372 protein-coding genes, 3 tRNA genes and 1 pseudogene (2 of these 376 only partly in view) are annotated in these 461373 nt (G+C 55.0%); 200 read left to right on the plus strand and 176 right to left on the minus strand.

Translation table 11 applies throughout. From position 1 onward, the window contains the following. The 3 genes from HOV93_RS00630 to HOV93_RS00640 all read left to right on the plus strand — a co-directional run. Positions 1–272 carry the final stretch of a sulfatase-like hydrolase/transferase gene (locus HOV93_RS00630; RefSeq protein WP_207394511.1) on the plus strand. Its footprint begins 1111 nt before the window's first position, so only the last 272 of its 1383 coding nucleotides appear in the window; its start codon lies beyond the left edge, outside the window; its stop codon occupies positions 270–272. Positions 273–389: 117 nt separating this feature from the next. Then, positions 390–713 carry an ArsR/SmtB family transcription factor gene (locus tag HOV93_RS00635; RefSeq protein WP_207394512.1) on the plus strand — a complete coding sequence of 108 codons (324 nt, stop codon included), beginning with the start codon at positions 390–392 and terminating at the stop codon, positions 711–713. A gap of 74 nt (positions 714–787) precedes the next feature. Then, entirely contained in the window at positions 788–1324 is a 537-nt protein-coding gene (locus tag HOV93_RS00640; protein WP_207395010.1) for a rhodanese-like domain-containing protein, read from the plus strand. A 94-nt stretch (positions 1325–1418) separates the two neighbouring features. On the opposite strand, the gene HOV93_RS00645 is transcribed toward HOV93_RS00640, so the two are convergent. Further along, positions 1419–2663, minus strand: a complete 1245-nt coding sequence (locus tag HOV93_RS00645; protein WP_207394513.1) for a PQQ-binding-like beta-propeller repeat protein — start codon at positions 2661–2663, stop codon at positions 1419–1421. A gap of 130 nt (positions 2664–2793) precedes the next feature. Between HOV93_RS00645 and HOV93_RS00650 the strand changes: the two genes are divergently transcribed. Further along, on the plus strand, positions 2794–4038 hold the full coding sequence (locus tag HOV93_RS00650) for an FAD-dependent monooxygenase (RefSeq protein ID WP_207394514.1): 1245 nt from the start codon (positions 2794–2796) through the stop codon (positions 4036–4038). A 7-nt stretch (positions 4039–4045) separates the two neighbouring features. Here the strand turns inward: HOV93_RS00650 and HOV93_RS00655 are convergent, their stop codons facing one another. Then, positions 4046–5710: a tetratricopeptide repeat protein gene (locus HOV93_RS00655; RefSeq protein ID WP_207394515.1), complete on the minus strand. Its 1665-nt coding sequence runs from the start codon at positions 5708–5710 to the stop codon at positions 4046–4048. Positions 5711–6212: 502 nt separating this feature from the next. On the opposite strand from HOV93_RS00655, the gene HOV93_RS00660 reads away from it, so the two are divergent. The 4 genes from HOV93_RS00660 (at position 6213) to HOV93_RS00675 (ending at position 14586) form a co-directional block, all read left to right on the plus strand. After that, positions 6213–8465: a glutamine synthetase III gene (locus tag HOV93_RS00660; protein ID WP_315853318.1), complete on the plus strand. Its 2253-nt coding sequence runs from the start codon at positions 6213–6215 to the stop codon at positions 8463–8465. 244 nt (positions 8466–8709) lie between these two features. Further along, positions 8710–10635: a M48 family metallopeptidase gene (locus HOV93_RS00665; protein WP_207394516.1), complete on the plus strand. Its 1926-nt coding sequence runs from the start codon at positions 8710–8712 to the stop codon at positions 10633–10635. A gap of 33 nt (positions 10636–10668) precedes the next feature. Next, positions 10669–12591 (plus strand): M48 family metalloprotease, encoded by a 1923-nt coding sequence (locus HOV93_RS00670; RefSeq protein WP_207394517.1) that lies wholly within the window; start codon positions 10669–10671, stop codon positions 12589–12591. Between the two features lie 81 nt (positions 12592–12672). Then, positions 12673–14586, plus strand: a complete 1914-nt coding sequence (locus HOV93_RS00675; RefSeq protein WP_207394518.1) for a M48 family metallopeptidase — start codon at positions 12673–12675, stop codon at positions 14584–14586. Between the two features lie 81 nt (positions 14587–14667). Here the strand turns inward: HOV93_RS00675 and HOV93_RS00680 are convergent, their stop codons facing one another. The 8 genes from HOV93_RS00680 to folE2 form a co-directional block, all read right to left on the minus strand. Beyond that, positions 14668–14910, minus strand: a complete 243-nt coding sequence (locus HOV93_RS00680) for a hypothetical protein (protein WP_207394519.1) — start codon at positions 14908–14910, stop codon at positions 14668–14670. Between the two features lie 164 nt (positions 14911–15074). Then, positions 15075–16094, minus strand: coding sequence for a DUF1559 domain-containing protein (locus tag HOV93_RS00685; protein WP_315853319.1), 1020 nt, complete (start codon positions 16092–16094; stop codon positions 15075–15077). Between the two features lie 593 nt (positions 16095–16687). Further along, complete coding sequence (locus HOV93_RS00690) at positions 16688–17101, minus strand: hypothetical protein (RefSeq protein ID WP_207394521.1); 414 nt, start codon at positions 17099–17101, stop codon at positions 16688–16690. A 130-nt stretch (positions 17102–17231) separates the two neighbouring features. Next, on the minus strand, positions 17232–17972 hold the full coding sequence (locus HOV93_RS00695) for an SDR family oxidoreductase (protein ID WP_207394522.1): 741 nt from the start codon (positions 17970–17972) through the stop codon (positions 17232–17234). 95 nt (positions 17973–18067) lie between these two features. Beyond that, entirely contained in the window at positions 18068–18709 is a 642-nt protein-coding gene (locus tag HOV93_RS00700) for a DUF4272 domain-containing protein (protein ID WP_207394523.1), read from the minus strand. Between the two features lie 60 nt (positions 18710–18769). Next, the gene (locus HOV93_RS00705) at positions 18770–19408 is read right to left on the minus strand and encodes a LysE family translocator (protein ID WP_207394524.1); all 639 of its coding nucleotides are present in this window, start codon (positions 19406–19408) and stop codon (positions 18770–18772) included. An 827-nt stretch (positions 19409–20235) separates the two neighbouring features. After that, positions 20236–20583 (minus strand): nucleotide pyrophosphohydrolase, encoded by a 348-nt coding sequence (locus HOV93_RS00710; RefSeq protein ID WP_315853320.1) that lies wholly within the window; start codon positions 20581–20583, stop codon positions 20236–20238. Between the two features lie 104 nt (positions 20584–20687). Continuing rightward, positions 20688–21698 carry a GTP cyclohydrolase FolE2 gene (gene folE2, locus HOV93_RS00715; protein WP_235989651.1) on the minus strand — a complete coding sequence of 337 codons (1011 nt, stop codon included), beginning with the start codon at positions 21696–21698 and terminating at the stop codon, positions 20688–20690. A gap of 401 nt (positions 21699–22099) precedes the next feature. Here folE2 and hemB point away from each other — a divergent pair, with 401 nt between their 5' ends. The 5 genes from hemB to HOV93_RS00740 all read left to right on the plus strand — a co-directional run bounded on the left by hemB (position 22100) and on the right by HOV93_RS00740 (position 26751). Next, entirely contained in the window at positions 22100–23110 is a 1011-nt protein-coding gene (gene hemB, locus HOV93_RS00720; RefSeq protein WP_207394526.1) for a porphobilinogen synthase, read from the plus strand. A 143-nt stretch (positions 23111–23253) separates the two neighbouring features. Continuing rightward, positions 23254–24123 (plus strand): EboA domain-containing protein, encoded by an 870-nt coding sequence (locus tag HOV93_RS00725; RefSeq protein ID WP_207394527.1) that lies wholly within the window; start codon positions 23254–23256, stop codon positions 24121–24123. Between the two features lie 63 nt (positions 24124–24186). Next, positions 24187–25098 (plus strand): TatD family hydrolase, encoded by a 912-nt coding sequence (locus HOV93_RS00730; protein WP_207394528.1) that lies wholly within the window; start codon positions 24187–24189, stop codon positions 25096–25098. A gap of 198 nt (positions 25099–25296) precedes the next feature. After that, positions 25297–25803, plus strand: coding sequence for a DUF1569 domain-containing protein (locus tag HOV93_RS00735; protein ID WP_207394529.1), 507 nt, complete (start codon positions 25297–25299; stop codon positions 25801–25803). Between the two features lie 174 nt (positions 25804–25977). Continuing rightward, positions 25978–26751 (plus strand): DUF480 domain-containing protein, encoded by a 774-nt coding sequence (locus HOV93_RS00740; RefSeq protein ID WP_207394530.1) that lies wholly within the window; start codon positions 25978–25980, stop codon positions 26749–26751. Positions 26752–27086: 335 nt separating this feature from the next. On the opposite strand, the gene HOV93_RS00745 is transcribed toward HOV93_RS00740, so the two are convergent. Next, positions 27087–28739, minus strand: a complete 1653-nt coding sequence (locus HOV93_RS00745) for a vWA domain-containing protein (RefSeq protein ID WP_207394531.1) — start codon at positions 28737–28739, stop codon at positions 27087–27089. A gap of 199 nt (positions 28740–28938) precedes the next feature. Between HOV93_RS00745 and HOV93_RS00750 the strand changes: the two genes are divergently transcribed. From HOV93_RS00750 to HOV93_RS00760, 3 genes are all read left to right on the plus strand, one after another. Continuing rightward, complete coding sequence (locus tag HOV93_RS00750) at positions 28939–29481, plus strand: type 1 glutamine amidotransferase domain-containing protein (RefSeq protein ID WP_207394532.1); 543 nt, start codon at positions 28939–28941, stop codon at positions 29479–29481. After that, entirely contained in the window at positions 29478–29864 is a 387-nt protein-coding gene (locus tag HOV93_RS00755) for a VOC family protein (protein WP_207394533.1), read from the plus strand. The genes HOV93_RS00750 and HOV93_RS00755 overlap by 4 nt, the downstream gene beginning before the upstream one ends. 72 nt (positions 29865–29936) lie before the next feature. After that, on the plus strand, positions 29937–31343 hold the full coding sequence (locus HOV93_RS00760) for an ArnT family glycosyltransferase (RefSeq protein WP_207394534.1): 1407 nt from the start codon (positions 29937–29939) through the stop codon (positions 31341–31343). An 11-nt stretch (positions 31344–31354) separates the two neighbouring features. Here HOV93_RS00760 and HOV93_RS00765 read toward each other — a convergent pair whose 3' ends face one another. The 3 genes from HOV93_RS00765 to HOV93_RS26285 all read right to left on the minus strand — a co-directional run bounded on the left by HOV93_RS00765 (position 31355) and on the right by HOV93_RS26285 (position 33937). After that, positions 31355–32182 carry a purine-nucleoside phosphorylase gene (locus tag HOV93_RS00765; RefSeq protein WP_207394535.1) on the minus strand — a complete coding sequence of 276 codons (828 nt, stop codon included), beginning with the start codon at positions 32180–32182 and terminating at the stop codon, positions 31355–31357. 137 nt (positions 32183–32319) lie between these two features. Next, positions 32320–33150: a purine-nucleoside phosphorylase gene (locus HOV93_RS00770; RefSeq protein ID WP_207394536.1), complete on the minus strand. Its 831-nt coding sequence runs from the start codon at positions 33148–33150 to the stop codon at positions 32320–32322. Positions 33151–33265: 115 nt separating this feature from the next. Then, entirely contained in the window at positions 33266–33937 is a 672-nt protein-coding gene (locus tag HOV93_RS26285; protein ID WP_315853321.1) for a DUF2500 domain-containing protein, read from the minus strand. Between the two features lie 215 nt (positions 33938–34152). Between HOV93_RS26285 and HOV93_RS00785 the strand changes: the two genes are divergently transcribed. Continuing rightward, positions 34153–35463, plus strand: coding sequence for a hypothetical protein (locus tag HOV93_RS00785; protein WP_207394539.1), 1311 nt, complete (start codon positions 34153–34155; stop codon positions 35461–35463). A 692-nt stretch (positions 35464–36155) separates the two neighbouring features. Further along, positions 36156–37001: a sugar phosphate isomerase/epimerase family protein gene (locus HOV93_RS00790; RefSeq protein WP_207394540.1), complete on the plus strand. Its 846-nt coding sequence runs from the start codon at positions 36156–36158 to the stop codon at positions 36999–37001. Positions 37002–37056: 55 nt separating this feature from the next. Here the strand turns inward: HOV93_RS00790 and HOV93_RS00795 are convergent, their stop codons facing one another. The 10 genes from HOV93_RS00795 to HOV93_RS00840 all read right to left on the minus strand — a co-directional run bounded on the left by HOV93_RS00795 (position 37057) and on the right by HOV93_RS00840 (position 47755). Then, entirely contained in the window at positions 37057–38502 is a 1446-nt protein-coding gene (locus tag HOV93_RS00795; protein ID WP_207394541.1) for a sulfatase, read from the minus strand. A 345-nt stretch (positions 38503–38847) separates the two neighbouring features. Beyond that, positions 38848–39252: a hypothetical protein gene (locus HOV93_RS00800; protein WP_235989653.1), complete on the minus strand. Its 405-nt coding sequence runs from the start codon at positions 39250–39252 to the stop codon at positions 38848–38850. Positions 39253–39346: 94 nt separating this feature from the next. Beyond that, the gene (locus HOV93_RS00805; RefSeq protein WP_207394543.1) at positions 39347–40285 is read right to left on the minus strand and encodes a DUF1559 domain-containing protein; all 939 of its coding nucleotides are present in this window, start codon (positions 40283–40285) and stop codon (positions 39347–39349) included. A gap of 696 nt (positions 40286–40981) precedes the next feature. Continuing rightward, entirely contained in the window at positions 40982–42121 is a 1140-nt protein-coding gene (locus tag HOV93_RS00810) for a hypothetical protein (RefSeq protein ID WP_207394544.1), read from the minus strand. Then, positions 42111–42641: a DUF4365 domain-containing protein gene (locus HOV93_RS00815; RefSeq protein ID WP_207394545.1), complete on the minus strand. Its 531-nt coding sequence runs from the start codon at positions 42639–42641 to the stop codon at positions 42111–42113. The genes HOV93_RS00810 and HOV93_RS00815 overlap by 11 nt, the downstream gene beginning before the upstream one ends. 432 nt (positions 42642–43073) lie before the next feature. Then, positions 43074–43146: transfer RNA gene (locus HOV93_RS00820), tRNA-Lys, on the minus strand. A gap of 226 nt (positions 43147–43372) precedes the next feature. Beyond that, complete coding sequence (locus tag HOV93_RS00825; protein ID WP_207394546.1) at positions 43373–45298, minus strand: sigma-54-dependent Fis family transcriptional regulator; 1926 nt, start codon at positions 45296–45298, stop codon at positions 43373–43375. Positions 45299–45445: 147 nt separating this feature from the next. Continuing rightward, entirely contained in the window at positions 45446–46405 is a 960-nt protein-coding gene (locus HOV93_RS00830) for a PDZ domain-containing protein (protein WP_207394547.1), read from the minus strand. Positions 46406–46477: 72 nt separating this feature from the next. Next, on the minus strand, positions 46478–47182 hold the full coding sequence (locus tag HOV93_RS00835) for a hypothetical protein (protein WP_207394548.1): 705 nt from the start codon (positions 47180–47182) through the stop codon (positions 46478–46480). Between the two features lie 18 nt (positions 47183–47200). Continuing rightward, positions 47201–47755 carry an RNA polymerase sigma factor gene (locus tag HOV93_RS00840; RefSeq protein ID WP_235989654.1) on the minus strand — a complete coding sequence of 185 codons (555 nt, stop codon included), beginning with the start codon at positions 47753–47755 and terminating at the stop codon, positions 47201–47203. Positions 47756–48134: 379 nt separating this feature from the next. Between HOV93_RS00840 and HOV93_RS00845 the strand changes: the two genes are divergently transcribed. Beyond that, positions 48135–49178 carry an aldose epimerase family protein gene (locus tag HOV93_RS00845; protein WP_235989655.1) on the plus strand — a complete coding sequence of 348 codons (1044 nt, stop codon included), beginning with the start codon at positions 48135–48137 and terminating at the stop codon, positions 49176–49178. A gap of 400 nt (positions 49179–49578) precedes the next feature. Beyond that, on the plus strand, positions 49579–52017 hold the full coding sequence (locus HOV93_RS00850) for a serine/threonine protein kinase (RefSeq protein ID WP_207394550.1): 2439 nt from the start codon (positions 49579–49581) through the stop codon (positions 52015–52017). A 111-nt stretch (positions 52018–52128) separates the two neighbouring features. Here HOV93_RS00850 and HOV93_RS00855 read toward each other — a convergent pair whose 3' ends face one another. Then, positions 52129–52563, minus strand: a complete 435-nt coding sequence (locus HOV93_RS00855; RefSeq protein ID WP_207394551.1) for a SufE family protein — start codon at positions 52561–52563, stop codon at positions 52129–52131. 62 nt (positions 52564–52625) lie between these two features. Further along, on the minus strand, positions 52626–53207 hold the full coding sequence (locus HOV93_RS00860; protein ID WP_207394552.1) for a thioredoxin family protein: 582 nt from the start codon (positions 53205–53207) through the stop codon (positions 52626–52628). A gap of 1019 nt (positions 53208–54226) precedes the next feature. Here HOV93_RS00860 and HOV93_RS00865 point away from each other — a divergent pair. Continuing rightward, positions 54227–54565: a P-II family nitrogen regulator gene (locus HOV93_RS00865; protein WP_207394553.1), complete on the plus strand. Its 339-nt coding sequence runs from the start codon at positions 54227–54229 to the stop codon at positions 54563–54565. A gap of 125 nt (positions 54566–54690) precedes the next feature. Here HOV93_RS00865 and HOV93_RS00870 read toward each other — a convergent pair whose 3' ends face one another. Continuing rightward, positions 54691–55083, minus strand: a complete 393-nt coding sequence (locus tag HOV93_RS00870) for a GlsB/YeaQ/YmgE family stress response membrane protein (protein ID WP_207394554.1) — start codon at positions 55081–55083, stop codon at positions 54691–54693. Positions 55084–55373: 290 nt separating this feature from the next. Here HOV93_RS00870 and HOV93_RS00875 point away from each other — a divergent pair, with 290 nt between their 5' ends. From HOV93_RS00875 to ilvA, 3 genes are all read left to right on the plus strand, one after another. Next, positions 55374–55982, plus strand: coding sequence for a hypothetical protein (locus HOV93_RS00875; RefSeq protein ID WP_207394555.1), 609 nt, complete (start codon positions 55374–55376; stop codon positions 55980–55982). A 171-nt stretch (positions 55983–56153) separates the two neighbouring features. Then, positions 56154–57227, plus strand: a complete 1074-nt coding sequence (locus HOV93_RS00880) for a bifunctional transcriptional activator/DNA repair enzyme AdaA (RefSeq protein WP_207394556.1) — start codon at positions 56154–56156, stop codon at positions 57225–57227. 43 nt (positions 57228–57270) lie between these two features. Then, complete coding sequence (gene ilvA / locus HOV93_RS00885) at positions 57271–58860, plus strand: threonine ammonia-lyase, biosynthetic (protein WP_207394557.1); 1590 nt, start codon at positions 57271–57273, stop codon at positions 58858–58860. Here the strand turns inward: ilvA and HOV93_RS00890 are convergent. Beyond that, positions 58857–59684: a c-type cytochrome gene (locus tag HOV93_RS00890; RefSeq protein ID WP_207394558.1), complete on the minus strand. Its 828-nt coding sequence runs from the start codon at positions 59682–59684 to the stop codon at positions 58857–58859. The genes ilvA and HOV93_RS00890 overlap by 4 nt on opposite strands. 321 nt (positions 59685–60005) lie before the next feature. On the opposite strand from HOV93_RS00890, the gene HOV93_RS00895 reads away from it, so the two are divergent. Both HOV93_RS00895 and HOV93_RS00900 read left to right on the plus strand, forming a co-directional pair. Continuing rightward, complete coding sequence (locus HOV93_RS00895; protein ID WP_207394559.1) at positions 60006–60959, plus strand: DUF1559 domain-containing protein; 954 nt, start codon at positions 60006–60008, stop codon at positions 60957–60959. A gap of 35 nt (positions 60960–60994) precedes the next feature. After that, positions 60995–61369, plus strand: a complete 375-nt coding sequence (locus tag HOV93_RS00900) for a hypothetical protein (protein WP_390813538.1) — start codon at positions 60995–60997, stop codon at positions 61367–61369. Between the two features lie 275 nt (positions 61370–61644). Here HOV93_RS00900 and HOV93_RS00905 read toward each other — a convergent pair whose 3' ends face one another. Beyond that, positions 61645–61953 (minus strand): hypothetical protein, encoded by a 309-nt coding sequence (locus tag HOV93_RS00905; RefSeq protein WP_207394561.1) that lies wholly within the window; start codon positions 61951–61953, stop codon positions 61645–61647. 319 nt (positions 61954–62272) lie between these two features. Continuing rightward, complete coding sequence (locus HOV93_RS00910; RefSeq protein WP_207394562.1) at positions 62273–62746, minus strand: hypothetical protein; 474 nt, start codon at positions 62744–62746, stop codon at positions 62273–62275. A 239-nt stretch (positions 62747–62985) separates the two neighbouring features. Between HOV93_RS00910 and HOV93_RS00915 the strand changes: the two genes are divergently transcribed. From HOV93_RS00915 to HOV93_RS00925, 3 genes are all read left to right on the plus strand, one after another. Then, positions 62986–64923: a chloride channel protein gene (locus HOV93_RS00915; protein ID WP_207394563.1), complete on the plus strand. Its 1938-nt coding sequence runs from the start codon at positions 62986–62988 to the stop codon at positions 64921–64923. Positions 64924–65161: 238 nt separating this feature from the next. Beyond that, complete coding sequence (locus HOV93_RS00920; protein WP_207394564.1) at positions 65162–67144, plus strand: PAS domain-containing hybrid sensor histidine kinase/response regulator; 1983 nt, start codon at positions 65162–65164, stop codon at positions 67142–67144. A 79-nt stretch (positions 67145–67223) separates the two neighbouring features. Beyond that, positions 67224–67907, plus strand: coding sequence for a 3-keto-disaccharide hydrolase (locus HOV93_RS00925; RefSeq protein WP_207394565.1), 684 nt, complete (start codon positions 67224–67226; stop codon positions 67905–67907). Between the two features lie 38 nt (positions 67908–67945). Here HOV93_RS00925 and HOV93_RS00930 read toward each other — a convergent pair whose 3' ends face one another. After that, the gene (locus tag HOV93_RS00930) at positions 67946–68398 is read right to left on the minus strand and encodes a hypothetical protein (RefSeq protein WP_207394566.1); all 453 of its coding nucleotides are present in this window, start codon (positions 68396–68398) and stop codon (positions 67946–67948) included. Next, positions 68398–69348: a DUF1559 domain-containing protein gene (locus HOV93_RS00935; protein ID WP_207394567.1), complete on the minus strand. Its 951-nt coding sequence runs from the start codon at positions 69346–69348 to the stop codon at positions 68398–68400. Before HOV93_RS00935 ends, HOV93_RS00930 begins: the two co-directional genes overlap by 1 nt. 286 nt (positions 69349–69634) lie before the next feature. On the opposite strand from HOV93_RS00935, the gene HOV93_RS00940 reads away from it, so the two are divergent. From HOV93_RS00940 to HOV93_RS00955, 4 genes are all read left to right on the plus strand, one after another. After that, a complete protein-coding gene (locus tag HOV93_RS00940; RefSeq protein WP_207394568.1) occupies positions 69635–74044 on the plus strand; it encodes a DEAD/DEAH box helicase in 4410 nt (1469 codons plus the stop codon). A gap of 101 nt (positions 74045–74145) precedes the next feature. After that, positions 74146–75141 (plus strand): 3-keto-disaccharide hydrolase, encoded by a 996-nt coding sequence (locus tag HOV93_RS00945; protein WP_207394569.1) that lies wholly within the window; start codon positions 74146–74148, stop codon positions 75139–75141. A gap of 31 nt (positions 75142–75172) precedes the next feature. After that, the gene (locus tag HOV93_RS00950) at positions 75173–75541 is read left to right on the plus strand and encodes a DUF1801 domain-containing protein (protein WP_207394570.1); all 369 of its coding nucleotides are present in this window, start codon (positions 75173–75175) and stop codon (positions 75539–75541) included. Between the two features lie 28 nt (positions 75542–75569). Next, positions 75570–77519: a carboxylesterase family protein gene (locus HOV93_RS00955; protein ID WP_207394571.1), complete on the plus strand. Its 1950-nt coding sequence runs from the start codon at positions 75570–75572 to the stop codon at positions 77517–77519. Positions 77520–77612: 93 nt separating this feature from the next. On the opposite strand, the gene HOV93_RS00960 is transcribed toward HOV93_RS00955, so the two are convergent. From HOV93_RS00960 to HOV93_RS00975, 4 genes are all read right to left on the minus strand, one after another. Then, positions 77613–78206: a phosphonate degradation HD-domain oxygenase gene (locus tag HOV93_RS00960; protein ID WP_207394572.1), complete on the minus strand. Its 594-nt coding sequence runs from the start codon at positions 78204–78206 to the stop codon at positions 77613–77615. 113 nt (positions 78207–78319) lie between these two features. After that, entirely contained in the window at positions 78320–78799 is a 480-nt protein-coding gene (locus HOV93_RS00965; RefSeq protein ID WP_207394573.1) for a PilZ domain-containing protein, read from the minus strand. Continuing rightward, a complete protein-coding gene (locus HOV93_RS00970) occupies positions 78769–79746 on the minus strand; it encodes an HD-GYP domain-containing protein (RefSeq protein WP_207394574.1) in 978 nt (325 codons plus the stop codon). Before HOV93_RS00970 ends, HOV93_RS00965 begins: the two co-directional genes overlap by 31 nt. 268 nt (positions 79747–80014) lie before the next feature. Continuing rightward, complete coding sequence (locus HOV93_RS00975; RefSeq protein WP_207394575.1) at positions 80015–81694, minus strand: pentapeptide repeat-containing protein; 1680 nt, start codon at positions 81692–81694, stop codon at positions 80015–80017. 203 nt (positions 81695–81897) lie between these two features. On the opposite strand from HOV93_RS00975, the gene HOV93_RS00980 reads away from it, so the two are divergent. Then, positions 81898–83694 carry an ABC-F family ATP-binding cassette domain-containing protein gene (locus HOV93_RS00980; protein WP_207394576.1) on the plus strand — a complete coding sequence of 599 codons (1797 nt, stop codon included), beginning with the start codon at positions 81898–81900 and terminating at the stop codon, positions 83692–83694. A gap of 39 nt (positions 83695–83733) precedes the next feature. Then, positions 83734–84651 carry a cation diffusion facilitator family transporter gene (locus tag HOV93_RS00985; protein ID WP_235989657.1) on the plus strand — a complete coding sequence of 306 codons (918 nt, stop codon included), beginning with the start codon at positions 83734–83736 and terminating at the stop codon, positions 84649–84651. Positions 84652–84701: 50 nt separating this feature from the next. On the opposite strand, the gene HOV93_RS00990 is transcribed toward HOV93_RS00985, so the two are convergent. Together HOV93_RS00990 and HOV93_RS00995 are read right to left on the minus strand one after the other, a co-directional pair. Further along, positions 84702–85358, minus strand: a complete 657-nt coding sequence (locus HOV93_RS00990) for an SDR family oxidoreductase (RefSeq protein WP_207394577.1) — start codon at positions 85356–85358, stop codon at positions 84702–84704. Between the two features lie 209 nt (positions 85359–85567). Next, positions 85568–87049 carry a Gfo/Idh/MocA family oxidoreductase gene (locus tag HOV93_RS00995; RefSeq protein WP_207394578.1) on the minus strand — a complete coding sequence of 494 codons (1482 nt, stop codon included), beginning with the start codon at positions 87047–87049 and terminating at the stop codon, positions 85568–85570. Positions 87050–87364: 315 nt separating this feature from the next. Here HOV93_RS00995 and HOV93_RS01000 point away from each other — a divergent pair, with 315 nt between their 5' ends. The 11 genes from HOV93_RS01000 (at position 87365) to HOV93_RS01050 (ending at position 102702) form a co-directional block, all read left to right on the plus strand. Beyond that, the gene (locus HOV93_RS01000; RefSeq protein WP_207394579.1) at positions 87365–88039 is read left to right on the plus strand and encodes a hypothetical protein; all 675 of its coding nucleotides are present in this window, start codon (positions 87365–87367) and stop codon (positions 88037–88039) included. 188 nt (positions 88040–88227) lie between these two features. Beyond that, positions 88228–89796, plus strand: coding sequence for a DUF1549 and DUF1553 domain-containing protein (locus tag HOV93_RS01005; RefSeq protein WP_207394580.1), 1569 nt, complete (start codon positions 88228–88230; stop codon positions 89794–89796). Between the two features lie 11 nt (positions 89797–89807). Beyond that, positions 89808–91127: a DUF1501 domain-containing protein gene (locus tag HOV93_RS01010; RefSeq protein WP_207394581.1), complete on the plus strand. Its 1320-nt coding sequence runs from the start codon at positions 89808–89810 to the stop codon at positions 91125–91127. A 1-nt stretch (position 91128) separates the two neighbouring features. Then, a complete protein-coding gene (locus HOV93_RS01015; RefSeq protein WP_207394582.1) occupies positions 91129–92880 on the plus strand; it encodes a hypothetical protein in 1752 nt (583 codons plus the stop codon). Between the two features lie 337 nt (positions 92881–93217). After that, positions 93218–94189, plus strand: a complete 972-nt coding sequence (locus HOV93_RS01020) for a PstS family phosphate ABC transporter substrate-binding protein (RefSeq protein ID WP_207394583.1) — start codon at positions 93218–93220, stop codon at positions 94187–94189. A gap of 169 nt (positions 94190–94358) precedes the next feature. After that, positions 94359–97013 carry an ABC transporter permease subunit gene (locus tag HOV93_RS26290; RefSeq protein ID WP_207394584.1) on the plus strand — a complete coding sequence of 885 codons (2655 nt, stop codon included), beginning with the start codon at positions 94359–94361 and terminating at the stop codon, positions 97011–97013. After that, positions 97010–99520, plus strand: a complete 2511-nt coding sequence (locus HOV93_RS25535) for a phosphate ABC transporter permease PstA (RefSeq protein ID WP_235989658.1) — start codon at positions 97010–97012, stop codon at positions 99518–99520. Before HOV93_RS26290 ends, HOV93_RS25535 begins: the two co-directional genes overlap by 4 nt. Before the next feature lie 54 nt (positions 99521–99574). Next, positions 99575–100429, plus strand: a complete 855-nt coding sequence (gene pstB / locus HOV93_RS01035) for a phosphate ABC transporter ATP-binding protein PstB (RefSeq protein ID WP_207394585.1) — start codon at positions 99575–99577, stop codon at positions 100427–100429. Between the two features lie 109 nt (positions 100430–100538). Beyond that, entirely contained in the window at positions 100539–101237 is a 699-nt protein-coding gene (phoU, locus tag HOV93_RS01040; protein ID WP_207394586.1) for a phosphate signaling complex protein PhoU, read from the plus strand. Positions 101238–101330: 93 nt separating this feature from the next. Further along, the gene (locus HOV93_RS26295) at positions 101331–102065 is read left to right on the plus strand and encodes a winged helix-turn-helix transcriptional regulator (RefSeq protein ID WP_207394587.1); all 735 of its coding nucleotides are present in this window, start codon (positions 101331–101333) and stop codon (positions 102063–102065) included. 358 nt (positions 102066–102423) lie between these two features. Further along, positions 102424–102702: a hypothetical protein gene (locus tag HOV93_RS01050; RefSeq protein ID WP_207394588.1), complete on the plus strand. Its 279-nt coding sequence runs from the start codon at positions 102424–102426 to the stop codon at positions 102700–102702. A gap of 204 nt (positions 102703–102906) precedes the next feature. Here the strand turns inward: HOV93_RS01050 and HOV93_RS01055 are convergent, their stop codons facing one another. The 3 genes from HOV93_RS01055 to HOV93_RS01065 all read right to left on the minus strand — a co-directional run bounded on the left by HOV93_RS01055 (position 102907) and on the right by HOV93_RS01065 (position 106402). Continuing rightward, positions 102907–104763 (minus strand): sodium:solute symporter family protein, encoded by a 1857-nt coding sequence (locus HOV93_RS01055; RefSeq protein ID WP_235989659.1) that lies wholly within the window; start codon positions 104761–104763, stop codon positions 102907–102909. A 3-nt stretch (positions 104764–104766) separates the two neighbouring features. Continuing rightward, entirely contained in the window at positions 104767–105042 is a 276-nt protein-coding gene (locus tag HOV93_RS01060) for a DUF4212 domain-containing protein (protein WP_207394589.1), read from the minus strand. Positions 105043–105586: 544 nt separating this feature from the next. Then, entirely contained in the window at positions 105587–106402 is an 816-nt protein-coding gene (locus tag HOV93_RS01065) for a formylmethanofuran dehydrogenase subunit C (protein WP_207394590.1), read from the minus strand. A gap of 63 nt (positions 106403–106465) precedes the next feature. Between HOV93_RS01065 and mobA the strand changes: the two genes are divergently transcribed. The 5 genes from mobA (at position 106466) to HOV93_RS26545 (ending at position 111504) form a co-directional block, all read left to right on the plus strand. Then, positions 106466–107119 (plus strand): molybdenum cofactor guanylyltransferase, encoded by a 654-nt coding sequence (gene mobA / locus HOV93_RS01070; protein WP_207394591.1) that lies wholly within the window; start codon positions 106466–106468, stop codon positions 107117–107119. 5 nt (positions 107120–107124) lie between these two features. After that, entirely contained in the window at positions 107125–107634 is a 510-nt protein-coding gene (locus HOV93_RS01075) for a DinB family protein (protein WP_207394592.1), read from the plus strand. A 941-nt stretch (positions 107635–108575) separates the two neighbouring features. Continuing rightward, positions 108576–110168, plus strand: coding sequence for a replication initiation factor domain-containing protein (locus HOV93_RS01080; protein ID WP_207394593.1), 1593 nt, complete (start codon positions 108576–108578; stop codon positions 110166–110168). A gap of 33 nt (positions 110169–110201) precedes the next feature. Further along, entirely contained in the window at positions 110202–110426 is a 225-nt protein-coding gene (locus HOV93_RS01085; protein WP_207394594.1) for a hypothetical protein, read from the plus strand. Further along, the gene (locus HOV93_RS26545) at positions 110416–111504 is read left to right on the plus strand and encodes a tyrosine-type recombinase/integrase (protein WP_207394595.1); all 1089 of its coding nucleotides are present in this window, start codon (positions 110416–110418) and stop codon (positions 111502–111504) included. The genes HOV93_RS01085 and HOV93_RS26545 overlap by 11 nt, the downstream gene beginning before the upstream one ends. Here the strand turns inward: HOV93_RS26545 and HOV93_RS01095 are convergent. From HOV93_RS01095 to HOV93_RS01105, 3 genes are all read right to left on the minus strand, one after another. Next, positions 111501–112328 (minus strand): DUF3037 domain-containing protein, encoded by an 828-nt coding sequence (locus tag HOV93_RS01095; protein WP_207394596.1) that lies wholly within the window; start codon positions 112326–112328, stop codon positions 111501–111503. The genes HOV93_RS26545 and HOV93_RS01095 overlap by 4 nt on opposite strands. Before the next feature lie 17 nt (positions 112329–112345). Beyond that, the gene (locus HOV93_RS01100; RefSeq protein WP_207394597.1) at positions 112346–113125 is read right to left on the minus strand and encodes a HipA family kinase; all 780 of its coding nucleotides are present in this window, start codon (positions 113123–113125) and stop codon (positions 112346–112348) included. Positions 113126–113451: 326 nt separating this feature from the next. Next, positions 113452–113534, minus strand: a tRNA-Ser gene (locus HOV93_RS01105). 322 nt (positions 113535–113856) lie between these two features. Between HOV93_RS01105 and HOV93_RS01110 the strand changes: the two genes are divergently transcribed. Beyond that, complete coding sequence (locus tag HOV93_RS01110) at positions 113857–114783, plus strand: CHAD domain-containing protein (RefSeq protein ID WP_207394598.1); 927 nt, start codon at positions 113857–113859, stop codon at positions 114781–114783. Position 114784: 1 nt separating this feature from the next. Here HOV93_RS01110 and HOV93_RS01115 read toward each other — a convergent pair whose 3' ends face one another. The 6 genes from HOV93_RS01115 to HOV93_RS26300 all read right to left on the minus strand — a co-directional run bounded on the left by HOV93_RS01115 (position 114785) and on the right by HOV93_RS26300 (position 121339). Beyond that, entirely contained in the window at positions 114785–115831 is a 1047-nt protein-coding gene (locus tag HOV93_RS01115) for a phosphatidate cytidylyltransferase (RefSeq protein ID WP_207394599.1), read from the minus strand. Positions 115832–115846: 15 nt separating this feature from the next. Continuing rightward, a complete protein-coding gene (locus HOV93_RS01120; RefSeq protein ID WP_207394600.1) occupies positions 115847–116458 on the minus strand; it encodes a lysophospholipid acyltransferase family protein in 612 nt (203 codons plus the stop codon). Between the two features lie 113 nt (positions 116459–116571). Beyond that, the gene (locus tag HOV93_RS01125; RefSeq protein ID WP_235989661.1) at positions 116572–117801 is read right to left on the minus strand and encodes a glycosyltransferase; all 1230 of its coding nucleotides are present in this window, start codon (positions 117799–117801) and stop codon (positions 116572–116574) included. 16 nt (positions 117802–117817) lie between these two features. Then, positions 117818–119344: a lipopolysaccharide biosynthesis protein gene (locus HOV93_RS01130; RefSeq protein WP_207394601.1), complete on the minus strand. Its 1527-nt coding sequence runs from the start codon at positions 119342–119344 to the stop codon at positions 117818–117820. Further along, positions 119341–120198 carry a polysaccharide deacetylase family protein gene (locus HOV93_RS01135; protein ID WP_207394602.1) on the minus strand — a complete coding sequence of 286 codons (858 nt, stop codon included), beginning with the start codon at positions 120196–120198 and terminating at the stop codon, positions 119341–119343. Before HOV93_RS01135 ends, HOV93_RS01130 begins: the two co-directional genes overlap by 4 nt. A gap of 7 nt (positions 120199–120205) precedes the next feature. Further along, positions 120206–121339 (minus strand): GNAT family N-acetyltransferase, encoded by a 1134-nt coding sequence (locus HOV93_RS26300; RefSeq protein WP_207394603.1) that lies wholly within the window; start codon positions 121337–121339, stop codon positions 120206–120208. A 412-nt stretch (positions 121340–121751) separates the two neighbouring features. Between HOV93_RS26300 and HOV93_RS01145 the strand changes: the two genes are divergently transcribed. From HOV93_RS01145 to HOV93_RS25550, 4 genes are all read left to right on the plus strand, one after another. Then, complete coding sequence (locus HOV93_RS01145; protein WP_207394604.1) at positions 121752–123221, plus strand: GumC family protein; 1470 nt, start codon at positions 121752–121754, stop codon at positions 123219–123221. Positions 123222–123283: 62 nt separating this feature from the next. After that, positions 123284–124684 carry an O-antigen ligase family protein gene (locus HOV93_RS01150; protein ID WP_207394605.1) on the plus strand — a complete coding sequence of 467 codons (1401 nt, stop codon included), beginning with the start codon at positions 123284–123286 and terminating at the stop codon, positions 124682–124684. A gap of 7 nt (positions 124685–124691) precedes the next feature. Then, the gene (locus tag HOV93_RS01155) at positions 124692–125483 is read left to right on the plus strand and encodes a WecB/TagA/CpsF family glycosyltransferase (RefSeq protein ID WP_207394606.1); all 792 of its coding nucleotides are present in this window, start codon (positions 124692–124694) and stop codon (positions 125481–125483) included. Positions 125484–125576: 93 nt separating this feature from the next. Next, positions 125577–126812, plus strand: coding sequence for a sulfatase-like hydrolase/transferase (locus HOV93_RS25550; RefSeq protein WP_207394607.1), 1236 nt, complete (start codon positions 125577–125579; stop codon positions 126810–126812). 69 nt (positions 126813–126881) lie between these two features. Here HOV93_RS25550 and HOV93_RS01165 read toward each other — a convergent pair whose 3' ends face one another. Both HOV93_RS01165 and HOV93_RS01170 read right to left on the minus strand, forming a co-directional pair. After that, entirely contained in the window at positions 126882–130811 is a 3930-nt protein-coding gene (locus HOV93_RS01165) for a family 10 glycosylhydrolase (RefSeq protein ID WP_207394608.1), read from the minus strand. A 408-nt stretch (positions 130812–131219) separates the two neighbouring features. Beyond that, the gene (locus HOV93_RS01170; protein ID WP_207394609.1) at positions 131220–131534 is read right to left on the minus strand and encodes a hypothetical protein; all 315 of its coding nucleotides are present in this window, start codon (positions 131532–131534) and stop codon (positions 131220–131222) included. A gap of 489 nt (positions 131535–132023) precedes the next feature. Between HOV93_RS01170 and HOV93_RS01175 the strand changes: the two genes are divergently transcribed. Both HOV93_RS01175 and HOV93_RS01180 read left to right on the plus strand, forming a co-directional pair. After that, complete coding sequence (locus tag HOV93_RS01175) at positions 132024–132980, plus strand: DUF1559 domain-containing protein (protein ID WP_207394610.1); 957 nt, start codon at positions 132024–132026, stop codon at positions 132978–132980. A gap of 121 nt (positions 132981–133101) precedes the next feature. Beyond that, complete coding sequence (locus HOV93_RS01180) at positions 133102–133464, plus strand: hypothetical protein (RefSeq protein WP_207394611.1); 363 nt, start codon at positions 133102–133104, stop codon at positions 133462–133464. Positions 133465–133474: 10 nt separating this feature from the next. On the opposite strand, the gene HOV93_RS01185 is transcribed toward HOV93_RS01180, so the two are convergent. Further along, positions 133475–134056, minus strand: coding sequence for a hypothetical protein (locus HOV93_RS01185; RefSeq protein WP_207394612.1), 582 nt, complete (start codon positions 134054–134056; stop codon positions 133475–133477). 389 nt (positions 134057–134445) lie between these two features. Between HOV93_RS01185 and HOV93_RS01190 the strand changes: the two genes are divergently transcribed. Then, complete coding sequence (locus HOV93_RS01190) at positions 134446–134790, plus strand: histidine triad nucleotide-binding protein (RefSeq protein WP_207394613.1); 345 nt, start codon at positions 134446–134448, stop codon at positions 134788–134790. 360 nt (positions 134791–135150) lie between these two features. Here the strand turns inward: HOV93_RS01190 and HOV93_RS01195 are convergent, their stop codons facing one another. The 5 genes from HOV93_RS01195 to HOV93_RS01210 all read right to left on the minus strand — a co-directional run bounded on the left by HOV93_RS01195 (position 135151) and on the right by HOV93_RS01210 (position 140609). Beyond that, positions 135151–136641 carry a cation:proton antiporter gene (locus tag HOV93_RS01195; protein WP_207394614.1) on the minus strand — a complete coding sequence of 497 codons (1491 nt, stop codon included), beginning with the start codon at positions 136639–136641 and terminating at the stop codon, positions 135151–135153. Between the two features lie 261 nt (positions 136642–136902). After that, positions 136903–137370: a hypothetical protein gene (locus HOV93_RS01200; protein ID WP_207394615.1), complete on the minus strand. Its 468-nt coding sequence runs from the start codon at positions 137368–137370 to the stop codon at positions 136903–136905. Between the two features lie 184 nt (positions 137371–137554). Further along, positions 137555–138688 (minus strand): hypothetical protein, encoded by a 1134-nt coding sequence (locus tag HOV93_RS01205; protein ID WP_207394616.1) that lies wholly within the window; start codon positions 138686–138688, stop codon positions 137555–137557. A gap of 319 nt (positions 138689–139007) precedes the next feature. Next, complete coding sequence (locus HOV93_RS26100; RefSeq protein WP_261358547.1) at positions 139008–139133, minus strand: hypothetical protein; 126 nt, start codon at positions 139131–139133, stop codon at positions 139008–139010. A gap of 18 nt (positions 139134–139151) precedes the next feature. Continuing rightward, complete coding sequence (locus HOV93_RS01210) at positions 139152–140609, minus strand: arylsulfatase (RefSeq protein ID WP_207394617.1); 1458 nt, start codon at positions 140607–140609, stop codon at positions 139152–139154. A gap of 226 nt (positions 140610–140835) precedes the next feature. On the opposite strand from HOV93_RS01210, the gene HOV93_RS01215 reads away from it, so the two are divergent. After that, positions 140836–142563: a sulfatase-like hydrolase/transferase gene (locus tag HOV93_RS01215; protein WP_207394618.1), complete on the plus strand. Its 1728-nt coding sequence runs from the start codon at positions 140836–140838 to the stop codon at positions 142561–142563. 9 nt (positions 142564–142572) lie between these two features. On the opposite strand, the gene HOV93_RS01220 is transcribed toward HOV93_RS01215, so the two are convergent. Both HOV93_RS01220 and ppc read right to left on the minus strand, forming a co-directional pair. Then, on the minus strand, positions 142573–143655 hold the full coding sequence (locus HOV93_RS01220) for an alpha/beta fold hydrolase (RefSeq protein ID WP_207394619.1): 1083 nt from the start codon (positions 143653–143655) through the stop codon (positions 142573–142575). 188 nt (positions 143656–143843) lie between these two features. Further along, positions 143844–146564 (minus strand): phosphoenolpyruvate carboxylase, encoded by a 2721-nt coding sequence (gene ppc / locus HOV93_RS01225; RefSeq protein ID WP_207394620.1) that lies wholly within the window; start codon positions 146562–146564, stop codon positions 143844–143846. 174 nt (positions 146565–146738) lie between these two features. On the opposite strand from ppc, the gene HOV93_RS01230 reads away from it, so the two are divergent. Continuing rightward, on the plus strand, positions 146739–146960 hold the full coding sequence (locus HOV93_RS01230; protein ID WP_207394621.1) for a hypothetical protein: 222 nt from the start codon (positions 146739–146741) through the stop codon (positions 146958–146960). A 136-nt stretch (positions 146961–147096) separates the two neighbouring features. Here the strand turns inward: HOV93_RS01230 and HOV93_RS01235 are convergent, their stop codons facing one another. After that, positions 147097–149091, minus strand: coding sequence for a methyl-accepting chemotaxis protein (locus HOV93_RS01235; RefSeq protein WP_207394622.1), 1995 nt, complete (start codon positions 149089–149091; stop codon positions 147097–147099). A gap of 875 nt (positions 149092–149966) precedes the next feature. Here HOV93_RS01235 and HOV93_RS01240 point away from each other — a divergent pair. Both HOV93_RS01240 and HOV93_RS01245 read left to right on the plus strand, forming a co-directional pair. Beyond that, positions 149967–150929, plus strand: coding sequence for a DUF1559 domain-containing protein (locus tag HOV93_RS01240; protein WP_207394623.1), 963 nt, complete (start codon positions 149967–149969; stop codon positions 150927–150929). Next, entirely contained in the window at positions 150919–151458 is a 540-nt protein-coding gene (locus HOV93_RS01245) for a hypothetical protein (protein ID WP_207394624.1), read from the plus strand. The genes HOV93_RS01240 and HOV93_RS01245 overlap by 11 nt, the downstream gene beginning before the upstream one ends. Positions 151459–151718: 260 nt before the next feature. Here the strand turns inward: HOV93_RS01245 and HOV93_RS01250 are convergent, their stop codons facing one another. Together HOV93_RS01250 and HOV93_RS01255 are read right to left on the minus strand one after the other, a co-directional pair. Then, positions 151719–152354 (minus strand): hypothetical protein, encoded by a 636-nt coding sequence (locus tag HOV93_RS01250; RefSeq protein ID WP_207394625.1) that lies wholly within the window; start codon positions 152352–152354, stop codon positions 151719–151721. Between the two features lie 285 nt (positions 152355–152639). After that, positions 152640–154781, minus strand: a complete 2142-nt coding sequence (locus tag HOV93_RS01255) for a glycosyl hydrolase family 65 protein (RefSeq protein WP_207394626.1) — start codon at positions 154779–154781, stop codon at positions 152640–152642. Between the two features lie 183 nt (positions 154782–154964). On the opposite strand from HOV93_RS01255, the gene HOV93_RS01260 reads away from it, so the two are divergent. Beyond that, the gene (locus tag HOV93_RS01260; RefSeq protein ID WP_207394627.1) at positions 154965–155381 is read left to right on the plus strand and encodes a hypothetical protein; all 417 of its coding nucleotides are present in this window, start codon (positions 154965–154967) and stop codon (positions 155379–155381) included. A 47-nt stretch (positions 155382–155428) separates the two neighbouring features. Here the strand turns inward: HOV93_RS01260 and HOV93_RS01265 are convergent, their stop codons facing one another. The 3 genes from HOV93_RS01265 to HOV93_RS01275 all read right to left on the minus strand — a co-directional run bounded on the left by HOV93_RS01265 (position 155429) and on the right by HOV93_RS01275 (position 157803). Beyond that, the gene (locus HOV93_RS01265) at positions 155429–155659 is read right to left on the minus strand and encodes a hypothetical protein (RefSeq protein ID WP_207394628.1); all 231 of its coding nucleotides are present in this window, start codon (positions 155657–155659) and stop codon (positions 155429–155431) included. Positions 155660–155909: 250 nt separating this feature from the next. Next, a complete protein-coding gene (locus HOV93_RS01270; RefSeq protein WP_207394629.1) occupies positions 155910–157244 on the minus strand; it encodes a FecR family protein in 1335 nt (444 codons plus the stop codon). A 46-nt stretch (positions 157245–157290) separates the two neighbouring features. Next, complete coding sequence (locus HOV93_RS01275) at positions 157291–157803, minus strand: sigma-70 family RNA polymerase sigma factor (protein ID WP_207394630.1); 513 nt, start codon at positions 157801–157803, stop codon at positions 157291–157293. Between the two features lie 377 nt (positions 157804–158180). Here HOV93_RS01275 and HOV93_RS01280 point away from each other — a divergent pair, with 377 nt between their 5' ends. The 3 genes from HOV93_RS01280 (at position 158181) to HOV93_RS01290 (ending at position 160797) form a co-directional block, all read left to right on the plus strand. Continuing rightward, on the plus strand, positions 158181–159098 hold the full coding sequence (locus HOV93_RS01280; protein ID WP_207394631.1) for a DUF1559 family PulG-like putative transporter: 918 nt from the start codon (positions 158181–158183) through the stop codon (positions 159096–159098). Between the two features lie 79 nt (positions 159099–159177). After that, on the plus strand, positions 159178–159606 hold the full coding sequence (locus HOV93_RS01285) for a carboxypeptidase regulatory-like domain-containing protein (RefSeq protein ID WP_207394632.1): 429 nt from the start codon (positions 159178–159180) through the stop codon (positions 159604–159606). Between the two features lie 267 nt (positions 159607–159873). Further along, a complete protein-coding gene (locus tag HOV93_RS01290) occupies positions 159874–160797 on the plus strand; it encodes a DUF1559 domain-containing protein (protein ID WP_207394633.1) in 924 nt (307 codons plus the stop codon). An 84-nt stretch (positions 160798–160881) separates the two neighbouring features. Here HOV93_RS01290 and HOV93_RS01295 read toward each other — a convergent pair whose 3' ends face one another. Together HOV93_RS01295 and HOV93_RS01300 are read right to left on the minus strand one after the other, a co-directional pair. Continuing rightward, positions 160882–161985: an alkene reductase gene (locus tag HOV93_RS01295; RefSeq protein ID WP_207394634.1), complete on the minus strand. Its 1104-nt coding sequence runs from the start codon at positions 161983–161985 to the stop codon at positions 160882–160884. 172 nt (positions 161986–162157) lie between these two features. Next, positions 162158–162430, minus strand: coding sequence for a hypothetical protein (locus HOV93_RS01300; RefSeq protein ID WP_235989664.1), 273 nt, complete (start codon positions 162428–162430; stop codon positions 162158–162160). Between the two features lie 117 nt (positions 162431–162547). On the opposite strand from HOV93_RS01300, the gene HOV93_RS01305 reads away from it, so the two are divergent. Beyond that, positions 162548–162898 (plus strand): hypothetical protein, encoded by a 351-nt coding sequence (locus HOV93_RS01305; RefSeq protein ID WP_207394636.1) that lies wholly within the window; start codon positions 162548–162550, stop codon positions 162896–162898. Positions 162899–162901: 3 nt separating this feature from the next. On the opposite strand, the gene HOV93_RS01310 is transcribed toward HOV93_RS01305, so the two are convergent. After that, on the minus strand, positions 162902–163708 hold the full coding sequence (locus tag HOV93_RS01310; protein WP_207394637.1) for a hypothetical protein: 807 nt from the start codon (positions 163706–163708) through the stop codon (positions 162902–162904). 57 nt (positions 163709–163765) lie between these two features. Next, positions 163766–164395 carry a hypothetical protein gene (locus HOV93_RS01315; protein WP_207394638.1) on the minus strand — a complete coding sequence of 210 codons (630 nt, stop codon included), beginning with the start codon at positions 164393–164395 and terminating at the stop codon, positions 163766–163768. A 339-nt stretch (positions 164396–164734) separates the two neighbouring features. Between HOV93_RS01315 and HOV93_RS01320 the strand changes: the two genes are divergently transcribed. From HOV93_RS01320 to HOV93_RS01330, 3 genes are all read left to right on the plus strand, one after another. Further along, positions 164735–166303, plus strand: a complete 1569-nt coding sequence (locus tag HOV93_RS01320; RefSeq protein WP_207394639.1) for an arylsulfatase — start codon at positions 164735–164737, stop codon at positions 166301–166303. A gap of 87 nt (positions 166304–166390) precedes the next feature. Then, a complete protein-coding gene (locus HOV93_RS01325; RefSeq protein WP_207394640.1) occupies positions 166391–167377 on the plus strand; it encodes an HAD family hydrolase in 987 nt (328 codons plus the stop codon). Between the two features lie 110 nt (positions 167378–167487). Further along, positions 167488–168849 (plus strand): PhoPQ-activated pathogenicity-related family protein, encoded by a 1362-nt coding sequence (locus HOV93_RS01330; protein ID WP_207394641.1) that lies wholly within the window; start codon positions 167488–167490, stop codon positions 168847–168849. A gap of 10 nt (positions 168850–168859) precedes the next feature. Here HOV93_RS01330 and HOV93_RS01335 read toward each other — a convergent pair whose 3' ends face one another. From HOV93_RS01335 to HOV93_RS01350, 4 genes are all read right to left on the minus strand, one after another. Then, positions 168860–169360 carry a magnesium-dependent phosphatase-1 gene (locus HOV93_RS01335; RefSeq protein ID WP_207394642.1) on the minus strand — a complete coding sequence of 167 codons (501 nt, stop codon included), beginning with the start codon at positions 169358–169360 and terminating at the stop codon, positions 168860–168862. 216 nt (positions 169361–169576) lie between these two features. Next, positions 169577–170029 carry a carboxypeptidase-like regulatory domain-containing protein gene (locus HOV93_RS01340; RefSeq protein WP_207394643.1) on the minus strand — a complete coding sequence of 151 codons (453 nt, stop codon included), beginning with the start codon at positions 170027–170029 and terminating at the stop codon, positions 169577–169579. 114 nt (positions 170030–170143) lie between these two features. Continuing rightward, positions 170144–171142: a DUF1559 domain-containing protein gene (locus HOV93_RS01345; protein WP_207395018.1), complete on the minus strand. Its 999-nt coding sequence runs from the start codon at positions 171140–171142 to the stop codon at positions 170144–170146. A gap of 397 nt (positions 171143–171539) precedes the next feature. After that, positions 171540–172058 (minus strand): hypothetical protein, encoded by a 519-nt coding sequence (locus tag HOV93_RS01350; RefSeq protein ID WP_207394644.1) that lies wholly within the window; start codon positions 172056–172058, stop codon positions 171540–171542. A gap of 508 nt (positions 172059–172566) precedes the next feature. Here HOV93_RS01350 and HOV93_RS01355 point away from each other — a divergent pair. Both HOV93_RS01355 and HOV93_RS01360 read left to right on the plus strand, forming a co-directional pair. Continuing rightward, positions 172567–173625, plus strand: coding sequence for a DUF1559 family PulG-like putative transporter (locus HOV93_RS01355; protein WP_207394645.1), 1059 nt, complete (start codon positions 172567–172569; stop codon positions 173623–173625). Between the two features lie 89 nt (positions 173626–173714). Continuing rightward, positions 173715–174158: a hypothetical protein gene (locus tag HOV93_RS01360; protein WP_207394646.1), complete on the plus strand. Its 444-nt coding sequence runs from the start codon at positions 173715–173717 to the stop codon at positions 174156–174158. On the opposite strand, the gene HOV93_RS26550 is transcribed toward HOV93_RS01360, so the two are convergent. Next, a complete protein-coding gene (locus HOV93_RS26550; protein ID WP_207394647.1) occupies positions 174099–174461 on the minus strand; it encodes a helix-turn-helix domain-containing protein in 363 nt (120 codons plus the stop codon). The two genes, HOV93_RS01360 and HOV93_RS26550, sit on opposite strands and share 60 nt — an antisense overlap. Positions 174462–174535: 74 nt before the next feature. On the opposite strand from HOV93_RS26550, the gene HOV93_RS01370 reads away from it, so the two are divergent. The 13 genes from HOV93_RS01370 to HOV93_RS01430 all read left to right on the plus strand — a co-directional run bounded on the left by HOV93_RS01370 (position 174536) and on the right by HOV93_RS01430 (position 191934). Further along, a complete protein-coding gene (locus HOV93_RS01370) occupies positions 174536–175372 on the plus strand; it encodes a hypothetical protein (RefSeq protein WP_207394648.1) in 837 nt (278 codons plus the stop codon). Positions 175373–175464: 92 nt separating this feature from the next. Further along, positions 175465–177798, plus strand: a complete 2334-nt coding sequence (locus HOV93_RS01375) for a VIT domain-containing protein (protein ID WP_207394649.1) — start codon at positions 175465–175467, stop codon at positions 177796–177798. A gap of 377 nt (positions 177799–178175) precedes the next feature. Beyond that, positions 178176–179369 carry a poly-gamma-glutamate synthase PgsB gene (pgsB, locus tag HOV93_RS01380; protein ID WP_207394650.1) on the plus strand — a complete coding sequence of 398 codons (1194 nt, stop codon included), beginning with the start codon at positions 178176–178178 and terminating at the stop codon, positions 179367–179369. Then, positions 179369–179857 carry a poly-gamma-glutamate biosynthesis protein PgsC gene (gene pgsC, locus HOV93_RS01385; protein ID WP_207394651.1) on the plus strand — a complete coding sequence of 163 codons (489 nt, stop codon included), beginning with the start codon at positions 179369–179371 and terminating at the stop codon, positions 179855–179857. The genes pgsB and pgsC overlap by 1 nt, the downstream gene beginning before the upstream one ends. Then, positions 179854–180996, plus strand: a complete 1143-nt coding sequence (pgsW, locus tag HOV93_RS01390) for a poly-gamma-glutamate system protein (RefSeq protein WP_207394652.1) — start codon at positions 179854–179856, stop codon at positions 180994–180996. The genes pgsC and pgsW overlap by 4 nt, the downstream gene beginning before the upstream one ends. 94 nt (positions 180997–181090) lie before the next feature. Beyond that, positions 181091–181744, plus strand: a complete 654-nt coding sequence (locus tag HOV93_RS01395; RefSeq protein ID WP_207394653.1) for a DUF6580 family putative transport protein — start codon at positions 181091–181093, stop codon at positions 181742–181744. A gap of 97 nt (positions 181745–181841) precedes the next feature. Next, on the plus strand, positions 181842–183218 hold the full coding sequence (locus HOV93_RS01400) for a TrkH family potassium uptake protein (protein ID WP_207394654.1): 1377 nt from the start codon (positions 181842–181844) through the stop codon (positions 183216–183218). A 5-nt stretch (positions 183219–183223) separates the two neighbouring features. Next, the gene (locus HOV93_RS01405; protein WP_207394655.1) at positions 183224–183889 is read left to right on the plus strand and encodes a potassium channel family protein; all 666 of its coding nucleotides are present in this window, start codon (positions 183224–183226) and stop codon (positions 183887–183889) included. 406 nt (positions 183890–184295) lie between these two features. Beyond that, complete coding sequence (gene glgA / locus HOV93_RS01410) at positions 184296–185777, plus strand: glycogen synthase GlgA (RefSeq protein WP_207394656.1); 1482 nt, start codon at positions 184296–184298, stop codon at positions 185775–185777. A gap of 29 nt (positions 185778–185806) precedes the next feature. After that, positions 185807–186826 carry a galactose-1-phosphate uridylyltransferase gene (locus HOV93_RS01415; RefSeq protein WP_207394657.1) on the plus strand — a complete coding sequence of 340 codons (1020 nt, stop codon included), beginning with the start codon at positions 185807–185809 and terminating at the stop codon, positions 186824–186826. Between the two features lie 163 nt (positions 186827–186989). Beyond that, a complete protein-coding gene (locus HOV93_RS01420) occupies positions 186990–189164 on the plus strand; it encodes an alpha-amylase/4-alpha-glucanotransferase domain-containing protein (RefSeq protein WP_207394658.1) in 2175 nt (724 codons plus the stop codon). Between the two features lie 238 nt (positions 189165–189402). After that, a complete protein-coding gene (locus HOV93_RS01425) occupies positions 189403–190587 on the plus strand; it encodes a TlpA family protein disulfide reductase (RefSeq protein WP_207394659.1) in 1185 nt (394 codons plus the stop codon). Positions 190588–190764: 177 nt separating this feature from the next. Then, complete coding sequence (locus HOV93_RS01430) at positions 190765–191934, plus strand: TlpA family protein disulfide reductase (protein ID WP_207394660.1); 1170 nt, start codon at positions 190765–190767, stop codon at positions 191932–191934. A gap of 53 nt (positions 191935–191987) precedes the next feature. On the opposite strand, the gene HOV93_RS01435 is transcribed toward HOV93_RS01430, so the two are convergent. From HOV93_RS01435 to HOV93_RS01450, 4 genes are all read right to left on the minus strand, one after another. After that, entirely contained in the window at positions 191988–192260 is a 273-nt protein-coding gene (locus HOV93_RS01435) for a hypothetical protein (RefSeq protein WP_207394661.1), read from the minus strand. An 80-nt stretch (positions 192261–192340) separates the two neighbouring features. Continuing rightward, positions 192341–193810, minus strand: coding sequence for a DUF1501 domain-containing protein (locus tag HOV93_RS01440; RefSeq protein WP_235989668.1), 1470 nt, complete (start codon positions 193808–193810; stop codon positions 192341–192343). Between the two features lie 51 nt (positions 193811–193861). After that, positions 193862–196678, minus strand: coding sequence for a PSD1 and planctomycete cytochrome C domain-containing protein (locus HOV93_RS01445; protein WP_207394662.1), 2817 nt, complete (start codon positions 196676–196678; stop codon positions 193862–193864). Positions 196679–196785: 107 nt separating this feature from the next. Then, on the minus strand, positions 196786–197616 hold the full coding sequence (locus HOV93_RS01450) for a TerC family protein (protein WP_207394663.1): 831 nt from the start codon (positions 197614–197616) through the stop codon (positions 196786–196788). A 212-nt stretch (positions 197617–197828) separates the two neighbouring features. Here HOV93_RS01450 and HOV93_RS01455 point away from each other — a divergent pair, with 212 nt between their 5' ends. Continuing rightward, entirely contained in the window at positions 197829–198782 is a 954-nt protein-coding gene (locus HOV93_RS01455; protein WP_235989670.1) for a sugar phosphate isomerase/epimerase family protein, read from the plus strand. 35 nt (positions 198783–198817) lie between these two features. On the opposite strand, the gene HOV93_RS01460 is transcribed toward HOV93_RS01455, so the two are convergent. From HOV93_RS01460 to hisF, 5 genes are all read right to left on the minus strand, one after another. Then, the gene (locus HOV93_RS01460) at positions 198818–199567 is read right to left on the minus strand and encodes a DUF4190 domain-containing protein (protein WP_207394664.1); all 750 of its coding nucleotides are present in this window, start codon (positions 199565–199567) and stop codon (positions 198818–198820) included. A 55-nt stretch (positions 199568–199622) separates the two neighbouring features. Beyond that, a complete protein-coding gene (locus HOV93_RS01465; protein ID WP_207394665.1) occupies positions 199623–200183 on the minus strand; it encodes a CvpA family protein in 561 nt (186 codons plus the stop codon). A gap of 65 nt (positions 200184–200248) precedes the next feature. After that, positions 200249–202027 carry an ATPase, T2SS/T4P/T4SS family gene (locus HOV93_RS01470; RefSeq protein WP_207394666.1) on the minus strand — a complete coding sequence of 593 codons (1779 nt, stop codon included), beginning with the start codon at positions 202025–202027 and terminating at the stop codon, positions 200249–200251. Beyond that, complete coding sequence (locus HOV93_RS01475; RefSeq protein WP_207394667.1) at positions 202027–203175, minus strand: type IV pilus twitching motility protein PilT; 1149 nt, start codon at positions 203173–203175, stop codon at positions 202027–202029. The genes HOV93_RS01470 and HOV93_RS01475 overlap by 1 nt, the downstream gene beginning before the upstream one ends. A gap of 69 nt (positions 203176–203244) precedes the next feature. Next, positions 203245–204012 (minus strand): imidazole glycerol phosphate synthase subunit HisF, encoded by a 768-nt coding sequence (gene hisF, locus HOV93_RS01480; protein WP_207394668.1) that lies wholly within the window; start codon positions 204010–204012, stop codon positions 203245–203247. 237 nt (positions 204013–204249) lie between these two features. Between hisF and HOV93_RS01485 the strand changes: the two genes are divergently transcribed. Beyond that, entirely contained in the window at positions 204250–204909 is a 660-nt protein-coding gene (locus tag HOV93_RS01485) for an FMN-dependent NADH-azoreductase (RefSeq protein ID WP_207394669.1), read from the plus strand. A 29-nt stretch (positions 204910–204938) separates the two neighbouring features. On the opposite strand, the gene HOV93_RS01490 is transcribed toward HOV93_RS01485, so the two are convergent. Then, the gene (locus HOV93_RS01490; protein ID WP_207394670.1) at positions 204939–206963 is read right to left on the minus strand and encodes an ATP-dependent DNA helicase; all 2025 of its coding nucleotides are present in this window, start codon (positions 206961–206963) and stop codon (positions 204939–204941) included. A 201-nt stretch (positions 206964–207164) separates the two neighbouring features. Between HOV93_RS01490 and HOV93_RS01495 the strand changes: the two genes are divergently transcribed. The 7 genes from HOV93_RS01495 (at position 207165) to HOV93_RS01525 (ending at position 213694) form a co-directional block, all read left to right on the plus strand. After that, complete coding sequence (locus HOV93_RS01495; RefSeq protein ID WP_207394671.1) at positions 207165–207854, plus strand: hypothetical protein; 690 nt, start codon at positions 207165–207167, stop codon at positions 207852–207854. Between the two features lie 62 nt (positions 207855–207916). Beyond that, positions 207917–208636, plus strand: a complete 720-nt coding sequence (locus HOV93_RS01500; protein ID WP_207394672.1) for a hypothetical protein — start codon at positions 207917–207919, stop codon at positions 208634–208636. A gap of 28 nt (positions 208637–208664) precedes the next feature. After that, the gene (locus tag HOV93_RS01505) at positions 208665–209390 is read left to right on the plus strand and encodes a hypothetical protein (RefSeq protein WP_207394673.1); all 726 of its coding nucleotides are present in this window, start codon (positions 208665–208667) and stop codon (positions 209388–209390) included. 91 nt (positions 209391–209481) lie between these two features. Further along, positions 209482–210678, plus strand: a complete 1197-nt coding sequence (locus HOV93_RS01510; protein ID WP_235989672.1) for a Gfo/Idh/MocA family protein — start codon at positions 209482–209484, stop codon at positions 210676–210678. A gap of 84 nt (positions 210679–210762) precedes the next feature. Continuing rightward, positions 210763–211152: a VOC family protein gene (locus tag HOV93_RS01515; RefSeq protein WP_207394674.1), complete on the plus strand. Its 390-nt coding sequence runs from the start codon at positions 210763–210765 to the stop codon at positions 211150–211152. 154 nt (positions 211153–211306) lie between these two features. Then, positions 211307–212512, plus strand: coding sequence for an FG-GAP repeat domain-containing protein (locus HOV93_RS01520; protein ID WP_207394675.1), 1206 nt, complete (start codon positions 211307–211309; stop codon positions 212510–212512). Between the two features lie 174 nt (positions 212513–212686). After that, positions 212687–213694 carry a Gfo/Idh/MocA family protein gene (locus HOV93_RS01525; protein ID WP_207394676.1) on the plus strand — a complete coding sequence of 336 codons (1008 nt, stop codon included), beginning with the start codon at positions 212687–212689 and terminating at the stop codon, positions 213692–213694. A gap of 90 nt (positions 213695–213784) precedes the next feature. Here HOV93_RS01525 and HOV93_RS01530 read toward each other — a convergent pair whose 3' ends face one another. Both HOV93_RS01530 and HOV93_RS01535 read right to left on the minus strand, forming a co-directional pair. Next, positions 213785–214207, minus strand: a complete 423-nt coding sequence (locus tag HOV93_RS01530; protein ID WP_207394677.1) for a carboxypeptidase-like regulatory domain-containing protein — start codon at positions 214205–214207, stop codon at positions 213785–213787. Between the two features lie 111 nt (positions 214208–214318). After that, positions 214319–215332, minus strand: coding sequence for a DUF1559 domain-containing protein (locus tag HOV93_RS01535; protein WP_207394678.1), 1014 nt, complete (start codon positions 215330–215332; stop codon positions 214319–214321). 481 nt (positions 215333–215813) lie between these two features. Here HOV93_RS01535 and HOV93_RS01540 point away from each other — a divergent pair, with 481 nt between their 5' ends. From HOV93_RS01540 to HOV93_RS01555, 4 genes are all read left to right on the plus strand, one after another. Beyond that, positions 215814–216728 carry a hypothetical protein gene (locus HOV93_RS01540; protein ID WP_207394679.1) on the plus strand — a complete coding sequence of 305 codons (915 nt, stop codon included), beginning with the start codon at positions 215814–215816 and terminating at the stop codon, positions 216726–216728. Further along, positions 216718–217611, plus strand: coding sequence for a hypothetical protein (locus HOV93_RS01545; protein WP_207394680.1), 894 nt, complete (start codon positions 216718–216720; stop codon positions 217609–217611). The genes HOV93_RS01540 and HOV93_RS01545 overlap by 11 nt, the downstream gene beginning before the upstream one ends. A gap of 199 nt (positions 217612–217810) precedes the next feature. Continuing rightward, positions 217811–219295: a WD40 repeat domain-containing protein gene (locus tag HOV93_RS01550; protein WP_207394681.1), complete on the plus strand. Its 1485-nt coding sequence runs from the start codon at positions 217811–217813 to the stop codon at positions 219293–219295. A gap of 43 nt (positions 219296–219338) precedes the next feature. Continuing rightward, positions 219339–220118: a hypothetical protein gene (locus HOV93_RS01555; RefSeq protein WP_207394682.1), complete on the plus strand. Its 780-nt coding sequence runs from the start codon at positions 219339–219341 to the stop codon at positions 220116–220118. 45 nt (positions 220119–220163) lie between these two features. On the opposite strand, the gene epmA is transcribed toward HOV93_RS01555, so the two are convergent. Then, entirely contained in the window at positions 220164–221147 is a 984-nt protein-coding gene (epmA, locus tag HOV93_RS01560; protein ID WP_207394683.1) for an EF-P lysine aminoacylase EpmA, read from the minus strand. 233 nt (positions 221148–221380) lie between these two features. Then, entirely contained in the window at positions 221381–222157 is a 777-nt protein-coding gene (locus HOV93_RS01565; protein WP_207395022.1) for an NRDE family protein, read from the minus strand. 837 nt (positions 222158–222994) lie between these two features. On the opposite strand from HOV93_RS01565, the gene HOV93_RS01570 reads away from it, so the two are divergent. The 10 genes from HOV93_RS01570 to HOV93_RS01615 all read left to right on the plus strand — a co-directional run bounded on the left by HOV93_RS01570 (position 222995) and on the right by HOV93_RS01615 (position 230318). Further along, a complete protein-coding gene (locus HOV93_RS01570; protein ID WP_207394684.1) occupies positions 222995–223354 on the plus strand; it encodes a DUF2750 domain-containing protein in 360 nt (119 codons plus the stop codon). 121 nt (positions 223355–223475) lie between these two features. Next, positions 223476–224537, plus strand: a complete 1062-nt coding sequence (locus tag HOV93_RS01575) for a beta-ketoacyl-ACP synthase III (RefSeq protein ID WP_315853329.1) — start codon at positions 223476–223478, stop codon at positions 224535–224537. 432 nt (positions 224538–224969) lie between these two features. Further along, positions 224970–226799 (plus strand): oligoendopeptidase F, encoded by a 1830-nt coding sequence (gene pepF / locus HOV93_RS01580; RefSeq protein ID WP_207394685.1) that lies wholly within the window; start codon positions 224970–224972, stop codon positions 226797–226799. A 13-nt stretch (positions 226800–226812) separates the two neighbouring features. Next, positions 226813–227583: a hypothetical protein gene (locus HOV93_RS01585; RefSeq protein ID WP_207394686.1), complete on the plus strand. Its 771-nt coding sequence runs from the start codon at positions 226813–226815 to the stop codon at positions 227581–227583. An 88-nt stretch (positions 227584–227671) separates the two neighbouring features. Next, on the plus strand, positions 227672–228094 hold the full coding sequence (locus HOV93_RS01590) for a hypothetical protein (protein ID WP_207394687.1): 423 nt from the start codon (positions 227672–227674) through the stop codon (positions 228092–228094). Continuing rightward, positions 228073–228246 carry a hypothetical protein gene (locus tag HOV93_RS01595; RefSeq protein ID WP_207394688.1) on the plus strand — a complete coding sequence of 58 codons (174 nt, stop codon included), beginning with the start codon at positions 228073–228075 and terminating at the stop codon, positions 228244–228246. Before HOV93_RS01590 ends, HOV93_RS01595 begins: the two co-directional genes overlap by 22 nt. Before the next feature lie 231 nt (positions 228247–228477). Next, a complete protein-coding gene (locus HOV93_RS01600; RefSeq protein WP_207394689.1) occupies positions 228478–228981 on the plus strand; it encodes a hypothetical protein in 504 nt (167 codons plus the stop codon). A 235-nt stretch (positions 228982–229216) separates the two neighbouring features. Beyond that, entirely contained in the window at positions 229217–229474 is a 258-nt protein-coding gene (locus HOV93_RS01605) for a hypothetical protein (protein ID WP_207394690.1), read from the plus strand. A gap of 185 nt (positions 229475–229659) precedes the next feature. Continuing rightward, complete coding sequence (locus HOV93_RS01610; RefSeq protein WP_207394691.1) at positions 229660–229974, plus strand: hypothetical protein; 315 nt, start codon at positions 229660–229662, stop codon at positions 229972–229974. Between the two features lie 98 nt (positions 229975–230072). Beyond that, positions 230073–230318, plus strand: coding sequence for a hypothetical protein (locus HOV93_RS01615; RefSeq protein ID WP_207394692.1), 246 nt, complete (start codon positions 230073–230075; stop codon positions 230316–230318). A 24-nt stretch (positions 230319–230342) separates the two neighbouring features. Here HOV93_RS01615 and HOV93_RS26305 read toward each other — a convergent pair whose 3' ends face one another. After that, a complete protein-coding gene (locus HOV93_RS26305) occupies positions 230343–231854 on the minus strand; it encodes a hypothetical protein (protein ID WP_207394693.1) in 1512 nt (503 codons plus the stop codon). A gap of 53 nt (positions 231855–231907) precedes the next feature. Further along, on the minus strand, positions 231908–232936 hold the full coding sequence (locus tag HOV93_RS01625) for a hypothetical protein (protein WP_207394694.1): 1029 nt from the start codon (positions 232934–232936) through the stop codon (positions 231908–231910). Between the two features lie 221 nt (positions 232937–233157). On the opposite strand from HOV93_RS01625, the gene HOV93_RS01630 reads away from it, so the two are divergent. From HOV93_RS01630 to HOV93_RS01650, 5 genes are all read left to right on the plus strand, one after another. Further along, positions 233158–234162 carry a sugar phosphate isomerase/epimerase family protein gene (locus tag HOV93_RS01630; RefSeq protein ID WP_207394695.1) on the plus strand — a complete coding sequence of 335 codons (1005 nt, stop codon included), beginning with the start codon at positions 233158–233160 and terminating at the stop codon, positions 234160–234162. 257 nt (positions 234163–234419) lie between these two features. Further along, positions 234420–236258: a hypothetical protein gene (locus tag HOV93_RS01635; RefSeq protein ID WP_207394696.1), complete on the plus strand. Its 1839-nt coding sequence runs from the start codon at positions 234420–234422 to the stop codon at positions 236256–236258. A 59-nt stretch (positions 236259–236317) separates the two neighbouring features. Next, positions 236318–237121, plus strand: coding sequence for a creatininase family protein (locus HOV93_RS01640; RefSeq protein WP_207394697.1), 804 nt, complete (start codon positions 236318–236320; stop codon positions 237119–237121). Between the two features lie 97 nt (positions 237122–237218). Beyond that, a tRNA-His gene (locus tag HOV93_RS01645) sits at positions 237219–237292 on the plus strand. Positions 237293–237356: 64 nt separating this feature from the next. Further along, positions 237357–237596, plus strand: a complete 240-nt coding sequence (locus tag HOV93_RS01650; protein ID WP_207394698.1) for a DUF1653 domain-containing protein — start codon at positions 237357–237359, stop codon at positions 237594–237596. Between the two features lie 184 nt (positions 237597–237780). Here HOV93_RS01650 and HOV93_RS01655 read toward each other — a convergent pair whose 3' ends face one another. Further along, entirely contained in the window at positions 237781–239391 is a 1611-nt protein-coding gene (locus tag HOV93_RS01655) for a hypothetical protein (RefSeq protein ID WP_207394699.1), read from the minus strand. Between the two features lie 284 nt (positions 239392–239675). On the opposite strand from HOV93_RS01655, the gene HOV93_RS01660 reads away from it, so the two are divergent. The 4 genes from HOV93_RS01660 to HOV93_RS01675 all read left to right on the plus strand — a co-directional run bounded on the left by HOV93_RS01660 (position 239676) and on the right by HOV93_RS01675 (position 243424). Next, complete coding sequence (locus HOV93_RS01660) at positions 239676–240587, plus strand: sensor histidine kinase (RefSeq protein WP_207394700.1); 912 nt, start codon at positions 239676–239678, stop codon at positions 240585–240587. Positions 240588–240678: 91 nt separating this feature from the next. Beyond that, the gene (locus HOV93_RS01665) at positions 240679–241428 is read left to right on the plus strand and encodes a (Fe-S)-binding protein (protein WP_207394701.1); all 750 of its coding nucleotides are present in this window, start codon (positions 240679–240681) and stop codon (positions 241426–241428) included. After that, positions 241425–242822: a LutB/LldF family L-lactate oxidation iron-sulfur protein gene (locus tag HOV93_RS01670; protein ID WP_207394702.1), complete on the plus strand. Its 1398-nt coding sequence runs from the start codon at positions 241425–241427 to the stop codon at positions 242820–242822. The genes HOV93_RS01665 and HOV93_RS01670 overlap by 4 nt, the downstream gene beginning before the upstream one ends. Then, positions 242819–243424: a LutC/YkgG family protein gene (locus HOV93_RS01675; protein WP_235989676.1), complete on the plus strand. Its 606-nt coding sequence runs from the start codon at positions 242819–242821 to the stop codon at positions 243422–243424. Before HOV93_RS01670 ends, HOV93_RS01675 begins: the two co-directional genes overlap by 4 nt. 930 nt (positions 243425–244354) lie before the next feature. Here HOV93_RS01675 and HOV93_RS01680 read toward each other — a convergent pair. After that, positions 244355–244687, minus strand: coding sequence for a hypothetical protein (locus HOV93_RS01680; RefSeq protein WP_207394703.1), 333 nt, complete (start codon positions 244685–244687; stop codon positions 244355–244357). A gap of 402 nt (positions 244688–245089) precedes the next feature. Between HOV93_RS01680 and HOV93_RS01685 the strand changes: the two genes are divergently transcribed. Both HOV93_RS01685 and HOV93_RS01690 read left to right on the plus strand, forming a co-directional pair. Next, complete coding sequence (locus tag HOV93_RS01685) at positions 245090–246565, plus strand: DUF1501 domain-containing protein (protein WP_207394704.1); 1476 nt, start codon at positions 245090–245092, stop codon at positions 246563–246565. A gap of 346 nt (positions 246566–246911) precedes the next feature. Beyond that, positions 246912–249464, plus strand: coding sequence for an ATP-binding protein (locus HOV93_RS01690; RefSeq protein ID WP_207394705.1), 2553 nt, complete (start codon positions 246912–246914; stop codon positions 249462–249464). Between the two features lie 121 nt (positions 249465–249585). Here HOV93_RS01690 and katG read toward each other — a convergent pair whose 3' ends face one another. Beyond that, positions 249586–251970: a catalase/peroxidase HPI gene (katG, locus tag HOV93_RS01695; protein ID WP_390813598.1), complete on the minus strand. Its 2385-nt coding sequence runs from the start codon at positions 251968–251970 to the stop codon at positions 249586–249588. 475 nt (positions 251971–252445) lie between these two features. Here katG and HOV93_RS01700 point away from each other — a divergent pair, with 475 nt between their 5' ends. Beyond that, entirely contained in the window at positions 252446–253885 is a 1440-nt protein-coding gene (locus HOV93_RS01700; protein WP_207394706.1) for a TonB-dependent receptor, read from the plus strand. A gap of 108 nt (positions 253886–253993) precedes the next feature. Here the strand turns inward: HOV93_RS01700 and HOV93_RS26105 are convergent, their stop codons facing one another. The 3 genes from HOV93_RS26105 to HOV93_RS01715 form a co-directional block, all read right to left on the minus strand. Then, positions 253994–255550, minus strand: coding sequence for a tetratricopeptide repeat protein (locus HOV93_RS26105; RefSeq protein WP_207394707.1), 1557 nt, complete (start codon positions 255548–255550; stop codon positions 253994–253996). Positions 255551–255684: 134 nt separating this feature from the next. Then, positions 255685–256407, minus strand: coding sequence for a hypothetical protein (locus tag HOV93_RS01710; RefSeq protein ID WP_207394708.1), 723 nt, complete (start codon positions 256405–256407; stop codon positions 255685–255687). Between the two features lie 105 nt (positions 256408–256512). Next, positions 256513–256821 (minus strand): hypothetical protein, encoded by a 309-nt coding sequence (locus tag HOV93_RS01715; protein ID WP_207394709.1) that lies wholly within the window; start codon positions 256819–256821, stop codon positions 256513–256515. Positions 256822–257016: 195 nt separating this feature from the next. Between HOV93_RS01715 and rlmN the strand changes: the two genes are divergently transcribed. After that, on the plus strand, positions 257017–258078 hold the full coding sequence (rlmN, locus tag HOV93_RS01720; RefSeq protein WP_235989678.1) for a 23S rRNA (adenine(2503)-C(2))-methyltransferase RlmN: 1062 nt from the start codon (positions 257017–257019) through the stop codon (positions 258076–258078). Positions 258079–258569: 491 nt separating this feature from the next. On the opposite strand, the gene HOV93_RS01725 is transcribed toward rlmN, so the two are convergent. Then, positions 258570–259280 (minus strand): MOSC domain-containing protein, encoded by a 711-nt coding sequence (locus tag HOV93_RS01725; RefSeq protein ID WP_315853330.1) that lies wholly within the window; start codon positions 259278–259280, stop codon positions 258570–258572. A 731-nt stretch (positions 259281–260011) separates the two neighbouring features. On the opposite strand from HOV93_RS01725, the gene HOV93_RS01730 reads away from it, so the two are divergent. The 6 genes from HOV93_RS01730 (at position 260012) to HOV93_RS01755 (ending at position 268668) form a co-directional block, all read left to right on the plus strand. Beyond that, positions 260012–261211 (plus strand): type II secretion system protein, encoded by a 1200-nt coding sequence (locus HOV93_RS01730; protein WP_235989680.1) that lies wholly within the window; start codon positions 260012–260014, stop codon positions 261209–261211. A 351-nt stretch (positions 261212–261562) separates the two neighbouring features. Next, a complete protein-coding gene (locus HOV93_RS01735; RefSeq protein WP_207394712.1) occupies positions 261563–262867 on the plus strand; it encodes a DUF1559 family PulG-like putative transporter in 1305 nt (434 codons plus the stop codon). 147 nt (positions 262868–263014) lie between these two features. After that, entirely contained in the window at positions 263015–264247 is a 1233-nt protein-coding gene (locus HOV93_RS01740; protein WP_207394713.1) for a DUF1573 domain-containing protein, read from the plus strand. Positions 264248–264283: 36 nt separating this feature from the next. After that, positions 264284–266902: a pilus assembly protein PilM gene (pilM, locus tag HOV93_RS01745; protein WP_207394714.1), complete on the plus strand. Its 2619-nt coding sequence runs from the start codon at positions 264284–264286 to the stop codon at positions 266900–266902. Positions 266903–267210: 308 nt separating this feature from the next. Further along, the gene (locus HOV93_RS01750) at positions 267211–268158 is read left to right on the plus strand and encodes a DUF1559 domain-containing protein (RefSeq protein ID WP_207394715.1); all 948 of its coding nucleotides are present in this window, start codon (positions 267211–267213) and stop codon (positions 268156–268158) included. Positions 268159–268212: 54 nt separating this feature from the next. Next, positions 268213–268668, plus strand: a complete 456-nt coding sequence (locus tag HOV93_RS01755) for a hypothetical protein (protein ID WP_207394716.1) — start codon at positions 268213–268215, stop codon at positions 268666–268668. A 70-nt stretch (positions 268669–268738) separates the two neighbouring features. On the opposite strand, the gene HOV93_RS01760 is transcribed toward HOV93_RS01755, so the two are convergent. The 3 genes from HOV93_RS01760 to HOV93_RS01770 all read right to left on the minus strand — a co-directional run bounded on the left by HOV93_RS01760 (position 268739) and on the right by HOV93_RS01770 (position 272467). Then, entirely contained in the window at positions 268739–269296 is a 558-nt protein-coding gene (locus HOV93_RS01760) for a hypothetical protein (RefSeq protein ID WP_207394717.1), read from the minus strand. 83 nt (positions 269297–269379) lie between these two features. Further along, positions 269380–269901, minus strand: a complete 522-nt coding sequence (locus HOV93_RS01765) for a sulfatase-like hydrolase/transferase (protein ID WP_207394718.1) — start codon at positions 269899–269901, stop codon at positions 269380–269382. Positions 269902–270103: 202 nt separating this feature from the next. Next, positions 270104–272467: a DUF4159 domain-containing protein gene (locus tag HOV93_RS01770; protein ID WP_207394719.1), complete on the minus strand. Its 2364-nt coding sequence runs from the start codon at positions 272465–272467 to the stop codon at positions 270104–270106. Between the two features lie 376 nt (positions 272468–272843). Between HOV93_RS01770 and HOV93_RS01775 the strand changes: the two genes are divergently transcribed. The 5 genes from HOV93_RS01775 to HOV93_RS01795 all read left to right on the plus strand — a co-directional run bounded on the left by HOV93_RS01775 (position 272844) and on the right by HOV93_RS01795 (position 280204). Next, complete coding sequence (locus tag HOV93_RS01775; protein ID WP_207395027.1) at positions 272844–273800, plus strand: AAA family ATPase; 957 nt, start codon at positions 272844–272846, stop codon at positions 273798–273800. Then, positions 273797–274693: a DUF58 domain-containing protein gene (locus HOV93_RS01780; RefSeq protein ID WP_207394720.1), complete on the plus strand. Its 897-nt coding sequence runs from the start codon at positions 273797–273799 to the stop codon at positions 274691–274693. Before HOV93_RS01775 ends, HOV93_RS01780 begins: the two co-directional genes overlap by 4 nt. A gap of 3 nt (positions 274694–274696) precedes the next feature. After that, complete coding sequence (locus HOV93_RS01785; RefSeq protein ID WP_207394721.1) at positions 274697–277051, plus strand: vWA domain-containing protein; 2355 nt, start codon at positions 274697–274699, stop codon at positions 277049–277051. A 70-nt stretch (positions 277052–277121) separates the two neighbouring features. Further along, a complete protein-coding gene (locus HOV93_RS01790) occupies positions 277122–279389 on the plus strand; it encodes a glutamine amidotransferase (RefSeq protein WP_207394722.1) in 2268 nt (755 codons plus the stop codon). Positions 279390–279445: 56 nt separating this feature from the next. Next, the gene (locus HOV93_RS01795) at positions 279446–280204 is read left to right on the plus strand and encodes a DUF695 domain-containing protein (RefSeq protein ID WP_207394723.1); all 759 of its coding nucleotides are present in this window, start codon (positions 279446–279448) and stop codon (positions 280202–280204) included. An 87-nt stretch (positions 280205–280291) separates the two neighbouring features. Here HOV93_RS01795 and HOV93_RS01800 read toward each other — a convergent pair whose 3' ends face one another. Next, positions 280292–280483 carry a hypothetical protein gene (locus HOV93_RS01800; protein ID WP_207394724.1) on the minus strand — a complete coding sequence of 64 codons (192 nt, stop codon included), beginning with the start codon at positions 280481–280483 and terminating at the stop codon, positions 280292–280294. Between the two features lie 396 nt (positions 280484–280879). Between HOV93_RS01800 and hemP the strand changes: the two genes are divergently transcribed. Continuing rightward, the gene (gene hemP / locus HOV93_RS01805; RefSeq protein WP_207394725.1) at positions 280880–281062 is read left to right on the plus strand and encodes a hemin uptake protein HemP; all 183 of its coding nucleotides are present in this window, start codon (positions 280880–280882) and stop codon (positions 281060–281062) included. On the opposite strand, the gene HOV93_RS01810 is transcribed toward hemP, so the two are convergent. Continuing rightward, positions 281046–282734 (minus strand): serine/threonine-protein kinase, encoded by a 1689-nt coding sequence (locus tag HOV93_RS01810; RefSeq protein WP_207394726.1) that lies wholly within the window; start codon positions 282732–282734, stop codon positions 281046–281048. The genes hemP and HOV93_RS01810 overlap by 17 nt on opposite strands. Positions 282735–282759: 25 nt before the next feature. Then, positions 282760–283389 carry a sigma-70 family RNA polymerase sigma factor gene (locus HOV93_RS01815; protein WP_207394727.1) on the minus strand — a complete coding sequence of 210 codons (630 nt, stop codon included), beginning with the start codon at positions 283387–283389 and terminating at the stop codon, positions 282760–282762. A gap of 283 nt (positions 283390–283672) precedes the next feature. Between HOV93_RS01815 and HOV93_RS01820 the strand changes: the two genes are divergently transcribed. From HOV93_RS01820 to HOV93_RS01835, 4 genes are all read left to right on the plus strand, one after another. After that, a complete protein-coding gene (locus tag HOV93_RS01820; protein WP_235989681.1) occupies positions 283673–284146 on the plus strand; it encodes an RNA polymerase sigma factor in 474 nt (157 codons plus the stop codon). Positions 284147–284246: 100 nt separating this feature from the next. Then, a complete protein-coding gene (locus HOV93_RS01825; protein WP_207394728.1) occupies positions 284247–287372 on the plus strand; it encodes a hypothetical protein in 3126 nt (1041 codons plus the stop codon). Positions 287373–287517: 145 nt separating this feature from the next. Continuing rightward, positions 287518–288318, plus strand: coding sequence for an undecaprenyl-diphosphate phosphatase (locus HOV93_RS01830; protein WP_207394729.1), 801 nt, complete (start codon positions 287518–287520; stop codon positions 288316–288318). Then, positions 288319–289572 carry a GspE/PulE family protein gene (locus HOV93_RS01835; protein WP_207394730.1) on the plus strand — a complete coding sequence of 418 codons (1254 nt, stop codon included), beginning with the start codon at positions 288319–288321 and terminating at the stop codon, positions 289570–289572. It begins immediately after the preceding gene. A 33-nt stretch (positions 289573–289605) separates the two neighbouring features. On the opposite strand, the gene HOV93_RS01840 is transcribed toward HOV93_RS01835, so the two are convergent. Beyond that, entirely contained in the window at positions 289606–291180 is a 1575-nt protein-coding gene (locus tag HOV93_RS01840; RefSeq protein ID WP_207394731.1) for a cation:dicarboxylate symporter family transporter, read from the minus strand. Positions 291181–291463: 283 nt separating this feature from the next. On the opposite strand from HOV93_RS01840, the gene HOV93_RS01845 reads away from it, so the two are divergent. From HOV93_RS01845 to HOV93_RS01875, 7 genes are all read left to right on the plus strand, one after another. Beyond that, positions 291464–291715, plus strand: coding sequence for a hypothetical protein (locus HOV93_RS01845; protein WP_207394732.1), 252 nt, complete (start codon positions 291464–291466; stop codon positions 291713–291715). A 451-nt stretch (positions 291716–292166) separates the two neighbouring features. After that, on the plus strand, positions 292167–293186 hold the full coding sequence (gene gap, locus HOV93_RS01850) for a type I glyceraldehyde-3-phosphate dehydrogenase (RefSeq protein WP_207394733.1): 1020 nt from the start codon (positions 292167–292169) through the stop codon (positions 293184–293186). 246 nt (positions 293187–293432) lie between these two features. Further along, entirely contained in the window at positions 293433–294569 is a 1137-nt protein-coding gene (locus tag HOV93_RS01855; RefSeq protein WP_207394734.1) for a sialidase family protein, read from the plus strand. Positions 294570–294663: 94 nt separating this feature from the next. Continuing rightward, positions 294664–295068, plus strand: a complete 405-nt coding sequence (locus HOV93_RS01860; protein WP_207394735.1) for a hypothetical protein — start codon at positions 294664–294666, stop codon at positions 295066–295068. A gap of 139 nt (positions 295069–295207) precedes the next feature. Further along, a complete protein-coding gene (locus tag HOV93_RS01865; RefSeq protein ID WP_207394736.1) occupies positions 295208–296602 on the plus strand; it encodes an efflux RND transporter periplasmic adaptor subunit in 1395 nt (464 codons plus the stop codon). A gap of 18 nt (positions 296603–296620) precedes the next feature. Continuing rightward, positions 296621–299767, plus strand: a complete 3147-nt coding sequence (locus HOV93_RS01870) for an efflux RND transporter permease subunit (RefSeq protein ID WP_207394737.1) — start codon at positions 296621–296623, stop codon at positions 299765–299767. A gap of 152 nt (positions 299768–299919) precedes the next feature. After that, positions 299920–300351: a hypothetical protein gene (locus HOV93_RS01875; protein WP_207394738.1), complete on the plus strand. Its 432-nt coding sequence runs from the start codon at positions 299920–299922 to the stop codon at positions 300349–300351. Here the strand turns inward: HOV93_RS01875 and HOV93_RS01880 are convergent. The 5 genes from HOV93_RS01880 to dgt form a co-directional block, all read right to left on the minus strand. Further along, positions 300326–301243: a DNA-methyltransferase gene (locus tag HOV93_RS01880; protein ID WP_207394739.1), complete on the minus strand. Its 918-nt coding sequence runs from the start codon at positions 301241–301243 to the stop codon at positions 300326–300328. The two genes, HOV93_RS01875 and HOV93_RS01880, sit on opposite strands and share 26 nt — an antisense overlap. Before the next feature lie 66 nt (positions 301244–301309). After that, positions 301310–303286, minus strand: a complete 1977-nt coding sequence (argS, locus tag HOV93_RS01885; protein ID WP_207394740.1) for an arginine--tRNA ligase — start codon at positions 303284–303286, stop codon at positions 301310–301312. Between the two features lie 261 nt (positions 303287–303547). Then, positions 303548–303961 (minus strand): ribosome silencing factor, encoded by a 414-nt coding sequence (gene rsfS / locus HOV93_RS01890; RefSeq protein ID WP_207394741.1) that lies wholly within the window; start codon positions 303959–303961, stop codon positions 303548–303550. A gap of 53 nt (positions 303962–304014) precedes the next feature. After that, positions 304015–305091, minus strand: coding sequence for a PIN/TRAM domain-containing protein (locus HOV93_RS01895; RefSeq protein WP_207394742.1), 1077 nt, complete (start codon positions 305089–305091; stop codon positions 304015–304017). A 148-nt stretch (positions 305092–305239) separates the two neighbouring features. Next, positions 305240–306337: a dGTP triphosphohydrolase gene (dgt, locus tag HOV93_RS01900; protein WP_207394743.1), complete on the minus strand. Its 1098-nt coding sequence runs from the start codon at positions 306335–306337 to the stop codon at positions 305240–305242. Between the two features lie 414 nt (positions 306338–306751). Between dgt and uvrA the strand changes: the two genes are divergently transcribed. The 3 genes from uvrA to msrA all read left to right on the plus strand — a co-directional run bounded on the left by uvrA (position 306752) and on the right by msrA (position 311715). Then, complete coding sequence (uvrA, locus tag HOV93_RS01905; RefSeq protein WP_315853331.1) at positions 306752–309619, plus strand: excinuclease ABC subunit UvrA; 2868 nt, start codon at positions 306752–306754, stop codon at positions 309617–309619. A gap of 187 nt (positions 309620–309806) precedes the next feature. Next, a complete protein-coding gene (locus HOV93_RS01910; protein ID WP_207394744.1) occupies positions 309807–310505 on the plus strand; it encodes a hypothetical protein in 699 nt (232 codons plus the stop codon). 673 nt (positions 310506–311178) lie between these two features. Beyond that, positions 311179–311715 carry a peptide-methionine (S)-S-oxide reductase MsrA gene (gene msrA / locus HOV93_RS01915; protein WP_207394745.1) on the plus strand — a complete coding sequence of 179 codons (537 nt, stop codon included), beginning with the start codon at positions 311179–311181 and terminating at the stop codon, positions 311713–311715. A 5-nt stretch (positions 311716–311720) separates the two neighbouring features. On the opposite strand, the gene HOV93_RS01920 is transcribed toward msrA, so the two are convergent. The 4 genes from HOV93_RS01920 to HOV93_RS01935 form a co-directional block, all read right to left on the minus strand. Next, a complete protein-coding gene (locus HOV93_RS01920) occupies positions 311721–313112 on the minus strand; it encodes an arylsulfatase (RefSeq protein ID WP_235989683.1) in 1392 nt (463 codons plus the stop codon). Between the two features lie 50 nt (positions 313113–313162). Next, entirely contained in the window at positions 313163–314416 is a 1254-nt protein-coding gene (locus HOV93_RS01925) for a polysaccharide pyruvyl transferase family protein (protein WP_207394746.1), read from the minus strand. 44 nt (positions 314417–314460) lie between these two features. Next, positions 314461–315459: a hypothetical protein gene (locus tag HOV93_RS01930; RefSeq protein ID WP_235989684.1), complete on the minus strand. Its 999-nt coding sequence runs from the start codon at positions 315457–315459 to the stop codon at positions 314461–314463. Between the two features lie 134 nt (positions 315460–315593). Beyond that, entirely contained in the window at positions 315594–316031 is a 438-nt protein-coding gene (locus tag HOV93_RS01935; RefSeq protein WP_207394747.1) for a hypothetical protein, read from the minus strand. Between the two features lie 254 nt (positions 316032–316285). Between HOV93_RS01935 and HOV93_RS01940 the strand changes: the two genes are divergently transcribed. Then, entirely contained in the window at positions 316286–317083 is a 798-nt protein-coding gene (locus HOV93_RS01940; protein ID WP_235989685.1) for a DUF3050 domain-containing protein, read from the plus strand. 354 nt (positions 317084–317437) lie between these two features. Here HOV93_RS01940 and HOV93_RS01945 read toward each other — a convergent pair whose 3' ends face one another. Together HOV93_RS01945 and HOV93_RS01950 are read right to left on the minus strand one after the other, a co-directional pair. Further along, a complete protein-coding gene (locus HOV93_RS01945; RefSeq protein WP_207394748.1) occupies positions 317438–317845 on the minus strand; it encodes a hypothetical protein in 408 nt (135 codons plus the stop codon). A gap of 128 nt (positions 317846–317973) precedes the next feature. Continuing rightward, on the minus strand, positions 317974–318924 hold the full coding sequence (locus HOV93_RS01950) for a DUF1559 domain-containing protein (protein WP_207395033.1): 951 nt from the start codon (positions 318922–318924) through the stop codon (positions 317974–317976). A 337-nt stretch (positions 318925–319261) separates the two neighbouring features. Here HOV93_RS01950 and HOV93_RS01955 point away from each other — a divergent pair, with 337 nt between their 5' ends. From HOV93_RS01955 to HOV93_RS01965, 3 genes and pseudogenes are all read left to right on the plus strand, one after another. Next, on the plus strand, positions 319262–319441 hold the full coding sequence (locus HOV93_RS01955) for a hypothetical protein (RefSeq protein ID WP_207394749.1): 180 nt from the start codon (positions 319262–319264) through the stop codon (positions 319439–319441). 18 nt (positions 319442–319459) lie between these two features. Further along, positions 319460–319816, plus strand: a pseudogene (locus tag HOV93_RS01960) (sigma-70 family RNA polymerase sigma factor); the annotation flags it as partial. Between the two features lie 3 nt (positions 319817–319819). Beyond that, on the plus strand, positions 319820–321505 hold the full coding sequence (locus tag HOV93_RS01965) for a LamG-like jellyroll fold domain-containing protein (protein WP_207394750.1): 1686 nt from the start codon (positions 319820–319822) through the stop codon (positions 321503–321505). Between the two features lie 219 nt (positions 321506–321724). Here the strand turns inward: HOV93_RS01965 and HOV93_RS01970 are convergent, their stop codons facing one another. Next, positions 321725–322237, minus strand: a complete 513-nt coding sequence (locus HOV93_RS01970; protein WP_207394751.1) for a thioredoxin family protein — start codon at positions 322235–322237, stop codon at positions 321725–321727. A 581-nt stretch (positions 322238–322818) separates the two neighbouring features. Between HOV93_RS01970 and HOV93_RS01975 the strand changes: the two genes are divergently transcribed. Beyond that, positions 322819–324138, plus strand: a complete 1320-nt coding sequence (locus tag HOV93_RS01975) for a replication-associated recombination protein A (protein ID WP_207394752.1) — start codon at positions 322819–322821, stop codon at positions 324136–324138. Between the two features lie 212 nt (positions 324139–324350). On the opposite strand, the gene HOV93_RS01980 is transcribed toward HOV93_RS01975, so the two are convergent. Both HOV93_RS01980 and HOV93_RS01985 read right to left on the minus strand, forming a co-directional pair. After that, entirely contained in the window at positions 324351–325814 is a 1464-nt protein-coding gene (locus tag HOV93_RS01980; RefSeq protein ID WP_207394753.1) for an SGNH/GDSL hydrolase family protein, read from the minus strand. A gap of 864 nt (positions 325815–326678) precedes the next feature. Next, a complete protein-coding gene (locus HOV93_RS01985) occupies positions 326679–326921 on the minus strand; it encodes a hypothetical protein (RefSeq protein ID WP_207394754.1) in 243 nt (80 codons plus the stop codon). Positions 326922–327024: 103 nt separating this feature from the next. On the opposite strand from HOV93_RS01985, the gene HOV93_RS26310 reads away from it, so the two are divergent. The 3 genes from HOV93_RS26310 (at position 327025) to HOV93_RS02000 (ending at position 330090) form a co-directional block, all read left to right on the plus strand. After that, positions 327025–328272, plus strand: coding sequence for a LysM peptidoglycan-binding domain-containing protein (locus HOV93_RS26310; RefSeq protein WP_207394755.1), 1248 nt, complete (start codon positions 327025–327027; stop codon positions 328270–328272). A 78-nt stretch (positions 328273–328350) separates the two neighbouring features. Then, positions 328351–329265: a hypothetical protein gene (locus HOV93_RS01995; protein ID WP_207394756.1), complete on the plus strand. Its 915-nt coding sequence runs from the start codon at positions 328351–328353 to the stop codon at positions 329263–329265. 18 nt (positions 329266–329283) lie between these two features. Then, positions 329284–330090, plus strand: coding sequence for a hypothetical protein (locus HOV93_RS02000; RefSeq protein ID WP_207394757.1), 807 nt, complete (start codon positions 329284–329286; stop codon positions 330088–330090). 67 nt (positions 330091–330157) lie between these two features. Here HOV93_RS02000 and HOV93_RS02005 read toward each other — a convergent pair whose 3' ends face one another. The 8 genes from HOV93_RS02005 to pdxA all read right to left on the minus strand — a co-directional run bounded on the left by HOV93_RS02005 (position 330158) and on the right by pdxA (position 340357). Continuing rightward, a complete protein-coding gene (locus tag HOV93_RS02005) occupies positions 330158–330961 on the minus strand; it encodes an ABC transporter ATP-binding protein (protein WP_207394758.1) in 804 nt (267 codons plus the stop codon). Positions 330962–330965: 4 nt separating this feature from the next. Beyond that, complete coding sequence (locus tag HOV93_RS02010) at positions 330966–332666, minus strand: ABC transporter permease (RefSeq protein WP_207394759.1); 1701 nt, start codon at positions 332664–332666, stop codon at positions 330966–330968. Positions 332667–332825: 159 nt separating this feature from the next. Then, the gene (gene lysS / locus HOV93_RS02015) at positions 332826–334334 is read right to left on the minus strand and encodes a lysine--tRNA ligase (protein ID WP_315853336.1); all 1509 of its coding nucleotides are present in this window, start codon (positions 334332–334334) and stop codon (positions 332826–332828) included. A 704-nt stretch (positions 334335–335038) separates the two neighbouring features. Then, positions 335039–335530 (minus strand): hypothetical protein, encoded by a 492-nt coding sequence (locus tag HOV93_RS02020; RefSeq protein ID WP_207394761.1) that lies wholly within the window; start codon positions 335528–335530, stop codon positions 335039–335041. Positions 335531–336443: 913 nt separating this feature from the next. Next, positions 336444–336875 carry a hypothetical protein gene (locus HOV93_RS02025; protein WP_207394762.1) on the minus strand — a complete coding sequence of 144 codons (432 nt, stop codon included), beginning with the start codon at positions 336873–336875 and terminating at the stop codon, positions 336444–336446. 210 nt (positions 336876–337085) lie between these two features. Continuing rightward, positions 337086–337631, minus strand: coding sequence for a hypothetical protein (locus HOV93_RS02030; RefSeq protein ID WP_207394763.1), 546 nt, complete (start codon positions 337629–337631; stop codon positions 337086–337088). Positions 337632–337808: 177 nt separating this feature from the next. Further along, complete coding sequence (locus HOV93_RS02035) at positions 337809–339020, minus strand: PQQ-dependent sugar dehydrogenase (RefSeq protein ID WP_235989686.1); 1212 nt, start codon at positions 339018–339020, stop codon at positions 337809–337811. Positions 339021–339361: 341 nt separating this feature from the next. Further along, a complete protein-coding gene (gene pdxA, locus HOV93_RS02040) occupies positions 339362–340357 on the minus strand; it encodes a 4-hydroxythreonine-4-phosphate dehydrogenase PdxA (RefSeq protein ID WP_315853332.1) in 996 nt (331 codons plus the stop codon). Positions 340358–340506: 149 nt separating this feature from the next. Here pdxA and HOV93_RS02045 point away from each other — a divergent pair, with 149 nt between their 5' ends. Continuing rightward, a complete protein-coding gene (locus tag HOV93_RS02045; protein WP_207394764.1) occupies positions 340507–341301 on the plus strand; it encodes a PhzF family phenazine biosynthesis protein in 795 nt (264 codons plus the stop codon). A 128-nt stretch (positions 341302–341429) separates the two neighbouring features. Here the strand turns inward: HOV93_RS02045 and HOV93_RS02050 are convergent, their stop codons facing one another. After that, positions 341430–341672 (minus strand): hypothetical protein, encoded by a 243-nt coding sequence (locus HOV93_RS02050; protein ID WP_207394765.1) that lies wholly within the window; start codon positions 341670–341672, stop codon positions 341430–341432. A gap of 240 nt (positions 341673–341912) precedes the next feature. Between HOV93_RS02050 and HOV93_RS02055 the strand changes: the two genes are divergently transcribed. Next, a complete protein-coding gene (locus HOV93_RS02055; protein ID WP_207394766.1) occupies positions 341913–342674 on the plus strand; it encodes a leucine-rich repeat domain-containing protein in 762 nt (253 codons plus the stop codon). 91 nt (positions 342675–342765) lie between these two features. Beyond that, entirely contained in the window at positions 342766–343320 is a 555-nt protein-coding gene (pyrE, locus tag HOV93_RS02060) for an orotate phosphoribosyltransferase (RefSeq protein WP_235989687.1), read from the plus strand. On the opposite strand, the gene HOV93_RS02065 is transcribed toward pyrE, so the two are convergent. Beyond that, a complete protein-coding gene (locus HOV93_RS02065) occupies positions 343304–344794 on the minus strand; it encodes an AEC family transporter (protein ID WP_207394767.1) in 1491 nt (496 codons plus the stop codon). The genes pyrE and HOV93_RS02065 overlap by 17 nt on opposite strands. A gap of 72 nt (positions 344795–344866) precedes the next feature. Between HOV93_RS02065 and HOV93_RS02070 the strand changes: the two genes are divergently transcribed. Together HOV93_RS02070 and HOV93_RS02075 are read left to right on the plus strand one after the other, a co-directional pair. Then, positions 344867–345328 carry a CbiX/SirB N-terminal domain-containing protein gene (locus tag HOV93_RS02070; RefSeq protein WP_207394768.1) on the plus strand — a complete coding sequence of 154 codons (462 nt, stop codon included), beginning with the start codon at positions 344867–344869 and terminating at the stop codon, positions 345326–345328. Between the two features lie 184 nt (positions 345329–345512). Next, complete coding sequence (locus HOV93_RS02075) at positions 345513–346229, plus strand: hypothetical protein (protein ID WP_207394769.1); 717 nt, start codon at positions 345513–345515, stop codon at positions 346227–346229. Between the two features lie 64 nt (positions 346230–346293). Here the strand turns inward: HOV93_RS02075 and HOV93_RS02080 are convergent, their stop codons facing one another. Further along, positions 346294–346659 carry a cupin domain-containing protein gene (locus HOV93_RS02080; RefSeq protein WP_207394770.1) on the minus strand — a complete coding sequence of 122 codons (366 nt, stop codon included), beginning with the start codon at positions 346657–346659 and terminating at the stop codon, positions 346294–346296. 145 nt (positions 346660–346804) lie between these two features. On the opposite strand from HOV93_RS02080, the gene cysK reads away from it, so the two are divergent. Beyond that, a complete protein-coding gene (gene cysK / locus HOV93_RS02085) occupies positions 346805–347746 on the plus strand; it encodes a cysteine synthase A (RefSeq protein ID WP_207394771.1) in 942 nt (313 codons plus the stop codon). Between the two features lie 156 nt (positions 347747–347902). On the opposite strand, the gene HOV93_RS02090 is transcribed toward cysK, so the two are convergent. The 5 genes from HOV93_RS02090 to HOV93_RS02110 all read right to left on the minus strand — a co-directional run bounded on the left by HOV93_RS02090 (position 347903) and on the right by HOV93_RS02110 (position 359009). Next, complete coding sequence (locus tag HOV93_RS02090) at positions 347903–350692, minus strand: c-type cytochrome domain-containing protein (protein ID WP_207394772.1); 2790 nt, start codon at positions 350690–350692, stop codon at positions 347903–347905. 98 nt (positions 350693–350790) lie between these two features. Beyond that, the gene (locus HOV93_RS02095; RefSeq protein WP_235989762.1) at positions 350791–353181 is read right to left on the minus strand and encodes a DUF1549 and DUF1553 domain-containing protein; all 2391 of its coding nucleotides are present in this window, start codon (positions 353179–353181) and stop codon (positions 350791–350793) included. A 127-nt stretch (positions 353182–353308) separates the two neighbouring features. Then, positions 353309–355720, minus strand: coding sequence for a PPC domain-containing protein (locus HOV93_RS02100; protein ID WP_207394773.1), 2412 nt, complete (start codon positions 355718–355720; stop codon positions 353309–353311). 204 nt (positions 355721–355924) lie between these two features. Beyond that, positions 355925–357232 carry a DUF1501 domain-containing protein gene (locus HOV93_RS02105; RefSeq protein ID WP_207394774.1) on the minus strand — a complete coding sequence of 436 codons (1308 nt, stop codon included), beginning with the start codon at positions 357230–357232 and terminating at the stop codon, positions 355925–355927. A gap of 472 nt (positions 357233–357704) precedes the next feature. Continuing rightward, complete coding sequence (locus HOV93_RS02110; protein ID WP_207394775.1) at positions 357705–359009, minus strand: outer membrane protein assembly factor BamB family protein; 1305 nt, start codon at positions 359007–359009, stop codon at positions 357705–357707. A gap of 163 nt (positions 359010–359172) precedes the next feature. Here HOV93_RS02110 and HOV93_RS02115 point away from each other — a divergent pair, with 163 nt between their 5' ends. From HOV93_RS02115 to HOV93_RS02125, 3 genes are all read left to right on the plus strand, one after another. After that, positions 359173–360933, plus strand: coding sequence for a tetratricopeptide repeat protein (locus HOV93_RS02115; RefSeq protein WP_207394776.1), 1761 nt, complete (start codon positions 359173–359175; stop codon positions 360931–360933). Between the two features lie 129 nt (positions 360934–361062). Further along, entirely contained in the window at positions 361063–361425 is a 363-nt protein-coding gene (locus tag HOV93_RS02120) for a 4a-hydroxytetrahydrobiopterin dehydratase (RefSeq protein WP_207394777.1), read from the plus strand. Positions 361426–361555: 130 nt separating this feature from the next. Then, on the plus strand, positions 361556–361906 hold the full coding sequence (locus tag HOV93_RS02125; RefSeq protein WP_207394778.1) for a hypothetical protein: 351 nt from the start codon (positions 361556–361558) through the stop codon (positions 361904–361906). 7 nt (positions 361907–361913) lie between these two features. On the opposite strand, the gene HOV93_RS02130 is transcribed toward HOV93_RS02125, so the two are convergent. Then, positions 361914–362459 (minus strand): dual specificity protein phosphatase family protein, encoded by a 546-nt coding sequence (locus HOV93_RS02130; protein WP_207394779.1) that lies wholly within the window; start codon positions 362457–362459, stop codon positions 361914–361916. Positions 362460–362662: 203 nt separating this feature from the next. On the opposite strand from HOV93_RS02130, the gene HOV93_RS02135 reads away from it, so the two are divergent. From HOV93_RS02135 to HOV93_RS02150, 4 genes are all read left to right on the plus strand, one after another. After that, the gene (locus HOV93_RS02135) at positions 362663–364195 is read left to right on the plus strand and encodes a ThuA domain-containing protein (RefSeq protein ID WP_207394780.1); all 1533 of its coding nucleotides are present in this window, start codon (positions 362663–362665) and stop codon (positions 364193–364195) included. A gap of 120 nt (positions 364196–364315) precedes the next feature. After that, on the plus strand, positions 364316–365173 hold the full coding sequence (locus tag HOV93_RS02140) for a ThuA domain-containing protein (RefSeq protein WP_207394781.1): 858 nt from the start codon (positions 364316–364318) through the stop codon (positions 365171–365173). Between the two features lie 243 nt (positions 365174–365416). Further along, on the plus strand, positions 365417–366379 hold the full coding sequence (locus HOV93_RS02145) for a DUF1559 domain-containing protein (RefSeq protein WP_207394782.1): 963 nt from the start codon (positions 365417–365419) through the stop codon (positions 366377–366379). Positions 366380–366397: 18 nt separating this feature from the next. Next, positions 366398–366787, plus strand: a complete 390-nt coding sequence (locus HOV93_RS02150) for a hypothetical protein (protein ID WP_207394783.1) — start codon at positions 366398–366400, stop codon at positions 366785–366787. A 76-nt stretch (positions 366788–366863) separates the two neighbouring features. Here HOV93_RS02150 and HOV93_RS02155 read toward each other — a convergent pair whose 3' ends face one another. Continuing rightward, positions 366864–367832, minus strand: a complete 969-nt coding sequence (locus tag HOV93_RS02155) for an SPASM domain-containing protein (protein WP_207394784.1) — start codon at positions 367830–367832, stop codon at positions 366864–366866. Between the two features lie 377 nt (positions 367833–368209). On the opposite strand from HOV93_RS02155, the gene HOV93_RS02160 reads away from it, so the two are divergent. Further along, positions 368210–368551, plus strand: a complete 342-nt coding sequence (locus HOV93_RS02160) for a DUF4339 domain-containing protein (RefSeq protein WP_207394785.1) — start codon at positions 368210–368212, stop codon at positions 368549–368551. Between the two features lie 20 nt (positions 368552–368571). On the opposite strand, the gene HOV93_RS02165 is transcribed toward HOV93_RS02160, so the two are convergent. The 5 genes from HOV93_RS02165 to HOV93_RS02185 form a co-directional block, all read right to left on the minus strand. Next, entirely contained in the window at positions 368572–370023 is a 1452-nt protein-coding gene (locus HOV93_RS02165) for a DUF1501 domain-containing protein (RefSeq protein WP_207394786.1), read from the minus strand. A gap of 48 nt (positions 370024–370071) precedes the next feature. Beyond that, positions 370072–372933 carry a DUF1553 domain-containing protein gene (locus HOV93_RS02170; RefSeq protein WP_207394787.1) on the minus strand — a complete coding sequence of 954 codons (2862 nt, stop codon included), beginning with the start codon at positions 372931–372933 and terminating at the stop codon, positions 370072–370074. Positions 372934–373095: 162 nt separating this feature from the next. Beyond that, complete coding sequence (locus HOV93_RS02175) at positions 373096–376890, minus strand: S8 family serine peptidase (RefSeq protein WP_207394788.1); 3795 nt, start codon at positions 376888–376890, stop codon at positions 373096–373098. Between the two features lie 225 nt (positions 376891–377115). Further along, positions 377116–382095 (minus strand): PVC-type heme-binding CxxCH protein, encoded by a 4980-nt coding sequence (locus tag HOV93_RS02180; RefSeq protein WP_207394789.1) that lies wholly within the window; start codon positions 382093–382095, stop codon positions 377116–377118. 348 nt (positions 382096–382443) lie between these two features. Next, entirely contained in the window at positions 382444–384135 is a 1692-nt protein-coding gene (locus HOV93_RS02185) for an outer membrane protein assembly factor BamB family protein (RefSeq protein ID WP_207394790.1), read from the minus strand. 427 nt (positions 384136–384562) lie between these two features. Between HOV93_RS02185 and HOV93_RS02190 the strand changes: the two genes are divergently transcribed. The 5 genes from HOV93_RS02190 to HOV93_RS02210 all read left to right on the plus strand — a co-directional run bounded on the left by HOV93_RS02190 (position 384563) and on the right by HOV93_RS02210 (position 392661). Then, the gene (locus HOV93_RS02190) at positions 384563–388573 is read left to right on the plus strand and encodes a hypothetical protein (protein ID WP_207394791.1); all 4011 of its coding nucleotides are present in this window, start codon (positions 384563–384565) and stop codon (positions 388571–388573) included. A gap of 144 nt (positions 388574–388717) precedes the next feature. After that, complete coding sequence (locus tag HOV93_RS02195) at positions 388718–389500, plus strand: segregation and condensation protein A (protein ID WP_207394792.1); 783 nt, start codon at positions 388718–388720, stop codon at positions 389498–389500. Positions 389501–389661: 161 nt separating this feature from the next. Further along, positions 389662–390501, plus strand: coding sequence for an MBL fold metallo-hydrolase (locus HOV93_RS02200; protein ID WP_207394793.1), 840 nt, complete (start codon positions 389662–389664; stop codon positions 390499–390501). Between the two features lie 13 nt (positions 390502–390514). Then, positions 390515–391660 (plus strand): radical SAM family heme chaperone HemW, encoded by a 1146-nt coding sequence (gene hemW / locus HOV93_RS02205; protein ID WP_207394794.1) that lies wholly within the window; start codon positions 390515–390517, stop codon positions 391658–391660. Between the two features lie 368 nt (positions 391661–392028). Beyond that, the gene (locus HOV93_RS02210; protein WP_207394795.1) at positions 392029–392661 is read left to right on the plus strand and encodes a pentapeptide repeat-containing protein; all 633 of its coding nucleotides are present in this window, start codon (positions 392029–392031) and stop codon (positions 392659–392661) included. A 30-nt stretch (positions 392662–392691) separates the two neighbouring features. Here HOV93_RS02210 and HOV93_RS02215 read toward each other — a convergent pair whose 3' ends face one another. The 8 genes from HOV93_RS02215 to HOV93_RS02250 form a co-directional block, all read right to left on the minus strand. Further along, a complete protein-coding gene (locus HOV93_RS02215; RefSeq protein ID WP_207394796.1) occupies positions 392692–394128 on the minus strand; it encodes a DUF1501 domain-containing protein in 1437 nt (478 codons plus the stop codon). Next, entirely contained in the window at positions 394129–397155 is a 3027-nt protein-coding gene (locus HOV93_RS02220) for a DUF1553 domain-containing protein (RefSeq protein ID WP_207394797.1), read from the minus strand. Between the two features lie 211 nt (positions 397156–397366). Next, entirely contained in the window at positions 397367–398722 is a 1356-nt protein-coding gene (locus HOV93_RS02225) for a DUF1552 domain-containing protein (RefSeq protein WP_207394798.1), read from the minus strand. Positions 398723–398736: 14 nt separating this feature from the next. After that, entirely contained in the window at positions 398737–401058 is a 2322-nt protein-coding gene (locus tag HOV93_RS02230) for a DUF1592 domain-containing protein (RefSeq protein ID WP_207394799.1), read from the minus strand. A gap of 342 nt (positions 401059–401400) precedes the next feature. Beyond that, on the minus strand, positions 401401–402693 hold the full coding sequence (locus HOV93_RS02235) for a beta-ketoacyl-[acyl-carrier-protein] synthase family protein (RefSeq protein ID WP_207394800.1): 1293 nt from the start codon (positions 402691–402693) through the stop codon (positions 401401–401403). A gap of 158 nt (positions 402694–402851) precedes the next feature. Further along, positions 402852–403397, minus strand: coding sequence for a beta-hydroxyacyl-ACP dehydratase (locus HOV93_RS02240; protein ID WP_207394801.1), 546 nt, complete (start codon positions 403395–403397; stop codon positions 402852–402854). Between the two features lie 225 nt (positions 403398–403622). Continuing rightward, positions 403623–404009, minus strand: a complete 387-nt coding sequence (locus tag HOV93_RS02245) for an acyl carrier protein (protein WP_207394802.1) — start codon at positions 404007–404009, stop codon at positions 403623–403625. Between the two features lie 99 nt (positions 404010–404108). Beyond that, complete coding sequence (locus HOV93_RS02250) at positions 404109–404588, minus strand: 3-hydroxyacyl-ACP dehydratase FabZ family protein (protein WP_207394803.1); 480 nt, start codon at positions 404586–404588, stop codon at positions 404109–404111. Positions 404589–404965: 377 nt separating this feature from the next. Here HOV93_RS02250 and nadA point away from each other — a divergent pair, with 377 nt between their 5' ends. The 5 genes from nadA (at position 404966) to HOV93_RS02275 (ending at position 409609) form a co-directional block, all read left to right on the plus strand. Further along, positions 404966–406102: a quinolinate synthase NadA gene (gene nadA / locus HOV93_RS02255; protein WP_207394804.1), complete on the plus strand. Its 1137-nt coding sequence runs from the start codon at positions 404966–404968 to the stop codon at positions 406100–406102. Positions 406103–406309: 207 nt separating this feature from the next. Beyond that, a complete protein-coding gene (locus tag HOV93_RS02260; RefSeq protein WP_207394805.1) occupies positions 406310–407317 on the plus strand; it encodes a hypothetical protein in 1008 nt (335 codons plus the stop codon). A 116-nt stretch (positions 407318–407433) separates the two neighbouring features. Further along, on the plus strand, positions 407434–407685 hold the full coding sequence (gene rpmA / locus HOV93_RS02265) for a 50S ribosomal protein L27 (protein WP_207394806.1): 252 nt from the start codon (positions 407434–407436) through the stop codon (positions 407683–407685). Positions 407686–407822: 137 nt separating this feature from the next. Further along, positions 407823–408833 (plus strand): GTPase ObgE, encoded by a 1011-nt coding sequence (gene obgE / locus HOV93_RS02270; protein ID WP_207394807.1) that lies wholly within the window; start codon positions 407823–407825, stop codon positions 408831–408833. Further along, a complete protein-coding gene (locus HOV93_RS02275; protein WP_207394808.1) occupies positions 408833–409609 on the plus strand; it encodes a type III pantothenate kinase in 777 nt (258 codons plus the stop codon). The genes obgE and HOV93_RS02275 overlap by 1 nt, the downstream gene beginning before the upstream one ends. A 32-nt stretch (positions 409610–409641) precedes the next feature. On the opposite strand, the gene HOV93_RS02280 is transcribed toward HOV93_RS02275, so the two are convergent. From HOV93_RS02280 to HOV93_RS26315, 10 genes are all read right to left on the minus strand, one after another. Next, on the minus strand, positions 409642–410535 hold the full coding sequence (locus HOV93_RS02280) for an NAD-dependent epimerase/dehydratase family protein (protein ID WP_207394809.1): 894 nt from the start codon (positions 410533–410535) through the stop codon (positions 409642–409644). Beyond that, positions 410532–411518, minus strand: a complete 987-nt coding sequence (gene gmd, locus HOV93_RS02285) for a GDP-mannose 4,6-dehydratase (RefSeq protein ID WP_207394810.1) — start codon at positions 411516–411518, stop codon at positions 410532–410534. The genes HOV93_RS02280 and gmd overlap by 4 nt, the downstream gene beginning before the upstream one ends. A gap of 6 nt (positions 411519–411524) precedes the next feature. Continuing rightward, positions 411525–414275, minus strand: a complete 2751-nt coding sequence (gene gyrA, locus HOV93_RS02290) for a DNA gyrase subunit A (protein WP_207395039.1) — start codon at positions 414273–414275, stop codon at positions 411525–411527. Between the two features lie 414 nt (positions 414276–414689). Next, positions 414690–415526 carry a hypothetical protein gene (locus HOV93_RS02295; RefSeq protein ID WP_207394811.1) on the minus strand — a complete coding sequence of 279 codons (837 nt, stop codon included), beginning with the start codon at positions 415524–415526 and terminating at the stop codon, positions 414690–414692. Continuing rightward, on the minus strand, positions 415526–416191 hold the full coding sequence (locus tag HOV93_RS02300; protein WP_207394812.1) for a hypothetical protein: 666 nt from the start codon (positions 416189–416191) through the stop codon (positions 415526–415528). Before HOV93_RS02300 ends, HOV93_RS02295 begins: the two co-directional genes overlap by 1 nt. A 24-nt stretch (positions 416192–416215) precedes the next feature. Then, positions 416216–416959 carry a hypothetical protein gene (locus HOV93_RS02305; protein ID WP_207394813.1) on the minus strand — a complete coding sequence of 248 codons (744 nt, stop codon included), beginning with the start codon at positions 416957–416959 and terminating at the stop codon, positions 416216–416218. A 5-nt stretch (positions 416960–416964) separates the two neighbouring features. After that, a complete protein-coding gene (locus tag HOV93_RS02310) occupies positions 416965–417906 on the minus strand; it encodes a HEAT repeat domain-containing protein (RefSeq protein ID WP_207394814.1) in 942 nt (313 codons plus the stop codon). Then, the gene (locus HOV93_RS02315; protein ID WP_207394815.1) at positions 417903–418745 is read right to left on the minus strand and encodes a hypothetical protein; all 843 of its coding nucleotides are present in this window, start codon (positions 418743–418745) and stop codon (positions 417903–417905) included. Before HOV93_RS02315 ends, HOV93_RS02310 begins: the two co-directional genes overlap by 4 nt. Beyond that, a complete protein-coding gene (locus HOV93_RS02320) occupies positions 418742–419431 on the minus strand; it encodes a hypothetical protein (RefSeq protein ID WP_207394816.1) in 690 nt (229 codons plus the stop codon). Before HOV93_RS02320 ends, HOV93_RS02315 begins: the two co-directional genes overlap by 4 nt. 431 nt (positions 419432–419862) lie before the next feature. After that, complete coding sequence (locus HOV93_RS26315) at positions 419863–420648, minus strand: CPBP family intramembrane glutamic endopeptidase (protein WP_207394817.1); 786 nt, start codon at positions 420646–420648, stop codon at positions 419863–419865. A 116-nt stretch (positions 420649–420764) separates the two neighbouring features. Between HOV93_RS26315 and HOV93_RS02330 the strand changes: the two genes are divergently transcribed. From HOV93_RS02330 to HOV93_RS02340, 3 genes are all read left to right on the plus strand, one after another. Beyond that, the gene (locus HOV93_RS02330) at positions 420765–421442 is read left to right on the plus strand and encodes an endonuclease III domain-containing protein (protein ID WP_235989689.1); all 678 of its coding nucleotides are present in this window, start codon (positions 420765–420767) and stop codon (positions 421440–421442) included. 188 nt (positions 421443–421630) lie between these two features. Beyond that, positions 421631–421918, plus strand: a complete 288-nt coding sequence (locus tag HOV93_RS02335) for a co-chaperone GroES (RefSeq protein ID WP_207394819.1) — start codon at positions 421631–421633, stop codon at positions 421916–421918. A 388-nt stretch (positions 421919–422306) separates the two neighbouring features. Beyond that, positions 422307–423494, plus strand: a complete 1188-nt coding sequence (locus HOV93_RS02340) for a prenyltransferase/squalene oxidase repeat-containing protein (RefSeq protein WP_235989691.1) — start codon at positions 422307–422309, stop codon at positions 423492–423494. A gap of 95 nt (positions 423495–423589) precedes the next feature. Here the strand turns inward: HOV93_RS02340 and HOV93_RS02345 are convergent, their stop codons facing one another. The 4 genes from HOV93_RS02345 to HOV93_RS02360 form a co-directional block, all read right to left on the minus strand. Beyond that, positions 423590–424492 (minus strand): class I SAM-dependent methyltransferase, encoded by a 903-nt coding sequence (locus HOV93_RS02345; RefSeq protein WP_207394820.1) that lies wholly within the window; start codon positions 424490–424492, stop codon positions 423590–423592. A 32-nt stretch (positions 424493–424524) separates the two neighbouring features. Next, a complete protein-coding gene (locus tag HOV93_RS02350; RefSeq protein ID WP_207394821.1) occupies positions 424525–426087 on the minus strand; it encodes an ABC transporter permease/substrate-binding protein in 1563 nt (520 codons plus the stop codon). Between the two features lie 70 nt (positions 426088–426157). Beyond that, positions 426158–426919 (minus strand): ATP-binding cassette domain-containing protein, encoded by a 762-nt coding sequence (locus HOV93_RS02355; protein WP_207394822.1) that lies wholly within the window; start codon positions 426917–426919, stop codon positions 426158–426160. A gap of 152 nt (positions 426920–427071) precedes the next feature. Beyond that, on the minus strand, positions 427072–428508 hold the full coding sequence (locus tag HOV93_RS02360) for a DUF2254 domain-containing protein (protein WP_207394823.1): 1437 nt from the start codon (positions 428506–428508) through the stop codon (positions 427072–427074). 285 nt (positions 428509–428793) lie between these two features. Here HOV93_RS02360 and HOV93_RS02365 point away from each other — a divergent pair, with 285 nt between their 5' ends. From HOV93_RS02365 to HOV93_RS02385, 5 genes are all read left to right on the plus strand, one after another. Then, positions 428794–429117 (plus strand): ArsR/SmtB family transcription factor, encoded by a 324-nt coding sequence (locus tag HOV93_RS02365; protein WP_207394824.1) that lies wholly within the window; start codon positions 428794–428796, stop codon positions 429115–429117. Positions 429118–429249: 132 nt separating this feature from the next. Then, positions 429250–430182 carry an SRPBCC family protein gene (locus tag HOV93_RS02370; protein WP_207394825.1) on the plus strand — a complete coding sequence of 311 codons (933 nt, stop codon included), beginning with the start codon at positions 429250–429252 and terminating at the stop codon, positions 430180–430182. 53 nt (positions 430183–430235) lie between these two features. Then, positions 430236–431612, plus strand: coding sequence for a sodium:calcium antiporter (locus tag HOV93_RS02375; protein WP_207394826.1), 1377 nt, complete (start codon positions 430236–430238; stop codon positions 431610–431612). Between the two features lie 174 nt (positions 431613–431786). After that, the gene (locus HOV93_RS02380; RefSeq protein ID WP_207394827.1) at positions 431787–432230 is read left to right on the plus strand and encodes a tellurite resistance TerB family protein; all 444 of its coding nucleotides are present in this window, start codon (positions 431787–431789) and stop codon (positions 432228–432230) included. A 54-nt stretch (positions 432231–432284) separates the two neighbouring features. After that, complete coding sequence (locus HOV93_RS02385; protein ID WP_207394828.1) at positions 432285–432731, plus strand: tellurite resistance TerB family protein; 447 nt, start codon at positions 432285–432287, stop codon at positions 432729–432731. Between the two features lie 67 nt (positions 432732–432798). Here HOV93_RS02385 and HOV93_RS02390 read toward each other — a convergent pair whose 3' ends face one another. Beyond that, the gene (locus HOV93_RS02390) at positions 432799–433155 is read right to left on the minus strand and encodes a YciI family protein (protein ID WP_207394829.1); all 357 of its coding nucleotides are present in this window, start codon (positions 433153–433155) and stop codon (positions 432799–432801) included. Between the two features lie 278 nt (positions 433156–433433). Between HOV93_RS02390 and HOV93_RS02395 the strand changes: the two genes are divergently transcribed. Next, positions 433434–434915 (plus strand): sulfatase family protein, encoded by a 1482-nt coding sequence (locus HOV93_RS02395; RefSeq protein WP_207394830.1) that lies wholly within the window; start codon positions 433434–433436, stop codon positions 434913–434915. Between the two features lie 70 nt (positions 434916–434985). On the opposite strand, the gene HOV93_RS25580 is transcribed toward HOV93_RS02395, so the two are convergent. From HOV93_RS25580 to HOV93_RS02405, 3 genes are all read right to left on the minus strand, one after another. Further along, positions 434986–435204: a sulfatase/phosphatase domain-containing protein gene (locus tag HOV93_RS25580; protein WP_235989693.1), complete on the minus strand. Its 219-nt coding sequence runs from the start codon at positions 435202–435204 to the stop codon at positions 434986–434988. A gap of 18 nt (positions 435205–435222) precedes the next feature. Continuing rightward, on the minus strand, positions 435223–436623 hold the full coding sequence (locus tag HOV93_RS02400) for a sulfatase family protein (protein WP_235989695.1): 1401 nt from the start codon (positions 436621–436623) through the stop codon (positions 435223–435225). A 94-nt stretch (positions 436624–436717) separates the two neighbouring features. Continuing rightward, entirely contained in the window at positions 436718–438037 is a 1320-nt protein-coding gene (locus HOV93_RS02405) for a flavin-containing monooxygenase (RefSeq protein ID WP_207394831.1), read from the minus strand. A gap of 521 nt (positions 438038–438558) precedes the next feature. Between HOV93_RS02405 and HOV93_RS02410 the strand changes: the two genes are divergently transcribed. Continuing rightward, positions 438559–439668 carry a hypothetical protein gene (locus HOV93_RS02410; RefSeq protein WP_207394832.1) on the plus strand — a complete coding sequence of 370 codons (1110 nt, stop codon included), beginning with the start codon at positions 438559–438561 and terminating at the stop codon, positions 439666–439668. A gap of 102 nt (positions 439669–439770) precedes the next feature. On the opposite strand, the gene HOV93_RS02415 is transcribed toward HOV93_RS02410, so the two are convergent. The 4 genes from HOV93_RS02415 to pepT form a co-directional block, all read right to left on the minus strand. Then, complete coding sequence (locus tag HOV93_RS02415) at positions 439771–440670, minus strand: glycosyltransferase (RefSeq protein WP_207394833.1); 900 nt, start codon at positions 440668–440670, stop codon at positions 439771–439773. A 303-nt stretch (positions 440671–440973) separates the two neighbouring features. Beyond that, on the minus strand, positions 440974–441447 hold the full coding sequence (locus HOV93_RS02420) for a carboxypeptidase-like regulatory domain-containing protein (RefSeq protein ID WP_207394834.1): 474 nt from the start codon (positions 441445–441447) through the stop codon (positions 440974–440976). 120 nt (positions 441448–441567) lie between these two features. Continuing rightward, the gene (locus tag HOV93_RS02425) at positions 441568–442662 is read right to left on the minus strand and encodes a DUF1559 domain-containing protein (protein WP_207394835.1); all 1095 of its coding nucleotides are present in this window, start codon (positions 442660–442662) and stop codon (positions 441568–441570) included. 232 nt (positions 442663–442894) lie between these two features. Then, entirely contained in the window at positions 442895–444139 is a 1245-nt protein-coding gene (gene pepT, locus HOV93_RS02430; protein WP_207394836.1) for a peptidase T, read from the minus strand. A gap of 151 nt (positions 444140–444290) precedes the next feature. Here pepT and HOV93_RS02435 point away from each other — a divergent pair, with 151 nt between their 5' ends. The 5 genes from HOV93_RS02435 (at position 444291) to HOV93_RS02455 (ending at position 448377) form a co-directional block, all read left to right on the plus strand. Beyond that, positions 444291–445121: a 3'-5' exonuclease gene (locus tag HOV93_RS02435; protein WP_207394837.1), complete on the plus strand. Its 831-nt coding sequence runs from the start codon at positions 444291–444293 to the stop codon at positions 445119–445121. 57 nt (positions 445122–445178) lie between these two features. Beyond that, entirely contained in the window at positions 445179–445631 is a 453-nt protein-coding gene (locus HOV93_RS02440) for a DUF1499 domain-containing protein (protein ID WP_207394838.1), read from the plus strand. Next, the gene (locus HOV93_RS02445) at positions 445628–446911 is read left to right on the plus strand and encodes a glycosyltransferase (RefSeq protein WP_207394839.1); all 1284 of its coding nucleotides are present in this window, start codon (positions 445628–445630) and stop codon (positions 446909–446911) included. The genes HOV93_RS02440 and HOV93_RS02445 overlap by 4 nt, the downstream gene beginning before the upstream one ends. Beyond that, on the plus strand, positions 446908–447882 hold the full coding sequence (locus tag HOV93_RS02450) for a hypothetical protein (protein WP_207394840.1): 975 nt from the start codon (positions 446908–446910) through the stop codon (positions 447880–447882). The genes HOV93_RS02445 and HOV93_RS02450 overlap by 4 nt, the downstream gene beginning before the upstream one ends. A gap of 156 nt (positions 447883–448038) precedes the next feature. Beyond that, positions 448039–448377: a four-helix bundle copper-binding protein gene (locus HOV93_RS02455; protein WP_207394841.1), complete on the plus strand. Its 339-nt coding sequence runs from the start codon at positions 448039–448041 to the stop codon at positions 448375–448377. 288 nt (positions 448378–448665) lie between these two features. Here the strand turns inward: HOV93_RS02455 and HOV93_RS02460 are convergent, their stop codons facing one another. Next, complete coding sequence (locus HOV93_RS02460; protein ID WP_207394842.1) at positions 448666–449661, minus strand: endonuclease/exonuclease/phosphatase family protein; 996 nt, start codon at positions 449659–449661, stop codon at positions 448666–448668. A 165-nt stretch (positions 449662–449826) separates the two neighbouring features. On the opposite strand from HOV93_RS02460, the gene HOV93_RS02465 reads away from it, so the two are divergent. Continuing rightward, on the plus strand, positions 449827–451095 hold the full coding sequence (locus HOV93_RS02465; RefSeq protein WP_207394843.1) for a HEAT repeat domain-containing protein: 1269 nt from the start codon (positions 449827–449829) through the stop codon (positions 451093–451095). Positions 451096–451115: 20 nt separating this feature from the next. Here the strand turns inward: HOV93_RS02465 and HOV93_RS02470 are convergent, their stop codons facing one another. Both HOV93_RS02470 and HOV93_RS02475 read right to left on the minus strand, forming a co-directional pair. Then, positions 451116–451514, minus strand: a complete 399-nt coding sequence (locus HOV93_RS02470; RefSeq protein WP_207394844.1) for a hypothetical protein — start codon at positions 451512–451514, stop codon at positions 451116–451118. A gap of 112 nt (positions 451515–451626) precedes the next feature. Beyond that, complete coding sequence (locus tag HOV93_RS02475; protein WP_207394845.1) at positions 451627–451989, minus strand: DUF2237 family protein; 363 nt, start codon at positions 451987–451989, stop codon at positions 451627–451629. Between the two features lie 396 nt (positions 451990–452385). Here HOV93_RS02475 and HOV93_RS02480 point away from each other — a divergent pair, with 396 nt between their 5' ends. From HOV93_RS02480 to HOV93_RS02495, 4 genes are all read left to right on the plus strand, one after another. Next, positions 452386–454203, plus strand: coding sequence for a tetratricopeptide repeat protein (locus tag HOV93_RS02480; protein WP_207394846.1), 1818 nt, complete (start codon positions 452386–452388; stop codon positions 454201–454203). Between the two features lie 165 nt (positions 454204–454368). After that, positions 454369–456579 (plus strand): hypothetical protein, encoded by a 2211-nt coding sequence (locus HOV93_RS02485; protein ID WP_207394847.1) that lies wholly within the window; start codon positions 454369–454371, stop codon positions 456577–456579. Positions 456580–456784: 205 nt separating this feature from the next. Continuing rightward, positions 456785–457948 carry a formylglycine-generating enzyme family protein gene (locus tag HOV93_RS02490; protein WP_207394848.1) on the plus strand — a complete coding sequence of 388 codons (1164 nt, stop codon included), beginning with the start codon at positions 456785–456787 and terminating at the stop codon, positions 457946–457948. A gap of 337 nt (positions 457949–458285) precedes the next feature. Continuing rightward, positions 458286–459827, plus strand: coding sequence for a sulfatase family protein (locus tag HOV93_RS02495; RefSeq protein ID WP_207394849.1), 1542 nt, complete (start codon positions 458286–458288; stop codon positions 459825–459827). A 755-nt stretch (positions 459828–460582) separates the two neighbouring features. Here HOV93_RS02495 and HOV93_RS02500 read toward each other — a convergent pair. Continuing rightward, positions 460583–461373: the 3' portion of a hypothetical protein gene (locus HOV93_RS02500; protein ID WP_207394850.1), read on the minus strand. It continues 112 nt past the right edge of the window; 791 of the gene's 903 nt are visible here — the last part of the coding sequence; the start codon falls outside the window, past its right edge — the gene reads right to left on this strand; its stop codon occupies positions 460583–460585.

The following is a 461373-nucleotide window of genomic DNA, read 5'->3' on the forward strand; positions in this document are numbered from 1 at the left end:
ACATGCTGCCGGTACTCCAGGGCAAGATCGAGTCGCCTCGAAAGGAGATGTTCTGGCATCGACGAAATGAAGTCGCCATTCGCAACGGCGACTGGAAGTGGATCGACAGTAAAAAGGCGAAGGGCCTGTACTACCTGCCTGAAGATATTGGCGAGAAGAACAATTTGGCCCAAAAGCATCCTGATAAAGTTCAGGCACTCAAGCAGCGGCTTGCTCAATGGCAAAAGGAAATGCAAGCCGCTGAGCCTCGCCGCCCTTTCCGCAACTTCTAGTCAAAGAGCAACGTTCCCTTATTAGTCCAGAACCAGCTGATAACCTCGGATTTCGCCATGCCTTAATACATTGACATATCGCGACCTGACGATATATTTAAAGCAGGAGTTTCCGATATGCCCAAGAAAACAACCAGTAAGCCACCCTTGAAAATGGATGCCCTTGGCCAAGCGGCCGAGTGCTTGAAAGCGCTCGCGCATCCGGTACGTCTCAGGATGGTCCAGTTGCTACTTCATGGCCGGTACACCGTTGGAGAAATCGCGGATGACTGCGGCATTGCTGAAAACCTCGCATCCGAGCATCTTCGTTTAATGCAGCGATGTGGTTTCTTTACAAGCGAACGCGATGGCCGACGTGTTTATTACGCGGTCGCGGAACCTCACCTGGAGGACATTATGGCCTGCATTGAAAGTCGATTTTTGACGGAGGCCGGCAAATAGCCTGCCTTTTTTTACCACTATACATCGTCATATCACGATATTACCAACAACACAAAGAGGGTGGAGTGATGAGCATTAATACGATTTCTCCTCAAGCGTTAAACAAACTCCGTGAATCAGGCCAATGCGACCTGATCGACGTGCGCACACCGGCTGAATACCAGGAGGTGCACGCAAGCGATGCCGTCAATAGCCCGCTTGATCGCCTTGCTCCTAAGCAGGTGATGGACGCTCGAAATGGCTCTACGGATCAGCCCCTATATGTGATCTGCAAGTCAGGCAATCGCGCCGGCAAGGCTTGCGAAAAGTTCGTCGCCGCCGGGTACGAGAACGTCGTCAACGTCGAAGGTGGAACCGACGCCTGGGCCTCGGCAGGGCTCCCGGTTGTGCGAGGCAAAAAGACAATCTCCTTAGAACGCCAAGTGCGGATCGCGGCAGGCTCCCTTGTCCTCTTGGGGGCACTGCTTGCCATTTTCGTCCACCCCTATTTCGCCGGGCTCTCAGCATTTGTTGGTGCAGGACTGATGTTCGCAGGCATCACCGATACCTGCGGCATGGGCATGCTGCTGGCCAAGATGCCCTGGAACCAAGCGCCAAGCTGCTCGAAATAGATACGACCTAGCGGCAGCGGACTAAAGAGCATTGCGAGCAATTCCACTCATTGCTCGCACGTGATATTTCGCTGCCACCCTTCAGGGCTGCTCGTTACTTGACGTCGTAGCACCAAAGGGTGCCATGCTGACGCAGATAGAGTTTCCCATCGGCCAGCGTGGGATAGGCCCACTCTTTGCCGGTGCCTTCCGGTTGGTCTGGCAAACTGAACTCGCTAACAACTTCCATCTTGTCCGGGGATGCAGCGACCATCATGGCCTTGCCATCTTCGGTGTGCAGATACAAGCGTCCATCGGCATATAGGATGGAAGCTGCCGCACTGATTCGCTCCTGCCACATTATCTCGCCGGTGATAAAATCAACACACACGAGCGTCGAGTTGCTGCAGCCGTAGAGGTAACCATCCACTTTAACCGATCCGCCAATCGCATTAGGCAATTTCGGATTGAAGTATAACTCTTCCGGCAAGACTTCTAGCTGTTGAGCAACGAGACGAACGGCACCTCCGCCGGTACGTGCTCCACCGCTATAGACGATATCGCCGTCGACCACGGGTGTGGGCATGTTGGCAATGCCTTTGGTTCGGGTGTAAGACCACAGGAATGTCCCATCTTCGGCTTTGACTCCAGCGAGTCCGTTCGCCATGAACGCGACATACTGTTGCTTGTCAGCGGCCGTCACCTTCTGAACCGAGGCATAGGCGGCCGCACCCATCTCGGGTGTTTTCGCTTCCCACACGGTTTCACCCGTCGATTTATTCACGGCTACGATGCCTGCATCTTTACCACCAGGCGTCACGATGACCTTATCCCCATCAACCAGGGGCGACTCAGAATAAGCCCACGTACCGGGTTGGCCATCGTATTCCTGACGAACATTCTTTTGCCAAACGACTTCTCCACTTCTCGACTTCAAACCAACCAGGTCACCATCCGAGCCGAGTACATACACCATATCGCCATCAAATGTCGGCGTGCTGCGTGCGGCGGGGTAGCTCGGCTTTTGATCGGGATTACCGACTTTACCGATCCGGGTCGCCCACAGCACCTGACCGTTGGTCGCGTCTAATGCTTTTACCAATTCGTTATCTAAACCTTCGTTGGCAACCAGAAAGATCATGCCATCCGCAACCGACACCGCACCGTACCCATCTCCCAATTGGTTCACTTGCCAAACAAGGGGTGGACCGTCTTTGGACCACTTGGCCTTCAACTGAGTTTCACTGGAAACACCATCGCGGTTTGGACCTCGCCACTGCGGCCAGTCTTCTGCAGGAAGACTGATGCAGAAAGTCGCCAATAAGGTAATACAAAGAATTATTCGAAACGAAGCAAACATCGGATACTTTCCCGGGTTAAGGCTTGACTAGGATTGTCCAACAACGATCATTCTAACGGTCTCCACTTGTAAATCTCAAACTTTACCACGGCCCCCTTAGTTGCAGCCGAGCGTCTGGCAACCTAGGGTGATGATTAATTGTTTTCGCCGCTACGTCGAAACCTACCTTTCCCACAACGTTTGCATGACGCACTCACCCCCATTAATCATAGGCGCCGGTCCGGTCGGCATGGCGGCCGCTTCGTTCTTGTCGCGTTACGATATCATTCCGCGAATAGTAGACAAACGCGCCGAGCCATCGAAATTCTCGAAGGCACTTGCCATCAATCCACGCACGCTGGAGTTGTTCGAGGCCTCTGGAATTACGGATAAGCTCTTGGCGTTGGGTCGCAAGATCCATGGAGCCACCATTCACCGCAATGGCCGCATCGTCGCGGAAGTCGATTTCGAGGAACTTGAGCATCGGTTTCCTTTTATGCTGGCCCTTTCGCAATCAGCAACCGAGCGTGTCCTGCGGGAAGATCTAGCCGAGCGCGGGATCGAGATCGAGCGTCAAATCGAACTGGTTGAATCTCCCAATCTGGCCGAGGGCAAGGCCGAACTGGTCCATGTCGAAACACAGGCCAACGAGTCGGTAACGGCTCCCTGGATTCTAGCGACCGACGGAGCACACAGTGTGGCCCGCAAGTCTGTCCATGTTCCTTTTCCGGGCGATACCTATGATCGCGCGTGGATCCTCGATGACATCCCGCTGGCAACGGACTTCGCTCCGGACCGAGCCCATATCAAGCTGCAAGACGATGGCTTTCTATTCTTAATGCCGGTCTATACCGGAGAAGAGAAGCCTGGCGAACCGACCGTTTGGCGCGTCATTGGAAACTACCCCGAGCCGCTCGCTCAGTTAACCGAATCCAATCCGATTGGCGAGTCGCAGTGGAATTCTTCTTTTCATATTGCCCACCGGTTGGTGGAATCGATGAACGTCGGCAAAGTCTACTTCGCCGGCGACGCGGCTCATCTTCACTCGCCGGTTGGAGCGCGCGGGATGAATCTGGGCATTGAAGATGTTTGGGTATTCGCCGAACTTGCAAAGCGAGACGAGCTCTCCCTTTACCATCAACAGCGCTGGCCGGTGGATAACGCGATCGTTCAGCGCATTCGCACGATTACCGGCTTCGTAAAGGCCGAGTCGTTTATCAAACGCACGCTTCGAAACTTGCTGGCCCCCAGAATGCTGCACTGGAAAAGCGTCCGGGAAACAATGCTCAAGACGGTTAGCGGCCTGGATCATCCGGTTCCGCTTCTCAATACAAAACCGGAAGAACCACCCGCCGAAGAAGGACGACGATCGCGACGGCGGGAACGAAACCAATAGGAAAACCCTATTCTGCTGGCAAGCACATGCATGCCGAACTCATCTTCACATCGGCGTCTTGCCAGGCTATATCAAACTCGGCTTGAACCTTTGCAGACTCGTCCAACTTGCCTTGCATGCGCAGGCTGCGTGCCAGGTCGTACAATGCCCAGCCATTATGCGGATGGACTTGCAAGTCGCTCCGCAGGACTGCCTCTGCGTCTTGGTATCGCTTGGCATCCATCAGGGTAGCAGCCAAAGCATGGCGAACCGGCTGGATCCAATCTGGCGGTTCCGTGTAACGCAGCAAGTCTTCCAATTCGACTGCTTTCTCCAAGCTTGCAACCGCCTCGTCCGTTTTACCTTCGCGATAGAGGATTTCACCTTCAAGCATGTTGTCCGCAATATCCAGCACGACCGCTGCCGGGTTCTGAGCGAAGAAGGCCTCTTCTGGAATCGCAGCTTTCAGCTTACGGAAAGTCGATTGCTCTGCTCGCGCTTGGATAGGCTGATTCTTCGCGGCGTAGGCGACTCCTCGAGCGAAATGCCGCATTGTCCGACAGATGGGAAAGTGCTCCTCTGGTTCTGGTTCCTCCAGAATCGCGTCCCAACGACCGAAGCGAATATGCATTTCGTAGGGCATGCTATGCATTCCATCGACAAACGGAGCGTTTGCCTCCACCCAGCGATCTGGCATTTCACTTAGCATAAGGTTGATTTGCTCGGTGGCAACTTGCTCTTGCCCGATCATCATCGCGGCGAAAGCCAACATATGGCGGTTGTGTGCCATATAAATTCGGAAAAAATCCTGCTCCGGAGACTGCCGTTTATAGGCGGTGTCGGCGGCAATGGCCTTTTCATTCGCTACGATCGCTTTGCGCCAAGCTCCTAAACGAACATCAATATGACTGGGCATGTGAACCATATGCCCTAACCCAGGCTGCAGATTGCGGAGGCGGTCTGCTTCGTCCGCTGCTTTCGCAACTTCACCTGAGGCCTCTAGCGTGTGGACATACAGGTGCAGTGCCAGTGGGTGGTCAGGCGACTTCTTGAGAACTGTTTCCAGCGTCTCCATTACCTCTCGAGTATCCGGATTTGCGGCTCCTGCTTTTTGCCAAAGGTCCCATGGCCAGAGATCCATCAAGCTTTCTGCAAAGAGGGCCCCGACGTCCGGCTCGTCGGGATACTTCTCCCACAGCGTACGCATCGCAGCGGCATAGGCTTGATCGAGCGGCTTACGATCTTCCGGCGGCGGCTGGGAATATCGCTGCCCCAGTGCCGCGATCAACTCCTGCTCCAAAGGCGACCCGTTACCCGCCAATTCTTTGGCCTTCTGCAGGGCCTCCCAGGCCAGTGGTGCATGTTTCTCGTCGAGCAGTGGGTAATTAATGTTCGGGCCGTTGGCCAGCGAGATGGCCCACCAAGGAGCGGGGCAATTGGGATCGAGCCTGGCCGATTCGTGGAAACTGCGGATCGCCTCGTCGTGATTGAAGCCGTACATGAACGCCAACCCTTGATCGAAATAGGCCTGGGCCTGAGGATTGGCACTCGAAATCTCCCAATGATGTTCCCCCAAACCAGGGAACAAAGGGACTTCAGAATCTGGCTGGGCAGCCTGGGCGCAGATGCAGGCAGTTAAGAAAAATGCGACGGCCAATCCCCAGACAATAGACGGCAAACAGGAAACTTTCATCGATTTGATCCCCCGAGATGTTACTGCCCCTTTGGTCATTTGTCAGATTTGCCCACTTCACAGTTGCAGGCAGGCGCTTTAAGTTTAGCGAGAGTGGCCGCTGTTTAAGAGATTAACGCGGCGGAAATGTTCAGTCTGTAAACAGAACTTTGCCGAGTTGTAGGTTACCGGCTTGAGAAAGGTGGGCAAAAATTGGTCTCCCTCGCAAGTGCTACCGGCACCCTATTTGCAAAGTTTAAAAAACAGGCCTCGGCAAGTCTTTTTTGCTACATTTCTATGCAGGTCACGCTACTTTTGCGCGCAGACGGCACCCCTATTGGGGTCATTTCCTAGGAATTATACCTCTTCTGACGACGCGGCACGGTAATTGCTATCTGTCCGCACCATGCTTTCGCAGGGATCGCGAAGCGAAAGATCGTAATGGAATTTTAATAACGAAAAGCGTGAAGCGGATCCCTGAGGGGGCTCGCCGTTCGCGCTAGGCTTAGGAGGTCACACACTAGTGAGTACGGTATCGAAGGGTAAGGCGGGTTCCAACGGAACAACTACCACAGGCAACGGTAACGGGTACGCTGGCGGAACGCCGCGAATGGCAGCGATCGCGGCGGTAACCAACTACAAGCCCTCCGCCCCAGCCATGAACTTCTTAGAGACGCCAACGCAAGAGCTGTTCGGTTCAAACGTCTTTAGCAAATCGGTCATGAAGGACCGTCTTCCCAAGCCAATCTTCAAAACGCTGATGAAGACGATCGAAACGGGCGAAAAGCTCGATACGACCGTCGCCGACTACGTTGCTTCCGCAATGAAGGATTGGGCCATTGAAAAGGGTGCGACGCACTATGCCCACGTCTTCTACCCACTGACCGGCAGCACGGCTGAGAAACACGATAGCTTCCTGAGCCCCGACGGAACCGGCAGTGCGATTGCTGAATTCAGCGGATCGCAACTGATCCAGGGCGAACCGGACGGTTCTAGCTTCCCAACCGGCGGCATCCGCCAGACGTTTGAAGCTCGTGGTTACACTGCCTGGGACGTCACCAGCAATGCTTACATCATGGAAAACCCCAACGGGACCACGCTGTGCATTCCGACGGCGTTTGTTTCATGGACCGGCGAGGCCCTCGATAAGAAGACTCCTGTTCTTCGCTCGATGCAGGCCTTGAACAAGCAGGCTCAACGTATCCTAACGCTCTTCGGTAAAACCGATGGTGCGATGGTCAGCAGCACGGCTGGTCCAGAACAGGAATACTTCCTGGTTGATCGCAACTTCTTCTTCGCACGTCCCGACTTGCTTAACGCTGGTCGCACCTTGTTCGGTGCTGCACCTCCTAAGGGTCAAGAGTTCGACGATCACTACTTCGGTGCGATTCCAGATCGTGTCCTGGCATTCATGCTCGAAAGCGAACGTGAGCTGTTCAAGCTAGGTATTCCGGTCAAGACTCGTCACAACGAAGTCGCTCCGGGGCAATACGAGATCGCTCCGATGTACGAGTTCGCCAATATCGCGACAGACCATCAGCAGTTGATCATGATCACGCTGCGTAAGGTCGCCGAGAAGTACGGCATGACTTGCTTGACGCATGAAAAGCCATTTGCCGGCGTTAACGGTAGTGGTAAGCACGTCAACTGGTCGATGGGTAGTGCCACCCAAGGCAACCTCATGGATCCAGGCGAAACGCCTCACGAAAACGCTCAGTTCCTAGTCTTCTGCGCTGCGGTAATTCGTGCTGTGCATAAGTTCCAAGGTCTCTTGCGTGCTGTGGTTGCTTCCGCTTCCAACGATCACCGTTTGGGTGCCAACGAAGCTCCTCCGGCTATCATCTCGATCTTCCTGGGCGACCAGCTGACGGACGTCTTCGAACAGATCAAGGGTGGTGGTGCCAGCAGTTCCATTCCTCGTGGCACGTTGGAAATCGGTGCTGACGTTCTTCCGCCACTTCCGAAGGATGCTGGCGACCGTAACCGTACGAGCCCGTTTGCCTTTACTGGCAATCGTTTCGAGTTCCGTGCTGTCGGCTCTAACCAGTCGATCGCTGGTCCACTGGTCGCAATGAACACCATCGTTGCCGACTCGCTGGACTACTGTGCGACTAAGCTGGAAGAAGCCACCGGCGGTGACTCGTCGAAGCTGAATGCGGCACTCACCAAGCTCATGTCCGAAATCATGAACGAGCACGGCAGCATCATCTTCAACGGCGATGGCTACTCGGATGAATGGCATCAAGAAGCGGAAAAACGTGGCCTTCTGAATCTGAAGACTACCGCAGACGCTCTACCGTCGCTTGAGCAGGACGAAGTCAAGGAACTGTTCTCTAAGTACAACGTTCTCTCCGAACGCGAGCTGGAAAGCCGCATGGAGACGTACCTGGAACAGTACTGCTTGAGCGTCAAGGTCGAAACCAATCTCACCATCGAGATGGCCCGCACCATGATTTTCCCGGCTGCGGTTCGCTACCAAAACGAACTCGCATCGACTTGTGCGAACCTTCAAGCAATCGGCTACGAGTTCGATAAGGACACGCTCGACGTCGTCACAAGCTTAGTCAAATCGCTGCAGGACAGCATCGCGACCTTGGAAGCTGCCGCCGAAAAGGCAGAAACCAACGATTGCCCGAAAGCACATGCGAAAGCATATTGCTTCGAAGTCCTTCCAGCAATGAACGACGTTCGCAAGTACGCCGACATGTTGGAAGGCTACGTTGCCGACGACCTGTGGCCGCTGCCAACCTATCAAGAGATGCTCTTCATTCGCTAAGCGGCTGAAATAGCATTTGCTAAGTCAAACTTTCTCTTGAAAGCGAGCCAAGACTTCATATCTTGGCTCGCTTTTTTTCTTGCGCATCGCCACCTCTTGCCGGAAATACGCAAGATTCTTGCGCCTGACAGAATTGGCCATACACTCCCAATAGGGGCCCACTTCACCCCAACGCTCCGGTGGAAGCATCGATCCACTACTCCTAATCCGTGATTAGCCGCACGACTTGTCAGGACAAACCGCCATGTCGAATCCCTACACGGGCCTTGGCTTCTTAGGCACTTTTGTTTACCCCGCGCTGAGCCTTTTCTTGATTCCGGTCTTGGCTCTGCTGATCGGTAGTCATTCTCAGGACCGGTTCGAACAGAATCTAATCTCGAATTTTGAGTATAGAATCCAGAAGACGAGCGGTCTCAACCAACACCAGAAGAATCGCTTCATCACTCAAGTACACCAGGCATCGATATGGTCGCTGGTAAACCGTCAGGAAAAGGACTTGTATCGCTGGGCGGAACTCGTTGGCCCTTTCACCATGCCAACCTACGTGATGTATCGGTGCATCTACTGGATTAGCTGGACGTCTATTGCCCTAGGGCTGGGAACCCTGCTCATCGCTGGGCGTGGTACCGTCCTGTCACAGAGCTCGCGTCTAGCACAGTATTACTCACTGCTCGCAACGTGGCACATGACCGGGATCGTCGGGGTCGTTGAATTGACGTTACAGAGCCTGTTGCTGATGGGGCTGGTGACGGCTGAAGTGTGTCACCACAGCGGATATGCAGGCGCCAAGATCCTGGTGTTTATTCTGGGGGCTGGCCTGACAGGACTAGGCATGGCCATCGCCGCCATGTTCAAACACATTGACAATCGGATTGAAGTTTCCGGCATTCCAATCGACCGCTGTCACTCGCCACGGTTCTGGGAAGCACTCGATCGGCTGTGCGGCAAAATGGGAACAGCCGCACCGGATCAGGTCATTGCCGGCATTGACGATGGATTCTGGGTAACTCAATTTCCGATTACGATTCAAGAAGATGAAGTCATGCGACGGACATACCGCGGTCGCACGCTTTATGTCAGCCTTCCTCTGCTTAAGAAGCTTCCTCGACGAGAGGCCGACGGCATCCTTTGTCACGAGATGGCACACTTTAGTGGCAACGACACCTTTTATTCGCTCAAGATCGCACCGATGCTTGAACGACACGAGGCCTATGTACAGAGCCTCGGCCAGTCTTGGATTACTCTGCCTGTTTTTCACTTCGCGTCCTTGCTGCTCGTCATCAATCATCTCTCGTTCAGCAGCATGAAGCGTCAACGAGAGTATCGTGCTGATCGTCTCGCGGCGGAACACACTTCGGCAGATGATTTCGCATTCGGTCTACTTCGGGCGGTTGCGTTCAGCGTCTATCGTCAACAATGCGAATCGGATGTCATCACGGCCGACACAGCCTACGAGCAAGTCGGCATCGCCAGGTCCCTGGATGAAGGGTTTCGCCCATTCACCGAGACATACTTTGATGAGCATCCCATCGACGAATTGACGACGCTCCACCCCATCGACAAACACCCCCCGATACATGCTCGACTCGAGGCGATTGGGTATTCAGCAAGCCGAGAGACGCTTCGCCAGGCATTCGCAGACGATTCGATTGGCCCCTGGTACGAGCGGATCAACGATGCAGAAACACTGGAAACTTCGCTATGGAGCGAATTCGAAGAAGCCTTCCGCGAGTTTCACGAAAGGCTTCTCGTTCATCAATATCTGCCCTCCAACGAGCACGAACGCAGGCTGGTCGAAAAGAGTTTTCCGCCGAGAGAAATTCCCGTGTCGTACGGTAGGGTCCTCCGACTCGATTACGAAAAGATTGGATTTCAGGATTGGAATCACGACGTTTACTACCACGAAATCGAAGCACTCAATGTAGTACGCAATGACAAAGTCTGGATCGAAGTCATCTATCAACGCGCAGGGATTCACCTGAACGCCAAAATCCCCCTGAGCGGCATGGCGTACGAGGAAGCACTGGTGCGAGAAATGTTGGAGAATTATTCCAACCGAAGCGACTTCGCCCATGCTTATCAAAAAGAGAGACAGGCAGCCTTGGCCGCCAAATCGGAAGAAACCAATACGGGGCAAGAACTGGCGTTCACCCTGGATTCAAAGTGCTAGGCAACCTCCTTCGAGTCAACACGAAAGCAGCCCATGGCCCGTCCTCGTCCGTACGACCAACTGGGATTCGCAGCCAAACATGTCTACCCGGTTCTACTGCTCTGCCTACTGCCGGTAATCAGCCTGACCATCTTTTACGCGGTGCAGTGGAGGATGAACCAAAGCGTCGGCCAGTTGCTGACGCAGCGGATTGCACAAGACGAGACGATTCAGCCTCAACATCGAGCTGCACTACTAGAACTCGTTCACGCGGCACCTCTTTCGACGATCCTCGCTAATACGGATCCCCAGTGGCGACCGATCCAGACACGCATTCATCCAGAGACCCAACAATGCTTTCTATCTCTTCGCTGGGGAATGTATATGAGCGGGGCGTGTATCGCGCTCGTATTCGGGGCGATGGGGATCATTCAACTCGTCGCTCTTTACGCCCAAAGATCGCCGCAGGCATACCTGTTCGGCTTAAACTTTGGTGGCCTGTTCATACGTCTTTTCTTTCTGGCGGAATTCGTCCTGCAAGTAGTGCTGATCATTTGGCTAACCTTTCTGTTTTGTATGTTCTTTATAGAGAAGGCCGCCAACATTCACGGCAAAGCGATCGTCCTAATCGTGCTAGTCATGACCCTAGGGACAGCTGCAGCTGCGATGTTTCTCGCAGAATTATTCAAGAATGAACGGCAATCGAAATCGATCGTCGGCAAAGAGACCACGCCAGAAGAGTCCCCCGGCCTATGGCACCTGGTAACAATACTGAGCAGTCGAATGCAAGTTCCGGTACCAGATCATCTTGTGGTTGGAGTAACCGGATCCATTTCCGCTACTCATGCCCCGCTCCTTCTCCGCTCGTCCTGCGACAACGAGCCCCAAAACATCAAAGGCCGAACAATCTACGTGAACCTTGCCGTGCTGAGATATCTTTCGTCGGAACAACTGACGGCGGCGGTGGCTCATGAACTGGCCCACTTTCGAAGTGATCATACCCGCCATAAACTTCAAATCGCCGAACAGACCCGCCAATTCCAGAACTTCCGAGACAGCCTCTACCAACGCGAATACTTTCGGCCTATTTACTGCTTTTCCAGCATGCTATGGACCGGTTTGCAACCTGCATTTGCCAAACACTCTCAAGTCTTGGAGCTTGGCGCGGCCAAAGCATCTGGTGAATTCACTTCGCCCGACATTGCTGCTGAAGCAATTGTTCGTGCAGACATCTATTACGATTTACATGTCCAAATAGAGAACTCGTACTACACTCTGGACACTCCCTTAGAACGCATCGAATTTCGTAATACGATTGACCGCCTCTATCCGCGTTCCGCCCAGTGGTATTTGCTGGAATACGACGAGACGCTGGAAGATCATACGCATCCTTACCCCTCCCTTTCCCGTCGACTGGCGGCATTAGACCGAACCACGGAGGACAGTTCGCTCTGCCGTGCCATGTGTCACCCCCTTGAGGACACTGCGTTTCGATTGGTAGACAATGCGGCTGACATTGAGCGGGCACTATGGCAAACGCGTGAAATCGAATTCCTGGAAGCCCATCGCCAAGCCCTCGTGTTCCGCTATCTCCCGGAAACAGCCCAGCAGTGGAAGCTGGTGGAAGCTTACTTCCCGGCGGGCGAACTTATTCTTCGCGATGAAAACACGTTAAGTTACGATTGCGAAAAGATGATGTTTTCTCAGTGGGAGCAGCCACTTTACTTTCACGAGCTATACGACATGTTCCTTGACCGAACTCCCAGTAATCCTACGATGACCTTCTACTTCCGGAGAAACGGCAAGAAGAAGTCAACTGTTCTACCGATCAGTCAAATTCTCGAGCATCAAGACAGCTTGAAGCACATGATTTCCAATTACTCCGACCGCTTAGAGGCAGCCGTCGAATACCAAAAATCGAAGCCTCTCCAAGGCACCTCCGCGATGCAGATGGCAGAACAAAGCTTGTTTTCCTGATCGACTTGCCTCGCGCTGAGCATTCTTTCATACTGCACGCTGGTCGATTGCCCCACTCTTCCTTTTCAACTGGCTCGTCTCATGCAACAAGACGTCTCTAGCCTTGGCTTCGTCAAAACATACGTCTACCCAGCACTCGCGCTATTTCTGATTCCTGTGGCGTGCCTGATTTTTTATGGATACGTCCAGTCCACCTCCGATCAAGAGTTCCTCGACTTGGCGATCGCCGATATCAAAGGCGACGCCCAACTGACACCTGATGAGAAGGCGCAGAGCATTGAAGGGGCTAAGAGCATGCCTCTGTCTTGGTTGCTGGTAAGCAATGATCCGGACGTGGTTGCCTGGCGCGACGGGCTACCGGCTGACTACCTCTACCAACAACTGTCGATTATTTGGGCGATTCGCATTTCCTGGTTCTGTATTCTGGCCGGCATAGGGGCTTTCATGCTGACCGGGTTCACGGTCATCCTTTCGCTTAGATCACAGTCAATGCAGTACTACAGCTTGCTGATCGGCTGGCACACACTACGGACCTTCTGCACGCTGGAAGTCATTGCCCAGGCCCTGCTGGTCTTTTCACTTTCCTTCTGGATTCCGGCCTTTTTCTTCAACATCTACATTCTCAAGCTGCTCTTTATCATCGGCATTTTTGGCCTTTGCGCTGTGGGTGCCGTGATTGCTGCGATCTTCAAAAAGGTGGACGAAGACTTCATCATCGAAGGAGAAAGCATTACGCGTGAGATGGCTCCCGCTTTGTGGGAAGACCTAGAGCGTTTGAGCCAATCGATGAACACGGCCCCGCCCGACCAGGTGATTGCCGGGATCGACGACAACTTCTTCGTCACACAGACGCCTGTTCAAGTGAAAGGGCATGAAGATGAAGAGCCACGAACCATTACCGGTCGAACGCTATTTGTCAGCCTTTCGTTGCTTAAAAAGCTGCCGCATCAGGAAGCGGACGCCGTGCTGCTGCACGAACTAGCCCACTTCAGCGGAAACGACACGCTGTATACGCAGAAGATTGCCCCGCTTTTAGCGCGCTATGGACATTTCCTGCAAGGGCTCTATGAAGGTGGAATCTCACTTCCCGTCTTCTATTTTGCTGTCATGTTCCGAGCCCTGTACGAACTCTCACTCGGCAAACTGAGCCGCCAACGCGAGTTCCGCGCCGATCGCCTCGCATCGGAAAAGACTTCTCCCGAGTCGATGGCCCATGCGCTGCTTCGCATCACGGCGTATTCGCACTACCGAAACGAACTGGAACAAGAATTCTTCGACGCCGAGCAAGTGCACGACGAAGTCAACTTGGCCCATCGAATCGACGGCGGCTTCCAAAGTTTCGCCACGACTTTCGTCGATAATCGCGATGTGGGAGGACTAGCGACCGCCCACCCCTTCGACTCTCACCCTCCGCTGGAACAACGCCTGGAAGCGCTGGGATTCCGATCGTCTCCCGATGTCATGCGTAACGCCCTGATCGACGATTCCCACGGCCCCTGGTTCGACAAAGTCGACGGGGCCGAGTCGCTTGAACGTGCCCAATGGGACCACTACGAGGAGCGTTTCCGCCAATTCCACGAAGAGGTACTCGCCTATCGCTATATTCCATCCAACGAGACCGAGCAGGAACTGGTCGTGAAATTCTTCCCTCCGGTCGAGCGAACCGCCGCCAAAGACCGCGCTGTTCAAGTCGATTTCGAGAAGATCGTCTACGAGGATTGGGACCAGCCCCTCTACTACCGCGAGATCGAAGGAATCACGCTAGAAACAGAATGGGGGACACGTCTCGAAATCGTTGTGAAACGTGACGGCAAAAATAAAACGTTCAAGCTGCCGGTCAGCAAGAAGCAAAACGAGCAACAGGAACTGATCGGCACAATCGAGCAGTACTATGGCCGCGCTGCCACAGCCATCGCCTACCAGGAAAGCTTGAGACAAGCCGACAATCCTCTGCCAGACGAACCCCTAAGTAACGAGACCTTTTCGATAGAATAATCCTCGGATGTTGCCCGTGGAATGACCGACGGACTTGCTCGTGCCGATCTTCTCTCCATCATGCTTCCTCCCATTCGAAACTTATTGCAGCCAGGGCTCACGCATATCCCAAGGCTCACCAGTGGCCAAGTCACGACGATTTTCGACCGGATAGATGGCTCGCTCGGCCATTTCAGGATCGTAGGTTGTCCACGTTTCACGACACTGGTGCGTAACCACTTTGCGTAGCAGGTCTGCGTCGAACCAACGAGACACGTAGACTCGCTTGCCCCAGTCACGTCGCGGAATCTGATTCGATGAATGTAGCAATCGCCAGGCGATCATCACAGTGTCTCGTAAACGACTAGAGCACCTGCCTACTCTTCCCCCTTACACTGAAATTCTTCGCGACCATCTCGCTTAAATCAATTGATGAGGCGCATAAAAAAAGCGAGGAGGCCCGTGGCATCCTCGCTATGTTGATTATTCGGCAAATGATCTAGTGATCATTAATATTCAGGAATGACCTGACCATCTTGACGGTTAGCCAAGCTGACGAGCACTTGACCGGCAACCGTTTCCGAGATGAACTGGCACGAACCATCGCCCATCACAGTAAGTACACCGCCCGGGTGAGGCGAGCTCAGCGGAATCGAACAGGCACCAGCCTGGAAGCCGTTGGTCGGCTGCGAACCGCTGGTCTGAACTGGCGAGTTAATGCCGCCAGTGTAAGGCGAAGTATTGCCCAGCAGGTTGATCGTAGTCACGTTCTGAGCAGCGGTCGAGCTACCATTGGTAGTGGTAATCCCTAAACCATTCCAAGCACCGCCTTCAACACCACCACTGCCGTAGCTCGTACGGACCGTAGCATTCTGCTTCACGCGGGCAGCATCGTAAAAATAGTTGCTGCATTCGCTGATCATCATGGTGTTGCTCGTACCATCGGTCATGGCCGACATGTTAATCGCATTCGAGCCATCACCACTGGCAACGACAATACCATTGTATTGCTGAGCATTGCTGTTGATGTTTTCCAGGACACTAGTTGCTGGATTCCACTTCTGTTTCGTTCCGGAAATACCAACGTAGCCGGTGAGTTGAATATCGCTATCCACTTCAGGCAGCGGGCTCGAAGGGCAGTACAAGCCATCAACACGTAAGTTCAGCAGGACATCCCCAGTGGCAATATTGTCAGCGATGAACGTCCCATCGTTGAAACCACTGAAGTCGAGTTGATCGAAGGCCGCACCCTGCTCAACGAACGGAAGCAAGCGAACAAAGAACGAAGGAGCCGATCCAGCGGTACCAATCCGAGCAGCGTTGAACGGCATCTTCAAGAAAGTGTCGTGGTAGTTGTGCATTGCCAAGCCGAGTTGCTTCAGCTGGTTGTTGCACTGAATTCGACGAGCGGCTTCACGAGCCTGCTGAACTGCCGGCAAAAGCAGGGCAATCAGCACGCCAATAATGGCGATCACAACAAGCAGTTCCACCAGGGTAAACCCCCGGCGGGCATTCCAAGAATGAGTCACGTACTTCTCCTTCTCTGTTCCCAGAGACATGCAAGAAAATAGAACTGAGATGCGGTACTGAGCTCTCGCGAAACCTATTACGAGAACCGGTCTTCCGACCCCCAAGGTGGAAACCTTCGGGCCTCTATTGGCCGGACTACCCAGCGAAATGCAGAGAGATTGACGAGGAACCTTACTGCGTGATAAGCGCTGCGTGATTCTTTATACTTCAGTTTCTTATCTTAACGAGTGGCAATCACTCAACTATAAAAAACTAATTTTCCTGACACTCCTGCCGTCTCCTTAATGGAGAACATGCCCTCGTAAAGATGATCCATGGAGATCGCTACGATGCTTGTGATTTGTTGCGGCAACATTCTTTCTGTTCTTCGATTTTTTTTTCTAACGCATGCGCGGGTGGATTTTGATACAACCTTCACGGCTCTCCACTATCCCTAGATATAAAGAACTTAACGCAAACGAATACCCCATTGACATATCTGCGCATCATCGACGCAGGGCCCTCACTCAAGCCAACACTTGTCGAAACAAATGTCGGAACGAGTATTCAATCGTCTATTGGGTTTGTGGCCAATCCCCCACCCTTCAATCCTTTACGATCTTGGCGGATCGCCATCCATGAATCGAGCCCGTTGAGCGCACAATGAGGTCACTCTTTCATAAGGGGTACTCATAATGCTGCCACCCAACCAAGAGACCACCCGAAGGTACTGCATCGCGGTTTCTGGAGCTCCTTTAAACATGGGGACGTATGCCTTCTGCAATATCCAGTACCCCACGAAAACGATGGCCGCCGCCGGAAGCACACGCACAAAAAAGGGAGTGGCGACAATCGTCGTTGTGCTCAGCGATAACAGAAAGATAGGGACCAAAAGGTACATCACAGCCCCACCAAAAAGATCTCGCAGCTCGGCCTCCACTTGAGGCAAGCTCATCGTATCGACCGGGCGTCGATACGGCTCGTCCGACTCTGGAACATCTGGCAAAGGCTCTTGTTCTTCAATCATTCGCGATCCGTGCAGTTGTGGGGTTAGATCCCTCTATCCTAATGGCCAATCGCATGAAAGAAAAAGACGTCCCGCCGAACTTCGGCGAGGCGATAGATCCAGCAGCTTGTTCATCTGTCATTAGCTGAACCTAAGCGGTACCACCGTTGACCGGAATGACCTGGCCGGTGATCCATCCACTTTCATCACTGGCTAGGAAAACGATGACCGGCCCCATGTCGTCCGGCTTCCCAAGTCGTCCCAAGGCAGCCAGGTTTCGCATGCGGTCGATCTTTTCCTGCTCGTTGTTGCCTAGAAACATCTCCGTTTCCGTTGGCCCTGGCGAAACGATATTCGAGGTAATCCCGCGGGGCCCTAATTCTTTGGCCAAGCTTCGCGAAAGCTGCTCGATCGCGCCTTTCGATGCACAGTAAGGGCCATAGGTCGGCAGAAACATGAGTGCCGCAGACGATGAGATGGAAATGACCTTTCCCCCATCCACCAGACGCCGGGATGCTTCTCGCATGCCATGGAAGACGCCTGTGACGTTAACCTGCATCACCCGGGCAAACTCTTCGTCGGTCGTTTCCTGGATTGTCTTGTAATGCACGACGCCTGCGTTGTTCACCAGGATATCGACTTTGCCGAACTTCTCTTCGGCAGCATCAAACAGCTTCGTCACGTCTGCAGACTTAGAAACATCCGCTTGAACGGCCATGGCCTTGCCGCCAGCCGCTTCAATTCTGGAGACCACTTCGGCTGCCGCATCTTCGCTACTGGCATAGTTCACGACGACCCTGGCTCCGGCCGCTGCCAGGGACTCGCAGAGGTTCGCTCCGATCCCACGCGATCCACCGGTGACGATTGCCGTTTTGTTTTCTAACTTGCGCATTGCCAAGGTTTCCTTGCTTCGAGTCTTGGGGGGGCGTGATCTTGAAGGGTGGTCGCCTTCAACTTGCTCTCCAGAGATCACTTCTTCGTCGATAACTAATCGATGTCCATAGGCACAGCGTCCCATGGCTCGTCACAGAAAAGCCACTCCATCGCGTGTCTCCGGTTGATGATGATATACGGAAGCAATCGCATTGGCTTCTTGGGCAACTCGAGTTGGTTTTCGGTTTCGTGCGTAATGGCCCAGTGAAGACAATACGCCAGGTCGAGTTTCGAGGCGATTTCTTCCAGCGATCGCATGTGGCATTTACTGCGAAACGCTTCACTCGATGCCGAAGCTTTCAAATTGGGAAACAATCTCACCATATCGTTCGTGCACGTTTGATCGAACTCTAAGGAGTTCTGAATTTGCCCGACCCAGGTCATCGCCCAAATGGTCTCGACATGGGGCTGAAATTTCTCGACGGGACTTTCATCCTTGTTCCTCAAATAGAGCGATTCCTCAGGCGTGACCTTCTCGAGCAGTCCTTCTTGAGCCAGCCACGTCCATCCCAACTGCTTTGGAAATCCATAGGAACATGCCACGCAGGTATACAAGCAAAGCATCCGGTCGAGCAGCTGCTCAGGCGTTCGACGTAGGGCAATATCACCCAGCAGCGGCAACTCGGGGTTGATCGGATAGCCCAGTTTTTTTGCTTTGGATAGGCTTTGCTTGCGGATTGTCTCAGGTTCCATCATTCGTTCCATCTTTGGGAATTGAGAAAGCAATGGGCGTAAATCATTCGCCGATAGTCTGGCCTACGACTTCTGCCCAGTAAAGATCAAGTGCAGGCCAAGCCCCACAAACAGCCCCCCGGTCACGCGATCGACCCACTGGCCAGTCGATGGACGATCTCGCAGCCAGCCGCCTACCATGCCGCTATAGTACCCCAGAAGTGAATAGCTGAGCGTTACCCACAACCAGAACACGACCCCAAGCACCAGCAATTGAGACCATGCCGGCCGGCCCACGTCAATGAATTGAGGTAGAAACGCCAGAAAGAAAAGACCCACTTTTGGATTCAGGGCGTTGCACAAAAAGCCACGCAAACAAGCCTCGCCGAAGCTTTGTCGCGGGACCTGTGCATCCCATGAAACTCCCTCCCCTTTCCCTTGCGTGAGCAGGGCGCGGGTGCCTAAGTAAATCAAATACGAGGCCCCGGCGTACACAATAAACCGAAATGCCCACGGCGAAGTCGCCACCACTGCCGAGATCCCAGCCACGGCCAGAAGCGTATGGAAGAGCGTCCCTAGACCGACGCCAATTGCAAACCCCATACCTGCTCGTCGCCCGCGACCGACGCCGTAACTCAGGATCCCCAACATATCAGGACCCGGCGTCATGCTGATCGCCAGCATGGCCAGCAGAAAGTAAGGCAGCGATTCGAAAGGAGGCATCGGGCAAATCCCTTTATTGAATTCTCTGATGGCATTCCGTGTGAAACGTTTAGCAGTTCCAATGACTCTATTCTAGAAGACATCGCTAGTTGCCATCAGAGTAGATTGCGGACGCCAATCGCTAGACAAACGCCTAGAAGTTTGTGCAGCGAAGAAAACAAGCAGCGCCAAAAAAGAGCAAGTGGCTTCCTTGCCACTTGACCCGGGTATATGGGCAGCAATGTGGCAGCGAGATGGCTTCTGCTTCTATGATTACGAAAAACGGGTGCCGGGTCGACTTATTGGTAGTCATCCCGACACCCGAATATAAGAAATCGACCACGGCGTGGGTCGTTACTTGCAAGTTCGCATAGCTTCAAATCCGGATTGCGTTAGGCTGTACGCACCTTTGAACGATTCGGGGACCAAGAATTCCCGTTTGACCAGCCTAGTGAGTGATTTACTGTGAGTCACGAGCATTGGTCCGGTGAAGCAGAGCATTCGGCCTGGATCCATCAAGTACTGGCGGAACGTTCTGAGGACTTTCTTTTCGCCTTCGGTCAGCATGGGAAGCTCCTATGAGTAGGAATCGAAGAGCTCAGCCTCCTGCTATTAAATTGGCGACTTTGTCCATAAAGTCGAGGTTGCTGCTCGCACGCAATGCACGACTTAGCGGGCGACTGCGAGCAGGAGAAAGAGAACGCCCGATTCCCAAGTCAGCTTCGTGCCCCTGGTAAGAAAGCGCCATTTTATCCACAGCAACTTGTATCGTACCATTTTTCACAGGCCAATGCCAGCCCCCTGCAAGGACTATCTAGCCAACGAGCGACCAGAACTCAGGCAGGAAATCACTTGAGTTTCTCGTTTTCCTGGTGTCTTGTTGCGTCGCGTTTGGTCTTTTTTTCCAGGTTACGACGAAGTGCTTCGGTTAGGTCGACACCTGTTTGATTGGCCAAGCAAATCACCACAAACAGCACGTCGGCAAGTTCATCGGAGAGTTCGCCTTGCTCGTCCGACGGTTTGAAGCTTTGCTCGCCATAGGTTCTCGAAAGAATGCGGGCCACCTCGCCGACTTCTTCCATCAACTGGGCTAAGTTAGTGAGCTCCGAGAAGTACCGCACGCCAATCGTCTGAATCCATTGATCGACGTCGTCCTGAGCCTGGCGAAGGGTAAGAGGATGTTCCGTCTGTGTCACTGGGCAGTTCATTTCGCAAAGGTTTCGAGAGCGTATTCCCGGCGGTGCTCGCTATCGATGTCCCTAGCGAGAGCTTGGAATGTCTCTGGCCATTAATGGGTCGCCTAGGGAACCATCCCCCCGGAGATGCCTTTGACAACAATGGCAACTGCGTCGTGCGGGTGAAGACTCTCGAAGTGACTCGCTTGAATCCGGTAATCGACTACGCCTGGCATCGGGTCGATGGCCGACTTCATCCGGCGTGCGGCATCTTCGCAGAACATGAGGTTCTCGCCATTGAGACGGGCAAACTCTTGCTCGTCAGCTCGCTTCACTGCGGCCTGAACAGCCGTATTCAATACGCCTTCAATGCGTTGAATTATTTCATCGACGGGTAGGTCGTTGCGTGTTTCGTCCAAGTCGACGGTGATATCGGCATGGCTTCGCTGGCTATGAGGAACTGCGATCAACGTATTGTTCGAGCCCAGCCAACTGAGCACGGTCGACGCGCTAAGCCAGTTGTGTCCATAGAACTGTTCTTCAAACTGCTGCTGCAGCAGTTGTCGCGACAAAGCGGCCGAGCAGGGACAAGCACTCGAGTAGGTCAGACGCACATGAACGCGATACTTTACGGTGCCTCCCTGCTTCAATGCCTCGACTTGAACGGGATAGCTTCGCCAGGCGGTGTTGTCGGAAAGGAGCGAGGCCCGCTGAATCATGTGCTCGAAGGAAAACTGAAGATAAGCCGACTGGCTCATCTCATTGTGCGTTTCCAGGAAACGGCCCAGAATGCGTTCGATTTGCTTTTGGGAAAACTCTGCATGGAGTTCGTTTTGCAGGCTCAAGTAGAGCCGCGACATATGGATGCCCTTGGTCGCCGGGTCGTCGAGACTCACATAGGCATCCACCTTGGCTGGTGTCCGCATCAGGACGTCATCTTCCCCGCGAACCAGGATGGCAACCTCGATCCCAGACATCCCTACGCGATCGATCGGCGATTGAAACTGCGGAGCGGTATCGTTCGCGACATCAGGTAGTAATCTCGGAGAAGTGTTCATAGCTAGTGGTCGAGTCGCTTCCGGTGCCAGTGGGGTGGCCGAAGTCGATTGCGAGGAGATAGGCGAGTCGGTAGACATCAACATTTCCTTGGCGGAGTAGTTTCGTGTGCGGTCAGAGTCTTCCAGGTTTTGGACCGGGAAACTTCAGTCAGGGCAACCGCAAATGGTCGGACGCGGGCTCAGATGGCAATCCACGCCAGGCGGGGCTCTATCATAATCAATTCCAGGCCGCCCATGTTAGGATGCCACCCCCAACCAGGGCGTTACAGGCAACTAATACTGCCCCCGAGCGGGAAAACTGAGTACACTAAGTAGTACCCCATCTCCGACCTACTATAGTTGCCTGAGGTCTCGCTGGGCTCAACAATTGCTTACGTGGCCGGTCAGCCCAGTTGTCGATAACCTATTTATTGACAATCGTTTCCAACTCGCTGCAAAAGTCAATCCACCCCTGTCATACCACGGAAAAGATCGCAATTATGGCTGCCACGGGTTCGCTCGGAGATTATCCACATTATCGCCCTCGCCGAAATCGGCAGACCGAATGGTCGCGGCGGCTCGTGCGGGAAAACCATCTGACCGTTGACGATTTGATTTGGCCCATCTTCGTCCAACCAGGAAAAGCCACGCGAACGCCCATCGGCTCGCTGCCAGGCGTCGACCGCGTGACCATCGACCTGGCAGTGGAAGAAGCCCAGCGTGCGGCAGAACTGGGCATCCCCGTGATCGCCTTATTTCCTGCGACACCCAGCGAACTGAAGACACCGCAATGCCAGGAAGCGATCAACCCTGATAATCTCGTTTGCCAGACCGTTCGTGCGATTAAAGAACAAGCGCTGAACCTGGGCATCTTGTGCGATGTCGCGCTCGATCCCTATTCCAGCCACGGGCAAGATGGTCTCGTCAAAGATGGCTACGTCGTCAATGACGAAACGATTGAAATGCTGTGCCAGCAGTCGATTGTTCAGGCTCAAGCCGGCTGCGACATCATCGCACCGAGCGACATGATGGATGGACGGATCGGCGCAATTCGCAAAGCGCTCGATCACGACGGCTATCAACACGTCCAGATCATGTCGTATGCGGCCAAGTATGCTTCGGCATTCTATGGTCCCTTCCGCGATGCGGTAGGATCCTCAGGCAGCCTGGGTACCGGTGACAAAAAGACTTACCAGATGGACCCGGCCAATACCGACGAGGCTTTGCGGGAAGTTGCCCTCGACCTGAAAGAAGGAGCCGACATGATCATGGTCAAACCAGGGATGCCCTACCTGGACATTGTGCAGCGGGTAAAAGAAACGTTCCGCCAGCCCACGTATGTCTATCAGGTCTCTGGCGAGTACGCCATGCTGCACGCCGCCGCCGGTAATGGCTGGCTAGACCTCGACAAGACCATGCTAGAAAGCTTGACGGCCTTCAAGCGTGCCGGAGCCGACGGCATCTTAACTTACTTCGCCCCCAAAGCGGCTGAAATACTGAACAACGGTTAGACACTTCACACTCAACGATGGAAACTCTTGCAGCAATGCCTTACGACCTTGCTTCGCGGAGTTTCAAGATTTAGGCTAAACGAGGTGCCTTGAAGCTTTTCATTGCGACAAGGGAACCATCACTTGACGATCAGGTCGATCCTATGTCCTACACGCCAGTTCAACTGTTAGAGAATTGGATTCTGCGTCAGGCCTCCGATGCTGGCCAAGCCTGGCTCGGCTCGCAGCGCGAAGCGGTCACCACCGGTGATCTCAAATCGCTGTACATGGCCTTTGGTTTCGCTCCGCGGAAGATTGGTAAGGCTGATCTCGAGCTAACCGAGCGAGACCTTGGCGACGCCGCCGAAGCTCGGCCAGGCTGGATGCCCCATTCGTGGACAATCGATCAAGCGGCTCGCGTTCTGCTGCTGATATCGCTTCCCTCCGAAGACGACGCGGCTTTTCAAGCGTCGCTGGAGAAACTCTTTCAAACGGCTGAAATCCGCGAACAGGTATGCCTTTACCAAGCCTTGCAGTTGCTCCCTCACCAAGAGCTGTTCGACGATCGCTTGTCCGAAGGCATCCGCACCAACATCAAATCGATCTTCGAGTCGATCGCCCATGACAACCCGCTGCCCATGGAACTGATGTCAGAGCATGCCTGGAATCAGATGATCCTCAAGGCACTGTTCATCGGCGTGGCCTTGGATCCTATCGAAGGGCTCGATCGTCGTGTGAACCCGGAACTGGCGCGGATGCTGATCGACTTCGCGCACGAGCGCCGCGCAGCCAAACGACCGATTCCCGTAGAGTTGTGGCGAGTCGCCGCCCCGTTTGCCGATGAAATAGCACTAGAAGACATGAAAGCACTGTACGCGTCAGGCGAGTTGCTCGAAAAGTCGGCCATAGCACTGGCCTTGGTCGCGACCGCATCTGATGAAGCCGATGTCATCCTGAAAACCAATCCAGATATTGCCAAGCGTGCTGAAAGTGGTGAACTCACCTGGCGCGAAATCGCCCAGCAAGCTTACTAGTGCCAGCATGGCCCCCACGCTTTTGCTGAAAACTGAAATCTGAACATTTAAAACTGACAAACCATGAAATTCATCGACCCCCACATTCACGTTACCTCGCGTACAACCGACGATTACGAAGCGATGGCCAAAGCTGGCGTGGCGGCGATTATTGAGCCGGCATTCTGGCTCGGTCAGCCGCGTACGCACGTTGGTTCATTTCAGGACTATTTCAGTAGCCTGGTCGGTTTCGAGAAGTTCCGCGCGGCTCAGTTTGGTATTCGCCACTACTGCACCATCGGGCTGAACTCGAAGGAAGCCAACAACGAAGCCTTGGCCGAAGAGGTGATGGAGATCATGCCGCTGTTTCTCGCCAAAGAGAACGTCGTGGCGGTTGGCGAAATCGGTTTCGACGACATGACAGCATTGGAAGAAAAGTACCTTCGCATTCAGCTAGAGATGGCGAAGGAAGTCGATTTACCGGTGCTGATTCATACGCCCCATCGCAACAAAAAGCAGGGCACCTATCGCAGCATGGACATCATCGAAGAACACGAGATACCACCCCATTTAGTGGTAATCGACCACAACAACGAAGAGACCTGCGAAGAGGTCCTGCGTCGCGGCTACTGGGCCGCATTCACCATCTACCCCAAGACAAAAATGGGGAATGAAAGAATGGTGGAGGTCGTTAAGAAGTACGGACCAGAGAGAATCATTGTCGATTCCTCCGCCGATTGGGGTGTTTCAGACCCGTTAGCCGTCCCGAAAACTGGCAATTTGATGCTAGAGCGGGGTGTCCCTGAAGAACACGTTGAGCTAACCTGTTATAAGAACGCTTTGGCCGCATATGGTCAGAGCGGTCAGTTCGAGGAATCGGATTGGCTGACCCCAGAACCCATCGATCAACGTACGTTGTTTGAAGGGAATAGCGTTCTGCGGGGTGGCCAAGATCCGCGAGTCGATAAGCCAGAAGACGATCGTATCATTCAATAAGCTCATAACGTCTTCCAGCTTGAAGAGGAACGGCTTCCCGTAAGGGAAGCAACTGAACAGAGACGCTAGGCACCAAAGTAAGGTGAACGCGTTCGGAACCGCGTTTATCTTTCGCTATCCAGAGGCACCCAGCACTTTGCCTTGCGGGTCGCTACGTTTGCGATCCAACAGACTGGACCAGCTTACCTAGGGCGTGTTATGAGCTTTCATCGCAATGGCGCAAGCGACAAGTTGTCGCGCCGCGAGCTTCGTTTTGAGAACTATGAAGATGTTCTCCGCGAGGCCAGAAGTCTTTCTCGGGTGGGTTACCACCGTGTATCCAAGTGGTCGCTTGGGCAAATTTGCGACCACCTATCGCGTTTCATGGATGCGTCGCTCGACGGTTTTCCGCCGGCGCCGTTCTATGCTGCGATTGTTCGACCGATTGCCCGTATGATGTATCTGAGCAAGATCCTCCGGAACGAGCATCTGCCGGCCAAGATGCCAACGCTCAGGGAACTAACCCCTGGGGAATGGGAAGAGGATCAAATGGCGATTCCACAGCTCGAGGCTGCCATCGCTCGTATTACCGATCCGAATGCCCAGTTTGTCCCGTCGCCGCTTTTCGGCAATCTGACGAACGAGCAGTGGCGAAAGGTTCACCTGTGGCACTGCCAGCATCATCTGGAATTCCTTATTCCGGCGGCCAAAGACGCTACTGCCTAGGCAGAACAAACATTGGGTGCCGGCTAGATAGACCACCTTGCGCGGCACAACGAATTGCGCGCTATTCGTTGTGCCGTTATTCAGGTTGATCGCCTTCGGACCTTGCCTTTTGGCATTTGGCGTCGTATCCTGCGCGACAAACCCTGTTGTGTCGTTTCAGGAAAGACCCCATCCATGTCCGAAGATTCGCAACCCCTAGAGCCAGCTTGGCGTCCCCTTTCCAAAATTCAGCGCCGCGTACTGGGCGTGCTGATCGAGAAAGCCAAGACGACGCCAGACTCTTACCCTATGTCCCTGAACGGTCTAACGACCGGCAGCAACCAGAAAAGCAATCGCGATCCTCAGTTGAACGTCGAAAGCTGGGAGATTGAGGAAACCCTAGAGCAGCTCCGCGAAATGGGAGCGGTTGCGGAAGTGCATGGCGATGGTCGTGTCGTCAAATTTCGGCACTATGGTAAAGATTGGCTCGGCTGCGATGGCAACGAGCTCTCCGTGATGGCCGAATTGCTATTACGCGGCCCGCAAACCATTGGCGAGCTGCGCGGACGGGCGGCTCGCATGGGCAAGATTCCGGACATGGGCTCTCTGCAGCCGATCTTGGATGAATTGCAGCGCAAAAAGCTAGTGATTCCTCTTACACCCAAGGGAAGAGGTCAGGTCGTCACACATGCTTTGTTTTCTGAGAAGGAACTGGCCCAACAGCGCACTCAAATGGGCGGCGGTCGGGCTGTTGAATCGGAAGTGGAACCGCCTGATGCGACTTCCATCGCCGAGCCTGTCCAACGCCCGGTGAATCCTACTCCGACGGCTCCTCCGCCTGTTGCTGTAGCATCATCGTCTTCCGATAGTGCTTCAATTGCGCAGCTCCGCGAAGAAGTGGCAACTCTGAAAGCGGAAATTGAACGCATCAAAAAGGACATGGAAGACCTTTGGTCGAACATGACCTGAGAAGAATCACTACGTTCATCCACAACGCATAGTGATCGCCCCTGGCGAACGAGTACCGAGCGACTTTCGCAGCGTTGGGGGCGTCCGAACAACTTCCTTTTCGCCCCCTACCAAAGGTGGCAGAACCTGCTTTGCGCGTTAACGTCTGTTGAAGGTGCGTTTTAGTTTTGACGAATCAGCCAGCGTTCATCGCTGCGCCGATTGCTGACAGCAACGCCCTGATTGAGAATGGCCCTTGCTGTGAAGCGTTCCGCTTGGGTCGACACCGCTATATGCGGTGTCGGCCTTTGTTTTGCGCTACCAGCGAGTCACCGGGACAGCTCGCCCAAAGGGGATTAGTACTCGACCCACTTCCAACCGATGGGAGCTTCCAACTCTTTTTCGGCGAAGTAAGCCCACGGCGTGTCGGGATGCTCCTTGATGACACGCTCTAGGTACTCTTTGGCCTGTAGCCGTGTTTTTTCCAGTCGGCTACCAGCTTCTTCCAGCGTATCGGCTGGCTCTAGGTTCCACGTGTTATGCGAAGGATCCTCGAACTTTCTGCCCCCCTTCAAGATCGCCAGCATCTGGTTGTAACCATCGACGCGTGCTTTGACGGCAGCGGCTCGGCCTAGGGCTAGGTCATAGCTGGCCTGCCATCGCTTATCGGTGATTTTATCGCGGTCCTTCTCCCCATCGGCTAGAGGATCGTAGATAGCGTTCACGAGCGGCTCTAAGCGAGCGGCGGTACGCTGGGCCCCATCCAAAGCGTTCTTCAGACGGGCTTCGTCTTCCACCACAAACTGCGAAGCAGGATAGGTCATCGCTTCGACTTCACCTTGCGATGCCGCACGATGCAGCGCGGCGAGTGCCTTGTTCTCGGCCAGCTTGGCTTGATACTGGGCGTCGGTCAGGTACTGCGGAGGATACTTACGCATGACCTCGTCCTCGAATCGAATCGCACTGCCGGGCCAAGCGGCCGAGCGGAGTCGGGACAAGAGAAACGATCCACGCGTTTGATAGGCAAGATAGGTCAAACCGAAGGGACCGTACCCGCTATCGACGTCGTCGCCGCCAAATCCGCCGCTGTTAAACTTCATATCAACACGCTGCGAATAGCGTGTTTCAGGCCCCTGAAGCATCGCAGGCATCCCGTCGGCTCGCGATTCCTGCGGAGCAACTTCCGCCATCATGCGTCCCATCGGGGCTGGCACACCAATCGCATAGATTCGCACACCGGTCGCGTTAGCCTTTTCCACCACGGCATCGACCTGCTGCCAGTCATCGCCGGCCTCGTCGGTAACAATCACCACCATCAGTTCGCGAGCTTGCTGCTGCTTGATTGGGCCATACTTGTCCAACACCTGGCTAATTGTCTCGAAGGTTGATTCCTTGCCGGAATTGTCGACCTCAATCGCAGAGAGCTTGCCGATCACCTGGCTAAAGTCGGTGGTAGGCTGCTCGAGCACGAAATTCGTTTTCTCGCCGAAGCTGACAATAGCCGTCGAGAGACTTTCAGCCGACTTGCCATCGGGAAGGCCATTGGTTTGAAAGTCGGTGTAAAGCTTCTTCGCGGCGTTTGCCCAAGAGCCTCGCATCTCGGAAGCACTCAAAGTCGAGTCTACAACCCACACGATCAACGTCGGCGCGAAGTCAATGCTGCTGGCGATTTCTGTTCGCAAACGCTCGACGTTCTCCTCGACGCTCGCATTCGCTCCGACCGACTTGCCACCTGTGTTAAAGCGGCTGGTACCACCGCCTCGCAGCGAGGTCGTGCGAATCATGGTGCTGCGTGCCTGGGCTTCCTTAGACTGAGCCGGCTTGGAATCGGCCTTCGGTTTGGCAGCCGGCTTCACAGCAGGAGCCGCCGCTTGCTTGGGCTGATTCTTTGCCAAGGGATTGCGAAACTTAACGTTTTCACCGCAACCAGCCACCAACACCACGCCCATCAGCGTCGCGGAGATCCATCCCAATGCGGCGTTCTTCAGATTATTCTTACGGCGTGGCATATCTGCAGGGGCTCCCAAGCAAGAGAAATTACGACCGGACGAACCGACTTTTCATTCTACCCCTCATTTCAGTCGGGTCGAGTCGATGTCCAAGATTCCCACGGACAGCCCCCGCTACGGCACTGGTTGTCTAGGGACTGGCAATCGAAACGATTATTCGAAACAATAACGCGCATCGAATACGAAATAGGATTTTTTCATGACATCTGAGCAAACCCTCACCGGAAAACGAATTCTCATCTTCGTCGGTGATATCTATGAAGATCTCGAACTGTGGTATCCCCACCTTCGCTTGCAAGAGGCCGGCGCCGAAACCGTTCTCGCGGGCCTCAAAGCGGGGGAAACCTACGACGGCAAGCACACCTACCCTGCGAAAGCCGATGTAGCGATCTCGGACGTCGATCCCAGTACGTTCGACGGAGTGGTTTGCCCCGGGGGCTTCATGCCGGACAAGCTCCGCCGCGAAGACAAAGTGAAAACGATCATCCGCCACTTCCACGAAAAAGGCCAGCTGGTGGCTGCGATCTGCCATGGGGGTTGGCTCTTGGCTTCCGCCGGTATCTGCCGCGGTACCAAGCAAACAGGTTCGCCAGGTATTCAAGACGACATGGTCCATGCCGGCGTCACCTGGGAAGACGCGGAAGTTGTCGTCGATGGCCACATTGTCACCAGTCGTCGGCCTGACGATCTGCCGGCGTTCTGCCGAGCGCTCATTGACGTGCTGGAGAAACAAGCCTCATGACGCTCGCCCATTTGACGATCGCCACGCCCGATTCCGCCTCGACGGCGCAGTTCCTGCAACAGGTCTTCGACTGGCCGGAAGTCCATCGCCCTGGCAATGTCGACCCATCCACTTACTGGCTCGACATCGGCCAGGGACAACAGGTCCACGTCCTTCAAGTCGATGGCTTCGAAGTGTCTGCATTCGAGCAAGAATTCGGTCGACACTTCGCTTTTTTCTTTTCTGCTGCCAAACTCGAGACAATACGTCAGCGATTAACCGAGAGAAACGTGGAAGTTATTCCACCGATTCGCCCGACTCCTTTTGAGCGTTTCTTTTTTCGAGATCCCAACGGTTACATGTTCGAAGTGATCGACCAGGACAAGTTCGTCCAAGAGAAATAACATGACGGTACTGCAGTGAAAGCAACGGATTGCCAAAATGTTCACGGATGGACGTCGCTGCAGAAAAACTTCTTGGCAGCACTGCTGGTCGCTATTTTTCTTTTTCAGCTTGCGTTGATGCGCCAGGGACATGACTGGGGTGGTGACTTCGCCCAGTACTTGAGTCATGCTCTCAACCTGGCCACATTTCAAGACTACGCCGACACCGGGTACATCTATAACCCCGATGCGGCAGTCATTGGACCACGTGCTTATCCGCCCATCTTCCCGCTATTTCTGGCACCGATCTACGCGATCTTTGGCGTCGACTTCACGGCGTTTCGTGTTGCGATACTGGTGCTCTTCGTCGCGATGGTGGCTATTTCAACGAGCTTATTCGCACGACGACTTTCGGCATGGCCGTCCCTTTGCCTGGCCGGTCTGCTAGGCTTTTGCCCAATATTTTGGGACTTTAATCAGCAAGTTATCTCAGAACATCTCTTCATGCTGTGGTGGATGCTCACCTTTTGGGTCTATCAACGCTACCGTGGAAATTTCGACCAACCTTCCCAGCACTTCGGTCCGGCAATCGTGACCGGCCTGCTCATCTATCTTGCTGTTGGCACGCGGACCGTCGGCATCGTCTTGCCCCCTGCCCTGCTGCTGACCGAGTTCCTCGTTTATCGTCGTTTGACTCGCTATGCCGTGGTAAGCATCACGGCAGCGATTGTATTTTATGCAATCCAAAAATTCCTGCTGCCAATCGGTGGCTCTGGTTACCTCGATCAACTCTCCGAGATCAACTTTCATTCGCTTACTTCCAATTTTTTTGCAGACTCTATCTCCTTTCTTTTCATCTGGAAGAACGGGCACCTCAATTGGCTTGCCGCAGCGACCGGATTTGGTTTGAGCCTGATCGGTATCACCGGCTTCCTAAAAGAAAGCTGGCCCAGGCCGCAACTCTTGTCGATCGCAACCGTTTTCTATTTTCTGCTAGTCGTGCTTTGGCCCGGAGCAAACGGCATTCGCATGATTTGGCCTCTGCTTCCCGGCTTTCTGTTTTGGATTTTGTTTGCCCTGGAAAACGTTCCGTTATCCACTCGATGGCGATCGATCTGCTTGACCGGCTTTGTCGTCTTTACACTCGCCTGTTATGCCGGCAAGTACAGCTCTTCAGAATTCGGACCCATTGCTGGGCCCGAGAGCCCATCGGCGAGAGAATTGTTTGCCGAAGTTACCAAGAGCGTGAAGCCAGAAGAGTCGTGCCTGTTCTTTAAACCACGCGTACTAGCTTTTTATACGCAACGACACTCGGTCGGGTATCCGATCGACCTCAATCACCCATCATTAAACCGCACGCTGGAACAGGCCCAGGCAGACGTTGTCATCACACAAAGCGAGCAGCTTCCAGAACTCGAGCAGTTGCTGCAGCAAGACGGCTTTCAAATCGAATGGTCGAACGTCGACTATCAACTGTGGCGAAAGAAAGACGCGTCTTAGACCGTCGCCGGTTAGTTTTGCTGTTCGAGCAAAACCTCTCGCACCAAGTAACGCAGGCGGGGCTCTGCGGCTTGTGCGGCACGAATGACGTCGTACTTGCCGACGCTTCCCAGATTATCTGGCAGGCAGATATTGGTCACTGTCGAAAGGGCCAGGACTCGCAAGCCAACCTGGGCAGCGACGATCGCCTCGGGCACCGTGCTCATGCCAACCACGTCGGCCCCAATCTTTTTGAGAAAACGGTACTCGCTCCGCGTTTCGTAGTTCGGCCCGGTCATGGCCGCATAGACGCCGCGATGGTGCCGAATTCCTTCTCGCCGGGCAATGCGTGCTGCCGCGTCGAGCAGCCGCTTGTCGTAAGGACTCGACATATCCGTAAAACGCTGGCCAAGATTCGGATCGCCATGCCCGGTGAGAGGATTACGCCACATGAAGTTGAGGTGATCTTCCATCAACATGATATCCCCGCTTTGATAAAACGGATTCATGCCGCCGCTGGCATTGCTGACCACCAGAATACTGGCCCCCAGGGCCTTCATCACACGCACCGGTAAGGTAATCGTTTCTAACGAGTACCCTTCGTAAACATGAAAACGGCCCTCCATGACCAAGACTGGGACAGTGCCCAGTCGTCCACATACGAGTCGCCCTTTATGACTCAGGGCAGTAGAAGATGGAATGTGCGGTAGGTCTTCGTAGTCGATCGTGACTTCGACATCGACGCCGTCGGTCAGCGTACCGAGCCCGGTCCCTAATATGATCCCGGCCAAAGGACGTTCGTTCCATCGACGCCGAATGGCAGCAGCCAAATCTTCGACCTGGGCTTTAAGCTTGAACAAGCATTAACTCCTGTCCCCTCGCCGCTGCTCTCGCTCACCGAGGGCAAGTGGCCAACCGTGTACCAGCGTCGCCCCTGAATCCAGCCCTCTCCCCTAAGGGGCGAGGGAACCAGGGGAACAAATCGCTCGCTGTGCCGTTACTTTCCGGCGTACTCCGCCAGTACACCTTTAACGAGCGTTCGCAGCTTGGGTTCTGCCTTGTTCGCGATCGCGATGATTTCCGAAACATCGGCCGGCTTCAACGCATCGGGCAGGCACAGATCGGTAACAATCGAAAAACCGACCGTCTTCAGCCCGCAGTGAACCGCCACAATGACCTCAGGGACGGTGCTCATGCCGACAAGGTCTGCGCCGATGGCTCGGAGGAAACGATACTCGGCTCGCGTTTCCAGGTTCGGGCCAGCGACGGCCACGAAAACACCCCGATGCGCGACGATGTCTTCCTTGCGGGCAATCCCCAGGGCCTTTTCGATCAGCTCGTGATCGTATGGGGCACACATATCCGGGAAGCGTGGTCCGAGGCGATCGTCGTTAATCCCGATCAGCGGGTTGTCGCCCATCAAGTTAATGTGATCGTCGATCAGCACGATATCGCCGCAACTGTGAAACGGGTTCATGCCGCCAGCCGCGTTCGAGCAAAGCAGCAGTTCCGCACCCAGGGCCTTCATCACACGCACCGGCAGGGTAATCTGCTTGAGCGAGTACCCTTCGTACATATGGAAACGGCCTTCCATCGCCACGACTGGAACTCCACAGAGCATCCCGCAAACCAAACGCCCGCGATGACTGGTTGCCGTGGACGCTGCGAAGTGAGGAATCTCGGTGTATTCGAACGAAGCTTCCTCTTCGATCTCTTCCACCAGGCCGCCCAGCCCGGTACCCAGGATGATGCCCGCCTTGGGCGTCTTATTCCATTTCGCTTGGATAACTTTCAGCGCGTCCTGGATTTTGTCGTATAGATCGAGCATGTGCGGGAGTTCCCGTTTTGAACTGGTCAGATGGGCAAACGTAGCCCCCGATTATGCCACGTTCCCTTCGAGCGACAAGTCCCGGCATGATATCGAGAGGAGATGAAGTCGGTGATTAAACCCGAACGCGATCGAAGTCGACGGCGAACTGGGCGCGTGAAAAGAGAATACCTGCGTCGTCTTCCGAAACACGTCCGTACAGACTTCCATCAAAAACGGGGAACTCCTTACGCTGGCCATCTTCAAACTCGAAGGTTACAAAGTAAGCCGTGCTGGCAGAACGATCGCCGCTTCCGCCAGAAACTTGGGTGCGTTTGCCAGCGACGATTGCCGGTACGGCTTCCACCTTACCGTCACGCATCGACTGGAATCGCTGGAACATCTTGATGGCTATAAACACGCCAAACGCGAACATACCAATCGGCACGATCCCCATACAAAGCGGCAAGATCGAAAAGGGAAATCCTCGTCCACTAAAGCTGAAAACGCCGCCCACCCCAATTGCCATCGCCGCAATAAAGAGCGTACCGCCACAAAACATCACGAAAAAGACACCCAGAAATACCATCTGCCCGACGCCCGGCTTGGGCAGTTTCTCGATGCGCTGCGGCGAGAGACGATCGCCATAGTGCGAAGACTGCTTGATGCGTCGAAAAATGTCCTGATCGTGCTGCTGACTCGGTGGCGTGGTGCTGACTCGGTGGCGTGGTGCTGACTCGGTGGCGTGGTGCTGACTCGGTGGCGTGGTGCTGACTCGGTGGCGTGGTGCGTGAACCGCAATATTCACACGTCAACGAGTCGTCCGGCAAACTCGCTCCACAACTGGGGCACTTCATAACGCTGGGGACTCCTGATCGACAATCGATTAAGCAGACACGGTGCAAGCGGGTATTCGTCTCAAGTTAGCGAATATTGCGACCCGATTCGATGACAGGCCCCGATTTTTAGCTCTCGGAGCGTTATACTGGCGAAAGCGAATCGACTCTGTATCACCCTAATGACATGCCTGATCGGATGACCGAAGCGGAAACATCTCAGCTAGAAATTCATCACGATGTCCCCTGCCCTGGTTGTGGATGCTTGTGCGATGACTTGACGATCGGACTCGCCAACGGCGAAGTCAAATCGATCGAACCAGCATGCGCGATGGCGTCGGCATACTACCGGCAGAAGCACGTTAGCTTGGCCGACTGTCGGGTCGACGGCCAGGCGGCCACCATGCCCGAGGCATCGCTACGTGCGGCCGAGATCCTTCGCGCCGCTAAGGCCCCCCTCTTTTTCGGACTGGGCGAAACGTCGAGCGAAGCCGTGCGCCGCACCCTCGACTTGGCCGATCGTGTCGGTGGAATCGTCGATGCCTCGCATCCAACCTTTTACGATCCGACCGGGCGTACGATTCAAACGACGGGGCTTGTGACATGCTCGCTGGGTGAAATCCGTCAACGTGCCGATCTGGTGATCTTCTGGGGATGCGATCCGCAGACAACCCACTTGCGTCACTGGCAGCGTTACAGCGTCGAAGCTTCCGGCCGCTTTGTACCCGGCGGAAGAAGCGATCGCACTCTGGTGGGTATCGGTAGCCAAAACAAAACAACCGACGCCTGCGATGCGTTCATCCCTCTCGACCCGTCGCAGCAAATCGCGGCGCTGCATTACCTGATCTCGCTGGCTCAAGAGAAACCAACCAATCACGAAGTGCTTGATGAAACAATGCCCGACGCGGCTCAAGGTCTTGGGCGGCTGTACCAGCAAGTTCGCGACTCTAAGTACTTTGTCTTTGTGCTAGGAGACGCGTTTCTCCGCCGCGAAGCTGGCCGGATTCCGCTGGAACTGCTCGCCCAATTCGTGCGACCGATGCATGAACAAACCCGCGGGGCGATTTCCATCTTGCGGCCCGGTCCCAACTGGGTTGGTGCTGGGGGCGTGGTCGCTTCTCGCACCGGTTACCCAGGCAGTGCCGCGTTGACACAAGGAATTCCTCAATTCGACCCCGATAACCTCTCGGCAGCCAAGCTACTCACACAGAACCGTGTCGATGCGGCCGTGCTGTGGGAAGGTCCGTGGCTTTCGGATTTAACAGAGGTCGCCCGGAACGCGCTGGCGAAAATTCCGACGGTTGTTTTCGGGCATCGCCCTTTGGCAACCGACTTCACGCCCAGCGTATTTATGCCGATTAAGAGACCCGGCTTTTCCGATGACGGAACGATGTCTCGCATGGACGATATGCCGCTGCCGGTTCGAGCATTAACTCAGGAAGATCTACCGTCGGCAGATGCAGCAGTTCAGGCCATTTTAGAGAAGATTGCGACCTGACTAAGAAAGGGATCGCAACCCTAAGGTAAAAGGGCAATCGTAAAACCAATTCCGTAGACCAATGCGTGGATCACGAGAAACGTGGCGTATTGGCGAACTTCCGGTTTCTGGGCAAGCTGAGTAACAGGACGCAATGCGATCTCCTTTTCAAGGAAAAATTCCGTGGGAAGCCATTTCCTTAAAATCGCTTCCTGGGGGGTAGGAATCGCGTCCTGCGACATGGCGAATGGTGGGTTTCTGTGTGCCTGTTCCACTATAGGTGTGTGCGTCTGCAAGTTAAGGCCCTTTCACAAATCAATCGTAATATTTCTGTAAACGACTTCGCTTTCGTACTCTTACACCAAGTTTGCAACTTGGTCTTCCTACGAAAAACGCTGAATTTGCCCCGATTTTTCCACTCGCAAGGGGGAATATCCTGCACTTAGCGGCAACGTGCATGAACCATCAAATTCAGACCTTCGTGTTGGACTCGTGGCGAATCCCGTCACTCTCGAAATGAGAAGCAAAGGGATTATCGCGTCAAAGCGAAGCCTGTTGCGGAAAATCAACACGCGATTGCCATTTTTTGAATTCGAGAAAGCGGGAGACCTACACAGCAATGCGTGCCCACCCAATCAGGATGAAACAGCCAAGCTGGGCAGGTATAATAAGCCGACCACCCCCTCCTCACTTTCCGCAAAGGTACGATCCTCATGATGTTCACTCGTCGTCACTTTCTAGCCACAGCTTCGGCAGCGGTCGCCGCGACTGCCATTCCTGTCCGTAGTGTGTGGGCCAAATACGATCCCGATCGTTTTCCCGGATTCAAGGTCGGGCTGCAAAGCTATTCGCTGCGCGGCTTCGACGTCGACAAAGCCATTAATACTGCCGGCGAACTAGGCTGCGCTCACCTCGAGTTTTATGGCGGCCATTTCTCAACGAATTCTTCCGCCGAACAAATCGCCGCGATGAAGAACAAGATGGCCGACCACGGCATGATCATGCTGGGCCACGGCGTCCACAGCTTCGGCAAGGACCACGCCAAGAACGAGGCCCTCTTCAAGTTCGCTAAGGCCGCCGGTATCAAGAACCTTTCCGCTAACCCATCACCCGATGCGTTTGAAAGCTTGAACAAATTGGTCGACCAATACGACGTCCGTATTGCCATTCACAACCACGGTCCGTCGCATCGCTATAACACGGCCCTCGATGTCCTGAATGCGGTCAAAGATCATGATCCTCGCATCGGTGCCTGTGCCGACCTGGGCCACTTCATTCGCAGTGGAGAAGACCCTGTAGAAGTGATCCGCTTGCTAAAGGGTCGCCTGTTCGGCATCCACCTGAAGGACTTCGCCGAACAAAAGGATCGCACCGAAGGGGTCATCTTGGGCAAGGGGCATCTCGACGTCGTGGGTGTCATCCGCGCTCTGAAACAGGTCGACTTCCCAGCCGATGGCTGCCTGTCGCTAGAATACGAAGAGAACCCAAAGGATCCGGTCGCAGACATTCGTCAATGCCTGGACATCACTTCTGAGGCCTGCAAAACGGCCGCCTCGTAAGGTTCCGAGCAATCGACCTTCAGGCCGCCGATGGATGTGACCTCGGCGGTCTTTTTTATTGGATCGATGCCAACTTCTTATCCAAACGCTTCTGCAGTTCTGCCAGCGTATCTGCCTGCTTGCGATCTTGTGCCAAGTTATGAAACTGCTGCGAGTCGTTCTGCATGTCATAAAGTTCCACATCACCATTGGCGTACCGTATGTAAGCCCAGCGAGCGGTTCGTAGCAGGTGGTCGTTTCGGCCTCGCAGCGTGTAAACCTCGTCGTGAATTATCGACTGTGGGTCGCTCCACGCCGGCGTTAAACTCTTTCCTTGCACATGGGTCGGAATGCTCAGCCCGCATAGCTCGGCGAGCGTCGGGTAGATATCGATCTGCTGGCTTAACGCTGTCGTAATCGCCGCGTCCTTGCCAGGCACACGGACGATCAACGGGATTCGCGTCGATTCTTCGTGCAGGCTCATCTTCTGCCAAAACTCATGCTCGCCCAGATGATAACCGTGGTCAGCAGTGAAGACGACGATCGTGTTCTTATCCAATCCCAACCGATCGACCGCAGCGACCATCTTGCCTACCTGGGCATCCATGAACGTGACCGAGGCATAATAAGCTTCCAGCACCTTCTGCTTCTTGAGCTTTGTATCGAGCCCGCTGCCACGGCTGTTCTTTACCATGCCTGCCTTGGGGATATCTTCCCAGTCGCCGTCCAATTGTTCAGGCAGCGTCATCTGTTGGGCTGGGTACTGCTCGAAGAAAGACGCCGGTGCGACCAACGGCACGTGCGGTCGAACCAGGCCAACCGCCAGGAAGAATGGCTGCTTGTCCTTGGCCCGAGCTTCGAGGATTTCGATCGCTTTGGCCGACGCTTTCATGTCGGCCTGCTCGGCACCATCGCCTGGCGTTTTTACCACATAAAACGCACCCCCATAGCCCAGTCCATAGTGCACATCGCGCTGAGGGTCCGGCTTCAATCGCTCACGCGTCAGGTGTGTGTGCTCTCCTTCGCTCCACTGCTCTGGGGCCTGACAGTTGAACCGCTCGGTCCACGAGGCGGCATGATCCGGCCCATCGACACCGGCGGTAATGTCGCCCGGCACACGCATGTGATAGATCTTGCTCACGCGGGCCGTGTAGTAACCGTTGTCTTTAAAATGCTGAGCCAGCGATGGCCGATCGCCGAGGTTCTTGGTGAACTTCTCCGACGCTCCATTCGAGGTCACCCCAATCGCCTGAGCATACATGCCTGACATGAGCGCAGCCCGCGAAGGCCCACACACCGGGTACTGCGTGTAAGTCCGCTCAAACTTCATCCCCTGCGAAGCCAACGCATCGATATTGGGCGAACGACACTGCTGGTTGCCGAAACACCCGAGCGATTGACTACCGAGGTCATCGGAAATGATGAACAACACATTGGGCTTCTCGGCCCGACTAACCTGCCCGAAGAATGCGAGAAGAAGAATCGCACAGCAAGTGGTGAAAACAGGACGCACGGCAGGCATGATGTCTCCGACAAAAAAAGGGGCGAGGAGGGTTGCTGGCAATTATAGACTGTGTTAGCCGCCGTATCGAATGTTCTTCAGCGACGGGCGCATTCACTGGGCCTCGATCAGCCTCCGTTCATTTTCGCACCCAACCTGGCCGGCGAGAACGCCCGGAGACTTTGATAAAAGAAGGTCGGAATCGCGGACTTCGCTTAGAAACTACGGACGCCGCAAAGATAACGCGTCGCGTACGATTACGATTCCCGAGGCAACACCTTGGACGCAGCCAGGCGCCACAGACCTACTGGCCCCCCTGCACAGCTCGGAAACATCATCGGCCCCCAAGAGACAGGCCTTCCATGGCTATTTGGTCAAATGGAAGTCGATGGTGTTGTCCCCTTCTTGCACGTTCGCTTGCAAGCCAGATTGGGCTTCGGAACTATAGTGAAATGGGATCAACGGTCGGGCAGGATGTTCCGGTCCTCGGTCCTCGACGGCACTGATCATTACGCGGTACGAACCGACGGGAATGTTCTGGCCATACTCTTTGGTTTCGGCCTGGTAGGTGCCGTCAGGTTGGATGGTCCCCTGCGCGTAGCCTAAGCCCTCTTGCTCTGGGACCAGAATCACGGTGCCGGTCATCAAGGGCTTGTCGTTATAGGTGACGCTGCCGGTGACCTTGCCCGACGGCGGGCCGCCGGGACCACAGCCGACGGTAAACGTGCAGACAAAAACACAAAGTAGCAAACCGAAGGAATATTTCGTCATGAGCATAGATCTCTTGGTAATGCGAGAGGACTGGCAACTGCAATACCATCGCCGCGCATGCGGACGATGGTATCGCCTTGATCTTCAGACCGATTTAGTCTTCCGAGATCACTTCGCCGTTGCTGCGAGTGGCCATTCTCTTGAGCAAGCTCAGCGGCATCGTCTCGGTCAGAAAACTAACGCTTCCGTCGCACATTAGGAACATGGCCCCGCCTGGGTGTTCGCTCGTGTAAGGCGTCGTCGAGGTAATGAAGTCACCAGTGTAGTTGATCGGGAAGTTGACCGTTTTATGGTCGATCGTCAGCCACGATGTTCCGTAGTCGAAGAAGCCAAACGTCCAGGGCTTAATGCCACCCCAGCCGGTCACCATGTAGGCATTAGTCCACTGGCGCGACTTCGAGGTTTCGCCCAGCAGCATGGTGTTGGTCGTGCCATCGGTAATGTCGCGGAACTTCGATTTGCTGCCGGGATACATAATGCCAGATCGGCTGTAGTAACGACTCGAATCACTACTGCCGGTATCGAGATCGACATCGAACGAGCCTGAGTTTGCTCGGTAGTGCAGCGAACCTTGCTGCTGGGCATCGGGGAAGTTTCCGCCGGCCGAGTGATCGGAAGCGAGCTCGCCAATGGCCGAAGAAGGACACGTAATCCCAGGCACGGCACCGAAGATGGGGTTATCCGTATCGTGATTTCGGTAAGGGCTACGCGCGGTCAAGTAATTTGGATCGATCGCCTTCATCGCTTCCAAACGCGTGCCTTGTTCGATGAATGGAAAAATACGTGGAACCCAGCCCAACGCATACTGAATGCCGTTGTCTCTGACAGAAATCGGCCCCAGCGGAAAGCCTTGATACGTGTCGTGATAGTTGTGAAACGCAAGGCCGAGCTGCTTCTGGTTATTGCTGCACTGCATCCGGCGAGCCGCCTCGCGGGCCTGCTGAACGGCCGGCAACAGAAGAGCAATCAAAACGCCAATAATGGCAATCACAACCAAGAGCTCAACAAGCGTAAAACCGGAATGACGTTTCATAAAAATAAAACCAATAGAAAGGAAGATCGTGGCGCACAGTGCGATAAGAAGGCAAACGGCTAACCACCAGCATGCCCAATGTCATCCGCCATGACACAATCCATGATACCACGTGGTATCACTTTGGCAAGCGTTTTCTGCTGGATACGGCAACCCGCCCCCCTCAATTGGAATGGCTGCTGCTGCGATTTGAGGGCTAATTCGAGAAAGGAAACCAGGATCGAATCTGTGCCCTTGCTCCTGAGTTTGCCGAGTTTCTTTTGAAAACGCCGAAACTTCAACGCAAGGACTTCGTATTCGATCCGCTCGGATATCGTGGTCAACGACCAAGAGTGAACTGGGTGTCAAAGACCGTCTGCGAATTTGGACAAACCGCAACGATTATCGTGAATGTTGACCGTCGAAGCGAAAAGAAGAAATTTGCAAGTGTGCATGACTTCCGGCGAGCCTTCGGGGAAAGATGGTCGAAACGCCTTCTACCGCAACAACTACGGGAACTAATGCGACATGAGTCGATTGAGACGACACTAAAATTCTACGTCGGACAGGACGCGGAACGCACTGCCGAAATTCTATGGAATGCGATAGCGCAAGGACGAGGGCCGTAAGGAGAAATATCCCTTGTAAGTCGATGCAACAAAGAGTTGAACACCTACGTTTTCCTCTGAACTAACCGATAATCAAGCATACCCTCGGTCAGGGCAGATGGAAGAAGTGAATATGATCAAACTTATACGTTCGACCAACCTGTCGCAAAACTCCCTCAAGCGATACCGGCCTATTATGCATGTGGGCATAGTCGGCGATCGCATATGCATCTGACTCTAGCTCAATACGAGCTCGCAAGTTGTCAATATCTGGTGTGAGCAGACGAAGAGTGACCTGTCCTTCCATCTTGCCTTTTGCGTTAGGGCGACCGTTAAGAGTTTCAACATACCCCACAAATGCCTGAGAACGTGGCTCATCGACTGGACGCAATTTATTAATTAGAGACTCAATTCGCGGGAAGATCTCTCTGGACAAACGGACCGATGTCGGAACGTCGCTAACATGCCTGACTTGTGAGAAGGATGCTGAGATGCGAATAAAAGAGCGATCGCCCTCGGGCTGCATTTCAAGAAGTCCCTCGCACAGGTTTGTGCTCAGAAGTGGAGCATATTCGTCGTCGTTCTCTCGGAGCAATGACTCCGTGTCGCCCGATTCTATTGCCTGTACAAGATGAGAAATTGAACGCATTAATAACGTTGTAACTCGCCGCGTGAACGGGGGCGTATCGAAGAGATCTGGGTCGGACGGCACGGCATCGAGCGGACAAGCGACCATCATGACGAAGCTACCTCGTTCCGTTTGACCAAGGCGACAACTATTGATGAGTTGTTCTGCGTCTCCGAGACTCATTCGACGGTGTAGCCTTGCCGGTCGGATTACACTGCACGCCGATGCAAGGATTGCCTTCTTGACGCCATTCAACAAGGAAAGTGCATGATCCAGTGGCAAGTCACCTGCTGCAGCAGTTTCGCTAGACTCTTGAACACGAAGTATGTCTGCTTCAGGTAAAAGAAGAGCCGAGAGCAGCTCTTCTGGAGAACGCTGTTCGAAACTTGCGACATACGCGATTACCTCAGCCATGCGCATGCTGTAGTCATCCAACTGATACGTCGTTGGAACTAAGATCTGCTCCCGCTTCGAATTTGGTCGCTGATACAAAATTGAATTTGTATCACCCGGAGTCTTAACCGATAACCACCCAGCTGATTTCAAATACTCTCGCACGCGTACGGGTGATACTTTTTGTACGAATTCATCCGGCAGTTTTTGTGCTTCATCAAACAACATAGGGAATACGCTCTCTCCAAGCAAACCGTGAAAGGAGTTCCCGTAATGCGTCTGGAGTTACCAAGTTTGAGTCTGGTAAGTAAATTGTTTGTTCCGTATCGTTAGTGCTTTCGGGTGCGCCATAAAGACTGACCCAATGTGCACATTTCTTCATCGTTAGAGCTGTTTTTGAACACTTCAGCCACTGACTTGAGTCTCTTGGAAGCTGCAAAACAATCAGAATATAGGCGTTCTCAATTTTAACCCTCCGCAGCTTGTCATAGTGAGGCTTCTTGAGCGAATAAGAATAACTTCCGTTTCTATGAGGAAGTGACTTTACTGTAGCTTTCAGTTGCACATCAACTGAGAAGCGGCACACCGGAGCATCACCAAACTCATCATCAACATGAAGAATGGCATCCACCCCCATACCGTCTACATGCCGGTTTGTGATTGAGCACGAGCATCCAACACGGGATGCTACCGCATGCAGAAAGGCATAGCTCAGCTCAGCCTCAATTTCATTTTCTACCAACGGCATGATAGCCTGATTCCCTGATTTTACATTTTGAACAGGCGCTCGTGGCACACATTAGAAGTTTTGTTTTGGAGAATGAATTCGACATTCGAGTATCTTGCGCGACTCCGATACACAATTCTAGGGGGCAGCGGAATACCTCCGTACATATTTGTTGAGCCAGGATTGCCAAAAAGATAAGTCAGGCAGAATGCGACCTAGTAGTCGAATGAGCGTGCGGCTCATTCGACTTGTTCTTGACGATGCTGTGACCTACATAGAGGCTAAGGCCTGGCAATGCATTTCACGAATTTGCAAAAACAACGAGCTGAGAAGTTTGAGTATGCGACTTCTGGATTGCACTAGATGACAAAATCAGTGACAATTCGCGAAGTTCACCGATTTTCAGCGCATAAGAAAACCTCGCAAGTGTTGACACCCACGAGGCTTAAGAAGTGCTCCCTGTTGGAATCGAACCAACAACCTACTGATTAAGAGTCAGTTGCTCTGCCAATTGAGCTAAGGGAGCTTTGCTGTTTTTAGGAGGGCCGTAACCTGGGTTAGGTTCGCGGGGCCTGCTGGGTTTCGCTTTATCGGCGGGGGCTTCTAAAGGCGAAACGCATACTTTACTGCTTTTCTCGGCTCGGGTGAAGGGGACGCTTGAAGAAATTCGAGGGGGTTTCTCCTGCGGTATGGCCCCAGGGGGTCGCCTTTTTGGTGGCTGGCCTGGGTGGCTGTTGGTTGTGCTTATGGCACTAGTTTTCTTCTAAGAGCCCTAGCTGCTTCATTTTGCGGTGTAGGTTCGAGCGGTGGACGCCCATGTTTTTGGCCGCTTGGGCCATGTTTCCGGCGGTTCGCTGGAGGTGATAGCTGATGAAGTCGGCCTGAAAGCGGTCGGTGGCGGCCGATAGGTCTAACTGGGCAGAAACCTGGTGCACTTGTGGGCCTGTGGCCGTTTCCAGCGGTAGCACTTCCGAGGTAATGATTTCTCGATCGCAGAGAAACGCGATGCGTTCCATTGTGTTTCGCAGCTCGCGAATGTTGCCTGGCCAGGGGTGTGCCAGCAAGCGGTCTTTGGCATCGGTCGAAAACATGGGGATCTCGCGGTGGGCCTTTCTCGAGAACTGATCGAGAAACTGCTGAGCGAGAATCAAGATATCGTTGCCGCGATCTCGCAGCGGCGGCAAGGTCACCGAGACGACATCCAACCGATAGAAAAGGTCTTGGCGAAACTTCTTCTCGTTGACCAGCTTGGGCAGGTCCTGGTTGGTGGCCGCGATCACGCGGACGTCGATCTCGATATCAGACTGCCCACCCAGCCGCGTGACGACGTGGTTCTCGAGCACTCGCAGCAGCTTGGCCTGGCCAGGCAGGCTCATGTCGCCGATCTCGTCCAGGAAAAGCGTACCGCCGGAAGCTAGTTCAAACTTACCGGCCTTGGTTTCGTGAGCCCCGGTGAAGGCTCCTTTCTCGTGACCAAACAACTCGCTTTCCAACAGCGTGTCCGGCAGCGCGGCGCAGTTCACGGCGACCAACGGTTGGCTGCGACGGTCGCTTTGATAATGGATCAAACGGCTGACGACTTCCTTACCGCTACCATTCTCGCCCAGCACCAACACCGGCAGCTTGGTGGCGGCGATGCGGTCGATGTTCTTGCGTAGCTGCATCATCGCTGGCGACTCGCCGATGAGCTGGATCTCGGAGGCTTGGGCCTGGGCGATGCGATCGCGGCTTTCGACCAGGTCGGCAATTTGCTGCGAGCTTTCCAACACGGCCGCCGCATGCACGGCCACTTCGACCAGCCCCTGCTCGTCCTTGGTGGTGAAATTGCCGTCCTTTTTGTTGATCAGCTCGAACGCCCCGAAGACTTTCCCTTTGCGGTCTAAAAGCGGAACACACAACAAGCTGCGGGTATGGAACTCGAGCGCCTTATCGATATCGCGATTGACCTCGTGGCCGAGCATATCGTCGACGCGCCGCGGCTCGCCCGATTGCACCACCGCGCCGACGACACCTTTGTCGTCCGGCACGACCAGCTTGCCATCTTCCACGCCCAAGGCCGGACGACCGACGAGCTTCCGCTTGGGCTTATCCCACAGAAAGATACTAGCCCGCTCGCTGCCGAAGAACTCGGTCGAACACTCGGCCATTTCGCTGAGCAGCGTCACGAGGTCGTCGGTCTGATGCCAACGCTGCACCATGGTCAGCATGGCCTTGAGACGCTGCGACCGATCGTTCTTATTCAGTGTTTCAATGAAACGCTGGACCGCGAACCGGGTAACCTGGGCGATGGCCTGAAGCGACCGCATGGGTAAACCCTGCACCCCTTCCATGACCAACAGACGATGCGGTTCGTTGTCGAGCGGCAACGAAAAAGCGGCCGGTTCACCGGTCGCGATGTCGGCCTGCATCCACTGTTGAGCCTGGCCGGAAGAGACAGCATGCACTTTGCCAGCCGAAGCGATTACCTTCCAATCGCCGGTCGAATGCTGACGCAAGCATTGAGCGGAAGAACTGGGAAACGACTTGGCCAGGGCCTGACAGATGCCCTCGAACAGCTGCGCCAAGTTTTGGGCCGTGTCGAGCTGCCGCCAGAGCTGCGTCAGCATGGTGGCCAGTCGGGGGTTCTCCTGAATGGCCTCGCCGAGCAGTTGAAATGGATCGTGATCAGTTGGGTTCATAGCGGGCAACGGCGACTCGGCGGATAAGAACGTGGGTCGGACTTCGCCTTCGTTATACAAAAAAAGCCGCCAGTCCACGATTGCGGACCGACGGCTCCGTCGTCTCCTGGCTTAAAAGGCAGGACCAGGACAGCGCTTCGTGTGGGCTCACACTTCGTTATCGGCGGGCTTCTCAGCGGCTGGTGGGGCCCCTTGAATGCGTTCCATTCGTTGGTGCATCTTGCGGATCATTTCGTGCATCTGCTTCATCTCTTGTTGCATGCGTTGTTCAAAGTTCGCATCACCTGGCAGACCTTGTCGCCCCATGTCCTTCATCATTTCTTGCAGTTCGACAAACGGCACGTCCTGTCCGCTGATGATGATATTGCCACCGGCACCCTGGGCCAGGTAACGCTTGGCGACCGGTCGCAGATCCTCAGGCAATTCGTCGATGCTCTCTTCGGTAACGTCCCACGACTTGCCGTCGCGTTCGATGTGCAAGTTGGCGGGACCGTCTCCCTGTTTCTCGACACGAATCAAGAGGTTCTGAGGCAGATCTTCTCCCATCATGCCTAAGCGCACCTGAGGTGGAACGACTTGACCGGGGCCGAAGAAACGAAAGCGAGCATCGGGCTGGGCTGCCAGTTTCGGCTCCTCGGGAACCACGCCAACCGGTGGCATCGCCGATAACATGTTGTCCGGGGTTTCCTCCGGCTCAACAGTAAAGGACTCGATTTCCAAGCCACGCAGGACACGCACCGTCAGCGGCTTGGCTTCGTTTTTGCGTACCAAGTCGACCATCTGCTCTGGCGAAGCGATCGTTACCTCATTCACTTTCAGTACATGGTCGCCTGCTTTCAGTCCGGCCTTTTCGGCGGGGCTTTCCGGAGCCACTCCGGCGACCATCGCGCCGCCATCTTTGAGACGCTCGACATGCTTCTTCAAGATTTCCGGAGTCGGCGTCAATTGAACGCCGAGCCAATACTTTTTGGCGGACGGCTTTTCCTGCTTGGCTTCGGCCTCTGCTTCCGCTTGAGGTGCCTCATCGGCGGTGACGACCTGCATCATTGGTACGGCGACGACGCCGGTTGCCAAGAGCGTGGCCATGAACCAATGTCGGACTTTCATGCTTTCACTCCTTCTTGCGTGGGGAAATTAGGGAGAGTAATCCGTGCTGGTGCCCGTGGGGCGTTGGGTGATTTAGTGATACGGTATATCGGGTTTTTCGTAGACAATCACGTCTTGTACCGGAACCACAACTCGCTCGCCATTTTCAAGCGAAACGGGGATCAAGCGGTTCTTGGTTTGAAATGGTTGTCCGGAATCTTTCAGCTTTTCAAGTTGCTGCGGGCTCATCCCCCACGAGCTATCCCACTCGGCCTGGGGATCGTAAGGTTTGTTTTGATCGATGGCGATCGGCATGCCGCCGCCTTGCTCGCCGTCCCATTGGTTAACGTACACAAACTGCGGTTTGGCAACGCTGTGCTGTGGTGAATCAGGGGGCGATTGCGGATCGATCACGTTCGTCGCTAAGCCGCTGCCAGGCCCATCGACCGTGGTGCCGTCGATGCCTGAGATGTACCATCCCAAGCCGAACGCAATCGCTACCGAGGCCGCCATCGCTGCCAATGTTTCCATGCGACGAAAGGAAGCCATGCCGGCGGTGGACGACTTCTCTGCCGCTGGTGCCAACTCTGTCAGGGGGCGTGACGGAGAGGTCTGCATCACCAGCGGCAGAGATTGCCCCAGCGCCTGTGACTCTAGGAACGCGTGGGCACATCGTCGCCAACCATTTGGAACTTGTTCTAACTGCGAAAGAACCTCGCGGTACTCTTGCGGCGTCAATTCGCCATCAACCAAGCGGTCGAGTTGGCGGTCTTCAATGTGGTTCGATGAATCGTTCATGGCATGTTTCGCTATGGTTTAGGTCGCCGTCGAGACAATCTCTCGGGCCACCAGTCGCTCGCGCATTCTTTGACGAGCCCGATGAAGTCTGGCTTCCACGGCGCTGGTACTCACGCCCAGTCGCTCGCTGATCTCGCGATAGCTCCACTGCTCGGTGTACTTGAGCAATAGAATCTCGGCATCGCGTCGTGGTAGTTCGTTCAAGGCTTGGCGGACCAGCGCGTTGCGTTCTTCGGCAAGCAGCCAATCCAATGGGTTTACTTCGGAATTGATTTTCGGGGGTAAATTTTGCTCAGCCGCATCGTGTAACTTGCGGATTCGGCCTTGCTTGCGGCGATACAAGAGAGCCTGACGAATGGCAATCTTATAAAGCCACGGTCCCACAGCGCTGGGGTCCCTTATCTGCTGCCAGTTTTCCAGCGCTGCGGCGACCGTCTCCTGCATCACGTCGTCAACCTCCGTCGGACTGCGAAGCCGTGCATACAGCGCAGTTCTCAGCCAGCGCTCGTGCTGCTGTAGCAGTTGTGCGGGCTCGGGCTTCACGTTGTCTCCTGGCAGCTCGACGGGGTTCATCGTGTATTCAGAGGGTTAGTTACCGCTGGACTAAAAACCTTGCACATGCCGTTGGAATATTTTCGCAAAAAAACTCAGATGCTTGTGCAAGCAAACTCAAACTCTTGTACTACGCATGAAAATGTAGGTTGGTTTGCTTCGTAAATTACGGAGATCGCTAGACTTCCGGAAAATTCAGCTTGATAATGTTTCTCAATGCACGTCCCTTTCGCTTTTCCCGGTACGGCCCTTCCGGCCGTTCGTCTACTAGCCCCAACTGCTTGGAGTTCCGATGATGACACGCTGCCTAGCCCCTGCCGCACTATGCATAGCGGCGATTGTAATGAGTGCTTCTGGTCGATTGGCCGCAGAGCCTGCAGCAAAAGGAAATGATACCCCCATGAGTGTGACCGCGAGCGAGTTCGGCCAATTGCCGGATGGAACCACAATAGCCAAGTACACGGTCGACAACGGCAACGGCGTCGTGATGGAGTTGATCAACTACGGCGCGATCATGACCAGCGTTACTACGCCGGATAAAAATGGTCAGTCCGCCAGCATCAACGTCGGTTTCGACAACCTGGAAAGCTACCTCGGCGGAACACCCTACTTTGGTGCGACCGTGGGCCGCTATGCCAATCGCATCGCTAAGGGCAAATTCACCCTCGGAGGCCAAGAGTACACCCTGGCCACCAACAACGGCCCCAATACTTTACACGGTGGTGAAAAAGGATTCGATAAGGTCGTGTGGGCCGCCAAGAAGATCGAAAACGAAGACGCCGTCGGTGTGCAGTTCGACTACACCAGCGCCGATGGCGAAGAAGGCTATCCCGGTAACTTGAAGGTCACCGTGAGATACACCCTCACCCCAGACAATACCCTGGTGATGGATTACACGGCCACAACCGACGCGGAAACGGTGCTGAACCTGACCAACCACAACTACTGGAACCTGGCCGGTGCCCAAAGCGGCAAGAACTACGACCACCAACTGAAGCTGGAAGCGACCCAATACTTGCCGGTCGACGAGACCCTGATCCCAACCGGCGACATGAAGTCGGTCAAAGGAACCCCGATGGACTTCACCACATTCAAGACCATCGGCAAAGACATCCAACAGACCGGCGGCGATCCGATCGGGTACGATCACTGCTATGTGCTCGACGATCAGACCGACAAGCTGGCACTCGCCGCCACGGTCAAGGAACCTTATTCCGGCCGCGTGATGGAAGTTTGGACCACCCAACCAGGCATCCAGTTCTATAGCGGTAATTTCCTCGATGGTAGCGACGGCAACGCGGGGCTGAACCAGCACGAAGCGTTTTGTCTCGAAACGCAGCACTTCCCCGACACCCCGAACCAACCCAACTTCCCCTCGGCCACACTCAAGCCAGGCGAAACGTTCCACGAGACGACGGTTCACAAGTTCTCCGTCGAAAAGTAATGTATCTAACCAATCCAGCGAAACGAAAGCGGCCTCTTAAACAGGGGCCGCTTTTTTTGTGGAGTTTCGTTAGCACAGAAAGCATTCATTAGAGTACGACCAAGTTCGCGTTTATTGTGAAATCAGCTTCGTTTTTTCGATCAGGCTTACCCCGAATGACTCGCTTGCTAGTGTCGTGAACTACGAGTTTGTTTATAAAGTGAGATGGCCAGTTACCCCCATTTAAAAAGTGCCATCACACTGAATCGGTAGTGAGCTATCCAACGGGTTTACCAATCGATCGGCACCAGCGATCGGACGGTCCATAGGATGGCACATGCTTATGGGGTGACTTGATAGCCAACCGTGACACTCACAACCTACGGGCAATCCCCACACGCAAGCATCACGCGCTGGAAGAATGAATCAGCCTGATACCAAAGTTGTTTTGAAGATCGCCGCCGAGGCTCGGCGGCGGCATGGCGCTGCCCGAGAAGCGTTTCTGGAAGACACGTGCGGTACCGATCAGGTCCTGCGTAAGTTGGTCGAAGACAAGATCCGCCCTAAGCCGGCAGGCACCTTGGTTCCCGACCAAGTCAACATCAGCTCGACCCTCTCTGCCGAGCCTCCCTCGAAGCATTCGCTTCACCCCAGACCAGGCCTGACAGCACGCTACTTGCCCGGCACAAGCGTGCTAGTGCGTGTTTGGGCATCGCGACTTTATCGCACGATCGCTATCGTGAGCGTCCTCGTGCTGATCATCTTGCTGGGGATCGGTTCGCGTTATCTCGTTTTTAACGAACTACGCAAGATCCGCGAGCAAGAGTTCACCGCCCTGCTGGCCGCGGATGTTCAGGCCCTGACCTCCTGGATCGAAACTCGCAAAGAGCATGTTTCGGTCGTCGCCAAAGACGAAGACGTTCGCGAGGCGATCTTGACGCTGGTCAATCAAAAGCGAAAGCTGCGAGACGACTACTCGGCCAGCGCTGTCCAAGAACAGCTTCAATTCTTTCAACAACGATTCCCGAAGTTCACACGTCCCGTCAGCGACGTCAAGCAATTCATCGAAGCAAACGAGCCGATTACATTCGACCAGCGGCAAGAGCCCCTTCAAGATCACCCCGGCCTGATTCCCGATGAAGGGGTGTACCTCGTTGCCGACGCAGCCGGAACCGTTCTGGCAGCGACGGAAGAAAAGGCGATTAACCAAACCTTGGTGGGCAGTCGTCGGCTGCAAATCTTTTCAGATGTCTTTCAAAACAAAGCCGGCTTCATTCCGCCGATGCGTCCAGAACAGGAAATGACCATCCCTGGCACGCGTCCTGATGTGGCATTCACGTGGGTTTACCAGCCGATCTACGACGACTTCAATGTGCCGTCGGCGATTCTCTGCTTCGGCTATTTTTCGATTGGCAACTTTACGAAGTCGCTCATTTCTGCCCGAACCGGCGAGACCGGCGAAGCGTATGCGTTCGATGCTAACGGTCTGATGTTGACCGAGAGCCGGTTTACCAAAGATCTCTGGCGGATGGGAATCTTGCCGGAAGGAGAGCCATCGCGGGCCAATCTCATTCTCCGCCCGCCCCATGCTCAGCAGCACCCTAATCCCGAAAACCACCCTCGATTCACGCGATTAATTGGCGAGGCAATCGCCGACCATGCGAACGGCATCAAGTCGGATGTCATGATGACCCCGTACCCCGACTACCGAGGGCGTCAGGCGGTCGGTGCCTGGCAGTGGATCGATGAATACAACTTTGGCGTCGCCTACGAAACCGAATCGCAGGAAGCGTTCCGCCCCTTCACTTACATTTCTTATGCCCAGTACGCATTACTGCTTTTGATCGCCGGGTTTGCCGGACTCGCCTATTACGCCGCAACCTCGCTCGTTCAAATGCGTCGCACCATTGGCGAGCACACCGTCGTCGGTGCCTATGAGCTGCTGCGAAAGATTGGTGAAGGAGGCATGGGTCAGGTTTATCTCGCGCGTCATCAAATGCTCAAGCGACCAACCGCCGTGAAGCTGATGCGGCCTGAGCAAACGGATGCCTCTTTGCTCAAACGGTTCGAGCGAGAAGTTCAGCTCTCGAGCCGCCTGAAGCATCCCAATACGGTCGAGATCTACGACTATGGCAAGACGCCGGACGACCTCTTCTACTACGCGATGGAATACCTGGACGGCATCACTCTTGAAGTCCTCGTGCGGCAATATGGCTGGCAGCCGGTATCGCGTACGTTGTGGGTGATGCGGCAAGTGGCTGCCTCGCTTCGTGAAGCCCACGAGAGCGGCCTCATTCATCGCGACATCAAGCCGCTTAACATCATGCTTTGCCGCGCCGGCGGCGAGTACGACGTCGCGAAGGTCCTAGACTTCGGCCTGGTGAAAAACCTTTCGGCCGATCCCGGTGCCACCATCGTGACCACCACGACCGAGATCAGCGGAACGCCGATGTATATTCCGCCCGAGCGTGTCAAAAACCCGACCCAGGCCGATCCCCGCGTCGATATTTATGCCCTCGGTGCGACCGTCTTCTTCATGCTCACCGGGCAGACCATCTTCAGCGCTGCCAGCGCGGTGGATGTCTTGGTGCAGATAGTCACCAAACCAATCCCCTCGGTGAAAGAGGCTTCCGACCGCATCATTCCCGATGCCCTGCAAGACCTCATCTCACGCTGCCTGGCCAAGGATCCGAAGGATCGTCCTCAGACAGTCGAAGAAGTGCTTAAGGAAGTCGAAAAGCTGATGGACGACTTCCCCTGGACCCAACAAGAGGCCGAAGACTGGTGGGAACACAACATCCCGGTCGACGAGCTCTTTGAAATGGCGATCCGCGAACCAGAAGATAGGCCCGCGCTGTAACGCCGCATCAAATAAGCAACGCCGACAAGCGGCTCATGCAAGAACGCAATCGAACCGCCAAGCTCTCATCCTTCTTCCAGCCAAGGCGTGCCATCCGTTCTAAGGGGCTTCCTAGCGAACACTGACGGCGATCTCGTGGATCTTACGCACCATCGAATGCAGACCGTTCGATCGCGCCGGCACCAGGTGATTCTCAAGCTTCAACGTATCGAACAGGCCCCGCAGATCGAAATCGAGAATCTCTTGCGGGCTCTTGCCGGAAAGCAACATCACCAGGATGCCCACCAAACCTTTCACGATATGGGCGTCGCTATCGGCTTGAAAGACAATCTTCGTGGCCTGACCATCGGCTTCAACAACCTTGGGAACCAGCCAAACCTGGCTCTGGCATCCCTGCACTTTGAATTCGTCGCGACGCAATTCATCTGGCAAATCGGGAAGCTCACGTCCCAACTCGATAATCAACTTCAGCCGCTCCTCTTTGGTTTCAGCGAACTCGAAGTCGTCGATCAATTCTTCCGCGGTCAGTGTTGGCGGTTCGTTCAAGGTGAATCTCTTCATTTCAATCGAATAAATCGTCTGCTCGATACGAGGGTACTGCCCCTATTCTAGTCGCCGTGCTTTTCTCGAAGACGGGTCGACGTGCGACAAATCCATTGATGGCGTTCGAATTGATCGATCCACTCGGCCAACACGCTACTAGTCAGGGGATCCATTTGCCCGGCGGTCCCCAGCGAGATGCCGGTGCTGCACGCGGCTCCTCCTAGCTTCTCGACCATCTGACGGTATTTGACCAGGGTGCGATCACCGTACATGCCGGTCACTTGATCATCTTCGTTCAAAAAGACGGTGACCGGAACACGATTTCCGCCGCACACTTTGATTGCTTCTTTCAAATCATCGGGGGCATCATCCCGATCAATATAGCGAACCGTGATGTGGGGGGATGCCTCTTCAATTACCTGAAACATCGGACACTGATCGACACAATCACCACACCAGGCCCCAGCCAGGCAAAGGACGTGCATCTCGCGAGTGAAGCTTGCCAGCAAGGTCTTTTGGGCTTCACTGAGGGACAGCGTCTCGCGTTTAGCATTCCAACGCGTTTGCTGATTCTCGTTGGCATACTTTGCCAGGAAGTCAACGTACGATTTGCCAGAGGAAAACAGGGTAGGCCAGTCTAAGGGCATAGTTCTCTCAAAATTAAAAAATGGTTCTTTGCGTGAGTCTCTTCAAGGTGGCCACAATTGGCCCACGTTTGAAGTTTTCAGTGTTCGGTTTTTCAGTAAGAAGCAGGCTTTTGATCTCTTCTCTTCACTTTTGCTGAAAACGGAATACTGAAAACTTCAGGCTTCGTCCTTCTGATCACGGGTACCCGCACATTCGCGTCAGGGCCGATGCATTTGAAGGCAGCACCTGCGTGCATTTTAGGCAGCAAGCGGGTGGCTGATTAGGGGCGGTCAAAAAAACTACAGGCCGTTTTCTGCCCGAAAACCGGGTAATCAGCCAATTTTGCCCCGTTTTATCGACCCGCAGCTCAATTGGCACACCGAATGCATCTAATGTCTGGCGAAAGCGAATCAGAAGGAGATTCGGAACCGGTCGCGAAGGATCGTGTACCTCGGACTTCTCTCTTCTGAATAGCATACGATGCTTGCCCCGTGCTTCTGAGACAAGGAGTGCCGTCAGGGCTGGGGACAAGCTCAACGGCTTCGCTTTTCAACCGAACAAAATTTGCAGATCATCTCCAAGTGATCTGAACCGAACAGTGTGGAAGCATGATGGGGTGTTGTTCGTGTGCAGTGGGGCTGCCGCGAACGGTAGTCGAGGTTGAGGAGGTTTTGCCTCCTTAACCTCGGCTATTTTTATGCGCTAAAGCATATTCTATGGAACTTTTTCCTGTCACCATCTTAGGCACGTTTCCCGCTTGGCTGCTAATTTGTCACGCAGACTCTTGCGACCGGGCATCACTTTTTAGAAAAGTTTTACTGACTTAAACCGTTATCTCCTTGATGCTTACGCATCGACCCCACATACTAACCGCTGAATTGGCATAACGGTTGCAAACAACCGAAAGCAATGGACAAATAGGTCACCCGCTCATCATGCACTCGCTCTCCGCCTTGTTTAGTGCATGGCTCCACTATGAAAGAGCATCCGTTGCGACCTGTCCTTATAACGTCACGTCAGTTTGTTGGAGTATGCATTAATGAAGAAGATTGAAGCCGTCGTCCGTCACCACAAGTTGGACGAAATCAAAGAAGCCCTGGTTACTAAAGGGTTTGGTGGCATGACCGCAACGGAAGTCCAGGGATTTGGACGTCAAAAGGGACAGACGGAGACCTATCGCGGTGCGGAGTACTCGATCGATTTCGTTCCTAAAATCAAAATCGAAATCGTCTGCACCGACGAGCAGTGCCAGGAAATCGTCGACACCATCATTCAAAAAGCTCAGTCGGGTCAGATCGGCGATGGAAAAATCTTCATCTCCGAACTCACCGACGCTATCCGTATTCGTACGGCAGAAACCGGATCGTCCGCGATTTAGTCGCCGATTCACATTAGTCGCATCGGCCAAGCGCACGGCCCTTCGACCACCAAGTCACTCCCCCTGGAAAAGCCGGCCCTTCATGGGTCGGCTTTTTTTATGAAGCTTTCCGTCCCTTGGCATCTTTAGTAGTGATCGGCAGTCGAGCGACTCGATCGGCGACGATTTGAATACAGACGCATCCGCCGCGGTGAAGCCGGCTGGCTTTCATCAATCACATGCCCTGATAGCAATCGATAGAAGAACAAGATCGTAAAGGCCCCGCCGGTGGCAACGGCGAATCCCATCGGACTTAGCGGCGAGACTTTGTAGCCTTCAAAAAAGAGCGACAGCATTCCGCAACCAATTACCGAGCCGCCAATTCCCATCGCTAACGTAGCAATCGGCCCACCAGGATCTCGGCCTGGCATAATCGCTTTGGCAAACAACCCTGTCAGCGTACCGAAACCTACCCAAGTCAGAAACAGATTGGCCCACGCTTCAAAATGCTCGGATACCTGTAATGCCTCGTCACCCATAACCGCCTACTTTTTCCATGCTAGCAACTGGGGATGAATCTCCCCGCGAGAAGTCGACATAAGATAGATGTCGTCAACTGCGGCTCAAAAATTTGCCGATTATGCCGATCGATTGGGAAAAGACATCTTTCCCCCTGGCAGGAAGTGGTAATCGTGAGATAACGGCTATAATAGTAGAGAGAGCGTGCGGCCCAACGAGATCGATCGTCAGGCGTCGCACCTTTCGCTGGTCCCGGAGGGATCAGCCCCCTAATCATGCGATCGCACGGTTTTCTTCGCGGAGGTGTCTTATGCGAACCCTTATCCCGATGTTCGCCTTGTCGCTGTGTGCGGCAGTTGTTCTTGGATGCACGAAGTTTAATGCCTCGGAACTCGCCGACGAGACAAGCGGCACGTTGGCTTCCGATGCTCGGTCGAATCAAGTTGTCTCGCTGCAACTGGGCCAACAGCCCGGCGCGTTTCAGGTAGAGGATGTCACCGGCCCCGCAGCGGGTGAGTTTCTCTGTTATCGTTGCAAATACAGCGGCAAGCCCACGGTCGTTATCTTCGCCCGCGAAGTGAACGATTCGGTCACCAGCCTGGTTCAGCAGATGGACCGCAAGGTCGCCGAGAACGCCGACAAGAAGCTTTCTGCGTTCATGGTTGTCGTGGGCGAGGACACCGATCAGATCAAGCCCACGCTGCAGCGCGTTCAAGTTTCTCAAAACATCGTGAACACGCCGTTGACTGTCTTCAATGAAAAGGAAGGCCCCGCCGGCTATGGCCTTTCCCCGCAGGCTCGCATCCAAGTCATGATGTGGAATGACGACGGCCTGAAGGTCAATAAGCCACTTGCGGCTCACCTCTCCAAGGAAGAAATCTCCGAGATCGTCAGTCAGGCCAACGAAATCCTGAACTAAGCCAACTTGGATCAACCTCAGGGCCTCAAAGCGGATAATGCAATCAGGCCTGAATCCGATGGCAAGTCTCTATCTGAGATCACCTCAACCCAAGAGCCGCTTCTTTCGCATTCCGAATTGTTTGTTCCGTTTCCGGTCGCAGGCTCAGGCAGGCGTTCCTATAGTGACCACATGAACGCCACGATCACGCTTCCCGATTTCGAAACCATGTACCAGGCCATCGTCGACCGCGACGCCGCGATGGAAGGTCTCTTCGTTGTCGCTGTGAAAACGACGGGAATCTTTTGCCGGCCTGGCTGCAAAGCGAAAACCCCCAAGCGCGAGAACGTCGAGTTCTTCGCCACCGCCGACGAGGCGTCCGCTGGCGGTTATCGCCCCTGCAAACGCTGCCGCCCGACCGAGCCTGCTGGCAGTGTGCCGGCCTGGCTAACCAAGCTGATCGAAGCCCTCGAAGCCGATCCGTCGCGCCGCTGGACCAACGCCGACCTGACCACGATGGGGCTTTCGCCGATCCGCGTTCGTCGTTGGTTTCAAATGCACTACCGGATGACCTTTCACGCTTACCTTCGTACCCGGCGGATAGGCCTGGCAGTCGACATGCTGCAAACCGGCCAAGACGTCACCTCCGTCGCATGGGATAGCGGTTACGAGTCGCTCAGCGGTTTTCGCGATAGTCTCCGCAAATGGACCGGGCAGACGCCTACGAGCATCAAGCAGGGCGAGCCGATCCTGGTCGACCGCCTTTTAACTCCGCTGGGCCCTATGCTAGCCGCCGGAAGCGACGCCGGGCTGTGCCTGCTGGAGTTCGCCGATCGCAAGATGCTGCCGAAGCAGTTCGAGCGGATCAGCAAGCTTTTCGCTCAACCCATTCTGCCCGGCACGCACCCTGTGCTGACCCTTGCGGCAGAGCAGATCCAGCAATACTTCGACGGAACACGAGCCGAGTTCACCCTTCCCTTGCGTCTGGACGGGACCTCCTTTCAAGAGACCGTGTGGAACAATCTGCTCGAAATTCCCTATGGCCAGACCAGCTCTTACAAACAGTTGGCCCAGCAGGTCGGCAAGCCCAACGCATCCAGGGCCATCGGCCGCACCAACGGCGATAACCGCCTGGCGATCGTCGTGCCATGCCATCGCGTCGTTCGCAGCGATGGTCACCTGTGCGGCTATGCCGGCGGTCTCTGGCGAAAAAAATGGCTGCTGGAACACGAACGAAAGGCCAAGCAAACTCAGCTGCCCCTATGAGGTACCCTAGACCCTTCCGCGTTCTTCGCTTCCAATAAGGGACATGAACGAAACGCCTAAATCAACGCCAGCGGCAACCTCTTCCGCTAAACGTGGTCTCGTCGGAGATGGCACCCATCTCGGGTTGATGGACTACCTTCGCAAAATCCTCAACGCCCAGGTCTACGACGTCGCTCACGAGTCTGCACTCGAGCGGGCCGGTAAGCTTTCCGAGCGTTTGCAAAACAATGTCTGGCTGAAACGCGAGGACAGCCAAAAGGTGTTCAGTTTCAAGCTGCGTGGGGCCTACAACAAAATGGCCCAGCTCACACCGCAGCAGCTTGAACGTGGCGTTATCTGCGCTTCGGCAGGCAACCACGCCCAAGGGGTGGCGCTCGCGGCAACGCATCTTGGTTGTACGGCGACCATTGTCATGCCGACGACCACTCCTAAACTCAAAATCGAGGCGGTCAAAGCGTTGGGGGGCAATGTCGTGCTGCATGGCGAAAGCTTCACCGATGCCAACCAGCACGCCAGCGAATTGAGCAGCACCAACGAGATGACCTTCGTGCATCCCTTTGACGATCCCGACGTGATCGCCGGTCAGGGCACCATCGCGATGGAAATCTTGCGGCAACATCAAAAGCCGATCCACGCCATCTTTGTCGCCATCGGCGGCGGCGGCATGATCTCGGGCGTGGCCGCCTACATCAAAGCGGTTCGGCCGGAAATCAAAGTCATCGGCGTTCAGACCAACGACTCCGACGCGATGGTCCGCAGCGTGAAACAAGGCAAACGAATTCAGCTTACGGATGTGGGCCTCTTTTCCGACGGCACTGCGGTGAAGCAGGTCGGTGAAGAGACCTTCCGAATTACCAAAGCTCTGGTCGACGAATTTGTCGTCGTCGATACCGACGCCGTTTGCGCCGCGATTAAGGACGTTTTCGAGGATACTCGCAGCATTCTCGAGCCTGCCGGAGCGCTCAGCGTCGCTGGCCTCAAGCAGTATGCGTCCAAACATCATTTGCTAGCCGATACGCTCATCGCCGTCACGTGCGGGGCGAACATGAACTTCGACCGGCTTCGCTTTGTGGCCGAGCGTGCAGAGGTGGGTGAAGAACGGGAAGCCCTCTTCGCGGTCACCATTCCTGAACGCAAAGGAAGCTTCAAGCGGCTGTGCGAACTGATCGGTCCGCGGGCCGTAACCGAGTTCAACTACCGCATCTCCGATTCGAATGTGGCTCACGTGTTTGTGGGTCTGGCAGTCAACAATCGGGAAGAAGCCAAGCGAATCGCCGAGGAACTTCGTACTAGCGGATTCGATACGTTGGATCTCACCGACGACGAACTTTCCAAGCTGCATGTCCGGCACCTGGTGGGTGGCCATAGCAAAATGGCAGCCAACGAGCATCTCTACCGCTTTGTCTTTCCCGAGCGGCCAGGGGCCTTGATGAAGTTCCTGTCTGCCATGCCCAGCGATTGGAATATTAGCTTATTCCATTATCGTAACCAAGGCGCCGACTACGGGCGGATTCTGGTGGGATTACAGATCCCCAGTGACGCCAAAACCGAGTTTCAAGACTTCATCGAGAGCATCGCGTATCCGTGTGTCGAAGAAACCGAGAACCCGGTCTACCGGTTGTTTCTCGCCTAAGGGACCGACGGCTGAGAGTTGTATTCTCCTAGCCGATGGGCCTCCGGAAGATGCCATTCCAGCTTGAATTTGGGTCGCTCGTGACGGTTAATATACGCCGCGATATCGGCCGCTTCCTGCTCGGTCAGCGAGGGATCGCCCAGCGGCATGCCAACCTTTAGCCACGATGCCATCTTGGGCACGCGACTGAGCCCTGCTCCATCGTTGAACGATTGAGGTCCCCACACCGGCGGGCCATCGGCGGTGCCTTGCCCGTCTTGTCCGTGACAATCGAGGCAGTAAGTCTGGTAGTCGAGCTTCCCTTGTTCTGGGTTCGCTTTGCTCCAATCGATTTTCAGTTCTGGCACATGCCGCGGCCCGAGTGGTTTCTTCTCGTTCATCTGAATCTTGCTGGCGGTCGATAGCCAGGTGATGTAGGTCGTGATGGCAACCGAAACCCGACTGCCGTTAGGAGGGCGAATGCCGTTCTGGCTGCGCATGAAACAATTGAGCACGCGGTCCTCCAACGTGATCACGCGGTTCTCGCGCGGCGACCAGGCCGGGTACGCGGAAGCTACCTGAAGGAAACTGCCGGCGTCGGGGTGGGTGCCGCCATCCAAGTGACACGATGTGCAGTTCAGCTGGTTGCCGACATACGGTTTGCTCAGCGGATGATCTTTGGTTTCCAGGACAAGCCTCTCCCCCAGCTGCACAACTTCTCCAAGCGGGCCTGCTGGATATTCGTCCGGAATAGCCGGCAACTCCTCGGCATGCAGCCAGGCATTCGCCGCAGCCAAACAGCCAAACAATAAGAACAAACGCGTTAGTAGCTGCCGAAATAACATGGTCTTATCTTCAACTCGTTATGAGGAATATTCAGTCGTTCATTCATCCTTCCGATTTGCCCTCTGTCGATCTGTGAACTGGTTCACAACCGCCGCAAAGCGAATCGCTTGTAGGACGCCCTCTCGCAGGGAAGCTTGGCCTGCCACGTCAACCTTCTCGGCAAGACGAAGAAAACCTGCACTAGAGAGGGGATTGCGGTTGCGTATTTGCCGCATATTAATTCTGACTTTTGATTTCGCACTTGAATGGCCTGATCTATACCGATAAAAATCATATTATCTCGCAATTTTTCCTTTTCTCTTCTCTTCAAAGGTTGCGTTATGGTATCCGCTCGCCGTGCGGCGTTCACGTTGGTGGAACTTCTGGTGGTAATTGCCATTATCGGAGTTCTGATTGCCCTGCTTTTGCCCGCCGTTCAACAGGCCCGCGAGGCCGCTCGGCGGATGACTTGCACCAACAAGCTCAAGCAGATTGGTATCGCCATTCACAACCACCACGATACCTACGGGCAGTTTCCCTCCGGCGTTCGCTATACGCCGGAGCCTGACTTTACCAGCAGCAGTTGGTGCTCGAGTTCCGGAACCACAGGCACACGCGAACCATGGACGGTGAAGATATTGCCGTTCCTGGAAGGAAACAACCTTTACGACCAGTTCGATCTCGATGGTCGCTTCACCGCCACCAGCAATGTGGCGGGCGTTTCGGTCAACCATAATTTGTTTCTGCAAAGCAACGCGACGTACCAATGCCCCTCGAACCCTGCCAGTCGTGACGATTGGAATTCCATCAGCTACTTCGGCGTTCAAGGAGGAGGCCCTGCCGCCGATGAATCGTGCTCGACCTCTTCCGGGCAAAGGGTGTTTTATCGCAACGGAGCCATGCACCTGAACTCGGACACCGGCTTTCAAGATCTCACCGATGGGTCGACCAACATCTTCATGGTCGGCGAAACGCGTTACTGCTTGACGCCTAGCGGTCGGTCCGATGGTTTCCATAGCGGGTGGGCTTCGGCCACGAAGCTCGACGCTTGGGGAACGCCGCTGGTGTTGGCCGCCGCACGCGAGCAGATCAATTCCGATCCGCGTGATGGGACGAAGAACGATACGCTCAATGTGATGACCAAACTGTTTGGCAGTTATCATCCCGGCGGGTGCATGTTTCTGATGGGCGACGCGTCGGTCCATTTTATTCCGGAAACGATCGACCTGGCGACCTATCAAGCTTTGGGCCGAATCGACGACGGCGCACCCACAAGCGGACTGGGGTCTTTGTAATGACATATGGGCATCTTTCTTTAAATATGGCTGTGGTGAGCTTATTACTTTGCATAGGGGTTGGGGGATGTAACTCGGGCGACTCGACCGTACACCTGACCGGCCACGTAACCCACGATGGCAAGCCGGTCCCGCGCGGCACGATCACCTTTTCACCAGATACCCAGCAAGGCAACTCGGGCCACGGCAGTAAGGCCATCATCTACGACGGCACTTACACGACCCAAGAAAGCTTTGGTCTGGTGGGCGGTCCCCATATGGTACGAATCGAAGGGTTCAACGGCGTAGCACACGGAGACAACCTCGACGGCAAACTTCTCTTCAAACCGCACGAGGAAAGCTATGACCTACCCATGGAGTCGGGCGAGTACGACTTCGAGATTCCCCCAAGCGATAAGAAGCCGCGCTAACCGAAACGACAGCCAGATGAATCGCGCTCGATGAGCGCAGACCCTAGCGTCGCGCGCACGCCCAAGCGGACTTGGGCGTGGCACCCAGGGCAAGGGGTATGATTCCGTATGACAAGAGAAGAGAGCCCTGTTTAGATGTAGGGTGCTGAGCAGCGCAGCGAATCGCATCTTGCACAACGTTGTCGCGTTGTTATTTGATGGAGACCGCATTTGGTGCGATACGTTCCGCTTCGCGTCTCTGCTCGCATCCTACCCGAGGTTGAGGGGCCGGGTTGTTAGGGTGGGCCGCGTTCTTTGGCTTGATACTGGTTCGGTTTAACAGCGGCAGGTGCCATGCTCACGTCTTCGTGGGCATGGCTTTCCTTTGTTCGACTTACCTGTTCGATCCAGTACAGAAGGTCGAACTCTTGGACTACGACGTGAGGTCTTGCCTTCGGCAGATTATCGCCGGGCAAGTGTGCTTTGTGCTTAGCCTTTCCGGACTGGTTACGGGCTTCCCAGGCGGCTTCTTTAAGACCATCCTGCGAACCGGGCGCAGAGGCGCCCGGTTCGTGTTTTTCAGATTGTGCGTGGTGATGGGACATAATGGTGCTCTTGAGTGGTGTTGGGTTTGGTAGGACCCGCGTGTCGCGGGTCGCGAAGCGGGTACCAGACGTTCGACCCGCGTTCGCACGGGCCCTACGGTTTGCTGCTTGTCTAGCAGCGAACTGGGTACTGTTTTCGTATGCCTACAAAGAAAATAGGCACGGTGCCGGGGAAGCGTCCCCTGGGCATGATTTAGGTATATCAGCCTGGTGTAGCATATGTATAGTGCTCAAATGAAAATTTTTTGGGATTCGCGCGGGCGTGGGTTGTTAAGCGGTTCCAGGCGTCCGACCCGCGCCCGCGCGGGGGCCTCGTCGATTACCACAGTTTCATTCGCAAGACGGTCAGGATTTCGCTGCGATTGAAATCGAACAGCGCCGGCGTGGCTTGATCTTCGCGTTTCTCTGGGCTGATTCGCTGGAGCATAGTGACGATTTGCGCTACGGGGTAGACAATCGCGATCTCATCCAAAGGAATCGCAACCAGGGGGATTGGCTTGCCCAGGAATTCGCGTGTCGGTAATTCGTCCTGCTCGTCGGAATCGTAAGCCCCGACAATCTCGAGCAGGAATTCGCGAAAATCTTCGGCCGCCGGGCGAGTGCGATGGGCTTCCGCTTTGAGGTCCATCAGCTGGGCGTTCAAAACGACGAGCGTCTGGCCGAGGTCTTCGTTGAGGTTCCCGTTGTAGTGACCAAAACAGGCATAGCCCGTTTTTAACAGCATAGCGACCGGAGCGTACTCGACCGGTTCCTTCGATGCTCCAATGATTTTCCGTAAGTCTTCGGCGTTCACAGCTGGCCTTTCGATGAGGTGGGTGCCCCTACAAATTAATCCCGAGTTATGCCCGCGCTTTAATGGCGTTTCGTGCAGAGAAGTTGAATTTGTCGTGAAGTGCGTGGCCGCTTGCAACGCGCCGAGATCGTCGGTACGCCCTTTAACCTGACTGGCATCCCTGATAACCTGAGTCTCTTTCCTTGCCAATTTGGTTTCCTTCGGTGGTCGGGTCCGGAGGGTTTTTCCCAACGAGTGCTATGCCTTGGTCTCGGGTTCGTGGGTGGCTGGCGCCGGTTCAGGACTGGCTCGCCCTGCATTTGAAGCGGGGGACGATCCCTGCGCAGCCGCTGACCATCACCTTGGCAGGCATTGTCGGCATTCTGGCCGGGTACAGTTCGATCTTTCTTTCGATGATGATTCATAGCATCGAAGATTGGACGCTACGCCCGTGCATGGAACTGGCTCACCATCATTGGGTGGGCCTGGTCGGCCTGATTCTCTGTCCGGTTGTCGGGCTGATGCTGGTCTCTTGGTATACGCGTAAGTATTACCCGGAAGCGGTCGGTCATGGGGTTCCGGAAGTGGTGAAAGCGATTGCCCGGAAGGATGGTGTCATTCGTCCTCCGGTGGCTATCGTGAAGCTATTGGCCAGCGGGCTTTGCATCGGCACCGGCAGTTCTATCGGGCGCGAAGGTCCCATCGTGCAGATCGGTGCGGCGTTTGGTAGTACGGCTGCGCAGATCTTTCAGCTTTCGGCCAGGAACATCAAAGTTTTGGCGGCCGCCGGGGCTGCGGCTGGCATCTCGGCGACGTTTCATGCCCCGATTGCCGGGGTGATCTTTGCCAGCGAAATCATTCTGGGAAACTTCGCCGTCGAGAGTCTCTCGGCGATTGTGATTGCCGCCGTGTTGGCCAACGTGGTGCAGCAAAACCAAGGAGACCATGGCTTTGCTCCAGAGTTTCCGCACATCAATCACAAGTTCGATGGTGCCTACCACGAACTACCCTCGTACATCTTTCTGGGCATTGTCTGCGGCCTGATGGCGGTCGGCTTTACCAAGCTGCTGTATTGGTTTGAAGACGAATCAGAATACTGGATCCCCAAACATTGGATCCGCTCGATCGCATGCGGCCTGCTGTTGGGGGTGATTGGGACAACTTACTACGTGATGTATCCGGTCGCACCGGAACAGTCCGTGGCGGCCCAGCAAGATATTGAACGCAGCCAACCGATTCCGGTCTTGTACGGAACCGGCTACGCTGCGATCAGCCATACGCTGCATTTAGAGAACGCCCAGAAGCTGACCGATAGCGACGCCAGCGAACACGATTCGCAACACGAGAACTTGCGGCTTTCTCGGCATGCGATGTGGCAGCATCTGGTTTGGCTGCTGCCGCTAGTGATTGTCAAACCGTTTCTAACGAGTGCCTGCCTGGCCGGCGGGGGTTCGGGTGGCATCTTTGCGCCCAGTTTGTTTATTGGCTCGACAACGGGCGCGGTGATTGGGCTCACGCTCAACCTGATTGCCCCCGAGTGGTGCGATCATCCGGGCGCGTATGCGCTGGTGGGCATGGGGGCAGTCGTCGCCGGCACCACCCACGGAACGTTAAGCGCGATTGTCGTGGTGTATGAGCTGACCGACGACTACCGAATTATTCTGCCGATCATGGCCGCAGCCGGTATTTCGAGCTTGATTGCTCGGTGGGTCGACCCCGAAAGCATCTACGAGAAGAAGCTTTCGCGTCGCGGCGAATCGATTGCCCGAAGCCATGACCTGCACCATATTGAAAACATTGCCGTGCGGGATGTGATGGTGCGCAAGTTCCCCACCGTGAAGAACACCGACAACGTGATGCAGATCATCAAGATCGCCCGCGAGAATCCTCATATCGAGAGTATTCCGGTGATGAACGAGGACGGCACGCTGCACGGAATTATTCGCCCTGAAGACCTGCACCGCGTGCTGGATACCGATATCTCTCCGTACCTGGTGAACGCGCACGATATTGCGATGGTCTCCCCCATTGCAGTTTCTCCGGACGAGAACTTGCTTGAAGCGCTACGCGATTTCGGAACGCGCGATGTCGGGACGCTGCCGGTCGAGATTCAAACGGCCGGTAAACGCGTTTTGATTGGGCTGCTTATCCGTGCCGATGTGATGGCCCGCTACCGTGAAGAACTTCTGAAAAGCTAAGCTTTACCGATGCTCTGCCATATTTCAAATCTTAATAATTGGGAATGCATTTGGGGGACATTAATCGCTACGACCGGCACCGCCGAGCGATCATCTTGCCCTAATTGCTTTGCACAGACTACGAACTGCCCATTCGAATCGTAGGGTTAAGAAGAGCCAACAGGGGTACGCACCCCTCATAAGGCTGTCACTAAACCAAACATTGATTCGTAATCCGCAGGGATTACGGGGCAGATCGATGATGGACTACGAAAAGATCCGTATTGCTATCATTGCAGAGGACTCAGAATCCGCCAGGATTTTGCCGCACCTGCACGACTGTGGCGTCCGACCACAAGACATTCTCTGCGTCGAGCCGCAAGGCTGGCCCGATCTGAATCATGACCAGATAGGCCTTTGCTTATGGGGCGTTTCTCCGCAAAGTAGCGCGCATCAGAACTTGCCCGATCCCCGGCTTTCTCCTGCGATACTAGGGCAATGTCTGAACGTCTACATCGAGGCCGGCCTCAGCCCATCGCGTTCGCCGTACGTATTGGAATGGGTAGAATTCGACAGCCCACAGATCAATGTCAAGTTGCAGCATCTGATCGAAGAGGCTCAAGTCCGCGAGGATCTTCGCCAGCACCAACAGTGGTACCGCCTGGCAGTCGCCGAGGGAAACGTGGGCCTCTGGTGGTGGGACCGCCAGCTTGACTTTGTGTATCTGTCGCAGCACTTTCAAAAAATGCTGGGACTGGAACCCAGTCACTTGCCGCGCAACGTGAACGAGTGGTTAAGTCGCGTCCATGTCGACGATAGATTCAAGGTCACCCAGACCATCGAGAACCAATTCAGTCAAAACGATCGACGGTTTGAACTCGAGTGCCGCATCCAAAATACCGAGGGTCGCTATCGCTGGTACACCCTCAGCGGGCAGTTTCAATCAAGCGGCTGTCATCGCAAGCGGGTACTCGGAACTGCCACAGACATCACCGAAAAGAGAGAAGCCGAACTGGCTCTGATAACGGCCAACGAGCTTGCCAATTCGGCCGTGAATGCCAAGAATGAATTCTTGACCAACATGAGCCATAATCTGCGGACCCCGTTAACCGCAATCCTTGGTCACGCCGATCTGCTGGGCAGCGACTGGCCCGATGGTCTGCCTGGCCCGTCGTTGGAGCCGATCCGCCGTAACGGCCAACAGCTGATGCACCTACTGGACGATATCATGGAGCTGTCCTGCATCGAATCGGCACAACAGTCGGCCAGCATGGGGAAAACATCGGTCGAAGCCATCCTGGCTGATACGGCCGATGTCTACCAGACGAAAGCCAAACGGCAAGGACTCGATTTCCACCTGCACGTTCTGCCTGGGATTCCGCCCGAGTTCGTCACCGATGCGGCGCGCACGCGCCTGATCCTTACGCGCCTGATCGAGAATGCCATCAAGTTCACTCCCGAAGGGGAAATCACGGTCGAAGTCAGCTTTCATGGCTTTCCTAAACCCACGCTCCAGTTGATCGTACGTGACACAGGTGTCGGTATTCCGGCGAGTCGCTTGGACACGATCTTCGAGCCCTTCAATCAGGCCGACAATTCCCCTTCGCGATGCCACGGGGGATCAGGGCTGGGGCTATCGATCTGTCACCGACTCGTAAAAACCTTGAATGGTTCCCTCGATGTAGAGAGCGAGGTCGGCAACGGAACTTCCTTCCTGCTTCGCATTCCGCTGGAAGTCACTTCCCTTTCCTTACAAGAACAACCTAGGCAGTCCGGTCCCCAGAAGAAACCGCAACAGGTCCGACTCGACGGCTATCGTGTGCTGCTTGTGGAAGACGGGATCGACAATCAAGTCGTTCTCAGTGCTTTTCTTCGCAAAGCCGGAGCGACCGTCACGCTGGCCAATAACGGCCTGGAAGCGGTCGAATGGATCAGTGCGAATCGGCGCGATACCGTGAGCACCGGACAAGACAGCGACCCACGAGTCGACCTGATTTTGATGGACATGCAAATGCCGGTGATGGACGGCTACCAGGCAACCGGTTTGCTTCGCGAAAACGGATTTTGCAAACCCATTCTGGCGGTCACTGCCCATGCCCTTCAAGGAGATCGGCAACGCTGCCTGGACGCTGGTTGCGACGACTACTTCACCAAACCGGTCAAGCGAGGCCCGTTTCTCGAATTCGTAAAACGATATGGAACGCATGCCCAACACCTGGCGACCACCTTGGAAGGGAGCTAGAGCAGCCGTTGCTTTCCGCCTGGGTGCGTGCGAAGATTGAACCATCTCTATTTGGTATTCGATTTCTGAGGTTCTCTCTATGCTTCGTACGGCCCTGCTGCTGATTGGTTTCGTTGTCTTCGCCCTGCCCGCGACTGCCGAAGAAAAAGGGAACGTGAAGCCAGAGCCGGCGAAATCGAAGGTCAAAAAGCTGTTCGACGGCAAGACCCTCAAAGGCTGGAAGATCAACGACCAAGGCTTCTACGAAGACCACGGCAAGGTAACCGTCAAAGCAGGCGAGATCTTACTCGGCAAAGGCGATCCGGCCACCGGGATCGTGCTCGCTGGCAACCCGCCGAAGATGAACTACGAGGTTCGCCTGGAAGCCAAGCGGGTCGAAGGGGGCGACTTCTTTTGCGGACTGACCTTCCCCGTTGGCGACGCCCACCAAACGCTAATCATCGGCGGCTGGGGAGGCGGCGTGACCGGCGTGACCAGTATCGACGGAATGTCCGCAGTCGAAAACGAAACGACCGGCTACACCGAGTTCGAGAACAACCAGTGGTACAAGATCCGCCTCCGCGTGAAGCCCAAGCACGTTCAGGTTTGGCTCGATGACGAAGAGATCATTCACTACAACCCCGAAGGCCGAAAGCTCGATATCTGGATCGAGCAAGACACGACCAAGCCGCTGGGCATCGGCACCTGGAACACCGGGGCCGCGTTGCGAAATCTAGAACTGGAAACGCTCAACGAAGCGGACACGAAAAAACCCACGTCGTAATCACGGCGTGGGCTTTCGTTGTCATCTAATTTGCGATGTTATCGCTTGACGAGCTCAAGGTCGATCGAATTCTTGCCAGACACAACTTCGACTTCTTGGGTATCAGAAACAAGTCCCCGCAAGGCTCTCCACTGCTTAACTTCTTCCGGTGATGGCGGGTGCTGCTTGCCATCGCGATATTCTCCGGCAGGCTGCGGTCCCAGTTCAAACGTGACGCGGTGCTTTCCAAGCAAGGCGCCGTCCCCTTCGTCGAACGTTGTCAGCGTATAGTTTCCATCGGGCTGAACAGTGGCGCGAGCTGGTTTGCCAGGGTAGTTTTTATCCTCGGCAGAAACAGGCTGAAAGACCACCTGTCCTAGGCCAACCGGCTCGCCGTTGTGGGTCACGCTCCCTTGAACCGGGGCCGTCGCGGATTGCTGAGCAGTGCAACCGGCGAACATTAAACAGCACGCGGTGGCGAGACCAACGTGATTGAAAGTGAGACTACGCATTAGGGCAACCCTCCGACGGGTAAACCGTCGTTACGTATCCCTAGCTGGCGATAAATGGTTAGATCGATCGTTTCCGGAACGAACTGAGCCGACGCATCCCCCATCAGGAAGATCGCACCACCGGGGTGAACACTTCCAAAGGTCAAAGTGGTTTCAACCCAGGTGTTCACGTTGGTCGCCGAAAGAACGTTCGGACCGCTGTTAATCGCGTTCACAGTGGCCGTTCCACTCGCTGGGCTTTTACCACCAGCCCAACCCGATGCCCAGGTAAATGCTTCGCTGCTAGATTGGGGACCTTTGAAGTAAATTGTTTCGCCCACCATCATCGTGTTGGTCGTTCCATCGGTCATGTCGCGGAACTTCGTCTTGCTATTTAAGTAGAGAATACCGTTGTCATACAAGCGCGATCCGCCGAAGCCGCTGCCGCAGATATCGTCCGAGGTGGTACCGCCCCCCATGACCCCCATGTAATCGAGCACTGGCAAACCATTGTTGGAAAGGGGGTTCGATGGACACTGATAGGCCTCGACCACTTGCCGCGCGGGATCTTTGTTTAGTGGGCCTTGGTCAGGGACGGCCGTGGTATAGTCGTCGTTCCAACCCCAAGGAAACTGAGCGGTGATGTCGAACTCTTCGTACAGATTATTCTGCTCGATAAACGGCAGAATTTTGACGGTCCACGGAACGCGGGCGCTTCCCTTGCTATCGGTGCACGGATCGGTGAGCGCCCATTCGCTACCTGCCGGGAAGTTGCCGTAAGTATCGTGATGGTTATGCAGGGCAAGACCGAGCTGCTTTTGGTTGTTGATGCACTGAGTTCGCCGTGCTGCTTCGCGGGCCTGTTGCACGGCAGGCAACAACAGCGCAATGAGCACGCCAATGATGGCAATAACAACGAGCAATTCGACCAAAGTGAAACCACGCTGGCCGCGCGTAGAATGAAGGGGCATGACAGGAACCTCCCAAGAGGGATGATGGCAAGTTAGGACGATTGGAATGCGACTGCCCAGTACGGGCAGATGGGGCTCCGCAAACATGGCATTATACTCGGTTACCCCGACACATCGGAATGCATTTATTTATTGTTTCTTTTATTGGTTTTTTGCCCTTTGCACTTCGGGAGACGAAATTATGGTCAACGTACGCTCTGTCTTGCCTACCGCATCTCGCTAGTCTGTCGCTTGAAAACAACGGAATTACCTATGCACATCCGTACAGTTAGCTATAATGCTCAGCATGTCGCTCGAGCTATTTCATCCTGTGGTTCAGGCCTGGTTCACTAAGCGGTTTGGCAAGCCAACCGATGCCCAAAACGGCGGTTGGCCGTCGATTGCCGAGGGTCGCTGTACGTTGATTGCGGCCCCGACGGGTTCAGGTAAGACGCTCGCCGCATTCATGGTCTGCTTAGACCGCTTGTTCCGCCGCTGGCTCGCCGGAAATCTGCTCGACACGACCTATGTCGTTTATGTCTCGCCGCTGAAAGCGCTCAGCAACGATATCCACCGCAACCTAGATGTCCCGTTGATGGAGATCTGCGACATGGCGGAAAGCATGGGCATGCTTCCGCCGCAAATTCGTACCGCCGTGCGAACCGGCGACACGCCACCATCGCAGCGTCAGGCCATGACCCGGCGGCCACCCCATATCCTGGTCACCACGCCAGAATCGCTGTACTTGATGCTGACAGCCGAGAAAAGCCGCAAGACACTACGGCATGTCGATACGGTCATCGTCGACGAAATCCACGCGTTGGCCCGCGACAAACGCGGCTCGCATTTGACGTTAACCTTGGAACGCCTGGAAGCACTGTGCATCGGGCCACCTACGCGGATTGGATTATCGGCCACGCAAAAACCGATCGAAGAGATTGCTCGCTTTTTGGTAGGTACCGAGCGAGTCGACGAGAATCAGGTGCCTGACTGCGCGATCGTCGACGGTGGTCATCGTCGCCAGCTCGACCTGGAAGTCAGCGTCCCCCCTTCCCCGCTGGAGGCGGTTTGCTCTAACGAGCAGTGGGGCGAAGTCTATGACGATTTGGTGAAACTGATCCAGTCGCATCACAGCACGTTGGTGTTCGTCAACACGCGCCGCATGGCCGAACGCGTCGCCCATCGCCTGACGGAAGTTCTGGGCGACGAGGTCATCACCAGCCACCACGGCAGCCTCGCCAAAGAGATTCGTCACTCGGCCGAACAGCGGCTCAAAGAAGGCAAACTCAAAGCGATTGTGGCGACCGCTTCCCTGGAGATGGGCATCGATATTGGCTTTATCGACCTGGTCGTACAGATCGGTTCGGCTCGCAGTATTGCGAACTTCCTGCAGCGTGTCGGTCGCTCTGGCCACTCGCTGCAAGGCACGCCCAAAGGTCGCTTGTTTCCGCTCACACGCGATGAACTGATCGAGTGCCTGGCCCTGATGCGGAGCGTCGACAAAGGGGAACTCGACCGGATTGAAATCCCCGTCGCCCCGCTCGACATTTTGGCGCAGCAGGTCGTCGCTGAAGTCTCTGCCGAAGAACAAGACGAAGCCGAGCTTTACGCACGATTCAAACGAGCCTGGCCTTATCGCGACCTTTCGCTTCAGAAATACCAGGACGTCCTGGAAATGCTCAACGAAGGGGTCACGCGTTCGATCAAGACCGGGGCGCACATCCACCGAGACCGCATTAACGGCAAGTTGCGGCCGCGGCGTGGGGCCCGCATCAGCGCAACTACCTCGGGCGGGGCCATCCCCGACATGCCAATCTACCGCGTGCTGACCGATCCCGAAAAGCAGGTCGTCGGCACCGTCGACGAGCACTTCGCCGTCGACAGCAAAGCCGGCGACGTCTTTCTGCTGGGCAACACCTCGTGGCGGGTGTTGGCTATTCGTGGCAGTGACGTGATTGTTCAGGATGCCCAAAGTCAGCCACCGAGCGTGCCATTTTGGTTCGGCGAATCTCCTGGCCGTACGATCGAGCTTTCCAAAGAAGTCGCCGACCTGCGCGAGGAAATCGCCGAGAAGATTGTCGCCGCCGCCGAGGACCCTTCTCGCGAACGCTTCCAAGTTCAGTCGCAAGATGGCGGACTGCTAGAATCCTCGTTCGATCAGGTCGATGTCGAGACGGTGAAATGGATTCAAGCTCAGTGCCATGCCACGGCCTGGGCGGCGATGCAGGCCGTCCGATATGTGGCCGCTCAGCACGCGGCGATGGGCCTGGTGCCGACGCAAAAGAAAATCGTCTTCGAGCGTTTCTTCGACGAAGCCGGAAGCATGCAATTGGTCGTTCACGCGCCGCTGGGCACACGCATCAATCGAGCCTGGGGGCTCGCGTTTCGCAAACGGTTCTGCCGTTCATTCGACTTCGAACTGCAGGCCAGCGCCGACGACGATGGGCTGGTCCTTTCGCTCGGGCCGCAGCATAGTTTTCCGCTAGAAGACATGTTCAAGATGCTGAACTCGACCAACGGCCAGGCCCTGCTCGAACAAGCGCTGCTGGCCTTTCCCATGTTCGGCATCCGCTGGAGGTGGAATGCGACGCGTTCGCTGGCAATCTTGCGTTTCATGGGGGGCAAAAAGGTCCCGCCCCATATGGTCCGCTTCCGCTCGGACGACCTGCTTGCCGCCGCATTCCCCGATCAAGTCGGGTGCCTGGAAAACCACAACGAAGACATCAAGTATCCCGACCACCCGCTCGTGCAGCAAACGCTGCACGACTGTCTGACCGAAGGCATGGACGTCGAACGCTGGAAGGACCTACTTCGAGCGGTCGAAGCGGGCGAAGTCCAGTTCATTGCCCGGCAAACGCGCGAGCCATCGCCGTTCGCACACGAACGCATCAACGCGAACCCTTATTCGTTTCTCGACCCGGCCGGACTCGAAGACCGGCGTACGCGGGCCGTCACCACACGTCGTACGTTGGCCCCTGGCGAGATGAAAGAACTGGGTCAACTTTCCCCCGAAGCGATCGCCACCGTACGCCGCGAGGCCTGGCCGACGGCTCGCGATCCGGACGAACTGCATGACGTGCTAACCACCATGGTGGCGTTGCCGGCATCGCAAGGCCAAGAGTGGCAGCCCCTGTTTGATCGCCTGGTCAAGCAAGGCCGGGCCACACGTTACCTTCGCGACGGTCACGAACCCCTTTGGACCGCGACCGAAACCCTTTCGATTGTCCAAGCCGCGCTGCCTGGCGGCACGGCAGAGCCCAGTGTCGAAGTGCCGGCAGGGGTCGGCAAGCAGTTGGAATCGCACCAGGCGTGGGTCGAATTGGTTCGCAGTGCAGCCCCTTGCCTGGGGCCCTTCTCGACCGAAGAGCTGGCCCAAACCTGGAGGCTGAAGCCATCGAGCGTGCATGCCGCGTGCGAGGCCGTTGAGGCGGAAGGGATCATCTTGCGGGGGCAATACTCAACCGCAGGCTCTTCCCATGAAGGGGATCTACAGTGGTGCGATCGTCGGCTGTTGGCCCGCATTCATCGCTTAACGGTCACCGGACTACGGCAACAGATCCAACCGGTCGAGCGGGATGTCTTTCTGCGTTTTCTCGTGCGGCATCAATTGCTGCAGCGCGAGACAAAGTCGTCTGGCTCACGCGGCCTGAATGCGGTGATGAACTTGCTGCAAGGCTTTGAAGCATCGGCCGGTAGCTGGGAACGCAGCCTGTTGGCGGCACGCATGGATGACTACGACCCCGATTGGCTGGACGAACAACTGACTTCCGGCGAACTGGTTTGGGGGCGACTTCGACCGCCACAAGGAGACGCCGAAGAAGGTCCGAGCATGGCCTCGCTGCGCCGCAGTGTGCCAATGGCGGTCGTACAGCGCGAGAACCTGGGCTGGCTAATTCCGGATGTGCGTCAGTCAGCCGAAGCGTTGGCTCGTGGTAATGCCCAAGATGTCCTGGAAGCCTTGAAGTCGCGAGGAGCCTTGTTTCATCAAGACATCAAAGTGCTCACGAAGTTGTTACCGACCCACTTAGATGAAGCATTGCGAGAACTGGCTGCCCTGGGACTGATTACGTGCGACAGCTTTAGCGCGGTGCGTAAGATCGTCGACGACTCCGGCACCAAAAAGTCTCGCACGCGCCGCAAGTCGAACGCCACCGCGCGGGCCGGCCGTTGGTCGTTGTTCCCAGGCATCGTCGAGGAAGTCTCGGCGGAAGATTACCTGCACCGCTGGTGCTTGCAATTGATTGCGAGGTACGGGGTGATCTTCCGCGATCTGCTTCACCGTGAATCGGCAGCCCCCTCGTGGGCACAACTGGTCCCGATGCTGCGGCGGATGGAACGTCGCGGAGAACTGCGAGGAGGTCGCTTCGTCAAGAATGCCGGAGGCGAGCAGTACGGAACCGAGCAAGCCATTTACGCGTTGCGCAAGCTCCGCGACGCCAAAAAGGAAGATCCGTGGGCCGCCGTCAGTGGTACCGATCCACTCAATCTGGCCGGTGTGCTGAGCGAAGACCCTAAGATTCCGGCGATCCATACCAATGCGCTCATTTGGCAAAACGGCCAAGTCGTGGCGACAAAACGGGGCGGAGAGATTGAGTTTTTGCGTCCTGTCGAGCCCAACGACCAGATGGAAATGACCCGTGCCCTACACGCAGGCCGTCGATTACCGCCGCAAACCATCCCCATCGGGTTTCCCCGTCGCCGGTCGACGGCCAGCTAGATCGTCTCTTGAGGATGGTTGCATCACGCGGTGCTGCGAACCACAATGAAGCGTCCCTCTCCTTGTTTTTTCACCCCCTGACCAACCGCTGGGAGTCCACCATGCAGCGTCCCCTTTCCCGCACTATTTTGGCCGCCTTGCTGGCCGTTGCCGCTCCGCTGGCCATATTTGCCGCGGACGACACCAAGACCTACACCACCCAGGAAGAAGCCCCGGCTTCCTACCAAGTTCAAGGCGAATACGTCGGCAAGCTTGATATCGACGGTGCCGAAGTGAAGTACGGCGTTCAGGTCATTGCCCTGGGCAACGATAAATTTGAAGCCGTCACCTACCCGGGTGGTTTGCCAGGCGAAGGTTATTCGGGCGGCAACTACGATGAACTAATGAAAGTTACCGGCACCGCCAGCGGCGGCAAGGTCGAGTACAAAGGCGATGGCTTTGTCGCGACCCTGCACGACGGCAGGATCGACGTGCTCGGCGAAGGTGGCAACACCATCGGTACGCTTGAAAAGGTCGTTCGCAAAAGCCCCACCCTGGGTGCGAAAGCTCCTGAAGGTGCGATCGTCCTGTTCGACGGTTCCAGCGCCGATGCTTGGAACAACGGCAAGGTCGTTCAAGAAGATCTTCTGCTGGCCGCCTGCGAATCGAAAGAGAAGTTCGGCGATCACACGCTGCACCTCGAATTCCGTACGCCTTACAAGCCAGACGCCCGCGGCCAGGCTCGCGGCAATAGTGGTTTGTACATCCAAAGCCGCTACGAATGCCAGGTCCTCGATTCGTTTGGCCTGACCGGTGCCGATAACGAATGCGGTGGGATCTACAAGATCTCGAAGCCGAAAGTGAACATGTGCTTCCCGCCACTCACTTGGCAAACATACGACGTCGACTTCACCGCGGCCAAGTACGATGCCGACGGCAAGAAAACCGAAAACGCACGTGCCACGATCAAGCACAATGGTGTCGTCATCCACGATGACCTGGAACTTCCCAGCAACACGCCTGGTCGTCACCAAGAAGGTCCTGAAGCGGATGCAATTTACCTGCAAGGTCACGGTAACCCGGTTGTTTTTCGCAACATTTGGGTTGTGAAGAAGTAAGCGTTTTCGCGAATTGAAAGTAACACGAGACATGGGAACTCGTCGGCCAAGTGGAGTCTTCTCTCCTAAGGATCTACTGGCCGACTTTCCCTTCTCGGTTCGCGATACGGCCGAATCGCTGCGAAAGCTAATGAAGGATGCCGTTCCGGAAGTTCGCGAGAAAGCCTATCCCGGCTGGCGGATCATTGGTTACCGCAAGTCGTTTTACTTCGCGTTCATCCAACCCAAGACCGACCATGTACGGCTAGCGTTCCAATGGGGAACTCGCCTGCCGGACGAGGACGGACTGCTCGAGGGAGAAGAGCTTTCCCACATCCGTTACGTGCCGTTTGAATCTTCCCTGGATATCCCCGTCGACTCGATCACCCGCCTTGTTCAATACGCCAGCTGCCACAAGTAAACTCTCTTTCCTTGCGAGCCAACCTGCCATGAATCGCGTTTCGATTTGTTACCTTTTCGTCTGTCTGTTTGCCACCTCGGCCTTGGCTCAAGATGCGATCAAACCGATTGCCCGCCGCTTGCCGGCCAAGAGCGACTACACCCTGCCGGAGCCAACCAAGAAGAACCTGGAAGCCCGGATCGCCGAAGTCGAAAAATTCTCGGCCCAGGTAAAGGACAACCCGCACTTTGCCGACGTGGACATCTACCGCAAAGCGGTGGAGTACGCCATCGAGCACGGCGAATTCTACGGCGCAGGGGACATCAAGAAAGCCCAGGCTTGTCTTACCATGGCCCGCAATCGGGCTGAAAGCTTGGCCAAGAACGACGCCCCTTGGAAAGAGCAGAAAGGTCTGATCGTTCGCGGGTACACCAGCAGCATCGACGGCAGTCCGCAGCCGTATGGCCTAGTGATTCCGGAAGAGCTGGATCTTTCCAAGCCACAGCCCCTTTACGTATGGCTGCATGGTCGCGGTGACAAGGCAACCGACCTGCACTTCATTCATGAACGATCCACCAAAACGGGTCAGATCTCTCCGGACGACGCGATCGTCCTGCATCCTTTTGGACGTCAATGCATCGGCTTTAAGTCGGCCGGCGAGATCGACGTGCTTGAAGCGATCGAAGACGTGAAAAAGCAATACAACATCGACGACGACCGCATTGTGCTGATGGGTTTTTCGATGGGTGGTGCCGGCTGCTGGCATATTGGTGCCCACTATGCCGAGAACTTCGTCGCCATGAGCCCTGGGGCAGGCTTCGCGGAAACGGCTCGCTATCAGAACTTGAAGAAGGAAAACTATCCACCCAAGTACGAGCAAACGCTGTGGAACGTTTACGATGTCCCGAGCTACACGACGAACTTGTTCAACCTGCCGGTGGTCGCTTACAGTGGCGAGAATGACAAGCAAATCCAAGCGGCCCGCGTGATGGAAGAAGCCTTCGAGAAAGAAGGACAAACGCTGACGCACCTGATCGGCCCGAAGATGGGTCACAAGTACGCGCCGGAAACGCTCACGCAAATTATGGCAATGCTGAAAGCGGCTCGGGAAGAAGGCCGCCCTGATTATCCCTTGAACGTGACCATTCAAACGCCGACCTTACGATACGGCCAGATGCACTGGATAGAGCTTCTGGAACTGACTCGCCACTGGGAAGACAGCCGGGTCGGCGCCCTGTGGAAATCGGACGACGAGTTGTACGTCGTCACACGCAACGTCGCCAAGATGAAGATCGATCTCGACAAAGCAAAGAAGTTCAATCTGGAAATCGATGGCCAAAAGCTCGCAGTCAACGACGGCGAAGAGCCTGGTGAGTCGATTATTCTCGCCAAGAGCGGGAATCAGTGGGAGGTCACCCAGGACGCAGAGTCGGCAGATGAGTTGCACAAAGTCTCTGGCCTGCAAGGTCCGATCGACGACGCGTTCATGTCGCCGTTTCTCGTTGTGCTTCCTTCCGGCAAAGCAGCCAACAAATCAATCCAGCGCTGGATCGACTTCGAATCGAAGCACCTCGCCAAACGCTGGCAAGCCTTGTTTCGTGGCAAGCTACGTACCAAGCTCGATAAGGACGTGACCGACGAAGATATTAAGAAGTACAACCTGGTTTGCTGGGGCACGCCAGAGACCAATTCGATCTTGAAGAAGACGATCGACCAGTTGCCCTTGAAGTGGAACGAAAAGAATATCTCGCTTGGCAAGCATGAAGTCGATTCGGCGAATCATGTCCCCCTGATGATCTACCCGAACCCATTGAATCAAGAGAAGTATCTGGTGATTAACAGTGGCCCGACGTTTCGTGAGAATCACGATCGGACCAACAGTCTGCAAAATCCAAAACTGCCAGACTGGGCGTTGATTGACATCCGCCAAGACCCCGACGGTTCGTCCCCAGGCAAAGTGGTTGCCGCCGACTTCTTCGACGAAGCCTGGCAACCGTAATCCTTCTACGGCTTGATCAAACCTATAGGCAGCTCAGAGATCAATCTCTGAGTGGCCACCGGGCACATGCGCACATGGTTGTGCGCCGCGATGTTAATCGCTTCCCTTCGCCTCTGCCGCGCGGCGGAGGTGCGGCTCGAATGATTCTAAAGGTGGTGTTTTCATCTTAGGATCTTTTGCCGTGTCGTCCCAAATCCGAAGGTCGATAGCTGCTTGGTAATGGGGGTTGCTCTCGAACTGGGCGACTTCTGCTTCGTTCATCGGCCCGCCTTGGATTCGCAAACTGACCTGCGAAGGCTCACTCAGTGTTTCGTGATATCCGCGCCGGGCAGCGCACAAGTAACGCTTGGCGTCGACGTGCATACGCACCGGCTGATAAGTTGCCGGTCCAAAATGTGACTTCAGAAAGTGATAGCCGACACGCTCATGATGGTCGTCGATTCCCTGATCCGGCGCATCCTCAGGCAAATCATGCAGCAGATGACCGATGTCGTGCAGCAGCGCGGCGGCAATCAACTCGGATGTAGCGTTGTTTTCCAGGGCGAGAGTCGCCGCTTGCAGGGCGTGTTCCAACTGGGTGACGGCCTCGTGTCCGTAGTCGGAATCACCGCGGTCGCGAAAGAGCTGGACAATAGCAGCGACGACTTCCTGTGAATCGCCTTGTTTCAAACGCCCCGGCAAGCCCATCGTGCTCGTCCTTCTCTTGCATGTCGATATTTATTGAATCTCATGCATACCCAAGCCGTGACTATAAGTCAACAAGCTTGCCCGTTTGAGAAGGCTCTGATTTAAAATCGAGATCAATTCAAGAAATCTTCACCCCGGTGGCTACGATCTTGTTCCGGATTTTCGACATCTTGGGGGGCCTCGAGGCTCGGATCATCGTCGATAAACGAAGAGCCGATTTCGTAGCAAAGCTCATTCAATCGGCGGCAGCGGATGACGGTGCAAGTCAGACGCTGAGCAGAAGTCCACAGCGTTACCTGTTCGCCAGGGTAGAGTTCCGTGTCGTGCAGGAAACGGATGCCGCTCGAAGAAATATCGACCGAATAGCCTACGACGTACTGATGGTTGCGGGGTACCGATGGTAACGACGCAAACGATTCGATCAGCAATTTACCAGGACAGTACAGACGCGTGGTATGTCGCATATCGAGCGCTTGCGCCGGCAGCACACCACGGCGGTTTTCCAAGTCCGCAAATTGGTCGGGCAATTGAATCCGGCAACGAAGCCGGTCCAAAAGCAACTTCATTTTTTGCGAATAGACTGTTTCCAACATTGATACATTTCCTGATCCAAGCCGTCCGATAAGTGTTGATCCATCATCGAGATCGCTTCGGTCAACGAATAGCGTCCGCGATAGGGACGATTGCTGATAAGCGATTCAAAGACATTGACCACGCTGCAAAGCCGTGCCCACGGATGGATTTCTTCGCCGGTGGCACCAACCGGATAGCCCTTGCTATTGGTTCGTTCGTGATGTTGATAAACGACCATCAATTGGGCGAATGAAATATCCGTTCGTTTTCCCAGGCGTCGAAATCCCAATGCCGGGTGCTTCTGTGCGATGCGTTGTTCGCGGCGTTGTAGTCGGTCGCTCTTGGTCAGAATGCGTTCACTCACCGAGAGCTTTCCAATGTCGTGCAATATGCCTGCGGCAGCCACCGAAGGTAGTTCGTCGTTGCCGACCAGGCGTAAGTCGCGAGCCAGGGCAACCATCATGTACGAGACATTCAGCGAGTGCGTGACCGTTTGGTAGTCATGATGCAAAAGCGAAATCAAGTCGCCGGCAGTCATATCGTCGCGGCAAAGTAGGCGCACGGCCATCGCGGAAATATTGCCGGCGCTGCGCATGACTTCGTCGGTATCATCCGATTCGAAAGCGGACGCTAGGATTCCTTCGACAACCTGGTTTAGCCGACCAAAGCGGTCGCGTAGCGAGAGTGTCTCGTCTCGAATCAATTGGTCGAGCTTGCGACGTATGAATCGCTGCATTTGCTCGTGATCGATATCGGTGGCATAAAGCCAGTTGGTCTTAGTTTCGGTCAGGCGCTGGAGATCTTCCGACTTCATCGGTAGTTTCGCAGCGCGGTACAAACGAAGCCGGCCGGTTTCCGCATCTTTGCGATATAGATCTACCGCAGGTACCTCGTCAGCAGTTAACAATGCCACTGGAATCGGCGTGTAGCCGAGGCACTGCATAGCGATGGTCGAAGAGGATGCCATGATTCAGGTCTAATCTTAGGTGCCGTACCGGGAAACGCCCCGTTGCGTTAGGGTATTTGAGACTTCTCAAGATTAGGTCAAAACAAAGGTCGATCTGACAACTACGGATTGATTCGCGATTGTCTTGCGGGAATCCCATCTGGCGGCAGGGCCAAACCGGTCTGACAGTAACAATCGTACCGGTTACGTGGGCATTTAATGCTTACACCCACTATCGAGAGGGTCGGCTGGGTAGCGTCCCCCCCTGCACGTTTGACGCAAGAGAAACTTACCCACCTAGGGTTAGCTGATTGCCCAGTATCAGCTCGATGGCAAGACGGCACAGCATGAACAAGATGATCACAAGAATCGCCCAGGTCAGGGATTGATTCATACGATCAATCCGAGTCAAACCGAGCGTATCGATCCAAGATGGAGGTGGGCTTCGCTTCAAGACGCTAGAGGTCACCTTCCACAGCGGCTTGATGGCCTGCATGCCGGCGAGCAACCAGCTGGGTAGCCCCAGCCAGCGCAAAGGGCGGGCTGACGACTGCGACGGGCCATTTTCCGGCTGGATCTCGATGAAGTGACCCTGCAGCCATTTGACCAACGCATACGAAGATCCGCGGGGCTCTTCGCCAATCGGACTATACGGCCCCATGTACTCTTCCAACTTGGGTGTACGGCGAAAGCCTGCGTTGGCCGCGTGCAACCCTCGGACACTCCGAGTCAGGGCAATTCGCTGCACCAGGCACACCAAGATTGCGATGGCAGTCATCGCGAAAATTATCCCGTCGACTCCCCCCATCGCAAGATACACCCAAGTCGATGGACTGCTCAGGTTACGGACCATCGGTGCGTAGTAGTTATCGTAGCGAAACCGTAGAAACTCATCGATTTCGTAATCAGTGTGTTTCACTTTGAAGAAGTTTCCGGCGATCTCTTCAACTTGCTTTGGGATAGGTCGCTCGATCAGATCCTTGGGCGGCTTGAAATAATTCCCCATGAAGTAAGGAACACACAAGATGCAGAACACCAAGGCGATGATCACCAACTTTTTCCAGGTGTAGGTCTGTACCAACTTGGTCCAAGGATCATCTGCCTTGGCGTCAAACTCTCCGCCGCTGACAAACGTTTGATCCAGCAACAGGCCACGCGTTCCGCGCAGATTACAGTTGCCCAGATTTGCTTGTCGCAAGATGGCCGCAGTAAAGTCCGCTCCTTCGCAATCGGCTCCATGCGCTGTTGCACCGTGCAAATTGGCTCGCTGGAATTCCGCTTTCTTGAGGCTCGCGTTCTGCAAGTTCGCATAATTCAGATCGGCCTCGGTCAACTTGGCTCGGTCCAGGCAGGTCTCCTCAAAGATCAGATCCGCCAGATTTGCTCGATGAAAATTTGCTCCGGCGGCATCGGCCTGGGTGAAATTGGCACCGATCAACTTAGCTCGCTCGAACGACGCCCCATGGCAGCGAGCCTCTTTGACCTTGGCCGAGGTGAGAAGCGCCCCATTCAAATTCGCCTTGTCAAGGGTGACCGATCGCAAGTTTGCATGGTCGAGGTTGGCATCTTGCAGTTGAATGCCAGTCATATCGGCTTCTGCAAAATCGCAGAACGAAAGATTCGCTTCCTGAAGCACCGCTCCGGCGAGCCGGGCCCCGCGGAAATCGCTGGCCGCAATGGTCGCGTCCCGCAGTACGGCCCCCTCCAGGTGAATCCCGCGTAGGTCGACACTCCGCAGCGAGATCCCCTCTAGGTGAACAACTTGGTCCTGCGGCTGAGTCCCTTCGAGAATTTCATGCCGCCAATGATTCCACGCCGCGAAACGGTCCGGATCGGTGTTTGGCTTGCGAAGCGCGGTTTCAAAGTGAACCAAATGCACCCAATCCCCCGTAAAATTGGGATGCTTCCCCCTCAAATCGGCCAACGTAGCAGGCGTTAGCTTGCCTTCGTTGTAAGCCGTCTTGGACACGGACGCGGATTCCGCAACAATTACCAGTGATTGCGACTTGTTCATCGGAGCGTTGGCTGATAACGGCCTAGAAGACCCCACTAAGGTGTTAAATTCTTGAGAGCCACTAGAATACGGTCACCGCACAAGATTCGGTAGTCGCACTGTATGAAGATCACGTTACGACTTGCTTGAAACCCACTCTAGAACGATAAACTGCAACCGTGCCCCCCGTTATTAACATCCAGAACGCGACGAAACGATTTGGCCATAAGGTTCTTCTCAATAGCGCCAGCGCTTCCATTACCGACGATCACAAGGTCGGCCTGGTGGGGCGAAATGGTGCCGGAAAGTCGACCCTCTGCCGAGCCATCTTAGGAACTGAAGAGCTAGAAAAGGGAGAGGTGGTTCTCCATCCCAAGACACGCCTGGGATACCTCCGCCAGCACGATCCCTTTCTCGAAGGCGAAACGGTCGTTGGGTTTCTGATGCGCGATAGCGATCAGCCCGACTGGAAATGTGGTGAAGTTGCTGCCCGCTTCGAGATCAAAGGGGCCATGCTCGATGCTCCCGTGCATAGCCTATCCGGCGGTTGGCAAACACGTGTCAAGTTAACGGCCCTGCTGCTTCACGACCCGACGTTTTTGATTCTGGACGAACCGACGAACTTTCTCGATATTCGTACCCAGATGCTGCTCGAGCGGTTTCTCAAAAGCTATAAAGGTGGCTACCTGATCGTGTCGCACGACCGGGGCTTTCTGAAGCAAACATGCAATGAAACTCTGGAGCTTTCCCGAGGCAAGCTAACCCTCTACCCCGGAAGTATCGAAGATTACATCGAGTACCGCGACGAACGCAAACTGCACGACGAGCGGGTAAACGCCGCCACCAAGACCAAGGCCAAGCAGCTAAAGCGATTTATCGATAAAAACCGAGCAGGCGCCAACACGGCCGCCCAGGCGAAGAACAAGCAAAAGCAACTCAACCGACTCGAGTTCATTGAAATCGAAGAAGATGAAGCGAGCGCCTACATTCGAGTGCCGCAGGTCGACGCCAAGAAGGGAACGGCAGTGCGCTGCGAAAGCCTCGCGATTGGCTATTCCGACCGCACCGTAGCCGACGCGATCACGCTTGACATTGAACATGGTGCCCGGGCCGCAGTTGTAGGTGACAACGGCCAGGGAAAAACGACCTTCCTCCGCACGCTGGTTGGCTCGCTGACGCCCAAGGATGGCGAAGTGAAATGGGGACACAACTCCGAAATTGGTATCTACGCCCAGCATGTTTATTCGACACTGCCGTCTGATGAAACCGTCGAAGACTATCTACTTGGCATCCGCGATCCATCCATCAATCATCAACAAGTACTCAGCGTCGCCGGCAGTTTCCTCTTTCGTGGCGACGACGTGCAGAAGAAAGTCAAAGTCCTCAGCGGTGGTGAACGTGCCCGGCTTTGCCTTGCCGGACTGCTGCTGGGCAAATACAACATTCTGATTCTTGACGAACCTGGCAACCATTTAGACGTGGAGACGGTCGACTCACTTTGTGAAGCACTGGACGACTACAACGGTACCGTTATCTTCACCAGCCACGATCGCTATTTCGTTCGCCGAATTGCTACGCAAATCATCGAAGTCAGCGGCGGCAAAGTCACCCACATTCCCAGCGACTACGAACATTACCTTTATCGGCTAAGCCAGGAAATCGAACAGGAAGATGGCAATCAGGTCGCTGCCACCGTATTAGGCGACGGACGCGACGCCAACCTGGCCAAAGAAGAACGCAAACAGCGCAATAAAGAGGCCCGAGCGACTCGCAAGGAAGTCAACAAGCTGGAAAGCAAGATCGCCAAACTCGACGACGAACGCAAGGCCCTCAACAAGCAATTGCTGGAAATCACCGACCCCAAGGAAGCCCAGAAGGTGCACGCAAAGTTCACCACCATTGCCGATGAAATCGCCGAGATGGAAGGCAAATGGCTTGAGTACCAGGAACAGCTGGAAGATTTCGAGGAAAACTAAGGGAGCCCTTAGGAATGCGGCCCGCTAAGAGAGTACCCTTTGGACAGCCACCCCTCTATTTCGCGCGTCTATGGCGAAGTGACACGAGCCGCCACCCTGGGCTTGGTGGTCAATCTTTTATTGGGCATTGTGAAGCTTACCGCTGGCATTGTCGGTAGTTCCTTTGCGCTGATTGCCGATGCGGTCAATTCAATTGGCGATGTCGTTACGACGGTGGTGATCTTGTTTGCCTTACGGATCGCCCAGCATCCGCCGGATGCCGAGCACCCCTACGGCCACTCCCGAGCCGAAGCGATCGCAGCGACGAACGTAGCGTTGCTGATTGTCCTTTCCGCGTTACTGGTGGGATGGGAAGCGATACAGCGCATCCATATTCAGCATCCTATTCCAGCGACATGGACGCTATGGATCGCCGGCCTCAACGTGGTGATCAAGGAAGGACTTTATCATTACAAAGTTCGCGTGGGTCGACGCACCAATTCAGCCGCCATTATCGCGAATGCCTGGGACCATCGCAGCGATGCACTTTGTTCGCTTGCCGTCTTATTGGGGCTGGCTGCGATTCGGTTCGGGGGCGAGGCCTGGATGCCGGCCGACGAGGTTGCATCGCTAATCGTGGTGGCGGCGATTATCTGGTCAGGCATTCATCTCTTCCGATCTGGTGCCCACGAATTGATGGACGTCCAAGCCGACCAGGGCTTCCTGAATCAGATTCGCAGCGAAGCCCTGCAAGTTCCCGGAGTGGAAGATATCGAAACGCTGTGGGTCCGCAAATCGGGTCTCGAGTTCTTCGCCGACATTCATATCGAAGTCGCACCGACACTCACGGTGGCTGCAGGACACCGCATTGGACATCAGGTCAAAGATCGGCTTCGGGAAAAGTTCGTCACCCTGCGAGATGTCTTAGTTCATCTCGAACCCAACCAGTCATGCGAGGCCAACGAGCCCGATTCTTAGAACGCCTCGGATTGATATCGATTTAAAGTCGCTTGAGACGCATGCAGCACTTAGCTACGAACCAGCGCCGCGACGGCCTCTTTCACACCTACGTCACCATCGGTTAGTTCAATAATTTCGCGGCGAATCTCTGGACGCTCGATCAGTTCAGCCAGAAACGCGGCGACGCTTCCCCGAGCCACGTTGCCGTAGGGAATTGCCAAACCGGCGTTGACGTTGCTGTCACCTTCTTCGGTCACCAAAGTCCCCGGCCGCAAGATAACCCAGTCTAAATCAGTGGCAGCCAAAGCATTGTCGGCCATGCGTTTGGTACGCATGTAGTGCTCGAAGCCTTCCTTGCGTTCGGCATCGCGTCTTGCATCGGGAAAAACGGAAACCAAATACACACGTTGAATTCCATTCGCCTTGGCAGCATCCATCATCTTGACGGCACCGGCTCCGTCGATGGCCGTGGTACGATCGGGGCCGCTGCCTGCGGCGCCGGCGGAAAAGACCAGAACGTCGCACCCTTGGGTCGCAGCGGTGAGGTCCTCGGCGGACATGTCGATGATATCCCCCAAGTATGCCTTGGCCCCGGTCGCTTGCAGCGTCTCGGCTTGCTCTGGCTTACGATGCAGGCCGGTTACAGCATGCCCTGCTTCGATCAGTTTGGGCACCAAGCGAGACCCCACACCTCCGGTCGAACCAATGATGAAAACGTGACTCATGTTTTCTCCTTCTAGTACGCAACGCGTTCCGCACGATCCATTGCAACCAACAAGTTTGCCTCCAGGATTTCCCTCATGGTAGAGCGAACCCTTGCGAGTTAATAGCCAGCACCCCGACTTGCTTACCCAGACATGATCCGTCGGCGCACGAAAAACGGCATCTCCGCAGAGATGCCGTTTTGCTTTCAAATTAGTAGAAGACGTCGCTATTAAGCAGCAGGATCTTTGCCGTCGACCCATGGGCCTTCGAGGCTCTGGTGGTCAGGATCGTTGATCGTCGACCCTTTGTCGCCACCTTTCCAGCCTGGGATGTGCTCAGGCTTGCCACGTTCTTTGGAAACCTGTTCCCACTTCTTCGACCACGACCCATCCGCTTCGCTGATGGTCATCGTCTCGTCGTCGAAGCGATAGATCTTGCCGTCGCGGTAGCTACGCGCACCCAAGTTAACCAACACAATCGCTGCCGCACCCAAGTCTGGCGGGTTGTTGCAGGACTTCGGCGTGTTGTCTTCGATCGCTGCGAGCCAGTTCTCGAAGTGGGCCTTGGTTTGATCCTTAGGTGCCTGCTTGTCGGTCTTGATAACCTGTCGTTCGTACGGCAGGTCTTTCGGACTGATGTGCGTTACCTGCGGACGTTCTGGAACGAACGTGAACTCGGAAGCACTGGGGTTCTCGAAGATGATCGAGCCGTTATGCCCACGAATCAACTGCTGTACGGGCGTTTCGGAAGCGGCCATGGTGGCCGTAACGAGCCCCTGGCAGCCTTCATTGAACTCGGCCACAACGGTCGCGACATCCGGCACCTGGCGGCCATCGTATTCGATATACAAACCACCACTTCCGGTAATACGGGCCGGGTAACGCAGGCCGGTTGCCTTCATCATTTGCGTGGTGCGGTGCACGAACAGGTCGGTGAACATACCGCTACCGAATTCCCAGAAGCGTCGCCACTGGGCGAATACAGCTCGGTCGAACGGCTGATCTTCGGCCAAACCTTCTTCGACACCGAGGAAGCGTTTCCAGTCGACGGTCTTGGGCGTCATATCCTTCGACAACTTGTAATACCGCCATTGACCGATATCCGAGTTACGGAAGTATTCGGTCTGATACATGAGGACTTTGCCCAGCAGGCCTTCGTCGATCTTTTCGCGTGCGGCGTCCCAAACCGGAAGGCTCGTTCCCTGCACGCCAACCTGCATCACCTTGCCGGAATCTTTCCAGACGCTAACCAACTCGATGGCGTCTTCGACCTGCTTGACCATTGGCTTTTCGCAATAGACATGCATGTCGCCTTTCATGGCCTCGATGGCTTGAATGGCATGCCAGTGGTCTGGAGTACCGATACTGACGGCGTCGAGATTTTCCTTGGCGTACATCTCACGGAAGTCGACGTAACGGGCAACCTTGCCGCCGTTTTCCTTTTCGATGTAGTCGGCAGCCCGATTGCGGTTGTTGTCGTAGACATCGCAGACGGCGACCAGTTCGATGTTGGCGCCTTCTTTGGCGATCTTAGAAAGACTCTTCACGTGGGCACCAAAACCACGTCCGCCCACACCTACGAAACCAATCCGAAGCTTCGAATTGGCATCGGCGGCTTGCGACTTCTGCGCTTGCATCGCAAGTGATGTGGCTGCGACGCCGGCTGCGGTGGACTTAAGAAAGGTTCGACGCGTAGCATCGGAAGAACTCATGAGCGAGGGTCTCCATCTTCAGTAGGCAGGTTAAATGTGGATTCTGGCGAGATAAGTCGCATCTTCTATAAAACCAAGCCAGACGCTTGAACGCAATAACCAATTTGCGTAAGTCTCGCTCGTTTCACGGCTAGAACCTGCTGCGAGGACCCCATATTGCACACATCATGATTCGGTTAGTTTTCGCCAAGATTCTTGTGAAATTGCCGAATACCCACTTAAACCCTACGATTCACCACCCTTCGCAAGGGGTAGAATCCCAGGGTACGGCGTCTCTCGTCATTGCAGCTTTTTTGTTAAGCGGAGGTGGAAATCATGTCACGTCTTGTTGCGTCGATCTTGTTGATCGCTCTTGTATTTTGTGTTGTTCAATCGTCTGCCTGGGCACAAGAATCCGATGCTCCGGCCCCAGCGGAAGAAGCTGCAACCGTCGAAGCAGGCACACCTGAGGCTGCTGAAGCCGCGCCAAGCGACGACGCGAAAGAGCTCGCGAAGCCGGAAGAGGTGAACGAACCGGCCGGCGAACTGCCAGAGCAATTGGAAGGAATTGCCAAACAAGTCGACGACTCGGAAACGGCGAAAGAAACCAGCGCCGGGATCCTGACGCCTATTTACATGGTCGCCGAAGCGCTCGAGTTTCCTGCGTTTCACTGGCTTGCTTTTGCGCTGATGTTGGCCGGCGTGATTGGCTTTGCTTTGCAGTTGGTCATTGGCAAGTTGGTGGTGTTTGCCCACATGGGCTTCAGCTTTAGCGAGATCCTCTCGGACGCGCTGAGCTTCGTCATCAGTTTGGTCGGCCTAGTGCTTACCACCCAGGCAGCCGCCCAAAACTCGACCTTTACTCAAAGCCCATTCGCCGTGTTGTCTGCTAGCTTACTCGGCTTAATCCTGGGGATCATGCTTTACTCCTGGGGTCAAGCTCAGGAAGTCGAGGCGGTTCGCGGTCGTTCCATAGCAGCTGCGGAAGCCAAGGCTCGCGATAAGAAGTAATCCGATCGCAAGAGGATGGGTGCCGAACCCTAGTTTCGGCACCCTCATCCGGCGAGCATTTATTCCTTGTAAATCACGGCATTTTGCTTATCAGGTGAAAAAGAAACTGATAAAATACCCGCATTAAGAGGTACCGCGTATCTCTTGATCGATTGAGCCCTTCTCTTATCTATTTTCAAGGCGGAACCATGCTTCGCATCACGCATGTGCCCGCAAGCTTCGTCCTGTTTTCGCTGCTTGCGTGGTCCACGGCTGTTCTGGCGCAAGACGTCTCTGCGGATGTGCCGGAAGAGATCGGCCCAATGCAAGCGATGGCGGCCCGTATCGATGCGCTCGTGCAAGCCAAGCTCGACCGTGAAAAATTGAGCCCTGCTCCGCTTGCCACTGATGGTGAATTCATCCGCAGGGCTTATCTCGATTTGGTCGGCAACATCCCGACCGTCGCCCAGACAAGGGCCTACCTCGATAACGATGCCCCCGACAAACGCCAGCAACTGATTGCCCAGTTGCTCAAATCTCCTGCTCACCCAACGCACCTGGCCAACACCTGGCGATCGCTGGTGCTTGAACCATCTGACGAGCCGCAGCGACTACAGAATGAGCGCGGCCTCCAGGTTTGGCTTCGGGGCAAGTTCAGCCAGAACGTGCGGTACGACCGTCTGGTAGAAGAGTTCCTGACCGCGACCCAGGGAAGTGACGGCCCTGGTTATTTCTATGCCGTGCAAGATTTGAAGCCTGAGATGCTGGCTTCCGAGACGTCCCGCATTTTCCTAGGGCTGCAACTGGAATGTGCCCAGTGTCACGATCACCCGTTCGATCGTTGGAAGCAGCACGATTTTTGGGCTCTGGCGGCCTTCTTTGCCCAGCTCGAGAGGCCAGACAACGTCAACAACGTCGGCTTGGGACGATTCGACATAGTCGATCGCAACGTCGGGGAAGTGACTATTCCGGAAACGGACGAGGTCGTTCCGCCAGCCTTTCCCGGGAGCGATGCGAACTACGCCTCGTTCGGAGGAACACGTCGTCAGCAGTTAGCCATCTGGATGGTCTCGCGAGACAACCCCTTCATGCCGCGGCGTGCGGTGAACTGGGCCTGGGCGCATATGATGGGACGTGGCATTGTTCATCCGGCCGATGACATGTCCCCTCAAAATCTTCCCAGCCACCCCGAGCTTTTAGAGGAACTTACCGACTATTTCATTCAAAGCGGATTCGACTTACGACTTCTGCTACAAACGATCGCCATCACCGACACGTATGCCCGTAGCAGCGAAGCCGTTTCCGACTCGGAAGCACCACCGGAACTATTTGCGCGGATGGCGGTCAAATCGCTCACGCCGGAGCAGCTTTTCGACGCGTTGATCAAGGTCGGTCTACTGAAAAGTGATGTCGCACAAATGTCCATGGACGTAAACCGCGATCAATTTGTTGCACGCTTGCGAACGGCCAGCAAAGACCGCACGTTCTTCGATACCGGGATGCCTCAAGCGTTGGCCGTCATGAACGGTCCGCCTGTATCCACTGCGACTTCGCCGGAAACGAGTGGCCTGCTCAAGGCCTTGTCCGCTCCTTTCCTTTCGGACCAGCAGCGACTCAACGTGCTGTTTCTCGCAGCCTACAGCCGCCCGCCGCATGCAGACGAACTAAAGCGGTACAAGCAGTTTCTGCAGCAAGCACCACCGGACCAGCAATCGGCAGCATTGGGGGATGTGCTGTGGGTTCTGGCCAATAGCGCCGAATTCATGTTGAATCACTAAAGGGACCTTCGATGAACGCCTCGACCGATTCGCGACGTCGATTCCTGCAAGCGACCGCAGGCATGCTGGGGGCAGCCAGTTGTTCGTGGCTTCCTCAATTGGCATCTGCCGCCGGCTCGGATCCCAACCGCAAACGAAGTTGTATCCTGCTGTGGATGGCCGGTGGTCCTACGCAAACCGATACCTTCGACATGAAACCGGGGCACGCTAACGGGGGCGAGTTTAAAGAAACAAAAACCAATGTGCCGGGCCTCCGCTTTAGCGAACACTTCGCCGGACTTGCGAAGCAGGCCGACAAGCTGGCCATACTGCGTGGGATGAGCACTCGCGAAGGAGATCACCTGCGCGGGACCTATCTCATGCACACCGGGCAACGTCCTGGGGGCCCACTCAACTACCCATCGATCGGTGCTTCGCTATCGAAGGCGCTTGAAGACAATCAGTCTATGCTTCCTAACTATGTGGCGGTCAATCCGAGTGGCCTGCTCAACGGTAACGCGTTGAGCCCTGGCTTTTTAGGGCCACGTTACGCGGCGGCAACCGTTGGCTCTCGAAACACTCCGCCTGCGGACGATTCCGAGGCCATGGCCGACCTGGGGGTCGATTTCCTTTCGCTTCCGCCGGGGATCGACGCGCAGCGACATAAGGCGCGGCTTGCGCTGTGGAATGATCAACAGAATCAATTTCTCGCGCGGCATCCTTCCGGTGCCGCCCAGGCCCAAGCGACCATCTTTCAATCGGCCGTCAAAATGATGCATCCCGACGCGGCCTCTGCGTTCGACCTTTCGCAAGAGTCTAGCGAAGTACGCGAGTCTTACGGACGAGGTACCTTCGGCCAAGGCTGCCTGATTGCCCGCCGTCTGGTCGAGCGTGATGTCCCTTTTGTAGAAGTAACGCTCGGCGGAAGCGGTCTGGGCTGGGATACCCACCAAGGCAATTTCCCCGCCGTCGAACGACTCTCGAAAGAACTCGATCAAGGCTGGAGCACTCTCCTGCGTGAATTGAATGAGCGAGGCCTTTTGGAATCGACGACCATCTGCTGGATGGGCGAGTTCGGCAGGACTCCCAATATCAATGGTACGGCTGGTCGCGATCATTTCCCCGACGCCTGGACCTGCGTTCTCTCTGGAGGAGGCATCGCCGGCGGTCAGGCCTATGGCAAGACAGATGAAGCCGGCCAAGAGGTCACCGAAGGGAAGACGGAGGTTCAAGATCTACTGGCGACCCTGTGTCAGGCCGTCGGTGTCGACCCGGCGACCGAGCACTATTCTCCCCAGGCCCGCCCCATCAAGATTTCCGAGGGGAACGCCATCGATCAGGTTTTGACGTAACATGCGAGCGTTACTCTCACACTTCGTTCTAACTTTCCTCGTGCTGGGTATCGGCGGTTGCAACGAGCGCGTCGCCAAGGCCCCTCCAGCTAAACCAGCCCCGCTTCCGATTGCAAAACCAACAGTAGACCCGCTCGAAGCGATCTCGATCGAAGGCATGGCAGTCCCCCAGGCTGGGCTCCCCTTCAAGCTAGACCCTTACGTTAAGCCGCAACGATTGCTTGTCTTTACTTCGCAGGGGCCCATCCGCGTGGATGTCCTTCTTTGGATCGACGACAAACCGTACGACCAAGCCTTAGAAGAACTGGTCGACCATGTCCTTTCTCTAGCCGACTCGAACCAGGATGGCCAAGCGACTTGGGATGAACTGGCAGATCAACCTGAGCTGCGTAGCGGCCAATTTGGCAATCTCTCGTTCGAAGACCCGCGTCAAAGAAAGCAGAATATTGATCGATACGACACCAATCGCAACGGCTGGGTCGATCGCGCCGAAGTCCCCCGGCTGGTCAGTCGCAACAGCGCACGAACCGAAGCTTTTTCCGTTCGCCGGACATCGTATGCGGTCAATCGCAGTCGGACCGATTCCCCTTTGCGGCAACTGCTCGACGAAAACGAGAATGGCGTCATCGACAGTGACGAGATCACTTCGGCTGCCAATCGCCTGCGTTTGCGCGACCTGGACGACGACGAGATTGTCACTCCGAGAGAACTGATCACGGCTTCGGGACGTTCGATGAACGACATGACACGGAGCGGAGACCGGCGCCGCTTTTTCGGCGGGCAAGGCATGTTCACCCTCGACGAGAATACCCCCTGGAACGATCTCCTTTACGCGATGCAGGAAAACTACGAGCGAGGCGCAAGGCTGCAACTCGATAAGTTCCCGGAAGATAATTTGCTGCATACGATCGACGCCGACGGGGATGGTGTACTCCGCAACGATGAACTGCCCAAGCTTGCCGGTTTACCTCCTGAATACGAATTGACGATTCGCTTTGGTGGAGACTTGAAGAAGCAGCGAATGGTTATGATTCCCTTCAAAAAGTCTTCCAGTGAACCCATCACCAGCACAAACGAAGTGGCCGTTAACTTGCGATCGGACTGGCTTGTCTTTCGCGCTCGGGACAACGCGAACATTTATTCTGCCGGTCAGCAAGCGAAAAGCCTGTTGCAACTTTACGATGGCAACCAGGATGGCTATCTCGAACAAACCGAACTGCCCGAGCAAGGCACCAACATCGACTTTGCGTTGGCCGATAATGACCAGGACGAAAAGCTGTACGTCGAGGAACTGGAAGCCTCGCTTCTGCAGCGGAACTGGATTCAGCGCTGTCACATTCGCTTGCAAGGGATCGACGGAGATGACCCGCTGTTTCGTGCGATTGACCCGAATCGAGATGCCCGTTTATCGGCCAGAGAGCTTCAGCAACTCGCGTCGCAACTCGCCGGGATGGATGTCGACCAATCGCAAACGATAGAGTTCGACGAGATTCCGACTCTCTTGGTCTTTGAATTCTTCCGGGGAGATCAGGACAATAACCCGCAGGTACCTCAACTTTACAATGAGTCCCCGGGGGCAACGGTCACTAATAACCTGACGCCTGCCTGGTTCCACGGCATGGACTACAACGGAGACGGTGATATCAGTCCTCGCGAGTTCCTGGGCACTGCCGTGCAGTTCTCCGAGTTGGACACCAATCACGATGGCTTTATCACCGACGCGGAAGTCCTCTCGAGCCCGGACTTATTCTGACGGGCATCATTTCTTTGTAGTCCGTGGCCCCGAACAATCAGCCCGCCCCCCCGAAAGAGCCCTGCAAACTGGCTACATCATTAAGGTTTTGTAAATATAGCCACTCAAAAGATGCCAGGGCTTTCTTTGTCTGTGCTTATGCCAGAAGATTTACCATTGATAAAATGGCCCTAAACACCGAGAATTCTGCTGATTCTCTACCAACTAAATCGGATTAAAACGAGCTTTTCCTAGTGTTAGCGCATTGTAAAGGCACATTTCTCTTCGTTTCGAAATCGTGGTGCCCTGGATGCACCTCCGATTTGTGATTGCCCCGCCGCCGGAAGGATTTGACCTAATGTTGCGTTGCCACACATTTGTGATTGCTTTGCTCTTGGCGTGCGTTTGCCCTGGAGTGCTGCTGGCGCAACTGCAAGTCGATCCGCAGCTACCCGTTTACCAGCGTGTCTCGGGTGTCTCAGGCACGCTCAAGAGCATCGGCTCAGACACGATGAACAACCTGATGACCCTCTGGGCGGAAGGGTTTCAAGAGATCTATCCGAACGTCCAAATCGAAATCGAAGGCAAAGGCTCGTCGACCGCTCCTCCGGCGCTGATCCAAGGCACCGCGACATTCGGCCCAATGAGCCGCCCCATGAAGGCCAACGAAATCGACGATTTTGAAAAACGCTACGGCTATAAACCAACCGAACTGGGCACCAGTATCGACATGCTGGCGGTCTATGTTCATAAGGACAATCCGATCGCTGGGCTGACGCTTGCTCAGGTCGACGCGATCTTTTCAACTAATCGTAAATGGGGTGCCGAGAACGACATTACCCGCTGGGGAGAACTGGGCGTACGAGGTGCATTCGCGCAGTCCCCAATCAGCTTGTATGGTCGTAACTCGGCTTCCGGGACCTACGCGTTCTTCAAGGAAAATGCACTTCTGGGTGGCGACTATAAGCCGTCGGTCAAGGAGCAGCCAGGCAGCTCTTCGGTCGTGCAAGGAGTTGCGACAGACAGTTTCAGCATTGGCTATAGCGGTATCGGTTACAAAACCTCAGATGTTCGCACTCTACCGATATCCATTGAAGACAGCGATTTCGTCGAGCCGACGGCCGAAAACGCCGACGACTACCCCTTATCGCGTTTCCTGTTTGTCGGAGTAAACCACCGTCCCGGCAGTGCACTAGACCCACTCCGCCGCGAGTTTTTAAAATTCGTCTATAGCCAACAAGGCCAGAAGGCCGTGTTGAAAGATGGCTACCTACCCATTCCAGCTATTATCGCTGAGGCCCAGTTAGAAAAGGTCGGTATCAAAAACTGACGTTCCAACCTGGTTATCGTTTGAGCCCCGGCCTCAGTGTCCTTCAATCGACTTGAGAATCGCGGGCTTTTTCCTATTTCCATCGACATCTCACGTTTCTCGCTTTTTCATGAGTGGCACTCAGCCAAGATTCACCGGAAGACGACGCAGACTAAAAACTCACTGGAGCGTGCGTTGGTCAGATATTTTGTCCGAAGGTGTCATCTCGGTCGGTGGAATTGGTACGATCGTCGCCGTCTGCTTAGTGGCTCTCGTTCTGCTGATGGAGGTTCTTCCGCTCTTTCGCAGCGCATCGATCAAACCACTCAACATACGAGAGGTCCCCTGGATCTCTGGCGAAATCGTTCACTTTGAACTGAACGAATATCAAACCATGGGCTGGCTTATCACCAACGATGGTACCCTGAAGGTCGTCCGGCTGATTCCACCAGATCCGGAAGATGCCGATGCGAAATCGATGAGCCCACTCGCGTTCGAGGTTGTCAAAGAAACAAAGCTCTTCGACGACGGTGAAGTCACATCGATCTCGACCTCGACAGGAGAAACCGATTTCGTCTTAGGGATGGACAACGGCAACGTGCGTGTCGGCAACGTCGAATTCAAGACAACTTTTGTGGACCCGGTCGAAATCAAGAGTTGGTTTGTCGAACAAACCGACAGCGTTTCGAGCAAGCACTTCTCGCATCCTGGCGACACGGTTATCTATAACGATGGCGTCGTGCAGATGACGCCCCAGGGTCAGTATCGGGCACAAAATGTCGAATGGACACTCGGAGATCCCGTTGAGGTGAGCGATTCGGCAATCGTGCTGCTAGATCATCTCCCTCAAGCAAACGCGCGATCGAACCTGGGCGGCAAGTCGATTACATTCGCTGCGATGGACGGCGAAAACACGTTAAAACTTGGCGTTGTCAACGAAAAGAAGAGTTTACTCACCGGCAAAACCAAACTCGACACCAAGCTCTATGATCTTCCCCCGATACCCGGCAACGACAGCGTGCCCAAGTTCATACTCATCGATGGTCTTGGAAATAATGTTCTAGCGGTCGAAGAATCGGGACAACTGAGCCGTTACGACATCCGCAACAAAGACAGTATCCGTCTCGCCGAAACGGTCGACCTGGTGCCAGATCCCGGCGTCTCGCTCACCGTTTGCGATTGGGTTCTGGGCCGCGAGACATTGTTCGCAGGGGACAGCCAAGGCAACAGTTCCGGCTGGTTCCAGATTCGCTTATCCGATCGAAACGATGAGAGGTTTTCCCATCGAAATAGTTCGGATGGGTTTGCTCTTGTGCGTGCCCACGTCTTTCCCCCAGGCCCCGGAGCAGTCAGTGCCTTTGGAGCTTCGTCGCGCAGCCGCATGTTTATTGTTGGATATGCGAACGGTCAGTGCTCGCTGTTTCATATGACCACGGAAAAGCACGTCGCTGATCTGATGATGCCTGAGGGTGGCCAAGTGGGTCTTGCTCGAATCGCTCCTCGCGACGACGGACTGTTTATCGAGGCCGGCGACAAGATTGCTCACTTCGCGTTGTCCCCTGGCTTTCCCGATATCACGTTGTCGTCGCTCTTTTTACCGGTTTGGTACGAAGGCTACGCCGAGCCGCTAAATATGTGGCAAAGCTCTTCCTCTAAGACGAAGGATGAGTTGAAATTTTCGCTTTATCCGCTCATCTCCGGCACCTTCAAGGCAACCTTTTACTCGATGCTATTCGGAGCCCCCCTGGCACTGTTAGCGGGTGTATATACCAGCGAGTTCAGCACGCGTCGAACCCGACGGCTTGTTAAGCCAACCGTCGAAATGATGGCCAGTTTGCCGAGCGTGGTGCTTGGTTTTCTGGCGGCACTCGTGTTTGCGCCGGTCGCCGAGAAGGTTGTCCCAGCGTGCCTGGCGTCGATGTTCACAGTCCCGTTTGCAATCTTGCTTGGGGCCTTTTTGTGGCAGATCATGCCGCAAACTTTTACGCTTCGACTTCAGCCCTACCGACTTTGGTTTCTCACTCCGGTGCTGGTTCTCGGAATCTATCTTGCCTACTGGTTAGGTCCGTCGATTGAACAGTGGCTGTTCCTGGGCAACATCAAACTCTGGCTTGTGCATCCCGAGCAAGGCTCTGGGGTGGGCGGCTGGTTGCTGATCTTGATTCCCTTTTGTGTGTTGGTCATCTCTGTTCTGGATGTGTACGTGTTGAATTCGTTTTGGCGGGGTAGCGTCGCCATGGCACCTCGATTCACCTTCGCGCTACTGAGCCTGGGCAAGTTTTTGCTTTTTTCGCTCGTGACCTTTTCAATGGCCTATGCACTGGGAACTTTATTAGACCTCGCCGGTTGGGATCCAAGAGGCACCTACATCGGCGAATTTGATCAACGCAATTCCTTGATCGTCGGTTTCGTGATGGGCTTCGCGGTAATTCCGATCATTTACACGCTGTCCGACGATGCGCTCTCGAGTGTGCCTTCTCACCTGAGATCCGCCTCTTTGGGATGTGGTGCTACCCATTGGCAAACGACGGTGCGGATTGTCATTCCGACGGCCATGAGTGGCTTGTTTTCAGCGCTGATGATTGGCCTAGGACGTGTCGCCGGCGAAACGATGATTGTTCTCATGGCTGGCGGCAACACACCGATCGAGGACTGGAATATCTTTAACGGGTTCCGGACCCTCAGCACCAACGTCGCGATCGAACTGCCGGAAGCGGTTCAAGGTAGCTCGCACTATCGTGTGCTGTTTTTCTCGGCCTTGGTTCTCTTCCTGCTGACCTTCCTTATCAATACGGTCGCAGAGGTCGTTCGACTCTACTTCCGGAGGCGGGCCTACCAACTATGAGCCAACCTCAGGACAATGCGAACAGCCACGTCAAGAAGTATCAACGCAAGACGCGGCCGGGGCTTACCATTCTTTCCCAGGGAGAACCAATGATCTGGCTCTCTGGCGGAGCGTTGGCCTTGGCTCTCTTGATGATCTTCGGTCTCTTGGGCCTAATTATCTATCAAGGAATGGCCAGCTTCTGGCCAGGTCGGCTGTATCTGGTCACGCTGAAAGATGGCTCGGTCTTGATGGGGGAATTGACCGCCGAGGAAGACTATACCGTCAGCCGCAACTTGGCAGATCAAAACGAGAACGCGACATCCCCACCGAAGTCATCCCATCGCTGGCAATACCGCACTGATAATTTCGAGTTCCAAGCCCCCCAAAACGGAACCTACCAATGGGTCACCCAAGACGAGCGTTCCGAGACAGCTCCTACGATGCCCACGTGGGCAATGCTCTTTGAACGCAAGACCCTGGGACGTTTCGTCGGCACTCCGCATAAGTTCACTATCTCGAAAACTCGCCCTATCTCTTCGGACGAAGATGACCTGAGCGATATCCATTCTTTCTTTGCCAACAACCAATCGAGCCTGACAGGGCCTGATGCCCAAGACGACGAAGCGCTATCCGCGTGGACGGCAACGCTCGATTCGCTCGAGCAGGAGATCGGATCGATTCAGGACAAGCTCGATGCGATTCAAGTGGAGAATACCCGAAGCTTTATCACTCAAAATCATCACGGCCAAAAAGATCTTGTCGGGGTCACGGAAACCGGGGAAATCATTCCGCTTGCTGAAGTAGAAGACAACCAGAATCTGATTGAAATCCGAGAGGTCATTCAAGGACCTCAGGCAACCTACGATGCCTACCAGCAGCACCATGCTTCCGCCCAAGAAAGCGTTCATACGATTGAACGTATTTCGGAGCATGAAGTCGGTGCGAGCAGCCGAAGCCAGGAAGAGGCCCGACTTCAACTTCGTCAGCAAGAGCTCACCCACGACGTTTTCGTCGAAGGCCTTGCCAACGAGACCTATAATCTGATGATCTCGTTGAAAGCGATCCAGGCAGACCAACAAAAAGACATTCGAATCGTGGAACGGGCAACGCGGCTCCTCGGCAAGGACTCTGCCATGGCGAAGGTCGGCCCAGACCTTGTTGCCGCATTAAACTCTCAGCGAACTGCCGAAGTATCACGCATCAAAGCCCGGCTCAATGAAATTGCTCAGCTATTAGAGCAGGTCCCCCCCGCAGCCAAGCAAGCCGTATACCACTTTGTTAATGTTCGCTTTGATGTCGATAACCAGATTGCCGCGATTCAGGAACGGATCAATCAAATCGAGGAGCGCAACAATCGTTTCGGCTTGTTTGCCACCACCGCACAAGGCACCGAAGCCGAGTTGAAACTAGGAGACATCGTCCGCGCCTTTCCGGCCAATCAACTCGACTGGACAGGTCGCTTGGAAGTCTATTTCGCGAGGTGGGGCGAGTTTCTTTTTGCTGACCCTCGCGAAGCGAACTCAGAAGGGGGCGTTTTCCCCGCAATTTGGGGCACGGTCGCGATGACCATGATCATGTCGTTGATCGTCGTACCCTTTGGCGTCTTGGCGGCTCTGTACCTTCGCGAATACGCCAAGAGCGGCCCGATCGTCAGCATTATTCGCATCAGTATCAACAATTTGGCTGGGGTTCCCAGCATTGTATTTGGCGTGTTCGGCTATGGCTTTTTGATCCTCGTGGTCGGTGCGTACATCGATGGCGGTCCAGGCAATGCGAACCTACCAAGCATTCCGAAACTGTGGTGGTGGCTAATGGCCGCCGGCCTGGCCATTGTTGCTTTTACGGCATTTCTCACCACCTCATATTCCCTCGGCAGTCGAAAAGTACTCACGCGGATGCGAACCCCTACGCTAGGAATCGCGAGTCTGCTGCTATGGATTTTGGCAACAATCGCATTCATTGCGTTGGTGGCTTTCACGCCGGACTTCCATGGTTTTTACCAAGCCAATCTTCCCAACCCAACCTTTGGCAAAGGCGGGTTGCTATGGGCCAGCTTAACGCTGGCGTTGTTGACCTTGCCGGTGGTGATTGTCGCTACCGAAGAAGCCTTGGCCGCCGTACCCAATTCGCTTCGCGAAGGCTCGTATGGCTGTGGTGCCAGCAAATGGCAAACGATTCGCCGCATTGTGTTGCCGCATGCGTTACCAGGCATCATGACGGGAATGATATTGGCGATGGCTCGCGGGGCAGGCGAAGTCGCTCCCCTGATGCTGGTCGGCGTGCTCAAGCTTGCACCAGAATTACCCGTCGACCTCAGCGCACCTTTCGTTCACCTAGACCGAAGCTTCATGCATCTCGGTTTTCATATCTTTGATTTAGGCTTTCAAAGCCCCAATAGCGAAGCTGCCAAACCGATGGTTTTCACGACAACGTTATTACTGATTACGGTGGTCGCCACGTTGAACCTATTCGCGATATGGCTTCGTGCCCGACTTAGAAAACGATTTCATTCCGGACAATTTTAGACGGCCATTGAGCATTCGCGTTTCGCCTACCTGGACTAGCAGAAGCCAAACTCCATGAGTCAACCACAATCAACCTCTTCAGAAACAAGCCGGCTCGAATTGATCGCCCAGGGGCACGACTTTGCTCCTGTGATGCACGATGCCGTCTTTCACGAAGAAAAGGTTCTGGAAATCAAGAACTTCAACCTTTGGTATGGAGACAAACAGGCCCTTTTCGATATCAGCATGCCCATTCCCCGAGGTCAGGTAACGGCGTTGGTCGGGCCGTCGGGATGCGGCAAGTCGACCCTGCTGCGAAGTGTTAATCGGATGAACGATTTAATCGACACCGTTCGTATCCAGGGCGATCTCTTTCTGAACGATCAATCGATCTGCGACCGGGGCGTCGACGTGATCGAGCTTCGCAAACGCATGGGCATGGTTTTCCAGAAACCTAACCCATTCCCCATGAGTATCTTCGAGAACGTCGTCTATCCTTTGCGCATCGACGGCGAACGTAGTCGCAGTGTGCTTGAAGGTGTTTGCGAACATAGCCTCAAAGGTGCCGCGATCTGGAGCGAAGTGAAGGACCGGCTCCACGAAAGTGGTTTGAGCCTTTCCGGCGGTCAGCAACAACGCCTATGCATCGCACGAGCCATCGCGAGTGAGCCGGAGGTTTTGCTATTGGACGAACCGTGCTCGGCACTCGACCCAATCGCCACCGGCAAGATTGAAGATTTGATTCGCGAGCTTCGTGGCGAGTATTCGATTTTGATCGTCACCCACAACATGCAGCAGGCATCGCGAATCAGCGATTACACCGCGTTCATGTATTTGGGCCGGCTCGTCGAGTACGGCCCGACGGTTGATATATTCACCAAACCCAAACTACCAGAAACAAACGCCTACGTGACGGGTCGTTTTGGTTAGAAGCTACGCCTGCTCATTTTGGCGAATGGCCACCAACGAGGATGTCCTGCTGAAACGATCGACAACTTCCCGGAACGCTAGCCCTTTAGAACTTCAAGAGCATACTCCCATGACTCGTCACTGGATCCGACAGATCGAAGCCGTTCGTTCGCAATTGCTTTCAATGGGTACGCATGCCGAAGCCCAGGTTAGCGAGGCGACGAGGGCACTGCATGATCTCGACCGAGAACGGGCCCTCGATGTCATAGCCGAAGATGATCAGCTAGACCAAATGGACGTTGACCTTGAAGAAGAGTGCCTGCACTCGATCGCCCTCTTTCAGCCGGTGGCATCGGACCTGCGTCTGATTATTTCTTCGATGTCAGTGGCGCACGAATTAGAGCGAATCGGTGACCTTGCGGTAAATATTGCCGAAAGCGTGGTTCGACTTCGCGATGGTGGAGCCGCGACCAGCCAAATCATTCTGCCGGAATGCCTGAAGCAAGCCAATCATCAAGCAACAGAGATGCTGCGTAAGAGCTTGGACGCTTTCGTTGATGGAAATTCTTCGACGTGTCGCGACTTAATTTATCAAGACCGAGAACTCGATCGCCTGCATCGCCAGATTTTTCAGTGGCTTAAAGACGGCATCACGAAAAACCCAGCAGATCTGGATTGGATGATCGAGGTCACCGGCATTTCAAAACATATCGAACGCATTGCGGACCATGTCACGAATATCGCCGAGATTGTCATCTACTGGATCGAAGGCGAAATCGTTCGCCATCGTCAATCGATCAGCGATGGCAACGAGAACGGCACAAAGTGATCTCGCAAACCATCCAATACCCCCAAGGCTTTACTGTTTAGATCTGCTTCATTTAATCCCCTGTTTCCTTCAACAGAAGTGTGAAGACGAACCGTGGCTCAACGCAGCATATTGATCGTCGAAAAAGCAGGTGGGCCGCTCCACACGGTCGCGCTCAACCTGCAGCAAACAGGCTGTCAGGTCTACTTGGCCAGCGGAACACGTGATGGCCTACAGTATGCCATGGAATTCGTGCCGGACGTAGTTGTCTTGTCGCGGTCCTTAGCAGAGATGGAAACGGTCGACCTCTGTCGATCGATCTTAAGAAATTTAGGCGAATCTTCGACGCCTGCGATCTTGATTGCTCCTACCGGAGGAGACCAAAGCGGTATCGAAGATCCAGCCCACGATTCTCGCTTGGCGGAGTCGCTCGCGTTAGATCTCCTGGCTCAATCGGTCAAAACATTGACCTTTCGTGCCCGCCACACCATCGACACCCAAGCCATCTTGGAATGTCATGGGATCCGGCTTGACCCTCGCTTCTCGCTAGTCGAGATGGATGGAAATCGTCTCGATCTGACTCCTACCGAGTTTCGCCTGCTACAAGCTCTGTTGTCACGCCCTGGGCACGTTCTAACAAGGGCTCAGTTGGAAGACGCCGCAGGCCTTCCGGCGAAAGACCGAGAGCCTGAGACCGACTCTGAGAACACTAGCAGAACTCGCCGGATCGATGTCCATGTCAAATCGATCCGCGGCAAGCTCGACCGAAAGGGCCTACTCATCGAGACTGTCCGGGGGGTCGGCTATCGCTTCCGAGAAGCCGCCTGGAACATAAATGCTTTGAACTAATCCTCTTGCGCCGCAGACCCCACCATTGAGGTCGCACCACCCGCAAAATTTCTTTCGCGCAATTTGCATACCCACGTACTTGATGATGAACTCGCGGTTAAGGTATCGTTAATCGCACATGGTGAAGCTTGTCAGGGTTCTTAACCCCGCGACAATCGACTTCGCCAAGGAAGTCGTGCTAGCAAGTACGGTTGGCAGGCATTGCCAATCGGAACGGATTCCTCCCAAAAATGGAGAGCGCGACGGACTATCGTGCTATTTTGGGTGTCATTGAAGACCCCGCGACATGGAACGGATTTCCTTCCCGTGATGATTCTCACTCGATTTGTCGATAGAGAATGGAAGGAAGATAGAAATCATGGTCGGTTTGAAAGCGAATATCAGTTTGAGCGGTAAAACCCTTTGGGAACGTCGTGAGCTTCTACGAAGCCAAGCCAATGTACGATTTGTGGATCCCGAACAGTTTTGTGCTTTAGCGGTCTCTTGCCGCAAGATTACTCGGGCTGACGCATCGGCTGCGGGTCTCAAGGGCCTGCGCAGCGAAGAAGATGGACTGACGTACTACGTCGAAGAAGAAACGCTAGACAAGTACCGTGACGGGGCTGATGCGCCAGTGACATCGCTGGAACTCGTTTAGTCGCCAATCAAATAGGGGCGACCAACGGAAGCCCTAGATTCGTGGCAAATCGGCCAGTCGCCCTTTTGCGATTGTGTGCTCAGACATCAATAGAAGCTTCCTCACGCTCTCTCTTTGCCAGAGCACCGTCTGAACTTCTCAGGTTTGCTTTTATCTTCCATCACGGCTGCTGACCCTTTGCCAGCAGCCGGACCGGTAATCCCACTACGGATTATCCGCTTCTGCATCGGTCTCATCAAAATGCGCTTCCGGTGCATGTGACCCCCGCGGAATCCGGACACTCTCGACCAGGTCCTGAACATCTTCCGGCGGTGCCGCTGTCAGTCGGCTAATCGTAAAAGCTACGATGAAATTCAGCGCCAGGCCGATCGCCCCAACCCCTTCAGGTCGCAGGCCGTTGGGAATCAAGTAGCTTCCCTGGAACCACGGCGTCATCAGCGGCTCGTCAAAGCCCAACACGCGATCCGAGCGGCACAGAATAATGTAAATGGCCGTGAACAGAATGCCCACAATCATCCCGGTCGTCGCCCCTTCCCGGTTCATTCGCTTATCGAAAATCCCCAGGAAGATAATCGGGAAAAAGCTCGCCGCTGCGAGACCAAAAGCAAACGCAACCACTTCACCGATAAACCCAGGCGGAGCGATACCAAAGTACCCGGCCACCAGGATCGCCCCAATGATCATGATTCGCGCGATGAACAGTCGCCGGGGCTCGGAAGCATTCGGCTCGAAGAAGTGAACGTACAAGTCGTGAGCCATCGAACTCGAAATCACCAGCAGCAGCCCGGCAGCCGTACTCAGCGCGGCAGCCAGTCCGCCGGTCGCCACAATGGCAATCACCCACGGAGAAAGCTGTGCGATCTCTGGGGTCGCCAAAACCAGAATATCCTTATCGATGGTCACCTCGGCAAAGTTTCCGTCGACGTTTTTCAGAGAAAGAAGGCCGTCCTTGTTCTTATCGTCAATCGTAATCAACCCGGTCTTCTGCCAGGTATCGACCCATTGAATGGGAACTTCTTTTCCTTCGTCATTAATCCGATACACAGGGATGTATTCGGTGTCATCGTCTGTCTTGACGACTTCGCCGATGTGGGCACCTTCCAGCGTGTGCAAGATGGAGTAGCGTGCAAACATCGCGAGAACAGGAGCCGATGTGTAAAGCAAGCAAATGAACAGCAGCGCCCAGAAAGCGCTATAGCGAGCCGCACGAACATTGGCCACCGTGTAGAAACGCACGATCACGTGAGGCAGACCCGCCGTACCGGCCATCAAAGCGAACATGATAAGAAACACGTTCGCCATGTCGTAGTTGGTAAACGGCTGCGTGTACGACGAAAAGCCTAGGTCTTCCTGAATCAAGTTGACCTTCTCGGCGATGTCCCCCGTCGTGAAACCAATTTGCGGAATCGAACTGTCCGTCAGCATCCCAGACAGGGCAAACGTCGGTATCAAAAACGCAGCGATCAGCACGAAGAACTGCACCACCTGAGTCCAGGTAATCCCCTTCATCCCTCCGAGCACGGCAAACACGCCGACGATGATCATCCCCAGCACGACCCCTTGCCAGGTCTCGACTTCCAGGAAGCGGGCAAACACGATCCCCACGCCCCGCATCTGACCGGCGACATACGTGATGGAAACGAACACGGCACAAACGGCCGCAACGATTCGAGCCGTTTCACTGTAATAGCGTTTGGCGACAAAGTCTGGCACCGTGTATTGACCAAACTTTCGCAGGTAAGGCGCAAGCAACATCGCCAACAGCACGTATCCGCCAGTCCAGCCCAATAGAAAAACGGAACCATCCGAACCCAATCCACTGATCAAGCCGGCCATGCTGATAAACGACGCAGCGCTCATCCAGTCGGCCGCAGTTGCGGCACCATTGGCAATCGCAGGAATCCCCTGCCCGGCGACGTAGAACTCACCTGATTCCTTCACACGGCTTCTCCAGCCGATGTACAGGTAAACCATGAAGGTGATCGTGACGAATAAGAAAGTCCACGCTCGCGTTGCGGTCATCGCCGCACCTAAGAGCGGCATCTGTTCGATAAAATCCATGGACTACTCCTTCACGTCATGTTTGCGATCGAGATAGTCCATCACCAGTGCATAGACCAAGATCAGCACCAGAAACACATACATTGAACCCTGCTGAGCAAACCAAAATCCCAGCGGCAGATTGCCAATTTGGAACTGGTTGAGCCACTCGATGAAGAAAATCGAGCAACCAAAGGCCACAAAAGCCCAAATGGTAAGCAGAACGCCAATAACCATCAGGTTTTGCCGCCAATAGGCAACCTTAGGCTCAGGGCGATTTGGAGGTGGGGAGGATGACATGCGGGATTTTCCGGGGGCAACATTTTTCAAAAAGAAAAGAAAAGTTGCCGCTAGGAAAATCAATTCCGATGCGTCTGTCAACTAGACGCATCCATATCTCTCGACTTTAAAGGGGGTGAAGAGCTGCAATTCGAGAACGATCCGGAGAAAGCGTCTGGCTTTGATGTCCTTTCCCGATGCTATCTGAAAGCAGCTAATTCCGCTCCAAGGTCACTTGACCAATCATGGCCCAGGTCGCCACAAACGCGACGCCCAACCAAGCGTGGAGTAATTCGACAGGCATATGCTACATTCCCAACTAGGTGGTTTCGCTTTGCCCATCCATGAGTCACTTCACCCATCCGTGGCTAGTAACAGGTATCGGACAGTGCCGGCCTACTTTTTTCAGATTTTCGTCCGCCTCGGATTTAATGGATTAAACGTTACCTACGACCCGCCTACCCCTGACAACAGACGCGACAGGGCTTGCCTGTCCTGTATCGGGCTGTAGCGAATAGATCGAATTTAACGAAAAATCTTGGCTCAACCGGGGGAGACGCACGCACTAAGCCGGCAAAAGAAGCTCACCTCGCCCCATTTGGGCCAGGTCACCATGAAAGAGATCGTAGTCTGCCTGGGAGATCAGGCGAGCGACTTCCGGCACTTCCTGTTGGGCAAAACTTCTGGCAAGCGGCTGCATCATGGCTGGCTTAAATCGACAGGCGTGCACAAACCCTGGCATCAAATCGCCACGCTGGTTCCCATGCAAAATAATCGTCCCGCGACGCATCATAAGCCCAACGCTCGTGCCTGCCGTGCCGCCAACAAAGATCGTTCCGGCCAGCATCTCGTACCCGAGATAGTCGCCGCAATCGTTGGTAATGGCAATCGTTCCGCGTCGCATGCGGTTTCCGACTTCGTTACCAGCCGACCCCAAAATGAAAATATTGCCTCCGGCCATGCCTCGATTCTCTCCAGGCAGTGGTGCCCCGACGCGATCACCCACGTTGCCCAAGACCTTCAGAAATCCACTCTTCATGCCTGCGGCCAGGTTGTTGCCGACATGCCCATGAATATAAAGCGATCCCTTGCGCATCTCTTGGCCAGCATGATTGCCGACAGCACCTTGCACGAACAACGTTCCGCCATCCAGGTCTGCCCCGACGTGATCGGCCTTCGCTAGGTCTCCGATGATCCTGAGCGTATCTTCCCGACGCGTCTCCCTTTCGACATCGAATAATTCGCCCAGCTGAACGCGATGATTCCCTTCCCAGACAGCAACCTTCGCAGCCTCGTCGAGCGACATCGGCAAGAGACGCGTCGGCAGCACGCCTCGTAGATCGAGGCCAACCGTGATATCGTGACGTAGGCGTAGTTTCATGAAATGAACCATCTTGGGCGGTAAGATACGCTCTTTAATATAACCGACACCGATCTACCCGACATGACCACCCTGCCCCGATCTCAGCGAGCCGCTTTAATCGTCTGTGGCGGTGAAAGCCGCCGCATGGGGCAATCTAAACCACATCTCCCCTTTGGCCAAGAAACGATGCTCGAGCGAGTCGTGCGCATTGTTTCGCCCACCGTAGAAGAGGTCGTGCTGCTGACGAGCAAGGTACAAGAACTTCCGCAGCTACCGTACGACTGCGTCGAATTGCCCGATCGTGTCGTACAACAAGGCCCAGCGGCAGCCATCTACGAAGGCCTGAAGTACGTGACCGGCTGGTCTGAAGCGGCAATCGTGTTAGGGTGCGATTTGCCCTTGGTAACCCAACCAGCGATCGAATACCTCTTCGCGCAGCTTGCCACGCACGATGCCGTGATGCCGCGTCACGAGGGCCTGCCTCAACCTTTGGCCGCAGTCTACGCCAATAGAGTGATGGACACTTTCGAGAAAGTTCTATCCACCGGTAACCAACGACTTCTGGCCTGCATCGAACCGCTGGAAACGTGTTGGATCGACGCGCGCGAGTTGACTGGCGTCGATCCTAATCTGGGCTTATTAAAAAATGTCAACACGCCGGACGCCTATCGCCAGGCACTGCAAATCGCTGGCCTGAAACATCCACTAGAAGACGAAACGCCTAATCGAGAATAGATAGCATGGCTGACGCAGCTCAATGGGAATTGACCAAACAGCGGATCGCCGCTACCGACAAAATGTTTCGTGACTTCATCGATGGCTTAGAGCCAGAGCTCTGGTTTCGCATGCCGGCCGAAGGAGTCACGCATATCGCCTGGCAGGTAGGACACATCACCATCGTCAACTATAGCCTGGGAATGATGCGAATCCGCGGCAAACGCGCCGAAGACGCTGCCCTAATGCCGGAGAGCTACGCCGCGAATTTCGGTCGCGGCAGCGTTCCCTCGCAGGATCAAACAATTTATCCATCGCCGGAACGCCTCGTTGAAATCTACAAAAAGCTCAGCGACCAACTGTTCGAAGAATTAGAAACGTACACACTCGAGCAACTCGACGAGCCAAGCCTGCCGGAACACCCGCTCTTCAAAACCAAGTTCGATACGCTCGTGTTCCTGCCCTACCACACAATGATGCACCTAGGACAAATGGGCCTCTTACGCCGCCTCTCCGGCAAACCCCCACTTCGCTAAGAAGTACTATGCGGCTCAAGCCAGTCCCCTCAAGAAGCAACAAAAGGACTCACGTCCAATCGACGTAAGTCCTTATGTGCTCGAATATTTCCATTGAGCGGAGGACAAGGGATTCGAACCCTCAACCGGTTACCCGGCACTTGATTTCGAGTTTCCCAGGATTTTCTGGGAGATTTTGAAGAGGTGCTGAATGGCGTGTGAAACGTTCGTCGGGGTAACCATCGCGTTGAATCAGAAGGGCTTCGTTTCTCGTGCTGGGAACCAATCTAGGTGCCAGTGCCAAATTCCGCTTGATGTCGCAAAGAAATTGCACTGGCATCCGTTCTTGGGGATTGGTAAAGATGTTCACAGTTCAAAGCCGATGTAACGGCAATGAAAAGTTCTTTCAACGTTTTGACAGAGTTACTGATCAAATAACGTCGGAAGCAAACAAGCCCTCAAAAGCACGCATCTTTCAAAATGGACCGGCATCTTTGCCGATGACGAGCTTAGCTCAGACAGTCATCCTTAGGGTCCGCCGCGTAATTCAAAGCGTGAATATTTTCAGTGGGTCGCGACCATTCTTAAGTGCGGTGTCCCCGCCATCAGTGATTCTTTTACGCGGTGTTCGGGCTCTCAATTCCTGTCGGGTGCGCTTCGTGTCTTCGCGGTGCGGTTCGCGTTCAGTGATTGTGGGACGTTTCTAAAACGCTCTGCCCTCTTCGTCGCTCTTCGTTGGAAGAGAAGGGGTTTCCAAAGGGGAAACCGAAGGTGGGTTTCCCCTTGGTCGACCGTATGGGGCGGCCTCCATCTTCGTCGGCGTGTGCTTAGGTCGAAAGGACCGAGCATTCACGCGGCGGGATGACTTTGTTGCGTTTTAGTATCATCCACAAAAAAACCGCTCTGACCTGGTGTCTGGAAACAAACAAGTCAGAACGGTTGCTTCACAAAGGAAGACCTTCATGAAGAAGGAAGCAGCATCTTTAGTTGGCGAGCAATCTACCACGGTAAACACAGATCTGGCAAGCGATCAGCTCGAGGAATTCACTTGGGATCCGTCTCTCGACTCCGCAGCTGTTAGCTTGACGGGATGGGAGGGGCCCCCGGCCCTGGGCGGAGGGGCCCATCCCGTCAAGTCATCCAATGCCGATGAAGTGGACAGCGAAGGAATGGAAGTGCTTGAATGCCCAGAAGCATTCGCGACCGCCTTTGCTAATAACATGGCGGTCGGTAATCACCAAATGACAAACAACCAAGACAGGAAATTGAAAGGAGGCATCGACACGGTTGAACTTGCCTACGTCATCCAATGGCGAGAAGGAACGGAACAAAGAAGGAAGCTACTACAACGATGCCAGGACAACGCTAAGGCCCAGGATCACAACGGTGCATTCTTTCGCCTGGGCGAAGTGGTGTTCAAAGTCTTTCCCAATGGAGCCGGTAGAGGCAAAGGCGTGTTCCGACATTACATCATGGAAGGCGCCGGCATTCATGTCGAGATCTCAAAGTGCTCTGCCTCACACGACCAGTACTTCAACGCACGAGTATGCGTAGGCTCTGTCACTTGCAATTTACTTCCGCCAAGAGAGCTTCAGAGGCGAATTCATTTGGTGTTTGACGCTTTTGGTGGCGACATCCTCACAGAAACCGTTTCGCGAGTGGATCTATTCATTGACGATCCTCATACGACTATCGAGCAGGTCGTTAGCGCTTGGGTTAACAACCAAATCATCACCAGAGCAAGAGAATTCAGACTGATTGGCAAAACGACTGCGGCACAAACATTCCAGGTCGGCTCGACGAATCTCTTACGAGCTTATAACAAGCTCGCGGAATTGAAGGCCAAGCCCAACCAACAGAAGGAGGAAATTATCCGGAACAACTTCGGCGGGCAGCTGCCGGAAACTCTCACGCGATTTGAATTCCAATTGAGAAGAAGATTTCTACGCAAATGGCAGATCGAGTCGTTCTCAGACCTGATCGACAATATGAATTCTCTGGGGCACTACTTAACCAACGAATGGCTTCGCATTGCGGAAGAGCCCGTAGACCGTCGACACAGTGATCGGGCAAGACCGGCCGAGTGGTGGCAGAAAATAGCGGCCGCATTTGAAACGATCGGGGAGGTTCAACGAAAGACGCTAACTAGTGTTACTACACGAGTTCGCCACGCCCCTAGCCTGATCCGTCAAGCTGTTGGGTGCCTCCTGAAGGCCCTTCATCCAAATTGCACAAGTGCGGCGGGGTTCCTGGCCGAGATCCACGAAAGAGTTCGCAAAGAGATCTCCGATATGGGGATCTCCGAATTCGATGCAAGGCTGAGCAAGTGTCACGCGGAAGGCCAGCTTGCCACGGTCGATGTCGCCCTCTCAGGACTACCGGCCAAGGTATCTGCGGAATCGATCCTCGCACGACTCCGACGCATGCGGAAAAGTGAACGCGAGATTCGAGAAGAAAGAAGCGAGTTCCTTTCAGGCTTTGTGAATGATGTTCCGTTCGTGTCATGGAATGACGATGAGCCGGAGCAATCCGGCCCTGAAGACATCATTTTCTAAATCGCTCGGCATATTCAGAAAAGGAACTCCTACATGAAAACTTTAAACAACAACTCAGGCGTTATCAGTGTTCAAGAACTCTACACCGTATCGGAATTCAAGGCCCGTCTTGGAATCTCGAATACGGCGTTTCGCACGCTACGGCAACAAGGATTGAAGATTTCTCGGATCGGAAAGCGTGCCTACCTCGTGGGTCGACTGGCCATCGAATTCTTTGAGAGCCAGGCCAAGGAGGACTACATCGAAAATGGACGTTAAAGTCAAAGTCGTCAAACGCAAGGGAGTGCGAAATCTGTATCTACGGTGGGTGTGCCCACTGTCAGGCAAAGAGCGTCAAAAGTCGGCCCGTACTCATCGCCGCAGCGAAGCGATTAAGGCTGCCGGCAAATGGGAAGCGGAATTGAATTCCGGCCGGTATGCAACAACTCAACGCATCCGATGGGATGAATTTCGACTTCGATACGAAGATGAGAAACTATCTTCCCTGGCCGAGCAATCGTTTCGCACAACGTCCTATGCGTTAGATCATCTCGAACGTGAAATCAATCCTCGCTGGCTTAGTGATGTCGACGCGACGCGAATTAGTTACTTTCAGTCTAGACTCCGAAAACGCAAACTGTCCGAGGCAACAATTGCCACGTATTTGCGTCATTTGAGAGCCGCTCTGTCGTGGGCTGAATCGGTCGGACTAATTGCTCAGATCCCAAGAATACAAAGGCCTAAGCGAACCAGAGGTAGTCGGCATATGCGAGGACGCCCTATTACAGATCAAGAGTTCCAGCGAATGTTAGACATAACGCAGGCAGTCAGGCCTCATGACTTTGACTTATGGAAGGAGTATTTGAAAGGGCTATGGCTCTCCGGTCTTCGTCTATCTGAGTCACTTGTTCTTAGTTGGGACGCCGACGCCTCACTCCAAATCGATCTAAGCGGCAAATACCCCCGACTGCGGATTCTTGCGGAAGCGGAAAAGGGGCATCAAGACCGACTCTTGCCAATTACGCCCGACTTTGCGGAGTTATTGCTCGCGATTCCAGGCGAACGAGTCGGCCCTGTGTTTCGGCTGTTCAAGACAGAAGCAACCAAGTCTCGTTGTCGTGTGGGAAGAACAATATCAAGAATTGGCAAGAAAGCCGGTATTATTACGGACCCAGAGCTAGGCAAATACGTGACGGCACATGACCTTCGCAGATCCTACGGCACAAGGTGGGCCATGAGAGTAACCCCCGTAATGCTAAGGACTCTAATGAGACATCGAAGTATCGAAACGACAATGAAACACTACATCGACCTTGATTGCGAAAAACTAGCCGCGGAACTATGGCAACAGTTCTAGTGAGCGGAAGTGCGTACTTCGTGTAGGAACGATCCGAGTGTGTCAGGTAGTACACTTCTAACCTGATATTGCCTAAGCAACGAATCAACATCCGTGATAAGCGAATTGTCAGAATCACTGTTGAAGCTGGAGACTACGATAAGTCGAGAGTCATTTGGCTTCTTAAGTCCGTTCTTGTAGACCTGATCCCCTTCCATGGCTAATTCCATCGCTGAATCCATGGCAGTCTTGTCGCGGGCAGAGAACTCTTTTGTCACGACAAGGTTGAATACACCATTTTGGTACCCGTAAGGAACTGAAAGCTTACGCCGTAGGATAGGCACAGTGATTTCAAAATCTAACTTCGCTCGCCTCTGAATAGCGAGTTCTCGAAAGGTTGCGTCCAGTTCTGGGAAATGAGGCTCTTGAAAGACTTCCATAGCAGCGACCTTTCTTGTCTCCTCAACTAATTCATTGAATAGACGTGCAAGATCTTCTGATGGGGTACGGACTTTTACTGGACGAGGTTCAGTTAAGCGTAATTCATTGCCAAGCGTGAGTGCAAAGTTATTCAAATCTTCAACACTTGCGAAAGATTGGCGATCGTGAACAAAACGGTTAGCAAGTGAATTTTTTGCTGCGGTTAATGCGGCTACCTTAAGCTCGCCAGTTTTCACGAGTTTTTTAGCACGTGAATTGTTCGACGACATACGTGCTTGAAGAAATCCAGCGTCAGGACAAAACAGGACAATACCGACGTTCACGACTTCCATTCGTGAATAGTCAGGACAGAACTGAACTAAACTGTAATAACCTTTAACCGGCGTTGTTGTCTGTTTAATCATGGTACTTCTACCAAACGCTAACTCTTGTCAAATAACTGATTGGGCCAACAGATTTTCCTAATACTAGGCAGAATCGTATCAGCGACATAAACCGCTCGTTGAACCAGCAATCTCACTAAAGCATCGCGAGTCTCGGAATCAATGTCCCATTCGCGAGGGATCTTGTTCACTACTCCTCTAATCATATTCTGATCGACCTCAGAAAGCTTCTCAATTGCTTCAATAACGAATTCTTCTCTTATCAACTCCCGGAAACCTGGGAATATTCCGTACACCCCATCAGCTTGAATGCGGTCGATATAGCCAATACTAGGGTTTAGAGCGGATCCACGGGCCAGGCAATGTGAGTGATCCATTGCAATCAAGCGAATGCTACCGTCGCTGGCATCCGGTACGTTCTCCAAGAAAACATTGCTCAGGTTCTGCGTTTTCCCCGAGTCTTCAGGAGGATACCGATCCCAGTTGAGTACCCATGTGTCGAATACGACAAGACGTGAAATATCGGACACATTAACTAGGTGTTTCAATTCGGAGCTACTGCCACCCCAGGGATAGCCACCTGCAGCCTTTGTGATAAATGCCGGTCCCGCTACAGCGAAATTGCCATTTGCAAACCTCACCATTGCGGCATCTTCGCCACTAAGGTCAAGGACCGCGAATTCAAAGGTAGGTAGCCCCATCCAGCGGGCCAGTTCCGTGCCGAGTAGCTCACATGCCAGCGGGTGCGGCCCCTGCGGATTGTTCATTGCCTTGATAAAGGCTAACCCGCAGTCAGTTTGAACTCTTGAAGTCCCCATGCTTGTCGCCAGAGACACTTCGAAACGTTCTAACGAGCTCGGATTCCACATTTGATGTGAAGCTGGGCAACTTTATGGGGGACAATCTAGGATGCTTCTGTAGAAAGGGGGCAATCCCCTCCGAATAGACTACGCAATCCTCTTTTGTCGAGGGGCCACTGTCAAGCATAACATCGTAAACATGCAGTCTCATCGCGAAAGGTGCCAACTCAGGTGCCATGAGATTGACGCCGCATAGAACTCCGGCTAAATTGCCCACAAGAAGCAACAAAAGGACTCACGTCCAATCGACGTAAGTCCTTATGTGCTCGAATATTTCCATTGAGCGGAGGACAAGGGATTCGAACCCTCAACCGGTTACCCGGCACTTGATTTCGAGTCAAGCTGCTAGCCAGTTCGCGTATCCTCCTGGATTTGGAACTTCTCAGTTTACCGACTCTGGCGTTTCTATCAACCCGGCCTGAAATCGTTCCTGGGGCAAAACTTGGGGCCAATTTTGCCTGACCGAGGTTCGGACTGCTCTTAGGGGGTGGCTTTTCGTCTTGGCCTGGGCTGTCTTCGTTTTCATGGCAATCTCGATGCGGCCTTGATATGTCAGGGCATTGCGGGGAATCGGCCGTTGAAAGGCTTTCGGCATCGTAGTTGCACCTGATGGCTATCGAACGAGGTAACAACGACGGTCTACCTCACCCAGTGAATTAATTAGGAGGCAATTGGCAGTGAGTTATCGAATGAATTCAGACGAACCGGTCCCCCATGCGATACGTCGAATCGCGCGAGAAGAAATTGACGCTGCGATCGACGCGATTGACAATTCCAAGATCGATGCTCACCAAACCGTTCATCAGGTTCGCAAGCGATGTAAGAAGATTCGCGGGCTGATCCGCCTCTTTCGGCCCCACCTGCAAGACACCTACGAAGTCGAAAACGTCTGGTATCGTAATGCCGCACGCCGACTTTCCTACGTTCGCGATGCCCAGTCTTTGATCGAAACTTACGATCTGCTAATGGATCATTACGAGGAAGAAGTCGATCGCCAATCGTTCGGGCCGATCCGGCGAAAACTCACGCTGCGCCTCAACAAAATTGCCGATGACGAAGCAGGACTACAACACCGGTTGACGAAATTTAGAGCCCGCATGGAAGAAGGACGCGAGCGCATCCCCTACTGGCAGCTGGATAATCTAGAACCCCAAGATCTGGTAGACGGTCTGACCAAAACTTATGGTCGTGCGTGCGAAGCTGCCATCACGGTCTATAAGAAACCATCGTCCGAACGTTTTCACGATTGGCGAAAAAGGGTCAAATATCATTGGTACCACATGCGTATCGTGCGGCCGGTATGGGAACGTGAAGCAACTACGCGCGGTAAAGACTCGGACGTTCTTGCCGGTTTGCTCGGAGACGATCACGATCTGGCCATCTTCCGTGAAACGCTGCAAAAGGAACCGGACGAGTTCTCTGGGCAGGAAACTGTTGATATCCTTTGCAAGCTATCCAAACTGCAACAGCAAGAACTGCGAGCACAGGCTAAGCCGCTCGGACTAAGGCTGTTTGCTGAGTCTCCTAAAAAGTTCAGCAAACGCTTTGGAGCATATTTCAAAGCCTGGCAAACCGATCGATGCGATCAGCCTGAAGAAGAGTTGGTGGCAGCCTAATCTAGCCACCGGCCGTCGTAAAATAGTACCGCGTCAAGTGAAAAAAAACAGGCGCGGCGAAGCAAATCGCATCGATACGATCTAAAACGCCAGCGTGACCTTCTACCAAGGTGCCGTAATCTTGCACGCCACGGTCACGCTTGATAGCACTCATCGCCATGCTGCCGGCGGCTCCCATCACGGCAATCACAATCGACATGACGGCACTCTGCCAAGGATTAAACGGCGTTGCTCCGGTCAGGCTAAGCATCGCCCCCACAACCGCTGTGACACCCGTACCGGCGAAAAACCCTTCCCAGGTTCGGCTGGCGTTGATGTTCGGGGCGATCACGTTTTTCCCCAGCAAACGACTGCAAACAAAGTGCAACAGATCGCTCAGTTGGGCGACCAACAGGAAGTAGAACAAGAGGCCGGCAGTACTTTTAGTCGAATATTCTGGATCGGTCCAGTCGGTCAGATAGAGCAGTGCCGGAGCATAGCTGAGCGAGTAGACGCAAATATAAAGTCCGGCCTGGATCTTAGCGATGCGTTCCAGAAAGCGTTTGTAGTCACCAGCGACCGCGATACGTGCGGCGATGAATAGGAAGCCATAAACCGGGATCAAAATGCTAAACAGTTCGTACTGCGATTGCCCCATCGCTACCAACACGTACTGGGCTGGCGTCAACACGAAGAACACCCAGAACAGCGTACGGTGGTCGCCAAGTCGCGTCGGTGTAAGCGTGATAAACTCGCGCAGCGCCCAGAACGAGATCAGAAAAAACAAGATCACCGTGGCAACCGGCGAAGGAATCGTAAAGGTAACGGCCAGGATCGCGGTCATCAGCCACCAGGCACGCACGCGGCGAATGAACGCCTGAACGATGGCCGGGTTCACGCTCGAGTCGGGCTGACGTCGCAAGATCTGCCCAGCTCCGGTCGCGATCAACAAGCAACTGATCACAACCCCTAGCAAAATACCGGTCGCACCATCCAGCAAAAACGCCGTTTGTTGAGCCAACAACGGTACCGTGAGGATCGTACTAAGGGAAGCGTGCAGCAAGTCCATGATGTCGTTTCAGCGTCAAACGTCTCGCAATCGGGAAACCGCTTCCCGAGCGCGGACGAGAAAGTCGGTCTTCGGTTCGCCATTCTCTAGCCATATAGGCGGCCCGAAGATCACACGGCTCAGCAGCGGAACCGGTAAGTATTCTCCCTTGGGCAAGATGCGTGTCATATTGTCGACATAGACCGGTACCAATTCCAGGTCTGGTCGCTTCTTCGCCAAGTAAAAAAGGCCACTTTTAAAATCGCGGAGGGTCGTTCCGTCGTTGCGGCTTCCTTCCGGGAAAATGATCGCCGAATACTTATCACCGATCTCTTTGAGCATCGATTCCACCGGGCTGCGGTGGACTTTGATGTTCTCACGATCGATCAGCAACGCATTCAACGAACGGGCCAGGTATCGGCGGAACCAGCCACGGTCCCAGTAGTCCTTCGCCGCGACCGGTTTGGTCAGTTCGCGACAATGCTTGGGAAGCGATGCCCAGATGATTACCGCGTCGATATGGCTAGTATGGTTGGCAAAGTAGATCCGTTGGCACGTGTCGGGATGACAATCCACCCAGCGAACACTGCTTCCGGCGACCACTTTCGCCAGACCAGCCAAGAACGGACCCGTGAAGTTGAATTTCACTTTGCTCTGCAACCTTGCCCCAGCACGACACAAACGGAATCCATTTATCGTATCGCACGACCGCCGATACGACTAGCGGCCTTTTAGCACGAAACTCTTGTGCTGACGGTACTTTACGATGCTTTAACATCGGTCGTCTGGGGAACGAGTACTGAGCTAGAACCTGGCTGTCGAGCCGCATACTGGGCCGCGTGTACCTTTTGGCGATAGACGCCACTGATCAGGTCCTGATAGCCTGAGACCATGGCATCGAGCGAGCCGTAGCGAAGTACCTTTTCTCGGGCCGCCTTGCCCATTTCGGCACGCTTATCGGCATCTTGCATCAGCGTGACCATCGCGTTGGCCGTCTCATCCAGATTGCTGGCCTGTACCAGCAATCCATTCACACCGTCGTCGACAGCATCGGGGATGCTCCCCACACGGGGGGCGACAACGGGAAGCTGGGTCGACATTGCTTCGAGGATCGAGACCGGGCTGGCTTCGTTTTTGGAAGTAAGCGCGAAGCAATCCATGGCGGAAAGCAGCTCGGGAATATCGCTGCGGCTGCCGGTCATCGTGACGTGGTCTTGTAAACAAAGCTCGTCCCGCAGCGCTTCGATCTCGGGCCGCTGGGGTCCATCTCCCACAATCACGAAGTGCGATTGAGGAGCCTGCCGGACGACGCGGGCCGCTGCTTTCAAAAACAACGCATGGTCTTTTTCTGGTCGTAGGGCCGCTACGATCCCGCACACGGCTGTCTCTTCCGAGACGCCCCATTCGCGGCGAATTTGCTCGCGGGTCTGGCCATTGGCGACAAAGCGGTCTGTGTCGATTCCGTTGGGAATGACCGTGACCTTTTGTTGCGGGAAGCCTTCCACTTCGACCAAATGCTTGCCGTGCGGAGCTGCCACGCCTATGAATCGATCAGTCATCGAGGTCAGCCGGCGGTTGAGCCAGTTGATCGAGTCAGGCCAACCGGTCGAATGAATCGCGGAAGCCACGACCGGCACGCCAGCCAGCCAGGCACACAATCGTCCCCAAAACATCTTGTCGCCGGCACCTACCGTCACGACCGCGTCGATCTCACGCATCGAAAACAGTTCGGTCAACCGCGGAACGACTCGCAAGTCGTACTTGCTGCTGAGCATGTTATGGAACGTGGGAACTTCCTTCTGCATCTCTTCCCCCAGCGGTCCCAGCTCTTTCATGCAGCACAGTTCCGGCGCGAATCGATGACGGTCCATCCGTCGAATCAGATTTACCAAAAGGGTTTCGGCGCCACCGACCGGCATGCTGGTCACCAGGTACATCACACGCAAAGGGCCGCGGTCATCGAGCGGAAGGTTTTTTCGTCGTCGCATCATGGGTTCCTCTGGTCCTTTAGGTTCGTGACCGAAATTTGCTAGTCAGCACGGCCACACCATCTTGAAGCGTTTGTTTTTCATTGGCGTCAAATACCCAGTTGCTGGCGCAGGTCTGCCACAGCAGGACGATCCAAACGGCAAGCGCTGCCGGCCACCCAAGCCCCAACAGAAAGGGAGCGGCGGCGAGTAGAAGCGTTGATTTTTGAATTTCCATGCCATAACGATGGGCAAGCCACAATGCCAGAACGATCGCAATGGCGTTTGCCAGCGCCGTGGCGATCACTGCCCCGGTAAGTCCCCACATCGGCAGCAGCAAGGCATTCAGCCCCACGTTCGCGGCCAAGCCAATACCAAACACGATGGCCCCGACATGCGTTTTTTCGGCACAGCAGAAATAAAGCATCGCGCAACCGACCAGGCTGTACCACACGCAGTAAGTCAGCGTCCACGGCAGCACGGCAAGACCGCCGCCGTACTTGCCTTCGAAGACGTACTCGAACAGGAACGGAGCGGTCAGCCCAATCACAATGGCACCGGCCATCATCACCATCGAGCTGGCCTTCAACAGCAGATTGAGTTGCTGCGAAACGTTCGACCGTTCGCCACGTTCCCAATCGGCCGAAAGGTGAGGCAGCAAAATCCCGCCAAACAGGTTCGCGACAGCAACCATCAGCCACGGCACCACGCGGCTACTGTGATAGTCGCCGACGAGGGAAATACTTTCTTCCGCCGTCAGACCGCTGAAGTGCACGATCATGTAGCGATCGACCACTTCAAATAAATTCGAGAGCAGGTTAATCGCCCACAGCCACGCGGCAAAGGGAAGCAGCTTCTTCCAAAACTCCGACTGCATCGGCACGTGATCGCACAGCGGCATCTGCTTCCAGTCTCGCGTCAGCACGATGCTCCCCATCACCACGGTCACGCTGCAGGCGATACCGTAGGAAAGGATGACGCTCTCTGCGGACGTGTCATACCACAGCAAAAGCCCTAAACCGATGACGGCAAACAGCACACTATTGATGAACTGTAGCGCCGAAACCATACGCATTTGCCGCATGGCAATGAACAGTTCGACAAAGTAATTGAACCCCACAACCGCGATCAGTGTGATGGCCACTACAGGAATGATCGGAGCAAGACTGGCATCTTTGAACAGCACGACCGCCGCTTGCTCATGAAAGATCCACAGCAGACCACAACCGATGGCCGCCAAGCCAACCGTTGCGATCGTTGTTCGATAGAGGAACGTGCGTAACTCCCCTTTTTGTCGGTAATGTTCAACGTAACGGCCAAAAGAGCCGGGTATCCCCAAAACGACCAGTGGCCCAGCCAGCATCAAAAAGCCAAACACCAAGTCCCACAGCCCTAGCTGTTCCGCCGGCAGCCAACGACAGAACAGCACACCACGGATGAAACCGATGCCCCGCTGAAACACGGTCAGCATGGCCAGCAGCATCATGCTCTCTGCCAGCGATGTGGTTTGGTAGGTCGGCGTAGATGGAATTTCAGCCGCGCTATCAACCGTCGGGGAAGCACTCATGCGTCCCCCTCTGCATTGGCATAGCACGGTTGATAACGTTGAATGCCGGATAGCTTACGGGGATCGATCGTCAGCCAATTACGAATTCGCGAAAGCTCGCGATCGCCGTGTATGCGTTGAATATGATAAGGATCGTCGCCTGGGAAATTGTAGCCACCGTACGCGGAACAAAACCCCAGGATGCCATTGCTGCGGAGCATGTTGATCGCTGCGTCGTTCAGATTGGCATGCTGGCCAAAGGGAAACGCAAAGTAGCGAATCGGCTGATCGATCAGCGATGCCAGTTCATGGGTCGCTGTAATCACTTCGTCATGCAATTTTTCAACGTCGCGTATCTTTCCCACGTCGGGATGGGTTCGCGAATGTCCGCCGATCTCGATCACGCCACTTGCTGCCATCGCGTGCAGTTCTTCGACTGTGTTTGGCCGGGCATCGATTCCCAACTCCGCGTCATGCGGAAATGGTTTACCGGTCAGCACGTTTTCAAGCGTTACGAAGTACGTGGCCGGCATCTGCCGCTGAATCAACTCGCCGATGGCCTGTTCGCTGTTGTCGCCGTAGCCATCGTCGAAGGTAATCGCCACGCATGGCCTGGGATTGTATCGCAAAGCGATGCGGCGTTGAGCCTCGGCCAGGCTCACTACTTCCAAGTTTGCTTGCAGCCAATCGAGATGACGACGAAACCCGTCGTTGGTGATCGTCCAGTCACTCAGATTCTGATCGGCCACGCGATGGTAGAAAAGTACCATCACCGGCGCAAGTCCGACCCGCGCGCGGACTTTTCGAAACCGGGCTCGCCAAGGCCAGGTTGCGGCATAATAACCGTCGATCAGATGTTCGTTAAATCGCTGCATGGTTCCCTTATTCGCTCTTTCCGAGCGAAGCTTTGAGCCAGCTTTTGACCTGAGTTTTCGTCGTCCAAATCCCTTGCCGGATCAACCCGAAGGTTGTGTTGGGCACGACGCGGATCGTCTCGCAGGCGCGTGATTCGGCTCGCCAGTGGGCTTTATAGGGTTCGTCGCCGCGCATGAAATCGACAAACGATTTCTCTTGCTCGATCGCACGACGAATGACGGCGATCTGCATCAGGCTGCCTGGCTCGTCACTGAGGCGGTCTGGATCGATACCTGCCTGGTAGGCGTACGCAATGTCTTCGCTGGGAAAGTGAATCTCGGCGGCGACCGGGACGCCATCCAGATCGAGCCAGAGGATCTCGCACTTGCCGTCGGCCATCATCTGGGTGGCCGCGTCGTATAAAAACTTGGTGAAGCGGTCGTCCGCAAAACAACCTGGCTGATCGAGCGACTTACGTCTTCGCATGTGCAGGTCAATCAGTATCGGCATAGCGGCGTCCAGGCCCACAACGCTGTTGCAAACGTGTAGCTGGCAGCGGTCGGTATCGAGTACGCGGCTAATCTGTCGGCGGATCTGCTTGCGATGCGACTTCGACTGCTGCATCTCGAAGTCATACCATGTTTCCGGCAGTTCCAGACGCCAGCAATTGAGCCCTGGTAAACGTTGCACCATGGCCTGACAGTGCATCAACCGCTGGGCCAGTTCGTTTGAAATGGATGTCCCCTTTTCCAGGTTATCCCATTCCATCGCATCCCAGGCATTCGAGGTGGTTAACGCTTCTTGCAACCAATCGACCAAGAAGGGTGCCACACGATTCGCGTCATCTGGATGAATCAGAACATCGAGGTAGTCGCTGCATACTTCCCCATCGCCTAGAAAGCGAAGCGTTCGACCGCCCGTTTTCCCGGCGGCTTTATACCAAGGAGCCAGGCCTATGAGTTCGTCATCATCAAATACACCGACGACAAACAATTGATGGCCATCGCCATAATGTTGCCACCACGACATCATCCAGTCGTAACTGCGGAATGGAACATTGCCAGCCAACGCATTCCAGGCAGACCGCAAGGAAACGACCGATTGAGGATCTGAAAACCGTTCGACACGCATAGAAATCAGGGGGACTAAGTTAACTTTCACACCGGCGATTGCGTACCGCCGGACGCTCTATATCTCGACAACGGACTATCAAACATTCCCCACTTTTAGGTAAAAGCAAACGAAGTTCGATCGGTTTTGGGAAGGATGCTTCGCGGTCATCGGATGAATGTTTCTCGAAAGCGACACGCGTTGACTTTTCGCCACATCGATTGCCATTTGGCAACATTCGCCGGTGGGCATGCCGCAAGTGACTTGCCGCACCTAAGTGCCTTGCCAGTAATCTCTTATCCCACATTCGCCTCGCGTCTTTCGAGTGATTGGCACTGCGATTGCCTTTGATTTCCAGCGAATCGGGGTTGTGGGAAGCAGGACCTCCGGCCGCTTGGCTGCGTCTTGCTTCCCTCACCTTTTTCACTCCCCTTACGACGTGCCCTTTCGCGAGGCAATGGAAATGTTCAATCCAGCAGACATCCTCTTCGCACTTGTTCAGTATCGTTTACGCTGGATCATTCCCACGATATTAGTGGCCGCCGCCGCGCTGGCATACGCCGTCGTCAAGCCGAACTCTTGGGAAGCGACCCAGAGCATCGTTTTGCGGGACGAAGCCGTCAGCAGCCTCGGACGACCAGGGCAATTCACCGGCGTCGAAGACATGAAGCACGCCCAAGAAACGGTGCTCCAACTAACCCGTTCCCGCGAAGTGATTCAGGTAGCGCTACAGGAACTTGGGGCACCGGCCAACCGTTGGTCGACCGCCAACTGGCCGAGCAAAGACGACATCGCTGCAGCCCGCAAGTCGATCAGCGTCCATTCCCCCGGCGGTACCGAATTCGGCACGACCGAAATGCTATACATCACCGTCGAAGCCGACACGCCCGAGCGTGCCAATAGGCTGAACCAGCTAATCTGCGCCCAACTCGACCAGCAATTGGGCGAGATGCGAAACAGCCGCGCCCTCAGCCTGGTGGAAGAACTCAACTATCGTCAGCAACAAGCCGACCAAGCCTTGTCCAGCGTGACCGATCGGCTTTCCGAATTGGAATCTGAAGTCGGGACCGACCTGGCAGAACTCCGCATCCTCAATGAAGTGGGCTCTGGCAACGGCAACCTTCGCGAGCAGCTGCTGCAGATCAAGAACGAACTCCGCACAGCTTTAGCCAATCAGCAAAGCTCGCAACGTTTGCTGGAAATCTTGGAAGCCGCCCAGCAGAACACAAGTGAATTGATTGCCACGCCCAACCAACTTCTGGAATCCCAACCTTCGCTGCGTCGACTGAAAGAAGGACTGATCGATGCCCAGCTGCGTTCGGCTCAATTGCAAGGAATTCGCACCGAGAGCCATCCCGGTGTTGTCGCGGCTCGACATGCCGAAGAAGAAATTCGTGGTCACCTGCACCAGGAAATCGCCATTGCCATTCGCAGCCTCAACGCCGAGCAAAGCGTGAACAACAGCCGTATCGCTCAGCTGCAAACCATGCTCGACGATGTCAGCGAGCGCATGACCAAGCTGGCTTCCTTGCGAGCTGGGTACAACAACCTGGTGGCCGAAGTTCGCGAAAAGAACAACAAGCTGACCCAAATTCGCACCGACCTGGCCGATGCTCGTTCTTCCGTCGAAGCGGCGACCACGACCACTCTGGTCACGAAAGTGAGCATCCCGGAAGTCAGTGACTATCCGGTGGGGCCTTCCCGCAAGGCGATTGTCGGAGCAGGCGTTTTCGGTGGGGTGGCCTTGGGGCTGGGGATTCTCTTTCTGACGGTCCCACTGACGCCTGCACCATCGGCACAACCGGCAGCATCGGCAAGCTCATCGAGCAATGATACCGGTGCCATGCAGCATCCGGCTCCTGGAACTGGGCATGGCCTATCTTTGAAGGAAGCTTTATTCCATCTCGCACACCGCAATCCTTCAACCAATTGATTCGCGTCTTCAGCACTTTCGAGTGACTTGGATTCGAGGATCCGACTGCTGAAGCTATCGACATGACCGCCATCGTTGCCATTTTTGTTCTCGTCGGACTGGTATGGGGAACCATCCTGGCCACGCGTGGTAACTTGCTCCTGGCCTGCGTGGGTCTCCTCGTTGCGACAGCGGTAGCCGGTGTCTACTTCCTGCAATTCGATCTGGGGGGCATTACTCTCTCGATCGACCGCCTGGCGATTGTTGGTCTGGCGGCTGCGTTTGTTTTGCAGTGGAAAATGGGGAAGGTCGAGCTGCGTCCCTGGATGATGCTCGATACGGTTATCGCCATCTTCTTTGGCGTGCTGTTTCTTAACACGTTTACCCACGACTACCGCAACATCGAGCCCGGCCAGGTTCCGCCGGTTCAGCATTTAATCAATGGTTACCTGATTCCCCTGTCGGTTTATATCGTCGCGCGAAACTTAAAGTACGACGAAAAGCAGATCGACTGGTTCCTGATGGCAATGACCGCGTTTGGCGTTTACTTGGCGGTGATTGGCATCATGGAAGGACTAGGGCTTTATGGCTTCGTCTTCCCACGCTACATCGCCGATCCCAAGATTGGCCTGCACTTCGGTCGCGCTCGCGGACCGATGGTTCAATCGGTGAGCTACGGCGTATACCTTTGCGGATGCCTGTTGACGACTTGCCTGCTCTGGACGCGGGCCTCCAAACAATGGAAGTGGTTCATCTTCAGTTTGATTCCGCTGTTCCTGGCGGCGATCTTTTTCACGAAAACACGCACTGTCTGGGCTGGCTGCGGCTTGAGCCTGATGGCTGGCATCTTCCTGACCATGCAAGGCAAAACACGGACTGTCCTGCTTACCGGCATGGTGGCCTGCGGCCTGCTGGCTGTGGTTGCCAAGTCGGACGCGATCATGGGATTGCAGCGAGAAGGCTCGGTTCAAGACACGCGTCGTTCGGTCAGCATGCGGGCCAGCTTTACTTACGTCTCGTGGGAGATGTTCCTCGATCGACCGATCTTGGGGCATGGCTTCAGTCAATTTAAGAAGGCCAAACTGCCGTACCTGGCCGATCGCAACGTCGACCTGGTTCTTGAATCGATTCGCGACTACGACCATCACAACACATTCCTCAGCGTGCTATGCGACTTAGGCCTCTTGGGCTTTATTCCGTTTTTGACCATGTACGGAATGTGGCTTCGAAACGGCTGGCGACAGGCCCGCAGCAATTCGCCGGACTGGGCAAAAGCGGTGGGCACGCTGGGCGTCGGCGTGGTCTTGATCGCGTTCTGCCAGATGATTGGCCACGAAATCACCTTCATGCCGTACGACCACCTATTGATTTTCTTGGTCGCCGGAATGAACGCCGCTTTGGCTTACGACTTTGGCTTGGTTAAGCGTACCCAACCAACCACCCCATCCACTGCCTGGCAGCACCACGCTGCCGCGCGAGGTTAACCGTATCATGAATTCTGACCGCATTGAGATGTTTGGTATCGAAATCGATTCGCTCCGCATGACCGGTGCCGTCGATCGTCTGACAACTTGGCTGCATGCCGATACCGATGCCGCGTGCCGCTTTGTCGTCACGCCCAATGTCGATCACACCGTCTTGCTGCAAACCAGCGATCCCCTGCGCGATGCCTACGGCGACGCCGACCTGGTGTTGGCCGATGGATGGCCGGTCGTGTTTGCTTCACGATTGTTTGGCAAACCGCTTCCTGAACGGGTCACCGGCAGCGACTTGATCCCCGCGTTGTTTCGTGCCGCAGAGAAGACGACTCCTCTGAAGACATTCTTATTGGGTGCCGCTCCGGGGGTGGCTCAACGAGCTGCAGTCAACGTCCACAAGCAGTTTCCCAACGTGCAGATCGTGGGGACGTATAGTCCGCCGCTCGGTTTCGAGAACGATCCGGAAGAAAACCAACAAATCTTGGAACGCATCGCAGATGCCCAGCCGCAGTTGCTGGTGATTGGCCTGGGGGCTCCTAAACAAGAGCTATGGATCCATAAGGTCCGCCACCAAGTGGCCGCCAAAGTGGCCGTATGTGCTGGGGCAACCATCGATTTCCTTGCTGGCGAAAAAAACCGTGCCCCACAGTGGATGCAGCGTACTGGGCTAGAATGGGCCTACCGCATTGGCACCGATCCTAAGCGTCTGGCCAAGCGATATGCCAAGGACGCGGTGGTCTTCCCGCGCATCCTCTGGAACGAGTGGACCAAGCCGGGTCTGAGTCGCCCCGACTTTTCCAAATAGCAACATACCTCTATAGTTGCGACAAGGAAGTCGAGTCCAACACTCGGCGTTAAGTGGCCCTCTATGAAGACAGACCACTAGGAAGGATTTATCGTGCGTCGCGCGCTGGTATTGGTTGTCGATGGTTGGGGAGCCGGGTTTCTCGGTTGCTATGGGAATTCGTGGCTCGATACGCCGGCGCTCGATCAATGGGCATGTCAGTCGCTACTGTTCGAGCAGTGCCTGTCGGAGTGCCCTGCCCCGTTAGACCTGTATCCGCACCTGTTTGAAGGTTCGCATCCGGTCGGTCCGGTTCAGCCGAACGGCCTGATGAGTGCTTTAGCCGACGCCGACATTCCGGTGCATCTGCTGTCGGACGACCCAAGCCTACTGGCGCTGCGTGACACGACACGCCTCACTTCGGTCGAAACGTTTCCTAAGGTTGCTGACGTTGCGGCTGCTTCTCCAGAAGAAACGACGCTCGCCCGCTTTGCCGGTGTGCTTTTAGACTGGCTCGAAGAACCGGCCCGCGAGGAAATCATTTGGGCGCATGCCCGGGGGATGCTCGGCCCGTGGGATGCCCCGTATTGCTTTCGCGAAGATCTCGCCGACGAAGAGGACCCTGCCCCACCGACCATGGTGCATCCTCCCTTCGAGCGCGAGAACCGCGAGTTCGATTCCGACCACGTCCTGGGCATCACGCAGGCCTACGCCGGTCAGGTCACGGTGCTCGACATGCTGCTGGGCGAACTGCTGGCAACCATCGAGGAACTGCCAGAAGAAGAACAACCGCTTGTCGTGCTGACCTCGTCCGGCGGGTACCCTTTAGGCCTACACGGACAAATCGGACGTGACGACCATTCGACCGTACGGCTTTATAGCGATACGCTGCACGTCCCTCTTTTGATTCGCCAGCCGGGCGGGAAAGATGGCCTGGCCCGCTGTCAGGGCTTGGCACGGCTGGGGGACATACTACCGACGATTGTCCAGGCCTTCGGCCTTGAAACCGCCTCGCCGGAAGGCCTCAACCTGCTGGAAGTACGCTTGGATGAAGAACGCGAGTTCGTCCTGTGCGGACAGGCCGATCAACGTTGCTTCCGCTGCGACTACTGGAGCCTGCGGTATCACCTGCCGGATTTAGAGACGCCGGTCGATGAAATCGACGTGCAGCAGATTGCGACCGAACTGTTCGTCAAACCGGACGACCGCTGGGATGTGAACAACATCGCCGACCGCTGTAAGAATATCGCGGAAGTAGGTCTTCAAACGGCGTTGGCCATCGAACACGCCTACCGAAACGATCTGCCGCTTCCCAAGATCCCCGAAGCACTTCGCACGGTTGTCGACTAATGCCCTGCTTCGTTAAGCTGCGGCTTTCGACGTTTAAGAAATCGTCTTCTAGATCGTCAAACTAAATCATTACTGGAAGCGTGGCAGCCGGGGCGTATAGCTGCGGAAGGTTTCGAGCCAGGTCTTGGACTTCATCTCTTCCTTAGGAGCATTCTTCTGCGCCATCGATGCCGCTCGCGTTTGTTCGAGTTGCTGTGCCAGTGCCGGCGAAATGGGGACATGCCGCTCGAGGAACTTCACCCAGTAGCTACCCAGCAGGCGATGGCAATCTCCGACGTCCGCTTGTTGGTACTTGGCATAGGCAAGCGTAACCAACTTATTGAGCTGGTTGATTTCAATGTCACGGAACGCGACATCGTAGACTTCGATCCGATCGACCAGAACATTGCCTTCGCCCATCATATCGAAGCCGATCTTAGCGCGGCTTAGTCCCGGCGGCAAATCGAGCACCGGATAGGCGAACTCGCTCCATTCCGATTGCAGCGGAAACGGAGTACCCGACCCGACCGACACAGGGCGGTAAACATTCTGACTGCCAATGTAACCATCGACAACGATCCGCAGGTTAGGCTGAATGTTGCGACCGTCATTCATAAGGTGCATCTTGAGCAACATCCGCCGGCTGTCAGGGACTTCGATTTCCTCGCTCCGCGCCCAGACGACCTGGCCGTTACTTTGCATTCGCAGCGACTGAAGTCCTTCGTAGACCTTCACCTTCTCGAGCCCCAGCGTGGTGCCAGGCTGATTGCCGATCGTCCAACCGGGGATCTCGCCGCTGGTCGATGGCTGCTCGAAGTTGCCATTGGAAAGGATCGCGACCGGAGGCATTGATCGAATGCTTCGCAGACGCAGTGCTAACGCATCCAGCTTCTCTCGCATCGTCCGCATCACGCCGGTAGGCAGGTATACCTTCGCTCCGGTGATGGCGACATCGTAGACGTTGACCTTACAGGCAATCAGCCCGTAAGCAGGGATGGTGACGCTCCATTGGCTTTCTCCCTTAGGCTGCGGTCCGCGAGAGATTTGACTGGACGCCAGCGGAGTAATCACTCCGTTGCCGGGAAGCTGCACCGTGAGAGATGCATTCAAATCCCACGGTGTTGGATTGACAAAGTAAAGCGTCGTTTCACTACCTGTCGATAACTTGCGGATGACCAAGGGCTGCGATTGCGGCACGTTCAGTCGGTGGTAATTACCACGCGGCAACAGCTTATAGACCGACAAAAAGTCGTGCAATTGTTGGTCCTGCCCCATCGGCACCATCCACCCGCCATAGAAGATCGAGAGGTCGTCTTCCTGCGCCAAATGCTCGACCAGCGGACGCCGCACTTCGGCACCGCTGCCAGAAAACTGCGAAGCGATCCAGGTAAACGTTCCGTCACGACCAAACGGCTTGGCTTGATCGAAGCCTGCCACGTGCAGCGTATCTGGCACATGAAAATGCAACACACTGCGGTTGTCTTCGTCGACGTAGGAAACCTCTTCTTCTCGGGCGGCCTGATAGTGGGCGTACCAACGTGCTCGCTCTTGGTTCCCTTTGGGGCGAACGAAATTGGTTTCCAGCAGGGCGATATTGGGATGAGATTTGTAACGTTTGGCATCGATCCCCAGTTCCAGCAGAACGTCAGTCGTCGTGACCGTGCGTGGAAGCTCTGGCATCAGTCGCTGCTTGGCATGCGATCCATGAAAGCAGCCAGCAGTATTCAAGTACAACACGGCATTCGAGTTCGAGCTTCGCAAGATGGTAGCCAGGCGGGCATGCAATTGAAACATCCGCTGACCGCGCCATTTGAGCCACTCTTGCCATTGCTCTTCTAAAACCCAGTTATTGCGAGTCTTCACATCGGGTGGAAGATTCGCGAAGACCTGCTGCTGGACCGGCGGCAACGTCTGAGCGAACAGCAGCAGCGTGTTCTCGTCCATGCCCCATTGTGGGCCCGGCAGCAATGCGAATCCATCGCAATCCAAGTTCAACGACAGCCCAGCAAACGATGGGTGATGGCCATATCGAGAGACGAAGTCGAGCACCAGGTCACTGATGGCCTGCTGCACATCTTCGTTCAAAGGATTGTAGTAAGCCCCTTCACCGACCGACGTACCCAGCGGGTCCATGGCCGGCTCGCCGAGGTGATTCAGCGATGCGGCATAGTTCGGGTCGGCGGAATCCATCCGGGCTTCTTCCAGACGGACGATCGGTGCATTCAATTCCATCGCCGGAATGAGTCGCAAATTGGCTCGATCGAATTGTCGGAACAGCAGTTCGGCCACATCCTTCTTGAACGGATCGCGGCCGTCATCAAAGAACAGTCCCTTATCAAACTTGGGCGTCGAACGGAAATGAGGACTCGGGTACAGGGCCCCACCTTCACTCATCACGCTGACGCATGCGGCATTGAAACCAACCCGCTTCATGTGTTCGACAACGCGGTTGCTTCCTTCCAAGAACGTGAGCCAGTCTTCTAGCGAACGATTCGAGGCCGCATTCAAATCTTCCGGGGCACCGAAGCCTTTGGCGAACAGTGGTTTGTCCCAAAAGGCGATGGCCAGACGATCGTCGTCAGATGAAGTAACGGCGGTCGGTGGGTCGTCTTCGCCCTCGGACATCACCGGTCGACCTGCCAAGACGCTGATGCGGCCAAAGGTCGAGGGGTTTTCGGCATCGCGGCACGTCAGCAGCAGCATGGGTGTGTTGGTGCGTGGCCAGAAAACGAGTCGATGCTTTGCCTCACCAGGCTTGTCCCCCGGCTGCGGCGGGGAAACTTCGACGCCTGAATCAATACCGATGGGGGTGATCATGCCTGCCGCGTCCGGCTCGACAATGCTGATGCCCAGGCTTTGTGCCAGATCGGTAGGATACTCGACCTCGACCACCAACGGCGAACCTATCGACTCGATCGGCAAGGGATAAGCATGCCACCCACTGGGCTGCAACTGCTGCCACTTGCGATCGTTATGATCGATGGTCTTTGTCAGATTGTTATGCAGCTCGGATGTCTTCGACTTCGTCCACGGATTGTAAGAGGCCAGCTTCGAGAGCCTGGGCCACCAGTCGGCCTGAGTCGGGTCGAAGGATGCCAGCAAGCGGGGCTCGTCGGTACTGGGAACATATTCCAGTTCCGGATCGATGACCACAAACTGCAGCACCCGCTGGTGCGTCGGCTTGGAAGAAAACACCAAGCTGCTCAGTCGCTGCTCGGTCATTGTGATGGCCAGTTCGTAGACGCCTTCATCGGCGGGCATCTCGACTTCGACCGCTTCCCCCAGGTCGATCTTTCCTTGGGCATCGACCGTACTGGTGAACTTCTTTTCCCAGACCGATCGACCGGAACGCGCCGGGCGGAGACGAACCAAGGTCTCGACCGTCGTCCCGGTGGGGAACTGGGTTCGATAGCCGGTAATGCTCGCTCGCAACGATTCTTTCGGCGAGAAAACCAGGTGATCGCGATACAGTTCGGCTCGGATAATATCTCCGGGAGCACGCTGCACTAAGATCCGCGAGCCCTGCTCGTCGAGCGCGGCCTGATAGGGTTGCTGTAGCAGGGAAGTCACCGGAATGGAAATCGGTGCGATCTGTTCGGTGGGATTCCCTGCGAGTTGGATTGTCAGCTGCGCCCCCGGGGGTGCTTCGATCTGAACATCGAAGCCGTCGTAGATACGCGGGGTGAGATGATTGATCTCGATTCGCCCACGGGCCGGTTGCACGGCCCTGGCTTCGTCCGCTTCCATCCCGAGTAAATGGACCAGGCGAATCTTGCCGGCGGTCAACGAGATGTTTCCACGCCACCGTTTTTCGGAAGATCCGCCCCAGGCAATTCGCAAGGTGCTGCGGATCGTTTCGACCGGCGCGTTGGTTTGAGCGTGCGATCTGGTCGGTACCAACAGCGCAGTCAGCAACGCACAGAACGACGCAAGCCGCAGCGCGAACTTCCATTTCGCGTATTGGCGCAGACGATCGGAGTGCTGTCGGCCGGGACTTCCCTGTACCAGTCGTTCCAGCATAACGCTGCATATCTCGGAGGAACGGAATAAAATGTCCTGATTGGACAATGGCCGCGGATTATAGACAGAGAACGGAAACCGCTGCCAGAGCGAAATATCCGAGTCTCGACTCCCTCAGAGATGGGGAATCTTACAGAGATCTACCTAGATTGTCGGTAGGCCTAGTAAAGCCCAGGTCTTAAACCTGGATCGGCGAGAGCGCCGGGTGGTTGAGAAACATCGTCATGTAAGAGAAGTCCTCCAATACCCAGTCTGGAGAATTCTCATGCAATACTTCTCAACCACCCGTGATCCGCGCTTCTCGCTATGGCGACGACCGAAAACAGGAAATTCGGCCGGATCGCCCGGGAGGGTGACTCATCGAGCGGTTTCCATCGCAGAAGAAACCGCTTTAAGTTCAAATATAGTTTAGCTTTCGGTCGTGGCTGTATCGGGTGCGGCGGTACGGCGGCGACGGCGTTTCGGCTTGGCCGTACCCCACTCCTTTGTCAAGGTTTCAAATACCTCTGGAGATTCGTAGCGGATGATGGTCTTGCCTTCGGGCATAGGACCAATCAAACCCCGAAAAACAGGCATCCCACGCAGTGCCAGATCGGTGCTGCTGTCTTCGGTACCGACTTGGGAGTGCATATTGAGCAGTGGCTCGGCGGAGTCATAGTCTTTGATCCGAATCTCGCCGTTAGCACCACGTGTAACTACTCGGAAGGTGTCTTTCTTTGCCATCTCGATCAATGCCTCCTCAATACCAATTGGGCTGAATGCCTCTCACACAAACAGGTATCGGAAGCCATGCTAGCGAAGCCAAACCTTTTTCTGATGGGAAGTTACATCAGTTGCGTTAAGCACAGTACGAATAGCCGATACATCGTGCAGATGCGGAAGAGAGTCCCAACGATGTAACGGACCATGAAGAAGGCATTGCAAATGCTCTTAATATGACCGGGAAAGCCTCCCCTCCCACGAACGACCTCACTCAGAGGCATACGGGCACCCGCAACAGAGTTCAGTGTTGCTGTGATTTCTTATTGATTTTTTCTTTCCATATCCATATACTGATGCCTTATGGCAATCTTTCAGCCGGCAGAAACGCCTAAGGAAGATTGCTCCTTTTCATGGGCCAGGTTTGATTCGCACATCTCTCCTTTTCAGTGCTTTGCCTTGGTCGATTCTCATTTAATCTATTCTTGTCATTCCGTTTCGGAGAACGTTTTCATGCAGAAGAAATCTGGCTTTACGCTTGTCGAACTCTTAGTGGTGATTGCCATTATTGGCGTGTTGATCGCCTTGCTGCTGCCGGCCGTGCAACAGGCCCGTGAAGCAGCTCGACGTATGCAGTGCACCAATCAACAGAAGCAATTGGGTCTCGCCCTGCACAATTATCACGACACCTTTGGCAGTTTCCCGCCAGCAGCTGTTTGGCTTGGAACCGGCACAACCGCGCCTGAAAGTGGTCGCGATGGCGACTGGGGTGCAACCTGGGCGCTGATGCTGCTTCCCTTTATCGAGCAAAATAATCTGCATTCGCAGTACGACTTCGGCGTGATCGCTCGTAACGGCAACGCAACCAGCGGCAACAATCAGGTCACGCGAGAACGCCCCGACGCGTTCGTCTGCCCGAGCCATCCCGAAGTCACCGGTCGACTCACTCAAGACTTCAACGGCTTTTCTAAGGTCAACTATGGCGTGAGCCTCGGAGCTGGCCGACAGCTGCGACGCGCTGATTTCAACAACGGCGATCGCAAAGGTGCGTTCAGTGTGGTCGAACAGTATGGTGCCAAATTCCGCGACATGACCGACGGAACCTCGAACTCGGTCATCCTGAGCGAGATCTTCAACGTCAATTCCGGCGGTGACGACCGTGGTGCTTGGGGTTGGACCACCGGAGCGACTTTCAACGGCCGGAATGGCTCAAACATTCTGACGCCAAACGATAGTCAGCAGTACGACTCGTCGCACTACTCGTTCAACTCGACCTCGCAAACAATCTACGGCATGAACAGCAATCCTGATTCGCTAGATGGTTGTGTTGCGGCTCGCAGCTTCCACCCAGGCGGTGTGATCATGTGCCTTGGGGACGCCAGTTGCCAGTTTGTGGCCGAGACCATCGACGAAACCATCTACGTCAATGCTCTTGCGATTGCCGATGGCAATCCAACTCAGCTTCCATAGTTTTGTTGATATCCATCAACGCGAAGTAAACCAACAAAGCCCATTTAACCTGCTTGGTCGGTGAATGGGCTTTTCTTTTGTCACATCCAGTTCTCACTCTATTCGCGCGACAACTATCACCATGATCACACGTAACTTATTTCTTTTGGCTGCAATCTTAATTCTTTTCACCGGTTGCCCTGCCGGACCTGCTACCCAAGGAGGCGGCACATCCGACGGAGAAATCGGTCAGTTGACCAAAGATCAGATCGAAGCATTCCTGACCAAAGCCGAGAAGGCTCCTTCGCGAGCCAAGGGTGACCTTTCGCTTTTGCTCGAGTCGCTTGAAGGAAGCGCCGAACGCAGCGAGGCCTTCGCCAAGGTTCGCGACGAAGCCAAGAAGCTGCAAGAACTTTTCCAGTCGAATGCCGGCAAGAGCGAACTCAACCAACAGATGACATCGCTCCGCGCGGCAAGTGACCAGTTGCCTACGCCCGGCACTTAGCCAACCGCTTCTAACGCCGCAGGTTACCCATCGGCGTTAGCGAGGTCGAACCCACACGCGGCGGGTCGCTCTGCAAGTTAGAGACCCCGCCGATCGCGTTTCGCGACGCCACACTCGCCGCAGGCTGCGTCGGTGGGGCGATTGCAATGCGGGTCACTTGTTCTCGCTCGACCATCTTCAGCGTTGTCACCGGCCGCGAGACGGTACGCTCGGCCGGGACCAGTTCGCGACGCGTTACCGGCGTACGAACCGTTTCCGAGCGCTGCTCCCAATGCGTCCGCGGTACCCAGCGATAGGCAACCCGCGGCGGCGCTAATAGGTTGAGCGTGAACGGGGTGTACGCTTCCCAACGATACTCGGTGACCGGCGTCAGGTACGCTCGCTGCGACTCTTGAATATCGGTCGTCAGGCGTTCCTGATAGAACTTCTCGGTGTGCGTCTGATAGGTCGTCTCCGAGACCGGCACGTCGACCTTTTGAACGACTTCGCGATAGGTCACTCCGTTGTTTTCCACATAGCGAACGTCTTCGGCCAGAAGTGGTTGAGCAGTCCCGAAAAGCACCAGCCCCAGGACAAGTTCGTGGCAGCGCATCCTGCGTACCCCCTTGCGTCGAAATCGAAGATGAAACGAGTTGGCAAGTCGCATCCTTGCGAGGTACCAACTCGAAAGAGATCTCGCCGGAAGCACGCATCTTGCCGCACTTTCCAGTCTCTCCTAGATACCATTTCGGCACGCCGTTTCACACGAGTTCACACAAATTCCTCCGCTAGCGATGCCGTCACGCAGCTTCCCCACGAGCATCCACCCGCATCGATGAAATCTAAGTCATAACAGCAACTTAGGTTTGTGAAGCAAAGCCCGATCCAAGGCATGCTTTCATCGGCAATCGCTTGTATGAAAATTTTTTCGCCAGCTTGAACCGACAAGCGGAAGTGGTAGCCTGAACAGCCAACCTGTTCCCCCACGCAAAGGCACCCACGATGTCGGAAAAGACGATCTTCAAGCGAATCATCGACCAAGAAATTCCCGCAGACGTTGTCTACGAAGACGACCAGTGCCTGGCCTTCAAAGACATCGCCCCCAAAGCCCCTGTGCATGTGCTGATCATCCCCAAAAAGGAGATCGCCACCGTCGATGACCTGGCCGACGAAGACGCCGCACTGATCGGCCACCTATGGATCGTCATCCGCAACCTGGCCCGCGAGCTAGGCCTGGAAGAAGGCTACCGAGTCATCGTCAACTGCAAAGAAGGAGGCGGCCAAGAAGTACCCCATTTGCACTACCATCTGCTGGGCGGCCGAAAGATGACCTGGCCCCCGGGCTAGTCACCGGCTTTCGCTTGAAACAGCGTCAGATAGGCCCGCCTGGGGCAGCGGCCCAGTGGCATGGCCCGAGCATTAGGAAGCTTGACGCACTGGTGAATTAATGTGCCACCAGGCGTAAGATCGAACCGAAATGTTCAACACTCTTGCTGCAAAAAGACACGCCCTCATTGTGCACGAAGGGGATAGACGAAGTAAGCTTCGGTGCCAAGGGCCGGGTTGTTATCAATTGGGTGGCGCTAGTACAGAGATCGCCACGACCTCGCGCAATTTCAGGCAAGGCAAACTCGACTGGCAGACGGCTATCCAAACGCAGTGCTGGCCGCACTCTGGCTTCAGCGTTGTTTAGTTCGCTATCCGCAGTTAATGAGCGTCTGCTTTGCTTTGCCCTGCGAGTCCTAGCCGGCGTAGCATCGGCCCCATGGTTAGCCCGCCGACGAGGATCGAAAAGGCGACGACGACGTAGGTCATCGTCAGGATCAGTTCGCCGACGTTGTCGTACTGCGATTGCTGGGCGTGGATTTCCTCCTGAAGCGATAACGCGAGGGCAACACTGATCCCGCCTCGCAGGCCGCCCCAGGTCATGACCTTGATCGCGTGCGGCGTGAATTCTCGGCCGGTGACCTTCTTCAAGGCCATCACCACGGTGCCGACCGACAGGAACCTCGCCAGCAGCGCAGCGGGGATCGCCAGGGCCCCGGCCAGCAGATACGGAACCTTAAACGAGAGCACTAATACTTCTAGCCCGATCAGCACAAACAGCACCGCGTTCAGCAGTTCGTCCACCAATTCCCAGAACGTGTCCAGGTGCTCGCGTGTTTTGTCGGACATCGCCAGCGTTCGGCCATGGTTACCCAGGATTAACCCTGCGACCACCATCGCCAATGGCCCGGACAGGTGCAGCTTCATCGCCAGGGCATACCCGCCTGTTACCACCGCCAGCGAAAGCAAAATCTCCGTCGCGTAGTGATCGATGCTTCGCAACAGATAGAACGCGAGCATCCCCAGCACTAAGCCCAGCGCAAGCCCGCCGCCGGCTTCAAGGGCGAACAGCTTGGCGACATCCATTGCTGTCGTCTCTGTCTGCTCGATGTGTTCTGGAACATCGTGCGAATGTTCGTGTTCGGGCTGTGCCGGCTGCCTTGTTGCGTCAGGCGTGTCGGTTGGTGCCTCGCCATCGACGTTGGGTCGGTTGCCCAAATCTTCTTCGCTCGGTTCGACGACGTGATTCGCCTCATGCTTCTTCTCTAAGTCTTCATGCGATTCCCCATGCTCACCCAACCCCGCGATCCCCAAGAGCGCAATAAACACCACCACGCCCACGCCATCGTTAAACAGCGACTCGCCTGCGATCTTGGTCTCTAGCGGCTTGGGTGCGCCGAGGCTCTTGACGATGCCCAAGACCGCGATCGGGTCGGTTGGGGCGACGATCGAGCCGAAGATCAGGCAGTAGATGAAGCGGACCTCGATGCCGAGCCACCCGGTGATGACATAGGTGAGCCCGCCAACGATGAAGGTCGTAGCGAGGACGCCGATGGTCGCGAGCAAAGCGATGACTGCAGACTGTTTCTTAAGGTCGTTAAGGTCGACATGCAACGCCCCGGCAAAGAGCAGGTAGCCGAGCATGCCCTCCATCAGCGTCTGGTCGAAGTCGATCGAGCCGACGAGCGACTCGACCGCGGTGAGCGCGCCCGCCTCTGGTACGATCCAATCAATCAGCAGCAGGGCGACCGCATGCAGCATGGCCAACAGCATCAAGCCTACCGTCGTCGGCAACTTGAGCAGTTTGTGGTTGATGAACGCAAAGGCCGCTGCAAGGGCCACGAGAATGCCGGCAATATTGAAGAAGCTCATGGCCACCTTTATACCGTACTTCGCTAGAGGAAGAAAAGGTAGACCAGCTTCTGACCGCCTGTCGATATGTTGGACGGAGGCGTGCCCTTCGCGCTGCGACGGGCCAACTCACCACGAACCCGGGGCGTCCGTTGGTCATGTCTGATTGCGGTTCCAGCTTGGTGTCATAACAGTAAGGATAACCGGGCCGGGAGGTGAGAATGCCGAGCGAAGCGAGTCGTACGGCCTATTCCGACTCGCGTTCATCCGTTAGTTCTGCCTCTAGGTGCCCGCTTTGATCCAATGAACCGGCCTATCGAAAACGTCATCAGTCGGCTTCGGTAGAAGTCGGTCCGCGGCGCCCCAAAGATCGTCCATGCCCAGGTTCTTTCGCTTGAATCGCGTACGATCACCTGCGTCGGTATGCAGATCAAGAGTTCGCTCAACCTCGGCTCCTTCTTTGTATCTGATGACCTCGTAGTAGCCAGCCGTTGTTTGACCGAACAGAGCCAAAGCCTCGCCGCTTTTCGAGAGCATTGCCGCAAGTGATTCGTGGTACCGAAACACCTCGTCAGCGTCACCAGAAAAGATCCAATAGTCGTCGACGTCAATAAATCCGATTGTGCCATCGCCGGAGTTGCAGCGAGAGAAAAGCCCTGTCGCTGTGCCGACCGACTGGAAGTTCCGTCCGAAGACGTCATCAACAACGTCTTTCCCTGGCCCCCCACAGACGAAATATAGCGTTGCCATGCGTCTCCAGTTGTCGGCAGAACTTGCTTATAGTCAGTTGATTCTCGCAAGTCGAAGTTTAGCTGTAGGTTGCTCAATTGTCACACCTTTTCGGGCGTGATAGGCGACCACCACCAACGCAAAACGGCCGCTTCGGTTAACCCCAAGCGGCCGTCTGCATCATAGGTTGATTGAAAGATCGCGGTTAGCGATACAGCGAAGTTCCGCCAGGTAGGTAGAACGCTGGGGCACTTTTGCTTCCGCTGGAGATCGGCATGGCGTCGATCTGGCGGATCTCGCGGCGGTCTTCGGGGACCGACGTGGTTCGTGGCTCGGTTTCATCGGCGGCCAGGCGGCCTCCGTTGGAGTAGAAACCTCCGCTAACGCCTTGTTCGCGTGGGGTGATGTCTTGCTGATGGCCGACCGGCATGATGGGGCCGGTTAGGGGTGTCGGACGGTCCTGTTGGTCGCGGGCCGAAGCGATTTCGTTGCTTTGGGCCTGAGGACTTTGTCCGCGGACCACGGCGACACCGTTATTCGGCTGCTGAGTGGAAGCCAACTGGGCCGGCGTATAGCCGTCGACCATTCCTTCGTTCGAGCCGTCGCGAACCCAATCCAACCAGGCAACCTGAAGGCTGCTCAGGCTAGAATGTCCGTAGTGCTTGCGAGTTGCCGCAGTCCAATTGTTGGTTTGCATCCCTTCGCCGACGTACTGCACGTACTTCTGCTTGCCACCTTGGGCGATGAGGAAGCGAGCCAGCGAGTAGCCTTGGGCGTACAGCGGCAAGATATCGGCCGGGTACTCTCGCATGGCAAACATTTGGTTGAACGCGATACCGCGGTCGCTCTTCAGGAAGCGATACAGCAGCGTGGTGTTCTTGTCTTTTTCCGACGTATGCTCGACGGTCGTACAGGCCCCCTCATCGGCCCAACGTGGCAGTGGACCGCCGAAGTGGGTTGCGAAGATCGTATGCAGAATCTCGTGAGGCAGGACGCTATCGAGGATACGTTCACGCGGACCGAAGATTTCCATGGTCCAGTTGAATGGCACGCCTTGATGGAAGGCAAAGCTTGTCTGCCCTCCGGCACCGCCGCCCACACGAACCGAAATCGGACAGGGCTGCGACCAAGGAGGCAGTTCGCGTCCTAACCACTCCATGGCCAGATCACGACGATAATCTTCGGCAAGCTGAAGAACTTGTTTGGCCAGTTGCGGGTCTTGCGCGGTAACCATGAAGTTGGCTCCGCGAACGCTGGCAGCAGAAGCGACGGCGACCAATAGGGTCCAGACGCACATCGTCACCAAAGCGTGACGAGTCACGCGAGCATCCATGCTCATATAGCAGGCTCCAAGCAAATGGGTTCCCGACCAGTCCGTCGCATCATGCGGTGGCTAGGCGGCAACATATTTAGGCTTCGCTGTTGTGCATCCCGTGGGTTGTTGGGGTCATCGGAGCACAGACAGACCAATTCGATACGCGTCCCGGCATCAATCCGTTCAGCCTGAGGAATGCGAATCGCCGACTTGTAAAGTTTTCAAAGGCTAACTAAATGAACGTTGTCGTTCCAGGTCAAATTCCCGCAAAAATCACGCTAGCTACCCATTTTAGCTAAAGCCGTTGCAGTAAAGCGTTGCCACGGCGGTAGATGGCGATGCATTATTTATCGCCGCTCGACTTCTTCACCACGAATAAAATGAAGGCCACCAGGATACCCACCCCAACCAGGCAGCCCGCGCCCATCATGGCCAAGATCAACAATTCTATTACGCCGACACTGCCCATGGGATAAACCTTCCGTTATTACTTCTTACCGTCCAACATCGGAATGCGGAACAACTCGGACGGTGTATGGGCTTCTTGCATGGCCGCTTCCGCTTGGGCCACGATGGCCGGATGCTCGGCCGCGACATCTTTCGATTCGCTCGGGTCGTCCTTCAGGTTGTACAGTTCAAGCTTGCCAGCACCGGCAACCTTGGGCCGCATCATGTTTTGGCGAATCGCTTTCCAGTCTCCCATACGCACGGCCTGTTGCCCACTGTAGGCTCGGAACTCCCAATAAAGATAGTCAGGCTCTTTCTGCTGCTTACCCAACAGCGTCGGCAGGAAGCTGGTTCCGTCGATTCCTTCCGGCGTCTTGACGCCGGCGATATCGGCGAAGGTGGGCATCAAGTCGTAGAACGCTGCCAGGTGATGCGAAACCGAGTCAGGCTTCACATGCCCAGGCCACCTTACGATCAGCGGCACACGAATGCCCCCTTCGTACAAGCTTCCCTTCAACCCTTTAAAGCCGTCGGCCGAAGCAAAGAAGTCCGAGTCGCTGCCACCAAGTCGGTCGTACGTCGGTCCATTGTCCGAGCTGAACAGGACCACCGTGTTATCGGCCAGCCCCTTCTTTTCGATCGTCTCGAGAATGGCCCCGATGTCGTGATCCATGTGGGTGATCATGGCCGCGTAGCCAGCGTGTGGCTTTGGATGCTGCAAGTAGCCGCGATGCTTGTAGTCGTCTTCCTGCATGTCGGCGTACTGTTCCAGGTCTTCGTTGGGGACCTGAATCGAGAGATGCGGAACGGCAAAGGGAAGATAAAGGAAGAACGGCTTATCCGAGTTCGCTTCAATGAACTCAATCGCCACGTCACGGAACTGGCTTTGCGAATAGGTATCGCCATGCAGCGTGCGGTCGTTGCCAGGCTGTGCTTGTTTCTCGCGATTGCGCCACAAGTATTTCGGGTAGTGATTGTGGGCGTGGCGTTGGCAGTTGAATCCATAGAAGAGGTCGAAGCCTTGCTTGTTGGGATCGCCGGTGGTGCCAAAGTGACCCAGCCCCCACTTGCCGATCGCGGCGGTGGCATAGCCCTTTTGCTTGAGCACTTCCGCGATGGTGACTTCTTCATCCGGAATAGGATTCTGCCCGGGGAACTCGGCACCCAATGCTTTCGTTTCTGGCAGCATCTGGCCGGGGTCGCCGTTGTCGCGGATGTAGGCGTGCCCGCCATGCTTACCGGTCAGCAGCACACAGCGCGAAGGAGCACACACGGCGTTGCCACAATAGAAGTCGGTAAACCGCATGCCCTCTTTGGCCAGCTGATCTAAGTTGGGCGTTTTAATCTTCTGTTGCCCGTAGCTGCCTAGTTCGCAGTAGCCAAGATCGTCGGCGAGGATGAAGACGATGTTCGGAGCCCGCTCGGCAGCGAAGCTTGAGGAGATAGCCGTAACAAGCAAAACCACCGTCGAAACGGAAGCGATCAGAAAACGATTCATCGGCAGGCACCAGGCAAGTGACTTGAAATAGGTTTGATATCCGGGGAAATCTAAGTATGCCCACCCATGGCCGAATCGTCAACGAAAAGAGTTGAGTTAATCGACTTTCAAGAGATCTTATCACCATGGCTCTCGGGGTGAACTCAAGCGGTTTTGTATTTTTTCCGCATCAACGGCGACGAATTATTCGTTGATCTATGGGCGAAAAACGAGAACAATCGAGACTATGAAATATCTCCTACTTAAAACGATCGTCGCCACTCTCGTTCTTACCGTAACGAGCCGCCTGGCGGTTGCGGAAAACGTTGCCAAGCCCAATGTTCTGTTCATCGCTATGGATGACCTGAACGACTGGATCGGGTGCCTGGGCGGGCATCCGCAAACGATCACGCCCAATCTCGATCGGTTGGCCAAGTCAGGCGTCTTGTTCACCAATGCCCATTGTGCGGCTCCGGCGTGCAATCCATCGCGGATCTCGATTTTCTCTGGCAGGGCGCCGAATGTTTCAGGCGTCTATGCCAACGATCAGGCCCTGCGAGAAGTGCTGCCCGATGCCGAGCTGCTTCCCAAGACATTCTCCCGCAACGGCTATCATGCCAGCGGCTCTGGCAAAATGCTGCACTACATCATCGACGCCCAGTCGTGGGACGACTACTACCCTAAGCCTTCGTCGGAGATGCCGATCCCGGAAACGCTTTACCCCGAGCAGCGCCCCCTCAGCCTGCCGCGCGGTGGCCCTTGGCAGTACGTGGAAACCGACTGGGGTGCGCTCGATGCAAGTGACCAAGAGTTCGGCGGCGACTATAAGGTCAGCCAGTGGATCTCGCAGCAGCTTGCCAAGAAGCACGAGCAACCATTCTTTTTGGCCTGCGGCATCTATCGTCCTCACGAACCATGGTTCGTGCCGGCGAAGTACTTCGAGCCGTTCCCGCTCGATTCGATCCAGCTTCCGCCGGGCTACCAAGAGAACGACATTGACGACCTGCCGCCAGCGGCCAAACAATCAAGACAGTCGCGGTACTTCGAACACATTCAAAAACATGGCGAGTGGAAGCACGCGATCCAATCGTACCTCGCTTCGATCCACTTCGCCGACGCCATGCTCGGCCGCGTGCTCGAGGCGCTGGACAACAGCGAATACGCCGACAACACGATTGTCGTTCTATGGTCTGACCATGGCTGGCATCTGGGCGAGAAAGAGCACTGGCAGAAGTACACTGCTTGGCGATTATGCACGCGCGTGCCACTGATCATCCGCGTTCCTAAAAACAGCCCCGGCCTGCCGGAAGGAACCACCCCAGCGATCTGCGATCAACCGGTAAACCTGGTGAGTCTCGCTCCGACGTTATTTGCCTTGTGCGGACTGCCAGCGAACGAAGATCACGACGGGCCGAGCCTGACCCCTTTGCTTGAAGATGTCAGCAGCGAGTGGCCGCACGTCTCGGTGACGCATCTGCACCGGCCTGGCAATTTCGGCTTGAGCGACAACGGCTGGCGATACATTCGTTACGCCAACGGCGACGAAGAACTTTACGACACGGCCGCCGACCGGTACGAATGGACCAACCTGGCTGCCGATCCGAAGTATGCCGACCAACTCGCTGAACTCCGGGCCAAAGCCCCGACCAAGTTCGCCGACAAGCCTGCACCCAGTGTTGAGTCGCTTGTCAAACTGAAGTGGATGCGGCTAAAAAAAGACCCGGCCCCACCATCGCGCCCCGATGGTTCGCTGTTTCCTGTCTTCTTCACCAATCAGTCGGAAGCACCGGTCAAACTGTTTTGGATCGACCAACATGGCCAAGCGCAGTTCTATCGATCGATCGCGCCGACCAAGACGGTGAGCCAAAAAACACGCCCTGGGGCCGTGTGGCAGGTATCGTCGATGGGTGACCGGCCGCTGGGCTATTTCAAGGTCGACGACCGCTCGGCCCAGGCAATCATTCCTGAGAGATAACTTACGCGGCTACTTCAACAAAAACGTCGCAATCGCCGGCACGCGTTGTTCCCAATCGTCGGGAAAATGATGCCCACCGGGGTGCGTCTGGCCTTCGAACATCCACTTCGCCTTGTCGCACTCGCGAGCCCAAATTTGAACCAGCGGTGCATGCGGTTCCTCGTCGCCGTGAATCAAGACAAACCGCGCCGTTCCCTTTTCTGGATCGAGCGACGGTCGCGTTAATTGCCCCACCAGGCTTCCTCCCGGTGAAAGCGATACGCATCCGGCGTAAAGGTCGGGATGCTCTTCGGTGGCCAGCATCGCGTGCAGTGCCCCTTGCGAGAAGCCCAATAAGTACACGCGATCTAAGTCGATCACGCCGTCGAAGAGCTGCGAGGTCATGATCGCTTGCAGGTCTTCGTGCGTCGGTTCGATCGATTCGTCGGACCACTGATAGAAGTTGCCGTGCGTGGGAACGCTACCAGGGACAACCACGGCCACGAACCCCTGCTCGGCCCAAAGCCGGGCTTCGTCGAGATAGTGCAGGTGACTATCTCCGTAGCCGTGCAGCATCAAGATGACGGGCCAGCCTTGCGGAGGCTTGTCGGTTTCTGGTCGAACGGCAATCGGCTGACCGACGTGATCTGCGGCGGCGATGATGTACCGTGTGCGAATGGTTGCTAACGAATCATTGAAGTCGGAACGACGACGGATCTTGCCGAGTTCGTCGTCATGCAGTGCGGTGGGAAAGTCATCGAAGCCGCGTTGCATGGCCTGTTGAAAGGCCTCGAAGGCTTCGTCGTGCTTGCCGGACAACTCGTAATTGCATGCGAGTTGATACATCGGAAAGGCAAAGTCGATGTCGGTGTTGGCCGAGCGGACGTACATCTCTTCTGCCGCGTCGTACATGCCCAGGGCCTTCAGGGCGTCTGCCTTTTGCATGTACTGTTCGGCTTCGCTGCGAGATTCTGTCGGTTCAGGCAGCTCCCAATTATTCAGCCAGACAACCGATCGCGGCTGGAAGCGAGGGATCGACAGATCTGCAGTGGGCGCACAACCAATGGCAAGGACGAACCATCCCCACAGCAGTGAGCGGCGGAAGCATTTCATGGTAATTGTCGGTGGGATTTGGATAAGGGATATGGCAGGACTGTTAGTCTACCGACTCGTCACGAAATGCCAAGCATTTCTTTCCTGTGCCCCCAAATTCACGTGGCCACCCAACCGCAGGAAACCCGGCACTCAGCAGGGTGCGATGCCCCTCACGCGGCGTCGCACCCTTATCAAGATTGGACTGTCTAACCCGTCGAGCGTAAGCCCGCGGCGATCCCTTGGATGGTAAGACGAATGATCTGGGCCAGGCCTTCGGTGCCTTCCCCGTTGGGGTCCTCGCCGTTCTCGCGGCTTTGCTTGATCAGTTGGATCTGAATCAAGTTCAGCGGATCGACATATGGGTTACGGCTGCGAATGCTGCGATTGAGCCAACCAATCTTCTCCAGCAATTCGTGCTGTTGGCGAATGAGACAAATGGCTCCGCACGACAGACGATACTCTTCGTCGATCATCCGCCAGATGCTTTCCTGGGCCGTGCCAGCGAGTTCGGCATAATCGCGAGCAATGTCCATGTCGGCCTTGGCGAGGGCCAACTCGGCGTTGTCGATCGTGGCCTGAAAGACGGGCCATTCCTGATACATCTCTTGCAGCAGTTCCCAGTTCCCGTTCTGGGTATCGACGAGCGTGCGAATGCCCGTCCCCATGCCATACCACGCCGGCAAAAGCTGGCGTGACTGCGTCCAGGCAAAGGTCCACGGAATCGCTCGCAAATCTTTCAACGATTTACGAGCACGTCGTCGGGCAGGACGCGAGCCGATCGGCAGGCCTTCGATTTCGCTAATGGGCGTTGCCTGATCGAAGTAACGCAGGAAGTCTTCGTGCGAAACCAATTCGCGGTATTTGGCCAGCGCTGCCTGGCTCATCGAATCGGTCATTTCCTTCCAGTTGGCCATCTCAGCCGAAGCGGTCGACGCGCTGACCAACAAGGTGGCACTGGTTAGCTGCTCGATATGCCGATGGGCGATGACCGCGTTGTCGTACCGCTCGGCCAGCACTTCTCCCTGCTCGGTCAATCGCAGCTTGCCATCGACGGCCTGTGGCGGCAACGACTGGATACCGCGTGCCGCCGGACCGCCACCACGCCCCAGGCTACCGCCGCGACCGTGGAAGATGGTCATCTCGACATGGTGCTTGGCGGCCACCTCGGCCAGGCGTTCCTGAGCCTGGTGCAAGTTCCAGGAAGCGGTCAGGTAACCACCATCCTTGGTACTGTCGGAGTAGCCGACCATGATCATCTGTTCTAGCCGTGCTTGCTGTCCCAGGTAGTTGCGATAGACCGGCTGCTTGAGCATCGCCTCGAATATGGCCGGGGCCCGCTCTAAGTCGTCGATCGTTTCAAACAGCGGCGAGATCGGCAGGTAAGGTCGTGGCTTGCCGGGATACTTTTGATTCCAGACATAGTTCCACAGCCACAACACGGCAATCACATCGGCCGGCTGATGCGTCATGCTGATCACATAACCGCCAAACGGCTTCGGCCCGCCGGTCGCCATCGTGTCGGCCAGCACGCCGAAAGTCGCCAACACTTCCTGAGTCATTTCGTTGAGCTTGGTCGTGTCGACCTGCGGCTGTTGGTCGAGATCGCAAAGTCGCTTGAGCCAATCGGCTTCTTCGATCACTTGATCCTCGGGCAGATCCGCAAACAAAATCTCACGCAGCGCGGCGCGGTGGACGTCGGAGTCTTGCCGGATATCGAGCGAGAAGAAGTGGAAGCCAAAGGTATGCAGGCGATCTTTCCAGGGGTCTAAATATCTCTCGACGACGCGGCGGCCTTGATGCTCGAGCATGCTCTGACGCAGCAGCTCGACCTCGTCCATTAGCTCTTCCGGTTGTTGATAGGCGACGTGTTCGTCTCCTTCGACAAATGCCAGACCGAGCGAGACTTCGAGCCGGAACTCGATCATCTTCAGGTAGCGGCGATAGACCTCACTAGGCGAAACCTCTTCCAGGCGGGCAGACATTGGTTCCCATTGCTGGGTCGCCGTGGCCAATCGCTGGCGGATTTCATCGCTGACGGCGGCCTGACGATCAGAGGTGACCAGCGTCTTTTTCAACTCGCGACAGTACGACAGATGCCGTTCCAGGGCCGTCTTTCGTAACAAGCCCAATGTTGTCTCGGTAACCTTGGCGGTGACAAAAGGGTGCCCGTCACGGTCGCCACCAATCCAACTGCCGAAGGTTAAAAACGGCTTCGCTTCAAACTGATGGTGCGGATAATAACGTGCCAAGGCCATCCGCATTTCACGATAGATTTGCGGAGCGACATCCCATAGTGCTTCGGCGAAGAACAGGCCCCGCTCGACCTCGCCCATCACGCCAGGCCGCTGTGGACGTAGCGAGTCGGTTTGCCACAGCAGGGTCAAGTCGCTCAGGACCGCTTCAAAGTCCTCTTCGTGCGGATGAACTTCCAAGTACGGCAAGTGATCGCGGAGGCGACGCAACAGCTCACGCGTTGTACGACGTTTGGCTTCGCTGGGGTGCGCGGTAAAGACCGGGGTGATCGCCAAGCGGTCTAACCAGTCTTGCATCTCGGCGGCCGTGCAGCCACTTTCGCAAAGCTGACGAATCGCATCGGCGATCGATTCGCTACGCGGCAGGCCTTCTGCTTCGGCCTCCTCGGCTCGCTGATCGAGAATCCGCACGCGGTGGTAATCTTCGGCCAGATTTGCCAGATCGAAATAGAGACTCAGCCAGCGAATCACGCTGCGTAGCTCTTGTTTCGGGATCCGGGCAATTTCCGCCAACAAGCGTTCCTCGGCATCCGGCAAACCGGACCGCCGCTCGAGGGACATCCGGCGGATGCGATTCATGGTCTCGGCTAGTGAATCGCCCACCTGTTCGCGGACAACCTGGTCGAGCAACTCAACCAACAAATTTAACCCCGGCACATGCTCTTCGTGGTACATGTCAGTATTTGACTCGCTTCTTGGATGTCTAAACTTCGCCTCGTTAATAGGTTACCGCGAATCGGCCGAAATTCGTAGGGGGAGCCTCGTCAGGACGATCATCAAATCTGGCACGCCATGTGCAATCTGTCTTATCCCGCGTGAACCAACTACGTCCAATCCAGGAGACGAGAAATGTCCGAGCAATGGGGCTTATGCAAAGATTGTAAGTGGTGGCAGATCGAGCCTGATGCGGTCATCGAAGACCCAACGTGCGGGTACTGCATCGAGCAAGACCTACAGCCGTTTCACCTCCGAATCACCGGCAATGGCGGCTGCAATCGGTTTATGTCCGGCAAACCGGCCCGGGCCGAAGGGTCGAGCGAAAAGCCCCCTGCGGCGGTGCCTCAGCGGTAAGTATCCGCAGGCGATGACACCTAAGTACAAGCTCAAGAATCAGCGGTAGGGACTGTCGTTTTCACAACGAGTCCCTACCGCTCAATGCTGAATGTCTCGGTGAATTCAGCCTCTGCTATGTTTTACAACGAGCGTCTTAGACGCCCATGTCGAAACCTTCAACCAGATCTCGCAGCGACTTGGCTTGAGCACCGAGTTCTTCGGCACTGGCTGCCATCTCTTCGCTGGAAGCGGTCGACTGTTCGGTCACCGAGGCGACTTGCTGAACGGTGCCGTAAACCTCTTGCGACATGCTCATTTGTTCGTCGGTAGCCGAAGCAATCTCGGCGATCTTGCCTGAGGTGGCTTCCACCGCGGCAACGATCTTTTCCAACGCACTGCCGGCCTGGCCACTCAGTTCCACACCGTTGGCCACGCGAGCAGTCGATTCTTTGATCAATGCTGAAACGTCCTTGGCGGCGTTGCTGGCACGTTCGGCCAACTTGCGAACTTCGTCCGCCACCACGGCAAACCCCAGACCATGTTCCCCGGCACGAGCCGCTTCGATGGCCGCATTGAGTGCCAGAAGATTCGTTTGGCTGGCGATTTCGCTAATAACCTGAATGATCTCGCTGATCTGCTCTGAGGAGGCTTTGATCAGGTCCATCGCTTCGCCACTCTTGGTGACGGCCTGGCCCCCATCGACGGCGATCAAGTTGGTCTCGTTGGCCAGCTTGTCTGTCTCGTTAGCACGATCGCGAACACCTTGAATGCTGCGAGTCAGCTCTTGTGCCGAAGCACTGATCTGCTCGACTGCGGCGCTTTGCGTCTGAGCACCTTCGGCAACCGACTGCGAAGCTTCGCTGACGGTGGCGGCACTCTCGCTAAACTGGTTGGCACTTTCGTTGACGTTGGCAATCAATTCGGCCATGGCCAAGCGTAGACGGACTTGCTGGGTAATATCCGTGGCATATTTGACGACCTTGAACGGCTTGCCGTTGAGATCGAGAATCGGGTTGTAGGAAGCCTGAATCCAGATCTCCTTGTCACCCTTGGCAATGCGTTTGTACTGACCGGCGTCGAACTGACCCTGGTTCAGCTTTTCCCAGAACTGCTTGTACTCGTTGCTGGCGGCCAACTGCTTGTCGACAAACATCTGATGATGGCGACCTTCAAGTTCGCTCAGTGTGTAGCCGATCGCGTTCAGGAAGTTATCGTTGGCCGTGCGAATCGTGCCGTCCATGTTGAATTCGATCACTGCCTGCGATTTGCTGATCGCATCCATCTGACCTGAGAAATTAGCCGTGGCCAACTTCTGCTGAGTCACATCGGTGGCATACTTGACAACTTTGTAAGGCTTGCCGCTGGCATCGAAGATTGGGTTGTAGGAAGCCTGAATCCAGATCTCCTTCCCTCCTTTACCGATGCGTTTGTATTCGGCCGATTCAAATTCGCCACGGCGGAGCTTATCCCAGAACTGTTTGTATTCAGTACTGCGAGCATATTCTGGTTCGACAAACATCTGGTGGTGCTGGCCCTGGATCTCGCCCAGCGAGTAACCAAGTGTGCTCAAGAAGTTGTCGTTGGCCGTGAGAATGGTGCCGTCCAAGTCGAATTCGATGACGGCTTGAACTTTGCTGACGGCATTGAGCTGACCCTGAAAGTCGGCGTCCTGCATCTTTTGAGCGGTAATGTCGACGGCGTACTTTACCACTTTGATGGTCTTGCCGTTTTCGTCGAGAATTGGGTTGTAGGAAGCCTGGATCCAGATCTCTTGGCCACCTTTGCCGAAGCGTTTGTACTGACCAGCGTCGAAGTGCCCTTGGCCCAGTTTTGACCAAAAGTCGCGATACTCGGCGCTGTGGGAATAGGCCTGATCGACAAACAACCGGTGGTGTTGGCCCTGAAGTTCATCCAGCGTGTAACCAACTGCACCCAGGAAATTGTCGTTGGCGGTTAGGATCGTTCCGTCCGGCTCAAACTCGATGACGGCCTGCGACTTGCTTATCGCTGCGTTCTCGGCCTTCAGCATCGCAATTTCTTCTCGCAGCTGAGCTTCCACTAATCCTGATTGTGCGGTCGTCGTCTTAGCTTTGCGCGTGGAAGGTTTGGTCGTCGATTGAGCGGCATCGAGGGTTGCACTGGTCGGCATCTTGATCTCCTGCCATTGAAATGGCGTATTGTTAAAGCTTCAGACGTTGGTTCGACTGCGGTTGACTGTCGCAGAATTTCGTTTTTGCGTCCCAGCTATCTACGTTCTGCCGAAACAAAGTCAAATTCTTCGTTCCCCTAATGAGCAGGGACCCCTCTCAAGGAAAAATTCGCTGACTGACCGTATGTCCTTTTGAAATAATCACTTACGACACAGTTAAGGCCACTCGCATGGAGAAATATTGGGGACTCAAAGATTGTCTCGAAGTTTTCCTGCGACTGTCGTCTCACGGTCGAACGGCATGCCCCTTCGACCTCTCTGGGTCGAAACACCAGCGTGTTTAAGCTATTTTCCGGGTCTTACTTGGCGGCCCGATGACTTGCCCCGGAGAGAACCGATCGGGCCACTCTTTGCCCGAGATCTCTCACCGGAAAGGGAAAAAACTCAATTACATTCTCTAACTATGGTGAAATCTCCTTGGAAGAGCTAAGCCCTAACCAGCCATCATGACGGGTTTAATGACCTTAATTCTCAAGATGCACCGTGTTTTTTTACTGCCTGCACACCCGAAACAACTATCAGTATCAGGGTGGCAATTTGTGGATCACCTAAGTGGCTGCGGGAATACCACGACCACTAAACCCGACTTAGGTGGCAGTGCACGACTAAACCTCAATCCAAGTGATGGCGAACAGGCGTAAAACTTCTCAAAAGATAAACGTCGTTTCTCATTCACTTTCGTTGAAAAACATTGAAAATAGTCTTTACCTGATGAGACTTACTCGTGGACTTATCTCATTTGATTTTCTCCGCAGCCTTAAACTCATCTTCCTCATCTCCTTATTCTGCCATTGGGCGGTGAAAGGTCACGATTCATGAAGTCGCTTTCGTTATGCTCTGAAAACTCTGCTCGAGCCAAACGCGGGTTCACGCTCGTCGAACTGCTCGTTGTGATCGCGATCATTGGCGTGTTGGTGGCGTTGCTTCTGCCTGCCGTGCAGCAAGCTCGTGAAGCCGCGCGACGTGCCCAGTGTGTTAATAACCTGAAGAACATTGGGTTAGCGATGCACAACTATCACGACACCTACCGCAACTTTCCGTATCTCGGTTTCAGCGATTGGAACGGCGATACGATCTCGGTGTTTGGGCGTCTGCTTCCTTTCATCGAACAATCGGCCATGTACGATACGCTCGACTTCAGCGTGCGGGCCAACGACGGCAACAACCGTCTGTACCGCACCACGCCGATCGACGTTTACTCGTGCCCTTCGGAAACGGTGACCCTGGGTGAATCGAATAGCGGCAACAACCACTGGTCGCACCAACGTTACAGCTATGCCGTTTGCGTGGGGAACACGAACTACGATCAGCACGACGCCAACAACTGGGACGGTACTTACACCTACGACAACGGCGGGTCGGCTTTCAAAATGGGCGAGAACATCCGCAGCATGGCTTCGATCACCGACGGAACCAGCAATTCCGTCATGGTCTCGGAAGTCCCCATGAATCAAAACGATCAAGGCTGGCAAGGCATGTACGCCGCCGGTATCTATGCTTCGGGCGCTGGTTTCACAGGCTACCTGACCCCCAACACCAAGGCCTCGATCGACGGCGGTCGTCGCTGTTGGAATCCGGACGACTACCTGCAAAAAATCCCTTGCCATGGCGGCTCCGACAGGTGGTGGGGCGCGACGTTTGCCGCGTTCAGCATGCACCCAGGCGGCGTGAACGCTTGTAACTTCGATGGCTCGGTTAGCTTCGTGCCAGAGACAATCGATATCTGGGCATGGCGTGCTCGGACGTCAACCCAAGGTGGCGAGGTCATTGGTCAGTAACCAAATCTGGCTAGACAACGAGAACGTTCGCTACGAAAGCATGCGTTCTCTGATCTACCAGATGGAGCATCATGCAATGAGTAAAAAACAGCTTACCTCCCTGAGCAGTATCGTCGTCCTGCTGCTGTCGTTTTCCTTTCTCGTGGGTTGTGGTGCCAGCGACGGCATGATCACGATCTCGGGCAGTGTCACCCTGGATGGCGAACCGGTTGAGGATGGTTCGATCTCGCTCATGCCGCTTAAAGAAGGTGGCATGGGGGGCGGTTTGATCGAGAACGGTTACTACACAGCTAAATCGTCTCCCGGCGAAATGGCGGTTCAGATTCATGCCCACAAGATGGTCAAGAAGAAGAATCCCACGCGAGAAGAAGTGGAACGCGGCCTGACCGAAGACAGCGTCTCCATCATTCCGCCCGCTTACAACAATCAGTCTCTGCTACGCATTATGGTGGCTCCGGATCATAGGACATTCGAATTCAAATTAACGAAAGACGGAAAGATCCCCGAGGGCATGTCGACCAAGATGTAATGTCTTGACCGACATGTCTCAACGGAAAAGGTGGCTGACTTTGGCAGGGTCGGCCACCTTTTTTTATGCGCGCATGCGCAAGCATCGACGATACACCTTAAAAATGTTGCCCGCGACTTGAAACAGGGTACCGAGCAGCGACAGCGCATCGCACCAAGCATGGAATGGACGCTTGGCTACTCCATAAAGATTGCATTGGGTGCCTGCGTTACGCTTTACGGCACGACTTTCACCCGACGCCAACGAGATTTGCCGCAACGTCAGGGAGGTCCACGGCCTTGGGCTGGATGCGTGCGATGTGTCGAAGATTTAGTGGGTGCCATACCCCCGACTGCCTGGGCATGCGTTGGCACTTCACGTGGCGTCTGACCAATCGGTGGCAACGCCGGCGCATTATTCCCGTGGATACGCGAAGCGGAGCACGGACCCTGCTGCGTCGAGCGTTGCTTGAGCAGCTTTTGCAGCCGGTGCAATTCGCTCCCTTGCCGGTCGAGCACCTTGAGGTGAAACGAAACCCACGCGAACGCGCGTTCCAATTCACCAGCGGAGGGCACTCGAAGACCGTCGATGATCCTGCCGGTAGACCGGTTTCCAGGCAACGGCTTCCGGCGTTTTGTCCGCGAAAGCTGAGGCTTCTGCGCCACTTCTCGGGAAGGTTCTGTACTGACAGGCTCTTGCGGGGTAGAGGGTTCCTGGGCAAGCGACTTCGTGATCGGTGCATCCTGCGAGGAATGCTCGACCGTAGCCACTAGTCTCCCCACGACACTCGCCGGCACTTCCACCGTCACCCCGCAGGCCGAGCACAACAGGTGCTTGCCAGCGCGCACTTCTACCGGCGGAACATTCTCGCTTGAGAACGCTCTGCCGGGTTCCGCTTGGCGGTTGATTGATGACATAGGATGACTCCTGACGGTGGTGTGGATCTGGCCGCTGGCCAGGGGGAAGTGGATACTCGCGCTAGAGTTGAATTATTTCTTAGCCGTGAAGGGGCGGCATAAGAGAGGCCGCCTCTTGGCATGTCCACGAAGACTGCTCGTGGCACCCTAGATCGAGAGTGATCCGAGGGCTGATGAGATCAATGTAGTCGCCAGGTGGGTCCTTTGTATAGTAAATCTTGCGATTTTTTTTGCCCGTCGCATTGCTTAGTCTTGGTGCGACTAGCGGCGCTGCTTGCCACCCTACTATTCTAGGAGTCGGCGAAGGAGAATCGCTTGCGGTGGTTGCGACCGATCCACGGAGAGGACTCCCTGGGAAATGCTTGCCTGGCCTTGTTCGACCTGCCACAGCCAGGACGGCAGTTGCACTTTCAGCGGAACTTTGCCAAGCTTGCGAAACGTCAGCTGCAGCGTCTCGCCACTGGCTTTCACATCGAACACATGATCAGCCCAGGCAATTCGTGTGATCTCTAGGCTTGGCCAGTCGCGTGGTAGGTTCGGCTCGAGCTGAAAGCCGTCGGCCGTCGGCTTGAATCCGAGAAAGCCGTAGAGCATGGTCTGGGGAACGAGGACCGATTCCATGAACTCGTGATCGACCCCCAAGCCGCCTGGGGTGCCGCCCCCTTGCAGCGATCCTCGTCCCGGCTCGGCGTAATACTTCCGATACCCGCCGGCTGCTTCCACTTCGGCAAACCAGTCGGTGATCGCTTTCAACCGCTGGGCTGCGTTGTCGGGGCCTTTGAACCGAATGCGAGCCATCAAATCGTGATACGAGAAGCCCAGCACGGCGCCTCCATCTTGCACCTGGCCTCCCCAAGCAATGCTGCCGGGGTTATGCCATACCCAGGCATACCACTCAATGTTGCGACGCGTGGTTGCCCGGGGAGCGAACCGCCAGTGATAGATGTCGGCGCCCGTGGATGTGTCGCCAACGACTTCACGCTGACCGTCAATCCAATCCATGATCTGCATGGCCTGAATGGGGGTAGCAAACCCATAGTGGATCGCTTCCAGGTTTAGAAAGGTGAAGCCGTAATCGTGCGACTTGCCGTCGGCATCGACACACGCCACAAACCGCTGCTTCTCGGCATCCCAAAAACGCTGACCAGCGCGTTGCTTCAGATCGTTGGCAATCGAAGTGAGCGTCTCGTGACTAAGCGTCGGCGGGGCGATGTCCCACTTCGCATGCGTGGCGATTGCCTTTTCAAGGGTGGCCATCGCCAGCAATGCGTCGTACTCCATAATCGACGCGTAGCAGTCATAGTGACCAAAAGGTAGAAGATCCCAATAGTTGTTCCCGACCCCGTGCCCATGCAGCAGATGCTTGTTGCCCTGGTCATCGTGCATGAAGCCGGTGCGTCCGTCGTGCCCTGGCCACTGGACCAGCATCGCGCCTTCCTCACGTACGCTGAACTCCGTCAGGCTGTACTGTATCGCGGTTCGCATACGCTTGATGTTTTGCTTGAGAAACGCAATGTCGCGGGTCCACAGAAAGTAGTCCGTACTTCCTCGCACGAACAGGGCATTGGTAATCGGATGACGCGAGTCGGTTGCCGTGTGAATGTTGCGAATCGTGATGGCCTGAGATTTGTCGTTGCTCCACGTCAAACGGAGCTGCTCGATCTTGTCGCTCCACAACGCATGCTCGTGCACCGGAACGACGCTTAGCTTCAGCCCGGCACCGTACTGCCCGCCGACGCCGCTGTCTTTGATCACTTCGATCGAGCGAGCCGGGTCGAAACCTTCATCCCCTGCTCGCCGCCAGGCCAGCGTTGCCGGGGCGCCTTTGGGCAGTAAATCGCTCGACCATTCGATCACCACAAACGGGGCGACGAAACTATCGAACGTGCGCACCGGTAACGTCAGCGAGGTTCGCGATCCTTCGGTTGTCAGACGCAGACCGAAACTTTTGTCCTGCTGAATGTCTTTGGCCCCTTGGATGTGAAGTGCCTTCACGTTGGCGGGCTGCATGTTCATCATTTTGCGGTAGGGATCTCCTTGCACCGTGAAGTGCCAGCCGGCGCCGCCTGCTTGCTCCCACAAGGGAAAGGGCCAGCCGCCGGGATGGGCGTGGCCGCGATGCTGATCCATCACCACGTAGCCGCTGGGATCGATTTGTCGGTTCAGAAAGACGTTGCGATAGAAGCCCCGCATCGCGTCGGCGGAAGGGTCTTCGCCCACGGCCGGCCAGAGCGTCGACATGGGGATCCAAGCATCCCATAAAGTGCACTGGGTCTTAGGGCTGTGATGCCGCTGGAACATCGTCTCGAGACGCGAGGTCATTTCCTGCTGTCCCGGCACCTGGAACTTTGGCAGGGGCGTCTGAGCAGACGCGAGTGTCGCCAGCGTTAAGAGAAACACAAACGCAAACAGGGTTCGGAACGGCATGAGGGGGCATCCGTCGAGGTAGGATTGTAGGGTGGGCAGGCCTGAGTTTACCTGAACCGCCCGGCAAACTAAACCAAATTTTGCCCATGCGACCGACCAGCAGAAGCGGACAATTTGTTTGCGTCGATCGCCATCGGGTGAGATGCTAGAGAGTGACTCATCTTAACGACCTAGGAGGCTGCCATGAAGTCTGTGGTTATTCTTTGTGTTGCCGCGCTGTCGCTTTACGCTGGACCGTTCGCCCTGGCAGACTTTCCACCGGTTGATGACCGGCCTGCTCTTCCCAAACTGCAGGCTGGCTATCCTGAGAAAATCGCGTTGACCGACGTCTGGACGTTTGTCGCTGGCCAGTCTCTAGCTTTCCCTGGTTGCACATCGCGACTTCGATTTGAAGGGAAGCCAACAACCGGGTCACACGTTTACTACCAGGCCATGCCGACCAAGTGGAGCAAGTCGGAAGTGTGCGTCACGTTGACGTATGCTCACACGGGCAAATCAGGGGTGATTACGGAAGTCACCATTGGCGATCAGAACTATTATCGGGACGATCGAGCCGAGGCGTTTTTTGTGTGGGATCGACGCATGCCGTGGGAACGCTGAATAACCGTAGGCAAGCAAAGTGGCGGGAAGAAACGGTGGGTAGGAGCTTAGACCTTCGAGCCGACCATCTGGTTCCAGCAGATGCTGATGGCCATATCGGTCACAAAACCGACGAAGAAACCACCGATCACCAGCTTGGCTGGGTTTTCTAAAAGCTGACCGCCACCCATGTAGGTTGCGATCAAAGCCAATGCGACCAGGAAGGCCACCAGGTGCCCTCCTCTACCCAATGCGGTTCTTACCGCTTCTTCCCATCGTAAAAAGTCGAACGTCATCATCGCTCGGGACCTTACAGAGGTGTGCCTTATTAGAAGCACGCTTAAAACCAGGCCCTCCCTGCCAACACGTTGGTTTCCTTCCAGACAATCAGATCATCGAGCGACAACGACGCAAGTTGCGTGAATTCCTAGAAGTTCACTAGAAAAGGGGGTTTCGCAGGCCTGGTACATCAAATCGGGACCATGCCCGAGAGAGATAGTCGCCAGGCGGGGCGATACGTTGGCCGTGCTCGCACCCCACATTTACGACCTAGTGAGGGGCGAATTCTAATTGGTCGACGACCAGATCGATGTCGCGATCTTGCGTCGAGAGGACCACTTTGTAGATAACCTGGCCCAGTCGGGGCGAACTGGTCGGCGCATCTTCCGAGGCCACCTTCGGTTCCGCGACCTCTTTTTTGAATTGGGTGAGAGGGATCTCGAGCGTATGCCATTGGGACGATTCACTAGGATCAACGTCGCCGATCTCGTACGCGTAGACGCTGTCCGAGCCATGGAAGTCGGCTCCCCGGGCAAGCAGCAGGACCTGCACTTTTTCGTCTCGATTCACCCGGAAGGTGACTTTCATGCGGGCATCTTCCACCACGGTGAACAGACCTTCGCTCCACCGGTTGTACGTTTCGATTTGATACCAGGTACTACTGGGATCAAAGAAACCCGGCCGCGTCTCGGCCATCACCGCGCCGACTGACCCCGGGGGAAGTTGGTCTTGAGCCCAGATTCCTTTTCGCCAATCGCTGGGAAGTTCCTTCTCGAAATCGATTTGCCAGCGATCTGATGTGGGCATGCGCAGCTGGCTCTTGAGCGGAAGATCGCGGGCCACGGTGACCTTCTCGCCTGCCGCGACATCCACAGAACTTTGATCGCCGGTGCGATAAACGCGAACCTTCCCTTCGACGACATCCACATCGGTTCGCAGATGCGAGGCCTGCACCGAAAGCACGGTCCCCAGGACGTCGGTCACGGCCTGCTCGGTAACGACCTGCAGAGGCTGGCCGGGATGCTGCGGCTGAACGTCGGCCACGATGTTGCCAACCAACAAATCGACTTGTTTCTGATCTTCATCTCGAAAAGCGGCCTCGGTGGCACCGTGCAGACTGACGCGTGTCTCATCCGGAAACTCAATGGTTGCCGAGCTGCCGATCGCATGGGTGGTAATTTGCATTCCCACGGGAATGTCATCTCCGACGGCCAAGTCGCGAGCTTCCCCATCTGGCATCGTCACGGTCACTTTTCCGGTCGCTTGCACCAATTTGGCAACGGTGGGAAGCTGACCGGCGCGCAAATCGAGAAAGACGGCAAACGCCAAACTGGCGGCCAGGGCCATGGCTGCCGACCACCAGAAGACGGTTTGCCGAGGAAACGAAGCAGGCCTCTGCCGCGTAGGGGTGACCTCTGCAATGGTCAGGGACTGCAGCGCGATGCTGTGAAAGATCTCGAGCGCGCGGTCGTCTCCTTCCATGGCAGCCGAGAGGGCCGCCATCTCGTACTCGTCGAGGTCGTCGTCGTTATAGCGAATGATCAGTTCGATCAAGTCGTCGTCGGACATCGATTGGTCATCTTGTACTGGCGTGCTATCGTTCATGCCGTGATCCCCCGGCGTACCCGTTCACCTGTCACTGCCTCACCTATCACTGCGATGCCTCCCCGGAGAGCGTTCCTTCGACACATCGCCGGAGATCTCGATGAGCACGCGACAGACGTTTGTAAACGGCGTCGAGTGAAGCTCCGATCTGCTTGGCAACTTCGATGCAACTGAGCCCTTCCCCATACCGCAACTGAATCATCTCGCGATTACCTTGGGGCATCTTCTTCAAACACAACCGCAGCGCGTCCTTCCGGTCCGAGAGCCCCTTGGCTTGATCGTCGGAGATCGCCCAAATACGGTCCATCGCGCCACCATCCATCACGTGTGACTTGCCCCGCTGCCGCAACCAATCGACGGCCAAGTTTTTGGCGGTGGTGCGAGACCATGCCAACAGGTGCCCGTCGTCGTTAATTTGATCCCGCTGCCGAAGTGCGCGAAGGACAACCTCTTGAAAAATGTCTTCGACGGCCTGAGACTCGCGCACGATCGACCAAATCGGAACGGTCAATCGAATGCGTGCCTCGAGCAAGACTCGCACTACATCACTTTCTTGCATTGCTGACTGCCTACTAGCGCCTTTCGGTACGATTCACGGCCATCGTCTCTCGACAAACAGCCCCCACACAGAGCCAGCGGCATTGACTCATTGGTAGTAAATCGGGAGCCCCTCTGCAACGGGGAGATCGCCTGACGTTCTCATTTACAAACGCCGAAGCCGTCAAAACCTGACAGAAAACTGCCAATAATCAAAGTACTTTTATGTTCGCAAAGCTTTTTCTTCTTTTTTCGATTAATCGATGTCAGGAATCGCCGCGTACTCCGTGATTGATAAGTGGATCGGTTATTCCGCGTGGGAGAGATGCCGGAAGTGGACCGATTCGCTCTTATCTCAATGTCTCGTTTCTATTCGATCAAGTTAGAGGTGCCTCATCCATGAAAATTCTTCGGAGGCCACGCGGCTTCACCCTCGTCGAACTGTTAGTTGTGATCGCCATTATCGGCGTTTTGATTGCCCTTCTTCTGCCAGCGGTGCAGCAAGCCCGCGAAGCAGCTCGCCGAATGGCTTGCAGTAACCAACTGCGTCAAGTCGGCATTGCCCTGCACAATTACCACGATACCTTCGGCACGCTGCCACCGGGTATTGTGACCAGCAACCAGGTTTGTTGGCTGACACAGATTCTACCGCAGATTGAACAGTCGGCACTCTTCGACCAGATTGGCGCCGTGGGTGGCTTCGACGAACCGTGGGAAGACGTAACCGACATGGTCAGCACCGGTACCACACCGCTCGCGAAGACCGTGATCGATGGCTACATCTGCCCCTCGGATACCGGCGACGGGGTCAACAAGCGGCTCGGTAATTCGACCAATCAGTTCGGCAAGTCGAACTACATCGGTATCTTTTCGGCTTACTACAACGCGACCAACGCCACCGCGACCAACGGCAGTGGGGGTAGCGACCGAGAAGCGACCTTCTTCGACAACTCGTCGACCGAGTTCAGCGACATGACCGATGGTCTGAGTAACACGATCATCGTCGCGGAACGGGCTGAACGAAAAGGCTCTGGTCCTACCGGCTCGCTGTGGATCGGTTACCAAAACGACTCGGGTGGTTCGATTTCCGGCAGTATCGCCCAGTTCCAGGTCCGCCTGCGAATGGAGCGATCGTCCAACGATACCGACTACAACATCAACGGCAACAGCAACTACAACCCGAGCAGCAATCACCCCGGTGGTGCTCAGTTCCTTCGCGGCGACGCCAGCGTTGTCTTCTTGCCGGAAACCATCGACCTGCGTACCCAGGCTGCCCTGGGAACGATCGATGGTGGTGAAGTAATCGGCGAATACTAATATTTCCCAAGCAGGCAGACCGCTTCCCAGCGAAGCGGTCCGTCTGCCGCCCATACCCATTTATGTCACGAGCGCTTCGATGAAATTCCCCTTTGTACTTTCTGGTCGCTTTGCAGCGACGGCCATGGTCGCGATTACCCTGATCGGATTGGTCGGCTGCGGCTCCGGTTCCGACGTAGTTCCAGTTTCGGGTACGGTAACCCTCGATGGAGACCCACTCGCCGATGCGTTGGTTTCTTTCTATCCCCAAGAAGAAGGGAAGCGATTTTCGACCGGTACGACCGATGCCAGCGGCCATTACGAGTTGGTCTACACCAATGATCAAAACGGCGCTGCGATCGGCAAACATATCGTCAAAATCACGACGGCCACCGTCCAAGGTGAAGGAGGACCAGCGCGTCCCCCCAAAGAAAAACTGCCTGCGAAATACAACGACCAATCTGAGTTGACGGTCGACGTTACATCCAGCAGCGCCGGAAACACCAACTTCGATTTGCAATCGAAGTAACCCCCCTTTAAGAACCTCAAAAGTCCCCAGTCGATCGACGTGTATCGGCTGGGGGCTGGTACGTTCTTGTCCGCGCAGTAGACAGCGGCCTACCGCAATCGAGATTTCCAGAGACCCGCAGAACTTTTCTTCGCGGTCCGGGTTTCTAAAATTAGCTACTGGCAGAACAAATAAGAACAGACATCTTTCTGAAGTTGTCACTGCCTATTAATCCCTTTCTTTTTACTTCCTCACTCATTTTCGGAACGTTGTTTCCAAGGAGCCCCCATGGTCCGTGCTTCGCAATCCCCTTCGCCCCGACGTGGTTTCACCCTGGTGGAATTGCTGGTGGTCATTGCCATCATCGGCGTTTTGATTGCGTTACTTCTTCCTGCTGTGCAACAAGCTCGTGAAGCGGCTCGTCGTATGACGTGCAGCAACAAGATGCGTCAGCTGGGCATCGCATTGCACAACTATCACGACACCTTCGGCAAGCTGCCTCCGGGGCGCGTAACGTCTAACCAGATCAGCTGGCAGGTGCAAATTCTGCCGCAGTTGGAACAGAACGCTCTGTTCGACGCAATTTCAGCTGCTGGTGCGTTCAATCAACCCTGGGAAGACGTGGCCGAAATGACCACCAGTGGGGCGACCCCTTTGGCCAAGACCGTTGTCGATGCCTACCTCTGCCCTTCCGATACCGGGGGCGGCATCAACGAGCGGCTCGGCACCTCGCCCAATCAGTTCGGCAAGTCGAATTACGTGGGGGTCTTCTCGGCGTACTACAACCCTACCGACCCGGTAGCAACCAACAATGCTGGTGGTAGCGACCGCGATGCGACCTTCTACGACAACTCGAAGGTCAAGTTCTCGGACATTACCGACGGCCTGAGCAACACGGTCATCGTCGCTGAACGCCGTACCGGTAAGTCGTCGGGCCCGGCTGGCTCGCTGTGGGTTGGCAACCACTATGACTTTGGTGGTTCGATTGGCGTGTACGAATTTCAGATTCGTCTGCGGATGGAGCGATCGTCCAACGATACCGACTACAACATCAACGGTAACACGGTCTATAACCCCAGCAGCAACCACCCTGGCGGGGCTCAGTTCCTGATCGGTGATGCCAGTGTGTCGTTCCTGCCAGAGACCATTAACCTGCGTACCCAGGCCGCATTGGGCACGATTGATGGTGGCGAAGTGATCGGCGAATACTAAGCTTCCGTTCGCCGAAGCATTCGAAACGAAAAAAGGCCCGCCGATGGTTGCACCATCGCGGGCCTTTTCTATTTCGAAAACGATTTAAACCGCGTCGAGCGTGGGGAAGTCGATGTATCCGTCCGCTCCGGTGGGCGAATACCAGGTGCTCATATCGGCTTCCGGATTCAGGGGGGCTGCTTCGGCGAAGCGCTGCACCAGGTCCGGATTACTAATAAACGGGCGACCGTACGCGATCAAATCGGCATCACCGCGTTTGATCGTCAGCTCGCCTGACTCGCGGGTATAACCGACGTTCCCCATCAATGGCCCGTCGAACACCTGGCGGAATTCCGATAGCGTCATCGGTTCGCCCAACGCGTGGAAGCCAAAGCCGGTCCCGTCCATCACGTGCAAGTAAGCCAGTTGGTACTGATTCAGCTGCTTGGCGACATAGGTGAACTGCTCGCGATAGTCAGGCGACCCCATGCCGTTGAACGAGCCGTTGGGTGCGAGCCGGATACCAATTCGTTCTTGCGGCCACACCTGGCTGATCGCCTGAACGACTTCGTCGAGCAGACGGTATCGGTTCTCGATGCTTCCACCATACTGATCGGTGCGATGATTGCTCTTGGACTGCAGAAACTCGTCCAACAGATAACCATTGGCCGAGTGGATCTCGACACCGTCGAAGCCAGCCTCTTTCGCGCCCTCGGCTGCTTTCGCATAATCTGAGACGACTCCGGGGATCTCGTCCGTTTCTAAGGCGCGCGGAACCTCGCGGGGTTCTTTGCCATTGGGCGTGTGCTGCAGTTCGCCATCGTCGATCATGATGGCCGACGGAGCCACCGCCGGCTGACCACCGTGAAAGCTGCTGTGCGAGGCCCGACCGGTGTGCCAAAGTTGCATGAAGATCTTGCCACCTTCTTCATGGACAGCCTGAGTGACCTGCTTCCAGCCTTCGACCATTTCGCTGGTGTAGATCCCCGGCGATTGATACCAGCCGTTGGCCTGGGGCGAAATTGTGGTCGCTTCAGAAATAATGAGCCCGGCCGTAGCCCTCTGCCGGTAATACTCGGCCATGATTTCGTTGGCAATCCGATGCTCGCCTGCTCGTCCCCGGGTCAAAGGAGCCATGGTAATTCGGTTGCTAAGCGTGAGTCCCCGCATATCAAACGGCTGAAAGAGTGGCGAATCGTTTGGGCTCATTGTCGGGTCCTTTAGTGCATTGGAAGAAGTCCTCCCAGGCAAGCGCGAAGCCGCCTGACTGCTTCGTAGATGCCACCAAACGCGGAGACGTTTCACATTATATGTAAAAAGTTGTTCGACGGACTATTATTCATTTGCCCAGCCTCTGCCACAGCCATAAACCATTTACTGATTAAGACTTAGAACGCGAATGGACACCCTTCGACCAAAGGTAACCCGCAAAATCCCCTAGCCCGGCGAACTTGTAGCCGGGGTCGACATAGTGCTCGATCACGTAGAACGCAAAGTAATAGGCCCGACAGAAAGCCCAGATCGCAAGGGCCAGCAGCAAGGCGATTAGCCAGTCTCCGACCCTTGCCAGGAGGAGCCCGGCGGCGAACAAGCCCAGCACGAAAAACAGAACGCCTTTGAGGTAGATAAGCGTCGGAGACTTGAGATCGGCCATCGGATGCATTCCTCAGAGAAACGGCATGAACTTATCGACAGATCGGCCATTAGTAGCTTAGCAACTTTGTAGAATGATGTCGTCCGAGTTGCCGCTCATCGATACCGGAGTTCCCCTATGCATGTCTACGGCCGCGATTCGATCGAAACGATCCTGCAAGAGGATAGCTACCTCTTCAAGCTACTGGTCAACGATCATGGGGTGCTGCTCTTTTCCCGCGACACGGAACACGAGCAGATCTCGGAGCCGGATATCCGCTTCGAGACCGACTCGGTCGGAAATGCGTTGGCGGGCGTCGTCAAGCCAGGACACATCGAGCTGCGCTACCACGATGACTTCGGCGACGAGCGCGTGCGGCTGTTGATGCAGCGGGTAATCGAACTACCCGAGATGGCCTTCGCCCAGAGTTTTGAAGTCGTCTACCAGGGCCGGGTCCTTATCGCGAAGCCACCCCAAGACGAAGCGTAAAACTCACGGCGAAAATCGTGAGTAAGAGTTGTTCACCGCGTCTACCAGAATGCGGCCGGGAATGATCCGGCTCATCATCACACCGGTTTTATCTTCACGGACATATCCCATCACCATGCCGATAACCTCGACCGCTTCAGGCGAATCCTCTTGCAAGAAGACGGGGCCGCCACTGATGCCGCCAGCACCGGCGAGTTGAATGAGAAAGATGGTCTCGTTTCCCCACTTGGCCGGCACCGGCATCTCTCGTGAGGCAATCTGTCCGCAGACGACAATCGGAGACATCTCGGTTTGAACCCCCAGCCCCTTAATGCCCAAGCCCAGTGGGTAGCCGGTGACTTCGACCGGAGTGGTACGCATGGGCAATGAGGTCTGAATATCTTTCAGCGGGATGGCCAGTTTCAACAAGTCGTGGATAACATCGCTGGGCTCTTCGGGCAGTTTGATACGCATCACGGCGACATCAGCGTTGGCCTGAAGCCGCCAAGGGTTGCCCTCCCCTTCACACAGATCGGACAGTGGCAACGAGCCAGACTCACCCTCTGGCCGGCGAAACATGACGGTCGTTTCGCGGCTGGTCGCGCGTGCTCCGTGAGCGGTTGCGACCAGGGTGGCATGCTCGCCATCGGCTACCAGGAAGGCCGTCGACCACTCGTGCTTCTGCTTGTTGCTTTCCTTATCGACCTCAATGTCCACCAGGCAGATGGCCCGGTCCCAACGCTCGATGGGCGTTTGCTCGGCGTGGAGATAAGAACCGCACAAGCATGCCAGGACGATTCCCCAAACTACGCAGGCATAACGATGGAACATGGCGAGACTCATCATCCTTGAAACGGGCACGAATGAAAGAACGCTACCTTATAAGATTCACGAGTCCTTTGCCATATCCAGATCGAGCGCCTCAGCACGGTGCAGCGGTTGGCTTAGCTTATCGGCAGGAAAGAGGTCGTCCATGTGTTTTTCCAGAAAGTCCAACATCTGCTGACGATCGCCAGTGAACAGAAGCGTCTGGTCTGTTTCTGTGCTGGGGATATCCTCGTTGTGGGCAAGGCCTTTGAGACGATCGATGGACGTGAACTGAATATAGAGCTTGTCGTCTTCGATCTTGTACGGGGCAAAATAATAGACCCGCATAATCCCGGCGTTTTGCTCGTTCGACTCAAACTTGGTGCGCTGAAGCTGCAAAAACGGATGCTCGCCCACCTGAAACGGATAGACCTCGAACTCAATCGTTGTTTTTTTCTTCGTGTTCACAGCCGATAACTTGTAGCCAGTGATGCCGTACTGGGTGAATGTGAAGTGGTTGTCGGTGTTGGGCACCTGCACGCTTTCGCCCGTCTGTGGATCTGGGCGCGGCTGCATGCCGTACCATTGGCCTAGCAATTGATCGTCAATAACCGGCTGATCGGGATCGGCCAGGGGGGAAAGGGTTGCGTATTGCTTGCAGCCTGAAGCGAGCAATATCGCGGCGATAAGAAGGAGCGTCGCGCGTTGCATGGGCGGTCTCCCAAGTACGAGGCAAGAGATGCGAGTCGTCACGCATCAATTATAGAAGTTTTATTAATCGATGTCTTATAAAATCTGCCCCCTGCTTCATCCCACCTTCACAAAATGCTTTTCGAGAATTCCCCTGAATCCCGTTGCTTGCTCGATCAGGATTGCCTATCTTTCATAGTGATGTAACTCTTCTCGAGCTCAATGGAACTCAGCGAATCTATTCACTTCCGGACGCGTTTATGTCCGGCAAACTCTGATGGGCGAAAGAAGATCTAACGTGCCAGCAGTGCGCTATCGCACATCCATCACGTTTTCAGACTATCTAAAAAAGGCTACCTGATGAACCTGCAACGATCTCTATTCACCGTGCTTGGCTTGCTGTTATTCAGCAGCGCTGCGGTTGCCGCCGACAAGCCCAACATCCTGGTCATCTGGGGAGATGACATCGGAACTTGGAATGTCAGTCACAACAATCGCGGCATGATGGGATATGAAACACCCAACATCGATCGTATCGCGAAGGAAGGCCTTTCGTTTACCGATTATTACGGACAGCAAAGCTGCACTGCTGGTCGCGCGGCGTTCATGGGCGGGACCGTTCCTGTTCGCACCGGGATGACCAAGGTCGGCTTGCCAGGCGCTAAAGAAGGTTGGCAGACGACCGACTGCACGATTGCCACCATCATGAAGAGCCAAGGCTACGGCACGGCCCAGTTCGGTAAGAATCACTTTGGTGATCGCGACGAACACCTGCCCACCAACAATGGATTCGACGAATTCTTGGGCAACCTCTATCACCTCAATGCCGAAGAAGAACCAGAAAACCGCGACTATCCCAAAGACCTCGTTCTGCCCAACGGCAAGACATTCCAGGAACAATGGGGACCGCGTGGTGTCATGAAGTGCAAGGCCAACGGTGACGGTACGCAGACGATCGAAAACACCGGACCGCTCACCAAGAAGCGAATGGAAACGATCGACGACGAAACCATTGCCGCTACCAAAGACTACGTCAAACGCCAAGTGAAAGCCGACAAGCCGTTCTTCTGCTGGTGGAATGCTACCCGAATGCATTTTCGCACGCACGTGAAAGAAGAGCACACCGGCCTCTCCGGTAAAAGTGGCAACGAATACCACGACGGCATGGTCGAACACGACATGCATGTCGGCGAACTGCTCGATCTGCTCGACGAACTAGAGATTGCAGACAATACGATCGTTTTCTACTCGACCGACAACGGCCCGCACTACAACACCTGGCCCGATGCCGGAACCACCCCGTTTCGTAATGAAAAGAATTCCAACTGGGAAGGCGCTTACCGAGTGCCTGCTTTCGTCCGTTGGCCTGGCACATTCCCTAACGGAAAAACGCTGAACGGCATTGTCGCCCACGAAGATTGGATGCCAACTTTCGCCGCCATCGCAGGGGCTCCGGACATCAAAGAAAAACTGATGGAAGGCGTTGAATTAAACGGCCGCGAGTACCGTAACCATCCAGATGGTTACAACATGCTCGACTACTTAACGGGCGAGGCAGAAGAGTCACCACGGAAAGAGTTTTTCTACGTCAACGACGATGGCGCCATTGTCGCCATTCGCCTGGGCGACTGGAAAGCGGTCTTCTTGGAAAATCGTGCGAAGACTTTGCAACTGTGGCGAGAACCCTTCACCGAGCTGCGTATTCCGCTGCTGTTCAACCTACGACGCGATCCCTTCGAGAAGGCTCAGCACAACTCGAACACCTATCACGACTGGTTCCTCGATCGTGCGTTTGTGTTGGTGCCGATGCAGGCAGTCGCCGGTCAGTTCCTGAAATCGATGGCCGATTATCCGCCTAGCCAGACGCCTGGATCGTTCAATTTGGAAAAGATCCAGAAGCAAATCGAAGATGCGGCCCGCGGTCGTTAATTTGACCTAGAGTTTCTTACGAGTCTCCGTCGTCACGCCCCAAGTGACGGCGGAGTTTTTTTGTGGCATCGCCGAAGGAAACATCTAATGAAGTGGTTATCTCTATTCCTACTTACTTTGTTGCCCACCCTGGCCGTGGCTCAGGATGACCCGCTTCCCTCGTGGAACGATGGCCCCGCCAAGCAGTCGATCATTGACTTCGTCACCAAAGTCACCACCGAAGGAAGCGAAGACTTCGTCCCTAAGTACGACCGCATTGCGACCTTCGACAACGACGGCACCCTTTGGTGCGAGGCACCGCTCCCGCTGCAGGTTGTTTATGTGCTCTACGAACTGAAACGCCGCGTCGCCACCGAGCCCAAGTTGGCTGAAAACGAAATGGTGAAAGCGGCATTGGACGGTGACTTCAAGAAGCTACTTGCGGGCACGCACTATGACGGGCTGATGGAAATCCTGGCAATCACGCACTCTGGTTTGACCACCGACCAGTACGATCAGAACGTCCGCAACTGGATCAAGATCTTCAAAGACAAACGCTTCGGCTACAACTTGCCTGGCATGACCTACCAGCCCATGCAGGAGCTTTTGAAGTATCTGCGAGCCAACGGATTTCAGACGTTCATCGTCTCTGGCGGGGGCGCCGATTTCATGCGGGTCTTCACACACCGCGTGTATGGCATTCCACCGAATCAAGTGGTTGGCTCGAATGCGCTGACCAAATTTGAATTGATCGACGGCCAGCCCACGCTGACCAAAACGATGGATCAATTTTTCGTCGACGACAAAGCAGGCAAGCCGGTCGGTATCTGGCAGTTCATTGGACGCAAACCGATTGCCGCATTCGGCAACTCGGACGGCGACCAAGCGATGCTCGAGTACGTCACCATTGGCAACAAATACCCCAGCTTCGGCCTGATTGTCCATCACACCGACGCCGTGCGGGCATATGCCTATGACAAGGACCCTCCTTCCAGCGGCAAGCTGATTACTGCCCTCGAGGCCGCACCCAAGTACGGCTGGACCGTCGTTAGCATGAAGGACGACTGGAAGACGATATTTGTCGGTGACAAATAAGTTTCCCTTGTTGAAACTCGACACTTCCTAGAGAAGTAAGTAATATGACCTCGCCCATGGTTGATTGACCATGGGCTTTTTTGTCGAGCCCATTCCTCGGAGCCCTCGCCGTGACGCCTCTTCGTATCCTGCCGATTATCGCTGCCCTGCTTGTCTTCTCTCCACTGCTGCCCACCGCCAATGCCCAGCAGCCCTCTGAGGCCTTGGCAGCTTACGTGCAAAAGCCCGACGACAGCTTTGCCTGGAAGGTTCGCCATCAAGAGAAAGTCGGTACGTGCGACCTCACCGAATTGAGGCTCATTTCGCAGACCTGGAAAGACATCGTCTGGAAGCATCGTCTGTTCGTGATCATGCCGGCCGGTGTTCCCGCTGAAACCGACGCGGTGCTTTTGGTCGCCGGTGGATCATGGAAAGACGAGTACGACCAGCCGCCAGAGGGTGGTAAGCTGAAACTGCCGAAAGAAGCAACTCTTCTTTCTCTCTACGCGCAGCAAATCGGCTGTCCGATCGCCGTGCTGTTGAACGTTCCGCAGCAACCAATTTTCGACGGCAAGAAGGAAGACGCCATCATCGCGCTGACCTTCGACCAGTACCTAAAGACTGGCGAAAGCGATTGGCCGCTACTGTTGCCGATGGTTAAAAGCGCCACCAAAGCCATGGACGCCGTCCAGGCCTATGCCAGCGAATCACTCGGCACGAAGATCGACGGCTTCACCGTGACCGGCGCTTCCAAGCGAGGCTGGACGACCTGGCTCGTTTCGGCCGTCGACCCACGCGTCCAGGGGCTCGCCCCGATGGTAATCGACACACTCAAAATGGACGCCCAGCTCAAACATCAGCAGCAAGCCTATGGCACGCTCTCGACGCAAATTAATGACTACACCGAACTGCAACTTCCTCAGCGGATGGAAACGGAAGCCGGCCAGAACCTCCGGCGCATCGTTGATCCGTATCATTACCTCCCACAGATCAAACAGCCCAAGCTGATCTTCCTGGGAACGAACGATGCCTATTGGACCGTCGACTCGCTGAACCTCTATTGGGAAGACGTCGAAGGGGACAAGTACATCGTGTACGTACCCAATGCAGGCCACGGCCTGGGTAACGACTGGCTCCGCATTTTCGGTGGGCTCCGGGCTCTTCGCCGTCACGTCGACGAACAAAAGCAAATGCCCAACCTGAAATGGGACTACATCGCCGCCGGTGGAGACGTTCCCTTGAAACTAACCGTTTCGCCCGGCGAGAAAGCCGCCGTGGTCCATCTATGGACGGCCGTATCCCCCACGCGTGACTTCCGCCAAGCCAAGTGGACTAGCAAGATTCTTACCCGTGACGAGCATGGCACGGCCACCACCAAGCTAACGCCGCCCGCCGAAGGCTACCAGGCAACGTTCGCCGAAGTGGTATACGCCCACGACAAGGTGCCGTTTTACCTAAGCACGACAATGCGTGTTTTAGGGGCGGAAGATTAATGCCTGCCCATCACGCAGGGTCGCATCGGCGGTGCTCGGCAAACCGATTCAGGCTTGCATGAAACAGCTCGGCTGTTAGCCCTTCGCGTACGAAAACACTGGTTACCCCCAGCCCACCAACTTCATCAATGTTGCGCATTTCGTCGTCGAAGAAGAGCATGTCCTCGTACGCGATGCCGCTGGCTTGCTGCAGCGCCGCGAAGTGCCGTAGCTTCGAGGACGGATAGATTTCAGCGTAGGCAAACCGCTCGGTAATTTCCAAGTGCGTTAGTAGCTCGCGTGCCCACCCTGGCTGCTCGGTGCGGGAAGCCAACGCGATCGAGATAACCTGATCGTCGCAGTGTTTTAAGATCGCGTGCACGTCATCGTACAGCCGAACAAGCCGTCCGGTTGCGTCCTCGATACGCTGCTCTTGCACGCGAAACGGAGGACACAAGCAGTCGCACCACACGCCCCCGCAGTCCCACAGGGTGAAGTCGAGATCGAACACTATTAGTCGAGGAACAGACACCGGCCAGGCTCCGAAAGGGTAAGTTGCTGGTGGCCGTTTTACCAAACGGATGGCCCTTCATTCCAGATGGGCAGGCACTTCATCTTGGGGACTGAACGCCGGAAGACCTAGACACCACTAGCCTTAGGCACTAGTCGAAATGAAAAAGGACAGAGCCCTTCCGCCAAAAAGGAAAAGCCCTGCCCTCGTGCTGGCTTGGTGGTTAGGTGGCCGAGGTTACTGACGCGGCGGAGGGTACTTTTCCTTGTCCGCTTCGACGACGAAATCAAACGTGTTTTCGCCAGGCTCGACCTCGACGGTCTTTTCTTTGCCACTGCTGTACTCCGGTGGCAGGCGTTCTGGCGTTCCAGGGCTGACCACGCGGTTGTTATCGTCGAGTTCCGGAGCGATATACGTCGTGATCCGAACCGTATTGCTTCCCAACTTGGCGGCTTTCACGCCGGGCGTATAGTTCAACTCGTAGGAACCATCGGCCTGGGTGACGGCCGTGGCCGAGCGTCCCCCTTCTGCCGGAGCGAACGTGACCACCGCGTCTTGGACGGGACTTCCGTTGATGGTCACCGTTCCGGTCACGTGACCATATTCGCTACTGGTGCCGGTACAGCCAACGGTCGCCAGCAATGCAGAAAACATCAACGCAGTGATACTGCTAGAAATATTGATCCTCATAAGAGTAACCTCGATTCAGACAGGTACGATTGGGGCGAAGCGCGGGACGATCCGCGCGGCGAATCTCGTCAGCCGCGCGGGATGTCCGCAGAAACCAAAACGAGTGCAAGCTCCTTAGAAGTTGCTCACCGGTTGGCCATCGTTTCGCTGGATCAGGTTCTCAAACGTGCTGTTGGCCGCATCGTCGGTATTGTGGTCGATCGTCTCGGCGATGAAACGAACCGAACCATCGCCCAACACAAAGTTGGCGCCGCCTGGGTGATTCGAGGCGAAACCCTGACGATGGCCGTTCGAGGCACCAGTGGTCGAATTGATCGGCAGTAAACCGCTACCTGCGATGTAGAAGAATCCGGTCGTCGTGGCTCCACTACCCGCTCCGTCGTTGTTCCCGGCGTAGCCAAACACGACACCACTACCAATTAGCTCGCCGCCAAGCATGTAGCAGCGTTCGCCCACGAAAATGGTATTGGACAATCCATCAGTAACCCCAGCGAAGGTCAGTGGCGAATCGTAGCGAGTCCAGACGAATGTCCCATCGCAGTCTTGACGATCGATATTGTCGGCGTCGTTGGCGACAATGTAATCGGCACGCGCCAGATAGTTCGTTCCGTTTCCGCTATCGTAGGGAATCGGCTTCGATTCATTCAGCTGCGGACCAGCCGTCGAAGGGCACATAAACGCATCGACCGGCTGCTGCATGATGTCCAGCAAATCGGAATCGGTCACGGCATCGTGCAAGATGTTCTTGGGCGAGGTGTTGTTGTACGGCCAAAAATCGTTCTGGTGATTGCCGTATGAAGGGTTCAACGCGTCGTAGGTGTTATTCAATTCCAGAAACGGCATCAGGTCGACTGCCCAACCCCAGTTTCCATGAGCGTTTTCGTCACCGTAGTCTTCGTGACTCATGGGGACAACTTTGTTGTAGGTGTCATGGAAGTTGTGCATCGCAATGCCAATCTGCTTGAGATTGTTAGTGCACTGCATTCGCCGAGCTGCCTCACGAGCTTGCTGCACGGCCGGCAACAGAAGAGCAATCAGAACGCCAATAATGGCAATCACGACTAAGAGTTCAACGAGCGTAAAACCACGTTTCCGAAGCGCATGACGGAACATGTAAGAAGCCTCCAGCACATTTTGAGAAGAGAAGAAAAGGAATTAGGTTTGGCTGGCCCGCATGACGAATCACTTGGGTACCTATTTCATTCGACAATGATTCTCTATTACGCTGAGACAAATAACCCCTTCTCTGGAGAGCACAGCCCGGAGACTAAGAGGATCTCAAGTCCTTAGGAGATAGGGATAACCGCAGAAACCCTTTAAGGAGAGGGCTAACGATATCAAGAGATGGCACGAGATTCGGAAAGAAACACAATCGCCCTGCCTGCCTTAATACCTATGGCAGCGATATACCCACCGTTAGCATGTCACTCTTGTGGGAAATGATTGAGTCATTTTTTTTAAATTTTCTATCCCCAGGCATTCTGAGGCGTGTTCACTCAAAGACTTCCCTCTATCGGAGTTGCTGGCGTTGGCGTCCATATTCCCGCTTCGCCTTCTCGTAAGCTTCGGCACGTTGGTACTGCCAGAACCCGCTGCCGGTTATCAAGAGAATTGCCGCGGCTCCGATCACAGAGAAAATAACTCCGGGGCCTCCCGTGTCAGACGCCCCGGCCCCCAGGCAGAAGATGAACATGCCGACAAAGACACCTAAAACAACGCTTACCAGCCCTTTAACTTTCGACGGAAGATGGGGGATGCCATTTTTGCTTCTGACCTTCAAACTCTCCTGCTTGGCCTGCCACTCTCGGTCGAGCGCTGCAATCTTTTGCTCGCGATGCATCGCATCGACTTTGCCTTCGATCTGTTCGGTCCGCTCGACCAATTGATCGAGCTTCTCGGTATACGCCGCGCCCCCTTCGTGCACCACAGCCAACTGCGTCCCGCAATGCAGGCAGGTGATATGCATGAGATCGCCTGGCACCTGAAGCGGGGCAGCACAATTACGGCAATTAAGGTCAATTAGATTCATGTCTCTCCGCTTGTCGCCAGGAACGTCCTTCCCGCTCACCTATTCGCCGCAATGCTTGTTCTATTGAACGCTGGGCAGCCGATTCATCGAGAAATCATAGTGGCGGTACTCGCGTATAACGAGTCCTACAAGCTCGCCGCGAAGCGTTCTCGTGCGATCGTCATTCAATCGTGTCGCCCGATGGCGCGTTCTATTTCTTCTCCACCGCCTGAGGTGCCCACGCCTCTTCAGACAGCTAAATCATTCATGGTGGAAATCTTCCGCAAAAAACGACGGTTACATGTAAAATCGACCACACTAGCCCCCTCCATTTGCGTAGAGATTAATTATATCATTTAACGTATTATTTCCCTTGTCTTCGTACGCATTACCGAGCTAGACCCTGAGGCGATCCATCTAACTACATCCTTCAAGCGATTCATCTTTCCTTCGGCTTGAATTTGGGTGGCCTGATGTTGTCTTGCTTTCGGTTCTTTTCCCTCCATAACTTCCTTGAGGTGCTCTTTCGATGAAAAAGTCAACCGATGGCTTTACGCTGGTGGAACTGTTGGTGGTGATTGCCATCATTGGTGTCCTGATTGCCCTGCTTCTTCCGGCCGTTCAGCAAGCCCGCGAGGCCGCACGGCGCATGCAGTGCAGTAACAACACCAAGCAAATTGGCATGGCCCTGCACTTGTATCACGATGCCTACAGCGCCTTTCCGGCCCTGCGTGCTGGGAACCCACGGGGAGCTGCCTCGTACGCTGGCAACAATCGCTTGAACTTGCGTTTTGCGATTCTGCCGTACATGGAGCAAAACGCCATCTACGATCAAGGGATGGAATCTGCGGTGGGGTCGTACTCGAACACCGACCCGATTTGGACATCGACCGTCGATACGTTTCTCTGCCCCAGTAACGCCGGTCCAGAACTTTGCCCCGTCCTGCCAAGTGGCACGACAGGCCTTGCTGACTATTACTTCTTCATTGGCGATCGCCCGTATCGCTCGTATCCTGGCGGAACCTATACCAACGGCAGTCAAAACTCTGGCGTCTTCCTGAACGATGCTTGGGTCCGCATGGCCGACATTACTGACGGCACGAGCAACACCATGGGGATCTCCGAAGGCGTCCGCGCCCAAGGGCCTCGCAAGTTCGGGGCGATTGTCCTGAAGCCTGGATCGACCAGTTGGTCGCCGGTTTCGTTGGTGCCGCTGTTTAACAAGACCACCAACGAGTACGTCTCGACGGCCAGTTCGTTCTCCGGCATCTCGCGCGGGTACCGGGCCTGGGATGGGGCCGTCTTGTTTACCGCCGTCACGGCCGCGACGCCGCCTAATTCTGTCCTGGTCGCCGATGGCACAGCCCACACCGGTAGCCAGTACCTGCTTTCCCCCACCAGCTTCCACCCCGGCGGGGTCATGGTGGGCATGATGGACGGTTCGGTTCAGTTCATCCCAGATACCATCGACACCGGCAATCAGGCAGGCAGCTACCGCGGCTACCCCGATACCGGCAGCGCCAGCAGCTTCGGCGTGTGGGGAGCCCTCAGCACGAAGTCCGCCGGCGAAGTCGCTTCGGCCAACTAACGCAACCTGCTGCCGCCCAGACGCATCGCCCTCTGCCGGCGATGCGTTTGCTTGCAACCGAACTCATTGCCTTTCGAACCGAGCGCCCCATGAATATCATCCGCCTTACCCTCGTCGCCAGCTTGTCGGCTACCCTCGCCCTGGTTGCCGGCTGCGGCCGCACAACCGCCCCTGGCCTCGTCCCGCTGGACGTTCAAGTGTTGTACCAAGACCAGCCGGTCGACGAAGCCGTGATCATCTTCGTCGGAGAGGACGGCAAATACGCTAACGGCCTGACCAACGCATCAGGCATCGCCGCAATGGGCACCTTCAGCCCCGGCGACGGCGTCCACCCCGGCAAGTACAACGTCGGCATCGACAAAAGCCAGCTGAACCAAGAACAAGACCCCAACGACCCGACCGGCGACAAGATCCTCAGCAGCGAGACCATCTTTCATATCCCGGCGAAGTTCGGCGACCCGATTAACTCAGGGCTAACGGCAGATGTGCAGGAAGGCGGGGAGTTGGTGGTTGTGTTTGAGCTGGTGGATTGAATAGCAAGCGAACCAGCTATCCTGCCCGCGTCTATGGGGCAATGGCCCCACAGATCGTTTGCCCATAAACAACTCCGGCCGAACCTGAAATCGTGTCGCCAGCTTCTGTAGATGCTCTACCGTCAGCGAGCGGTCCCCTTTCAAGAGCTTGGATCCCATGCTTGCATGAACACCCAGCAGTCGGGCAAGGTCCGAGGCGTTCATATCGTGTTCGGACAATAAGCCCCGTAGAAGCTCTATGCCGGAGATATTTCTCGTTTCGATAGCGTGGTGCTTTGCTTCATAGGCTTCGACCAACTGCACCAGCGTTTCCAGGTAGGCGGTCTGGCAGCTTCTCGTTCTTGTGTTTCATGGTTTCCTATTATCGTAGGGCCCGCGTGTCGCGGGTCGTTGAAGCGTGTACCAACTTCGCGACCCGCGACACGCGGGCCCTACGGCTCAATTCCCCTACCACCATTCCCCATTTTCCCGTAAAAGGTACCCTTCCCTCTATCCAACACCACAAACCAACCCAGCTTCCACGGATGGAAACCTCACTTCACAAAGCCTTGAAGGCTCATTACGCCGGTAAGAAAGCCGAGACCGAGGTGCGTCTGGGGCGGTATATTATCGATGCGATTGCTCGGGGGCAGTTGATTGAGGTGCAGTGGTCGGGGCTGGCGGCGATTCGGGATAAGATTCGCGTGCTGTGCGACAACCACAAGGTGCGGGTCGTGAAACCGATTGTGGCTCGCAAGAAAGTGGTTCGCCGCGATAAAAAAGGGGGCGAGATCGTTTCGGCTCGTTACAGCCCCAAGCGGTGCGATGTGTATAGCGTGTTTGAGGAGTTGGTTCATTTCACCAATGTCTTTCCGCACGAGAACCTCACCCTCGAGATTCCGCTGGTCGAGATCGAAGAGATCCGCTACCCAGGGCACGGCAAGCGGCGGCGAAAGCGTGAGAACGATTTTGTTGTCGAAGATCAAACGCTGACCGAGATCGTCTCGGCCCATCGCTTCAAGAAAGCGTCGGACCTTCTGCGGCTGCTGCCGACTGGGCTGCCCAAGCAGTTTCATACCGGCGACGTGGCTGCCGGGCTCCAGCGACCCCGGTGGATCGCTCAGAAAATGCTCTACACGCTGCGGAAAACGGGCGTCTTGGGTGTCGTCGGCAAGGAAGGCAACGCCATCCTCTATCAGAAGCAATCGCGCCGGGCTGTGAAAAAGGCCGCTTGAGAAAAGCTGGCAGATCTTTAAATCCACACGCTGGGGAGCTTCGTCTCACTGCTAGTCAGGCAGTAGCACCAACTTCGCTGGGAGACTCCCCCATGACCCGGATAGCACTTCTCGCAACGTCTTTTCTCACCGTACTTTGCCTCGCATGCTCGGCCAGCGTGGCCACGGCCCAGGGGGTGATCGTGATCCATCACCCGCACCCGCATCCGTTGCCCCGGCCAATCATTCGACCGCAGCCGACACCCCAACCGCAGCTTTCGTATAAGATCTCGAAGCTGGAAGTGAATGGGAACATCAAAGACCAAGTCGCGCAAGTGCAAGTGGCCCAGGAGTTTACCAACACCGGCAGCCGTCAGATGGAGGTCTCGTTCCTCTTTCCGCTGCCGTACGACGGGGCGATCGACAGCCTGACACTGATGGTCGACGGTAAGGAATTTCCGGCGAAGCTGCTGCCCAAGGACAAGGCCCGCGAAGTGTACGAGTCGATCGTTCGCACGAACAAAGACCCGGCCCTGCTTGAATGGACCGGCACCGGTATGTTCCAAACGAGCGTCTTCCCCGTGCCGGCCGGGGCAAGCCGCGAGGTGAACATCACCTACACGCAGTTGCTCAAAAAAGATGGCCGTCTGACCGACTTTTTGTTTCCCCTTTCGACGGCCAAGTACACCGACAAACCCGTCGAGAAGGTGAAAGTTCGTCTGGCGATTGAAGCGAGCCAGAAGCTGAAGAGCATCTACAGCCCCACGCACGAGGTCGACATCAACCGCAACGGCAACAAGCGGGCCGTCGTCACCTTCGAGAAGCAGAATTACATCCCTAGCAATGACTTCCGCCTGTTCTTCGAGAGCAATAACCAGAAGCTGTCGGCCAGCGTCATCAGCTACCGCCCAGACAAGAGCGAAGAAGGCTTCTTCCTGATGCTCGCGTCGCCTCCGCCACGTGACGAAAAGGCCGAGGCGATGAAGAAGACGGTGCTGTTTGTGGTCGATCGCTCTGGCAGCATGAGCGGCGACAAGATGGATCAGGCTCGCGAGGCAGCCAAGTACGTGCTGAACCATCTGAACGAGAAAGACCTGTTCAACATTATCGCCTACGACAGCGACGTCGAAAGCTTCCGACCGGAACTGCAAGGTGCCGACAAGAAGAGCGTGACCGAGGCGATCGGCTTTGTCGACGGACTGTACGCCGGCGGCAGCACCAACATCAACGGCGCGCTCACTTCAGCGATGAAGATGGTACAGAACGATGATCGCCCGTGCTACATCTTGTTCCTTTCCGATGGGCGACCTACGCATGGCGAAACGAACGAGATGAAGATTGTCGAGAACGCCAAGAGCAACAATAGCCACGATGCTCGGATGATCAACTTCGGGGTCGGCTTCGATGTGAACAGCCGCCTGATGGATCGGCTTTCACGCGAGATCAAGGGTCAAAGCCAGTACGTGCGTCCCGACGAAGACCTGGAAGAACACGTCGCTCGGCTTTACCGGAAGATCAGTGCCCCGGTAATGACCAACGTAAAAATTAAGTTCGACCTGGAAGAAGGCGGGCAGAACTTCGTCAATCGCCTGCTCCCCAAGGAAGTGATCGACTTGTTTGAAGGAGAACAACTGGTTCAGGTGGGCCGCTATAAGCAGGCCGGCAAAGCGAAGATCACCATTACCGGTACGGTGAACGGCGAAAAGGAAAAGTTCGACTTCGGTGCGAACTTCGTGAAAGAAAGCAGCGATCAATCGAGTGCCTTCGTGGAGAAGCTGTGGGCCATTCGCCGCATCGGCGAAATCATCGACCAGATGGACCTTCACGGAAAGAACGACGAGCTAATGACCGAACTGGTGAAGCTTTCCACCGATCACGGAATTTTGACGCCGTACACCAGCTTTCTGGCCGACGAGAACCAATCGGTACAAGAGCTGGCCGACGCTCGCTCAGGCGGCGGGATGAGCTTGAACCGCTTGCGTGTCGAGACCGAGAAGCTGGCCGAAACGTCTGGACGGTCTGCGTTTCTACAACGCGGCTTCAAGCAGCGATACCAGAACGCCCAGAATGCCCCAGCCGCTGAGGCCCCGGCGGCGGACCGAGCCGTTCCGGCGGGGGCTACCCGCGCGGGAAGCTCTTCCTATAGTGCAGGCGGATTTGGCATGGCTGTTCAAGATACGGAAACGGACGAAATGAAAGTCGTCGAGTCGGTTCGTAACGTCGGCAACAAGACTCTCTTCTATCGCGACAAGATGTGGGTCGACGAAGAAGCGGCCGAGGAGTCGAAGGAGGCCAAAACCGAAGTGGTGGAGGTCGAACGTTTCACCAAAGCCTACTTTGACCTGGTCGCCCAGAACACGAAGCAGGAAAACCAGGTGCTATCACAGCAGCAAGCCAGCGAAACGCTGCTGGTCCGACTGCGGGGAAAGAACTACCTGATCAAGTAACCGCGTGTCGCCTTGATTAGGTCTCGGGAAACCAAGAGCCCCAGGTGAAGAACTATTTGGGGCTCTTTTCGTATTAAGGTTCCCTACGGGTAGTCACAATGTTGGTAAATTTTCGGGCGAAGGAGATTTCCTCCAGTTGACGATTGGGAAAAACGATACATACTTCCGAAATCGACAGCGAACCGCATTTCTAAGAGGAACTCTTTCCTCCCCAAAAATGGGTCCGGCTCAGGCGCGTTTTTAGCGAAACGGGTCGATCGTTCTCGCGGTGAATTCCAGCACGCACCAGTGCTTAGTGGCAGGTCGGTCCTCGGGATGACTCTTGCCGCGAACCGTGACTCTCCGAGGACCTTTAGGCGCCCCATCGCCTAGGCCCCATGGCAACGACAGTTCTCCTGATCACCATCGGTCTTTTGATCGTGTATGGGATCTGGGAGCTTTACCGACATCGGCAAAAGCTCGCCAAGATCCCCATCCGCGTGCACGTCAACGGCACACGCGGCAAGTCGAGCGTAGCCCGTTTGATTGCCGCTGGGCTGCGTGCTTCCGGCATGCGAACCTGCTGCAAAACGACTGGTACGCTCCCCCGGATGATTGTTCCCAGCGGAACCGAATATCCGGTATTTCGCCCTTCCCGGGCCAACGTCATCGAACAGGTCCGCATTGTCGACATGGCCGTCGAGTTTGAAGCGGAAGCCCTGGTGATTGAATGCATGGCCCTGCGTCCGAATTTGCAGTGGTTGTGCGAAAACAAGCTAGTTCGGGCCACGCACGGCGTGATCACCAATGCCCGCGAAGACCACCTCGACGTGATGGGCCCGACCGAAAAGGACGTGGCCTGGGCGCTGGCCGGCATGGTTCCGGTGAAAACGAAACTGTTTACCGCCGAGCGCGATCACCTCGATGTCTTCGAGCATGCCAGCCATGACCGTGCGACCCAGTTGATTGCAATCACTGAAGAAGACGTCGAGCAGATCACGCCGCTCGACCTGGCTGGCTTCATGTATGTGGAACATGCCGAGAACGTGGCCCTAGCCCTACGTGTGTGCTCCGACTTGGGCGTCGATCGTGCGACCGCATTGCGGGGGATGTGGGAAGCCAAGCCCGACCCCGGAGCGATGACGGCTCACGAGATGGATTTCTTCGGCCGGAAGATTCACTTCGTCAACGGTTTCGCCGCGAACGACCCGGAATCGACCGAACGCATTTGGAAGATGGCCCTGGAAAGATACCCCGAAGTGGAACGCCGTGTGTTGGTGGTCAACTGCCGCCAGGACCGGCCCGACCGCTCGCAGCAGTTGGGCCAGTCGGTCACCAAGTGGCCGCCGGCCGACTATTACGTACTGATCGGAACAGGGACCTACATCTTCGCCAAGACAGCTACCGAAGCTGGGATTGATCCGTTGAAGTTGGTCTTCGCGGAAGACCTGCCGGCGCCTGATATTTTCGAGACGCTCTTGGAATACTCAGGCAAGACATCGCTGATTATGGGAATCGCAAATATTGGTGGCGTCGGCCTCGACGTCGTTCGCTACTTCGCAAATCGCAGCACACAGAAGACTTTTAAATAATGGGAATCGTTACCGTTGCAATTGGGGTTGGCCTGGCAGTCAGCCTTGTGTTTTCCGAACTATTCGGATTGGCCGCCGGTGGCATGGTGGTACCAGGCTACTTTGCGTTGTTTTTGGATCAGCCCATCAATATCAGCATGACGGTCGTTGCCGCCTTGCTGACATTCTTCCTGATTCATCTGCTTTCCAACATCGTGATCGTGTACGGCAAACGCCGCACGGTACTGATGATTTTGGTGGGCTTTTTGGTGCGTTCGCTGTTCGATGCCCTGCCGGTCTGGGCACTCGCTCCGCTGCAAGCGTTGCAAGTGCAACAGCCGTTGGAAGCCGCTGAGCCGGTCCAAGTGATCGGCTACATCATTCCCGGGCTGATCGCCATCTGGCTCGATCGCCAAGGCGTGGTGGAAACGCTGAGCGCTCTGTTTATCGCCTCGACGGCGATTCGTCTGATCCTTATTCTCGCTTTCGGTACGGAAATTCAACTGTGAAGAAGATTTATTGGCGTCCTAAAACAGTCTCTCGCACGGCACTCATGCTGATCGCATCGGTCGCCGTAGCGGGACTGGCGATCGTGGAGAATGTCCGCGTCGAGCGGAAGACACGCTACTTTGATGAAAAGCTGGCTGCCACCGAACTGGCTGCCCGAGGGATGGAAAAGCTGTACCTGACCCGCGCCGAATTGGGCTACGCGATAGATCCTTCGCTCGACCCAGGCCGCAGCGGCATGGTCGGGCTGACCAACTCGTCGGTCACGAGCATGGTTGGCGATCTTCCCTCCAAGCTGGCGTCGGCTAACCCAAACTTTGCCGCGATCTTTGTCGATATGCTCAAGGAAACCGGCGTCCAAGACGGGGACGTCGTGGCCCTGGGTATTAGCGGTTCGTTCCCTGCGCTCAATCTGTGTATGTTTTCGGCCCTGGAAACACTGGGGGCCAAACCGATTGTGGTCGCTTCAGGAAGCAGCTCGCAGTGGGGAGCCAACATCCCGGAACTGCTGTGGATCGATATGGAGCGGATCCTGTACGACGAAGGGATCATCAAGACGCGGAGCATCGCGGCTTCGCTTGGCGGCGATAACGACCGAGGGCTGGGCCTGCCAGAAAATGGCATCGAGATCATCCGCAAGTCGATCGAACGGAACAAACTGCCGTTGATCGAAAAACGTGTCAAAGAGAGCACGGACGAACGGATGAAGCTCTACCACCAACATGCGGCCGAAAAACCGATCAAGTGTTACATCAATATTGGTGGTGGGGTCGTTTCGACCGGGCGGGCCCTCGGCAAGGAATCTTTTAAGACCGGAATCAATTTGCTGCCGCCGCCGAACATCGACCAGATCGACGGCGTGGCTCCCCGATTCATTCAAGACGGGATCCCGGTGATTCACATCGTGAACGCCGCGATGATTGCCGAACAGAACGGTTTGCCGGTTCCTCCGACCAGCTACCCAGAAATTGGCGCCGGGCCAGTCTTTATCGTGAACGACTATAACCGCATTCTGACCGCTATTTTGCTGGTCCTGATCGTGGGTGGGCTATACGGTTTTATTCGGTCCGATATTGGCTTCCGACTGCTGCGGGTAGCTTCGCCCAAGAAGACCAGTGGCCCCCCAGAGCCAATGGTTTAGGCCATCAAGCGCAACGAGGTTGACGTTAAGGGGGGTTGTTGTTGATACTTAGGGGATTGAAGTTCCCCTAAGTTGACAACCCAAGAGTCGCGGCATGTCCCAGGCCTTTGAATCCCCTGTGAAGCGTACCCATCATCTGCGAGTCTGGCTCGTGGTGGGTGCCTGCTTGATCTATTGTGTCCTGCTGCGGGTACTTCCCTATGCCCTGACGGCCATGGGAGCCCAGAATGATTGGTTTTCGCAAAACTTTCCCTGGTCGCTGACACCGATTTTAGCCGTGGGCATGTTGAGTGGAGCCTTGTTCTCCAATCGTTTTGCCGCCGCCGGCCTTATGCTTGGTGCTTTAGTTGCCAGTGATGTTGGCATCTGGCTGGCCTCAGGCCATATCGACTGGGCCTTCTATCCGGGAACTCCCTTCAACTATCTCTGCCTGCTGGCCACGATCCTACTAGGCTACGCGCTGAGGAATGATCGAAGCTGGATCAAACCTATCGGCATGGGCGTGCTGGCCAGTGTGCTCTATTTCGTTGTCTCCAATTTCGGTAGCTGGCTGACACTGCAAGAATACACCAAAGACATTAGCGGCCTGATCCAGTGCTATATAAGCGCCTTGCCGTTCTTTCGCAATCTTCTCGCGGGCACGTGCCTTGGCACCGTCGTTCTCTTTTGCCCACTGCTTCTCAATGCGATAGCTCCTATCGAAGACAACGGCCAGCTCGAGCAATCCGACCCTTCCACCGCAAGGTAGATGTCGCAGTCTAAGTTGACCGCGGGCTGGTGCTGGATAACGTGAATTCCCCTTCCCGCATTGTCGTACTTAACGGTTACTCAACGGCACCGCAGCCATGGCCCAACTGACTGGTTCGATCGTCAAATATCCAGCGCGGAACCTGGTCGCGTGGTACGTGGGACTGATCGTGGTCGGGACAATCGTGCTGACGTTATCAATCTGTCGCGGAGCGGGTGCACCAGAAATCACCTTCCTCGATGCCTTCTTTACCGCGACCAGCGCCGGGTGCGTAACCGGTCTGGCCGTTCGCTCGACGCCGCACGACTTCAGTTTCACCGGGCAGTTGGCCATCCTTTTGTTAATTCAGGTCGGCGGAATCGGGATCATGTCGATCACCACCTTCGCGATGTTCAACCTGGGTAGCAAACCAAGTCTGCGTGCCCGAGCGATCCTTACCGAAACATTAGGTGCGGACGACAATACCGACCTGAAATGGATTTTGCAGCACGTGTTGCTAGTAACGGTCGTCAGCGAAGGGATTGGGTTCGCTATTTTGCTGGCACGGAATCTGTTTCTCTACGAGCCCGGCAAAGCTGCCTGGCATGCCCTGTTTCATTCAGTCTCGGCCTTCTGTAACGCTGGCTTTTCGCTGCACGACGACAGTCTGGTGAGCTTTCAGGGAGATGTCATCGTGAACGTGACGATCTCTGGGCTAATTATCGTGGGTGGAATCGGATTCCCGGTCCTCTTAGATCTCTACAAGAACTGGCGTCGCGGGCCGCTTGAAGGTTGGGTGAACCTGCACCTGCATTCCAAGTTCATGCTCTTTGGTACAGCGTTCTTTCTGCTGGCCGGCTTCGGGGGCTTTCTGTTTTTGGAATGGAACGGGGTCCTCAATCAGATGCCACTGTGGAAGAAGTTGCTGGTTTCGGGGTTTCATTCAGTCACATGCCGAACCGCGGGCTTCAACACGATCGACTTGACCTCGCTGACCAACGCAACCCTCTTTATCTCAATGATCTTAATGTTGATTGGAGCTGGCTCGTGTTCGACCGGAGGTGGCTTCAAGGTTTCGACCGTGATGGTGATGGCCCTGCATGCCTGGAAGACGTTTCAAGGCGCTACGCGTATCAACTTTGCCCGTCGTACGATTCCTAGCGAAGTGATTCAAGCGGCAACGGCCACGGCTCTGCTTTTTTCCTTTGTTGCGATTGTCGCTCTGACCATGCTGTTAGTCGTCCAGCAGTCCAGCACACCCCATCCCAATAGCCCAGGGCTATTTCTGGATGCGGCCTTCGAGATCGTGTCGGCACTGGGGACAGTGGGCCTCTCGACCGGCTTTACCGGAACCCTTTCGGATTTGGGCAAGCTGATCATCATCGCGCTGATGTTCCTAGGACGGATCGGACCGATCTCGGTATTCGCGGCTCTGTCGATGACACAGCGCAACACGCCGGTCGAATACCCTAAAGAAGAACCTCTGATAGGATAAGCCGCATGGCACCTGTGAAGCACTTTTATGTCCTGGGGCTCGGTACTTTTGGCGGACCACTGGCCAAGCAGTTGCATAAGAATGGCTGCCGAGTCACCGGGATCGATAGCCACCGAGAACGCGTCGAAGATATCAAAGACGATCTGTACGAAGCGATCATCGCCGACGCCACCGATTTCGATATGCTGCAACACCTGAACTTGAAGGATGCCAATGCGGTGTTTATCAGCATGGGGCAAGACATCAGCCCTTCCCTTCTGGCAACGCTTCATGTGAAGGAGCTAGGTGCCAAGCGAATCATTGTCAAAGGCGTGAGCAAGGACCACGGCAAGCTTCTCAAGAGCCTCGGCGTCGATCGGGTCATTTTCCCCGAGGCGGAAATCGCGGCCACGCTTGCCGACCGGGTGACCTGGCCCAACATCATCGACTTTCTGCCAATCGATCCGGAATACAGCTTCATGGAAGTAGCCATTCCCGACGACATGGTCGGCAAGTCCCTGATGCAGTTGAACCTTCGTCAGCAATTTGGCGTTTGGGTCGTGGGTATTAAGGACTCGATGACCGGCAAGCTCGAGATGTTTCCAGATGGTGGGTACACTCTAGGTTGCGATCAACTGATTCTGGTGGTCGGAAAGCAGTCATCGCTCGAGCAGTTACGCGACAAGACGTAAGCGTTAGCAATAGTTCGCAGCAGCTTGGCGAATTGCCATGTCCTTAGAAGACTTATAAACTAGAGTATTCTGAGAAGAACGCCCGCTGATTGACGAGGACCATTATACACCTATCTTCTAATGGACACTCGTTAGTCACCCCCCTCCCGAACGATCGAATGTTTTGCTTTCGATCCCCTTCCTAAATTTTTTTCATTGACAGATCCATCAATTGCGGGAAAGCAAATTCCCGCAACGCGTCTTAAGAATGGGGCGTGCGCCCCAATCGCCAAGAGAACCTAATCGCCATAATCAGCGAAAACCTCCTTTTTTCACAAAGCTATCCCGTTGGCGGTTTTCGTGTGTTATTATTTGACGCAACCTCGCTGTTAACCGGAAGATAGCCACGAAGCGGAGCCGAGCCCCCTTGAACGTTCTTTTTGCCAGCAGTGAGGTCTATCCATTCGCCAAGACCGGGGGGCTGGCGGATGTAGCAGGCGCTTTGCCCATCGCATTGCAAGGCATGGTCGACAATGTCACCGTGATTTTGCCTGCCTTTCGACACATCTATAAGTCTGGGCTGCCAATTGAAGAGCTGCCGATTTACTTCGACGTCCCAGTCGGAGGTCAAGTCGCCTCGGGGCAACTCCTGAAGTCCTATTTGCCCAATTCGGATGTTCCGATCTACTTTGTCAAGAACGACGAGTATTTCGATCGGCCTGAGTTGTATCGCGAAGCTGGGACCGACTACCAAGACAACTGCGAACGATTCGTCTTCTTCTGCCGCAGCGTACTGGAAGCGATTCGTTTGCTCGATCTGAATATCGATCTGTTGCACTGCAACGACTGGCAAACGGGCCTTATCCCGGCTTATTTGAATATCGAGTACAGCGCCACACACGGCTACGAGAACATCGCCAGCGTGCTGACCATTCATAACATGGCCTACCAGGGAAATTTCTGGCACTGGGACATGCTGCTGACGGGCCTGGACTGGAAGTACTTCAACATGCATCAGATGGAGTTTTTCGGCCATCTGAACTTCCTGAAGACCGGCATCGTCTTCGCGGACGCGATCACCACGGTCAGTCCACGTTATGCCGAAGAAATTCAATCGCAGCCCATGGGTTGCGGCCTGGAAGGTGCCCTGCGAGAACGCCGCTCGGTACTCGAAGGGATCGTCAACGGTGTCGATTACACGCGTTGGGATCCGGCGGCCGACGACGACATTGCGGCCCAATACGACCTGAGCAATTGGCAACAGAACAAGCCGCTGTGCAAAGAGGCGTTACAAAAAGAGTTCCACCTGCCGACCAACCCCAAGGCACCAATCATTGGCATGGTCGGACGCATGGCCGATCAAAAAGGCTTTGACCTGGTCGCCAAGGTGATTCGTGAACGCGCCCAAACCTGCGATTGCCAGTGGGTGATTCTGGGAACCGGTGAACCTCATCACGAAGCGATGCTGAAAGAACTTAGCAGCTTGTACCCCAACAAAATCGGCGTAAAAGTCGAGTTTTGCGAAGGAAAAGCTCGCCGCGTAGAAGCCGGGGCGGACATGTTCCTGATGCCCAGCCTATACGAACCATGCGGACTCAATCAGCTGTATAGTCTGAAGTACGGTACTGTCCCAGTTGTCCGCGAAACGGGCGGCCTGGCCGACACGATCACCAACATGTCGCCGGTGACGCTCGAAACGGGCACAGCCAATGGTTTCAGTTTCCGGGAGTACACGGCCGAGGCGTTACAGGATATCCTGGAAATCGCCATCACCACGTACCAAGAACAGCCTGATACCTGGAAGCAGATCATCGAGACCGGCATGGCACAAGATTGGTCTTGGGATCGCAGTGCTCAGCAATACATTGAACTCTATCAGAAAACGCTCGAAGCACGCCGCAACAATTAAAGTTGGTCGCCGCCGACAAGGATGTCGCCGTGAACCCTAGTTCCGGAAATGAGCTTCGTCGAGACCCACTGCTCGGGTTTCAAGTCGTGATCGCCGAAGGTCGCGAGAGTCGTCCGCAGCAGTGGAATGCGACCATTCCGGCCCCTTCGGCCATGCGATGCCCTTTCTGCGGTGGTCACGAAGATTCCACACCGCACGAACGACTCGTTCTGCCCCAGAATCTTAGCCGCAAGAACGATCAAGAGCCGTGGGAAGTCCGGGTGCTGCCGAACATCTACCCGTCGCTCTCGCCTGATTTCCCTGAGCATCCTCCCCAAACGTCTGGTCCCTTTTCCGAGTCGGTCACGGCCAGCGGAATTCAGGAAGTCATTGTCGAGTCGCCCAAGCACGTACGCTCGTTTGCCCAGTTGCCTGAGCAAAACGCGATCCTGACATTTCAGGCGTATCAGATGCGGCTCAATGCGATCCGCGAGGAAGGCCGTTGCCGTTACGTTCAGCTGTTTAAAAACAACGGCCCGGCGGCAGGTGCTTCGCTCGAGCACTCGCACAGTCAGCTGATGGCCACCCGCACCATTCCGCCGATCATCGAGCAGGAACTGGCCGCTGGTGAGGCCTATTTCCAAAAGACCCAGCGTTCATTCTGGAGCGATCTCATCGAGAGCGAACTGGCCGCAGGAACACGGATCGTGCACGCGGACGACCAACTGGTTGCGTTGTGTCCTTATGCGTCGCGCATGCCGTTCGAGGTGACCATTCTGCCGCGCGCTTCTCAGGCCGATTTCGGGCAGGCAAACTCTACGCTATTAGAGCAGCTTGCCTTGTTGTTACGCTCGATCCTGGTGCGAGTGGAAAAGGCATTAAATTTCCCGGCATATAACTACCTGATTCACACGATGCCGTTTGACACATTCTCGCCAGATCACTATCACTGGCATGTAGAGGTTTTGCCGCGCGTGACGGTCAGGGCAGGTTTTGAGTGGGGGACGGGTCTTTATGTGAACCCACTCTCTCCCGAGCGAGCCGCTCGGATCCTTCGAGAGTCACTGTGATCGATAAGGTCCGCACAACCTGAAAGGTCACCGTAGACCTTCCGTCAAACTCGTTTGGAAAAGCTAGCAAAGGGTTACCGGTTCTGCCGATTCGTCCTGTATCTAAATGGGCGTACTCCGCCGCACGACCTCCCCAACTCCCGAAAACTCCCCCGAGAAAATCATGAGCAACACGATCCGTCTTTGCTTGGTACTGCACAATCATCAACCCATCGGCAACTTCGATGGTGTCTTCGAGCAGGCCTATCAGGACAGCTACCTCCCGTTCCTGGACGTGTTTGACTGCTATCCCGATATCAAGATTGGCCTGCACACCAGCGGCCCGCTGATGGAATGGCTCGACGAACATCACCCTGAATACCTCGATCGCCTGGCCACTCACGTTAAGAATGACCGGATCGAAATCATTGGCGGTGTCTTCTACGAAGCGATCCTCCCGATGATTCCGCCGCGCGATCGTGTCGGCCAGATCGAAACGTACACCAAGTGGTTGACCGATCGCTTAGGCGCCAAGATCCAAGGCATGTGGATGCCAGAACGCGTGTGGGAGCAACCCCTCACGGCAGAAATCGCCGACGCAGGCATTCAGTACACCATCCTGGATGACTTCCATTTCAAAAATGCCGGCATCCCTCAGGAAGAGCTCTACGGCCACTACGTTACAGAAGAGTGCGGCAAGCTGCTCAATGTCTTCCCTGGCAGCGAACGCCTGCGTTATCTTCTCCCGTTCGCACCGGCCCAAGACACGATCGACTACATGCACAGCATTGCCGAACAGCACCCAGGCTCGGTTCTGGTATTCGGCGACGATGGCGAAAAATTCGGTACCTGGCCCGACACGAAGGCTCACGTCTACGATCGCGGCTGGCTGGCTCAGTTCTTTGAACTGCTCACCGCCAACAAAGATTGGCTGCTGACTACCACGCTCGCCGAAGCCTCGGAAGCACTCGCGCCTGTCGGCAAGACCTACATCCCCGAAGGCAGTTACCGCGAGATGACCGAGTGGGCAATGCCGGCTCAGCAGCAAGTCGAGTTCGAGGACATGGTTCACGAACTGGAACACCAGGAACATTGGCCGCAAATCAAAAAGTACATCCGCGGCGGTTACTGGCGGAACTTCAAAGTTCGCTACCCCGAGACCGACGAAATGTACTGCCGAGCGCTGGGCATCAGCAATCGCCTACACGCCGCTGAGCAAAATGGTGGCGACGCGCAACTGTTGGCCCAGGCCAAGAAGGAACTTTACCGTGGTCAGTGCAACTGCAGCTACTGGCACGGTGCGTTCGGCGGAACCTACCTGCCGCACCTTCGCAATGCGGTCTTCAAGCACTTGATTGCTGCCGACAATCTGCTGGACAAGGCCGAGCATAAAGCTTCCAGCTTCATCGAAGCAGAGGTTGCCGATTTCAATCTCGATGGCCGCAAAGAAGTTCGTCTGGAAGACGACAAGCTAGTCGCTTTGATGGCCCCGGCCAGCGGCGGTACGATTTACGAACTCGACGTTCGTTCGATCTGCCACAACCTGTTGGCGACTCTGTCGCGTCGCCCTGAAGCCTACCATCGCAAGGTACTTGCCGGTCCTTCGGCCGCTGGAGGCGAAGTCGCATCGATCCACGATCGCGTCGTCTTCAAGCAAGAAGGCCTCGACAAGATGCTGCAGTACGACACCTATCAGCGAAAGGCGTTGGTCGATCACTTCTTTGACAACAACGCTTCGCTGGAACAAGTGGCGCTGAACAATGCCATGGAACGCGGCGACTTTGTGGGTTCACCTTTCGACGCCAAAGTGCGACGCAACCCCGACCGCATTCAGGTTCAGATGTCGCGGATGGGTAACGCCTGGGGAATCCCGCTGAAGATTACCAAAGGGGTCACCATGAGCGCCGGCAGCAGCAGCCTGGAAATTGCTTATCTGCTAGAAGGCTTGCCGCAAGATCAAGTCCTGCACTTCGCCGTGGAAATGAACCTGGCCGGTCTTCCTTCCGGTGCCGACGATCGGTATTTCCACCAGGCCGACGGCAAAAAGCTAGGACACCTGGGTACGCAACTCGACCTGCACGAAGTTCAAGATCTCGGCGTGAAAGACGAATGGCTGGGCATCGATTGCCGCTGGAGTGCCGATCGCCCGACGAGCCTGTGGACGTTCCCCATCTCGACGGTCAGCCAGTCCGAAGGGGGTTTCGAAATGGTCCATCAAAGTGTCTGCATGATGCCTCACTGGTGGGTCCAAGGCGATGCCGAAGGCCGCTGGAGCGTCGTCATGCAGCTGGATATCGACACATTGCTCGCGGAAAGCCGCTTGCCGAAAGAAATACGGGAAAGCGTAAACGCTAGCTAAACAAATAGCCCATTGGGTGTAAGCAATCTCACCCTCAGGCAATTCTTTAACCAAGGGACTCGATCGCTAGCGGTCGAGTCCCCTTATTTCTGCGCGTACATGCCGCAATTTTGCTTTCTCTCTTCCTTAACCCAAAACCATTCTTCTATGTTGTGCGTAGGATGAGATAACCCCTACATACAAATTGGCGCAAAGAGAAATGCGCAATGAATCTTCAAAATAACAGGGAGAGTTTGTAATGAAATTTGCTTGGACATTTACGCTAGCCGCATTACTGGCCGCCGGACAGATCGCAGCCAACACCCCTCTTTTGGCGAAAGACACCGGCGATGACGCGGCGGCTTCGACCGAAGTGAAAGAAGCTGCGCCGAAAACCTTTCAGGACCAATTCAACGCAGCCATGGCTGTCGCCCGCACCGGTGGTAGCGATAACCTACCGACCCCTGAGCGTTTTGAAAAAGCGATCGAGATGATCGACGCGGCCTGGGATTTGGACCGCACGCCGAGAGAAACCAAGCAAGCGATCTCCATGAAGTTTTCATTGCTCATGGCGATTGATCGAGAAGAAGATAGCACCGAGGGAAACGCGATTGCCTTCCTGAAAGATCTCGTTCAAGGCGAAGACGCTGAAATTGCATTGCATGCCGAGAACATGCTTCTCTCGATTGAGCTAAGTCAATTACGCCAGCTTTCTGCGTCAGAACAGAGCGAGCTGCTTAATGAATTGAAAGCGCCGATCATCGAGACGGAACCAACTACCCGTACGGCTACCTTGGCTGCGACGCTCGCCAATACGATCTCCCGATATGTGGATTCGGAGTTGGCCGCAGAACAAATCAAGGACCTGGCAACTCACTTCAGCTCGACTGAAGACCCCTCGGTGCAAGAAGCCGCCACACGTTTGATCGGTCTCTCGAACCGCTTGAACCTGCCTGGCAACCCAATCGAAATCACCGGCACGACGCTCGATGGGAAAGACCTAAACTTCGCGACTAAATTCGAGGGGAAAACGGTCCTCATTGATTTCTGGGCAACCTGGTGCGGCCCTTGCATCGCGGAGTTCCCCAACATGAAGCGTCTCTACGAGACCTACCATCCCCACGGACTCGAGATTGTCGGGATCAGTCTGGACGACGAAAAATCGACCGTCGATGAATTCATGCAGACGCATGAGCTTCCCTGGACGATCGTCTTCAATCAACGCGGCGAAGGGGAACGGGGCTGGACTGACGAGAACGCCGGACGTTATGGAATCAGCGGAATCCCGACGATGATTCTCGTTGGCAAAGATGGCAACGTAACCTCGCTGACAGCTCGCGGCCACAACCTTGGCCAATTGCTCGCCGAAGCCTATCCCGACGTCGATGCTTCAGGAGAAGACGAACCGGCTGACGCGAAGCAGGCAGAGGCCGAGACGGAATAGTTCCGCGACCTCACACGCATCAACAAAAACAAGTTGCTGCAACAATTTGATAATCACGATGGCTGCTTATGAAAATAGGCAGCCATTTTTCGTAACTTAGAATGGATTGGTACCAACCGGGGTTTCTACGTGACGAGATCCGCCCCGGTAATGATGACCGCCAGCGAGGAGAGGCACATGAAACGCGGGTCGATCACTTCCATTTTTTCGATGCTGTTGACCGGATTACTCGCCCAGGGAACTCTGCTTCTGGCAGATGCCCCATCCGCAGACGAGACTCCGCCAGCCAGTGCTGAAACCTTTCAGCCCGAAACGGCCCACACCGGCTTTACGCAGTTTGAAACATTCATGCGTGATCCGAATAATCCATTCCCGATTGCCGATCGTTTGGAGCAAGGGCTCGCGATGATGGATACCCTGTGGGCCATCGACTCCGATATCGAGTTCAAGCACAAACTAATTTGGACACGCTTTTCACTCCGCATGGCCCAGGCAAGAACCGGCAATGAAGAGAGTATCGATACCTTGCTGAAAGAACTGACCGCGTATTCTCAACACGAGGAACCCGACGTCGCGCTGGCCGCTAGAGATGCCAGCATGACGCTTCAACTCATGCTCACTCGGGATAAGTCTGCTGAAGAGCGACTCGCGCTGGCTGAAAACCTACAGACCGAGATCCAGGCGATGGAAGTCGCCCCTGCTTCGGCCAAATTGGCGATGACTCTGGCCAAAAACCTTTCCTCGGTGGTCGCTGATACCACGGCCGCACGAATCGCCGACGAGCTTTCTCGACACTTTGCTAGTTCGGATGTCGCGGAAGTCCAGCGAGCGTCGGAAGACCTCAAAGGATTCTCGCGCATGGTCAACCTGAACGGCAACGAAATACGTATCAAGGGGAAAACGCTCGCCGGGAAAGAATTGGCCTGGGAGTCGCTGCGTGGCCAAGTTGTGCTGGTCGATTTTTGGGCGACCTGGTGTGGACCGTGCATTGGCGAGTTTCCACATCTGAAGCAGCTTTATCATGCCTACCACAAGCATGGGTTTGAAATCGTCGCAATCAGCCTCGACGATGCAAAAGCCGAGGTCGAGCAGTTTGTTGCCGATCGCGAGCTACCCTGGATCGTTGTCTGCAACGCCGAAGGAGACGACTATAACGGCTTCTCTGACGAGAACGCCCGACACTACGGCATCAACGCGATTCCCCGAATGATCTTCGTTGGCAAAGACGGCATCGTCCAAGCCACCGATGCCCGCGGCGATAAACTCGCGGAGCTTCTCGCCCAAGCGTTTCCCGATGTCGAGGCCCCAGAATTAGAAAGCGAAGAACCTGCTGCTGAGCAAAAGTAAGGCCCCCCCGACCGACTATTTGCTTTTGAGCAGGAATAAGAAACGGGTCCGACTTAATTGCGGACCCGTTTTCTTTTCCACTTGAGATAGTTGTCGAACTCTGGATGGGCCGTCAACAACTCGATGGTGTTGTAGCTGCGGCCGAGTTCCTTTTCATCGGGAATGACGTGATGGATCATCTGATGGCAGACCTGGCAAACATCGATCGTCTGTTGCATTTGCTGCTTCGAGAACCGGCTCTTAAACCATGACTTGCGATGGCAATGGCGCGGGATCAAATGATGCTCGTTAAAAGCTTCATCCCCGCACAGTTCGCAGCGAGCCATCCTGGTGATCCTTCGGGTGAAATGGGTTGCTTAGCCCCAGATAGACACCGAATCTCGTCCCAGGTTCGTCAAACGTGAACCTAGGAAAGTAGTTGGTGAACGACGTTTCCGTGAACGTCGGTCAGTCGGAAATCACGTCCGGCATAGCGGTAGGTGAGCTTCTTATGATCGAAGCCTAACGCGTGCAGCATCGTGGCATGCAAGTCGTGCACGTGCACCGGATTTTCCACTGCCTTGAAGCCGGTCTCATCAGTTGCCCCGTAAACCTGACCACCCTTGATCCCTCCGCCAGCCAGCCAGCAGGTGAAACCGTAGTGGTTGTGATCGCGTCCGTTCACTTTCCCCTGATTCGACCCAGGCTTGGGCAGCTCGACGGTCGGCGTGCGGCCGAACTCACCACCCCACAGGATCAACGTTTCTTCAAACAGCCCCATGCGTTTCAGGTCGGCAATTAAAGCACCGATCGCCTGATCGCACTGTCCTGCCAAGCGGCGATGAGACTTCTCTAGATCGTCGTGGCTATCCCACGGTTGGCCCTTATCGTGAAAGACCTGCACAAAGCGTACGCCCCGTTCTACCAAGCGTCGGGCAATCAGAATTTGCCGAGCTTGGATTCCGTCGCCGTAAGCCTCCAGCACATTCTTTGGTTCGCGCGAAACGTCAAACGCGTCGGTGGCTTCCATCTGCATCCGGTAGGCCAACTCAAAGGACTGCACGCGAGACTCTAACGCCGGATCGAATCCGCGTTGCTCGCGGTGGGCCTGATTCATCTGCTGCAGCAGGTCGATCTGCTGGCGTTGTTCTTCTAGCGATAGCTTCGAGTTCTTCACGTTCTCGATCAGCTTTTCGACTTCTGTGTGCCGCGTGTCGATATACGTTCCCTGGTACACGCCGGGCAAAAAGGCCGACTGCCAGTTCTGGGTCTGTTTGGTCGGATAGCCGTGAGGGCACATCACCATGTAGCCTGGCAGGTTTTGGTTATCCGTTCCCATGCCGTAGGTCAGCCAACTACCAAACGCAGGGCGAACCGCGACCGAGGCTCCACAGTTCATCAACCCCAGCGATGGCTCGTGGTTGGGAACCTCAGCCTGCATCGAACGAATCACGGCAATGTCATCGATATGCTTGGCCGTGTGTTGAAACAGCTCGCTGACTTCGATACCACTCTCGCCATACTTCTGAAACTTGAACGGCGACGCCATGGCGGCACCCGTTTTACGTTCCGTCCGAAGGTTCTCACCCCCAGGCAGCGGCTTTCCATCGTATTTGGCCAACAGGGGCTTGGGATCGAACGTATCGACATGCGAAGGACCACCGGTCATGAACAAGTGGATCACGCGCTTCGCCTTGGCCGGAAAGTGCGGAGGCTTCGGCTCAAGTGGATTCTGATACGACGCAGCCTGAGCTGCCGACTGAGCATCGGCCCCCAGCAGTTTTTCATCTCCCAGCAGACCGGCCAGACCCAGCATTCCCAGACCGGTTCCCATGCGGGAAAGCATGTCACGGCGGTTCATGCAAGCTTCAGGATGATGGGGGTATTGGCTATTCATAATCTTGTTCCGGTTCTTACTTGCGAGAGAGGGGCAGCGGACGGAAAAGGGTTAGTCCACGAACATGAAATCATTAGAGACCATCACCACCTGGGCGACACTGTCCCACTTGTTCCACTTCTCTTCGTCGTTCGATGATTCGACATATTTCAGTAACATTTCCGACTCCTGCTCTGTAGGGGATCGTTGAAGCAAGGTCTGGAAGAGTCGCTCGAGACGCTGGTCGTCGGAAAGCGATTTGTCGTCTTTCCACATTTCAGTCACCCATTGCGCCTGACGCTGCACGAAGGGGCTGTTGAGCAGATATAGGGCCTGCTGAGGAACACTCGTTTTAGAGCGGTCAGGGCTCATTGCGTCGGGGCTCGGATAGTCAAATGCCCGATAAAGGTTCGGCAGGTCTTGTCGATCCACAAATCCGTAAACGGTTCGCCGAGGAAGAAAGGGGACCTCCAAGATTTTAACCGCACGCCCCCCAAGAGAAGCATCGAGCGCCCCACTTGCTGCCAGCATCCCATCACGCATTTCCTCGAAGCTCAATCGTCGCCGATTCATCCGCCAGACAAGACGGTTCTCGGGGTCTTTCTCGCGGACCTCAGGACGGTCTTTGCTCGACTGCTGATAGGTCGAAGAGAGCATGATGTATTTATGCAGTTTCTTCAGCGACCAACCGTTCGATTGCAGGGACGTTGCCAGGTGATCCAGCAACAGCGGCAATGTGGGTGGATCACTACGAATACCAAAGTCGCCCGGCGTGAGCACCAGCGGCTGATCGAAGTGCCCCATCCAAACGCGATTCGCCATCACTCGTGCCGTCAGTGGGTTATCGTCGGCAACAATGTCTTCGGCCAGTTCCAGTCGACCGCTTCCGTTGGTATAGGCAGAATCGGACTCATCGTTTAGCACACGCACAAACTGCCGCGGCACGCGATCGCCACGCCGGCCTGGGTCGCCTCGTAAGAAAATTTGTGGGTCGTGAATCTTATCGCGATCGACTACGGCCATCGCCCGTGGAGACGATCCAGGCGAATCGATCTCGTGCCCTCGAATCTTTCCTTCAAGCTTCTTCTGGTGGTTACGGTCGCTGGTGAAGTTCGCCCGTCGAACGTCGTTGTCATCGAGTATCAGCGGCGAGAATCGACCGAAAAGAGACTTGGCAATTTCGGCCTGGGGACCTTCCAACTTGTCGACGGCTTCCTTCAGGAAGCCAGCATCGCGGTATGCCTGACCGATCGGCTTAAGCAGTTCATCGTAGGTATCGACCAGAGCCGGCAACGTCATCGGCTGGGCCGCTTTTAGGGCGTCGCGTACAGCAGGGTTCAACGGGCTTTGCTCGGATGTCCAGTCTACGAGAAGCGTTTCAGCTTGCGACGCATAAGGGTCATCTCCCAATTCGCGTGCTTTGAACAACGGTCCCCAAACCGGATCATTGGGTTTCCACTCGCGATCGGCGAATTGCTTCCACTTACTCACCAGGTGCGGACGAACGTTCTTGCTGTCGAGTTCGTTCTGCTCGAACTTGGCAATCTCGACGGCTTGTTTTTTCGAGACGGCCCGGACGATTAAATCGAAAAAGTGGGTCGACGATTCGAGGCGGATTGCTCGATCGACCTTGGCGATATGTTGGTCTAATTCGCCTTGCAGTTCATCCAACTTCTTCTTGAATTCCGGGTATAGCGGATCGGCATCAATGGGACCAACCAGCGGTGTTGTCTCTTCGAGTTGATCGAAAATACCATACAGTCCGTAATAGTCAGCCGTGCTGATGGCATCGTATTTATGATCGTGGCATCGGGCACAGGCCACCGTTAAACCGAGGACACCCCGTGTGACGACATCGATGCGATCGTCGATGGTGTCTTGACGCTTGAGGAACTGGCGACCAATGCGAATCAGCCCCAGCCCGGCCAGACGCCGATCTCCTTCTTCCGCGAAATAATCTGCGGCGATCTGTTCCTTGATGAACTCGTCGTAGGGCGTGTCGCGGTTGAACGCATCAATCACGTAGTCGCGATAGGCATGGGCATAGGGGAAACGTCTATCTTGTCCATCGTTCAAGTAACCACGAGTATCCGAGTACCGGGCAACGTCCAGCCAGATCCGGCCCCACTTCACACCATACTGATCGGAAGCCAGCAAGCGATCGATTACCTTCTCGAAGGCATTCGCGTCCTTGTCGTTGACGAACGCGGCAACTTCTTCCGCCGTCGGAGGAAGACCAGTGAGATCGAAAGTAGCACGCCGGATCAGAATGCGCCGGTCGGCTTGCTCGCTCGGTGCGATACCCGCTTCACTTAGCCGGCGGTGCACAAAGCGGTCGATGTCATTCGTGGCCCAATCACCTTCGGTTTTAGGTGCCGGCGGATTCTGGATGGGCTGATAGGCCCAATGATGCTGTTTGTCGTCGACCAATCGCTCGTCGAATGAGGCTGGACGCAGCGGTTCGGCCTCTTCGGGCCACGGCATCCCCAGTTTGACCCACTGTTCGATCGCTGCGATCTCCTCGGCCGGAATTTGACCGCTCGGAGGCATCTCCGTCGTTTCGTACCGAACCGCCTGAACCAGACTGCTTTCATCTGGCTTCCCTGCGACGACGACCTTACCGGAATCGCCCCCTTCGACGATCGCCGAACGTGCGTCTAGCCGCAGACCACTTTCCTGCTTTTCGGGGCCATGGCACTCAATGCATCGCTTTATCAAGACGGGACGAACCGACTTCTCGAAAAACTCGATATGCTCGGGAGAAAATTTATTTTCAGCCGATGCCTGGGCCGTGAACGTTAAAACCACGATCACGACAAGCGGCAATGCGAGCGTCCGCATAGAAATGAACCACTGAGTTAGGGAGGGATAGATCCAAAGGTGGGGCATGATAAAAACCATGTCCCACCTATTCTACCGCACCGCCTGGTATTGGTCCAAGTCTATTTGCTGCTCGCTGGCTGCAAATTACCCCTCCCTGGCGGGAAAAGTTCCGATTAAGAGCCCTCCGCGGGCTGAACAGGCGACTCTTCTTCCGGTTCGCTCTTAGCTGGCTTGCGTCCCTTTATACGTACACGCATATTGAGAAATTCGACGAGCAGTGCGAATGCCATCGCAAAATAGATATATCCCTTGTTGAAGTGGGTTCCCGCCCCTTCGGCAACCAGCATCACCCCGATCAAAATCAGGAAGCTGAGAGCCAGCATTTTCAAGGTGGGATGTCGCTCGACAAATTCAGAAATGGGGTTGGCAAACGCAATCATCACCGCGACCGAGATCAACACGGCCGTCACCATCAGCCAGATTCCGCTGATCTCAGTGCTGCCAATGGTAACGGTGTCTTTCACCATACCCACCGCCGTGATGACTGAGTCGAGCGAGAAAATCATGTCGAGCGCCATGACCTGAAGGATCACACCAGAAAAGGTCGCCGGGGCTTTCTTAGGGCCTTCTTCGCCATGCGGATCGTGCTCTAGCTTTTCGTGAATCTCGAACACACTTTTCCAGATTAGAAACAACCCGCCGAAGAACAGGATCAGATCTTTGACCGAGACGCCGGCCAGTTCTTCATGATGCTCGAAGAACTCCCAATCGCCGAAGATCGAACTCCAGTAGAAGAATGGCTCTTTTGCCTGCATCACCCACGAAATGGTGAACAGCAACAAAATACGCATCACCAAGGCGGCCAACAGGCCCACGCGGCGTGCGTTGGGGCGTTGCTCTTTCGGTAAACGTGCCGAAACGATCGCAATGAAAACAATGTTGTCGATGCCCAGAACAATTTCCATGGCGGCCAGGGCGGTGACCGCGATCAGTGCTTCCCACATGATGTTTCTTTCAGCGTCCCCTAGAGTGGCTTAAAGCGGCCACCAAGCTCGTTTTACCCCACGATTTTGTCCGTCGCATCATACCGCAGGCAGAAGTCCGTCACCATGCCGCTTTCTCGGCGAAGAACCGCTTGTACGCCGTTGCATGTCGCGTGCCATCGAACCACAATAAAGCGACCTGCGAAGAATTTCCCACCAAAGGATATTGGCTCATGAGCGAGTTTCTGGATCGTCGTCAAATGCTTTCCCTCTCGGGTGCCGCCGCGCTGACCAGTGTAAGCCTAAGCACGGGCACAACCATCGCCGCAGAAGCAGATCCCAAGGCTCCACCGGCGATTCGCTTCTGCTTTAACACCAGTACAATCCGCGGTCAGAAGCTGACCATCGAGCAGGAAGTCGACATTGCCGCCAAAGCCGGCTACGACGGAATCGAACCCTGGATTTCCAAGATTCAGCAATACAAAGACTCCGGCAAGAGTCTGCCAGATCTGGCCAAACGTATTGCCGATTCGGGGCTGAAAGTCGAAAGCGCAATCGGCTTTGCCAAGTGGATCGTAGACGACCAAGATCAACGCGCCGCAGGTCTCGAACATGCCAAGCGGGACATGGACCTGCTCGCTCAAATCGGAGGAACACGCATCGCTGCCCCTCCCGCAGGTGCCACCAATGGCCCCAAGATCGACCTGCTGGAAGTCGCCCTGCGATATCATGCCCTGTTGGAAGTTGGCCAGCAAACCGGTGTGGTACCGGAATTGGAACTGTGGGGCTTTTCGACCAATCTCAATCGCCTGGGCGAAGTGGCGATGGTGGTGGTCGAAGCCAATCACCCAAATTCGTGCATGATGCCGGATGTCTACCACATCTACAAAGGTGGGTCCGACTTCAGTGGGCTGGAAGCGATTAGCGGCCATGTGATTCCCGTGTTTCACATGAACGACTATCCCGCCCAGCCGCCACGCGACAAGATTAACGACAGTGCCCGCGTCTTCCCCGGTGATGGGGTCGCTCCGCTCAAGACGATGATCCAAACCTTAGTCAGAAACGGGTTCGCTGGCGTCTTCTCGCTGGAGCTTTTCAATCCTGAATATTGGAAGCGAGATGCACTAGAAGTCGCCCAGGAAGGCCTCAACAAGATGAAGGCCAGTGTCCACGATGCGATCGGCTAACACGTTTCCCACAACACGTTTGCACCTGAGACTGGCTATCGAGCGTCTGGGTAAGTCTTTTCAAGCGAGACAGAATCGGCGATCCAGAAGAATTCATTTTCTTTGTCGCCATAACCACGTTCGCGTTTCATGAGCACTTCGACGTCCCATAGCGGCTTGCCCGACTTTTTGTCGACGATTTGAAACGCGTGACGTCCGTAGTTTACTCCTTCGTAAACGCTGGTCGAAACGTCGTGGTCGAATTTCGACTCGAGCGCTGCCCCTTCCCATTCACTGAGGGCCTTCACAGCGTCGTGAGATTCAAATCCCTCGAGTTCTTCCTGGTTCATTTCATCTTGCTGGTAGTAGCCGGCCAGCGGTGTCGTTGCCGGCTGACGACCATTGAGGCGTAACGTCAACTGATGGGCCTCCATCGTCTTCTTTTCCAGCAGCAGGTCGAGCCAACTCTGGGCCATCACGCGCGAGGTACTCATCATCACGCGATCTTGCACGCTTCCCTGGGTAACCCCTATGCCCAGCCAGATGGCCGCCAAGCCCATGCCGATCAGCGCCATCCCCTTCCCGGTCAACACTTCTGATTTCGAGATTTGGTAGTAGGCCACCAGCGACAGAATGATGGCCAGCACCGGCACAATCCACAGCACGGATGTAAAAATTGCGAGTACCGACACAACCCCCAACACCATACCACCAATCGCCAGACGGCTCACTTCTCGGTAATCGAGCAGGTCCTCGTTCTCGGCAGAAAATCCAGCACGCGAAGCGTGGTTAGCGGTATCAGTCATAGGTAAGCGAAGCGTGATTAAGGTGTAACAGGTGAGAAGCCGGCAACAATGCGAATTAATCGGCGTGATTGGCCTCGTCGGCGGCGCGGCCAAGGCGCGTCATTGCGTACTCACTCATATCGAACGGGCGACCTCCCATGCCCAACTTAGAAGGCAACTCGAAGACAACCTGGCCGTACGACTGACCGGCCATCGATGGAAGATCGTTCTTCATCATTTGGTTGAACCCTTCTTCACCAACTGGCGAGGGGAAAAAGGTAAAGCAAATCCATCCATACATCACGATGGTCAACATAACGCAGCCAGCAATATCGAACGCTTGGTCGAACTGCTTGCCGAACCGCACCGGGAACTTCGACAGCTGGTCACACACCGCTTTTGTGACGGAAAAGATGATGAGAAACAGCAGCCAGATGATCAGGAACTCGGTGAACCCGCTCCAGTCAGGCAGCTTTTCGTTCAGCATGTTGGCCAAGCCCTGGGCGTAATTGAAAGCCAAAGCACTGGACAGAACGATCATCAGGCAGTTCAGGAAATTAGTCCAGAAGCACTGATTCCACGCTACCGCGAAAAGGCCTAACGGCAAGACAATGGAAAAAATAAAGAAGTACAACATGATGTGCCCTGATGAGGAACGAGCGTACGATTCAACCAAAGACCAAGAGGACGACCGGCTTCGTGCTATTCCTTGAGTACTCGACTGATTTCTTCCAACGACGTGACGCCGGTAGCCACCAGACGAATGGCTTCCTCTTGCAGGACCTTATTACCGGCTTGCTTCGAGGCGGCTCGAATCGCTTCCAATTTCGGTGACTTTACGATCGCCCGACGAATTCCATCGTCGACTTTCATCAACTCAAAGATACCGACTCGCCCGTAGTACCCGACACCACCACAATGCTCGCACGGCGGCTTCTTCGGATCGTCCGGTCCCGGAGGTGTCGGCGTCTTATAAAGCTTTTCGACCTTGTCCGGCGGGATTCCCAGGCGTTTCAGCAGTGCGACACTAGGCTGAAATTCTTCCCGACATCCTTTGCACAAGCGGCGACACAGCCGAGTATACAAGACACCATTCAAAGCGCTGGAATACTCGTCGGCCGGCACCTTCAACGAAAGCAATCGCAGCACGGCTTCGGCGGCGTCTTCCTTGGCATTCACGCTGGTGAAACACATACGTGTTCCGTTGGCTTGATCCAACAAGACACCGAACAACGCCGGACTATCGATGCGACGAACAAACAACGCGTCAGGCTGATTGCGAATCACGGCAGTTAAAACGGTCTCAGGGACATCGCCGGCAGCAGGATCATAATACTTCAGCGCGATGTTCATGACCTCTGGCTCGCGACACCCCTTCACTTCGATCCCTGCGAAGTCGCGCATCAAGCGGTCTGTCGAGGACAAGCCGGTATGCACCAGGGTTGTCAGCCCTCCCTCAGGTCGTGCCGCGAAAACAAACAGCCCGTTGGGAGCCCCCATCAGCCCTTTGACTTCCTGGATCATCGCTTCGCGCATGCCCAGCTCTTCCAGGGTTTCTAGTTTGGCGGTCACCACCGGCACGACGAAAATGACACGTTCGCCGGTCTGGGTCCCCTGCGAGGTGACCGAGCAGTTCACCTTTTTGCCGTCGTACTTCACGAAGAATTCACCCGACTGACGAGCACGACGTTCGTTCGGGTTCAGGTTGCACAACAACTTCAAAACCGTCAGCATCTGATCGCTTGATTCGCGATCGCGATTCTCACCGGCCAACCACACACCGTCGATCAAGTACCGCATCGCCACGGTGTCTTTGGTGTAGTCCATCATCACCTTGGTGCTTCGGCGGGTCACCATTTCGGCAACGAGCTCTTTCACCCAGACAAACGCATCTGGCAGTTTGCGCGCCGTGTACAGATTCTCGGTGTTCTTGTTATCGTCGGCCCCCAGGGCTTTAATTTCCATTTCGGGACCGGCATCCCAGCCCTCTTTCACTTCCCGCTTCATTTTGCCGCCGGACAACCCCGCCATAACAAAACGAATGTGATCCTTGGTCATGACCCGCTGGTGAGGATCGACCAGGTTATTCCTGGTTTTGATGTACATAAAAAGCGGCACGGCCCAAGCCGCGATTGCCAGGAGATATCCCAGAAAGAAAGGGATTGCCGCGGCCAGAAGCCAGAAGGTCAAGCCAAAAGCAAACACATTGGGGATCACCCAGGCCTGCGGCGACAGCTTCCGTTCGGGACAGTCCTGACCAACCCAGTCGGTGGTAAAGACCCACAGCCAGAACAACAGAAACATGGCGATCAACTTAAACGGATTTAAGTAGCCATATTCGAACTCTGTCCACTTGTACTTTTCAGGATTCGAAGCGGCCGTGTCTGTGCTTTGGGCGAACAGTTCCGATTCGAATCCAAACAAGCTGAGAGTAATCGCCAACAGAAGAAGGCCAAAAACCAAAAAAGCGATTCTTCGCATTAAACCATCCCAGGTTGTGCCACATTGATGCCTTTGAGTGCCATCTTCAACGCTTCGACGTTTGGCGCCACGGCGAAAGCCGTTTCGCGATCGATCAGTTCTTTATCGATCAGCGCCTTGAGGCTCATCGTGAAGTCTTGCATACCGTCGTCTTTACCGATACGAATTGCATCGGGTAGTTTGCTATCCTTCCCTTCCAGAATCAACTTCTGAACGGTTGGATTCATCGTCATGATCTCGACCGTCGGCACACGGCCCACGCCCGGCTTGATCGACTTGAGCAGTTTCTGGGCGACGATCCCCTTCATATTGAACGCGATGGCACTACGAATCGAGCCATGCATTTCTTCGGGGAACAAGTCGAGAATACGACCGATCGTACTCGATGCGCTGGAAGCATGGATCGTTCCGAACACCAAGTGACCCGTTTCCGCCGCGTGAATGGCCGTGAGGAACGTTTCCTGATCACGCATTTCACCAATCAGGATAATGTCGGGATCTTCACGCACAGCATGCGCCATCGCGATCTCGAAGTTTTTCACGTCCTGCCCGACCTCGCGCTGATTGATCAGGCATTTTTCTTCCGAATAGACGAATTCGATCGGGTCTTCCAGCGTAAGGATGTGCTTGGAGTAGTTTCGATTGATCCAGTTGAGCATCGACGCGATCGTCGTACTTTTACCAGAACCCGTCACCCCGGCCAGCAGCACCATCCCTTGGTCGAACTTACACAGATCTTCCATCACCGGAGGAATATTCAGTCCTTCGAAGTTGGGGATCCAATTGTTAATACGACGAGCGACCAGCCCCATGTTGCCCAGCTGGGTGAACATGTTTACACGGAAACGCCACTTTTCGCCATCGACGTCCACCACGTGGGCAAAGTCAGCCCCGCCGTTTTCTTTAAAAATCGCTTGGTTTCTCGCGTCCATCAAGGGCCACAGAAGATGCAGCATCTCCTCCGCGTCGATCGGTCCGCGATTGAGGTTCTTGAGCGTACCGTCTACCCGCACAATTGGCGGGCGGCCGACCTTCATGTGCAAGTCAGAACCTTCCAGCTTCACCAGCGCGCGGAAGATCTTGTCGACTTCATATACTTTGTCCTGCGAGAGAAATTTCTCGGCTATCGCTGCGTCGATTTCTGCCATGACTCTTCTACCTCAGTTCCTGAAAGTTTGAGGACAAGCCCCTCAGTTTGATTCGTGGCGGCCGTAAAATCAAAGCCGGACACAAATTCCTCGGTCACGCATCAATTCTTTCGTCTCATGAATTGTAAACTGGCCGAAATGAAAAATGCTGGCTGCCAACGCCGCATCGGCCTTGCCCTGCAAAATGGCATCGGCCAAATGCTCTGGACTGCCCGCCCCGCCGCTGGCCACCACCGGGATGGTTACTGCCTCGCTAACCGCACGGGTAACTTCCAAATCGTAGCCATCTTTGGTTCCGTCACGATCCATGCTAGTCAGCACAATTTCGCCGGCACCCAGTTCTTCGACCTTTTTCGCCCAACTGACGGCCTCTAGACCAGTCGGCGTGCGGCCACCGTTAATGTGGACTTCCCACACTTCCCGGCCCTCTTTTTCGACGCGTTTGGGGTCAATATTCACCACAATGCATTGGCTACCGAAACGTTTGGCTGCCTGACGCACAAACTCCGGGTCTTTACAGGCCGCCGAATTGATCGAGACCTTATCCGCTCCTGCATTGAGTAGCGAGCGTATATCTTCCAATGTCCGGATTCCGCCACCTACCGTCAGCGGCATGAACACTTCTTCCGCTGTCCGGCGCACGACCTCTAAGATGATGTCTCGCTGTTCGTGGCTGGCCGTGATGTCTAAAAACACCAGTTCGTCAGCCCCTTCTCGCTCGTAGCGCGCAGCAACTTCGACCGGGTCGCCCGCGTCGCGCAGCTGAACGAAATTCGTTCCTTTGACGACACGCCCCTGATTAACGTCTAAACACGGTATCACACGGCTGGCCAACATCGATGCTAACCGCAGCTTTCAGAAAGGGTTGCAAGGAAGAACCGAACCCAGAAAAGGGTCCGTAGAAAGGCAAATCTACTGTAAGCGGGACGGGACTCAGGGTCAACTAACCCCACCTGGGTATGGCATGGTTTTCGGGCAACTCAGAACTTAACGTGACTTCCCACGTGAAACGGCATCCAAGCGGCCAGACTCCCTGTTACTCATACAATCTAGCATGATTTTGGAGCCCCACCGATGAGCCGCATTTTGTTAATTGAAGCGAGTGCACGTAAAACGCGATCCCTGAGCCGTAACTTGGCCGAGCGTTTTGCCGCGGCATGGCTGTCGCACGCGCCGAGCGACGAGATCATTCGACGCGATGTCGGGCTCAATCCGCCACCGGCCATTACAGAGCAATGGATTGCTGCCGTATTCAAGCCGGAAGAGGCTCGCGATGCTTCGGACAAGCAGGTCCTGACTCTTTCCGATGAACTTATCGGGGAACTGATTCCCGCTGACATCCTGGTCATCGCCACTCCGATGTACAACTACGGCATGCCAGCCGCATTGAAGGCCTGGTTCGACCAAGTCATTCGAATTAACAAAACCTTCAGCTTCGACCTGGCCCGCGGCGACAATCCGATTGAACCCATGCAAAGCGGAAAAACGCTGGTCATGCTAACAGCCGCCGGCGAAGGAGGACTGCTCGATAGCATCGCTTCCCACAAGAACCATCTTCATCCCCACATCATCGAGGCGTCACGTCTATTAGGGGTCGAGCAGCACGAAACGGTTGCCATCGAGTTTCAAGAATTCGGGGATCAGCGGTTCGACCACTCCCAAGCCCAAGCTACCGCCGCGATCGAGCCCTTGGTAGAGCGGCTGATGGAGCAAACAACTTGCTCTAGTCGATGAGCCGTGAGTGTCCCGCTGGGGGAATAACATTAGATATAGTCATCCCAAGCCGGCCCCGCCGAGCCTGCTTGGGCGAAGCTATCTTCCACCAACTGACACTCGGGCAGCGCCTTCAAAAATGCCCGGCCGTAGCCCTTCGTCTGCACGCGTGGGTCCATAATCACCACGATCCCCTTATCCGAGTGCCCGCGAATCAATCGCCCGAAGCCTTGCCGCAGCTTAATGATCGCTTCCGGCAGTTGATACTCTGAGAACGGCTGGCCACCCCGCTCTTTGATTTGATTGAGCCGGGCCTGCAGCAGTGGATGATCTGGCACGCTGAACGGCAGCTTCGTGATGATCACGTTCTGGAGGGCATCGCCGGGGACGTCGACGCCTTGCCAGAAGCTATCGGTTCCGAAAAGCACCGAGCCTGGCGTCTCTTTAAACTTCTGCACCATCTGCCCGCGAGGCATGCCGTCGGACTGGCTGAACAGGGTGTACCCCTTCTCGCTCATCCAGCGGCTCACGCGTGAAGCACAATTTCGTAGCATGTCGTAGCTGGTAAACAGCACAAACGCGTGCCCTTGGGTTTTCTCGACGTACCGCTTCACCATATCAGCCAACGCCTGGTCGTAGTCGCGGCGATTGCTGGGCTCTGGCATCCCTTTGACCAGCACCAGCTTGACATTCTTCTTGTAGTCGAACGGACTGCCAGAGGTGACTTCATCGTTGCGGGTGATGCCGATGCGGTCCTTGAAGAAATCGAATCCCTGGTCGGGCGACGACGACAGCGTGGCGCTGGTCAGGATCACGCTGTCCACCTTTTGAAACAGCTCTTCACGCAGCACTGGTCCCACTTCGATCGGCGTCGCGAACAGCTTTACCCGGCGGTAAGGCCCCCGTTGCTGGCTGCTTTCGACCCAGTAGACGGTGTGCTCCATCTTCTGCATCCGCCACGCTTCGACCGAATCACCCATCAAAAAGATACGATCCGACAACGAATGAAAGTCCTGCCGGGTTCCTTCCTCTTCAAACTGGTCTCCTGCCGATTTCACCATCTGAGCCAACTTGGCCATTGCCGGCGAAAGCACGTTCGGAATCAGCTCAGGGACCGTCACGCGGCCGTTTCCGCCTGGGTTTTCTTCTAACCAGCTATCGATTTCGTTGAAGAACTGCTGAGCCCGATAGCGGGTATGCACCACCTGGTTCATCGCGTCGCTACACTCGTGGTGCACCAGGAGGCCTTTCTGGGTGCGTTCGTTGAACAGCTTGTTCAGGGCGAAGTCGATCTGCGTCGACGTGACCGACATCCCCAGGTGATCGCCTGCCACCCCTTCCAGCGTATGGGCTTCGTCGAAGATCACCGCATCGTACGATGGCAACAAACTGACGCCGCTACGGCGCAGGGCCAAGTCGCTGAAGAACAGGGCGTGGTTCACAATCAGCAGCTGAGCGTTCTGCATCCGGCGACGGGCTTTGTAATAGAAACAGTCGTCGTACGTCGGGCACTTGCGTCCCAGGCAGTTGCCGCTGTCGCTGGCGATCTCGTCCCACACACGTATGGCCGGGCGATAATCTAAATCGCTCAGCGAGCCATCGGTCGTCTTCTTTGACCAATCTTTGAGCATGCGCAGCTGGGCCGTTTCTTCATCTTTGTCGAACAGGCTGGCACTACGCGCCGCCGCAGAACCCAGCCGTCTCAGGCTCACGTAGTTGCCACGTCCCTTAGCCAGAACGGCGGTGAACTCCAAAGGAATAGCCGCATTGATCAGCGGAATGTCCTTTTCCAGCAGCTGTTCCTGCAGACTGATCGTGTGGGTCGAAATGACAATCCGGCGAGACTTTTCTCCATTTCCTTGTTGACCACAAGCCCACAGAATCGATGGCACCAAGTAGGCAAAGCTCTTGCCGACCCCTGTGCCGGCTTCGACCACCAGGTGCCGGTTCTTTTTGAGCGCCTGCCCCACGGCCTGGGCCATGGCCATCTGCTGGGGGCGTTCCTCATATTTTTGTAATCGACGAGCGATCAGCCCTTGGGGGCCCAAAACGTCGTCGATTGTCAGGTTATCCATCCGTGTCTGCTTAACTGACTGATACTGTTTTACAGGGTCGGTAACTGTTAACTCTATCGCGAATGCCGCCGACTGCCCACCACGATGGGTAAAAGTCGCGACGTAAGCTGGAGCAGTGACTCGATTTGGAATAGACTAATGGCCGGTCTCTTCTGGCCGACCTTTTCGTTATGTCCTTCTGCGTTGAGAAAGTCATCCACGATGCCGATCGACTTCGATTGCGCTGTTTGCAAACATAGGATTCGTGTCCCGGACGGAGCCGAAGGGAAGCGAACCAAGTGCCCTAAGTGCCAAGCCATCCAGCCAGTTCCGTCTGAATCGGACGAACTGCGGCTGAAGGACTCGCCCAGCGAACCGCAGCCACCTTACAGCCCTAGCACGAGCGACGTCTTCCAGCTGACCGAACCCACACCGAGACCGCAAGAGCCAAAGCCCTTGGCCGATGCGATGCCAGATCACGAGGCCGACCCTTACGCCCCCTCGTTCGGAGAGGACGCAGTCAAGGTCAATGCGGCTCGTATCGAGGCAATGGAAAAGCTTCAGACGCCGGTGCTCATCTGTTTGATTCTGGCCGGATTGGGCATCGCGGCGAACCTGGTGACCTTGATCATCGCGGTCATCAATATTGTGGGGGATGGGGCTCGAGGAAACGACGTGCTCGTTCAATTGGCTAGTTATTCAATCGGAATCGGGTTCTCGATTGGCCTGTTGGGGTTTGCCTGCTTCAGCCTGATGCAAGCCCGCGATCTCAAGAATTACGGTCTGGCCTGGGCCGGCTTCATCATCACGCTGCTACCCTGCTCCTGCTTTTTTCCGCTATCCCTTCCCATTAGCATCTGGGGAATGATGGTGCTGTCTGATAACAGCGTCCAGCGACAGTTCACTTCCTAAACAACCGTTATCAGATCTTACGACTACGTTGAGACTCCCTCGAACCGATCAGGTGCCACTTCATGTCGATTGACTTCCCCTGCTCGCATTGCCAGAAAACAGTCCGTGTGCCCGACGGCACCGAAGGCAAAAAGACCAAGTGCCCCAGTTGCCAGCAGGTACAGGTCATTCCCGACAACAGCTCGTTCGGTTCATCACCCGCACCGACGCCCCCACCCGAGCAACCGGCCAAGGATGACTCGATTTGGAATGATCTGAACACCGAGTCGCAGCCGGCCGCTTCCCCGGCCAGCAACCCGTTCGGCGACGCCCCAGATCCGTATGGCGCCCCGCAAGACAACCCCTACTCGTCCCCCACCAGTTCGACAAACTACACACACCAGCCTGTCTCGCGGGCCGAGGCACGCTCGAAACTGATGGGCCCGGCCATCGGTGTCATGCTGTCTAACGGCTTGGGTCTGCTTCTGCTGATTGTCTGGGCGGTTGCGACAATCGTCGAGATCCAGAACCAAGGCGAACTGAAGGACACACCTGAAATCGTGGGAGCCAGTATCGCGTTGTTCCTTATGTTTGGCCTGCCATTTATGCTCAGCCTGCTGACCATCGTGGCCATGATCCGGGCAATTTACGTCCGCAATTACATCTTAGTGATGACCGGATTCATCTTGGCATTAACTCCCTTCGCGGGAGGTTGCGGCTGTTTCCTCGGATTGTTCTTTGGCATTTGGGGAATCGTGATCATGAACGACGACTCGGTGAAAGCAGCGTTCCGCCAACCCTAAAGCAATTCCCCTTTGAGAAAGTCGTCCGATGCCGATTAGCTTTCACTGCGAAACCTGTCGGCGGTCTATCTGCGTTCCCGATGGCTCGGAAGGCAAAAAGACACGCTGTCCGGAATGCTACTCGATCGTGCGGATTCCCTTCAGCGGTAACGCCTCGCTGTTCATGCCTGAGGGTCCGCTGGATACGATTGACGAACAGGACGACCCGCTCGGCATTACCGATCCCGAGAACGTCCGTCCTCCAACGCCGCAACAACAACTTCAAGCCAACAATCCGTTTGCCACCACCAGTCAAGTATCGGCCAGAGCCGACCAGGCAGAACCGGTGGAGCTTCCCTTTCCAGGCGTATCTCCGAAGAAATTCAAGCGGTATTGTTTCGAGTTGCGGCTGTGCGTCACCGTGGTAATGGTCTGCTGTCTTCTCGCGTTGGTATTGGTTGCCATTGGAGTCGCTGATACTCTCATCGGATACTACGAAAAGGGAGGCGATCCGACGGTTATCTACGCTGGCATAAGTTTCGTTCCCGTGATTATTCTGCACTTGGGGACCCTGCTTTGTCTGAATGAAGCACGACGGATGGGAAATCTTCGTTTGGCCTGGATCGGCCTCGCGTTGTCTTTGTTCCCCTTTGCAAACTATTCCGTCTGCTTAGTTTTTCCGGCACTTTTCACGTTTTGGGCGATGTACTCGCTGAATCGAGATGAGATCACACTCTCATTTCAGAGCGTCAAACCGAAACCGACGCCTGACTGACACGCCACCTTTGGTGTGTTAAAACAAGCGTTCTCTATCGCTCTAACCCCCAAGCTTTGCCCGTCTTATATCCTCTGAGGAGATTCGCCCCATGGCTACTAACGGTGATCTGAATCGTAAATTGCGAATGGCTTTGGTCGGTGGTGGTTCCGGCTCGTTTATCGGCCGCGTGCATGCCACTGCCGCCGTCCTCGATAACCGCGCTACACTGGTCGCCGGAGCCCTCAGCTCGAATCCCGAGCGGGCCAAAGCTTCTGCCGCCGATTACGACATCCCCGAAGCCAGGGCCTATACCAGCTATCAGGAAATGCTGGAAAAAGAAAACGCTCTGCCGGAAGACCAACGCATCGATTTCGTTTCGGTCGCCACCCCCAACCACATGCATTTTCCCGTCGCCAAAGCGGCTCTGGAAGCTGGCTTCAACGTGATGTGCGACAAGCCCATGACGCTGAACCTGGAAGAAGCCGAAGAGCTTAAAAAAGTGGTTGAGAAGTCAGGTGCCGTCTTCGCCGTCACGCACAACTACACCGGCTACCCGCTGATTCGTCAGGCTCGCGAGATGATCCTCAACGGCGACCTGGGCGAGATCAATGCGATTCGCGTGCAGTACATCCAAGGCTGGCTGCGAACCAAGCTGGAAGACACCGACCAGAAGCAAGCCGCCTGGCGTAGCGACCCTGCCAAGAGTGGTGCCGCCGGTGCCTACGGCGACATCGGCACCCACGCCTATAACCTGGGCCGTTACATGACCGGTCTGCTGCCCGACAAAGTCAGTTCGCACCTGGCCACCTTCGTCGAAGGCCGCAAATTGGACGACTACGGCACGACCATTATTCGCTACGAAAACGGTGCCCTCTGCACGCTCACCGCTTCGCAGATCAGCCACGGCCGCGAAAACGATCTGGCGATCGAAATCGACGGCACCAAGGCTGCCATCCAGTGGCGTCAAGAGAACCCCAACGAAATGATCTTCCGCCAAAACGGCGAGCCTCATCAGATCTACACGCGTAACCCAGACGCACCGTTCATGTCGCCGATGGGCGTTGCCGCCTGCCGCATTCCGGCCGGACACCCCGAAGGGTTCTTCGAAGCGTTCGCCAACATCTATCGCGCCGCGTTCGATGCGATGGTGCTGCGTGCAACCGGCAAGGACTTCGAGAAGAAGGACACCTTGTACCCCAATATTCACGACGGCGTGGAAGGGATGTACTTCATTCAACAGTGCGTCGACAGCAGCCAGAAAGATGGTGCCTGGTTGCCGCTGAAGCATGAAGCGGCTCGCCGTTAACCGTAATCGCTTGAACTATCTGACGCCGCTGCCTGACTCAGGGAGCGGCGTTTTTTATAGGCCTTTCCGCTAAGTGACAACGCCATGAAAATCGAACACTTCGCCCTCCAGGTTGCCGACCCGATCGCCGTGGCTCGCTGGTATGTCGTGCACCTGGGCATGACCATCCAAAAGGGTAGCAACCAACCGCCGTTTGCTCACTTCCTGGCCGACGACGGAGGGCAGATGCTGATCGAGCTATACTTCAACGATCAGTTCGATGTGCCCGATCAAGCCAAGGTCCCGCCGGCTCATTTTCACCTGGCGTTTGTCAGCGAGGCGATCGAGCAAGACCGCACGCGGCTCATCGAAGTTGGTGCCCAGGCCGAAGGCCCCATCAACACACAGCCTAACGGTGACCTGGTTTGCTTCCTACGCGACCCATGGGGACTCACGCTGCAGTTGGTATCACGGGCCGAAAAGCTTTTGACCTAAGTGTTTTCAAACAGAACAAACAGTTGCCCAGTGATTCATCTCTGGGCCAACCGGAAGTTCTGGTTTATCGAGCTTCTCGCAATGGTTTGTTTCTTCGGGTTCTTTCCCCGATAATCGAGGGCGTCTCCCCTGATTCCCCTAGAAGGTGCTCCCCATGCGATATCTGCCCACGCTGCTGACCGCCCTGCTGCTTCTGCCTTGTCCGCTCTTGGCCGATGAACTTTCGTTTGAGCCGGAAGAACTGAAAACGAAGCTGGGCGTGGGCTATGCCGTCCGTCTGTTGGACATGAACGGCGACGACAAACTCGACATTTGCATCGTCGATCAAGAGCGTATCTTCTGGCTGGAAAACCCCAGTTGGTCTGAACACGAGATCCTCGGCCCAGGCCAGACCAACGCCGACAACGTGGCCTTCGCCCCAGCTGACATCGATGGCGACGGGCAGCTTGACTTCGCTGTGGCCGCTGGTTGGGGTGGCGGCAAGACGCAGCGAGGCACCATTCAATGGATCACTTCCGCAGAGCCCAAAGAAGATCACTGGAACGTGCATCCCATTCGCAACGAACACAGTACCCATCGCATTCAGTTTGCCGATGTCGTGGGAGACGAACGGCCCGAGCTGGTGGTCGGTCCCCTCTTCGGCCCCGGCACCACCGGCCCTCACTTTGCGGAACACGGCGTGCGACTGATCGCGTTAGAGATCCCTAAGAACCCGACCGCTGACCCATGGCCGGTCCACATGATCGACAACTCGCTGCACGTGATGCACAACTTCCTGCCGATCGACTTCACCGGCAACGGCCAGACCGATATCATCTCGGCCAGCTACGAAGGGGTCTACCTTCACGAACGTCAGCCAGACGGCACCTGGCAGAAGTCGCAATTGGGCAGCGGTGACCAAGAGTCGAGTCCCAGCCGCGGGGCCAGCGAAGTCAAAGTCGGCCAACTGGTCAATGGCGATCGGTATATCGCCACCCTCGAGCCTTGGCACGGAAACCAGGTCGTGGTTTACACCAAACCGGACGATCAGCCGCTGCGTAGTCTCTGGAATCGGCACGTTCTCGACGATCAGCTGAAGTGGGGTCACGCCGTCTGGTGCGCAAATTTGGATGGGGATGCCGACGAAGAGCTCGTCATTGGGATTCGGGACGATCAAACCGACAGCACGCGTCGCGGGCTACGTATCTTCGACCCGCAGGATGCTAAGGGATCCCAGTTCAAGCGAATCGTGATCGACCCCGGTGCCGTCGCCATCGAGGATTTAGCCGTAGGAGACCTCAACGGAGACGGTAAAGCGGACATCGTTGCGGTCGGACGGCAAACGCACAACGCCAAGATCTATTGGAACCAAACTCAATAGCACTAGCCACAATTCTCAAACATTGCCTAATTATCGGGTTGTTCCTACTATTTTTTGTCGCAACATTTCAATATCGCTGGGTGAATTGGGCAGCGATCGTTACACTAGATTTCACCTGCCAAGAGCGAAATCTTATCTCCCCACATCATGAAGAACGAAATAGGAACAGGCCCGATGAGTAAAGTTCGCTGGGGTGTACTGAGCACCGCGAAGATCGGCACGGTCAAGGTCATCCCCGGGATGCAAAAAGGGCAATTCTGCGAAGTGATCGGCATCGCCTCGCGGTCGCAGGAAAGTGCCCAGGCAGCCGCCGACAAGCTCAACATCCCCAAGGCTTACGGTTCGTATGAAGCGTTATTGGAAGATCCCGAGATCGACGCGGTCTACATTCCGCTGCCCAACCACCTGCATGTGCCGTGGGCCATCAAAGCGATGCAAGCGGGCAAACACGTGTTGTGCGAAAAGCCGATCGGCCTGAGCGTGGAAGAGGCTCGACACTTGGCCGACATCGCTTACCAGCACCCAAACTTGAAGGTGATGGAAGCGTTCATGTATCGCCATCACCCGCAGTGGCAGCAAGCCCGCGAGATCGTCCGCGAAGGGGGCATCGGCACGCCGGTCACCATTCAGTGCTTCTTCTCGTACTTCAACAACAACCCGTCCGATATCCGCAACAACCCCGAATGGGGCGGAGGCGGCATCATGGACATCGGCTGCTATCCGATCTCCGTTTCACGGTTCATCCTGGAAGGGGAGCCAGAGAAGGTCATCGCTTCGGTCACGCGTGACGAAGAATTCAAGACCGACGTGGTCTCGTCGGTGATGATCGACTTCGGAGGACTGCTTAGCACGTTTACCTGCGGCACGAAGATCGCCCCATACCAGCGGGTAAACATCTTCGGTACCGAAGGCCGTATCGAGATTCAAATCCCCTTCAACGCTCCGCCTGACAAGCCGTGCATTTTATGGCACCAGCAAGGGGAAAAGATCACCGAGATCGAAGTCCCAGTGGCCGATCAATACACTCTCCAAGGCGACCTCATGTCGCAGGCCATCTTGGACGACACCGAAGTCCCCACACCCATCTCCGACGCCGTCGCCAACATGGAAGTCATCGAAGCCGTCTTCCGCAGCGAACGCTCTGGCCGCTGGGAATCGGTGAGCCACATGGTGGCCAAGTAACGCTCTCACGAGAGATTCACGCCAAGCCTGATCCTATCGATCAGGCTTTTTTTGTGGGCACACGTCGATTCATGTTCAAACGCAAGACGATTACTTCGACTCTAACTGGAAGTCGATTTGGTTGTCGCCTTGTTCGACCGAGGCGCTAAGGGTCGAACGTTTGTTGTACTTCGCGGGAATCTTTTCGGTCCGTTTCTGGTGAGATTCTTCCATGGTTGCTGGCCGGAACCATGTGGTGATTTCGACCTGGTACTCACCCGGTTCCGCTCCGCGAACATCACGGACATAAATGAGTTCGTACATGCCCTGTTCATCGGTGACGCCCATCGCCGGGCGACCAGTCGGAGGCGCGAAGCGTACCAAGGCGTTGGGCAATGGTTGACCGTCCATGGTGACCTGCCCCTGGACTTGTCCCAGGTCCGAGTACTCGCCGGCAGCACAACCTATCGCGGGAAGCAAAAGCGGAATTGCCCACAGAAACATGACATGGGACTTGCGTTGGCTGGTAATCATTTTCAAAGTACGTCCAAGAGGGAATACGTGTGGTCCTTGGCGATAAAAGCTGGCGAAAAGATCAGGCCTTCGCCGCCAGCTGGAAGGTTGACCAAGTGTGCGTGCTGCGTCTTAGAACGACTGCAGCACATTGCCGTCTTGGCGATCGCACAGGCCAGACAAGATAGCGAAGTTGATGTTCTCGGGTACGAATCGAACCGAGCCATCCACCATCGCGCCGAGCATTCCGCCTGGGTGTGCCGAGGTGAACGCCACGTTGTGCTCGTAAGCGGCCGTGTTGCCGTCACCACCGTACGTGTTAATCCCGTGACGAAGTGTCGTGATGTTTTGCGTCCAATAGGTCGAGCCTGAACCATTGCTCCAAACGCCACCTAGGTAGCTCGACGAACGAAGATCGAGCTTGGTGCCGTCCGGGGCGTATTGGTAGTCAGACTGCTCGCCGATCATCATCGTGTTCGATGTCCCATCGGTGAAGTTGTTGAAACCAATGTTTGCCACGCGCTCGGTGCAGCCGACTCCTTCGTTTTCTCCCCCGACATTGATGTAAGCGATCGCGCCATTGGGGACGGTCTCGCCATAGTACAAGCTGCATCGTGTCGAAGGAGAAACATCGTTGATCGTTCCGCCGGTGAAGTGCGAACCATTCACTCCGACATAATTACCCATTTGCACCGTGATCGTGCCATCGGCATTGGTCGTCTGGGACTTCTGCGTCGGCAGTGGCGACGAAGGACAATTGAAGCCTGAGACAACGACGTTATCGATTAATGCCGCATTAGGATTGGGACCTTCCTGCATGCTCGAGTCGCCTGAGAACACGTAGCTGTCGTAGATTGCAGACTGTTCGATGAACGGCAGCAAACGAACCATCCAAGATGCACCACGCCGACGATCACCGGTAGCATTTTGTGGATCAGCCGCGTAGACCATCTTGGTGTAGGTGTCGTGATAGTTGTGTATCGCGAGCCCTAATTGCTTGAGTTGATTGCTGCACTGCATGCGACGAGCGGCCTCGCGGGCCTGCTGCACCGCTGGCAACAAAAGGGCAATCAAGACGCCAATAATGGCAATCACCACCAACAATTCTACAAGCGTAAATCCGCCGCGTCGTTGACCAAACTTCATGAGAGTACACACCTTCAAAGAGAGCACGAATAATAAATGACGACGTGCATGAAGGAGTCAGCAGCAGAACCCACCCACGTCAGGTTATGCATGTCCCTCGCAGGACAAGCGACGTGAATTGATGCTGTTGGGGGATGCTAGGTGGGGGCTACATCTCCATACTAAGAAACACCATATCTCCTGTCTAGGTTGCGGTTTTTATTCAAAATACTACAAATCAAGAACACCGCCACTCAGCCTGGGTTACCCTTCGATTCCGCCCTATTAATCAGCTCCAGCGGCCTTTCCCAGCACATACCTGAGCAAATTCCTTTCGTCCGCAATGCATTGTCCATGAAGAATTTTGGTTTCTTCTTGGTCCAAAGGCGGCATCCCCTGCGGGGGGGCATTGCCCTGTCTCATAGCCATCAGACGGGGTACCTGTTACGGTGAAGGATAGTTGCTGCTTACATTGCCTTACAATTCGCAAAAGCCCGGCTGAATGGAAGCTGATCACGACGAAGCGTTTTCGCCGACTGCCATGCCGGCGGACGAGGATGCTTCCGCCGATCCTTACGACCTGGAAGCGACCAAGTGGTTGGTGCCGGCGGCCTTGGTTCTGTTTGCCATGTTGCTGACAGAAGTCGTTGTGCTGTTTGCCTGGCGAACTTTCGGCGGTGAACTTGCTATCTTCATTCGCTTCGGTCAGGCAGGCGTCGCCGGCTTTTATCTGGCGTGCGGGTGGGCCAAGTGGTGGGTTCGCTGGCTGGCCGCTCTTGTGGCAGTGCTAGCCCTGTCTACTACGATGCTACAGCAATACAATTTCGCCGCCTATGTCTTGTTTGGCGTGCTGATCATGATATCTGCAGGCTTCACATTTCTAGTTCGCATGATTGTCTCTGTCATTCGCGGCGAATCGAGTCCTTCGCAGCGATTCACGATCTTCGGCCTAATGGTCGTGACGGCGATTGTGGCCGTGTGCGTCGTAGCGATGAGCAACGTACCGCAGTTCCAGGAGCCTGCCCGGGGGACCTCGCTTGCACTCATGATGGCACTGTTCGGCTTGTGCCTGATTTCGCAGTGCTCGCCCCTGTGGACTACCAGCCAACGTCAAGCCATATCTTTCGCGGGCAGCGCCTTTTCTTTGGCCGCCGTAATGCCGTTTGCCATCTATGGTTTGATCTATCTGTATCAAAACCAAATGCCGCCAATCATGAACGTGGTGCTTCCGTGCTGGCTGATGGTCTTCACTACCTGGGCGACTCTCTATCCACTGATGTTTGTCTTCTACGGCCTGGGAGGAGCGCTGGTCGATCCTAGCTGGAAACTCAAGTCACGCCACGAGTCCTCACCCAGCCCCAGACACATTGAATCAGAAGTCGACGTACTGATGGACGATCCTGGAGATGGAAACTAAACACGACGTAACGCCCCATGAATCGGCATCCGGCAAACCCGTACGAAGCTTGCCAATGCGGGCCCTGGGGGCGTTCTCGCTGCTTGCATGGGCATCGGTCATCTTGACTTGTCTGACCAATCCATTGACTTCCGATTTTGAAATCAACGTCTTTTTCAGCTACAGCTTGACCGCTTTTGCTGGATTCTATTTGGCTTGTGGCAACGCCCAATGGTGGGCGCGGTGGATGCTTGTTGGCTTGACTGGCCTACTGATCGCTTCTTTGATAGATAGTCCCAACTGGCTTGAAGGCATTATCCTCTTTGGCGTGTTGGGCATGATATCAGCTGGGCTCACCTTTGCAGGTCGTATGATCATTTCGGCATTACGCGGTGAGTCCAGTCCCCGTCAGCAATTCACGATCTTCGGCTTAATGTTTGTCACCGCGATCATCGCAATATGCCTGGTCGCTCTCAACCAATTAGTCCTATCGAAAGGCAATCCACAGGTCACCATGATTGTCGTTATCCTGACCATGCTGGGCTTTACGATGACGGTCCAATGTGCCTCGGCATGGTCGCGCACTAAAGGAGAAGCGTTAGTGGTTGCCGCGATTGCCTTCCTACTGGCGTTTCCAACATCGCTGATGGTTTTTGGAACCTTCTATTTCGTCGACAATACGTTGCCATTGGCCGAGGACATACTGTATCCCATCTGGACGATGATCGTCTTTATGTGGGTAATCCTTTACCCACTATGGTTCGGTTACCATGCTTTGGGCTGGACGTTGATCGACCCTGGCTGGATGTTCGGACGACAGTATGCCAATGAGCCTGCGGCCGGTAACGAAGATGACGAGGTCGATGTACTGATGGAAGATGAGCCCCCGTCTTTGCGAAAATAACGCATCCAGTTTGCAGCGTTTTCAAAAAAACGAACGATTTCCACGCAAACTCGTCGAAGAAGTATGCGGAGAAATATCAAACCTTCGTGAAAGTCTCGTCTCACTCGATTTTCGCATTCCCCTCCCCCAGATGGCGGTGCATAATCGAGGAATCGTTTTCTAATTGCCCCCTTTCCTCCTTAGCTTTCCGATGTCTCGAATGATTCGACCCCTTGCGATCGCCGTTGTTATTTTGCTGCTTCCTGGTCGTATGGCTTTCGCTCAGATAAGCGACTCGCCATGGATGCTATCCTCAGACATCAGCATACCCGCCGATCAAAAAGCCCAAGTCACCATGGGCACAGCCGGCTGTCCGGTGGTGATGGTCAATCGCGAGGCTTGGCACGTCAAATCGAAGAAAGTCGTGCAGACACTTCCCGACGGCAAGGAGATCGGCGACTACCGCTGCCTGAGCGCCAACGGAAAGTACTTCGCCGCGTTCGAGGGTGCCTGGCACGATCGCGGGGCAAACATCAACGTCTGGGATCTGGTCACCGGTGAGATCGTTGCCACGATGCCTGGCAAGTCGAGCAGCTACTATCCGGTGATGAAGATCATGCACAATCGATACCTGCTGGCGGCACCCGATTCCGGCCAGACGCTCACGATTTGGGATATCGAGCAAAACAAGAAGAAACGCGATGTGTTTGTGCGAACCGAAAGCATCAAAGAGGGACAGCTGACCGTTTCTCCCGACGGCAAGTACCTGGCTTTGTGCGAGGGGGACAAAGTCTCGATTATGACCTTGGAAGATGGCCGCTACGCTGGGAATCTGGCTGCCCCTTTGCGTGACCCGACCGGCAGCGCCACTTTTACGATCGGTGCTAGAAATATCAAAGACCTGGAGTTCTCGCCTGATGGGCTGGAGATGGCTGCAATTTATACCAACTATGGTAAAGAACAGCGTTTGGTGGTGTGGGATGGCAAGGGCCAGATCATCGAAGACATTCACTTGAACATCCGGTACGACCGCATGAACGCCTACAGCCTTTCTTGGCTGCCTGATCATAAAGGGTGGATCGTCGACGGCAACGTCATCGATCGCGAAACGAAGAAGATTACCGTTCAGTTCAAACGTCCCCGAAACGACACCGATGAAATCGCCGTGCTCGATACCTACTTCCTGCTAGGGCGGTTCGGAGAAGAGGCCGAATCGATCACCATGATCGGTCTACCCTGGGAAGAAGTTGATCGCTCGCTGGAAGCGATGGATACCGTCGAGAACGCGATCATCGGCCCTGGCGTAAAAGTGTCGCTGCTGGTTTATATGCGAGCACAGCGAGGGGCCTCCGTCGATAAAGCCCGGGCGATCGTCGGCGATGCGATTGTGGAAAGACTGAAAGAAGACCGAATGTCCTACGCCCCTGACCAGGAGGTCTTCTACCGCTTCAATGCCGAGCCAGCCTCGCAAGAGCATCATTACGGTCAGCTCAAGCTGGAGCTACTGATGAAAGGCTCCGACGAGCCACTCTGGGCATACACGATTCCCTCGATAACCGCGAGCGGCTTCCTGCAAGACCTAGACAAAGGGGACATCTCAGAGGGCTCGGCCACGTCGATTGCCAAGGCAATCAAACAGGTTCAGATCCCTTACTTCATGCCCAGCACAGCCGACTTCCTGCCGTTGCCGTTGGTGGTGCAGTAGCTTATGTTCAACGAAGCGAATTCACCTAGTCCGGAGTGACTCGATGATACCTGACGGTGAGACATTCCTCTTTGGTACCAGCAAACTTTCGCTGGCCGCTCCGTCAGTTACCATGACCGGCCATTCGTTTGGCGGTAAAGATCGATTTCCTGGCACTAGTCGTGACGATTGTGGAGGAATTTTAGTCCACCTTTTGCACTGCTTCGATCTCACGCATCGTGATTTGCCGTTCGATCTACCAGGCATGCGTTGGTTGCCACTCTACTACTGTTTTGATTTCCGCGTTAATACGATGGGCTATCGATTTCGCGACAACCAATCGCTTGAGTTTTTCTTCGATCACGACGATCCTTATACCTCGGCGAGTGAATCGTGGCCCGATGACAACTACCCCGAAGCATTTCCTCAGGCATCCATTCAAGTTGAACCACTGCCATACGACCCGACCAATTTGGATGATGCTAAAACTTGGTCAGGTGTATTTGGAATCGATGAGCTTTCGCTTCAGGACCGAGAAAGCCTGCGAAGCGAAATTCTGAAGTTCATGAAACTGTTTGGCGAATACGAGCCTGAGTCGGAAGAGGAAATCTGGGAACGCATTCACATGCCGTTCATTCAGGGACCGCCCGAATCACGCTGCCTGAATCCTACGTGCGATTTCTCGCTTAAAGAACGCCCGGGCCAGCTTTGCACCATCGCTATCACCGGCAACAGCCCAATCGCAGGTGTGAAGATATTCGGCCCCCATGGTGACGGCGTCATGCTAACCTTTCAGGCCTGCCAGAAGTGCCAAACAATTCGCGTTGAAAACCAATGCTCGTAAAAACTTTTTGAGCGTTAAGCGATGGCTATCAGAAGGAAATTATCTTCACGCCTGACGCGTTGGAAACGGGATCACCTCGTCAATCGACTTCGCACCAACAACCGCCATCACCAGGCGATCTAGCCCCAGTGCACACCCGCTGCATGCCGGCAGGCCCGCACGCATCGCGGCGACAAGCTGGCTATCCTCTGGCAGTGGTGGCTTGCCTAAGGCTTGTCTGGCTGCGTTGTTGGTTCGATTCCGCTCGACCAAGATTTCTGCGTCCAGCAGTTCATCGTAGCCGTTGGCCAACTCCATTCCATCGACAAACAATTCAAACCGACACGCGACCCGGGCATCGGCTTCGTCCAGCCGCGCCAGAGCGGCCTGCGAAGCGGGGTAGTGATACAAGATCAGCGGTCGATCGAAGCCAAGCTTCGGCTGAATGAGCTCGGCCAGCAGAAGCTCCAGCAGGCCATCCACGTCGTCACTGCCGAAAGACTCCGGCACACTCACGCCGTGAAGCTGGGCCAACGCTCGAAGCTGCTCGGCCGTCGCCGAGAGCGGGTCGGTGCTCAAATGGTTTTGAAACAGTTCGCTATAACTGACCAAGTCTGCAGGCCCACGCTTAAGGACCGCCTCTGCTACGTCGGAAAGCAGCTGCATCCCGGCGTGTAGGTTATCTCCCACGCGGTACCATTCGATCAGGGTGAACTCGACATTGTGCTGCGAGCCGACCTCGGCCAAACGGAATGCCTTGGTGATCTGAAAAATGGCCTCGGCTCCGGCGGCTACCAGACGCTTCATAGCAAACTCAGGCGAGGTCTGCAGATAGTATCGCTCACCTTCGCTAGGCTTGGCAGGATTCCAAGAGAGCAGCACAGGCACGGGATCGAGATGCGTGTCGACGACCGTGTCTCGCGAAAGCAGGGGCGTCTCGACTTCCCAAAACCCTTGCGCGAGGAAGAACGCCCGCACGGCTTGCGTGATCTCGTGACGACGTTTCAAATTGTCGATCGACGCCGTAGGACGCCAGTCTCGTTTGGCCATGACGAAAGTATCTGTAATCTCGGAAACGGTTGGGCGTTCAAATTGTTGTCAATTGACACACGGGTTCATTATGGGATATGCGGGTCACCAAGTAGATGCATTCGTCTTAAGGGCCGGAGGCCCGGCCTAAGGCAAATGCGCAACTAAACACTCCGCCACGTTCGATCCATAAAAAAAGAGCACATCACGTATGCAATGTGCTCTTTTCGATGTTGTCAATTTCTCGTTAGCGACTAGGCTTCGGCTCGCGTAGCACGGGCTTCGCGGAGACCGCGGCTGAGGATGTCTCGCAGCAACGGCGAGTAATCTTCAAAGCCAACCTTGGTCGGAGCACCTTCGGTGTATTGGAAGATGGCGTCGCGGGGCTTCTTACCCAGCGAGATCAGCGTACTGCTGACGGTACCCCATTCCTTACCTTCGATGACCATACCAGGACGACCTTGAGCAGCCGGCGGACGGGCAAAGACCTTGCTGGAAACGGCCAAAAACTTCACTGCCGAATCGAGCGTTTGCAGGGTCATCAAACGATGAGCCAGCTGAACACGTTCATCGCGTGAATCGTTCAGGTCGTGACCACCAATTAGATTCAGGCCTTCTTCCAGACGCTGTGCGTTGACATCGTCTCCACCATGCACGACCCAACCGCTGTCGGCGTCGGCCATGACGAAGTTCACGCCGTCGTACTGCTCGGACATCAGCCCTTCCATCGCAACTTCCACGGCAGCCTGAGCACTGCTGGCACGCAGCAGTTCGCGGCACAAAAGTCCCCGCGAACGAGGCACCGCTGGACGCTTCATCTTGCGACGATTAGTGCATCCGACTACGAGCCCATGCTGATTGACGCCCAGCCAGGTTCCCCCAGCTTGTTGATCAATTCCACACAACGCTCGCGGCTTCCCTGATTGAATCGAAGGAGCCAAGGTGGGACGATCGTAAAACTCTTCCCGGTTAGCCGCGACGAGAATCGGGGCCTCCGGAACGCTTCGGTATTGGATTGCCAATAGGCACATATTTTTAAAGAGCGGGGCTAGAGGATAGAAAAAGCAGTCACCCTGGTCACGCCCCAAGGTTGATGTAATTCTCTTGAGTCTATTCTTTTTTCCCCTCTCGGACACCCTTTAATGGGGGTCGAGTACCTAAATTTTTGTTAAAACAAGTTTCTCGAACGGTTGCTTGAAGGAAGTGTGAAACCTGGGACCAAAAACAGCCCATTATCCCCACCTTTAAGGTACACCCATTTCCAGGGGGGCCGCCGTCGGATGACCTTCACAAGGTGGACATTCACTGAAAAACCCGGCAAAATCGGTATATTCGGCCCGAGGTTCGGCTGGGGCGACGAGTTGTTGCCTAGCATCCCATTGGGCAAGCACTGGGTGCTCGCCATGCTTGTCAGGCGATTGTTTAAGTGATCGAGGAAGGTTCTGATCTTATCGAAATGTCGTCCTGGCCGCCAAAAGGGTGGAAGAAATACGTACCGACCAGTCAGCCGACACGATTCCTTTTTCGGCGCCTGATAGCAGGACTCGCGAGACTCTCGATCTTAGAGTTTTCAAGGAAAGCTTGGGATGAGCGAATATAGGTACTGCGAAACGATTTTTTGACCCCTGCGGGAAGCCCCCATCCCACCGACATGGGGTGAAGCGGCAATAACTTTTCGTTATGATTCGATGAGGGTAGTTTGATTCGGCCAACGGTGAAGAGATTTCCGCTGTGCCGATTTAATACGAAGACGCAGCGACTTCAATCGGCGGCTTGGCGGTTTCCATCCAGTTATCATCCGCTGTGCGCGTGGTCTTTTCTACCCCCTTTTCCATAGCCAATCGGAACAGCAATTTAGGAGTGGTGTTATGTCCTCAGGCAAATTTGCCGGAGCGGTCGACTTAAGTGGTCCAGATCGACTACAGATGTTCATTCATAAGGTCGGTGAGTCCCAAGAGATGTGGGGGCTGTATGTCGATGGCTGGGCGGAAGCCGCCGACGAGAACGGTAAGAAAGGGTTAGTTGTCTGGCCCGATGAACAACATGCCCTCCTTTGCGCTGCCGATAAGTGGCGACAACACTCCCCTAAAATGATCAAGCTCTCTAGCTTCAACGAACGCTGGGTCGACAAATTGGTGCGTGTGCGGATGAAAGTAGCCGTCTTCCCCACGCCGTTTGATGGGCCAGTATTCGTCGACCCGGTGGCCTTACGAGCGGAACTTCTATAATTACTCCACGGGAATCCCTATCGATTTCGCTCTTTTGGTAACTGAAAGAGGCATGAGAACCTGGGGGTTTTCTGGTACATTAAATCGTTTTCCCGCACCGGTTCCCTCACGAAACGAAAGCATGGCGACGGCGCAACCTAATTCTTCTCCCCGCAATGAAACGACCTCTCCGCGCCCAGTTCCCTCTGGGCGGAGTCACCTTCGTTCATTAATGGGCTTTCAGATCCTGGGTACCGGTAGTTACGTTCCCGAGAAGGTCGTTCCTAACGAAGACCTTTCCTCGCTGGGATGTGATCCCGAGTGGATCGTGCAACGCACCGGCATTCGAGAACGTCGTCACGCTCCTGAAAATATCGCCACCAGCGACATGGCCTACGAAAGCGCCATCGCAGCGATCAAGTCGGCCGGAATCGAAGCCGACGAGATCGATCTGATTGTGGTTGGCACCTTCACGCCTGATTCGGCGACCCCTTCCACCGCATGCCGCTTGCAGGAACGCCTGGGCATTCGCGCGGCGGCCATGGACGTCAGCGCGGCTTGTGCAGGCTTCCTTTACGCGATGATCACAGCGGCTCAGTTTATTAAAACCGGCACTAGCCGCCGGGCCTTGGTGGTCGGTGCCGATTTGTTGTCGCGAATCTCGAACCCCGAAGACAAGAAGACTTATCCCCTGTTCGGCGACGGGGCCGGGGCGGTCGTTCTCGGTCCGGCCAGCGACCAACACGGTATGCTGTCTTACACGCTGGGAAGCGAAGGAGACGGCGGTCCGCTGTTGTGCGTCCCAGGCGGTGGTTCGCGCGAGCCCCTTACCGAACAGGGCCTAACCGACGGGAAACAATATCTTTACATGGATGGCCGCAGCGTCTTTAAGTGGGCCGTGCGGGTCATCGAAGATTCGATTCGCGACGTCCTTTTCGACGCCCATTTGACGGCAGACGACATCTCGCTCGTTCTGCTGCACCAAGCCAACGTTCGCATCATCGACGCGGCCTGCGAAAACCTCGGCTTTCCGCGCGAGAAAATGGTGGTCAATCTCGACCAATACGGCAATACGTCGGCCGGTAGTGTCCCGCTCGTGCTGGACGAAGCGATGCAAAAAGGTCTCATTCATCGCGGCGACCGAATCCTGCTCTGCGGCTTCGGGGCCGGTCTCTCGTGGGGTACGACCGTCTTTCAGTGGTAGGCAGTCGACCAACCGTAAATTACGCAAATATTAACAGGGCATCCTTGGGTGTCCTTTTTTTGTGAATTTCGTTATTCAGGATAGCCCAAAGATTTATCTCTGGGTGTGCATCGGGCACAAGCGGCTAATGCATACAGCCTGAAACCAATAACACGTTTCAATTGTCAGTAACGTCCATTCATGAGCCGCTTGTCGGCTACGCCGCCCCAGTGATAAATCTCTGGGGCACCCTGCTCTCTATCTATCTGTGCCTAACTTCGCTTCTTATCCGCGCCCATCCGCGTAACCCGCGGTCGCTCCCCTCCTCTCTCTTACTGAAAACCGAACACTTCAAACTGAAAACTCAAACCCAACCTAATCTTTATCCATACGCTTTTACGCGGTACGATTGCCTTCGAGATTAGCGATTAGAAAAACTGAGAAGGAACCAACATGGCCAAGACTGCCCAAGCAGCGAAGAAGTCTGTCAAAAAAGCCCTCACGCGAGATCAGGTTGCCACCGAAGATACCTGGGACTTGAGCAGCTTGTATCCTGACCCGGAAGCGTGGGAGAAGGACTTCAAAAAGCTGGCCAAGAAGGAAGCGGGCTTCGAGAAGTTTCGCGGCACGCTTGCGCAAGGCCCCAAGGAACTGCTGGCCTGCTTGAAGTTCGATACCGAAGTCGATCGACTTGGCGAAAAGCTGGGCATCTACGCGTTTCTTAAAACGACCGAAGACCAGGCCAACGACGAGAACCAACGTCGCATGGCTCGCTTCCAATCGGTGGCCAGCAAGCTCGGTCAGGCCGCCAGCTACATTGCTCCGGAAATCCAAGCGATTCCCGCCAAGCGGCTGCAGGAACTGCTGGACGACCGGGTGCTCAAAGGTTACCGCTTGGCGTTGGAACGGATGACACGTTTCAAGAAGTACACGCTGGGTAAAAAGGAAGAACGCATTCTGGCCATGCAAAGCGAAATGGCCGGGGCCGCTGGCCAGGCGTTCCGCCAGTTGCTCGATTCCGACATGAAGTTCGGCACTGTCAAAAATGAAAATGGCGAAGAGCAGGAACTGACCAACTCGACCCTGATGGAATTCCTTCTCTCGCCAGAACGCAAGGTTCGCAAGAAGGCCTTCGAGCAGTACTATCAGCAGTTTGAAGGACACGAGAACACGCTTGCCGCGACCCTTTCCGGCTCGATCAAGAAAGACGTCTTCAATGCTCAGGTTCGTGGCTATGACAGCGCCCGTGGTCAGGCCCTTTACGCTGACAATGTACCAGAGTCGGTCTACGACAACTTGATTGGCTCTGTCCACAGCCATCTGCCGGCCGTGCATCGCTACTTCGATTTGCGTCGCCGCAAGATGAAGCTGAAGGAACTTCACCACTACGACACCTATGTGCCGATCTTGAACAACATTAAGAAGAAGCACACTTGGGACGAAGCGGTTGAAGTGATCATGGACGCGATGATTCCGCTCGGCCCCGAGTATTGCAACGTACTGCAGGAAGGTCTTACCAAGGCCCGTTGGTGTGACCGTTACCCCAACGCCGGCAAGCAAAGTGGTGCGTTCAGTTGCGGTAGCTTCGATGCGGCTCCGTTCATTCTGATGAACTACAAAAAGGATGTGCTGGACGACGTGTTCACGCTCGCTCACGAGGCCGGGCACTCGATGCACAGTTATTACTCGAGCAAAAACCAGCCGTACCAGTACTACAACTATGTGATCTTCGTAGCCGAAGTGGCCAGCACGTTCAACGAACAACTGCTGAGTCAGCACTTGCAAGAGAACGCCGAAAGCGATCTCGAACGGGCCTATCTCATCAACCGCGATATCGACGCCATCCGAGGAACGATCATTCGTCAGACGATGTTCGCCGAGTTCGAGAAGATCACCCACGCGATGTGCGAAGCAGGCGAACCTCTCACCTCGAAGTCTTTGCAGGAAGTCTACCAAGGCCTTCTGGAACGTTACTTCGGCCCCGAGTTCGTGATCGACCCGCAGTTGAAGCTGGAATGCATCCGCATCCCGCACTTCTACCGCGCGTTCTACGTTTACAAGTATGCCACTGGGCTGTCCGCGGCGATCGCTCTGAGCATGCGAGTGCTCAACGGTGGCAAGCAGGAACTGGATGATTATCTCTCCTTCCTCAAAGGTGGCTGCTCGAAGTATCCACTCGACCTGCTGCGAGACGCTGGCGTCGACATGGAAAGCCCCAAGCCGGTTGATATGGCCTTGAGTCATTTCGAGAGCCTGGTCGATCAACTGGACGACTTGCTGTAAGGGTTACGTCGCGATGAATGTCCGCGAGCAATTTGAACGAGAACTCACCCAGCGTGGGTTCTCGTTTACGATCGATCCCGAATCAGGCCGCCATCTGTTGACCGTCGACGAGAGGCAACTGAAGGTCAGCCTCGATAATCTCGAACGCGAGCTGGCTTCCGATGTCGATGCCGAGCGGGTCGCCCGGTTTGTCGATACGGTCATTGCATCGGCCAAGCCCAACACAAATGACTACGCCGCCGAGCGGCTTTTCTGGTCGCTCGAGCCGAACGATCACCAAGAGAAAGCCGACTACTGCGTCGCCGTCAGCGACTCGGTCGACCGGGTCTTGGTTCATCTGTCGGCGTGTGGTAGTGCGATCTCTTGGGTTACGCCAAACGTCCTGGAAATACTTGGTCTTTCAGAATTGGAAGCGAGTGACAATGCGTTTGCCAATCTCAGCCACGAGGTCGATGCGGCAACGCTTGAAGCCCAAGAAGTCGACGGCGTTCCGTTAGGTTACGTGATCACGGCGTTGCCTTTCAAAGCGGCGTTGATCTTGGCGCCTAACTTGCGGCAATTGGTCAAAGACAAACTGGGCTGGCCGGTCATGGCGGTAGTGCCCGACCGTGACTTCCTTTACTTGTGGGGTGCCCAACATCAGGAGTTTGCCGGGCGTGTTGGTCCGGTGGTGGTGCGAGAATATACCCGCAGCCCCTATGCAATCTCGACGGAGGTCTATCGTATCGACGACGACGGTTTGCAAGCCGTCGGTGCTTTTCCCCTTCCGGAAGAGCCCAATTGATTCAGGCCCCCCTGATTCAAACTTGGGTGTGCTTCTTCTATCATCTAAAGCGTGATCTTCATGATGTCGTCGGAAAGGAGTCGTCACCGTGGGTTCCGCTTATTCTTGGTTAGCCGTGTCGGGAAAATCGCCTGACGATACGCTGTGTGCTTTGGGCTTGGCGAGTGGAGAAACCTACGCAGGCTTCCCCGACGGCACGCTCTCGGGCATCGCCCTGACGACCGGCTGGTATCTGGTCGTCTCAGAGCGGTGCGACTATGCCAATACGCGGCGTCTGCGTCGGCTTTCCCGGCAGTGTGAACTGGTGACATGCGCCGTTGAGGAACACGTGATGTACGCCAGCACCTGCGGCTGGAAAAACGGTAAGCTGGCCTGGGAAATCACCCACGACAGTCAACTGGCTGCCGGTCGACACCACTTGGATGCGGCCGGCAAGTTGCCGCCGATGTTCGACGAAATCCAAACTGGTACGCTGGCGAACAAGCGGCCATGGACGAGTCGAATCAACTGATCGACTGCCTCATGGAAGTTCCCATCGAAACAGCTCGGCGCATCACCGGGTTCTCATTTCATGAATCGCTGCCTGGCGAAGGGACCGATCTCTTTCATCACCTGGCCCGCGATCCGGCGGCAAGAAAGTGGTGGGAGTTCTGGCGGCGATAGCCGCGCAGCGCGCTCCGGTTCCCCGCAGGCCGCCAAGTAAGCGAAGCACTTCCCAGCATTCACGATCATCTGCGCAGCGTTCTCTTGCGAGAGTGGTCTGAGACGTTCTGGCTGCGATCTCGGTGATGCCAGTTCGCACGGCGTTGCGTCGCCCATGAAGCGGCTTTTAAAATAGAATACGTTTCGGCCAGACAATTTTTACCAGCAAGATCTTCAGGGGCAGCAAACTTCGTGAACTCGACCGTCAAATCCATCCAGCTCGAAACCGTTGGCATGGGCATCATCTTCTATTCCCCACACAATGCGTCGCATATCGAAGAGGGGGACGACTACTTAAGTGTCCACTATACGAACGTGCCGGATGTACGGCGGCACGTTCGTGCAGGCTCGATCGTCGGCTTCTGCACCGGCACACCCGGTACGTTTCGTCTGCGAGTTCAGCGAGGCCAACCGGCGATGTGTTCCGAGCAACACGAGTTCAGCCTGGAGCTTCCGTTTCGTTGCATTGGCGGAAAAGTTTGCTTTCGCGATCTGTACGACCTGATGGAATGGAATGCCGAGTGTTCAAGTGAGCAAACGCTGCTGCTACGCGATGGTGCCTACAAGGTCATGGTTCGCTCGAATACTCCCCCGTCAGGCGTGCTGGGAGATAAACAATTGATCGATTTCTACTTTCAACGTGTGGAAGAGTTACCAGATATCCCGCATCAAGGTTCGCCCTATCTTTGCCCTTAGCCCTTTTTGCCACCGACATCCGATCGCTTGGCGACCAAGCTGACTCGAGAAAAACCAACGCCAATTGACAGAGCCGGTCTAGAAAGAACCTGAGGGAATCTTTCTTTCCGACATGTACAGGTCTTAGGGTTTTAACGGAGTCCTTCTTACCCAAACTACTACGAATCGGTACAGCGAATGCACCAGCTTCGACAACCCGTTTCAACACTTTTTCATGCACCTAAGGAGGGATTTCATGGTCCGAGCGTTGCTTATGACCGTCGTGCTTGTCGTTGGATTGTCGATGGCTTCGGTTGCCGAGGCTGGTTGGCGACACCGTCATTGCGGCCATCAAAGTTACAGTGGTTGTGCCCAGAGCCATCACGGAAGTTATCGCCATCGCGGCTGTTACAACAACAGCTACGGCGGCTGCCACCAAAATAGCTGGAATCAATGTGGTGGCCAAAGCTACCAACGCCCCAGCTCGCACTGCAGCGGTGGTGTCTGCTGGTAAAACGGCAATGCGATCCACCTTACACGACGCCGCGTTGGCCATGAGCTAACGCGGTGTTTTTTTTGATCGATGGTAAATCTAGCCGGTTCCAAGACATTGCTACTTGGCTTGGCGTACATGTGTGCGAACAATGCTGATGAGGGAAGTTTCCTGCCGTCTTCCTGGCTTCTCAGAGGAGTAAAGCCATGTTTCGTACACTGCTTTTGGCCGCCATTGTTTCCGGCGGAATGATGTTTATCGCGACGCCTGAGGCCGACGCCGGTGGTCGCCGATATTATCGAGCAAACGTCGCGAATTACCGCTACTACAATGCCCCGGTCCGCACGGCCAGATACTACGGCGGCGTTTCCTACCGAAATCACTACTATGGACCGGCCTATGGTGCCGCCGGTTACTATCCCGGACCACGCTATTACTATCGCCCTATGACCTATGGCTACTATGGGTATCGCGGCGGTTATGGCTACGGTCCTGGCGTTAGTTTCCGCGTTGGCTTCTAATCGCTTTGACACCGACCTCACTCAGGGCGGCGCTCTCCTTCACGGGAGGGCGTCGCTTGATTTTGCTTTGGAAGCTTTCACCTTTGAGGAGAATCAGGTTGATCCGTACCCTTCTTGTTTTCACGACGCTGCTGTCGAGCTGCTTATTGGTAACCCAAGTCGAAGCTGCCTGGCGACGAACGTGGCGCGGGCGTAGTGTCCCACAGCGCGTACCGGTATTGCAGAAAATTCCTGTCCACCAGCATCGTTCCTCTTACTCTGCACGAGAGTATCGAGGCTTTGGCCATGGTGGGTACGGCTATGGATCAGGCTTTGGCCCTGACTTTCGGCCTGGTCGTTGGTAGATCGCAGCTGCAGGGCTGCATGCGTTACGGTAGCGGTCTAACGGCTCGAACCGTTGTGATGTTGCCGCCTTGATCGATCACCCTAGCCTCTAGGCGAACCTCTTTCTTTTGCTCATCGGCTTTAAGTTCTAGCTCTCGCCGGTCTTCGTCTTTAGTTCCGTCTAGCTGCAGTCCGTCGACGACCGTTCCGCGGACGTCGTCGTAGTATAGAACGGCCTTCACGCCGTGATCGTCTTTAGCTTGAATACTTACCTGATAGACGTTCGGCTTTTGCGTGGGCTCGAGCTTGACTTCCAGCTGAGCAGCTGCGTTGTCGGTGAGATCTACCCCAGGATTGAGCAGCCGCGACGAGGCCAGAATGTTGGCATTGGCGTCGGAGAAACGAGCCCTGCCGGAGACTGGCGTTTGATCGTTGAGGTTTTCTTTCAGCATCCGGAAGCCATTGCCCATAATGTAGTGGCGATCGTCACGCTGATCGTGCGGCAATCCCAATGCATGCCCCACTTCGTGAATCACGGCGCCGAAGCCATCTTCGATGAATTCATACCGAGGAGAGTTGCGTCGCCCGTTCCCTAACGCAACGCGTCCTTCAATCGGCGTGCGATCTTGAAAGAGCTTCTCTTGCTCGGCCACCGACGTCGCACAGAACATATCTTGCAGAACCCAGGCTGAAAAGTTGGCCGTTCCTCCATCAGCCGAACGCCAGCCTCCTAAGGCGATTCCGCCGGGCCATTCGAATGGGTGCGGGCCTTCGTCGTACGTTTCGGCGAAGGTGATTACCAGATGGGTTGCCTGAGAACCGATGCTGCGCGGAAGCTCTGGCTGTAGTTGCCGCAGTTGGAAATACGCATCGTAGTTAGGTGCGCCGTTGTAATGCGTCGCAGGGTGCTTTCCCTTTACCAGGTGCACAATGGGTGTGCCCTGGTCGTCGGTCTGAAAGACAAGGCCACGATCCGGCAGACCGCGACGACGGAACTCGTACCGATAGGTTTCGTTGACAAAGTACATCAACGTGTTGATCTTTTCGCGGTACCCCTTTTTAGGCTCGCGATCGGTCGGCACAAAATAGATCAAGCGCACCTTGCGATCGATCGGCGAGAACCTGGCGAACTCGGGTAGGTCAGCGGCATCCACCCAATCGCCGTTTACCCAACGCTGATAAGGGCGACCGCCGACAGACAGCTCGGCTTGTTTCGGACTGAGGAGGATTTTGATTTGGCGTCCGCGGTCGATAATCTCGACGCTCTCCTTCTTACGCTGAAGCTCCTCGAAACGAATCGCCCCGCCCTCGGAATCGACCTCCAACCACTTCCCGCTGCCACTGTCGATGAAGTAACTTTCGGTGCCACCCTGTTTCTTCCAGGCAGCAATTTCGGCCGCATGTAGCATCCCCGCAAAGGGCACCTCTACCGCAACGATCAACAGCAAAACGAGCACAGGCAAGAGGAAAGTTTTAGCAAACCGGCAAGTCATGGTCGTACGCAGAAAGAGGATGAGTCGGCAGGTCCCGCGACCGACTTTCTTCGTCCGCCGCACTTCTGCGTTATTCTATACACGAAGACAGTGTGCCTGCCAACCTTTTCCGCCGATCATCCACGTTTGGCGGAAGTAATCCACAGAAACGGCTTGCCAGACTCGTCGACTTTCAGATCAACACTGAGCAGCGCCTGGTAGAGGATGTGGTCGAGGATCTTCTTGTAGAACGTTTTGTCTTTGGGGAAACGAACGTCGACTTCGGTATCAATATTGTCTTTAGCGATCTTGGCGTGATCGAAGAACATGGCCGTCTTTAAACGAGGCCCAATCGCCCCGAGGGCCTTCTCAAGCGGCGTCCGATTGATTTCTACTTCGATGAATTGAAACAGCACCGGGCACGTATCGGCCGGGCTTCGCGTCAGCGGTTGCCCAACCGTCCAGGCATCGTCGCTGGCTCCCATCGGCAACACATGCAGATTGACGGTGCCGCCCACTTCTCGCTGGGGAACGACGATCAATCCGTGCCCTCGCAGCAAGATCGCCATCGCGGTGCCGGCGCTAAAACCATGGAGTTCGTCTTTCGCTTTGAGCATCTTCACGCGGGCCACCATCGCCGGGGAAGCGTCGAAATTCAGTCCTGTCAGTTGTCTGACCGCGCCCAGTAGTTCGGCCAAGGGCTGATCTTGGGTATGGAAATCGAGCGGCTTGGAAAGCTTTGCCAGGACTTCTTTGCGTTCGGCACGGGTCATACCGTCACGCTGGGGCTGGCGCATCAGTTCGTCTTCGCCACCCACCTTGATGCGATGAAACCACTGCGGCAATTCGCCCAAGTTTCGTTTGGTGAAGCGATTGCCATCAGGCATGTGTAACGTCTGGTCTCGGCCCAGAATGGCTGTCACGCGATACGATTGACTTCGCCCCAGGTCGACCTCTTCGATGCCGACGCTTTCGCCGTCGCGACCACTGCGCAGTTTGACCGAATCGGCTCCCTTGTTATCCAGCAACCGGGTCCACTCTTGAAGGGCAGTGATCGACAGGCCTTTCTCGGTGATCACTTCAAGCGAGACGCGATGATCGGCCCAAGCCGTCGCCGGAAGGGCCAAGAGGATCAAGTTCGTTAAAAGTATGCGTAGTTGTGCCATGCTTGGTACCCTTTCGGTTCTCGTTCACCCTTCAATTGTAGCACCCGCTTAGGGCGCAGCCGGGGAATTGGCAGAATCGTTACCCTTGGAATTCCCTTACCGGCGATCTCTGACTGGTTGCAACGATGCAAGGGAAGGGACAAAATACCGGTTCTGTCGATTTCTACGCTTTTCGATTGACAACCATCGACGCGTTTTTCACCCCCGCAAAGGAGCACGGCATGGCTCGCGCAGTCACGATGTTCACCGGCCAATGGGCCGATATGAAACTAGACGATTTAGCCAAGACCATGAAAGGTTTTGGTTTTGACGGTCTCGAATTAGCTTGCTGGGGTGACCACTTTGAAGTGGACCGCGCCGTCACCGAAGACGACTATTGCGACAAGAAACGCGAGCAGTTGGACAAGTTCGACCTGGGCTGCTGGTCGATCAGCACCCATCTTTGCGGTCAGGCCGTTTGCGACATCATCGACGAACGCCACAAGGCCATCCTGCCGGAATCGGTTTGGGGCGACGGCGATCCTTCGTCGGTCAACGACCGAGCTGCCGAAGCCGTGAAGAACGCTGCCCGGGCTGCTCAAAAGTTTGGTGTGCCGGTCGTCAACGGCTTTACCGGCAGCAGCATCTGGCATCTGCTTTATAGCTTTCCGCCGGTTCCTCCGAAGATGATCGACGACGGCTTCAAGTTGTTTGCTGACCGTTGGAATCCGATCATGGATGTCTTCGGCGAATGCGGGATCAAGTTCGGTCTGGAAGTGCACCCCACCGAAATCGCTTTCGACATCTACAGCGCCGAAAAGGCCTTAGATGCAATCGGCCATCGCGAAGAATTTGGGTTCAACTTCGACCCGAGCCACCTGCTATGGCAAGGCATCGATCCGGTCGAGTTCATTCGTTACTTCCCCGACCGCATCTACCATGTGCACATCAAGGACGCGATCACAACGCTCAACGGTCGCACCGGCATCTTGGGAAGCCACATCGATTTCGGCGATCACCGTCGCGGTTGGAACTTCCGTAGCCCTGGCCATGGCGGTGTAAACTTTGAAGAGATCATCCGTGCCCTAAATGACATTCAGTACACCGGCCCGCTGAGCATCGAATGGGAAGACAGCGGCATGGACCGTATGCACGGTGCGGAAGAATCGTGCGAGTTCGTTCGCAGCATCGATTTCGCCCCTAGCGACGTGGCGTTCGATTCAGCGTTCGACAAGGAAAAGCAATAAACGATTTTTCGCACTTGTTCCCTCTCCCCAGAGAGGACAAGGTTAGGGTGAGCGGTTTTCCCCGTAAATCGCTACAAACGAAACAAACCGAGCCAGAAGCATATTCCGGCTCGGTTTTTTCATGCGCACGTGCCAGAAGTTGGCAAGCAAACAGGTTGCAAGTCACACTAGAGTATTGCGAGAGCTTTCACTTTACTGGCATCGTTCGATCCTTTTACCATATCGGTGCGTTGCCACGCACTCTACGGGACTTTCCATTGCAACTATCCACCGCTGCCATCCTGATCCTTTCGGCCGTGACGATGCAAGCCGATGCACCGTCTCGGGCGGAGATCGACGCGCGTTTTCAGACGCAGCTCAACGCGTTGGCCGCGAAGTGCGACGAGGTAAATCTGCCTGAACAGGCCGAGAGAACTCGCACGTGGATCATTCCCCCGTACGGCCAGGCAAACCTCTTTTACCTGGTGCCGGAGAGCGATCCGCTTCAACCGGCGAGCGATGCCTCGCAGTTGGTCCAGTTTTGGTATCAGAAATTTCGCACGATCCGTAACGAGCACGCAGATGCGTTGTACCAGCACGCCCAAGATCTTCTGGTCGCCCACCAGGGAGCCCAGTCGTATCAAACGCTGCACGAGGTGCTGCGAGAGAACCCCGATCATGCCGACGCGCGGCGGATACTTGGCTATGCCAACGTCAACGACACTTGGCGACGACCAGGCGTGGTGACCCGGGCCAAGCAGCCGCGATATTCGCACCCCAAATTCGATTGGCCAGCGAAGAGCTTCTGGCAGATCGATACACCCCACTTTCAAATCTTGACCAACACGAGCGAGGCCGAAGGGCTGAAGCTGGGCGAGCGACTGGAGATTGTCTATTCGGCATGGGAGCAGATGTTCTTCTCGTTCTGGAGCAACGAGTTGCAACTGGCTGGGTACTTCGATGGAGGTTCGCCAAGCCCGGTACGGAAGAAGTTTCAAATCGTGTTGTTCAAAACGCGTGGCGAGTACGTCAATTACCTGGAAAAGGTCCAGCCACGGATTGGCATCACGCTAGGAATTTACCAGTTCGACGAAGAGAAGGTGTACCTCTTTCACGATGACAGCGCCGCCTCGCATGCGACCTGGCATCACGAGGTTTCGCATCAGCTGTTTCAGGAGTACCGCTCGGCCTCGAAAGACGTCGGGTTGAACTTCAACTTCTGGGCAATCGAAGGGGTAGCGATGTACATGGAGTCGCTGCGCATCTTTGATGGGTATGTCACGCTCGGCGGCGTGGATGCATCGCGGTTGCAGTTCGCCAGGAATCGGTTCTTCACCGGAGGGTTCTACCTTCCGATCGAGAAACTTGCGGCTATGAGCCGTGATGACATTCAGAAGAGCCCTGATATCGGGGCGATCTACAGTGAGTCGGCAGGCGTTGCGCAGATGTTTCTCGACCTACCGCCCGATTCCAACCCGGCAATAAAAAAGTGGCGTGAGTCATTCGTTGAGTACCTGAAAGAAATCTACCTGGGACGCGATCAGGCTAATTCGCTGTTTGAGACAGTCAAAGACCCATCTACTTTCTCGTTAGACCAGCGCTACCAAGATTATCTGAAGATCGGCGATAAGGACGTCTTGGCGATTCCTGAGGGTGCTCCTACCACCGACTTGGTGCTTAGCAGTATGGACAAAATCACGGATGCCTCTCTCACGCGTATCGGCACGTTTGAGAGTTTGCGTTGGCTAGATCTCACGAAAACGAAGATCACCGATGCCGGTATTGCCCATCTGACTGGCTGCCGATCACTTCGCGACTTAAGCCTTGCCACCACGCGGCTCAGCGACGCAGGGCTGGCCGCGATCGGCAAGCTCTCGACCCTGGAAGAACTCGACATTAGCGGCACGCCGGTCACTGATGCAGGCCTCGATCACTTACGCTCGCTATCAAACCTAAAAGTGTTACGCATGGCCGTCACGCAGATTACCGACGAAGGCCTGTTGAAGCTAGCCGGGCTACAAGACCTTCAGATGATCGATGCCCGGCAAACGCAAATCACGCCGCAGGGGATCGAACGGTTGAAGCAATCGCTACCGCAGGTGGTGGTTCATCAGTAAGCGGCCCTTTAGAATCGAGGGCTCCTCCACTTCCCTTCCTTCCTGCTGGAACCGCATCGATGCCTGACGCTCGTCCCTGGAAACTTTCTGAAGTTAACTACGGCCACGTAAAGACCACTCAGTACGAAGTTGCCGTGCTTCCCTTGGGTGCCACTGAGCCGCACAACCTTCACCTGCCGTACGGAACCGACGACTACGAAGGAACCCAGATCGGCGAGCGGATATGCGAGGCAGCCCACAACCAGGGCGCCAAGGTCGTGCTTCTGCCGACTATCCCCTACGGCACCGAGACCAACATGCGGCAGTTCCCGTTGGCGATGAACCTTGACCCATCGACGCTGTTTGCCGTCGTTACCGATCTCATCCAATCGCTCGTGCAAAGTGGCATCAAGAAGGTGGTGCTACTGAACAGCCATGGCGGCAACGAGATGAAGCCACTGCTGCGAGAGTTGTACGGGAAAACGGACGCACATGTTTTCTTATGCAACTGGTTTAAGGCCTTTAACGAAGAAGAATATCACGAGATCTTTACCCATAAAGAAGATCATGCAGGCGAAATGGAGACCTCAATGATCCTGGCTTACCGCCCAGAGCTGGTCGCGCGGCGACCAGATGGGTCGTTCGACGCTGACTCCGGAGCGACCAGGTCGATGCAAATGGAGGCCCTGGAGCGTGGCTGGGTTTCGATTACCCGCCCCTGGCATCTACTGACGACCAACAGCGGATCTGGCAATCCGCACGAGGCAACGGCCGAAAAAGGGGAGCGATTAATGGACTTACTGGTGAACCGTCTGGCCCCTTTCCTGGTCCAGCTTTCCAGTGCCGAGGGGGACGAGAGCTTCCCGTTTGTGATCGATAAATGAACGTAAGCCGTTAAATTGGCTGGTCTTGCAGAAATAGGCGGGCCCAGCCAATTGACGAACTCCTTAGCAGCATTTAAGATAAGTCGCTTCAATTGTGGTGGGTATAGCTCAGTTGGTTAGAGCACTGGATTGTGATTCCAGGGGTCGTGGGTTCGAATCCCTCTATCCACCCTTTCTTTTTCTTTGGCTGGGGCCGCTTGACCTGGCTCCTTCTTTAAGAAGGCTCTCGCAGCCCATGTCGGATCTTCCCGAGCAGCAACTGGCTTGCGGTCGATATCGCCACTACAAAGGCCCCATGTACGTCGTACTGGGCATTGCACGGCATAGCGAAACCGAAGAGCCCCTTGTCGTTTATCGCAAGGATTACGGCGATAAGAGCTTATGGGTACGGCCGCTGGCTATGTTTATGGAATCGGTGTCCATCGGCGGGCAAGACGTGCCACGGTTTGAATACCTGGGGCCGGAAACGTTCTAGGTCTTCCCTGCCAGGCTCACCCCTGGGCGACAACGCCCATGCCTCGGTGCTCTCGGGGGCTGATCTCTCTGGGGACATACGACACACCAAGCGACGATGATGGCATGAGCGGCGTATGAAAAAAGCCTGAGATCTTTCGACCTCAGGCTTTTAAGTTTTTATCTAATCAGGCGTGAGCCGATGCTTACGCACCGCAGCTGCTACAAGCCGAAGTGGTCGAAGCACACGAGCTGGTGCCGCAAGCTGGAACCTGGATGGTCTTAGGAACCATCTTGCAAACAGGAACCTGAACTTCTTCGGTCACGGTGTGAGGAACCATGACGGTGTACGTGCGAACTTTGTCTTCGTACACGTTCTTGTAGGTCGTAACCGGAACTTCCTTGGTACGAGTTTCCGTCTTGCAAACCATGTGCTTGACTTCCTTCGTGTGGGTTTCCGGAACCATGTTGCACACCTTGTAGGTGTACTCTTGCTGCTGAGCCACACACTCGGTGTAGTTCACTTCCTTCGACTTGGTTTCGGTCACGTAGTTGCACACCTGATAGGTGTACTCACGAGTTTCAGGAACACATTCGGTGTACGAGACTTCCTTCGACTTGGTCTCGGTCACGTAGTTGCAAACCTGGTAGGTGTATTCACGAGTTTCGGGAACACAAACCTTGTGCTTGACTTCCTTGGTCTTCGTTTCAGCAACCATGTTGCACACCTGGTAGGTGTACTCTTTGGTTTCTGGACGGCAGACCATGTGCCTGACTTCTTTCTGCTTGGTCTCGGTGACCATGTTGCAGACTTTGTAAGTCTGAGTACGTTCTTCCGGCTTCATGACGCACACGGTGTAGGTGTACGGCACTTCTTCGGTGACCTGACGCATGACGGTGCATTCGTAAGGTTCTTCGACAACGTTCGGACACCAAACCTTGCAGGTGGTTGGGCAACCGCAGCAGTCGGTGCTGGTCTTGGCTTGCCAGCAGCCACGATCAACGCTACGAGTCTTGGTGATCGTTTCTGGAACGCTTCGGCAAACGGTTCGCGTGCCAGAACGTTCTTCTTGATGAGGAACCATCACGGTGGTGGTACGCGTCTTGGTTTCCCAAACAGGCTTGCTCACCGTGTAGTCGACGGTCTTGGTCTCCCAGTCCTGAACCATGACGGTCTTGGTACCGGTCTTGGTTTCGTAGACAGGCTTGTTCACGGTGTAATTGACCGTCTTGGTTTCCCAAGTCGGAACCATCACGGTGCGGGTACCGGTCTTGGTTTCGTAAACAGGCTTACGAACGTTGTAGTTGACGGTCTTCGTCTTGGTTACGGGAACCATGACGGTTTTGGTACCGGTCTTGGTTTCGTAAACAGGCTTACGAACGTCATAGTTGACGGTCTTCGTCTTGGTCACGGGAACCATGACGGTCTTGGTACCGGTCTTGGTTTCGTAGACAGGCTTGTTCACGGTGTAGTTAACCGTCTTGGTTTCCCAAGTTGGAACTGTCACGGTGTACTGCTTGGTGACGTAGCTAGTTTCTGGAACGCGTTTGCAAACCTTGTAGGTCTGTTCACGAGTTTCAGGCTTGCAAACGGTCTTGGTAACAGTACGGGTTTCCATCACTGTCGTAGGAACCATGACGGTCTTTTCGACCATCGTGACAGGTGCCGTTTCTCCACAACCGGCCGAGCCACATCCGGCGTCACAGCTGGTAGCACAAGGCGTCGCACAGCCAGTTTGGCAGTGTCGGCGACCAGCTTCCGCGAGTTGCGGAACGCTCAAAAAGGTCATCGTAAGAATCAAAACAACACGGAGCATGGTCAATCTTTCCCCCAGAAACTTTCTGAAAACAAGTAGGTCATATGGGCGTCTCACCCGACGCCTCTTCAACAGTAGGTCATTCATCAGTCTTGACTGGCAAAGTTCGATTTTAACGGCTGCAAGGTTCGGGATAAATTAGGTTCTTGTGTATTTTAGGCAAAATATGCAAGGTCTGCGGTCGTGCAACCTAACGGAGGGGCTGATTCGCGAGTTGTGGGGTGGTATTAACAATACGACAGAATCACCTCTCGCTCGCCTGCCTCGGCTGAGGACATCCCACGGTGCCTGCCAAACCAACAAGCTGTGTCATCATTTCTGCGTTAGGGCTTTTCGCCGCAACGTGTGGCATCATTGCATCCATCGTGCCAACATTGCTTCCAAGTCCTGTCCTGACAACGTTTTTTGCATTGTTGGCGATTGGCATAGCGACAACCATGTTCGTGGCTATGCGCCAAAGCGAAGATTACCTAGGTAAGCGTTTGAGCGAACTCACTCAAGAAAATTTGCAGCTCCAGCAAGAGCTCGATACATTCCGGCTACTGCACGCCCAACTGCTCGAAGACAAAGTTTTCTTACAATTCTTAAAGGCCGACCAAGATCACGAGCGGCAATTGCTGGCCCTCGATCTTCATGACCTGAGTTTGCAGAATTTAACGTCTGTCCTATTTCAAATAGAAGCTCTTAGTCACCAGATGGACGCCACCGGCAACTCGCTGGAAGGAACCATCGACCTGCTTCGCGACAGCTTGTATCAGACCCGACGCGTGATGAACTGCCTGTCGCCAACGCTCGTCCAAGATGAAGGGGTCGTCACCAGCTTGCAGCGTTTGTTCGATCAGTTGGAAACATTTGTCGACAACGTGCGATTTCACCACGATGTCGAATTCGATCGCCTCTCTCCTTTGTGCGAATGTGCGCTGATACAGCTGGTTCGCGAGGCCTTAGATCAGATCCGTCGTAACCGCTTCGCTCGGAACGTCGAACTGGAACTTGTGCAAGAGGATGACCGACTTCAATTGTGTATCACCGACGACGGCCAAGGCGAACCAGTCGGCAGTCGGCGAATTCAGGAATGCCTTGAAATTCTGTCGGGGCATGCCGTGAGCCAGGGACAGGTCCTACGGGTAGATTTTTCCGTCACCGATTTGATTCAATCGGACACGATCAAAGAAAAATCTCGCGCATTCAGTTGAACTGCGTCGGAAAGATCGGCTAAAGGGTTATACTGAGAAGCATCTACCTACCTCGGTTTCGCACCTTCGACTCCTCTGCTCTTTAGTTATCATGCGCGTCGCCCTATTTGTCCCTTGTTACGTTGACCAGCTCTACCCGCGCGTTGCCATGGCGACTTTGGAGCTCTTAGAGCAACTCGGGGTCGAAGTTGAATTCCCGGAAGCGCAAACTTGCTGCGGACAACCGATGCTCAACAGTGGCTGCGATACCGATGCGCTGCCACTTGCCGAGCGGTTTGTCGAGATCTTCTCAGGCTACGACGCCATCGTTTGTCCCAGCGGTAGCTGCGTATCGATGGTGAAGAACCACTACAATCACCTTTTGCACGACAACGCCAAGTACGACAACCTCCGCACTCAGATCTACGAACTGTGCGAGTTCCTGGTCGATGTGCTGAAGATCGACTCGCTGCCGGTCAAATTTCCTTACAAGGTTGGTCTGCATTCCAGTTGTCACGGATTGCGTGAACTGCGTTTGGCCAGCGATAGTGAACTGAATACACCGGCGTTTAATAAACCGCGTCAACTGCTCGAACTATTAGACGGCGTCGAGTTCGCGGAGCTGAAACGCCAGGATGAATGCTGTGGCTTTGGTGGCACGTTTGCGGTTTCAGAAGAAGCGGTAAGCTGCACGATGGGCCGAGACCGGATTGCCGACCACCTGCAGGCCGGCACGCAAGTCCTGACCGCTGGTGACATGTCCTGCTTGATGCACTTGGCAGGGCTCATCAAACGCGAGAAGCAGCCCATCCGCGTCATGCATATTGCTGAGATCCTCGCTGGATACGAGATACCCCAATGAGCGTCATTAAAAGCTACGATCACCCCACCAATGCCGACCAGTTCAACAAGGACCAGGCCCGCACTCATTGGCACGATTCGTCGCTGTGGTTCATCCGCGAAAAACGGGACCGCATGTCGAAGAGCTTGCCCGAATGGGAAACGCTACGGGAATGCGCTTCGCAAATCAAAGCCCATACCGTCAGCAAGTTGGCCGACTACTTGGAAGAGTTTGAGAAGAACGCGACCGCGCGCGGAGCGACCATTCATTGGGCGAAGGATGCCGAAGAACACAATCAAATCGTGCTCGACATTTTACAGAAGCACGAGGCGCAGCGAATTGTCAAATCGAAGTCGATGCTGACCGAAGAATGCCACTTGAATCCGTGGCTTGAGAAACACGGTATCGAGGTGGTCGATACCGACCTGGGAGAACGCATCGTTCAGCTGCGGCAAGAGGCTCCTTCCCATATCGTGATGCCGGCCATTCACCTGAAAAAGGAAGAGGTCAGTGATACGTTTCACGAGCATCTGCAAACCGAACAAGGCAACCACGACCCGAACTACCTGACCGAATCGGCACGCCAGCATTTGCGGCAAAAGTTCTGCCAGGCCGACGTCGGCATTACCGGCGTGAACTTTGCCATCGCAGAGACCGGCGGCTTTGTTGTCTGCACTAATGAAGGGAACGCAGACCTGGGCGTTTCGCTTCCGAAGGTTCACATTGCTTGCATGGGAATCGAGAAGCTGATTCCTCAGGTAAACCACCTCAGCATCTTTCTGCGACTACTGGCCCGCAGCGCGACTGGCCAACCGATCACGACGTACTCTTCGCACTTCCATGGTCCGGTGGAAGGGGGCGAACTGCATATCGTTTTGGTCGACAACGGCCGCAGCGAATTAATGAACAGCGACGACTACCGAAACTCGCTCAAATGCATTCGTTGTGGTGCGTGCATGAATACATGCCCCGTCTATCGCCGCAGCGGAGGCCATAGTTACGCAGCGACCGTCCCAGGGCCGATCGGTTCGATCCTCAATCCACTTCGCGATGCCAAACACCACAAGACGTTGCCTTTTGCGTGTACGCTGTGTGGCAGTTGCAGCGATGTCTGCCCAGTGAAGATCAACCTTCACGAACAGCTTCTCACACTACGCACCGAAGTGAAAAACCAGAAGCAGCTGCCGATGTCGAAAACGCTGCCGATGCGGATTGTGTCGTATGTCTTCCAGCGGCCCAAGCTGTATGCCTGGCTCGGGGGTGTCGGCAAGTTTTTCTTGCGATCGATGCCACGTTTTCTGGTATACAACGCACTCAATCCATGGGGGCGCAATCGCGAGATGCCGGAAGCTCCACCGGAAAGTTTCCGCAAGCAGTACGCCCAACGAGCGAAAAAGAAGAACGACAACCGATGAGCAGCAAAGAGCAAATCCTAAAATCGGTCCGTAACCAGTTGGTCCCCTCGGCCGAAATGCCGAGCATGGATCAAGACTGGATTCAATACGAAGACGCAGTGGCCCACTTTGGCGATATTCTGCAAGCGGTCGGTGGAACCGCAATCGCCGTGGAAGGGATCGACGGGCTGAGCGAAGAGCTTGCCAAGATCCCGTTTTATACCGAAGCGAAAAAGACCGTCAGTTGCGTCGATGGGCTAGTGGGAACACTGGACCTTGATCGCGTCGAAGACCCGCACGAGTTAGAAGATGTCGACTACGCCGTCCTCCCAGGCGAATTTGCCGTGGCAGAGAATGCGGCGGTCTGGGTTAACGATGCCAAGATCCGGCACCGGGTAATCTACTTCATTCCGCAGCATATTTCCCTGGTCATCCACTGCCCCAACGGCCAAGTCGAAGAGGCCGTGGTGCACAACATGGCCGAGGCATACCAGCGATTAGCGTGGAGTCAAAACGAGTTCGGCTGTTTTATCTCCGGTCCGTCCAAGACGGCTGACATCGAGCAATCGCTCGTGATCGGTGCCCATGGGGCGCGTTCGCTGAATGTCTTTTTTGTTTTTTGATTGCGTGAGCCCTTTGGTTTCTTCATCGCGCTTTTTGCGTTCCCGGCGCGTTTGATTCTCTTCGCCGTCTGGCCCTCGGCTTTGCTCAACCTGCACCACATCGGAAGTTTGGCGACGCCGCTGCTCCCAACGTTCGCGTCGGCGCTCCCATTCCTCTATCTGCTCAGGCGTCGGATGGGCTTGGTCTCCCCTGCGCCGTCCGCGGTGATTATTGTCGCCGCGTCCCTGTCGGGCGGAATTACTGCGGTTGTCCCAATGTGGCTTAAGATCGCGGGTTTCGCTTTCGACCATGGCGATTTGCTTTGCGGTCACTTGATAGTGCACGATCTCTGCCTGGCGGCGATTTTCAGGAACGATACGAATCACCTCTAGCATCGCGTAGCCATCTTGCGGGCTGAGGTGGGTACTGCGAATGGCACCCACGTCGGTGGCGATCTGGCGATCCACGATTTGGCTCCACTTGTCGACCAAGATCAGTTCCTCGCGATTGGTCGATTCGTTTTTCGCTGGCTTGAGATCGGTGAGAACGTACACCTGGCAGTCGTCCCCAAACTCGGAAACGAAGTCCGCTTTGAGCCGAACGTTGTATTTGACCGGCCCCCACAGCGATTCTCGCGGCATGCGATAAGCGAGAAGCTCTTTCTGAAAATAAGCAACGTAACTTGGCCCATGCATATATGCTAAAGCGCTAAAGAGAACTAACCCGGGCAAAACCACTTGTGTCATCTTGGTCCAGGTAGATTCCTTAAGGATCATGCTCTTTCTTTCTCTGTCTGTCTGTTCCGGGGCAGTAGCGGCGAAGGTAGGCTGGGGAAGCCGCTCTCTTAGAATCAACCGCGCAGAAGCGCGCAGGTGTCGCTCTTCAAGCACGATTTTCACGGAATCTGCCATCTCGTCAAGTAATTCGTAGACTTACGAATCGTGCGGAGACTAAATGTCAACTCCGGAGTCGCTAGCACGTTTTCGCAGGGCAGCCTCGAAATAATAGAAACGACGCCCCTTGTCATATTCTCGCGACCATTGAAAGGTCGAGTAGACCATTTTCAAACTTAGCTTGTCCAGTTTAACGAGCAAGACAACCTGGTCGATGAATTCGAACTGTTCTGGAAGACGAGCGTATAGCCCTCGTTCAAGCGTTTCTTTCAAATTGGGCACATCCGCCGCGTCGAGACGATGCGGAACGAGCCAACCTTGCCCGAGCGAGTAAGCACCCCCGAGAGCAAAACTGCCAGCAATCCATTTCAGCATTCGACGTCGCATCATCGACCTCCTTAGGCATCGAGAAAATTCGGGCGCGATACGTACCAGATTCCCCTTCGTCTTGGCAAGAGCAACAGAGACATGGTTTCCGCTAGCAACGAATCCACACCTCTTAATGCAGATATAGCCACCGCTATTAAACGCCGAAGAGGCAAAGCTTGACATTATATTTTGAAATCGTCATACTGCCGTGAAAGGCCTGTTACTGAGGGGTTGTTCCTGACAGGCTTCCCATTTTTGAGGACCGCGCTATCCCCGCAAGCGCTGAATGCCCAACTAGAGAGAGCCTCATCTCTCACGAGTCATCTCCTACTTGGTGACGATTTATGGGTGTTCTACCTCCGCTTGTTTGCCGTCACGGCTACGTGAAGGTAAACGTCCCAATTTTGGCCAAGGAGCATACCTATGCTGGTCATACCTGGAAGTAAGGCGAAGGACGTCTGCGATTCCCACCTGGGGCCTACTCGGCGCGACCTGCTGCGCGTGGGTGGTTCTGCCATGCTGGGGCTCTCTCTCGGGCAAATGATGAATTTGCAATCGGGCCAAGTCCAGGCAGCCGAGTCCAACGCGCACGGACCGAATTTCGGCAAAGCCAAGAGCATCATTCTGGTTTACCTGCAAGGCGGTCCGAGCCAATTGGACCTGTGGGACCCGAAAGACGATGTACCAGACAACGTACGTAGCGTGTTCAAGCGAATCGGTAGCAAAGTTCCTGGGATGGACCTGACCGAGAACATGCCCAAGCTTGCTCAAGAGACGGACAAGCTCACGCTCATTCGCTCGATGAGCTACACCCCGGTTGGCCTGTTTAATCACACCGCGGCGATCTACCAAATGCATACCGGCTACACGGCCGATAAGGTTAGCCCGAGTGGACAGTTAGAACCGCCCACGCCAAAAGACTTCCCAAACTTCGGCTGCAACATCATCAAATTCAAGCCGCCGGAAGTTGCCATGCTTCCCTTTGTGATGATGCCGCGTCCGCTGCAGGAAAGCAACGTCGTCAACAAATCTGGCACGGCCGGATTTTTGGGGCGTGCTTACGATCCGTATTACCTCTTCCCACCGGGAGATGATATGGACATGAACAAGATGGACCGAATCAACGTCGACGACTTAAAGCTGCGGCCCGAAATCACCAGCACGCGGTTGGGGCGTCGGGCACGCCTGCGAGACATGATCAACGCCGGCATGCCAGCGTTGGACAAAGCGGTCGATTCTTACGACCTGGACAAGTACTATGAAACAGCCTTGAATCTGATCTCCAGCGGTCGAGCACGCGATGCGTTCGATCTTTCTAAAGAATCCGATAAGACCCGCGATCGCTATGGCCGGAACACGTTTGGCCAGAGTCTGTTACTGGCGCGACGCTTGGTCGAAGCAGGTACCCGTGTTGTGGAAGTGATCTGGCCGAAAGTCGCCAACAGCAACAATCATAGCTGGGATCATCACGTAGATCTGACCAAACGTATGAAAGACCAATCGGCTCCGATGCTGGATTCAGGCCTTTCCTCGTTGATTGCCGACCTGGACGACCGCGGCATGCTCGATGAAACACTGGTCGTCGCCGTAGGTGAGTTCGGCCGCAGTCCCCAGCGCGGCGTGAGCACCTCCGGCAACAACAATAGCGCCGATGGACGCGACCATTGGCCCTATTGCTATACCGCGTGTCTGGCTGGCGCTGGCATCGGACGCGGCAAGGTTTACGGTGAATCCGACGACACGGCGTCCGCGCCGAAGAACGATCCGGTTCATCCAACCGAGCTATTGGCCACGATATACCATGCGATCGGCATCGATCCCCAGACAATTGTTTACAACCATTTGAATCAGCCCCGCGAGCTAGTGAAAGCCGAAGCCGTTACGGCACTCTTCGGTTAGAACGAACTCCACCCCATCCTTTTCTACCATCCTCCCTATTCCTTTTCACGAAACGGCCTCGGTGAACCCCAATTCATCGAGGCCGTTTTTTCTTCGAGAAAAGTGACTTCGGCCTAATCTTGCAAGATTTTTTTCGACTATCTGGCCCAGATATCGTTATTCTTCCACCTCGTTTTGCGGCTAAACGCCTTTGGAAAGAGGTGCAATTTGGGTAGAACAGAATAGAGGACGGCCAGCAAGTCTCCGTACGGGTTTGGCCGTTTCTTCGTTTTCGTGATCGCGCGGTCTGCCAGCAGCCTCTCTCTGAGCTTTCTGGGAAATTCTGTGAAAGGACATATAGAGAGACATGAGCCGCAATTCAGATGAATCGGGCGGGTGCTCAATTGACGAGGTCATCACGACGGCCGCTCTCGCAAACCGGCCTAGTCGGTCGCCCGATTTCGCTGCTGAAAACCAAGCCTTGCTTGAACTTGGATCAGCTTTCGCTGACTCGCCGAAAGGCGTTTTACAAAAGCTTGCCGACATTGCATTGGAATTGTGTGGCGCCGGTTCTTCGGGCATCAGTATCGCCGAGGCCGAAGGGGATCAGGCTATTTTCCGCTGGCGGGCGACCGCCGGAGAATTTCAGAAATATTACCTGGGCACAATGCCTCGTGACTTCAGTCCTTGTGGAGTCGTACTACAACGCGACGACTTGCAGGTTATGTCGAACCCGGCCCGAGCTTTTCCCTACATCGCTTCGATCTCTCCTCAACCGCTGGAAGTGCTTCTTGTTCCGTTCTATCGACAAGACCAGGCGATCGGTACGGTTTGGGTCGTATCTCATTCGGAACACAAAAAGTTCGATGCTGAGGATGCACGTATCGTAAAGAACCTCGCTCAATTCGCCTCGGCAGCAGTTCAGAACTTGCAGGCATTGGAAGAGTCGGAAAACGTAGCGAACCAAGTGAGCTCGCAGCAGAAGGCCCTCGAACAGATCGAACAAGACTTGCTCGAAACACAGCGGCGGCTTCAATCGACACTCTCCGCAGCGGAGGTCGCTACCTGGACATGGGAGATCGCTTCCAACCGAGTGGTTGCCGATAAGAATTTAATCCAGATGTTCGGCATCTCTCCTGAGATTGCCAATGGGGGGCCCATCGAAGCCTACTTTGCAGCGATTCACCCCGAAGATCAAGACGCGGTTCAGCGAAAAGCACAGCGTGCCATCGAAACAGGATCTGAGTATGAAGCAATTTATCGAGTTCAAGACGCGAAGGGTGAGCTGCGTTGGGTGATCGCACGGGGATCAGTCGAGCGTGACGAGTACGGCATCGCCGCTCGTCTGCCGGGGGTAGTCGTGGATGTCACACGCCAGAAAGAAGCTGAGAATCTAGCCAGTCGACTTGCGCACGAGTCGGATCAGTTACGCAGAACCTATGAGACGGCCCTATCGAATACCGCTGACCTCAACTTCGTTTGCGACGGCGATGGCAAGTTCACCTATGTCAACAAAGCATTTCTCGATCTGTGGCAAAAGGAGATGTCCGACGTGGTTGGTCAATCGGCCATACCTTCGCAGTCCCCAAACGACATTACCGAACGATTTCAAAATCAAATTCAAACGGTTATTCAAACCCGCAAGAGTCTTCGCGACGAAGCCACCTACCAGACTCCCGACGGGGTCCGGCAGTATGAATCGATCATTCAACCAGTCCTAGGAGAAGGCGGCAACATCGAGGCCGTGGTCGGTTCGTCTCGTGATATTACGCAGCGTAAGGAGTTTGAGCAGCATTTACTGGAAACACATCGCCAGAAAGACGAATTCCTAGCTACCCTGGCTCATGAACTGCGTAACCCCTTGGCCCCAATCCGAACGGGCCTGCAACTTTTAAAATTCGATCACGTCTCGGAAGAAGATGCGACCGATGCGATCGACATCATGGAACGACAGATTGCCCACCTGGTACACTTGGTCGACGACTTACTCGATGTTTCGCGTGTGACCAGCGGCAAGATCATTCTTCGCAACGAACCGGTTGATCTGCGATCAATGATCAAATCGGCCTTAGAGATGTGTCGCAGTAACATGACCGACCGCCATCACCGGTGGACCGTCGAACAACCCGAGTCGCCTGTCTTGGTCAATGGTGATGCGGTTCGGCTGACACAGATACTGACGAACGTAATTAACAATTCCTGCAAGTATACGCCCGACGGTGGACTTATCTCGCTGTCTCTCTCGATAGAAGCAGGCCACGCGATCGTCAAAATCCGTGACAACGGCATCGGAATTCCCGATGACTTGCTCTCTCAGGTTTTTGAAATCTTTAAACAAGTCGAACCTTCCCTCGATCGCGCCCAGGGTGGCCTAGGGCTAGGCCTGACTCTTTCGCAGCGTCTTGTAGAAATGCATGGCGGAACCATCCGCGCTGACAGTGCCGGAATCGGGCAAGGCAGCACGATCACCATCTCACTTCCTACGACCGTTCACTCCAAAACCAGCATGCAAGACAAGACTCCCTTAGCAGCTTCTTCGACCGGCCGGAGCCTTAAAATTCTAGCCGTGGACGACAACGTCGGGGCCGCACGACTCTTGAGCAAGCTACTGAGCAAGCTCGGAGACCATGACGTCGATGTCGCCCACGACGGAAACACGGTACTCAGAAAAGCGGCCGAGGATTGTCCCGATTTAATTATTATGGACATCGGGATGCCGGGAATGAACGGATATGAAGTGGCCCGAAAACTCCGTCAAATGCCTGAAGCTAAAGATACTTTCTTGGTGGCATTAACGGGATACGGCCAAGATTCCGATCGCAATGAAGCGCGTTCATCCGGATACGACGAACACCTGACCAAGCCCCCTTCGCTAGATGCCTTGCAAGACATGCTGCGACATCCCAAGCTACATCAGTAATCGCCGCGACAAACGCAGGAATTGGTTCAGGTTTTGTCTATTAGAAAAACAAAAACGCGTCCTGCCACTGGGGTGCGGCAAGACGCGTTTTCTAAAGGTTTGATTGCCCGAAAACCGGCGATTAATTTCGGTCCGAGCGATCCACGTCGAAACGATCGAGATCCATCACCTTGCTCCAAGCATTGACGAAGTCACTGACAAACCGTGCTTCTGCACCGTCGGTTGCGTAGACTTCAGCAATCGCCCGAAGCTGCGAATTAGATCCGAAGATCAGGTCGACGCGGGTTGCCGTCCATTTGACCTCGCCGGACTTGCGATCACGGCCTTCAAAAGCGTTGTCACCGGTCTGGTGCCAAGTGGTGTCCATATCCAGCAAACTGACGAAGAAATCGTTGGTTAGTGCGCCCGGCTTGTTGGTCAGCACGCCAGCCTGCGAGTCGCCGGTGTTGGCGTCGAGGGCCCGCATTCCACCCACCAAGACAGCCATTTCCGGAGCAGACAACGTCAAGAGGTTCGCCTTATCGATCAGCTTTTCTTCCGGATTACGACGATCGTAATCGTTCTTGCCGATATAGTTACGGAAGCCGTCAGAAGTTGGCTCCAAGTAGGCAACCGACTCGACGTCGGTCATTTCCTGGGTCGCATCGGTCCGACCAGGCGTGAAGGGAACTTTCACATCGTGACCGGCTTCTTTGGCTGCGAATTCAACCGCCGCACAACCACCCAGCACGATCAAGTCGGCCAACGAAACCTGCTTGTCGCCAGACTGCGAATTGTTGAAATCCTTTTGGACTTTTTCCAACGTCGCAATTACCTTGGCGGTTTGCTCTGGGTTGTCCACGGCCCAATTCTTTTGCGGAGCCAGGCGAATGCGAGCACCATTGGCACCACCACGCATGTCCGAACCACGGAACGTACTTGCCGAAGCCCAGGCCGTTTCGACCAATTCGGGAACCGTCAGATTGGTATCGAGGATCGATTTCTTCAAGGAAGCCACGTCGGCATCATCGATCGTTTCGTAGTCGGCCGTCGGAACAGGGTCTTGCCACAGCTGCGGTTCGGGGACATCGGTACCCAGCAATCGAGCATGGGGGCCCATATCGCGGTGGGTCAATTTATACCAAGCCTTGGCGAACGCCTTTTCAAATTCGGCCGGATTCTCGTGGAAACGCTTCGAGATCTTGGCGTATTCCGGATCCATCTTCAGCGCCAGGTCGGTCGTGAACATCATCGGGGCGTGTGACTTATCTGCCAAGTGAGCATCTGGGACCGTACCGGCACCTTCACCATTTTCAGGCTTCCACTGCTGGGCACCTGCAGGACTCTTGGTCAGTTCCCATTCAAAACCAAACAAGTTCTCAAAGTACTCGTGCGACCATTGGGCTGGTGTGGAGGTCCAAGCACCTTCCAAACCACTGGTGATCGTATCTTCCGCGTTGCCTTTGCCGAACTTGTTCTTCCAACCCAAGCCTTGCTCCTGGATGCTGGCTGCTTCTGGTTCAGGACCGACATTATCTTTCGGCGGAGCGGCACCGTGCGCTTTACCAAACGTATGACCACCGGCGATCAGGGCAACTGTTTCTTCGTCGTTCATTGCCATGCGACCAAACGCGACACGAATTGCCTTGCCAGCTTCTAGCGGGTTGGGCTCGCCCTTGGGGCCTTCTGGATTGACGTAGATCAAACCCATCTGCGTTGCACCCAGTGGATTGTCGAGTTCGCCATCGCCGTGATAGCGATCGCTCCCGAGCCATTCATTTTCCGGACCCCAGTAGACATCCAATTGCGGTTCCCAAACGTCTTCACGACCGCCGGCAAAACCGAAGGTTTCAAATCCCATATCCTCTAATGCGCAGTTGCCTGCCAAAATCATGAGATCAGCCCAAGAAATTTTGTTGCCGTACTTCTGTTTGATGGGCCAGAGCAAGCGACGCGACTTGTCGAGACTAGCGTTGTCGGGCCAGCTGTTCAGTGGAGCGAAACGTTGGGTACCGTCTGAAGCACCCCCGCGACCGTCGGTCACGCGGTAGGTACCGGCGCTGTGCCAGGCCATGCGAATAAACAACGGACCATAATGACCATAGTCAGCCGGCCACCAGTCTTGCGATGTGGTCATCAACTCCTTGAGGTCGGACTTCACTGCCTTGAGGTCAAGCTTCTGAAACTCTTCGGCATAGTTGAAATCGGGACCCAGAGGATTGCTTGGGGCTGAATTCTGATGGAGCACCTGCAGATCGATCTGGTTAGGCCACCAATTCTTGACCGACATCACGGGGCCGGAATTCATGTAGGCTTCCGGAATCTTTTCCCCATCATCCGTCTTGGCATGAGCCGCGGTAAATAGGGCATTCATGGCTCCGGTGATAGGACACTTACTCGCCGGTGCCACCGAGTCTGCACTCGGATGGCCGGCAGGTACGGTTGGCTCCTGGGCCGAGGCGGATACTGTGAGGCACATCACCGCACAACTCGCCCAAAAAGTGGTGATGGGAATTGTTCGTGTCATGATCTCTCCGGTTGGTTGAGAATGATGGGAAATGGCCCACGGTGGGACGCTGGCCTATCGTCTTCCTTAGATTCTGATGTATGTCGAGCAATTCATCCAATGAATATCCCCTATGGCTACTATGCACAAAACGCATAGTACAGTTCAGGAGCTCTATCCGGAAATCTAGAACCCCAGTCAGCCGGTCACAACAATTTTCCGAATCATAACGCAGAGAATACGCCAAATTCTCATATAAACTCAGTGGAACGTGATTTGCCCGTAACAGCCGCTAGCGTGCTCATATCCCTTAAACTTGGAAAAGTTGACCTTCGCGCTCGACTCAGGTCGACACATGCCCGATAGATGACTGTGGCACGAATTGCCCTAATTGTTATCTTGATCGCAGGACACGCGCGGCGTAATGTCGGGGCGCGATAATTTACTCGCCGCGCGATCTTCTCAATCAACTCAACGCTTAACGAGCGGAAGTCGCATGTTCCAGAATACATCCGGAAAGCCCCTGGATACGCACCAGAAGGCGCTCAGCGTCAATTTGGATAACCGCCGATACGGCACGTTTGCTGAGATTGGTGCCGGCCAGGAGGTCGTTCGCTGGTTCTTCCGTGTTGGTGGTGCTGCCGGCACGATCGCCAAGAGCATGTCAGCTTACGACATGCAGGTCAGCGATGCGATCTATGGCCGTGCAAAGCGATACGTCTGCCGTGAACGGCTGCAAGCGATGCTCGACCAAGAGCACGCACTGAACCTGGAACGGTTGACCGACATGCGGGGCGAGACAAGCACGTTCTTTGCTTTCGCAGATACCGTGAAAGCCCGCGGCTATCAGGGGGGATCGGAATGTCACGGCTGGATGGGCATCAAGTTTCAAGCCCACTCTCGCGATGACGACAGCCAGATCATCATCCATGTCCGCATGCTGGACAACGAGATGGCCCTGCAACAGGAAGCGCTTGGCATTGTTGGCGTAAACCTGGTGTATGGTGCGTTCAATTACCATCATGAACCTGAATTGCTGGTCGATTCGCTGCTAGATGGTCTTTCGACCTCGCGCATCGAGATCGACATGATCGAGTTCTCAGGCATCGCTTTCCGCCGAGTCGATAACCGCCTGATGAGCTTGAAGCTGGTGGAATTGGGCTTGAGCGGCGCGGCCATGTTCGCTGCCAATGGCGAGGTTTTGCAGCCGTCGGAATTCCTTTACAAGAAACATATTCTGGTAGAACGCGGCAGCTTCCGTCCGGTTTGCAACGTGAACCTAGACATGCTTAATTGTGCTCACGAAAAGTTCTCGCAGCTTCCTGACGTCAAAGGGAAAGAGGTGGCTCAAATCATGGAGATCACCATGCGGAACTTGAAAGCCGAAGGTGAAATCGACCGCCGCGACTTCTTGGCGCGGGCCGACGTGATGGCCGCCTGCGGCATGAACGTGCTGATTTCTGACTACTTTGAATACTATCGCCTGGGCGCTTATTTGGCTCGCTGCACTAACGAACATATCGGCGTGGTCATGGGAGCAGCCAGCCTCCGTGAACTGTTCGACGAAAAGTATTACACGAAGCTCGATGGCGGTATCTTGGAGTCGTTCGGACGACTGTTCAAGAACGATCTTAAGATCTACTGCTACCCCCTGAGAGATCGCGACACCGGCGAGCTACTGACCTGCGAATCGCTGAACATCAAACCGGAACTGCAGAAGCTCTACCGCTACTTGCTAGAACGGGATGGGATCAGCGATCTCGACAACTACAATCCCGAGTGCCTGGACATCTTCTCGCGAGATGTGCTTAAGAAGATCGGCGATTGCGACCCCACCTGGGAAACGATGGTACCACCACCGGTGGCCAAGGTGATCAAGGAACGCAAGTTCTTCGACTACCAGTGCCCCGATGATGATTCGTGTGCGGTCTCGTAAAACGAGCGTCTACCTAGTAGCCAACTTTCACCACGCTTCCAACGATAATGATTGTCGCGAAGCGTGGTGTGCGATCCGGCTGCTTAAGCCTAACTCTGCTGTGTGCTCTTACATTCGGCTCTCTGCTTTTCTTTTGACCTCCGCCCAGTGCTCCTTGGCTTCCTTCGCTCGTTTAAGATCTTCTTGAACTCCATCCTCGTTTCCCATTCGTGCCCAAATCTGTGCCCGCAACAAGTAGCTCTCTTCGTAGTTTTTGATTTGGCTGATGAAAGTGTTTACGTCCTCTAACGCCTTGTCGTACTGTTTATTAACTATGTACAAGCGGGCCCGGTCCATGTAACTGCCCTTGTTGTCGGGATAGTTCTCGATCATGTTTTCATAGATGGCGATCGCTTCATCCGGACGTTCCAATCGAACCAGCACCCGGGCACGTTCACGCATATAGAACGAGGGATTCTTGCTGAGTTTGATGGCCTGTTCCAAGTCTTTCTCGCATTCCTCTAGTTCACCCAACCAGTAGTGTGCGTTCCCGCGTTCACGAAATAACTGGGCTTGAAGGCGTTGGTCGTGTTGGTTCAGCTCAATTGCATCGGAATAGGGCTTAATGGCCAACGCATACTTTTTATTGCTCAGTAGATACCGAGCGAAAAGAGTATGGGTCGCGTGATTGTCGCCGTCGATCTCGATATTGTGTTGATAGTCTTCAATCGCTTTGTCGACCTGATTAGTGTCGCGATAGATCTCGGCCCGCAACTCGATAAACTTCGATGCCGTGGGAACTCGCTCAATCAAGTCGTTGAGATCCGCTAATGCGAGATCATATTTCTTTTGGTGCTTGTACGACTTCGCTCGGTAATACTTGGCACACTCGTCGTCTGGAATGCGCTCGATAATTGCCGTAGCCTGATCGACTGCGTCCGAATACCTTTGCAGGTTCATATAGGCAATGATCAGGGTTCGTCGTGGCTCGATGAGATCTGGCTTCAACTCTATGGCCTTGGCAAAGTCGACGACTGCTTCCTCGAGATTCCTTTGATCAATGCCATAGAGTTCTTTAATCTGAGACGGCTTGTCCTTGATAAGCTGCCCCCGCTGGAGATAGGCATCAGCTAGATTCGGATCGAACTCGATTGCCGAAGTGAAGTCCTCGATGGCCTTTTCGTTGTTGCGTTGTTCGACAAAAAACTTGCCTCGTTCTAAGAACCGAATCGCACTCTTGTCGATTTCGATCAAAGCGGTCAGATCTTCTTCCACCTGGTCGAAGTTCTCCAACTCGCGATTTAAGACCAGACGTCGATCACGTAAGGCGAAACTCTTCGGCTCGAGTTTGATCGCATCGTCGTAGTCGACCACAGCCCAATGGATTTGATCCAGTTGCACATGCAGTTCGCCCCGCTCAGCAAAACGCTCAGCCGTTTTCCCTTCGTTGGAAATTTTTTTGGTCAGGTCGACGATCTTGGCCTTGATACGAGCACGACGCATCTCGGGGCGATCAATCTGGGGCATCTCCAGACCGCGGCGATTAGGTAGAAAAGCAACTTGTGCTGAACCAGCAGATTCAATGCCATCGATACATGCGTGCAGCGTGCTGGAAGCGACCGGCAGCAAAACCAGGGTACCGATGGGCAGCAGCGAGATCGGCAATTTGAGCGCGGAGTGGGTCACGGATCAGCTCCGAATCAGAAAGAACTACAAAGAGGGAGACGAGTCCCCCCAAGAGTAACATTTCTGACCTGAGTATCCAAAGACTTTTTTCGTGACCATCAGCACCGCTCGACTAGTGAAGCGGGCCATTGCTGCTACTCTTCTTCAGCAGGCTTCTCTTCGTTTTCTTCCGCTACCGGTTCTTCCTCTGGCTTTGCTTGCTCAGGCTTCGCCTCTTCTGGCGGAGATGGTTCACTCGCGGCTTCGGCCTCCTGCGCCGCTTCCACCTTCAAGTCCGCGGCAAAGCGATAGAGCGCCGGCAAGAACTTTTCTTTGTCGACGCTGTAGGTCAGAAGCTCGATCGAATAGCGTTTGCCCGAGCGGACTGCTTCCAAAAAGACACCGCTGGCAGCAAGACTGCGAAACTTCATCGCTTTCTCGTAGCGAACAAACCAACTGTCGCCGATGTTGACCACCGTCATCGCGGCGTCTTTGTCGCTACCGACTTCCTCGGTGATCTTGGTGACAAGCATTTTAGCGGAATCGGTCGAGGAGGTCTCAGGCAGATCGCCCGCATCGACCTCACGCAGCACAAGCCGAGGGACGCCGGCCTTGTCTTCGTAGTAGGCCGCAAAGAGATAATCGTTGGAGCGCGGCAGGAACTTCCATCCTTCCGGCATGTTCGACTGAACCCGTCCGCCATCGAGCGGCGGGGTTGCTTCACCAGCGGGAGCCAGCGAAACCTTGGGCGACTTCGCTGTACTAGCTGCCGGTTTAGGCGACGCAGCGCTGCCACCTCCCGTGGTCGCAGGTGCCGAGGGTTCGCTCGTGCATCCCAGCGTCGCCAACAGAAGCATGGCGCAGGATAACAGACTCATTCGCAGCATCATCGTGGGGGCTCCCGCACTCAAACAGGTGAGTTGTTGGTACTAGGACGAGGCAACTACGAAAACAGCACCGAGGACAGGGCGCGGTGGGTGCCGTTACTCGATCGTTTCTTCGATCGTCTCTTTGACCTTCTGAACGAAGTGCGGCGGCTTGCCTGACTTGCTCAGATCGGCGGCTTTGGTTTCGGCTTCTTCTTTTTGATCGAAGTCGTAAAGAGCGACCCGCTTCATCGATTGATTGAAAACCCCCCAGAACATCTTCATCCGGACTTCGGTGGTTTTCTTGCTGCGAGACTTGCGCTTTGCCTTCTTTTTCTTGGGTGCGGCTTCGCCGGAAGCTTCGGCGGCTTCGGCAGCCTCCACTTGAGCGCGCAACTCTTTACGATTAGCGACTTTTCGAGCCATAGTGCAATCTTGCCGTTGTGGGAAGTTGACCAATTACTTGCGAAGGCGAGAATCTAGTAAAAGATGTGTTCACCTAAGGGGCCTGCCCTCGCAATGGGTTGAATTTAGCTAATATAACGGATTCTGCTGCCATTCACCATGGGCAGACCGCTTTCCCTCGAAATAGCTATAGGGTCTCACTGGTGGACCTTAACCATGATCGATCTCGTAGAACAAATCGTCCGAAATCAACTGGAAGACACCGTCAAGGAGCTAGGGCAACCTGCGTTTCGCGCCAAGCAACTGCGCGAATGGGTTGTGCAGAAGCGGGTTGATTCGTTCGACGAGATGACCAACCTGCCCAAGGCCTTTCGCGAAAAGCTGGCTCAGTCGTGCCGAATCTGGACGACGACCATCGCCAAACACACTACGGCTGACGATGGAACCGAGAAGCTGCTAGTCCAGCTGCACGATGGCGGTCGCATTGAATGTGTCTTGCTGCGTGACGGCGACCGAAGGACGATCTGTATCAGTTCGCAGGTCGGCTGCGCAATGGGATGCGTTTTCTGTGCTTCGGGGCTCGATGGCGTCGATCGCAATCTGACCTCAGGCGAGATCGCCGAACAGATGCTGCGGCTGCAGATCCTTCTGCCGGAAGGGGAACGCCTGAGCCACATCGTCGTCATGGGCATGGGCGAACCCTTGGCAAACGTCGACCGATTGATTCCGGCCCTCGACCTAGCCTCATCGGAAGACGGCCTAGGCATCAGTGCTCGGCGAATCACGATCAGCACGGTTGGCCTACCACCCGCCATCGACAAGCTTTCTAAGCTCGAAACACGCTACCAGCTGGCCGTTTCGCTGCATGCCCCTAACGACGAGCTGCGAACGAAGATCGTGCCGGTCAACAAGACAATCGGCATACAAAAGATCCTCGACGCGGCCGACAACTACTTCGACGTGAGCGGGCGACGGCTGACTTTCGAGTACGTTCTGCTCTCTCAGCTGAACGATCGTCCAGAACATGCCCAGCAACTGGCCAAGCTTCTTAAGGGCCGCCCTGCCCTGTTGAACGTGATCCCTTATAACCCCGTGCCGGGCCTCCCCTACGAAACGCCAACCGTCCAAGCCCAGCAGCGATTCCGCGAGATTCTGGAAAACCACGGCATCACCGTGAAGTTCCGTCACCGCAAAGGAGACAAAATCAACGCGGCATGTGGGCAACTTCGGCGACTCTCGAAAGAAAACTTGGTTCCACTGGAAGGGACCGCTTCTTAGTCACTCGGATTTTTAATCACGGTTTGCACGGATAGTCGCTGATAAGAACGTGACAGGGAGCCATGGCTGGTTTGTCCAACAGCGGCTCCCATTTTCAATTTCTACTATCCGCAGTCTGCAAGACCATCCCTTCTTCCGTCCAAGAAACAAAAAACGCCCCGCTTATTCAGCGGAGCGCTTTTTGAAAGTAAACCTTCGGCCAGATGCGACGAGTGGAGTCGCTGCGAGAATTGCGCGTTTCTAAGCGTGCACTTGCACTAGCCGTTGATGAAACGGGCAATCGCAAAAAAATGGTCCCTCAGCCGATGTGTGCCGAAGGTTTATATCATTTGTTCGTGATGCTCCCCTATTTTACCCCATAACAACGATGAGGATAGGTCGGAAACACGAAGAATAAGTTCGTCCATTCCCTAGGCCCAGGTTCACTAAATCCTGTCGGCATTTTCGTTTGCGATAAAACTCGGCCAATCAGTCCCCAAAGACAACGTTTGCTAGCTCGTTATTTTTTTGATCCGCTTTCGAAATTCACTCCGCCAAGCCTCCGCTAACACATCGCAATTGGCCATCTCTTGAGCATCTTCAAGATTGCTTCGATCACGGTAAAACAGCTGGTTTAATCGCGAGACAGGCCATTCTGGCAGCGTCCGTTCGGCCAGAACCATCTCTTCACCAGCCGCCACGCCACCTTCCTCAAGTACACGCACATACCAGCCCATTCGCCCGGTTGATACTGCCAGTGCCGTGAGTTGCTTCAGACGCCAACGACGCCCTAGCTTCCAGCAAGGTTGCCGCGGTTGAGACACTTGAATTTTCGCCGATCCCACTTCGTAGACATCCCCCAGGCAGACGTTTTCCTCAGACAGACCGGCCATGGTCAGGTTCTCTCCGAATGCCCCATCGCCAAAGCTCTCGAGGGGAAAACGCTCGGAAACTGCTTCCATTTGCTGAAATTCGGCTCGCCAAACAGGGTAATGCTCGGCGGAATAACACAAAACGGCTTTATCTTTCCCACCGTGATTGACTAAATCGGCGACGCCATCCCCCTCGAAACCCAATCTGTTTAATCGCACAGCGCCGGTCACGGGCTGCTTAAAGAAGCCCGTTTGCCAGGGCTTATCCATCGGATCAGTCGCATTCGGACTGCCATATTGCTGCGGCAATCCAACAGCGACTTGCAAGACAACTCCTTTAATGATCAACACTTACTCCTTGCACAAGGATTGTAGACCGAGAGCACTACCGAGGCCTTTCAGGGCCGCAATTATCGCTTTGGATGGCCCTTGCCTCAGAAAGATCCAACAACCTCTCGAGAGGTTTTCCCCATCGATAACAACGTGGAGAAATCTTTTCTGGAAATATTTAACCCACGCCTCGAACCATTGGTATGAAGAGATCGTAACAAGCATATCGAAACATTTCTCTCCAAGAATGTTACGTAGCAAGTGTGAGTTCCAGGATAAGGCCACCCAATGGCGTTCGTTGATATCACGGGCGATTTTGGGTGGCTTTCTTCCTTTTAGGTCCAACCCATGCGACGCTTGAAAAAGCGACGCTCTCTTAACCATGCCGCTTGGGCCCTCTGAGATCCTTGCGCGACTTCCGGTGCCCAAAAGATTTTTCACTTTAAGCGAAGACTTTCTCTTTAAGTGAAGACAACGAGGCCTGAATCCATTCTTAACATGCGCCCCCCACAATGCCTCGAAATGTAAGCGGCAAGGCGGGCAATCAAGTAAGTACGAGCCATATCGCTTTTGCTTTATTTTGCCAATCCGCATCGCTTCCTAGCCTCTCGAATTTACGCCCCATACGCCATTGGCGTTGACGCATTAAGTAATTCGGCAAGGCTCCCCATGAACGTGGAACGAGATACTCCATGTCGCCCTCTGCCAGAAGTGCGGCACTGCTTCATCGCTATTGGAAACGCAGGAACTCCATGACATCGAACATTTCGCTCACTAAGCTTCGTCAAGGGTTCACGCTGGTCGAACTTCTCGTGGTTATCGCCATCATTGGAATCCTGGTCGGACTCGTCTTGCCAGCGGTGGCTACGGCGCGTGCTTCTGCCCGCCGCATGGAATGCCAGTCGAACCTCAAGCAAATCGGCATCGGCATGGTTAACTTTGCCGGGATCGATAAGGGGCGACGTCTATGCTCCGGCGGATTTAGCTGGAAACGAGACGGTGCTGTTACCGAAGTGGGCTGGGTCGCCGATATGGTTAACACGAATATTGCTGTCGGCAGCATGCTCTGCACTTCCAATAACTCGCAAATTTCTGAGACCTACGAAGACCTGATTGCAGAAGCCAATGTGAGCATTTCAGGCGATAAAGCTCAATTTGCCGACGCCGCAGGGGATTCGCTTGGCTCGGTAAGCACCGTCGCGGCGAGTGGGCTCTCGGACGTCAATCCTTGCCGCAAAATCGCCGCCAATAACTACGCCCCGGATAGCCCCGAGCGAAATGAAATCGTCAAGACGGAAATCTACGATCAACAATACAACACGAATTACACGGCCCATTGGTTCCTGATTCGTTCTCGCGTGCGGATGACGTACGCCTCGAAGCAACCCACCGGCACCGTAGATAACGTAGCAGTCGGCGAGCCTGCCACCACCCTTGCATCGACGCGCGGTCCCATTTCGTCGGCCATGCTGGACAATGCAACCACCTCGTCCAGCCTGGTCCCCCTGCTGGGCGACGGCCTGTCGGGCGGCGGTGGAATTTTAAGCATCGCAGTCTCAGGCGAACTTCAGAGCGGCGAGCCTATGGTCCCTTACAGCACATATGGTCCCCTGGTATCTGACACCACCGCCTACCCGGGCTGGACTCCATCTACCTTGATGGCTCCTCCTCAGTTCACGGGAACTCCGACCTCTCAAACCTGGAAAGGTGTTTGGTGGGAACGCTGCCGGCAAGACCTGCGGCAACTGGGCGTAAATCACGGCAATGTCTGCAACGTCCTAATGGCAGATGGCAGCGTTCGCTCGCTGTACGACACCGACGGCGACGGCTACCTCAACCCGGGCTTCGCTGCCGGAGACGGATACGTCGTGGGATACACCGGAGAAGAAGCAGAAGTCCCTGAAACCGAATGCTATTCGCACTGGGACTTAAACCCGACGAAATTCAAATAGCTGCCACAGACGCGGAATTCCATGCTCGAAATGGGCGGGAATTAACCTTAATCAAATTTGATATCTGAGATTCATATAACGTTGACAATTCAAAGCGACAATCTATGCAAATCACTTTAGTCATTGGAGGTCGTAGTAGTAAGTCGGTTCCTAATCGTAGTTAAGTCAACCCGTTTCTGATCGCGTTGCTAGAACGCCTTCAAAACACCCGCCCCAGATGGAACACGCACACAGCACAAAAGAGAGAGACCGAAGCACACGAATTGGAACTCCGATGCTCCGGCCCTCTCAAAAAGCGTCTTTCGACACTCTTTCCACAATTGCTTGTAACTTAATCCTTGGAGATATTCAATGAAGAAACGTGGTTTCACGTTGATCGAACTGTTGGTGGTTATCGCCATCATCGGTATCCTCGTTGCTCTGTTGTTGCCTGCCGTTTCGCGTGCTCGTGAAGCTGCTCGTAATGCAGAATGCAAAAACAACCTGCGTCAGTTCGGTATCGGTGCTTACATCTTCTCCGGTGTCGATAAGCGTGGTCGTCTGATCAGCTCCGCATACGACTTCGCTCGTGATGGTTGCCCTGACACTTACGGTTGGGTTGCTGACCTGGTCAATACGGGTTCTGCTGCACCTGCTGAAATGCTCTGCCCGACCTCCCCACTACGTGGCTCGGAAAAGTTGAACGACCTATTGGGCGCAACTTCTTCGACCAACCCAAACGAAGGCGTTGCCACTCTGAAGTTGTTCGCTGGCGTTTGTGGTCCAAACTCGGCCACGCCATTCGACAACACCTCTGTCAATGGCACTGATCGGGCTGAATACCTGAAGGTTAACCTGTTGGATCAAGGCTATAGCACTAACTATGCCTCCAGCTGGTTTGCTGTTCGTGAAAACGTCAAGTTCACCGCTGGTGGTGTTAGCAACAAAGACCTGATCGTCCCTGGTCCGATGAAGGGCCTTGGCGGTACCAAGGGTGGTATCCGTACTCGTACGATCGAATCGGCCATCGTTCCTTCGCAGGCCATTCCGCTGACCGGTTGTGCTGCTCCTGGCGATACGGACGAAGCTGTTCTGTCCGCTGACCTGAGCATCGAAGCAGAACTGGAAGCAGGTGCTCGTCTGGCTGAATCGTTCAACGATGGTCCTGCCCGTACGGTCGCATCGGGGACCACCGGTCTGACGAATGCCGTGGACGTTGGTGCCTCGGGCTTCACGGCCTACGGTCAGGGTGGTAGCCCTGGTGAATGGGACGGATTGGATGACCCAACTGCCTTTGCCAACGACGAAGTTTCCAACGACACCACCGGTACCGGTAACTTCAACGCTCAAGGTCAGCGCATGGCCGGTACGAATGGTAGCGGCGTTCAGTGGTGTCAGGATACTCGCGACTGGTTCGCTTGGCACGCCGTCGGCAAGACCGGTGGTGCTTGCAATATCCTGATGGCTGACGGTTCGGTTAAGACCGCCTTCGACATTAACGGCGACGGATTCCTGAACCCAGGCTTCAACATCGACCCAACCGGCGTCGATGACGAAACCGTCATGATCGACAAGGTCGGCTACACGGACAACACCGTCGAAATGGACTGGTTCGACATCTACAACGGTGTCTCCATCCTACCTCGTAAGGCTTACAAGGGTACCTTCGAAGACTAGTCTTCGATAACCTTTGCCTTACCTGCGAGAGGAACCGAAAACTACGATACCTCTAGAAAGTCCGAGCCTTGGGGGAGACCCCAAGGCTCGCTTTCATGTTACTTTCCACTTTATTTATTGACTGAGTGAATTCCTATGAGCCGCTTCATGCCCCTGATCATCCTGTCGGTTTCCGTCGCGATTGCGGGAGTCCTATGGTTGTCAGGCCCCTTCGACTCCACCCAGACCAGTCAACTTTCAGAGAACACGACCGTATCGGCTAAAGCCGATGCCCCCCCCCCAAAGACAACGTCCAAACAAGCGGAGTCAGACGAAGATGACTCCCCTTCCCAAAAATTGACGGCGTTTCCTATCGCGGTCACCCCAGAGACACTCTATGACTTTGGCGTATTGCCGCGGTTTACCCATGCTAGTCATGTCTTCAAAATCACTAACGATGGAACTGCTCCCCTCGAGCTTGAACAAGGTCCTAGCTCTTGTAGCTGCACCATCCTGGGTCTTGAGACCGATCGGGTCATGCCGGGCGAAACAGTAGAAATCAAGCTTGAATGGACCCTAAAGTTCAAGGAAGGCCTATTTTCGCAATCTGCCGTGATTTACACGAACGATCCTGACCGTCAAGAAATCGAATTCATCGTCCAAGGCATGACGGAGACCCGGCTTGGTCTCAGCGAATCCAAGGTCGTTTTCTCGTCTCTCTATCCCGGCGATAGCCCTAGTCAGGAAGTGCTTTTATACTCTCGCACTCTCAAGTCGCTTGGCGAAATCGAGCAGACCGTCAAGGCGGAAATCCCTGGACTTAAAGTGACGCTGCACGAAGCTACCCAAGCAGACCTCGAACCTGTAAAAGGACGCTGTGGTTATCGCGTCCGGGTTGAGGTTCCCAGCGACCTAGAAACGGGCGACCATGTCGGGCAAGTTGTATTCACAGCTCACCCCGAAGAACTTTCAGGCCACAAAGAGGAGGAAGAAGCGCAGACGCCGAGCGTTGCCCTCAATATCGACCTCCGTTTGAAAAAGCCAAGCGTAAAGTTCTTCTCTCCTTTGATCGATGGCTGGGGGCGTGTCAAGCTCGGCGAAGTCTCATCGAAGGAAGGAAGCGAAGTCCTCAAACTCAACTTTCGCGTCGACCAGGGCTCCATTCCGTGGAACCTCACCAACATCCGTAAATACCCGGACTTTCTTAAGGTCGATGTGATACCACTCGATAAAGAACGGGGCTTTTTCCAGCTCCAAGTGCAAGTCCCCCCCGGTGCCCCCGAAGGGAACTATTACGGCCAAACCGTCAGTCATATTGCTCTCGAAAGTGACCATCCTTACATCCCCCGTGTTCCATCCGAAAAACGAGTAGGGATCATGATCGAATTCCACGTAAAATAAGCACACATATGACGGAACCGTCTTCACACAGCCTTCATGATTCGTATTTACAATGGTGAAATGTCATCCACCGAATCAACCATCGATCCTTACGACCGTCTCCTTCGAATAAAGACCGAAGGGAAGCAACTCAATTTCTACGAGGTATTAAAACTCGAGGCATTTGAGGAAGACGTCAATTACATCCGCAAGTATGGCGAAAAAGCACGCAAACAACTTCACTCCAAGTTTGGAGAGATTGACCCTGCGCTTTGGCGACAGGTCTTCAATCATGTTGAGGACGCGATTGCGACACTGACCGACCAAGGCAAAAAGGCCGAATACGACAATAACCTCGATATTCAGCAAAGTGGCCACACGGTTCAGCCCGCGTCACGCTCTAACAGGAGCGACCCAGGCAGGGCAATCAAGTCGGCCGAGCCTGGGGAACGCATTCCATGCCGCAAGTGCTCGACATATAACCCACCCTCGCGACGCTTTTGTTCCGCGTGTGGTGATGCCCTGTTCATGGCTTGCTCAGACTGCGGCGGCATGAACACCGTTCATGAACGATTCTGCGGGGAATGCGGTGTTAACATTCAGGCTTCCGCTAACGCCCAAAAAGAGGCGTTAGAAGCGAAGTTCGATGAAGCGGAAGCATTGATTAAGGATGGGCGACACGATCGTGCTTGTGATACCCTGCGGCAATTAACCAAAGCCCAGCACGAAGGAGAGATGGAGTTCGCCAAGCGCGCGGCCACCATGATCACCCAAGTCACTCTTGAGAAAGAACGGCTGATCAACCGTGCTCCGGAAGTCGAAGCCGAAGCCAAGCAGCTTCGTGATGGGAAGCATGCCGAAAAAGCGGTTTCATTGATTCGGGAGATACCCAAAGTACTTTGGCCAGAATCGCTTAAAGAGCTCTACGAAGAAGTTAGCGAGACGAAGAAGCAGATTAAGCGTCTCGCTCAAGAAATTAAAACGGCCATTCAAGAGCGTCGCACATCACGTTTACTTCCCAAAGTAGAACGCCTGCTAGAGCTCAAACCGCACGATATTTCGGCCCAACGCTTGGTCGAAAAGCTCCGCAAATCGCAAGACCAGGCCGATCGTTTAAAACGCGAGAAGCTGATAGAGAAAGCCAAGCAGTACCTTAAGCAATTTCGCTACGAGCGAGCCCACCAGGTTCTGACCGAAGTACCAGAGTCTGTACGAACGGAAAACTTCCTGAAGTTCTTCGACCAAGTTTCTGAACTGGCTTTTCTTTCCGCAGACCTGCGTCGCAGTTCCTATGCTGACCCAATTCTCGTTGGCATGGCAAGCCGCCTGGTCAAGATGATGCCGAAAGATAAGCAGTCGATTGACCGACTGCACAAGATCACCCAACGCTGCGAGCAGGCCCGCAAGAATCGCAACACGGCAAGCTCGTATTGGAATGAACCGCCCAAGCAAACAACCCTTGGTATTCCCGTCGACCTTTATCCACGCTTCCGTAAATTCAATACGAATGCGGTCAACGATAACGAGCACTTCGACAACTTCGCTTCCGGTTTCGTCGTCGCAACAGGACTTGCCCTGCAAGGGATCGGCGTCGCCAAGATCGAAACGAACTTGCTACCCAACAAAAGTGGTGGCGTCTTTGGTTTGATCGGGGCTGGCAAAAAGGCCCCCACCGGCGAACTTGCTTGGGGAATCGATTTAAGTAACTCCGGCTTGAAGGCAGTACTGCTGCGAAAGGAGAGCAAAGGTGAAAAGAAGGATGCCGAGACGATCATTCACATCGAACAGATGGTGAAAATCGAATACAAACGGCCTCTATCCCGGGCGGACGACGCCGACCGTCGCGGGCTGATCCAAGACGCTATCGAACAGTTTTTCAACACCGTCGGCAAAGATGTCTTCAACGACAAACGAGGCAAGCCGATTGTTTGTCTCAGCCTGCCGGCAACCGAGGTATTGGGACGCTTCCTAAGCCTTCCGCCGGTGGAGGACAAGAAGATCCCTAAAACGGTTCAATATGAAGTACGCCACCAAATCCCTTTTCCTATCGAAGAATTGTCGTGGGACTATCACGTCTGGGATGACAATCTTGCACCGGAAGAGATAGGACTGGAAAGTGGAGCCAAGCGAACCTGCGTGGTCGTTGCAACACGCTTGACCAAACTCCAAGAGCGGCTGGCATTCCTCCGCGGCCTGGGCATCACCCCCAGCCTGGTGCAAACCGATCAAATGGCGATCTACAATTTCTTTGACTACGACTTGTTCTCGGAAGAATCGTATCGCCAGCAAATGGTCGAAACCGAACAGGCTGTTGGCATTCTCGATGTTGGCTCAGATGCTAGTCACCTGATCATCTGCGGGCCGAATTCCATTTGGTTCCGCAGCTTGGAAGTTGGGGGCGAGAACTTCACGCGTATCCTCGTGCGGCAGTTAAGTCTCACCTTCTCTAAGGCGGAAGAAATCAAGAAGAAGCCTGATACGGCGGAAGAAATCTTCAAGTTGTACGACGTGATCGAACCGGTGCTTAAGAATATCTCGAAAGAAACGTCCTACTCGGTGAACACGTACGCCGGCTTAGACAAGCTCAAACTGGCCGACGTCAAACTCATAGGCGGTGGTTCGTACATGCATGGGCTTTTGACCTTTATGCAGTACGGCAAGTTCCTCGACGTATAGCCAAATCCGTACTGGTTTGACTCTATTTTCCAGTAGCTTCATCGGGTTTAACTTACAGTGCGACACATCAAACATCGGTTTAGTGTGCCGCATTGTCTTTTGGTATAAGGACTTAACGCAATACACAGAACAACGTTCAGGCTTGCATAGATGCTGTATTTCCTGCGCAAAATGCTTTCCAAACTGAATATTTCTTATTGCCAGGGGAATTTTAAACGCCTAGAATCGCACTCACCCATCTTGCAATTTCGCTCATTATTCTCATCGCCCCAATTAATCTCCTTTCGTTAATTCGAGGCTTTAGGCACATGTTGAGTCGCAAGTTGAATGGGTTCACGCTCGTGGAACTCCTAGTCGTTATCGCCATAATCGGCGTCTTGATCGCCCTGCTCTTGCCTGCGGTTCAGCAGGCCCGCGAAGCAGCACGGCGAATGCAGTGCACCAACCATATGAAGCAGCTTGGGCTGGCAATGCATAACTATCACGATACCTTCGGCCAACTGCCCCCGTGCAATTCTGACCTGACGGGCTCGCAGCGTCGCGAGTGGGGCTGGGCTCCACGCATCATGGCCCACATGGAACAAACCGCGATCTTCGATCAGCTTGAATTCGAAAAGCCGTCGTGGGACCGCCCGAGCACCTGGGATGTCTCGATGATGGACGATCCGAGTGTAACCTGTAACTACAAGTTCATGCGTATGGAACACCCACAGTTCCACTGTCCTTCTAATTCGCAGAATCATGCGGCCGACATTCAGCACGACTTCGTAAGTGACTGGGAAATCGCGGAATCAGATTATGCTGCCAACATCGGCGACTACCCCAACGAAACGGGCATCGCCGGCGTCGGCGTGACGGCTACCAACGCTGGTAACGATATCCTAATTCCGCGGGGCGTAATCGGCACCTTGGACTATGGCGCGAAGTTCTCAGAAATCACCGATGGTCTATCGCATACTTACTTACTGGGTGAATGCGTTGGGGCCTGGTCGCATTGGCAGAACTGGGGTGCCGAGTGCTTTGCGAACACGGCTTTCCCGATTAATCATCGTAACCATGAATTTCTTACTGGTAGCCTTGGTCCAACGGTGACGCATTGGCGCGAGAACATCAACTTTCGCAGTTTCCATCCCGGCGGTGCCAACTTTCTTCTTTGTGATGGCTCGGTTCGCTTTTTGCCAGAAACGATGGATGGTGCCGCCTACCGTGCCGGTGCCTCGCGCAGCGGTGGCGAAGTCGCTCAAGGCTTTCAATAACCAGGAAACCAAATAGCTTCTTTCACAAATCATCCTTAACACAAGGATACGAGCATGAAATACTCGGAATGTTTCTTGGTTCCGCTGGGAATGGTAGCAGTGTACCTGGTCGCTGGAGGCTGCTCACATCAGTCGAATTTGGGAAGCGTGCACGGTACGGTGACCTATGACGGAAAGCCTCTTAAACGTGGTGCGATCATCGTTGAAGTGGAAGGAAATCGCCCTTCCCACGGGCAGATTGAAGACGGCCAGATCCTTAACCTGTCCACGTTTACCGCCAACGATGGCGTTCCGGTTGGTGAAGCCAAAGTCGCTGTGAACTCGTTTGCCGAGCCTGACTTGGCAAACCACTTAGCTGCCAATCTTCCCTCAGATCGACCTCCGGAAACAGGCAACATCGTTTCCGGAAAGAACCAGATTCCACTGCGATATGCGAATCCAGCGACCAGTGGCTTGACCGCAACGATTAAGCCTGGGGAAAATGATCTTAGCTTTGACCTGTCAAAGTAAACAACTCAAGCGAAAAGCGATCAGCCCCTTCGACTGATCGCTTTTTTTGAGCGGTTTCCAAGACCGTACTTTATTGCAACTCAATCGTAACCGCCTTCAAACGCCCGCCAAACTTGAACGGCACATTGTACGTGTCGTTTATCGGCGTGCCGGTATCGAAGCCAATATCGGTCGTTTCGTCGGGCGTCACGCGATTGGGGATACTTTTCTCAACGCGTCCCTTGCCAACAACCTGATCGTTCGCGTAGAGCGTGACATTGGCACCGGCAAACGGCTTGTCCGCATCCGTGACGTACTGCATCTTCAGCTGGACTTTTCCGGTGGGGATCTTTTCGTCCGAAACGACCGTATAGCGATCGACACCGGCCAAATTGTAATGGTACATCAGTTTGCCGTCCTTCACGTAAAATCCGTACCCGCAGAACTCACCCCTTTGAGTGAACAATACGCCGTCGGCACCGCCATCGGGCACGACGACATCGGCGGTAATCGTGTGGCTCTTGTGCTTCAAGTCGGGGGACGAACCCTCCGTCAGGCGAAGCAAGTTCGGATAGACAAACTTGTCTCGTCCTTGCGTAAAACTAGGACGGTTGTCGACGGCCAGCCTCGCCGTCTTGCGATCATCCAACGACAACACGTTGTAGCGAGAAGCTTCGCGAAAAACAGCTTAACCAAGTCCTTAAGCTTTTCCGGCTCTTGCTTGGCTAAGTCCTAGGCCTGGCTAAAACCTTCTTCAACATGATAAAGCTCCCATGGCATTTCCAGCAGATTTGCCGGCGGGTTCTCAGAAACCCAAGGCACACCGCGCAGTGCGCTGGCCATCCAACCATCGTGGTAAATACCCTGATTTCCGAGCATTTCAAAGTACTGCGTGGTACGACGGCCTTCGGCTTTCGCGTCGTCAAACGAGTAGGCCATGCTGATCCCCTCAACCGGCTTCAGAGCGATTCCATTCAACTGAACAGGAGTCTCTACGCCCACAATCTCGAGAATCGCAGGATAGACGTCGATCACATGGTGAAACTGATCACGCACTTCACCGCGTGCCTGGATTCCTTTAGGCCACGAGATCGCCATCCCATTTCGTGTTCCGCCAAAGTGGCTGGCAATTTGTTTGGTCCACTGAAATGGCGTATACATCGCCCAAGCCCAACCAGCCGGAAAGTGATTATAGTGCTTGGCACTGCCCAGCGTGTTGTCGAGTTCACCCATTTCGTCGATCGCATCGACCACACGCCCCACTTTATTATCGGCATGCGCGGTGAAAATCGATTCTGAAAGCGTGAGAGTTAATCACTGACCCACTGATCAAGATAGCGTCTTGGCAACGTTACAGAAACCAAATTCGCGAGAACTTCAACCTGGTGCCGGACTGGCAAACCTTGCTCCTCCTACCTTTGATGCGTTTTGCGTTGATGCATCGGAAGGAGATCTCTTACTGCTGCATGGCGTAAAGAAGAATATTGGTAGCGATCCTGGCGGCATCTTCCTTGATGTACCCTTTGCATTGCAAAGAAGCGCCGCTTTCCATCGCGCAGCTCAAGTCGTTCGGGCTGAAAACAACCGCCAAGCGATTGTTGATGAACAGGCCTTCCAGTTCGGGGCTCGATTCACGACGGACCGACTGGAGGCCCCCTTCATTACTATTGCGTGTTTGAGGATCGTTGAGCGTAACGTTAGTAATATCGAAACCGCCATACCCGTTTGATAACATCGGGTGGTCGATCGGTATCGCTTCCAGCTTGGCGTCGGGGAAGATTGCTGCGATCTCGCGTCGAAACGCGGCCGTAAATGGCCTACTGGCACAGATTGAATCGGCGAAGAGGAAGCCTCCCCGCTCGATGTACTCTTTCAGGTTCTTCCGCTGCTGGGAATTGAAACCAAAATCACGCCGGCCATGCATAAACAAGATCGGGTAGAACTGGTGGGAATCGTCTTGCAGCGCGACCATCGGTTTTTCAACATCGAATCGCAGGTCAAGCTGTTCGCCAGCAACGCGAACCATATTGGCCAACGCAGCCGGGGCATCGTCCGAACCGCCCAGGTGCTGAATCTTGGCGACCTTCAAAACGTTGCGGCCTAGCTCGTCCTCGACACCGCCGTCGGTCGTTAGTTCGACCCGTTCTAGCTTGTCTTTCAGTTGCCGTCCCGTGGCATAAGCTAACACGTTGGCACCCATCGCGTTGGCCGCTTTCACTTGGCTGCGGACCTTGATCGAAATGCTTTCGTCGTCAAGAAAACTGCGGCTGCCATAAAGTTCCCAATAGCAGCTTAAGTCTTGCGGCGTGTAGACCACGCTCGTTCGGCAACATGCATCGAGCCCCCACAGCGGAACGGCGAAGTCAGGACTGACGGCCTGCTCGGCGAACCACACCGGATGATCGGGCGGCAACAGACGGAAAGTACTATCTGGTAAAATTCGCTTGAGCATAGCACGGAAGTCGGTGTCGAACTTCTGACCGCCGCAGCCAGCTTCGGCAAAGATGAATCCGCCCCCCTCGACATACTGACGCAGCAGCTCTTCTTGCTTCGGCGTGATCTGAAAGCCATCTTTCCCGCTGATCCAAATCACCGGAGATTGCAACAGATCTTCAGCGGTCTTGATCGCGTTCACATCGACAACTTGCCACGTCATCTTCTGCTGCCAGAGCCCTTCAACGTGGCGATTCAAATTGTTGAGGTCATGTCGATGCGGGTTCCAATCTTGGTTGGCCGTGTAACGCAGTTTCGAGACCAGCACCGGGCGGCGTCCCTTAGCTAGAAAGAGCAACGCGAAACTGGTCGAAACCAACGGATTGCTTTGCTCGACGACGCCGGTCCCTTTCCAGGTTCCATCCAGCGAATCTTGCCAGGCCACCAACAACTCGGCCCCTTCGCGATACCAATCGTGCGTTCCGATAAAACGACGCCCACTCAACCGTCCAACACGCTCGATACCATACAAGTAATAAAGTAGAGAATTACCGCCGCCGCCTCCCTCTGATGGATTGGTTCGCAGTGTGATGTTGCGTGCGAGCCAGTCGAAACCGCGATCGACCGAACTGTCCTTCTTCAGCGGCATACAGCAGTTAACGTGGTCGCCGTTGATTTCGGCGTCACCACTTTCCAGCCTTTTGGTAGTGATAATCATCGAGGTAATGCCGGCACAGGTCATGCTTCCAGTACCAGGAGCATTGGGCAGATATCCCCATGATCCACTGCCGTTTTGCATTGAATCCCAGCGGAGGAAAGCTCGACGCCAGGTTTGCTCTTTCACGGTGGCTCCGTGTTCGGCCGCTTCGTCCAAAGCCAACAATGCAAACTGACTATTACTGTTATCGCCACCGCCTCCCCCTTGTCGCGGGGAACCATACGACCAAAGCCCAGCTCGTTCGCCAGATTCGATCTGAAAGCTTTCCAGAAGTGCCGCGTTCGACTTAATCAGTTGCAGGTCTTTCTGCGGATCGACTGCGCAGAAAACCATTGTCTGGAGTGCCAACGCGTAGGTCTTATCGGCCCGCGTACTACGCAAAGAAGTGAGTGCTTTCTGGATTGCCGGATCATCTTTCGCAACGCCTGCTTCTAAAAGTGCCAAGGTGACTAGCGAGGTCACCCCGCCCTTAAATTCTGCGTAGTCCTGCCAGCTTCCGTCTTGTCGCTGATTTGACTTGAGATAACGGACTGCTTTATCCATCGCGTCGCGGACATTTTGGGGAGTCACCCCACCGCGCGCAGCGGCTCGTTGCGCCTGAACAGCCGGCACAATCAGAAAGATCGCTGCAATCAGCGTGCAGTAGCTAGTGATTCTCAGTGGGAACAAACGAGAGCTCCTCCGGGACACGTCGCGTTGGCTTCTTTTCATCTTACGTCTGCCTGCGGTGGGCACAAGCGAAATGCAGGTACGTTGTTTCCATCGAAGCACGTTTCTACAATCACTTGGCAAGGCGGAGGGTTTTGCTGGAAAGGAACCAAACCTTTTCCCCTGCGTAACTTACAATTACCCGGCTAATCAATTTAATTGTCGACATCCGGTCCCCTCTCCCCAAAGAGGCGAGGGAACCGGATGTCGACCGATACCAAACATAGCGTCACTTAATCACCATCGACGATCCCCCATCTGAGACAAGGCGTCTATTGTGGGCAAAACCAGAAACCTGGGCGAAGTTCTTCAAGAGTTCAAACAACAACGCATCGTCATGCAGCAGGAGCTGCAGAAGGTGATCGTCGGCCAGGACGAAGTCATCGAGCAACTCTTCGCGGCCATTTTTACGCGCGGGCACTGCTTGCTGGAAGGGGTGCCAGGCTTGGCGAAAACGCTGATGGTAAGCACGTTGGCTAAAGTGCTCGACATGCAGTTCAAGCGAATCCAGTTCACGCCCGACCTGATGCCATCGGACATTACCGGTACCAACGTGCTGGAAGAAGACGAAGATGGCCGCCGCAACTTCCGCTTTGTCGAAGGGCCTGTCTTCACCAACATTCTGCTGGCCGACGAAATCAACCGCACGCCACCCAAGACCCAGGCCTCGCTTCTGCAAGCGATGCAGGAACACGAAGTCACCGTCGGCCGCGAGACGATGGACCTGCCAGAGCCATTCTTCACCATCGCCACGCAAAACCCGATCGAGCAAGAAGGGACCTATCCGCTGCCGGAAGCCCAGCTCGACCGATTTATGTTCAACATCATCATCGACTACCCTTCACTGGACGAGGAAGAAAAGATCCTCATGGCCACCACACGGCAAGAGAAGGTCGAAGTCCGCAAGGTGTTTAGTAGTCGAGCGATCCTCAACATTCAAAAGCTCGTCCAATCGGTGGCCGTCAGCGAATACGTCATCAAGTATGTTGCCAGGCTTGTACGGGCAACGCGGCCGCGCGATGCCGAGGCCCCTGCTTTCATCAAGGAACTGGTCGACTGGGGTGCCGGTCCGCGTGCCGGACAGAACCTGATTAACGGCGGCAAAGCGATCGCTGCCATGGAAGGCCGCTTTTCGGTCGCCATTGAGGACGTGAAGAAGATTGCCATCCCTGTGCTGCGGCATCGTATCGGCACGAACTTTCAGGCCCAGGCCGAAGGGATGACCAATGTCGACATCATCGAAAAGCTGCTGAGAGAAGTCCCGGAACCCAAAATCGAAAAGTTTGAACGTTGACCAATGCTGAAAGTTATCTGAAGCCAGAGGTGATCCGCCAGATCTCGCGTCTCGATCTGCGCGCCCAGTTCGTGGTCAAAGGGTTCTTGCAGGGGCTGCATGCCAGTCCTTACCACGGGTTCTCTGTCGAGTTCAGCGAACATCGCCGCTACGAGCAGGGAGACGACCCGAAGGACATCGACTGGCTGGTATACGCCAAGACCGACCGATATTACATCAAAAAGTTTGAAGCGGAAACAAACATTACCGGCTATCTGGCGATGGACTTGAGTCGTTCGATGGCCTACACGTATCGCCAGGAGATGACCAAGTTCGACTACGCGATTAGTCTGGCCGCCGCGTTATGCTACTTGATGGTCCATCAGCAAGACCCGGTCGGCCTGGTGACGTTCGACACGAAAATCCGGGCCAGTCTTCCCCCAAAATCGAAGCGAAAACAGCTGGGCGATATCCTCTCGCTCCTGGCCAATTTGAAGCCGACCGGCGAGACTGATATCGCACATAGTCTTTCGCAGTTGGCCGCGATGCTGAAGCACCGCAGCGTGGTGATGATTTTTTCGGACCTCCTGGCCGATCCTGACGAAGTGATGAAAGCCATCTATCAGCTGCGTCACCGCAACAACGACGTCATCTTGTTTCACATTCTGGATGAAGCGGAAGTGACGTTCCCGTTCGACGGGATGGTCGAACTGGAAGATCCGGAAACCAAAGAGCGGATGAAGGTCGACGCCAGCAACTACCGCAAAGACTACGAGAAAGAGGTCAAGGCGTTTCGCGACAAGTATCGCCAAGATTGTTTTCAGGCCGGGGTCGATTATGTGGAACTCGACACGAGCATGCAGTTCGACAAAGCCCTGACCGAGTACCTCATCAGCCGCCAATCAAGGTTTTGATCTATGCAGTTCGCCAACGTCGGCCTGCTGCTGGGAGGCCTACTTGTGGCCGTGCCTGTCATCTTGCATTTGGTGATGCGGCAGCAGCCGAAACAACTCGAGTTTCCTGCCCTACGTTTCGTCAAGCAACGCAGCGTCCAAAATACGCGCCGCCTGCAACTAAAACATTGGGTGCTGCTCGCTCTGCGGTGCTTGGCCGTGCTGGCTTTGGTGGCCGCGTTGGCCCGCCCTGGCGTTGCTTCGGCAGCACTTGGCCGGTGGGTGCTCTCGGGCTCGCTCAGCGTAATTCTGTTGATTGGCGTCTTCGTTTCCCTTGCCGCCTGGCTGGCCGGCAGTAGCCGCATGTTGGCTTATATCCTGACCGGTATCACCGCGATGGTAGGCATGGGCGCGTTAGTCTCAGCACTGATGGCCATGTCCAGCAGTTCGGGGCCCATTGTCGGAGAGCAGGAGGCCCCGGTCGCCGCGGTAATCATCTGCGACACATCACCGCGAATGCTTTACCGGCACCAAAATCAAACACGATTGGAGAAAGCCCAAGAGCTGGGAATGTGGCTTACTTCGCAGTTGCCGGAAGACAGCCAGATGGCCGTTCTCGATCAGCGAACCCCGTCGACGATATTCGCGCCTGACCGCGGAGCCGCACGTCAGGTACTCCAGCGACTGGAGATCGCCGTGGGCGGGCAATCCTTGATCGAGCTAACTCAAAACGCGCTCGAGATGCTGGAAAGCAATGAGCTTGCTCGCAAAGAGATCTACATCCTGACGGACCTGGCTGCTCCGGCTTGGGATACCAACCAGGCCCAGCGTCTGAAAGCCACGCTCGCCGAACAACCGGACATTCCTCTTTATATTATCGACGTGGGTGCCGATGACGTCCAAAACGTCGCCATCAGCGACCTGGCATTATCAGCCGAGAGCATGCCGGAAAACCATGACGTCACGCTACAGGTCGAAGTCGTATCGGATGGAAGCAGCCAGGCGCAGACACTGGAAATGTTCGTGGAAGAGGTCGACGACAAGTTACCCATCGTCGAGAACGGCGAACTGATTGCCCCTGCAGCTACCCGTCGCAATCGCCAGACGATTGAACTAGCCGACGACGAGCCACGCAGCGTGAGCTTTCGGCTTACCGGACTGGAAGCTGGCACGCACCACGGCTGGATCCAACTGGTCGGCGAAGATGGCCTAGGGGCCGACAACCGGCGTTGGTTTACCATTGAAGCCCGCTTGCCGTGGTCGATGCTGGTCGTCAAGTCCGACAACGCGGTCAGCGATCGCCTGGTCGATGCGTTGGCCCCGCCCAGTTTCCGTGAATCGGGACGTGCGGCTTTCAAGATCGATGTCATCTCACAAAGCGAACTGACGCCTGCCAAGATGGAGGCCTATCAAGCGATTGCCCTCTTGGACCCGGCTCCGATGCCTGACGCGACTTGGCAGGCTCTTTCCAGCTATGTCAGCCGCGGCGGAGGCCTGATGATGCTTTTGGGTCGCGCTGCAGTGAAAGCAGACTTCAACACTGAAGCCGCTCAAAGCATTCTACCAGGGAAGCTGTCGCGGCAATGGCGGGCAGGTAACCGTGAATGGTTTCTAGCCCCTTCCGAATATCAGCATGCAGTCCTTTCTCCGTTTCGCGGCAGCGGGGCGTCGGTCCCTTGGCGCGACTACGCGGTCGATCGATTTTGGTCTTTCGATGAAATGGACGACGACATCAACGCGATCGTCCCGTACAGCAACGGCACGGCAGCTTTGATCGAACAACGGATCGGCGATGGGCTTGTCCTAACGCTGACGACCTCGGTCTCAGATCCGCGCGGCGATGCGTGGAACAAATTGTTCACGGGGCTCGATACCTGGCCGTTCTTCGTGTTATGGAATCAAATGGCGAGGTACGTCGTGCAAGGCGGCGACAATCACTTCAACTATACCGCCGGCGAGATGGCGACGCTGAAAACCGAACCAGGCAACGAGACGGCGACCCACCTGCTGTTCACCCCCAACGGCATCGATCCGCAGGAAGTCGTTCCGGATTCCGGCACGATTACCATTCCCTTTACCAGCAGCCTGGGAACGTATCGCGTGCGTCCATTGAGTGGCGGCAAGTCGATGGGCTTTAGCGTTAACCTTCCACCGTATGCCACACGTATGGACAAGCTGACCGAAGCCGACCTGGATGACCTCCTCGGCCCGGGCCGTTATCGTTTGGCTCGCCAGCAAGAACAGATCGTCCGCGAACAAGGCAAGGCCCGCTTAGGCGTACCGCTGTTCCCGTGGCTGATGCTGATCGTGGTGATCGTCTTCGGCCTGGAGAATGTATTGGCCAATCGTTTTTACCGACAAACACCTAGCGAAACTTAACCACTGAAGAAGAAGAGCAACCACGAATTACACCGATGGTCACAGCTCTTCCTTTTCCTAAGCAAGAAACATGTCGTACTGGTACCTGCAACCTTTGGGCGAAAGCTATCTCCTGGTGGGGATATTGGTCTTCGCGCTGGTTGCGCTGTTGGTACTTCGGCCACAGTTTCAAGGACTGACTCCTCAACGGCATTGGCTCCTCACAGGGCTTCGCTTTGCGGTGATCTTGCTGATCGCTTTAACGCTGCTTCGTCCGACGTGGGTTCGCTCGATCAAAGAGACTCAGAAATCGCTGCTGGTGTTGATGTTCGACTCGAGCCGCAGCATGACGGTGCCGGACGCAGGCGACGGCGTCCCGCGCTGGGAAGCTCAGAAACAAACACTTCAGCGTTTAGCCCCTGAACTAGACGCGCTCGGCGACGACATCGACGTCGCCATCTATCAGTTTGATGAAAACGCCACGCCGCTTGAATCCACCGACGGCCAGGTCCAGTTCCCCAATAGCCCCGACGGGCGCTTCACTGACATCGGCAGTTCGATTGCCCAGGTTATGCAGCAAAACATCGGCAAGAAGCTGGCCGGCGTGATTCTTCTTTCGGACGGAGCCCAGCGGGTTTATTCGCCCCAGGTCGAAATGCAGCAAGCGGCACGCGACTTAGCGAGATTGGATACGCCGCTACACACCGTCACCTACGGCAAAGCGATCGATCCTTCCCAGGCCCGCGACGTCGCCGTAGAAACCTTGGCCGACCATTACACCGTGTTCGTGAAAAACGAACTGGCGATTAAAACCTCGGTCCGCATTCAAGGCATGGCCAATCTACCGGTCCCGGTACAGTTGATCATGGAAGATTCCCAAGGCCAGAAAACCATCATCGAAACGCAAGAGATCACCACGTCTAAGGTCCAGGAAACACTCGACGTGACCTTTCGCTACACGCCGCAGCAATCGGGACAGTTTAAGCTAAGCATTCTGGTGCCTGATCAAGACGGCGAGCTGGTCACCAAAAACAACGTGCTGAGTGCTTACTTGAATGTCTTGGAAGGGGGACTCAAGCTGCTGTATCTGGAAGGACGCACGGTCGATCGGCCAGAGCAAAAGTGGCTGCGTCAGGTCGTTGCCGAGTCGGCCGACATGGAACTCGACTTCCGCTGGATTGATCGACGACGACGCAATCAGTGGCCGGTCAATTTGACCGAAGCTATCGAAAAAGGGAAATACGATGTCTATATCATTGGCGACGTCGACTCGTCGGCGTTAAGCCCCGAAACGATCGATCTGCTGGCCCAGCAGGTTGAAGAGGGCAAAGGTCTGATCATGCTTGGCGGTTTTCATTCCTTCGGGGCTGGCGGCTACCAATCCACTATCTTCCAAAACGTGCTGCCGGTCGAGATGAGTCGCTTTGACCGGCAGGACTTCGATGCCCCAATCCGTACCGACATGCACCTGCCAGGGCCGATCACGATTGTCGCCACCGAGAACCACTTCTTGTCTTCGCTCGGAACCGATGCCGAAGGAACCCCGGCTTTGACGGCCGTGCCGGGGCTGTCCGGGGCCAATAAAGTCACCGGACCTACGCAGCGGGGAATAACGATCCTTGAAACGCAAAGTGGCAGTCCGCTGCTGGTGGCCGGCGAATATGGTCTCGGTAGGACGCTGGCCTTCACCGCCGATAGCACGTGGCGGTGGGTTATGGCCGGCAAGAGCGACATCCACAAACGCTTCTGGCGGCAGATTATCTTGTGGCTGGCCAAGAAGGATGGACTCGAAACACGCGATGTGTGGGTCCAGCTAGAGCAGCGGCGGTATGTCCCTGGGGCACCGATTCGCTTTACGGCGAGTGCCAACTCTCAAAGTGGCGAGCCACTGCGCGACGTGACGTTCGAGTCGACGCTGATCTCTCCTGACGGCAGCCGCACGAGCATTCGCACGCTTCCCGGAGATAGCGTCATTGAAGGAAGTCTCGACGCCGGCGAAGCGATGGGAGACTACACCATTGAAGTCGTCGCCAAGCAGAACGGCACGAGCGTTGGCACCGGCCTGGGACGCTTTTTTGTTTATGATCAGGACCTGGAACTGAGCGACCCTTCAGCCAGGCCGTCGCAGTTGGCGGCGTTATCCGCGATCACCAAAGAAGTCGGCGGGCGAACCTGGACGCCGGAAGAGCTGCCGCAACTGCTCGATCAAATCAAGAACCGCCCACCGGAAACCGAAGTCGAAGTGCAAACCAAGTGGACCTGGCCCGAATCGGGACGCGATAGTTGGATCAACCTGCTGCTGATTGTCGGTTTGCTCGGCTGGGAATGGTATCTCAGAAAACGGTGGAGCATGGTCTGACGTAGGGTTATATTGTGGCCTCTACCTCGACTTAAATGTTCCCTAGGAGGCAAACCGTGTCAGACGATTGGAACGCATATCTCACGCAGATCGAAGACTCTATTGCTTCGATTCTATTGGACATGGGTATCGTCTCCGATGTTCCCGATCCGCAGCGCAAATGGCTTGTCCGGGTGCTGATTCCTCTCCAGCAACCCGATGACTACGGGCTGACATCAAATGAGGAATTCGCCGCAATCCAACCTTTAGAAGAAGGCATCGTCGAGACGATTGAGGAAGCACTCGATGCGGTCCATGTTGGCTGCATGACACACAATGGACGGCGGGATATTGTGTTCTATAGCCCAACGTTTGAAGGAATCGACGTGGCACTTGCTCCGGTCATGCAAGAGCACACCACGTACGAACTACGAAGTGGCTACCAAGAGGATGCAGAGTGGGGTTTCTATTTTGAAATCATGTACCCCACTCCGTACGAAATTCAGTCGATGCAAAACTGTTCGGTACTTCACAACCTACTCGAGGCCGGAGATACGCTCGAAAAAGAACGCCTCGTATCCCACTGGGCCTATTTTCCAAGCGAACAATCGCGAGCGCAGTTCATCTCGTCGGTCCAGGAAAAAGGGTTTCAGATCCAACAGGAAAACCTGCGAGAAGAAGCAGAGCAACCCAATCCGTATGGTGTGCAGATCGAGCGTGTCGATCATGTCGATCAAGCTTCCATCGACCAAGTAAGCATTGAACTGTTCGATCTGGCCCAGTCCCTAGGCGGCACCTACGACGGCTGGGAAACGAAGGTCATCAAAAGCGAGTGAGAATACCGCGGCGGATCCCCCTGCGACAAGGGATCCGCTCACGGCTTCTGCTGGAGAGAATGGGGGCGATGCGAGCATCGCGTTGGTTTATGAACCGGGCCGCTTTAATACCCGGCGGAGTTCGTTTGCCTTGAGCAACAGTTTGATGACGGCTCCATCCAGCTGACGTCCATCCAGGAGCACGCGTCCGGTAATCTCGCTGGCTGAGTTACCGCATCCGGAACACAACATCAGCACCAAGGCCATCCCCACACTGGCTTCCACAGGGTTCCGAGTCATCAATTGCAATCCTCGATCGATCATGGCTGACTTACCTCGTTCACGGCCAAATACCGCGATTTAAGGATCGATTTTAAGACTGCCGGGATGCTACGAGGACTCAGCGTCCTGTCCCTAAACGGGAAGCTCAAACTCGGATCGAGCTTACTTCGAGTTCCAGCCAACATCCCCTCGCTTTGCGGAAATTGTCCCGCTTGAAATGGGTGCCGTGAAAGCTGGCTGGCGCTGAGCGCTGGCAAGCACGTCGCAAAATGCTAAAGAAAACGTTTTCACAAGTCATGGTTGATACCGAGTATCAATATCGCTATAAACTAACAGAGCGTTAGCCAGTGTCAACGACATCAGCGAATTTTCCTCGGTTCCCTTCCCGCTTCGTATGCCTCGAAAAGCTTTCGCATGAACACCTCGGATCAAGACCAAAAGGCACCCACGCCTACGCCTGAACCTGCCACGCTATTAAAGCGCACCATCCAATCCGAAGAGATCATGGCCGGTGAAAAAGAAGTTTGGATCCAGCACGGCGATGCGGTTTATCGTTTGTGTGAAACCAAGTCAGGGAAGCTCATTCTACAAAAGTAGAAGGCGCCGACACGAAAGGACGTTCGCGTCCAGAGCGCAGCCGTTGTCGATAATACTGCAGTCCGGGGATGAAGAAACTGGCCGCCGATACGACACCAAAGAGGAGATGGGCCGCATCAGGGTACAAGGCCATCGGCACGCTGCACGCAAACAAGGCCATCGCCTGAAAGTAAAACCAGCCTGTCAGAATGCCTCCCTTGATTAAGAAGACCATTCCCGAAATCACCGCCAACAGCGGCGATAGCTCGAGGGGTGCCAGGCCCAACAGCCATTCGATCGGAAAAAGACACGCCACGCCAATCATGCCGGCGCCCCAGACGTGTGCAATCTGACGCTCGACAAACGTGACCGGGCCCATTCTTCGTCGCAGATACCAGAAGCATCCGGCCCAGATTCCAGAGATGACTGTCCAAATAGCAATGTAATGCCAGCGATGACCGTCGTTGTTCCACTGTAGAATCTGTGTCATCACGCAGCAGATAAACAGAACCAAGCTGTGCCACATCCATAGCAGGCCCCAATTCTCGAGAACCTGGGCGTTGTGCGTCTCGCGAAACAACCGGGAAACAACTTGGAAGAACTGACCGCTGCGTGCCGAGATAGCCTCGTCGTTCAGGTACGCTTCAAAATCCAGGCAAAGCATCTGCGCATCGGGATATCGCAGGTCCATCGGTTTCTGCAGACAGCGCAGCGTGATCATCTCTAGATCGCGATCGACCTTTGGGTTAACCTGATGCGGAAACGGTGGATCTTGCTCTAGCACCTTCAGCAGCACGTCGACTGGCGTTCTCCCTTGAAAAGGAGGCTGCCCGGTAATCATGGCGAACAAAATCGTTCCCAAACCATAGACGTCGCTACAAACCCCTACGGCCCCCCGGTCGCCGCTGGCCTGCTCTGGGGCCATGAACGCTGGCGTACCGATGATTGCCCCGCTACGCGTAATGCTATCGACATCGCTGGTCACCTGCTTGGCAAGACCAAAGTCCGTGACCACAGGGCGATCATTTTTATCGATCAGGATATTGGACGGCTTTAAATCGCGGTGCAAAATCCCATGCTGATGGGCCTCGTGGACCGCACTCGAGATGATCCGCATCATCCGCGCCGCTTCCTTTGCAGGCATCGGCCCACGCGTCAGCCGCTGCGCAAGTGTCTCTCCTTCAATGTACTTCATGCTGAAGTAATATCGTCCGTCGCGGTGCCCCACTTCGTACACTGGGACAATGCCAGGGTGGCTCAATCGTGCGGCCGACTCGGCTTCGGCCAGAAAGCGGCTCAGTTCGTCCTCGGAAGCAAGCTGCGCCTTGAGGATCATCTTCACGGCCACAATGCGGTTCAGACTTACCTGCAGTGCTCGATAAACGACCCCCATCCCACCCCGGCCGATTTCCTCGAGCAGTTCGTAGTCTCCAAAGCGAAGCGGAAGCTTTAACTGGGAAAGCTTCTCGGGGATCGGTTCGTCGCTTACGCTGGGGCTCGTAATTGAAGCATTGAGCGCCACGGCATCAGCTAACATCACCGCGCCCCACACTTCTTTCAGATCTTCGGCCAGGTGTGGATACTGCGTGGCGACGGTATCCAGGTCGACCATTTCACCGCGATGCACGCGCTGAGTCAATTCGTCGAGAAGCTCGGCCAGTTGTTCGTCGATTTGATCCCGGTCGGTGGCCATGCTCTCGCGTTGACTCAAAGAAGAATTACTCGTCGACGGCCGTCGGACCCAATAACGTTCGCAAACGGCGAATGGCCCGCAGATATCGCATACTGGCCGCCGCTGGGCTCAGATCGAGCGCCGCGGCCACATCCTGGTTCGAAAGCTGCTCGAAGTGTCGCATAATTACGACTTCTCGGTCTTGATCGTCTAATTCTTCAATGGCGGCTTGAAAGCGGACGTGCAGCTCTTGCATGGTCGCGGCCGCCCCGGGCGTCGTATTCTGGTCGCACAATTGAGCAGCCAAATCGACCGACGACTGATCCATATTGAATCCGACGTTCATATTTTGTTCGCGGTCGACACTTCGTTTTCCGCTAACCCGATGACGGCGATGGGCATCGATAATTCGATCTTTGGCCATGTGCCGTAGCCACAGATGGAACGGCATTTTCGGGTTTTCCAGATAATCGGCCAACCGGCGATTGGCATCGACCAGAACCTCTTGGACAATATCACTAGCGTCGACGCGTTGCTGAATCCGCTTATCCAGTCGCATTTCGATCATTCGGCGAAGAGAATCGCGATGACGCTGTAAAAGGGCATCCCGAGCGGAAGTATCCCCGTCTCGGGCACCTTGAAGGAGCTGCTGCGTTTTGTCAGTTTCCGGCCACATATATTTATTATTTTGAACGAGGGGGGCCTCCAGCAAGCCACCAGAATAGAATTCCGGAGGAACTGCCCCCACATTAACCGATAAAACCTGCCAATCTGGTGTTAAATCGCAACCGTTCTGTTAAAAAATCGGTGCCCAGCCTAAATCGTTTTGGCAGGTCATCTCGTCTAACTATCCGTAAGGGCCCATTGTGGAGCAATCGCGTCGCGCAAGCAGTACCCCCCCTGCGGAAAACCGTGGGGATACGCTGGAGACCCATTTTTCGGGTCTTCACGGGGAACTATTGGGTACGCTGTACCACTTGTTGGGCAATATGGATGATGCTCACGATGCCCTCCAAGAGACTTTCATCAAGTGCTGGCGTCACCGTGAACAATTACCCGAAATAGAAAATGTAAGGGCGTGGATCTTCCGCATTGCCGTGAATACGGGTCGCGATATGCGGATGACAGCCTGGCGACGCAAACGTCAGGCATTAGGTGACGAGCAGCAAGTCGTTCCCAGCAAAGAGCCGACTCCCGAATACCACGCCCACAGGTCCGAGCAAATGGAACGTTTACGGATTGCCGTATCTGAGCTCCGTGATGAAGAACGGGAAGTCTTCCTGCTTCGTCAGAACGGTGACCTCACGTACGAAGCAATCGCCGAAACGCTTTCCATTCCCCTGGGAACTGTCAAAACCCGCATGCGTATGGCCCTCTCGCACCTGAGAGAACACCTAGCCCCCCAAGAGTCACCACGGAAGAATCCTTTGTAAGCTATTGATCCTCAATTGAATTAACCTAAACCTAAGCGAATCCTCAAAACCGAATTCGGGAACACCTCGACCCAACAGAATCGAACGTAGTAAGAGAGCAATGGACGAACGCGAACAAATCCAGCAGCAGATGCTGGAACTGATATACGGCTTACTCTCGGACCAGCAGTCCGCAGAGCTGGTCGATCGTATCAGTTCCGACGGGCAGTTGGCACGCGAATATGCCGAGCTCAAGGAACAGACCGAACTGCTGGCCGAAGTCACCCAGGCCAATACGCAGCCTCCCAACTACGACGACTGGAAACGGCAAGCAGACGACGATCGCCCCACACCAAGCACTCCGGCGGCCATGTGGGCTTCGCGCACGCTACAAGTCGTCGCGGCCCTGGCAGCCTGTTTACTGATTGCGGCGTTCGGCTACCCGATGCTAAGCATCGACCAGCAAGACCAAACGCTCGCGTTCGCTCAGCAGAAGGAACACTTGGCGAAAAACTTCCTGAGCGTCTCGGTCACTGGGCCCTCGTTAATGGCGGCCGAAGTTCGCAACGACTTCTTCGTCTCGATTGAAGACGCCGATTCGCAGCCGGTCGACGCCGAAGTCGAGTACACGTTTAAGAATCCGGAAGGGGCGACCGTTTACTATGGCCTGACCACGGCCACCAATGGTCAAGTCGTTTGCCAGATTCCCGCCGACGAAGTCTCGTATGCTGCGAAGCTTGAAGTGGTGGCCCGGCACGAGCAAGCGAAGAGCACGCTCGACATCGACGTGAAGGCCGCCCCCCCCAAACCAATCGCCGTTCTGCAAACCGACCGCGAAATCGCCGAGCCAGGCGAAATGGTCAATTTCCGCGCCGTGGTGCTCGATCCACAAACCAATCGCGACCAGTCCGCGAATGTCGATTTCGTTTACAGGCTTCCCAATCAGCGAGGGCTCAATCACATTGCCAGCGCCGAACGTGCGACGCTTCAAGGGGTTGCTCAAGGCCAGATGCAAGTTCCAACGGCCAATGACTTCGACAATGTCGAACTGGGTATCCAAAGTCCTCAGCTACAAAACAACTATCAGCAGCGTGCGTTGCCTATCGCCGATGCCAGCGCGAAAGACCCAGCAGGCCTAGCTCGACTTAGCACTCGTCAATACGGCGCCTACCAGGACAACACTTTCGGTGCTTACGGCGGCGGTGCGCCCTCGCAGATTGCCGCCAGGCCGGAAGGTGGCAACCTGGTCGCAGGCGTGTCGAATCGCTTGCGATACTTGGCCACGCGCGATCAAGCCAGCGGCAATCGCGCTCGGATGCAGGTTCGTGGAGCGGAAGCCAAGCAGGTCGCCGAGACCGACAAGCCGGATCAAGACTATGGCTACTTCGACTTCGTCCCGCAGCCGATGCAGGACTACACCGTGGAAGTGGTCGAAGAAAATCAGGCACCGCTGGAAGAACAAATCGCCCAGGCCCAGTCGCTACCGGCCGCGATGCAGATCAACAACGGAGTCGCCCCTGCGAACCAGCCGCTGGAAGTCGAAGTCCGCGTTGCTCAAGCCAACAGCACGCTGGCCCTGGTCGCCAGTGACGGACACAACACCATCGGGCACAACCTCTGGGATGTCGGTGTTAACGCTCCGATCACACAGCCGGTGCAACTCAACTTGCCAGCGGAAGCCAGTGGTGCGCAGCGAGTGCAGCTCTTCAGCGTGCCTCAGCAAGACGACGCAGGAGACTCGGTCGCCGAGCCGCAGCTGATCGCCGAACGAATCATCTATCGCATTCCCGTGCAGCGTTACGATATCGACGTCGAAGGCCTGCCGGCACAAGCCGATCCGGGGCAAAGCTTGAACGTGCAGGTCAGCGTGACCGACGAATTCGACAGCCCCGCTCAGGCCACTCTGGGTGTCCAGATGGAACGCGTGACCGACTTACTCCCCCGGTCGCAGCAGCCGCTGGGTCTGGAAGGAGAATGGTTCTTTAATCGTCGCGTGCAAGTTCCAGCCACCGCTGCAGCCCTTCCAGAAAACATCCGCGATCTCGAACAAGACAGCGTCTGGTTCGATCAGGTCCTGGCCCTTTCGACGTGGAAGGAAGAATCGGTCGGACCGACTTCCGATACCTCGGAGATGACCGCTCGTGTTCCAGAGGAAGCGGACACGGCATCGGCTGCAACGCAAGCCAAGTTGCCAGTCATGCGACGATCCAACAAAAAGATCGTTCAGTCGGAATACCAAACCGCGCTCGCCGCCGTGCATGCCGATTGGGAGTCGCAACTGGAAGACATTCGCCAGACGTCGAGTTGGATGCTGACCGTCGCTGGCGGAATCTTGGTGGTCTGTTTGATTGGCTTGGCCGTCGTTCAAGGCCTGCCGAAGATTGGTGTTTGGGGGCCAGGCCTATTGGTCGCCTTGGGAGCCGTACTGTGGGGAATCTTCTCGCTCAATCTGGCCCTTCCAGAAATGAACGCCCCTTCGGCGAGCCAGACTGAGATGGTCGCTTTGAACGATGCCATTGAGAAGCGAGAGACCCCACTTGCGAAGGCATCTCAAGACCTGCCAAAGGAACGCCAGGCCGATGGCGCGGTCATCCCGATGGCTGACGACAACGCAGCGGCTTCATCTTTTGCTGCTGGTAGTATGTCCGCTAACGCTCCTCAGATTCGCCCTGCTGTCGAACTGCAACGCAATGGCCAACCGTCACAAAAAGCTCAAGTCGAACTGCGATCGGGCCCGGCCCGCTTTGCTCAGCCCACGGCCGGAGGCATGCGAGAGCCCTCGAATGATGCTCCCGGCGGATCCCCCCTGTCGGCTCCTGCTAACGCAAGTAACGCCGAAATGCGAGGTGCCGGCATGGAAAGCTTTGGCGCGACACCGCGTTTGATGAGATCGCAACCAGAACCTTCGCCCCAAGCGGAAGCTCCTGCGGATAATGATGCCAACGATCCTCAAGCCGATGCGGTAGAAATTGAGTCCGCCGAAAGCGTGATGGGGCGTTCGGGCGATCCACAGAGCGAAACCGAAACGCTTCGATCCGAACCCGTTCTTTGGCAGCCTCGTTTGACGACCAATCCCGACGGCCAAGTCAACATCCCGGTGCAATTGCCGCGGCAGCCTGGCCGGTATCGCCTGCTGATCGACGCCCATGGTTCGGGACGTTTAGGCACCGTGGTCCGGTACGTTGAGGTGCGGCTGCCTAGCCTCGCGGCTCCTGTTCCGGCCGCCCCTAAGAAAGCTGCGAACTAACAGCACGCCAGCTGTAGCGGTTCTGCGGATCGCATCGGCTATCGGCCGATCGCGAAGACACATTTCCCGGTGGCTTCTCTCCTAACCGCTTCATCGCGGCTGACAATAGAGAAACTTTCTTCCGCTGCGTCGGGGTCATGAGCTTGTGGATCTTCCAGTTTGGCAAATCATTTTGCTGGCCGTTGTGCAGGGCATAGCCGAGTTCCTGCCGATCAGTTCGTCGGGCCACCTCGTGGTTCTGGCGACGCTGCTGGGTGCCGATGCCGAAACGTTCGACCTGGTCGAGCTCAACATTGTGTTGCATGCCGGCACGCTAGGCTCGATCCTGGTTGTCTATCGTCGACACCTCTTCGAGGCGCTAACCACAGACTGGCGGATCCTGTTTCTGCTGGCCTTGGCAACCTTACCGGCGGTGATTGCCGCTGTCGTTTTGAAACTATCTGGCGGAGATGCGCTACTTGAATCTCCCTTGGTCGCTGGGATGTGCCTACTGGTGACCGGTGTGATCCTGTTGCTTTCGCAGCGATTGAGCCAGAACGAACAAATGTACGAAGCGACCACTTGGGGCCAAGCCTGGTGGATTGGTTGCGCCCAGGCCCTTGCCATCTTGCCTGGTATATCTCGCAGTGGATCGACCATCTGCAGCGGTCAGGCGTTGGGACTTTCGCGTGAAGCCGCCGCGACCTTCTCGTTTTTGATGGCGGTGCCGGCGATTCTTGGAGCGATTGTTTTAGAGCTGGCCAAGTCCCTCTCACAACCAGCGGAAGCCAACAATGGGCTGCCGGCCTGGCTGTTGCTGCTGGGAGCTCTGGTCTCTTTTGCAGTAGGCTGGGCATCGCTGGTCCTGTTGCTGCGGATCGTTCAGCGGGGACGACTGCACTGGTTCGCGTGGTGGTGTCTGGCAGTCGGGTTGTTTGTTCTCGTGTGGCAGACGACGATAAGATAGTTGTCGTTCGTCTCTCCCTTTCCGCTGAAGTGGTCTACTAATCTGATGCAACTGACGGAACTTCACCAGCAACTACTCAGCCAAGACCCAAAGGTCGACGCCTACGCCGAACGGCTTGTGGCCGCGTTGCTCGAAGGGGCTTTGTCGCTGCGAGCAAGTGATGTGCACCTTCAGCCGGCCCCCAACAGCTACCAAATCAAAATCCGCATCGATGGTGTCCTTCAAACGCTGGGAGAGATCCCTCGCGGAGAAAAGACGGACGCGGCCGCCCGGCTCAAGATTCTCGCCGGCCTGTTGACCTACCGCACCGATATTCCTCAAGAAGGACGCGTCAGCGACCTTACGTTTGGTCAGGAAGTCCGTGTGAGCACCTTCCCGGCGCTGCATGGCGAACGGGTCGTCATTCGGATCCTCTGGCAGCAAGACGAACTCCAAGAGCTGAGCGACCTGGGGCTGCCCACGCACATTGCCCACGATCTCGCCACGCTGCTGAAAGAGTCCTCCGGGATGATCCTCATCGCCGGCCCGGCCGGCAGCGGCAAGTCGACCTCAGCCTATGCCTGCCTCCGGCATATCGTCGCCGAGCAACATGGCGGACGGAGCATCGTGACGCTAGAAGACCCCATTGAATCCGAAATCCCTGGTATCTCGCAAAGTCATATCCGCCCCAACGCAGGCTTTGATTTCGCGACAGGTCTGCGAAGCCTGATGCGGCAAGACCCGGAAGTAATCCTGGTGGGTGAGATTCGCGATCCGGTCACGGTCGAAACAGCGATGCAGGCCAGTCTTACCGGACAGCTTGTCCTCAGTACGTTTCACAGTGGCAGTGCGGCCGAAGCGATCCGGCGGTTGATCGACATGGGCATTCCCACTTACATGATTCAAAGCGGGCTGCTGGGTGTGCTGCATCAGAGACTATTGCGAACGCTGTGCCAGTGCGCTCTCCCCTGCGAAGACGATCAACGTCTGGGCTTTAATCTCGAAGGCATGAAGCAGCCCGGCGGTTGCGAGAAGTGCCAAGGCATCGGCTATCTGGGACGCACACTGCTGGCCGAGTGGCTTGTACCGCACAAGCATCAACTCTCGAAGCTGACGCTCGATACGGCCACGTCCGCCGCAATCGAGGCCTGGGCCGTCGAGGCCGGCATGCCGACGCGGTGGATCCAGGCCGAAGTAATGCTATCTAGCGGCACGACCAGCCCGGCTGAAATCCGCCGGGTGCTTGGTTTTCGGGACGACCCTTCCACGCAGTAGCGGCTGGTTTCCCATTCGCTGCGGATTAAATGATTACGTCGCGGCTGGTGTCTGCTCGGCGGCAGCCGCTTGCTTTTGCACCACCATCGTATCGATAATCCCGGCCCCGCATGCGTCGCCGTAAACGTTGACGGTCGTACGCAGACGATCGAGAAACCAGTCGATTGCCAGGATCGTTCCGATCCCTGTCATCGGAAGCCCAACCGCTTGCAGCACGATGACCATCGTGACCAGGCCCGCTTCCGGAATACCAGCCGCACCCACCGCAGCGAGCGATGCCGTGAGGAACACAATCACCAGATCCGCTGTTGAAAGATCGATCCCCAGCGTCTGCGCTATAAAGATCACTGCCACCGCTTCATAGAGCGCCGTGCCGTCCATGTTGATAGTGGCCCCCAGCGGCAAGACGAACGAGGCGGCGCGATTCGAGACGCCATTGTTTTCTTCAACGCATTCCATAGTGACCGGCAGCGTCGCCGCGCTGCTGGCCGTGCTGACCGATGTAAGCAAAGCACGCAGCAGGTTGAAGGTATACGTCAGTGGATTTCGCTTACCCAGAACAGCAAGCAAAGTGGCAAGAACGATCGCATGGATGAGCAGTCCTATCACCACCGTGGCAACGTACCAACCAATCGCTTGAAGCTGCTCTAGGAAACCGGCGCCACCTCCGTTCTTGGCGATATTCGAGCTGACGAGCCCAAAGATACCAATCGGCGCAAACAGCATCACCAGATGCACCATCTTCATCACCGCTTCGTTGCACACGTTGAAAAAGCGAATGACCAAAGCCCCCTCTTCGCCGAGCGTGGTGAGCGCGCCGCCAAAGACAATGGCGAAGACAATCAGTGCCAGCACGTTGGTGTTGGTCGCGGCCAGGAACAAGTTCGAGGGGAACATGCCGCTGCCTGGGTCGCCTTCGCGGCCACGGAAGACATCAAGAAACACCTCCATGGTGGTCTGACCTTCCTTCGCTTCGACGCTATCGGTACGGAACGCGAACGTGTCATCGGCCGAGATACCGGGCTGAATGATGATGACCAACACAATCCCGATGAAAACTGCGATCGCCCCGGTGCTGAAGTAATAGACGATGGTCGAGAGCCCGACACGCCCCATCTTTCGAATATCACCGAGCGATGTGATTCCGCTGATCATACTGGTGATAACCAACGGAATGACCAAGAGTTTAAGTACTTGCAGGAACAAGTCGCCGCAGAATTCACAAAAGATAGAGACCGATTGTGCGAAACCGAGTTTTCCGGCCTTCTTATCCGCCTCGACTCCTTCGACCGTTTTCTCAGTCTGTTCGATGCGGGCCTGAATTTTAGGAAGCTGATCTTCCAGGCGATCGGCTTCCTGGGTGAGACGCTGGGCAACCTGAGGATCGTCTGCTTCTTCTGCTTCCTGGCGGTAGTTGGCGGCGTCCGATTTCTTTTGTTCGATCGTTTCCTCGAACCGTGCGAGTGCTTTCTCGGGGCCTTCCGAGGCCATCCACATCGTTTTGCCGTAGAAAAGCCCTAAAAGTACGCCCAAGACGATACCTACCAAAATAAGTATCAGGCCACGCATGCTGTTGTCTGACTTGGTTGCTTCCACTGTATCGGTCATGGGGCTTCCTCCCTGGTGCTACTAAGTGTCCGCCTAGGATAACCGACCTCGAGCAGGAAAACCCAGCCACTTCCTCGATAATTTCCGGCTATATGGCGATTCCTACTTTCAATTTTGTCGCTTGGACCCCGATTTGCAGAGAATATTCCTATAGGCCCAAATTAGATTTTGAGAGTATACTTACCATAGAAGCCCCTTAACAGCGCCACCTTTACCGTAACGTGACTGGGCGGACATTCCGAGGAGTGGAGTGGTCACGAATAGGCCAGGGAGATGAAGCACGATGAAATTAGGAATCCTTTTAGTATCGATCGGAATTCTCTGGAGCGTCCTAGGGGCTGTCATCCTCGGACCGGGAGTGCTGCTCTATCCATTGGCCTGGGCTGCTGTCTTTGCCGTCCTATTCGGCGTCCATAAACTCGCCGAATCCCGGCAAAACAAGTCTCGTCCAGCACCCAACCAATCCGAAAAACCGTCCGGCGATCTCTCGCACGCAGATCTTTCCCGCGACCAGAACGCGGCACTGATCCGATAGTCGTACGGACGATTAGGCAGGTCTCGCAATCGGGCGAGACCTGCCTCGTAGCTTTCTTCTTGCAATCTTCTTTCCGGGCTCATCCCCCCAGTGCCTACCATTGAGGCATCTTCGTGCCCACAATCGCAGCTTTACCGGGCCATAACACCCCTTAGCTTGTGACTCTTTTCCTCTGCATTCGTAACCCCTTATGCCGCTTGTGCATCAAATTAAGGGGCCGTATAATCGCCTTCACTTGAGAAGCACTCACGTTTTCGTGAATTTTGTTAGGCGCTTCGCGAGAAAACTCTGGGCACGGATGTCTGGCCCGCTTGGGCACGTTCAGGATGCGTGCTATAACGCCGAGAGCACACCCCACTCGGCGATCGTCCCGTTAAGGGAACAGAGACACAAACATACATGACGGCGAATCCTCGCCGCCCAACGATTTACCCCTCAGGAGAATAGTGCCGTGGCAGTAAAGGTTGCAATTAACGGTTTTGGACGTATTGGTCGACTGACCTTCCGCAACATGATCGCTCGCCCTGAGGAGTTCGAGGTTGTTGCGATCAATGACCTGACCGACAACAAAATGCTCGCGACGCTGCTGAAGTACGACAGCACGCATCGCCGCTTCCCAGGCACCGTCGAATACGATAGCGAAGGCCTGACGGTCAACGGCAAGAAGATCAAGGTTCTCGAAGAACGTAATCCAGCCAACCTGCCATGGGGCGACCTGGGCGTGGATGTCGTTATCGAATCGACCGGCGTTTTCACCGCGAAGAAGACCGGCGAAAAGCCTGGTTACGACTCGCACCTCGACGCTGGTGCTCGCAAGGTTGTCCTTTCCGCTCCGGCCAAGGACGCACCTGATCTGACTTGTGTTCTCGGTGTCAACGACGATCAACTGACCGCCGAAATGACCACCGTTTCCAACGCTAGTTGCACGACCAACTGCTTGGCTCCAGTCGCTAAGGTCCTGAACGATTCGTTCGGCATCGAAAGCGGTTTGATGACCACGATTCACGCTTACACGAACGATCAGAACGTGCTGGATCTGCCGCACAGCGATCCTTACCGTGCTCGTGCTGCCGCTCAGAACATCATCCCAACCTCGACGGGTGCCGCCAAAGCTGTTGCTCTGGCCATTCCAGAACTCAAGGGCAAGCTGACCGGTATCGCCATGCGTGTTCCGGTTCCAACCGGTAGCGTCGTCGACCTGACTGCTAACCTAACCAAGTCGGCCACCGTCGAAGCCATCAACGCCGCCGTCAAGGCTGCCGCCGAAGGCCCGATGAAGGGTATCTTGGAATACACCGAAGACCCGATCGTTTCGTCCGACATCATCGGCGATCCACACAGCTCGATCTTTGCGGCTCCATTCACCGCCGTGATCTCCGAGAAGTTGGTCAAGGTTGTTTCGTGGTACGACAACGAAGCCGGTTACTCGGCTCGTACCGCCGACCTGGTCAAGAAGCTGGGCACCATGTAATTCGCCTGCTTCTGCGACAAAAACCATCAAAACCCTCGGATGCGTAGATATCCGAGGGTTTTTTCATGCGCATAGGTTTTTGGCGTAGACTGTAGAAGGCCAGAACTCGCGAAAAAATTACCCTATCGATTCGCTTTGACACAGATGGCCGAATGTCGGAACATTGGGGAAAGCATCTTTCGATGCGATGCCCACCCCCAATCGCTCGCAAAGCGATCCCATAAACGACTACTGCTTAACACTGCCATGAAATCAATCGTTACCTATAGTGGCTTGTTTGGACTGTTGGTCGGGCTCCTTGTATGTCCTGCCCGCGGCCAAGCTGCCGATTCCCAAGCCCCCAAACTTCCTAAAGTCGCCGGACAAGAAACGCCAGCGTTCGTGGCTTCGGAGTTCATCTTTCCGACGGAAGATCGCCCCACTCAGAACTCCCACGCATCGACCATTGCCGAAACGTCTGATGGACTGGTCGCTGCCTGGTTTGGCGGGACCCACGAAAAACATCCAGATGTAGGCGTGTGGATCTCACGCAACACGGGCAACGGTTGGTCGACCCCTGTGGAAGTTGCCGATGGTTACCAAAGCGAAGAACTCCGTTACCCTGCTTGGAATCCCGTGCTGTTTCAACCGAAAGAAGGGCCGCTCATGCTCTTCTATAAGGTTGGCCCCAGCCCAAGTCTCTGGTGGGGCATGCTGACCACTTCTACCGACAACGGAATCACCTGGAGCGAACCAGCTCGTCTCGGCGAGCAGGAAGCGATCGGCAATCTGCTGGGCCCGGTGAAAAACAAACCCATTCAGTTAGACGACGGCACGATCGTTTGTCCTTCCAGTACCGAACACAAAGGATGGCGGGTCCACTTCGAGGTCACCAAAGACCTCGGCAAGACGTGGGAAGTGATCGGTCCGATCAACGATGCCAAACTGTTTAATGCCATCCAGCCTAGCATCCTGACGCATGGAGACGGCAAGATGCAGATCCTTTGCCGCACACGCGAAAACCTGGTTGCTTCGGCCTGGTCGGAAGATGGCGGCAAGACCTGGAGCGCACTAAGCGGAACCGATTTGCCCAACCCGAATTCCGGCACCGACGCCGTGAGCTTGGCCGATGGTATGCAGGTGCTGGTCTACAATCACACCATTCGTGAGTCGGATTTTCCGGCTGGCCGTAACATGCTGAACGTGGCGATCTCGAAGGACGGCCATGCCTGGCATCCCGTTTTGACCCTCGAGCGACAACCGGGCGAATACTCGTATCCGGCCGTGATCCAGTCTTCCGACGGCAAAGTACACATCGTCTATACCTATCGCCGCGAAACGATCAAGCACGTGGTCTTAGATCCTACAAAATTGAAGATTCCAACGGCCGCGACCGCAAAATAACCGCAAAATAACCGCAAAATAACCGCAACCTGTCCGCCATTTGGCCGTTAATTGCAATTGTCGGCCTGGGTCACCCGGACTATGATTTGAGCGTATGTTCCATCTTCTTCCAATTCGATTTCGCACCATGACGGTGGCTCTGGCCATCTTGAGCATGGTCTATTCTTACGGCGTTTGCCCGGGCGGTTGTCTGGAAGAAAACCAGTGGTACGCCGCTATGCATCACCTGACAGAGCACGACCAGGAAATGCCAAGCTGTGCACACGAGCATACGCCAGAGGAACATTGCGACTGCGACCAGGAAGACGATTCCGCACTTTTGGTATCCGCGCGAACGGTCGACAGCGACGCCTCGCAGGTAATGGCCTGGCTACCCAGCCTCGACCAGACAGGCAGTTCGTTCACGCTTACTTTTTCTCGCGACATCTCACAATCTCCGTGCGATTCAGGGCCTCCGACTAGGACGCTGCGCGCCCAGTCTCAGCTCTTTCGCTGCTAGTTTCCGGCAGCCATTTTGCCTCATTCTTTGAGGCATTTCCCCTGGTATTCCATCGCTTAGGTTGTTGAACCTTAGAATGGCTGGGGGTACTCAATCTTTCTGCCGGATTACTACCTAAAACTAGCAAGAAAGGCTCATCATGCCTCGCACGATTTTGCTACGAATCGCACTCTTTTTGAGTATTGCTATCGCGATCGGCTTGATCGGATATTTCACCGGAATGCAAAACGCCCCCTCCCCTGCTCCGGTGGCTGATACGGTAAGCGATGCCCACGAGGACGACCAGGGACACGATCATGGTTCCGGAGAAGTCGTCACGCTGACCGACTCGGCGTTCGACAATTTGAAGATCGCCGTCAAAAGCATGCGGGGCGAAACTTACGTCTCGCCGCTGACCATTCCCGGCGAAGTCGTCGAGATCCCCGGTCGCAGCAGCTTTACGGTGGCAGCCCCGGTTGGTGGAAACGTTCGTAGTGTCAACGTCGACGTCGGACAGCTTGTTCACCTTTCCGATCCATTGTTCAAGCTTGACATCGTCGACGAACCGGTCCTTTCCGCTCAGGTCGACCTGCTGGATGTGCTCGGCCAGATTGATGTCACCCGAGCCGAGATCAACCGGCTATCCCCTTTGGCTCAATCCGGAGCCATCGCCGGCAAAGCGCCGCTTGAATTTGAGTACCAAGAGCAGAAGCTGAAAAACCGTAAAGATGCCCGAGCACAGGAACTGGTCGCCCGAGGTTTGACCGTCCGTCAGGTTTCGACGGTGCTCGAGCAGCGTAAGCTAATCAAACAGATCGACGTGCTGCTTAACGAAGCCCCTCGGGACACCGCTTCCTCAGAACAGGATCCCGTTTCTTTTGTCGTCGAAACGCTCGATATCCACCCCGGCATGACCGTCCCACGCGGCACGTCGCTAGCCCGCCTGGCTGACCACCGTTATCTGTACATTCGCGGCGAAGCGTTCGAGCAGGACGTGCCGCGGCTGTACGAACTGGAAGCGAATCATGTCCCCATTGAAGTCCAGTTCGGTCATTCGCATGAAAACGAAGCGGATCGAAACTTCGCGACACGAACCGCGGAAATTGCCTACATCGATAACCACGCCGATGAAACAACAGGCACATTTTTCTTTTATCTTCGACTGAAAAATGAAATCGCCGCCGACTCGCTGCTTCTCGATCAATCGGTCACGCGGCAGTGGCGATTCAAACCAGGGCAACGCGTGCACCTGCGATTGCCAATGGACAAATTCGAAGACCAGTTTGTCCTGCCGCGCGAAGCACTCGTCGAGGAAGGAATTGAAACGTTCGTCTTTCAACAAGTCTTCGGCCATGTCGAGCCTGGCATGAAGGAGTTTCAAAAGGTCCCCGTCGAGGTCATCCATCGCGACACGACCACAGCCGTGATCAGTCGCAAGGGAGGAATTCGCCTGGGAGACTCGGTCGTCGTAACGCACGCTTATCAGTTGTACTTAGAAATGCTTTCCGAAGCTGGTGACGGTGACGGAAATGCTCACCAAGGTCATAACCACTAATCGCAGAGGAGCGAAATCATGTTGAACAACATCATTCTGTTCGCCCTCCGCAATCGCCTGGTTGTCGTCATGGCGGCGCTGGCGGTGATCGTGGTGGGTAGTGTCGTCACCGTGCAGTTACCGATTGATGTGCTGCCGAACCTTACTCGTCCGCGCGTGGTCATCATTGCCGAATCGCACGGGCTCTCGCCGGAAGAAGTTGAACAGCGAATCACGTACGTGCTCGAGCGCAGCCTGATTGGTGCCTCGGGCGTGCAAGCGGTGCGCAGCTCCTCCGATATCGGATTCTCAGTCATCTATGTCGAGTTCGACTGGGGCACTGACATTTACACGGCTCGGCAAATTGTCCAGGAACGCCTGGCACTGGAAAAAGATAATCTTCCGCCGGAAACTGACGTGCAGATGGCCCCGATGTCTTCGCTGCTGGGGCAGATCATGATGGTCGGCATGTGGAGCGACGACGGGACGACCTCGCCGCTAGAAATCCGCACCATGGCCGACTGGACCGTCCGCCAACGACTGCTCACCATTCCTGGCGTCGCCCAGGTGATCACCATGGGGGGCGGACGAAAGCAGTACCAGGTGCTAGTCGATCTGCACAAAATGCATCAGTACGACCTGCAATTGAGCGACATCGAAGACGCCCTCAGCCAGAGCAACCTAAATGTCACCGGCGGTTATGTCAATCGAAGCTCGCAAGAGCTACTGGTGCGCGGCCTGGGGCTTTTAAAAACGATTGATGACATCAAAGACGTCCCCCTCACGACCAATCGCCAACGCCCCGTGTTGATGCGGCATATCGCTGAGATCAAGGAAGGTGCGCAGATCAAACGGGGTGATTCCAGCATCAATGGAAGAGACGCCGTCGTGCTGACCATTCAAAAGCAGCCCAACGTCGATACGCGTTTGATTACCCAGCAAATCAACGCGGCGATCGCCGATTTAAAACTGGCCATGCCTCAGGACGTGCAGATCGAAACGACCTACCAGCAACGTGATTTCATCGATCACAGCGTCACCAACGTGATCGAGGCCTTGCGGGACGGGGCCATTTTGGTGGTCATCATTTTGTTTCTCTTCCTGTTCAACTTCCGCACAACCTTCATCACCGTGACAGCGATCCCACTTTCCATTCTCGTCACGTCGCTGATCTTCTACTTCCTGGGCATGTCAATCAACGTAATGACCCTTGGCGGCATTGCGGTTGCCATGGGAGAACTGGTGGACGATGCGATCGTCGACGTCGAAAACATCTTCCGGCGACTCAAAGCAAACGCCAAGCTCGAGAACCCCCGACCGATCCTGAAGGTCATTTTCGAGGCAAGTGTCGAAGTACGTAATGCGATCATTATCAGCACCGTGCTGGTGATCGTGGTCTTCGCGCCGCTGTTCGCATTGAGCGGCATGGAAGGCCGTTTGTTCACGCCGCTGGGCGTGGCCTACATCATTTCGATTCTCGCCTCGACGCTCGTTTCGCTAACTGTCACGCCAGTCCTTTCGTACTACCTGCTTCCCAGTGCCAAGGCCACACACAGCGGCGATGGTGCGTTTCTGCGATTTTTGAAGTGGATCGCGCAACCAGTCGTCCGCGCGAGCCTCACGCCAAACGGGATCTCGATCATCCTCTCTGGCGTGTTGATCGCGGTGGTCGGAAGCGGCTTTCTGGTGATGCGACTGGGGACAGACTTTCTGCCCCCGTTCGACGAAGGAGCCGTGCAGGTCAACCTATTCGCACCTCCTGGCACCTCTCTGGAAACGAGCCGCAAACTCGCCAAGCTGGTCGATGACGAACTAGCTAAGCTCACTAAAAGCGAAGCGAACCCGACCGGTCCGCTGCTGTGGTACACCACCAAAACAGGCCGCGCCGAGCAGGACGAACATGCCATGGGCGTGAACGTGACCGAGACCGTTATTTCACTTAATCCTGAAGTGCATAAGGGTCGCGACGAAATGATCGCAATCCTGCACGAAGCTACCAAAGATGTCCCTGGCATCGAGATCGAAATCGAGCAACCGATCGCCCACCTGATCAGCCACATGCTATCCGGGGTAACGGCGCAAATTGCCATCAAGATCTATGGAGACGATCTCACGCAGCTTCGCCGAACGGCCAATAACGTCAAGAATGCGATTTCCGACATCGAAGGAATTGCTCCGCCGGTAGTGGAGCAGCAGGCGATGATTCCGCAGTTTCGTGTGGAACTAAAACGGGACGCGCTCGCTTTCTACGGCGTGCCTGCTTCGTACGTTAACGAAACCATCGAAACGGCCCTCAATGGGCGAGTCGTCACGCAGATGTATCAAGGGCAGCGCACCTTCGATGTGCTCGTGCGTCTCGAGGACCGCTATCGAACCGATCTAGAGGGCCTGCATCGGTTTCCCTTAGAACTGGAAAACGGCCAGCATGTTCCCCTTTCAGTTCTGGCCAACGTCTATGAAGCGGGCGGGCCGAACACCATCAAACGCGAAGATGGTCGCCGCCGGATCGTCGTCCGCGTTAACACGCTGGGAAAAGATCTCGGAACCGCTGTGGCGGAAATCGACGAACGTATCCGCAATGATGTCGACTTCCCTGAAGGGTACTTCTTCACGATGGGAGGCCAGTTCGAAGCCCAGCAAAGTGCCAGCACCCGGATTTTCGGGCTCTCGATCGTGGCCCTGCTGGTCACCTTCGTCGTGCTGTACTCAGCCTATCCGTCGACAAGTATTGTTTTGCAGATCCTCTTCAGTCTGCCGGCCGCGTTTGTCGGGGGCGTGCTGGCCTTGCTCATTACCGGGCAAACGCTGTCGATCGCGGCATTGGTCGGGTTCATTTCGCTAGGAGGGATTGCGGCCCGCAATGGCCTGCTGCTGGTTTCGACCTACTTAGAGCAATACCGCGAGGAAGGCTTCACGCAGCAAATGATTGTCAACGGAAGCCTGGAACGTCTGGCCCCGGTGCTGATGACCGCGCTGACCACCGGCATCGGCCTGGTGCCGCTGGTGATCGGTGGAAGCCAACCGGGAAAGGAAATGCTGTTTCCGGTGGCGACGGTCATTCTCGGCGGTTTGGTTACTAGTACGTTCTGCGAATTTTTAGTTCGCCCAGGCATGTTTTGGTTCTTCGGCAAAGAAGCTGCCCAGCGACTGGCAACCGAGGAGGACTCGCCTGATAGCATCGAGTAGCCATGGCGAGTTTTCCGGCAAATCGGCCGCCGGAATGATAAGACACGACTTATGAAATGCCTAAGATCTGACAAAATCATTGCCATGGGTGCCGATTCAGGACAGAATCGCCGTAGCGACGGTTGTCTCCTCTTCCTGGTAAGGATCGCGTCATGCCGGATACGCCCAATGAAAACTCGCACTCCTCCTGGCAGGACACGGCATGGGTCTTGGCCTTGGTGGCGACGCTGCTGGTTCTGTTCGGCATCTACCGGACCGAGGTCGTCTTGGCGTCGCTGCCGTACCTGGAATACATCCCCGGCACCCTAGCTGCGGTCATTGGTCTCGGAATATTGAAACCACGGCAGTCGGTGGTCTTATCGATTGGGCTGGGCTACTTCGTAGGCCTACTGATGATGCCGTTCGCGTTGGCCAACCCACCGCTGCGTTGGCACTTACACATGGAAACGTTCACCGCCGTAAAGGTCAGCAACAGCTTGCCACTGTTGGGATGCGTGATGGCAGGGATTGTGGTGGCTTCGGTCTGGGTGGCATTTCGTGCTCAGCCCCGTCGACGCATTACTTCCCAAGACCCGGCAAACTAAGCTGGCCGGTCTTCGTGTCGGCCAGGCGTCCTTTCGCCATCTCGACATACTTCTCCGACTGATCGATACCCACGTAGCTGCGTCCCAACCGCTTGGCGACTACCGCCGTCGTGCCGCTGCCGAGAAACGGATCGAACACCACGCCATCGGCCGGGCACGTCGCGTGGATGCACGTTTCGACTAGCGTCTCTGGAAAGACGGCAAAGTGCGCATCGCGGAATTTAGAAAGGGGGATCGACCAGACGGTGCGTTTGTTGCGTCCCTTAGGATGAAAGGCCTGATCCCAGCGGGCATCGTGCAGGTTGTTGCTGCCACCATTCTTGCCAGCTTCCGGCGTGCTGCCGCGGCGATGGAAGTGGTTGCGGCCCCCCTTCATCTTGCTCTTCTCGCTGAAGGTGACATGCGGCTCGCGGATCGCGTCCGCATCGTAGAAGTACTGGTTGTTCTTCACCAGCAGAAAGACATACTCGTGATCGGTGGTCGGTCGCGTCTTCACGCTGCTGGGCATCGCGTTGGGCTTGTGCCAAATGATATCGCTACGGAGCTTCCAACCATCGCAGCGCATAGCCAGCGCCACTTGCCACGGCAGACCCAGCAACTCACCGTCGAGGTATTTGTCTCCCAAAACCAGCCACAAAGCGCCCGTCTCTTTTAGCGTGCGGCGAACCTCTCGGAAGACCTCGACCAGGCTCTGCACGTAAGCTTCTGGCGAGGCCTCTTGCCCGATCTGATCGTCGCCGTCGTAGTTCCGCTGCTGGAAGTACGGCGGGCTGCTCACCACGCAGTCGAGCACCTCATCGGGAAAGGCTTGCAGAACATCACGGGCATGTCCGTGATGAACGGTGTTGAGCGTGAATGGTGGCGAGGCCGCCTTCGAAACCTTCCGTGGCATGATCTTCTCCGGCGGCTCATGTTTTTTGTCCCCTCTCCTCCGCAGGGAGAGGGGACAAAAACGAGACTACATCTTTTCGACCGTTTGAATACCTAGCAATTCCAGGCCTTGTTGTATCACCCGGGCCGTTAAATCGCAAAGCAGCAGTCGGCTATTCTTTTGCTCGGTCGTCTCGGCTTTGAGCACCGGACAGTTCTCGAAGAAGCTGCTGTACGACTTGGCCAGCTGATCGAACAGATAATTGGTCAGGTAATTCGGTCGATAGTCGAGCAGCACGTCGTCCAACGCCTCGGAAAAACGCAGGATGGCCACCGCCAACTGGCGTTCGGCTGGATGCTCGATCGTGATCTGAGCGCCGCTGGTTCGCAGGGCCTCGATATTGACCTCTCCCTTGCGGAAGATGCTTTGCACTCGGGCATACGAATACTGCATATAGGTCGACGAATTTCCATTGACCGCCAGCATCTTTTCATAGCTGAACTTGTAGTCCGACTCGCGATTCTGCGAGAGGTCGCCATATTTCAACGCGGCGATGCCTACTGTTTCGGAAATCTGTTTGCGCTGAGCTTCATCTAGCACCGGCCCATCAGGCAGTTTGTCGTCTCCTTCACAGACGATCTTGGAAGCCCGACTGACGGCTTCATCCAGCAGACCTTCCAAGCCTACCGTAGCGCCGGCCCGCGTCTTGAACGGCTTGCCGTCTTCGCCCATGACGGTACCAAAGCTGACATGCTTCAGCTCGATATTGGTGTAGCCCCACAGCCGCGTGGCCGCGAAGAGCTTCTCGAAGTGATCCCCTTGGCGGAAGTCCACAACATACAAAATGGCGTCCGGCTTCCAATGCTCCATGCGGTATGCAATGGTCGCCAGGTCGGTGGTCGAATAGAGAAACGCCCCGTCTCGTTTGCGGATAATCATGGGGGCTTTGAAGCCGTCCAGAAAGACGCACGTTGCTCCTTCCGACTCTTTCGCCAGGCCACGTTTTTCGAAGTCGGCAACCACCGGGGCCAGTCGATCGTGATAGAAGCTTTCGCCCAGTTGATGATCGAAGGTGACGTTGAGTCGTTCGTAGACACGTTTGATTTCGTCTTCACAGAACGGTAGGAACTCTTTCCACAGGGCGATGTTCTCGGTATCCCCTTCGTGCAGCTTGACCGTTTCTTGGAGGACTGCCGTGCTGATATTGGCATGCTCTTCGGCCATCTTCTTCAGCTCAGGCGAGTCTTCCGTCTTGGCGATCTTGGCTTTGGTCGACTCGATCGCTTCGTTCAGATCTTTGATCTGCGATTGAAAGCGGCCTACTTCCTTCTTCTGCTTCTTCGCTTCGGCTTTGTCGGTGGGCACCGGGGCGTTCTTGGCCGCTTCGTAATCCGCCGTGCGCTCGGCGAGCCTCTCGATCAACTGCGGCATCTGGTTCTTCGCATCGAAGTAATCCATCAGTCCCCGCACGACCCGGTAGATGCGCGACAGCTCGGTTACCGGGGCTTTCTTATAGGCTTCCTTCTCGGCGAAATGCTTGTAGCCGTAGATGATCATCCCAAACTGAGTACCCCAGTCACCGAGATGGTTATCGCTGATTGCGTTGTGCCCCACAAACCGCAGCGTACGGCACAGCGCGTCGCCGATCACCGTGCTGCGGATGTGCCCCACATGCATCGGTTTGGCCACATTGGGGGACGAGTAGTCGACCACGTAGGTCCGCGGCGCGTCGACCTTCTCGATCCCGATCCGCGGGTCGGTCTTCGCGTTTTCCAGTTGCCGCTGGATCCACTCGTCGCGTAGCTTCAAGTTGATGAAGCCAGGCCCAGCGACTTCTGGCGCTTCGCAAAGGTCTTCCAGCTTCACACTTTCAACAACCTCGGTGGCCAAGTCACGCGGGCTCTTGCCGAGCTTCTTGGCCAGGCCCATCGCAAAGTTGGCCTGATAGTCGCCGAACTTAGGATCGCCAGCTGGGCGAATCATCTCTAGCAACGGACCAACCTCGTCGGTCAGGGGTTCGAGCACAGGCTTAAAACGGGCACGAAGAAGGGCAAGGATATTCATGGAAGTGGCTTGCAGCTTGAATGGATCAAAGTTCTCTGGGTGCCACGCTCAAGACTTCTTGCGCGTGCACGTGAATTGTCCCCTCTCCCTTCCCAAGGGTCAGGGTTGGGAAACGGGTACACGGTTCGCCCCTCACCCTAACCCTCTCCCCAGAGGGGCGAGGGGACAAGATGAGGAATCTCCGCGTAGACGTGGAGATTCACACCCGTTGGGCTTGTTAGATTATGGCGAAATCGACCGGCAGCGGCACCCTGGCTGGGGTTATTCGCCCGGGTTTCGCAAGATGCCGGTCAGGTCGATCTTCTTGGCATCGGCCCACAGTTGTTCCAGCTGGAAATACTCGCGGGTTTCTTCGTCGAACAGATGGCACACGATCGAGCCGTAATCGAGCAGAATCCAGCGGCTTTCGTCGTAGCCTTCGCGGCCCATACGGCGATCGCCGAGTTCTTTCTCAAGCTTGTCGTCGATCTCTTCGCTCATCGCGTGCAGCTGCCGGCGGCTGCCACCGGTGCCGATGATGAAGTAATCGAAGATCGGCGTCAGGTGCCGCATGTCGAGGATGCAGATATCGCGGCCATTGTTGTCTTCGATCACCTGGGCGGCTGCCGTGGCGAGCTGAAGGCTACGATTATCGTCATTGTTGCCGGAAGTTTCAGGCTTGTCAGATTCAGTCACGCGAATGCCGGGGAACTTGAGTTGGTATGGTGTTGGAACGCCGGACTGGCTTTTTAGGCCGAAGTGTTGGCGTGGGTCTTCTGACCGCCGCCGGACGAGCCCCCTTCGTTCGCCTCGTAGCGACCGAAGATCATGCGTCCGGCACTGGTTTGCAGCACACTAGTCACCAGAATACGGACCTGGGTGTTGATGTGCTCGCGGCCACCTTCGACCACAATCATGGTGCCGTCGTCCAGGTAACCGACGCCTTGGGTATCTTCTTCACCCTTTTTGACAATCCTGACCGACAGATGTTCGCCGGGCAGGAAGACCGGTTTCAGGGCGTTGGCAATCTCGTTCAGGTTGATTACTTCCACGTTATGCAGCTTGGCAACCTTATTCAAGTTGTAATCGCCGGTGACGATCTTGCCTTCAAGCAGCTTCGCCAGCAGGACCAACTTCATATCGACCGGCTGGCCTTCCATGTCCGGCGTCTCTCGGTCGTGGATCTTCAGGTCGGCCTGATCATTGTTTCGCAGTCGGTTGAGAATATCCAACCCACGCCGGCCGCGGCTACGTTTGAGCTTGTCGCTGCTGTCGGCGATACCTTGCAGCTCGGCCAGCACAAATCTCGGCATGATCAACACATTGTCGAAAAAGCCTGTCTCGACGACGTCGGCAATTCGACCGTCGATCACAATACTGGTATCCAGCACGTACGGCTTAGGGCCCTTCAGTTCCTTGGCAAACTCAACATAAGGAATGATAAAGCGGAAATCATCCTTCGTTTGCAGAACTAAGCTGATACAGCTGTAACACAGCACCATCCCGATCACTAGTTGCAGCGCACGGTGCGCAGTGACTGCCCCGGGGTTATCTGCCGGAAACCAAACCTGAGTGATCAGCCCCAGGATGTACGTCAGAGAGAGCCCTACCAACAGGCCAAAATAGACCCCGGAGATGGTGTCGTATCGCTTGTTCTTGATGAAGAGATCAATGCCGATGACCGCTAGGGCGAGGATCATGATCCCGACAAACGCAGGCCAAGGTTGGTCCTGAAGTGCGCTGCGGAACGCATCAACCTGAATGACGGTGATGCCGACACCGGCAGCCACCAGAATAAAAATAACTCGTAATATTATTAGCGCCATGGAGAGCCTGCAGGAGACGACCATTAACGAAAGGTTCTCGACGGCAACCCTCGCCCAGGCAGGTCGTGCTCCCCTTAAAAGACAAACCTATTCTCAATTCCAAGAACGTTATTCTACCCCGCGATTGCAGGGAAAGCATCCCCAGAGACTAGCGAAAATGGGCATCGAATTCTCGTTGACAATAAGAATCGGTCATAGTGGCTATGTAATACCCTACCGTTCGCGGCAAGCCCCAAACCTCGAACCAGTCGGCACATTTTCCGCGGACTAGCTCCGGACGCCGCAAATATCCCTCGTACATCTGCCGCAGTTGGTCCTGACCACGTTGGCGAAACTCGACAATCTCTGGGTGGCGATAGACCCGATCGAAAAGGAACCGCTCGAGCTGCGTTTTTCGCGCTCTCAGGCTGTCGCTCACCGTCACGATCGGTTCGCACATCTCCGCCTCCTCCGGCGTTGCCGGGTTCCACTTGGCTATCCGCTCCATCGCCGTCTGCATGACATCGGTGACCTGAATGTCGATCAGCTGGTGAATAACCATCTTCCGCAGCCGACGACCTTCCAGCTGGCCATACCGTTGATACGCTTTCTCGGCACTTTGGGCAAACAGCGGGACCTGCATCAACTCGTCGAATTTCACTAGGCCCAGTTTCAAGGCATCGTCGGCATCGTGCGTGTCATACGTGATGCTGTCGCAAGCCTCGACCGTTTGCGCTTCCAGCAGTGGCCGCAGGAAGGTCATTTGCCGTTTGTCGACCCGCGTGATCTGACCTTCCAGCACCTCGTGAGTAAGATTCAACCCATCGTAGTAAGGACTGCGCGTTTCAAGATGCCTTACCAACACCAATCCAAACGCATTGTGCGAAAACCCGCCGCAATCGGCCATGCATTCCTGCAAGACCTCCTCGCCTGTGTGCCCCAGCGGTGGATGCCCTAAATCGTGCAGATAACCTAAAGCCTCGATCAGTTCTTCATTCAGCCCTAAGCTTCGGCCAATCGTGCGAGCCACCGTGACGACTTCAATCGTGTGCGTCAGGCGCGTGCGGTGGTAGTCGCTGATGTTCATGAAGACTTGGGTTTTGTCGGCCATCCGGCGGAACGCGCTGCTGTGGATGATCCGGTCGCGATCGCGCTGAAATGGCGAGCGATATTGCTGATCCGCTTCGTCATGTTCGCGTCCACTCGACTGTTTACTACGCAGCGCATAGGGAGCAAAAAGCCGTTCCTCACGCTGATCATAATTCATGAATTGATGCATTCGCTTCGCTGATAGTTTTCAGTTTGAAGTGTTCAGTTCTCAGGAGGAAAATCGTTGAGAGTGATCGTGATTGTTTCCTGTATCCCGTTTTAACAACAGGGCCCTATGCCGTAGGTTGGTCCACGAAAACCCAGGTTCGCCCCTCACCCGCCCCCTCTTCCCAAAGGGTCTAGCGCACAGGAGTTAGGCCAATACACCGATTTGCGTTGACTCCCTCTTGCTGAAAACCGAACCCCGAAAACTGAACTCTCTCAACTTCCCTCTAGTTGCCACCCTGGGAGGGCCCTGTTAGCTTGAACTGAATTGCCACTCATCATTTATACCTTTAAGGTCGGGATTGCCCCATGACAGGGGCCAGGCACCATGTCCCGCCTTTTACGCCCAGCATGATTGTCTGCCATCGTGGATTTTCATCGAGACAAGCTCTCTACCATCGACCCGACGCAAGATACGTCCTCTATCAGCGTCCGCGGGGCCCGCGTTCATAATCTGAAGAACGTCGATATCGACCTTCCGCGAGACCAACTGATCGTCATCACTGGCCCCAGCGGCAGCGGAAAAAGCTCGCTGGCGCTCGACACGTTGTACGCCGAGGGTCAGCGGCAGTATGTCGAAAGTCTCTCGGTCTATGCCCGGCAGTTCCTCGATCAGATGGAACGCCCCGATGTCGACTTGATCGTCGGCCTGCAGCCCACCATCTGCATCGACCAGCGTACCGGCAGTCAAAACCCGCGCAGCACCGTCGCGACCATCACCGAGATCTACGACTATCTTCGCCTGCTCATGGCTCGGCTCGGGCAGCCGCATTGCTGGAAGTGCGATCGACCGATCACGCAGCAAACGGCCGAACAAATTCAAGATCGCTTGCTGGCCCTGCCGGAAGAAACCAAGCTGATGATCATGGCCCCGATGGTTCAGGGGCGCAAGGGGGTTCATAAAGAGGTCTTCGATCGTATTCGTCGCGAAGGCCTGCTGCGGGTACGCGTCGACGACGAGGTCTACCAAATCGACGAAGTTCCGGAACTCAATCCGAAAAAGAACCACACCGTCGAAGCCGTCGTCGATCGCATCATCATCCGCGAAGGGCTGCGCGCTCGGATGAGCGACTCGGTAACCATGGCCTTGAAACTGGGCGATGGCCGGCTTCTGTCCTGCCACTTAGACACCACCCTTGTCGACAGCAAGCACCCCAAAGGCACCTGGGTCGATCACATCTTCAATACCGAGCTGGCCTGCACCGAGTGCAACCTGAGCTTCATCGACATCGAACCCCGTACGTTCAGCTTCAACAGTCCTTACGGCACGTGCCCTAAGTGCGAAGGCCTGGGCATCTGCGAAGAGTTCGACCCTGACCTGGTCGTCCCTGATCACGAGCTTTCGATCGACGACGGGGCGATCGCCCCCTGGCGTGGGCTGACGGCGGCCGCTTTAACCAAGGTCGCCAAAGGGCTCGACACGTGGCTCGGCAAACACAAGCTCGACCGCACCTCAAAGCTCAGTGACTGGACCGAAGACCAACGCACCAAACTCCTTTCCGGCGAAGGCAACCCTTGGCTAGGTGTGCTGATCGCTCTGGAAAAAGAGTACGTCACCACGACCCGTAAGAAGCGGCTCGACCAACTCGGCAAGTTCCGCGGCAAGCTCCCCTGCCCTGCTTGTCATGGCGCACGGCTGCGGCCCGAAGCGCTTGCCGTGCGCGTGGCCGATTACAACATTCACCAGATTGTGCGTCTGAGCATCAACGATTCCCGCACGTTTTTTGACGACCTCGAGTTCGACGAACACGAGATCCAAATCGCCACCCCCATCGTCCGCGAGATCGCCAAGCGGCTGGCCTTTTTAGAGAAGGTCGGGGCCGATTACCTCACCCTCGACCGCGCCGCCGATACGCTTAGCGGGGGCGAACTGCAACGTGTTCGCCTAGCCACCGGTATCGGTAGCGGGTTGGTCGGCATCTGCTACATCTTGGACGAACCTTCGATCGGGCTCCACTCGCGCGACAATCACCGCTTGATCGAAGCATTGGTCGAACTGCGCGACCATGGCAACACGGTCATCGTGGTCGAACACGACGAAGCGATCATGCGCGTCGCCGATCGCCTGGTCGATGTCGGCCCCGGCGCCGGCAGCCGCGGTGGGCAGATCATCGCTGAAGGTACGCCGGAAGTTGTCTCCCATGTCGAAGCATCGATCACCGGCCAATACCTCAGCGGCCGCACGAAGATCGATGTCCCGGCCATCCGCCGCAAGGTGGCTAAGTCACGCATGATTTCGATCGAAGGCGCGACGACCAACAACTTGAAGGACGTTGCCGTTCAAGTTCCCTTGGGCGCGTTCGTCTGCGTCACCGGGGTCAGCGGCAGCGGCAAGAGTTCGCTTGTCAACGAAACGATCACTCCCGCTCTGCTTCGCCGATTGGGGCAACCGTCGCAGCGACCTGGGGCGTTCAGCAGTTTGCGTGGCATCAGCCAGATCGACAAGGTCATCCCAATCGATCAGTCCCCTATTGGCCGCACACCACGCAGCAACCCGGCGACCTACACCGGCGTGTTCGATGAAATCCGCAAGGTGTTCGCCGACACGCGGCAAGCCAAGCAGTACGGCTACAAAGCGTCACGATTCAGCTTCAACGTCAAGGGTGGCCGCTGCGAGGAATGCCAAGGCCAAGGCCTCAGGAAGATCGAAATGAACTTCCTGCCAGATCTGTTCGTCGAGTGCCCTCAGTGCCACGGCAAACGCTTCAACCGCCAGACGCTGCGGGTCAAATACAAAGAGCTTTCGATCGCCGACGTATTGAACCTGCCGATCGAAGAAGCCGCTGAATTTTTCGACGCCGTCCCAGCGATCCAACGCGTGCTGGCGAGCCTGTGCGATGTGGGACTCGGCTATCTCTCGCTCGGTCAACCTAGCACGACCCTTTCCGGCGGCGAAGCCCAACGCATCAAACTGGCCACCGAGCTTGCCCGAACCGAAACCGGCAGCACCTTGTATGTGCTCGACGAACCCACCACAGGGCTCCACTTCGAGGACATCCGCCGCCTGCTATCGGTCCTCAGTCGCCTGGTCGACAAGGGGAACACCGTCCTGGTGATCGAACATAACCTGGACGTGATCAAGTGCGCCGACTGGCTCATCGACCTCGGCCCCGAAGGTGGCGACGGCGGCGGCCACATCATCGCCACCGGTACGCCCGAACAAGTCGCTGAAGTAGAAGCAAGCTATACCGGGCAGTACCTAAAACCACTGCTCAACGGTTACAACGGGCAGTAAGCTTCCTGCTAATCTTATTCTTACCTGTCTTTTGAGTGTGGCATCGACCTCAGTATCATGGCACACTCCGTGAACAAATTCTCATCCGGGTATACTGCGCCGAGCAGTTTAACCATGCCTAAATGAACCACGACTTGTTGTTTCGTGTCAGTAGCTTCGCACCCCCTAAGCCTTAATAGGTAAAGAGATGGACAAGTCATTTCAAATCAATGCCAATCAATTCAAGGAGCACCTCCACGTTTTTAAAAACGCCCCCAGTCATGAGAGCGTTGAGGAGTATATTGCTGTCGAAGAAGAGCTGAAAAAAGAAGTTAACGACATAATCCAATCCATCGGAACCCGACACTCTAGCGGTGGTTATAATATCGATTTGAGACATACTCCAGCGCACAAAGGAAGAATGCTAATACGAGCCATTTTCTCTACGATTGAAGGTGTCGTCTATTGCATGAAGCAAATAGCGGCTTCGAGCCGCGATCTCGACGAGCAACTTACGCTCGAAGAACTGCTTATCTGTAAAGAAGTTGGAATTGATTTAAAGAACAATGGGAAAATTAAAGACTCAAGGATGCGACTTCGATTTGCACCTAACTTGAGATTTGCGTTTGCCATCCTATCGAAAGTACTTGCCCCGAGTTTCAGTCTAGACACTTCGAAAGAAGGATGGAATTGCATGATTCGCTCGGTAGAAGTTAGGAACAGAATCACGCACCCCAAAAATGCGTCTGACTTAGTTTTGACCCCAGAGGAATTAAGTACAGCACTAACGGCATATCTTTGGTTCAATCAGCAAAACGAGGTCATGATTAGCCTGTTTGATCAACGTGTCGAAAAGTCGAGAGACTTTTGGCAGGAGATGCGGCGACGCGGCACGGAGAACAAATAGTAAAGTAGGGCCCGGACAGCGCGTCTTGAAACCCTTTCAGCGGCACGACCCTTGAAATGCAAGCTTCATCCAAATTGATGCCTGGCATTTCCACTAGCGGCGTATCGCCGTCGTGACTCACTTACGCGACAAAGTGATCGCCATAGTAGATTTCGGCAATTACCTTTTCGTGGCCGGGACAACTGGACACCAATACGTGAAACGGGTTGCTCGACGAAGTGTCGTCCATCAATCACGGCTCCGGGAATTACATCAAGGTTTCTCTGCCCTCTTACTTTACTCCCAGGCAAGAGGACACTCGACTTCTTCTCGGTTGCCTGTCCCCAGCCTCCTAGACAGTGCGAGCAAAAAATTGCTGGGCACCCCATCTCAATGAAGCACTTCGCCTCTAAATTGCACATACACCCTGCGGATCATGATCCGTCCGGGGGTGCTGTACCCTCGTCTTCGTTAGCAGAAACGTATGTTCATGGTGCGACTGGCCGCGCCGCTCGGCCCCAACCATCAGGCACCTATACAGCCCGCCGCAGTTGCGTTGGAGTTAGGCATACGTGCACGCATATAATACGACAACCCCATTTCCCTTTGTTTCACAAGCGAGCGTGCATGCGTCTAGAGTGGTCTTCGGCCACGTACCGGCGCTGCGGCTCCCTTTATATTTAGGAGCATCACCATGGCAGATTTCCAAACGGCAACTTTCGGCGGCGGGTGCTTCTGGTGCACCGAGGCCGTGTTTCTAGAGCTTCGTGGCGTGAAGAGCGTGCAGTCCGGCTATGCCGGTGGGCACGTTGCCAATCCAACCTACGAGCAAATCTGCACCAAGAAGACCGGGCACGCCGAGGTGATTCAAATTACTTACGACCCCGATCAGATCAGCTACGAAGGTTTGCTGGAGATCTTCTTTCAAACGCACGACCCAACCACCAAAGACCAGCAAGGTAACGACGTCGGCCCGCAGTATCGCAGTGCGGTCTTCTACCATTCGGACGAGCAGAAGCAGACAGCCAAGCAGTTCATCGGCAAGCTTGAAGAAAGCAACGCATTCTCGGCCCCGATCGTGACCGAAGTGACCGAGATCAACAACTATTACTCGGCCGAAAACTACCACCAGGATTACGTCGCCAATAACCCCGGCAACCCGTACTGCGCGATGGTCGTTCGCCCAAAGCTCGACAAGTTTCGCCAGCAATTTGCTGAGAAGCTGAAGTAACGGCGTTACTTCCGTTCAAACTTGAACTTGAAGCGGTCGTTCTCGACGTGGGCTTCGTCGAAGATCTCGCGAACCTTGGCAATCACCAGCGGGTGATGCTCGGAAAGGTCGACGTTTTCTTCGATGTCCTTGTCGATGTTGTACAGCGATATGTGGGCATCAGGATTGTTGGTCATGTTGTTTTGAACCGCTTTCCATTGGCCCATGCGAACGGCCCGTTTGCCGCCCCGTTCCAAGAATTCCCAGTACAGGTAATCGTGCTGCGGCTGAGCCCCTTCGCCGGTGAGAGTCGGCAACATGCTGATCCCGTCGATGCCGGCAGGAATGTCGGCTCCGGCAAGTTGACAAAGCGTCGGCAACACATCCCAGTGAGCGCTGATCAGATCGCTTTCGCTGCCCGCTTTCACATGGCCAGGCCAACGAATAATGAAAGGAGCCCGAATACCGCCGTCGATCAGGTCGCGTTTGTGACCGCGATAAGGTCCGTTGCTGTTGAAGAAGTCGGGATCGTGACCACCTTCCTTGTGAGCCCCGTTATCGCTGGTGAACATAATGATTGTGTCGTCGTCCAAACCAAGTTGCTTAACCAGGTGCATCACGCGGCCGACGTCCTCGTCCATTTTGGTGCACATTCCGGCGAACGCGGCAATGGGGTTTTTAACGGGAGGCCCGGCGTACTTGCCGATCTTGTTTTCATACTCCGAGAACTTCTGCCGGTAAGGAGCCACATACTCTTCCGGCACGTGCATCGCGGCGTGCGGGATAGCGATCGGCAGGTAGCAAAAGAAGGGCTTGTCCTTATTGTCGCGAATGAACTGCAAGGCGCGGTCCATGATCAAATCGTGTGAGTAGGTCTTGCCGTCGAGCTCTATCTTCTTCTCGTTGTCGAACATCCAAGTCGGGTAGTAAGTATGAGCATTCCGTTGGCAGTTGTAACCGTAGAAAACATCGAAGCCTTGCTTGTTGGGATCCCCTTCGGAACCAGGATAGCCAAGGCCCCATTTGCCGAACGCACCGGTCGTGTAGCCTGCTTCCTTAAGCAGTTTCGGCAGGGTGATCGTATCGGCCGGAATAGGCTCTTGCCCGACCGGTTTCACTTCAGCATTACCGCGAACCGGCGTGTGCCCGGTGTGCAGCCCCGTCATCAGCACACTGCGGGTAGGTGCACAAACCGTGCTGCCGCTGTAGTGCTGCGAGAACTTCATTCCCTCGGCGGCCAAGCGGTCGATGTTGGGGGTCTCGAACTTCTCTTGGCCATAGCAACCAAGATCGCCAATCCCCAGATCGTCGGCAAGGATGTAAATAATGTTTGGCTTTTTGGCTTCGGCGAAATTTGGAAAAACAAAACCAAGGCCGGCAATGGCCAACAACCAAATGGCAAATGTGCGGGTCATCATGAGAACGATTGCCTAAAGGAAACAACGGTAAGGGGGAGCGTGCATTTTACTCAGAGACCAACCAACTGGCGAACGACTTCCATCGACTCGCGTTGCCGCCTGGTCACAATGGCCTGGGCTTGGGCAACCATTTGCTGGGCGTGCTCTGGCCGCTTCACTAAGTCTAACACGGAGGACGGATACTGGGCGACTTGCTCTGGTTGATCGACATCGAACAGCCAATCACCCAGGCCAATATCTTGCCACATAAACCCTTTGGAGGTCTGCTCTTCAAACCTGCCGACGATCGCCGGAACGCCGTTGCCAATACACATGATCGGCGAGTGCATTTCCAGCCCGAAGAACCCAGCCGAGCGAACGTACGTGCTGAGGGCCTGATCGGTGAGCCAAAATTTGTCGCGCCAGACTACGTTCTGCTTCACCTCGTCCGACAGATGGTCGTAGATGTTTTGCTTGGTGACCTTCATTTGGGTCATATCCTCGGGACATAAGAGCACCTTTTTGTCGGTCTCGGTCACCACCTTAGCAATCGCCTCGCGGATCGGCTGGTGGTCGTGGTCCTTCATCGCCTTATTACGAGCATGCCGTTTTTCGTCGAGCTTTCGCCCCTGCTTCACTTCCCAATAAGGCGTGTACCGTAAGCGGGTAATGCAGCACAGAAACTCGCCCCGCTCGAGCCCCACTTTCTTCAAGTAGGCATCCGCAGCGGCATCGTCTCGCAGGTCGCAGGCAAACGCACCATCAGGGCCGAACTCCATGATCGGGCTCTGGATGCCATCCTGCTTCGCCTTCTTCAACGAGATCGAATCACGAAAGTAAACAAACTTGGCAGAGCTCATCAGGTCGATCGTTTCCCGATCGGCGCCGCCATAGGTGATGCCATAAATACCAAATGGCTTCTTCGTGTGTTGGACAAACCGCCCCACGTCACGGCGGGCCACAAAGGAAGGGCCCGAGCCATGCAGCAGAAAGTCACACGAATTGACGGCATCTTTCAACTCGGCGTTGGAAAACTTACCCGACTCACCGATAGAACCTTTTACGACACGCATGTCGGGAAACCGCTTGGCTTCCATCGCGTGGACCTCTTCCGAGAAGTCGCCTGAGGCCCACAGCGTGACTTCGGCCTCCGGCAGGTACTTCTCGAGCAATGCCATCACCCCTGGTGTGTGGGCGATGTCACCGATGTTCACGACTTGCCAGGAAGACCGCAGAATGATCCGCGGCCGCTTGGCCGGCGCCGCATAGACCTTAGAAGCCAACGCGGCAGCCACGGAAGTTTGCAAGAACGTACGACGCTTCATAGGAAGAACCCAAACAGGCGAAAGGAGTGTCGATGAGGCCGCAATTACTTTTTGTCGGCGGCATTCAATGCGTCGATGTTGGCCGATTCATGCAACGCAAGAATCTCTTCGTCGGTAAGTGCCCGATCGAAGACTGCCAGGCCGCCGAACTTGCCTTTGGTCGATTCGCGCAGAAACGAACCGACCGCATAGCGTGCACCGACGGTAAAGTCGGACCCACCGTCTGGCTTCGACTCGGTGTGCTTTTCAGGGTCGTAGGTGAAGATACCGCGACCGTGGTAATACGGATTCATCCCGCGATCTTTACCGTCGGGACCTTCCTGGGTGAAGTAGCGATCGTCTCGACGATCCTTCTTCGGATCGAGCTCACGCTTCTCGTAGGTTCCGTTGATGTAGGCGGTGATTGTTTTGCCGTCGTAAGTGAACGCTAAGGTGCACCACTCTTCTTCAGGAACTTTACGCTTGGTCGCGGCATAGTCGGCACACCAAGGAAAAGCTGAGCCATCGGCGCGACGCGTAACGCCCCCTTCGCTGCTGATGTGAGGCACCAATTGATTCGGGCCGCCGTAAGCCGGCATATTCATCAACAGGGCATACTGACGCGTGCCGCTGTCGTCGTCGCGTCCTTTACCTTCGCTCCACATGCCCGCAATCGTACGGCTTTGGCGAAGATCGATAACCCGCACCACGGCGAACATGCTGACCTGAGCATCCGGCCCGCTTATGTTGAGCTTACCGGTCTTTTCGTAAGGAAGCTCGAGATACTGCTTGCCGTTAAAGTCGACGCTATGCCCCGAGTACGGCCCCTGGTCTGCCCGGGCAATGGGTCCGTTCACTTCGCTCAGTGGGAAATCCCCTGCCGAGGCGATCGACTTGCGGGCCTGTGTGGGCTCTTCATCGAACGTCCAGAAAGCCACCAAGCCTGGGGTCTTCAATACAACCGAAGGATCGCCGGCCGGCTCATGCGCATGGACAGTGGCAAGCGGCGCGACAGCAAAAATGAGTCCCATCAAAAGGGAAAGCGTATGGATCGATCGAAGCATGACGAAGGTTCTCGAAGGGATTGGGGCAAGCCGAAACTACCGGGATTCGGCCTGCCATCGATATTAGTCGATCTCAATCCAACATGGAACCTTTTCGGACGAGGCAATTGCTCGGTCTGAGAATCAGCTGGAGCTTAATCGTCACTCAGTCCGGCCAACATGTCATCGAGCGACAGAGAGGGAATTGCGACGGCGAACGCGTCGTCGGCTATCTCAGAACTTGCGCTGGGTGCGCCACACGACGTGCCGGCACTGCAACAAGAGGCCACCGTCGAAGGACAGCAGCCTGAGGAGACTCCGACCGACATCCCAGCCGAGCAGGCTTCACTTGAAGCAGAGCTAGCAAAGAGAGTCTCTTGGTACTCCTTGGGAAGGTACTGCGTCACGGCCACGGCGACCTCTGGCGAGACAACCGTGATGACCAGCGCCAAGACCGTCAGGCCTGCGAACCCATAGGCCGTGTTCTTCACCCAACCACCCAAGCGGCCAGGCGACGACGTCGATGGCGAACCTTGGCCGGTTGCTTCGGCTGTCTGATTATTGGACTCGTTCGTCTGATTTGAATTTTCCATCGTCTACTCTTTGGGGGGATCGTTAGAAACAGAATAAGACACCATAAGCCGTACTGACATTGTGCGGCCATTGTTCACTTTTTTTCGGTAAGACCTACTACCGTTAGGAGATCTTTCCAGGAATTTCACAATATCACCGGCGTTGAAGATGCGCTTTACCGAATTTGCATTTCCGATCCTCCGTTGTTTTGTTAGTTTCAAAGTGTGCTGTCCGTTACTTTATGGACACACCCAACCCCACTGCGAAGTAACAAATGCCCATGATTATCATGCCTCCTTCGGCGCAGGAGCGCCTCGACCGTATTGAACAGGTTCTCGCACCTCAGCGGCAAGATTTGCTCGACCACCCGGTCTACCAGCAAATTGGCAATGCCGATGCGCTGAAGGTCTTCATGCAGTACCACGTCTTCGCGGTCTGGGATTTCATGTCCCTGCTCAAGGCCCTGCAGTTGAAGCTCACCTGCACGACCGTTCCCTGGCTACCCACCGACAACAACCTGGGTCGCCGTCTGGTGAACGAAATTGTGCTGGCCGAAGAGAGCGACGAAGATGGCGAAGGGGGCTTCAGCAGTCACTTCGAGTTGTACCAAACCTCGATGCGTCAGATCGAAGCCGATAGCTATTTCATCGATCGCTTCCTCCAACGGCTCGACAATGGTCGAGACGTCACAGCCGCACTGTACGAAGCCGACCTACCACGTCCGATCGTGCAGTTCGTGACCAACACGTTCGACCTGATCGCGAGCGACAATCTCTGCGCGATCGCATCTGGCTTCACCTACGGCCGTGAAGATCTTCTGCCTGGCGTCTTTCAAAAGATCGTCGCTCAGGTCAATCAAGAGCTATCTGGCTCGGCATCGAAATTTGTCTATTACCTCGACCGACACATCGAGCTCGACGGCGACTCGCACGGCCCAATGGCCCATCGCCTGCTTTCGCACTTGTGCGGCGAAGACGATGCCAAATGGCAAGCAGCCGAAGACGCAGCCGTACGCAGCCTGGAAGCCAGACTGCTGTTGTGGAACGGCATGCTCGACGCACTGGCCTATTAGGTCACTGGATTTTGAACGTCAAGCGTGCTGATGTCGAGAGAGAATTTCGCGGAAAAAGGGCCGGGCAAATGTCTTCAAATCTTGCCTAGTGACACGGCCAAGCTTTCCACAGGTTCGACATCTCGAGGTGTGGCACTGCCGCCCTCGGCAGTGTGAAGCGACACATTGGATTGAATAGGGCATCTACCTAGGCGAGCAGTCAAATCACGTGCACTTGTTGCGTTGAATCGAGCCCATCCAGGATTTGCACTGCCGAGGGCGACAGTGGCACACAATAAGAGGCTTCACGAGATGGTGAAGTTAACTGCGCCACCCAGCCGATAGGATCCAGCGGCCTTAATTGCACGAGTTACTCTATTTTCCTTTGCGACTTGGAATGTCCAGGTCGATGACATTCGTCCCCGCATCCACCTTCTTGACCAGCGTTGTGCTTTCGCGATTCATGTACTGAGTCTCTAGCTTCACTTTCGGCTTCGGAACATTGTCGATTAGATCCGTTGGTGTGACGTAGACGCGATACTCGCCTACGGGAATCTGATTGCTTCCTCGGCCGTAAGTCAGGCTGTAACTTCCGTCTTCGACGGCGCCACCAATTGCTTCGGCACTGCCGTCAATAGGATCGAAATAGACGAAGAAGCCACCGCTTGGTTCTCCATCAACGTTCACGGTGCCGCTTACGGTGCCAGCATTACCGCTTCCACATCCGGTCAAACCTAGAAGCAACAACGCGAGAACAATCCAGGAAGGTATAACTGTTTTCATTGCAAACATTTCCGAATGATCGAACAAGATAATCAAATGAGTAAGTTGGTGCGCGGACGTAAAGTGCACGAATGGCCACGAATTGCTCGATCGATACATCGAGCAATTCGCATTCGTACGGCAGAGAATTAATAATCGCCGACGACGGCTCCGTCAGCTCGACGGCATAGGGGATTGAAAACAGTCGAAATGTTGACCGTCTCGGCCATAAAGTTGACCGACCCATCTCCCATAACCACCTGAACACCGCCTGGGTGCAAGCTGGAAACTCCCTTCCCTTGATTCCCAGACGAACTAATTGCGTAGAAGTCGCGATTAATTCCGAAGGAACTACGGGCCAAACACCGAGCTGCAGCATAATCCGAGTTATAGTTCTGACGGCCGTTGCCTAACCATGCTGCCGCCTTGAAGGTTCCGTTACCTGAGGCCTTCCCTCCATCTCGTTCGCTAACGACAACGACGTTCGAGCTACCATCCACCATATCTCGGAACGAGAGAAAGCTGTCTCCCCAGAACATTCCCAGTGAGTCTCTGGCTTTGGCAGGTGTCACCGAGAAATCGACGGTAGGATTTGATCCATCACCGGCAATTGCCACATAGTTCGAGGTGGCGACCTCGAAATGTGCCGTATTGCCAAATTTACAAAGATTATTGAGATCCGCAGTGACATCGGATGGACACCGATACCCGTCGATCCGAGTTTGCAGCAATTGCCGGTCGGTCGTGGACGCTCCACTTACATAGACTTCAGCCAAGGGGCGGGGCTGATGCGGACTAAGGGCTTCGTAAAGGTTGTCCTGTTCGATGAACGGCAGCAGGGCAACTGTCCAGCCGTAGGTAGGGCTCGTTTCGCCATTATTATGATCGATGCGATAGCCCGCGGGAAACGCGCGATAGGTATCATGATAATTATGCAGGGCCAAACCAATCTGCTTGAGATTGTTGGAACACTGAATTCGTCGAGCTGCTTCTCGGGCCTGCTGTACCGCGGGCAACAGCAAGGCAACCAGGACGCCGATGATCGCAATCACCACCAATAATTCAACCAGTGTGAACCCGGAGAATTTCTTTCGAATCATATCAACCCTTCTTTAAGCAAGGAGTAGTGACACCCTTACGACGTCGAATAATGGAAAGACGTGCTGAGGATAGGGCATCGATGGAAATCGGCAGGGGCTTTTCGGATCGCATGAAAAAAGGACATCCGCTGCCTGACTAATTACTACCGAAGTGCCAAAGGATTCTCGGGGAAAATTCTCGAAACTGGCGATTTTCCGAAAATTGACGCAATTACGTTGAAAAATGCAGGCCTGCGGTAGTGAACTACTGAGAAGAATTCATTTCCTATGCGGAAAACGGGCCGGTAGAGAGGAGGCACTTCTACCCATTCGTTTCTTTCGCAGCAAGGACTTAGGGATGTCGGAGAAGAGTCGAAAACTGGCAGATACCATGGGTAAAGAAGAATCGGGGGATGCGTCCCGTTTTATTCAGCTATTCATGGCCCATGAACGCCAACTGCGGTTTTTTGTTCATCAACTCTTACCCGACCGCAACGACGTCGACGAGGTGATGCAAAATGCGAGTGTTGTTTTATAGTCGAAGTTTGAAGAACTCGAAAATGACAGCGACTTTATCAAATGGGCCTATGTGGTCGCCCGGTACGAGGTCCTAGCCTATCGCCGGCAAAAAGCGAGGGATCGGCTCATTTTGGATCCCGAGCTGCTGACGACGATTGCGCAGGAAATCTCCGAAGACCCGGTACTCGTCCAGGATTATCAGTGCGCTTTGCGAGAATGCCTGGAAAAATTATCGGAAAAAGACCGACGCCTGGTGGTACAAACATACAGCCACGGGCTCAAGGTATCCCAGCTCGCCGAAGAGCTGTGCCGTTCTGTGCAGAGCATTTATCGAAAGCTGTCCGGCTTGCGCGAACGATTGTCTCGATGCGTCAAACTTAGTCTTGCGAGTTGATCGATGAGTAATGCGACACCTTCCCATCTCTATCAGGAACTAGAGCGGCTGCTCGGAGAGTACGCCAACGGCGAAATCTCTCGGGACGGATTAGATCGACTCGAGGAAATTCTAAAACAGAGTCCCGAGGCGCGGAAGGAATACATCGAGTTCTTTCGGGTTCACGCCGGTTTGTACGACTTGGTTGAAGAATTTTCACATCGTGATTCGCGCAGCGAAACTACGATGGCGAACTTAAAAGGAAGTCGTCAATCTGAACTGCGGCCATTTTGGTCGCCGTTCGCAATCGCATGCCTTGCCGCATGCCTATTAATTGCAAGTTTCGTTTTCTTTTCGTCCGGAGAGAATAACCTCGCGGATCCACAATCGAACGCGACGCAGGTGAGTCGGACTAGCCGCTCGTTCACGCTTCCCTACACGACAACCACGCAACCCATCGCCGTCATTTCGCGCATGGTTGATGTCGTGATGGCTCCGGGGGAAACGGCACTGCATATTGGCCAAAGCTTGCCGCCACAGCAGGTCACCTTACAGGCAGGTCTCGTGCAGTTTGACTTTCTCAATGGAGTGACCGTAGTCGTCGAAGGGACGGTCAAATTAGAACTGGTCTCGCAGACGCGTTGCAAATTGTACCGCGGCCAGGCTCGGGTCTATGCGTCTTCACAAGAGGATGGGTTCACCCTCGAAACAGAAGATGCGACCTTCATTGATCGAGGAACGGAATTTGGTGTTCGCGTTACTCCAGGGAAGGAGGCGGAAGTTCACGTCATTGATGGACAAGTCGACGTACTGCAACGCGCATCCGCGGAAACAACTAATTCGGTCACCACCGGAAATGCCGTGACCGTTTCCTCGAACCACCCACCGCAAGATATTGGCTTTCGGCCGGATGACTTTCCGAGCATCAACGGGGTTGCCCAGCGACTCTCCGCTCAGACGGCCGAACGTTTCCAACAGTGGCGAAACAATCGACAAGAGATACTGGAAGATGAAGATCTCGTGGTCTTCTACGACTTTCAGTCCAATCCCGATAATGCTCAGCAGGTCGTCAATCGCGTCAGCAGTGGGTTGGACGGCACGATCGTGGGCTGCAAAATCGCAGAAGGCCGCTGGCCGGGGAAGGAATCGCTCGAATTCAAAGGATTTCATGATCGCGTGCGGATCAACATACCTGGTGAGTTCGATGCGATTACCCTAAGTGCCTGGATACGCATCGATGGTTTCGATCGACCATTTAGCTCGATCATGCTGACCGACTACTTTCAAGACGGGCACATCCATTGGCAGTTCCGCTCTGATGGTCGTGTGGAAATGGGCATTCGACCAAAACATGAAGAGCGTATTCTCTATCTCTCAGATCCTGAATTAGGCTTCGACGACCTGGGGCGATGGTTGCACCTGGTGACGGTCTTCGATCCGAACTTGGGCAGAGTCTTTCATTATCTCGACGGAAAATTGATTTTGAACGCCCCCATCGAGACCGGCCGAGAAGGTGACTTTCGGGCACCTACCGAAACGCTCGATAAACTGAGAATCGGTTACGCGGAGCTTGGAAACTGGCGTCGCAAAGATCCTGGCGAACCCTATTCGATTCGAAGTCTAAATGGACGGATGGACGAGTTCGCCGTTTATTCTCGAGCACTGAGCGAAACCGAAGTTGTGCGGTTGTTTGAGATTGGCAAGCCATGATTCAAGAAACAACCGGATTCCCGTGAGCAGTCCAACCTTTTGATTGCTGCCCCAGGTCGAACGGTCCTGGGATAATTGCTCGGCCTAACCTGATCACCTCGTCAACTATGAAGTCTATAACAGAATGGACCCGCAGGCGCCTGAAGCACTCTCGCAAGAGTTAAATACCTGCGTACGCTTGCTGCGTTGAAGTGCCCCGCACTAGTCTACCGCTAGGCATTACAAGTCTTTTGCGGCGGATGGGTTCGAAGCCTGGATCAATTCGAGGAACTCCGGCTTCCCGATTCCTCCGGTTCGCCACTGCAAGACTTCTCCTTGGGGATCAATCACGATCGTGACTGGTGGGCCGCTGACTTTGTAGCGAGACATTACCGTAGCGTTCTCTGGGTCATCCACGTCAATTGCTACCGGTATGAACCTCGCGTTGACCATGGCCGTTACCTGTTCGTCCGCCCATACCTGGCGTTTCATAATCCGGCACGGTACGCACCACTGGCCGGTGAAGCAAAGGATGATCGGCTTGCCCGTTTTGGCTGCTTGTCGCTCGGCTGCAGCATAGTTGTCCGCCCAGGCGATGCTATTGGAGGGGGCATAATAGCTATACCAAGCGAATGCCAGTGAGACCACCAGAAAGGTCAGCCAGAAGCAACGCCAGAAATGAAAGATTCTCTTGCGACCTGGCGCTGATTCAGAGTTGCCGGACAATGGTACTTGGGATAGCGATTCATTCATGGCTGTAAGTGCGGCTAGGTGATGCGGGCAAAGTTACCGGATCGAGTTCTAGTAGGCTTTGACCGGTGGCTGTGGGGGTACTTCGTTTTTACCGAGCAAATCTTGGAATAATTCCACAATGGCTCTTTCGATAGGCCACCGGATGCCAAACCCTATTTATCGATGGCTTGATGATACCTGCTTCACCACGGCTGACGAGATAGCCAACTGCAACGACGTATAGAATTACAGTTCCCCAGAACTCGGACAAAAATATCCGCTTGCTGGATTTACGCCGCACAAGGCGTATTGCTGGCAGGGGCGCCGGGCCCATGGGTCAAGAAATAAAAAAACCCGGCGTACGTTTGTTAAGCGTCAACGTACGTCGGGCTCACACCGCGGCAAAGTGCTTAACGCTCCGTGCGGTGTCCATGTTCGACCGCAGACGATTGGAGCAACCGTCCAGAAGGGCCCATTCGGCCGAACACTTCAAACTTAGGTCAACATTTGATCGAAGGCAAACTTTTTCTGGGGACGTTTTCTTCAAAGCGAATTGCGTACAATGCAGCAACCTCGCTTCACGATTCATTCGGTATTGATAGATGTCTTTGTTTGAACAAGCCGAAGCCAAGAACTTCGATCGAGCCAAACCACTCGCGGCCCGTATGCGTCCGCGCAATTTGCCTGAGTTCGTCGGGCAAAAGCATTTCCTGGCCGAAGGAAAGCTGCTGTGGCGATTGATCAAATCCAATCGCCTGACGTCGGTGCTCTTCTACGGCCCCCCAGGCTGCGGCAAGACAACCCTCGCCCAGTTGCTCGCTTCGGAAACGAAGTCCCGCTTCCGCCAGCTCAATGCGGTAACGTCGGGCGTGAAGGAGCTTCGCGAGGTGCTGCAAGAAGCGCAACGTGAAGTCGCTACCGGTGGACGTAAAACATTGCTCTTCATCGACGAAATCCACCGTTTCAACAAGTCGCAGCAAGATGCCCTGCTGCCTGATGTCGAGAACGGGGTGGTCATCCTGGTGGGAGCAACGACCAGCAATCCCTTCTTTGCCGTCAACAGTGCGTTGGTCAGCCGCAGCCAGATCTTTCAGTTTGAACCTCTCACGCCGGAAGAGATTCACGATGTTCTTACGGCTGCGTTAAGTGATCCGCATCGGGGGCTGGGCAAGCACGACGTTCAACTGGACGAGGACGCGGCTCGATTTCTCGGTGAGGTGTGCGACGGCGACGCGCGGCGTGCGCTGAACGCTTTGGAGATCGGCGTCCTTTCGTCCGAAGCCAAGCCAATCCACTTTACCCGGCAGTTGGCCGAAGAGTCGATCCAGAAAAAAGCCGTGCAGTACGATCGCGACGGCGACACGCACTACGACACGGCCAGCGCGCTCATCAAGAGCATCCGCGGCAGCGATGTCGATGCGGCCATTTACTGGCTGGCCAAGATGCTCGAAGGTGGCGAAGACATTCGCTTCATCACGCGGCGGCTGATCATTTCGGCCAGCGAAGACATCGGCAACGCTGACCCGCATGCGCTGACGATCGCTGTCTCGGCTATGCAGGCCTGCGAAATGATCGGCCTGCCGGAATGCCAGCTCACGCTATCGCAAACGGTGGCGTACTTGGCCTGTGCTCCCAAGAGCAACGCGGCCACCGTGGCAATCGGCGAAGCGAGGAAAGACATCCGCGAAGGACGCGTCGAGCCGGTTCCAGTTCACCTTCGCGATTCGCACTATGGCGGAGCCAAAGATCTTGGCCACGGCGAAGGGTACCAGTATGCCCACAACGAGCCAGACGGCATCGCCTCGCAAAGCTATCTGGGCATCGACCGCGAGTACTACCGCCCGGTGCCGCGAGGCTTCGAGGCGACGCTACAAAAACGGGTAGAAGTCTACCGAAAGCGGCTGCGCGGTGAAGATGTTTAGGCTCTGATTCGGAGGGTGTGAGAAGCGAAACGCACCGCGGAAGCGGACAGGCGCGACGCTAGTTCGACAGTTGATCTCGGTTGTATCGGTGAGAATCAGACGGATCGAACCGACGTCGCCGCTCTGCTTAGATCGTCGGCAGAGCGGCAAAGTGTTCGATCGCTTGAAAGCTAACTCATCGCAGTCCATCAAGCGATAGAGGACACTGCGAACTATTCCCGCGCTTGTTTCAGCGGCGGCTCGTAGATGTCGAAGCTTTCGATGGTTATCGGGCCATCGCCGTTGGCGACCAACTTGAGCTTGTGCGAACCGTTTGTCAGGTTCGTAACCAAGCGGAAGCGGTGGGAGCCGGTGTTGTTTTGGGCAAAGCTTACTTCGCCCAGCGTGGCACGCTTCACCTCGAAGACAAACCGGTGTCCGGCGACCGTCTTTTGGGGATCACGCCAGTCCAGCGGGTCGAGACGAATCTGGCCTGAGTCGCTAGTAAAGGCTTGCTGAGCGTTCCCGTGACCGTCCGGACCGGTCTTACTGCCAACCAACTTGAAACCGCCGGAACCATCTTCCCCCACCATGGTAATGGTCCAAGTCTGAGGTTCGATATTCTTTTCCAAAAAGATCCCATGCGGAGCCATGTCGCCAGTCAGACGAGGCGTCCCCTTGTCTGACTCAGGACGGATGAATGTGGCATAGTAAGCATCTATTTCATCCGCCGGTTGGCCGTCCAGAAATAACTGAGCCGTACCTGCATCTTGGCCGCTGCGGGCATTCATATCAATGCGATTGCCTTTAAAGGCAACCTCGAGTGTGGCTCCTTGGTTCGACGCGGTGACCGCTTGCCCATTGTTGGTTTTCAGAAACCCTTGGCCAAGTTGAATGTCTTTGCCGTCGATGACGGAAAGATTGCGTTCACGTTCGCTTGGGTCGTAGGCGAACTGATTAGGCACGTGGAAGTGCCGGGCAATATTTTGATTGATGATGTTCCGGGTTCGCTTGTTTTGGTGAACCGAGTCGAAGGTCATGTCTTTGGGGCTGAGATTGTTGTCACTCATCCACGCGGCCATTTCACCACGATTCTCGACATACTCAATTCCGTAAGGTTCAACGAGCTTTTTGATTCCCTCGACATTCTGATCGACCGGTTCATCCCGCTTTCCCCACAAGTAGTCGCGTTGTTTGCGGTAGTGAATCGAGGGCACAAGAATGTCGGCGGTGGAACAAGCGCGAATCTCCCGAATGACTTCCTCCGGCGTACCCTTTCCTTTTTCGACGGCATACAGCAACACCACGTCCGGCGGATCGGCGATAAGAAGATGCCGCACCCAACCATCCAAAAAGCGGTACTCGGTAGCGCTGCCCACATGCTTGTGATAGACGATGTCCGGGGCATTGGGGAACCGCTGGCGAATCATGTCGATCAATTCGCTGCCATCACCGAGAAAGTTGGTGTAGCTGGAACCCAACGCCCAAATTACCAGCGGTCGACCTAGCTGGTCCCCCTGCTGAATTTTCTTCATGGTCAAGGCCATGTGCTTTCCGTCATCCGGCCTTGGTTTCGCGATATAGGGGGCTTTGCCTCCCCAAATATCCTGCGCGGAAACAGATAGCGGCAGGCAAAGAAGGGAACCAAACAAAATGGCCAGAGCCCCGAATCCAGGTGTGAGTACGCCGAGATGCATAGCGTGGTGCTCCTCTTGATAGCGATCGAAGGGGGACTGCCAACAACCTTTGAACTTGCTGTTGATCGTAGTCGGTAGACAGGAAGACACGTCTGTGGGCATGTCTTGTTGAGGTAGTAGGCTGCAGGCAACGGTTTCGTTTGTCGACGAAGACGACGGCCCCGGGACACAGCTCACACAAAACCCTTCGTATAGCATTGCCTATTTTATTCACGAAGTTTGTGTTTTTTTAATGAGGAGAGGTCGATGGCTAGGGTGCCACCCAACGCTGGTAACGATTCTACAACTACTCACTCGCGATCATGTTTTGTTCGGCTGTGGCGCCCTTCACTTTAGAGGCTGCACAACTGGGAAGTTTCTTTTCCCGCCGGTAGTTGCGACGGTTCTGTTGCTTGGTTGACGGCACATAAGAGAGCAAAAGTCTTTTCTCTTCCACGGTCACTACTAAGTATCCGGTACTACCCAAAGAACGGTTTGGCTAAGATCCGTTCCGAATGACTTTAACGCAGTGCTTCACGTCGCCAGATCCAATACGAAGCCGAACACGCCACGGTCCGAAAGTCGTTGGCTATCGCAGGACGATGGTTTTCCGCCAGAGGAAGATTTTGGGAAGCGTGCTGGATGATTCGATAGAGCGGCTGAGTCGAGACCCAGCCTGCCAAATTTCTTATCCGCGCCCATCGGTGCTGGTCCGTGGTTACTCCTTCCCCCTCGGTGCGATGCGTTTCACTTCTCACCCCCTACGTTTAGTAGCAGCTAGCAGCGTGAAGGAAAACGGTCTTTGTGCGAATTGCCGGTTTCGCTACTATCTGCGAACGCTTGCGGAACTAGGGTCTGCTTTTGGGCAGGTTTCTAGGCAAGCAATCAGAACAATATGGCCAGTGCGACGATTGTCGCGATGATGCCCAACAGCCCGAAGATGATCCACGCGAAAGACTTCCCTGCCCAGGGACTCGTATTGTGGATAATCGCATGCAGGCAGACCGGGCAAACATCGACATCGTCGAAGATTTCGGCTCCGCACTCGGGGCAGATCATCGTGTCGTCCTGATCGTCTTCAGGTTCGTCGTCGATCCAATCTTCGTCGTATTCGTCGCTGTCGTACATGTTCCTGGGATGGGTAAAGCAAAGTAAGAGCACACCTCGGCATTATCAATCTTCGGCAGAAGGACCTGCGAAGGATGAGCCGAAATCGTCAGGGAGGACGAAGGTGGAAACGATTAAAACCGCATGCATGGTCATTGTACTTATGGCCATTGGTTATGGCGTCTACACCGTCTTGAATCAGCCGGAAGATATCCCGCCGGAAGTGGCCCAAGCCAGCGAAAGCATGGACCTCACGTTGCCTGACTTCTCGGATATGGCCATGCCAGGCGGATCTCCTTCCACGTCGCCATCCTCGGCGATGGGCCCCCCTTCCTCGGCACCCAAGTTTGATAACGAGGGATTTGCTAGCGGACGATTGACGGCTCCGCAGCTCGGCGAATCAGGCGGAGGCGCACCCTCGTTCGATGCCTCGTCAGCAGCTAGTCAAAACGACCACGATGACCACGGGAACGATCCTTCGGCAGACGCAGCGAAGTTCGTAAGCTCTAGCGACTTACCGCCGCTGGGTAGTGCTGCACCGACCAACCCGGCCAATGAAATGGCTTCCAGCGAAGCCCCTATCCCCACTTCGCCAGACGCTTCTCGCACCGAGTTGGCCTCGGTTTATGGCCAAAGCAACCAAGGCGGAATGTCCAACCCCAGCAGCAGCGGATCTTCGCAGTCGAGCGAACAATTCCAAGCCGACTGGGACGAAGCCCAGGTTTACCTTCGCCAGAACGACCTGGTCGAAGCAACCCGGCGGCTAACCCCATGGCGACATCGCCCCGAGCTGAATCCTTCGCAGAAAGAGAAACTGAATCTACTGCTGAGCCAACTTGCAGGCACCGTGATTTACTCGACCCAGCACTCGCTGGAAGAGCCTTATACGGTGGGCAGCGGAGAAACACTCAGCAGCATTTCCCAGCAATTTCAGGTACCTGATATTCTGCTGATGCGGATCAATGGCATTGCCGACCCCAACAACTTGACGCCTGGCCAAAAGCTGAAAGTTCTGCGTGGCCCCTTCCATGCGAAGGTCGATATGACGCACAACGAATTGACGCTGGAAATCGACGGCTGTTATGCCGGTCGGTTCCCAATCACCATCGAGAACGGCGCCATTATTCCGGCCGGAGATCATGAAGTGCTGCGGAAGGAAGCCAACCCGCAGTTCTACGACGAGGCGACCCAGAAGATTCTGACGGCCAACGATCCGGCGAATCCTTTTGGAGGCCATGCGGTGCACCTCGATGGTGGAATCGTCCTGCACGGCAGCGGCGGCCCAGGCGGCTCGATCAGCATGAGCCCACGCGACTCGGAAGACATCTACGGCATTCTTTCGGTCGGCTCGAAGGTCACTGTTCGCCGATAATTTGACTGGCGAGTCAATCGCGGATAGCCTACCGCTAGAGAGGTACCACTTCGGCATCCTTCCTTGGTGGAGGCCGTCATGTCTGAACCGACTGCAACGCCACGCACTCCATCCTGCAAACGTCGCTCTTGGCCGCTGCGGTGGTCGTTGCGCGTGATGATTGCCGTCATCACTTTAATTTGCATTGCGTTTGCTTGGCTGGGGCACATTTGGCATCTGGGGCAAGTCCATGAAGAGGTGGGCAATGCGATTGAAATGACGTACGCCGAAGAGATACGCAAGTTTGGATTCACCGGCGTCACTTGGAGACTTTCCGAGCAACTGAAGTTTAGTAGGGGAAAGGGAATAGGCGGTCCCATTGGGGCGGTCGAATCCCAAGTTAAACATGCGCCTCAATGGATGCGTGTCACCGGCTTTGATCGCTTCTGGCAGCGCATTGATTCGATTTATCTGCACTCGAGGCTGCCACCCGAAAATATTGAGGTTGTCGTCACTCAGGTACCCAGGCTCGATCATCTCGGATTGCTACACATTAGCGGCAGCCGGTTTCCCGAAGCGAAACTAGCCGCGATGGTCGGCTCGATCCGCCTGGACCGGCTGCACGCCACGCACGCATCGCTCGGGCAAGGTCCCATGCCGTGGTTGCGACATACAGGGCTGAAAGAGCTGAACCTGTCGCACACGCAGTTCTCCGACGCCGCGGTGGACGACTTGCCGGTTTCGCTCCAGCGGTTGGAACTGGAAGACACGCAGCTGACCGACACCGGTATGGCCAAGCTGGCACGCTTGAAAAACCTGAAGTTCCTAATCCTTCGCGGCATGCGAGCTCACGATGAAACTTTCGTTGAGCTGAAGGCCAAGTTGCCTGGCTGCATCATCGATTGGGATACGTTCGAGTCCGAAGAGCTGAAGCAGCAGCGACGAAAGCTCAAGCGACGAGAGAGACGTCTGCAATATGAACGCGAACATGGGATCACGAGCGACCAGAACTAGAATGGAATCATGGATCGCATGAACGAAACATCTTCAGCCGGTACGCAGACGAAAGAGAAGCCAAAGCGTTGGCGGCTGCGCTGGTCGATGCGGGCTTTCTTCATTGCAATCACGCTGCTGTGCCTGGTCTTTGGACTGGTCGGCCAGAGGCTGTATGTGGGGTTGGTACACGCTGATGTTGGTGAGCAGTTGACGCTGCAAGCCGAGAAGACACCCATTCGTTACGGTTTCCCGTCGCCAGACAAGGTCATTATTGGCTGGACGATTCCACATCAGCCGGTGGGCAGGATTCATTTTACTAATGACAACACGCTTCCCACATGGATGAAATGGACCAACAGCGATATCCTTTTTCGGCGTCTCGATCGAGTGGCGATACTAGTTGGTATTCCTAATGATGAGCTGGAAATAACCTTCCAGCAAGTCCATCGGCTCGAACGGATACGACGAATGACGATCCAGTCTTTCCTTACGGCCGAGCAGGCCCAACGTTACCTATCGCGGCTTAAGATTCGCGATCTATACCTTCGTATTGAACGTGGAGAAAATAAGCCGCTGCCGTTTCTCCGTGACCTCGGCGTCGAAGTTCTCGAAATTCATAATTTCCCCGAAGCGGCGGTCGATGACTTGCCACTCTCGCTCAAGCAATTAGATATCGGAGGGGCAGATATCTCGGATCGCTCTCTTTCCAAGTTCGTTCGGCTGAAGACCCTGGAGACACTCGACCTTCGCCATGTGCATCCGGCGGCCAGCGAGAAAGGCATCGAAGAACTTCGGCGTCAGATGCCGTGGTGTGAGATTTTGTGGAAGCCAAGGCCTTCATGAAAACCCCTCACCCTAACTCTCTCCCCTCAGGGGAGAGGGGACAAGATTTTGGTAGGCGGCTTGGCAGCTAGACGGTTTCGACGCAGCCTTCGGCCAGGCGGACAATCGAGTCGGCCTGGTCGGCGATGCTTTGGTCGTGGGTGACCATGACGATGGTCAGGCCTTGTTCTTCGTTCAGTTTACGCAGCAAGCCCAGGACTTCTTCGCCCGTTTGGCGGTCGAGATTGCCGGTGGGTTCGTCGGCCAGTAGGACCTTAGGATCAGAGACTAATGCCCTGGCAATCGCCGTGCGTTGCATTTCGCCGCCGGAAAGTTCGCGCGGTTTGTGGTTCAAACGGTGGCCCAGGCCGACCATGTCGAGCAGGTGCTTGGCGCGTTCTTTGAGTTGTTTTCGCACGCCCCAATACTTAAAGAAACCGTGCGAGATCATTGCTGGGGTCAGCACGTTTTCAAGTGTCGTTAGTTCCGGCAGCAAGTGATAGAACTGAAAGATGAGCCCGAACTGGCCGTTGCGGAGACGATCGCGCTGGCGGATAGGCAGGTTATCGGTCCGCTGATCTTCAAAGTAAATCTCGCCTTGGTCAGGCACATCAAGCGTGCCCATCAAGTGCAGCAGCGTGCTCTTGCCGGAACCGCTTTGGCCGATGATCGACGTGATGCGGCCTTCGTTGGCGACGAAGTCGACGCCGCGAAGAACGGGGATGATGTGCTGGCCTTTGCGGTAGCTCTTGTGCAGGCCGATCGTACGCAGCAACGGCTTGTCGACTTCGATCGGTGTGTCGAAGCGATCGGTATGCACTAGCGGGCCTGGCTTCTTGGGTGACGGAGTGACAGCCGGGGCGGTCGCGGTGGTCGTGTAGGTATCGCTCATCGTGTTACTCATAACGGAGGGCCTCGACCGGGTGAAGTCGTGCGGCGCGAATAGCCGGCAGCACACTCGCCATCACGGCAATCAGCATCGCCCCAAACACCACCATGGCAATCGCTGCTGGCTCGATGATGGTGGGGATTTCCTGGAAGTAATAGATCGTTGGATCAAACACCTCGCGACCGGTCATCATCTCGATCAGTTTGGCGACGTGGTTGATATTCCATACAAATAGCAGTCCGAGAATGCAGCCCACGCCAGAGCCGACGATGCCCAGCGAGAGCCCGTAGCAGACGAAAATGCTCATGATTCCGCCGCCACTGGCACCCAGTGATTTAAGGATACCAATGTCCTTGGTCTTCTCGACAACGATCATGTAGAAGGTCGCCAAGATGCCGAAGCCGGCCACGCCGATGATCAAAAACAGCAGGATGTTGAGGATCGTCTTTTCCATTTCGACGGCGGCTAACAGCGGTCCTTGCATATCCTTCCACGATTGAATGCGGAAGGGGTGTGTTTCGGCCGGGAAGGCAGCCCTCAGGTTGTTGGTGAACTCATTCAGGTTGGCCCCTGGTTTCAGGCGAATTTGAATCGTCGAGATGGCGGTGCCCAGTTCTGGATGCGTCATGTAACGTAGCGACTGCAGCTTGCTTAGGGGCACAAATGCGAAGCCGGCGTCGTACTCGTTCATCTTGCTTTCGTAGAAGTCGACGACGGTGAAGGTCTCGCTGATCGCTTTGGGTGGGCTTTCGGCGGAAGGGAATGTCAAGCGAACATCGTCGCCGGGGACGGCCAGGAAATAGTCCTTCACTTCCCCTTCGGCGTCGCGTTGGCGAATGCTGGCCACGGCCATCCCCAGGATGATGCCGGGGGCCTGATGTTTCATTGGATCGAACGTGGTGCCTATGGGCTGATCGTAACGCTGGGCGAACGGGTCGCCGCTCTTGTCTTTAGGATCGACTTCTTTGGCCGCTTGCATGGCCATTCGCTCGGCCAGATCGGCTGGCGGTGCCCCAGGCAGGGGCGGTGCGTCGGGGTCGTCAGCAAACTTGGGAGTGACTAGCGCCGGCGTTTCTGCGGCGTCCTCTTGCAGCGGGCTGTCCATCGCAGCGAGCGTGTTGGGGTTGTTGCGCCGCGGCATGTGGCCGTGTTGATGCAGTGTTTCAAAACGCCGCATCTCGGCTTCCAGCTCTTGCTGATAGGCGATCTTTTCTCGGCGATACTCCCAGCCTGATTCGACCAAGGGAGATTTCTCTGGACCTTCGTAGCCGGTTTCCTTCAAGTTGAAGTCGACCTGTTGGCGGTTGGCCGGGTGCTTCAAGTACTTCGAGAAGTCACTGACGCTGTTGTAGGTTTCGTCGTCGATACCAATGACGGTGACTTGCCGCGGCAGCCACTGATCGCGGACGCGCAAGTTGAGCATCGCAGGCACATGCACGGTGACGGTCATGTCCTCGATATCGTCGCCGGCCACTTCGCGAACGGCTTTCATGTGCCGTTCCCACTGATAGAAACCATCCAGGCTGTGGCTTTCCATCACCACGTCGGAAAGAATCCCGTGCAGGCGAACGTGCATTTCGTGCGAGAAGCCTGACATGACGGCGTTCACCACGACCATGGTCGCTACGCCTAGCGTCACACTAATGATGGACGCCAGGGCGATGTAACGCGTTCTCAGGTAACGCAGACAGAGCATCAACTTGTACATTGCCAATCCTTCGGCAAACGCGGCACTCTATCTGGTCTCCTCGCCCCGTTAATGGTAGGCCACTGGCTTGCGGCCAGTGTGATGGGGGAGAGTAAACGTGAACCTAGGCACCAGCCAGAGGCCAGTGGCTTGCGGATCTTACCTTCAATCCGCAGGCAATTAGGTTGCTTCGTGCCGCAACAGCGGGAACAAAATGATTTCGCGAATCGTCGCGCTGTTAGTTAGTAACATGACAAGGCGGTCGATGCCAATACCAAGTCCGCCGGCGGGCGGCATTCCGTTGCGAAGTGCCCGGACGAAATCAGTGTCCATCTTGGCCATCGAGTCCTCTTCGTCCATGCCTTGCAGCTGCGTGCGGAACAGCTTTTCCTGCAGATCTGGGTCGTTTAGCTCGGTGTAGGCGTTAGCCAGTTCCATGCCCTGAATGAAAAGTTCGAATCGCTCGGCAACCTCCGGTTGATCGGTTTTGCGCTTTGTCAGCGGGCAAATGCTAGCAGGATAGTCGATCACAAAGACCGGACCGACCAGCTTGTCTTCGACCGTCTCTTCGAAGATTTCGTTGCGGAGTACGTCGGCGTGCTTGCCGTCGGTTTCCAGTCCCAGCTTCTTGGCACACGCGATCACTTCGGCTTCATTGGTCGGATCGATCCCGGCGTGCTCTGCTAGCAGATCGCTGTAACACTTCCGCTGAAATGGCGGAGTGAAATCGACTTCCTTATCGCCGAAGGGGACTTTGTACGCAGAGCCGATCGCATCGAGCGCGTTGACGATGATGCTCTCGGTCAGATCCATCATCGTTTCGTAATTGCCGAAAGCCTGATAGACCTCGAGCATGGTGAACTCGGGGTTATGACGTGGGCTGATCCCTTCATTGCGGTAGACGCGGCCCAGTTCAAAGACGCGTTCCATGCCGCCGACCAACAGCCGCTTGAGATGCAGTTCTAAAGCGATTCGCATGACTAGCGGCATGCCCAACGCGTTGTGGAACGTTTCGAACGGACGTGCGGCGGCACCACCGGCAATGGTGTGCAGCGTGGGGCCTTCGATTTCGTAGTAGCCGTCGCCGACAAGTGTATCGCGCACCGAACGCACGATCTGGGTCCGCTGCACGAAGCGATCGAGCACGCCGTCGCCATACGCCAAGTCGAGGTATCGCATCCGCTGGCGCTGTTCCGGATCGGTCAAACCTTTGTGCTTCTCAGGCGGGGCTTCGAGTGTCTTGGTCAGGAAGTGCAACTCCTCGACGAAGACGGTCAGTTCACCGGTCTTGGTTTTCTTCAGTTCGCCATCGACGCCGATGATGTCGCCGAGATCCAGGCACTGTGCGATTTCCCAATTGCGTTCGCCGACCTGGGCCTGGCCGAGAAAAAGCTGGACCGTGCCGGTACGATCGACCAAGTTGATGAAGATCAGCTTGCCGGTTGGCCGCATCAGTACGATACGCCCTGCCACGCGGACCTTGGGACCGCTGTAAAGGGTTTGCTCGCGGCCCCCGTCGCTGGTCGTCGTCTCCGAGGTAATTTCAGATTCAAGCGTGCGGATGTCGGCGATCGACTGCTTGTTGTCGAAGCGTTGACCCCACGGGTCGATGCCCATGCTGGCGAGCTTGTCCATCTTCTGACGGCGGGCCGCTTCGATCGCATGGACAGCCGCGTTCTGGTCTTCGATCCAAGGCCGGCTTTCGTCGGAAAGAAGCTTCGTCAGATTCTCGGCCAACACGTCGGCGAACTTGTCGTTCTCGCCGAAGAGGCAAACGTCGTTGGGCTTCAAACCTTCCGGCAGACGCAGCAGGTCATGGATTTCGCCAGAGACTTCCTCGCGTTGGTCACCGCCGTTGTCGCGGTGCGTGCGGACAAACCACGTCGACTGATGAAACTGGTTTTGCTTGGCACTTTCCAGCACCAGGTCTAACTGCTGCTGGGCCTTGGCTTCGGTATAAGGATTGAGCGATGTTTCGTCATCGGTACATAAACCAATGGTCAGCGCCAGCGTATCCTTGGCCTTGGCCAAGAGGTCTTCGGCCGGGACCGCACCAGGGTGCCCTTTGTCGTCGGTATCGAAGCAATGATCGATGATCTCGAAAGTGACGCCAAAATCGGGCTTGGCCGTCTTCTTGTTGAACTCTTTGAAGAACTTACGGACATCGCGACACTCTTTGACGGTGTCGTTCGACCAGAGCAGAAAGACTTGATACTTAGACGGTCGATTGGTTGGCTTGGCGGACATGGCCCCTTCCGAAGTTCGGGTAGTGGGAAAACCCCAGGGGCAATGTTTTACACCCTCAGTAAGCGTAAAGACTGTAACCCCAGTTACCGCAAGATTTTACTGGGGTTGCTTTGAGGGTCAATCGGAGGTCGATTTCACCAACGCGACTATTGGGCAATTGGACCGTCTTCGCGAGGGCGATATTCATAGGCTTGCAGCACGCCCATGTGCAAGCAAAGGTGCTCGCAAGTCAGAGCCCGCTTGGTGGAATCGTGCCGGACGATTTCGAGAACCGGCGGCGATGTGTGCTCCATGAAACCAACATTGAGCAGCTTGTTCGAGCGGTCGGCGTTCCAAGACGATGTCACTTGGTAATCCTGGTCGGTAACCACCACGCGGCAGGTGGTTGTTTCGCCTTCGGCATCCGACTCGAAGACAAACAAACGGTGCATGATGCCCCCTTCGTCCGTAAACGAATTCTGCGAAACCAGCTTGTCTCGGTGCAGCGGATTCATCGTCGGGAAGGACTCGGTCGTCAGAAAGGTGACATAGTTGGCCTTGCGATAAACCGACTCGCCAAATGCGACACCCAGAATGCCAACCATCATAACAACGGTTAAAGCTGACTTCGCAAACTGTGCTGTTGAAATCTTAGCCATGACAAATGATCCTCTGTTCCGGTAGGTAGGTGAGCCGGTTTGCAGGTAGGTAGTTGTGAGCCGCAGTTGTTCAGGCCGCTGACTCTGCCTCGTTCTCGATGGAAATCAAATCGTCTCTATTCATTAATTCGCATCGGTCTGTGACTGATATTCCCCCATTATCGGTTTTCTTGCAATCGTTTTTCGAAGGTCTATTTTTGACCATTTGGCTTAGGCAAGAATGGGCTCCAATAAGGGTCAGGTGGGGATAGGTCCTCGCCGTATTGATGTAGATACGGTGAAAACTTTATTGGCAGGATTTTTCCCTTGAGGCCTGGGGGGTGTGGCCTGTAACGCTAGCAGGTGGGGGCGGGATCTAGCGAACTCAAGAGACAAAAAAAGGCGACTCAGGCCGGCAGGGGCAAACGTCGGGGGAAACGGGCCAACCAGAGTCGCCAATATGGTGACTGGCGAGGGACGAACGTTCGTCCCTCGTCAGTTACTTAGCTATCTATATTTTCGCTCCCGACGAGCCAGAATCGATGTGGCAACCCGAGAATGAAGATAATGCTAAGACAAGTCTAGTTCTGGGTGGACGGCTTACTACACCACCACATGGGGGTCCCGATGCATTATATCCCGGGTTTTATACCCCTTTATGGTGACTGAAACACCTTTAACGACTGTTCACGCCCTGGCGCCAGGTCTATTGCGCGGTACCGCAACAGGGGCTAGAACGGCGAGACGGCGCCTTGGACACTTATCGCAAGAGGGGAATGGCCAGCGGAATGACGTATCGCTGGCCTTCGTAGGCCGCCTTGATCGCTGCAAGAAGGTTAGGACGACTTGAATAGCGAAGGCTGTAAGATGGAAGCCAATTAGCCTGACGCTTATTCCGTTCGATATGATTTCAGCGTGCTAAGGGCCTGCCAAATTAAACGCCAAAAGGTTTTCCGGCTGACGCGGTCCCTTCTTCGAGATTCACACGATCGAGCGCTAACTGATAGTTGATCCGAGGATCCATAATAAAGTAGAGAATGTTGAATGCCCACAAAAACCACAGGCAGAAGAATCCGAGGATTGCCATAATCCAGAACAGTTGATTCGGCTCCAGAGTAATCTCTCCGTTCAACTCCAGCGTTCCCGGCGAAGGCTCTAATAATGTCACGGTTGCGTATATGTCAGCAGCAAAACCGAAATTCAAGTTCTGATTGCCGTTGAAGATCTTAAACACATTACCGTTGCGCGTTATGTCTCCCCCAACAGTCGACCGAAGTGAATGTTCGACGGATTCAAATACTTGCTCGGGCGGTTTTGTGGTTTGAACACGACGATAGACGGTGAAGTGTCGATTCAGAGCTTGCATGATCAGTTTTCGAAATCCAAGTTTGCAATTATATTTGCATCGAGCCACTTGGCTCAGGTCATAAAGCTAACATGAAATCCCGAAGGATTCATGTAATTTCTCGTTTCAGGTGAGCCCTCTTCAGGGCTTCTCGCAGTGCTTTGCCGAAGATGGAGACACACCACTTCGTTCTCGTAGGTATCAGTAGCCGGTCGTCGGCCTGACAGCCTATCATTTCTGGTCCTCGACTTCATCTTTGGGTAGGCGGGTCTGTCGATATCGATCGACCACTACCCAGACCATCAAGATCGCCCCACCCAGGAATCCGCCTGCGTAGCTGGCATTGTGAATCCAGAGGTCGATGAGAAACGCATCTTGCTTATCGCTGGCAATAACGTGCTCGAAACCGCCGGCCAGGTGAATCATGTCACCCGTCGTCAGCACATAGCAGGTCACGCCGGCAATCGCTGCGAGAGCAGCCGTGCCAGCCATCAGAACAAGCATCGGATGGATCAGATCTTTGGCTGACTTCTTCACTAACGAGCCGGTCTGGCTGACGAAAGCCAACGGTATGCCCAGCATGGCCCCGACCCACCAGGTCGCCAAAAAGCCCCAGGCCAACCCCAGCACCGTGGGATCTTCCGTCCCGCCCAAGATCGGCTTGTGACCGATGGTGAAGTACTCGACGCAGATGCGCGCTGTGATCTGATCGTGAACCACGCCATAAACGACGCACATCACAATCGATAGTCCGACGATCAACGGCGACTGCGTCATGCATTCCCTTGTTTCTGACAAAACGAAAAAGGCCGATGGATACGTTTCCCCGAAGGGATTCGTCAGCCATCGGCCATTCTTGGACTTTTTTTGGCGAAGGTTCTTTGAATTCCCTCTCACCTCGGCGGGTGCTTCTGCTGGCTCGTCCAACTGTGACACCCAATCGCTCAACACGAATTATTCGTCAGCGGAAACGAACTCATAGATCGAGCCGTAATCGCCGAAAATCGCACACATCAGCACTTCGCCGTCCTCGGTTTCGCCGAAGCATACAACCGGCGGATTCGATGGTTCTTCGATGCGATAGTTCTGGCCGACCTTCTTCGTGTCGTAGTCATATTCCAGGGCCCAAATCGCGCCGGTCACGTAGTCGGCGTACAGGAATTTGCCGACCAGCTCTGGAACCTTCTTGCCACGGTATACGTAGCCTGTGGTGATCGACTTACCGACGTTGTGGTGATACTCGAAGATCGGGTCGATGAACTTTTCGCCGGACTTAGCGAACTCTTCCGAAAACGGATGCAGCCCTTCGCGAACGTTCCAGCCGTAGTTGCCGCCGTTAGTGATGATGTCGATTTCTTCCCACAGGTTCTGACCCACATCGCCGGCCCAACAAGCACCGGTCTCGCGGTCGAAGGTTAAACGCCAGACGTTTCGCAGACCATAAGCGTAGATCTCCGGCTTGGCCCCTTCGGTGTCGACGAAAGGGTTGTCTGCCGGGATGCCGTAGTTATGGCCGTTCTCTTTCTTGTCGACATCAATCCGCAAGATCGATCCCAACCACGTGCTCAGGTTCTGGCCGTTGCCGAACGGATCGTTGGCTTTGCCGCCGTCGCCCAAGCCAATGTACAGGTAACCATCGGGGCCGAACTCGATACTGCCGCCGTTATGATTCCAGAACGGCTGCTCGATCGTCAGCAAGACTTCTTCCGATTCGGGGTCGCCAACGCCGTCCTTCGTCTTGAAGCGGGAGACACGCGAGACGAGTCCCTTTTCGATCGTGTAATAAACGAAGAACTCGCCGTTCTCTTTGAAGTTCGGATGGAACGCCAAACCCAACAGGCCTTCTTCGTTTTGCTTTGGATTGAAGCGAACCGAGTCTTCGATATCAAGAAAGACTTCCGTTTCTTCCACTTGAGGATCGTTGGGCACAACCAGAATCACGCCTTGCTGTTCGGCGAAGAATAAACGGTTGGTGCCATCGCCAGCGTGGGTAATCGTCACCGGACGGCGAATCCGCAAGTTGGTGAAGGTCTTCTTGGGCAACACCGACAAGACGGGATCGTTCGGGATCGGCGGCCCCTCGACTTCCTTCTTCTGAGCCCAAGCAGGCACAGCTAACAGGGCCATCATAGAAGCGACACAAAACAAACGAAGCAAACGATTCATGGTCGAGATGCTCTCTCACAGGGGAAAAACGGGAAGACCAGCGGCTGACGCATCGGCCCTATTTTAGCTGGGCGGGTTGTCTGATTCTACGCATAAGGTCGTTCTCGCTGCGTATCTTCGCCAATTTATGGGCGGGACTCTTGGGGAGAAGTGGACTATTCGCGATTTCACCGATGAAGAAGTGTTGGAATGCAACTCAATAGAAAGTGTAGGTGTTTTAGTTTTTTAAACTGGTTCGACGCCGCCAACAAGTGGCTCGTTTGGGCGGCTTGAGCAAGATTGACTCTTGCTGTTAGGTTACCGCCCGCATTCACTAAGTCGCTAGAGCTATCCGGGGGTGATCAGTGCGAAACCAAGTCCCGCGCCAGACGCACCGCGTGGATCATGCTAGACACCTTCGCCTTGCCCTGCCAAGCAATATCGAACGCGGTGCCGTGGTCGACAGATGTTCGTACGATGGGCAGACCCAGCGTGGTATTCACGGCGACGTCGAAAGCCAACGCTTTCAGTGGGATGTGACCTTGGTCGTGGTACATGCACAGGACGCAGTCATACAGCGGGCGGCGTTCAGCGAGGAAGGCCGTGTCTGGCGGGACGGGGCCGTCGATGTGGATGCCCCGGGCTCTTGCCCCTTCTACGGCTGGGACGATGATGCGTTCTTCTTCGCGATCGCCGAATAGGCCGTGTTCGCCGGCGTGCGGATTGAGCCCGCACACCAGCAGGCGAGGCTCGCGTTTACGGATCTTTCGCATCGCGGCGACCGTCAAATCGATCACTTCGTCGATGCGTTCAATGGTTAACAGCTGCGGTACATCGCGATAGCCGACGTGCGTAGTGACGAAACTGCACGTGAGTTCTTCGCTGGTTAACATCATGCAGCCAGAATCGCTGCCGCAGCGCTCGATCAGTATCTCGGTATGGCCAGGGTAGAAGTGCTTGGCCGCGTGCAGGGCTTCTTTATTGATGGGCCCGGTCGTGATGCCGTCGGCCTTACCAGCCAGGACGAAGTCGATCGCGTGGGTGAAGTACTGATAAGAAGCCTCGCCCCCTTCTGCCGTGACCTGACCGTGGGTGAAGTTGCCGATATCGATGGTGCCGAAGTCGACGACGGTGGCTTCTTTCAACGAATGCAGGTCCATCGCCTGATGAAAGGGAACCACGTTTTTGGGTTCAGGATAGCCACACACATGGGCAACCTGACGCAGGATGGCCGCATCGCCAAAGATAATCGGAACGGTGCCAGCGTATTGGTTGTGATCTAACAGCAACTGCAGACAGACTTCCGGCCCTACCCCGCCGGGGTCTCCCATGGTGACGATAATTCGTGGATGCAACACGCCGATGACTTTCTTTCCAGTGGCAAGTAAGACGCACCTATTCTATTGTACATCCTGTCGCCATTTCGCCGAGGGAGGTGAACCCAAACACCAGGTACGTGTGTCTCTGGTGCAGACCCAGCCCACAACTTCGCACGAAAAAACTTGCCATGCCGCGTACCCTGTATCAAGTCGATGCGTTCACATCCAAGCCCTTTGCTGGAAACCCTGCGGCCGTCTGCTGGCTGGACGAGCCTGCCGATGCCCAGTGGATGCAACAGGTTGCGGCGGAAATGAATTTGGCGGAAACGGCGTTTGTCTATCCAGAAGGAGAGTCGCTGCGACTGCGATGGTTCACGCCGACCGTGGAAGTCGACCTCTGCGGGCACGCCACGCTGGCAACCGCCTACACATTGTGGCAGCATAAAGGTTTTCCCAGTGACCAGACACTTCGCTTCGAAACACGCAGCGGGACATTAACGGCCAGCCCGCATGGCGATCGGATCGAACTCGACTTTCCGATCGCTACGGCCCACGAAACAGCGCCGGTGGATGGATTGCTGGAAAGTCTAGGGATTTGCGATTTCGCTTTTTGTGGCAAGAATGATTGGGATTGGTTGATCGAAGTTCCCTCTGCCGACGACGTCCGCCGGTTGAATCCCAATGATGCACTGCTTGCGCCGGTTACTGCACGCGGGGTGATGGTCACATCGGGCAGCGATTCGCTGGAGTACGATTTCATCTCGCGATTCTTCGCCCCGGCCGCTGGCATATCAGAAGACCCAGTCACCGGTTCGGCGCACTGCGTACTGGGAGAGTATTGGAGTGGAAAGCTCGACCAGAAGATCTTGCAGGCGTATCAAGCATCGCCGCGTGGCGGAGAGGTAGAAGTTGAGATTCGAAACAAACGTGCCCTCCTAAGAGGGCACGCCGTAGTTGTTGCAAAGATTGAACTGTTTGTTTAAAGAATCCTTTCTTGGCAAACCTCCTGCATTCAAGTGGTGGGTGTCGTGATCACGTTGGCGTGGGCATTTCATCCCGGGGTAGTTTGTGATGTCCGCGCCCACGTGGGCATGACACCGTGATGTTTGGTTTAGTCTGGCTCGTTGAGCAGCCCCACTTTGGCCAACAGCACGTGCAGACCTTGGTCGATCGCCGAAGGTTCGCAGTCTTCACACGAGACCCGCCATTGGCTTTGCGTCAGGATCGGATAGCCGATCAAGCCTGCCAACAGCAAGATTCCCATTCCTTCCAGGACAATCGCTCGCAACAGGCACATACCTGCTTGTGCCGAGTTTCTTTTGCCGCTGCTTTGGGTGTGTCTTCGTCTGGTCACTGCGTTCCTCCGTGTGCTGTCGCGTTTGCATCACCAGGGCCGAAGTTGCTCTCCGTCATGAACCTCGCCTGGGGACGAATACTGATACGGCAGGTGCCGCGAGGCTGTTCGCCAATTCTTAAAAGTTCCTGCGAGCAGCAGTGATAGCATCGTGTAAATCGATCTGAACCGTAGTAAATAGGGGGCGATTGATGTTATCCTGGGTGCTTCCGAATCTTCTCCAACGATCGACTTTTCCGCATGCCGCACCCGGACTTCCCACACCAACCGCAGCGCCCTAAGCGTGAAAGCTTTGGGATGGAAATCGGCATCGCCCTGATGTCGATCGTCGTGGCCGGGGTGCTGCTATTGATCGGTGGATGGGTCTTCAGTTGGGCCGCCAAGCCCGCCCCGCCGACCGTTTATGACAACGACCAAGACCCAACGGTCAGCAAGTTTCGCCGCGTTGGTTTTGAAATTGGCCGCGATAACGAGAACCGCATTCAAGTCATCACCACGCCGAATCCCTTGTTGGTGACCAATAAAGACCTGGCCATGATCACAGGTCTGCCGGACCTGGAAGTGCTCGACCTGCGCGGCACGCAAATCAGCGACGATGCCCTGACGCATTTGACCGAACTGCCCAGCCTCGAACAGTTGTACCTGGGCGGGTCGGTGATCACCGATACCGAGCCGACGCTGTTTCATGCCCGGTTCACCGACGCGGCGGTCGACCCTATCGTTCAGCTAACTTCTTTAAAGCTGCTCAGCCTGGCGAAAACCGACATCGGCGACCAGGCGGCGCAGAAGCTCCCGGCGCTGACCAATCTGGAAATCCTCTTTCTATTGGGAACGAACCTCACCGATAAGAGCGTCGAGGCGTTCGCACAGATGAAGTCGCTCAAAAAGTTGTACCTGCAAGAGACGTCCATCACGTCGGAAGGATTGCAGCGACTTCGCGAAGCGCTACCGGATACCGAGATCTTGCCGTTGGATGAGAGCGATACGGCGGAAGACTCTTAAGCCAGGAAAACTTCCCCCCTGACCTCGTTGGGGGCGATGCGGTACGATGGGTTTCGATTGGCACATGATCCCTGCGACCGAGGAAAGACCGATGCAATACAGCCGAGAAAAGCTGATTGAAATTGTTCGAGACAAAGGCCTGAAATTTGGCGACTTCACGCTCGCCTCGGGCAAGAAGGCTTCTTACTATCTCGATTGCCGGAAGGTCTCCCTTTCCAGCGATGGGGCCTTACAAGTTGGCCTAGGCATCTTAGAAATGCTCGGTGACGATCTGCCCGACGCCGTTGGCGGAATGGCCATTGGGGCCGATCCGATTTCTGCATCGGTCATCACCCTAGCCGCTGTACAGAGTAAATCGCTGGCCGGGTTCATTGTCCGCAAGGAAGCCAAAGCCCACGGTACCGGGCAAGACGTGGAAGGTCCCGTCGTTGCCGGCAACACGTGCGTCATCGTCGAAGATGTCGTCACCACCGGCGGCAGTTCGCTCAAGGCGATCGAAAAGGTCGAAGCGGCCGGGCTGAAAGTGCTAGGCGTGATTGCCATCGTCGATCGCCTGGAAGGTGGCAAGCAGGCGTTTGCCGAAGCAGGCTACGAGCTACGCACCCTGCTGACCATCGAAGACTTCGGAATCACTCCACCGCAATAAAGATATCGACCCGCTTAGGGCTGGCTTCGTCATAGATTTCGAAGTCAGCCTCGAAGGTCCGTGTGTAGGTTGTGTCTTCCTCGAAGAAACTCCAGATCTCTTTCCACGTTTCAATTACGGCCTGCGGCATCTCACCTTCACCGACGAAGTGCAGATAATTCCCTTTGTGGATCCGGACCTTATCGAGTTGATCGGGAATCTCGGCTTCCGACGAAATCTTTCTGCCCAGCAGCATGGTGAATTCACTCGACTGGTCCGACTCGTAATCGGCGTAAACAGCAATCCGCTGCTTCGGCTCGATCGGATCGACGATCAGCGAGTCGATATTGTCGGTCTCGTACTTCTGGTACAGCTTAGGAATCTGACCTGTTTCCAGGTTCATTTCCTTGCGGTTATTGGTGCGAACCGAGATGCCCGCCACGTGTATCGCTTGTTCAAGTGGCTCTAGTTGAGGTGCCACGGTTACCTCCTGCGTAGTTTGATGAAGCACGGTGCTCTCGAGGCCAAGCCAGGCAATGCCGGTCGAGATCCATATCGGAATTGTAACAAATCCGACCACGGTCGACGCCATTACAACGCGAAGTGCCGTGCGAGGATCGCCGCCGTAGTGCTTGGTCAGCACAATCGGAAAAACGGCTGCCGGCATCGCGGCCTGGATCGCCGCCACTTGCTTCAATTCCAACGAAATCGGCAAACAAAGTGCCGCTAATAGAAATAATATAGGCAACAACAACAGCCGCAGCATGACTGCCGAGATATACGTTGGCCAGGCACTCGAGTTGTCATCCTGAACATCCGCATGAAAGATTTGATCGTAGAACGTCGCCCCGATCAGCAGCATCATCATAGGAATCGCAGCACTGGCCAGAATGCCTGTGATTTGTGTCACGAACTCCGGCACTTGGTCGGCTAAGCCCATCTCGTTGATAAACAGCGAAAGCATGATCGTCAGGCTGGGCGGATTTAGGACATTTTTCCACCAACCCTTGGTCAGCCCGCCACTGGCTAGGCTCACGCCGATTGTCCAGATCCCCAGCTCTACACCCACGTTATGCAAAAACAGCACACCCAGGGCCCGCTCGCCGAAGATTTCCTGTATCAACGGAATGGGAATGAACCCGTAATTGAAGATCCCAATACACACCGCGAACGAATGCACTTTGTCGGGATGATCAAAACCAAGCCGCGAACCTGTCCCGCGGGCCCACGAGTAGGCCACAAAACAGCCCAAAGCAACCGCGATGAACCCCCAGACCGGTGGCAGGTAGACGTTTGCCGCTTCGTCGAAGGCCGGATTGCCGACCACTTTCACAAAGATGAAGCACGGCATCAGAACCCGAATGCCCAGCTTCAACAAGCCAGCGTCGACCTCGCGCGAGATCCAATTCAGATAACGAGCCGTTCCGCCAATCCCCATCACGGTGAAAACGGCAGCCGTTATGCTTAGAATCGTAATGACTTGCGTAAGATTCATCGTCCTAACTTAATCGTTAGCTCCCGAAGCAACAATTAGGCTCCCCGAACTTCATTCCCTAGAAGACCTTTGATGCGGCAGACCACATCCGACCGAGAAAATTTGGGCATCATCATCGTCGACCACGGTTCCCGTCGGGCAGAAAGCAACGACCTACTATTGGAAGTGGTCGATCTGTTCCGCCAGACCGCCGGGCACAAGATCGTCGAGCCGGCCCACATGGAACTAGCTGAACCCAGCATTGCCGATGCGTTCAAGAAATGCGTCGACCAGGGAGCCACACGCGTCGTCGTGCACCCCTACTTCCTTTCGCCGGGAAGACACTGGCACGAAGATATCCCCCGCTTGGCAAAAGAGGCCGCTGCCAGCCACCCTGGCGTTACGCATTTGGTGACCGCACCGCTAGGGCTGCATCCACTGATGGCGAAGGTGATGCAAGAGCGAGTTGAAACGTGTCTGGCGCACTGTGAAGAAGGGGCACCGATTTGTGAGGTGTGTACCGAGGAAAGTAGTTGCCGATTACATGGCCAGTAGTAGAAGCCAAAGGGCAGCAACTGTTCTCGATGTTGAGTTTCTGTCGCCACGTGAGAGCGGATCCTATTTTTTAACTCGACCTCTGCGCAAGAGCCGCAGATCAAGCTAAGATCCACCAACGAAACCTATACTTCCTGGGTGAGACGATTTTCTTTTTCGTTACGATTCACCCAGAAGGTGCCTGATGCCGTCGTATGACCTTTTCGAGGCTTGGTTCCGCGTCGCGGACTGGTGCGCATACACGCTTGCGAAAGAAGGCTGCGAATCAATCGTACTGAAGCCCTTGGGCGAGCATTCCCGCGCGGCAGCGCTCATTGCACGCGAGGCGGCTGAGTCCGAGAATTCGATCCATCGGAAGCTGGCTGCGTGCTTGGCTGGTTGGATTCGAGAACCGGAACCTCAGCTTTTGCAAGATCTATTCCAACGGGAAACGGCTTGCGATGCCGCACGGGAAGTGAATGATTTCAATCGCCTCGACAGTCAGTCAGTAGTGGAAGATCTGATGGTATCCGCCCATCGTTGGATGCGAACTGAAATGCTACGATCGCCTGCTTCTCAAACGCTCAAGCAGATTGTCCGGAGCACCATGGACGGACACTATTGGAACTCGGCCAGCGAAGCGATGATTGCTCTGTACAAATACGATCCGCAGGATTCCGCCGAGTTACTTCGAGAATTTGCGGAGTACGCAAACGGCCCGGCACCCAACCACCCGAGTCGTCCCTCGCTAAAGCAAGAGAAATCGGCTGCTGAGAAATTGCTGAGAGGAGAAGAAGAAATCCTCACTCCGTTCGATCAAATTCTTAGGGCCCAAGATGCCGCCGCCGAAACAGAAATCGACGCGAATTCACGTGCGGCGATTGAACATTTATTGGCAATGGCGACGGATGTTAGTTCTTAGAGATAAGACCTTCAACTCAGGGCCTTTATTTATGACCTTTCCGGAATTAAAATTGTGTTGATTTTTATCCATCCACCAACACCGTATCCTCGTGCTCGTACCCAGGAGCACAGCAACAAAGCAGACGCAACGTCTCGCTTCCGGTATTGGTGATCTGATGGACCAGTCCCGGCGGGATGGCGATGGCGTCCCCCACGTTTACATCGCGAAACTCTTCGCCGATTTGCACGCGTCCCTGCCCGTGGGTGATGTAGTAGATCTCTTCCGTCTTCGGGTGATAGTGGGCCGTAGTGCTGGCCCCAGGTGGCAAGCGGGCCTCAGCCAGGCTTTGAGCTTGGATGCACGAATTGCGATGGGCCAGCAGTTCGCGGATTTCGGAGCCATCTTTGGTGGTAAACGGCTCGGCGTCGCTTAAGTTGACGATATCCATCAGGTTATTGCCTTAGTAGAAGTGTTCTGGCACAGCGGCTTGGGCTGTGCGAGAATCTTATTGACACATTTGGGCGTTTCTTGATACTTGGGCGGAAAATTACCCAAGCTTAGCGCTTTCACGGACACCACGAAGGAAACCAATCATGCCCCGTAATAAGACGTTTGCCGACGCATGCCACGCCATCGGCGATACCCCGATGATACAGATCAATCGGTTGATCCCCCAGGGTGGGGCCGAGGTTTTCGGCAAGTGTGAATGGTTCAATCCGCTTAATAGCGTGAAGGACCGCATTGGTTACGCGATGATCGCCGACGGTGAAAAACGAGGCGTCGTGACCAAAGACACGCACATTATCGAACCGACTTCCGGCAACACGGGCATCGCGCTAGCATTTGTGGCTGCAGCCAAGGGTTATAAGCTGACGCTGACGATGCCTGAGTCGATGTCGCTTGAACGCCGTGCTTTGCTCAGGGCCATGGGCGCGAACCTGGTACTGACGCCAGCGGCGGACGGGATGAAGGGTGCCATCAACACGGCAGCCGAAATGGCCGAGAAGGAACCCAACGGCTGGATGCCAGGACAGTTCGATAACCCGGCCAACCCGGCCATTCACGAAGCAACCACCGGCCCCGAAATTTGGGAAGACATGGGCGGCAAAGTCGACGTGTTGATCTCTGGCGTTGGCACCGGCGGAACGATCACCGGCGTCTCACGCTTCATTAAGAGCAAGAACCCGGAATTCAAAGCAATTGCCGTCGAGCCGAAGAACAGCCCCGTGATCAGCGGTGGCCAGCCTGGCAAGCACCGTATTCAAGGGATTGGTGCCGGGTTCATCCCTAAGAACCTGGATACGTCGGTGGTCGACGAAACCATTCAGGTCGACGACGAAGATGCCTTTGAATACGGTCGACTTTTGGCTAAAGAAGAAGGCCTGGTCGCCGGGATCAGCAGCGGTGCTGCCATCTGGGCCGCGAAGCAAGTCGCCGCTCGGCCAGAGATGAAGGGCAAGCGAATTGCCGTCATCCTGTGTAGCTTGGGTGAACGGTATCTCTCGACGCCGCTGTTTGGTGGCCTGGAAGGTTAGTCGCTTCTTTTAGGGTCTGAGCAGGACAGCGAACCGCACCGTTTTGACTGCTGCAAGATTGTTAAATAATAAAAGGGACGATTCGGTATTCCGAATCGTCCCTTTTTGTTCATTGCATTTCGTGCGATGCGATTTGCTGCTCGCACATTAATTTGCTTACTGGTACAAGCTCTGCAGTAGTTCCGACTGACGCTTGAGTTCTTCCAGCTTGGCCTGAGCCGTTGCCATTTCGTCGGTGCCAGTTTCGACCTTTTGCTTGTGCTCGCGAAGCTGGGCATAGACGGCAGACTTCTGCTCCATGACCTTGTCGAGCTCCGCTTGGAGCTTGGCGATCTGGGCCAGCTTCTCTTCCATCTGCTTTTCCATTTCGGCCTGTTTCGCTGTAGCTTCTGCGACCTGTTGTTCTTGGGTCTTGATACCGGTCAACATGGCCTGCTGTTCGGCCTGTAGCTTAGCTGGGAAGGCAGCGAAGTCGGTCTTTTCCTTCTTCAACGCTTCGAGCTCGAGCTTGGCGGCGGCCGCTTTGTCGGTAGCAGCCTTAGCAGCGGCCGCCTGATCGTTCATAGCTTTTTCGAGGTTAGGCTTACCTTCCTCCAGCTTCTTCAGCTGTTCGGCCTGCTTCTTGATGTCACCATCATATTTCTTGATCAGGTTCTGCTGGTTGCCCGTTTCCTTGGCGACATCGTCTTTGGCCTTCTTGGCCGCGTCCACTGCGGACTTAGCCGAGGCAAGTTGGGTGTCGGCAGTCTGCTTGTTCTGCTTGGCAGTGGCAATTGCCTTTTCCGCAGTGGCTTTCTCGGTGTTGGCTTTGGTGGTCTCTTCCTGAAGCTTCTTCACCTCGGCCTCGGCGGCAGCGATTTGCTCGACATCCTTTTTCAGCTCGCCGTCTTTCGCCGCGATTGCTTCGGTCGACTTCTTCGCTTCGGCAGCAAGCTTGTCGACTTCGGCCTGGGCGGCTGATTTTTCACCGATCAGAGAATCGATTTCCTTTTGCTTCGATTCTTTCTGTTCGTCCGGGGTCGTTTCCTTCTGCTTGGTCGCTTCGGCGATTTTGGCATCAAGGTCGGCGACCTTCTTCTTCGCTGCATCCACAGCCGCCTGCTGCGAAGCGAGCTGTTTCTTCAGTTCGTCCAACTGCTTCTGATGGTCGGTCTGTGCGGTCTTGGCGGCAGTGAGCACCGAACTCTTCTCTTGAATCTTCTTGCTATAGTCCGCCAGCTTAGCATTCACCTGATTGAGGGACTGCTCGGCCTTGGCGATCTCGCCGGCCCACTTCTTAGCTTCAGCGTCCTTAGTTTTAGCCTCTTGCTCTTGCTGCTTTTGTTTCGCCTCCGACGCGGCAATAGCTTTCTTCAGCTCTTCAACCTTCTTAGCAGCAGCATCCATAGCGGCCGTGGCGTTGGCGCTGGCCTTCCTGTTGTTTTCGATCGCGGCGAGATGATTCTCAAATGCCTTCTTCGCAGCGGCGGCGGCTCCATTGGTATCGGCGACGGCCTTATCGAAGGTGCCAATCTCGGCCTGAAGCGAAGCGATCATCTCGTCGTAGCTCGGGGTGACGGCCTTCAGCTTGCCGAGTTCCTTCATCCCTTCGAGTTGATAGACGCGGATTTCGCCGGTCCAGTCACCAACCACAATCTTAGTGCTGTCATGGTTGAAACAGGCACGCAGGGTCAGATCAGAGAAGCCTGGCGTCTTGGCTTGTTCTTTACCGTCACCGGCCCAGACCTTGGCCACTTTGTCACGACCTGCGGTGACCATGCGTCCGTCGTGGGTGTAGCTGACCCACTCGGCACCACCACCATGGGCACCGAACGACTTGATATTCTTACCGTCGATCATGGCCCACAACTTAACGTCGTTATCGCTACTGGCAGAAGCCAACACGTTCGAGTCAGGCTGCCAAGCAACGGCATTGATACTCTCTTTGTGCCCTTGCAGGTTCATGTACTCGCGGGCCGTTTCGGCTTCCCAAACGAACAAACCGTTCGAGCGATCGGCCGTCGCCAGCAATACGCCGTCGGGGCTGAATGCGATCGAGGTGACCCAGTCGGTGTGCTTCTTGATTTCATGTAGCAGCGATCCGTCATCTGTCGAGTAAATTCGAACCAGTCGCTGCGGTCCCCCCAGGGCAACACGCGAAAGGTCAGGCGACACATCAGCGGCTAGAACGGCATCGTATTCATCGCCGACAGTAACCATCGGCTTGCCAGTACGAACATTGAAGAGCGTCACGCTGCCGGCATAACCACCACGGCCACCCCCGGCGAGCAGGACTTCGCCGTTGCGGCTGAAGCGGAGGATGTACGGAATGCCTTGCGGGTAAGGAATGACGCCCAATAGTTTTAGCGTGTCGGTATTGTACAGGGCAATCTGCTTCTGCCCGGCAACGGCGACCAGTGGTGCCCAAGGGCTATGGGCCATTGCAGTAATGGCCCCGCTGCCATCAAGATTCATCACCGGGGCTTTCCACAGGCCTTCCGGCATCGCAGCTGGGCCTTCGGGCTTGCCGGTGGTCACCGGGCCATCCATCGCCAAGCCACTTTTCTTTTTCGCTTTGACTTTCGAACCGCTGTTTTCCAGCGCACCGAGCTCGATCCACTTGGCAATGATGTCCCGCTTTTCCTGCGCGATCGGGTCTTGCCCCGGCGGCATTTCTGGCGTTTCATCTCCATTGATCAACGCAAACAGGCGCGAGCTTTCAACATCTTGGGCTATCACCACTTCGCCACTAGCACCACCTTCTAGCGTAGAACCGAAGCTTTCGAGGTTCAGACCACCTTTGGCGTCGCCTTGGTTATGGCAGGTAAAGCAATGCTCCCGCAAAATCGGACGAACGTGATCTTCGTAAGTGATCTTCTCGACCTTTTCGCCGGCAGGCTTGGCATCTTCGGCCGCGGCCAGCGTGGTCAATCCGAATAAAAGCAGAAGTGGGAGGGTATAACGCATCGCTCAATCTCTGTGCGAAAAAAGGCAGGCAAACGAAGGCGGGCAAAGCGTGCCGACGGGCTATCCGCGGCACGCTAAGGAAGTCTAGCTCACGATTCTTAGTGGTTAAACATGAACTCGCGCGAGTTGAGGACCGCCCAGAAGACGTCTTCGAGCCCGCGTTGCCGGTTCTCTTCTTCTTTGAGAACGGCAGTTAGTTTCTCTCGTTCTTCCGCCGTCGGTTTGCGGCTCAAGCAGCGGATGTAGATCTTGTCGACGATCTGATCGTTGGTCTGCTCTTCCTTGATCCAAGTTTCGATCAGCTTACCACGACCGATTTTATCTTGCGTTGCAGCTCCATTGAGCATGTGCAAGGCCTGGGACAAGGTCGGCGATGTGGTTGCTTCACACGAACAAACGGTTTCGCGTTGGCTGCGACCGAAGGTTGTCAGGAAGTAGTTGGAAGTCTTGCCGTCAGCAATCTGCACGGCTCGCGAACCGAGTGGCAGACCTTTGAACTTTTCGTCGTGGCTGGTGGCCTGACTGATGCAATCCAAGAGCAGCTCGGCCGGGATACGACGTACTTGGGCGTAGGCGAAGTTCTTCGTATCGGTCTTGTTGCTATCGTTGGGCACGGTTGCTCGCTGATAGGCCTTCGAGGCACAGATGTCGCGAACAAGCTTTTTGAAGTCGTAGTTATATTCGACCAATTTGTTGCCCAAGGTCTCGTATAGCTCGGGGTTCGAGGCCGGGTTACTGACGCGGACGTCGTCGACAGGGTCGACAATCCCGATACCAAAGAAGCTGGCCCAAAGTCGGTTGGCAACACTCGAGGCGAAGTACGGGTTCTCTGGAGCGGTCAACCACTCGGCAAGCACTTCACGACGATCGCGGCCCTTCATTTCAGGCACGACGCCCCCGAGGAACTTCGGCTCCATCACCTTGTTGCCGACCAAGTGGCGAACGTCTCCACCGGCACGGTTGTAGATGATTCGCTCGCGGTAGTCTTCGGTATTCTTACGACCAATCTGAGCGAAGAACGAGGCAAAGCTGTAGTAGTCGTCCATCGTCCAACGGTCGAACGGATGGTTGTGACACTGAGCACACTGGGTTCGTAGACCCATAAAGACCTGGGCCACGTTTTCGGCCGTTTTAAGGGTATCGGTCTCGATTTCGTAGTAGTTGGTAGGCGGGTTACTGAACGTACCACCGGATGCGGACAAGAGATCGCGAACCATCTGATCGAGTGGCACGTCGTTGGAAATCTGCTCGGTCAGCCAACTGTAATACAGGAAAGCCGACTTATTACTCACACGGTTGGTGCTCTTGATCATCAGAAGTTCGGCCCAACGCATGGCCCAAATTTCAGAGAACTCTTTTCGTTCCAACAGGCGATCGATCAGCTTAACGCGTTTGTCTGCCGAAGTATCGGCCATGAACTGATTGTATTCTTCTTCCGATGGCAGAAGCCCGGTGATGTCAACCGTCGCACGACGCAGGAACTCTTCGTCGGAGCACACTTCGCTCGGGACGATTCGAAGCTTATGCAATTTGGCACCAACCAGCTCGTCGATGTAATTACCAGCGACCTGAGGCTTCTCGTACTGCAGATCCTTCGGCAAGACAACGACCTGGCTACCAACAGTGTGCGTATCATAGCGAGCCATGACAAACGCTTCGCCACGCTTCGAGGCCGTGCACAAACCGTGCTCATCGATCGGGGCCGAGTTGTCGTTGTTGGACATGAAGACGGCCAAATCGGTCACGTCACGCGTGGTACCATCCGAGTAAAACGCTTTGACGATGAACGACTGCTGAGCCCCTTCCCCTTCGAGGACAGCCTTGGGCGGATAGATCTCAATCTTATCGCAGCGGGGTACTTCGCCTTCGTCTAGCTTCGCGCCCGTTTCCAACCAACGCAGCATAGTGGCATAGTAGTTAGAATCTTTCTCGAAAAGCTTGCCGCCGGTATGAGGCACGACGCCAGCAGCTTTTTCCAGCAGCAAACTGGCTTCGGGATTTGCGAGGTTGATACGGCGAGTTGCCTGTTCGCGCGTGCTACGGAAATGGTCGCCAGCCGGGTCGAAACCAAACAGCGACAGACGGAAGCCGTCCTTACCGCGGGCCGCACCATGGCAGCTACCGGTGTTACATCCAGCACGCATGAAGAGCGGCATCACATCGAGATGAAAACTCACCGGGCGTTCTTCGGTCGCTTTGGCGACTTTCACGGGAACATCGACCTTATGGCCGGCATACTCGATCTTCAAGGTGGTTTCACCATCGGCGATGGGCAGGATCAAGTTGCCATCCCGTTTGACGCTTCCCTCGGAAGCCAGCGTCGCGGTTGCCTGGGCGGTGACATCCAGCGTGACGTCATCGTCGCGAGTTGCGACGACCACATAGCACTGAACATCTCGTTTGGTCAGTAACTCGATCGAGCTGGGATAGACGTTAATTTCGCGAATGGAGGTCTCGGCCTGGGCAGTGGTTGCTGCCAGACAAAACATGAGACCACTGAGCATCCAATGAGCGACTGCGTTACGAGTCACGGTTGACTCTCCTTCGGCTTTCGCCGTGTATCCTGGGGAGGGTATTGGAAATCTGAGTTGGGGGGGGAGGATCGAAGGCGGACGTTTAATCGCCCGATTCCTTGGCCTGACGTAACTGCTCCAAGCGGCTTAGCGGACGCTCCGGCTTCGGCTTAGGAGCTTCAGCTTTCTTCTTGGCGTCCTCCTTAGGCTTAGCAGGAGCAACTTTAGGTGGCAGCGGCTTATCGACCCGCAGTTCAATGTTGCCGTTAGTTTGGATAATCGGCTCGTCCTTTTCAGTCACCGTGATTCGTGCCACGATCGACTTGTGCTTACCATCCTTGGCATCTTTGGCAACCTTGACGTTGAAGACCGCCTTTTCTGCGTCGTTCTTCACTTTGATGGGTTCCGAGGTTACGCCAGCGGGCATACCCAGTAGTTCGACAGTTGCTTCGCCGGGGAACTCGCGTTTGGCGCTCAAGCCCACGACGATCTGAGTCTCTTGACCTTGTTCGCAGGCAGCCTGATTAAATGCGAAGTCGACCACGCGATCCGCAATTTCCAAGTCAGCGAAGGAGGAAGAGACTTCCAACAGGCCGGAGGTTCCCAAGACGCAAATCTTGTGAACGCCAATGGCCGCACTACCGTTGGCTGTAACGGGAATCTCTGCTTCGTTTTTACCCTTTTCGATTTTGATCGAACGCGAAGCACCAATGCCCGGGGGGTCGTCGAGCAGACGCAACCGAATTTCGTCTTCAAACCCTTCGGCCCGCGCGACTTTCACCTTCAACTTCATCGAACCGTCGCGAACGACCGGCACGTTCGGCTGAACGATCTCTAGCTTGTAGGGAACTTTCTCCACGACGGCGACCGCCATGCGGTCGGAGTCGTGACCCCATACATCGCGGTTGTTTTGTCCGCGAACCAGCAAGGTGCGTTGCTGCACGTGCCCTTCGACTTTAATGTCTTGATTGGTTGGCTTGGCCACGACATCGACCAACTTGCCGTTGAGCTGAGCATCGGGCTTCGCTCGTAACAAGACCGGTAGCTTGTTCGTATTGTCGGCCATAGGAAAGGTGATCACTTCGATACCTTCGGGCAAATCCTTGAAGTCGAACTTCAATTCTCCACCGAAGTTCTCGCGACGAGCGGTTAACAAGACGGCCATGTAGTTGTCTTGCGGAACACTCATAGTACGGGCCTTGTAACGTTCGACTTCTGGAATATCGATAGTCAGGCTAGGCGTACGCTGCGTCACTTCCACGCGATAGATATTCAAAGGGCTGCCAGAGCCAAGATGGTCGCGGACGCGAACCACTAAGTCGGTGTCTTCTTCCGCTTTCACGCGAACATAGCTATCGATGTTTCCGCCGGTGTCATCGTTGCCACCCAGGCGTTTGCCGTTGGATTGCTGATAGACATCGAGCACAGGATCCAAGTAGGAACGCAGGTCTTTGCGAGCATAGACGCGGACGTCAAACTCTTGCCCCTTTTTGGCCGGGAATGCGAAGTTGTCGTAGTCACCCTTCTCTTCAATCACACCGCTGGCAACGCCTGGCCCTTGCATGGGGGTGGCTTCTTTACGGTCGTTGTTGGGCTCTTTTTCGACGACGCTTGGCAGACTCGAAACAAACAAACGGTTAGGAGAAGGAGCGATTCCGTACTGATCTTCTGGATAGTAGAGAAATTCGCCTTCCTTCTCAGGCAGGCGAACCTTAGCGGTTTGCGTACCGGAAGGATCGCCGTACCAGGTGACTTCGATTTCTTCGCCTGGCTTGCCACCGGTTGGGTAGATGCCTTTGGGCCGTGGAAAGTCGCCGACGCTCAGACGGTATGCACAGTTGCCGTTTCCGCCGTAGCTGCTTTCGCGAACCTGAACGATGTACTTACCATCTTCAGGAGCCAACAGCGAGCACAGGCAGTCTTGGAACAAAAGAGGCTCGTCGTCGCTCTTGGCGAGTTCAAAACGCTGCTCGTTGAGAATCGCGACATACGGATCGAAGAAGGTCAAACCCAGTCGCAAGCCGGTCAATTCGGCCGTGATTCGCTGCCCTTTCTTGGCATTGATCACAAAGTAGTCGACGTCTTCATTCTGAATGATGCCGTTGATGGTGGTGCCCATCTCGACGGCTTGCGGTTCTTTAAAGTCGCTGTTGGGTTCTTTCTCTTCGATTTCCGGCAGGGCTCCGACGTAGAAGAGCACCACATCGCTCAGACCGGTTGCCGTTCGCAATCGCATCGCGTGCTGACCGAGACGACAATCAGGGGTGAGACTTAAGGTGACCTTCACCTTCTTGTCGTCTTCTGGCTCGATTGATTTCATCGAGACGCCAGGCTCGAAGAATAAAATCTCCTGGGCATCCTTCAAGCGATCTCCCCGCAACAACACTTCGATCTCTTGACCGCGCTGAAAACCGGGTGGGCTGATCCGCGTGAAATTTGGCTTGGCAGCCAGGATATCAGCCGAGATCAACGTGACGATGACCGTAGCCAATAGAAGAACTTGGAGGCGTCTCATGACAATACCGCGTCCAGATGAAGGGTTCAGATCGTGTGAGGGAGAAAACGAGAGTGGGTAGCTGGCAGGTAACCGAACTCACGATTTTAGGCGGGATGACAGGTTCAGCCTGAGCGATCGTGCCCAGGCCGAATGATTTAATTTTAACTTGGAACTCGCGAAGATGAAGTAATTTCTGCCGTCGCGAAGCCAGTTTCCGGTAAGTTACGCCAGCAGATCTTTGATGACCTTACCACCGTCAACGATTTCAATCGGACGATCACCAGGTGCCATCAATTCCTTGTCGGCCACGATGCCCATTTGGTGGTACATGGTGGTGGCAAGATCCTCAGGACCAACCGGATCAATTTCCGGTTCACTGGAAGTGGCGTTGGAAGCCCCGTGGATATAGCCCTTCTTCAGACCACCACCGGCCAATGCCACGCTGAAAACTTTCGGCCAGTGATCTCGACCGGCGTCCTTGTTGATCTTCGGCGTACGACCAAATTCGGAGGAAACCATCACGAGCGTATCGTCCAGAATACCCTGACGTTCCAGATCGCGAATTAACGCCGAGAAGGCCTGGTCGAAGCTTGGCACCTGACGCTTGACGCTGTCGGTAATGCGTTGATGCATGTCCCAACCGCCATAGGTCAGCGTGACCATGCGTACTCCGGCCTGGACTAGACGTCGGGCCATCAGCATGCGTTGGCCTGCCTGATTGCGACCATATTCATCGCGAAGCTTAGCGTCTTCAGCTTCGATGTTGAATGCTTCACGAGCTTCTGGTGAAGACACCAGACTGTAAGCTCGCTCGTAGAAGGTATCCATGGCCGCAACCTGATCCGACTCGTTCTTCTGAGCGAAGTAGTTGTTGACGGCTTCCAAAGCTGAGCGACGACGATAGAAACGAGCGTCATCCACCCCGCCTGGCAGGCTCAAGTCACGAACCTTGAAACCACCACTGGCCGGATCGGAACCCAACGAGAATGGTGCAAAGGAAGAGCTGAGATACCCGGTGCCTGCGTATTCGTTGGGTACATTCGGTACACAAACGTAAGGAGGCAGATTCTTTCGTGGCCCGTATTCGTGACTCACCACAGCACCGAAGCTAGGGAACTTCAATGCAGGGCTCGGACGGTAACCGGTGAACATGTTGTGCGTGCCACGTTCGTGAGCGGCCTCACCGTGGCTCATCGAACGAATGACGCAAAGCTTGTCAGCAATTTGAGCGGTTTTAGGGAGCGTCTCGCTAAAGTACTCGCCGGTGTTGGTTTTGATCGTCTTCATCTCACCGCGATATTCGATCGGCGAGTAAGGCTTCGGATCCCATAGCTCTTGTTGAGGAGCACCACCGGGCAGGAAGATATGGATAACGCTCTTGGCCTTGGCTTCGATGAAATCATAATTCTTGATTTCTGCCTGGGCCTCTTGTAGACGGAACATGTCGGACATGCTCAGTCCCAGACCGGCTGCCGCGCCGACAGTCAGAAAATTACGTCGACTTAGCGGGTTCCCATCGCACTTGTTCATGACCATCTCCAACAGTTTGGGTGTGTTCAGCTTCTTGGGAATGACTCGAGTCAGTGAAAGGTTTCACCAAATTCAAGCGAAACGGAAGGATCCGCGCCAAGCCCTTAACATTTGAATCACAAGGACCAATGACGCATCGTGGAATATTGAAGATCGCCGCTAAACTCGGCCATCGTCAAAAAGGCAGGCAAATATGGGTAGGTAATGGCAGGAAAAGTACCGCTTCAGATAGAAGCAGCCTTATCCATTGAGTGATCAATATAACGGTCGTCACCCCTATTGTCAAAAGAATTATAATCAGATTGAGCTATTTAACTTCCTTGCCACGAGGCGAGTTAAGCCATTGCGTGTCAGGGGGTTACGACCCTCTGATGTCACGAGTCATCAGCAAGATCTTGAAAAAAGATCAAGCTAGCCCCGATTCGCTACGAACTCGATCCGAACATACTGGCCATTGGGCCAGTGGCGGCGGCTAAGAAGCGGGCGCCAAGCAAAATAGATGGGTGGAGGTTCGCCAATATAGTTTTCCCCCGGCAAACACGGGGCTGGCAAAGCCACTACCCTCCAGGCGAAACTCGCCCACCGAGTTAAAATCAGGGGTAGCCTCGAAGACGTGCATGGTCCCGTCCTCGTCAGGTACCAGCATGTGCTTGCCATATAAAGTCAATGAGGAACTAAAGTTACCGCCGATCCGCTTTCTCGAAAGCCGTTCGCCGGTCTGGGCGTCATAGCAAAGCCCGATTCCATCGTCGTTGACGGCATATATCTTGCCATCGTGCACTAGAGGTGACGGTACATAAATTCGCTCCCTGGCTTCCCATACGATCTCTTCACGGCCTTCCTCTTCGCTTGCACCAACTCGAACGGCAATCGAACCATTCTGAGGATAGCCGCCGGTAGAAATCACCAAGTCCCCCGCCACCGCTGGGGTATTGGCCGTCGTCTTCGCAGGACCATCTACCGACCATAAGAGATCGCCATTTTGGGGGTCATACGCGGACGTACTGCCGGTCCCCCCCACCAGGATCTGCTGCTTGCCGTCGATTTCGGCCAGAATGGGCGTGCCATAGCTTGGTTCGGTGGAACGCCCTACACGCCAAGCGATATCTCCGGTGTCTCGTCGCAAAGCGGCCAAAAAACCTGGCCCATTCGAGTCGGACAAGACGATCACGAACGACTCGTAAATGATTGGCGAACTCCCGTAGCCGTGCTGACTTTGGAATGGTCCGGCCTCTTTCTGCCAGACAATTTGCCCTTTCATATCGACCGCTGTGACATATAGCGAGTCTTTCACGACATACGCGGTGAAAATATAGTTGCCGTCGCTTGCCGGAGTTGCCGATGCCTGGGAATTCTTTTGATGCGTCCGCATAAAGCCGCCCTGATGGACGGTGGTGGTCCAAACGGGCTTACCCATGACCGTCTCGAAGCAGATCAGCGACTTTGTTTCTTGCTTGGCATCGGCTGTCGTCAGAAAGACTTTATCCCCGACAATAATAGGCGTAGAATGCCCTAGCCCTTGGATTTTGGCACTCCAGACAACGTTTGGCTGGCTGGACCACTGAAAATCGGCGATCTCGTGATGAGCGATGCCATCGCGATCTTCTCCGCGCCACCAGGGCCAACTGCCGGGTGGCAACGACACGGGGTCTGCAGCTTGAGCGGCTTCGCCTTGCGGGGCTCGAATTTCGTCGACAGGTTCTTGCCGACAGCCAAGCAACAACGCGCCTAGCACGATCGAAAGCGACACACTTCGGCGATATCCTGCGAGCATCATGCGTTTCCCTTGTCGAGTCGTCCAGTTCACTGCGTCTATGCATTTTACCGGATCGAAACAAATTCCCTGAATTCTCGTCGTGGCAAGGTCTGCCTAATTGCTTAGAATAACATTCTACGCGAATCTGCTTACAAAATGTTCTCACGGAGTTAGATAAGACATCATGGTTGGGCGATTCTCCCTCTTCGTGGTAGCCACACTGGTTTGTGGGCTACTTACCTTCCCTCTAGCGGCTGAGGATTACGCCGGGCAAGCCGATCTCGACAATGCCGTCGACTTGAAACTCGATGCCGAAGGGATGGACGACCTGGCAAAAGTCGCCGAACTTTGCGAATCGGCCTTAGATAAGGGTCTCCACCAAGAAGACCAAGTCTTTGCGAAGCAGCTGCTCACCTCAGTCCGCTACCAGCGTGCCGAAGCTATGGGCAAAGGTATCTTCGAGGAAGCTCAGCAGCGCAAGGACTGGAAAGAGCTTCGCGATAAAGCCATAGCCGAAGCTGACATGGGGCTGAAGTACGACGATTCGGTCGGCATGCTGCACTTCCTCAAAGCTCGTCTTCTGCTGCTTCCAGACGGAGACCGAGACCAAGCCGAGAAGAGTATCAACAAGGCGATCGAGCTCTTAAAAGGGACCGGCGAGCCTCTCTCGAAAGCTCTGGTTGTCTCGCTTGTGTTTGCCGAAGGCTCCGATGCCCAGATCGACGTGCTGACCAAGGCCATTGAAGCCCACCCGAACAACGCCGACGCCTATCGGCTGCGTGGGTTGATGTACCTGGAACAGGAAAAGTTTCAGGAAGCGCTGGCCGACTTGAAGGTCGTCACCGAACAACTGGCTCCCGGTGATCTGACTTCGCTACAAGCCTACGCACGTGCATTCGCCAAGCTAGGCGAATTCGACGAAGCGATCAAAGCCGTCGACCAAATCATTCAAGCCAACCCCAACTCGCCAATTGGCTACTTGCTGCGAGCCCAGTTCAAGACGATGGCCGGTAATTTGAACGCGGCGATCGAAGACCTGGATCAGGTCCTGGTTCTCGCTCCACGATCGGTGCCTGCTCTTTTGATGCGAGCAAGCTTGTACGTAGAACGTCAAGACTACAAATCGGCCCTGCAAGATGTCGAGCGTGCTTTAGCTGCTGACACCGGCAACATGCAGGCCTTGCTCATGCGTGCCACGTTGAACGCTCAGGAAGGAAAGTTCGCCGAAGCGATTCGCGATCTTGAAGCACTGCAAATTCGCAATAGCGAGAACGCCACGATCAGCTTGCAATTGGCGACGCTTTATCAAGCCGATAAGCGTCCTCGCAAAGCAGTGGAAGTTTATGACCAGGTACTTAAAATCGAGCCAGATAATGCTATCGCATTGCGTGGCAAAGGGGACGCATTACTTTCTTACGGCAAACATGCCGAAGCAGTCGAAACCTATTTGGCCGCTTTGAAGCTTCAAGATGATGAGGAAGGCGGCATCCTGAACAACCTGGCTTGGGTCTTGGCGACGTCTACTAAGGAAGACGTTCGCGACGGCGAGAAGGCGCTCAAGTATGCAGAGAAAGCATGCGAAGCGACCGACTACGCCCAGGCTCACATCCTTTCGACCTTGGCTGCGGCCCATGCCGAAAAGGGTGATTTCAAGGAAGCCCGCAAATGGTCGAAGAAAGCCGTTGAAGTCGCTGGCGGGGACGAAGCTGCCGCCGAAATTCGTGATCATCTGAAGAGCGAACTGGAAGCATACGATGCCAACCAGGCATGGCGAGAAATTCAAAACACCAAAGAAGGTGGCAAAATGGAGACCATCGCTGGCCCTGCTTCGAAGGTGGCCGAGCAGCTGAAAGAAGCCACCCAAGAAAAGCCCGACGACCAGAAAAAGAAAGACGACCAGCCGGAGATGCCCGAACCGGCTCCGGATATGGCCCCGGTCTCGTAAGCCGACCTATTTTTGTTTGCTTCGCCTCGGGAGATTCGAAAGAATGAACGCAGAGGGCAAACACCAACACAAGTGCTTGCCCTGGCCTCTTTAGACGCCAGGGCTTTTTTCATGAAGGGACTCCACGCAATGGATATTCAAACGTCGGATCAACTGACGCAGAAGAAGTGCAAGCCGTGCGAAGGGGGTGTGGATGCGTGCAGCTTAAACGAAGCCAACGATCAATTAGCCAAGCTCGACGGTTGGTACCTAACGCACGACGGCCAGCGAATTCGTAAGGACTGGACCGTAAAGAATTTCATCGCTGGCATGGAATTCTTTAACAAGGTCGCCGAAGTAGCCGAATCAGACGGGCACCACCCCGACCTGCACATCGTCGGATATCGGAATGCTTCGATCGAACTATGGACCCACGCGATCGGCGGACTTAGCGAGAACGACTTTATCCTAGCCGCCAAGATCGATGCGTTGCCGGTGGAAGTGAAGTCGTAAGTAACAGGCAGGGGCAAACGTGTCCGTATTAAGACCTGGTTAAACATCACGCAGGACGAATTTGCGTTTTGCACGGGGTAACCTAAACTTTAGGCAGTCTTTACGCACGCGTTTCACCCCCACCATGGTTATGGACGACGAGACGGTATTACTCGATAAACCTCAGCTTCCGGCGGTCAGCGCCGAGGCTGCCCTACCGTCCGAGCGGGTCATCGAAGGCGGCCTTCCGCACAGCATTCGGTCGGCCGCGCGTAGCCATACGATAATCTGGATCGTGATCCTGTCGATTGGTCCGTTAGGCTTGCCGCTGTTATGGGTGAGCCCCAAGTACCCGACTTGGTCGAAGGTACTGATCTCGCTGGCCACCGTTTTCTTCACAATTATTTTGCCGATTTTGGTCGTGATCTATTGTGGCGAGTTTCTCGTTCGCCCGGTGCTAGATGCACTGGAAGAAGCGAACCGATCCGGCGGTGCAATCTAACGGCCTGTTAGGTCTTGGCCGTTTCCTGCAAGCGTCGGTAGTAGGCTTGTACGACTGGTCGACGATAAAGGGTCGCCAACACCTGGCGTCGCTTCTCTAAAAGATAAACCTGGGCCTGTTCCGGGCTCATGTCCTTGGCCTTCATCAGCCAGCACAGCACGATGGTCGCACTGCGTGCTCGGCCTGCTTTGCAGTGGACGTAGACGTCCTTCTCTTGGGCAACGAACTTTTCGATAAAACAGACCCCTTCGTCGATATCCTCGACACTAGGTGGGGTGAAGTCGACAGTCGGTAGATAAAGCTGTTCGACGCCGTGCTCTTTATAGACGTCCAGAGGCCCTTCATATTCGTGGCACGTATTGATGACGCCCTTGATGCCGCTTTCAGCCAGATCGACAGCCATCTTGCGCGAAGGGACGGCACCGACGAAAACATGCGGATCGATTTCGTCGTACCAGCGCCACCACTTGAGCCGCCGGATCATCGTCCAGTTATAGACGTACGAAGGCCAGTAAATTGATTTCGCGTACAAGTGCTGAAAAAAACGCTTCATGATGGGCAAAAACAGTCTATTTCCGTGGGATATTCAAGTTTCAACTGAGGAAGTTAGGCAATTGATTCCCTTTATTTATTTCACCGATTATGATGGTTGGCGGTCGCTGAGCCCACCCTGCCCGTGCGAAATGTCGAGGCAGCCTACCCATACAGGGCAAATACCATGCCCACCTGTAAACACCCTCGAGGAGAACCCAATCTATGCTACGTCTGGTGTGTAGCGTTGGCCTATCGTTGATTTTGGCCTCATTCGTCGTCGCCGAAGAGCCTGCTTTGAATCAACCTCCTAAAGGCTTCCAGCAACTCTTTAATGGCAAAGATCTCACCGGCTGGAAAGGGCTTGTCGCCAATCCGAAGAAGCGGGCCGAGATGTCGCAGGAAGAGCTCTCGAAAGCCCAAGCCTCGGCCGACGAGTCGATGCGCGCACATTGGCAAGCAAAAGATGGCGTTCTGGTCTTCGATGGCAAAGGGCAAAGTCTCTGCACGGCGAAGGATTACGCCGACTTCGAGATGTACGTCGACTTCAAAATCAAAGAAGCCGGTGATAGCGGCATCTACGTCCGTGGCAGCCCGCAAATTCAGATTTGGGACCCTGGCAATAAGAAGCCTAACCCCAACGGTGTCGGCTCTGGCGGTCTGTACAACAACAAGAACAACCCCAGCGAGCCGTTGGTTACCGCTGATAACCCGATCGGCGAGTGGAATACGTTTTTCATTCGTATGATCGGCGACCGCGTTACCATCAAGCTGAACGGCAAACTGGTGACCGATGACGTCGTGCTCGAAAATTACTGGGAACGCGACAAGCCGGTCTACCGCACCGGCCAAATCGAACTGCAGAACCACGGCAACACGCTTTACTTCCGAAATATCTACATTCGCGAACTGGTCACGCCTGAGCAACTCGCAAAGATCGAAGAGACTCTGCCGGCAGAGCCTCGTGTCGAGCCGAAGCAAAAGCACAATGTGTTGGTCTTTACCCGCTACCACGGCTACCGTCACAGCTCGATTCCTGTCGGTGCAATGGCCGTGAAGATGCTAGGAGAAAAGACCGGCGTTTTCGACGCTCGCATTACCAACGACCTAACCATGCTCGCTCCGGAAACGCTTGCCGACTACGACGCAATAGTGATGGTTAACACGACTGGCCCCTGGATCAAACCGCGCGACGAGGACATCGCCAAGCTGGCCGCAGCCGGCCAGGAAATGACAAAGGAAGACGCGGAAAAGATGTTCCGTGAAAGCCTGCTCAACTTTGTCTCGAGCGGCAAAGGACTTGTCGGATTTCATGCTGCCAGCGACGCCAACTACCACTGGGAAGATTTCGGCAAACTGATCGGCGGCTACTTCCATGGTCACCCCTGGCACGAGAAGGTGGGCATCAAAGTCGATAACCCAGAGCACCCGCTGATGAACGCATTCGGTGGCGAGAACTTCACCATCGTTGACGAGATCTACCAGTTCCGCGATCCTTACTCCCGCGATGCGTTGCACGTACTGCTCTCGCTGGATGTCGACAACACGAACATGGCCAAGAAGGGCATCCATCGCAAGGATAGCGACTTCGCCGTTTCGTGGGTTCGCAAATGGGGTGACGGTCGCGTGTTCTACAGTTCGCTGGGACATCGCGAAGAGATCTATTGGAATCCCCAGATGTTGAAGTTCTACCTCGACGGCATTCAGTTCGCTCTGGGCGATATCGATGGCCCGACGGCCCCGAGTGGAACTGAATAAGAAAGAACAATATCGGCATGAATCGACACCGCGAAAACGAGCGGAGCGATTCTGTTTCTATCCGTGTAAACCGTAGTCCTCTTCCCTGCCTATTCGACTACTCCTCAAGGAATTTCCCTTATGACGCTTCGCTTAGTTCGCCCCTTGTTGGTAATGCTCTTCGCCTTGGCGATCGCTGCCACTTCCCACGCGGAAGAAAAAGCCAAACTGAAGGCCCTGTTAATCACCGGTGGTTGCTGCCACGACTACCCCAACCAGATTAAAATCATCACAGAAGGTCTCAGCCAGCGTGTAAGCATCGATTGGGATGTGGCCCTGGCCGGAGACGATCGAAAGACCAAAGTTCCGGTTTACGAGAACCATGACTGGATTAAGCCGTACGATTTGGTCGTGCACAACGAATGCTACGGCGGGGTCGAAAACGTCGACTTTGTTGAAGGCATCGTCCAAGCACACACCGAAAACAAAATTCCGGCTATCTTCGTTCACTGCTCGATGCACAGCTACCGCAACGCGAAGACAGACGAGTGGCGAAAACTGATCGGCATGCGAAGCACCAGCCATGAAGGTAAACACCCGCTGGATGTGGTGACGCTTGTGGAAGATCACCCGATCATGCAAGGATTCCCCCAGAACTGGAAGGTCGATCGCGGCGAGCTTTACAAGATCGAAAAGACGTGGGATACGGCCACCCCCCTGGCCAAAGCTTACGGAGTCGACACCAAGAAGGACCACGCTGTCATCTGGTGCAACGAATATGAAGGAACCAAGACCTTCTCGACCACCTTAGGGCACTACAACGAAACGATGAATAACGACGATTGGCTGAGCCTGGTCGCACGCGGTATTCTCTGGAGCGTCGACGGCCTGAATGAAGACGGCACCACGAAAGCTGGCTTCGAAGGTACCGGCAAGGTCGAGATCGACCTCAGCAAACCCAACCCAGATAAAGACAAGAACCCCACCCCAGCGAAGTAGGAATCTCACGCGAAGTTCTTATCTTCTAATGCTTTAGCAAATGGCTATCCGCCTCCTGGTGGATAGCCATTTTTTATTGGGATGCCACGCTTCTGATATGTCTGATAGACCGGCGTCTGGAAATTACCGTTGCATAGCCAACAAAGGTGGCATATAACCCGCTACATTGGTATAATAGCTTGATCATCCTTCGTCTGAATCCTGCCTACTATCGCTATATATTCCCGCCAAGTGAGTATCTGTATGTCTCGTACCAAGCAAAGCCACGGGTTCACCCTTGTGGAACTTCTGGTGGTGATTGCCATCATCGGCGTGCTAATAGCCCTACTTCTTCCTGCTGTCCAACAAGCACGCGAAGCGGCTCGACGCATGAGCTGCACGAATAACCTGAAGAACATCGGCCTCGGATTGCACAACTATCACGACACGTTTGGTAGTTTTCCTTCGGGCTACATCAGCAACCGAGCCCAAGTTGCTTCCAGTGGAAATTGCTGGAACTCGGCCGGCGATAACAATGCGTTCGCGCCTTGGACCGCGATGCTGCTTCCCTTTCTTGAACAGAACGCACTTCACGATCAGTTCAACTTTGGTGAAAAGTTCACGATGAATCCGGTGGATGGTGCCGGCAGCGCCAACAACCGTCCACTCTGGGAGTTGCCATTGGACATCTATCAATGTCCATCTGATCCGCGAACCTCGATTCAGGAAAACCTGTTGTGCTATATGGGAGTCATGGGAGGCGGAATCTGGGATTCGTCTTCGAGTACTTACGACTTTCAATGTCGCGCGTCGAGCGATCCACTTCGCGGCAACGATACCAACGGGATGCTCTACCACAACTCAGGCGTGAAGTTTCGTGATGCGACCGACGGCACAACCCATGTGGTGATGGTCGGGGAAAGCCGCTACCAAACGCATAGCCGCCCCGACAACAAGACCTTTGGATGGGCCAGTAGCGCTAACATTAACAATCTGTGGTGCTTGCCTGGCACACTGGCCAGTGCCCTCGCTCCGATCAACTCACTGCCCGACGCCACACACAGTACGCAGTCTCGCTGCTTTGGTAGCTACCATCCAGGCGGCTGCGCAATGCTGATGAGCGATGCCTCGGTACAGTTCTTCGTTGAAACAATGGATACGCAAATGTACAGTCAGCTGGCCATCCGCAACGATGGTTTGCCAATCAGTGGTTTCAGCAAGAACTAACCAGCGGAGCGCGATCTCATGAAGACAACTGCTTATGCGACTGGGGTGGTAGTTTGTTGCCTGCTAGTTCTAGGCTGCACGAAGTCTGATGGTCTTGAGCGGCACAAACTATCTGGCACCGTCACCTACGATGGTCAGCCGGTTCCTCAAGGGGAAATCCAGTTCACGCCGAATTCTCGCGAAGGAAATCCCGGCCCCGGGACCTTCATTAAAATAGAAAATGGCCACTACGAGACCCCGTCTGGCAAGGGAGTTCTCGGCGGCGCTTACGGTGTTCGGATTGTTGGCTACGATGGAAAAGCCAACACCGAGAGCGACATGGGAGTGAGTCTGTTCAATCCCTATTCGGAGAGAATCGATCTACCCAAGGAAGATTCAACAAGGGACTTTCAAGTATCCAAGCGATAACCACTTCCCTCAGCACTGATTCGACGAAAGCAGCCTATAAACGCCAGGCTGCTTTTTTTGTTACCGCTGTTCGTCTTTAAGAAGCTCTTCGTGGCGAGCAAAAGATCGTACGTGAAGCGCTGCGCGACGTAGCGTGGCCTTCCGACTCGTCGGCAATCTTGCGTAGCTGCTGTTGAGGATATTCGTGGAATCGTTGTTCGCCGACCGATTCGTAAATCGAAATCAACGAAGGCCTTCTCAGCGTACTGCCGAGCCCTGGGCAGCCTTGGCATTGGTTATCGGTGCGGTTCTTGCGCCACAGTTCCATCGACGAGCCTTCCCATAATCCCTGTAAACTGTCTTCTTCCAAGCCTCCGAAGTAAACCCGTTGTCGCTGCGCGCCACTGCAACCGGTCATTTGGCCACAGGCACCAAAGGTCATCACACGATAGGGTTCTTCACACAGCTTCATACCATACTCGGCCTGTTGCTGCTCTAACGAGAACGCACTGGCACCACCGCTGCGTTGCACACGAAAGGCACCGCGCCAGCTAAGTTGGTCTAAGCGACTAGCCAAGTCGATCGACAAATTGCCTTGGGGGATCCGCACGACCAGGTCGGCCGAAAGCTGCCAGGCACTTTTGACACGTGCATAGTACTCGATTATTCTCAGCCAGCTTTCGAGTTCCTCTGACAGTTGGTCGGAACTGGCCTGTTGAAAGGGTAAGAGTTGGTTGCGAAGATCCTTGGGCAGCGAAAACTCGATCGTCGTGAAGACCCGGAAGACCTCCTCAACCTCTTGCCGCATCATCCCCTCGCCACTGGTAAAGAGGACCCGCTGAGGATACCCGGTCAGAGCTATCATACGGCCATGGTCGACCAGTTCGGTCAACTCTCCCGGATCGGCACCCACACCGCGGACATGAACCGTGTGGATAGTATCAATCCGCCGGCCGGCCGAAAGAATCTCGGACAACCGATCAGGAGACATCATGACACGCCGCGCTCCATTGGCATCAACCAGATGGAGCGACAATATCCATGGATCGTACTTCAGACGCGTCATAGCCTTGGTGAACTTCCCTGTTTCGTATAGGAGTGATCAACGCCTCGTTTCTCTGCGCAATTCGCTTGGTCGAAGCCACCCCCAAGGGGACGACCACGATCAATCGATAATGAACTAAGGGGTGTTGCTCAGGCCAATCGTGCTTCTTGCGCCTAGTAATTGTTAGGGCAGCGCTAACCTACATGATTCCCATTTGCCCAAAACGAAGCAATATCAACTCGGTGCATTCCTCCCATACATGCTATCTTCGCTAGCAGATTAAGAACAAATGAATATCCAGTGAAGTACAAGCGATTTACAGAACCGACCCGAACGCATCACGTACGAATGAGTGGAACGCGATAGGAAGAGCCCAACCCTACCCCAGGCCCACTCCAATGAAATCGGAACTGATTTACCAAAAGCTTGGTGAGATCTTCCCAACCCTTAAACCGCTGCTCGAAGGAAAGAAGAAGAACCTATACCCGGGCCGTGAAAAGCGTCAAACACCGCTGCGTGCGGCAGAGCCGCCCAAGGATGCCAAACCGGACCTGACTGAGTTTTACGTCAAGTTCCCTCCGAAGTTTCAGGAGTCGGGACCTTATCGTCTAGCGGAACTCAAAACACTTGCTCGCGACGGCCTGATCACCGGCGAGACACACATTCGCACGGAAAAGACGGCTTGGATGTACGCCAGAAACATCAAGGGCTTAGTCGTCGCAGGGACAGAGGAAGAATAGATACTTACCCCACGCGACCATTACGCTAAGATGTCGTGAACGACATGGCCATGAACGTCCGTTAAACGGAAATCGCGACCGGCGAAATGGTAAGTATGCCGTTCGTGATTCATGCCCAGGCAATGCATGATCGTAGCCTGAAGATCATGGATGTGCACCTTGTCTTCGGCAACTTTAAACCCAAGCTCATCGCTGGCACCGTACGAAAACCCAGGCTTCACCCCGCCGCCCGCCATCCACAAAGTGAAGACATCAGGGTAGTGATCGCGTCCGAGGACTTTGCTGCCTGCAGTTCGTCCCTCGCGGAACGGCGTTCGACCAAACTCGCCACCCCAGATCACCAACGTATCTTCGAGCAGCCCTCGTTGTTTCAGATCTTTAATTAGGGTGGTGACGGGCCGATCCATTGTGGCACACTTGTCTCTCAAGCCATCTTGAAGCCCCGTGGCAGCGCTGGTGCCATGGAAATCCCAACCCCAGTCGAACAGTTGCACAAATCGAACACCACGTTCGACGAGACGCCGAGCAAGCAGACAGTTGTTGGCCAGGCTTGAATCGCCCGGCTTCGCTCCGTATGCGTCGAGGGTGGACTGAGTTTCCTGGCTTAGGTCCATCGCCTCGGGAGCGGCCATCTGCATACGGAAGGCTAATTCGTATTGGCTGATGCGTGTCTCCGTTTCGGGATTCCCATTCCGCTCGAGTTCCATCTCGTTCAAGTCATTCATCGCATCGAGAGTCATTCGACGCATATCCTTGCCCATACCGGCAGGATTATTCAAATAGAGGACCGGATCCCCTTTCGATCGACACTGCACACCTTGGTAAACCGACGGGAGAAATCCACTTCCCCAATCGCTATTCCCACCGGCCGGATTGACTCCGCTAGAGACAAGAACCACGAAGCCAGGCAGATTGGCATTTTCGGAGCCCAATCCGTAGGTCACCCACGATCCCATTGAAGGGCGTCCCAGCCGTGGCGATCCGGTGAAAAGCAACAGTTCAGCCGGAGCATGGTTAAACTGATCGGTGTTCATGGAATGAACAAAGCAGAGGTCATCCGCAACTTCTTCCAAGTGCGTCAACGCGTCAGACATCCAAAGCCCTGACTTCCCGACCTTTCGGAACTTGTGGGGCGTCCCCATCAACTTAGGCGTTCCCTTAGTAAACGCGAACTCTTTGCCTTCGAAGAATTCTGCTGGGCAATCTTGATCGTTGTGCTTGATCAGTTCTGGCTTATAGTCGAACAAGTCCAGATTCGGTGGCGAGCCGGTCATGTGCAAGTAAATCACAGACTTCGCCGTGGCCGGAAAGTGGGGCTGAGCAGCCGCCATCGGGTTGCCGGGAGTGGCCTCGGCACCATTGGCCGCACCACCCAAGAGCGAACTCATCGCGAGCCCACCCAGACCGGCCTGACACTGCGAGAGGAAGTATCGACGCGTAATGTTCTGCAAGGGTCGATGGAATGGATTCATCGTTTTCTCTCGTTCGATTTGGTATCTCGAGTGGCCGTCACAGGACGATTATCGATTCAGCGTTTCATCCAGATTCAACAGCACATTTCCCAGAATGGTCCAAGCAGCAAGCTCCTGGGCTGAGGCCCCTTCGGGCAGCGGCCCCAGCGGGTCGGTCGCCAGTTTTGTCGCTTCCTCCGGCATGGCCGCATATCGAGACTTGGCCAAATCATAAAGCTGAATCAGCCGTGACTCCTCTTGGTCGCTCGGTTTACGCTTCAAAACGCGGCGGAATGCATCCACAATCTGCTCCTCTAAAGAGAGCTCTTTCTGCTCCCAAACCTGGCGACCGAGGGCCTGGGCCGCTTCGATATACACAGGGTCGTTCAGAGTCACCAAGGCCTGCAGTGGCGTGTTGGTCGTGATGCGGCGAATAGTACAGACTTCTCGGCTGGGTGCGTCGAATGTAGCCATCGAAGGATAGGGGGTCGTTCGTCGCCACATCGTGTAAAGGCCGCGGCGATAACGGTCTTCACCGGAACTTGTTGTCCAGTCGGTCGCTCCGCCAAAGGCCGCCTTGAGTCCGAGGTTAGGTCGTGGCGGACGGACCGCTGGTCCGAACATTTTTTCACTAAGAAGGCCACTGGCTGCAAGGGCCTGATCGCGAACCATTTCAGCCGACAATCGCACTCGCGGACCACGTGATACCCACTGATTTCGAGCATCTCGCTCCAACTTCTCAGGCGTTGTCTTGGCCGACTGGCGAAATGCCTGGCTCATCACGATCTGCTTAACCAACCACTTCGTATCCCAGTCATGCTGCATCAATTCGACGGCAAGGGTATCTAGCAGCCTCGGATGGGTCGGCAATTCTCCCTGCGAACCAAAGTCTTCGCTGGTTTCGACGATGCCAATGCCAAAGAGTTGTTCCCAGTGCCGATTCACGACAACGCGGGCCGTCAGTGGGTTCTCCTTGCTGACAAGCCACTTGGCCATCGACAGACGATCGACCTGAGCGCCTTCGGGGAAAGCATGGAAACTGCCCAGCACACGGGGGCCTACTTCATCGCCATGTGATTGATAGTTGCCGCGAATCTGGATGTGCGTCTTACGGTACTTTTCGGTGGGCAACTGCTTCATCATCGGCGTGGTGATCGGCTTGATGCCGTCGCGTTTCTTTTCCAGGGTCGCGATGTGTTTGTTCTGCTTCTCTAGCTCTGGAGAGTTGCTTTTCAGGTAGGCGGCCAGTTCGGTCCGAGCCCGCTCGTCCATGCCATCTACGGATAGTGGAGGAATGAATTCGGCACTCGGGTTGAAAGGCGAATCGACCCTTCCGGCCCACACCGGTTGGCGGTTTTCATCCAGAATGATTACACGACAAGACTTCATACGATTGAACAAGTCTCCGTCGGTCCGATTCCAAATGACGACCTTATCGATCGTAGCATTCGTCCCCAGATCGACTTCCCACCAAGGGTTTTTCTCTTGCTTGGTGTGGGTCGTACTCATCGCATTGGCAAAGTGGCCGTTGGTATTGCCATCGATAGCCAGGTTAGGTGGGGCGTTATAGTCGACGCTGCTTTGGGAAGCCTTGCCGTTGAGGGCAATATTGTTTTCCGCAGAGAAGACTTGCACTTCCGCGATATGTAAAAAGCCACTATCGGCGACGTTCTCAACACGCACGTAGCGACCCAAGTTAGGAACACTCTCCGACAAGGCGACGTTAGTCGAATCTTCCAGAATCTTCTTCAACTTCGCTTTCGCTTCTTCAATTTGCGAATCGATGCTGGCCTGCTGCGTTTTTTGCTCTTCGGTGAACCATCGATGCAGTGGCGATTCGTCATTGCGATCGGCGTCTTCGGTTTGATTGAAGATCGCGAAAAACTCGAAGTATTCCTGATGCGTGATCGGGTCGTACTTGTGCGTGTGGCACTGAGCACACTCCATCGTCAGTCCCATCCAGGCCTGAAGGGTCGTATTCACTCGATCGACCACCGCCGCATTGCGGAACTCTTCGTCGTTGGTGCCCCCCTCGGTATTGGTCATCGTGTTGCGATGAAAAGCGGTGGCAACGAGCTGTTCTTGTGTCGGGGCGGGCAGCAAGTCGCCCGCGAGTTGTTCGATACTGAACTGATCGAACGGCTTGTTCTCGTTAATCGCTCGGATCACCCAGTCGCGATACGGCCAAATGTTTCGCGGACTGTCTTTTTCATACCCCATCGAATCGGCGTATCGAGCAATGTCCAGCCAGACACGTCCCCAGCGTTCGCCATAGGCCGGATCGACCAGCAGACGGTCGACCAGTTTTTCGTACGCATCCGGCGACTCGTCATGGACGAATGCATCGGTCTCAGCGATCGATAACGGAAGGCCGGTCAAGGCAAAGGAAAGACGACGCGACAATGCATACCGATCGGCCTCCTGATTCGGAGTAAGACCTTCGTCCGCGAGATGCTTGAAGATAAACGCGTCAATGTCGTTTTTCACCCAGTCCGCGTTCTCGACCGTTGGTGGTGCGTGCTTCTTAGGAGGCTCGAACGACCAGTGTGGTGCGAATGGGGCCCCTTGATCGATCCATTTGCGAATCAGCTGCACTTCCCGATCGGAAAGTGCTTTGCCAATCTCGGGTGGCGGCATCCGTGTAAACTCATCCTCCGCAATGACACGAGCGAACAACTCGCTTTCGTCGACATTGCCAGGCACGATCGCGGCCAAGCCGCTATCGAGTTCAGCCTTGGCGGCATCCTCAAGATCCAGACGCAAACCGGCCTCGCGCGACTCGGGATCAGGGCCGTGGCAATGAAAGCACTTGCCTGACAAGATCGGGCGAATGTCACGACCAAAGTCAATTTCGTTCTCCTCTGCCGGTGCTGAGGTAGTCAGCAACGCGATGCAGAAGAGAGCCACATAGGCATAGAAAACGGATTTCATGGGTCACCAGGAGGGCTATGTTAGGCAGGCAGGAAACTTGTCTTAACCCGAATGCATTATTTCTCAATTCGGGCAAAACAACAAGTTTCTATCACTCCATAGCGGGTATTTTTCGCTACTTAAGCGAATATTACCCCTTACCCCCATTGGCAATATCGACTCTCAGTTCGGGAGATAGGCATCCCGTTTTCGCAGCTTTCGCCATTTTTCCTCGTACTTTTCAGCAAATTCCCAGTCCAGCTCCCCGTAGAGATCGGAACGCTTCTTATAGAGAAGCAGATTGGTCGGATCTTCGGCGATCATCTTGTTGACCAGTTGCAATGCTTCGGCCTGACGATCGAGCCGACGCAGACGCCGCAGATGGACTAAGGCGTACTTCTTATCGGTCGTATCGACCCAACTAGCTAGTTCGTCAAATGCCTTCTCAAACAGCTCGGCTCGTTTCTGCTCGTCCTTCGGCTCTTTGCGGATGTCTTTGTTTTCGGGATGCTCGGGATCGTCGGTTGGCAGATCCATGTAAGCGATTGCCCGGGCTTTGCGGTAGAGCGTATCGATGATCGCTTCCTTTAGCTCGGTCATCTCTTTCATCTGCTTCTTTTCTTTGTCGGTCTCAGGGTCACGGCGTTGGGCGAAATAGCTTCGCACCTTACCGACGGGGATCGCCTTGAGGACCTCGTTGGCTGCCTCGACCACTTCCGGCAGGTGATCTTTGCGATCGTTTTCGTCGAGCAAGACCAACTTGGCTTGCAGCAGCGGAACGTGCTTCTTTTTTTCCTTATTCAGTGCTTTAAAGAGCTTCTCGAATTCCTTCTTTTGCTTCTTATCTTTCAATGTTTTGAGGTAAGCAAGCTTGGTCTCGAATAGCTTGGCTTCCAGCGTCGGCTCATCTTTTTTCGGCTCGTCAGGCGTTTCCGTCTTGGGTGTTGGCTGTTGAGCAACGACGTACTGCAAGGGAAAGCCTCCTGGTCGTCGAGCTTCACCACCCAGCTTGGATTCGGGATCACCAAACTGAATTTCCCCCAGCAGTAAATCTCCTGGAGAGGCCTGCTTGGGCAAATCTTTCGGTTTGGTCGTCAGAAAGACGGGAAGCAACTGCCCCGGACGAAGCCACGTGGAACTGAAGCTTCCTTCTTGATTGGCCGCTTTAGCGTGCGTATCGAAGACTCGAATGCCAGGCCCGCTGATCTTGTAGTCGAGCCAGATCGGCATATCTTCCAGTTGCAGAACCTTGTCGCGGTTCTCTTGGCGGAAGTAGAACGTCAGGGTGTACTTACCCTTGTCGAGCGATGCTTCGCGTCCGCCGGATCCAGTTTTCATGACCCGCTTGTTGGCATCGTAAATGACGTAGACACCGCCGGAATAGCGATCGTAACCGTGCGCCCAAATGATGGGCTCTGGGGTCACCGTCGACTTTTCGCTCAGGGTGAATTCATAAGTTAATGTGATGCCGTAGTTCAATCGTTTATGTGGGAACTCGTCGCGTTCAGGATCGAGGGCTTCCACTTCACTCTTCACTGGAAGCAGCGTCTTGCGAAGCTTCTCGAACTTAGCGCTTGGTTTAATTTGCATCGGCGTCAAACTCGATTGAACATCGATGCGATGAATTGGGTTCGTACCGTCCCAGGTCAACTCGGCAGGGCTCGGCATGATTCCATAGAAAGCCACGTCCAGCTCTATTTCGGTTTGACCCAACGTTGACCAATACTGGGCCAGGGTCATCTCGAGGGTCTTTCCTTCGGCCACCGCAAAACTAATCTCAGTGACCTCGTTGGGCTCGACCCGCAGGAAGCTTTGCTTCTCGATGGTGGGAAAGGCCCGGTCTTCCAGACGCTGCAAGGCATGAAACACGAACAGCTTGGTGTCGTCCGCTTTGGTAGGCTTCACGTGGACGTTCACCCAAGTGGCACCCATTGGCACGTCGATAAATGTGCGGTCAATCTGCCCTGGCTCTAGCTTGAGAGTGGTCTGAAATTCCGTGGGGGTCTTTCTCGGGGATGGCACTAACACGGTAATTGGCACCCGAAATCGCGGCCCCATTTCAGGCCGATCGGCGTAATACCCTTCCACCGATGCGAAGTGTGCCCCCGGTTTCAAATTACGGGGATCAACTTCCATCTTGAAGCTACGGCCACCGTGGTTCACATAAAAGTTCTGAGGAACCTTCACCCAATCAGCGTCGCACTTCAGGAAAAACTCGGCGCGGTAATCGGCACGAGGACCGAATTTGGAGTCCTCGTTAAATTGAGGATCAACCTCGACGGTGACTTCTTGGGCACGTTTGACTTCCTCTGGCTCTCGCAGGTAGATACCTCTCTTGGTTCGTATACCAGGTAGCGATACTTCGTAGCGGACTTCCGGCTCGGAATCCTCGTGATGGTCTTCCAACCAGTTGAAGGCCGCATCGACTTGAATCAGTCCGTGGCCATTGGCCCAAACCGTTCCACCTTCTAGCTTACGCGCCGTATTTTTGATGGCCAGTTTAACCGACTCGGGCGTGTAGGCGATCTTCTCTTGCTTCAGTCCACTCAAAATAAGTGCCACGCCACCGCACGCATTGGGTGACGACATCGAGGTACCATTCATCAGGCTGCCAGGCGATAGCGACCATCGCGAGACAGGCGAGACCGCACCGCCGGGTGCCGTAATATCGACACCTAAGTCACCATCCATGGTCGGCCCGCGAGAACTCCATGTGAAGGGCTTTTCGCCTAGTTCTTCGCGTACCGAATAGGCCGAAGACATCAGCTCGGGCGAGACGTAAGCCCCCACTCCAAGTATGGCCGACGTCGTTCCTCCAGGGCCGCCTACGGTGCTCAGCGCCGGGCCACTGTTGCCGGCACTGGCTACAAAGATCACCCCATAGCGATTGACGATCTCGGAGTACAACCGAGCTGTTCGTCCGGTGCTCCATTCAGGCGACGCTCCGCCATAGCTCATGTTGATTAGGTCGCACTTATTTTCCAGCACGGCAATCAAGCCGCGGTCTTCACCTATTCCGGTTGAATTCGAACCGAGTCGCGAGTCGCCGATCTTGACCGAGACAATCTGTGCGCCTGGGGCCACGCCGTTGAGTTCCGGCGTATCGGGATAATTCGCTGCAATGATCCCGCCGACGTGGGTGCCGTGGGTGCCGGCATCGGTCACGATGCTCAGAATGTCGCCGTCCTGATAGATATTCACAGCGAAGGTAACCAGGTCGACCTCACCAAAGGTCGAGTACTGACGCTTGACCTTATAGTTGGTCATCAGCTTTTCGTCGCTCAGGTCGCCATCTTCGTCGGTATCGATGACCGCCTGCCACACTTTTCCATCGTTGAAGACCACACAATCGTAGATCGGGCCGGGGTCGCTCCAGTTCTTGCCTAGCTTGGCCAACTCTTCTAGCCGAGCTTCAAGTTCCTTCTTCTCTTTGAGTTTTTCCCCTTTAGGTTTAGGATTTGCCTTCTTGAATGCTTCCAGTTCGCGGGTCAGCTGTTCGAGCTTTTCTCGCACGGCCTCCTCCCACGGCTTGCGGTTTTCGGATCGCAGTCGCGGAATGAGATGGCTGGGGAAGAGTTCATACGCAGGCTTCATGCCCACACGGTATTCTCCGCTGGGGTTGTTCCACTTTTCGGGTATGGTCAGCTTGCGACCTGTCAGGCCTTCGACCTGACCTTCTTCCACCTTGCGAACGGTCGTAGTGCGGACGTCACCACTGCCGGTGGCGTCGATCATGTCGATGATCTTAGGCTTGCCATCGGAAGTGACCTGAAGACCTGGCGCAGCCGGATCACAACCGGTATCGAAGACGGCAACGATGACATCGCGGCCATCAAATTTGCGGTGCTGCTTCAGATAGCGAGTCGCGCCGATCTCCTTTTTCGGAAGCAAGTCGGCCGTCGGAAAAGTCGAGTCTTGAGCGAATGCGGACGCACAACACGTGACAAACAAAACGATGGCAAAGCAAGTACGAATCATGGCTGGCTTGGGTTGAAGGAACTTCGCGAGTCGAGAAAGCAGGCAGGCATAAGCCAAATATTCTATGCAAGTCCTCTATTCTAGGTCGTAAGTTGCCCGGGGTCTAAGGCTCGAGATGTAGAATATTCCGCAGAATCGACAGAAACCCAACAAAAAAGGCCGCGTGAACGACGATGTTCACACGACCTTGACTCAGCCGAACGCGCCACCCAACAGGGTGGACTGCTATTTTTTCTTGAGTGTCGAGATGTAATCGACCACATCTACAAGTTCCTGAACCGTCATCAACTTCTGGAGGTCATTAGGCATGACCGAGAGAGGAAGCTTGCGAATCTCTTCAACTTCATTCTTAGGAATCGTGCGAGTAAGGCCTTCGGCATTGGTAATTGTGATCGACTGGGCAGTCTCACTCGTTTTCAAGCCGCTAACGGCGGTACCGCTATCGGTCAGTACGGCCCAGTTTTCGTAGTTATGGCTGATGCCAGCACTCGGATAAAGAATTGCCTCGAACATTGCTTCACGGCTCAGCTTCGAGCCAATTTCGCTCAGATCAGGTCCGACATCTTTTCCCTGCTTATTCACAATGTGGCACTTGTTACATGTCCCTTCTGTTGTGAATACCTGCTTGCCGTTATCGGGCGAGCCTTTCATCTTCACCAGTTGATCCATCGGAGGAAGCGGCTTGTTGTCCTTGGATGGTGGCTGCGGGAAGATCTCGGCAGCCTGGCGGCGAACGTCATTCCAAACCGCAATCTTGAGGGGCGCGGCTGCGGCCTGCATTAGTTCCGGATCGAGCTTGCCTGATTTGGCGAGTTCTAACAACTGCTTGGCCGACTTCTCGTTATTGGCCAAGCCCTTCACCGCAGCGCGACGAATTTGCAAGTCGGCCGACGAATCATTCAAGGTTCGTCGCAACCAGGCGTTCGCTTGGCCGCTACTACTATTAGAGATGGCCATTGTCAGAGCCAACTTTTGCTCAGGCGTACCAGCGGTCAATATCTCCGCAAGCAACTCGTTTTGCCCACGCCGCAGCAGCACATCCGCAGCCGCCACACCGATGGCCGTTTCTGGCTGAGCAATGGCCAGCTCTCGCAATTGTCCGTAGTGCTGCTGAAGCTGAAAGCGATCGACCAATTCGACGTACATCGACGTCCCTTCCAACTTGGCGAGCGCCTTTTCCATGGCAGCAGCCGACTCGACGTTGTTGGCATCGTAGTTCTTCAGCCGTTTGACCGACTCCGAGATGATCATCGCTTCGGCCGCATCGTGTCGCGTTCCGGCGAAAGCCAACGCGGCGACGGCACTATTCACGCCATCCGCGTTGGGCTGGAAGTCGAGAGCTCGGAAGTATCGAGCCAAGTGATCGGCCGAATTTTTAGGATCTTCGATGATCGATGCCAGCAGCTTGGGCGTCTGTGTGGCACGGCTCCGCCACACGATGTCCTTCTCAGCGTCCGTGTCAATCTTGCTATCAATCGCCGACAGGTAGGCCGCCAGACGGCTATCCCAGTGAAGATCGGCCCCAATGCCGAGGGCTTCCAGATACCAACGATCTTCGCCGTTGTACTGCTTGGCCAGCTGAGCCCATTGCTGGGATGCCTTGTCGCTGCCGTCGAAGCGAAGCTCAATCGCGGCGCTACGGAGAACTTGCGAGGACTTGTCATTTAACACTTTCGCCACCACTTCTGTGGCCGGAATCTTCAGCTGATGTGCCAAACGCAGGCCCACGATGCGAAGGTCCGGGTTATCGGAAGCCAGTGCAACGTCAACATACTGCTGCCCCTTCCCTTCAATCTTGCCCAGCAGCCACAGCAGACGAGCTCGCTCTCGAGTATCTTTCGCCGAGTCGTAGGCCGCTTTCAGTGCTGCTTCTGCCTGAGCACCTTGCTTGTGCAAATTGGTCCAAGCCATATAGCGTACTGAAAGACATGGGTTGCTGAGAGCATCGATACAACCTTCGACGGTAGTGAAGTCGAATTTCGGCACAATGTACTTCGAACCTTCTGGAGCAACGCGAAACAAGCGACCACGGTCAAGATCGCGTTGAGCGTGACCACCGACGCCTGGGTCGTACCAGTCGCTTACGAAGATCGATCCATCCGGAGCCACACACACGTCGGCCGGACGGAACCAATTATCGCGAGCACCGTGCAAGATATCGACCGATTCGGCCGTGAAGCCTGCTCCGTCCTTCTGAACCGGGTAAGCACGCACAATGCTCGGGCCGGCATCACAATGGATTACTTGATTATGAAAAACCTTGGGCAACAGGCTTCCTTCATAAAAACAAATTCCGGTGGGCGAACCGGCACCTGTTTGCAGAAGATTGGGCACGACGCCAGGGTCGTTCAAATGCCAATGCTGAAGCGGGACCTCGCTTTCCATGTTGGTACGCGGATCACGCCAACCGGCACCGGTCATTTCGTCGCGATAGCCATAGTTACCGTACGGCATCACATAATTGATTCGGACGCCGCGATTACCATCGTCGTCGTTATCGCTTTGCCATAAGTTGCCCAGCGAGTCGACGGTGACTTCGTAATTGTTACGAAAGTTGTGTCCGAGGACCTCGAACTCACTTCCATCCAGATTGCAACGAAATGGCATACCACCTAGGTAAGGTTTGCCATTATCAATCACCTTGTTTCCGGCCAGATCGACCACCACCTTGCCGTTGGCGTCGTGGACATGTTTGCCGGTATTACCGACGTTCCAGTAAAGTTTTCCGTCGGGTCCAAAGAGGAAGCTGTGGGCGGAGTGGTCGTGCTGAGGCTGGCCGGTGTTGGTGAAGAGAAGCTCTTTCTTGTCCGGCTTATCATCGCCATTTTCATCGGTAAAGACGAAGATATTCGGTGCAGCAGAAACAATGACCTTGTTTCCTAACACACAAATACCCATCGCCGAATCGATGTCGCGACCTTGATAGTAAACCTTTGATTTCTCGGCCACTCCGTCCCCATCTTCATCTTCCAGAATAAGGATCCGATCTCCTTCTTCGCGGCTGCCGTTGTTGCGGCGATAGTTCATCACATCGCACGCCCAGATGCGTCCGCGGTGATCGATATCAATATTCGTCAGGCTCTTTAAATCTGGCTCCGAGGCCGTCAATGTTGCTTCCAGACCGGGGTAGACATCAAGATTCGCAACCGCATTTTCAGGCCCACGTCCCGCGATCGCGGCATGTTCCGAAACGTTGCCTGGGCTTTCCGAGTAGACGGCAAACTGCACTGAAGTATGATTTCCGCCGTTTTGATTCGCCCCACCGCTGTCGAGACCACCCTTGGCGACCAGGGTTGTATAACCTTCGGGCAGATCGTATTCGATCAACGAATTGGCGTGCGTGCCGATTCCATTCTCGTAGCGTTTGCCGTCGACGATCAACGGCGTTCCGTCGACATTGCGATTCTTATTGACCTCGCGCCAGTCAGATGTCGCCCTCTTCCAGTTGAGCTCCGTTAGTTTCTTTTCACCGCTAGGACCGACCAGCTTCGGCTCGATCCAATCGGCCCAGTCGCAGCTATAGCCGTTCCCGCCGTCCGAGACGACGAGAAACAGCTTCTTGGCCCCTTTCAGGTCGACTTTGATGTCGACCTGATGACCGGGAGTCGCGGTCGTAACCACCGGACTCTGGTACAGAGGTTTTACGTTTTTGGACACCTTGGTGGTCGTCGGTTTCCGGGCTTCCTTCTTTTTCGGCTGCGGCTTGGGCTGTGGAATCAGGCCTTCCATGTCATCCTTGGAAAGAGACTGCGATTCGACCCCGTCTTCCGGGACCTCTTCATGGCTGATCCAAACGATGGCATTGAGCACCACTTTGCGGAAGTTGGGCTCGGCCCAATTCCGGTGATAGTGACCACCGGTGAAACCAAAACCGCGGCCACCATCTTCCCGTTCGGAGGCCCAGGCAACGTGCTGCGGTTGCCCCTTCATCGCTCGCACGTGCTGATTGCCGCTATGGGGGCCATCGGGTCGGCTCAGCGTGCTTTCTGGTGGAATAGCAGACAGGATCGGCGTGACGCCAACCATGTCGTCGCGAAACCGCATGTTGTAGTACCACTCGTCGTTGATCTCGAATGGCTTGACACCGTTAGCGACAGGATGGTCCGGCAGCTTCTTGAACGATGCCGTCCAGTGCGGATTGACGCTCCACCAAGTTTCAAAGTAGCCGCCAATCCAATCGACAAATTTGTCGCCTGATTCCCCCTTAGGGATTTCTACGCCGTAGTGAATACATGCCAGACCGACACCTTGGTCCATGAGCTTTTGAAACTCTTCCAAGTGAGCATTCAGCAAGTGACGTTCGCCACCGTCGCAGTAGACAACCACCGCGTCAGCGTTGTCGAATGCGGTCGGATCGTCGGGCCAACCTCCTTTGTAGATCGCTGCTTCGAACTGTGGCATGTTCTCGGTCAGCGCCAACATCAACAATCGGCAACCGGCGACGTGTTCGTGGTCGCCCCAGGCGTGGCTGGGTGTCCCGGGAACGAAGACCACCTTCTTCTTGCCGTCCTGCAAGGGAAGACGTTTGAGCATGATGTCTTTGAACTGAACCTTCATCGGAGGACCGGCATGCAGTTGGAGAGCTAAGATACCACTGGTGCGGGCATCTTTTTCTCCTTCGTCGATGACTTCGCTGAAGACTTCGCCGTTGATCTTATGGATCAGATGGTTTCCCTTAGCGATGATGTGATAATCGTTCCAATCTTCGCTTTTGATTTTGCTTTGAAGCTCAGCCGACGCGGCGAAACGTTCCTTTTTAGGATTCTTGTTACCGTCGTAGACCGTCGTCTTTTCGCCGCGTTGGGTGAGGATACCGCGGCCGCGTTCTTCGTAGTTAATACCGCTGTAAGTCGTGCCGCTATCAATATCAGCTTGATATCCTTTGGCGACATGGTTACCCAGATCAGTCGAACGGTACTGAATGCCGGAGTTGCCACCGACGATGCGATACTTCAGTTTCAGTTCGAAGTCATCGACATTGCCTTGATCCCAAATCAGAAAGGTGTTTCCCTTGGTGGGATTAGCAGGCGTCGTCGTGCCGGTAATCGCGCCGTCTTCAACGCTCCAAAACTTGTCGATGCCGCTCCAACCGTTGAGCGTCTTGCCATCAAAAATAGACTTGTAGCCGGCATCGTCCGCCGACGCGATATTCGCTGCGGCGGAAACCATAAAGCCGACCAAGAGCCATGCCAGATGCTTAATCATGAGAGTGAAGTCTCCTGCATTGATAAGGTGAACGGGATGCGTGTCGATAGCCGCGCGGCTTGTAAGAAGCTTACGAATGGGGGAAGCGTTCGCCAGGTTGGATGGAAGTTTGCCATCTAGGCAATGTCTTCCTGGGGGGCGAACGTGCGGCTGGACACGTGTTAGTTTAGCGGGGAAGAACCGAGAAATGCACTAGATCGTACTTATTTCTCCGTCCATTTCTTAGAAATGGACGGCAGTCGGTGTGGCTTAAGGGGCCATACGCTTCCCTACTTGGCAATAAAAAAGACTCGCCACCGAACCGATGGGCGAGTCTCTCAAGAACCTTGATTCAATTAAGCGGAATGCTTAGTTACCAAATGGATCGTCCATACCGGCTCCGCTATCGGAGCTACCGAATGGATCGGAGCTGGCACCGCCACCAAATGGATCATTGGAATCACCACCGGAGTTGCCTCCGCCGAACGGATCGCTCGAACCACTACCAAACGGGTCGGCATTACCGCCGCCGCCACTGGGTGGACCAAACGGATTCGCGTTTCCTCCGCCGCTACCACCGAACGGATCGGCTGCCGGAGTGCCGCCACCACCGGGCGCAGCAAATGGATCGGCGACTCCACCACCTGGAGCTGCGAAAGGATCGACGGCTGGCTTGTCATCCCCTTTCTTTCCTTCTTCCTTTTTGTCACCCTCGGGCGCACCTTCTTCGCTCGCAGGTGCCTTCACGTTGACATGCACCATCGGATAGGGGTGCGCGGCCGATCGCAGGACGACGAGTCGCCCTTTCTTCGTGCCAATGATAACGCGATCGGTTTGGACATTGGTGTAAAAGAAATCGTAGCCAGACAAGTCCAACGTCCCGACCTGAGCACCGGAGTTGATGTCCAGCACGACGAGGTTGTTCGTTTGATCAAGGGCGTAAACGTATTGATCGTTGGCAGCCAGAAACTTTTCGACACGCGGTACAAACCACTTCACGCCGCCATCTTCGATACTGAGTTTATAGAGCCCGCCTCGCTGCAGCGCGACAAAAACCGAATCGCCAATGGCAATTGCCGAGGTATCGATCGGCTGCCCGCACGAGAACCGCCACTGAATGCTACCATCGGTCGCATAGATGCAATAAACGTAGCCAGTCTCGGTCGTAAAGAATAAACGCAAAGGATTTTCAAAGCTTGGAGGTGCGAGGATCTGACCGCTGGATTCGATGCGATAGCGAATCAAAGGCCGATCGGCATAGCCAACGTAGAAGTAGTCGCGATCAGTAGCCCAGGCAACCGAAGTCTTAGATGCGATCATCGGTTTGTGGATTTTACCGAGGGACTTATAGCGAGGCGTCAGTCGCGGCCCCCCTTTGAAGTCATAGGCAACCACTGTGCCGTCGAGCAGCGGAACGTAGGTGAAGTCTTCCCCAACGACAGGACCGGCAATCGGAACGCCTTCCAGCTTTCGGTTCCAGACCAACTCGCCGTTGCTACGATAAAGGCAATTGAGAGCAAAGTCATTGATGGTGAAAACAAACTCATCGTTCGCGTCCGGCGTCGGCTGGGGATATCCGCGACGCCCATACAGCTTCGACCACTCCGTTCGACCGGTGCGCCCGTTGATCGCCATCAACATTCCGGCGTTGCTTTGAGCAAGGAAAGTAACTTCAGGAATTTCCAGACGACTGACAACTGGCTTTTCTTTGCTTTGGTCGAGACGAGCGACATACTGATCGGCCTTGGCCTTGGCGCCAGCTTCGCCCAGTGGTTCTCCGAGGATGCTCAATTCATTAGATGCAAACGTTGCCGACCGTCCAGCATGCTCCACTTCGAAGACAACCAAAGGGTTTTTCAGGCTGACAACCTGTCGAAAAGTTTCGATCTCGGAACGATGCGGGTCAATCGGCATTTGGCCGGTCCACATCTTCTCCAGACCCAATCGCTCCAACTCTAAAGGAGAGAAAGTTCGCGGACCCAACTGAGCTAGGGCCGGGCTCGCAACCAGCATTGCCAGGGCAAATAGAGTCAGCCGCGTAACGCATTTCTGAATGTGCATAATCGTATCTTGCTTCCTTCGGCCGGCCTGAATTTGGTCCGACTATCGGTGTGGAAACTATTGCCAGACAAGGTCCTTCGCCGTCTGAAACCGGCGGCGAGGATGGAATTTAGATTTTAGGTCGAATAGAACGCCAACAATGCGTCCTCTTCAATCATAACACTCGATTAGGAAATACCTTGCCGAGTTTTTTCATCTTAATTCAGATACCTCCGACCGTCACGTTTTCCCCCAGGATTTCGCTAAAACCTTGTTTTTCCACGTTTCTAGGGGTTCTGCATCGCCTAGACCCCATCGTCACTGGGCTCTACCATGAACTTTTGCGGGAGGACACTCCACTCTCGTGAGGGGAAAGCAACGGTCGTCATCAAAGAAACGGGCTGCCCCCTCGCATTAGGGTATCGTATTCAATCACAGTGGATGGTTCATGGGTGATCGAACTGAAGAGAATGTTTTGCTCGAGAAGCTACTCGGCTACCTTAATTTCTCTTCCGGAGACTTCGACGCACGCTTCGCCACGGCAATGGACCGCCTGTTTCGCCAAGTTGCTGAAATAGAGCCGGAAAACCCCACCTGGCAATGGTCGCTAGCAGGGAACTCTCTGAAAGAGGGCCTGGCTCGTCTGAAGACCTCGTCTACCGCTTTAACCCAGAGCACCCAGGCCGAGACGGCTCTCCACTATATTTTCGACGTGGTCCTGCCTGGCTACCTGAAATTCCACCACGATCTCCTGTTTCACCAGAGCGGCGAGAGCTTGTTCTCTCCGTACTTCGTCGTGCGTGTTGCACAGGTCGTTCTGGCGCAGTCGGCCGAGTGGGACAACGAGGCCCTCGTTCTCAAGAACTGCCTCGACCAATTAAATGACTATATCGGACACCGCCCGGTCCCGGCGCTCGAAACCCGCAAGACCGAGCCCTACACCCATGAATATTGCCGCCCTATTCCGATTTGGTTGAAAGGGGCGGGAGCATGCCAAAGTCGACATCAAGAGATTGTCGAAAAGACCTTGGAACTGCTCAATGGTACGGCTCCTGACATCTTACAAGATGCCGGCTTCGATCCTACGAAACTCGTCGAACTAGCGATCGATCCCCGAGCCTACGATTTCGAGCATCCGGTCAACAAACGCCCTAACTACCAATTTGGTCAGTGGGATCCCGACAGCATCGACCTGAGCGGATATTACAACCGCTTTGTCGTACAGCAAGTCACCCTGGAAGCACTGACTGATCGCGTTGACCGCAACCCACCTGAGAACTTGAGCCATGACGAGCTCGTTTACGAAGGGGCGGCCGTGCTGGCTGGCGTTATTCTCATGGGCGCCGGCATCTGCGGCAGCGGGCCCGGTGCTTATGATTCAGAAACGACGCTATCGAAGTTAGTTCCCGTAATCGCAAACTACCGCGATCGCTTTTACAACCAGCTTCTGGACAACTGTCCCGAGTCGATGACCCAGCGGCTCAACGAAGAATCTATCCAGCGACGGCAACCCTTCGGGGCCGCCCGCCAGCATTTGAATGCTTACCTCAGTAATCGTCGGGCCAAACAGCTTGCTCACGTTCGTCTGGCCCTTATTTTCTCGCGGATGGGTTATCCCGATGCGGCTGGCAAGCAAGTCGATATCGTCCCGACTGCCTCTGCGCGGATGCAGTGCCGGATCGAGTGCTTCATCACGCTCGCCCATCAGGCCATGCGTCGCGACGACTTGAATGAAACGATCGAGTACATTCACCGAATCGTCGATCGTCTACACCGGGCGATTGAATGCGGCGCGATTGTCGATCCGTGGAACATCCTGGGGTTCGATGGTCAGTTCAGCTTGTTCCCTGCGTATGAAAATAGCGTCCGCGATCATCGCGTCGACGATCTGGCCCGGATGATTGAACAGATCTTTGATCTCATGTCTCAGGCACTCAGCGAAGCGGCTGTTCGCGATGACGAAGCAGTTCGTTCAAAAACGGCATGGGCGTTTGAAGAGTTCAGCATGTGGTGGCATCAATTCGCCACGCACGAGCTTTCCAGTGTCGACAGTCCCAGCGGAGACGACGCGTTCGCGGCTGCCCGGCGGGTGGCTGATGCCCTGCGTTTGTGGCACAAAGCCGGGGCCGAAGCTGGCGATATTGCCTTCTGGTCGCCGCACGTCGAAATGTTTGATTCCCCCAAGGCTTACGGGCTAGTGATTCAAGCACTACTCGAGCGAAACGACTTCGTCACGACGATGGCCTTGTTGATGCACTGGCTCGAACATGCCGACGAGATTCCGTTGCATCATCTCGATACGTCCTACTTCAGCATCGCAACGCAATGGATTCTGGCACTGCAGAAACACCGTGAATCGCAGCCCAGCACGCCCGAGCATCAGGCCGAAACGTGGCAGATGATTCAACGTTTCATGGATTTCCAGGAAGCCAACGCCGGCATTTTCAGCCGGGTTCCGGGGTGGTTCTCCAAGCAAGCGAAGAAGGGCCAATTCGACGAAGAACTCGACGCCCTGTTTCAAGGAGAAGAGCCGAGCGAAGACGACGACATTTTTCAGGCAGCCTACGAAGACGTCACTTTCACGGATAGCACCGACGATGGAAACGAAGGGGCGATCTTCGAAGGGGGCACCAGTTCGACCGAATCGAGCGAAGACCTCCAGGCCGAATCACGCCGCGTCAACATGCACATCTCGTTTCTGAGTTGTGTCGCCCAACAGTGGCAGATGGCTGCGTTTCAGGCGATTCGCACCAACGGCGAGTCGGTCGTCGTCGAGAAATTGCTACAGTGGCGAGAGCAAGCGATCACCAACTATCGCGAACTGCTGGAACTTCTGCTGATCGTCAACCAACATCAGTTGAGCGATATTAGCGGCGATCACCAAGAGATGATCGAGTACGATCGTCAGCGGGCCGTGAAAGAGTTCATGCTCGAACGGATCATCATGACGACGGTAAGCACAGCCTCGGCAGCGCGCGTTCTCTCGTCGGTCGTAGCCGTGGTTGCCCCGCAGCATAAGCAATCGCTGGAGAATCTTGAGAAGGAAATCGGCGCCGAACAATCGCTGGCCGTCGATCTGCTGGCCTCGATCCTCGCAGGCGATAACGAGGCCGTTCAGCAGCACTTCCCGCCGATGCTCAACACCCTGAAAGACAAGCCACTACTGTATGTGCCGATCTCGAAACGAGGTGGGCCGCTTCGGATAGTCTCGACACGCGTCCGCCAATCGACCCTCCGAGAACTGCTGCATTGGTTGCCCCGTGTCGGGCAGTACGACTTTTCGCGTCAGTTGCTCGACACGGCGCGGAAGATGGAAAACGACAACCCAATCGGTCCCGGAGCGATTACCGAGTTCGATGCGTTGTTTGAAACAGGCTTCCTGGCGATCATCGATGCCGTCGTAGCTTCCTCAGAAAGCTGGGAAGTTGCCAAAGAGGGTTCGTCAGAACTCGACAGCGCGCTGGTCGAATGCCTGGAACATGTCACGCAGAACCTCCTGATTGTATGGCTTAATCATAGCCGCACACTGCGTTTGTCGGCAGTTGAGAAGTTTTCCGACCCTGGACAATGGAAGCTCGTTCAAGCTTTCATTCAGCGGTACGGTGCCGACCTGTTCACGCAACACTTTTTTAACCGTGGTAACATTCGCAGCATCTTGCATGGCGGCGTGGAAACCTGGATCGAAAAAGTTCGCCAGCAATGGCCTGAAGAAGACTGGCCCCTGTTCATTCAGGCCATGGGAACCAATATCAATCGAACCGAAGCGATTGCGTGCTTCAGTATGGTGTTAGAAGCAGTCCTGGAGAATTTCGCCGAGTATCGCGATTACAACAGCACGACTACGCAGAGCGACCGCGGCGAGTACCTGTACATGTTCCTCGACTTCCTACGTTTGCGGACCGCCTACGATCGGGTCTCTTGGAATCTAAAACCGATTGTCATGACGCACGAAGTTTTGGTTCGGACCGGGCACGCGGAAGCAGCCCAGATGTGGCGCAAAGCGTTAGCGGATCGCATTGAAGACGAAGCAGACAAGTATGTGCAGAAGCTTGGCACACTACAGCGCGAGTACGCCATGCAAATGCCAACAGTGGCCGATCGTATCAAGGAACGTTTTGTGCGACCGTTGGCAGTCGACCGGATCTGCTCGCTAGTCGAACAAGCGATGACCAACATGGGCAGCGAAGACGCCGACACGGCTTTCAAGCTTCTTGTCGACGAGGCAGAAGCGTTGGTCGAAGAGCCCAGTGGCGTGGGGCTCGATATCCCGGCTTGGCTCAAGGCCTTAGATGAAGAAGTGACCAAGGTCGAACTCGAAGCTAGCTTCTCAACCGAAAACGAAGCCTGGCAACCTGGCGAAGCGATTCCGCTCAGGAAACTCTCTCTGGAAGAAGTTCACGATCAAATCGACAGCTGGACCACCCATTTCCCTTCCGGTGGAGACGACGAAGAGGAATAATGGGTTAGTCCCTCAGATCTTCTCCCCTCGCCTCCTTGGTGAGAGGGATAGGATGAGGGACTGAAGCAGGTCCAAAGATCACCCCCTTATTCCCACAGACAGTGGAGAGGGGACCAGATGTCGTGAAACAACAGGTACGAATCAATGAACTTTCGAGTTGAAATTCCCATCTACCGGGGGCCGCTCGATCTTTTGTTGTACCTGGTCCGCAAGCACGAACTTGACATCGTCGACATTCCCATTGCTCAGGTAACCAAACAATATCTGGCCTATCTGGATATCCTCAAGGCCATGGATGTCAACAGCGTGGCCGACTTCCTAGAGATGGCCAGCACGCTGATTGAGATCAAATCGAAGCTTGTCCTGCCCCAAGCCGAAGACACAGACGAAGAGGCAATTGACGATCCGCGCGAACAACTCGTCGAACGTCTTTTAGAATACAAGCGATTCAAAGACGCCTCGAGCTTGCTGGAAGATCAAGGTCGCAACTGGCAGCGGCGTTTTACCCGCATTGCCGACGACCTGCCACCGCGCAAGGTCGATATGGCCGACCAACCGATCAATGAAGTCGAGCTATGGGACTTGGTAAGCGCGCTCAATCGCCTGCTGAAAGACAATAAGGCCCAACAGCCGACCAATATCGTTTACGACGACACGCCGATCCGCGTACACATGAAAGTCGTTCACGAGCGGATCGTTCAAGAGGGAAAGGTCCGCTTTCACACTCTTTTTCCGCCAGATGCGGCCAAGACCCGAATCATTGGCATCTTCCTCGCCCTGCTGGAACTGATCCGCCACTATAATACGCTGGCACATCAGGACGAGGGCGACAACGAGATCTGGCTCACCGCCGGCGAAGGATTCTCGGCGAACGTCCAGTTTGAAGATGTCGATGAATACAAATCAGGAATAACATCTGCGGAGTGAACCTAACTTCACAGAAGGCCGTCCTTCCCTTCCTCGACCCACGGCACCTCGATTAGGTGTGAACCGCTTTCATGGCGATTTGATACCGAATTAACACTGGCCTGCCCGATCGAGGGTGATGACGAAACACGACGAGATACACAACTCAAACTTTCACGATCATGCTCGACAACGCACCACTGCGAAAAATTGAATTTAACGGACTGACGATCGAGGGCTATTCCCGCGCGGCCGTTCAAACCTATTGGCGCATTCCCGAGATGAAGCTCGGCTTCGATCTTGGTCTACAGCCGTGGGACTTCATGGGCACGGCAACGTGGTTTGTTTCCCATGCCCACCTAGATCATATCGCTGCGCTGCCGGTGTATGTCTCGCGTCGCCGGTTGATGAAAATGCCTCCTCCGGTGATCTATATGCCGGAAGTTGCCGTCGGCCCGGCGCTACAGGTACTCAAAGCTTTTAGCCGATTGGATCGCGGAAAGATGCCGTGCACCATTCATCCTGTTCAGCCAGGAGACGAAATCGAACTCTCGCGTGAGTTGGTCGTCAATACCTACGAGACCAAGCACACCGTCCCTTCGGTTGGCTATATCGTTTCTCAGCGACGCCGAAAATTAAAAGCGGAGTATCAAAAGCTTCAAGGAGAGCAAATCCGTGACCTGCGAATTAGTGGCACCGAAGTCACCGAAGAGCATCGTCATCCGCTCTTGGCTTACCTGGGAGACAGCCGAGCCGAGGCAATGGATGACAATCCGCAGTTCTATGAAGCGGACATTCTAATTATGGAAATGACGTTCGTCTCGCCCGAGCATCGTAAGGAAAAGATCCACAAAATGGGTCACATTCACTTAGATGACGTGGTGGCCCGCCAGACTCGTTTCCAGAATCAAAAGATCATCGCCTCGCATTTTAGTACGCGGTACAACAATCGTCAGATCCAAGAGCATGTCAAAGCCAAGCTGCCGGACATGCTCGACGGTCGACTGCATTTATGGTTGTGAGCGTTCACTTCTCATGAGCGACCCCCACGCTATGAACGAGTCGCCGCGTAGTGCTTACATCCATGTCCCCTTTTGTACGCACCGCTGCGGCTACTGCAACTTCACGGTCATCGCAGGCCGCGACGACCTAACCGCTGCTTACCTGGAAGCGATCGAAAAGGAACTTCAACAGCTCGATCAGCCGCACGAGGTCGACACGCTTTTTCTAGGAGGTGGAACTCCGACCCACCTTTCGCCACCAGAACTCGAGCGGCTGCTTTCCTTGGCAACGACATGGTTTCCCTTAGCCGAAGGTGCCGAGCTAAGCGTGGAAGCCAATCCGATCGATATCACACCAGAGAAAGTCGCCGTCCTTCAATCCGCTGGCGTCACTCGTGTTAGCCTGGGAGTTCAATCGTTTCAACGTGACAAATTGAAACTGCTTGAGCGGGATCACGACCGCGCCCAAATAGAAGCCGCCGCTAAGCTCCTGTTACCTCGAATTCCCAATCTCAGTTTCGACCTGATCTTTGCTGCCCCGGGGGAAACACTGGCCCAATGGGAAGACGACCTTCAGTCGGCCATTCAGCTGGGGATTGCCCACATTTCTACCTATGGCCTGACGTTTGAAAAAGGGACGACGTTCTGGAATCGTCTTCATCACGATCAGCTTCACGAAGTCGACGAGGAGCTTCAGCGCGAGATGTACTTGGCCGGTATCGACCGTCTCACGGGGGCCGGCTTTGAGCACTATGAGGTCTCGAACTTTGCCCGACCTGAACACGAAAGCCGCCACAACATGCAGTACTGGCTGGGCAAGCGTTACTTCGCCGCAGGGCCAGGGGCTTCACGACATGTGGGTATGATTCGCGAGACTAACCACCGAAGTACCACCGCCTACATCCGCAGGATGCATCAAGGCAGTTCGCCAGTGGCAGAACACGAAGAACTGACATCGCAAATGAAAGCCAGAGAACAACTAGTCTTTGGTCTTCGAATGCTCGCAGGTATCCACATTCCCACCTTTAAGGAGGATACTGGAATGACTCCCTGGGAGTTATGTGGGACAGAAATTGACCAGTTCCTGGCTATAGAACTACTAGACTATAGTTATGAGCGCTTACGATTAACGCGTGAAGGACTACTACTGGCCGATACCATCTGCGTCGAGCTCATCTGAGCAGACACCCCTTAAGGCACGCCCAAGCACCACTCGGCAGGGTGCGGCGATGCCCATCCCGGCATACACAATCCACATGCCTACTTCGCATTAAAGTTTAAATATCTCTATTCGATCATGATTTGTACTTTGTAACGAAGTACTACTTAGGTAGAGTGAATAGAAGTGAAGGGAAAAGATTTTCACACTTCACGCAAAACTATTTCTGCCCACCATGGTTCAACCAGAATAGCTCTCGACGAAAGAAACGTTCGACTGCTCTTCATCTAACGGAACAAATTGTCGAGGCGTCGATTGCATCGCATTGGGGATGTTCCCTGGCGATGCCACACCCCCAATCTTTGGCCAGTTATCCTGGGAGTGACGCCATGATTCAAATTAAGCATCGCATTACAGGCGAAGTCCTGTACGAGATTGAAGCAGACGCGTTGGCAGGTGCCAAACTCGTCGGCAAAAACCTAGCCGGGGCCGACCTTTCCTCGCTGATACTTCGTAATTGTGTTTTTGATAGTGACAATTTAGACGAAGTCTCTTTCGAGAATTCTGATCTTGAAGGAGCCAGTTTTATGGGTGCCAGCGTGAAGCATGCCTGCTTCGATGGTGCCAATATGGTTGGCGTCACCATGACCGACTCGATACTCAACGAGTCTTCGCTCAAAGATACCAACCTTACCAAGGCTAACCTGCGTTACGCCAAGTTTCACAACTGCAATCTTTCCGGTGCTCGATTGGTTGAAGCCGACATCAGCATGTGTGATCTGCGTTGTGATTTGCGCAAGGCGAATCTTACTCGAGCGGATTTGCGTGGGGCGAATCTAACCGGGGCTGACCTTACCGGGGCAAAAGTCGATGAAGCCGACTTTACCGACGCCTCGATGATCGACGCTCACCTCGATGGCTGCTACGTCGAGAGGGCCATCAACGCATGTGCTAAGCACAAACCCTTTAAAACTAAGCCACATGTGGTCAAACGGCCTTGGTGGATGGTGTGGGCGACCTAGTCGTAGCCTGCCAGAAATATCGACCGGCAACTAAGCGAGAACTTGTTCGATCACGCGACCGTGCACGTCAGTCAAACGGAAGTCACGGCCTTGGAATCGATACGTGAATCTCTTGTGGTCGATCCCCAGCAAATGTAAGAGCGTTGCGTTCAAGTCGTGCACATGAACGGGATCCTTCGTGATGTTGTAGCCTAGCTCGTCGGTCGATCCGAACTCGAAACCAGGCTTCACCCCTGCTCCGGCCAGCCACATCGTAAAGCAACGGCTGTGATGATCACGGCCGTAGTCGTTGGTATCGATCGATCCCTGGGCATAGGCGGTTCGGCCAAATTCACCTCCCCAAATAACCAGGGTGTCTTCCAATAATCCCAGACGAGCCAAATCGTTGACCAGCGCCGCCGATGCCTGATCCGTATCACGACATTGCCGAGGAAGTTCGGCATTGATGCTGCGATGCTGATCCCAACCGCGATGAAACAGTTGAACGAATCGAACGCCTCGCTCGGCCATACGGCGTGCCAACAGGCAGTTGGCAGCGTAAGTCCCCGGCTGCCTGGCGTCCTCCCCGTAAGTCGCAATAACAGATTCTGGCTCATCTGAAAAATCGGTCAGGGTCGGAATCGACATCTGCATCCGATAAGCCATTTCGTACTGAGCAACGCGACTCTCGATTTCCGGATCTCCCACTTCGGCAGCCTGCCGCTCGTTCAACGCGGCCAGAGTCCGCAGAACCCGACGTCGATCATCCTTTGAAATGCCAGCCGGGTTATTCAAATACAGGACAGGCTCGCCGCTACTGCGAAAACGAACACCTTGGTAGCGTGAAGGGAGAAAACCGCTCGACCACAATCGATCGAAGATCGGCTGATTGTTCAACGTGGCACTACCCTGGGAAACAAGCACGACAAAAGCCGGCAGTTCTTCGTTCTCGCTTCCCAAACCATAGCTCAGCCAACTCCCCAAGCTCGGTCTGCCTGGTAGTGAATGCCCGCTGGCCAGAAGAGTCAAACCGGGATCGTGATTGATCGCATCGGTATGCATCGAACGAATTCGACACAAATGGTCGGCGATCTTGGCCTGATGCGGAACCAGTTCGCTAAACCACATTTGGCTCTTACCATGCCGGGAAAACGCGAACTTGCTGGGCGTCAGCGGCAAAGAATCTTGCTCGGCAGTCATGGTTGTCAGCCGCTGCCCCATACGAATCGACTCGGGCAACTGCTCTCCGGCGAGTCGCTCGAGTGCCGGCTTGTAATCGAAAAGATCGTGCTGAGAGGGCGCTCCTGATTGGCAGAGATAAATTACTCGCTTCACCTTGGGGGGAAAATGTGGCAGAGCAGGTTCTTCTGCCTGAGCATGCGCTGTCGTCAACGCGTGCATCGCTAGTGCGCCGAGCGATACGCCGGCGGTTCCCAGGAACGAGCGTCTTGTTTGACGATCTGCGATTTGTCGAAAGTCATCAAGCATTTAAGGAGTCATCACCGCTTCATCTAGATTGAGAATTGTATGGCAAAGCACCGTCATCGCCGCCAACTCGGGAGTCGAGTCGACAACCGTTTCCCCTTCACTTAGCCACTCGTTTGCGGCTTGGCGATCGTCGGCAAACCTGCGTAGTTCTTGCCGATACAACGCTGCGAGCATTTCCAACTCATCCGTGTCGATAGGCCTCGAGAGGATCCTCAAGAATGCCTCAGCAATGGCTCGCTCGATTTGGTTTCCATGCTTCTTACCAACGTCGCAGGCCAATACTTTGGCGGCTTCCACGAATGTCACATCATTCAACAATACCAATGCTTGCATCGGTGTATTGGTACGGCTCCGCTGAGCCACACAGATCTCTCGATTCGGAGCATCAAAGGCCGTCATGTTGGGCGGTGGACTCGATCGCTTCCAATAGGTGTAGAGACTTCGACGATAAAGTCGATCTCCCTGATCCTGTACGAATCGCTGCGCCGTAAATTCGCTCCCCTTGGAAAGTTCTTCCCACAGGCCTTCTGGTTGATATGGCTTGACGCTCACGCCGCCGATCTGTCGCACCAAGAGACCACCGGCCGCGAGCGCTTGATCTCGGATCGCTTCCCCAGTTAACCGCAAACGCGGGCCCCTGGCCAGAAGCCGATTTTGCGGGTCGGTTTCATAGCGTGTCCTGCCAACGGAACTCGATTGCCGATACGTGCTGCTGGAAACAATCAAGCGATGCAAATGCTTGATATCCCATCCACTGTCGATCAGTTCGCTGGCGAGGTAATCGAGCAGACCAGGATGGGTCGGCAACTCGCCTCGCGTCCCGAAGTCATTGATCGTCTTGACCAGCCCCGTGCCAAAGTAATGTTGCCACGTACGATTCACAACGACCCGGGCCGTCAACGGATTGCCTGGGGCGACCAGCCATTGCGCTAACTGCAAACGATCGCCACTGCCATCAGGCATGCCTTCAAACAACTGCTCCGGCAAGCCCGGCTGCACGACGTCGCCATGCTGATCCCACTGCCCACCAACGCGCATGTGCGTGACGCGAGGCTCTTCTCGCTCGCGCATTACCATGGTCTCAGGAAACTCACGCTGTAGCAGTTCGATCTTCCGCCGTAGATCTTCCATCGCGGCTTCTAGACGCACGAAATCTTCGTTCGTTTCACGCAAGTAAAACTTCTTGAGTCGCAGCGATTGCTCTTCGGTGCGCTGTTCGGACGATTTGGAAAGCAACGCCGCGATCGGATCATCTTCTGCCAGAATCCTTGTCTCCGCGTCCGACCAGATCCGTGAATCAATCCGGATGTCATCCAGCAAGCCACGAACGACTAAGGTCCACTCGCCTAACGTATTCTCACCCTCGTTCTCCTCATCCAAGGGAGCAGGCGTCGTAGACTGCCACTTCAGACGTTTGCCGTTTACCCAGACGCGTGCATTTTCCGGCGAAGTCGGCTCGAGGGCAAACGCCAGATGCTGCCAAACGTTCGTTTCCCACTGGTCGCAGGCTGCTTCCCACGCGATGTTTGTGCCATCCACCTTTTTCAGGATAAGCGTAAACTTATCCTCCGCTTGGACTAATTCCAGATTGTTGCGATTGTCGTCATTCAAAGCGTAGAGAACCTGAGGGCGTGTGACCGTCGGATAAAGCCACGCGGCCACCGAGATGGGCCCCTTGGCATTGCGAAGCAAATTTATTCGAGCGTTTCCGCCGGCCAGTAAGGCCTGACCGTGCTTGCCGGTCGCAAAAGAATCGAAACCAATGGGCGCAATGCCGTCTGGCAAAGGAGATGTCGTGTCGAAGTCAAGCTTCGCGATCAGCTTCTCTTCCGAAACGACTTCGGCCCGGCCTTCCTCCTTGGCTTTCGTTTCCCAGCGAGCCATTAACGGATCGTCGGCAGTCAGATAATCGGCATACGACTGGCGGAGTTCCCCTAGCATTGCTTCCAGCTTGGTAAATTGCCGCTGCTGCTTTCGCGTGGGGCTTTTGATGACCGGCCCCGCGTTTCCGTATTGCCCGTCGAGGCCTTTCTCGTCGATGTTATCGAAGAAGGCCGCCAGTTGGTAGAAGTCTCGCTGCGAGATCGGATCGTACTTATGATCGTGGCACTGGGCACATCCGAGCGTCATCCCCAGCCAAACGGTGCCGGTCGTGTTCACGCGATCGACGACATATGCATGACGATACTCTTCGGCGAACGCTCCGTTTTCGTCGTTCACCGGCAAGTTTCGATGAAACCCGGTGGCGGTCAATTGATCGACGGTCGGGTTGGGCAGCAGATCACCGGCAAGCTGCTCAATCGTGAATTGATCAAACGGCATGTTTTCGTTCAGCGACTCAATGACCCATTCGCGATAACGCCACATGTCGCGATGGCTATCGACGTTGTAGCCGTGCGTGTCGGCGTATCGCGCCAAGTCAAGCCAGTGGCGAGCAAAATTCTCGCCATAGGCCGGCGAGGCCAACAGACGATCGATGACCTTCTGCTCGGCCTGAGGTGACGTGTCGGAAACGAACGTCTCAATTTCTGCTGGCGTGGGTGGCAAACCGGTCAGGTCGAAGGTAACCCGTCGCAGCCAGGCATACCTGGAAGCTGGCTGCGATGGCCCTGCGGCGTTGGCTTCCATCTTGGCTAGTGTAAAAAAGTCGATGGCATGAGAGGGCCAGTCGCGATCCTTGACCACAGGAACATCAGGACGCGCAATCGGCTGCAAACTCCACAGCTCTTGCCACTGGGCTCCAGCTTCGATCCAACGCTTCAGGGTCGCAATCTCTTCCAGGCTCGGCTGGTGTTGCTCGTTAGGGGGCGGCATGCGGACATCTGGGTCACTGGCCACTAAGCGACGATAGAGTTCACTAGCGTCAGAATGGCCAGGTGCGATTTGATCTAAGGCGCTTTCGCGTTGATCGAGCCGCAAATCGGCCTTCCGCGTAGCCGCGTCGGGACCATGGCAAGCGTAACAATGCTGTGCCAGGATCGGCTGCACGTCTCGAGCAAAGTCAACCGCAGGCTTCTCTGCGCGCAAGGCGAGCGAGGTCCCCAGCGCGCACGCCGAGAATACAAGCGATCGAAATAGTCGAACACGAAAAGAATGCACATGCACCCCATCGAATCAGGAAAGAAAGACGTCTTTCTTCCATCATATACACAGGGAGCGAATTTCGTCCAAGTGCGAGTCAAGGAACACCCCGCCGGAGGGCACCGCAGAGGGATCATAACGGTTAGACCGGTTGAGCCTAACCGAGACTGGTGACCCGCCCATTGGAGTCGCTGAAGTTGTCGGCATTGATGCCCATTGCTTCGAGCATGGTCACGTACAAGTTGCAAAGCGGAGTCTTGTCCGCCACGCGGACATGCCGGCCCGGCTTGAACGCGCCCCCACCTCGGCCTGCCAGTAAGATCGGCAGGTCGTCGTGATTGTGGCGATTTCCATCCGATATACCACTGCCATACAGCAGCATGCAGTTGTCCAGCAGTGTGCCGTTGCCTTCGGGGACCTCGCGCATCTTGGACAGCAAATAGTCGAACTGCTTGGTATGAAAGCTGTTAATCTTGGCGATTTTCTTTTGTTTCGCATCGTCGTTCTGATGATGTGAAAGATCGTGATGACCGTCGCTCACGCCTACTTGGGGGTAAGGACGATTGCTACTGGCATTGCTCATCATGAAGGTCGCGATTCGCGTCGAATCGGTCTGAAACGCCAACACGATCATGTCCAGCATTAAACGGCAGTGCTCTTCAAACTCAGCCGGAACTCCACTGGGTCGAGCGTAGTCCGGCATCTCGACTTCCTTCCCCTCTAGCTTGATGCTATGAGAAACGCGGCGTTCAACATCGCGCACTGCGTGCAGATATTCGTCCATCTTGCGGCGATCGACGTCCCCCAAACGATGCTGAAGCCGCTTGGCATCATTCATGACAAAATCGAGGACACTTTTTTTCCGACGATTGCGGATCGCCTGTCCTGCGGCTTGTTCCTGAAAATCGCCATTGCCGAACAGCCGATCGAACAGAGCCTGAGGGTTTACCTCCTTGGTGACAAAGTTCGTATCACTTCGCCAGCTGAGATTCGACGAATAGACACAACTATATCCGGTATCGCAGCTGCCAGATTGGGCACTCGGCTCGAGCCCCAACTCGAGCGACGGAAACTTGGTTAAATGCGAAAGTCGAGCGGCGGCAAACTGATCGACCGAGACCCCGTTACGGATATCGGCACCATGGGTCTTATGTGGGTGGGCACCGGTCAAAAAGGAAGCCACACTCCGTGCATGGTCGCCGCCACCATCGCCCAAGGCCCAGCCGTTGTGCAGCTCGAACCCGGAGATCGGCATAATCTCGCTGCGGTGTTTGGCCAAGTGTGAAAGCGTCGGAGTCAGTTCCTTCAGTTCCCCTTCGTACTGCGGCCGCCAGTGGGGCATATGCATGCCGTTGGGAACGTAGAAGAAGCCCATCCGGACCGGCGGCTTGATGTCGGAGGAATCTGCTTTGGCGGCACGAGCCTCGGGGCACATGCTTTCCAACCATGGCATCGCCACCGCCGTACCAAGGCCACGCAAAATCATTCGCCGACTGAGCTTTGTGCTAGACATCCAACAAGTCTCCCTTAGCCGCCACGCTTCTGAAACGGTTCGCTATGAACGATTGCTTGAATCATTGAAGAGAAGCGGTAACCGCTCTTCTCCATTTCGAACTTCACGGCCTGGATCGCACATTCGTCGTAATATTCCACGCCTCTTCCCAATGCATACGTCGTCGCTTTGGAGATCAGGTTGTGAACGAACTCGTCCCGCTTCTCTTCCAACAGCAACTTCTTCAGGCCGGCGGCCCCGTCGAATTTGCGTCCGCCAGGCATCTCGCCGGTCGCGTCGATAGCGAAACCGGCGTCCTTGGTCCGCCACTGGCCTATCGCGTCGTAGTTTTCCAGAGCGAACCCAATCGGATCCATCCGGGCATGGCACGAAGCACATGCCGCATTATCGCGATGCTGCTTCATCTGTTCACGCAGGCTACCGGTCAGCTTCTTTTGCGATTCCAGCGTTGGCACATCGGCCGGCGCTTCTGGCGGCGGCGTGCCGAGAACGTTGTCGAGAATCCACTTGCCACGTTTCACCGGGCTCGTGCGCGTTGGGTTTGAGGTAACTGTCAGCACGCTGGCCTGGGTGAGAATTCCACCTCGGCGACCATCGTTCAGTTCGACACGCCGGAAGTGATTCCCTTTGACGCCATCGATTTGGTAATGCTCGGCGAGACGTTGATTCAGGAACGTATAGTCGGCCCCCAAAAGGTCGAGCACGCTACGATCTTCGTCGATGATCGACTGGAAGAACATTTCGGTTTCGGTTTGCATGTCAGCGGAAAGCTTGTGATCGAAGTTGCCAAAGCGATGTCGATCAGGCTGAACGTTTTCCAGCTTTCGCATTTCGAGCCACTGCCCGGCGAAGTTCTCGGTCAGTTGCTTTGCTTTTGGATCGGCCAACATCCGAACCACTTGCACGTCTAGGTTCTGCCTGAGCGTCCCCTTCCAGGCCAGTTGAAGCAGTTCTTCATCAGGCATGGTACTCCACAGGAAGTAACTCAAACGGGTCGCCAACGAATAGCTGCCCATTGGCAACGGACCTTCGCTTCCCTCAGTCGATTCCTCGACCTTGAAGAGGAAGTTAGGAGAACACAAAATGCCAACCACAACTTCGCGAATGGCTGCTTCGTAGTTCAAACCGTCCTCTTTCGCCATTTCGTAGAGGATCATCAGTCGCTCCATTTCTCCTTTGGTCACGGGTCGTCGAAACGCTCGTGATGCGAACCGAGCAATGACCTGCTGAGCGGCCTGCTTCTCATCTAAACCCTGCTGGCCAGGCTTCAAAAAGATGATCTGCCGGTGGGACGCAGGATACCGATCCTCAAGATTGGTATCTGGACCGCGCAGTTCGATCCGATTAATGAACAGATTGCGGTCGCGACGACTGGGGTCGGGATTGTCGGGATCGTAGTGATCATTGAGAAACGCAACCTCCAAGGGAAGCTTACCACGAGGTACGCGCATTTTGATTTCCATCGGGTGCTCGCTAGGGGCCTCGTTATCGACGGCGAACGTTCGATTCTCTTTGTGACCTACACGAACTCCCATCTTCGCTGGCTCGTCCCCGGACTGACTGGCATGCGCAAAGATGGCCACGGTGTAGACGCCTGGCTCGACTTCCAGTTCGTAGCTACCGGTGTTGTTCGACGGAAACGATAGCTGCCGCCCCGATACATTGCCGTGCTTCAACTTGAAACCAGCCAATGGTAATTCACTTTTGGGAATCAGCTGACTCTTGTCGGTTACGATCGCTCGCGACGCGATCTCGTCAGCCGCTTCGTAGAACTTTTCAAACAGAAGCGGGGAAGTCGACAGGACATCGCCAATGTTATCGAAGCCGTATCCAACGTCATCTGCCGGAAACGACTCGGTGGCCTTGTAGTCGATGCCCACCAGATCGCGAATTGTATTTTGGTATTCAACGCGATTTAAGCGGCGGATCGTTTCGCGGCCTGGGTTGACCGGGCCATCGCAGTCGACCGTCGATAGCGCGTCCTGAACCCACGTCAACACGCCTTGTAGTTCTTCACCACCAGGCTGGTCGTAGTCTTTTGGCGGCATGCTTCCGGTAACCAACATGTCCAACACGGACGACCATTTCTTGCGACCGGTGGTGGTGACCTCTTCCCAGGAGCGGAATTTTTCCAAATCGAACCCTGCCTCGGGTGCATCGCCAGAGTGGCAATCGATGCAGTAACTCTTCATAAACGGCACGACCGTGGCGTTAAAAGACTCAGCCATCTCCGCGCGTTTTGCTCCCAACGCATGCGACGCCGTCAGCGAGCACAGCAGATACAAGACGAACGGGAAAGGCCCGTACTTACGGAGCCCGCCTGATAGCCGTGACATTAAAGAAAGCTCCTACTGGGGAAGATGACGGGGCATTAAGGCGGGAATAAGGGGCAAGTGAAGCACGATTATAAGAATCGTGTGTAGATACGTCTATGGAAAATCGTACCCATCAGCAGCACATTAGGAATACGGATTTCCACACGAAATGAATTGAATCAGATAAGATAGAAAGACACCCCGCCACAGATGCACCTTCCACCAGCAAGGCGGGCAATGCAGATAAAATGCATAGCCATTTCTGACAATCGTTCGTCCTTGCAGATGAGGACGATTTCGAACAAAAAAAGCCGCGATCAATGCATTGGATCGCGGCTTTTTGTGGGGTAACGGCAGGTTGATTTAGTCGTTGAAACGGCTAAGGGCGAGCGTGATGTTCTGGCCGCCAAATCCGAAGCTGTTGTTCAACGCAATGTCGACCTTGGCCTGACGAGCTTCGTTGGGCACATAGTCGAGATCGCAGTTATCGTCTGGGTTCTCGTAATTGATCGTCGGCGGCAGCACGTTGTCGCGGATGGCCAACATACAGACAATCGCTTCGGTCACACCTGCGGCGGCAATAAGATGCCCCATCATACTCTTGGTGCTGGATACCGGAATCTTTTTGGCCCACTGCTCACCAAATGCTTCCTTGCAGCACAGCGACTCGACCTTGTCGTTCACGGTGGTGCTTGTGCCGTGAGCGTTCACATAGTTGACCTGCTCGGGGCCAATACCGGCGTCTTGCATTGCCATCTTCATACAGGCAATTCCGCCGCGACCTTCCGGATGGGTGTCGGTAATTCGGAACGCGTCTGCCGTGGTGCCATAGCCGATGATCTCGCCGAAGATGGTCGCACCACGCGCTTTGGCATGCTCGAGTTCTTCGAGCACGACCATCGATGCTCCTTCGCCCAGTACGAATCCGTCGCGTTCGCGATCGAAGGGACGCGAAGCCTTGGTAGGTTCATCGTTACGAGTTGAAAGGGCAGTCAGCAAATTGAAGCCCGTAACACCGAAAGGATGAATCATCGAGTGTGCCCCGCCGGAGAGCATCACGTCGCACGTACCACGTTTGATCAGTTCTCGGGCTTCGCCAATGGCCTGACTCGAAGCAGCACAGGCCGTCAAACAATTCAGGTTGGGCCCTTGAGCGTTGAATAGCGATGCCAGGTGACCACAGGGCATGCTGGGGTCTTGTTCCATCTCGCGTTGGGAATCGAGCGTGGCGAGCCCCTTCTTGATGAATGCCGACTTGTCCCAGTCACCGTTGCCACTACTGATTGCCGCGACAACCATGTTGGTGAACGTATGGAAATCCTGGTCCCCTTCACCGCACCCCAGATACACGCCGAAGCGGGTCGGATCCTTGATGCTATCCAGCACGCCGGAAGACTCGACTGCTTGCTTAGCAGCACCCACGGCAAATCGCGTATGGCGACCGGTTTTTTCCCAGTCCGCGATCTTCTCGCCACACTTGGTCACGTCCCAATTTTTGACCTCCGCTGAGATCTTGGTGGGGAAATTCGAAGCGTCAAAGATGCTCGTGTAGCCAACGCCGGAAGCGCCCTCTTTCAGGCCTTTCCAGACCGTTTCCACATCGTGTCCCATGGGATTAACCATGCCGACACCGGTGACAACGACTCGCCTAGTCATAGAAGATTCTCTCCGCGCCGAAGGCATTTGGGGTGTCCAGAACTTTTCCGCCTGGACCACACACGTATTGTAGTTCGCTATATCGGCTAGGTCGCGTCCCAGCTTGCGATGGTTTCGTCAAGCCGCTGGCGATTGCACCAGAATTGGGTCTTTTGCTGCTACGAAAGCTTTGGGGGTTTGGCTTGCTCGAGCTCTGCATCCACCATGTATTGGGGTGGTTGAAGCGGGGAACCATCCTTGGCCTGGCCGACTTCATATAAGCCAAGCAAGCGTAGCATTGATAGCAGATCGGCCGGGAAGAACAGCTCGCGCTGCTTGTCTTTGTCGTTGAGGTGGGCGAAAAACAATTCGACCTCAGCATGCAACTGATCGCCGATGTGACTTGTCGCCGAGACATACGCTCCGTTCTCGCGGATGTCGTTCATCGTGGCTGAGTATGTAAGCTTGTCACCAGGATGGGCTGTCCCATGAAAGGTGGCCTTGGCCACTTTGGCGAGGACAACCCGTTCGCGGAACGCGTAAACTTCGCCGGCGAGTAGTCCGCCGGTCTGAGCGATTCCTTCGATCACCAACGAATGGGGCATCACCGGCAAGTAACCAAAGTGATCGTGGAGATGGTCTTCAGCCAACGAGACACACTTCACCGCCTTGGCCGACGTACCACTTTTGAACTCAATGAACTTGTCGATCCAAAACCAACGCATCCCGACAGTCCCTTCGACTTCTCGCTGATCCCCTCAACCGATTCGGATAAGGGGTTGGGATGAGGGGGCAATGACAAAATTGCTCCGCAACTCAATCCCGGTTATTACCAATGAACTCGGCTTGGATTTATCGTTCAATTCACATCAAGGAAATGAACGATTGCTTGTCATTTCTTACCGCTTCCCTCTCCCGTTTGGGGGAGAGGGAGTCAGGCAGGAAATCAATTAAGCCAGCTTCGACTTCACGTAGCTGCACATATCGTTAACCGTCAGCAGGTTGCCGAAATCCGAAACGACTGGATTCGCTTCGAACTTACTAAGATCGGCGAATGCCATCCGCTTCTTAAGTTCGGCCAGACCTTCGTCGGTGACCTTGCCGCCTTGGACATACTGAGCGTTGGTCAGAATGTCCTCTGGGAACAATTCGTCACGCGGAATGGTGATACCAAACGCTTTTTCCAAACGGAACACGATATCCAGGAAGTCAATCGACTCGGCACCCAGATCGCCGACCATGGTGGCCTCCGGTACCACTTCTTCCTCGTCGACGCCCAATGCGTCTACCAAGGCTTCACGGACCTTTTCAAAAATTTCGTCATCCGAGGGTGCCATAATTTCTTGCTCTCCGACTTGGGAAAAGACTGGCTATTGATTGCTTGAAAATTGCCCTACACGGGGATATTTGGCCGCACGAGCGACCCAGTGGCCTGCCTAAACCGCCGAACGTTGGCGATTGAGCAGATCGTATTGTTGTCTTAATAGGCGGATCGCGTTCCGATCCGTAACGTTTGGCTCATCGGTGCCAGACGAGTTGTAGCTTTCCAGTACAATGCGCGAACTAACCGCGACGTTTCCGGCCACTTCGCCGGAAACCTTCAGCGAAGCCAAGTTCCCGTCCATCTTGACGAGTTCCGCTTTGACGACCAGCATCTCGCCTGGCTCGACAAAGTTGCCGTACTTTACATTGCGTGCTTCTTTCAGCACCGTCAGGCTGTGGCTGAAGTTGTTCGTAACGCGAACCAACCATGCCCCGGTTTGGGTCATGGACTCTAACATCAGCACACCTGGCATGACCGGAAACCGCGGAAAGTGATCCTGCAGGTACTCTTCGGCCAAGCTCAAACATTTAACCGCCGAAATTCGTTCGCCGGGATGGATCTCCGAGATTTGATCGATCAGATGGAACTTCATCTCAGCACTCTAGCGACGCGAATTTTCAAAGGTACTAAAGGACCTAACGACGGGAAATTGAAGCTTAGCAGTATACCCAGCCAATCTCACCCTCACAAGTTCACAACGGGCGGCGAAATGACTGTTTTCAGACGATACGGCTATTGCTGAACGTGCCCCTAACCTATGAAAAATTCCCCACTTACGGTAGGTCAGTTCCTAAGTACAAACCCGATTCGGCCGGACCTAGCGTTAATATAAGGTCTTCTTGGTGCTTGGCGTGGGTGGGTTAGCTCCGGGGTGATGTCTATAATAAACGGTAGTTTCTGGCCGATTCCAGGCCGCAACTTTAAGCCCCCCGCCTGCCAGATGACGCCTGGCACCTGCGAGAACCCATCATGTCGACCGTTTCCCTGGGATCTTTCGATTTCGCCCCCTATCGATCCCTTTCCAACGAGGAACTGACCGCGCGAATCCAAAAGGTTCGCGACGACCAAGGCAGTAAGCTTCTCATCCTGGGACATCACTATCAGCAGGACGAAGTGATCGAGATGTCCGATCTCCGCGGCGATAGCTACCAACTCAGCAAAATGGCTGCCGAAAGTAGCGACTGTCGCTACATTGTCTTCTGTGGCGTCCATTTTATGGCAGAAACAGCGGACATTCTTGCCAATCGCCCTGAAAAGATCCAAGAGCGTAATGGCCAACGCGTCACCGTGGTTCTGCCGGATATGGCCGCTGGCTGCTCGATGGCCGATATGGCCGCGATCGACCAAGTTGAAAACGCCTGGGAGGACCTGGGAGAGGTCATTGACACAAACGACATCACCCCAGTCACTTACATCAATTCTGCAGCCAGCTTGAAATCATTCGTGGGTAAGCACGGAGGCATCGTATGCACCTCGAGCAACGCCGACAAAGCCTTAAAATGGGCGTTCAATCGCACCAGTCGAGTACTGTTCTTCCCCGACCAGCACCTAGGCCGGAACACGGCTTTGACCATGGGAATCACGGAAGACCAGATGCCTGTGTGGAACCCCTTTGCCGGCGATCTCGGTGGCAGTTCAGAGGCGCAACTCGTTGACAGCAAAGTGATTCTGTGGCAAGGGCACTGCAGCGTGCATCAGATGTTCAAGGAGGAGCATGTCGACGCGTTCCGACAAAACCACCCTGGAATCAAAATTCTCGTGCATCCAGAATGCATGCGGGAAGTCAACGAGATCGCGGATGTCTCTGGCTCGACGGGTAAGATCATCGAGACGGTCCGTAACGCCCCCGCCGGTACGAAGTGGGCAATTGGAACCGAACTCCATTTGGTCAATAGACTTAAGAAGGAACACCCCGAGCAGGAAATTCACTTCCTCAGCCCGGTGGTTTGCATGTGTTCGACCATGTACCGCATCGACTTAGCCCATCTTTGTTGGACGCTGGAGAATTTGGCCGCTGGCACACCAGTGAACGAGATCTATGTTGACGACGAAACGGCCAAGTGGTCTCGAGTTGCACTTGAGCGAATGCTGGAAGTATCGGCTTAATCCGCACAAGCCGAACAGGCGACCGATCGAAAAGCAAGGCTGAGCCTACCTCGCTCGGACCATTCGGCAACTTCCTAACTTCAAATGGCTCAAAAACTTGACGCCTGTTAATTTGGGCAACTATATTAGAGTTTGAGATAAATTCGGCCGGCACCGACGTGCATTGGACCGTCAGTCCCTTATTTCCCATCTCCAGGCGATTTCCGCATGACTGCTGCTACCCCTCGCACTTCGTTTCTGCCTGTTCTGACGATGCTCTTCGCATTGTTGGCCATGCCGTCTTCGTTTGCCGCGGCAGCAGCTCCGGAAGAAAGTACCGATCTCGCCGGCGATGCGATTCGCTTGGCCCAAGCCAATCCGCCTAATCGAAAGTTTGTCGATGGCGTGATGACCACGATTCCGATGAAGTTTAGCGCTCAAGACACCTACACGAGCCCACAGCAATATCGCGACATATTGGAGGGAATTCCCAATCTCGATTGGACACCAAATTACCTTTCCGAAACGCGAACGCTCAAGTCGATGGCCAGCAATGTCATCTTCCGCCGCGATATTTGGGGACTGGAATTCTCGTTTAAACCAGTCCGGATGATCGAAGTGGGCGTTCCACAGCCCAGTGGAAAGCTGCAAAAGAAGCTAGTTTGGTACATGGTCTACAAGGTGACAAACACCGGTAACCCACTTCGTCACGTCCCGGTCAAAGATCAGTACGACAATGTGAAGTTCGAAGTTCAACAGATCGACGACTTACCATCTGCTCCGATCCGCTTTTTCCCGCGATTCGTCTTGGAATCGAAGGACACCAAGCAAAAGAAGGAATATCTGGACCGTATCATTCCAGCCGCAATTGAAAAGATTGCTGAGCGGGAAACGGGTGGCAGTAAGCTCTATAACTCGGTCGAGATAAGCCGGTTTGACATTCCAGTGAGCACGCCCGAGAAAGATAACAGCATTTGGGGCGTGGTGACCTGGGAAGATGTCGACCCAGATACCGACTTCTTCAGCATTTACATCGACGGTCTGACCAACGCGTTTAGCTTTGAAGACGCCGACGAGAACTACGATGCTAGCTCAAACCCCCTCTCTTATCGCCAATACAAGCAGAAGACGCTGAAGCTCAACTTCTGGCGTCCTGGCGATCGCCTAGATGAAAACGAGCGGGAAATCCGCCTGGGTTCGCCTGGGGAGGTTGACTACGAGTGGATCTTCCGATAAAAAACTAGTTTCCCTCAGCAGCCATATTGCTGCCAGGGTAGTGAAAAGATCCAACCAACAAGCTATTGCCGCCTTTTTGCGATGCGGCCTCGTAAGATACCACAGGAGCAGATGTCATGGCCCATAAGAAAGGTCAAGGTTCTAGCCGTAACGGTCGCGATTCTAACCCACAGTATCGCGGAGTGAAGAAGTACGGCGGCCAAACCGTTAAGGCTGGCAGCATTCTCGTTCGCCAACTGGGTACCAAGTTCCGCGCCGGCAAGAACGTCGGCATGGGCAAAGACTTCACCTTGTTCGCTTTGACCCCTGGCACGGTCATGTTCGACCAAGGCAGCCGACGCATCAACATCGTGACGGAAGCCAATTAGGCGACTCGCCCTTCCCCGCTGGGAAGCTTAGGCGAACGATTCGCACAAGAGAAACACAGTAGGGATGGTCAGTAGGCCATCCCTATTTTTATTCGCACAGCTTTCATTCACACAGCGCCAAGCACCAAGATCCATCTATGTTTGTCGATCGGGTACAAATCGAAGTCGAAGCCGGGGGTGGAGGAAATGGCTGTTCCAGCTTCCGCCGCGAGCGATATATCCCTAGAGGCGGTCCTGACGGCGGCGATGGTGGCGACGGCGGAAGCATCATTATCATTGCCGAAGAAGGCGTCAACAGCCTGGTTCAACTCGCCCACCAACATCACTGGCGCGGTAAACGAGGGAGCCACGGAAGTGGTTCCAACCGCACCGGACGCAAAGGGGAAGACATCGTCATCAAAGTTCCTCCGGGAACCGTAGTGATCGATGCCAAGGAAGGCTTCGTCCTGAAGGATCTCGCTAAGGATGGAGATCAACTCGTCGCAGCACGCGGCGGTAAAGGGGGACGTGGCAATCTCAGTTTTAAATCAAGCGTCAACCGCGCCCCGCGAGAATGCCAACCCGGCGACCCCGGCGAAAAGCGTTTACTGGCTCTCGAACTGAAGTCGATCGCCGACGTAGGGCTGATCGGCAAACCGAACGCTGGCAAAAGTACGCTGCTGTCACGACTCTCCCGCGCAAGACCTGAAATTGCCGACTACCCGTTTACCACTAAGTTTCCGAATCTTGGTCAGGTTCAGATCGACATGGATACGAGCTTCATTCTGGCCGACATCCCCGGTCTGATTGAAGGTGCGGCAGATGGGGTTGGCCTTGGCCACGAGTTTCTACGTCATGTTGAACGCGCCGGCCTTTTGGTTCACCTTGTCGAGCCTGCCCCGGTCGACGGAACCGATCCGCTAGAGAACTACCATTCCATTCGAAAGGAACTGGAAGCCTACAATCCCAAGCTGGCCGCGCGTCCCGAAGTGACCTGCGTCACTAAAGCGGAACTCCCAGACGCAGAAGAGTTCCATGCGACTTTACAGCAAGAGCTTGGTCGCGAAGTCTTTCTGATTTCGGCTGTCACCGGGCAAGGCCTGAACGAAATGATTCGGCAGGTTTCCCAACAACTGGAGGCCACCAAGAACGATACGGAGGGTGCCTAGTGCCGGTCGAGTCTCTCATCGCCGCTGACATTGGCAACACGCGGGTACACTTTGCCCGTTTTGAAAACTTCCGTGCGGATGAAGTCACACCGCCGGTCTCGACCTATTCGTATTCGACCTATTCATCGGATATCCAAGGGCTGCGAAACTGGCTAACCGACGCCACCCTTCCCTGGTACACCGTCAGTGTGCATCGCTCGGCACTCGCTACGCTGGAAGCGTTTTCAAAGATTGAACCGCGTGTTAATTCGTTTACCGCTCTGGACCACCTGAAGCTGCCCATCGATATTGCCATCGATGCACCCGAGAAGATCGGCTTAGACCGACTTGCCGCCGCGGTTGCCGCAAATCATATGCGGGAGAAAGATCGACCTGCAATCGTGGTCGACGCCGGTACGGCCATTACCATCGATGTGGTCTCGGCCCAAGGAGAGTTCGTCGGTGGTGCCATTCTGCCTGGCATGCGCACCAGTGCGAAAGCACTCGCCGCACAAACCGACGCATTGCCGCAGATTTCCATCGACCTGGAAAACCAACCTACGGCGATCGGTACCAATACAACGCAAGCCATGCAAAGCGGTCTCTTCTGGGGCTCGGTTGGGGCAGTTCGGGAAACCATCCGCCGCGTTTCTGATCAACTCGCTTCAGATAGTCCTCCACAAATCTTCTTCAGCGGCGGTGACGTGAACTACCTGGCTCCGTGGATCGACCTGGAAATCGAAACGGTCGATCACTTGGTGCTACGTGGAGTCGCTTTAGCGGCTCAGACTCTGTAGGGTCCGAGTCCCCATCACTGACCCCACGATACTTAGTCTTGAAAGACGTCTTCTAAGGTCTGACGCAAAGTAATCCGCTCGATCGACCCGATGGCTTCATGCAGTTTCGATACGTCGGCAATTGGTTGCTGCGAGGGCCCCGGCTTTTCCGCCGTCACTTCGACCTGCTTACCGCTGATATCGCACAGCGTGTTCCAGATGTCAGCAGTCGTGATCGCTTGACCGCTACCCACATTGTAGCTTTCTCCCAAGCTCCCCTTCTGAGCAAGCAAGCGATAAATGCGAACAACGTCGCGGACGTCACTTAAGTCGAGCGAAGTCGTAAGCGACCGGACCGACTGAGGACCGTCGGCATCTCGGATCTTCTCGCACCACTCAGGCACCAAGTAAATGGGGCTCTGGCCAGGACCGGTATGGTTGAATGCCCGCGCGATGATAGCCTTTAACCCCTGATCGATGCGATCTCGCAAGAGGTTTTCGCCTGCCCATTTGCTATGGGCATAGCCACCGTGGGGCTGCAGCGTGTCGTCTTCTTTCGCCCATGGCTGCTCTTGTGTGCGGCCTCCGTAAACCTTGCTGCTGCTGGTGAAGATGACGCGCGGCTCGGAAGGAAGCGACAAAGCCAAGTCGGCCACATGACGCGTTCCCAAGATGTTGACTGCCTTGCAGGTTTCGGTGGGAAGATCATCGCCACAACTGCCGGGGTGACTAATGGCGGCCAGATGGTAGATCACATCCGGCGAAAACTCTTTGAGCGTATCGATCAGCGTAGGACTCGCCGGCTGCGAGATCTCCCACTTCAGATCGAGATCGGACGATGGCTGACTACCCACATACGTTCCGCGAACGTCATCCCCGCATGATCGCAGATACGACGCAAGGTGCTGCCCGACGAATCCATTGATGCCGGTAATCAGAGAATTCACGCCTGCTCCTCAGCGAGTTTAATTTCGGCTTTGACACGTTTCATGTCTTCGTCCACCATCATGTGCACCAACTGCTCGAACGAGACTTTCGGCTCCCAGCCCAGTTCTTCGCGAGCCTTACTCGGATCGCCGCACAGCGTGTTGACGTCGGCCGGGCGATAGAACCGCTCATCGACAACAACGTACTTCTCCCATTCGAGATTGACCCGCTCGAAGGCCAAGCGGCAGAACTCGCGGACCGTATGCTTCTGGCCGGTTGCCACAACAAAGTCGTCAGGCGTATCGGCCTGCAGCATTAACCACATCGCTTCGACATAGTCGCCGGCGAATCCCCAGTCACGTTCCGCGTCGAGGTTCCCCAGGCGAAGTTCGCTTTGCTGGCCATGAACAATCTTCGCCACCGCGTACGAGATTTTACGGGTCACGAATTCGGTTCCGCGAAGAGGAGACTCGTGGTTGAACAAGATCCCACTGCTGGCGAAGAGGTTATAACTTTCGCGATAATTGACCGTCATCCAATGGCCATACATCTTCGAGACACCGTAAGGACTGCGTGGCCAAAACGGCGTCGTTTCCCGCTGGGGCTCTTCGTAGACCTTACCGAACATCTCGCTGCTCGAGGCCTGATAGAAACGGATGTTCGTGTCGACCGTGCGGATCGCTTCCAAGATGCGAGTAACGCCCAGGCCGGTGACTTCGCCGGTAAGGATTGGCTGATCGAAGCTGGTCGGCACGAAGCTTTGCGCGGCCAGGTTGTAGACCTCCGACGGCTGAACGCGTTCGATCAGCCGATTGAGTGCCATCTGGTCGAGCAAATCCCCTTGATGCAGTGTGATCTTCTCGGTCAGATCCGCAATCCGCTCAAAGGGAAGCGTGCTACCACGTCGCACCATCCCATGGACCTGGTACCCCTTGGCCAGCAGAAACTTTGCCAAGTACGCGCCATCTTGCCCGGTGATTCCGGTAATTAGTGCCACTCGCATGCTGGACTACTCCTCGCCCGAATCTTCGCTACCAGATTCCTCGTCGCCCGATTCTTCTTCAGCGGCTTCAGCGGGCTGGTCGACTGCTTGGGGTGCTGACTCGGGAGCCGGCGAATCGGGTGATTCTGTCTCCACGACTTCATCGTCGTCGGCGTCTTCCTTCGGAACACGAACGACGGCGGCCAGACTATCCCCTTCGATCATCGACATGATACGAACACCTTGCGTGTTACGACCGACCATGCTGATCTCGCCAGCAGCAATCCGCTGGATTTTCCCTCGGGCGGTCATCATCAAGATTTCGTCCGAGTCGTCGACGCGAGCCACCGCGACCACCTTGCCGTTGCGGTCCGTCGTTTTAATGTCTCGCAGGCCTTTGCCGCCGCGCTTTTGCGTGCGGTATCGAGCGCTGCCGGAAGTCGACTCTTCTTCGGCTGCACCGTTCTCGGCAGCATCGTTATCCGTACCGCTATCTTCAGAGCTACCGTCGTCCGCTCCGTCATCTTCCTGAATCGCCAAGCCGGGGCCGAAATTGGTACGTTTGCCGTAACCGTTCTCGCACACTGTTAGAAGCTGAGCGTCCGGATCGGCGACGACCATACCCACCAGGTTGTCGCCCTTGGTGAGGTTGATCCCCTTCACGCCGCTCGAGTTGCGGCCCATCGCTCGGGCATCGCTCTCACGGAAGCGGATAGCCATGCCTTTTTCGGTCGAAAGGACCAGCTCGTCACCCGGCTTGGTGATGGCAACATCGATCAATTCGTCGTCTTCCTTAAGCTTGATCGCGATGATGCCGTTCTTCTTGGGGCGACTATATGCTTCGAGCAAGGTCTTCTTAACCAGGCCTTTGCGAGTGGCCATCACCAGGCAATGATCAGGCATATTGAAATCACGCACAGCGCGACAATCGGCGATGTGTTCGCCTTCTTCTAGTTGCAGCAGGTTCACCACGGCCCGGCCGCGACTTTCGCGGCTGAGATTCGGCAGGTCATACACCTTTTGCCACAGAACCTTCCCCTTGGTCGTGAAGAAGAGCACGTAGGCGTGGGTCGAGGCGACAAACAAGTGGCGAATTGGATCTTCCTCTTCGCTTTTGGCACCTTTAATGCCTTTGCCGCCGCGGCGCTGGGCTTTGTAGATGCTGGCCGGGGTTCGCTTGATGTACCCCTTGGTGCTGATCGAGACCACCATCGTTTCTTCTTCGATGAGGTCTTCGAGATCGATGTTGCCGATCTCTTCGTGCGAGATCTCGGTGCGACGAACGTCACCAAAGCGACGGTCGATCTCTTCCATCTGCTCGCGGATGATCGCCAGGATGTTGGCTTCGTCCGACAAGATGTGCAGGTACTCGGCGATTTCCTCGAGAAGCTTGGCGTGCTCGCCAGCCAGTTTCTCCTGCTCTAAGTTCACCAACTGACCGAGCGTCATCCGCAAGATCGCATCGGTCTGAACCGAAGTCAGGAAGTAGACATCCGATTCACCACGTTCCATTTGGAACTGCGAGAACCCTGTTTCGCCTAAGGCCCGGGCCATCATCGAAGCAGGACATTCGACGCCCATCAAACGCTGCTTGGCTTCAGCCTGAGTCTTCGACGCGCGAATGATGCGGATGATTTCGTCGATGTCAGCCAGCGCCAGAAGCAGACCTTCGATGGTGTGCTTTCGCTGTCGTGCCTTGGCCAGCAGGAACTGCGTGCGACGGCGAATGACGATCACGCGGTGCCGGATGAATTCCTCCAGCATTTCCTTGATCGACATCGTCCGCGGCTTGCCGTCGACCAGCGCCAGCAAGATGATCGAGAACGAATCTTGGATCGGCGAGAACTGGTATAGCTGATTCAGCACGATGTCGGGATCGGCGTCACGCTTCAGCTCGATGACAATCCGCACCGGTTCTTGCAGGTCGGAAAGGTTGCTGACCGAGCGAATCCCCTGAATGCGTCCTTCGTTGACCAGCGCGGCGATCTTTTCTTCCACGCGGTCGCGAGTCTGCTGGTAAGGGATGTCGTGAATGATGATCTTCGCGCCGCTCTTGGCTTCTTCGATTGTCGTGTGCGAGCGAACGACGATCGTGCTGCGGCCAGTCTTGTAACCTTGGCGGATCGCTGCCCGGCCACAGATGATGCCGCCGGTTGGGAAGTCAGGCCCCTGGACGATATTAAGAATCTCGTCCAGAGACGTATCAGGCTCGTCAATCAAACGAATGACAGACTGGCAGATCTCGCGCAGGTTATTGGGCGGAATGGAGGTCGCCATACCAACCGCAATACCATTGGCCCCGTTGACCAGCAAGTTAGGGAACTTGCTCGGCAAAACGGTCGGCTCGGTGCGAGCTTCATCGTAGGTCGGAACATAGTCGACCGTATCAAGCTTCAAGTCTTCCAGCAGAAGCTGGGCGAAGCCCGACATGCGAGCTTCCGTATATCGCATAGCAGCCGGAGGCAAACCGGCAATCGAGCCGAAGTTCCCCTGCTTGTCGACCAGCACGTAACGCATGTTCCAGTCTTGGGCCATACGGACGAGCGTCGGATAGATGACCGACTCACCATGCGGGTGATAGTTACCCGAGGTGTCGCCGCTGATCTTAGCGCATTTAACCCGCGATGACCCCGGAGTGAGGTTCAGGTCGTTCATCGCCACCAAAATCCGCCGTTGCGAAGGCTTCAGCCCGTCGCGAACATCGGGCAAGGCACGGCTGACGATCACGCTCATGGCGTAAGTCAGGTAGCTCTCCTTGAGCTCGTCCTCAATCGACATTGTGAACAGTTTGGTGGGGTCTTCCGGCGACCCGCCATCACTACCATTACCGTTGGGGTTATTACCGTCCGTTGCCAAGTGAGCGTCCTTTCGGAGGTTATCCTGCGCGGCGGGAAAACAGGCCCGGCGCGGCCGTCAATCTGCGAGGTTGCGAGGGTGCTGAAAAGTAGCCAAAACACCGAGAAAAACCACGTTCCCCCAGCCGTTTCAAGCCTTTCAAAAAGCACACCGTAATGTACCAAATCTGATGGCTTGGAACTACTAGGGGGAAGCCAATTAGCAGAAGTGCTAAGTGGTTGCGAGATAGTGGCTTACGAGGCGGCCATTTTGGACGGAGCGACCGTGGCGAAGAAGAGCCGAAAAGCGACGCGAATTGCCCCCTCGCCAGCGCGAAATCCGCTCGTTCCTTTGAATTTAGTTCAAGTCGGAACAGGCTGGCACTCGGCCCCTTGGGGAATCCTTGGCCGTTTGTTCCACCAGCTCGATCCACGCTTGAAGCGATGCTTTTTCTTCAGGTGTTATCGCATCAAGCAGCTCCCTTTTCAGGGCGATCTCCAGACGCCCTGGCTGGAAATGTGTCAGACCTATTCCGGACAGAACGAGTTGCTTGGAAGGGCGAAGACTGCGTTTCATATGTTCGATGTAGATTGGAGTGACCTCAAAAGATGGGTCCACTTGCTTCAACCAATATGCTCCGCGGATCACCGATGTCGTTTCGTCATACCGTATTATCTTCAAGAGATGGGGCCGAATCACTTCTGGATCCGCTTTTACCATTTGCAAGAGTTCAACCACCCCGCCAGGTATGTCGCGTTGTTTCAAGAGAAGCAAAAGTGCCGGAACAATCTGCGGTGCTAATTGCTCGGGGTTTGGTTCAGAACGCAGCAACTGTCTTAGGTCGTGCATTGCATAAATCGCCACCGCACTTCGTGGGTCACGTACCTTCTCAAGCAGTACGGGAATCGCTTGCTCTTTCAGCGGCGATTGAAAGAGCGGAGATACTCCTGTGGCATGCACAGGGACACCACTTTCCATCAAAGCAATAACATCCCTGGCTAACACAAATGCCTCCTCGTCCGACTGCCGTTGTTCTTCTCGCAACGCTTGAATCGACAGTTCCAACTCGTGGTTGCGCTGTCCTTGTTGGTTGTAAATCCTCCAGAAAGAGACTGCCAGTGACAGCACAATCATACCGCCGATAATTCGGTAGTACCATCGGTATAAGTTGACCGCACGGGTTTCAGCAGACACTATTCTTCCTCCACTTGCTGACGAGGAAGATCGTACGCCCGCAGCGTATGCAGAGCCCGTTCTGCAACGGTCTGGTTGGAATCTTGTGTAAGAGGTTTTGCGAATTCTCGAATCTTGTGTTCAACTTGTTCAAGTCGCTCACGATGAACGTACGCTGGCAGATTCTTCAAACATTCAAGGATGCGGACTTGGACAATCACATCAGATTGCGGATACCGCTCGATCAACCGGTCCACCAATTCACTCAGTTGATTATCATTGGCCTGCAAATAAAAATGAATGGAGTCGTTCATCAATGGAATATGCATGTAATGAGGTGATGGAAATTGGCCGCGCATAAAAATGGAAGGAGAGGGATACTCAACCAAAAACATCACCCTTTTCGGTGTTCGCCAAACTCCTTGTTTCTGCTGTAGCGACTGAATTAGGCGATTAAGTTTGTCATGCCGTATTTCCGCTTCCGAGAACTCCTGAGCGACCATTGCCTGCTCGGTCATCAGCTCTCGATACCGCTTCTCTTGAGTAGCGAGTGCTGAGTAGCCCCCCAGCCCCACCCCGGCGATCGTGGGAATCACAAAGAGTAAAAACCTCAGTGAGAACTGCGGCCTGCGTGGTCGAGGGTGAGCTTCATCTGGCGTCATATTGCCCTTGCGATGTTCTTGCAATCAGGGTCGTTCCGCAGTTCATGCCTAACGAAAGTCTTGATACTTCTCAAACAACGCATCCGCCTCGTCCTCAGGCATATAGTTGGGTAGGCGATGCAATATGGACCGCCACTGCGAGTGCTTTCGCTCGATCATTTCAATCAGCCGAGGGGCAATATCGACGTTCGGGTTGAGCTCTGCCAGCACGTAGGCGGCATACGGGGCGAAAGTGTCTTCGTCATCCATCATCCGCGATCGCAGACCGGCTAGAATCGCTTCGTCGTTAATCTTCTCGTCTCGAAGCCAGGGCAGCAGCTTATTGAAACCGACAATCGATCGCCGATGCAGCAGCTTTACCAATCCATCGCGGTAGTCTAGCTCATAGCGATCAAAACGTGGTGATGCCTGAGCAAATTGAAGCAACCGCCAGGCACGTTGCCGCTTTTCCTGTTCTTCGTGATCCAACATCTCGATTAATTGCGGCACACTAACTTCATATACAGGAGCTTCCGCCGAGGCAATGGAGCGGGCCTGGTCCTCGAAGACGCGAGTTGGATGCGAGTTCTCGATGACGCTAAGCACGTCCTCAAAGCTATCGAATCCTTTAAATGTCTCGATCTGATGGAGCCGAATCTGAAGGCTGGCGAGCTCCCCCTGCTTGCCAGTTGCATCGGATCGAAGTGGCTGCAATTCCTGCTGCCATCTCGCACGATCGATTCCCCAGCCTATTGCCAGGATTAGAAGAAGTACCATCGCCAGAACACGAAAGATGCGCCCCTGCCCGTTCATGTCGTTTACTCCGCCTCACCGGGAAACATTTGCCGGCGTTTTAACTGGCTTAGTGTTCGCGCGAAAAATTGACGGTCTTGGTCATGGGTGGCTTCGACCAGTTGCTCTTTCAGGAACGCTTCCGCCTCGGGCGCGGACACCCTTTCTGGCAGTATCGCCGCCGCCAACTCCCAATTCGACTTGCGATTGCGGACCAACTGTTTCAATCGCGCAACGGCTTGATAGTCCACGTCGATCGCTTCGATTGCCAAGGCCGCGAAGACCGCAGCCGGATCGTCGTCGTTCGCTTCAATCTCCTGAAGATCTGAGAGCGCAATACGAGCTTGTAGACCGATCGATTCCAGGGCTTGAACGGCCGCGATCCGAACCAATTTATTGTTATCCTTCAAACGCTCCACGAGTGCTGGCACCAACAACGAGAGATGCGTCTGCATCTGCTCTGGTCGATAAACTACCAACGCATGAAACGTCCGAATCATTTCTTCGCGTACGGTGTCCTCAGGAACTTCGAGATACTCAAGCGAACGTGGGATGGCTTCGTGAAATAAATGCTCTGGAGCACTTATCAATTGACATGCTAGGCCAAAGGCAAAACCGGTCCGAAAGACCCGAGACGCTCGCTCGTGTTCACGAATGGCCTCTAGTTGCTGTAGGAACACTTCCGTCGATTCCGGAAAGTCTCTCTTCCTCAAATATACCCGCGGAATGACGTTCTGGGCCGTTATACGCAAGCTGCTCACCAGATCGGGATAGTACCGATTCACTTCAATCTGATCGGTCAGTACGACGATCTGCTCGTCCATGACGGCTATTTCTGTCGGCAATCGCTCTAAGTCGTGGACGGCCTGGGTATGGGCCCGAAACCAACCCAGCGCTAACGCGCAGACTAAGATCCAATAGGCGGCCCAGCCAAGTCCAAACTGAAATTTCCAATGCGTTGCGTTCATGATTCACCTTGGCGGACGTACTCTTCAACATCGCGCGGCGACTGAAGGACACCACCTGGCGGCTGGTCGCCCAAGTATCGCAAGATACCTTCGTAGAGCCCTCGCAGCTGCGGATCCGATGCTTGCTTCTGGGCATTCTGATAGCTTTGGCGAACTTCGGCCGGGGTGAAGACTTGCTGTAAGCGGGTCAGCGTCGTCTTCCAGGGGTCGACATTGGCAAGAATATGCCGCGTCAGAAGGGGCACGACATCGCATGCAGGGTCCATGCCGCGGGCACTTCCAATCGTGGGGGATAAGCTGGCCCAGTTTCGTTCATCGGCCGTTTCCAAGACCACGGGCGCTGCCGCTTTGGCGTTGGATCTAAACGGCTGAAGAACAGCGGCGGCGTGCATTTTCAAACGCGGGTCCCTAAGTGCTGGAATCACTGCCGGCACGACCAAGGGGGCAAAGATTTCTCGGCTGTGATTCTCTGGATGAATGAGCATGAGGCCTTGCAGGGCCTGCAGTTTTACGAACGGGCGATCGTCCTTAAGCTGTCGCAAAAGCGCCCCAATGATTGGTCCTTTAACGTCCTCGTGGATATTCAGCGGGCTAACGCGAGAGGTCGTCAACGACCACCCTGCGTCGAGCTTGGCCACTACCTGTTGCCCCTGGTTGTCTAAAGTCGTCTTGAGCAGATCGAGCCGGATTTCCAGCTTTTGATTATCGATCATCAGGGTGTGGTTCTGCAGAGCGACAAGTCGAACCTGCCCGAATAATATCGCTGCCATCACAACGACAATCGCCGCGGAAACGCCTGCTATCCAAACATGAGTCTTGTGGTTGGAAGACTTGCTCATGGCATGGCCTCCTTGCCGTCGGAAAACTCATCGAGGTTAAACGCCTGGCGTAGCCGCTTCGCCTGCTTTCTCAAAAGTGGATTAGCATCTGCTGGAACCACGTCCGCCAAACGCCGGGCATCCTCGGCCAATGCATTCACATGACGGGGAGCATTAACAGGAACGTTCACCGCGAGGTCTAAGATTGAATACTTGTTCGAGTCGTCGCACTTGGGATACGCTTCCCGCATAAGCTTCAGCAGACGATGCAAATCAGCTTCATCCGCCTGTAAGAAGAACCTGTTGACGTCGTGCCATAGCGGGACTTCATAAAACCCTTGCTCTGGCGATCCTTCGTTCTGATGGTAGTTCGTTAAGTAGTCGACAACCGCGTCGGCCGTTTTCCAGTGGTAGACTTGCTGGTAAATTTGCCGATCGAGTTGCTGCACCAGTGCGATCTCCGATTCCATCGTCGCAATCCTATCGTGCAGGACTGCCTGATGGGCGATGAGGTCGGCTCGTACTTGGGCTTGCTCTTGCCAATTGGCGTAGATCGCCGATCCCAACCCGGCGACGGTGGGAATGACGAACAAGAGGAACCAGAGCGGGAACTGGGCTCGTTTCGATGGCGGCTGTGCTACGTCTGGCTCCGTCTCAGGCATTCCATTTCCATTGGGAAGGACTTTTGGGGTGGAGATCGCTTCCACGGGCGCCCCTCCTGGGAATAGGGTTGAGGCAACTTTCACCCTAGTTTTAATGGCTCAGCCCAAGTCTTTCCATATTTTTTGCCAATTCCAGGCAACCCGGGTTAAGTCGCCTCGATAACCATTTTGACTCGACGGGGGAAACGGGTCACTCACTCGCGGCCGCGAGACAATTCAACGAGGGGAGGATCGCTGGGCACCTGTCAGGCAGACGGACCCAGCGATCGTGAATTTGCCAGCGTCTTGGGGAAGACACGCAGGCAGATGCTAGGCATCGACCGTGGCCGCATCGAATCATCGGGGGTTGATTCGATGATGGCTGCGGTCGAGTTATTTCTTGCCATCTTGTTCGCGTAGAAGCCTATAACTGATTGAATCATTTCGCGGTTGCGTCCCGCTCCGCTTCACGCAATTTAATTCGATGAGATCACCCTCTAAGAGAATGCGACTAACACGTCGTACATCGCATGCGAACCGGCCGCGATACCAAACCCGCGCAGGGCAAAGATCGACGCGAAGATCAGGCCGGCCGAAAGTCGAAACAGAAACGTATAGCCGTCGATCGGATCGCCACCGGGGACAAAGAAATTGTAATGCGCCGCGGCGAATACTAGGCTGCTAATGAGCATGGCCGCGAACGTCGCTATCAGTTTCGGGAAGGCAAAACCCTGAATGAAGACAATTAGCACTGGGATCAGCATCAAGCGAAACAGCAGTTCTTCGTAGATGCCGGCTCCGAAATAGGCGACGACCTGCTTGGCGGTCGTATTCACTTCTGGGCCGGCACTGGCCGCGACGACCTGCATCTGCATGACCGATGCCTGAAAGTAGGCCAGGCACAACAGCAACAGTCCCAGCACCATCGATTCAGCGGCCATCAACGGTAGGTTGGTCGGACGAAACTGCCACGGATACGACTTCAAATGATGCCAGGCCAGAAGAATGGAAATGGTCAGCACTGGCAGTAGAAAGTACTGTCCCAGCCCCATCAGCCCCAGGAACTGCCGTAGCCAGACATCGACGCCGTTGCGAATGGCATCGGGACCAAGCATCAGCACGCCTGTTTCATAGATGGCCAGCATCGGCAGCACGAAGACCAAACTCGTCAGCGGTCGAGCGGTGGCCTGCCAATAGCCGAGCGGTTGTGTTTCGAGTTCCCCTTCCGGAGCGGACATGCGCGGGTTCTTTGCTGGCAATCGTTGTTCAAGCGAGGTTTCCACTACTATTCCCGTCGGAATTTATGCCAGCAGCACTTGATTCCTCGTCGCCTGACTGGAACAACTGTTACGACCGGATATCGCCCACCCCCGTGTTAGTTGTCAGCGTGGAAACTCCCTTGAGCGACTCAAACGTCTCGTTAAATACCGTCTTCGAAAAGCTTCTCGAATATTACGGCCCCCAAGCCTGGTGGCCAGCGGAATCGCCACTGGAGATCATGATCGGCGCCGTGCTGACGCAGAACACCTCTTGGAAGAACGTCGAAAAGGCGATTGCCAATCTGAAAGACGCCGACCTGCTGCATCTGGGCCGGCTCAATGGGACCCGGCAGGAAGAATTGGCCGAAATCATCCGACCTTCAGGATATTATCGTCTGAAAGCCAAACGGCTGGCCAATTTGATCGATCACGTCGTGACCCGGTACGACGGGGACCTGGAGTGGATGTTTTCGCATGACGTGACGAGCCTGCGCGAAGAATTGCTTGGCATCAACGGCATCGGCCCGGAAACGGCGGACTCCATTCTTCTATATGCCGGCAACTTGAAGACATTCGTCGTCGACACCTACACAGCTCGCATATTGAAGCGGCATGGCTGGATCGAGTGGGAAGCCGACTATCACCAGATTCAAGACCATTTCGTTAGCCAAGTGCCCAGCGAAACCGAGCATTACAACGAGTTTCACGCGCTGATTGTCCGCGCCGGCAACCAGTTCTGCCGGAAAACACCCAAGTGCGAAGGCTGCCCTCTTGCGTGTTATCTGCCCGAATCAGGCATCCAAGAGCCGGAATATTGATCGGTGCTTGGCAGGATTTTTTACCAATCCCCCACAAGCCGCAATTAACTACCCTTTAACGGTCGCTCACTTTCCATTCTCTAGATGGCCACTTCTTGAAACGCATCCATCGGCGTGTCAGAATCATTCCTTACATCTTTTGCGACTTTGCGTGCCCCTTTTTGTTTTGAGCCGGAGTTGAAGCAAGTATGAAAGTTGTTCCCCTGGGAGCCAATGTGGTCGTGCGGCGGTTGGAATCGGAAGAAACCACAGCCGGCGGCATCGTCTTGCCTGGAAGTGCTCAAGAAAAGCCGAAGCAGGGTCGTGTTCTGAGCGTTGGTGATGGTCACGTCCTGAAAGATGGCACCAAGACACCACTAAGCGTCAAAGAAGGCGACCAAGTGATTTTCAGCAGCTGGGCTGGTACGGAAATCAAAGTGGAAGGGGAAGAACTCCTCATCATGGCGGAAAGCGACATTCTAGCCGTTCGCGGCTAAGCCGTTCGCCAGCAAACCTAACGCCATCGAACTCGCTAACCCTATGACTATGAAGGGGTTAGCTGCCAAGGACATAGGGTATTTGATCGAACGAGCAACCGATTCAATGAAGAATCTGTGATGGATCGGCCTGGTCGATGCTCAAGTCGTATATCCGGAACTTCTCTTAACGCTTTGCCTGAGTCTGCGGCGGCTTTCATTTCCGCCGAGTGGTTAATTGCCCTTTCTCGGTCTACAATTAGGTACTCCATGCTTGGTTTCATGGTGAGCATCGTGGTTCACCCTGGGCTTCGCAACGGTGCCCATTCGGGGTCGATGCTCTGCCAATTGATCCCCCGCGCGGTCTGCCAATGCTTTGGGCAGCTACGAGCACCTAGCAACCCGCCCGATGACCCCTGGCTTTGTCATCCGCGTTGACTTGTTTTCCCTAGAGATTGAGGTCTCCTACATGTCTCAGTTGCTCGTAAGTCCCTTACGTTATTGCTTGGCGATGCTGCTATTGGCTTCGCTGTTGATTACGCCAGCTGTTGTTCGCGCAGCCGACAATGCTGCCTATGAAAAGGCCGTTCAGAATGCCGTCACCTATTTAACCAATCAAGGTCAGGCCGCCGACGGAACATTCAGCGGGAACACGGGTATCGGCGTTACGGCTCTTTGCACGCTCGGTCTCTTGGAACATGGCCGAACCCCGCTCGACCCGGCCGTCAAAAAAGGCCTGGCCGCTTTAGAAAAGCATGTGAAAGAAGATGGCGGTATCTACCTCGAAGGGACCCGTCATCGCAACTATGAAACATGCCTGTGCTTGCTGACCTTTGTTGCTGCCAACAACGACGGCCAGTACGACAAGTTGATCGGCAACGCCAATAAGTTCCTCAAAGGCCTGCAATGGGACAAAGAGGAAGGCAAGAGCGAAGACGATGCGTTTTACGGTGGTGCCGGCTACGGTGGACACTCGCGTCCCGACATGTCGAACACGACCTTCCTGATGGAAGCGCTGAAAGAAAGCGGCACCAGCGCCGACGACCCGGCCATGCAAAAAGCACTGCTGTTTGTCAGCCGCTGCCAGAACCTGGAATCGCCACACAATCAATTCGAGTTCGCTCCGAAGAACCCGGATGGCGGCTTCTATTACACGGTGGCCGCCGGCGGAACCAGCCAGGCAGGCCAGACCGCCAACGGTGGTCTGCGTAGCTACGGCTCGATGACTTACGCCGGTCTAAAAAGCATGATCTACGCCGGCGTCGACAAGGACGACCAACGCGTTCAAGCAGCCGTTGCTTGGCTCGGTAAAAACTACGATACCGAGCACAACCCAGGCATGGGGGATACCGGTTTGTACTACTATTACCACACCGTTGCCAAGGCCTTGGAAGCTTACGGTGAAGATGAATTCGTCACCGCCGATGGCAAGTCGCACGACTGGCGAAAAGAGTTCACCGAAGAGTTGATCAGTCGCCAGCAAGAGAACGGCAGTTGGGTCAACGACAAGGCCGAACGCTGGATGGAAGGTGACCCCAACCTGGTCACCGGGTACTGCCTGTTGGCATTGGCTCACCTACAGAAAGACGCCGACTAGACGCGGCCCTGGATAAGCTACGACAAAGGTCCGGCGAAATGTTTCGTCGGACCTTTTTTTGTGCGTATTGACAGGTGGTTATCGGAACCGCCTGGTTATATCTTTCGCAGCACGAAGACCGCGTCGCTGATTTCGTCGTCAAACGGCATTGGATCATCGATATCGTAGTTGAAGTCGTACACCTCGCAAATTTCAAACTCTGGCAACTTCGCCATCAAACTACGAAACTGAGTTGGGTTATAGATGCGATAGGGATATTCGGCCTTGAGTCGTAATTGCTTTTCGCCGTCTTTGACTTGCAGGTGAAACAGCAGGGTTTCTAGTCGCTCTTCTCGACAAGAGTCAACGACTTCTAACGTGGTCGTCACTTCCACCTCCCCGTCGCGATTGGTCCAATGCTCCTCGCACTCTGGGTCATCGTAATCTTGCAAGATATGAAAACCCAAGATATATAGGCCGCCTGGCTTCAGGGAACTAGCCACACTGTGAAAGTGGCTTTCCGCTTCTTCTTCGGTTAGCAAGTGGCGAAACGTATTGAATGTGCACAGCACCGCGTCGAGCGGGGGCTCGATCTGAAAGCTGGCCATGTCGCCAGACACGGTCTCGCCGTTTAAATCTTTCTCGTATAGCTGTCGGGACAGATAGGCCAGAGACGCCTCGTTATTATCTAACCCCAGCATATTGAACCCGCGCGTCGCCATCTCGACGACGTTGCGTCCTCCGCCACATCCGATATCCAGCACGCGCTGTGTCTCTTCCAGGCCAAAACGCTTGAAAGCATCTTCGAAGAAGTCGCACTCCAACTCTGTTTCGTCCTGAAAGGACAGATCCCAGTACTTGGGATAGTCGTAACAATCGACCGTTTCAAATGGAGTCAAGAGATTGTTCTCGTAGAAGGGGAATCGAGCCCGATGGGCAATCTTGCCATTGTGACCGGATTCACTGCCGTTCGATAGGAGCAAAGAGGCCAATTGCTCGAATGCTATGAAAGTAGTCACCAGAAGAGTGCAAGCAGGGCCTGGACTCGGCCTTACTTTGTCGAAGCATCCAGTGAGTTTGCGGCTTCTACGACCGATTTCTTCTTGATATCGACCATTCCATTCGAATTTCGCATTTGCTCGGTCGAGATCGTGTTGACCATCTTTCGCAGACGCTCGGTAGCGGCGCGGTCTTTAGCCAGGCGAGGCGAAACCAACAGCACCGCATCGTAAGGAGGCAACACGAACCGTGGATCGGTCAGTTCGACGATCTCGTCTGAGGCCAGGCGACCATCAGTGCGGTATCCCACGATCACATCCGCGTCGCCGCGTTGCAGTGCGCCGTACATCAGTGTTGCGTCCATCGATTTTGTATTACCGAACTGCAGGCCATATTCCGATTGCACGTTCTTCCATTCCGGCCGTGACCAGAATTCGATTTCACAGGCCGCCGTCAAATTACCGGAATGGGTAGCCAAGTCTTCAAGAGACTTGATCCCCAATTGCTCGGCTTGTTCCTTTCGCATGGCGAAGACGTAGTCGTTACTGAAACCAAGTGGCCCTAATGCCAGCACACCACTGCTCTCTTTCAAATTGGTGGCGATATCGATCAACATCTCCGCAGAAGAAACGTTGTCGCTCCGCTGCATTTCATTGGCCCACAGCGTTCCCGAGTAATCGACATAGCAGTCGATTTCGCCACGTTGCAGCGATTGCAATACAACAGTAGATCCCAATCCAGCTTTCACGTCCGTCTGGCGGTTGGCCTCTTGAAGGGCGTCTTGCAGGTGTTCAATCAAAATATACTGCTCAGTGAATGGCTTACCACCAATCACGTACGGTTTCTCTTGGGTGAACTCGCTCGCTTCGGCCAGGTGATCTGTGGGCGTGATCGTTGGATGCGGCTGCACAGCTTTCAGCAACAAAGGGCTGAGCGCGACGGCGACCATTCCTCCGATCGAACCCAACGCCCAAGCCTTGCTGCGACGCTGCGATGCTCGTTCAAGCCCACCCAACAGCATGTCTAGTAACAGGGCCAGTCCGGCTGAGAACACGCAGCCAACAAGCAGCGCCACTGGATTGGTCGTTTGCAAACCGGCGAAAATGTAGTCGCCTAGGCTCGTCGCTCCTACCGGATAAGCCAGCGTTGCGGCCCCTACCACCCAAGCCGAAGCCGTCCGAATCCCTGCAATGATGGTCGGCGACGCCAACGGCAATTCGACAATACGCAGCCGTTGCCACTTATTCAGCCCGATACCATTGGCCGCTTCGATACAGCCAGGGTCAACCGTTTTCATGCCGGCGATCGTGTTTCGCAAGATTGGCAGAATACTGTACAGCACCAACGCGATCCAGGCTGGCAAAACACCCGTTCGATTCAAAGCAAATACCATGATCGCCAGCAACGCCATACCAGGAATCGTTTGAATGATATTGGCGATTGTTACGACTACCCGCTCGGCTTTGGGCCGACGAGCACAAAAGATCCCCAGCGGAATGCTGATCAGCACGCCAGCGAGGATCGAAGTGAACGCAAGGAAGATGTGCCCGCCAAGCCGGTCCGGCAGAAAGCTCAGTTGATACGGCACGCGGGCCCAGAAGTCAGCGTCGAACATGGTTCTATTCTTATCATCTCGCCGCTGAAGGACGAGGGTTAGGTTAAGAGGTTTCTGGTAGTCGGGTGGGTCAGACGCTAAGCTCTCGCAAGAGTTCGCCGTGGCGGCGGGGCGTTTCCAATAGCTTGGCAACATAGTCGTCGCCTGGATCTTGGAGAAGCTCTTTCGGGGTACCGATGCGTAAGATCTCGCCCACGTTCATCACGGCGATCACGTCTGCCAGCAGCAAGGCTTCTGCCATATCGTGCGTGACAATCACCGCAGTCAAACCGAGCGAACGTTGAATGCGGCTGAATTCGATTTGCAGCGTATCGCGGGTCACCGGATCGAGTGCCCCGAACGGTTCGTCGAGCAACATCACCTTGGGCTGGGCGGCTAACGCTCTGGCAAATCCAACGCGTTGTCGCTGCCCTCCAGAGAGCTCGCTGGGCAGTCGCGTGGCGAACGTTTCATGAGGAAGGTCGACCATGTCTAGCAGTTCGTTCGCCTTGCTCGTTCGCTCACCTGATGAGACACCTTGCAGCTTCAAAAGCAGCGTGACGTTGTCGGACACATTCATGTGCGGCAAGAGTCCGATGCTTTGAAACACATAGCCAATCCGACGACGCAACTGGACGGGATCTTGCTGGGTGATATCTTCTCCGCCGACCAAGATTCTGCCGGAAGTGGGTTCGATCAGACGATTGATCATCTTGACCGTGGTACTTTTACCGCTGCCGCTCCCACCGAGAAGTGCCAAGACTTTCCCCTCCGGCACTTCCAGCGAAACGTTCTGCACCGCGAAGGTCTTGCCTCCGTCCCACGATTTGCAGAGATTTTGAAGTTGAATCATCGGCGTCTCTCTCACCTCTTAGAAGTTCAAGGGGCTAGGAGCTTTGCTATCTAGGCCACGAACGGATGAAGACATCCGCCCATCATTTAATAGCGAAAAGGGGAGACCGTTAGGACAAAAAGTTTTTCGCTACCTCACGTAGAAGATGCAGCCTAACCGATCACTTCGCCGCTGGCCTCCCCTTCTTTTTCCGATTCCTGATCCGCGGGTTTCTGGTCGGCCTTGAAATCTTCGTCTTTCTTCTTGTCTAGCAACGGTTCGAGTTGCTTGATCAGCCGCTCGTACTGCTCTTGAATGATCCTCACGTCGGCCGGGTGATGCTTCTGCTCGAGTGCCCCTTCCATGGTCAGCCGCGCTTGACGCTGCACATCTTCGGCATGATCTTCATGTGTTACGGCGTTGGCGATACGCTGATAGCCTTCCATCATCCGCTGCGATACTGCCGCGCTGCTGATGGCATAGCTGCGCATTTGATCGAAGGCCGCGTGCATCACGCTGGAAAAATTCTGGCAGTCGGCGATCAAGCGAAGATGGCCATCATGATCGAAACGATTGGGTGCAGGCATTTTCCGCTGAGCTAACTGAGCCAAGGCCGACGACAGCCGGTCGATGCAATTGACCGCCGTGTAGGGATCGTTGATGCCAGGGCTGAGCGCACGGACCCCCATTTGCGAAAGCTCGTGTACCGAGCAGTTCACGTCTTGCCACGGCGTGCGATTGTTGCCAATGTAAAAGGCATCGTTGATCGCATGGATCACTTGCGCCTCGTCAATTTGCCCCCGCGCGGCGACCTTGGCCAGCGTTTCACCATACGAGAGAAAGTCACCGGGGCGTTTGGGAAGTTCGATTATTAAATCGTGCCGGGTCGCCAGAGCGATCAGGTCGTCCCCTTCGATTCCCTGAATATAACCTTCGCGCGTCGACTCAATGGTGATGCCATCCTTCAAGGCCTTCCACTCCTGATCGGTAACCTCACGCTCGTGGGAATTCTCTTTGGGTGGCGGATCGCCGATCATGTCAGGAAAGATCCGCTCCATCGAATGCCGTAGGTCCGTAGCCAAACTGGCTACAATCTCAGGTGCTTGGGCGATCATCGCAACGTGGTGGATGAAATAGAGCAAGATCATCAGACTTCCCAAAGCAAATAAAATCGCTGCCATCACGGACAGATGGGGGATGAAGAAGTTGTCTTCGCCTAACTTACGCACCATCTTCAGCACCACCAGGCTATAGACGGCCGTCCCCATGAACGCCCCAATCGTCCATTGGGTTGTCCGATCGCCCAGTCGGCTGCGCAGCACGCGTGAACCAAATTGAGAAGATGTGATCGAAAGGGTGACCATTTCCATCGAAAGCACCACACCAGCCACAGTGATCATACCGCCGGCAATGGTCGACAAGACAGTTTGGGCTCCGTTGGTGGTCGTTTCCAGCCAGAAGGAGTCCTCCCACGACCTTTTCAAAGAAGAGTCAATCCACAACATCGAAACAGCGACGAACACTCCGCCTAGTGTGCAAATCACCGGCACAAACCAAAGACTGTGCTGTAAGCGATTCCAATAATTCAACAGTTTTTTCGGAGTCCACATCGAGGGGGTCACTATGGGAGGTACGTTGCTCGCCCAGCATCTTCTGGCTGAAGGTCTTCTCGATCATAGACAAGAGAAGGTGCAGAGACGAACACGAAATCAATGGCAACCAGTTGACTTTTATATTACAAACCAAGCGGTTTGCCGTTTGTCCGCAAGCAATGCCCCCCTCCCTATGCCAATCATCTAGCGGAAATAACCAACTCTATTTACAATCCGAAGCACTCTGAATGTCAGCCTCAGCCACCACGATTACCTTGGAAATCCTGGATCAATCGAGATTCCATGAAGAAGAAACGTGAATACGAGCTTTGCGCTGGACGGTTAAAAGCACTTGCCGATCCCGATCGTCTGCGGATTGTCGAGCAACTCTTCTCAGGCCCAATGAACGTCAGTCAGTTGTCGGAAGTCCTTAGCGAAGAGATCGTGAAGATCTCGCACCATCTGGGTGTATTGCGGCACGCCGATGTTGTTCAAACTGAGAAACAAGGGCGTTTCGTTATCTACTCGCTGCATCCCGATGTGGCCGCGGTCGGCAAAGATGAGTCAATGGAACAGGCTCGCCGCATCGACTTCGGCTGCTGCTCGATTGATCTGGAATCGATGTAGCTTCTTTCCGCGCGAAAGTCTTTGACGCAGCAAGCAGGGAATTCCATAATCGAAACTTCCCAAAGTCCCGGGAAACTCAATCCGAAAACGCAGGGCCTCTCTGTCTTCCCGGTCCGCTGTGAGAAAACAACCATGCCGCGCTTCCATGTGGAAAAATCAATCGAAATTGCTGCGCCACCGCAAACAGTTTACGAGAAGGTCGTTGACTACGGTACCTGGACGACATGGTCCCCCTGGCTGTGCGCGGAACCGGATGCCCAGGTAACCGTCAGCGAGAACTCGAACTCTCAAGGTTCCCTCTATAAATGGTCCGGCGAAGTCGTCGGAGCCGGTGAGATCGAGCACCTAAGTCTCGACCCGAATCGACGGATCGAAGATGAGATTCGCTTCCTGAAACCGTTTGCCTCGAAGTCCGACGTCGCGTTCGACATCGAGCCATCCGGACTGGGCACCAAGCTTACCTGGCAAATGGACGGCTCTCTCCCTTGGTTCATGTTCTGGATGACTGGCATGATGAAAGGCTTCATCGGAATGGACTACGAGCGGGGGCTCAAGATGCTTAAAGAATGGATTGAAACAGGCACCATCCATAGCAAGACCAATGTCCTAGGTATCGAAGAAGTCGGTCCGATTCACATGGCCGGGGTGCGGCGGTTGAGTTCGCTAAAAGATATCGGCGGCACAATGCAGGGAGCTATCAACGAGATGATGAACTTATACTCCCAACACAATCTTCCCTGCGAAGGGCAATTAATGGCGGTCTATCACAAGTTTAATATCGGCAAGCAAACCTGTGACTTTACGGTCGGCAAGCTACTGTCGTCCAGAGACATCGAAGTGCCGGCTCCGCTTGAAAAATGGTCGTGCCCTCAAACCAGAGCATTCTGCGTCGAGCATCTAGGCGATTACAATCACCTGGGCAACGGCTGGAGTGCCGCCAATCAGCACGTGCGGTACAAAAAACTGAAGCCTCATAACTGCAGTGCGTTTGAGATCTACGAAAACAATCCGGACGAGACCCCGATTGATCAACTGCGTACAAAGATCTACCTTCCACTGAAGTAAATTCTTCCCTGCCCTTTCATCGGCGTGCAACTGCGCGTCTCCAGGAGTCGTGCATGAGCCAGGACGTCGATCAGATTCAACAGACAGAGGACGGCGGCCCCGACTGGATTTCGATTGGTGTTACCATCGCCTCAATCATCCTCTTGATCGTCTTATCTCCTTGGGGGCTTAACGTTCCGCTTGGGTTTCTGATCGTTCAAGTTGTATTGATCTCGATCGTCATTTGGCAAGCATGCGATCCCTTCGCCGATGCAGCCCAATGGGTCGGCGAAACCCTTCGCCTGCCAGGCTCGGTACGCGGAGCCACGCTCGATGCCGTGGCGAGCAGTATGCCGGAACTGTTTAGCGGCATCTTCTTTGTCGTGGTTGCCGTGATGAATGTTCCGACCGATTCCGTTGCGGCGATGGCCCAGACCGGCGCCGAAGGCTACGGCAGCACCCTAGCAACTTGTGCTGGCAGCGCCGTCTACAATATGATTCTGATCCCTGCGTTTTGTGGAATCTTTATTTCGATCTATCGTAAGTCGAAGCCGACTATCGATGTCGAACCGGAAGTCATTTCACGCGACGGCATGTGGTTTATCCTTTGCGAACTCGTGCTGATTATCTTCTTGTTCAACGACCGAATGTACTGGTGGATGGGACTCGTGTTCATCGGGATGTACATTGCCTACGTTGTTCACCTGTTTATCGATGCCAAGCGTTATCAGCATGCGATGGATGCTATTCACGCGCATCTCGGCGATGTCGGCCACGATACGCCTACTGAGCAAATCGTGGCTACGCTGCAAGAGGAAAACATCAAAGCCACACACATGCTGGTCGAAAAGATCAAAAGCTCGGCCGATGAAGATGAGGAAGACGAAGCGGATACAGCCGGAGTCTTTTACGGAATATTCAACGTCCGGCTCAATGGCTTGACGGCAACTCTTGTTCTGCTGGCTTGCACAGGGGTCGCGGCAATCTCGTGCTACTGGTTGGTGGAAGTCACCAACGAAACAGCACACGTTTTAAACGTACCGGTCTTCTTTGTGGCAGTTATTCTCGCAGCTGCGGCATCGAGCGTGCCGGATACCTTTCTTTCGATCGGTGCTGCCATGCGAGGTGATGACTCCGGCGCGGTTTCCAATGTCTTCGGCTCGAATATCTTCGACATCTGTATTTGCCTGTCGATTCCGCTGCTGGTCAATTCTTACTTGATCGACTGGCAGCCGGTGCTCTTAGTGCAAAATGGCAAACCGATCGAGGGTCTGGTCGATCTTCGTTTGTTGCTGATCACGTTTTCTGCGATCACCTTGTTTGTACTGTGGCATCGTCGCCAGTTAACGCGTGCCAAGTCCTATTTCCTGTGCTTCTTGTATGCCTTGTTTATCGCTTATGCAATTGCCGGATCGTTCGGATTCAGCATCGTGGGAATGTTAGGACTCTGAGTAAAGATTGCCTGAATTTGCACCCTTATTTTTGCTCACAAAATTTAGAGGCATCACGCCGATTTCTTTTGTACGATGGCTACCGCCGCGATACTTGCGGAATCACCTTTTGAAACCCTTTCTTTTCGAACTTCCTATCTACTACAACTACTGACGATAAAGGGAATCCAGACGATGGGATTACTTGATTCATTATTTGGAGGAATGGAAGGTTCCTCGAAACTGACTCCACAAGAATCGTTCGCCGGTATCCTCATGGGGGCCAGCGGATGCGACGGGCACATCGCCGAAGAAGAAGTGGATGGGCTGGTCACGTGCCTGGTAAGGATGAAACTGTTCCAGCGATACGATGGCCGGCAGTATGGAAAAACTTTGAATAAGCTGCACGGATTCATGAAAAAGAAAGGGGTCGAATCCCTCATCGATTCCTGTACAGAAACACTACCCAAGGAACTCGCCAAAGCAGCGTTCGCCAATGCGTGCGATATCGTGCTGGCCGATGGGGTTGTCGAACCAGACGAAAAGGCCTTCATCGATCGACTGCGCGAGAAACTGCAGATCGATAGTAAAACGGCCAAGACGATCGCTGAAGTGATGGTCATTAAAAATAAAGGGTAGCGATCACACGTCTCTTGAGCGAACTTCCAGCCTTCCGCCGATTGGGATTTTTTTATGTCACTATTCGATGATGTATTAGACGACTCGTCATTTGCCCCGGAACAATTCGGACCGCAAGAAGGATTCGCAGGCACACTCCTTGCCGCTTCCGCATGCGATGGCCATATCGCCGATGAAGAAGTAGGGTCGTTGGTCACGACGTTGACCCGAATGAAGATGTACCAGCACGTGCCGCCACACAAATTTAATTCGATGATGGATCGCCTGATGGGCGTTCTCAAACGTGGTGGCCCTGAAAAACTGATCGATTCCTCGGTGCCAGTTATTCCTCCGGAACTCCGCGAAACGGCCTTCGCCAATGCGTGCGATATTGTGCTGGCCGATGGAATTGTCGAGCCGGATGAAAAGGAATTTATCGATAGCCTGATGATTAAGCTCGAAATGGACAAAACTCGAGCCAAGACCATCGTGCAGGTCATGATCTTTAAGAACCAGGGCTAATGACCGCCGCAATTCAAAGTGCCGTGCCCACCGATTCGCGTGGGCACGTTCTTCTGTGACTGGTGCGTTATGCGACCGGAATACCCTGCAAGGGAAACAACGGTCGGATCTCGACCGTACCTCGTTTAGCGGCCGGAAATTTTTCGGCAATGGCGATCGCCTCGTCCAGGTTCGGCACGTCAACAATCACGTAACCCCCGAGCTGTTCCTTCGTTTCGGCAAACGGCCCATCGCGAACTTCGGTTCGCCCTGATTTGGCACTAAGGCTGGTCGCCGTGCTGATTGCCTGCAACGGCGAAGCACCGACGAACTTCCCTTGCGCGACCAAATCTTCGCATAGCCCGATCGAGTATTGCATCTTCTTGGGCAACTCTTGCTGGGTAAAGACGCCTTCGGTGTGGTACATGAGAAGGATGTATTTCATTGTAAAACTCTTAAAAAGAATCGATTTCTGTCACGCTGCAATCGGTAGCGAACAACCAATAGTCGTCTGACCAAACAACATTTCGACCTTCGTTTCAAAAGTTTGTCCGTCAGACAAGCGTGCTGGTGGCTGAAAACTACCACTACATGTCCGTTGGAAGCAATCTGGCCCCTAATGTGGGCTGCTCGATTCGATATCTCTCAGCCGTTGTGACTAAAATGGATCTTCGTGCTTCCCTTCAGCATTTCCCCCTCACTCCTTCTGGAAGAACCTTGCTCATGAAGTCTCTGCTGCCTGCTTGGGCCGGATTGTTGCTGGCTTGCGTACTCACGTCGTTTGCCTCGGCCGAAACCAAGAATCCCAACATCATCGTCATCATGGCCGATGACCTCGGCTATGGTGACATCGGTTGTTACGGTGCCAAGGCGGTCCCTACGCCCCAAATCGATGCGTTAGCAAACGACGGCTTGAAATTCACCAGTGGCTACTGTTCGACTTCGACCTGTACACCAACACGGTTCGCATTTTTGACCGGCATGTATGCGTTCCGCCAGAACGGCACCGGTATCGCGCCACCCAACGCAACCTCGATTATCAAGCCTGGTACCACGACGATGCCCGATGTCCTTCAACAGGCCGGCTACAAAACGGCGGTCGTAGGTAAGTGGCACCTAGGCTTAGGTGCAGGGGATGGTCCGGATTGGAATGGTGATTTGAAGCCAGGTCCGCTGGAACTGGGCTTCGACTACTGCTTCCTGCTGCCCACCACCAACGACCGCGTACCAAGCGTGTACGTCGAAAACCATCGCGTGCGTGATCTCGACCCCAACGATCCATTGTGGGTTGGTCGCACCAATCCCAATGACCAGCCTACCGGAGTGACCGCCCGCGACACGCTGAAACTCGACTGGAGCCACGGACACAACAACACCATCCACAACGGCATTGGCCGAATCGGTTTCTTCAGTGGCGGCAACGAGGCCCGTTGGCGCGATGAAGATCTGGCCGACGAGTGGGTCAAGAAGTCGAACGAGTGGATCCGCGCGAACAAGGACGAACCATTCTTCTTGTTCTTCTCGTCACACGACCTGCACGTGCCGCGCATGCCGCACGAACGTTTCCAGGGTAAGACCTCCCTCGGACTACGCGGAGATGCCATCGTGCAGCTTGACTGGTGTGTGGGCGAACTAGTGAAAACGCTCGACCAGTTAAACCTGACCGACAACACCATGATCGTCTTCTGCAGCGACAACGGCCCTGTGCTCGACGACGGTTACAAAGATGGAGCCGTCGAAAAGCTTGGCGACCATCAGCCGGCAGGTCCTTATCGCGGTGGCAAGTACACGCCGTTTGAAGGTGGTTGCCGCACGCCGTTTATCGTCAAATGGCCAGCCGTGGTGAAGCCAGGGCAAACCTCTGACAAGATGATCACCACAACCGACCTGGGTGCCACCTTCGCCGAGATCGTCGGTCAGAAAGTCCCTGCCGGGGCATTGCCCGATAGCGAGCCCCTGGAAGCCACGCTGCTAGGCGAAGCGAGCGCTAAGGGACGCGACTACGTGGTCGAAGAATCTCCCCGCGGCATTGGGCTGCGAAAGGGAGACTGGAAACTGGTTCGCCTAGGCAAGAACAAGAACCAGAGCTACTCGCTGTACGATCTTTCCCAAGATGCAGGCGAAGCAAACAACGTCGCCAAGCAAAACCCAGAGAAGTTGGCCGAGATGAAGCAGCTGCTGGCTAAGATTGAAGCTGGCAAGTAACGCGTCACTTCTTAGACTACCCCTCAAAGAAAAAGCCAGGAGCAACCAACTCCTGGCTTTTTTTCGGAGATCAACGCTTCCGATTCGGCTTCGGCCCGCCGCCTGGCAGTGGACCGGCCATGGGGGGCGTCTCGAAGAACTTGCCGTCGTCCACTAGGCGAGGATCGCCGCTGGCCTTCAGCTCTTGCATCAACCGAGCGATCAGTTCAGCTTGGACCTGCTCGTACTTCGGATGGTTGGCGACGTTGTTCATCTGATCCGGGTCCTGCTTCAGGTCGTACAGTTCCACGGCCGGTCGTTTGCCGAATCATCGCTCAAAGATCGGTTTCACTTCAGGATCGGCGCGATGCATGACCATGAAAGCCTTGGTAGGACCGGCGTCGTCATCGGGAAAGGTGACGAACGTCTTGTTGACTAGCTCGTCCTTGGTCAGCGGATTATCGCTGTCCAGATTATAAGGTGCCCCCATTGGCCAGCGGTCTGGCTTGAAGTTGATGATCAACTGATACTCGGCCGTTTGAATGCCTCGCATCGGGTAGGGCAGATTACCTTCACGAGCCATCTCGACGTGGCGTTCGCGACCCGTGAATGCGGCCGTGCGCGAGGGATCGACCAGCCCCTCTTGGTCCGACGTTAGCACTGGCCACAAGCTCTTGGCGGTCATCACCTCGGGAACCTCCTGCCTACCGGCTTCCAAAAACGTTGGGGCCAAGTCAGGCAGAATCGTGAAGTCATCGACCACGCGGCCACCACTTACGCCTGGCCCGGCTACCGCCAAGGCGACGTGCGTGCCGAAGTCGTACAGGTTGCACTTACCCTGAGGGAAACCCGGCGGACCGTGGTCACCACTGACGACAATCAGCGTGTTGTCGAGTTCGCCCGCTTCTTTGAGTTGCTCAATGAGAATCCCCAACGCCGCATCAAAGGCCTGAACCTCACCCAGATAGTCGGCTAGGTCCTGCCGGACGACCGGCTCGTCCGGCAGATACGCCGGCATCTTCCCCTTCAATTCGTCTGGGTTGATTCCCCACAGCTTCTTACCGCTGCCGGCAATCCATTTGCGGTGAACGTTGGTTGGACCAAACCAATAGCAAAACGGCTGCCCCTCGGGGCGATCTTTCATGAAGTCGGCGAAGTTACCACGAACCTGCTGATAGAGTTCGTCCTTCGCTTCCTCGGCCGACTTGCCTTGCGACATCAACGAGGTCGCACGCTGCGAGAACTGATTGAACGATCTGCCTGCTTTTTGATAGCCATACTTACCGCTGCCGTAGGGCGCATCGACTGGCGTACCGGGACTCCAAACCTTGTAAGTTTCGCCAATGTGGTAACCTCCGTCCTTAAGCAGAAGCGGGTAGCTGGGGATCGTCGGATCCCAAACCGCACCGCGAAGAATGGCCCCGCGGCCCGTTCGCCAGAAGTATTGTCCGGAAAGCAGCGAACTGCGGCATGGCGTGCACGAAGGAGCGTTCACGAACGCGTTCTTAAACAGAACGCCCCGCTTGGCCAACGCATCGAAGTGGGGCGTTTTCACCACGTCGTTCATACCGCCTGGCTCAAGCTGGCCATAGATGCCGGCCTGTTTTCCCCAGTCATCGGCAAAAGCAAACAAGATATTCGGGCGTTTAGTTTCCTCCGCGTGAAGCAGGTTGGTAAAGATCGTCAGGCAGGTAGCCGTCAGCGCAAGCAATAGGGAGCGTCGTATCATGTGGGGGGGACCGTCCAGAATGAGAGGTACTCGGCGAGTGTTGTGCAAGCAGTTGCATTTTAAACGGGAGAAAGCGTCAACGCACGCACCGATTCTACGACCGGTCAAACTGACGCACGATCTTGGTAAGCGTTTTGCGGTAGTCGAAATAATCGACCTCCAAGCGATGCCGGGCCGTCGCCAGGAAGTGATCGCGTGAACCTAAGCCGATGCCGCCGGTCTGCTTCTGGTTGCAAAACCACTGAGCCGTCTTGTGCCCCTCCTGCTTCGCTTTGAGAAAGCGAGCGATGATCTGCGTTTGCAGATCGGTCAACGGCCACTGACCGCTATTGGGCTGAATCATGCCGGCAACAAAAAGTGTGTCGTCGGTCGGATGAAAAGCGTGCAAATAAAGCTTAGGGATGCCGTTGTGAAAGTTAAGCAAGTCGTCCTCGATAAATGGGAAGACCAACTGATATCCGGTCGCGAACACCACCAGATCGAACTCTTCGCGACGACTGTCAATAAACTCGATCGACTGACCGTCCAACGAACGAACATCTGGAAAGACCTTTAACTTCCCGTGCCCCGCATAATAAGGAAGCTGGGAATTGATAATCGGGTGGGCATCAAACAACCCATGCTCTGGGCTGGGCAACCCGTACCGATGCGGTCGACCGAGTGTCCAGTCGACCACCAGTTGCGACAGCCTTCGCTGCCACGATCGCGGAATCGGCCAGCGGCGAACGCGGTCTCCAACTACATCGGCAGGCTTTCCGCGGATGAACTTCGGAAAGAAGTGGTAACCACGCCGCATGCTTATGGCCGCGGATTGGCCATGAATCGCAGCCTCGACCGCAATATCGCAACCACTGTTTCCCGCTCCGACAACAAGCACTCGTTTCCCCTCAAGCTGGCGATGATGCTTGTAACTGTGGGCGTGAAGCGTCTCACCGGTAAATTGACCGGCAATTTTTGGCATCATTGGCTGAGCGTGGTGGCCATTAGCAATGACGATTGCGCTAAACGATTCCCTAGTTTTTTCGGGAGAATCGGCTGCTTGAAGCTCAACCTGCCAGTCTGCGACTCCCTTTTTAAGGGAAACAATCGAAGTTTTTTTGCGAACGAAGCGACCCAACTCAAAGCGTTCTGCGTAAAAGTGTAAGTATGCCAGCACTTCGTGATGGCTGGGATACTCGGGGTACTCCTCCGGCATCGGAAAGTCGACGAACTGCGTCATTGCTTTCGATGAGATCAAATGAGTCGACTGGTAGACGCTGCTATGGGGCGAACGGATATCCCAATTGCCTCCGATACCCAAATTGCGGTCAACCGCAACCGCGTCAATTCCGAGCTGACGCAGGTTTTTAAGAGCAACGAGACCAGAAGGGCCCGCCCCGATTACGAGAACACGAAAGTCATGTTGCGAGGTCATGCCGCCAATTGTAGCGATTTTTACGTTTGCCTGAGATCACCGCAACTGCGCGAAATTCAATACCATAAATCGAGGGTGAATTCGGACGACTCTTGCCTTACGAAAAGGTGATCACAACGTGACCATAGGTATTTTTCACTTGAATGGAGATATTTAACAGAAACTAAACGGCTCGCGCAGTGTTTCAACTTATAACTGCCATTTTCTTGAAAAATAGACCGTATCGGTGTAACCAATTTACTTGCCTTGATTTACGTCTGTGAGCTATGTTTCATAGTGTACGACGAACCAGCTGCGGACTGCCGCACTCAAAAAATGTTGTCTTTTTGTCAAATCTCGAAATAATTAGTTTCTTAGGTAGCGAAATTGTTCCGGGTGAGGCTACAATTCCATTGCACGGGATATCGATTACTAGGATAGCTTGGAACACTTCCTGTCATGCGAAACCCACCGGCACTTCCCCTAAGGTGCCTAACCAACCAGACCCAAGTTGTTGGAAAGACTTAGAAGAGGCCTTTCAAATGCGCTTTAACAAAATCACTTCAGCGGAAGACTTTCAGCTGATTAATAGTTTCGATGAGGTCAAACAACGACTTCTCGATGAGCAACAATTCTCGGATCGTTTGGACAAGCCGCTTGCTTACTGGGCGCTACCCAACGATCGTCGTTTGCCACTAGCGTTTCTCGGCCGCACGATCGGCGACCTGTTGGCAACTCCGTTCGACGAACTCTCGGCCACCCCTGGTATCGGCCAAAAGAAGATCAGCTCGCTGGTCACGCTGTTGAACCGTGCTACGAAAGAAGACGCCGGCTTCGAGCCATCCCAGGCAGTTGCCAAGGATGCTCCGGCAGAAGACAACTTCTCGACCAAGAGCCCATTGGATGCGGACGGCAAATTCGATCCATCCCTCGTGTCCGAAGTCTTGTGGCTTCGCTGGCGAGAAACGGTTCGTCGTCACAATCTAGGCAACGAACGTCTTGGGCGTTTGGCTCCTACCCTGGCCGATCTGCCAACCGTTATCTGGAACACGCCGCTCGAATTCTATATGGGCCATAGCTTGGCCGAGATTCGCCGCCTGAAGACCCATGGCGAGAAACGCGTCCGCGTCGTTCTAGAAGTCTTCTATCGCGTTCACGAAACGCTCGACCTGGCCCAAGGCCAACCGCACTTGGCGATCGCACTGCGACCCAAGCTCGTCCCCGTCCTCGAAACATGGGGATTGGATTGTCTGTCCAGCGAAGCACCGCTGAGCCGTAGCGAAGTCATGGATCGTCTGACGCGTCCCATGCTGCAGCAAATTCTGACCGATGCCGGTCAAACGGTTCACGACCTTGCTGCCGGACGTCTGGGCATCGAATCAGCTCCGCAAAGCGTACGCATGCAGGCACGCAACCTGGGTGTCACACGAGCTCGCATCTACCAACTCTTGGAAGATTGCCAGAAGATCATGTCCGTTCGCTGGCCTGAAGGTCGTGCCATTCTTGAGTCGCTGTCCCGGAAGATCGAAGAAAAGCCCGGCGAAGCGGAAGCTTGCCAGTTGCTGACTGCAACGCGAGATCTCTTCTACGCTATCAAGAGCGAAGAAGACGAAGCCGACGCGGAAGAACCAGAAGTTGCTGCCGGCGTCTAACTTGCCGCCCGATGCTGACAAGAATGTACAAACGCGTCCAGATTTTCTGGACGCGTTTTTTTATGCTTACTGGTAGGGTCTATCCATCGGGTGCCAGCAAGCTTAAGCCACTTGGCGATGCAATTTTGGACCAGGATGATCATTTCGCGGATCGAAACGGAACGTCTGATCCCGACCTTCGACCACGGCCCGCACATCGTCCAGATCTGGCAAGCGATGCAGAGCGGCCTTGGCGTCGGCTTTCGCGGTCAAGGCAGACATCATCGTCGTTAGCGAACCACTTCCCACGCTACGCGAGAGCCAACCCAACTTTCCACTAGATGTGCCGCGAGCCGCGAACCACTCTTGATGCCGCAACTGAAGCGTCTTCGCTAGGCGAATCCGATCTGCCGTCACGCGTCCCAGATCGTTAAGCTCGTTCATATGTACATGCGATCCGGTCGCCACTTCGCAAGCACCGCCTGCTTCAGCAATCCAAAGACCGATATCCAGGTCGGCATACTGCTCCATTCGCGTACTGAATCCACCCACCGCTGCTAGCAGTGAATAGCGATAGAAGCTTGCCTGCAACATGGGTGCTTGCATGGTAGCTGCTGTGGCCGCAGCACGCAGACCGAAGTCATCGGCGAAAACACCTTGCACCGGCTCGCTAGCGTCGCGATAGTGCGACTGCGGGGCCACCGCCATCACTTCTGGTCGCTGGAAACACGCTAATGCATTTTCCAACCAGCCTGGTTCCACGGTCGCCCCAGCGGCCAACGTATGCACGATAGGTGCCTTGCACATCGACCAGGCCACCGCCGTCAGTTCGATTTCGTTGCGAGCCGCAGGAACTTCGATCAAACGGACTTCATCGGCAATGTTGTAGGGGTCTTCGTAGTAACCAGAATGAGGTACGACAATCTCGCACTCGCTGGGACGATTCTCCAGCAGCGAGATTAAAGTCGTTTCCAGTCGGTGAGCGTTGTCAACACTCGGAATGACGATCGAGACTTTCAGCACAGAAACTTATCCTTCTGCCGCGGCCTGACACTCAGGGGGAAAACCAAAGTACGTGAGGTAGGACTAGATTGGCCGGGCTTACGTTGAAATAATTCGGACCAAACGCGGTCACAAGTTTACCTGTTTTGCCTCAAAACCAATGAAGCCGCTTGCTGAAGGATGCAAAGATTCCTGGCTAGCTGCTAGCGTGGCACCCGATAGAGCTCTAGGTAGGGTGCCTATAGACTGGTCCAATCGAAGCAGGCGGGAGCATGTCCGACCTTCGAGAAGGTCTCAAACGAGACCCTCTCTGGGATATAACGGTTACTGAGTCAGCTCGAAGTCAACCGTATTGTTTCCCGCCTCGATATCGGCTGTCAGGTCACTGGTCGTGGGTCGACTATACTTTTCCGGCAGAAGATGCTTTCGTGAACTTGGCCGAGTTCTTCCCTGATTGGGATTGTAATTCGGGTCTTCCTCGGTGAGAGGTGCTTCGGTCAGCGGCTCTCGTTTGACGACGGTTACCTGGAAATGCCCCGGCTGCGTTCCTCCGGGAATACTCGCCGAGCTTAGGCTATATCTGCCTTCTTTGTTCGTCTTGCCAACGGCTGCGAAACCTGAATCGGAACGAAACGTCACCACTGCATCGTCCACTACGGCGCCGTCAATCGTCACCGTGCCATCCACCGCTGCGGCATCGCTGGGAAGCCCGTTGGAAGAACATCCGGCCCACACCAAGAGACCGCAAACCCAAAGCCCCAATTGCAAAACCCGACGATGGCTCGTTGGAGAACTCATAGAGACGACCCGCTAATACTGAGAAAGTCACACTAGCACACTAGGCCCGCCAGGATTGAAACTGGGGGCCTAAACGATCTCGACACACATTACGATGCCAAAGCATCATGTATGTCGGGCCTACGAACCACTGGGCACTTCGCCGCCGGCTTTACTGCCCAACGCGCCCCACACGCCGTAGGGGCTAAGCCCGCTAGAACGTTCCGCCAAACTCAGGTCACCCGTATCGATCGTTTCTGGGACGAAGTGGGTCGATCCATCAGCGTGCAGAGTCAACACGCCACCAGGGTGATTACTCGTGGGAGCGATCAGCGAGGTGGTGCTATCGCCACTGCCGTTGTTGCCTTCGACACAGCTGGGGGAATTGGGGGGAAGCACGGTCATAAAACCGGCTCGCTCGGCCTGACCATCGGCGAACCACCATCCACCACGTCCTTTCACGGCACTTGCATCGAGATAGAAGCGACCGCTTGCTTCGGCTAGGCAGTTGATGGGACTGGTCGTTAAATCACTTACCCCGGTAACAACCCCTTCAGTGACGCGGATCTGGCCGGAACGTTCTCCCAAGTTGTATTCATTTACCTTGCGTTCGCTCATGGCAATCGTGTTACTCGTTCCGTCGGTAATGTCGCGGAACGAGGTTCCATCGCGTTTGGCGAACATACCTCGGACACTCGTCGCATTCAACGTGCTTCCCATCGAGTCGCCTAAGCTGAATCGATAGTTGAAATGGTTCTTGAGCGAGCCACTGTAATTGTCGGAAGGGCAACGATACATTTCCGGACACACATCCCAGGGGCCCCAAGCCTCCCACGTATTACCGCCATACGGAGGCTTCGTACCGTTGCCTGCTGCAATCTGATCGAACATCGCGTTCTGTTCGATAAAAGGAAGGAGCGGGATCAAACCGTTCAAGCGGCCATTGTTCTGAGTCGAACCGCTGGTAGTTCCCGTTGCTCGGGGAACGAAGCTACCGAATGTGTCGTGATAGTTATGTAGCGCCAGTCCTAACTGCTTCATGTTATTGGAACATTGCATGCGCCGAGCCGCCTCGCGAGCCTGTTGCACAGCAGGAAGCAGCAGGGCAATCAAAACCCCTATGATGGCAATGACGACTAGCAGTTCCACCAGGGTAAAACCCGTCTGGCGGGAAGAACAACTGGTTTGTGGGCGGCTGTTCGCCCGGTCACTTAGAATGTGAATCGGTCGTAGCATGAGGTAAGCCATGTAAAAAGGGGAGAGAGAATAGGCAGGGGCGAATACAAAGGCGGCGGCAAGCAAAACCGACAACCTTAAGGCAGTTGAGGAGTATGCCTAAGCGGAAAACAGGCATAGCACTCAACACTGCTTAGATTTTTTATTTTATTCGCGAAAACCAAAAACTCAAGTTATTACATGGCTATTCTGCGGTACTCCACATCCTAATCTTGCCGTAACTACTGCCGTATCAAAACGTTTTGGCTTCACCCGCCCAAAGCTCTAACATCTTCAGTACCAACTCGACAGCTTGCTCCATTTCGTCCAGGCAGGCCCATTCCAGCGGCGAGTGGGGATTGTGTTGCCCGGTCGATAGATTGGGGGTCGGCAAACCCATCTCGGTCAGCCGCGAACCATCGGTGCCCCCTCGGATGACGCGTTTGTGGCAAGGGCGTCCGAGCGCACTATGCGCGTTTTCTGCGATCGGCACGGCGCGGGGTTCCTTTTCCAGACCGTCTCGCAAATTGCGATACTGGGCTGTGACAACCACGCTGATCTCACAGCCCGGAAACTCACCTTCGACCTGTTTGGCCAAGTCTCGGATTAACTGGGCCTGCGATTCGAGTCCGTCTGTCTCGAAGCTTCGCAGTATGCACTGAACGGTCGTCTCTTCGACGCCTCCCTCGACAATGTAAGGATGGATAAATCCGTCTCGCTCGTCGGTGGTTTCTGGCGAAAGCCGATCGGTCGGCAACTTCGCGACTAATGCGGCCGCAGCGCGTACCGCATTGACCATGCGTCCTTTCGCGATCGAGGGATGAATGTTCACCCCCTTCACGATGACGGTGGCTAGATCGGCCGAAAACGTTTCTTCATTCAGCTCATTCGCACCGGGGCCATCCAAGGTGTAGCACACGTCCGCGCCCAGTTTCTGAAAGTCGACGTGATCGACTCCATGGCCGATTTCTTCATCGCAGGTAAACAGAATCTTGAGGGTCCCAATATCAGGCCCCTTCCCTTCCAAAATCCGCTGAGCGACCTCCATGATAACTGCGATGCCCGCCTTATCGTCACCCCCGAGAAGCGTTGTGCCGTCCGATGTGACTAACGTGCAGTCATGTAAGTCTTTTAACTCGGGATTTTCGCGAACGGTGATCACCTTCGACGGGTCGCCCGGCAAAGGGATATCTCCGCCGGCGTACTTTTCGATCACTTGCGGTTTGACGTTTGCCCCGGTGGTTTCCGGCGAAGTATCAACATGCGAATTCAGGGCCACCACCGGGCATCCCATCACGGTCCCTTGAACCGTCCCGTAAACTAGCCCGTGCTCGTCCTGCGTCGCATCGACGACCCCCATCTTGATTAGCTCGTCGGCCAACACTTTGCCCAGCACCAGCTGCCCATCGCTACTGGGGTACTTGCCGCCAGGCTGGCCAGCGGTGGTGTCGATTTGGACGTATTTGAGAAATCGTTCGAGTAAACGTTCGCGGCTCATTGAGATTCCTTTGACGAAGCTTGGTCAGTTCTATCCAGCTTACTGAACCGCGTCGGAATTCGACACCCTCCGTCGTTATTGCCCAGACGTTGTGATAGGTTGATGATGTAGGCAAGAAAATTCAATCAGTTCTTTTTGCAAGGGCAAAGCAATGGCGGAAACGGCCGTTCGATATTTGGTGTTCGATGTGGAATCGGTCGCCGACGGCAACCTCGTTTCGCAGCTGAAATATCCCGGCGAGGGTCTCTCGCCTGAGGAAGCCGTCAATCGTTTCCGCGCGCAGCTTATGGAAGAAAAGGGAAGCGACTTCATTCCCTACACCTACCAAATGCCCGTTTCGGTGGCGATCGCCAAGTTAGACATCGAACTGAACCTGATCGATCAGGTAGTGCTCGACGCCCCCAAGTTTCGCCCGTCGGTCATCACCGATCACTTCTGGCGTGGTTGGAAAGCCTACCGCCGCCCTACATTCGTGACCTTCAACGGACGTGCATTCGATATTCCGTTGATGGAGTTGGCCGCATTTCGGTTCGGATTGAGCGTGCCTGATTGGTTTAACCTGAATGCCAAGAACTTCGAGCAGTCGCGTTACCGCTACAACAACGATTCCCATTTCGATCTCTACGACGTGCTCACCAACTATGGGGCGAGCCGTTTCACCGGTGGGTTAAACTTGGCGGCAAACCTCTTGGGCAAGCCAGGGAAGATGGAAATCGAAGGGCATATGGTGCAAGACTTGTATCACGAGGGGAAGCTCGACGAGATTAACGAGTATTGTCGCTGCGATGTGCTCGACACCTACTTCGTCTTCCTGCGTTGCTGTGTGATGCTCGGGAAGGTCACGCTCGATCGCGAGCAGGAACTGATCCAACAAACCAAGACCTGGCTCGAAGCACGTACCACCGAAACGCCCATCTACCAAACCTACTTAGAAGGCTGGGGCGACTGGGAAAATCCCTGGGAAGCAAACTCCGCAGAGTAAACCGTGAACCAGGAAAACCCCACGACCGATTCATACCCTCCGAAGAAAGTTCGACGAATGATTTCGCTCTACGTTGTTCTCGGCATCTTGGCGGTTCTGATCGTGGTGCCACTGGTAGCTCTTTCCTTGATTGTGGACGATTGGTCGCGTGACCTGACCACCAATCACGCGGAAACCACACGCAGTCATCCTAATGAAATGCTCCGTCCGCTGACGGTTTCTGGCGATCGCCCTAGTGTCGCCGTAGACGTGAGCGAAGCGATCGAGCGGTTGAAAAACTGGAAGATCGAAAGTATCACTCCCGAAGGCAAACGCACCATCATTCACGCGACCCGCACCACCAAGCTCTTCAAGTTCACCGATGACATTCGGGTTTACCTGAACGACGTCGAGGGCGGCATTCAAATTACCGCCACCAGCCAGTCGCGTGTTGGCAAAGGAGACCTGGGACAAAACCCGCGGAACATCGCCGAGCTGATGTCGAAGGTGCGGGAACAAGTCGAGTCATGAAAATCGGCCTGCACTGCCCCGAGGTTCCTGGGCACCTCAATCCAATGACTACGCTCGGCTGTGAACTTCAGCGTCGCGGCCATGAGGTGACTTTCCTCGGTTGCCAAATGGCTGAGAGCATCGTGCGTCGTAGCGGACTTCCATTTTATGCCCTGGGGCCAGAAGACGAATTGACGCAGCGTTTGGAGTCTACGTTCAAAGCCCTAGGCAAGACATCCGGCATCCAAGGGATGATGATGACCGGTAAGATCTTCGGAATACAGTCTCAGCTGGTGAGTAATTACATCGAACCAGCGTTCGACCACATCAAGTTCGATGGCCTGGTCATCGATCAGGTTTCGCCGACCGCAGCGGTCAAAGCCGAGCAGTTCAAGATCCCCTACGCCGTGGCCTGTAACGCACTTGCCGTCTACTGGGATCCCCTCATGCCCCCGCCGCCGTTGGTGTGGGACTATCGCACCGATTTCTACGGGCGAACACGCAACGAGATTGCCAAGCACCTGGTGCTGTGGGCCTATCGCATGTTCGCAGCCGAAAAGAAAGTCGGTATCGATCCGCTGAAGCTCATTCGCGACAACGATCCAGGTCTCGTCCATCTGGCCCAACAGCCGGCTTTCTTTGAATACCCACGTACGAAATACCCCGAGCGGCTGCACTATACCGGTCCCTGGCATCGCGCCGAGCGAGACGATACGTCGATCGACTTCCCCTGGGATTGGCTCGACGGACGACCGCTCATCTATGCCTCGATGGGCACGCTGCAAAATGCGGTCGGACCTGTCTTCCGCAAGATCATCGATGCCGTGCACGACTTACCGATGCAAGTGGTGCTCAGCAAAGGAGGTGGTCAGGTCGACATACCAGGCCCAATCCCTGAGAACGTCCTATTGGTTGAGAAAGCCCCGCAGCTACGCCTGTTGGAAAAAGCCAAACTGGTCATCACGCACGCCGGAATGAACACCGCCCTCGAATGCTTATCACACGGCGTACCGATGCTTTGTCTCCCGGTCACCAACGATCAGCCAGGCGTCGCGAAACGCGCCGAGTACCTGGGCAATGGACGCGTTATCCCTGTCCGACAAGTCACCACCAAGCGGCTCCGCCAAGAGCTTGATCGCATGCTGAGCGACGATTCGTTCCAACAAAAAGCAAACGAGTTCGCCGGAAACCTGGCCAGCTACAATGGCTTGGAGATGGCCGCCAAACTCATCGAACAGGCTTTCGAAACGAAGCGGTCCGTGATGAACCAGGAACACATTCGCCGTAATCAAGAACGATGACCGACGACCCCATACCAGATCAACTTCGCAGCCTCGCTCGCCACGAAGGCCCTTTCACCTCGGACGAGGCCCGGAAGATTCTACAATCGGCACTGGCGCACGCCTCGAACCGCACCGTGCAGCGAGCCGCCGAGATGATCGCCCAGGCCGAAGACGCGTCGTTTACCTCGGACCTGGTCAAAGCGTACTGGCGGCTCAAGCGAAACCCGCTGAAGAAGGACCCCGGCTGTCTTGCCAAGACAGCCATTGTGAAGGCTCTCGTTCAGGCCGAACATGCCGACATGGAGCTCTTCCGCGACGGCATCACCTACTGCCAGATCGAGCCGCACTGGCAGGGCGAGATCGACTCGGCTGCCGAAATAAGAGGTGTCTGCGCCATCGGTTTGGTTCACTTTACGCCAACCATTGAAGTGCTGAACCACTGCGCTGTTTTGCTAAGCGACCTATGGCCGGAGGCTCGACTGGGTGCGGCTCAGGCCTTAGGGGCGCTCGCCCAGATCGAAGCGGCTCCCCTACTCCGTTTGAAACTGCTGACCGGAGATAGTCAGCCCGAGGTCCACGGCGAATGCTGCTCGGCCATGCTGAAAGCCGATCGTGAAGAAGGTTTGGCGTTCGTTCAGCCGTTTCTCAACTCGCACGACGCCGATCAGTGCGTGCAAACGGCCCTGGCACTGGGTGAAGCTCGCCTGCCGGGGACGTTCGATCGTCTCCGCAATGCCTGGGGACTCCGGTCCGAGCTAAATGTCCGCGAAAGTCTGCTGCTCTGTATCGGTCTGCTGCGAACGACCGAGTCGCAAGAGTTTCTCCTCTCACTGATCGACAAACGCGACATCCGCACCGCCGCCGACGCAGTGAAAGCCCTACGCTTGAACGGCCCCCTGGGCGATCTCCGCGAGCGCACCGAAGCGGCCGTTGAAGTAACCGAGAGTGACACTTTAATGAGTGCATTTCGCGAAGAGTGGCTGAGCTAACTGGCTCACGAGACCACCTTGGGGGGGCGACAGTTCACTCGCAGCCCCGCTGCAATAAGGCTCGGCTTGGCATAGTGATTGCGGTGTTAGGCATCGGATCAATTTGTCGATCGATCCCAGCCAAGCATCCTCACCCCCTTTCCCCCGGAGGAACTTATGTCTCAATCGAAATACGCCGAGTGTATTAAAGCCTGTATCGAATGTGCCCATGCTTGCGAGCACTGCGCCGACTCGTGCCTAAGTGAGTCCGACGTGACCAAGATGGCCGAGTGCATTCGTACTGATCGCGACTGTTCGCAAATGTGCTGGACCGCAGCGGCCTACATGAGTCGCGGTTCACAGTTCATTCCAGAAATTTGTCGAATTTGCGCCGAGATCTGTGAAGCTTGCGCCGCTGAGTGCGAAAAGCATAATATGAGTCACTGCCAGGCATGTGCGAAAGCTTGCCGCAAGTGTGCCGAAGAATGCCACAAGATGACCGGCGTGCACGTTTAATTGCGAACGTCGACATCCCCTTTGAAAATCCTCCACCCCGAGTCCTTAAGTGCGTCTCGTCGCCTGGGATTTGCGGGGGTGGATGTACGCGCGAAGTACAGCATACCCTTGACACGAATCTATCAACCAAAGCCCTAGCCGCTGTGGTTAACCCCCGGGTGGCTTCGCGATTCATCTCTGGGTCAGCAACGCCGACAAGCGGCTAATGTAAGAACGCAACCTAATCACCAAGCCCCCATTTTATTCCGGCTGGGAACATGGTCCGCTCAGGTGAAGCCAGACGGCCTCTTACTTCGTATTCGTAGGCACCGCTGCCACGGGGCCGTGTGGTGCACCCCCTTCATAGATACTGAACTCGGCCCAGACCGGTAGATGGTCGGACACTTCCAGTCCTTCAGCCAACGTCAGATTGAACTGGCGGAGGAAGTCATACACGCCGTTGCGGCCGGTGTACTCGCTGGTGGCGCTTCGCTGCATGAAAAGGTTGTCATACAGCTTACTCCCACGCGTATTGGTCTTCACGCCGCTGATCGCCCAGGTAATTCCGGGGATGGTGGCGATCTGGCCGAACTGCGACTCGTCGGCATTGAAGTCACCCAGTAGGATCACATCATCTTCCCCTCGGGCATCGTCACGCACAGCGCGAAAGACATCATCCATCACGTCCATCTCTTGCTTCACTTCGTCAGGGTCGACATGCACGTTGACTAGGCTGAAGGTAAACGCCTGACTCGGATCGGGTCCACGCACGCGGAACCAAGCCACCAACGGTTCACGATGCAAGACATCCTGTGGGTCTTCCACCGTATAGACCTGGGCGCGGTCGACCTGCAAGCTGGCCGTATCAAAGACGTAAGCGAACTGCTCTTTACTACTGGTTCGGCCGAGGCGTGGTCCGATGACAAAGTCGTAGTGTCGACCAGTCGCGTTGATCATTTCGACGAAGCGAGGCAAGATGCTTTGATCGGTCGAGCGGATCTCTTGAATGGCAACTACATCGAACTGGCGAACGATCTCGACCAGCCGGGCCATGACTTCCGGCTTATCCATCTTGGCCGTGCCGAAGACTTGAATGTTGAACGACGCCACGCGAATGGTGTCTTGCTTGCGCGCCATCGGAGGCACCGCCACCATGGCATCGCCCACCGGGGCGGCAGACTTAGCGACGGCTGCATCTCGCGGGACAACAACCACGTTGTCGATCCCCTCGATGCGATAGTTCTGAAAAAAGAACCAAGCGCCCGCGCCAGCGATCACTGCCAATAGCAAGGCACTCGTCCTCATCACCGTCAATCTCCTAACGTCCAGTTCTTCTCTTGTATCTCAAGCCCGCGCGCTGCACGGGGCGGCAGACGATAGCGGAAAGTGCGAGTACGAATCCATATCATTTCGAAGAGAAATCATTGTCCATCGTGCTATCAATGCCTATCTTGAAAGGGAATGTCCTTCTTGTCACCGGAGCGCGGTCGTTTGCATCCCAGTGCTATCATTGCGAGTTTGCTAGGGCTCATTGCGCTACCGCTGTGCGCCCACGCTCAGGTCGTGCAGTTGGCCAATGGAGGGCAACTCGAAGCCGCTGTGAATCACGATTCCCAGGTGGCAGCCGGCGGCCAAGTCGAGTTGGTTGTCGAAGGGGTGGGCTCGGTCGTTCTGGCAAGCCACCAGGTTCAGCAGGTCGAATCGCCCAAAGTGACCGAAGACGAATACTTCGACCACGCGGCCAATTTCACCGATACGATCGGCGACCAATGGAAACTGGCCAAGTGGTGTCAGCAGCAAGGGTTGCAGCTTCCTTTCCAGCGTCACGCCAGACGTGTTCTCGAGCTCGATCCGAACTATCTACCCGCCCGTAAAGCCCTGGGCTATGAGCGGCGTGATGGCCAGTGGGTTAGCCGCGAAGAAATCATGACCGATCGCGGTTACATCCGCTTCGAGGGACGCTGGACGACCATGCAGCAAGCCGCACTACAAGTCGCCCAAACGCAACACAAGCAGAAGGTGATTGACTGGAAAGTTCGTCTCCATCGCTGGCGGCAACAATTGGGCAGATCGTCGTCACCAGAAATTCAGATCGATCTTGAGACGCTGGACGATCCCGATGCCATCCCCGGCTTGATCCAACTCTTGGGGAACGAGCACGATCAAGACCTCGCATTTGCGTACCTGGAAACACTCGGTCGCATGAATAGTCCAGCGGCTCGCTCCTTCTTGATGGAGAACGCTGTCTTTCAGAATAACCCCATCTATCGCGAAAAATGCCTGCAAGAGGTGTTGGCCCAGCGGAACCCAAACATGGTCGCGTTCTTCGCCAACCATTTAAAAAGCTACGACAACACGATCGTCCTTCGCGCAGCGTATGTGCTGGCACAGCTCGACTACCCAACCGCCGTCTTTCCCTTAGCCGGTGCCCTGCAAACGCAGCACTTAGCGTTGCATTCGTCTCGCTACACGTACTTCTATACGTCCCTCGCCCCGGAAAACGGGTTTGATATCGACGGTCCTAAAGCTTCCTACCGGATGCTGACTCTGTCGGAATTTCTCGGGCGAAGTCGCAATGCGTACGATATCGTTCGCGTACAGAACCATGGCGTGCACCTGGCCTTGATCAAGCTCTGTGAGGGACAAGACTTCGGCTACAACCCGGCCGCCTGGAAGGAATGGTACCAACAGGTCCATGCCCCGAAGTCTCCGACAATCCGCCTGGCCCGGGAAGAGTAACCGCAGCCCGGCGAGTGGCATTAGATCAAGCGATTTTCAACGATCGGGACTAAGACTTCGTCGTAAATCCCTTTGAGGGACGGATCGGTCCACTTTCCTTGCAGCCTTCCATTCTCTTTGATTTTGTATGAGACAACGCCGATCGCCACTCCATTGGGGCTCTTCACGGCCCAGGCAACGTTCAGGCGGTCTTCATCGACGAACCCCATGCCGGAATATTTCGTTTTATTGACGACCCAGGTCAGCTGATAGCCCTTGTTGAACTTCTTGATGACGACCTCGCCGGTGTACTTGGCTCCCTGGTCCGATGTCCCCTCGCAGTGATATTTGCCCGACAAATCGGCCGGAGCATTCTCGGCATAAGCAGCACTAGCAAAAAGAGTTACGACGCAGGCTAGGGACGCGACCAAGCGAACCATCAGGCACACCCTTTCAATGAGATATCCAAGGCCATTTGGAGCAAACTTCCTAACGCACTTTACCAGCGGCTTGCGCATGGAAAAGCAATTTCGTCGAGAAATTTGGGGGAAATTATCGCTGTACCGAGTGCTCTTGCAGATCTTCCAGGTCGACAAACTCGAGCGTCGAGATGTGAGTCGCTTCGAGCACGACCGCCGGAGCGACTCCTGCTTGGAACGCTTCCTTCCACCGCAGAGCGCATAAACACCAGCGGTTACCTGGTTTAAGGCCAGGGAAGCCGAACTCTGGGTGGGGAGTCGAGAGATCGTTTCCGGCGTTCTTAGAGAACTCCAAAAACGCTTCGGTCATTTCGCTACAAACGATGTGCAGGCCCACATCTTCGGCCCCAGTGTGGCAGCATCCGTCCCGAAAGAAGCCGGTCAGCGGTTCGTGGCTGCAGTCTTGCAGATCGGTTCCGAGGACATTTTTCGCCATGATTGGAGCTGCCTTGAGATAGAGTGTAAGTAGGGCACTTACCGCGCGGTATGCAGTCATCTTAACATGACCTCTGCTGTCGCAAGTCCCCATCACCCGGGAACTTACCCCAAATGGGCGGGATCTCAAGCAAAACTTGCAATCCGTGCGTAGCCGAACTACGATACCGGTGAGCCGTGGTTCTGTTTCCAGGGATGGTGAGTGATGGTCCACTCCTATTTTTTAGGCAGTGGGCTCCCTCTTCATGGACGAAGGACAGTTGACCAGCAATTTCGTTCCATCGACGAAAGCCGCCAGGTCCATTTTCACCACGAGCACGTCCACTTCCCAGCAAATCTCATAAACTTTGCGCCCCTCGAGCGCGGCCAACCGATCGGTACCAGGGAGTTTTTATTGATGACGAGGAACGTTATCGCCTGCGGGCTAATGTCCTGCCTGAGTCTGCTTCTCACGGCAAGCGCCACCCAACAGGCAGCGGCGCAAGACACCGTTCTTGTCGATTTGTACGGTCGCGGTGTGCACGCTTACAACCGTGGCGACTACCTGGAAGCCTATAAGCTTCTCGATGCCGTCATAGAAGAAGGCACCAACGACCCGCGTGCTTTTTACTTTCTGGGTCTGACCAACTACAAACTTGGCAACACCGATGAGGCGCAAGCCGACTTCACCAAGGGTGCCCAGTTAGAACTCGATCGCAGCCAGATCTACCCCGTCGGCAAGGCGCTAGAACGCGTGCAAGGTGCCGATCGGCTAATGCTGGAAGATTACCGCAACAAAGTCCGTACGGAAGTCTATCTGCAGAAGAAAGAGCGCGAACGAGCTCGGTACGAAAAGCTGAAACAAAACGAAGATCAAGTCCTTCGCGGTCGCCAAAAACCTGCCGGCACGCCGTCCGCTGTTCCTGTTCCCTCGGAAGATGAGACCGATCCGTTCGGCTCGCCGGGCGCCGCAACAACGCCGATGACGCCAGAGCCGGTTCAACCGAATCCTTCCGAACCCGAAATGACGGAAGATGCCTTTGGTGGAACGTCCCCTCCTGAATCACCTACCAATCCTGCACCAGCCAGCCCGATGGCCGCACCAACCCAAACAGACGATCCGTTCGGAACCGCTCCGTCCACTCCGACCGACGATCCTTTTGGTGCCGCGCCGATGCCTAATCCAACAGAACCTGAAATGACGGAAGATCCCTTCGGTGGAACTTCCCCTCCGGGATCACCTACCAATCCTGCACCAGCGAGCCCAATGGCTGCACCAACCGAAACGGGCGATCCGTTTGGTGCCGCGCCAATGCCGGAAATGACCGCTCCGTCGGATGATCCTTTTGGTGCCGCTCCGATGCCTAATCCAACAGAACCCGAAATGACGGAAGATCCGTTCGGCGGAACTTCGGTGCCGGGATCGGCAACCAATCCATCGCCGGCTAGTCCGACAGAAGCACCCACCGAAACGGGCGTTCCGTTCGGTGCCCCGCCAATGCCGGAAATGACCGCTCCATCGGATGATCCTTTTGGTGCCGCTCCGATGCCTAATCCAACAGAACCCGAAATGACGGAAGATCCGTTCGGCGGAACTTCGGTGCCGGGATCGGCAACCAATCCATCGCCGGCTAGTCCGACGGAAGCACCCACCGAAACGGGCGTTCCGTTCGGGCAGGCTCCTGCTCCAAACGAGGGCGCTGCATCCGAAGGCAAACCCAACCCCGTATCTGCGGCGTTCGGGGCGTTGGGCAACGCGTTGATTCCTAGCGTGAAGGTTCCTTCCGTGCCAGGCATGGGCCCTCCGGCCGGTGCTCCGCAACCTGGCGGCGACATGCCCGATGGCAATGATCCGTTCGGCGCCCAACCTGCTCCGGGTAACGATCCTTTCGGAGCCGAGCCTGACATGAACGCAGCCCCCGTGAACGAACAACCCTTTGGTGTTCCTTCTGCGGCTCCTTCGAACACCGTCCCTAGTGACGACCCGTTCGGTGCCCAGCCGATGCCAGAAATGAACGCCCCATCCGACGACCCATTCGGAGCCGCACCCCCCTCAGGCAACGATCCCTTCGGAGCCGCTCCGATGAACCCATCAGGTGCCGATCCTTTCGGCGAAGCTCCCGCGCCAAAACCCATAGCAACTCCGCCCAGCAACGATCCGTTTGGGGCTTCGCCAGCTCCGTCGGACGATCCCTTTGGTGCGAGCGAACCAGCTGCCGATCCCTTCGGCAACTAAAAACAACTTGGACGAGACCACTTTGATCTCGCACACACGGAACTTCGGCAGCGTTTTTCCTTGACGCGCCGTCGTTCCGTTTCGGACAATAGGGCCGCATACTTATCCCGCCCCCACACTGCCGCCGGTCAGGCGGTCTCGCCGAAACGACAAGGAATCTACCTGATGGTGCGCCCTCTAGTACTCGTCGGTCTCGCTCTTGTTTTCTGTCTCTCCTCCGAGATTCTTGCTGCCCCGCAGATCGATAACGCCTCGCTTCGCGGCTTAACCATCGGGCAAACAACGCGTCTGACCCTCCACGGCAAGCAGCTTGGTCCTGACACGCAGGTGAAGCTGGACTTCCCAGCAGCTGCTGTTCGTATCTTGCCGGAGTCGAATGCCCAGAAGATCGAACTCGAGATCGAACTATCAGCCGATGTCGAGCCAACACATGGTCACCTGCGGATCGCTTCAGCCACCGGCATCAGCCCCCCTTTCACCCTGGGAATCGACCAGCTATCGGAAGCTCCGTTCATTGAAAAGATCGAAACGCTTCCCATTGCACTCAGTGGTCACTTGTCTGGCTCGCAGCTGTTAACCACTTCTTTCAGCGGAAAGGCCGGTCAGCAGGTCATCGTCGAAGTCGAAGCCCAACGCCTAGGCAGCAAACTGCAGCCGCTGGTAAGTATCGACGATCAGCGCGGCACGCAGCTGGCTTATTCTTCCGGAGAAGTCACGATACAGGGAGATGCCCGCGTCGAAGTCGAACTTCCCGCCGACGGCACCTACACGATCAAGCTGCAAGATGTTCTTTTCAAAGGAGGCTCGCCTGGGCATTTTCGTCTGAAGGTAGGTCAGTTCAACTACGCCGATTTGATGCTTCCCCTTGCATTGACTTCCACCGACGGCGAAGCATCTGCACTGAAATCGATCGTCAACGTTTCGAGCCCCACCCAGGCACCTGGCCCGTTCAGCGGCCCGCTGCCTAAGATCTACACCAGTGGCATTCCCGAGATAAGTGTTGGCCCTGACAATGAACCTATGGACGCTTCGATCGGCGCGGCACCGATTGGCATCAGTAGTGTTCTTTCCGAGCCGAAGGAAAGCGACGCGTTTCTCATTGATGTAATGCCCGGCACAAAGTACCGCGCGGAAGTTTTCGCGCAGCGTCTCCATTCACCGGTCGATGCGGTTCTCGAAATTCGCAAGCCTGACGGCGGCATGCTGGCCAGCTCCGACGACCAAAACAACACGCCAGATCCAGCGACCACGTTTGATGTCCCTCAAGGTGTAAGCCAAGTAAGTGTGTCGGTGCACGACGTGGCTCGCGCTGGCAGTCCAATGCACCTGTATCGTATTGCCGTCACACCGGCCAATCACGCTGACTTTCATCTGCACATCCCCAGTCCGGCTATCAACATCCCGGCAGGCGGCAGTGCAGTGATGGAAGTGATTGTCCAGCGGCGTGGATTCGGCGGGCCGATTGCGCTGGACTTTCCTGGCCTGCCCCCAGGCGTTCAGGTTTCGCTCAACGAGATTCCGGCTCGTGCCGATCGAGCGCTGGTCACCTTCACGGCATCGGCCGACGCCCAACAGGCTGCCGTCGGTACGGTCATAGGAAAAGCAGTCGTAAGAGACCAAACGATCGAGCGTCTGTCTGCCGTAGGCACTGACGCGGCAGGGTTTGGCTGGGCGTCTGCGGAAACAAACCTTGGCATTGGTATTGTTCAAAAACCGAAGCTCACCTTGGCGTATAGCAGCACCCCGGCAGCCAACGCGTTGGGGATTGGGCAATCGACACCGCTGAAGGTGAACGTACAGCGCGGCGAAGGAGAAACAGGCCCGGTTCGATTCTCGCTGGTGACTTCGCAGGTCATTCCCCAAGTCAAAGATAAGCCCGATCTTTCCAAAGCGATCAAGCTAAACGGCGAACAGCTCTTGGCCGCTGATCAATCGGAAATGACCCTTACGCTCTCGATTCCAGAACAACTGAAAGACATTGCCTGGGATATTGCCGTAAAGGGCGAGCTTCTTTCCGATGACCAAAAACAAGTCAAAGCCTCTTCGACGACCCCGGCGGTTCGCCTGACGATTGGGTCGCCGGTCTTCTTGGCGCTCACCGGCGAATCGATCGTGCGGTTGAAAGGAAAGATCTCGCGTGCCGGTGGCTTCGCCGAGGCGGTCACGATTGTTGCCGAGGGACTTCCCAAAGAGGCGAAAGCGGCTCCGGTCGAAGTCGCGGCCGACAAATCGGACTTCGAGATTGAAATTGTGCTGCCCACTGGGATCCAAGCAAAGCAGCTCGCCGACGTCAAATTGATCGCGAAAACGAAGCGTAACGGGGAAGATGCTACCAGTAACCAATTGGCCATAAAGTTGGAAACCGGCATGAAATAACTTTCGCCCCTCTTCGGGCGGGAAATTGTGCGATTGGCCGCAATTGGGCCGGTAAACGACCTCTATCTTGCCTATACTAAATGATTCGTTGGCACCCCCACCTACCAGTTAGGGTGCTACGCTAATAGCGTGAACCGGCTCTTGCCCATAACGGTTTGAGCAGCTCGTTCGAGATGGGAATTTGATTTCAAGAGAGACAAACCGTATGCACAAGTTTGCTTTGACCTTGGCCCTAACGGCCACCATGGTTGTTTCCGCCGCAGCCGCAGAAGTCACTGGCATCAGTCCGACCAAACCTGAGTCAGGCCCCTATGTGAAGATCGATAGCGGCTTCATGGTGCCGTACGAAATCACCATCCCCGGCACCGCTGTCAAGCTGAAGATGATCCCGGTTCCAGGCGGTAAGTTCAAGCTCGGCAGTCCCGAATCAGAAGCAGGCCACGCCGCAGCCGAAGCTCCCCAAATCGACGTCGAAGTTCCTCCGTTCTGGATGGCTGAACATGAAACGACCTGGGAGCAGTACAAGCCGTACATGGATCTGTACGAGTCCTTCAAAGGCTTCAATTCCGATCGCATTCGCGAGGTTACCGACGAGAACCGCATCGATGCGATTACGGCACCGACTCCGCTATACGAACCAAGTTTCACCTACGAGCATGGCGAAGACCCTCAGCTGCCTGCGGTAACGATGACCAACTACTCGGCTCGTCAGTACACCAAGTGGCTCAGCGGCGTCACCGGCAAGCAATACCGACTGCCTAGCGAAGCCGAATGGGAATTCGCTGCCCAGGGTGGTGCCGACACGGCTTATCACTTCGGCAACGACCCTGCAAAGCTGGAAGAGTACGCGTGGTTCGTCGACAACTCGGACGAAGCACCGCACTATGTCAAAGGTAAGAAACCCAATCAGTACGGCCTGTACGACATGCATGGCAACGTCTGGGAATGGGTCCTCGATCAGTACAGCGACGAAGGATTTGCTCGCCTGGAAGGGAAGCAGCTCAAGGCCCTCGACACGGTTGCCTGGCCTTCGGAGCCTGATCCGTTGATGGTCAAAGGAGGTGGCTGGGATGACGACGCCGAGAGCGTTCGCGCGGCCTCGAAAATGGGCAGTAGCGACGGCGATTGGAAAGAAGAAGACCCCAACATTCCGCTCAGCCCTTGGTGGTTTACCAGTTATCCATCGACAATGGTTGGCTTCCGCGTGATTCGTCCATTGGAAGAACTTCCCAAAAAAGAAGCGGTTAAATTCTATCAGCCGGACATCGAATTTTTGAACCTCGATGTTAGCGACCGCCTGATCGAAGGACGCGGTGTCTTAGGGCTGGTCGATCCCGAATTACCGGCTGCTTTGAAGAAGGCCGAATAGGTTTTACTTCCCCTGCTCACTGCATGCTCCCTCTCCCTACCTATGGGAGAGGGACTCTTCTATGTGAATGCGAGCCCGCCTGCTCCCTCTCGGCTTAGGCCGAAGTGCTCTCTCGGCTTAGGCCGAAGTGCTCTCTCTCCTTGACCGCCACGATTCACGACTTTCTCGTCGCGAACGAGAAAAAAAGTGACTAGTCGTTTGAATTGACGCGGTAAAGCATAGCAACCACAATGGTTTGCAGTCCGCTGTTGGCTCGCCCACTGGGCATTCGCGCATGAGCCGTGGTTACTTCTCATGAAACCACTTCCCTTTCCGACCGGCTTGTATGGAGATCTCCATGTCCCACTTCTTTCGGTATTCCGTGCCCCTGTTTCTGATCGCCGTGTCGATCGTCAGTTGGCTCGATCGCAGTGTTCAAGCAGCCGATGAACCGACGGCCAAGAAGCCGAACATCGTCTTCATCATGTCCGACGATCATGCGTTTCAAGCAATCTCGGCTTATCCGGGTGCAATCAACCAGACACCCAACATCGACCGCATCGCCAAAGAAGGAATGCGATTCGACCATTGCTACGTAACCAACAGCATCTGCGGTCCATGTCGGGCAGTGATCTTGACCGGCAAGTACAGCCACTTGAACGGCTTCTACGACAACAAAACACCTCGCTTCGATGGCAGCCAACTCACCTTCCCCAAGCTGCTGCAAAAGGCCGGCTATCAAACGGCGATTGTTGGCAAGTGGCATTTGGGATCCGATCCAACCGGCTTCGATTACTACAATGTGCTGCGTGGCCAAGGTCCTTACTACAACCCACAGATGCGTACCTCGGATGGTCCCAAGAAGTACGAAGGGCACACCAGCGAGATCACGACCGACCTGGCCTTAGAGTGGCTGCAAGAGAAACGCGACCCGAACAAGCCGTTTTTGCTGATGTATCAGCACAAAGCACCCCATCGCAACTGGATGCCAGCTCCGAAGTACTTGAACAAGTACGACGACGTCACCTTCGAAGAGCCAGCCAACATGTGGGACAACTACGAGAATCGTGCCAGCGGTGCCCACGACCAAGACATGACGATCTCGAAAACGATGACACCGCACGACCTCAAACTGGTTAAGCAGCGTGGTCTGACGCCCGAGCAGGAAAAGGTTTGGAACGCCGCTTACGGCCCCAAGAATAAGGCCTTCGAAGAAGCCAACCTACAAGGCAAGGACCTCGTGCGTTGGAAGTTCCAGCGTTATATTAAAGACTACCTTCGCTGCATCGACTCGGTCGATGAAGGGGTCGGCCAAGTGCTCGACTACCTAGACGAAACAGGCCTGACCGAAAACACGCTAGTCATCTACAGCTCGGACCAAGGTTTCTACCTGGGCGAACATGGTTGGTTCGACAAGCGTTGGATGTACGAAGAATCGTTCCGCACGCCTCTGTTGGTTCGTTGGCCTGGTCACGTCAAACCCGGGACTGTCAGCGATGCGTTGGTCATGAACCTCGACTTCCCGGAAACGATGCTCGCCGCCGCTGGCGTTGAGATCCCCAAGGACATGCAGGGGCTCAGCCTTCTGCCGATCTTGGAAAATGACGGCAAGACTCCCAAGGACTGGCCGCGCAACGAACTGTACTACCACTACTACGAGTTCCCCGGCCCGCATGCCGTGCCGCGTCATTATGGTGTGTTCGATGGTCGCTACAAGTTGATCAATTACTATCAACTGGGCGAATGGGAGCTGTTCGACCTGCAAGAAGACCCCAGCGAAATGAACAGCGTCTACGGCCAGGAGAAGTACGAAGTCATTCAGGCCAAGATGCACGAGAAGCTCAATGAGCTTCGCGCGAAGTACCAAGACGACACGCCGCGTAAAGGTGGCAAGTACTAATCGCGAGTCGAGCGAACTTTCAACCAGAGGCTACGTCTTACGGGACGTAGCCTCTTTTTTGCTCGTAACAAGGGAACCGCTCATGGGCGTTCGTAAGAAGGGCCGAACAAGCTTCGAATGTTTTGGAGAGTACTTTCACTGGTACCGCGACGACTATTGCCTCCGCATTGCCTCAGAAGACAAATCGCTAGTCGTCACTTAATATGAGTCAGAGCAATCGATTCTAGAGATTCACGGGCATCGATTCCCTGGAATTGACAGGTCCGTCAAGCGACATGTCAGTGTGCTGGTTCCCGAACACGTAACCCTAGAGTTGAGTTGCTCAACCGGAGCGTTCGTGAATGCATTGATCCGCTGGTGCTTGGACGAGACGCACGAGTTAGGGTTTTACGTGGCAACACCAGATCAGGATTGAGAACGGCAATCGAACCCGCTCGACCTCCTAGCCTTGCAAGGGCGACAGAACCTCTCCCGTGCAAAGGGTGGCTCAGAGATTTATCTCTGAGTGGCCACCGGCCACAAGCGGCTAATGCATTCGGTCTGAACAAGATGGAATGTCTCAACCGTAAATCACATCCATTCATGAGCCGCTTGTCGGCGATGCCGACTTAGAGATGAATCTCTGAGCCACCCAGCATTTCTTTTAGACCCTCTTCCCGCCGGCGCGATGGCCGGATGTTTGGTAGCGCGCATAAAAAAACCTGGTTGGGCGAACCCAACCAGGTTTTTTGTATCTTCAGCTGTCTTCGTTTGGCTTAGCGAGCCGAAACCAGACGACGGCGAGCTGGAACGAAGGTCATGGTGTCAGCCGGAACTGGAGCCGGTGGCATCATGTCAGCTTCGGTTGGCTGACCAGCTTCAACTGGAGCGGAGTAGGTAGCACCACAACCGCAACCAGCCGAACCGCAACCGGTGTCACAACCGCAGGACGAACCGCAGCTGCTCTTGCAGCCACAGCTGCTGACACAGAACAAGCGAGCGATGGCGTCTTTCAGCGGGGTGCAGCTCTTCTTGCAGCCACACTTGCCAGCGAACAGGCTGCAGCTCTTCTTCTTGCAGCACGAACCGCAAGCAGGAGCACCACAGGTTGGTTCGCAGCCACAAGCTTCAGGAGCACCGCAGGTTGGTTCGCAACCGCAAGCACCCGAGTCACAACCACAAGCCGAAGGAGCGGCACAAGTAGCTTCAGGTGCACAGCACGAAGCTTCTGGAGCGCCACAGCCACAGCTGGAACCGCAAGACGACTTGCAGCTCTTCTTGCAGCTGAACAAGTTGTGCAGAGCGTCCTTCAGAGGAGTGCAGCACTTCTTCTTGCAGCAGCTCGTTGCACAACCGCAAGCCGAAGGAGCAGCACAGGTGGCTTCAGGAGCACAACCGCAAGCTTCAGGAGCAGCACAGGTTGCTTCAGGACCACAACCGCAAGCTTCAGGAGCACAGCAGGTTGGTTCTGGAGCACAGCAAGTTGCAGCTACAGGAGCACAACAAGTTGGCTTAGGCATGCAGCAACGCGGCTTAGGCGAGCAGCACTTCGGGGTTTGACAGCAGG

The organism is Bremerella alba (genome assembly GCF_013618625.1).
In the GTDB taxonomy this organism is placed as follows: Bacteria; Planctomycetota; Planctomycetia; order Pirellulales; family Pirellulaceae; genus Bremerella; species Bremerella alba.

What these genes read in the sequence shown, in the direction of transcription:
- HOV93_RS00635 (WP_207394512.1), top strand. Translation starts at nt 390, where the DNA reads ATGCCCAAGAAAACAACCAGTAAGCCACCCTTGAAAATGGATGCCCTT.
- HOV93_RS00645 (WP_207394513.1), bottom strand. Translation starts at nt 2,663, where the DNA reads ATGTTTGCTTCGTTTCGAATAATTCTTTGTATTACCTTATTGGCGACT.
- HOV93_RS00650 (WP_207394514.1), top strand. Translation starts at nt 2,794, where the DNA reads ATGATTAATTGTTTTCGCCGCTACGTCGAAACCTACCTTTCCCACAAC.
- HOV93_RS00655 (WP_207394515.1), bottom strand. Translation starts at nt 5,710, where the DNA reads ATGAAAGTTTCCTGTTTGCCGTCTATTGTCTGGGGATTGGCCGTCGCA.
- HOV93_RS00665 (WP_207394516.1), top strand. Translation starts at nt 8,710, where the DNA reads ATGTCGAATCCCTACACGGGCCTTGGCTTCTTAGGCACTTTTGTTTAC.
- HOV93_RS00670 (WP_207394517.1), top strand. Translation starts at nt 10,669, where the DNA reads ATGGCCCGTCCTCGTCCGTACGACCAACTGGGATTCGCAGCCAAACAT.
- HOV93_RS00675 (WP_207394518.1), top strand. Translation starts at nt 12,673, where the DNA reads ATGCAACAAGACGTCTCTAGCCTTGGCTTCGTCAAAACATACGTCTAC.
- HOV93_RS00680 (WP_207394519.1), bottom strand. Translation starts at nt 14,910, where the DNA reads ATGATCGCCTGGCGATTGCTACATTCATCGAATCAGATTCCGCGACGT.
- HOV93_RS00690 (WP_207394521.1), bottom strand. Translation starts at nt 17,101, where the DNA reads ATGATTGAAGAACAAGAGCCTTTGCCAGATGTTCCAGAGTCGGACGAG.
- HOV93_RS00695 (WP_207394522.1), bottom strand. Translation starts at nt 17,972, where the DNA reads ATGCGCAAGTTAGAAAACAAAACGGCAATCGTCACCGGTGGATCGCGT.
- HOV93_RS00700 (WP_207394523.1), bottom strand. Translation starts at nt 18,709, where the DNA reads ATGATGGAACCTGAGACAATCCGCAAGCAAAGCCTATCCAAAGCAAAA.
- HOV93_RS00705 (WP_207394524.1), bottom strand. Translation starts at nt 19,408, where the DNA reads ATGCCTCCTTTCGAATCGCTGCCTTACTTTCTGCTGGCCATGCTGGCG.
- folE2 (WP_235989651.1), bottom strand. Translation starts at nt 21,698, where the DNA reads ATGTCTACCGACTCGCCTATCTCCTCGCAATCGACTTCGGCCACCCCA.
- hemB (WP_207394526.1), top strand. Translation starts at nt 22,100, where the DNA reads ATGGCTGCCACGGGTTCGCTCGGAGATTATCCACATTATCGCCCTCGC.
- HOV93_RS00725 (WP_207394527.1), top strand. Translation starts at nt 23,254, where the DNA reads ATGTCCTACACGCCAGTTCAACTGTTAGAGAATTGGATTCTGCGTCAG.
- HOV93_RS00730 (WP_207394528.1), top strand. Translation starts at nt 24,187, where the DNA reads ATGAAATTCATCGACCCCCACATTCACGTTACCTCGCGTACAACCGAC.
- HOV93_RS00735 (WP_207394529.1), top strand. Translation starts at nt 25,297, where the DNA reads ATGAGCTTTCATCGCAATGGCGCAAGCGACAAGTTGTCGCGCCGCGAG.
- HOV93_RS00740 (WP_207394530.1), top strand. Translation starts at nt 25,978, where the DNA reads ATGTCCGAAGATTCGCAACCCCTAGAGCCAGCTTGGCGTCCCCTTTCC.
- HOV93_RS00745 (WP_207394531.1), bottom strand. Translation starts at nt 28,739, where the DNA reads ATGCCACGCCGTAAGAATAATCTGAAGAACGCCGCATTGGGATGGATC.
- HOV93_RS00750 (WP_207394532.1), top strand. Translation starts at nt 28,939, where the DNA reads ATGACATCTGAGCAAACCCTCACCGGAAAACGAATTCTCATCTTCGTC.
- HOV93_RS00755 (WP_207394533.1), top strand. Translation starts at nt 29,478, where the DNA reads ATGACGCTCGCCCATTTGACGATCGCCACGCCCGATTCCGCCTCGACG.
- HOV93_RS00770 (WP_207394536.1), bottom strand. Translation starts at nt 33,150, where the DNA reads ATGCTCGATCTATACGACAAAATCCAGGACGCGCTGAAAGTTATCCAA.
- HOV93_RS00785 (WP_207394539.1), top strand. Translation starts at nt 34,153, where the DNA reads ATGCCTGATCGGATGACCGAAGCGGAAACATCTCAGCTAGAAATTCAT.
- HOV93_RS00790 (WP_207394540.1), top strand. Translation starts at nt 36,156, where the DNA reads ATGATGTTCACTCGTCGTCACTTTCTAGCCACAGCTTCGGCAGCGGTC.
- HOV93_RS00795 (WP_207394541.1), bottom strand. Translation starts at nt 38,502, where the DNA reads ATGCCTGCCGTGCGTCCTGTTTTCACCACTTGCTGTGCGATTCTTCTT.
- HOV93_RS00800 (WP_235989653.1), bottom strand. Translation starts at nt 39,252, where the DNA reads ATGACGAAATATTCCTTCGGTTTGCTACTTTGTGTTTTTGTCTGCACG.
- HOV93_RS00805 (WP_207394543.1), bottom strand. Translation starts at nt 40,285, where the DNA reads ATGAAACGTCATTCCGGTTTTACGCTTGTTGAGCTCTTGGTTGTGATT.
- HOV93_RS00810 (WP_207394544.1), bottom strand. Translation starts at nt 42,121, where the DNA reads ATGTTGTTTGATGAAGCACAAAAACTGCCGGATGAATTCGTACAAAAA.
- HOV93_RS00815 (WP_207394545.1), bottom strand. Translation starts at nt 42,641, where the DNA reads ATGCCGTTGGTAGAAAATGAAATTGAGGCTGAGCTGAGCTATGCCTTT.
- HOV93_RS00825 (WP_207394546.1), bottom strand. Translation starts at nt 45,298, where the DNA reads ATGAACCCAACTGATCACGATCCATTTCAACTGCTCGGCGAGGCCATT.
- HOV93_RS00830 (WP_207394547.1), bottom strand. Translation starts at nt 46,405, where the DNA reads ATGAAAGTCCGACATTGGTTCATGGCCACGCTCTTGGCAACCGGCGTC.
- HOV93_RS00835 (WP_207394548.1), bottom strand. Translation starts at nt 47,182, where the DNA reads ATGAACGATTCATCGAACCACATTGAAGACCGCCAACTCGACCGCTTG.
- HOV93_RS00840 (WP_235989654.1), bottom strand. Translation starts at nt 47,755, where the DNA reads ATGAACCCCGTCGAGCTGCCAGGAGACAACGTGAAGCCCGAGCCCGCA.
- HOV93_RS00845 (WP_235989655.1), top strand. Translation starts at nt 48,135, where the DNA reads ATGAGTGTGACCGCGAGCGAGTTCGGCCAATTGCCGGATGGAACCACA.
- HOV93_RS00850 (WP_207394550.1), top strand. Translation starts at nt 49,579, where the DNA reads ATGAATCAGCCTGATACCAAAGTTGTTTTGAAGATCGCCGCCGAGGCT.
- HOV93_RS00860 (WP_207394552.1), bottom strand. Translation starts at nt 53,207, where the DNA reads ATGCCCTTAGACTGGCCTACCCTGTTTTCCTCTGGCAAATCGTACGTT.
- HOV93_RS00865 (WP_207394553.1), top strand. Translation starts at nt 54,227, where the DNA reads ATGAAGAAGATTGAAGCCGTCGTCCGTCACCACAAGTTGGACGAAATC.
- HOV93_RS00870 (WP_207394554.1), bottom strand. Translation starts at nt 55,083, where the DNA reads ATGGGTGACGAGGCATTACAGGTATCCGAGCATTTTGAAGCGTGGGCC.
- HOV93_RS00875 (WP_207394555.1), top strand. Translation starts at nt 55,374, where the DNA reads ATGCGAACCCTTATCCCGATGTTCGCCTTGTCGCTGTGTGCGGCAGTT.
- HOV93_RS00880 (WP_207394556.1), top strand. Translation starts at nt 56,154, where the DNA reads ATGAACGCCACGATCACGCTTCCCGATTTCGAAACCATGTACCAGGCC.
- ilvA (WP_207394557.1), top strand. Translation starts at nt 57,271, where the DNA reads ATGAACGAAACGCCTAAATCAACGCCAGCGGCAACCTCTTCCGCTAAA.
- HOV93_RS00890 (WP_207394558.1), bottom strand. Translation starts at nt 59,684, where the DNA reads ATGTTATTTCGGCAGCTACTAACGCGTTTGTTCTTATTGTTTGGCTGT.
- HOV93_RS00895 (WP_207394559.1), top strand. Translation starts at nt 60,006, where the DNA reads ATGGTATCCGCTCGCCGTGCGGCGTTCACGTTGGTGGAACTTCTGGTG.
- HOV93_RS00905 (WP_207394561.1), bottom strand. Translation starts at nt 61,953, where the DNA reads ATGTCCCATCACCACGCACAATCTGAAAAACACGAACCGGGCGCCTCT.
- HOV93_RS00915 (WP_207394563.1), top strand. Translation starts at nt 62,986, where the DNA reads ATGCCTTGGTCTCGGGTTCGTGGGTGGCTGGCGCCGGTTCAGGACTGG.
- HOV93_RS00920 (WP_207394564.1), top strand. Translation starts at nt 65,162, where the DNA reads ATGATGGACTACGAAAAGATCCGTATTGCTATCATTGCAGAGGACTCA.
- HOV93_RS00925 (WP_207394565.1), top strand. Translation starts at nt 67,224, where the DNA reads ATGCTTCGTACGGCCCTGCTGCTGATTGGTTTCGTTGTCTTCGCCCTG.
- HOV93_RS00930 (WP_207394566.1), bottom strand. Translation starts at nt 68,398, where the DNA reads ATGCGTAGTCTCACTTTCAATCACGTTGGTCTCGCCACCGCGTGCTGT.
- HOV93_RS00935 (WP_207394567.1), bottom strand. Translation starts at nt 69,348, where the DNA reads ATGCCCCTTCATTCTACGCGCGGCCAGCGTGGTTTCACTTTGGTCGAA.
- HOV93_RS00940 (WP_207394568.1), top strand. Translation starts at nt 69,635, where the DNA reads ATGTCGCTCGAGCTATTTCATCCTGTGGTTCAGGCCTGGTTCACTAAG.
- HOV93_RS00945 (WP_207394569.1), top strand. Translation starts at nt 74,146, where the DNA reads ATGCAGCGTCCCCTTTCCCGCACTATTTTGGCCGCCTTGCTGGCCGTT.
- HOV93_RS00950 (WP_207394570.1), top strand. Translation starts at nt 75,173, where the DNA reads ATGGGAACTCGTCGGCCAAGTGGAGTCTTCTCTCCTAAGGATCTACTG.
- HOV93_RS00955 (WP_207394571.1), top strand. Translation starts at nt 75,570, where the DNA reads ATGAATCGCGTTTCGATTTGTTACCTTTTCGTCTGTCTGTTTGCCACC.
- HOV93_RS00960 (WP_207394572.1), bottom strand. Translation starts at nt 78,206, where the DNA reads ATGGGCTTGCCGGGGCGTTTGAAACAAGGCGATTCACAGGAAGTCGTC.
- HOV93_RS00965 (WP_207394573.1), bottom strand. Translation starts at nt 78,799, where the DNA reads ATGTTGGAAACAGTCTATTCGCAAAAAATGAAGTTGCTTTTGGACCGG.
- HOV93_RS00970 (WP_207394574.1), bottom strand. Translation starts at nt 79,746, where the DNA reads ATGGCATCCTCTTCGACCATCGCTATGCAGTGCCTCGGCTACACGCCG.
- HOV93_RS00990 (WP_207394577.1), bottom strand. Translation starts at nt 85,358, where the DNA reads ATGAGTCACGTTTTCATCATTGGTTCGACCGGAGGTGTGGGGTCTCGC.
- HOV93_RS00995 (WP_207394578.1), bottom strand. Translation starts at nt 87,049, where the DNA reads ATGAGTTCTTCCGATGCTACGCGTCGAACCTTTCTTAAGTCCACCGCA.
- HOV93_RS01000 (WP_207394579.1), top strand. Translation starts at nt 87,365, where the DNA reads ATGTCACGTCTTGTTGCGTCGATCTTGTTGATCGCTCTTGTATTTTGT.
- HOV93_RS01005 (WP_207394580.1), top strand. Translation starts at nt 88,228, where the DNA reads ATGCTTCGCATCACGCATGTGCCCGCAAGCTTCGTCCTGTTTTCGCTG.
- HOV93_RS01010 (WP_207394581.1), top strand. Translation starts at nt 89,808, where the DNA reads ATGAACGCCTCGACCGATTCGCGACGTCGATTCCTGCAAGCGACCGCA.
- HOV93_RS01015 (WP_207394582.1), top strand. Translation starts at nt 91,129, where the DNA reads ATGCGAGCGTTACTCTCACACTTCGTTCTAACTTTCCTCGTGCTGGGT.
- HOV93_RS01020 (WP_207394583.1), top strand. Translation starts at nt 93,218, where the DNA reads ATGTTGCGTTGCCACACATTTGTGATTGCTTTGCTCTTGGCGTGCGTT.
- HOV93_RS25535 (WP_235989658.1), top strand. Translation starts at nt 97,010, where the DNA reads ATGAGCCAACCTCAGGACAATGCGAACAGCCACGTCAAGAAGTATCAA.
- pstB (WP_207394585.1), top strand. Translation starts at nt 99,575, where the DNA reads ATGAGTCAACCACAATCAACCTCTTCAGAAACAAGCCGGCTCGAATTG.
- phoU (WP_207394586.1), top strand. Translation starts at nt 100,539, where the DNA reads ATGACTCGTCACTGGATCCGACAGATCGAAGCCGTTCGTTCGCAATTG.
- HOV93_RS01050 (WP_207394588.1), top strand. Translation starts at nt 102,424, where the DNA reads ATGGTCGGTTTGAAAGCGAATATCAGTTTGAGCGGTAAAACCCTTTGG.
- HOV93_RS01055 (WP_235989659.1), bottom strand. Translation starts at nt 104,763, where the DNA reads ATGGATTTTATCGAACAGATGCCGCTCTTAGGTGCGGCGATGACCGCA.
- HOV93_RS01060 (WP_207394589.1), bottom strand. Translation starts at nt 105,042, where the DNA reads ATGTCATCCTCCCCACCTCCAAATCGCCCTGAGCCTAAGGTTGCCTAT.
- HOV93_RS01065 (WP_207394590.1), bottom strand. Translation starts at nt 106,402, where the DNA reads ATGAAACTACGCCTACGTCACGATATCACGGTTGGCCTCGATCTACGA.
- mobA (WP_207394591.1), top strand. Translation starts at nt 106,466, where the DNA reads ATGACCACCCTGCCCCGATCTCAGCGAGCCGCTTTAATCGTCTGTGGC.
- HOV93_RS01075 (WP_207394592.1), top strand. Translation starts at nt 107,125, where the DNA reads ATGGCTGACGCAGCTCAATGGGAATTGACCAAACAGCGGATCGCCGCT.
- HOV93_RS01080 (WP_207394593.1), top strand. Translation starts at nt 108,576, where the DNA reads ATGAAGAAGGAAGCAGCATCTTTAGTTGGCGAGCAATCTACCACGGTA.
- HOV93_RS01085 (WP_207394594.1), top strand. Translation starts at nt 110,202, where the DNA reads ATGAAAACTTTAAACAACAACTCAGGCGTTATCAGTGTTCAAGAACTC.
- HOV93_RS26545 (WP_207394595.1), top strand. Translation starts at nt 110,416, where the DNA reads ATGGACGTTAAAGTCAAAGTCGTCAAACGCAAGGGAGTGCGAAATCTG.
- HOV93_RS01095 (WP_207394596.1), bottom strand. Translation starts at nt 112,328, where the DNA reads ATGATTAAACAGACAACAACGCCGGTTAAAGGTTATTACAGTTTAGTT.
- HOV93_RS01100 (WP_207394597.1), bottom strand. Translation starts at nt 113,125, where the DNA reads ATGGGGACTTCAAGAGTTCAAACTGACTGCGGGTTAGCCTTTATCAAG.
- HOV93_RS01110 (WP_207394598.1), top strand. Translation starts at nt 113,857, where the DNA reads ATGAATTCAGACGAACCGGTCCCCCATGCGATACGTCGAATCGCGCGA.
- HOV93_RS01115 (WP_207394599.1), bottom strand. Translation starts at nt 115,831, where the DNA reads ATGGACTTGCTGCACGCTTCCCTTAGTACGATCCTCACGGTACCGTTG.
- HOV93_RS01125 (WP_235989661.1), bottom strand. Translation starts at nt 117,801, where the DNA reads ATGATGCGACGACGAAAAAACCTTCCGCTCGATGACCGCGGCCCTTTG.
- HOV93_RS01130 (WP_207394601.1), bottom strand. Translation starts at nt 119,344, where the DNA reads ATGAGTGCTTCCCCGACGGTTGATAGCGCGGCTGAAATTCCATCTACG.
- HOV93_RS01135 (WP_207394602.1), bottom strand. Translation starts at nt 120,198, where the DNA reads ATGCAGCGATTTAACGAACATCTGATCGACGGTTATTATGCCGCAACC.
- HOV93_RS01145 (WP_207394604.1), top strand. Translation starts at nt 121,752, where the DNA reads ATGTTCAATCCAGCAGACATCCTCTTCGCACTTGTTCAGTATCGTTTA.
- HOV93_RS01150 (WP_207394605.1), top strand. Translation starts at nt 123,284, where the DNA reads ATGACCGCCATCGTTGCCATTTTTGTTCTCGTCGGACTGGTATGGGGA.
- HOV93_RS01155 (WP_207394606.1), top strand. Translation starts at nt 124,692, where the DNA reads ATGAATTCTGACCGCATTGAGATGTTTGGTATCGAAATCGATTCGCTC.
- HOV93_RS01165 (WP_207394608.1), bottom strand. Translation starts at nt 130,811, where the DNA reads ATGCTGGAACGACTGGTACAGGGAAGTCCCGGCCGACAGCACTCCGAT.
- HOV93_RS01170 (WP_207394609.1), bottom strand. Translation starts at nt 131,534, where the DNA reads ATGGCAAAGAAAGACACCTTCCGAGTAGTTACACGTGGTGCTAACGGC.
- HOV93_RS01175 (WP_207394610.1), top strand. Translation starts at nt 132,024, where the DNA reads ATGCAGAAGAAATCTGGCTTTACGCTTGTCGAACTCTTAGTGGTGATT.
- HOV93_RS01180 (WP_207394611.1), top strand. Translation starts at nt 133,102, where the DNA reads ATGATCACACGTAACTTATTTCTTTTGGCTGCAATCTTAATTCTTTTC.
- HOV93_RS01185 (WP_207394612.1), bottom strand. Translation starts at nt 134,056, where the DNA reads ATGCGCTGCCACGAACTTGTCCTGGGGCTGGTGCTTTTCGGGACTGCT.
- HOV93_RS01190 (WP_207394613.1), top strand. Translation starts at nt 134,446, where the DNA reads ATGTCGGAAAAGACGATCTTCAAGCGAATCATCGACCAAGAAATTCCC.
- HOV93_RS01195 (WP_207394614.1), bottom strand. Translation starts at nt 136,641, where the DNA reads ATGAGCTTCTTCAATATTGCCGGCATTCTCGTGGCCCTTGCAGCGGCC.
- HOV93_RS01200 (WP_207394615.1), bottom strand. Translation starts at nt 137,370, where the DNA reads ATGGCAACGCTATATTTCGTCTGTGGGGGGCCAGGGAAAGACGTTGTT.
- HOV93_RS01205 (WP_207394616.1), bottom strand. Translation starts at nt 138,688, where the DNA reads ATGAGCATGGATGCTCGCGTGACTCGTCACGCTTTGGTGACGATGTGC.
- HOV93_RS26100 (WP_261358547.1), bottom strand. Translation starts at nt 139,133, where the DNA reads ATGGGCAGTGTCGGCGTAATAGAATTGTTGATCTTGGCCATGATGGGC.
- HOV93_RS01210 (WP_207394617.1), bottom strand. Translation starts at nt 140,609, where the DNA reads ATGAATCGTTTTCTGATCGCTTCCGTTTCGACGGTGGTTTTGCTTGTT.
- HOV93_RS01215 (WP_207394618.1), top strand. Translation starts at nt 140,836, where the DNA reads ATGAAATATCTCCTACTTAAAACGATCGTCGCCACTCTCGTTCTTACC.
- HOV93_RS01220 (WP_207394619.1), bottom strand. Translation starts at nt 143,655, where the DNA reads ATGAAATGCTTCCGCCGCTCACTGCTGTGGGGATGGTTCGTCCTTGCC.
- ppc (WP_207394620.1), bottom strand. Translation starts at nt 146,564, where the DNA reads ATGTACCACGAAGAGCATGTGCCGGGGTTAAATTTGTTGGTTGAGTTG.
- HOV93_RS01230 (WP_207394621.1), top strand. Translation starts at nt 146,739, where the DNA reads ATGTCCGAGCAATGGGGCTTATGCAAAGATTGTAAGTGGTGGCAGATC.
- HOV93_RS01235 (WP_207394622.1), bottom strand. Translation starts at nt 149,091, where the DNA reads ATGCCGACCAGTGCAACCCTCGATGCCGCTCAATCGACGACCAAACCT.
- HOV93_RS01240 (WP_207394623.1), top strand. Translation starts at nt 149,967, where the DNA reads ATGAAGTCGCTTTCGTTATGCTCTGAAAACTCTGCTCGAGCCAAACGC.
- HOV93_RS01250 (WP_207394625.1), bottom strand. Translation starts at nt 152,354, where the DNA reads ATGTCATCAATCAACCGCCAAGCGGAACCCGGCAGAGCGTTCTCAAGC.
- HOV93_RS01255 (WP_207394626.1), bottom strand. Translation starts at nt 154,781, where the DNA reads ATGCCGTTCCGAACCCTGTTTGCGTTTGTGTTTCTCTTAACGCTGGCG.
- HOV93_RS01260 (WP_207394627.1), top strand. Translation starts at nt 154,965, where the DNA reads ATGAAGTCTGTGGTTATTCTTTGTGTTGCCGCGCTGTCGCTTTACGCT.
- HOV93_RS01265 (WP_207394628.1), bottom strand. Translation starts at nt 155,659, where the DNA reads ATGATGACGTTCGACTTTTTACGATGGGAAGAAGCGGTAAGAACCGCA.
- HOV93_RS01270 (WP_207394629.1), bottom strand. Translation starts at nt 157,244, where the DNA reads ATGAACGATAGCACGCCAGTACAAGATGACCAATCGATGTCCGACGAC.
- HOV93_RS01275 (WP_207394630.1), bottom strand. Translation starts at nt 157,803, where the DNA reads ATGCAAGAAAGTGATGTAGTGCGAGTCTTGCTCGAGGCACGCATTCGA.
- HOV93_RS01280 (WP_207394631.1), top strand. Translation starts at nt 158,181, where the DNA reads ATGAAAATTCTTCGGAGGCCACGCGGCTTCACCCTCGTCGAACTGTTA.
- HOV93_RS01285 (WP_207394632.1), top strand. Translation starts at nt 159,178, where the DNA reads ATGAAATTCCCCTTTGTACTTTCTGGTCGCTTTGCAGCGACGGCCATG.
- HOV93_RS01290 (WP_207394633.1), top strand. Translation starts at nt 159,874, where the DNA reads ATGGTCCGTGCTTCGCAATCCCCTTCGCCCCGACGTGGTTTCACCCTG.
- HOV93_RS01295 (WP_207394634.1), bottom strand. Translation starts at nt 161,985, where the DNA reads ATGAGCCCAAACGATTCGCCACTCTTTCAGCCGTTTGATATGCGGGGA.
- HOV93_RS01300 (WP_235989664.1), bottom strand. Translation starts at nt 162,430, where the DNA reads ATGGCCGATCTCAAGTCTCCGACGCTTATCTACCTCAAAGGCGTTCTG.
- HOV93_RS01305 (WP_207394636.1), top strand. Translation starts at nt 162,548, where the DNA reads ATGCATGTCTACGGCCGCGATTCGATCGAAACGATCCTGCAAGAGGAT.
- HOV93_RS01310 (WP_207394637.1), bottom strand. Translation starts at nt 163,708, where the DNA reads ATGTTCCATCGTTATGCCTGCGTAGTTTGGGGAATCGTCCTGGCATGC.
- HOV93_RS01315 (WP_207394638.1), bottom strand. Translation starts at nt 164,395, where the DNA reads ATGCAACGCGCGACGCTCCTTCTTATCGCCGCGATATTGCTCGCTTCA.
- HOV93_RS01320 (WP_207394639.1), top strand. Translation starts at nt 164,735, where the DNA reads ATGAACCTGCAACGATCTCTATTCACCGTGCTTGGCTTGCTGTTATTC.
- HOV93_RS01325 (WP_207394640.1), top strand. Translation starts at nt 166,391, where the DNA reads ATGAAGTGGTTATCTCTATTCCTACTTACTTTGTTGCCCACCCTGGCC.
- HOV93_RS01340 (WP_207394643.1), bottom strand. Translation starts at nt 170,029, where the DNA reads ATGAGGATCAATATTTCTAGCAGTATCACTGCGTTGATGTTTTCTGCA.
- HOV93_RS01345 (WP_207395018.1), bottom strand. Translation starts at nt 171,142, where the DNA reads ATGTTCCGTCATGCGCTTCGGAAACGTGGTTTTACGCTCGTTGAACTC.
- HOV93_RS01350 (WP_207394644.1), bottom strand. Translation starts at nt 172,058, where the DNA reads ATGAATCTAATTGACCTTAATTGCCGTAATTGTGCTGCCCCGCTTCAG.
- HOV93_RS01355 (WP_207394645.1), top strand. Translation starts at nt 172,567, where the DNA reads ATGAAAAAGTCAACCGATGGCTTTACGCTGGTGGAACTGTTGGTGGTG.
- HOV93_RS01360 (WP_207394646.1), top strand. Translation starts at nt 173,715, where the DNA reads ATGAATATCATCCGCCTTACCCTCGTCGCCAGCTTGTCGGCTACCCTC.
- HOV93_RS01375 (WP_207394649.1), top strand. Translation starts at nt 175,465, where the DNA reads ATGACCCGGATAGCACTTCTCGCAACGTCTTTTCTCACCGTACTTTGC.
- pgsB (WP_207394650.1), top strand. Translation starts at nt 178,176, where the DNA reads ATGGCAACGACAGTTCTCCTGATCACCATCGGTCTTTTGATCGTGTAT.
- pgsC (WP_207394651.1), top strand. Translation starts at nt 179,369, where the DNA reads ATGGGAATCGTTACCGTTGCAATTGGGGTTGGCCTGGCAGTCAGCCTT.
- HOV93_RS01395 (WP_207394653.1), top strand. Translation starts at nt 181,091, where the DNA reads ATGTCCCAGGCCTTTGAATCCCCTGTGAAGCGTACCCATCATCTGCGA.
- HOV93_RS01400 (WP_207394654.1), top strand. Translation starts at nt 181,842, where the DNA reads ATGGCCCAACTGACTGGTTCGATCGTCAAATATCCAGCGCGGAACCTG.
- HOV93_RS01405 (WP_207394655.1), top strand. Translation starts at nt 183,224, where the DNA reads ATGGCACCTGTGAAGCACTTTTATGTCCTGGGGCTCGGTACTTTTGGC.
- HOV93_RS01420 (WP_207394658.1), top strand. Translation starts at nt 186,990, where the DNA reads ATGAGCAACACGATCCGTCTTTGCTTGGTACTGCACAATCATCAACCC.
- HOV93_RS01425 (WP_207394659.1), top strand. Translation starts at nt 189,403, where the DNA reads ATGAAATTTGCTTGGACATTTACGCTAGCCGCATTACTGGCCGCCGGA.
- HOV93_RS01430 (WP_207394660.1), top strand. Translation starts at nt 190,765, where the DNA reads ATGAAACGCGGGTCGATCACTTCCATTTTTTCGATGCTGTTGACCGGA.
- HOV93_RS01435 (WP_207394661.1), bottom strand. Translation starts at nt 192,260, where the DNA reads ATGGCTCGCTGCGAACTGTGCGGGGATGAAGCTTTTAACGAGCATCAT.
- HOV93_RS01440 (WP_235989668.1), bottom strand. Translation starts at nt 193,810, where the DNA reads ATGAATAGCCAATACCCCCATCATCCTGAAGCTTGCATGAACCGCCGT.
- HOV93_RS01445 (WP_207394662.1), bottom strand. Translation starts at nt 196,678, where the DNA reads ATGCCCCACCTTTGGATCTATCCCTCCCTAACTCAGTGGTTCATTTCT.
- HOV93_RS01450 (WP_207394663.1), bottom strand. Translation starts at nt 197,616, where the DNA reads ATGTGGGAAGCACTGATCGCGGTCACCGCCCTGGCCGCCATGGAAATT.
- HOV93_RS01455 (WP_235989670.1), top strand. Translation starts at nt 197,829, where the DNA reads ATGAGCGAGTTTCTGGATCGTCGTCAAATGCTTTCCCTCTCGGGTGCC.
- HOV93_RS01460 (WP_207394664.1), bottom strand. Translation starts at nt 199,567, where the DNA reads ATGACTGATACCGCTAACCACGCTTCGCGTGCTGGATTTTCTGCCGAG.
- HOV93_RS01465 (WP_207394665.1), bottom strand. Translation starts at nt 200,183, where the DNA reads ATGTTGTACTTCTTTATTTTTTCCATTGTCTTGCCGTTAGGCCTTTTC.
- HOV93_RS01470 (WP_207394666.1), bottom strand. Translation starts at nt 202,027, where the DNA reads ATGCGAAGAATCGCTTTTTTGGTTTTTGGCCTTCTTCTGTTGGCGATT.
- HOV93_RS01475 (WP_207394667.1), bottom strand. Translation starts at nt 203,175, where the DNA reads ATGGCAGAAATCGACGCAGCGATAGCCGAGAAATTTCTCTCGCAGGAC.
- hisF (WP_207394668.1), bottom strand. Translation starts at nt 204,012, where the DNA reads ATGTTGGCCAGCCGTGTGATACCGTGTTTAGACGTTAATCAGGGGCGT.
- HOV93_RS01485 (WP_207394669.1), top strand. Translation starts at nt 204,250, where the DNA reads ATGAGCCGCATTTTGTTAATTGAAGCGAGTGCACGTAAAACGCGATCC.
- HOV93_RS01490 (WP_207394670.1), bottom strand. Translation starts at nt 206,963, where the DNA reads ATGGATAACCTGACAATCGACGACGTTTTGGGCCCCCAAGGGCTGATC.
- HOV93_RS01495 (WP_207394671.1), top strand. Translation starts at nt 207,165, where the DNA reads ATGCCGATCGACTTCGATTGCGCTGTTTGCAAACATAGGATTCGTGTC.
- HOV93_RS01500 (WP_207394672.1), top strand. Translation starts at nt 207,917, where the DNA reads ATGTCGATTGACTTCCCCTGCTCGCATTGCCAGAAAACAGTCCGTGTG.
- HOV93_RS01505 (WP_207394673.1), top strand. Translation starts at nt 208,665, where the DNA reads ATGCCGATTAGCTTTCACTGCGAAACCTGTCGGCGGTCTATCTGCGTT.
- HOV93_RS01510 (WP_235989672.1), top strand. Translation starts at nt 209,482, where the DNA reads ATGGCTACTAACGGTGATCTGAATCGTAAATTGCGAATGGCTTTGGTC.
- HOV93_RS01515 (WP_207394674.1), top strand. Translation starts at nt 210,763, where the DNA reads ATGAAAATCGAACACTTCGCCCTCCAGGTTGCCGACCCGATCGCCGTG.
- HOV93_RS01520 (WP_207394675.1), top strand. Translation starts at nt 211,307, where the DNA reads ATGCGATATCTGCCCACGCTGCTGACCGCCCTGCTGCTTCTGCCTTGT.
- HOV93_RS01525 (WP_207394676.1), top strand. Translation starts at nt 212,687, where the DNA reads ATGAGTAAAGTTCGCTGGGGTGTACTGAGCACCGCGAAGATCGGCACG.
- HOV93_RS01530 (WP_207394677.1), bottom strand. Translation starts at nt 214,207, where the DNA reads ATGATTACCAGCCAACGCAAGTCCCATGTCATGTTTCTGTGGGCAATT.
- HOV93_RS01535 (WP_207394678.1), bottom strand. Translation starts at nt 215,332, where the DNA reads ATGAAGTTTGGTCAACGACGCGGCGGATTTACGCTTGTAGAATTGTTG.
- HOV93_RS01540 (WP_207394679.1), top strand. Translation starts at nt 215,814, where the DNA reads ATGGAAGCTGATCACGACGAAGCGTTTTCGCCGACTGCCATGCCGGCG.
- HOV93_RS01545 (WP_207394680.1), top strand. Translation starts at nt 216,718, where the DNA reads ATGGAAACTAAACACGACGTAACGCCCCATGAATCGGCATCCGGCAAA.
- HOV93_RS01550 (WP_207394681.1), top strand. Translation starts at nt 217,811, where the DNA reads ATGATTCGACCCCTTGCGATCGCCGTTGTTATTTTGCTGCTTCCTGGT.
- HOV93_RS01555 (WP_207394682.1), top strand. Translation starts at nt 219,339, where the DNA reads ATGATACCTGACGGTGAGACATTCCTCTTTGGTACCAGCAAACTTTCG.
- epmA (WP_207394683.1), bottom strand. Translation starts at nt 221,147, where the DNA reads ATGGCCAAACGAGACTGGCGTCCTACGGCGTCGATCGACAATTTGAAA.
- HOV93_RS01565 (WP_207395022.1), bottom strand. Translation starts at nt 222,157, where the DNA reads ATGTGCCTATTGGCAATCCAATACCGAAGCGTTCCGGAGGCCCCGATT.
- HOV93_RS01570 (WP_207394684.1), top strand. Translation starts at nt 222,995, where the DNA reads ATGTCCTCAGGCAAATTTGCCGGAGCGGTCGACTTAAGTGGTCCAGAT.
- HOV93_RS01575 (WP_315853329.1), top strand. Translation starts at nt 223,476, where the DNA reads ATGGCGACGGCGCAACCTAATTCTTCTCCCCGCAATGAAACGACCTCT.
- pepF (WP_207394685.1), top strand. Translation starts at nt 224,970, where the DNA reads ATGGCCAAGACTGCCCAAGCAGCGAAGAAGTCTGTCAAAAAAGCCCTC.
- HOV93_RS01585 (WP_207394686.1), top strand. Translation starts at nt 226,813, where the DNA reads ATGAATGTCCGCGAGCAATTTGAACGAGAACTCACCCAGCGTGGGTTC.
- HOV93_RS01595 (WP_207394688.1), top strand. Translation starts at nt 228,073, where the DNA reads ATGGACGAGTCGAATCAACTGATCGACTGCCTCATGGAAGTTCCCATC.
- HOV93_RS01605 (WP_207394690.1), top strand. Translation starts at nt 229,217, where the DNA reads ATGGTCCGAGCGTTGCTTATGACCGTCGTGCTTGTCGTTGGATTGTCG.
- HOV93_RS01610 (WP_207394691.1), top strand. Translation starts at nt 229,660, where the DNA reads ATGTTTCGTACACTGCTTTTGGCCGCCATTGTTTCCGGCGGAATGATG.
- HOV93_RS01625 (WP_207394694.1), bottom strand. Translation starts at nt 232,936, where the DNA reads ATGGCACAACTACGCATACTTTTAACGAACTTGATCCTCTTGGCCCTT.
- HOV93_RS01630 (WP_207394695.1), top strand. Translation starts at nt 233,158, where the DNA reads ATGGCTCGCGCAGTCACGATGTTCACCGGCCAATGGGCCGATATGAAA.
- HOV93_RS01640 (WP_207394697.1), top strand. Translation starts at nt 236,318, where the DNA reads ATGCCTGACGCTCGTCCCTGGAAACTTTCTGAAGTTAACTACGGCCAC.
- HOV93_RS01650 (WP_207394698.1), top strand. Translation starts at nt 237,357, where the DNA reads ATGTCGGATCTTCCCGAGCAGCAACTGGCTTGCGGTCGATATCGCCAC.
- HOV93_RS01655 (WP_207394699.1), bottom strand. Translation starts at nt 239,391, where the DNA reads ATGCTCCGTGTTGTTTTGATTCTTACGATGACCTTTTTGAGCGTTCCG.
- HOV93_RS01665 (WP_207394701.1), top strand. Translation starts at nt 240,679, where the DNA reads ATGCGCGTCGCCCTATTTGTCCCTTGTTACGTTGACCAGCTCTACCCG.
- HOV93_RS01670 (WP_207394702.1), top strand. Translation starts at nt 241,425, where the DNA reads ATGAGCGTCATTAAAAGCTACGATCACCCCACCAATGCCGACCAGTTC.
- HOV93_RS01675 (WP_235989676.1), top strand. Translation starts at nt 242,819, where the DNA reads ATGAGCAGCAAAGAGCAAATCCTAAAATCGGTCCGTAACCAGTTGGTC.
- HOV93_RS01680 (WP_207394703.1), bottom strand. Translation starts at nt 244,687, where the DNA reads ATGATGCGACGTCGAATGCTGAAATGGATTGCTGGCAGTTTTGCTCTC.
- HOV93_RS01685 (WP_207394704.1), top strand. Translation starts at nt 245,090, where the DNA reads ATGCTGGTCATACCTGGAAGTAAGGCGAAGGACGTCTGCGATTCCCAC.
- HOV93_RS01690 (WP_207394705.1), top strand. Translation starts at nt 246,912, where the DNA reads ATGAGCCGCAATTCAGATGAATCGGGCGGGTGCTCAATTGACGAGGTC.
- katG (WP_390813598.1), bottom strand. Translation starts at nt 251,970, where the DNA reads ATGACACGAACAATTCCCATCACCACTTTTTGGGCGAGTTGTGCGGTG.
- HOV93_RS01700 (WP_207394706.1), top strand. Translation starts at nt 252,446, where the DNA reads ATGTTCCAGAATACATCCGGAAAGCCCCTGGATACGCACCAGAAGGCG.
- HOV93_RS01710 (WP_207394708.1), bottom strand. Translation starts at nt 256,407, where the DNA reads ATGAGTCTGTTATCCTGCGCCATGCTTCTGTTGGCGACGCTGGGATGC.
- HOV93_RS01715 (WP_207394709.1), bottom strand. Translation starts at nt 256,821, where the DNA reads ATGGCTCGAAAAGTCGCTAATCGTAAAGAGTTGCGCGCTCAAGTGGAG.
- rlmN (WP_235989678.1), top strand. Translation starts at nt 257,017, where the DNA reads ATGATCGATCTCGTAGAACAAATCGTCCGAAATCAACTGGAAGACACC.
- HOV93_RS01730 (WP_235989680.1), top strand. Translation starts at nt 260,012, where the DNA reads ATGACATCGAACATTTCGCTCACTAAGCTTCGTCAAGGGTTCACGCTG.
- HOV93_RS01735 (WP_207394712.1), top strand. Translation starts at nt 261,563, where the DNA reads ATGAAGAAACGTGGTTTCACGTTGATCGAACTGTTGGTGGTTATCGCC.
- HOV93_RS01740 (WP_207394713.1), top strand. Translation starts at nt 263,015, where the DNA reads ATGCCCCTGATCATCCTGTCGGTTTCCGTCGCGATTGCGGGAGTCCTA.
- pilM (WP_207394714.1), top strand. Translation starts at nt 264,284, where the DNA reads ATGATTCGTATTTACAATGGTGAAATGTCATCCACCGAATCAACCATC.
- HOV93_RS01750 (WP_207394715.1), top strand. Translation starts at nt 267,211, where the DNA reads ATGTTGAGTCGCAAGTTGAATGGGTTCACGCTCGTGGAACTCCTAGTC.
- HOV93_RS01755 (WP_207394716.1), top strand. Translation starts at nt 268,213, where the DNA reads ATGAAATACTCGGAATGTTTCTTGGTTCCGCTGGGAATGGTAGCAGTG.
- HOV93_RS01775 (WP_207395027.1), top strand. Translation starts at nt 272,844, where the DNA reads ATGCAGCAGGAGCTGCAGAAGGTGATCGTCGGCCAGGACGAAGTCATC.
- HOV93_RS01785 (WP_207394721.1), top strand. Translation starts at nt 274,697, where the DNA reads ATGCAGTTCGCCAACGTCGGCCTGCTGCTGGGAGGCCTACTTGTGGCC.
- HOV93_RS01790 (WP_207394722.1), top strand. Translation starts at nt 277,122, where the DNA reads ATGTCGTACTGGTACCTGCAACCTTTGGGCGAAAGCTATCTCCTGGTG.
- HOV93_RS01800 (WP_207394724.1), bottom strand. Translation starts at nt 280,483, where the DNA reads ATGACTCGGAACCCTGTGGAAGCCAGTGTGGGGATGGCCTTGGTGCTG.
- hemP (WP_207394725.1), top strand. Translation starts at nt 280,880, where the DNA reads ATGAACACCTCGGATCAAGACCAAAAGGCACCCACGCCTACGCCTGAA.
- HOV93_RS01810 (WP_207394726.1), bottom strand. Translation starts at nt 282,734, where the DNA reads ATGGCCACCGACCGGGATCAAATCGACGAACAACTGGCCGAGCTTCTC.
- HOV93_RS01815 (WP_207394727.1), bottom strand. Translation starts at nt 283,389, where the DNA reads ATGTGGCCGGAAACTGACAAAACGCAGCAGCTCCTTCAAGGTGCCCGA.
- HOV93_RS01825 (WP_207394728.1), top strand. Translation starts at nt 284,247, where the DNA reads ATGGACGAACGCGAACAAATCCAGCAGCAGATGCTGGAACTGATATAC.
- HOV93_RS01840 (WP_207394731.1), bottom strand. Translation starts at nt 291,180, where the DNA reads ATGACCGATACAGTGGAAGCAACCAAGTCAGACAACAGCATGCGTGGC.
- HOV93_RS01845 (WP_207394732.1), top strand. Translation starts at nt 291,464, where the DNA reads ATGAAATTAGGAATCCTTTTAGTATCGATCGGAATTCTCTGGAGCGTC.
- HOV93_RS01855 (WP_207394734.1), top strand. Translation starts at nt 293,433, where the DNA reads ATGAAATCAATCGTTACCTATAGTGGCTTGTTTGGACTGTTGGTCGGG.
- HOV93_RS01860 (WP_207394735.1), top strand. Translation starts at nt 294,664, where the DNA reads ATGTTCCATCTTCTTCCAATTCGATTTCGCACCATGACGGTGGCTCTG.
- HOV93_RS01865 (WP_207394736.1), top strand. Translation starts at nt 295,208, where the DNA reads ATGCCTCGCACGATTTTGCTACGAATCGCACTCTTTTTGAGTATTGCT.
- HOV93_RS01870 (WP_207394737.1), top strand. Translation starts at nt 296,621, where the DNA reads ATGTTGAACAACATCATTCTGTTCGCCCTCCGCAATCGCCTGGTTGTC.
- HOV93_RS01875 (WP_207394738.1), top strand. Translation starts at nt 299,920, where the DNA reads ATGCCGGATACGCCCAATGAAAACTCGCACTCCTCCTGGCAGGACACG.
- HOV93_RS01880 (WP_207394739.1), bottom strand. Translation starts at nt 301,243, where the DNA reads ATGCCACGGAAGGTTTCGAAGGCGGCCTCGCCACCATTCACGCTCAAC.
- argS (WP_207394740.1), bottom strand. Translation starts at nt 303,286, where the DNA reads ATGAATATCCTTGCCCTTCTTCGTGCCCGTTTTAAGCCTGTGCTCGAA.
- HOV93_RS01895 (WP_207394742.1), bottom strand. Translation starts at nt 305,091, where the DNA reads ATGGCGCTAATAATATTACGAGTTATTTTTATTCTGGTGGCTGCCGGT.
- dgt (WP_207394743.1), bottom strand. Translation starts at nt 306,337, where the DNA reads ATGAATTATGATCAGCGTGAGGAACGGCTTTTTGCTCCCTATGCGCTG.
- HOV93_RS01910 (WP_207394744.1), top strand. Translation starts at nt 309,807, where the DNA reads ATGGACAAGTCATTTCAAATCAATGCCAATCAATTCAAGGAGCACCTC.
- msrA (WP_207394745.1), top strand. Translation starts at nt 311,179, where the DNA reads ATGGCAGATTTCCAAACGGCAACTTTCGGCGGCGGGTGCTTCTGGTGC.
- HOV93_RS01920 (WP_235989683.1), bottom strand. Translation starts at nt 313,112, where the DNA reads ATGATGACCCGCACATTTGCCATTTGGTTGTTGGCCATTGCCGGCCTT.
- HOV93_RS01925 (WP_207394746.1), bottom strand. Translation starts at nt 314,416, where the DNA reads ATGAAGCGTCGTACGTTCTTGCAAACTTCCGTGGCTGCCGCGTTGGCT.
- HOV93_RS01930 (WP_235989684.1), bottom strand. Translation starts at nt 315,459, where the DNA reads ATGCTTCGATCGATCCATACGCTTTCCCTTTTGATGGGACTCATTTTT.
- HOV93_RS01935 (WP_207394747.1), bottom strand. Translation starts at nt 316,031, where the DNA reads ATGGAAAATTCAAATCAGACGAACGAGTCCAATAATCAGACAGCCGAA.
- HOV93_RS01940 (WP_235989685.1), top strand. Translation starts at nt 316,286, where the DNA reads ATGCCCATGATTATCATGCCTCCTTCGGCGCAGGAGCGCCTCGACCGT.
- HOV93_RS01945 (WP_207394748.1), bottom strand. Translation starts at nt 317,845, where the DNA reads ATGAAAACAGTTATACCTTCCTGGATTGTTCTCGCGTTGTTGCTTCTA.
- HOV93_RS01950 (WP_207395033.1), bottom strand. Translation starts at nt 318,924, where the DNA reads ATGATTCGAAAGAAATTCTCCGGGTTCACACTGGTTGAATTATTGGTG.
- HOV93_RS01955 (WP_207394749.1), top strand. Translation starts at nt 319,262, where the DNA reads ATGTCGGAGAAGAGTCGAAAACTGGCAGATACCATGGGTAAAGAAGAA.
- HOV93_RS01965 (WP_207394750.1), top strand. Translation starts at nt 319,820, where the DNA reads ATGAGTAATGCGACACCTTCCCATCTCTATCAGGAACTAGAGCGGCTG.
- HOV93_RS01970 (WP_207394751.1), bottom strand. Translation starts at nt 322,237, where the DNA reads ATGAATGAATCGCTATCCCAAGTACCATTGTCCGGCAACTCTGAATCA.
- HOV93_RS01975 (WP_207394752.1), top strand. Translation starts at nt 322,819, where the DNA reads ATGTCTTTGTTTGAACAAGCCGAAGCCAAGAACTTCGATCGAGCCAAA.
- HOV93_RS01980 (WP_207394753.1), bottom strand. Translation starts at nt 325,814, where the DNA reads ATGCATCTCGGCGTACTCACACCTGGATTCGGGGCTCTGGCCATTTTG.
- HOV93_RS01985 (WP_207394754.1), bottom strand. Translation starts at nt 326,921, where the DNA reads ATGTACGACAGCGACGAATACGACGAAGATTGGATCGACGACGAACCT.
- HOV93_RS01995 (WP_207394756.1), top strand. Translation starts at nt 328,351, where the DNA reads ATGTCTGAACCGACTGCAACGCCACGCACTCCATCCTGCAAACGTCGC.
- HOV93_RS02000 (WP_207394757.1), top strand. Translation starts at nt 329,284, where the DNA reads ATGAACGAAACATCTTCAGCCGGTACGCAGACGAAAGAGAAGCCAAAG.
- HOV93_RS02005 (WP_207394758.1), bottom strand. Translation starts at nt 330,961, where the DNA reads ATGAGCGATACCTACACGACCACCGCGACCGCCCCGGCTGTCACTCCG.
- HOV93_RS02010 (WP_207394759.1), bottom strand. Translation starts at nt 332,666, where the DNA reads ATGTACAAGTTGATGCTCTGTCTGCGTTACCTGAGAACGCGTTACATC.
- HOV93_RS02020 (WP_207394761.1), bottom strand. Translation starts at nt 335,530, where the DNA reads ATGGCTAAGATTTCAACAGCACAGTTTGCGAAGTCAGCTTTAACCGTT.
- HOV93_RS02025 (WP_207394762.1), bottom strand. Translation starts at nt 336,875, where the DNA reads ATGCAAGCTCTGAATCGACACTTCACCGTCTATCGTCGTGTTCAAACC.
- HOV93_RS02030 (WP_207394763.1), bottom strand. Translation starts at nt 337,631, where the DNA reads ATGACGCAGTCGCCGTTGATCGTCGGACTATCGATTGTGATGTGCGTC.
- HOV93_RS02035 (WP_235989686.1), bottom strand. Translation starts at nt 339,020, where the DNA reads ATGAATCGTTTGCTTCGTTTGTTTTGTGTCGCTTCTATGATGGCCCTG.
- HOV93_RS02045 (WP_207394764.1), top strand. Translation starts at nt 340,507, where the DNA reads ATGCCGCGTACCCTGTATCAAGTCGATGCGTTCACATCCAAGCCCTTT.
- HOV93_RS02055 (WP_207394766.1), top strand. Translation starts at nt 341,913, where the DNA reads ATGCCGCACCCGGACTTCCCACACCAACCGCAGCGCCCTAAGCGTGAA.
- pyrE (WP_235989687.1), top strand. Translation starts at nt 342,766, where the DNA reads ATGCAATACAGCCGAGAAAAGCTGATTGAAATTGTTCGAGACAAAGGC.
- HOV93_RS02065 (WP_207394767.1), bottom strand. Translation starts at nt 344,794, where the DNA reads ATGAATCTTACGCAAGTCATTACGATTCTAAGCATAACGGCTGCCGTT.
- HOV93_RS02070 (WP_207394768.1), top strand. Translation starts at nt 344,867, where the DNA reads ATGCGGCAGACCACATCCGACCGAGAAAATTTGGGCATCATCATCGTC.
- HOV93_RS02075 (WP_207394769.1), top strand. Translation starts at nt 345,513, where the DNA reads ATGCCGTCGTATGACCTTTTCGAGGCTTGGTTCCGCGTCGCGGACTGG.
- HOV93_RS02080 (WP_207394770.1), bottom strand. Translation starts at nt 346,659, where the DNA reads ATGGATATCGTCAACTTAAGCGACGCCGAGCCGTTTACCACCAAAGAT.
- cysK (WP_207394771.1), top strand. Translation starts at nt 346,805, where the DNA reads ATGCCCCGTAATAAGACGTTTGCCGACGCATGCCACGCCATCGGCGAT.
- HOV93_RS02090 (WP_207394772.1), bottom strand. Translation starts at nt 350,692, where the DNA reads ATGCGTTATACCCTCCCACTTCTGCTTTTATTCGGATTGACCACGCTG.
- HOV93_RS02095 (WP_235989762.1), bottom strand. Translation starts at nt 353,181, where the DNA reads ATGTTTTGTCTGGCAGCAACCACTGCCCAGGCCGAGACCTCCATTCGC.
- HOV93_RS02100 (WP_207394773.1), bottom strand. Translation starts at nt 355,720, where the DNA reads ATGAGACGCCTCCAAGTTCTTCTATTGGCTACGGTCATCGTCACGTTG.
- HOV93_RS02105 (WP_207394774.1), bottom strand. Translation starts at nt 357,232, where the DNA reads ATGAACAAGTGCGATGGGAACCCGCTAAGTCGACGTAATTTTCTGACT.
- HOV93_RS02110 (WP_207394775.1), bottom strand. Translation starts at nt 359,009, where the DNA reads ATGATGCTCGCAGGATATCGCCGAAGTGTGTCGCTTTCGATCGTGCTA.
- HOV93_RS02115 (WP_207394776.1), top strand. Translation starts at nt 359,173, where the DNA reads ATGGTTGGGCGATTCTCCCTCTTCGTGGTAGCCACACTGGTTTGTGGG.
- HOV93_RS02120 (WP_207394777.1), top strand. Translation starts at nt 361,063, where the DNA reads ATGGATATTCAAACGTCGGATCAACTGACGCAGAAGAAGTGCAAGCCG.
- HOV93_RS02125 (WP_207394778.1), top strand. Translation starts at nt 361,556, where the DNA reads ATGGACGACGAGACGGTATTACTCGATAAACCTCAGCTTCCGGCGGTC.
- HOV93_RS02130 (WP_207394779.1), bottom strand. Translation starts at nt 362,459, where the DNA reads ATGAAGCGTTTTTTTCAGCACTTGTACGCGAAATCAATTTACTGGCCT.
- HOV93_RS02135 (WP_207394780.1), top strand. Translation starts at nt 362,663, where the DNA reads ATGCTACGTCTGGTGTGTAGCGTTGGCCTATCGTTGATTTTGGCCTCA.
- HOV93_RS02140 (WP_207394781.1), top strand. Translation starts at nt 364,316, where the DNA reads ATGACGCTTCGCTTAGTTCGCCCCTTGTTGGTAATGCTCTTCGCCTTG.
- HOV93_RS02145 (WP_207394782.1), top strand. Translation starts at nt 365,417, where the DNA reads ATGTCTCGTACCAAGCAAAGCCACGGGTTCACCCTTGTGGAACTTCTG.
- HOV93_RS02150 (WP_207394783.1), top strand. Translation starts at nt 366,398, where the DNA reads ATGAAGACAACTGCTTATGCGACTGGGGTGGTAGTTTGTTGCCTGCTA.
- HOV93_RS02155 (WP_207394784.1), bottom strand. Translation starts at nt 367,832, where the DNA reads ATGACGCGTCTGAAGTACGATCCATGGATATTGTCGCTCCATCTGGTT.
- HOV93_RS02160 (WP_207394785.1), top strand. Translation starts at nt 368,210, where the DNA reads ATGAAATCGGAACTGATTTACCAAAAGCTTGGTGAGATCTTCCCAACC.
- HOV93_RS02165 (WP_207394786.1), bottom strand. Translation starts at nt 370,023, where the DNA reads ATGAATCCATTCCATCGACCCTTGCAGAACATTACGCGTCGATACTTC.
- HOV93_RS02170 (WP_207394787.1), bottom strand. Translation starts at nt 372,933, where the DNA reads ATGAAATCCGTTTTCTATGCCTATGTGGCTCTCTTCTGCATCGCGTTG.
- HOV93_RS02175 (WP_207394788.1), bottom strand. Translation starts at nt 376,890, where the DNA reads ATGATTCGTACTTGCTTTGCCATCGTTTTGTTTGTCACGTGTTGTGCG.
- HOV93_RS02180 (WP_207394789.1), bottom strand. Translation starts at nt 382,095, where the DNA reads ATGATTAAGCATCTGGCATGGCTCTTGGTCGGCTTTATGGTTTCCGCC.
- HOV93_RS02185 (WP_207394790.1), bottom strand. Translation starts at nt 384,135, where the DNA reads ATGCACATTCAGAAATGCGTTACGCGGCTGACTCTATTTGCCCTGGCA.
- HOV93_RS02190 (WP_207394791.1), top strand. Translation starts at nt 384,563, where the DNA reads ATGGGTGATCGAACTGAAGAGAATGTTTTGCTCGAGAAGCTACTCGGC.
- HOV93_RS02195 (WP_207394792.1), top strand. Translation starts at nt 388,718, where the DNA reads ATGAACTTTCGAGTTGAAATTCCCATCTACCGGGGGCCGCTCGATCTT.
- HOV93_RS02200 (WP_207394793.1), top strand. Translation starts at nt 389,662, where the DNA reads ATGCTCGACAACGCACCACTGCGAAAAATTGAATTTAACGGACTGACG.
- hemW (WP_207394794.1), top strand. Translation starts at nt 390,515, where the DNA reads ATGAGCGACCCCCACGCTATGAACGAGTCGCCGCGTAGTGCTTACATC.
- HOV93_RS02210 (WP_207394795.1), top strand. Translation starts at nt 392,029, where the DNA reads ATGATTCAAATTAAGCATCGCATTACAGGCGAAGTCCTGTACGAGATT.
- HOV93_RS02215 (WP_207394796.1), bottom strand. Translation starts at nt 394,128, where the DNA reads ATGCTTGATGACTTTCGACAAATCGCAGATCGTCAAACAAGACGCTCG.
- HOV93_RS02225 (WP_207394798.1), bottom strand. Translation starts at nt 398,722, where the DNA reads ATGTCTAGCACAAAGCTCAGTCGGCGAATGATTTTGCGTGGCCTTGGT.
- HOV93_RS02230 (WP_207394799.1), bottom strand. Translation starts at nt 401,058, where the DNA reads ATGTCACGGCTATCAGGCGGGCTCCGTAAGTACGGGCCTTTCCCGTTC.
- HOV93_RS02235 (WP_207394800.1), bottom strand. Translation starts at nt 402,693, where the DNA reads ATGACTAGGCGAGTCGTTGTCACCGGTGTCGGCATGGTTAATCCCATG.
- HOV93_RS02240 (WP_207394801.1), bottom strand. Translation starts at nt 403,397, where the DNA reads ATGCGTTGGTTTTGGATCGACAAGTTCATTGAGTTCAAAAGTGGTACG.
- HOV93_RS02245 (WP_207394802.1), bottom strand. Translation starts at nt 404,009, where the DNA reads ATGGCACCCTCGGATGACGAAATTTTTGAAAAGGTCCGTGAAGCCTTG.
- HOV93_RS02250 (WP_207394803.1), bottom strand. Translation starts at nt 404,588, where the DNA reads ATGAAGTTCCATCTGATCGATCAAATCTCGGAGATCCATCCCGGCGAA.
- nadA (WP_207394804.1), top strand. Translation starts at nt 404,966, where the DNA reads ATGTCGACCGTTTCCCTGGGATCTTTCGATTTCGCCCCCTATCGATCC.
- HOV93_RS02260 (WP_207394805.1), top strand. Translation starts at nt 406,310, where the DNA reads ATGACTGCTGCTACCCCTCGCACTTCGTTTCTGCCTGTTCTGACGATG.
- rpmA (WP_207394806.1), top strand. Translation starts at nt 407,434, where the DNA reads ATGGCCCATAAGAAAGGTCAAGGTTCTAGCCGTAACGGTCGCGATTCT.
- obgE (WP_207394807.1), top strand. Translation starts at nt 407,823, where the DNA reads ATGTTTGTCGATCGGGTACAAATCGAAGTCGAAGCCGGGGGTGGAGGA.
- gmd (WP_207394810.1), bottom strand. Translation starts at nt 411,518, where the DNA reads ATGCGAGTGGCACTAATTACCGGAATCACCGGGCAAGATGGCGCGTAC.
- gyrA (WP_207395039.1), bottom strand. Translation starts at nt 414,275, where the DNA reads ATGTCGATTGAGGACGAGCTCAAGGAGAGCTACCTGACTTACGCCATG.
- HOV93_RS02305 (WP_207394813.1), bottom strand. Translation starts at nt 416,959, where the DNA reads ATGAACGGGCAGGGGCGCATCTTTCGTGTTCTGGCGATGGTACTTCTT.
- HOV93_RS02310 (WP_207394814.1), bottom strand. Translation starts at nt 417,906, where the DNA reads ATGAACGCAACGCATTGGAAATTTCAGTTTGGACTTGGCTGGGCCGCC.
- HOV93_RS02315 (WP_207394815.1), bottom strand. Translation starts at nt 418,745, where the DNA reads ATGAGCAAGTCTTCCAACCACAAGACTCATGTTTGGATAGCAGGCGTT.
- HOV93_RS02335 (WP_207394819.1), top strand. Translation starts at nt 421,631, where the DNA reads ATGAAAGTTGTTCCCCTGGGAGCCAATGTGGTCGTGCGGCGGTTGGAA.
- HOV93_RS02340 (WP_235989691.1), top strand. Translation starts at nt 422,307, where the DNA reads ATGACCCCTGGCTTTGTCATCCGCGTTGACTTGTTTTCCCTAGAGATT.
- HOV93_RS02350 (WP_207394821.1), bottom strand. Translation starts at nt 426,087, where the DNA reads ATGTTCGACGCTGACTTCTGGGCCCGCGTGCCGTATCAACTGAGCTTT.
- HOV93_RS02355 (WP_207394822.1), bottom strand. Translation starts at nt 426,919, where the DNA reads ATGATTCAACTTCAAAATCTCTGCAAATCGTGGGACGGAGGCAAGACC.
- HOV93_RS02360 (WP_207394823.1), bottom strand. Translation starts at nt 428,508, where the DNA reads ATGTGGACTCCGAAAAAACTGTTGAATTATTGGAATCGCTTACAGCAC.
- HOV93_RS02365 (WP_207394824.1), top strand. Translation starts at nt 428,794, where the DNA reads ATGAAGAAGAAACGTGAATACGAGCTTTGCGCTGGACGGTTAAAAGCA.
- HOV93_RS02370 (WP_207394825.1), top strand. Translation starts at nt 429,250, where the DNA reads ATGCCGCGCTTCCATGTGGAAAAATCAATCGAAATTGCTGCGCCACCG.
- HOV93_RS02375 (WP_207394826.1), top strand. Translation starts at nt 430,236, where the DNA reads ATGAGCCAGGACGTCGATCAGATTCAACAGACAGAGGACGGCGGCCCC.
- HOV93_RS02380 (WP_207394827.1), top strand. Translation starts at nt 431,787, where the DNA reads ATGGGATTACTTGATTCATTATTTGGAGGAATGGAAGGTTCCTCGAAA.
- HOV93_RS02385 (WP_207394828.1), top strand. Translation starts at nt 432,285, where the DNA reads ATGTCACTATTCGATGATGTATTAGACGACTCGTCATTTGCCCCGGAA.
- HOV93_RS02390 (WP_207394829.1), bottom strand. Translation starts at nt 433,155, where the DNA reads ATGAAATACATCCTTCTCATGTACCACACCGAAGGCGTCTTTACCCAG.
- HOV93_RS02395 (WP_207394830.1), top strand. Translation starts at nt 433,434, where the DNA reads ATGAAGTCTCTGCTGCCTGCTTGGGCCGGATTGTTGCTGGCTTGCGTA.
- HOV93_RS02400 (WP_235989695.1), bottom strand. Translation starts at nt 436,623, where the DNA reads ATGATACGACGCTCCCTATTGCTTGCGCTGACGGCTACCTGCCTGACG.
- HOV93_RS02405 (WP_207394831.1), bottom strand. Translation starts at nt 438,037, where the DNA reads ATGACCTCGCAACATGACTTTCGTGTTCTCGTAATCGGGGCGGGCCCT.
- HOV93_RS02410 (WP_207394832.1), top strand. Translation starts at nt 438,559, where the DNA reads ATGCGCTTTAACAAAATCACTTCAGCGGAAGACTTTCAGCTGATTAAT.
- HOV93_RS02420 (WP_207394834.1), bottom strand. Translation starts at nt 441,447, where the DNA reads ATGAGTTCTCCAACGAGCCATCGTCGGGTTTTGCAATTGGGGCTTTGG.
- HOV93_RS02425 (WP_207394835.1), bottom strand. Translation starts at nt 442,662, where the DNA reads ATGCTACGACCGATTCACATTCTAAGTGACCGGGCGAACAGCCGCCCA.
- pepT (WP_207394836.1), bottom strand. Translation starts at nt 444,139, where the DNA reads ATGAGCCGCGAACGTTTACTCGAACGATTTCTCAAATACGTCCAAATC.
- HOV93_RS02435 (WP_207394837.1), top strand. Translation starts at nt 444,291, where the DNA reads ATGGCGGAAACGGCCGTTCGATATTTGGTGTTCGATGTGGAATCGGTC.
- HOV93_RS02440 (WP_207394838.1), top strand. Translation starts at nt 445,179, where the DNA reads ATGATTTCGCTCTACGTTGTTCTCGGCATCTTGGCGGTTCTGATCGTG.
- HOV93_RS02445 (WP_207394839.1), top strand. Translation starts at nt 445,628, where the DNA reads ATGAAAATCGGCCTGCACTGCCCCGAGGTTCCTGGGCACCTCAATCCA.
- HOV93_RS02450 (WP_207394840.1), top strand. Translation starts at nt 446,908, where the DNA reads ATGACCGACGACCCCATACCAGATCAACTTCGCAGCCTCGCTCGCCAC.
- HOV93_RS02455 (WP_207394841.1), top strand. Translation starts at nt 448,039, where the DNA reads ATGTCTCAATCGAAATACGCCGAGTGTATTAAAGCCTGTATCGAATGT.
- HOV93_RS02460 (WP_207394842.1), bottom strand. Translation starts at nt 449,661, where the DNA reads ATGAGGACGAGTGCCTTGCTATTGGCAGTGATCGCTGGCGCGGGCGCT.
- HOV93_RS02470 (WP_207394844.1), bottom strand. Translation starts at nt 451,514, where the DNA reads ATGGTTCGCTTGGTCGCGTCCCTAGCCTGCGTCGTAACTCTTTTTGCT.
- HOV93_RS02475 (WP_207394845.1), bottom strand. Translation starts at nt 451,989, where the DNA reads ATGGCGAAAAATGTCCTCGGAACCGATCTGCAAGACTGCAGCCACGAA.
- HOV93_RS02480 (WP_207394846.1), top strand. Translation starts at nt 452,386, where the DNA reads ATGACGAGGAACGTTATCGCCTGCGGGCTAATGTCCTGCCTGAGTCTG.
- HOV93_RS02485 (WP_207394847.1), top strand. Translation starts at nt 454,369, where the DNA reads ATGGTGCGCCCTCTAGTACTCGTCGGTCTCGCTCTTGTTTTCTGTCTC.
- HOV93_RS02490 (WP_207394848.1), top strand. Translation starts at nt 456,785, where the DNA reads ATGCACAAGTTTGCTTTGACCTTGGCCCTAACGGCCACCATGGTTGTT.
- HOV93_RS02495 (WP_207394849.1), top strand. Translation starts at nt 458,286, where the DNA reads ATGTCCCACTTCTTTCGGTATTCCGTGCCCCTGTTTCTGATCGCCGTG.